The 384,571-nt window shown below is 42.1% G+C and carries 331 protein-coding genes, 2 tRNA genes, 1 rRNA gene and 1 other RNA gene; 166 read left to right on the plus strand and 169 right to left on the minus strand.

Annotation, left to right across the window (positions count from 1 at the left end; translation table 11 throughout):
* Both rrf and HFD85_RS17460 read left to right on the plus strand, forming a co-directional pair.
* Positions 1-97 (plus strand): 5S ribosomal RNA (rrf, locus tag HFD85_RS17455); the annotation flags it as partial.
* A 125-nt stretch (positions 98-222) separates the two neighbouring features.
* Positions 223-2,250, plus strand: a complete 2,028-nt coding sequence (locus tag HFD85_RS17460) for a putative porin (RefSeq protein ID WP_167612841.1) — start codon at positions 223-225, stop codon at positions 2,248-2,250.
* Here the strand turns inward: HFD85_RS17460 and HFD85_RS17465 are convergent.
* Genes HFD85_RS17465 through HFD85_RS17475 form a run of 3 tightly spaced genes read right to left on the minus strand, consistent with a single transcriptional unit; the run spans position 2,247 to position 5,190 of the window.
* Positions 2,247-2,870 carry an NUDIX hydrolase gene (locus HFD85_RS17465; protein WP_167612843.1) on the minus strand — a complete coding sequence of 208 codons (624 nt, stop codon included), beginning with the start codon at positions 2,868-2,870 and terminating at the stop codon, positions 2,247-2,249. The two genes, HFD85_RS17460 and HFD85_RS17465, sit on opposite strands and share 4 nt — an antisense overlap.
* A gap of 51 nt (positions 2,871-2,921) precedes the next feature.
* Positions 2,922-4,175, minus strand: coding sequence for an ABC transporter permease (locus tag HFD85_RS17470; RefSeq protein WP_167612844.1), 1,254 nt, complete (start codon positions 4,173-4,175; stop codon positions 2,922-2,924).
* Between the two features lie 37 nt (positions 4,176-4,212).
* A complete protein-coding gene (locus HFD85_RS17475; protein WP_167612846.1) occupies positions 4,213-5,190 on the minus strand; it encodes a lysylphosphatidylglycerol synthase transmembrane domain-containing protein in 978 nt (325 codons plus the stop codon).
* A 216-nt stretch (positions 5,191-5,406) separates the two neighbouring features.
* On the opposite strand from HFD85_RS17475, the gene rsmA reads away from it, so the two are divergent.
* Together rsmA and mgtE are read left to right on the plus strand one after the other, a co-directional pair.
* Entirely contained in the window at positions 5,407-6,180 is a 774-nt protein-coding gene (gene rsmA / locus HFD85_RS17480) for a 16S rRNA (adenine(1518)-N(6)/adenine(1519)-N(6))-dimethyltransferase RsmA (RefSeq protein WP_167612848.1), read from the plus strand.
* Positions 6,177-7,535, plus strand: coding sequence for a magnesium transporter (gene mgtE, locus HFD85_RS17485; protein ID WP_167612850.1), 1,359 nt, complete (start codon positions 6,177-6,179; stop codon positions 7,533-7,535). Before rsmA ends, mgtE begins: the two co-directional genes overlap by 4 nt.
* Here the strand turns inward: mgtE and HFD85_RS17490 are convergent.
* Entirely contained in the window at positions 7,532-8,785 is a 1,254-nt protein-coding gene (locus tag HFD85_RS17490) for an ABC transporter permease (protein WP_167612852.1), read from the minus strand. The genes mgtE and HFD85_RS17490 overlap by 4 nt on opposite strands.
* A 214-nt stretch (positions 8,786-8,999) precedes the next feature.
* Here HFD85_RS17490 and purH point away from each other — a divergent pair, with 214 nt between their 5' ends.
* From purH to rodA, 6 genes are read left to right on the plus strand one after another with little or no spacing between them, the layout of a single operon-like run.
* Positions 9,000-10,595 (plus strand): bifunctional phosphoribosylaminoimidazolecarboxamide formyltransferase/IMP cyclohydrolase, encoded by a 1,596-nt coding sequence (purH, locus tag HFD85_RS17495; protein WP_167612854.1) that lies wholly within the window; start codon positions 9,000-9,002, stop codon positions 10,593-10,595.
* 48 nt (positions 10,596-10,643) lie between these two features.
* Positions 10,644-11,666 (plus strand): rod shape-determining protein, encoded by a 1,023-nt coding sequence (locus HFD85_RS17500; RefSeq protein ID WP_167612856.1) that lies wholly within the window; start codon positions 10,644-10,646, stop codon positions 11,664-11,666.
* Between the two features lie 21 nt (positions 11,667-11,687).
* A complete protein-coding gene (gene mreC, locus HFD85_RS17505) occupies positions 11,688-12,524 on the plus strand; it encodes a rod shape-determining protein MreC (RefSeq protein ID WP_167612858.1) in 837 nt (278 codons plus the stop codon).
* A complete protein-coding gene (gene mreD, locus HFD85_RS17510) occupies positions 12,505-13,008 on the plus strand; it encodes a rod shape-determining protein MreD (RefSeq protein WP_167612860.1) in 504 nt (167 codons plus the stop codon). Before mreC ends, mreD begins: the two co-directional genes overlap by 20 nt.
* 8 nt (positions 13,009-13,016) lie before the next feature.
* Positions 13,017-14,819, plus strand: a complete 1,803-nt coding sequence (gene mrdA, locus HFD85_RS17515; protein ID WP_167612862.1) for a penicillin-binding protein 2 — start codon at positions 13,017-13,019, stop codon at positions 14,817-14,819.
* 1 nt (position 14,820) lies between these two features.
* Positions 14,821-16,260, plus strand: coding sequence for a rod shape-determining protein RodA (gene rodA / locus HFD85_RS17520; protein ID WP_167612864.1), 1,440 nt, complete (start codon positions 14,821-14,823; stop codon positions 16,258-16,260).
* 8 nt (positions 16,261-16,268) lie between these two features.
* On the opposite strand, the gene HFD85_RS17525 is transcribed toward rodA, so the two are convergent.
* Positions 16,269-16,874 (minus strand): acyl carrier protein phosphodiesterase, encoded by a 606-nt coding sequence (locus HFD85_RS17525; RefSeq protein WP_167612866.1) that lies wholly within the window; start codon positions 16,872-16,874, stop codon positions 16,269-16,271.
* 184 nt (positions 16,875-17,058) lie between these two features.
* Between HFD85_RS17525 and HFD85_RS17530 the strand changes: the two genes are divergently transcribed.
* Together HFD85_RS17530 and HFD85_RS17535 are read left to right on the plus strand one after the other, a co-directional pair.
* Positions 17,059-17,967, plus strand: coding sequence for a PfkB family carbohydrate kinase (locus HFD85_RS17530; protein ID WP_167612868.1), 909 nt, complete (start codon positions 17,059-17,061; stop codon positions 17,965-17,967).
* A 183-nt stretch (positions 17,968-18,150) separates the two neighbouring features.
* On the plus strand, positions 18,151-19,074 hold the full coding sequence (locus HFD85_RS17535; protein WP_167612870.1) for a DUF1338 domain-containing protein: 924 nt from the start codon (positions 18,151-18,153) through the stop codon (positions 19,072-19,074).
* On the opposite strand, the gene ppk2 is transcribed toward HFD85_RS17535, so the two are convergent.
* Entirely contained in the window at positions 19,071-19,874 is an 804-nt protein-coding gene (gene ppk2, locus HFD85_RS17540) for a polyphosphate kinase 2 (RefSeq protein ID WP_167612872.1), read from the minus strand. The genes HFD85_RS17535 and ppk2 overlap by 4 nt on opposite strands.
* A gap of 115 nt (positions 19,875-19,989) precedes the next feature.
* Entirely contained in the window at positions 19,990-21,225 is a 1,236-nt protein-coding gene (locus tag HFD85_RS17545) for an ATP-grasp domain-containing protein (RefSeq protein WP_167612874.1), read from the minus strand.
* A gap of 361 nt (positions 21,226-21,586) precedes the next feature.
* On the opposite strand from HFD85_RS17545, the gene HFD85_RS17550 reads away from it, so the two are divergent.
* Complete coding sequence (locus HFD85_RS17550) at positions 21,587-24,736, plus strand: SusC/RagA family TonB-linked outer membrane protein (RefSeq protein ID WP_167612876.1); 3,150 nt, start codon at positions 21,587-21,589, stop codon at positions 24,734-24,736.
* Between the two features lie 22 nt (positions 24,737-24,758).
* Positions 24,759-26,342 carry a RagB/SusD family nutrient uptake outer membrane protein gene (locus tag HFD85_RS17555; protein WP_167612878.1) on the plus strand — a complete coding sequence of 528 codons (1,584 nt, stop codon included), beginning with the start codon at positions 24,759-24,761 and terminating at the stop codon, positions 26,340-26,342.
* Between the two features lie 80 nt (positions 26,343-26,422).
* Here HFD85_RS17555 and HFD85_RS17560 read toward each other — a convergent pair whose 3' ends face one another.
* The 5 genes from HFD85_RS17560 to HFD85_RS17580 all read right to left on the minus strand — a co-directional run bounded on the left by HFD85_RS17560 (position 26,423) and on the right by HFD85_RS17580 (position 33,087).
* On the minus strand, positions 26,423-27,673 hold the full coding sequence (locus tag HFD85_RS17560) for an efflux RND transporter periplasmic adaptor subunit (protein ID WP_167612880.1): 1,251 nt from the start codon (positions 27,671-27,673) through the stop codon (positions 26,423-26,425).
* A gap of 10 nt (positions 27,674-27,683) precedes the next feature.
* Positions 27,684-29,168 carry a TolC family protein gene (locus HFD85_RS17565; RefSeq protein WP_167612882.1) on the minus strand — a complete coding sequence of 495 codons (1,485 nt, stop codon included), beginning with the start codon at positions 29,166-29,168 and terminating at the stop codon, positions 27,684-27,686.
* Between the two features lie 114 nt (positions 29,169-29,282).
* On the minus strand, positions 29,283-30,629 hold the full coding sequence (locus HFD85_RS17570) for an ABC transporter permease (RefSeq protein WP_167612884.1): 1,347 nt from the start codon (positions 30,627-30,629) through the stop codon (positions 29,283-29,285).
* 17 nt (positions 30,630-30,646) lie between these two features.
* On the minus strand, positions 30,647-32,032 hold the full coding sequence (locus tag HFD85_RS17575; protein ID WP_167612886.1) for an efflux RND transporter periplasmic adaptor subunit: 1,386 nt from the start codon (positions 32,030-32,032) through the stop codon (positions 30,647-30,649).
* Positions 32,033-32,187: 155 nt separating this feature from the next.
* Entirely contained in the window at positions 32,188-33,087 is a 900-nt protein-coding gene (locus tag HFD85_RS17580; protein WP_167612888.1) for a DMT family transporter, read from the minus strand.
* A 265-nt stretch (positions 33,088-33,352) separates the two neighbouring features.
* Between HFD85_RS17580 and pgi the strand changes: the two genes are divergently transcribed.
* The gene (gene pgi, locus HFD85_RS17585) at positions 33,353-34,999 is read left to right on the plus strand and encodes a glucose-6-phosphate isomerase (RefSeq protein ID WP_167612890.1); all 1,647 of its coding nucleotides are present in this window, start codon (positions 33,353-33,355) and stop codon (positions 34,997-34,999) included.
* A 798-nt stretch (positions 35,000-35,797) separates the two neighbouring features.
* Positions 35,798-36,370, plus strand: coding sequence for a CDP-alcohol phosphatidyltransferase family protein (locus HFD85_RS17590; RefSeq protein WP_167612892.1), 573 nt, complete (start codon positions 35,798-35,800; stop codon positions 36,368-36,370).
* 27 nt (positions 36,371-36,397) lie between these two features.
* Here the strand turns inward: HFD85_RS17590 and HFD85_RS17595 are convergent, their stop codons facing one another.
* A complete protein-coding gene (locus HFD85_RS17595) occupies positions 36,398-37,405 on the minus strand; it encodes an NAD(P)H-dependent glycerol-3-phosphate dehydrogenase (protein WP_167612894.1) in 1,008 nt (335 codons plus the stop codon).
* Positions 37,406-37,610: 205 nt separating this feature from the next.
* Here HFD85_RS17595 and HFD85_RS17600 point away from each other — a divergent pair, with 205 nt between their 5' ends.
* Positions 37,611-37,814, plus strand: a complete 204-nt coding sequence (locus HFD85_RS17600; protein WP_167612895.1) for a hypothetical protein — start codon at positions 37,611-37,613, stop codon at positions 37,812-37,814.
* Between the two features lie 53 nt (positions 37,815-37,867).
* Here HFD85_RS17600 and HFD85_RS17605 read toward each other — a convergent pair whose 3' ends face one another.
* The 3 genes from HFD85_RS17605 to HFD85_RS17615 form a co-directional block, all read right to left on the minus strand.
* Positions 37,868-39,151, minus strand: a complete 1,284-nt coding sequence (locus HFD85_RS17605; RefSeq protein WP_167612897.1) for a DUF819 family protein — start codon at positions 39,149-39,151, stop codon at positions 37,868-37,870.
* Between the two features lie 101 nt (positions 39,152-39,252).
* Positions 39,253-40,404, minus strand: a complete 1,152-nt coding sequence (locus HFD85_RS17610; RefSeq protein ID WP_167612899.1) for a DUF819 family protein — start codon at positions 40,402-40,404, stop codon at positions 39,253-39,255.
* A gap of 59 nt (positions 40,405-40,463) precedes the next feature.
* Complete coding sequence (locus HFD85_RS17615; RefSeq protein ID WP_167612901.1) at positions 40,464-44,222, minus strand: hydantoinase B/oxoprolinase family protein; 3,759 nt, start codon at positions 44,220-44,222, stop codon at positions 40,464-40,466.
* A 117-nt stretch (positions 44,223-44,339) separates the two neighbouring features.
* Between HFD85_RS17615 and HFD85_RS17620 the strand changes: the two genes are divergently transcribed.
* Positions 44,340-44,753 carry a hypothetical protein gene (locus HFD85_RS17620; protein WP_167612903.1) on the plus strand — a complete coding sequence of 138 codons (414 nt, stop codon included), beginning with the start codon at positions 44,340-44,342 and terminating at the stop codon, positions 44,751-44,753.
* A gap of 21 nt (positions 44,754-44,774) precedes the next feature.
* Positions 44,775-45,281 carry a hypothetical protein gene (locus HFD85_RS17625; RefSeq protein ID WP_167612905.1) on the plus strand — a complete coding sequence of 169 codons (507 nt, stop codon included), beginning with the start codon at positions 44,775-44,777 and terminating at the stop codon, positions 45,279-45,281.
* Between the two features lie 107 nt (positions 45,282-45,388).
* Here HFD85_RS17625 and HFD85_RS17630 read toward each other — a convergent pair whose 3' ends face one another.
* The 3 genes from HFD85_RS17630 to HFD85_RS17640 are packed head-to-tail and all read right to left on the minus strand — an operon-like array spanning position 45,389 to position 48,930.
* Positions 45,389-46,693 carry an Nramp family divalent metal transporter gene (locus HFD85_RS17630; protein WP_167612908.1) on the minus strand — a complete coding sequence of 435 codons (1,305 nt, stop codon included), beginning with the start codon at positions 46,691-46,693 and terminating at the stop codon, positions 45,389-45,391.
* A gap of 5 nt (positions 46,694-46,698) precedes the next feature.
* The gene (locus HFD85_RS17635; protein WP_167612910.1) at positions 46,699-48,096 is read right to left on the minus strand and encodes an alpha/beta hydrolase family protein; all 1,398 of its coding nucleotides are present in this window, start codon (positions 48,094-48,096) and stop codon (positions 46,699-46,701) included.
* 15 nt (positions 48,097-48,111) lie between these two features.
* On the minus strand, positions 48,112-48,930 hold the full coding sequence (locus HFD85_RS17640; RefSeq protein ID WP_167612912.1) for an alpha/beta hydrolase: 819 nt from the start codon (positions 48,928-48,930) through the stop codon (positions 48,112-48,114).
* A 198-nt stretch (positions 48,931-49,128) separates the two neighbouring features.
* On the opposite strand from HFD85_RS17640, the gene HFD85_RS17645 reads away from it, so the two are divergent.
* The 3 genes from HFD85_RS17645 (at position 49,129) to HFD85_RS17655 (ending at position 53,270) form a co-directional block, all read left to right on the plus strand.
* A complete protein-coding gene (locus tag HFD85_RS17645) occupies positions 49,129-50,175 on the plus strand; it encodes a DUF481 domain-containing protein (protein WP_167612914.1) in 1,047 nt (348 codons plus the stop codon).
* Between the two features lie 71 nt (positions 50,176-50,246).
* Positions 50,247-51,755: an NAD(P)H-hydrate dehydratase gene (locus HFD85_RS17650; protein WP_167612916.1), complete on the plus strand. Its 1,509-nt coding sequence runs from the start codon at positions 50,247-50,249 to the stop codon at positions 51,753-51,755.
* A gap of 270 nt (positions 51,756-52,025) precedes the next feature.
* Entirely contained in the window at positions 52,026-53,270 is a 1,245-nt protein-coding gene (locus tag HFD85_RS17655; protein WP_167612919.1) for a radical SAM protein, read from the plus strand.
* Positions 53,271-53,286: 16 nt separating this feature from the next.
* Here HFD85_RS17655 and aat read toward each other — a convergent pair whose 3' ends face one another.
* A complete protein-coding gene (gene aat, locus HFD85_RS17660) occupies positions 53,287-54,027 on the minus strand; it encodes a leucyl/phenylalanyl-tRNA--protein transferase (RefSeq protein WP_206082016.1) in 741 nt (246 codons plus the stop codon).
* Between the two features lie 48 nt (positions 54,028-54,075).
* On the opposite strand from aat, the gene HFD85_RS17665 reads away from it, so the two are divergent.
* The gene (locus tag HFD85_RS17665) at positions 54,076-55,203 is read left to right on the plus strand and encodes a DUF4831 family protein (protein WP_167612921.1); all 1,128 of its coding nucleotides are present in this window, start codon (positions 54,076-54,078) and stop codon (positions 55,201-55,203) included.
* A gap of 329 nt (positions 55,204-55,532) precedes the next feature.
* On the opposite strand, the gene HFD85_RS17670 is transcribed toward HFD85_RS17665, so the two are convergent.
* Positions 55,533-57,062 (minus strand): peptide MFS transporter, encoded by a 1,530-nt coding sequence (locus HFD85_RS17670; protein ID WP_167612923.1) that lies wholly within the window; start codon positions 57,060-57,062, stop codon positions 55,533-55,535.
* Between the two features lie 216 nt (positions 57,063-57,278).
* Between HFD85_RS17670 and HFD85_RS17675 the strand changes: the two genes are divergently transcribed.
* Positions 57,279-58,739 carry an aminoacyl-histidine dipeptidase gene (locus tag HFD85_RS17675; RefSeq protein ID WP_167612925.1) on the plus strand — a complete coding sequence of 487 codons (1,461 nt, stop codon included), beginning with the start codon at positions 57,279-57,281 and terminating at the stop codon, positions 58,737-58,739.
* An 82-nt stretch (positions 58,740-58,821) separates the two neighbouring features.
* Here the strand turns inward: HFD85_RS17675 and HFD85_RS17680 are convergent, their stop codons facing one another.
* The 12 genes from HFD85_RS17680 to mnmC2 all read right to left on the minus strand — a co-directional run bounded on the left by HFD85_RS17680 (position 58,822) and on the right by mnmC2 (position 70,163).
* The gene (locus tag HFD85_RS17680; RefSeq protein WP_167612927.1) at positions 58,822-59,244 is read right to left on the minus strand and encodes a VOC family protein; all 423 of its coding nucleotides are present in this window, start codon (positions 59,242-59,244) and stop codon (positions 58,822-58,824) included.
* 4 nt (positions 59,245-59,248) lie between these two features.
* Entirely contained in the window at positions 59,249-60,349 is a 1,101-nt protein-coding gene (locus tag HFD85_RS17685; RefSeq protein WP_167612929.1) for an alanine racemase, read from the minus strand.
* 6 nt (positions 60,350-60,355) lie between these two features.
* On the minus strand, positions 60,356-61,786 hold the full coding sequence (locus tag HFD85_RS17690) for a nicotinate phosphoribosyltransferase (RefSeq protein ID WP_206082017.1): 1,431 nt from the start codon (positions 61,784-61,786) through the stop codon (positions 60,356-60,358).
* A gap of 151 nt (positions 61,787-61,937) precedes the next feature.
* On the minus strand, positions 61,938-63,215 hold the full coding sequence (locus tag HFD85_RS17695) for an adenylosuccinate synthase (protein WP_167612931.1): 1,278 nt from the start codon (positions 63,213-63,215) through the stop codon (positions 61,938-61,940).
* A gap of 166 nt (positions 63,216-63,381) precedes the next feature.
* Positions 63,382-63,825, minus strand: a complete 444-nt coding sequence (locus HFD85_RS17700) for a Fur family transcriptional regulator (protein ID WP_167612933.1) — start codon at positions 63,823-63,825, stop codon at positions 63,382-63,384.
* A gap of 67 nt (positions 63,826-63,892) precedes the next feature.
* Entirely contained in the window at positions 63,893-66,121 is a 2,229-nt protein-coding gene (locus HFD85_RS17705; RefSeq protein WP_167612935.1) for a RelA/SpoT family protein, read from the minus strand.
* An 11-nt stretch (positions 66,122-66,132) separates the two neighbouring features.
* The gene (locus HFD85_RS17710) at positions 66,133-66,633 is read right to left on the minus strand and encodes a D-glycero-alpha-D-manno-heptose-1,7-bisphosphate 7-phosphatase (protein WP_167612937.1); all 501 of its coding nucleotides are present in this window, start codon (positions 66,631-66,633) and stop codon (positions 66,133-66,135) included.
* On the minus strand, positions 66,623-67,204 hold the full coding sequence (locus HFD85_RS17715) for a D-sedoheptulose-7-phosphate isomerase (RefSeq protein ID WP_167612939.1): 582 nt from the start codon (positions 67,202-67,204) through the stop codon (positions 66,623-66,625). Before HFD85_RS17715 ends, HFD85_RS17710 begins: the two co-directional genes overlap by 11 nt.
* Entirely contained in the window at positions 67,179-67,658 is a 480-nt protein-coding gene (locus tag HFD85_RS17720) for an NUDIX hydrolase (protein ID WP_167612941.1), read from the minus strand. The genes HFD85_RS17715 and HFD85_RS17720 overlap by 26 nt, the downstream gene beginning before the upstream one ends.
* Complete coding sequence (gene miaA, locus HFD85_RS17725) at positions 67,651-68,562, minus strand: tRNA (adenosine(37)-N6)-dimethylallyltransferase MiaA (protein WP_167612943.1); 912 nt, start codon at positions 68,560-68,562, stop codon at positions 67,651-67,653. The genes HFD85_RS17720 and miaA overlap by 8 nt, the downstream gene beginning before the upstream one ends.
* Before the next feature lie 104 nt (positions 68,563-68,666).
* Entirely contained in the window at positions 68,667-69,179 is a 513-nt protein-coding gene (locus HFD85_RS17730) for an IS1096 element passenger TnpR family protein (RefSeq protein ID WP_167612945.1), read from the minus strand.
* A gap of 315 nt (positions 69,180-69,494) precedes the next feature.
* Positions 69,495-70,163 (minus strand): tRNA (5-methylaminomethyl-2-thiouridine)(34)-methyltransferase MnmC2, encoded by a 669-nt coding sequence (gene mnmC2, locus HFD85_RS17735; RefSeq protein ID WP_167612947.1) that lies wholly within the window; start codon positions 70,161-70,163, stop codon positions 69,495-69,497.
* 70 nt (positions 70,164-70,233) lie between these two features.
* Here mnmC2 and HFD85_RS17740 point away from each other — a divergent pair, with 70 nt between their 5' ends.
* Positions 70,234-70,848 (plus strand): L-threonylcarbamoyladenylate synthase, encoded by a 615-nt coding sequence (locus HFD85_RS17740; RefSeq protein ID WP_167612951.1) that lies wholly within the window; start codon positions 70,234-70,236, stop codon positions 70,846-70,848.
* A gap of 5 nt (positions 70,849-70,853) precedes the next feature.
* On the opposite strand, the gene HFD85_RS17745 is transcribed toward HFD85_RS17740, so the two are convergent.
* The 5 genes from HFD85_RS17745 to ruvX all read right to left on the minus strand — a co-directional run bounded on the left by HFD85_RS17745 (position 70,854) and on the right by ruvX (position 76,954).
* The gene (locus tag HFD85_RS17745; protein WP_167612953.1) at positions 70,854-72,299 is read right to left on the minus strand and encodes a TrkH family potassium uptake protein; all 1,446 of its coding nucleotides are present in this window, start codon (positions 72,297-72,299) and stop codon (positions 70,854-70,856) included.
* A 54-nt stretch (positions 72,300-72,353) separates the two neighbouring features.
* Positions 72,354-73,688 carry a Trk system potassium transporter TrkA gene (gene trkA / locus HFD85_RS17750; protein WP_167612955.1) on the minus strand — a complete coding sequence of 445 codons (1,335 nt, stop codon included), beginning with the start codon at positions 73,686-73,688 and terminating at the stop codon, positions 72,354-72,356.
* Between the two features lie 212 nt (positions 73,689-73,900).
* Positions 73,901-75,910 (minus strand): ComEC/Rec2 family competence protein, encoded by a 2,010-nt coding sequence (locus tag HFD85_RS17755; protein ID WP_167612957.1) that lies wholly within the window; start codon positions 75,908-75,910, stop codon positions 73,901-73,903.
* Between the two features lie 52 nt (positions 75,911-75,962).
* The gene (gene def, locus HFD85_RS17760; protein ID WP_167612959.1) at positions 75,963-76,520 is read right to left on the minus strand and encodes a peptide deformylase; all 558 of its coding nucleotides are present in this window, start codon (positions 76,518-76,520) and stop codon (positions 75,963-75,965) included.
* An 8-nt stretch (positions 76,521-76,528) separates the two neighbouring features.
* Complete coding sequence (gene ruvX / locus HFD85_RS17765) at positions 76,529-76,954, minus strand: Holliday junction resolvase RuvX (protein WP_167612961.1); 426 nt, start codon at positions 76,952-76,954, stop codon at positions 76,529-76,531.
* A gap of 214 nt (positions 76,955-77,168) precedes the next feature.
* On the opposite strand from ruvX, the gene HFD85_RS17770 reads away from it, so the two are divergent.
* From HFD85_RS17770 to HFD85_RS17790, 5 genes are all read left to right on the plus strand, one after another.
* Complete coding sequence (locus HFD85_RS17770; protein WP_167612963.1) at positions 77,169-78,326, plus strand: hypothetical protein; 1,158 nt, start codon at positions 77,169-77,171, stop codon at positions 78,324-78,326.
* Between the two features lie 521 nt (positions 78,327-78,847).
* A complete protein-coding gene (locus HFD85_RS17775) occupies positions 78,848-79,495 on the plus strand; it encodes a hypothetical protein (protein WP_167612965.1) in 648 nt (215 codons plus the stop codon).
* Positions 79,496-79,501: 6 nt separating this feature from the next.
* Positions 79,502-80,158: a hypothetical protein gene (locus tag HFD85_RS17780; protein ID WP_167612967.1), complete on the plus strand. Its 657-nt coding sequence runs from the start codon at positions 79,502-79,504 to the stop codon at positions 80,156-80,158.
* Positions 80,159-80,382: 224 nt separating this feature from the next.
* Positions 80,383-81,159: a sensor histidine kinase gene (locus HFD85_RS17785; protein WP_167612969.1), complete on the plus strand. Its 777-nt coding sequence runs from the start codon at positions 80,383-80,385 to the stop codon at positions 81,157-81,159.
* Positions 81,152-81,814, plus strand: a complete 663-nt coding sequence (locus HFD85_RS17790) for a response regulator transcription factor (RefSeq protein ID WP_167612971.1) — start codon at positions 81,152-81,154, stop codon at positions 81,812-81,814. The genes HFD85_RS17785 and HFD85_RS17790 overlap by 8 nt, the downstream gene beginning before the upstream one ends.
* A 903-nt stretch (positions 81,815-82,717) precedes the next feature.
* On the opposite strand, the gene ppdK is transcribed toward HFD85_RS17790, so the two are convergent.
* Positions 82,718-85,420 (minus strand): pyruvate, phosphate dikinase, encoded by a 2,703-nt coding sequence (gene ppdK / locus HFD85_RS17795; protein ID WP_167612973.1) that lies wholly within the window; start codon positions 85,418-85,420, stop codon positions 82,718-82,720.
* 626 nt (positions 85,421-86,046) lie between these two features.
* Between ppdK and clpB the strand changes: the two genes are divergently transcribed.
* Positions 86,047-88,635: an ATP-dependent chaperone ClpB gene (gene clpB, locus HFD85_RS17800; protein WP_167612975.1), complete on the plus strand. Its 2,589-nt coding sequence runs from the start codon at positions 86,047-86,049 to the stop codon at positions 88,633-88,635.
* On the opposite strand, the gene HFD85_RS17805 is transcribed toward clpB, so the two are convergent.
* Together HFD85_RS17805 and HFD85_RS17810 are read right to left on the minus strand one after the other, a co-directional pair.
* The gene (locus tag HFD85_RS17805; protein ID WP_167612977.1) at positions 88,632-88,919 is read right to left on the minus strand and encodes a PQ-loop repeat-containing protein; all 288 of its coding nucleotides are present in this window, start codon (positions 88,917-88,919) and stop codon (positions 88,632-88,634) included. The genes clpB and HFD85_RS17805 overlap by 4 nt on opposite strands.
* A 12-nt stretch (positions 88,920-88,931) precedes the next feature.
* Entirely contained in the window at positions 88,932-89,285 is a 354-nt protein-coding gene (locus HFD85_RS17810; RefSeq protein WP_167612979.1) for an Hpt domain-containing protein, read from the minus strand.
* A 121-nt stretch (positions 89,286-89,406) separates the two neighbouring features.
* On the opposite strand from HFD85_RS17810, the gene gcvT reads away from it, so the two are divergent.
* The 7 genes from gcvT (at position 89,407) to HFD85_RS17845 (ending at position 98,478) form a co-directional block, all read left to right on the plus strand.
* Positions 89,407-90,492 carry a glycine cleavage system aminomethyltransferase GcvT gene (gene gcvT, locus HFD85_RS17815; protein ID WP_167612981.1) on the plus strand — a complete coding sequence of 362 codons (1,086 nt, stop codon included), beginning with the start codon at positions 89,407-89,409 and terminating at the stop codon, positions 90,490-90,492.
* Between the two features lie 213 nt (positions 90,493-90,705).
* Entirely contained in the window at positions 90,706-90,858 is a 153-nt protein-coding gene (locus HFD85_RS17820) for a hypothetical protein (RefSeq protein WP_167612983.1), read from the plus strand.
* 495 nt (positions 90,859-91,353) lie between these two features.
* Positions 91,354-92,421 carry a 3-phosphoserine/phosphohydroxythreonine transaminase gene (serC, locus tag HFD85_RS17825; protein ID WP_167612985.1) on the plus strand — a complete coding sequence of 356 codons (1,068 nt, stop codon included), beginning with the start codon at positions 91,354-91,356 and terminating at the stop codon, positions 92,419-92,421.
* Between the two features lie 129 nt (positions 92,422-92,550).
* Positions 92,551-93,471, plus strand: a complete 921-nt coding sequence (locus tag HFD85_RS17830; protein WP_167612987.1) for an NAD(P)-dependent oxidoreductase — start codon at positions 92,551-92,553, stop codon at positions 93,469-93,471.
* A gap of 81 nt (positions 93,472-93,552) precedes the next feature.
* Entirely contained in the window at positions 93,553-93,939 is a 387-nt protein-coding gene (locus HFD85_RS17835; RefSeq protein WP_167612989.1) for a four helix bundle protein, read from the plus strand.
* 91 nt (positions 93,940-94,030) lie between these two features.
* A complete protein-coding gene (locus HFD85_RS17840) occupies positions 94,031-95,281 on the plus strand; it encodes a DUF1015 domain-containing protein (RefSeq protein WP_167612991.1) in 1,251 nt (416 codons plus the stop codon).
* 221 nt (positions 95,282-95,502) lie between these two features.
* Entirely contained in the window at positions 95,503-98,478 is a 2,976-nt protein-coding gene (locus HFD85_RS17845; RefSeq protein ID WP_167612993.1) for a PEP/pyruvate-binding domain-containing protein, read from the plus strand.
* Positions 98,479-98,790: 312 nt separating this feature from the next.
* Here the strand turns inward: HFD85_RS17845 and HFD85_RS17850 are convergent, their stop codons facing one another.
* The 6 genes from HFD85_RS17850 to HFD85_RS17875 form a co-directional block, all read right to left on the minus strand.
* Positions 98,791-99,144 carry a DUF3088 family protein gene (locus HFD85_RS17850; RefSeq protein ID WP_167612995.1) on the minus strand — a complete coding sequence of 118 codons (354 nt, stop codon included), beginning with the start codon at positions 99,142-99,144 and terminating at the stop codon, positions 98,791-98,793.
* A 298-nt stretch (positions 99,145-99,442) separates the two neighbouring features.
* On the minus strand, positions 99,443-100,066 hold the full coding sequence (locus HFD85_RS17855) for a hypothetical protein (RefSeq protein ID WP_167612997.1): 624 nt from the start codon (positions 100,064-100,066) through the stop codon (positions 99,443-99,445).
* Between the two features lie 210 nt (positions 100,067-100,276).
* Positions 100,277-100,525: a hypothetical protein gene (locus tag HFD85_RS17860; RefSeq protein WP_167612999.1), complete on the minus strand. Its 249-nt coding sequence runs from the start codon at positions 100,523-100,525 to the stop codon at positions 100,277-100,279.
* Between the two features lie 4 nt (positions 100,526-100,529).
* A complete protein-coding gene (locus HFD85_RS17865) occupies positions 100,530-101,222 on the minus strand; it encodes a hypothetical protein (protein WP_167613001.1) in 693 nt (230 codons plus the stop codon).
* 167 nt (positions 101,223-101,389) lie between these two features.
* Positions 101,390-102,655, minus strand: a complete 1,266-nt coding sequence (locus tag HFD85_RS17870; protein ID WP_167613003.1) for a RusA family crossover junction endodeoxyribonuclease — start codon at positions 102,653-102,655, stop codon at positions 101,390-101,392.
* Positions 102,656-103,502: 847 nt separating this feature from the next.
* Positions 103,503-103,994: a hypothetical protein gene (locus tag HFD85_RS17875; RefSeq protein WP_167613005.1), complete on the minus strand. Its 492-nt coding sequence runs from the start codon at positions 103,992-103,994 to the stop codon at positions 103,503-103,505.
* Positions 103,995-104,947: 953 nt separating this feature from the next.
* Between HFD85_RS17875 and HFD85_RS17880 the strand changes: the two genes are divergently transcribed.
* Together HFD85_RS17880 and HFD85_RS17885 are read left to right on the plus strand one after the other, a co-directional pair.
* Complete coding sequence (locus HFD85_RS17880) at positions 104,948-107,242, plus strand: sodium-translocating pyrophosphatase (RefSeq protein WP_167613008.1); 2,295 nt, start codon at positions 104,948-104,950, stop codon at positions 107,240-107,242.
* An 823-nt stretch (positions 107,243-108,065) separates the two neighbouring features.
* Positions 108,066-109,079, plus strand: coding sequence for a dihydroorotate dehydrogenase-like protein (locus HFD85_RS17885; protein ID WP_167613010.1), 1,014 nt, complete (start codon positions 108,066-108,068; stop codon positions 109,077-109,079).
* A gap of 92 nt (positions 109,080-109,171) precedes the next feature.
* On the opposite strand, the gene HFD85_RS17890 is transcribed toward HFD85_RS17885, so the two are convergent.
* From HFD85_RS17890 to HFD85_RS17905, 4 genes are read right to left on the minus strand one after another with little or no spacing between them, the layout of a single operon-like run.
* Positions 109,172-110,221 carry a potassium channel family protein gene (locus tag HFD85_RS17890; RefSeq protein ID WP_167613012.1) on the minus strand — a complete coding sequence of 350 codons (1,050 nt, stop codon included), beginning with the start codon at positions 110,219-110,221 and terminating at the stop codon, positions 109,172-109,174.
* Between the two features lie 15 nt (positions 110,222-110,236).
* Positions 110,237-111,526, minus strand: coding sequence for a DUF2851 family protein (locus HFD85_RS17895; RefSeq protein ID WP_206082018.1), 1,290 nt, complete (start codon positions 111,524-111,526; stop codon positions 110,237-110,239).
* Between the two features lie 56 nt (positions 111,527-111,582).
* Positions 111,583-112,116: an RNA methyltransferase gene (locus HFD85_RS17900; RefSeq protein ID WP_167613014.1), complete on the minus strand. Its 534-nt coding sequence runs from the start codon at positions 112,114-112,116 to the stop codon at positions 111,583-111,585.
* A 6-nt stretch (positions 112,117-112,122) separates the two neighbouring features.
* A complete protein-coding gene (locus HFD85_RS17905) occupies positions 112,123-113,382 on the minus strand; it encodes an arginine deiminase (RefSeq protein WP_167613016.1) in 1,260 nt (419 codons plus the stop codon).
* A 125-nt stretch (positions 113,383-113,507) separates the two neighbouring features.
* Between HFD85_RS17905 and HFD85_RS17910 the strand changes: the two genes are divergently transcribed.
* The 3 genes from HFD85_RS17910 to HFD85_RS17920 are packed head-to-tail and all read left to right on the plus strand — an operon-like array spanning position 113,508 to position 114,972.
* A complete protein-coding gene (locus HFD85_RS17910; RefSeq protein ID WP_167613018.1) occupies positions 113,508-114,092 on the plus strand; it encodes a DUF4294 domain-containing protein in 585 nt (194 codons plus the stop codon).
* On the plus strand, positions 114,092-114,658 hold the full coding sequence (thpR, locus tag HFD85_RS17915; RefSeq protein WP_240925079.1) for an RNA 2',3'-cyclic phosphodiesterase: 567 nt from the start codon (positions 114,092-114,094) through the stop codon (positions 114,656-114,658). Before HFD85_RS17910 ends, thpR begins: the two co-directional genes overlap by 1 nt.
* Positions 114,655-114,972: an antibiotic biosynthesis monooxygenase family protein gene (locus HFD85_RS17920; RefSeq protein WP_167613022.1), complete on the plus strand. Its 318-nt coding sequence runs from the start codon at positions 114,655-114,657 to the stop codon at positions 114,970-114,972. Before thpR ends, HFD85_RS17920 begins: the two co-directional genes overlap by 4 nt.
* Positions 114,973-115,152: 180 nt before the next feature.
* Here the strand turns inward: HFD85_RS17920 and HFD85_RS17925 are convergent, their stop codons facing one another.
* Both HFD85_RS17925 and HFD85_RS17930 read right to left on the minus strand, forming a co-directional pair.
* A complete protein-coding gene (locus HFD85_RS17925; RefSeq protein WP_167613024.1) occupies positions 115,153-116,574 on the minus strand; it encodes a sugar transferase in 1,422 nt (473 codons plus the stop codon).
* A 207-nt stretch (positions 116,575-116,781) separates the two neighbouring features.
* The gene (locus HFD85_RS17930) at positions 116,782-117,642 is read right to left on the minus strand and encodes a Gfo/Idh/MocA family oxidoreductase (protein ID WP_167613026.1); all 861 of its coding nucleotides are present in this window, start codon (positions 117,640-117,642) and stop codon (positions 116,782-116,784) included.
* A 161-nt stretch (positions 117,643-117,803) separates the two neighbouring features.
* Between HFD85_RS17930 and HFD85_RS17935 the strand changes: the two genes are divergently transcribed.
* From HFD85_RS17935 to HFD85_RS17960, 6 genes are all read left to right on the plus strand, one after another.
* Positions 117,804-118,457, plus strand: a complete 654-nt coding sequence (locus HFD85_RS17935; RefSeq protein WP_167613028.1) for a protein-L-isoaspartate(D-aspartate) O-methyltransferase — start codon at positions 117,804-117,806, stop codon at positions 118,455-118,457.
* A 2-nt stretch (positions 118,458-118,459) separates the two neighbouring features.
* Positions 118,460-119,098 (plus strand): MBL fold metallo-hydrolase, encoded by a 639-nt coding sequence (locus tag HFD85_RS17940; protein ID WP_167613030.1) that lies wholly within the window; start codon positions 118,460-118,462, stop codon positions 119,096-119,098.
* Between the two features lie 97 nt (positions 119,099-119,195).
* Positions 119,196-122,075, plus strand: coding sequence for an aminomethyl-transferring glycine dehydrogenase (gene gcvP / locus HFD85_RS17945; RefSeq protein WP_167613032.1), 2,880 nt, complete (start codon positions 119,196-119,198; stop codon positions 122,073-122,075).
* A gap of 244 nt (positions 122,076-122,319) precedes the next feature.
* Positions 122,320-123,123 carry a 4-(cytidine 5'-diphospho)-2-C-methyl-D-erythritol kinase gene (ispE, locus tag HFD85_RS17950; protein ID WP_167613034.1) on the plus strand — a complete coding sequence of 268 codons (804 nt, stop codon included), beginning with the start codon at positions 122,320-122,322 and terminating at the stop codon, positions 123,121-123,123.
* Positions 123,124-123,321: 198 nt separating this feature from the next.
* The gene (locus tag HFD85_RS17955; RefSeq protein ID WP_167613036.1) at positions 123,322-123,660 is read left to right on the plus strand and encodes a hypothetical protein; all 339 of its coding nucleotides are present in this window, start codon (positions 123,322-123,324) and stop codon (positions 123,658-123,660) included.
* A 140-nt stretch (positions 123,661-123,800) separates the two neighbouring features.
* Positions 123,801-124,811 (plus strand): PorP/SprF family type IX secretion system membrane protein, encoded by a 1,011-nt coding sequence (locus HFD85_RS17960; RefSeq protein ID WP_167613038.1) that lies wholly within the window; start codon positions 123,801-123,803, stop codon positions 124,809-124,811.
* A gap of 2 nt (positions 124,812-124,813) precedes the next feature.
* Here HFD85_RS17960 and HFD85_RS17965 read toward each other — a convergent pair whose 3' ends face one another.
* The 5 genes from HFD85_RS17965 to tgt all read right to left on the minus strand — a co-directional run bounded on the left by HFD85_RS17965 (position 124,814) and on the right by tgt (position 132,837).
* Positions 124,814-128,449, minus strand: a complete 3,636-nt coding sequence (locus HFD85_RS17965; RefSeq protein ID WP_167613042.1) for a PKD domain-containing protein — start codon at positions 128,447-128,449, stop codon at positions 124,814-124,816.
* Positions 128,450-128,526: 77 nt separating this feature from the next.
* Entirely contained in the window at positions 128,527-128,850 is a 324-nt protein-coding gene (locus tag HFD85_RS17970) for an acyl-CoA carboxylase biotin carboxyl carrier protein subunit (protein WP_167613044.1), read from the minus strand.
* Positions 128,851-128,867: 17 nt separating this feature from the next.
* Complete coding sequence (locus HFD85_RS17975; RefSeq protein WP_167613046.1) at positions 128,868-130,412, minus strand: acyl-CoA carboxylase subunit beta; 1,545 nt, start codon at positions 130,410-130,412, stop codon at positions 128,868-128,870.
* Between the two features lie 213 nt (positions 130,413-130,625).
* Positions 130,626-131,705: an LptF/LptG family permease gene (locus tag HFD85_RS17980; RefSeq protein ID WP_167613048.1), complete on the minus strand. Its 1,080-nt coding sequence runs from the start codon at positions 131,703-131,705 to the stop codon at positions 130,626-130,628.
* A gap of 4 nt (positions 131,706-131,709) precedes the next feature.
* Positions 131,710-132,837 (minus strand): tRNA guanosine(34) transglycosylase Tgt, encoded by a 1,128-nt coding sequence (tgt, locus tag HFD85_RS17985; protein WP_167613050.1) that lies wholly within the window; start codon positions 132,835-132,837, stop codon positions 131,710-131,712.
* Between the two features lie 186 nt (positions 132,838-133,023).
* Between tgt and HFD85_RS17990 the strand changes: the two genes are divergently transcribed.
* The 3 genes from HFD85_RS17990 to rsmG are packed head-to-tail and all read left to right on the plus strand — an operon-like array spanning position 133,024 to position 135,407.
* Positions 133,024-134,181: a glycosyltransferase gene (locus HFD85_RS17990; protein WP_167613052.1), complete on the plus strand. Its 1,158-nt coding sequence runs from the start codon at positions 133,024-133,026 to the stop codon at positions 134,179-134,181.
* Positions 134,171-134,779: an RNA polymerase sigma factor gene (locus tag HFD85_RS17995; protein WP_167613054.1), complete on the plus strand. Its 609-nt coding sequence runs from the start codon at positions 134,171-134,173 to the stop codon at positions 134,777-134,779. The genes HFD85_RS17990 and HFD85_RS17995 overlap by 11 nt, the downstream gene beginning before the upstream one ends.
* Before the next feature lie 7 nt (positions 134,780-134,786).
* Entirely contained in the window at positions 134,787-135,407 is a 621-nt protein-coding gene (gene rsmG / locus HFD85_RS18000) for a 16S rRNA (guanine(527)-N(7))-methyltransferase RsmG (RefSeq protein WP_167613056.1), read from the plus strand.
* 717 nt (positions 135,408-136,124) lie between these two features.
* On the opposite strand, the gene HFD85_RS18005 is transcribed toward rsmG, so the two are convergent.
* The gene (locus tag HFD85_RS18005; RefSeq protein ID WP_167613058.1) at positions 136,125-137,165 is read right to left on the minus strand and encodes an ATP-dependent 6-phosphofructokinase; all 1,041 of its coding nucleotides are present in this window, start codon (positions 137,163-137,165) and stop codon (positions 136,125-136,127) included.
* 204 nt (positions 137,166-137,369) lie between these two features.
* Here HFD85_RS18005 and HFD85_RS18010 point away from each other — a divergent pair, with 204 nt between their 5' ends.
* Positions 137,370-138,128, plus strand: coding sequence for a 3-keto-disaccharide hydrolase (locus HFD85_RS18010; RefSeq protein ID WP_167613060.1), 759 nt, complete (start codon positions 137,370-137,372; stop codon positions 138,126-138,128).
* A gap of 99 nt (positions 138,129-138,227) precedes the next feature.
* Here HFD85_RS18010 and gldB read toward each other — a convergent pair whose 3' ends face one another.
* A complete protein-coding gene (gene gldB / locus HFD85_RS18015; RefSeq protein ID WP_167613062.1) occupies positions 138,228-139,247 on the minus strand; it encodes a gliding motility lipoprotein GldB in 1,020 nt (339 codons plus the stop codon).
* A 147-nt stretch (positions 139,248-139,394) separates the two neighbouring features.
* On the opposite strand from gldB, the gene HFD85_RS18020 reads away from it, so the two are divergent.
* Together HFD85_RS18020 and HFD85_RS18025 are read left to right on the plus strand one after the other, a co-directional pair.
* On the plus strand, positions 139,395-141,038 hold the full coding sequence (locus HFD85_RS18020) for an NAD+ synthase (protein WP_167613064.1): 1,644 nt from the start codon (positions 139,395-139,397) through the stop codon (positions 141,036-141,038).
* 78 nt (positions 141,039-141,116) lie between these two features.
* Entirely contained in the window at positions 141,117-141,869 is a 753-nt protein-coding gene (locus HFD85_RS18025) for a Crp/Fnr family transcriptional regulator (protein ID WP_240925075.1), read from the plus strand.
* Between the two features lie 182 nt (positions 141,870-142,051).
* On the opposite strand, the gene HFD85_RS18030 is transcribed toward HFD85_RS18025, so the two are convergent.
* Together HFD85_RS18030 and HFD85_RS18035 are read right to left on the minus strand one after the other, a co-directional pair.
* Entirely contained in the window at positions 142,052-144,520 is a 2,469-nt protein-coding gene (locus HFD85_RS18030) for a bifunctional UDP-N-acetylmuramoyl-tripeptide:D-alanyl-D-alanine ligase/alanine racemase (RefSeq protein WP_167613066.1), read from the minus strand.
* 2 nt (positions 144,521-144,522) lie between these two features.
* Positions 144,523-145,098 carry a thymidine kinase gene (locus HFD85_RS18035; protein WP_167613068.1) on the minus strand — a complete coding sequence of 192 codons (576 nt, stop codon included), beginning with the start codon at positions 145,096-145,098 and terminating at the stop codon, positions 144,523-144,525.
* Between the two features lie 63 nt (positions 145,099-145,161).
* Here HFD85_RS18035 and HFD85_RS18040 point away from each other — a divergent pair, with 63 nt between their 5' ends.
* The 8 genes from HFD85_RS18040 to HFD85_RS18075 all read left to right on the plus strand — a co-directional run bounded on the left by HFD85_RS18040 (position 145,162) and on the right by HFD85_RS18075 (position 158,779).
* Positions 145,162-145,998 (plus strand): hypothetical protein, encoded by an 837-nt coding sequence (locus tag HFD85_RS18040; protein ID WP_167613070.1) that lies wholly within the window; start codon positions 145,162-145,164, stop codon positions 145,996-145,998.
* A complete protein-coding gene (gene rsmI, locus HFD85_RS18045) occupies positions 145,991-146,677 on the plus strand; it encodes a 16S rRNA (cytidine(1402)-2'-O)-methyltransferase (RefSeq protein ID WP_167613072.1) in 687 nt (228 codons plus the stop codon). Before HFD85_RS18040 ends, rsmI begins: the two co-directional genes overlap by 8 nt.
* A gap of 32 nt (positions 146,678-146,709) precedes the next feature.
* The gene (locus tag HFD85_RS18050; RefSeq protein ID WP_167613074.1) at positions 146,710-147,432 is read left to right on the plus strand and encodes a YjjG family noncanonical pyrimidine nucleotidase; all 723 of its coding nucleotides are present in this window, start codon (positions 146,710-146,712) and stop codon (positions 147,430-147,432) included.
* 245 nt (positions 147,433-147,677) lie between these two features.
* Positions 147,678-150,782 (plus strand): SusC/RagA family TonB-linked outer membrane protein, encoded by a 3,105-nt coding sequence (locus HFD85_RS18055; RefSeq protein WP_167613077.1) that lies wholly within the window; start codon positions 147,678-147,680, stop codon positions 150,780-150,782.
* Positions 150,783-150,799: 17 nt separating this feature from the next.
* Positions 150,800-152,257, plus strand: a complete 1,458-nt coding sequence (locus HFD85_RS18060) for a macro domain-containing protein (protein ID WP_167613079.1) — start codon at positions 150,800-150,802, stop codon at positions 152,255-152,257.
* 728 nt (positions 152,258-152,985) lie between these two features.
* Positions 152,986-156,243, plus strand: coding sequence for a SusC/RagA family TonB-linked outer membrane protein (locus HFD85_RS18065; protein WP_167613082.1), 3,258 nt, complete (start codon positions 152,986-152,988; stop codon positions 156,241-156,243).
* A 32-nt stretch (positions 156,244-156,275) separates the two neighbouring features.
* Complete coding sequence (locus HFD85_RS18070; protein ID WP_167613084.1) at positions 156,276-157,949, plus strand: SusD/RagB family nutrient-binding outer membrane lipoprotein; 1,674 nt, start codon at positions 156,276-156,278, stop codon at positions 157,947-157,949.
* 116 nt (positions 157,950-158,065) lie between these two features.
* Complete coding sequence (locus tag HFD85_RS18075) at positions 158,066-158,779, plus strand: hypothetical protein (RefSeq protein ID WP_167613086.1); 714 nt, start codon at positions 158,066-158,068, stop codon at positions 158,777-158,779.
* Here the strand turns inward: HFD85_RS18075 and HFD85_RS18080 are convergent.
* The 10 genes from HFD85_RS18080 to HFD85_RS18125 all read right to left on the minus strand — a co-directional run bounded on the left by HFD85_RS18080 (position 158,776) and on the right by HFD85_RS18125 (position 168,449).
* Positions 158,776-160,035, minus strand: a complete 1,260-nt coding sequence (locus tag HFD85_RS18080) for an asparagine synthetase B (RefSeq protein WP_167613088.1) — start codon at positions 160,033-160,035, stop codon at positions 158,776-158,778. The genes HFD85_RS18075 and HFD85_RS18080 overlap by 4 nt on opposite strands.
* A gap of 477 nt (positions 160,036-160,512) precedes the next feature.
* Complete coding sequence (gene dnaB, locus HFD85_RS18085) at positions 160,513-162,036, minus strand: replicative DNA helicase (RefSeq protein WP_167613090.1); 1,524 nt, start codon at positions 162,034-162,036, stop codon at positions 160,513-160,515.
* Positions 162,037-162,177: 141 nt separating this feature from the next.
* Positions 162,178-163,164 carry a D-alanine--D-alanine ligase gene (locus tag HFD85_RS18090; RefSeq protein WP_167613092.1) on the minus strand — a complete coding sequence of 329 codons (987 nt, stop codon included), beginning with the start codon at positions 163,162-163,164 and terminating at the stop codon, positions 162,178-162,180.
* A gap of 1 nt (position 163,165) precedes the next feature.
* Positions 163,166-164,206 carry an RluA family pseudouridine synthase gene (locus HFD85_RS18095; RefSeq protein WP_167613094.1) on the minus strand — a complete coding sequence of 347 codons (1,041 nt, stop codon included), beginning with the start codon at positions 164,204-164,206 and terminating at the stop codon, positions 163,166-163,168.
* Between the two features lie 6 nt (positions 164,207-164,212).
* Positions 164,213-165,016, minus strand: coding sequence for a PASTA domain-containing protein (locus tag HFD85_RS18100; protein WP_167613104.1), 804 nt, complete (start codon positions 165,014-165,016; stop codon positions 164,213-164,215).
* A gap of 255 nt (positions 165,017-165,271) precedes the next feature.
* Positions 165,272-165,430, minus strand: a complete 159-nt coding sequence (gene rpmH / locus HFD85_RS18105; RefSeq protein WP_119439196.1) for a 50S ribosomal protein L34 — start codon at positions 165,428-165,430, stop codon at positions 165,272-165,274.
* A gap of 176 nt (positions 165,431-165,606) precedes the next feature.
* The gene (locus HFD85_RS18110; RefSeq protein WP_167613106.1) at positions 165,607-165,984 is read right to left on the minus strand and encodes a GxxExxY protein; all 378 of its coding nucleotides are present in this window, start codon (positions 165,982-165,984) and stop codon (positions 165,607-165,609) included.
* A gap of 97 nt (positions 165,985-166,081) precedes the next feature.
* The gene (locus HFD85_RS18115; protein ID WP_167613108.1) at positions 166,082-166,450 is read right to left on the minus strand and encodes a sulfite exporter TauE/SafE family protein; all 369 of its coding nucleotides are present in this window, start codon (positions 166,448-166,450) and stop codon (positions 166,082-166,084) included.
* Positions 166,451-166,468: 18 nt separating this feature from the next.
* Positions 166,469-167,182 carry a response regulator transcription factor gene (locus tag HFD85_RS18120; protein WP_167613110.1) on the minus strand — a complete coding sequence of 238 codons (714 nt, stop codon included), beginning with the start codon at positions 167,180-167,182 and terminating at the stop codon, positions 166,469-166,471.
* The gene (locus tag HFD85_RS18125; RefSeq protein ID WP_167613112.1) at positions 167,175-168,449 is read right to left on the minus strand and encodes a sensor histidine kinase; all 1,275 of its coding nucleotides are present in this window, start codon (positions 168,447-168,449) and stop codon (positions 167,175-167,177) included. The genes HFD85_RS18120 and HFD85_RS18125 overlap by 8 nt, the downstream gene beginning before the upstream one ends.
* 168 nt (positions 168,450-168,617) lie before the next feature.
* On the opposite strand from HFD85_RS18125, the gene HFD85_RS18130 reads away from it, so the two are divergent.
* The 4 genes from HFD85_RS18130 to HFD85_RS18145 all read left to right on the plus strand — a co-directional run bounded on the left by HFD85_RS18130 (position 168,618) and on the right by HFD85_RS18145 (position 174,409).
* Positions 168,618-169,712, plus strand: coding sequence for a DUF1573 domain-containing protein (locus HFD85_RS18130; protein WP_167613114.1), 1,095 nt, complete (start codon positions 168,618-168,620; stop codon positions 169,710-169,712).
* A 120-nt stretch (positions 169,713-169,832) separates the two neighbouring features.
* Entirely contained in the window at positions 169,833-170,948 is a 1,116-nt protein-coding gene (meaB, locus tag HFD85_RS18135; protein WP_167613116.1) for a methylmalonyl Co-A mutase-associated GTPase MeaB, read from the plus strand.
* Between the two features lie 109 nt (positions 170,949-171,057).
* Positions 171,058-172,449 (plus strand): dihydrolipoyl dehydrogenase, encoded by a 1,392-nt coding sequence (gene lpdA, locus HFD85_RS18140; RefSeq protein WP_167613118.1) that lies wholly within the window; start codon positions 171,058-171,060, stop codon positions 172,447-172,449.
* 331 nt (positions 172,450-172,780) lie between these two features.
* Entirely contained in the window at positions 172,781-174,409 is a 1,629-nt protein-coding gene (locus HFD85_RS18145; protein WP_167613120.1) for a hypothetical protein, read from the plus strand.
* A gap of 51 nt (positions 174,410-174,460) precedes the next feature.
* On the opposite strand, the gene HFD85_RS18150 is transcribed toward HFD85_RS18145, so the two are convergent.
* From HFD85_RS18150 to HFD85_RS18165, 4 genes are all read right to left on the minus strand, one after another.
* A complete protein-coding gene (locus tag HFD85_RS18150) occupies positions 174,461-174,943 on the minus strand; it encodes a peptide deformylase (RefSeq protein ID WP_167613122.1) in 483 nt (160 codons plus the stop codon).
* 77 nt (positions 174,944-175,020) lie between these two features.
* A complete protein-coding gene (locus HFD85_RS18155) occupies positions 175,021-175,557 on the minus strand; it encodes a hypothetical protein (RefSeq protein ID WP_167613124.1) in 537 nt (178 codons plus the stop codon).
* A 167-nt stretch (positions 175,558-175,724) separates the two neighbouring features.
* Complete coding sequence (locus HFD85_RS18160; RefSeq protein ID WP_167613126.1) at positions 175,725-176,378, minus strand: NigD1/NigD2 family lipoprotein; 654 nt, start codon at positions 176,376-176,378, stop codon at positions 175,725-175,727.
* Positions 176,379-176,419: 41 nt separating this feature from the next.
* Positions 176,420-177,655, minus strand: a complete 1,236-nt coding sequence (locus HFD85_RS18165; RefSeq protein ID WP_167613128.1) for a serpin family protein — start codon at positions 177,653-177,655, stop codon at positions 176,420-176,422.
* A gap of 705 nt (positions 177,656-178,360) precedes the next feature.
* Here HFD85_RS18165 and HFD85_RS18170 point away from each other — a divergent pair.
* On the plus strand, positions 178,361-178,972 hold the full coding sequence (locus tag HFD85_RS18170; RefSeq protein ID WP_240925076.1) for an RNA polymerase sigma factor: 612 nt from the start codon (positions 178,361-178,363) through the stop codon (positions 178,970-178,972).
* Positions 178,972-180,387: a porin family protein gene (locus tag HFD85_RS18175; RefSeq protein WP_167613130.1), complete on the plus strand. Its 1,416-nt coding sequence runs from the start codon at positions 178,972-178,974 to the stop codon at positions 180,385-180,387. Before HFD85_RS18170 ends, HFD85_RS18175 begins: the two co-directional genes overlap by 1 nt.
* Before the next feature lie 9 nt (positions 180,388-180,396).
* Here the strand turns inward: HFD85_RS18175 and HFD85_RS18180 are convergent, their stop codons facing one another.
* Positions 180,397-181,440 carry a DUF4421 family protein gene (locus HFD85_RS18180; RefSeq protein WP_167613132.1) on the minus strand — a complete coding sequence of 348 codons (1,044 nt, stop codon included), beginning with the start codon at positions 181,438-181,440 and terminating at the stop codon, positions 180,397-180,399.
* Between the two features lie 68 nt (positions 181,441-181,508).
* Here HFD85_RS18180 and HFD85_RS18185 point away from each other — a divergent pair, with 68 nt between their 5' ends.
* The 3 genes from HFD85_RS18185 to HFD85_RS18195 all read left to right on the plus strand — a co-directional run bounded on the left by HFD85_RS18185 (position 181,509) and on the right by HFD85_RS18195 (position 183,216).
* The gene (locus HFD85_RS18185; RefSeq protein ID WP_167613134.1) at positions 181,509-181,940 is read left to right on the plus strand and encodes a VOC family protein; all 432 of its coding nucleotides are present in this window, start codon (positions 181,509-181,511) and stop codon (positions 181,938-181,940) included.
* 164 nt (positions 181,941-182,104) lie between these two features.
* The gene (locus tag HFD85_RS18190; RefSeq protein WP_167613136.1) at positions 182,105-182,659 is read left to right on the plus strand and encodes a hypothetical protein; all 555 of its coding nucleotides are present in this window, start codon (positions 182,105-182,107) and stop codon (positions 182,657-182,659) included.
* Positions 182,660-182,700: 41 nt separating this feature from the next.
* Complete coding sequence (locus tag HFD85_RS18195; protein WP_206082019.1) at positions 182,701-183,216, plus strand: hypothetical protein; 516 nt, start codon at positions 182,701-182,703, stop codon at positions 183,214-183,216.
* 10 nt (positions 183,217-183,226) lie between these two features.
* Here the strand turns inward: HFD85_RS18195 and HFD85_RS18200 are convergent, their stop codons facing one another.
* From HFD85_RS18200 to HFD85_RS18245, 10 genes are all read right to left on the minus strand, one after another.
* Positions 183,227-183,802, minus strand: a complete 576-nt coding sequence (locus tag HFD85_RS18200) for a cysteine hydrolase family protein (RefSeq protein WP_167613138.1) — start codon at positions 183,800-183,802, stop codon at positions 183,227-183,229.
* 745 nt (positions 183,803-184,547) lie between these two features.
* Positions 184,548-186,578 (minus strand): transketolase family protein, encoded by a 2,031-nt coding sequence (locus tag HFD85_RS18205; protein WP_167613140.1) that lies wholly within the window; start codon positions 186,576-186,578, stop codon positions 184,548-184,550.
* Between the two features lie 200 nt (positions 186,579-186,778).
* The gene (locus HFD85_RS18210; protein WP_167613142.1) at positions 186,779-187,951 is read right to left on the minus strand and encodes a phosphoglycerate dehydrogenase; all 1,173 of its coding nucleotides are present in this window, start codon (positions 187,949-187,951) and stop codon (positions 186,779-186,781) included.
* A 285-nt stretch (positions 187,952-188,236) separates the two neighbouring features.
* Positions 188,237-188,866 carry a Crp/Fnr family transcriptional regulator gene (locus tag HFD85_RS18215; protein ID WP_167613144.1) on the minus strand — a complete coding sequence of 210 codons (630 nt, stop codon included), beginning with the start codon at positions 188,864-188,866 and terminating at the stop codon, positions 188,237-188,239.
* 177 nt (positions 188,867-189,043) lie between these two features.
* Positions 189,044-190,210: a molecular chaperone DnaJ gene (gene dnaJ / locus HFD85_RS18220; RefSeq protein ID WP_167613146.1), complete on the minus strand. Its 1,167-nt coding sequence runs from the start codon at positions 190,208-190,210 to the stop codon at positions 189,044-189,046.
* Positions 190,211-190,222: 12 nt separating this feature from the next.
* Positions 190,223-190,810 carry a nucleotide exchange factor GrpE gene (locus HFD85_RS18225; protein WP_167613148.1) on the minus strand — a complete coding sequence of 196 codons (588 nt, stop codon included), beginning with the start codon at positions 190,808-190,810 and terminating at the stop codon, positions 190,223-190,225.
* A 138-nt stretch (positions 190,811-190,948) separates the two neighbouring features.
* Positions 190,949-191,461, minus strand: a complete 513-nt coding sequence (locus HFD85_RS18230; RefSeq protein ID WP_206082020.1) for a peroxiredoxin family protein — start codon at positions 191,459-191,461, stop codon at positions 190,949-190,951.
* A gap of 97 nt (positions 191,462-191,558) precedes the next feature.
* Positions 191,559-192,863 carry a UDP-N-acetylglucosamine 1-carboxyvinyltransferase gene (gene murA, locus HFD85_RS18235; RefSeq protein WP_167613152.1) on the minus strand — a complete coding sequence of 435 codons (1,305 nt, stop codon included), beginning with the start codon at positions 192,861-192,863 and terminating at the stop codon, positions 191,559-191,561.
* A gap of 20 nt (positions 192,864-192,883) precedes the next feature.
* A complete protein-coding gene (locus HFD85_RS18240) occupies positions 192,884-193,468 on the minus strand; it encodes a DUF4290 domain-containing protein (protein ID WP_167613154.1) in 585 nt (194 codons plus the stop codon).
* A 116-nt stretch (positions 193,469-193,584) separates the two neighbouring features.
* Positions 193,585-195,945 (minus strand): ATP-dependent helicase, encoded by a 2,361-nt coding sequence (locus HFD85_RS18245; protein WP_240925077.1) that lies wholly within the window; start codon positions 195,943-195,945, stop codon positions 193,585-193,587.
* Positions 195,946-196,127: 182 nt separating this feature from the next.
* Between HFD85_RS18245 and HFD85_RS18250 the strand changes: the two genes are divergently transcribed.
* Positions 196,128-197,417: a T9SS type B sorting domain-containing protein gene (locus tag HFD85_RS18250; protein WP_167613156.1), complete on the plus strand. Its 1,290-nt coding sequence runs from the start codon at positions 196,128-196,130 to the stop codon at positions 197,415-197,417.
* On the opposite strand, the gene HFD85_RS18255 is transcribed toward HFD85_RS18250, so the two are convergent.
* Together HFD85_RS18255 and HFD85_RS18260 are read right to left on the minus strand one after the other, a co-directional pair.
* The gene (locus tag HFD85_RS18255) at positions 197,414-197,890 is read right to left on the minus strand and encodes an SRPBCC family protein (RefSeq protein ID WP_167613157.1); all 477 of its coding nucleotides are present in this window, start codon (positions 197,888-197,890) and stop codon (positions 197,414-197,416) included. The genes HFD85_RS18250 and HFD85_RS18255 overlap by 4 nt on opposite strands.
* Before the next feature lie 57 nt (positions 197,891-197,947).
* Complete coding sequence (locus tag HFD85_RS18260; protein ID WP_167613159.1) at positions 197,948-198,889, minus strand: DUF7544 domain-containing protein; 942 nt, start codon at positions 198,887-198,889, stop codon at positions 197,948-197,950.
* A gap of 184 nt (positions 198,890-199,073) precedes the next feature.
* Here HFD85_RS18260 and HFD85_RS18265 point away from each other — a divergent pair, with 184 nt between their 5' ends.
* On the plus strand, positions 199,074-199,667 hold the full coding sequence (locus tag HFD85_RS18265) for a hypothetical protein (RefSeq protein ID WP_167613161.1): 594 nt from the start codon (positions 199,074-199,076) through the stop codon (positions 199,665-199,667).
* Position 199,668: 1 nt separating this feature from the next.
* On the opposite strand, the gene HFD85_RS18270 is transcribed toward HFD85_RS18265, so the two are convergent.
* Both HFD85_RS18270 and HFD85_RS18275 read right to left on the minus strand, forming a co-directional pair.
* Entirely contained in the window at positions 199,669-200,178 is a 510-nt protein-coding gene (locus tag HFD85_RS18270) for a hypothetical protein (protein WP_167613163.1), read from the minus strand.
* Between the two features lie 249 nt (positions 200,179-200,427).
* A complete protein-coding gene (locus HFD85_RS18275) occupies positions 200,428-202,584 on the minus strand; it encodes an elongation factor G (RefSeq protein ID WP_167613165.1) in 2,157 nt (718 codons plus the stop codon).
* 598 nt (positions 202,585-203,182) lie between these two features.
* Between HFD85_RS18275 and HFD85_RS18280 the strand changes: the two genes are divergently transcribed.
* From HFD85_RS18280 to HFD85_RS18325, 10 genes are all read left to right on the plus strand, one after another.
* On the plus strand, positions 203,183-203,437 hold the full coding sequence (locus HFD85_RS18280) for a DUF2061 domain-containing protein (protein WP_167613167.1): 255 nt from the start codon (positions 203,183-203,185) through the stop codon (positions 203,435-203,437).
* A 6-nt stretch (positions 203,438-203,443) separates the two neighbouring features.
* Complete coding sequence (locus HFD85_RS18285; protein WP_167613169.1) at positions 203,444-203,890, plus strand: precorrin-2 dehydrogenase/sirohydrochlorin ferrochelatase family protein; 447 nt, start codon at positions 203,444-203,446, stop codon at positions 203,888-203,890.
* Positions 203,891-203,899: 9 nt separating this feature from the next.
* A complete protein-coding gene (locus tag HFD85_RS18290; protein ID WP_167613172.1) occupies positions 203,900-205,720 on the plus strand; it encodes an assimilatory sulfite reductase (NADPH) flavoprotein subunit in 1,821 nt (606 codons plus the stop codon).
* Positions 205,721-205,843: 123 nt separating this feature from the next.
* Entirely contained in the window at positions 205,844-207,544 is a 1,701-nt protein-coding gene (locus HFD85_RS18295) for an NADPH-dependent assimilatory sulfite reductase hemoprotein subunit (protein ID WP_167613174.1), read from the plus strand.
* A gap of 94 nt (positions 207,545-207,638) precedes the next feature.
* On the plus strand, positions 207,639-208,478 hold the full coding sequence (locus HFD85_RS18300) for an NAD(P)-binding domain-containing protein (RefSeq protein ID WP_167613176.1): 840 nt from the start codon (positions 207,639-207,641) through the stop codon (positions 208,476-208,478).
* Positions 208,460-209,200, plus strand: coding sequence for a uroporphyrinogen-III C-methyltransferase (gene cobA, locus HFD85_RS18305; protein WP_167613178.1), 741 nt, complete (start codon positions 208,460-208,462; stop codon positions 209,198-209,200). Before HFD85_RS18300 ends, cobA begins: the two co-directional genes overlap by 19 nt.
* Before the next feature lie 120 nt (positions 209,201-209,320).
* Positions 209,321-209,614: a hypothetical protein gene (locus HFD85_RS18310; protein ID WP_167613180.1), complete on the plus strand. Its 294-nt coding sequence runs from the start codon at positions 209,321-209,323 to the stop codon at positions 209,612-209,614.
* A gap of 313 nt (positions 209,615-209,927) precedes the next feature.
* Complete coding sequence (locus HFD85_RS18315) at positions 209,928-210,377, plus strand: hypothetical protein (RefSeq protein WP_167613182.1); 450 nt, start codon at positions 209,928-209,930, stop codon at positions 210,375-210,377.
* A gap of 201 nt (positions 210,378-210,578) precedes the next feature.
* Positions 210,579-212,768 (plus strand): peptidase domain-containing ABC transporter, encoded by a 2,190-nt coding sequence (locus HFD85_RS18320; protein ID WP_167613184.1) that lies wholly within the window; start codon positions 210,579-210,581, stop codon positions 212,766-212,768.
* Positions 212,769-212,788: 20 nt separating this feature from the next.
* On the plus strand, positions 212,789-214,093 hold the full coding sequence (locus HFD85_RS18325; RefSeq protein ID WP_167613186.1) for an HlyD family secretion protein: 1,305 nt from the start codon (positions 212,789-212,791) through the stop codon (positions 214,091-214,093).
* Between the two features lie 287 nt (positions 214,094-214,380).
* Here HFD85_RS18325 and HFD85_RS18330 read toward each other — a convergent pair whose 3' ends face one another.
* On the minus strand, positions 214,381-215,436 hold the full coding sequence (locus HFD85_RS18330) for an alpha-L-fucosidase (protein ID WP_167613188.1): 1,056 nt from the start codon (positions 215,434-215,436) through the stop codon (positions 214,381-214,383).
* 261 nt (positions 215,437-215,697) lie between these two features.
* On the opposite strand from HFD85_RS18330, the gene HFD85_RS18335 reads away from it, so the two are divergent.
* From HFD85_RS18335 to HFD85_RS18500, 34 genes are all read left to right on the plus strand, one after another.
* Positions 215,698-216,966 carry a BspA family leucine-rich repeat surface protein gene (locus tag HFD85_RS18335; RefSeq protein ID WP_167613190.1) on the plus strand — a complete coding sequence of 423 codons (1,269 nt, stop codon included), beginning with the start codon at positions 215,698-215,700 and terminating at the stop codon, positions 216,964-216,966.
* A gap of 449 nt (positions 216,967-217,415) precedes the next feature.
* Complete coding sequence (gene rpsL, locus HFD85_RS18340; protein ID WP_167613192.1) at positions 217,416-217,790, plus strand: 30S ribosomal protein S12; 375 nt, start codon at positions 217,416-217,418, stop codon at positions 217,788-217,790.
* Positions 217,791-217,926: 136 nt separating this feature from the next.
* Complete coding sequence (gene rpsG, locus HFD85_RS18345; protein WP_167613194.1) at positions 217,927-218,403, plus strand: 30S ribosomal protein S7; 477 nt, start codon at positions 217,927-217,929, stop codon at positions 218,401-218,403.
* A 55-nt stretch (positions 218,404-218,458) separates the two neighbouring features.
* Complete coding sequence (gene fusA, locus HFD85_RS18350; protein WP_167613195.1) at positions 218,459-220,573, plus strand: elongation factor G; 2,115 nt, start codon at positions 218,459-218,461, stop codon at positions 220,571-220,573.
* 20 nt (positions 220,574-220,593) lie between these two features.
* The gene (gene rpsJ, locus HFD85_RS18355; RefSeq protein ID WP_038558987.1) at positions 220,594-220,899 is read left to right on the plus strand and encodes a 30S ribosomal protein S10; all 306 of its coding nucleotides are present in this window, start codon (positions 220,594-220,596) and stop codon (positions 220,897-220,899) included.
* A gap of 22 nt (positions 220,900-220,921) precedes the next feature.
* Positions 220,922-221,551 carry a 50S ribosomal protein L3 gene (gene rplC / locus HFD85_RS18360; RefSeq protein WP_167613196.1) on the plus strand — a complete coding sequence of 210 codons (630 nt, stop codon included), beginning with the start codon at positions 220,922-220,924 and terminating at the stop codon, positions 221,549-221,551.
* Positions 221,542-222,171: a 50S ribosomal protein L4 gene (rplD, locus tag HFD85_RS18365; RefSeq protein ID WP_167613197.1), complete on the plus strand. Its 630-nt coding sequence runs from the start codon at positions 221,542-221,544 to the stop codon at positions 222,169-222,171. The genes rplC and rplD overlap by 10 nt, the downstream gene beginning before the upstream one ends.
* 13 nt (positions 222,172-222,184) lie before the next feature.
* On the plus strand, positions 222,185-222,475 hold the full coding sequence (rplW, locus tag HFD85_RS18370; protein WP_167613198.1) for a 50S ribosomal protein L23: 291 nt from the start codon (positions 222,185-222,187) through the stop codon (positions 222,473-222,475).
* A gap of 6 nt (positions 222,476-222,481) precedes the next feature.
* Positions 222,482-223,306, plus strand: a complete 825-nt coding sequence (rplB, locus tag HFD85_RS18375; protein WP_167613199.1) for a 50S ribosomal protein L2 — start codon at positions 222,482-222,484, stop codon at positions 223,304-223,306.
* Between the two features lie 15 nt (positions 223,307-223,321).
* On the plus strand, positions 223,322-223,591 hold the full coding sequence (rpsS, locus tag HFD85_RS18380) for a 30S ribosomal protein S19 (protein WP_167613200.1): 270 nt from the start codon (positions 223,322-223,324) through the stop codon (positions 223,589-223,591).
* Positions 223,592-223,619: 28 nt separating this feature from the next.
* Positions 223,620-224,039: a 50S ribosomal protein L22 gene (rplV, locus tag HFD85_RS18385; protein WP_167613206.1), complete on the plus strand. Its 420-nt coding sequence runs from the start codon at positions 223,620-223,622 to the stop codon at positions 224,037-224,039.
* Positions 224,040-224,048: 9 nt separating this feature from the next.
* The gene (gene rpsC / locus HFD85_RS18390) at positions 224,049-224,774 is read left to right on the plus strand and encodes a 30S ribosomal protein S3 (protein ID WP_167613208.1); all 726 of its coding nucleotides are present in this window, start codon (positions 224,049-224,051) and stop codon (positions 224,772-224,774) included.
* A gap of 29 nt (positions 224,775-224,803) precedes the next feature.
* A complete protein-coding gene (rplP, locus tag HFD85_RS18395; protein ID WP_167613211.1) occupies positions 224,804-225,226 on the plus strand; it encodes a 50S ribosomal protein L16 in 423 nt (140 codons plus the stop codon).
* 13 nt (positions 225,227-225,239) lie between these two features.
* Positions 225,240-225,443 (plus strand): 50S ribosomal protein L29, encoded by a 204-nt coding sequence (gene rpmC, locus HFD85_RS18400; RefSeq protein WP_167613213.1) that lies wholly within the window; start codon positions 225,240-225,242, stop codon positions 225,441-225,443.
* Positions 225,427-225,717 carry a 30S ribosomal protein S17 gene (rpsQ, locus tag HFD85_RS18405; protein ID WP_476738603.1) on the plus strand — a complete coding sequence of 97 codons (291 nt, stop codon included), beginning with the start codon at positions 225,427-225,429 and terminating at the stop codon, positions 225,715-225,717. The genes rpmC and rpsQ overlap by 17 nt, the downstream gene beginning before the upstream one ends.
* A 2-nt stretch (positions 225,718-225,719) precedes the next feature.
* The gene (gene rplN, locus HFD85_RS18410) at positions 225,720-226,085 is read left to right on the plus strand and encodes a 50S ribosomal protein L14 (protein WP_167613215.1); all 366 of its coding nucleotides are present in this window, start codon (positions 225,720-225,722) and stop codon (positions 226,083-226,085) included.
* 17 nt (positions 226,086-226,102) lie between these two features.
* Positions 226,103-226,426, plus strand: coding sequence for a 50S ribosomal protein L24 (gene rplX, locus HFD85_RS18415; RefSeq protein WP_167613217.1), 324 nt, complete (start codon positions 226,103-226,105; stop codon positions 226,424-226,426).
* On the plus strand, positions 226,426-226,983 hold the full coding sequence (gene rplE / locus HFD85_RS18420) for a 50S ribosomal protein L5 (RefSeq protein WP_167613219.1): 558 nt from the start codon (positions 226,426-226,428) through the stop codon (positions 226,981-226,983). The genes rplX and rplE overlap by 1 nt, the downstream gene beginning before the upstream one ends.
* Before the next feature lie 2 nt (positions 226,984-226,985).
* Positions 226,986-227,255 (plus strand): 30S ribosomal protein S14, encoded by a 270-nt coding sequence (gene rpsN, locus HFD85_RS18425; RefSeq protein WP_167613222.1) that lies wholly within the window; start codon positions 226,986-226,988, stop codon positions 227,253-227,255.
* 20 nt (positions 227,256-227,275) lie between these two features.
* Positions 227,276-227,683, plus strand: coding sequence for a 30S ribosomal protein S8 (gene rpsH / locus HFD85_RS18430; protein ID WP_167613224.1), 408 nt, complete (start codon positions 227,276-227,278; stop codon positions 227,681-227,683).
* A 15-nt stretch (positions 227,684-227,698) separates the two neighbouring features.
* Positions 227,699-228,256, plus strand: coding sequence for a 50S ribosomal protein L6 (gene rplF, locus HFD85_RS18435; RefSeq protein WP_167613226.1), 558 nt, complete (start codon positions 227,699-227,701; stop codon positions 228,254-228,256).
* Between the two features lie 19 nt (positions 228,257-228,275).
* Entirely contained in the window at positions 228,276-228,632 is a 357-nt protein-coding gene (gene rplR / locus HFD85_RS18440; protein WP_167613228.1) for a 50S ribosomal protein L18, read from the plus strand.
* A gap of 5 nt (positions 228,633-228,637) precedes the next feature.
* Positions 228,638-229,153, plus strand: a complete 516-nt coding sequence (rpsE, locus tag HFD85_RS18445) for a 30S ribosomal protein S5 (RefSeq protein ID WP_167613230.1) — start codon at positions 228,638-228,640, stop codon at positions 229,151-229,153.
* A 6-nt stretch (positions 229,154-229,159) separates the two neighbouring features.
* Positions 229,160-229,342 (plus strand): 50S ribosomal protein L30, encoded by a 183-nt coding sequence (rpmD, locus tag HFD85_RS18450; protein ID WP_167613232.1) that lies wholly within the window; start codon positions 229,160-229,162, stop codon positions 229,340-229,342.
* Positions 229,343-229,425: 83 nt separating this feature from the next.
* Positions 229,426-229,872: a 50S ribosomal protein L15 gene (gene rplO, locus HFD85_RS18455; protein ID WP_167613234.1), complete on the plus strand. Its 447-nt coding sequence runs from the start codon at positions 229,426-229,428 to the stop codon at positions 229,870-229,872.
* Positions 229,873-229,878: 6 nt separating this feature from the next.
* Entirely contained in the window at positions 229,879-231,207 is a 1,329-nt protein-coding gene (secY, locus tag HFD85_RS18460; RefSeq protein ID WP_167613236.1) for a preprotein translocase subunit SecY, read from the plus strand.
* Positions 231,208-231,260: 53 nt separating this feature from the next.
* Positions 231,261-231,482: a translation initiation factor IF-1 gene (gene infA, locus HFD85_RS18465; RefSeq protein ID WP_038559066.1), complete on the plus strand. Its 222-nt coding sequence runs from the start codon at positions 231,261-231,263 to the stop codon at positions 231,480-231,482.
* Positions 231,483-231,580: 98 nt separating this feature from the next.
* Entirely contained in the window at positions 231,581-231,697 is a 117-nt protein-coding gene (gene rpmJ, locus HFD85_RS18470) for a 50S ribosomal protein L36 (RefSeq protein ID WP_119439712.1), read from the plus strand.
* A 25-nt stretch (positions 231,698-231,722) separates the two neighbouring features.
* Positions 231,723-232,100, plus strand: coding sequence for a 30S ribosomal protein S13 (rpsM, locus tag HFD85_RS18475; RefSeq protein ID WP_167613238.1), 378 nt, complete (start codon positions 231,723-231,725; stop codon positions 232,098-232,100).
* A gap of 12 nt (positions 232,101-232,112) precedes the next feature.
* Entirely contained in the window at positions 232,113-232,505 is a 393-nt protein-coding gene (gene rpsK, locus HFD85_RS18480; RefSeq protein WP_167613241.1) for a 30S ribosomal protein S11, read from the plus strand.
* Between the two features lie 18 nt (positions 232,506-232,523).
* The gene (gene rpsD, locus HFD85_RS18485) at positions 232,524-233,132 is read left to right on the plus strand and encodes a 30S ribosomal protein S4 (protein WP_167613244.1); all 609 of its coding nucleotides are present in this window, start codon (positions 232,524-232,526) and stop codon (positions 233,130-233,132) included.
* Between the two features lie 19 nt (positions 233,133-233,151).
* Positions 233,152-234,144 (plus strand): DNA-directed RNA polymerase subunit alpha, encoded by a 993-nt coding sequence (locus HFD85_RS18490; protein WP_167613246.1) that lies wholly within the window; start codon positions 233,152-233,154, stop codon positions 234,142-234,144.
* A 6-nt stretch (positions 234,145-234,150) separates the two neighbouring features.
* On the plus strand, positions 234,151-234,771 hold the full coding sequence (gene rplQ / locus HFD85_RS21970) for a 50S ribosomal protein L17 (protein WP_167613248.1): 621 nt from the start codon (positions 234,151-234,153) through the stop codon (positions 234,769-234,771).
* Positions 234,772-235,840: 1,069 nt separating this feature from the next.
* Positions 235,841-236,464, plus strand: coding sequence for a porin family protein (locus HFD85_RS18500; protein ID WP_167613250.1), 624 nt, complete (start codon positions 235,841-235,843; stop codon positions 236,462-236,464).
* A 562-nt stretch (positions 236,465-237,026) separates the two neighbouring features.
* On the opposite strand, the gene HFD85_RS18505 is transcribed toward HFD85_RS18500, so the two are convergent.
* The 6 genes from HFD85_RS18505 to HFD85_RS18530 form a co-directional block, all read right to left on the minus strand.
* Positions 237,027-238,295, minus strand: a complete 1,269-nt coding sequence (locus HFD85_RS18505) for a replication-associated recombination protein A (RefSeq protein WP_167613252.1) — start codon at positions 238,293-238,295, stop codon at positions 237,027-237,029.
* Between the two features lie 80 nt (positions 238,296-238,375).
* Positions 238,376-239,713 (minus strand): T9SS type A sorting domain-containing protein, encoded by a 1,338-nt coding sequence (locus tag HFD85_RS18510; protein WP_167613254.1) that lies wholly within the window; start codon positions 239,711-239,713, stop codon positions 238,376-238,378.
* Positions 239,714-239,824: 111 nt separating this feature from the next.
* On the minus strand, positions 239,825-240,259 hold the full coding sequence (locus tag HFD85_RS18515; RefSeq protein WP_167613256.1) for a hypothetical protein: 435 nt from the start codon (positions 240,257-240,259) through the stop codon (positions 239,825-239,827).
* A gap of 30 nt (positions 240,260-240,289) precedes the next feature.
* On the minus strand, positions 240,290-240,778 hold the full coding sequence (locus HFD85_RS18520; RefSeq protein ID WP_167613258.1) for a cupin domain-containing protein: 489 nt from the start codon (positions 240,776-240,778) through the stop codon (positions 240,290-240,292).
* Positions 240,779-240,881: 103 nt separating this feature from the next.
* Complete coding sequence (locus HFD85_RS18525) at positions 240,882-241,451, minus strand: Crp/Fnr family transcriptional regulator (RefSeq protein ID WP_167613260.1); 570 nt, start codon at positions 241,449-241,451, stop codon at positions 240,882-240,884.
* A 46-nt stretch (positions 241,452-241,497) separates the two neighbouring features.
* Positions 241,498-243,483 (minus strand): tetratricopeptide repeat protein, encoded by a 1,986-nt coding sequence (locus HFD85_RS18530; protein ID WP_167613262.1) that lies wholly within the window; start codon positions 243,481-243,483, stop codon positions 241,498-241,500.
* A gap of 91 nt (positions 243,484-243,574) precedes the next feature.
* Here HFD85_RS18530 and HFD85_RS18535 point away from each other — a divergent pair, with 91 nt between their 5' ends.
* From HFD85_RS18535 to HFD85_RS18565, 7 genes are all read left to right on the plus strand, one after another.
* Positions 243,575-244,144 (plus strand): DNA-3-methyladenine glycosylase I, encoded by a 570-nt coding sequence (locus HFD85_RS18535; RefSeq protein ID WP_167613264.1) that lies wholly within the window; start codon positions 243,575-243,577, stop codon positions 244,142-244,144.
* A gap of 271 nt (positions 244,145-244,415) precedes the next feature.
* Positions 244,416-245,630, plus strand: coding sequence for a C1 family peptidase (locus tag HFD85_RS18540; protein WP_167613266.1), 1,215 nt, complete (start codon positions 244,416-244,418; stop codon positions 245,628-245,630).
* 65 nt (positions 245,631-245,695) lie between these two features.
* Positions 245,696-246,592 carry a hypothetical protein gene (locus HFD85_RS18545; protein ID WP_167613268.1) on the plus strand — a complete coding sequence of 299 codons (897 nt, stop codon included), beginning with the start codon at positions 245,696-245,698 and terminating at the stop codon, positions 246,590-246,592.
* A 93-nt stretch (positions 246,593-246,685) separates the two neighbouring features.
* Positions 246,686-247,630, plus strand: coding sequence for a glycosyltransferase family 2 protein (locus HFD85_RS18550; RefSeq protein WP_167613270.1), 945 nt, complete (start codon positions 246,686-246,688; stop codon positions 247,628-247,630).
* Positions 247,631-247,773: 143 nt separating this feature from the next.
* The gene (locus HFD85_RS18555) at positions 247,774-248,457 is read left to right on the plus strand and encodes a TonB-dependent receptor plug domain-containing protein (protein WP_167613272.1); all 684 of its coding nucleotides are present in this window, start codon (positions 247,774-247,776) and stop codon (positions 248,455-248,457) included.
* Positions 248,458-248,486: 29 nt separating this feature from the next.
* Positions 248,487-248,915: an SRPBCC family protein gene (locus HFD85_RS18560; RefSeq protein WP_167613274.1), complete on the plus strand. Its 429-nt coding sequence runs from the start codon at positions 248,487-248,489 to the stop codon at positions 248,913-248,915.
* 31 nt (positions 248,916-248,946) lie between these two features.
* A complete protein-coding gene (locus HFD85_RS18565) occupies positions 248,947-249,174 on the plus strand; it encodes a putative signal transducing protein (RefSeq protein ID WP_167613276.1) in 228 nt (75 codons plus the stop codon).
* Between the two features lie 48 nt (positions 249,175-249,222).
* On the opposite strand, the gene HFD85_RS18570 is transcribed toward HFD85_RS18565, so the two are convergent.
* The 5 genes from HFD85_RS18570 to HFD85_RS18590 all read right to left on the minus strand — a co-directional run bounded on the left by HFD85_RS18570 (position 249,223) and on the right by HFD85_RS18590 (position 255,837).
* The gene (locus HFD85_RS18570) at positions 249,223-251,982 is read right to left on the minus strand and encodes an alpha/beta hydrolase family protein (protein ID WP_167613278.1); all 2,760 of its coding nucleotides are present in this window, start codon (positions 251,980-251,982) and stop codon (positions 249,223-249,225) included.
* 23 nt (positions 251,983-252,005) lie between these two features.
* Complete coding sequence (locus HFD85_RS18575) at positions 252,006-253,148, minus strand: saccharopine dehydrogenase family protein (RefSeq protein ID WP_167613280.1); 1,143 nt, start codon at positions 253,146-253,148, stop codon at positions 252,006-252,008.
* 181 nt (positions 253,149-253,329) lie between these two features.
* Positions 253,330-253,977: a response regulator gene (locus HFD85_RS18580; RefSeq protein ID WP_167613282.1), complete on the minus strand. Its 648-nt coding sequence runs from the start codon at positions 253,975-253,977 to the stop codon at positions 253,330-253,332.
* A 28-nt stretch (positions 253,978-254,005) separates the two neighbouring features.
* The gene (locus tag HFD85_RS18585) at positions 254,006-255,055 is read right to left on the minus strand and encodes an ATP-binding response regulator (protein WP_167613284.1); all 1,050 of its coding nucleotides are present in this window, start codon (positions 255,053-255,055) and stop codon (positions 254,006-254,008) included.
* A gap of 182 nt (positions 255,056-255,237) precedes the next feature.
* Positions 255,238-255,837: a hypothetical protein gene (locus HFD85_RS18590; protein ID WP_167613286.1), complete on the minus strand. Its 600-nt coding sequence runs from the start codon at positions 255,835-255,837 to the stop codon at positions 255,238-255,240.
* Between the two features lie 300 nt (positions 255,838-256,137).
* On the opposite strand from HFD85_RS18590, the gene surE reads away from it, so the two are divergent.
* The 9 genes from surE to HFD85_RS18635 all read left to right on the plus strand — a co-directional run bounded on the left by surE (position 256,138) and on the right by HFD85_RS18635 (position 264,846).
* Complete coding sequence (gene surE / locus HFD85_RS18595) at positions 256,138-256,899, plus strand: 5'/3'-nucleotidase SurE (protein ID WP_167613288.1); 762 nt, start codon at positions 256,138-256,140, stop codon at positions 256,897-256,899.
* Between the two features lies 1 nt (position 256,900).
* A complete protein-coding gene (locus HFD85_RS18600) occupies positions 256,901-257,203 on the plus strand; it encodes a hypothetical protein (RefSeq protein ID WP_167613290.1) in 303 nt (100 codons plus the stop codon).
* Position 257,204: 1 nt separating this feature from the next.
* The gene (gene lpxB / locus HFD85_RS18605; protein ID WP_167613292.1) at positions 257,205-258,332 is read left to right on the plus strand and encodes a lipid-A-disaccharide synthase; all 1,128 of its coding nucleotides are present in this window, start codon (positions 257,205-257,207) and stop codon (positions 258,330-258,332) included.
* Entirely contained in the window at positions 258,329-258,967 is a 639-nt protein-coding gene (locus tag HFD85_RS18610; protein ID WP_167613294.1) for a hypothetical protein, read from the plus strand. The genes lpxB and HFD85_RS18610 overlap by 4 nt, the downstream gene beginning before the upstream one ends.
* Before the next feature lie 11 nt (positions 258,968-258,978).
* The gene (gene gldG, locus HFD85_RS18615) at positions 258,979-261,393 is read left to right on the plus strand and encodes a gliding motility-associated ABC transporter substrate-binding protein GldG (RefSeq protein WP_167613296.1); all 2,415 of its coding nucleotides are present in this window, start codon (positions 258,979-258,981) and stop codon (positions 261,391-261,393) included.
* A gap of 217 nt (positions 261,394-261,610) precedes the next feature.
* Positions 261,611-262,741, plus strand: a complete 1,131-nt coding sequence (dnaN, locus tag HFD85_RS18620; RefSeq protein ID WP_167613298.1) for a DNA polymerase III subunit beta — start codon at positions 261,611-261,613, stop codon at positions 262,739-262,741.
* Between the two features lie 76 nt (positions 262,742-262,817).
* Positions 262,818-263,624, plus strand: coding sequence for a 3'-5' exonuclease (locus HFD85_RS18625; protein WP_167613300.1), 807 nt, complete (start codon positions 262,818-262,820; stop codon positions 263,622-263,624).
* 37 nt (positions 263,625-263,661) lie between these two features.
* Complete coding sequence (locus HFD85_RS18630; protein ID WP_167613302.1) at positions 263,662-264,276, plus strand: fumarylacetoacetate hydrolase family protein; 615 nt, start codon at positions 263,662-263,664, stop codon at positions 264,274-264,276.
* 147 nt (positions 264,277-264,423) lie between these two features.
* Positions 264,424-264,846 (plus strand): acyl-CoA thioesterase, encoded by a 423-nt coding sequence (locus HFD85_RS18635; RefSeq protein ID WP_167613304.1) that lies wholly within the window; start codon positions 264,424-264,426, stop codon positions 264,844-264,846.
* A 231-nt stretch (positions 264,847-265,077) separates the two neighbouring features.
* Here HFD85_RS18635 and HFD85_RS18640 read toward each other — a convergent pair whose 3' ends face one another.
* The 11 genes from HFD85_RS18640 to HFD85_RS18690 all read right to left on the minus strand — a co-directional run bounded on the left by HFD85_RS18640 (position 265,078) and on the right by HFD85_RS18690 (position 275,086).
* Complete coding sequence (locus tag HFD85_RS18640) at positions 265,078-265,695, minus strand: YkgJ family cysteine cluster protein (protein ID WP_167613306.1); 618 nt, start codon at positions 265,693-265,695, stop codon at positions 265,078-265,080.
* 116 nt (positions 265,696-265,811) lie between these two features.
* On the minus strand, positions 265,812-266,213 hold the full coding sequence (locus tag HFD85_RS18645) for a hypothetical protein (RefSeq protein WP_167613308.1): 402 nt from the start codon (positions 266,211-266,213) through the stop codon (positions 265,812-265,814).
* 29 nt (positions 266,214-266,242) lie between these two features.
* Positions 266,243-267,124: a slipin family protein gene (locus tag HFD85_RS18650; RefSeq protein WP_167613310.1), complete on the minus strand. Its 882-nt coding sequence runs from the start codon at positions 267,122-267,124 to the stop codon at positions 266,243-266,245.
* A gap of 20 nt (positions 267,125-267,144) precedes the next feature.
* Positions 267,145-267,528: a GntR family transcriptional regulator gene (locus tag HFD85_RS18655; protein WP_167613312.1), complete on the minus strand. Its 384-nt coding sequence runs from the start codon at positions 267,526-267,528 to the stop codon at positions 267,145-267,147.
* 92 nt (positions 267,529-267,620) lie between these two features.
* Complete coding sequence (locus tag HFD85_RS18660) at positions 267,621-268,988, minus strand: alanine/glycine:cation symporter family protein (RefSeq protein ID WP_167613314.1); 1,368 nt, start codon at positions 268,986-268,988, stop codon at positions 267,621-267,623.
* Between the two features lie 37 nt (positions 268,989-269,025).
* Positions 269,026-269,859, minus strand: a complete 834-nt coding sequence (locus tag HFD85_RS18665; RefSeq protein ID WP_167613316.1) for an endonuclease/exonuclease/phosphatase family protein — start codon at positions 269,857-269,859, stop codon at positions 269,026-269,028.
* Complete coding sequence (locus HFD85_RS18670) at positions 269,856-270,815, minus strand: alpha/beta hydrolase (RefSeq protein ID WP_167613318.1); 960 nt, start codon at positions 270,813-270,815, stop codon at positions 269,856-269,858. The genes HFD85_RS18665 and HFD85_RS18670 overlap by 4 nt, the downstream gene beginning before the upstream one ends.
* A 239-nt stretch (positions 270,816-271,054) precedes the next feature.
* A complete protein-coding gene (locus HFD85_RS18675) occupies positions 271,055-271,543 on the minus strand; it encodes a methylated-DNA--[protein]-cysteine S-methyltransferase (protein ID WP_167613320.1) in 489 nt (162 codons plus the stop codon).
* A gap of 54 nt (positions 271,544-271,597) precedes the next feature.
* Positions 271,598-273,388 carry an NADH-dependent [FeFe] hydrogenase, group A6 gene (locus HFD85_RS18680; RefSeq protein ID WP_167613322.1) on the minus strand — a complete coding sequence of 597 codons (1,791 nt, stop codon included), beginning with the start codon at positions 273,386-273,388 and terminating at the stop codon, positions 271,598-271,600.
* Positions 273,389-273,410: 22 nt separating this feature from the next.
* On the minus strand, positions 273,411-274,595 hold the full coding sequence (locus HFD85_RS18685; RefSeq protein WP_167613324.1) for an NADH-ubiquinone oxidoreductase-F iron-sulfur binding region domain-containing protein: 1,185 nt from the start codon (positions 274,593-274,595) through the stop codon (positions 273,411-273,413).
* 11 nt (positions 274,596-274,606) lie between these two features.
* Positions 274,607-275,086: an NADH-quinone oxidoreductase subunit NuoE family protein gene (locus HFD85_RS18690; protein WP_167613326.1), complete on the minus strand. Its 480-nt coding sequence runs from the start codon at positions 275,084-275,086 to the stop codon at positions 274,607-274,609.
* A 416-nt stretch (positions 275,087-275,502) separates the two neighbouring features.
* On the opposite strand from HFD85_RS18690, the gene HFD85_RS18695 reads away from it, so the two are divergent.
* On the plus strand, positions 275,503-275,910 hold the full coding sequence (locus HFD85_RS18695) for a carboxypeptidase-like regulatory domain-containing protein (protein WP_167613328.1): 408 nt from the start codon (positions 275,503-275,505) through the stop codon (positions 275,908-275,910).
* Between the two features lie 4 nt (positions 275,911-275,914).
* Here the strand turns inward: HFD85_RS18695 and HFD85_RS18700 are convergent, their stop codons facing one another.
* The gene (locus HFD85_RS18700; RefSeq protein WP_167613330.1) at positions 275,915-277,561 is read right to left on the minus strand and encodes an alkaline phosphatase family protein; all 1,647 of its coding nucleotides are present in this window, start codon (positions 277,559-277,561) and stop codon (positions 275,915-275,917) included.
* A 215-nt stretch (positions 277,562-277,776) separates the two neighbouring features.
* On the opposite strand from HFD85_RS18700, the gene HFD85_RS18705 reads away from it, so the two are divergent.
* From HFD85_RS18705 to HFD85_RS18720, 4 genes are all read left to right on the plus strand, one after another.
* Entirely contained in the window at positions 277,777-278,721 is a 945-nt protein-coding gene (locus HFD85_RS18705) for a hypothetical protein (protein ID WP_167613332.1), read from the plus strand.
* 92 nt (positions 278,722-278,813) lie between these two features.
* Positions 278,814-279,317, plus strand: coding sequence for an RNA polymerase sigma factor (locus HFD85_RS18710; protein WP_240925078.1), 504 nt, complete (start codon positions 278,814-278,816; stop codon positions 279,315-279,317).
* Positions 279,310-280,173: a FecR family protein gene (locus HFD85_RS18715; RefSeq protein ID WP_167613334.1), complete on the plus strand. Its 864-nt coding sequence runs from the start codon at positions 279,310-279,312 to the stop codon at positions 280,171-280,173. Before HFD85_RS18710 ends, HFD85_RS18715 begins: the two co-directional genes overlap by 8 nt.
* Positions 280,173-282,713, plus strand: coding sequence for a TonB-dependent receptor (locus tag HFD85_RS18720; RefSeq protein WP_167613336.1), 2,541 nt, complete (start codon positions 280,173-280,175; stop codon positions 282,711-282,713). Before HFD85_RS18715 ends, HFD85_RS18720 begins: the two co-directional genes overlap by 1 nt.
* 8 nt (positions 282,714-282,721) lie before the next feature.
* Here HFD85_RS18720 and HFD85_RS18725 read toward each other — a convergent pair whose 3' ends face one another.
* On the minus strand, positions 282,722-284,080 hold the full coding sequence (locus HFD85_RS18725; RefSeq protein WP_167613338.1) for a B12-binding domain-containing radical SAM protein: 1,359 nt from the start codon (positions 284,078-284,080) through the stop codon (positions 282,722-282,724).
* 207 nt (positions 284,081-284,287) lie between these two features.
* On the opposite strand from HFD85_RS18725, the gene HFD85_RS18730 reads away from it, so the two are divergent.
* A complete protein-coding gene (locus tag HFD85_RS18730) occupies positions 284,288-284,839 on the plus strand; it encodes a DUF1697 domain-containing protein (RefSeq protein WP_167613340.1) in 552 nt (183 codons plus the stop codon).
* Positions 284,840-284,893: 54 nt separating this feature from the next.
* Here HFD85_RS18730 and HFD85_RS18735 read toward each other — a convergent pair whose 3' ends face one another.
* From HFD85_RS18735 to HFD85_RS18780, 10 genes are all read right to left on the minus strand, one after another.
* Positions 284,894-286,012: an ABC transporter permease gene (locus tag HFD85_RS18735; protein ID WP_167613342.1), complete on the minus strand. Its 1,119-nt coding sequence runs from the start codon at positions 286,010-286,012 to the stop codon at positions 284,894-284,896.
* 64 nt (positions 286,013-286,076) lie between these two features.
* Entirely contained in the window at positions 286,077-286,427 is a 351-nt protein-coding gene (locus HFD85_RS18740; RefSeq protein WP_167613344.1) for a four helix bundle protein, read from the minus strand.
* Between the two features lie 73 nt (positions 286,428-286,500).
* Positions 286,501-287,607: an ABC transporter permease gene (locus HFD85_RS18745; RefSeq protein WP_167613346.1), complete on the minus strand. Its 1,107-nt coding sequence runs from the start codon at positions 287,605-287,607 to the stop codon at positions 286,501-286,503.
* A 73-nt stretch (positions 287,608-287,680) separates the two neighbouring features.
* Positions 287,681-288,400 (minus strand): ABC transporter ATP-binding protein, encoded by a 720-nt coding sequence (locus HFD85_RS18750; protein ID WP_167613348.1) that lies wholly within the window; start codon positions 288,398-288,400, stop codon positions 287,681-287,683.
* 30 nt (positions 288,401-288,430) lie between these two features.
* A complete protein-coding gene (locus tag HFD85_RS18755; protein WP_167613350.1) occupies positions 288,431-288,808 on the minus strand; it encodes a four helix bundle protein in 378 nt (125 codons plus the stop codon).
* Between the two features lie 63 nt (positions 288,809-288,871).
* Positions 288,872-289,780 (minus strand): ABC transporter ATP-binding protein, encoded by a 909-nt coding sequence (locus tag HFD85_RS18760; protein ID WP_206082021.1) that lies wholly within the window; start codon positions 289,778-289,780, stop codon positions 288,872-288,874.
* 30 nt (positions 289,781-289,810) lie between these two features.
* Positions 289,811-290,188 carry a four helix bundle protein gene (locus HFD85_RS18765; RefSeq protein WP_167613352.1) on the minus strand — a complete coding sequence of 126 codons (378 nt, stop codon included), beginning with the start codon at positions 290,186-290,188 and terminating at the stop codon, positions 289,811-289,813.
* 97 nt (positions 290,189-290,285) lie between these two features.
* The gene (locus tag HFD85_RS18770) at positions 290,286-291,167 is read right to left on the minus strand and encodes an HlyD family secretion protein (protein ID WP_167613354.1); all 882 of its coding nucleotides are present in this window, start codon (positions 291,165-291,167) and stop codon (positions 290,286-290,288) included.
* A 27-nt stretch (positions 291,168-291,194) separates the two neighbouring features.
* Positions 291,195-292,484 (minus strand): TolC family protein, encoded by a 1,290-nt coding sequence (locus tag HFD85_RS18775; protein WP_167613356.1) that lies wholly within the window; start codon positions 292,482-292,484, stop codon positions 291,195-291,197.
* Positions 292,481-293,092, minus strand: a complete 612-nt coding sequence (locus HFD85_RS18780) for a TetR/AcrR family transcriptional regulator (protein WP_167613358.1) — start codon at positions 293,090-293,092, stop codon at positions 292,481-292,483. The genes HFD85_RS18775 and HFD85_RS18780 overlap by 4 nt, the downstream gene beginning before the upstream one ends.
* Positions 293,093-293,255: 163 nt before the next feature.
* Between HFD85_RS18780 and HFD85_RS18785 the strand changes: the two genes are divergently transcribed.
* Positions 293,256-294,065 carry a 3-keto-disaccharide hydrolase gene (locus tag HFD85_RS18785; RefSeq protein ID WP_167613360.1) on the plus strand — a complete coding sequence of 270 codons (810 nt, stop codon included), beginning with the start codon at positions 293,256-293,258 and terminating at the stop codon, positions 294,063-294,065.
* A 31-nt stretch (positions 294,066-294,096) separates the two neighbouring features.
* Here the strand turns inward: HFD85_RS18785 and HFD85_RS18790 are convergent, their stop codons facing one another.
* A complete protein-coding gene (locus tag HFD85_RS18790; RefSeq protein WP_167613362.1) occupies positions 294,097-295,020 on the minus strand; it encodes a DMT family transporter in 924 nt (307 codons plus the stop codon).
* Positions 295,021-295,205: 185 nt separating this feature from the next.
* Between HFD85_RS18790 and HFD85_RS18795 the strand changes: the two genes are divergently transcribed.
* Positions 295,206-295,670 carry a MaoC family dehydratase gene (locus HFD85_RS18795; protein ID WP_167613364.1) on the plus strand — a complete coding sequence of 155 codons (465 nt, stop codon included), beginning with the start codon at positions 295,206-295,208 and terminating at the stop codon, positions 295,668-295,670.
* 180 nt (positions 295,671-295,850) lie between these two features.
* On the opposite strand, the gene HFD85_RS18800 is transcribed toward HFD85_RS18795, so the two are convergent.
* The 6 genes from HFD85_RS18800 to HFD85_RS18825 all read right to left on the minus strand — a co-directional run bounded on the left by HFD85_RS18800 (position 295,851) and on the right by HFD85_RS18825 (position 302,305).
* Positions 295,851-296,333 (minus strand): low molecular weight protein-tyrosine-phosphatase, encoded by a 483-nt coding sequence (locus tag HFD85_RS18800; protein WP_167613366.1) that lies wholly within the window; start codon positions 296,331-296,333, stop codon positions 295,851-295,853.
* A gap of 178 nt (positions 296,334-296,511) precedes the next feature.
* A complete protein-coding gene (locus HFD85_RS18805) occupies positions 296,512-297,261 on the minus strand; it encodes a shikimate dehydrogenase family protein (protein WP_167613368.1) in 750 nt (249 codons plus the stop codon).
* A 36-nt stretch (positions 297,262-297,297) separates the two neighbouring features.
* Positions 297,298-298,233 carry a polyprenyl-phosphate transporter gene (locus HFD85_RS18810; RefSeq protein WP_167613370.1) on the minus strand — a complete coding sequence of 312 codons (936 nt, stop codon included), beginning with the start codon at positions 298,231-298,233 and terminating at the stop codon, positions 297,298-297,300.
* Between the two features lie 75 nt (positions 298,234-298,308).
* Entirely contained in the window at positions 298,309-299,208 is a 900-nt protein-coding gene (locus HFD85_RS18815; protein ID WP_167613372.1) for a DMT family transporter, read from the minus strand.
* Positions 299,209-299,309: 101 nt separating this feature from the next.
* On the minus strand, positions 299,310-300,725 hold the full coding sequence (locus HFD85_RS18820; RefSeq protein WP_167613374.1) for a tetratricopeptide repeat protein: 1,416 nt from the start codon (positions 300,723-300,725) through the stop codon (positions 299,310-299,312).
* 53 nt (positions 300,726-300,778) lie between these two features.
* Positions 300,779-302,305 carry a DUF4301 family protein gene (locus tag HFD85_RS18825; RefSeq protein WP_167613376.1) on the minus strand — a complete coding sequence of 509 codons (1,527 nt, stop codon included), beginning with the start codon at positions 302,303-302,305 and terminating at the stop codon, positions 300,779-300,781.
* Between the two features lie 162 nt (positions 302,306-302,467).
* Here HFD85_RS18825 and mnmL point away from each other — a divergent pair, with 162 nt between their 5' ends.
* On the plus strand, positions 302,468-303,409 hold the full coding sequence (gene mnmL / locus HFD85_RS18830; RefSeq protein ID WP_167613378.1) for a tRNA modification radical SAM protein MnmL/YtqA: 942 nt from the start codon (positions 302,468-302,470) through the stop codon (positions 303,407-303,409).
* A 198-nt stretch (positions 303,410-303,607) separates the two neighbouring features.
* Here mnmL and HFD85_RS18835 read toward each other — a convergent pair whose 3' ends face one another.
* From HFD85_RS18835 to HFD85_RS18850, 4 genes are all read right to left on the minus strand, one after another.
* Complete coding sequence (locus tag HFD85_RS18835; protein WP_167613380.1) at positions 303,608-305,929, minus strand: GH92 family glycosyl hydrolase; 2,322 nt, start codon at positions 305,927-305,929, stop codon at positions 303,608-303,610.
* A 125-nt stretch (positions 305,930-306,054) separates the two neighbouring features.
* Positions 306,055-306,477, minus strand: coding sequence for a PAS domain-containing protein (locus HFD85_RS18840; protein WP_167613382.1), 423 nt, complete (start codon positions 306,475-306,477; stop codon positions 306,055-306,057).
* A 515-nt stretch (positions 306,478-306,992) separates the two neighbouring features.
* Positions 306,993-307,748, minus strand: a complete 756-nt coding sequence (locus tag HFD85_RS18845; protein WP_167613384.1) for a DUF4197 domain-containing protein — start codon at positions 307,746-307,748, stop codon at positions 306,993-306,995.
* Between the two features lie 21 nt (positions 307,749-307,769).
* A complete protein-coding gene (locus HFD85_RS18850; protein WP_206082022.1) occupies positions 307,770-309,605 on the minus strand; it encodes a YgiQ family radical SAM protein in 1,836 nt (611 codons plus the stop codon).
* A 205-nt stretch (positions 309,606-309,810) separates the two neighbouring features.
* On the opposite strand from HFD85_RS18850, the gene HFD85_RS18855 reads away from it, so the two are divergent.
* Entirely contained in the window at positions 309,811-311,589 is a 1,779-nt protein-coding gene (locus HFD85_RS18855) for a GNAT family N-acyltransferase (RefSeq protein ID WP_167613386.1), read from the plus strand.
* A gap of 409 nt (positions 311,590-311,998) precedes the next feature.
* On the opposite strand, the gene HFD85_RS18860 is transcribed toward HFD85_RS18855, so the two are convergent.
* From HFD85_RS18860 to HFD85_RS18875, 4 genes are all read right to left on the minus strand, one after another.
* A complete protein-coding gene (locus tag HFD85_RS18860; RefSeq protein ID WP_167613388.1) occupies positions 311,999-312,199 on the minus strand; it encodes a YwbE family protein in 201 nt (66 codons plus the stop codon).
* A 1-nt stretch (position 312,200) separates the two neighbouring features.
* Positions 312,201-313,814, minus strand: a complete 1,614-nt coding sequence (locus HFD85_RS18865) for an ABC-F family ATP-binding cassette domain-containing protein (RefSeq protein WP_167613390.1) — start codon at positions 313,812-313,814, stop codon at positions 312,201-312,203.
* Between the two features lie 175 nt (positions 313,815-313,989).
* Positions 313,990-315,366 carry an aldehyde dehydrogenase gene (locus HFD85_RS18870; protein ID WP_167613392.1) on the minus strand — a complete coding sequence of 459 codons (1,377 nt, stop codon included), beginning with the start codon at positions 315,364-315,366 and terminating at the stop codon, positions 313,990-313,992.
* 112 nt (positions 315,367-315,478) lie between these two features.
* Positions 315,479-316,699, minus strand: a complete 1,221-nt coding sequence (locus HFD85_RS18875) for an S-adenosylmethionine:tRNA ribosyltransferase-isomerase (protein WP_167613394.1) — start codon at positions 316,697-316,699, stop codon at positions 315,479-315,481.
* A gap of 147 nt (positions 316,700-316,846) precedes the next feature.
* On the opposite strand from HFD85_RS18875, the gene HFD85_RS18880 reads away from it, so the two are divergent.
* Entirely contained in the window at positions 316,847-317,884 is a 1,038-nt protein-coding gene (locus HFD85_RS18880; protein WP_167613396.1) for a DUF2027 domain-containing protein, read from the plus strand.
* A gap of 36 nt (positions 317,885-317,920) precedes the next feature.
* Here HFD85_RS18880 and HFD85_RS18885 read toward each other — a convergent pair whose 3' ends face one another.
* The 5 genes from HFD85_RS18885 to HFD85_RS18905 all read right to left on the minus strand — a co-directional run bounded on the left by HFD85_RS18885 (position 317,921) and on the right by HFD85_RS18905 (position 323,676).
* Positions 317,921-318,277: a hypothetical protein gene (locus tag HFD85_RS18885; protein ID WP_167613398.1), complete on the minus strand. Its 357-nt coding sequence runs from the start codon at positions 318,275-318,277 to the stop codon at positions 317,921-317,923.
* A 14-nt stretch (positions 318,278-318,291) separates the two neighbouring features.
* Positions 318,292-318,696 carry a hypothetical protein gene (locus HFD85_RS18890; RefSeq protein WP_167613400.1) on the minus strand — a complete coding sequence of 135 codons (405 nt, stop codon included), beginning with the start codon at positions 318,694-318,696 and terminating at the stop codon, positions 318,292-318,294.
* 48 nt (positions 318,697-318,744) lie between these two features.
* Positions 318,745-320,439, minus strand: a complete 1,695-nt coding sequence (locus HFD85_RS18895) for a redoxin domain-containing protein (protein WP_167613402.1) — start codon at positions 320,437-320,439, stop codon at positions 318,745-318,747.
* Positions 320,440-320,821: 382 nt separating this feature from the next.
* Positions 320,822-323,170 (minus strand): DUF2339 domain-containing protein, encoded by a 2,349-nt coding sequence (locus HFD85_RS18900; RefSeq protein WP_167613404.1) that lies wholly within the window; start codon positions 323,168-323,170, stop codon positions 320,822-320,824.
* Between the two features lie 11 nt (positions 323,171-323,181).
* The gene (locus HFD85_RS18905; RefSeq protein ID WP_167613406.1) at positions 323,182-323,676 is read right to left on the minus strand and encodes a hypothetical protein; all 495 of its coding nucleotides are present in this window, start codon (positions 323,674-323,676) and stop codon (positions 323,182-323,184) included.
* Between the two features lie 144 nt (positions 323,677-323,820).
* Here HFD85_RS18905 and rnpB point away from each other — a divergent pair.
* Positions 323,821-324,238, plus strand: an RNA gene (gene rnpB / locus HFD85_RS18910) — RNase P RNA component class A.
* Between the two features lie 85 nt (positions 324,239-324,323).
* Here rnpB and HFD85_RS18915 read toward each other — a convergent pair.
* The 5 genes from HFD85_RS18915 to HFD85_RS18935 all read right to left on the minus strand — a co-directional run bounded on the left by HFD85_RS18915 (position 324,324) and on the right by HFD85_RS18935 (position 330,891).
* A complete protein-coding gene (locus HFD85_RS18915) occupies positions 324,324-324,662 on the minus strand; it encodes a hypothetical protein (RefSeq protein ID WP_167613408.1) in 339 nt (112 codons plus the stop codon).
* 160 nt (positions 324,663-324,822) lie between these two features.
* Positions 324,823-325,863, minus strand: a complete 1,041-nt coding sequence (locus tag HFD85_RS18920) for an NAD-dependent epimerase (RefSeq protein ID WP_167613410.1) — start codon at positions 325,861-325,863, stop codon at positions 324,823-324,825.
* A gap of 9 nt (positions 325,864-325,872) precedes the next feature.
* On the minus strand, positions 325,873-327,792 hold the full coding sequence (gene cysN, locus HFD85_RS18925) for a sulfate adenylyltransferase subunit CysN (protein ID WP_167613412.1): 1,920 nt from the start codon (positions 327,790-327,792) through the stop codon (positions 325,873-325,875).
* Between the two features lie 215 nt (positions 327,793-328,007).
* Positions 328,008-328,916, minus strand: a complete 909-nt coding sequence (gene cysD / locus HFD85_RS18930) for a sulfate adenylyltransferase subunit CysD (RefSeq protein WP_167613414.1) — start codon at positions 328,914-328,916, stop codon at positions 328,008-328,010.
* 166 nt (positions 328,917-329,082) lie between these two features.
* Positions 329,083-330,891, minus strand: coding sequence for an SLC13 family permease (locus tag HFD85_RS18935; protein ID WP_167613416.1), 1,809 nt, complete (start codon positions 330,889-330,891; stop codon positions 329,083-329,085).
* Positions 330,892-331,210: 319 nt separating this feature from the next.
* Between HFD85_RS18935 and HFD85_RS18940 the strand changes: the two genes are divergently transcribed.
* The 9 genes from HFD85_RS18940 (at position 331,211) to HFD85_RS18980 (ending at position 346,110) form a co-directional block, all read left to right on the plus strand.
* Positions 331,211-331,283 (plus strand) — tRNA-Lys (locus HFD85_RS18940).
* A 292-nt stretch (positions 331,284-331,575) separates the two neighbouring features.
* Entirely contained in the window at positions 331,576-332,622 is a 1,047-nt protein-coding gene (locus HFD85_RS18945; RefSeq protein ID WP_206082023.1) for a uroporphyrinogen decarboxylase family protein, read from the plus strand.
* Positions 332,623-332,776: 154 nt separating this feature from the next.
* Entirely contained in the window at positions 332,777-332,980 is a 204-nt protein-coding gene (locus tag HFD85_RS21945; RefSeq protein WP_167613509.1) for an alpha-L-rhamnosidase C-terminal domain-containing protein, read from the plus strand.
* A gap of 63 nt (positions 332,981-333,043) precedes the next feature.
* Entirely contained in the window at positions 333,044-333,796 is a 753-nt protein-coding gene (locus tag HFD85_RS18955) for a VTC domain-containing protein (protein ID WP_167613418.1), read from the plus strand.
* A gap of 15 nt (positions 333,797-333,811) precedes the next feature.
* Entirely contained in the window at positions 333,812-334,426 is a 615-nt protein-coding gene (locus HFD85_RS18960; protein ID WP_167613420.1) for a DUF4956 domain-containing protein, read from the plus strand.
* A gap of 147 nt (positions 334,427-334,573) precedes the next feature.
* The gene (locus tag HFD85_RS18965) at positions 334,574-336,394 is read left to right on the plus strand and encodes a BamA/OMP85 family outer membrane protein (RefSeq protein WP_167613422.1); all 1,821 of its coding nucleotides are present in this window, start codon (positions 334,574-334,576) and stop codon (positions 336,392-336,394) included.
* A 4-nt stretch (positions 336,395-336,398) separates the two neighbouring features.
* Complete coding sequence (locus tag HFD85_RS18970) at positions 336,399-340,244, plus strand: translocation/assembly module TamB domain-containing protein (RefSeq protein WP_167613424.1); 3,846 nt, start codon at positions 336,399-336,401, stop codon at positions 340,242-340,244.
* Between the two features lie 111 nt (positions 340,245-340,355).
* Complete coding sequence (locus tag HFD85_RS18975; RefSeq protein WP_167613426.1) at positions 340,356-343,160, plus strand: bifunctional YncE family protein/alkaline phosphatase family protein; 2,805 nt, start codon at positions 340,356-340,358, stop codon at positions 343,158-343,160.
* Positions 343,161-343,320: 160 nt separating this feature from the next.
* Positions 343,321-346,110, plus strand: a complete 2,790-nt coding sequence (locus HFD85_RS18980) for an NPCBM/NEW2 domain-containing protein (protein WP_206082024.1) — start codon at positions 343,321-343,323, stop codon at positions 346,108-346,110.
* A gap of 11 nt (positions 346,111-346,121) precedes the next feature.
* On the opposite strand, the gene HFD85_RS18985 is transcribed toward HFD85_RS18980, so the two are convergent.
* The 8 genes from HFD85_RS18985 to HFD85_RS19020 all read right to left on the minus strand — a co-directional run bounded on the left by HFD85_RS18985 (position 346,122) and on the right by HFD85_RS19020 (position 352,667).
* Positions 346,122-346,553, minus strand: coding sequence for a DUF2541 domain-containing protein (locus HFD85_RS18985; RefSeq protein ID WP_167613428.1), 432 nt, complete (start codon positions 346,551-346,553; stop codon positions 346,122-346,124).
* Between the two features lie 50 nt (positions 346,554-346,603).
* Positions 346,604-347,563, minus strand: coding sequence for a hypothetical protein (locus HFD85_RS18990; RefSeq protein WP_167613430.1), 960 nt, complete (start codon positions 347,561-347,563; stop codon positions 346,604-346,606).
* 59 nt (positions 347,564-347,622) lie between these two features.
* Complete coding sequence (locus tag HFD85_RS18995; RefSeq protein ID WP_167613433.1) at positions 347,623-348,843, minus strand: BamA/TamA family outer membrane protein; 1,221 nt, start codon at positions 348,841-348,843, stop codon at positions 347,623-347,625.
* A gap of 34 nt (positions 348,844-348,877) precedes the next feature.
* Positions 348,878-349,894, minus strand: a complete 1,017-nt coding sequence (locus HFD85_RS19000) for an META domain-containing protein (protein WP_167613435.1) — start codon at positions 349,892-349,894, stop codon at positions 348,878-348,880.
* A 40-nt stretch (positions 349,895-349,934) separates the two neighbouring features.
* A complete protein-coding gene (locus HFD85_RS19005; protein WP_167613437.1) occupies positions 349,935-350,114 on the minus strand; it encodes a hypothetical protein in 180 nt (59 codons plus the stop codon).
* A gap of 7 nt (positions 350,115-350,121) precedes the next feature.
* Positions 350,122-350,991, minus strand: coding sequence for a VOC family protein (locus tag HFD85_RS19010; RefSeq protein ID WP_167613439.1), 870 nt, complete (start codon positions 350,989-350,991; stop codon positions 350,122-350,124).
* A 193-nt stretch (positions 350,992-351,184) separates the two neighbouring features.
* The gene (locus HFD85_RS19015) at positions 351,185-351,325 is read right to left on the minus strand and encodes a hypothetical protein (protein WP_167613441.1); all 141 of its coding nucleotides are present in this window, start codon (positions 351,323-351,325) and stop codon (positions 351,185-351,187) included.
* A gap of 196 nt (positions 351,326-351,521) precedes the next feature.
* Positions 351,522-352,667 (minus strand): formylglycine-generating enzyme family protein, encoded by a 1,146-nt coding sequence (locus tag HFD85_RS19020; protein WP_167613443.1) that lies wholly within the window; start codon positions 352,665-352,667, stop codon positions 351,522-351,524.
* Between the two features lie 235 nt (positions 352,668-352,902).
* Here HFD85_RS19020 and HFD85_RS19025 point away from each other — a divergent pair, with 235 nt between their 5' ends.
* From HFD85_RS19025 to HFD85_RS19040, 4 genes are all read left to right on the plus strand, one after another.
* Positions 352,903-354,183, plus strand: coding sequence for an outer membrane protein assembly factor BamB family protein (locus HFD85_RS19025; RefSeq protein ID WP_167613445.1), 1,281 nt, complete (start codon positions 352,903-352,905; stop codon positions 354,181-354,183).
* A 218-nt stretch (positions 354,184-354,401) separates the two neighbouring features.
* Positions 354,402-355,931: a glycoside hydrolase family 28 protein gene (locus tag HFD85_RS19030; protein ID WP_167613447.1), complete on the plus strand. Its 1,530-nt coding sequence runs from the start codon at positions 354,402-354,404 to the stop codon at positions 355,929-355,931.
* A gap of 68 nt (positions 355,932-355,999) precedes the next feature.
* A complete protein-coding gene (locus HFD85_RS19035; RefSeq protein WP_167613449.1) occupies positions 356,000-357,217 on the plus strand; it encodes a glycoside hydrolase family 27 protein in 1,218 nt (405 codons plus the stop codon).
* Positions 357,218-357,271: 54 nt separating this feature from the next.
* Positions 357,272-358,834: a sulfatase family protein gene (locus tag HFD85_RS19040; protein ID WP_167613451.1), complete on the plus strand. Its 1,563-nt coding sequence runs from the start codon at positions 357,272-357,274 to the stop codon at positions 358,832-358,834.
* A 139-nt stretch (positions 358,835-358,973) separates the two neighbouring features.
* On the opposite strand, the gene HFD85_RS19045 is transcribed toward HFD85_RS19040, so the two are convergent.
* Genes HFD85_RS19045 through HFD85_RS19060 form a run of 4 tightly spaced genes read right to left on the minus strand, consistent with a single transcriptional unit; the run spans position 358,974 to position 368,939 of the window.
* Entirely contained in the window at positions 358,974-361,802 is a 2,829-nt protein-coding gene (locus tag HFD85_RS19045; protein WP_167613453.1) for a sugar-binding domain-containing protein, read from the minus strand.
* Positions 361,803-361,848: 46 nt separating this feature from the next.
* A complete protein-coding gene (locus tag HFD85_RS19050; RefSeq protein WP_167613455.1) occupies positions 361,849-365,118 on the minus strand; it encodes a glycoside hydrolase family 2 TIM barrel-domain containing protein in 3,270 nt (1,089 codons plus the stop codon).
* 45 nt (positions 365,119-365,163) lie between these two features.
* A complete protein-coding gene (locus HFD85_RS19055; RefSeq protein ID WP_167613457.1) occupies positions 365,164-366,657 on the minus strand; it encodes a sulfatase family protein in 1,494 nt (497 codons plus the stop codon).
* Between the two features lie 2 nt (positions 366,658-366,659).
* A complete protein-coding gene (locus HFD85_RS19060) occupies positions 366,660-368,939 on the minus strand; it encodes a glycosyl hydrolase family 95 catalytic domain-containing protein (protein ID WP_167613459.1) in 2,280 nt (759 codons plus the stop codon).
* A gap of 738 nt (positions 368,940-369,677) precedes the next feature.
* On the opposite strand from HFD85_RS19060, the gene HFD85_RS19065 reads away from it, so the two are divergent.
* The 4 genes from HFD85_RS19065 to HFD85_RS19080 all read left to right on the plus strand — a co-directional run bounded on the left by HFD85_RS19065 (position 369,678) and on the right by HFD85_RS19080 (position 373,349).
* Positions 369,678-370,970: a site-specific integrase gene (locus tag HFD85_RS19065; protein ID WP_167613461.1), complete on the plus strand. Its 1,293-nt coding sequence runs from the start codon at positions 369,678-369,680 to the stop codon at positions 370,968-370,970.
* Between the two features lies 1 nt (position 370,971).
* A complete protein-coding gene (locus tag HFD85_RS19070) occupies positions 370,972-371,646 on the plus strand; it encodes a hypothetical protein (protein ID WP_167613463.1) in 675 nt (224 codons plus the stop codon).
* 95 nt (positions 371,647-371,741) lie between these two features.
* Entirely contained in the window at positions 371,742-371,996 is a 255-nt protein-coding gene (locus HFD85_RS19075; RefSeq protein ID WP_167613465.1) for a helix-turn-helix domain-containing protein, read from the plus strand.
* 99 nt (positions 371,997-372,095) lie between these two features.
* On the plus strand, positions 372,096-373,349 hold the full coding sequence (locus HFD85_RS19080; RefSeq protein ID WP_167613467.1) for a hypothetical protein: 1,254 nt from the start codon (positions 372,096-372,098) through the stop codon (positions 373,347-373,349).
* 416 nt (positions 373,350-373,765) lie between these two features.
* Here the strand turns inward: HFD85_RS19080 and HFD85_RS19085 are convergent, their stop codons facing one another.
* From HFD85_RS19085 to HFD85_RS19100, 4 genes are all read right to left on the minus strand, one after another.
* On the minus strand, positions 373,766-374,455 hold the full coding sequence (locus HFD85_RS19085; protein WP_167613469.1) for a hypothetical protein: 690 nt from the start codon (positions 374,453-374,455) through the stop codon (positions 373,766-373,768).
* Positions 374,456-374,825: 370 nt separating this feature from the next.
* The gene (locus HFD85_RS19090) at positions 374,826-377,765 is read right to left on the minus strand and encodes a DGQHR domain-containing protein (protein WP_167613471.1); all 2,940 of its coding nucleotides are present in this window, start codon (positions 377,763-377,765) and stop codon (positions 374,826-374,828) included.
* Positions 377,766-377,772: 7 nt separating this feature from the next.
* Positions 377,773-378,978 (minus strand): DNA adenine methylase, encoded by a 1,206-nt coding sequence (locus HFD85_RS19095; protein ID WP_167613473.1) that lies wholly within the window; start codon positions 378,976-378,978, stop codon positions 377,773-377,775.
* Between the two features lie 259 nt (positions 378,979-379,237).
* A tRNA-Arg gene (locus tag HFD85_RS19100) sits at positions 379,238-379,309 on the minus strand.
* A gap of 192 nt (positions 379,310-379,501) precedes the next feature.
* On the opposite strand from HFD85_RS19100, the gene HFD85_RS19105 reads away from it, so the two are divergent.
* Genes HFD85_RS19105 through HFD85_RS19115 form a run of 3 tightly spaced genes read left to right on the plus strand, consistent with a single transcriptional unit; the run spans position 379,502 to position 380,912 of the window.
* Positions 379,502-380,284, plus strand: coding sequence for an HD domain-containing protein (locus HFD85_RS19105; RefSeq protein WP_167613475.1), 783 nt, complete (start codon positions 379,502-379,504; stop codon positions 380,282-380,284).
* The gene (locus HFD85_RS19110; RefSeq protein WP_167613477.1) at positions 380,284-380,694 is read left to right on the plus strand and encodes a secondary thiamine-phosphate synthase enzyme YjbQ; all 411 of its coding nucleotides are present in this window, start codon (positions 380,284-380,286) and stop codon (positions 380,692-380,694) included. The genes HFD85_RS19105 and HFD85_RS19110 overlap by 1 nt, the downstream gene beginning before the upstream one ends.
* Complete coding sequence (locus tag HFD85_RS19115; RefSeq protein WP_167613479.1) at positions 380,694-380,912, plus strand: (2Fe-2S)-binding protein; 219 nt, start codon at positions 380,694-380,696, stop codon at positions 380,910-380,912. The genes HFD85_RS19110 and HFD85_RS19115 overlap by 1 nt, the downstream gene beginning before the upstream one ends.
* Positions 380,913-380,934: 22 nt before the next feature.
* On the opposite strand, the gene HFD85_RS19120 is transcribed toward HFD85_RS19115, so the two are convergent.
* On the minus strand, positions 380,935-381,891 hold the full coding sequence (locus tag HFD85_RS19120; protein WP_167613481.1) for a PorP/SprF family type IX secretion system membrane protein: 957 nt from the start codon (positions 381,889-381,891) through the stop codon (positions 380,935-380,937).
* A gap of 21 nt (positions 381,892-381,912) precedes the next feature.
* Positions 381,913-384,571 (minus strand): T9SS type B sorting domain-containing protein (locus tag HFD85_RS19125; RefSeq protein WP_167613483.1); only part of this gene is annotated, 2,659 nt, incomplete at its 5' end.

Consider the following 384,571-nt stretch of genomic DNA (forward strand, 5'->3'; position numbering starts at 1 on the left):
CGGCGGGGTTCCACCTCTTCCCATTCCGAACAGAGAAGTTAAGCCCGCCAGCGCCGATGGTACTGCGTAACAGTGGGAGAGTAGGTCGCTGCCACCTTATCTAAAGCCCGTGTTCAATTGAGCACGGGCTTTTTTATTGGTGTTAATTATATTAAAAAGTGTTTATTCCATACCACTAACATCAATGCTTTTTTTAGTTTTGTGCTGAAAACTCTGTAATATATGCGGAAGCCCATTTTTTGTTTAATCTCATTCGTTGCGCTGTTTCTGGTATCATTAACTCTTGCTGCACAACCCGACAAGGAAATGCAGCGGATGAATGAAACTGAATCGCAAAATGAGAAGGATGTTAAAGAAGTAAAACCAGGTGTCAAACAATGGTACCTGGATGATTATGGTGCTTTTCTGGATTCAACAAAACTAGATACCCTTCAAGACTATTTCCATATTTTTCATCCGCTGTATAAAGATCCCAAAGTAATCACTGCAACTTATCTTGGGAACTACGGTACTCCCGGCATTGACAATAATTTCTTTAATCGAAAATATACCACAAATTACTTTTTCGCGCGTAGCAGAGAACCTTATCTGCTCACACCCTCGAAACTTAAATATTTTAATACGCACACTCCTTATACTCGCCTTGATTATTCACAGAGCGAGAATAAGTCGCGAAACAACGAAACCCGGTTCAACGTTATTCACTCGCAAAATGTAAATCCCTGGTGGAACTTTACATTTAGGGTTGATTTGTCAAAATCAGATGGACAATACGTAGCGCAGGAAACAAGAAATAATTCAGTAGCGCTTTACTCGAGTTACAATAAGGATTTTCTAAAAATTCATGCCGGATTTGTTACCAATTCGGCCCGGAATAACGAAAATGGTGGTTTAACCAACGACAGCCTGATGTTTGATCAAAAGGATGCCAGGTATTGGAATGTAAACCTAAACGGAAGTAAATCGAAATTCAGCAGCAATTATTTCTTTGCAAACGGCGAGTACCGCTTTGGTAAGTTTATAGCTACGGGCGATACCCTGGGCACCGAAAAGTTCCGGCCTATAATGGGATTCATCCTGTCGTCGGAAGTAAGTCTGGATAAACAGGATTTTATTGATGAAGAAGACGATGATGTTGATTTCTTCGATAATACTTATTACCCCGATTTTTATTCCAGCGACTCTATTCGCTTTAACAGGATCACGAATGTTCTTCAGCTAAAACAGTACGAGAATGCTGATAAAAAATACAGCTTTGGTAAGCGTGCATTTATCGGTTTTGAAATGGACAGGGGTGGAATGCCCGGTGAACTGGTACCTGATCCATCTAATCTGGATTATCCGGAATGGATATTGGGCCCAAGACCTGAAAACATGCCTCCGGATAGCATCGTGCTCAGAACAGATATAAAGTACACGAATTCGTTCGTTGGAGGTGGTATTTATAGAGAAACCGGCCGTTTCTGGAAATGGAACTTTGACGGGAAATTTTATTTTGCAGGAAGAAATGCAGGTCAAACCGAACTTACAGGATTGATCTATAAACCGTTTCCATTCCTTGGCGATTCTCTGGCATCCATCAGTTTCGATGGCAGCATCGAAAACAGGGTTCCCGATTATTTCCAGGAACATTTTTATTCGAACCATTACCGTTGGAACCACAATCTAAGTATGGAACAACGTTTGACGGTTGGCGGAACATTCAGAATGCCGGAGCGTAAATTTGAAGCTGGCGCAAAATATGCCATTATCAATAATTTTATTTACAACGACACACTTGGAATACCCAACCAGGCGAACAACCAGTTGTTAGTATTGTCGGCCTTTCTCGATAAAGATTTTAACTACCGGGGATTGCACCTTAGAACGCGTTTGCTGTGGCAGAAGGCTTCTAACGAGGATTACCTGCATTTGCCCGAGTGGTCGGCTTTTGTATCGGGATATTTTCAGTTTACCATTTCAAAGGTTATGCTCACTCAGATTGGATCGGATGTGCGTTACAACACCAAATATTACGCCGATGCCTATGCGCCTTCAACCGGATTATTTTACCTGCAAAACGAAAAGGAATACGGCAATTATCCGTACATCGATGTCTATGCCAGTCTGCGCTTGAAACGAACACGGGTATTTTTCAAATACATGAATGTGGGAACCCACTTCCTGAATGGCGAATACATGACGACGCCGGGTTATCCGATGAACCGGGCTACATACCGTTTAGGATTATCGTGGGCTTTTTATGATTAGGAGGACTGAACCTCACCGGCCTTTTGAAGTATATCGTAAAATTCGGAAAGGATCATTGCGGTAGCTCCCCAAATAATCTCCTTTGCAAATTTTACACAAGGTACGTCGAGCGTACCGGTTAAGGTGTCGATTTTTATTTCGTCGTAAGGCGGCTTGAATTTTTCGATTGGAAAGAATATGATCTTTTCAACTTCATCGGGATTAATACGAAATACCGGTTTCGACTCCAGCCATCCAACCACCGGCCAAATCTGAAATCGACTGACTTCAACATAAAAACCGGAAAGTTTTCCAAGTATTTCAATTTTATCTTCGCCAACACCTATTTCTTCATAAGTCTCGCGAAGCGCAGTTTCTATAGCAGTTTCGTTGGCTTCAACTCTTCCACCGGGTAAGGCAATCTGTCCGGCATGATGTTTCATATGAACCGCACGTTTAATCAGCAGTACCTTTAGTTCATTGTCTTCCTCGAATAATAATAACAATACACTGCTGTTCTTTACCCTGTCGTCGGCAGCGGCCTTTAAAACACGATTAGGAGGCAGTAGCTTGCTGTGAGATCTTTGCCCTGGTAATTCTCCCTGTAAAGCTTTACGTATATTTTCTTTACTGAACATCATCGACAAAAATAACGAAAAGGACTTATATAAATTACACGATGGCGGAATTGCTTAATCGAAGCGCATTGACTTGTCGGGCGATATTTTGCTGATTAACCAGCTCGGAACAATAAGCATGGCCGATGTAATTACAATTGTTCCGGCATTCAGCAAAAGCAAGTGAAGCAATGAGAAATTCATCGGTACGTATTCTACGTAGTAAGTTGCCGGATCGAGATGAATGATGAGAAACTGATTTTGCAGCACTACAATCACAATTCCAATCACGTTTCCCCACAACATGCCGCGACCGGTAAGAAAAACAGAAAGGTAAACAAAAATCTTGCGGATGCTCCAACCTGTAGTGCCCATGGCTTTTAGTACCCCGATCATTGAAGCACGTTCCAAAATCAACACCAAAAGGCCTGAAACCATATTGAAAGAGGCCACCATCACCATCAGTATAAGAATTACCCATACATTCATGTCGAGGATGCTCAACCAATCGAATATTTGTGGGTACATACGGGTAATACTTTCGGTGCGCAGTATCTCGGCATCTTTATCCCTGAACTGAATGATCGTGCTGCGGATTTCCTGCTCGATTTTTTCAATCTGGTTAAAATCGGAAACTACCACTTCAAATCCGGTAATCTGATCGTCTTTCCAGTCGTTTAAGCGCTGAATTTGTTTCAGGTCGCCCAATATAAAAAGCTTGTCGAATTCTTCGAATCCGGTGTGATAAATGCCGCATACCTCAAGCTGCAACATGCGGGGCATCAACTCATTTTCGTTAAGAAAATAGAATATGGCTTTATCATTTATCTTCAGCTGCAGCAGCCTCGAAATTTCTGCCGATATCAGAATCTGGCTAGTACGTGTGCTATCGTTAATATCCGGAATTGTCCCTTCCAGCAGGTTTTTGGCAAAAAAGTCCCAGTTATAGTTTTCATCAACGCCTTTAAAAACAATGCCCTGAATGTAATCGTCGGTTTTTATCATCCCGGGTTTCGTGGCAAAAGGTTGCAGGTAGTTTATTCCCGGTATTTGTTTTACCGTTGCAAGAAAGGGCTGTTCTTCCGAAACAGGTTGTGTTTCATACGAGCTGTTCGAGTCGTAATTGATGATTTGAATGTGCGAGCCAAATCCGATGACTTTGTTCCGAACTTCTTTTTTAAAGCCGGTAACAACAGCTACCGACACAATCATAACGGCCAATCCCAAAGCTATTCCGGTAAGCGCAATACGAATAATGCGCTGCGAAAGCAACTTCTTGTTTCCTTTGTCAAAAAACAACCTTCGTGATATAAATAGTTCGGTGTTCATTACGCCGGATTGTTGGTATCAAGTTAAAACGAAAAAGCTATTCGCTTATTTCCTCCGGCACAAGTTCGTTGCGTCGATTGATGAACGGAAGGATCAGCAAAGAGATAATTCCGATAATAATAATCATTAATGTCATTGACGAGTGGGCTACAAAAGCAAAAATAATTCCGTTTTCATTGGCCACTCCGTAGAGTGACAGCGCTTCTTTAGCCATAAAATGCCAGGCTCCTATTCCTCCCTGTACCGGGGCAACCATTCCGAAACTGGCCAGTACAAACGTGGTCAACCCTGCAATCGGGCTTAGGTGGCTGGTGAAATCGAAAGCAAAGAAAATGACATACAACATCACGTAATACATCAGCCAGATAAATACCGAATGGAAATAAAACCATCCTTTTCTTTTGATATTACGGATAGAAATAAAACCTACTTTAAAGTTGTGGATGATCTCCATAATTTTTACGAAAACCCTGGTGTGCTTGAATTTGTTTCTGAAAATGTAGAAAAGTACGAGCACTGCAACCAGGCCAATAATCAATCCTGGCGACGAAATTGCTGCAACAAGTTTATCTTTTATCTCGGGATTTTCGTTCATAAAATGAAGCATTTGCCCGAATTGCGACAGGATTGTAATTCCCAGTAAAATTAGCAGCGAGATCATGTCGACCAGTCGTTCGGCTACAACGGTACCCAGCAATTTGGTAAACGATATTTTTTCGTAACGGGCCAGGACACCGCAGCGCGATACTTCGCCCATTCGCGGAAATGCGAGGTTCATCAAATAACCCACCATTACCGCCATGAAAGTATTTATAAATCTTGGTTTATGACTGATCGGCTCGATCATCAGGCCCCAGCGAAGCGTGCGGCTGATATGACTCAGTAATCCGAGGAACAGCGATAGCAGTACCCACCAGTAGTTTACATCGTTTTTTAGAACCGATTTAATGTGTTCAATGTCCTGGTCTTTATAGATCAACCAAAAAATAAAGGCACCCACTGCAAAGAATGCCATAAATTGTAAAATCTTAATTGCCGTCTTTTTCAAAATTCAGATTTTTGCAGCTTTATTTTTGCCCCAGAGAATACTCCTTATTTTTTTACTACTTTTGGGGGGCAAAATACCAGCGGTTAAAAGCCATTCGTAGCGAACAAAAATATAAATTTGTTTTATTAATCGAACTAAAAAGGATAAGAAGTACCAACTGAAAAATGGAAGATCCGGATAGTAATGAGTTTTGTAAGACCCAAAAAGAAATTAGGCCAACACTTTTTGACCGATCAAAATATCGCGCGAAAAATTGTTGACAGCCTGGGAACCGATGTTCAGGATATTCTGGAAATCGGGCCGGGAATGGGAGTGCTGACTCAATATCTGCTTGAACGTCCTGAACTTAACGTCCATGTAGTTGAAATCGATAACGAATCGGTTGAATACCTCCGAAATCATTTTACGCAACTTGAGCACATTTGGTCGGAAGACTTTCTGAAGGCCGATATCGCTTCTCGTTTCAAAGGCAATTTCAATGTAATTGGTAACTTTCCTTACAACATTTCATCACAAATCTTTTTCAGGATACTTGAATTGCGAAACCGTATTCCCGAAACGGTGGGAATGGTACAGAAAGAAGTAGCCGAAAGGATTGCTGCCCCTCACGGTTCAAAAGTATATGGAATACTGAGTGTGTTACTTCAGGCATTTTTCGATATCGAATACCTTTTTACGGTTTCAGAAGGTGTGTTTAATCCGCCGCCAAAAGTAAAATCAGCTGTAATTCGCTTGCGCAGGAACCAGGTTGCCGAACTACCCTGCAGCGAGCAGCTTTTTGTGCAGGTTGTAAAAGCTGCCTTTAATCAGCGCCGTAAAATGTTGCGGAATTCACTTGGGAAAATCAGCGAAATGTTACCCGAAGCTTATGCCGAAAAAAGGCCTGAACAATTGTCTGTTAACGACTTTATATTGTTAACTTGTGAGATCGAAAACCTCAAAAATCAGGAAGTATGAACGTCGAGAACATCAAAGAAAATATTGAGCAGTTCAAAGAGCTGATTGCGAACGAAAATCAAAAAGAGGTTATTGCCATTCTGGACGAACTCCATTCGGCGGATATTGCCGAAATGATGGACGACCTGAGCATTGAAGAGGCCAAGTACGTTTATTTGCAGCTCGAAGGTGAAAAGGCATCCGATGTTCTTATTGAAATTGACGAAGACGACAGGAAACGCTTCCTGAAAGTTCTGCCGCCCGAAGTTATTGCCAGCAAGTTTATCGAACACATGGATTCCGACGATGCTGCCGACGTGGTAGCCGAGTTGGACGAAGATATGCAACGCGAGGTACTTAACGAGATCATCGACATTGAGCAGGCCGGCGATATTGTTGACTTGTTGGAGTACGAAGAGGATTCGGCGGGAGGTATCATGGCCAAAGAGCTGGTACAGGTGAACGAAAACTGGAATGTAGCCACCTGTTTGAAAGAAATTAGTAAGCAGGCAGAAGAGGTAGACGAGATCTTCTACATTTATGTAACCGACAATGACAATAAACTAAAAGGAGTGCTGTCCGTAAAACAGCTGATCCTAAATCATACCAACACTAAAATTGCTAATCTTTACGATCCCGATATCAAGAAAGTAACAACCGGAACACGGCAGGAAGAGGTGGCCGAACTCATGGACAAATACGACCTTGTTGCCGTTCCTGTTGTTGATGAAATCGGACGTCTGCAAGGCCGAATTACCTGGGATGATATCATCGATATTGTTCGTGAAGAAGCCGAGCGTGACTACCAGATGGTTTCGGGTATTACAGGTGATGTTGAGCCCGGCGACAAAGTCTGGCAGCGGGTGCGGGTGCGCTTCCCCTGGTTGATGGTGGGTTTACTTGGTGGAATTTTAAGTGCAACGGTACTTCGAACCCATTCAGCCGAGCTCTCAAAAATTACTCAGTTGGCTTTCTTTATTCCTCTGATTGCGGCTATGGCCGGTAATGTTGGAGTACAATCTTCATCCATCATCGTGCAAAGTATTGCCAGTGGGGTAAAAGACAAAGAAACCCCTTTGAAAAAGCTGTTAAAAGATACTTCGGTGGCCTTGTTAACTGCCGTGGTTTTTTCATCACTGCTGTTTCTCTACAATTTTTTTACGGCTGATAATCTGAATCTTACTTATTCGGTGTCCATATCCTTGTTTATTGTAATCATTTTTGCCTCCTTGTTTGGCACCGTAATACCATTAATACTGAATAGGTTCAAGATTGATCCGGCCCTGGCAACCGGGCCATTTATCACCACCATGAATGACATTGTTGGATTGCTGATCTACCTCAGCATTTCGAGTTTCTTTTTTAACCTGGCTTAAAGCGAATTGATTGCGATAACCGGATCGAGTCTGGCAGCTGCTCGTGCCGGCATAAATCCGGCAATAAATCCGATCACACTTGAAATAACCAGGCCTTTTACGATGTTTCCGGCAGTAAGTACAATGTTGAATTCGGTGGCAAAGCTTATAAACTGGGCTCCCATGAAAATCAGGATCAAGCCGACAATTCCGCCAATCACCGATAACACAATGGCTTCAAAAATAAACTGCAACAATATGAAGTAGCGTTTGGCTCCCAGCGATTTCTGGATGCCGATGATTTTTGTGCGTTCTTTTACCGAAACAAACATGATGTTGGCAATTCCAAATCCCCCAACAATTATTGAAAAACCACCGATAATTCCGCCGGCGAGGTTAATCAGGCTGAAAAGCTGTTCGAACTGCCCCGATATTTTGCTGGCTCTGTTCAGCGCAAAATTGTTTTCTTCCATGGGTTTTAATTGCCTTATGGTACGTAACAATTTTTCCAGCTCTGCCATCATGTAATCACTGTCGATACCCGATTTTGCTTTCACGCAAATCGTCTGGCCATAATTTCGGTTTCGTATATCCACCAACGAAAATGCTTTGACGTTGGAGATGTGGATGTACCGGTCCATGCTGGTTCCAAACATGTCCTGCCCGGTTTTTTCGTACACGCCAATTACACGAAATTTATGCCCTTGTATTTTTATGGTTTTCCCAAGCGGGTTGAGGCCTTCGAAAAGCTTTGTCGCAATCTGGTCTCCGATAACAGTAACCGGCGCACCAGTTTTCATCTCCATTTCGCTGAAATAACGGCCTTGCGAAAGTTCGAGATTCCAAACATCATATAATCCATAGGAAGTTGGAAGTATGATGGCATTGTCCAGTTTGTCGGAGCCCGACTGTACCGACCGGCTAAACGAAAAAAGGAAAGCTGCATTTTCAACTGAATTTGCCCGGCGTAAAATTTCAACAGTCTCCTCCGATGTTGCCAACGGACGTTTAATGTATTTCCACATCGGGTATTCGGTTTCGCCCTCCTCTAGTCCCCAGGGCATTTGCTGAACGTAAACAATCTCGCTCCCAAGTGAACTCAGACTGTCTTTAATGTACCGTTCCAGCGAATCGATTACCGTAAAAACCGAAATAATCGAGAAAATGCCAATTGTAATTCCGAGTAACGAAAGAAACGTACGCAGTTTGTTCGCTCTTAACGAATTAAAAGCAAAAGAAAGGCTTTCGTATATCAGGCGAACAAGTAACATGCGGTTTAAATAATCAGGTTAAAAATAGCACTAGTTTTTTAAGAATCGAATTTTGTTTGATATTCTTCTGATTATTAGTGTCGAAAATTGGTATCGATTACATGAAAAAAGGATAATTCCCGAAGGCATGATAATAATATTTTTAAAGCGCTGTTATATTAAGTATGTTAACTGTTTTTTTTATCTTTGCCTGCAAATCCGAAAAATCCAATAAATGGCTGATAATAAAAAAATTAAGACTGCTTTGGTTTCAGTCTTTCACAAAGAAAATTTAGATAAGATCATTTATAAACTGAACGACTTGGGTGTTAATATTTTAAGCACCGGGGGCACAAAAAGTTTCATTGAATCGCTAAATGTTGAGGTAACTTCGGTTGAAAGTCTTACCGGTTATCCATCAATTTTAGGTGGACGGGTAAAGACCCTTCATCCAAAAGTATTCGGAGGAATTTTGTCGCGTCGCGAAAATCAGGGCGATGTTAGTCAGTTGAATGAATTTGAAATACCGGAGATCGACCTTGTAATTGTTGATCTGTATCCGTTTGAAAAAACAGTAGCCTCAGGTGCTGAAGAACAGGATATTATCGAGAAAATAGATATTGGCGGAATTTCGCTGATTCGTGCGGCTGCCAAAAATTTCAAAGATGTGGTGATTGTACCGTCGCAAAACGAATATGAACCACTGTTGGGCCACCTCGAAAAAAATAACGGAGAATTTACACTGGCCGAACGGAAATGGTTTGCCAGTCGTGCATTTGGTGTTTCTTCACATTATGATGCCGCAATTTTCGGTTATTTTGCCGGCGGCGTTGAGGACAATGCTAAAGAACGCATTAGTTTGAATGATGGCCAGGTTTTACGTTACGGCGAAAATCCACACCAGGCAGCTACTTTTTACAAATTCAATAATTCGAAAGAAACAGTTACTCTGGCTGATGCCGAAGTTCTGCAGGGTAAAGCTCTTTCGTATAACAATATGCTCGATGCCGATGCAGCGTGGAAATCGGCCAGCGACGCTTATCACGCAGTAACACACCTCGAAAATAAAGTAGCCGTTTCGGTGATCAAACACCTGAACCCTTGTGGATTGGCGGTTACTGATAATATTCTTGAATCGCTTGAACTGGCCTGGGCCGGTGATCCGATCAGTGCTTTTGGCAGTATCATCTGTTTTACCGATACGGTTACCAAAGAAGTAGCTGAATGGTTCGGTAGCAAATTCGTTGAGATTCTTATTGCTCCGGCTTATTCTGATGAAGCACTTGAAGTGCTGGCTAAAAAGAAAAACCTTAGGGTGTTGGTTACTCCTATACGTGAGGCAGTTGCAGGTGAAACATTGTATCGCTCAATCAGTGGCGGAATGCTGGTTCAGGACGAAGATGAAGGTTTGGATACCGAATTCAACACGGTTACAAACAAAGAGTTTGAACCATCGAAAATGAACCTGGCCAAGTTTGGAACTGTAGCTTGCAAACACCTTAAAAGTAATGCAATTGCAGTGGTTACCGAGAATGAGAACGGTGCTTTCTGGTTAACCGGAGCCGGTATGGGGCAACCCAACCGTCTGGACAGTTTGCGTTACCTCACCATGCCGCGTTTTGAATTTAAAGGCGGACTCAATATCGAAAATTCGGTGTTGATCTCTGATGCATTCTTCCCGTTCCGCGATAGTATTGAAGCCGCCAACGAATATGGCGTAAAATACATCATCGAGCCGGGTGGCAGCATCCGCGACGAAGAAGTGATCGAAGCTTGTAACGAATTCGGTATTGCAATGGCCTTTACCGGAAGAAGGCATTTCAGACATTAATAAATATTATATCTTTATATCCTTAACAGAAGGTAAACAGGAACTTTAATGGGATTATTTTCATTCTTAACACAGGAGATTGCCATTGACCTTGGCACCGCAAATACCATTATCATTCATAACGATAAGATTGTGGTAGATGAGCCGTCGATTGTTGCTATCGACTTGAAAACCGAAAAAATGGTGGCTATTGGCGAAAAGGCCAGGCAAATGCAGGGCAAAACGCATGCAAACCTAAAAACTATACGTCCGTTGCGCGACGGTGTAATTGCCGACTTTAACGCTGCGGAACAAATGATCAGGGGCATGATCAAAATGATTAATCCCAAGTCGAAAATGTTCTCTCCTGCCCTGAAAATGGTTATTTGCATACCTTCCGGAAGTACCGAGGTGGAGATTCGTGCGGTGCGCGACTCTTCGGAACATGCCGGCGGGCGTGAGGTTTATATGATATACGAACCCTTGGCAGCTGCCATCGGAATCGGACTCGATGTTGAGGCTCCTGAAGGCAACATGGTAGTTGACATCGGTGGTGGAACAACCGAGATTGCGGTTATTTCGCTGGGCGGTATCGTAACCAATAAATCGATACGTATTGCCGGCGACGACCTCACTGCCGACATCATGGAATACATGCGCCATCAGCATAACATTAAAATTGGTGAACGCACTGCCGAAGAAATAAAAATTCACGTGGGATCGGCACTTTCGCAGTTACAGGACCCACCACAGGATTATGTGGTGCAGGGACCGAACCAAATGACAGCGCTTCCGATTGAGGTGCCGGTTTCGTACCAGGAAATTGCTCACTGTTTGGAAAAATCAATTTCGAAAATTGAAACTGCGGTATTGAGTGCACTTGAACAAACGCCGCCTGAATTGTATGCCGATATCGTTTCGAAAGGAATCTGGCTGGCAGGTGGCGGTGCCTTGTTAAAAGGCCTGGATAAACGTTTAACCGACAAAATCGGCATTCCGTTCCACATTGCAGAAGATCCATTACGGGCTGTGGTTCGCGGTACCGGTATTGCGCTAAAAAACGTAGATAATTTCTCATTCCTGATTCGATAAAAAGAACACCCGAAAGCGTAGATGCGAAGTTTATTTAGACTACTGATTAAAAACTATCCATTTCTTCTATTTCTTGTATTAGAAGTCATTTCAGTGGTTTTTATAGTAAACTACAACAGTTTTCAGCGGGCCAGTTTTCTGAACTCTTCGAATGCGGTTACAGCCGGAATTTATAATTCGTACAGTGGCGTTGTTCAGTATTTTCGCTTAGCGCGAGTAAACGCGGAATTGTCGGAAGAAAATGCCCGTTTGCTGAATATGCTTGAGAACTATCAGAATGCATTTTCCGATTCCATCAGGATAGCACATAAACAGGACTCTGCATTCCAATACATTCCGGCTCGCGTGATCAATAACTCGGTCAACAAACAGCAAAATTATATCACTTTAAATAAAGGCAGAAAGGACGGAATAAAGCCCGATCAGGGGATTGTTTCACCCAACGGAATTGTTGGAATTGTTACCAACGTTTCGGAATCGTATTCCATGGGGCTCTCGGTGTTAAATCCACGTTGGAGCGTTTCTGCTAAACTTCAGAAAAGTGGTTTTTATGGTTCGCTGGTGTGGGACGGCGAGGATTACCAACGGGCACAACTCAGCGAGATTCCTTTTCATGTCAACCTGCAGCTGGGCGATACTATCGTTACCAGTGGTTACTCATCGGTGTTTCCCGAAGGAATTCTGATTGGCACTATCGATGCTTTCGATCGCCCCGAAGGTGAAAATTACTACACGATAAGTGTGTTGTTGTCGGCCGATTTTAAGTCGATAACCTATGTTGAAGTGATCGGAAATAACAGAATAGAAGAGTTGCGGACTTTAAAAAGCGAGACAGAGAATGGGACGGCTGGCAATTAAATATTTTTCGATGTTTGTTGTGCTGGTTGCAGTGCAGGTGCTTGTTTTTAACCAGATTCAATTCAGTGGTTACATCAATCCATATGTCTATGTCCTCTTTATCATGTTGCTGCCGCTGAATGCACCTCGTTATGCGGTGCTCTTGCTTTCATTTCTGATAGGCCTGGCGGTTGATGTATTTTCCAACAGCCTGGGAATACACACCTTTGCCGCAGTTTTTATTGCTTATGTCAGGCCACTTGTAATTCGCGTGATCACTAACCGCGAAGAGGAACTCAACGATTACCCGGGATTGGCTCGAACCGGCCCCATTTGGTTTATCTCTTACACCTCAATCATGGTGGTGTTGCATCACTTTGTATTATTTTACATCGAGGTATTTACCTTTAGCGGTTTCTTTACAACTTTATATCGTGTATTTTTAAGTTCGATTTTTTCAATTTTTGTGATAGTTTTAAGCCAGTTTATCATTTTTAGAGATTAGGTAAGAGCGTGAAAGAATACACCAAGAGGAGTTACCTTATAGTTTTGATTTTTTTGCTGGTTGCCCTTGTTTTCCTTGTGAAACTGTTTCGTTTGCAGGTGCTCGATTCCACCTACAAACAATATGCAACCAACAATGTACTGCGTGAAGTGGTTCAGTACCCGGCACGTGGCCTCATTTATGACCGCAATGGCGAACTTCTGGTGTATAACCGAACGGCTTACGACTTGCTTATTACACCCCGCGAAGTGAAACAGTTTGATACTACGCTGCTGTGTAATTTGTTGGATGTCACCAGAATTGAACTTGAGGAAGGAATTAAGAAAGCCAAGAATTATTCCTGGTACAAACCATCGATACTTGTAAAACAGATTTCTCCGGAGAATTATGCGATCCTGCAGGAACAGCTTTATAAATTTGAAGGGTTTCATTCTCAGGCACGTACACTTCGCGAATATTCTTCAACAGCGGCAGCACATGCTCTGGGTTATGTTGGCGAGGTAACTTCAAACGACATCAGCAGAGATGCCTATTACAAACCGGGCGACTATATTGGCATTAGTGGCATAGAAAAAACATATGAACGCCAGCTGCGAGGGACAAAAGGCGTGAAGAAAAACCTGGTTGACGTGCATAACCGTATTCAGGGAAGTTACCGAAACGGCAGGGAGGATATTCCGGCACAGATTGGGCAGAACATTACCACAACCCTTGATCTTGATTTGCAGCTTTACGCCGAGCAACTTTTTCAGAATAAAAAAGGCGCGGTAGTGGCCATTGAACCCTCAACAGGCGAAGTATTGGCCATGCTTAGTGCTCCTGTTTACGATCCCGGACTGCTTGTGGGAAGAGTAAGAGGAGCGAATTATGCAAAGCTGCTGGCTGATACCTTAAAACCACTTTTTAACCGGGCTTTGCAGGCAAAGTATCCCCCCGGGTCAACATTTAAAACCGTAAACGCATTGATCGGTTTGCAGGAAGGGGCTATCAATACACATACACGTTTCACCTGTAACGGCCCTGGTTCATATCCAATTAAATGTACACACAACCATGTTACCCCGGCGAATGTAGTCGATGGTATTCGCGAGTCGTGCAATCCATTTATGTGGAACACTTTCAGGAACATCGTTGGAATGTATCCGACTGCTGCCGAAGGATTTCGGGAATGGAGAAATTATGTGCAAAATTTTGGCATTGGAACAATTTTAGGTGAAGATTTTTCGAATGCACTTAAAGGTGATTTGCCTTCCGAAGAACTTTATAACCGCATTTACGGTGCCGGGCACTGGAACGCCTTAACCGTGCGTTCACTGGCAATTGGTCAGGGTGAACTAGGCGTTACTCCACTTCAAATGGCCAATGTTGCATCGGTTGTTGCCAATCGTGGTTATTACTACGAACCGCATATTGTGAAAGAAATTGAGAATGATACAGTTCGAAGCAGTATAAATGATAAACATGAAGTGGGAATTGATGCCGTGCATTTCGAACCGATAATAGAAGGAATGCATCAATCGATAAAGGGACTATACTATCTTCCCGGAATAGATTACTGTGGAAAAACCGGTACCATTCAAAATAATCAGGGAATAGAACACGGTGCTTTTGAAGCTTTTGCTCCGCAGGACGATCCTAAAATAGCCGTTTTTGTTTATGTTGAAAACAGTAAATGGGGAGCCAGTTATGCGGCACCGATTGCCGGGCTGATGATCGAGAAATATTTGAATGATACCATTGCCAACAACCGCAAATGGATTGAAGAGCGAATGATGGATGCGAACCTTTTAGACAGCGGGGAACCTGAATAATATGCCGCAAAGAAGTAACATATGGGCAAACATGGACTGGGTAACGGTTGGACTGTACCTGGTACTCATTTTTATGGGGTGGTTTAATATTTATGCTGCTGTTTACAATGTCGACCATCAAAGTATTTTAGATACTTCGCAACAATACGGGAAACAATTGATCTGGATTGGAGCAGCCCTTACACTAGCCATTGTTATCATGGTTATCGAAACTAATTTTTATGTATTCTTTTCTTACATTATTTATGGCGTGACGGTGTTTCTTTTGATGCTTGTTTTGCTGGTAGGTAAAGAAATAAACGGCGCAAAATCCTGGTTTGCCTTTGGTGGTGTACTTATCCAACCTGCCGAATTTGCCAAGTTCGCTACCGGACTGGCTTTGGCTCGCTACATGAGTACTTTCGATTTCAACCTTAAAAAAATAAAATCGATAGCCGTAATTGGCCTTATCATTTTTATGCCGGCCACTTTTATTCTTTTACAGAATGATACAGGCTCAGCGCTGGTTTATTTTTCCTTTGTACTGGTGTTATTCCGCGAGGGTTTGTCGGGCTTGTTTTTATTCCTTGGAACACTGGTTGCCGTGCTGTTTATCCTGGCACTTATTCTGCCCAACATGACACTGATTTTAGTGTTGCTGGTCGCTGCAATTATTATGTACCTGATTCTTAATCCAAAGTTGAATCAGTTTGTGCGTGCAGCCGCAATGTTGGCAGGAGGTATTGCTTTGGCATTCTTATTAAATCTGATCATTGGAACTAAATGGGAACTTGCCGATGTTTTAATGGCCGGATCAGTTTTAGGCGCCCTGGTAATTTTTGGTTATTCGTTACAAAAAAGGTTTGGAAACTATATCATCATTTCGCTTTTCTTTGTCGGTTCTGTTTTGTTTACAAAAACCGTGGATTATGCTTTTGATAATTTACTGGAACCACATCAGCAAGTTAGAATAAACGAGTTGCTGGGTATCGAGTCGAATCCTTATGGAGCCGGATACCACGTAAATCAGAGTAAAATAGCTATCGGCTCAGGTGGCATGTGGGGAAAAGGTTACTTAAAAGGCACCCAGACCAAATACAATTTTGTGCCCGAACAAAGTACCGACTTTATTTTCTGCACGGTTGGAGAAGAATGGGGTTTTGCCGGAACGTTCCTGGTAATTGCACTTTTCATCGCCTTATTCATAAGATTGGTGTTGCTGGCCGAACGACAACGTTCCGTATTTTCGCGAATTTATGGCTACTCGGTGGCTGTTATTTTGTTCTTTCACTTTACGGTTAATATAGGGATGACGATCGGGATCATGCCCGTTATCGGTATCCCGTTGCCGTTCTTTAGCTATGGCGGATCTTCATTATGGTCATTCACCATATTGCTTTTTATTTTTATCCGGCTGGATGCTAGCCGCCTTGAAAACTTCCGTGATAGCCGGAATGCCTGAAAAGAATGTTATAATTTTTTAGGTTGATTTAACGCAATTCCAAATTCATCGCTTACATACTGAATGAGTTCACCCATAAATTCTTCGAAATTGGTCTGAAGAATTGGGTAATTATCCAATAGCGCCTGTTTTGCCAGTTCTGACTTAGCCGGCAACGAAGAATATTTGCCCATTACATTTAAGGCCTGTGTTATGCCTTCAATTGTGGCATACGATTCCAGTCTTCGATGCTGAATGAGAAAGGGCAAAAATCCCTGTACCCTAAGCGGGAGGTGTTTGAAATTAGCCAGCAGAACCGAATGTGACCATTTGGCAAACCAGCGCAGACTAATGTCGGAATAATTTTTCCAGTTACCGGCCAGAAAATGGTCGTACACCACATCCACTACAATTCCGGCATAATGCCCGAATTCGGCCCTGAAAAAATGCTTCGCCGCCCGATGCAGTTCATGCGCATCTGTAAAGCTGTCGATCCTGCGATGAAGCAATATGCCACGTGCAATCTCATCGGGGTAATGTTGGTATTGTTTCCCTTTTACATAATCACCAATAAAATTACCAACCAGTAATTTTTCCGATTCACCCGACAGGTATAGATGAGCTAAATAATTCATGTTTAAATTATTCAAACGCAGGCTTTCTGAAATTGTTTTATCGAGTCCCTAAGATGGATATCTTCAGAAAATATTATGTTTTTTTTAGGCTAAACAACAACCAGGAAATGTATTTTCAAATTAGCTTAACATTCAGCTTTGAATCCATATATTTATGATTATTTTTGGACGATATTTTTGAGGGATGGCAAAGAAAATAGTGGCATTTGGAGAAATTGTATGGGATATTTTACCGAACGGTAAAGTACTCGGAGGTACGCCTTCGAACCTGGTTTTCAGATGTAATTCACTGGGAGAGGAAGGACATTTATTGTCAAGAATTGGCGATGATGAACTTGGTCATGCAGCATTGAAACAGCTGGAAGAACTCAATATTTCGGATAAAAATGTCCAAATGGACTTTGAGTTTCCAACAGGCGAAGTTCAGGTAACGTTTGATGAGAACGGCGAAAGCCAGTACAAAGTAAAGGAAGACGTCGCTTTTGATCATATTGAATTCTCTCCTGAAGCCTTAAAACTGGCGCGTGAAGCCGACTGCCTCTTTTTTGGACTGCTGCCTCAACGCTACGGTTTATCGAAAAATACCATTCGTGAATTGATTAAGGAGTCGCCCGACTCGCTTCACTTTTTCGACCTGAAACTTTTTGAGCATTTCTTTGATGTTAAGGTTGTTACTCAGCTCCTGAATTCAGCTGATGTTGTTCGAATCAAAGAAAAAGAAATCGATTTTCTGGCTAATGAGTTGAATATTTCTTTTGATTCGCATGACGATTTTCTGAAGAAAGTATCTGAACAATACCAAATCGATCTTGTCATAATAACACTCGGTAAAAATGGTATTAAAGCTTATCACCGGGTTGAAGGTTTGATGTCAGATGCCGGTTATTTTGTTGAAATGGTGGATAACGTAGGTTCAGGGATGGCGTTTTCAGCCGGCTTTTTACATTATTATTTAAACGGAAATTCACTGATCGATTCACTTAGATTCGGTAATGCAGCCGGTGCACTTAACACAACCATGCGCGGAGCAACTGCCTATTTCAATAAAAAAGATGTGTTGCAGTTCATGAAAAGCACAAAGCAATTCAGCTAACTCTTTACAAAGTTTTTTTCTTATAAACAATATTTTTAAACATCTGCTTTTAAGTAACTTAAATGCCTGCTTGAAGGTTTAAATAAACAGGTAATCTGGGATTCGTTTTGTTAACGTAAGGATGGAACAGAACACAATTACCATTTTGCTTGTTAAGCATTTATTTAACTTAAATAACTGGAGATGAGACTTTCAACCAATGAGGTTACGGCACAACTTCTCGACCGTTTGTGGGAGGCGTATTTATTGCGGGTTCCCTATGCCAAAAAATATTCCGAACTGGTTATGCAAAAGGGTGGCGATGTTGTAAATGATCATATCGCATTCCGAACATTTAATACCCATACCGGGGAACAGCCCGAAGGAATTAGGGCCATAAAGCACCTGTTGAATTTTTTGGATTACAAACCGGTTGGTAAATACGAGTTCAAGAAAAAGAAATTGACAGCCGTACATTTTGAACACCCCGACGAACTTTTTCCAAAAATATTTGTGAGTCAGCTTGAGGTAGAGCAGTTGCCGGAGTGGGCGCAGCAGGAAATTCATCAGGCGGTTGTTGATACGCCTTATTTGGTATCGGACCAAAGTCTTGAGTTATTAGCGATGTTAAAAAACGACGGACACATTCCACGGGTTGCTGCTGAAGCTCTGGTTGTGGATCTGGCGCAGTATTTCAGAAGGCCGTGGGCGATTCCCAAAAAGGATGTTGTGTTGCGGATAAACGATGTTTCGCAATACGCTGCGTGGGTATTGTTGCATGGAAATTCAGTAAATCATTTTACTGCTTTTATTAATCACCAAAATGTAAAAGAATGGCCCGATCTTGAATCCACCTGTAAGGCATTGTCCGAGGCAGGAATCCCGATGAAAGAAAGTCTTGAAGGAGATAAAGGCAGTAAGTTGCAACAGTCGGCTACACAGGCCGTGAAGGAGGAGGTTGAAGTGATTGGCGAAGATGGCCTTGAACAAATGAGTTGGACGTATGCTTACTACGAACTTGCCCAACGAAACTTCATCGAAGAAAACGGCCAGAAGAAACTGTTCTCAGGATTTTTGGGCGATCAGGCGGCTCATTTGTTTGACATGACACGCACCCGCGACAATTAATAAACTGAAGGCACAAACGTCATTTCTTCGATAGGAGGCCGGACATAGCCTTTATAATCTTTTCTCTCGGATAATTCAATGGGCTGGTGTTCCAGTTCTTTATAAGGGATCATCGATAAGAGGTGGTGAATACAGTTCAGACGGGCTCGCTTTTTATCATCGGCGTCCACCACAAACCAGGGACTGATCTTCGTATCGGTATAAGCAAACATTTCATCTTTGGCTTTGGAATATTCAACAAATAATTCCATCGATTTCATGTCCATCGGACTTAGTTTCCAGCGTTTCGTTGGATCGTCTATTCGCGAACGAAATCTTTTCTCCTGCTCATCCTGGCTAACTGAAAACCAGTATTTGATGAGCACGATACCCGACCGTATCAGCATCCGTTCAAAGTTTGGACACGAACGTAAAAACTCCCAGTATTCGTCGTTGGTACAAAATCCCATTACTTTTTCTACTCCGGCACGGTTATACCAGCTCCGGTCGAAAAGTACCATTTCGCCGGCTGCCGGCAGGTGCGGGACATAGCGTTGAAAGTACCATTGTGTTTTTTCGCGTTCAGTTGGAGTCCCCAATGCCACAACTTTACATGTCCTCGGATTAAGGTATTGATTAATTCGGGCAATAGTTCCACCTTTTCCTGCTGCATCGCGACCTTCGAAAATCACAACAACTTTTAATTTCTTTACTTTGATCCACTCTTGTAATTTCACGAGTTCGATCTGCAGTTTGTTGAGTTCACTCTCGTAAAACCGTTTGTTGAGCTTTTTCTTTTTCTGAGGTACTGGTTTTTCCATAATGCCCGGTTTGTTAAAACGAAAGTTAGCAAAAATTGCTGAAAGACACTGGTTTGAAGGGAAAGCATTTTTATTATTCAGTCGCCGGATTTGTAATGATGAACAAAGAAATAGTTTATAGGAGCATGTAAGCTCCAAAAAGTTTTTCAGTAGCCGGTTCGGTGAGCGGCAGATAACCCGCTTTTATTTTCCCGTTTTGTAGTTGCAGTGGATGGGCATCTTGCATTTCCCGGGAAAAATCCATGAAATTGCTTCCCGGTTGGTACCAGGTTCTGAATATACCTTTTGAATCGGGTAGAAGTAGCTTTTCGAGTTGCAGCGATAACAAACCCATGTTTTGCCTGACATTGATTTCGAGGCAGGGATTTATTTTTAAACTTCCGGCGGAGTCTTTAAATATCAGGGTATCGACGCCGAAATTACCTTCATAGTTTTTAGCCAGCTCGCTTACCGATAAAACTTTGTGGAGGGCCGCAATTATTTTTTTGCTTACTTTTTTTACAAATTCACGTAAATCTTCATCCAGTTCGTCGGGTAATCCGTTCAAGTGATTTCCCTGGTACTGGCCTTTTTTGTCGGTAATAAAATTGCTGATACCTAAATATGAAATGTTACCTTTTTCCACTTCAAACTGAAAAGCGATATCCAGTTGCTTATCCAGATGAGGCTCAACAAGTGCGAATCCCTGCTCTTTGATAATCCCTAAAAGTTTTTCCCAAACTTTTTCGTGAACAGGTGTTTTGGTTACTGCTTGCAAACCTCTTCCCGAACTGCTCCATGGAGCTTTTACCATTATCTTGCCCCATTTAAGAAGTGCCTTTTCAAAATCGGATTTACTGCTGCAAACCTGTCCTGTTTTATCGGTATGGATATAATCTTCATCCGGAAATTCGGCTAGCAATTTGAGCAAAATGTCGCGACTAAATTTTTTGGAATAGTAGTTCCTGTACTCCTGTTGCCAATAAAAAACCGGCGAATTCTGAAAAGCCTCAGAACAGTGCACTTTCAGAGGCTGTAATAATTTGTGTGCGGCCGGACTCCAGCCCCATGGTTTTAGTTTACTGTACTTTAAGTCGGATGAGAAAGCAACATGCAGGGTTTTTCTTTCCATAAAATGAGGAACCTCAATTCCGCAGTTTTTCAAAAGCGCCAAATAGTTTTCTGATGGACGTTTTTCAACTAAAACATAATCTTTTGATCTGGCCAGAAATAAAGGAAGAACTTCAAGATCAGCCTCCATTTTTTGTAGCAGTCGATTAGGCTGCCACGATGCATTTCCGTTGGCAACCGCATATTCACATGTGGGATTAAATAAATAGATGTCGGCAAATTCTTCCACTATATCGCTCATTTACCTTGCAAATAAACGCTTTATTTTAGTAAAACTTCCGCTTATTATATTGTCGTAAATACACTAAGTGAGATGTAACAAATTTTTTTTATTGGCTGAAGTGTAATTATCCTGACAACTTGGAACTAATTTTAAACATTATTAAGATTTTGGCGTTTTTCTGTTAAAATTTGTATAAATTGTAAAGCGAGTTGCTTACGAAGGGGGTTGATAAATGCCATAAATCAATTATTGCCTGGTTGGCTGATGAGTATAATTTTAAAAGAGAGTAAATGCATATTGTGTTAGAGTTTGGTTCTAAACCGAATTCTACATATTGTGTATTGAATGCATGTTTAATATCTAATTAATCTTTTTGTTTATGAAAAAAATTGCATTGTTGATCTTAAGTGTTCTTTTACTAGGGACACAGTTTGCAAATGCGCAGATTAAAACCATTACCGGAACGGTTACCAGTTCCGAGGATGGAACTTCCATTCCGGGAGTATCTGTGCTTGTAAAAGGAACAACTGTCGGTACTATTACAAATATCGATGGGTTTTACGAACTACAGGTTCCGGATGATGCGGAGATGCTTACGTTTTCATTTGTTGGATTGAAAACTATTGATATTCGGATAACCGGTTCAGTAGTTAATGCAACTATGGCTCCGGATATTCTTGGTTTGGATGAGGTAATGGTGGTTGCTTATGGAACAGCAAAGAAAGAATCCTTAACAGGTTCTGCCGCAGTAATCGGAGAACAGCAGATTGAATCACGTTCTGTATCTAACGTTGCTCAGATCCTGACGGGATCAACAACAGGCGTTCAAACTACAGCAGGTTCAGGACAGCCTGGTAGTGGTCCGGCTATTCGAATTCGTGGAGTTGGAACATTGAATACATCGGCCGATCCGCTTATTATATTGGACGGAATTCAGTACGAAGGAAACATTTCCAGTATTAATCCCGGAGACATTGCTTCAATGACCGTGCTTAAAGATGCTTCTTCAACTGCGCTTTATGGTTCGCGTGCTGCAAACGGTGTAATAATCATTACTACCAAAAAAGGTACGAAGGGTAGCGAAAGTTTGAAATTGAACCTGAAAGCTCAGGCTGGTATAATTAATCAGGCACTTCCTTATTACGATGAAGTGGATGCTTACGATTACTACGAATTGCAGGCAGAGGCTTTTGCTCAGTCAAGATTCAACTCAGGTAATGCCAACTCCATTAGCGAAGCGAGAGCTTATGCTTATGAGAACATTTACCAGCAGTTAAGGTATAATCCGTTTGTTGGGACTCCTAATGATCAAATCGTTGGATCGGACGGGAAAATAAATCCAAACGCTGTGGCAAGTTTTCCTGATGTGGACTGGTATGATGCTGCCAAACAACAAGGTTATCGTCAAAACTACGACTTAAGCCTTTCGGGTGGTAGTGAAAAAACCAGTTATTTCTATTCTATAGGTTATCTGGACGAAAGAGGATACGTAATCAAATCGGATTATGAGCGTTTCAATACGCGTTTAAATATCGATTTTGACGTAAAGGATTGGTTACAGATTGGAACAAATCTTAGTGGATCTATCATTAATAGTAATATAGGATCTTCAAACTCGGCCACATATGCCAACCCATGGCGTAATGCCAGGATGACACCTCCGATATACCCGGTTTATTTGGTTGATCAGACTACCGGAGACTATATTTTAGATGGTGCAGGTGAAAAGCAATACGATGATGGTGGTACTTATTCCAGACCGATTAATACCGGTAGGAATGCCATTGCCGAATTGAATTGGAACAGCGACGATTACAAAAGAAACAATGTTGGTAACAGATCGTATGCCATATTCACATTGATGGATGGTCTTACTGCTACAATTAATGCCGGTGTCGATATTCAGAACTACCAGTACAAAGGTTTCGAGAATGCTGAAATTGGTGATGGTGCTCCAACCGGAAGGATGGATGAAACAAGATACACCAGGACTACCGTTAACTTCAACGAGCTTGTACAGTACGAAAGGACAATTAGTGACGTACATAATATCAGTGTTTTGGTTGGTCACGAATCTTACTCAAGAAAGTACACCTACCAAAGAGGTTTTAAAAACCAGTTTATTGTAAGCGGTATTTACGAATTGAATAACTTTGTAAATACTTCTACAAATACCAGTTACACTACCGATAAAACAGTTGAAGGTTATTTGGCTCGGCTAAAATACAACTATGCTGATAAATATTATATCGAAGGCTCTTATCGTCGGGATGGTTCTTCTGCTTTCCATAAGGACGTACGTTGGGGTAACTTCTATTCAGTTGGTGGAAGTTGGAGGATCGACCAGGAACAGTTCATGGCCGGTGCAGCTTGGGTTAACAGCTTAAAATTAAGAGCTTCATACGGTGAAGTTGGTAACGATAATATTGGATCATACGGTTACCAGGCGCTTTATGAAACGTACCCGAATGCTGAAGAACCGGGAATCCGTTGGTCTACCGTTGGTAATACAGCGCTTACCTGGGAAGTAAATAAGACTTTTGATTTGGCTGTTGATTTTGCTTTGTTCGACAGGTTAACCGGTAGTGTGGAATGGTACAACCGTAAATCGGACGACCTTTTATACAGCATGCCGTTACCTCCTACAATGGGTCTTATGGAGCAACCCCGAAATATTGCTGCCCTGGTAAACCAGGGATTGGAAATCAGTCTTAGCGGAGATATCGTGAGAAGTGGAGACTTCAGGTGGAACATGACACTGATGGGATCAACCATCAAGAATGAAATTACATCGATACCTGAGCCTTTTGTCAACGGAACGAAAAAGTGGTCAGAAGGACATTCTATATATGATTTCTGGTTAAGGAAATATTACGATATAGATCCTGAAGACGGAGCAACACGATTCCATGTTTGGGAAGATGTACTCGACGAAAACGGTGAGGCAACAGGCGAAACGCAATTGGCTTACGACGACAATGGCGACCCGGTATTGACGAAAGACTCGGATGAAGCTCAGTATGGATACGTAGGTTCTTCCGCATTTCCTAAATTACAGGGATCGATAGGTAATGAATTAACTTACAAAGGATTTACTTTAAGTGCATTGTTCACCTACTCTTTGGGGGGAGAAATGCTTGATGGTATTTACCAGGGCATGCTTAGTTCACTCAATGTTGGTGAATCATACCACCCGGATGTTAAGAATTCATGGATGAACCCGGGGGACATTGCCGAGTTACCACGTTTGCAATATGCTAACTCTGACTTATATGCAACATCTGACTACTTCCTGGTTTCTTCTGATTATTTGAATATCAGAAATGTGACGCTCAGCTACGAATTCTCAAGAGATATGTTGAGTAATTTGGGGCTGGGGCGACTGAGTGTATTTGTAACTGGAGAGAATCTGTACATGTTTAACGCACGTAAGGGTATGAACCCTGTTTATAACTTCTCTGGTACAACAGACGGTCAAGCATATAACCCAAGCAGGTCTTTCATGTTAGGCTTTAATTTACAGTTTTAATCATTAGAAAAAGTATACTACAATGAAGACAAAATATAAAATTTTAACATTCTCATTGGTCTTCGCATTTGCGTTGGGCTTAAGTTCCTGTAGCGAAGACTTTCTACAAACGGTTCCAACGGATTCGGTTTCTACCGATATTGCGCTGGGATCTACAGATAACATGATGCTGGCCATTAACGGTATCCACCGTACGCTGTATGCGCAGAATCCGGACATTGTTCGTTTCTATGCAGGACAGGAATATATGATACCCGCGGCTGATTTTGGGGCGAGTGATGCTTTGCATTCAGCAACAGGTAATGGCTGGTTTAGGAGTTTTATTCAATGGAATTCGCATACACAAGCTACCTCGAATGATGTACTTTATCCTTGGTGGTTTTATTACAACGTAATTGGCTCGGCCAATAATATTATCAACGCAGCAGCGGATTTGCAGGAGTCTGAAGACCTGAATAATATTTTAGGACAGGCTTACACCTACCGGGCCTGGGCACATTTCAACCTGGTTCGCTTTTTTGCCAAGCCATATATGGTCGGCAATCCATCTTCCGATCCGGGTGTGCCGATTATGCTTGCCACTGAACCTCCTTACGAAGGTTTAGCTCGCAATACAGTGAAAGAAGTTTATGACCAGATTACAGCTGATCTTGGCACTGCTATTTCACACTTTGCAAATGCTTCAGACCGACCTAACATCTCGCACTTGAATGTGGATGTAGCAAAAGGTGTTGCTGCAAGGGTTTATTTAACCATTGGCGATTGGGCAAATGCAGCAAAATATGCCAGAGAAGCTCGTCAGGGATATACTTTAATGGATGAGGCCGAATACAAGTCAGGCTTTAACTCAGTAGACAATCCTGAATGGATGTGGGGATCTAAAATGATCACTGATCAGACAGCATATTTTTGGTCCTATTTCTATTATACTTCGAACAACTTTAACGGTTCTCAGAACAGGAGTAATCCAAAATTTATGAACCACCAGCTATACGACATGATGTCAGAAACCGATTATCGCAGGGATCTTATCCTGAAAGATTGCCCAAGTACTTTTGATGACTGGAATAAAGGTGAGAATGCCGGAAGATATGCCAGTGAAGAGGAATACGAAGCTGCAATAGATGAATACAGGGTAATTGTAAACAATGGTAGCTCGCACAATATGGTACCTTACCTGCATATTAAGTTGTCGCAGTCAGATGGCCCTACCATCTCTCCAATGGATGTATTGCATATGCGTGCTGCTGAAATGTATTTGATTGAGGCAGAGGCTCAGGCCCGCCAAAACAAAAACACAGAAGCACAAAATGTATTGTTTGAGTTGGTTTCGGAAAGAGATGCCGGATATACAAAATCTACCAAAACAGGGCAGGCACTTGTTGATGAGATTTTAGTGCAGAGAAGAATTGAATTGTTCCTGGAAGGACACCGCCGTTTCGATATGCTTAGAAACGATGAGGAACTTGACCTTACCAACTCTGGCGCTAATCCTGATCTTTATCTGGGTGGTTTTAAACAAGCCAAACCAAGTGAAAATGACGATTGGTTGTTCCAAATCCCGCAAAGGGAAATTGATGCCAATCCAAACATGGTTCAAAATTAATAGTATTAGAAAATACTTTATAGCAAAAAAAAGCGGATTGAATTTTCAATCCGCTTTTTTTGTACATGTTTATTCTTTAATTATCCTTTGTAATAAGGAATACTATCTAATTCAACAGGTGGCTCAGCATAAATCTTATCGTTTTCTTCCAGACCAGAAATTATGGTAACTTCTGTGTCGTTATCCAATCCCGGAACTACCACTTTCTTCCATATTTTTCCCTCTTTTCTGATAAGTACATATTGCGTATCGTTTGTACCAAACAGGAATTCGCGGGGAATCTTAATGGTTTCATCGAGCTTTTTAAGAATGATTTTATTATCCGTTGTCATGGCCGGTTTAATGGCTTTGTCCTTTTCCTTCATGTCGATAAGAACACGAAATACCTTCATGTCGTATCCTGCCAGTTCCTGACCAATGTTGGCGATTTTGGAGATAACTCCGGTGTATTGTTTGCCAGGTAAGGCATCAATCGATATAATGGCCGAATCGCCAACGGCAATCTTAGTTATATCAATTTCCTGGACGTAGGTTTCCGAAACCAGAACCGACATGTCGGGCAGGGTTGCAATGGCCGGTCTCCAGATATCAACATTATCACCAACCTGCAGTTTTATTCCGTTCCAGCGTTTGGCGTAAAGCACTATTCCGTCTTTTGGAGCCATAACGCGGCAAGCCATCATACCTTGTTTCAGCATCCTGTCTTGTTCCGAATAGCGGTTAAACTGCGCTTCAACGCGCTGGAGCCTCATTTTCAAATTCAAGCGTCTCAATTCCAGGTCGCGTCTTTTCTGCTCCATCATCCGAAGCGTTTGGTTGTACTCCGTTTGCTTTTTTCGCTGATACGCAGTTGATTCATATTTCGACTGGTCCAACTCCAGTTTTTTGTATTCCAGGTCGTATTTAAACTCTTCCAGTTCCTCACGAAGTTTTGTTAACTGTATTGTTGAATCAATTTGAGCATCATTCAATTCTGCCCTGGCCCGATCCAAATCCTGATTATTGCTTTGAATACGCTGTGTAATGGTTGCAGCATCGAGCGTTGCCACCCAATCGCCTTTTTTTACCACCGTACCCTCGGCAACAAGGTCTTTTATCTGCAGTTGATAAATTCGCAGTTCTCTTTTGCGCAGAACATCGGGCATGTTGATGATCACTGCATTTTTACCCTGAATTTCGCCTTTTGTATTAAGCGCGAGTTCAAACGATCCCGAGCGCACAGTATGCACATTTTCATTACTCAACGTGTTGTTGGCTATGAAGATGCCTGCAACTACAATCAGAACAATTCCGGTAATAATTATAAAATATTTGTTTTTAAGTATTGCCATGAGTCAGGTCTTAGTAGTTTTCTACAAGTTGATCGAAATCTTCAGATAAGGTAACGTTCTTTTCAAAGTCGAAAAGGGTGAGGTACCTGATGTTGTAATAATAATTCCAGTACGTGCGCAGTGCTGCGATGTATGCTCTATGCGCCTGGTCTCTTTCTGTACGTGCGATGTTTAGTCGGGTAATGTCCTGTTTGCCAATCAAAAATCGTTGTTGGGTAACATCGTAACGCATTTTTGCAATGGTGTCGGCTTTTGCCGAGTTCTCAACCTGCATATCCTGAAGGTTAAATTCCATCACATTCATAATTATGTTTTGTTCGAAATCGATTTTTTCCTGGTTAATGCTCAGCCGAACTGCTTCACGGTTCGATTTTGCCATCAACAGTTGTCCTTTTCGTCTTCCCCAGTCGAGAATAGGAATATTTACCCCGATTCTTAATCGTTGCTGGTCGAGCGGATCTTTATAAACTCCGTCAAAATTTTCCGAGTTTTGGTTCAATCCGTAGAGTGCAAAAACATCGCCACTAATACCATTTTCGCTTTGTGCCCGTTTTACATTCTGATCCTGTGTGAGCAGCCGTTGTTGCTGATTTATTATGTCAGGATTATTTGTCATGGCTTTGTCAACTGCCTGTAAAGCATCTATCTGGAGTTGAGGTAGTTCTTCAGGGATGATACATTCCACCTGGGTGTTTTTGTCCAGCCCCAGAAATGAATTCAGTTGTGCTTCGGCACGGTCGAGTGCCAGCTTGGCTTTAGTTAAAGCAAGTTGTGCATTCATGTAACTGAGTTCCAGGTCGAGTAATTCATCCTGGGTTACAGTACCCACCTGAAAACGTCCTTTACCAATGTTGTACAAGGTATCGGCATTGGCCAGGTTGGTTTCAGAAATTTTTACTTCAATCTGAGCATCCAGCAAATCAAAGAACAAACGCGTGGCTTTTATCGACAGGTCTTCGTGGTCCTGAATGAATTGCTTTTTTGCCTTTTCAAATTTTACGGGTTCAATCCTCGATTTCCATTTCAATTGGTTGTATCCGTTTATGTTTTGCGAATAACCAATCATAAAAGGAGTAGAAGTGAAAGAGGACAGTTCATCGTTACCTAATTTTTGGGTCATACTCAGGTTCGATTGTACGAAGAAGGATCCACCCGTTAATCCGACGTTCTGGTTAAGCAGTAACGACAGATCAGAGTCGAACGATTCACGTTCCACAAATTCATCGCGGTTTTCGTCGTAGTTATATACTTTTTGTACCGAACGGTTGTAGTTAAAAGGAGTTGCGTCGAGTGTCAACGAAGGAAGTCGGTCGGCCTTGTAATACCTGAATTCCCAGTAACTCGACAGGTACATGTTTTTATTAATAAATGCATCAAGCGATTGTTGCGACGCCGTTTCGATGACCTCCTGAAGGGTCATAGTTTTTTTGGTCTGCGCCAGCAAACCACAGCTCAGCATCAGCATTAAAAGGAATGATATACTAATTCTTTTCATCTTATCAAAATTGTTTGTTTTCTAAGGTATAAGATGGAACTCGCATGCAATTTAATTATCCTTTTGGGTGTGACTATTTTACATGCTCGTTTCATTTTTCGTCGATTTGGTTTTTTAGTAGCGTAAAGAGTTAACGGGATCCTGTTCTGCTGCCCTTTTTGCCGGAATATATCCGAATATAACTCCAACAAGTACAGACACTCCGAAAGATATTATAATGGAGAAAGCAGAAACAATTGTGCCAATATCGAATACCGCGGTAATGGTTTTCGATAAAACAACCCCCAGAATGATGCCGATTATACCACCGGAAACACTAATAATAGTTGACTCGGACAGGAATTGCACGATAATGTCTTTTCGGGAAGCTCCGATGGCTTGCCGGACACCGATCTCGCGGATTCGTTCCATTACCGATGCCAGCATGATATTCATAATACCGATACCACCAACAATAAGCGAAATACCTGCAATAACGCCCAAAACAATATTGAAGATCTTTTTCGTACGCTGTTGTTGTTTCAGCAGCAATTCGGGTATGGTCACTTCAAAATCGTAAAGTCCGTTGTGGCGGCGTAACATCATCCGGCGAACAACTTCTGCGGTGCTGCTCAACTGCTCGGTTTCGGCAACCTGGATGATGATCTTATCCAACTGGTTCAGGTTTTCAGAGGCTGAATTGCCGCTTTCCTGGTTTCTTCTCGAAATCATTTCTTCCACTTCGTCGGCACGAATCAGTGAACGGTTTTTAAACCTCAGCAACATGGTTTTAGCCGGAATAAATATTTTGTTATCCGTACTCGATATACCCATTTCATCAGATGCAGAGGCGGTAAAATCGCGACGTTCAATAACTCCGACAACTTTTAGCCAGGTTTGACCGCACTTAATTTTTTGTCCGATAGGATCTTCCTGGTTAAAAAATACTTTCCGGATATTATCGCCAATTATACAAACCGGAAATCCGTCTTCGCTTTGCTCTGTGGTAAATAGTTCGCCAAAACTCAGGTTGATCTCAAACAGCTCGAAATAGGAGTTGGTGACCCCTTCGAGCACAACCGGTTTACTTTTTCCGTTAAGAATGGCCGAGTAGTTAAAATCGATTACCGGGCTAACCTTACTTACAGTTGGCAGAATTTGTTCGATGGCCTGGGCATCTAGCAATGTAAGTCCTTTCGAGAATTTTTTGGTACTTATTTGCGCTGCATCCGCTGAGGATTCATCCTGATCCTGATCGATGCTTGTTTCAGTTGGCGACACGATAATGTTGTTCACACCAACCATTTTTATCTGTTCCAGAATCTCCTGTTGCGCACCATTCCCAATGGCTAACATGCTGATAACTGCTGCAACACCAAAAATGATACCCAGGGCCGTGAGGAACGACTTTACTTTATTGGTAAAAATCGCCTCTAAACCCGATACCACATCGTGTCCATAACGTTGTACGTATGCTTTCATGAATTTCGTTTTAGCGGTTAACCAATAATAATCATCCCTCCCATAGGATTACCTTTTTGGTTGTTGTTCGGAATGTATGGTTTCTTTTTATCCTCCTCAATCTTTCGTTGCTCTTCCTGCTCTTCGCGAATCTTTCTTGCTTTAATTTCCTCGTAAATTTCAAGTCCTTCAAGCGCCAGATCCTCTGCATTTTCAGGTTCTGTGAGCAAAATTTCATCTCCTTCTTCCAATCCTTTTCGTATCAGAGTCAGGTTCTCGTTCTGGTCGCCAAGATCAATTACCTGTTTAACAACTTTCCCTTTTTTCAGGTATACAAACTGAAGGGAGTCGTTTTCGAAAATGGCTTCAGTTGGAATAAAAGTAGTATCGGTATAGGTAGCCGTGTAGATAACATTACTGGTGGTCATGGCTGGTTTCAGATCGCTTACATCGCCAAATACCCTAATCTTGACTTCAAAAACTTTTGCATCGCTTTTTGGCATAGGCTGACCAATGTTGGCAACAGAAACCACTTCGCCTTCCAATTCTTTTTCGGGAATGGCATCGATACCCAGAATTACCTTTTGTCCTTTTTTCAGTCGCGAAATGTCGATTTCGTTCACGTAGGTCAGCGAAAGCATCGACGACATGTCGGGGAGAGTTGCAATCATTGGCATCCAGGGGCTCACGGTCGATCCGGGTTGGATTTTTTCACCCGAATTGTCTTTTCCGTAAATGACCATACCGTGTTTAGGTGCGGTAATTACCAGCGAGTGGTAAATTTCTTCCAGTTTGTCTACACGTGTTTTTCTTTGCTGAACTTCGAGTTTCCTGCGTTCGACTTTGGCCTCGGCCTGGCGTTCCTTTAAAGCGTAACCGCTTTTTTCCTGTTCCAGTTTTCGGCGGGCTTTATCCAGGTCCATTTCTGCTTTCCGGATTACGGAAGGCGATTCATACACCGATTCGTCTAGTATGATTTGAAATTCTTCGACCTGTTCTTTGGCGTTGATGATCTGGTCGCGAACACCACTCAGCGTGAGGTTCGAGTCCATTTTAGCATCTTCAAATTCGTTGATAGCCGTTTCCAGTTCCTCCTTTGCCGTGTTCAGTACTTCTTCTACTGTTTTCTGGTCGAGAGTAGCTACATAATCGCCCGAATCTACTACAGTTCCTTCTTCGATCAGGTCGGTAATGTTAATCTCGTAAATTCGTACATCGCGATCCTGTAATTGTGCAGGAACAACAATGTTTTCTGAGTTTTGGGCTTCTAGTTGTCCGCTTGAGTATACGAGAATTTCAAACGGACCTTTCTGTACTTTTGCTGTGATTTCGGAGGTATCGCTTTTCGAACTTGGAAAAACTAAATACCCTACTAACAGAACTGCGACAGCAACAATTGAAGTTAGCCAGGTTTTTCGCTTCATAAAAATGATTTTTTTTTGAATGTTGGTGTTTATTTAACAAAAACTATGCCTCATCGAACATATTGTGGAAATATGAGAAAATCTTCTGAAAAACGAGGTTAAAAAATGTAAAAAGGAACTAAAATTATAGTTTGTTAACTGAAATTTCAGTTTGTTTATGTTTTGCGGAAGAATCCGGCCTTGGCGAGAGTCATTACCAAAACACCAATCACCGTTATTATTCCTCCGATAAATTGATGTTGGGCCGGGAAACTATGGAAGAACAGGTAAGCACCAATCAACACAAAAATTCCTTTCAAGCTCTGAACAATGGCCGACCGCGAGGCCTCGATATAAGTGTACGAGTAATACACCGAAACAATGGCCAGGAAAGGACCAAGAACGGAACCAATTGCAATGTTTTTAAGCGCCGATACCGGTATAATAAAAGATTGACCGTAGATGAAAAACATGATGAAGCTGTACACCAATAACCAGGCAGTGCGGTTGAGTCCCAGCAATTCGGGGCTTAGCTTTTTTACATGCACTTTAACCACCAGTGTGGCTGAGGTTGCCAGGATGGCGTTAATAAATACAATTCCGGTTCCTTTAATAAACAGCGTTTTTAGTGTGGTCCCACCAGTGTAGCTGATAATAAAAGCTCCGGCCAGGGCCAGGATAACACCAATGGCTTCTATCCAGTTAAATCGCTCGCTCAGCAGCACTACGCCACCCATTGTTACCATTACCGGGAACATATTTCCGAGGAAGGACGTGACAGATGGATCGGGAATAATGTTAACGGAAATAAAAAAGGTAGTGGTAGTAAGGATTTCAAGGATTCCGAGAATAACCAGAATTCGCACTTGTTTTTTTGTGAGTGTGCCAAGCTGCGAAAGCTTTTTGTTTTTCAGGGCAAATCCCAGGCTGACCAAAAATCCTATGGCAAACCAGTAAACACCAAATTGTGTGAGATGCACCTCGTTTAAAGCTGCTTTGCTGAAAATGTATACATTCGAGAAGGCCAGCGTAGCTACCAACGCAAAGAAATAGCCTTTAAAAACGTTTGATCTCATTGTTGCAAAGATAGAAAAAATGAGTTTCGGTAACGATGCAGCTTTATTTGTTGGTTTGGTAGATTATTTGCGAGGTATAACCATAAACAGCCGAAACGAACTGCAAAGTTTAACTGGTGCGGTTTTATCTTAATCCTCCATTAACCTTTGTTTCTGAACGATGAACAATAGTCATATTCCATTATCTTTGCAAACGTTAAAGAATTCATAAACGCCGGATGACCGAAGCACTTCAGTGCCGGTCTTCAGACTAAAAGCATAAATTATGTTGCCAAAAATTAATCCGATAGAAACAACTGCCTGGAAGAAACTTGAAGAACTGTATTTCGAGTTCGAAGGCACTCATATGAAAGAGCTCTTTGAGCAAGATGCCGATCGTTTTGAAAAATACTCGCTGAAATTTGGCGATATCCTTTTAGATTATTCAAAAAATATTCTGAGCGATGAGGTGAAAAAAGTGCTCTTCGAACTGGCTGAAGCGTGTGGCGTTAAAGGTGCCATTGAAAGCATGTTTACCGGTGAAAAAATAAATGCCACCGAGAACCGCGCCGTGCTTCACACTGCCTTAAGGAACAGAAGCAATACTCCTGTTGTGGTTGATGGCGAGGATGTAATGCCGGACGTGAACGCCGTGCTTAGCCAAATGAAAGCATTTTCAGAAAAAGTGATTTCGGGAGAATGGAAAGGTTACACCGGAAAATCGATTACTGATGTTGTAAACATTGGTATTGGTGGCTCTGATTTGGGCCCGCTGATGGTTACTGAAGCGCTGAAACCCTACAAAAATCATCTGACACTGCACTTTGTATCGAATGTTGATGGCACTCACATTGCCGAAACCTTAAAAGCGGTAGACCCGGAAACTACACTGTTTATTGTGGCTTCGAAAACGTTTACCACACAGGAAACAATGACCAACGCCAATTCGGCAAAAGACTGGTTCCTGGCTTCGGCGAACGAAATTGCACACGTAGCCAAACATTTTGTGGCGGTTTCTACCAATGCTGAAGCGGTTTCTGCCTTTGGTATCGACACGGCAAATATGTTCCGCTTCTGGAACTGGGTAGGAGGCCGTTATTCTTTGTGGTCGGCCATCGGTTTATCAATTGTTTTGGGAATTGGTTACGATAACTACATCGAGTTGCTTGAAGGTGCACACGCCATGGATAATCACTTCCGCAGCGAAGATTTCGACAAAAACCTGCCGGTAATCCTGGCGCTGATCGGCATTTGGTACAATAATTTTTATGGTGCCGAAACCGAAGCCATTCTTCCATACGATCAGTACATGCATCGTTTTTCTGCTTATTTCCAGCAGGGAAATATGGAAAGTAACGGAAAATACGTCGATCGCAATGGTGAGCAGGTCGATTACCAAACCGGCCCGATCATCTGGGGCGAACCCGGAACCAACGGACAACACGCTTTTTACCAGTTGATCCACCAGGGAACCAAACTTATTCCCTGCGATTTTATCGCATCGGCCATTAACCACAATCAATTGGGCGATCATCATAAAAAATTACTGGCCAACTTCTTTGCTCAAACCGAAGCGATGATGGTTGGAAAAACCGAAGAACAGGTAACAGCCGAATTAAAGGCTGCCGGTAAATCGGAAGCCGAAATTGCCGCTTTGTTGCCTTTTAAAGTGTTCCTCGGAAATATCCCGACCAACTCCATTTTGGTGAAGAAACTAACTCCTCATGTTCTGGGAGCTTTGATTGCCATGTATGAACACAAAATTTTTGTTCAGGGGGTGATCTGGAACATTTACAGTTTCGACCAGTGGGGAGTGGAACTCGGAAAGCAGCTGGCCAATGCCATCCTGCCTGAGTTGGAAGGTGACGGAAAAGTTACCGGCCACGATGCATCAACCAATGGCTTGATCAATGCCTGGAAGGAAATGAAATAGCATTTCGTAGCAAAATATTAGAAGTGCCACTTGTCTGTTGATGGGTGGCATTTTTTATTAATATGACCTGGTAAAATGTAACTATACCCATCGTCTTATCATTCCCTGCAAGCAACTACCCTTTATATACATCTTTGCGAGGTTCTGCTCCATTTTCGTCCGGGACAATCGTTCAGCTTCGATCATCCTTTTTCGCCGGACGAGGTACATCATGCTGTTTTAACCCAGGCCGCCGTAATTCGTTGAATTACTTTCACCTGGGCTAAAATATAACGCACTTTCAGTGCTGTTTTTTTAAATCTCGAAAGCAAGTTTTGCCAATTATAGGGCTGAAAGTCCTTAATCATTCAGCCCCGGGCAGAACGACCCCCGAACATTCGGGGTGAGTGCCGCCCGGGATTAACAATCCCACAAAATCGGCGCAAATGCGGCAAAGCATTGAAAAAGTACACTACAATGCGCCGAATTTCTGGAGGTGATCTAACCAGATCCTTCCTTGTATTTGTGTATAAAGAGTGGCTGCAAGCAAGGAAGGACGACTGAAAGTAGCAAAAAAGGAATAGTTAATTCACTACTTTTCAATCCTACTTATTTATGGAGCCTTATCGTCTTTTCCTTCCATGAAGGGAGATCCGCCCGGATGAACTAGTCGGACGGGGACAGGAGAGCGGGTAAATGAATGGCAAAATCATTAATTTTCATTCTTATTGGTAAGTTTCCCGAATCATCATGGATTTCTACATTATGCAGAATATCAATTAAAAAGATTAAATTTAAAACAACCAAAAATCGCTGGCAATGAAAGAGAAAGTTGTTAATGTACCCAATGCGTTAAGCCTTTACCGAATACTGGTTTTTCCATTTGTGCTTTATTTGCTGTTAACGGGGAACGAGCACTTATTTGCAATTTTCTTATGTATTAACCTGGTCACCGATTTCCTTGATGGATTTATTGCCCGGACTTTTAACATGGTTACACGCTTAGGCGCCCGCCTTGATTCGCTTGCCGATTACGGCACTTATTTTCTGGCCTTTTATGGCGTCCTTCTTTTTAAGCAAGACGATCTGGCGGGGAATGGCTGGATATTCTACCTCTTTATTGTGCTGATGGTTGTAACACAACTTGTCCATTTCTACCGTTTTGGCACTTTTTCAAGTTTTCACTTGTACTCGTTTAAAACCACCGGATACTTTCATGGCCTGCTTTTTATCCTTTGGTTCTTTGTTGGCTTTTTTCCGGCTTACTATTACTTCGCTATGGGATTTGGTATTATATCCGTAATTGAATCAATAATAATAAGTCTGCTGATCAGCCAACGACAGTCGAATGTAAAAGGACTTTACTGGATCGTTCAGAAACAGTCCGTGTGATTATTTCTGATTGGTAATGACAGGTGATTATGAATTCATACCCAGCTTTCGGGCCAGTTTTGCTACAGCCCTCAACGGAGAAGTATCTTCGTAAAGAATGGTGTAAACGGTGTCGGAAATGGGCATGCTAACTCCGTAATGTTCGTTTATAGCATGAATAGATTTTGCGGCATAATAGCCTTCAGCAATCATATTCATTTCCCATTGTGCAGCTTTTACCGAATACCCTTTCCCAATCATCGTTCCAAACATCCGGTTTCTGCTGAATTGCGAGTAGGCAGTTACTAACAGGTCGCCCAGATATGCCGGACTTTTTATGTCGCGATCGATAGGATGCACCGCATCAACAAAACGTTTAATTTCCTGAATGGCTCTTGAAATTAAAACGGCCTGAAAATTATCGCCGTAACGCAGTCCGTGTGCAATTCCCGCGGCTATGGAAATCACGTTCTTCAAAACGGCCGAATATTCAGTGCCCCAAATATCATCAGACAGGGTAGTATATATGTAGTCGCTCTCAACCAGTTGCGCAAATTTCGAAACCCGGTCTTCGTCCATTCCGGCAATGGTAAGGTACGATAGTTTCTCCTGGGCAACTTCTTCGGCATGGCAGGGACCCGAAATCACGCCAACCATATCGAAGGGAACATCAAAATGCCGGTTGAGGTATTCTACTACCAACAGATTTTCTTCTGACACAATCCCTTTGATGCCCGAAAGAATGTATTTGTTTTTTAAATCGGATTTTAGCTCGTTAAAAATTTTTGGTAAGAATGCAGATGGGACAGCCAGAACAAGAATGTCGGAATCTTCAACAATTTTGTTGATATCGTTATAAAAGGTTATTCGCGAAGTATCAAATTCAACATCACGCAAATAACGCGGATTATAGCCATCCTTTATAAACTGTTCAGTAATTTCCGGCTTACGGAAGAACCAGTTGATTTCGTTCACATTTTCCAGCAGCATTTTCGATATTGCTGTAGCCCAACTTCCACTTCCGATAACCCCTACTTTATCTGTTTTAATATTCATATTTTAGTTGAAAAAGCAACTTTGTATACCTAAAAAACAGTCCCTGTCTCCGATTCGACCTGCAAATATAAATAAAATCATGAAGTCGAAAGAATCATTCTGCCACCTTGCTGGTTTCTGCTTTGTCCAAATCTTTTGTAACGATTGTGTTCACGGCTCTTTTGAGTTGATTCAGAATTTCATATATTACAGAAAAATTACAACGATGCACGACAAGATTAGTGAAAGTTCAATGCGATTGAGAGAGATGATCGAGAAGGCTATTGAAGATCATAAGATTACCAGGGAAGAGTACGATAAAATCCTGAATATTGCTACCGAAGACGGATACATCGACAGGCACGAGCAAGCTTTACTTCGTGAACTGCAACGCATGATTGAAGAACGGGAGATTCGTTTTGTGATTTAATAGAAACGAAATTCTAAATTGAATTCCGGCACTGTGTTGTTTTCAGGGATCAATCACTTTAAAATATAAGCCACAATAACTCCCAGGTAATTGCCCACAGCGTAACCGGCAATTCCTACAAACATTCCGGTTAAAATTACTTCCCGGTTTTTTAGCGCCGAAGCCACAACCGGTACAAAGGGCGGTGAGCAGATAAGCGCACTTCCGGAAATGATCACAGTATCGGCATCGATCTTAAAGAAACGGGCGATAAAGGCATGCAGAATGTGCGATCCGAACATGGCAATTCCAACGTAATAAAACAGCGAAATTGAAATATTTGCCAATTTGCTGATGTCGGCCATTGAAGCTACGGAGACACAGAAAATTAGGATGAGGTACATCCCCAGTTGAAAGGTCTTTTTGATTCTTCTGATCCGCGGAACAAAAGACAAAGCGATTCCGAAAGTGGTTACAAAAATAACCACGGCTGCATTGGCAAAGTCTTCGCTAAAAAGTTTACTCAATAAAAAACTTGTACCAAGGATTAGCACCGAAAGCCCGAAAGCGCCCATTAGTGGCCAGATAATATCCTTTTTAAAAAAGCCGTCGTACGATTCGTACTCTTCCTTCAGATCGATGGTTGGAACTTCAATTTTTGGAGTGTCGTCGGTTGCTTCTTCAACTTTTGACTTATAAGGAGGCAAGAACCACAGAAAAACTTTTTGCCCTACCGAAAAAATAAAAACCAGGTAAAGCGCACCCAGTGTCATTTCGTAGGTGTGGGTGAGGATGTACACTTCCTGCGAAACATTCAGTGCCGTTTTTATGGCGGCCATGTTTGGCGTTCCCCCGGTATAAACACCAACCAGCATTCCCGAAACTTTCCAGATATCGTCGATGCTGCCTTTGAACATCCACCAGCCTAAAAAAATCATCAGCAAAACAGTGAATAATCCGATCAACAACGATTCCAGTGCGGCACGCGCATGCGACAGCCATTTTTTTACATCGAGCGAAAACAATATCAGCGGTAAACAAAGCAGTATTGTAATGTTGGTGAACATGTCCTGGATAAAGGCGATGGCGTTTCTCGAAGCATCCTGATCAGTTACCATACCCGCTGCCAAATACTCCTTCATTTTTGCAAAGGGAATAAAAACTTCACCGGCCAGCAGGTTGTGGTAAGTATCCGACATGGCAGGCAGAATACCAACATTCCCTATAAAAATGCCAAAACCGTAACAAATTAAAACGGCTCCGATTTTTTTAGCCAGCGAATATTTACTTTCGAGATAAATAATAACGATTGGGGCGATAACGAACAAAAAGACAATTACAAAGAATTGAGTATCCATCTTTCACAAGTTCGGTTTATACGAAAGTAAAGTTAGAATTATACCTTGAAAATGCAAGTAGAGCATCTTCTAACTTATTAACCACTGTGTTTTTCTGAAAACTATTTCAGCAGATAGGCCACCAGAATACCCAGGTAATTTCCAACCGCATAACCGGCAATTCCAACCACCAGTCCGGTTAGAATCACGTGGCGGTTTTTTAAAGCTCCGGCAACCACCGGAACAAATGGCGGCGAGCAAATGAGTGCACTTGTTGAAATAATTACAGTGTCGGCATCAACCTTAAAAATGCGGGCCAGCGCAATGTGGATGACATGCGACCCGATAACTGCCAGTGCCACATAATAAAAAAGCGAAAATGAAATATCAGACAATTTGCTGATGTCGGCCATGGAAGCTACAGTTAAACTAAAGATGAGGATGAGGTACATCCCCAACTGAAAAGTTTTTTTAATGGCTTTTATTTTAGGAATGAATGAGGCTGCAATTCCAAAAGAGGTGATCAGCAATATAATAACTGCAGTGGCATAATCTTTTGGAAACAGCAGGCTGATGGCGTAACTCAAACCCAGAATAGCTACAGATAATCCCATCGCGCCCATTAAAGGCACAACTATTTTCCGTTTAAAAATCCCGTCGTACGATTCGTAATCCTCTTCGAGGTTGATCATGCCTTCGGCGTCGGAATTTTCAAGGGGTTTAAAAGCCGGCAGAAACCATTGAAATACTTTCTGTCCAACCGAAAGAATGAAAACCAGGTACACCGCACTCAGGAACAGGTCGTAAGTGTGAGTCATTATATAGAGTTCCTGCGACACATTCAGAGCCGTTTTCATGGCGGCCAGGTTGGGTGTTCCACCGGTGTACACACCGACCAGCATTCCCGAAACCTGCCAGATATTATCGATGCTTCCCCTGAAAATATAGAATCCTGCAATAACGACAATCAACACCGAAATAATCCCGGTGATCAGAGCAGTGAAAGCTGAACGAACCATTTTAAACCAGGCTTTCACATCGATCGAAAAAAGAATCAGCGGAAGTGCCAGCGGAATGGTAACTTCGGTTATGGTATTCTGAATATCTCCGATTCCTTCGGGTAAAATATTCATGTTCCCGATAACCAGGCCAACACCGTAACAAACTAAAACAGCTCCTATTTTCTTAAGGATCGAGAACCGTCCTTCGAGGTAGATCACAATTACCGGGGTGAAAACAAATAGTAATATCAGTGCCAGAAACGGTGGATTCATAAACTTATCTCACTTAAATGGGGCGGTAAAGTTATTAAAAGTCCTCTAACTGTCAACCTTTACATCGATTCACCAAATCCTCCGCCTCCGGGTGTTTCAATAATAAAACGATCACCAGCTTCAATGTTGATATTTTGAATGGAATCCAGTTGAATTTCTTCTCCGTTTTTACGAATTACTTTTTGGCACCCGCGCTTTCCGTCATTTCCTCCTTTTAAACCGAACGGACCTGACTTTCTTCGTTGCGAAAGCACCGAAAGATTCACCGGTTCAAGAAACGTTAGTACCCGTTTTATGCCGTCGCCGCCCTGCCATTTGCCTTTGCCACCTGAGTTATGCCTGATGCTGAATTCTTCCAACCGGACCGGGTAGCGGTGTTCCATAATCTCCGGATCGGTAATGCGCGTGTTGGTCATGTGATGGTGAACGGCGCTGGCACCGTTAAACCCTTCGCCGGCACCGCATCCACCGCAAATGGTTTCGTAGTAGCCAAAATGCTCGTTCCCGAACAAGGTGTTATTCATGGTTCCCTGGCTGGCAGCTACCACGCCAAAAGCTTTTAGCAGCGTGTCCGTCAGTCGCATACTTATCTCTACATTTCCGCCAACTACCGCCGGGCAGTTTGCCGGGTCATCGTCAAAAACCGGATTCAGCAGACCGTTCGGAAGAACGAATTCTACCGGCTCCAGCAGTCCATCGTTCAACGGAATGGGCTCGTTCAAGAGTAAGCGCAACACATAAATCGTAACGCTTTTTACAATCGCTTCCGTAGCATTCATGTTACCGGGATGAACCTCCGAACTGCCGGTAAAATCGATTCGGCAATTGCCGTCTTTTAAGTCGATTTTTACTTTTAACGGTGAACCGTCGTCCAACAACTCCTCTGCGGAATAAATGCCGTTTTCGAATTTTTGTAAGGTAGCCCGCATTTTTGCCGCGGCATGTTCGCGCAGCAAATTCAGGTAGGTTTGCACCGTTTCTTTACCGTGAACATTAATGAGGCTGATCAGTGCTTCCGAACCGTTTTTATTGGCAGCCAGGGCCGCATTCAAATCGGCCAGGTTTTCTTCCTCCGAACGGGTCGGGTATTTTGCTGAAAGCAGAATGTTGCGCATTCCTTCCCAATCCGGCTGTCCGTTTTTTACCAGGTAGAAAGGCGAAATGGTTACTCCTTCTTCCTCCAGTTTCGTTGCATTGGGTGGCATCGATCCCGGACTGATTCCACCGATTTCGGAGTGGTGCGCCCGGTTTACCACAAAGCCCACTCGTTCACCTTCGTAAAAAACAGGAGTTACAAGCGTTACATCGGGCAGGTGAGAACCGCCGTATTTTGGGTGGTTGGTCACAATGGTATCACCATCCTCAAACCTGAAATGTTTGATGAGTTCGCGCACACACACGCCAAGTCCGCCCAAATGTACCGGAATATGCGGCGCATTGGCTACTAACCGTCCTTCAGCATCGAGCAGAGCACACGAAAAATCGAGCCGCTCTTTGATGTTTACCGACAGCGAGGTGCGCTGCAAAAGTGCCCCCATATTTTCGGCAATGGACATAAAACGGTTGGTGAACAGCTCCAACTCGGTTTCACGGGTTTGTTGATGTTGGGTTTCAGAACCTGTTCCGGTAAATTTTAAAGCAGCAGTGTTGTTTGAATCTATTTCCAGTCTCCAGCCCGGTTTTACATAGGTCGTGGAGAAACTGTCGGGAAAAAGTGCCGGGCCTTTAAAACCTGCTCCGGAACTTAATTCTTTCCGAATAAATACGGGAGTTCCATTCTCCATTTTATGTTCCGCTTCAGGGCGGTAGGCCATTGTAGTTTGGTCCGTTTTCTGTTTTGCGTGGTGTTCAATTGAGGCGATAACACGCAAAGCTTCCACTTCAATTTCACGGTTAGAAACGCGGTGACCGTATAATTTTTCGTATTGCTGATGAAAGTTATCCAACAGCTCTTCTAGAGGAGTAAAGGGAATTTCGAGGCTCGAATCCTGGCCCTTAAAACGCAGGAAAACCATTTGCTGGCGAATCCCAACGCGTTCTTGCCGAAATCCCTCGTTTACCAACTTTTGGGTCGCTGCTTGTCCCATTTCGTCGAACCAAACGGAAAGTTGATTTTTACAATTGTTCAAAGGCTGAAGTACCTGTTTTTCAGCAAAGCGTTCAACCGCCGCATTTCCAATACCAAAAGCACTCAACAAACCGGCATCTTCGGGCAACAGGATGGTTTCGATCCCCAGAATCTCTGCAATATCGCAGGCGTGTAATCCACCGGCACCACCAAATGCTACCAGTGCAAAATCGGTTGGATTGTATCCTTTTGATATGGAAATCTTTCGGATGGCACCCGCCATGATCTCGTTGGCAATGTCGATAAAACCATTCAGAATGATCTCCGGATCTTGCTTTTTACCCGTTGTTTGTTCGATTTGGGCAATCAGTTCATTCAGTCGATTTTCTGCAGCTCCCTTAAAAACAGGGATACCAAACTGGCTGGTGTCGAGCCGGTTCAAAAGCAGGTTAACATCGGTAATGGTAAGTGGACCACCTGCACCGTAACATGCCGGACCTGGATTTGCTCCCGCGCTTTCAGGGCCAACAAAAAGTTTGTAACCGTCGAAGCCACAAATGGAGCCGCCGCCCGCAGCTACGGTTTCAATGGCAATGGCCGGACTGTTGATTTTTGCATCGCCTACCTGCAGCTCGAAACGGTAATCGAATTCACCGTCAATGCGTGAAACATCGGTGCTGGTGCCGCCCATGTCGAAGGTGATGATTTTGGAAAATCCACTTCGCCCGCCAATTAGCTTAGCACCAACTACTCCGCCGGCCGGTCCACTCAGCAAACTGTCTTTGGGGTGGAACTTTTGAGCAGAAACCAGTCCGCCTGCCGAAGTCATAATCTGGAACGACTGCTTACCCACACTTTTCGAAATCCGGTTAACGTAATTGTGAATGATGGGAGAGAGGTAGGCATTTACCACCGTGGTTTCGGCGCGGTTCAGTATTTTAATCAGAGGAGACAATCCATTAGAAGTAGAAACAAATTCAAAACCCGACTCCGTCAAAACTTTTGCAATTTCTTGTTCAAGCACCGGGTTGATGTACGAGTTCATCAAGCTGATGGCCACGGATTCAATTTCGTTTTTATCAAGCGCCAAAACTTGTTTTTTGAAGGCTTCAGCATCAAAGGCTTTTAGTATATTTCCTTTGGCGTCGATACGTTCATCTACTTCAAGGATTTGATGGGTAAGCTGGCGCGGCTTTTCCACGTTCAGTGCAAAAATATCAGGACGTGCCTGGTTACCGATTTTCAGCAGATCGGCAAAACCTTTGGTGACAATGAAAAGTGTTTTAGCACCCTTGTTTTCAAGCAGTGCATTGGTGCCTTTTGTTGATCCCAGTTTTAATTGCAGGTCAGGGAAGGTTTCGTGCAAACCGGTTTGCGTAATAAGCCGGGCACCCAAAACCGGTGCTTCTTCGTGCGATGTCAGCTCGAAATTTTTACCCTCCATTTCGGTATGAAAAAAAGGAGACTCAACCTTTAATAAGTTTGATGTTACATCAAATGATGCTACGCTTATTTCCGAAGCATATTCTCCCAGCAAACGAAACGAAAATCCCTTAAAAATATCACGATCCAGGTTCCACGAATCTGCAATTTCACATTCTGTTTCCGAAATTATTTTAACGATCGTACTGCGCAGACTGCTGCTGCTCAATACTTTTTGCCGGTACTGTCGGCCGTTTTTATCGATGCCAATACAATCGGTAAATGTACCGCCAGTGTCTACAAATAGCTGGAAGGATTTGTTTTGCATACTTTTTGAAGTGATAACGCATTAAAGTCAGTGGTTAAAGATAAGGATGATTATATTTATAGCTTACTCTATCAGATTTGCTTTTTATGAATCATCGGCCGCTAAACGTAAATCTCTATGAAGAAGTGTTGTTTAATAGTAAGTTTTCTGCTGACCTTAGGAATTTTATTTCTATTGTGGTTAAGCAACAAAAAGGAGACAATTTATATTCGATTTGAGAATATTCCAGGTTACGAATATTCGTTTGGAACCATTAATCATTCTAACAAAATTGTATTGAGACCCCTTGGTAGATTCAGTTATCAGTTTTGGGATTTAGAAGTTGATACTACTAAAATAGAAGCAATAGGTTTTGAGGCTATTGAAAAAATCGATGTTGTTTCTCAGTATTGGATAATTAATAATATGAATGGATTTCAAATTGGTTTTGATTATGAGAAGTTGAAGAAGTATAAACTTCAAGTTATAAGGTTTGAGAATGATAAATTATGGATTTATCCAATTAGTGAGGTTCATTTTATAATTGAATAGTTCACCCAATAACTGTCCGGAATGAAAAGAGTAGTAGTAATTATGATGGTTGTTTTCGTACAGCTAAGTTGTAGCCAAAAGCAGGAAGAACCGAAAGAAAAGCCGACCTATTATTTTTTATTTGAAAAACCCTGGATACATAGCACCACCAGTGATTACCTGCACTATAAATATCCATACGTGGCAGATAGTATCCAAATAAAAGAACGGAAAGAAATGATAGAAGCATTCTGGCAACGAAAAGGTGCACCTGCAAAATTTATTGGTATAGATACGATTCCATATTACAGCGAGGTATATGATCTTAGACATAAGATAGGGATTGACACCGTTTTTGTAAAAGATACTTCGTATTTGGATTCAATTTCTTATTACAATGCACAGTTTTTTAAAGATACGGTGAAAGTGAGAAAATTCTGGGATGGCCATTTTAGAAGTAAGGACACATTGCAGATTTATTTAATTAAAAGGGAGGGCGATTCTTTGGTTTTCAGAAAAGTAAACAGGTTTGTGATGCCAATATTGTAACTTCAAATTGCACCATGATTGGAATTCAGGTACTTTAGAAACGAGATTTCAGAAAGAAAGGATAAATGCAATTGATGATAGAAGATGGCATCCAATTGGGTGCCATTTTACTTTTTGCTCCCTTTCATCCAAACCCAAACTGAAATCAGTACAGCCACTATCCCAATTCCCCAAAGCACGATATTACTCGGAGAGCTGTTTGGAAGAAACACACTGATGAAAGCTTTTGTTGCGCTGTTCAATCCCAGTATAAGCGTTACAAAAATAACGACGATCATCAGCAGATTCAGTAACAGCGGATTACTTTGATGACCGGTAATATTTTTATTGTTGATGACAATAAAGAGGAAAATACTCACAAAGGGCAGCAAGAATCCATTAAGTGCCTGTGCCAGAATAATGGCCGGAATCGGCTTTACATTTACCGCGGCAAAAGCGATCCCGATCAGCAAAACCGCCAGCCAGCCCAAACGAAAATTTGTTGAACCGATTTCCCATTTTTCGGGACTTTTATTTCCAAACAGGCTTTTTAAGGTGATGGCAGCTGCCAACGGAGCAGTTACCGATGAGGTAAATCCGGCAGCAAATAAACCAAAACCCAGCAGGTACTGCCCGGCCGGTCCGATTTTTTGTTGCAAGGCCAGCGAAAGGCTTTCAAAAGAAAATTCTGAGAGAACTGCAGTTCCTACAATCAATACCGCCATTGAAAACAAACCCCCCAGCAAAATCGCTACTGCCAGTCCGAAGCGCATATCGCCCACCGATTGTTTGTTGCTTGAAATACCTGAACCTAAAAAGAGGTTGTAGGGGACAATGGTGGTACCTATCAAACCCAGAACAAGGATGCCGGCTTCGGTGGATTTCGGAAACCGGGGGACAAATGTTCCTTTTAAAATGGCTGAAATTTCGGGTTTTATCAAAACGGCAACGATTAGAAAACCAAGTCCCATTAAAACCACGGCAAATCCCATAATGGTTGAAATGACTTTCAGGGAAGGAATACTTAAAATAAGGGCTGCCACGGCTCCGATGATCAAAACAAGTATCCAGGCAGGCAGATCAAGGATCAATCGAAATCCGGCAACTGCACCCAGCAGGTTGCCCATTTCGTAGGCAGCCGCACCAACAACGATGGCACCTAAAACCAATATAAGAATCGGTATTTTGGCTCTATTGTTTTCGAACTGCTGAACGATAGCCTGTCCAAGATTCTTCCCCGAAACGATGGTTAATCGGGCCGCGGCCTCCTGTAACAAGAGGCAGGCAAGTGTTGAAAAAAGCAGCGCCCACAGCAATTCGGTGCCAAATGCAGCTCCCGATTTTGCAGCAGTGGTGATGGTTCCCGGCCCGATAAATGCAGCCGAGACTACCGACCAAAATACGATATTGAGAAGGCGCTTTTTTGCTGACATGAAGATTAGTTAGACGTAGTTTTCAGTATCCAGTCTTTCATGGTTTTGAGCACTTCCGGATTGATGGTTTCTTCAATCTGCGAATATTCGGCAACCGCGCCGGTTTCACAGCGCTGAAATAAGTGGTTATGGTTGTTAAAACTGATGGTATCTACCTGCATGTTTCCGCCCGAATTTATAGCTTCAATTATATTTTCAAGATTTGAGACAGGTACCTGCAGGTCCTTCGTTCCGTTAATTGCCAGAACCGGACATTTTACTTTAGTAAGCGTTGGTTTTGGGTCGTATGTCAAAAAGTAGCGAAACCAAGGTGAATTGACGCCCTGGATTTTGGCATCTATCATTTTCTTCATGTCATCATTCATCCCGTCGTACATTCCCTGGGCCAAAATCTGGCGAAGTTTTTCTACCGTTTTGGCTGAATCCGGTTCGCTTTTTACAATGTCGAATATTTTTTGATTGGTTAATCTGCCCTGCTCGATGGCATATTCAGGAAGTCCATTTGCTTTCGAGATTAAAGCCGCTTGTTCCAGAATTATTTGTTCTCCGGTAACTCCCGGCCCCGCCATCATTACAATAAAAGCCACATCATCCGATTCAACCGCGGCAATCGGGGCAATCAGTCCGCCTTCACTCTGCCCGATCAAACCGATTTTTTTGGGATCAATCGCTTTCTGTTTTTTCAGAAATTCCACTTCAGCAAGCACATCACCTGCAAAATCCAGACTCGTTGACGAGTTAACATCGCCTTCGGAGCCACCCACGCCACGATCGTCGCAACGAAGTACTGCAATCCCGTTTCGGGTAAGGTAATCAGCGATCACCGCAAATGGTTTGTGTCCGAAAACGGTTTCATCGCGGTCTTCTGCCCCGGAGCCCGTGATCATTACAACGGCAGGGCAGCCTTTTGCATTTTTTGGCAGAGTAAGTGTACCCGCTAGTTTGAGGCCCGAATGTGGATTGGTAAATTCTACCTCTTCAGAAAGATAAGGAAAGGGAGGAACGGGATGCTGAGGACGTTTTACTTCTGCAACTTTATCTGTTTTATTAAGATTCACGTCGAATGACATCCCACTTTGACTCCATTTTCCGGAAACCGAATCCTTCGAGATAATTTTCCCGGCATAGTTACCGAGAATGGCCGGTACTGCAATTTTTAGGCTATCGCCGGTAACCACTACATCACCGACCGAAAGGTTTGCAGCTCCCTGTTTGGGCACATCGAGTTTGGCCTCGTATGCTCCATTGGTTAAGGAAATCTTAAAGATCATTTCGAGTGTTCCGCCTGGTATGGTTATTTTTCCCGACCAGTTGCCGGACATGTCGGGTTCCTGTGCAGAAGCATATCCTGAAAACAGAAGTGTCAGGCTTAGGGCAAACAATAAGTGAAATCGGCCTTGCATTTTCTTCAATTTAAATTATTGGTTGAGCGATTGAATTTCTTTCAGTAAAAGTTCCAGCGCCGGTGAAGCCATTCCGCCATGATCGAATCCATCGAGTTCCAGTAGTTTGGTTTGTTGGTTTCCCGCCACTTTCATCATGCGGTACATGTAGGCATTTTCTTCGTAGCGGCCCAGCATTTCCAGCTCACGGTCGCCGGTAATCAAAACAAGTGGAGGAGTTTTTGCTTTTACAAAATAGAGCGGAGCATATTCATCAATAATCGGCTGTGTCCCCGGGATTCCACGTTCTTCGCGAACCGTGAAATGCGTGATGGTATGTCCGCTAAAAGGCACCAGCATCGCAATGTCGTCAGCATCGATACCGAAGTCGGCCAGGTAATGTTTATCGAGTCCGATCATCGATGTGAGATAGCCACCGGCTGAATGCCCCGAAACCACAATCTTATCTTTATTTCCGCCGTAATTTTCAATGTTTTTGAAAGCCCAGGCAACGGCTGCGGCCGCATCTTCGATATAAACCGGGCACTTTACTTTTGGATAGAGCCGGTAATTTACCCCGATAACGGCGATGCCATTTTCTTTAAGTTTTTCAGGAATGAATTTTTCGCCACCGGTCAATCCTCCGCCATGAAACCAAACAACAGTGGTAAAATCCTTTGTATTCTCGGGATAATACAGGTCGAGCTTGCAACGTTCGGCGACGTATTCATCTGCAGCTTGTTCGGTTTCGGTTCGGTAAGGAATATCGGAAACAAGTTTGTAGTTGGTTTGAGCAATAACGATGTTCATGCCCGCTGATATCAGGATAAGAAAAGTGCTAAATACGAATTTCATATTATATGGTTTTTGTCGATCGAATAAAGATAAAGGAATTTGCAGTATTCAATAAAAAGATCGAATTCAAAATGCTTTCATGGCAGTATTTCTACTGTTCTTTTAACACCACATGTTGAAGAAAAGGTAAAGGATAACTATTGAGGTTACCGTAAACCTTTATATTTTGCAGTAAATTAGAGAAAACAAGATTTTTCGATGAATCTAAACATAAATTTTAACCGTCATATTCGAAAGCTCATTGTCGGAATAGCTGCATTTCTTTTAAGCCTCAATGCATTTTCGCAAAACGATACGGTTTATACGGTAACGGGCGATAGGATTGTTGGTGAGATTATTTCCATGAAACTTGGAGTTCTGACCTTTGACACAGACTATGCCGATAAAGAATTTCAAATTGAATGGCTGGAAGTGGAAGGTTTGGTGTCGTCGAGGTTTTTTGTGTTTTATACACTAGATGGACGACGTTTGATAGGAAATATAAAATATGTGGAAGGTTCCGAACGCATTGTAAGAGTACATACTTTTTCTGCGAGTATTTCTGTTTCGCTATACGAGATTGTTGAGATTAAGCCGGTGGAATCGAAGTTCAAGGACCGGATAAAAGTGCTGCTCGATGCCGGATATTCGTTTACAAAGTCGAACAGCACCCATCAGTTATCGATAAGTGCAAACGCGAATTATCAAACCGAAAAATGGCTTTGGGAAGCGGATTATAATAAAGTAGGAACCTATCAGGAACAAATTGATGCTTCAACAAGGACATCGGGCGGATCAAATTTTAACTATTTCCTAAAAGGGAAAATGTTTGTTTTTGCCGGCATGGAATTTCTAAGCAACAGTGAGCAAAAACTGGATTTGCGTCGCACTGCTAAAACCGGAATAGGTTATTATATCTTCCGGACCAACCGGTGGTACCTCGGAACAGGTGCAGGTATAGCCCGGTCGTTTGAAAAATTCGGTGGCGATGCGCCCGTTTCGGATCGAAACTTCGAAGGAATGGGAGTGATAGATTTAAATGCCTATGATATTGGCGATTTGAACCTGAAGGCGAAATTCAATCTTTATCCGGGGCTCACCGCAAAAGGTATTCGTGTGAATTCAGAATTTTCGATGAAGTACGACCTTCCGCTTGAGTTTTATGTGAAATTAAGCTTTATCCACGATTTCGACAGCGATCCGGCCATTGATGTTTCGAAATCTGACTTTGTTTTTCAAACCAGTATCGGATGGGAATGGGATTAATTCCTACCGGTTTATACCAGCATGGAGTGAAGCTAATTTTGTAATTTTAGTTAAAAATAGCAACCAGTACTATGAAGCTTTTTACGACCAAACAAATCGCCTTACTCGATCAATACACCATAAAGAACGAACCCATCGAAGATATCGATTTGATGGAACGTGCCGCTTTGCAGATCACCAACTGGATTATTCAGCGTTTTTCCAACGAGCGCAAATTCATCTTTTTTGCCGGCCCCGGAAATAATGGTGGCGATGCCTTAGCTGTTGCCCGGCAAATGGCCGAACTCGATTTTCAGTGCGAAGTTCGGTTGATGGATTTTGGCAAAGATCTAAAAGGTTCTCCGGCGATTAACTGGCAACGTTTGGAAGATCAGAATAAAGTTGAACTGAAAAAGATCAGCACGATTGATGCGTGCACTGATGTGGATGAAAACGATGTTTTTGTTGATGGTTTGTTTGGTTCAGGATTGAGCCGGCCATTGGAAGGACTTCCGGCACAGATCGTATCCTTCATGAATCAAACTACGAATACAATCATTGCCATTGATATTCCGAGTGGATTGATGGGGGAGGACAACACCGGGAATAATTTCGAAAATATTGTGCGAGCCGATTTCACGCTAACATTGCAGTTCCCAAAACTGAGCTTCTTTTTTGCCGAGAACGAACAGTTTGCAGGCGATTGGGAAGTGCTGCCAATTGGTTTGCATCCCGATGGAATAGAACAGGAACATTCTGATTTCCACTGGTTGGAAAAGGCGGATATCCGCAAAATTCTGCCTGTTCATTCAAAATTCGATCACAAAGGAACACTTGGTCATGCTTTGCTGGTTTCGGGTAGTTTTGGCAAAATGGGTGCAGCAGTTCTGGCTTCAAAAGCCTGTTTGCGGGCAGGGGTGGGTTTACTAACCACTCATGTTCCGCGATTGGGTTATACCATTCTTCAAACTTCGGTTCCGGAGGCTATGGCAAGCGTGGATCAACACGATTCTGTCATTACCGAATTTCCAAAACTCGATCCTTATTCGGCCATTGGAATCGGTCCGGGAATCGATCAGAAGCATAATACACGGAAAGCGCTGTGTGCGTTATTGGAATGTGCACGGGTTCCGCTGGTGCTCGACGCTGATGCGCTGAATATTCTATCGATGCAAAAAGAGTGGTTGGAAAAATTACCCGCAGGATCGGTTTTAACACCACATCCCGGTGAATTCCGGCGGATGGTTGGCGAGGCAGAAAATTCATATCAATACCTCCAAAAACAAATTCAGTTTTCAAAAGATCACAACTGCGTGGTAGTTCTGAAAGGGGCTTATACCAGCATTTCTTCTCCGTCAGGAAAGTTGTGGTTTAACTCAACCGGAAATCCGGGAATGGCCACCGGCGGCAGTGGGGATGCACTCACTGGTATTATCCTCGGGCTGCTGGCCCAGGGACTTTCGTCGGAAGAAGCTGCACAGATTGGCGTTTATATTCACGGACTTGCCGGGGATATTGCTGCAAAAGAACTTTCCGAATTTTCGATGCTCGCCGGCGATCTGATCAATCATCTTGGAAACGCTTTTAAAAAGCTGATTTAGACTCGCTGTTTAACTTGTATTTCAGGCTGTTTTATTTCCGCTTATTCAATTTTTCCGGATGTAATTTATATTGTCCTTTTCCGTATTTTTGATTCATGAAATCGGAATACATGAACACAACTTGTCAAATAGCAAAAATCCGTTCGGCTTCTTATAAGCAGGACCAGCTGCTGATGTTCATGTACATCTTTTCCGAACTCTAATTCCACCCGTAAATTTTCTTGTTTTCCCCCTTTAAATCATTGGTTTTACTATTAAGTTTTTGCCGAAATGGATGCTTATTTGAAATGGCAGAATTCGCTGGTGAATAAAAACAAGGCGGAAATTGCCGGATGGGAGGAGTTGAGTTGGCTGAATGGTTATAATTCAGGTGAAGCTCAGGAACAAAGAGATAAATTGATCAGGAAACTGAAAGGGAGTTTGTTATTTAAAGAAACCAAGCCTTATTACAATCAAATCTCGAATGGTTGTAAACTTTGTGGATTGGGGCAGTGGAGTTGTTTGTTCATCACCGGAAAATGTAATGCCTCGTGCTTTTATTGTCCGACCTCGCAGCTAAGCGACGATGTACCAACAACACAGAACCTTAGTTTTCCGGATGCGCGTGCCTACGCCGAATACGTGAATCATTTTAATTTTAAGGGAGTAAGTTTTAGCGGAGGTGAGCCGCTGTTGTTTTTCGAGCGGACGCTGGAGTATCTGAAGCAAGTCAGGAAACATTGTAATCCGGAAATTTATACCTGGATGTACACCAATGGTATTTTAGCTGACGAGCGGAAATTTCGTAAGCTGGCGGCAGCAGGTTTGAACGAGGTGCGGTTTGATATTGGAGCAACTGCTTATAAACTAGATAAAGTAAGGCTGGCCAAAGGGATTATTCCGAATGTAACCATTGAAATTCCGGCTGTTCCCGAGGAAAAGGAACGACTTAAAACACTCTTGCCTCAAATGATAGAAGCCGGAGTTACGAATTTGAACCTGCACCAGCTTCGGTTGACCAAACACAACTACCGAAACCTGTCGAAAAAGGACTACACCTATGTGTTTGCCGAACATCCACTCGTTTTGGAGTCGGAGCTGGCTGCGCTCGAAATTCTGGATTATGCGCGTGAGCATAACCTGAAGATAGGGGTTAACTACTGCTCGTTTTATTTTAAGAATCGATTTCAGAAAGCCGGTTTTCGAAGTCGCCTCGCACATTCACTGGCCGATCCCGATGATGTGTTCACACAAAACGGTTATATCCGCGAATTTACAGGTGATTCGATTGGCTACAAGTCCATCCGGATTTTTGACGCAAAACCAGAATTGTACTCAACACAGGAGTTCGCGATTCACAACAAAACCTTTTATTTTATGAAGGAACAGGTGATGAAAACTACCTTGCTTGATCCTGAATACCGGATAAAAGTGGAACAGTTGATCAACCGTGAACCTGTAGAAATTCCTTCCGATCCGCTTTTATTCCGCATCTGGCAACTGGAATACATCGAAAATGGATTACGGGAATATTAAACAATCTTGTTTGATGTCAGACCAGATCGGTCCATTTTCCCTGAAGTGTTTTTGAAGTAAGTGCTTTTTTCAATAATGCCAGAAATTCGGAACGTGGAATCTCCTCTGCCCCCAGACTTTTGAGATGACCGGTATTTTGCTGGGCATCGATAAAGGAAAAGTTGTGTTTTAGGGCAAATTGCACGAGGTGAAACAAAGCTACCTTGCTGGCATCGGTTTTGGTAAAAAACATCGATTCGCCAAAAAAGCAATTGCCGATGGAAAGACCATATAAACCACCTACCAGTTTACCTTCGAAATAGCTTTCGAAGGAATGCGCAAAACCCAGTTCGTGCAACTTAACGTAAGCCTCAATAATGTCTTTGGTGATCCACGTTTCATCCTGTGCAGGTCGCGGAATTTGGCTGCATGCGGTAATAACTTCGCGAAAAGCGGTATCCACCTTCAGCTCAAAAGTATTTCTTCGGATAACTTGTGCCAGGCTTTTTCGTAGTTTGAATTTATCAGGGAAAAGCAGCATTCTCGGGTTTGGCGACCACCAGAGAATCGGCTCTCCTTCACAAAACCAGGGATAGATGCCCTGACAATAAGCCGAAAGCAAAAATTCAGGCGAGAGTTGTCCTCCCTGTGCAAGCAGGCCCTCGTCGTCGGCTAAATTCGGATCGGGAAATTCTATCATTTCCTGCAAATATATTAAACCTGCTTTCAAATTCGTATCAGTAATGTTCAACTCAATGCATGCATTTTTCAATTTCATCAAAATAATTTTGATAATTTTGAGTCTTATATTTAAACACGATTCAGAATGAAGAAAAGAGATTTTATGAAGTTCATCGCAATTATAATTGGTTTAATGATTGTGCTGCCCAGTTACGGACAACGCAAGAAGAAAGAAGACGAAGAAGGAATAGTTCCGACCTATGTTGAAGGAATTGCCTATGCTTTGCCTCGCACGGGAATTAAAGTACATGTAGAAGCCATACGCGAAAAGTTTGAACCCGGGCCATATGCCGGTTTTGCCGAGCAATTGCTGGGAATTCAAAATGCAAAAACAAGACCTTCGGTAAAATGGTCGATTACGAATATGAAAATCGAGACCTTTGCTGAACCCGATCCGGAGCAAGTGCATAAAGCCATGGGTGAAGGTGCGTTTACGATCAGTCTGGCTGCCAATGGTTGTATTTCGGGCATAAATTCGCCTAAAACAACTGAGTTGCCGCTTCAAACTTCTTCGAATAAAACTTTTCAGAAACCTGATATCGACGACGGTTTTTCATTCGATTATTTCTCCGATACGCCATTTGTAATACCGGGTGATTCTACCAATAATTTCAGGCCAACACGTGTAAGCGTTGAGCAGAAAGCTGCAGAGGCTGCACAACGTGTGCTCGATTGCCGTATGAACCAATACGATCTGGCCGCACTTCGAATCGATGGCGAATATCCCGACGGGAAAGCTTACGAAGTGAGTTTGGAAGAATTAAAACGCACGGAGCAGAATTACATCAAATTATTTGTTGGACGCACGACGTACAAAACCGAAACTTATAGTTTTGATTACGTACCCGGATCGAAGGATAACAATACTGCAGTAATTTTCAGAATCTCGGAAGAAAATGGCGTTGTTCCTGCCACCGATCTTTCAGGAAAACCGGTGATGATAGAATTTGACGAAGTAAGCGGTTTGACCGACAAATATAAAAGTGAAGCGGTTTCAGAGAATCCGGAGGCCGGAAGTAGCGGAGTTTACTACCGCATGCCGGGAGTAGCCAACATAAAAATTACGTACGAGTTAAATACGCTGGCTACAGCACGTGCAACTATTGCACAGTTCGGTGTTATTGCCCCTTTCCCTGAAGATCTTCTGGGAGGTGCTTATGCTGTTGAATTTCATCCCGAAACCGGCGCGATTAAATCGGTTGAGTTGAAATAGAAGAACAAAATATACGAATGAAAGCCCGGCTGGTAAGCCGGGCTTTTTTGTGAGAATCTCTTATTCATAGTGGATAGAAAGTTCACGTGGAGCATGCAAAGATTTACGCAAAGCTCACAAAGCAAATGATATCAGTTGCTATTACCTCTGCGAATTTTGTGCTTCTTCTTTGCTTTGCGTGAAACAGTTGAGAGAAAAACATTTAACCATGAGTTACTTTTCAGGCTGTGTGGAGCTACTTTTTTGCATCTCTTAAGCCGGCATTCGGGTAAAAAAATACCCGACTTTATAAGCCGGGTATTTCCTGTATTTTTCAACGATGTAATTTCTTACTTAATTCCGTGCATCATTCGTTTCAACCAGGGAGAAAGCAAGATTAAAATCACTGCAATTATTGCTGATTGAATCGCAATCATCCAGAACACCTGGATCTCTGTATCAAGAGCAGTTTCCAGTTTAATGGAAATGGCTTTCATCTGTGACGCTACAAAGTTACCGGCTGCATACGATCCCATCCAGATCCCCATCATGGTTGACACCAGCTTTGGTGGCGATAGTTTGGTTACCATTGAAAGCCCGATTGGAGATAAACAAAGTTCCCCAAAAGTATGAAGCATATAAACCATTGCGAGCCACATCGGACTGATCAGTTTAACTTCGCTGCCTCCGGTCGACCTGGTGTAGGCGATGGCCATTACAACAAACCCAACTGCTAGCATTGTCATACCCCAGGCAAATTTCATCGGCGTGTTCGGATTCAGGTTTTTCTTATCGAGTTTTACCCAAAGAATACTAAACAGCGGCGCAAAGGCTACAATGTAAAAGGCATTGATACTTTGGAACCACGTAGCCGGGATTTCCCAGTTTCCGATCATACGGTTCGTATTGTCGCGGGCGAAAATATTAAAAGTTGTTCCGGCTTGTTCAAATCCACTCCAAAAGAAGATATTAAAAACTGCCAGCACAAGGATTACTCCAACGCGCGACCATTCTGTTTTTCCGTTTGTACCCCGGAAAATAGATGTAGCCAGGAATAAAATACCACCAATAGCCAGAATGTAAATAATAATTGTGCTAACGATTGATGGCATGGCACCCCATCCCAGGATAACGGCAAAAATAAGTCCAACAACACCGGCAACATAAGTTAAAATGTTAAACCAGTCTTTAACGGCCAGTCGAACTCGTTCTGCTTTAACTTTTGGTGGCATTCCAATGTGCCCGAGTGTGTGGCTGCGTACAAAGAACCATACGGTTCCGAGCACCATACCGGTACCTGCTGCCAGGAATCCGTATTGCCAGGCTACCTGCTCGCCAAGTTTTCCGGCAACCAGCGGCGAAAGGAAGGCACCAATGTTGATACCCATATAAAAGATGGTGAAACCACCGTCTTTTCTCGGGTCGTTATTATCGTACAACTCACCCACCATGGTCGAGATATTGGGTTTGAAAAACCCGTTACCGGATATCAGAATTCCTAATCCGGCGTAAAAAATGGTTTGGCGAAGTTCCATGCTGGCATCGGTTCCATGCAACCATGCACTGGTTGCCAAAAGGAATTGCCCGATGGCCATGGTCAAACCACCTATGTATATCGATTTCCGCTGGCCAAGTACTTTGTCAGCCAGCATCCCTCCAATAATCGGGGTAACATACACTAATCCGGTGAAAATACCGTAAATGGTAAATGCATCGAGTTCTGCCATTTCAAATCCACCCGAAGCAAAAGTTGCTGTAAGGAAAAGAACCAGCAAGGCCCGCATCCCGTAGTAACTAAAGCGTTCCCACATCTCACTGGCAAACAGTGTTGAAAGCCCGATCGGATGACCAAAGAAGGCTTTGTTTGAATCTCTACTCATAATAACTATAGGTTTTATTTTCTAAAGCTCGCTAAAATATCAATTATCTTCAAAGAATTCGGTGAAACATATCAGCTTTTGTATTCTTCTGCCTAATTTTATCGACTTTTATTAGAAAAATTTAGCCGAAATTGCACAAAATGTTTTTTCATGTGTTTCATATCAAGTCGGAAAAAATATTGAAGGGTAATAGTATTGAATCAAAAATATATAATTATGAGTGAAGAAATAAAAGTGCTGGAGCCCAAATTATTATGGGGTATATTTTCGGAGCTGACCCAAATTCCACGTCCTTCTGATCACGAAGAACAGGTTCAGGATTGGGCGGTTTCTTATGGCGAAAAACTGGGTCTGGAAACCGTAAAAGATGAAGCGGGAAACGTCATCATTAAAAAGCCCGCAACACCGGGAATGGAAAACCGCAAAACAGTTGTTATTCAGGGGCACCTCGATATGGTTCCGCAAAAGAACAGCGATAAGGAGCATAATTTCGAAACCGATCCGATTGAAGCATTTATTGAAGACGGATGGGTAACTGCCAACGGAACAACGCTTGGCGCCGACAATGGAATTGGTGTTTCTTCTGCACTTGCTGTTCTGGCTTCCGACGATTTGAAACACGGTCCGCTGGAGGTGCTGTTAACGGCCACCGAAGAAACCGGAATGGATGGAGCAATGGGCTTAAAAGCGGGTCTGCTCGATGGCGATATTCTGATCAACACCGACACAGAAGACGAAGGAACATTTAGTATCGGATGTGCGGGTGGAATTGATTTCTCCGCTACTTTTAAGAACAAGCAAAAAAAGGTAGATAAGAATTACGCCGCTTTCAAACTTAGTATAACAGGATTAAAAGGAGGACACTCAGGCGTTGATATTCATCTGGGAAGAGGAAATGCCAATAAACTATTTTTCAGAATTCTAAAAAGTGGGGCAGAAGAGTTGGGAGTGAAACTTTCCCATATTCAGGGCGGAAGTTTAAGAAATGCCATTCCGCGTGAAGCTTTTGGCACCGTGTTGGTGAAAAGAAAAAAGGCTGAAGCACTGGTAGAACTTGTTAACGAAATGGCTGCTACCATTAAAGAAGAACTTGAAAATGTTGAACCGGGATTAACGATCAGGCTCGAGGAAACAGAATTGCCAAAAACCAGAATGGCGGGCTCGTTGCAAAAGAAACTGACCTATGCCGTTTGGGCAGCACCTAACGATGTTGTTCGAATGAGCGACACCATGCCCGGAACCGTCGAAACTTCTTCCAACCTTGCCAATGTAAAAACGGTAGGGGATAAAATTGAGGTTTTATGCCTGGTGCGTAGCTTTTCTGAATCGGCAAAAATGGCCCTGGCATCCCGGCTTGAATCGGTATTTAAACTGGCCGAAGCGTCGGTAAAGCTTTCTGGAAGTTACCCGGGGTGGAAACCTGATGTGCATTCCGAAATTCTGGAGGTGATGACCAACCTTTACGCCGAGAAGTACGGTAATAAACCCAAATTACTGGCGATGCATGCCGGTTTGGAGTGTGGCATTTTAGGTGCCACCTATACCAACTGGGACATGATCTCTGTTGGACCAACCATCAAATTTCCGCATTCACCCGACGAGAAAGTGAACATTGAAACCGTTCAGAAATACTGGGATTTTCTGGTTACTACTTTGGAAAACATTCCGGAGAAATAGTCGATCGCTAGCTATTAAAAAGAATACCATCCGTCAACTGAAGGATGGTATTCTTTTTTGCTCACAACTCGTGGCTCGCGGCTTAAAGCATTAAACTTCCCTGTTCATCAAACTTCCAGAATGGTGCCCAGGCAATTTCCCACGAATGTCCGTCGGGATCGGCAAAATAAGCATCGTAACCACCCCAGAAAGTTTCGCGCGGGGCAACAAGTGCTTTGGCTCCATTTTTAATAACCTGTGTGTACAAAGTGTCCACTTTTTCTTTTGAATCGAGGTTGATGGCCAGCATCACACCTGAAAAACCACTTCGCTCGGGTGAAATTAAGGCATCTTCCGCTAATTTATCTATAGGGTACAAAGCAAGGATAATTCCCAGCTGGTTGAAAAATACAATGTTTTCATCACTGCCTTCAGCCGGTTCCCAATCGAGTGCTTTTTTATAAAAATCGCGTGAAACTTGAAGATCATTTACTCCAATCGTTACAATGTTTAATCGTGGATTCATTGTTTTAATATCTTGGTATCATTCTGATTGTTTCGCCTTCGGTTGTAAGATAGTGCCCCATTAAATTGGCGGTAAGGCACGAGTGAACAGGAATAACCTCTATAAGATCGCCAATATTTATCAAACGGAAATTGGCCGGAGTTACCTTGATGGTACCATGTTCCTGCGAAAGTTTCGAGAGGTAATTGTTGTTATCCAGCAAATGCTTTTCCCCGTCTTTTTGAATCACGATTCTTCCGAAAAGTGGTTTACCATCGGTGTTCAGAATGGTTTCTTTCGAGAAATGAATGGCACCTCCATAGATCACAATCTCGTTTCGTGAAGTGTGTTTCGCCACAACAGGACACATCATTTTTACTGCAATGTCGTCGATGCTGCACACACCGAGATTTTGTTGCATCAGGTCGTAAAACACAAAGTTACCGGGGCGCAGTTCATCTACTCCATCAAAATTGCCGCAAATGCTTGCGGAGGGAGTATCGCCCATACTGATCTCTACCTTTGGGTACGTTTTTTTATAGTGATTTTTTAATGATTTAAGTTTGAGGAGGGCATCGAAGTGACTGCTGAAAATTTCATTCGACGAGCGTGCCTGGTAAGTATGTCCGGTATGTGTAAGAAAGCCTTTAAATTCCAGTTTCTTACATTTTGCCAACTGTTCCAGAATGCCATCAATCAGATTTGTTCGCGAGGATGGAATACCAGTCCGTTGATAGCCGGTATCAATTTTAATATAAACCCCCAGCTTGTGTTTGACTTGCTTTGTAAGAATTTCGGCTACTTCAGCACTTTCAACCAACACATTCAGTTTTGCCGTGGCTGCAAGCCGGTTAATCAGACCGAGTTCCAGAACATTAACCGGAAAGGCGATTGTTACATCTTTCCATCCGTTGGTGATAAAATATTCCGCCATACGCACCGATGAAACGGTAATGGCATCAACACCAAACAAGCGGAACCATTCGCCAATTTCTGCCGACTGATGCGTTTTAAAGTGCGGACGGAAACGTAAATTGTACTTCGCTGCCTTTTGCGCCATACGTTCGATGTTGCGCAAACAAACTTCTTTGTCGAGTACTAAAGTGGGCCTGATAATTTCAATCATTTCAAACTAACTGGTGTAACGTTTAATTTTATTCGTCAAGGTATTTCTCGCGTTCAACAATTGGTCTGAGGTTCCAACTTTGTATATGTGAGGGCTTATAAATCGTTTGTGTTCATCGGGTAAAAGTGCCGCTCTGGTTTCGAGGTAAGCATGAATTTCAGGAGGCGTTTTTTTGTCGATCAGGATCTTCCCTTTTTCATAAACTTTCGAAAAGAGGCTTTCGCTTTGCAGTCCTTTTATTCCTGTATTCTTTTCAGGATAAACCGGATGATACAGCGTTTCAACCGCCATTGGATCTTCATTGTCGAGAAGGATTCCATCCCTGTAAAACTTGCCTTCTTCATCCAGGTAACGCACTACTTTCTTTTTCCCGGGCAAGGTAACTTTTTCAATGTTTTCGGAGAATTTCATTTTTGGTTCTCCGTCTATTTCTGCCAGTTTGTAAACTCCATCAAGTGCTGCGTTATCTTTCCCGGTAATCAATTCGGTGCCTACTCCAAAAGCGTCGATGCTGGCGTTTTGGTCTTTTAGAAGTGTTTTAATAACGTATTCGTTCAATTGGTTGGAGGCAATGATTTGTACCTTTTCAAAGCCGGCATTATCGAGCATTTTACGGGCTTTTTTACTTAAATAAGCCAGGTCGCCGCTGTCTAAACGAATGCCAATTAAGCGCTCTCCGTTTTGCTCCATTTCTTTTGCAACGGTAATGGCATTAGGTACTCCTGATTTTAGCGTGTCATAGGTATCTACTAAAAGAATGGTGTTTTTTGGATGTGTTTTGGCATAGGCCCTAAATGCTTCAAGCTCGTTGTCGAAACTTTGAATCCAACTGTGCGCCATGGTCCCGCTTATTGGTATGTTGAACAGTTTACCGGCCAATACATTCGACGTTGAAGAAGCACCACCAATACAAGCGGCACGACTGGCGTGCAAGGCTCCCAATCCCTGTGCACGTCGCAAACCGAAATCGGCAAATATTTTCTTTTCTGCCGCGAGTTTTATCCGGTAGGCTTTTGTGGCAATCAGCGACTCGAAGTTCAGAATATTCAGTAGCAAGCTTTCAATCAGCTGGCATTCAATAATGTTGCCTTCCACCCTTAATAAGGGTTCGTTAGGGAACACAATTTCACCTTCATTTACGCTGTGAATCGTTCCTCCGAAATGAAAATTTTTAAGGTAGTCGGTAAACTTAGCATCCACACCCTGATCTTGCAAAAACAGGAGATCGTCGTCGGAATATTGAAAATCCTGAAGCAGCTCGAGGAAATCATACAAACCGGCAAACACGGTAAATCCGCTTTTGTAAGGATTGGTCCGGAAATAATAATCGAATGTTACCTGCTGATCCTTTTTCCCACATTCAAAATAACCCTGCGCCATGGTCAGTTCGTAGAAATCGGTATAAAGACCCATGTATTGGTTATTGAGATGTCCCATCCGCTGCAATTTGAATTGCATTAAATATAACCAACAAAATCAGGATAGAAAACAAATTGCTTAACTACATTAAAAATATAGTCGAAACATTATGGATTTTTAATGTCCGCTTTCAATTTGCTACAAGGGGGGATTGAATGTAAACGGTATTTTATTCCTGCTCCAGAAAAATGGTTTGTTCACGATTTGGTCCAACAGAAGCTACGGTAACCGGAATACCCATTTCATCTTCAATGAAACTGATGTAATTGTTTAGTTCTTCAGGAAATTCATTCTGATTTTTGATCTTTGTCAGATCAGTTTTCCAACCCGGAAGATCAACATAAACCGGTTTTACGTCGTCGTTCAATTCGAACGGGAATTCCTCAACTACTTCGCCGTCAATTTCGTAACCAACGCAAACTTTAATAATGTCGAAATCGTCAAGCACATCGGCTTTCATCATGATGAGCTCTGTAACTCCATTCAGCATCACCGAATATTTCAGGGCTACCAGGTCGAGCCAGCCACAACGGCGCGGACGTCCGGTAGTTGATCCGAATTCGTGACCGGCATCGCGAAGTTTATCGCCGGTTTCATCGTGTAATTCAGTTGGGAAAGGCCCCATTCCAACACGGGTACAATAGGCTTTAAAAATGCCAAAAACCTTACCGATGGTCTGCGGCGCAATTCCAAGTCCGGTACAGGCACCTGCACAAATGGTATTTGAGCTGGTAACAAAGGGGTACGAACCAAAATCGATGTCGAGCAAAGTGCCTTGTGCTCCTTCTGCCAAAACCGATTTTCCTTCTTTTAACGCATTGTTGATCAGGTGCTCGCTGTCGACAATGTTGAATGATTTCAGTAGTTCAACGCCCTCGAACCAATCTTTCTCACATTCATTCAGCATTTCGGTGTAATCGAACTTAAAGAACTCGGTGAGCATTACCTTGTGGTTATTGATACGTTGCGTGTATTTCTCGTCAAAATTGTGCAGCAGGTCGCCAACACGCAAACCGTCGCGGCCAATTTTATCTTTATAAGTTGGGCCAATTCCTTTTAATGTTGATCCGATTTTTGTTTCACCTTTTTTCTGTTCCGACGCAGCATCGAGTATGCGGTGCGTTGGCAGGATCATGTGTGCCTTTTTCGAAATGTAAAGATTTTTCGAAATATCAACTCCGATCTTACTCAGCGATTCAATTTCTTTCTTGAAAACCACCGGATCGATCACCACGCCGTTTCCGATAACATTAATTTTGTTTTCGCGGAAAATACCCGACGGGATGGTGTGCAGTACGTGTTTAATATCGTTAAATTCCAATGTGTGGCCGGCGTTGGGTCCTCCCTGAAATCGGGAAATAACATCGTATTTCGGAGTAAAAACGTCAACTATTTTTCCTTTTCCTTCATCTCCCCACTGGAGACCCAATAATACATCTACCTTCATTTGAATTTTGATTTTATTTTACATGCAAAACCGTGAAAATTAATCGCTGCGACAAATTTCCACGGCTTTCAGTTTAAGCAGTTAAAAGTAGTAATTATTTCAATGCGCAGGCACAAAAAAATCCTCCCAAAAGGAAGGATCTTAGCTTTTATTTAAAACTTTGCTATTATTCCGGTTTTATATTTTCCCCGTAAATGTAAAGGGTGTGGTGCGAAAGTTTGAAGTTGTTTTTTCGGCACGCATCTTCAATAATCTCCCTGATTCGCGGATCATAAAATTCAACGACTTCTCCGTTGGTAATGTCGATGAGGTGATCGTGTTGCAGGGTTGCAAATGCCCGTTCAAACTGGGCAATGTTCTTTCCGAACTGGTGTTTAACCACCAGCTTGCAATCGAGTAACAGATCGATTGTGTTGTATAGTGTAGCACGACTGACGCGGTAGTTGTTGTTCTTCATCGAAATGTACAACGATTCGATGTCGAAATGCCCGTCGCGACAATAAATTTCATCTAGAATAGCAAACCTTTCGGGAGTCTTTCTGTGTCCGTTCTTCTCCAGATATTCGGTAAACATGTTCCTTACCGTTTCCCGTGTCTTCTGGTTATTCATAATTAAACCAATTTTAAATAGGACTCAAAAATAAAATTTTTTTTGATTCTTTTAGAATGGATATAAATTATTCATTCAGGTTTTCAACACGAGTTACGTTTTCTATTCCTTTTATCGTTTTTAAACGGGAAATTAATTCGTGTAAGTCGTCGGCATTGTGGATATAAAGAAACAGGTCGCCACTGAAAATGCCATCGTGGGTGTCGAATTTCACCGAACGCATGTTAATGTTGTGTCCTTTCGAGATCACATTAGTTACTTCGTTTACAATTCCAAGGCGATCGAAACCGTCGAGACTGAGCCGGGTGAGGTACGATTGGCGTTTGAATTTGGTCCACTCGGCCTGTATAATCTTGTCGCCTTGATTGGTAAGAAATTTAGCCACTTCGGGGCAACCGGTTTTGTGAATGGTAACGTGGTCGTCGGTACTCAGGTAGCCTACCACCGGATCGCCCGGGATGGGATTACAGCATCTGGCCAGCGAAAAACTGATGTTATCCTGGGTTTCTTTAAGCAGAAATGTTTTTTTCTTATCGATTTTCTGCAAAGTTACTTCTTCCTCCTCCTCTTCTACTTCCTTCTTCTTGCCGCCTCCGCCAAATGTAATGTTCCAGTACTTAACCAGTTTGTTTTCCGACTTTTTGCCAATAATCTCCTTAATGTTTTTTAAATCGATAAAGCCCATTCCTACCTCGGAATACAGCTGGTCCTTGTTGTTAAGGTTAAAGTGGGCAGTAATTTTTTTTAGGTTGTTCGAACTGAGCGGAGCATTTACCGATTGGAAAGCTTCTTCAATGATTTCTTTCCCTTTCTGAATATGTTTGCTTTTTTCGAGTTTGAAGGCGTTCTTGATTTTTCCGCGGGCTTTTGCCGTTGATGAGAACTTCAGCCATTCGGGTTTAGGAACCTGGTTTTCGGAAGTAAGAATTTCTACCTGGTCGCCATTTTGTAAAACATGGCTGAGTGGAACCAGTTTGAGGTTGATTTTTGCCCCGATGCACTTGTTCCCCAGATCGGTATGGATCTCGTACGCCAGATCCAATACTGTTGATCCCTGTGGCAACGAAAGCATGTCGCCCTTTGGGGTGAATACATTTATTTCGGTGGCGTAAAGGTTCAGTTTAAAATCATCCAAAAATTCAAAGGCATCGGCATCATCGCTTTGCAGGATTTCCCTGATCTGCTCGATCCACGGATCAAGTTCGTTTTCGAAAGTGCTGATGTCTTTATAGCGGTAATGTGCTGCAAATCCGTGTTCAGCAATGTCATCCATTCGGTCGGTTCGAATCTGAACCTCAACCCAGTTACCACGCGGGCCCATTACCGTTACGTGCAGCGATTCGTAGCCATTTGCCTTTGGCGTGGTTATCCAGTCGCGAATACGGTCGGGTTTGGGTTTATAAATGTCGGTAACAATGGAAAGTACATCGAAACACTGCCTCTTTTCCGAGATTTTCGGGTCGGATTTTATAATGATGCGAATGGCCAGAATGTCGTAAATTTCATTAAACGACACCGACTTCTTCTGCATTTTATGCCAGATGGAATAGGAGCTTTTTAAGCGGTGATTGACAACACAGTCAAAATCCTCGTTTTTTAATTTTTCGACAATGGGCTGAATGAATTCATTAACCAGGTACGTACGTTTTTGTTCCTGGTCGTGCAGCATCAGCTGAATTTTATTGTATTCCTCCGGATGTTTATGCTTGAAACTGAGTTCCTCCAGTTCGTTTTTAATGGCATGCAATCCCAGACGATGAGCCAGCGGCACATATAGAAACAGGGTTTCGCCGGCAATTTTAATTTTCTTTTGCGGTGCCATCGAATCCAGCGTCTGCATGTTGTGAAGCCGGTCGGCAATTTTAATGAGGATCACCCGCACATCGTCCGACAGCGTCATCAACATTTTTTTCAGTGTGAGCGCATGTCGTGAATCAAAATCGCCCGAAAGTTTGGTCAGGCCATCAACTATTCGGGCAACGCGTTCGCCAAACATATTTTCAATGTCGGAAAGCCGGTATTCGGTATCTTCAACTACATCGTGCAACAGGGCAGCAACAATTGAAGTGGCTCCAAGACCAAGATCAACGGCAACAATCCGCGCCACTGCGATGGGGTGAATAATAAATGGTTCCCCCGACTTGCGCTTAATCCCATCGTGTGCGGCATTCGAAAAACGAAAAGCTTTTTCGATACGTTCAAGCCGTCCTTCATCAAATTTCACTTCCAGAGTCTTTCTTAAATCCTGGTAGCGATCCTCAATCTGTCGTATTTCAGCTTTTGTGAAATGTTGCACTTTTGCCTGTATTAGTTATTCCCTGTTCTGTAAGCCCCTTTTTCTAAGAGGTTTTGAATATATAAATTCTTTCCAATTCCAGCCTTTTCACCGGCCACAATATCACGTTTTTTATCGCCGATCATTACCGAATTTTTAGCATCGATGGCATATTCATTTATTGCCTCAACAATCAAGCCCGGTTTTGGTTTTCGGCATTCGCATTCGCCTGTAAGCTCGGGCAGGTGAGGGCAATGGTAAACTTTCTCGATAGGAATCCCCTTTTTACGGAATTCATCCTTCATCCATTCGGTAAGTTGAAGGTAATCGTTTTCGGTATATAAACCACGTGCGATACCCGATTGATTGGTAATGATAAAAATTAAATAGCCTTGTGAGACATATTCCAGGACCAGCTCAAAAATTCCGGGTTGAAATTCAAAATCCTCGATCCTGAAAACATAGCCTTTATCGATGTTAATGGTGCCATCCCGATCGAGAAAAAGGGCTTTTTGTTGGTGTTTAGTTTTCATTGCCGAAAAGCGCTTGCTCAACATTTCCGCACAAAATATGGCCGATCAGCAAATGAATTTCCTGAATACGCGGAACATTTGTTGAAGGTACTTTGAAACAATAATCACTGAGTCCGGCCAGTTCTCCACCACTTTGGCCGGTTAAAGCAACCGTGACAAAGCCCATTTTACGGGCCATTTTAAAAGCTTCAACAATGTTGGCCGATGTGCCCGAGGTGGAAAGTCCGATCAAAACATCGCCATTTTGTCCGAAGCCTTCGATGTATCGCGAATAGATCCTTGAAAAATCGTAGTCGTTGGCTACAGCTGTTACAAACGACGAATTTACATGACAGGCTTCTGCCGGAATAGGTTTTCGTTCGAGATTAAATTTACCCGACAATTCTGCCGCCAGGTGTTGCGCTTCAGCAGAACTGCCTCCGTTACCGCAAAAAATGGTTTTCTTTCCGTTTTGATACGCTTCAATAATTTTTTCTGAAACCTCTTCAATAAGTTGTGCGAAAGTGCTGTCGTTCAAAATCTCAGCACTCAGATCGGCTAATTCTTTAATCTGCTCGAAGCTTGTTGGCATTTATTGTCTGTTTTAATTTCCCGACAACAAATTTATCAATCGGGAAAGTAATATCGGCTTCTTTTAGTGTATTTATTTTTACCCAACGGAAACTTTGTGTTTGTGATCCTCCTGTTTCGAAATCGAAAGCTTTATCAGAAATGGTGAATTTCAGCGGTTGTTTCAGGTCCACCAGATAGTAAACACTAATGAGTTGTGTGTTCTCGAAAAATAAGGCCGGCTGATGAAAATCGGTGGTGTAAAAATGCCGGATGTTTTCAATTTCCTGCCCACTGCATTCTTCGCGGAATTCCCGGATCAGTGCGTCGGTGATGCCTTCACCAAATTCTACGCCTCCGCCGGGGAACTTGGTCATTTTCATGTTCAGTTCAAATTCATCCGAAAGCAGGATTTCTTCTTTTTCATTAATTACAAGGCCATAAACCCGCAGCAGAAATCTTCCTTTTTTATCCATTTGTTTTAATCTGTTGGGTTATATGCTCAATTATTCTGGCTGTTTCATCCGGTGTAAACCAGGTCATTTCTTCATCGCGCCTGAACCAGGTGAGTTGTTTCCGGGCATAACGGCGCGAGTTTCTTTTTATCAGTTCAATGGCTTTTTCTTCGCTGATTTCGCCGTCGAACCAGGCAAATAATTCGCGATAGCCGACAGTGTTGAGCGCAGTCAGGTGTTTCTGCGGATACACTTTGCGGGCTTCATCAATCAGTCCGCTTTCTACCATCAGGTCAACACGCCGGTTAATACGGTCGTGAAGTAGTTCCCGGTCGGTATTCAACCCTATTTTAATGATTCTGAAAGGCCTTTCCTTTTTCGGATTGGTGCGAAACGATGAATACGGTTTTCCGGTCATCAGGCTGATTTCCAAAGCATGAATTATTCGCGCCGGATTTTTCAGATCGACGGTTTCATAATAAGCGGGATCCAGTTTTTTTAGCTGAAGTCGCAAACTTTCAAGCCCTTCATCTTCGAGTTGTTTCTTCAAGTCAGCGCGAATTTCGGGATCGGCGTCGGGCATGCTATCGATGCCATTGCACACTGCATCGATATAAAGCATGGAACCACCCACCATAAACAAAATATCGTGTTGCTGAAAAAGTTTGTCCAGCACACTTAGCGCTTCTGTTTCATAGCGGCTGGCATTATAATTCTCGTTGATGGAGTGGGTTTGTATAAAATGATGCGGGACTGCCTGTAGTTCCTCCTCCGAAGGTACTGCTGTGCCAATATGCAATTCTTTGAATAGCTGCCGCGAATCGCACGAAACAATTTCAGAATGAAAAGAACGTGCAAGTTCAATACTTACAGCCGTCTTTCCAATACCGGTTGGTCCGGTGAGCACCACAAGCGTTTTTGGCATAAATCAGTGTTTGCCACAAAATAATGACAAAAAAAAGACTGTTCAAAATGAATTGAACAGTCTTGGAATTTCTTAAGATTAATAACCATGTGTCGTTACGATGATCAGAAATCGTCCATTTCGCCGAAAATTTCTGTGTAATCATCAAGCTCGCCGAAATCCATATAGACCTCTTCCTGTAATTCCAGCTGCTCCAGTGGGGTAACGTTTTCGCCAAGCACTTGCACAGGTGCTTCACCTTGTTTGAGTGCGACTAATGGTTCATTAAGATTTTTTTCCATAATAATTCCAGTTAGTTCTATTAAAAAAGATCTGTCGTTCTCAAAATCGAAGGTATAAAGTAGCTGTTGTCCCTCGTCGTGCAGTAAGTCACCAATCCTTGTTTTCTGCATAATAAAAAAGGCAGCCCCGTTTATACCCAAATCAAGCATAGATATTTCAACCAGCTTTTTCCATCGTTTATCCGATACAAAAAAAGAGGCTAGCTGATGCGACTCAAAACCAACACTTTTCTGAATAATGGTGTGGAAATCGAAAAATGAGTGTTTGTCATCGAGAGCCACTTCCAGACGGAAGTTTTGGGATTCTTGTGAAACAATCTGAAATTTAAAAATCATAATTTTCACTTTGAATGACTCTCAAATTTTACAGGAATTTTTACAAATTCCAAGAAACATTTTGTTCGGATGTTCGAAAAAATCTATCAAGATATGTTTTTCGAGAAGCTTAATTGATGAGTGAAAATTTTGTGAATAGCTTGCTATCAAACCGTTTTAAACGCAAATTTTGAGTCTGTTTTTTTAGTGATATTTGTCAGAAATCGGGGCAAATTAAAAAATGTTAAAAAAGATTAACTTAATATTTTTATCGAACAATCGCACAATATGTTCAGATGGTGGCTTCTTGAAATTAGTCCAAACAGTGACAAAATGCTACGAAAGTTTTGTTCCGCGTAACATTTGTCTTTTTCCTGGTGGTCCTGGCAAACGTTCCATCACGAATCCTGTTGTAGCTAATTGCCTGCGGATTACGCCTTTGGCGCTGTAAGTGACAAATATTGCACCTTCGTTGCAGGCGTTGTATATTCGTTCGAAAATTTCAGGTTCCCAGAGTTGAGGTTGTTTGTCGGGAGCAAAGGCATCGAAATAAATCACATCAAAATGTTCGTAGTTATCGAAGGAAAGTAACTTTAGGTCAGCCTGAATTTTATGCAGTGTGAAGTAGTCTGAAATTTTTGTGGTTTCATTCCATGCAGCATCATGTAGTTTTTTGAAAAGGACATCCGCTTTCTCCGATATCTGTTTGCCATAATTCAGATTTTGTATCTCTGAAACTTCGATCGGGTATTTTTCGATGCTAATAAATTTAGTCGGGCGTTTTTGTTCTTCAGCTTTCAAAGCAGTGAGTAAAGCATTCAGTCCGGTGCCGAAACCTACTTCGAACACTACTACAGATTCTGATGAATGATGCAAATAACCCTGTTTGAGAAACACATATTCCGACTCGGTTCGTGCTCCATTCACCGAATGATACTGCTCGTTCATATCGGGAATGAACAGTGTTTTCGAGCCATCTGCCGTTTCTATTACCTGTCGTTTCATGGGTATATGTTCTGTAAAAGGTTTGAATTCAGACTTAAAAAAGTAATTTTGGGGGCAAAATTAGAAAATAATGCTGGTAAGGTTGTATAATGAGAATCCTAATCCCCGGGAAGTCAGAAAAATTGTAGATGTGCTTCGGGACGGTGGAGTGATCATTTATCCAACCGACACAGTTTATGGTTTGGGTTGCGACATAACGAATCAGAAAGCAGTGGAAAAGATCGCCCGCTTAAAAGGTATTCAAATCGAGAAGAACAACTTTTCGTTCATTTGCAGCGATTTTAGTCATCTTTCGCTTTACACCAAACCCATTTCAAACAGCCTGTTTAAACTGATTAGGAAAAATCTTCCGGGGCCATTTACATTTATCCTGGATGCCAATAACAATGTTCCAAAATATTTTAAAGGCAAAAAGAAAACAGTCGGGATCCGTATTCCTGATAATAATATTATTCGTGAGATAGTATCAGAGCTGGGAAATCCCATCCTTTCTTCATCGGTACACGACGATGATGAGGTGCTGGAATACACAGCCGACCCGGAACTGATTCACGAAAAGTACCAGGATTTTGCGGATATTGTTATTGATGGTGGGTATGGCGAACTTATTCCATCAACAATCGTTGATTGCTCCGGTGATCAGATCACCATTGTTCGCGAGGGCAAAGGTATTTTGACGTATTAAAAAATCTATTCCTTCCAGAATGAAGGCGAGAACAACACCAGTACTGTAAACAGTTCCAATCGTCCAAGCAACATCAGAAACGATAAAAACCATTTTCCAATGGGTTTGATGTGGAAGAAATTTTCTGCCGGACCAACACTGCCCAATCCCGGACCAATGTTTCCAAGGCTGGTTGCAACTGCTCCCATCGACGATTCCATGTCGGGTTCGATTAGCGTGAAAATTATGGTGCTAACAAAGAATATAACCATGTACAGCATAAAGAAAGCAAGTACGTTAGTAACGATTTTCGAATCGACCGAATGCCGGTTAAATTTTACAGGAATAATGGCGTGCGGATGGATCAGGCGTTTTAATTCGTAATATCCGTTTTTGGCCAGTACAACGATCCTCATGATTTTAATACCACCTCCGGTTGATCCCGCTGAACCTCCAAAAAAGAACAGTGCAAATATCAACATGGTCAGTATCGGTTTCCAAAGCAGGTAATCAGCAGTAGCATAACCGGTGGTTGTTACAATAGAAACCACCTGGAACAATGAATCGCGAAATGCCTGTTCTAATCCGAGTTGTGAGGTAAGAAACAATCCAAGTGTAATAAGTGCTGTAAAGCTGACGATAATAATCCAGTAGTACCTGAATTCTTCATCTTTAAAAACATAACTAAATCGTCCCCTTATGGCCATGTATGAAAGTGTGAAATTCATTCCGGCCAGGAACATAAAGAAAGTAATAACATATTGGATAAAAGGCGACGACCAATAGGCGATACTGGCTTGTTTGGTCGAAAATCCTCCGGTTGCCATTGTGGTAAAAGAGTGGCAAATGGCGTCGTAAAACGACATTCCGCCAATCCAAAGCAATAACGTTTCAACAATGGTGAAAAGCATGTAGATGCCCCAAAGTGTTTTTGCTGTTTGTGTGATTCTTGGGCTGATTTTATCGGGTGTTGGCCCCGGAACTTCAGCGATAAACAGCTGCATCCCACCGATCCCAAATACCGGGAGAATGGCCAGCGATAATACAATAATTCCCATTCCGCCGAGCCACTGCGTGATGCTGCGCCAGAATAAAATTCCGTGAGGCAGTGCTTCAATGTCGTTCAAAATGGATGAACCGGTTGTTGTAAAGCCTGAAATGGTTTCGAAAAAAGCATCGGTAAAGTTGGGGATGGATCCGCTGATCATGTAAGGGAAGCTGCCAAACAGCGAAAAGACTACCCACACCATGGTAACGATAATAAATCCTTCCCGTTTGCCTATGTCTTTTTTGGCTTTCCAGGTGAGTGCAGTAATCAAACCACCCACACCCAGATTTATGGCAGCAGAAATAAGAAAAGTAACAATGTCGCTTTCATTATAAATGATCGCAACCAGCATGGCCAGCAGCATGGCAACGCCTTCAACCAAAAGTAGTAAACCCAGTACCTTTAAAATAATCTTCAGATTCATCCTTTTGAGCGTTTATATTTGCTGTGGCTGATTCATCATTCTGTTCCCGGCTCGCTATTTAAAGAATTTTTCGATTTTTTTAATGCCCGAAGGTAGCGTAAATACTACAACTTTATCGCCTTCCTGAATGTGGGTGTAACCGTGTGCAATGTAGCCCATGTTGCCACGAATAATTCCACCGATTTTTGATTCGGACGGGAAATCGAGGTCTTTAATTGGTTTCTGGGTAATTCGTGCGCCCGGTTTTGCAATGAACTCGAAAACTTCGGCTTCCGAAGCCGTCAGACATTTTACTTTCGAGATTTCTGCATTCAGTGTAAACCGATAAATGTAACTGGCGGCAATTAGTTTTTTATTGATGATACTACCAATTCCGGTATTGTCGGCCAATTTCATGTAAGCCAGGTTTTCAACCTCGGCAACCGTACGGCGCACTCCCAACGTTTTGGCGAGGTTACAGCCCAGAATATTTGTTTCCGAATTTCCGGTGGTTGCCACAAATGCATCCATTTTCTCGATACCTTCTTCTTTTAACAGGTCGAGGTTTCTTCCGTCGCCATTGATGACCAGCACGTGACCAAATTTATCTGCAATTTGTTCGCATTTTTCGCGGTCGTTCTCAATGATTTTTATACGGTAGTGCTCACCCAGTTTTTCGCAGGCTTTTTGAGCAATGCGGCTACCCCCCATGAACATGATATTTTTTACGTCGAAATGCTTTTTCCCCAGCATCTCAAATACGTTGTTTTGTTCTGTGGGAGTAGTTACCACATAAACAATATCGCCGCTTTTTATAGAGTCGGTTCCTACCGGAATAATGGTTTCGTTGTTCCGCTTGATGGCTACCACCAGCAGGTGCTGGTGTTCAATCGCCAGTTCCTCGAATGTTTTGTCGAGCACGGTGGCATTGTCGCGAACTTTGATACCGAGCATCAGTAATTTTCCATTCGAAAATTCGATGAGCTGGCGGGTCATAGTTTGTTTTACAGAGGCAACAATTTCTTTGGCGGCCAGACTTTCAGGGTAAATCAATTCGTGAATACCCATGTTGTTCAACTTGGCACGGTATTTTTCCTGCAGGTATTCCTGGTTATTTATACGTGCTATGGTTCGGCCAACTCCAAGGTATGAAGCCATGGCGCAAGCCAGAACGTTTCGTTCTTCAAAGGGGGTTACCGCAATAAATAGATCCGCTTTTGCCAGGTCTGTCTTTTTCAGGTCGCTAAACGAGTGCGCCGATCCAACAATGGTCATCAAATCAACCTCGTTACTTATACGCGATAGTCGTTCGTGAGAGTCATCAAGCAAAACAATATCGTGATCTTCATTTGATAACATTCTGGCCAGATGTGTCCCCACTTCACCGGCACCGGCAATTACAACTTTCATAGTCTGCTGTCTTTAATTCAAAAAACGCAACAAAATAATGTATTAAGTTACAGAATACCATGTAAAAAGTACACTTTTAATTGTCTCGGTTCTGTAAATTTAACATTCTCAAAGTTCCGAAATAATCGTATTCCATTCAATCATAAAAGTATAAGAAGTTATTTTTTGTTTAAAAATCAGCGCTTAATAAAGTTTAAATTGAAGATTACAGTTTACCACTTCATGTAAAATGCACCTTTGCTTCGTAAAAAATGAATGTTTTGTGAGTCCGTTGGTTTTGGGTAGGCTGTGCTGACGACGGTAACATCAGAAAATCCACAGAGATTTTCAAACGTGCTTTTTGTTGAAACGACAAACGCCGGATTTAATTCCGCGGGAATTTTTTGTTGATTGTGATCGAACCAGATTATTTTACCTTCGAAATCAATAACATTTTTATGCAGAAATAATATGGAGTCGGAATAGTTATCACCCAAAGTAAGGTAAGTTGGCTGATCCAGTCGTTGTTTTTTTATCACGGTATTTATTTGCCGAAGAATGTAATTGGAAGAATCGATCGCCTGCTCCGAAAGCACATAATTTGTTTTACTGCTGATAAGTTGAATCACTGCATTTGGTGAGTTGTTGTAAACAATCAGCTCTGAGTTATGCAACTGTTTGTATTGAAAAGCCAGGTTCGATGCTGCGAGAATGATCAATGCCAGCAGCATTAGTTTTATGTGTCGAACACGTTTTCGTTCGATAAACAGGAATGTGAACAGCAAAAAGGAGATTACCAAAAACAAGGCGCTTTTTGTGAGGCTGATATTTTGCACGGCGTAGGGCAGATTCTCAATCCGCTCAAGAAAAACGTAAACCAATTTTACCGCCCATCCGGTTAAGAAAGCAACAATACCCGAAAGAATGGGGACCGAAGAAAGCAGCAAAAGCGCAATTCCCAGGGCGATGAGTACAAACACCGCAGGAATTACAACAAGGTTGCTTAGCCAGAAATAAAGCGGGAACTGGTTGAAATAATAGGCCGTTAAAGGGAAAGTTGCGATTTGTGCAGCTACTGAAACCGTTAGAAGCGCCCAGAAGAATTTGCCAACTTTGGTTTTTACTTCGATCAATCCTGCGATTTTTGGTTGCAGGTAAACAATCCCGAAAACTGCAGCATACGAAAGCTGGAACCCAACTTCGAACAGGTTATTCGGATTTAGCAGCAGCAGTAAAAATGCCGAAACGGTAAGAGTGTTGTAAATGTTGGTTTGGCGCTGAATATTGCCGGCTATGCAAACGAGCGAGAACATGGCAGCCGCCCGCATTACCGATGGAGACAATCCGGTGATAAAAGCATAGCCCCAAAGAACTGAAACAGCCAGAATCACATAAAAATATTTTCCGCGTTTTTGCTTTTGCAGGAATCCAAACAAAAAAGCAAAAATGCCAAAGATGATCCCGACATGCAGGCCGGAAACTGCCAAAACGTGCATGGCGCCGGCGGCAGAAAAGGTCTGTTTGGTTTCCGGATCGAGGCCGCGTTTATAACCAAGCGTGAGTGCCGAAAGAATTTCGGTTTCGCTTGTACCAAGATTCTTTTCGCGGTAGATATGAAGCAATTTCTCCCGGGCATTTTCAGCCACAGTTTTTACCGACCGTTTTTGTATCGGGGTCGCACTCCAGTCACTTTCCGCCAGGTAGGTTCTACGATGTATCTTTTTTCGCGACAGGTATTTTTTGTAATCGAATTCATAGGGATTGCCGTTGTTGCGTATCAGCTCCGGGACTCTTGAAAACAGGATGGTGCTGCCAGGTTTTAGTTTTGTGGCGGCTTCGCTCTTTTCAAAATAGACCAGTACTTTTTCGTTGGTTTTAAAAATGTGCCCCGAATCTTTTACTGCATCGATCTGCACCAGCGATTTATACGATTTTGGCTTCTCTTCGGGGGCTTCAAGGACAGTGCCCCAAAACACTCCGTCTTCATAAAACGTGGGAGTTTGATTGTTGAGGGTGTAAAACGAACTTCCTAGCAGCACAAAAAGCGCGGTAACCAGCCAGCCAAAAACAGTTTCGAATCTGAAACTGTAAAACCTGTTCAGGATTGCAATCAGAATCAGTATAACTGTTCCGGCAATCAGCAACGAAGTTACTGCAACAGCAAACTTGTTTGCGATGAGAATGCCCACTGCAAAAGCCAGGGTAATTCTTAACGAGGGTATTTTCTGTACAAGGTTTTTCAACAGAATGTTTGTTGGATTTTAATCCTCAAACGTGAAAAACCTTCTTAGGTTACTATTTTACAGGAATTTTTATGCGGTAATGTGGTTGCACCTTTCCTTTGGCAATATTGGCCAGTTTTCCTTTCAGCAATCTTTTTCGGAGTGGCGACAGGTAGTCGATAAACAGAATTCCATCTAAATGATCGTATTCGTGCTGAATAACACGCCCGGCAAATCCTTTAAAAGTTTCTTCGTATTCAACAAAATTTTCGTCGAAATAACGAATCTTCACTTCATCAGGGCGTTCAACATCCTCGCGGATTTCCGGCAAGCTCAAACAACCTTCGTTCATCACCCATTCTTCGCCGTCTTTATGAAGGATTTCAGGATTAATAAATACTTTTTTGAAGTTTTCCAATTCCGGTTCTTCGTCGGCGCCTGAGCTGGCATCAACCACAAACAAACGAATGGAAAGTCCTACCTGAGGCGCTGCCAAGCCAACTCCATCAGAATAGTACATGGTTTCCCACATGTTTTCGATTACCTCTTTCAGATTAGGGTAATCCTTAGTTATTTCTTTTGCTTTTTTGCGTAAAAGCGGATCGCCGTATACCGTAACCGGATATTTCATAAAATATATTACTTCTTTAAATTTCTTTGTTGTTCCAAAAAACCCTGCAAGATAATGGTGGCACTTACAGCATCAACCATGGCCTTGTCCTGTCGTTGCTTTTTTTTCAATCCTCCGTCGATCATGGTTTGAAAAGCCATTTTCGAGGTAAAACGCTCGTCGAAAAGTTCAAGCCTGATGTCGGGATAATCTTTCTGAAACTTTTTCAGAAACGGATTAATGTAACGAACAGATTCCGAAGCTTCATTGTTCATTTGTCGCGGATAACCTACGACCAATGTTTCAACTCTTTCTTTGGCAAAATATTCCTTCAGGAAATCCCATAAAGTATGCGTTGCAACCGTGGTTAAGCGATTGGCAATAATCTGCCCAGGATCGGTAACCGCAACCCCAACTCGCTTTCTGCCATAGTCTAAACACAGTATCCTCGCCATTATCTTTGTAATTTGGCTGCAAAAGTAGAGAGAATTGCCAAGAAAAAAAAGAGCCGGTCACTTGTCTCATTTTCAAGGCATAGTAGTTCAGTGTTAAATGGTGTTAACGATTTTGGCACAGCCTTTGCAAAGTGGAGAGTAATTACCGGTTAAAAAAGTTTTAGGCGCCTAAAGAGAGAAGCAAACAACTTTTTGAATTTTAAACTTTCGAGTCATGAAAACAACAAAATTCAGACTGTTTGCCACGATGATTACTCTGGCGGCAGTTATAATAGCAAGTTCATTTCCAGCGAATGCACAACGTCGATCTTCGGAGCGAGATACCAGAAGCAGTGAAACGCGCAGAAGCAGCGACAAACAAAATACAGTTCAGAAAAAAAGTACCTATAAAAACTACGATAAAGTAGATCGTTCGTCGGTAGACCGCCGTACGAGCATACCGCGGAACCAGGCACCAAAAGTTTCCACCAAATCGTCGCAATCATCGCAACGCGAAAGCCGGCCATCAACAAATGATTACCGGAAAAGCAGTTCTGAAAATATAAATGGTGATTTCAGGAAAAGTACTAATTTCGAAAATCAACGTACTAATTCTTCTGCACGTTCATCGGCAACGCGCCAGGATATTCGGAGTAAGGATAACCGAAACGCAAGCCGCAGCGAAACTGCCTATCGCGATAACAGGAACACTGAAACCCGCGTGACAGCAAACAACAACAGCCGTAGTAATTCTGGAAGAACTGTTAGTGATAACCGCGAGTTTTACCGTGTTGATAAATCTGATCGCCGTTATTCGCCCAACCGCGACTACCGTGGAAGCAGTAAATACTGGAACGACAAATACCGCCCTGCTGATATGAGGTACAACCATAAAAACAAAAATTACTACGCGCATTACAATTATTACAAACATAATCACTGGGACAGAAGATGGGAGCACTACCGCTGGAATTACAACAGCTGGTGCGATTATTACAACGGATATAATCCATACTCGTACCGCTACCACAAATATTATTACCATCACCCACATTACGGACACGTGATTCGCAGGTTCGATGTTCAGCCGGTGGTATTTTATCACGACCACAACCGTTACTACAGTTACAATGGGCATTTCTTTCGTTACCGTCCGGGAATTGGTTTTATCCTGGTTGATCTGCCTTACGGTTTTGCTTTCGACTATTTGCCCGACGGCTATTACGACAGAGTTTACATCAACGGATACCTGTATTTCAGAGTTGGGAATCTGTTCTTTGAATCATCGAATTACGGTTTCCGTCTGATCCATTATCCCGAAAGGTATTATGCTTACGACGATGCTTACGTAAGGCCGGGCGTTAGTTTCAATTTCGACATCGATTTTTATTAAGCCCATTTTTTGCAAGGTTAGACTAAACCTTCCCCTCATATAAAGTTTTTGCATCTACCCGTGAATGTTTTTGCGGGTAGATTTTTTTTGTTGAGAAACCAATCCTTCATCGGACTCAATATGCCAAAAGCAATCATTGCTTACTGAAAACACCACCTCCTCCTGACGCTCATCTCAATCGGTCAGGATACTCCTCCTTAACAAGGAGGAGAAATGATCGTACTTCAAAACTCATCTTTTGAAAATCACATTATGTATCGAATTCGGATTTCCCCTCCTTTTTGAGGAGGGGTACCCCGAGGTTTCGGGGTGGGGTGGTATAATTTCTATTTTGTAATTGAAATTATCATCAACTGTTTATGAAGACCGCCGGCATTTAAATAATAATTTTCGGCTCTATAATTCGCAGCATTAAGTGACATTCTTTAGTATCCCTTTCACCCAAACCAATTTTATGTTTAAGAATTTGTTTTTGGAAGTGATTTTTTGTCTATTTTTAAACCACCAAATGCTTGAATAAAATGACTAAAAAATTAAAAAGAGATCAGCTCCCTGCTGCAAAAGCCAAAAACTGGCGACAAAATTTTGAAGAAGAAAAAGATAAAACCTTCAATCTGAAAGTTCCCAAAATCATTTTGCAAAAAGCAACTTATCAGGCATTGGCTGGTGAGAACGAAAACCGCGTACGTGTTTACCTGGGCCTGGAAGCCAATAAAGAAGACGGAAAATATGTGCTGTGTGCTTTTGCCGTATCAGCCTTTTTACTGGGTAGCGGCGATGTTTATGCCGATTACGAAACACCCGTTTACAAGCTCGATAAAAAGAACATCGATTTTTCGAACAGTACCCAGGCTGCCATCGAAAGTATACACCTCTACCGTAAGTGGCGCAGTGGTGAACTCGATGCCGAAGATCCCGGTGCTGCTTACCGCCAGTATATTTATCCGAATGCCTATTTGCTGACAAAATTCGAATTGCACGAATTATTTGTTGCACAAAAAAAGGATGAGGCTGTAATTGATTTTGGCATTGAAAAAACCATGAGTATAATGATCAGCGGCGTATCGGCCAGTACTTTGACAGCAAGCACCGATGAAGAGCAGGAAGATTTTGATTTTGCTGTACCTTGTCCTCCATTTTGCGATGAACGAAGTATTTATAATTCTTAGTTTTTAATGCCAGACATTTATTATGTTTATTATGTTTTTTATGCGATAGAGTTAATCACATTTATAGTTGGAAGTTATTTTATTAAAAGAGTAAATAAGGATTTTCTTTTGCTTTACTTTTTTGTATTGGCTGGAGTCCTTTCAGATAGCGTGAATATTCTGCTGATTAAGCTTGGATTACATAATATGCCGGTTACACACTTTTACTTCCCTATCGAATTTACTTTACTGGCATTATTTTATAAACCATATTTAGCTCCAGTGTTAAAAGGGAAATGGATTTCTTTAATAATTGCGATATACATAACGTTTGCTTTGATTAATCCTCTTTTTATTCAAAGTTTACAACTATATTCTCAGATGAGGATTTATAGTAGTTTAATTTTGGTTGTTTTTTCGTTACTTTATTTCTACCGGTTATTAAATGAGCTTAATATTAGTAAGTTGTCGGCTGATCCCATGGTTTGGTTGAATTCCTCTATTTTGATTTTATATTCCGCAAATTTCTTTTACAATTTATTATTCAATTTGCTTCTTAGAGATCTGCATGTGCTTCTTTTAGTAGCTATTTTTATTGGATGCTTGGTTTCGCTTTTTTATGTAATAATCGTTATCAGTTTTTGGAAAGCCGCAAAGCAACAAAAAGCCATAGCGGACGGATAATGAAAGTACTTAGATTAGTCCCCGCTACCGCAAGTGCTTGCAATAAACTGCCACGATTTGATGTTTTTTCATAGCCTTTAAAATCATTTTAAAAAACAGCTCGCTACTTTCTGGCAATCTGAATAATAATTTATTGTGGATCAGCGTATTTTATTTTGATAAATTGACTAAAATCTGCCGATAGATTTCTATTTTCGTAATCCGAAAGTAATTGAGAAACTAACTTGGGAAATTCTGATGTAATACTGGTATACCTTTTGGGTACGGTCGGCATGTTGGTGCTGGCAGGTAGTTTGTTTTTCTTTTTTATTACCTACCAGAAACGATTGCTTCGGAAACAACTCGAACTGAACCAGGTAAAACAGGATCAGCAAAAAGAAATTTTACGCAACACCATTCAGGCGCAGGAAAAAGAACGGAAACGAATTGCGCAGGACCTTCACGACGAAGTGGGGGCCATGCTATCGGTTGTAAAACTGAATGTTGGCCGCATTGAAAAACAAAGCGAAGACAAAGCCCGCCAGGTAGCCGGCGAAACCAAATCGTACCTCGATGAAGTAATAACGCAGGTACGGGGAATATCACGTTCGTTATTACCACCCTCACTCGAAAAACTGGGACTCTTTAGTGCCATCGAAGACATGGCCAACTGGGTCAATAAAGCCGATGAAGTAAAAGTAGCATGCTGGAAAAGCGGAGAAGCTTACCGAATAGATGTAAAAACCGAACTGGCCATTTTCAGAGTGGTTCAGGAAATGGTGAACAACGCCATTAAACATGCCCAGGCCGAAACTATTTTTGTGAATGTAAGGTTTGCCGGCGGGATTTCAGTAGTTGTGTGCGATAACGGTAAAGGTTTCGACTTGAACGAAAAAATGGCAACCGGCCTTGGTTTGAAAAACCTGGAAAGCCGCACCGAACTTGTTGGGGCACGTTTTAAACTGAAGTCGAAACCCGGGAAAGGTACCTGCGCCATAATTTGTTGGAAGGATAATGGATAAGGCAAAATTAAATATTGTTGTAACCGACGATCACAAACTTTTCAGAAAAGGAATTTGTGCCCTGCTTTACGATTTCGATTTTACCAACGATGTGAAGGAAGCTGGCAACGGACAAGAGTTACTCGACCTTATTGATTCGTCGGGTGAAGTTCCCGACCTCGTGTTGCTCGATATTCAAATGCCGGTTATGGATGGGGTGGAAGCCACAGAGCGTTTGAAAGCCAAATATCCCGATTTGCGGATTATCATTATCAGCATGGAAGAGGATGTGCAATTGGTGACACACCTTGTAGATAAAGGCATTGACGGTTATTTGCTGAAAAATGCTGATCCTGAAGAACTTGAACTGGCCATCCGTATGACCATGAAAAATGAGTTTTATTTTTCGTCGAGTCTTACCGGTGCGTTTATGCGTGGCTCGAAAATCGTGTCTCCGGTGAAAGACGTAAACAATGCAGATTTGTTTTCGGAGCGTGAACTTCAGGTACTCGAACTGATCTGTAAAGAGCTTACAGCGTCCGAAATCGCCGATGAGTTGTCGCTAAGCGCCCGTACGGTGGAAGGCTACAAACGTGGCTTGTTATCAAAATCGAATACCCGCAATGTGGCCGGCCTGGTCATTTATGCCATCAAAAACCAGTTGGTGGAGGTTTAATTCGCTCACTCTTTTTTGTATTCAGAAATTATGCGATGACGCCGGAGGCGTCAAATATCAATAACCCGGAGTTTTAACTCCGGGCAAGGCAAGAACCATTATTCTCGTCCGGCGAAGTAGGTCGATCAAAGTTCGCAGCTTGTCCCGGACGAAAGTCACGTCGAATCATTAATATGAATAAAATGGCTGGCTGGACACGTGGTTATATAAAGACGAATAATTCTCAAAAAAGGCAAGAAAAAAGGGGCACTAATAAAAGTGGCCCCTGGTTGGAATATTGTACCTTATTTTTTATCACCGGGCTCAGGGAAGAGGGACAGTAATCGAGTGGGACAAAAAAGTTGAGTAATTCACGGAGATATTGCTAATATAAGGTACCCTAAGTGTTTTTGAGTTTACATTTAAATGGTGTGAAATGGTCGTAATATTTTGATGTAATGTTTTCATTTCTTTTGTAAAAAACCGTGAAACAAATATCGCGAAGATATACAGCACACACAAGCGTATTTCTACGCGAAATGCATACGTAGAACTACGTGAAGTTGAATGCGTATTTCTACGTTCAATATTGAGAAGTCCATAAAATACGTATGATTCAGACAAATTACCAACCGAAAAGGCAGTTACTGATTTTTATAATTAGTTTACCCTCACTCCGGTCCCCGTCCGACTGGTTGTCCGGGCAGATCTCCCTTCAAGGAAGGGAAAGACGATCAGCTTCCAGAAAGATGGAAGCTTGCAAAGAATTGATCTGATTTTGCTATGCAACGATGGCTGATCGTCCTTCCTTGCTTGAAGGTAAGGATGAGCGGATGGGTATTGATGAACTTATAACATGAAAACTTTTAGAAAAAAAAGAGCCACTCCGAAGAGCAGCTCTTAACTATTTTGCTTAAGTAATTTCTACTTAATATTTGCTTGTGCAGCAGCAACACGTGCAATTGGCACGCGGTATGGAGAACAACTTACGTAGTCCATTCCAACGCTGTCGCAGAACATAACTGATGATGGTTCACCACCATGCTCACCACAAATACCAACTTTCAGGTTTGGTTTTGTGCTGCGGCCTTTATCTACACCAATTTTTACCACCTGGCCAACACCTTCCTGGTCAAGAACCTGGAACGGATCGTTTTTCAAGATACCTTTTTCAATGTAGATTGGTAAAAATTTACCTGCATCATCACGCGAATAACCAAAGGTCATCTGTGTAAGGTCGTTTGTTCCGAATGAGAAGAACTCGGCATGCTCGGCTACTAAATCAGCAGTCATTGCAGCACGTGGAATCTCAATCATTGTTCCAACCAGGTAGTCACAAGTTGCTCCTTTTTCTTCAAAAACCTTTTTGGCAGTTGCATTAATAATATCGGCCTGCAATTTAAATTCTTTTACCGTACCAATAAGCGGAACCATAATTTCAGGTTTTGCGTCAACGCCCTTTTTCTTCAGGTTTACGGCAGCTTCAATAATTGCACGAGCCTGCATTTCAGTAATTTCAGGATATGTATTTCCTAAACGGCAACCACGGTGACCTAACATCGGGTTAAACTCATGTAAATCTTCTACCAATGCTTTAACATCTTCAACGGAAATTCCCATTTCATCAGCCATCTCTTTTTGGTTGGCTTCTTCATGTGGTACAAATTCGTGTAATGGCGGATCAAGTAAACGGATGGTTACACCATATCCGGCCATTGCTTCCAGAATTCCTTCGAAGTCTTCACGTTGGTAAGGCAATAATTTATCCAAAGCTTTACGGCGTTCAGTTTCAGTTTTAGCTAAAATCATTTCGCGCATTGCTTTAATTCTTTCACCTTCGAAGAACATGTGCTCTGTACGGCAAAGACCAATTCCCTGTGCACCAAAGTCGCGTGCAACTTTTGCATCAGCAGGTGAGTCGGCGTTGGTACGAACAGCCATACGAGTATATTTGTCGGCAAGTTCCATGATTTTTGCAAAGTTTCCGCTTAATTCAGGATCCATTGTTGCTACTTTACCTTCATAAACTTCACCTGTAGTTCCGTTTAACGAAATCCAGTCACCTTCGTGGAATTCTTTTCCATCGATGGTCATTACGCGGGTTTTGTAATTAATTTTTACAGCACCGGCACCCGACACACAGCATTTTCCCATTCCGCGGGCAACAACAGCAGCGTGAGAAGTCATACCACCACGAGCTGTTAAAATACCTTTGGCAATGTTCATTCCTTCCAAATCTTCAGGTGAAGTTTCAACACGTACCAGTAACGATTCGGGATATTTACTTGCCTCGTCAGCAAAGAATACAACCTGACCGGTTGCAGCACCCGGAGACGCTGGTAAACCTTTTGCCAAAACAGTAGCCGATTTCATTGCTGCTGTATCAAAAACAGGGTGTAGCAATTCATCTAATTTTGCAGCGTCGATTCTTTTCAGTGCAGTTTTTTCATCAATTCTACCTTCTTCCAACATGTCAATGGCAATATTTACCATCGCAGCACCGGTACGTTTACCGTTACGGGTTTGCAGCAACCATAATTTACCTTCCTGTATGGTGAATTCCATGTCTTGCATATCGCTGTAGTGATCTTCTAATTTCTGCTGAGTTTCATTCAGCTGGCGATACATTTCCGGCATAAACTCTTCCAGTGAAGGATATTTTGAAGCTCTTTCTTCTTCGCTAATTCCCTGAAGTGCAGCCCATCTTTTAGAGCCTTCCAGGGTAATTTCCTGTGGCGTACGAATACCTGCAACAACATCTTCTCCCTGTGCATCAATTAGATATTCACCGTTGAAAATATCTTCTCCGGTAGCGGCATCACGTGAGAAACAAACTCCGGTTCCTGAATTTTGGCCCATATTACCAAATACCATTGCCTGGCAGTTAACTGCAGTCCCCCACTCGTCAGGAATTTGTTCCATTCTGCGATAATAAATAGCACGTGGATTGTTCCAGCTACCAAATACTGCGGCAACAGATCCCCAAAGTTGTTCCCATGGATCGGTTGGGAAATCTTTTCCGGTTTGTGCTTTTACTGCTGCTTTAAAACGTCTTACTAATTCTTTTAAATCGTCTGTTGTAAAATCAGTATCAAGGTGTATTCCTTTTTCTTCTTTTAAATTTTCAATAATTTCTTCGAATGGATCAATTTCCTCTTTACTTTCAGGTTTCATTCCCATAACAACATCGCCGTACATTTGTACAAAACGACGGTATGAATCCCAGGCAAAACGAGAATTGCCTGATTTTTTTGCGATACCTTCAACAGCATCATCATTCATTCCAAGGTTTAACACGGTATCCATCATGCCAGGCATTGATGCACGTGCTCCTGAACGAACCGACATCAAACAAGGGTTTTCCTTGCTTCCGAATACTGTACCTGTAAGTTCTTCAACTAAAGCAACAGCTGCTTCAACTTCAGGTTTAATCAAGTCGAAAGTTGCTTGCTGGCCTTTTTCGTTGTACATGGTACAAACTTCGGTGGTAATAGTAAATCCCGGAGGAACGGGCACACCGATAAGGTTCATTTCTGCCAGGTTCGCACCTTTACCTCCCAGGAGGTTTTTCATGTCTGCTTTACCTTCTGCTTTTCCAGCCCCGAAGGTATATACATGCTTTGCCATAAAATGTATTTTTTAGTTATATAAATTAGAATTAGAATCGTTTTAAAAACGGGCAGCTAAAGTACTCTTATTTTTTAAAAATTGAAAGTTTTTAAGGGCTTAAGTGACTGAAGTATAGTGATAAATATTTCTATATGAAAGTAGTACAATATTTTCATATCTTGTTTTTAACATTTGCTCCTTATTCTCGAATTATTTGACTGATTGAATCAGGAGTTCGATGATTTTATTTGTAATCTTCACCAGAGAATTTCGTGCATTATTTTGCCGCATGTTTTTATTTTCGGGGCTTTCAGCCAAACCTTAAAAATAACCAATTTTGGACGTTAACATTCTTTAACTTACGTTGGTATGCGTTAACTAAATTCCACCGTATTTTTGTGAATATAAAATTTGAATAGTTTTAGTGTTTTTTCATAGAGAATAGATTTGGTTAGGTTAGGAAACAGGAGTGATATTGATCATTCCTGTTTTTTTGTGCTTTCAACTGCCATATTTACCTTCTTTTTATTCATTTTCTGAAATAGTTTCATTCTTTTTGTATTCTTCGAGACAAACTGTCATTCAGTAAGTTATGGCTTGAGTTTTGAATTGTGACTTGTCGAATTATTGAAAGGAATGCAGCTATGAATATGAACAATTTTACCATAAAGTCGCAGGAAGCCATTCAACAGGCTTTTCAAATTGCGCAGGCCAATAATCAACAAGCCATTGAAACCGGTCATATACTGCGGGGTGTAATGCATTCGGCGGAGAATGTGAGCGAATTTTTGCTTAAAAAACTGGGGGTGAACACTTCCATTTTTCAGCAAGCATTAAATAAAATCGTTGAATCGTATCCGAAAGTATCGGGTGGCGAAGCTTATTTATCATCGGGTGCCAACCAGGCTTTGCAAAAAGCATTGGGGCTTGCCCAGGAAATGGGCGACCAGTATGTTTCGGTTGAACACATTTTATTGGGTCTGCTTGAGGTTAAAGATTCTACCAGTCAGTTGATGAAAGACAATGGTATTACCAAAAAGGAATTAAAACTGGCGGTTGAAGAACTCAGAAAGGGATCGAAGGTGGACAGCCAGACTGCCGAAGACAAATTTAATTCGCTGAATCGTTTTGCCATTAACCTGAACGAACGTGCCAGGTTGGGTAAACTTGATCCGGTGATTGGCCGCGATGAAGAGATCCGCAGGATATTGCAGATACTTTCGCGTCGTACCAAAAATAATCCGATTCTTTTGGGCGAACCGGGAACAGGGAAAACAGCTATTGCCGAAGGTTTGGCACACCGGATTGTGCGAGGTGACGTTCCTGAAAACCTGAAATCGAAACAGGTTTTCTCGCTCGATATGGGTGCACTGATTGCAGGAGCCAAATACAAAGGTGAATTCGAAGAACGTTTGAAAGCAGTTGTAAATGAGGTCGTACAGTCAAATGACGAGGTGGTCTTGTTTATCGATGAGATACACACGTTGGTTGGGGCCGGGAAAAGCGAGGGTGCCATGGATGCGGCCAATATTCTGAAACCTGCTTTGGCAAGGGGAGAGTTGCGTGCCATTGGTGCAACCACTTTGGCCGAGTATCAAAAATACTTCGAAAAGGATAAAGCCCTGGAGCGTCGTTTTCAGATCGTTCATGTGGATGAACCGGATACCTTGAGCGCAATCTCCATTTTACGTGGAATTAAGGAAAAGTACGAAAACCACCACAAGGTGCAGATAAAAGATGATGCAATTATTGCCGCGGTTGAATTATCGCAGCGTTATATTTCCGATCGTTTTCTGCCCGATAAGGCAATCGACTTGATGGATGAGGCTGCTGCTAAACTTCGGCTTGAGATTGATTCTGTACCCGAGGAACTGGATGAGATTCAGCGCCGGGTAAAACAGCTCGAGATTGAACGCGAAGCTATTAAACGTGAAAACGATAAGAAAAAGCTGGAGGCTTTAAATGTGGAGATTTCGAACCTGAAAGAAGAGCAGTCGCGTTTGCGCGCCAAATGGGAATCGGAAAAAGCGGTAATCGAAGCTATTCAGAAAAGAAAAGAAGAGATCGACCAACTGAAGTTTGAAGCCGAGCAGGCCGAGCGTCAGGGAGATTACGGAAAGGTAGCAGAATTGCGCTATGGCAAAGTAAAAGAAGCCGAAGCCGATATCGAAAGGCTTCAGCAGGAATTCGAGGAGATGAAAAAAGGCGAGAGCCTGATTAAGGAAGAAGTGGATACCGAAGACATTGCTGAAGTGGTGGCCCGCTGGACCGGAATTCCGGTTACCAAAATGTTGCAGAGCGAGCGTGAAAAACTGTTGCACATGGAAGACGAACTGCACAAACGCGTTATCGGTCAGGATGAGGCCATTATTGCTGTTTCTGATGCTGTTCGCCGAAGCAGGGCAGGATTGCAGGATGACAAGCGTCCGATTGGTTCGTTTATTTTCCTCGGAACAACGGGAGTAGGTAAAACCGAGCTGGCAAAGTCACTGGCTGAATACCTGTTTAACGACGATAACATGATCACGCGTATCGATATGTCGGAATATCAGGAAAAATTCTCGGTGACCCGACTGATCGGATCGCCTCCTGGATACGTTGGTTACGACGAAGGTGGCCAGCTGACCGAAGCTGTTCGCCACAAACCTTACTCGGTAGTCCTTTTCGACGAGATTGAAAAAGCACATCCCGATGTGTTCAACGTACTGCTTCAGGTGCTCGATGACGGGCGTTTGACCGATAACAAAGGCCGGACGGTGAATTTCAAAAACACCATTATTATTATGACATCGAACCTCGGCTCGCACATCATTCAGGAGAATTATGAGACCATGAGCGATGAGAATGAACTGATGGTACTGGAGAAAACGCAAAATCAGTTGCTCGAACTGCTGCGAAAAACCATCAGACCGGAATTTTTGAACCGCATTGATGAAACGATCGTATTTACACCGCTGTCAAAAGACGCTATTCGTGAGATTGTGAAATTACAGTTCAACCAGGTTGTAAAACGCATGTCGGGAGCCGATATTAAAATTACCATCACACCAGAAGCCACCGATTACCTGGCAACGATTGGCTATGATCCGCATTTTGGAGCTCGTCCCGTAAAACGTGTGCTGCAGCGAAATGTGCTGAACGAACTTTCGAAACGGATTTTGGCGGGCACAGTCGACAAAGAAAAAGCAATTGTTGTTGATGTACAAAACGGACAACTGGTGTTCAAAAATTAATGAACCGGATATTTTTTAGGGTAGGTGTATTTGGCCCAGATCAGGTACAGCGCCATAAAAATATTCACCATATAATTAAAATAGAGTGGGAAATGGGCGATGCCTGTTTCCCAATCTCCTACTATAATGTAGACAAAAGTTAAGAGCTCGCCCAACAACCACAGCCACAAAAACAAGAGGCTCAAATCTTTTGCACTTTTGCTGCGGTAGGTTTTTATTACCTGCGGAATGCCACATACGGCGAATAAAATATTTCCGACCCAACCAATGGTTTCGTTTATCATTTTCAGATATAGTTAAAGCGATTTTTTGAATTGTTCCAGTTCGGGGACGGCACCTTCCAACTGTTCCACAGCATGTTTTACCATTTCGGGTACATGCTCCAATTCATTTTCCTCGCAGTTCAACTGAATTTTTTTTAAGAGCACGCCTGTTTCATCCATTCCAAAGGTCATGGCCGAAGATTTTGCTGTATGTGCTTCACGGGCCAGATTTAACCAGTTTTTTGCCTCCAGTTCAGTCTTCATTTTTGCCACAAAATCAGGTATTTGGGAAAGGAAGATGTCAACCAGTTCAATAAGAAATTCATTGTCGCCTGCTGAAATTTCTTCTACTTGTTTTGTGCGAATGTATTGAAAGCTGTCGTTCATTTTTGTACTTTCGGGCAAATTTGCAAAATTATGGAAGAATAATTCCAATTAATGACTGATAAATTTCATGTGAATGAACAGTCCTAATCTATAGTTTTGCACCTAATTTACTAAGCAAAAAATGAAGACTACAGCTTTTAATAAGATACACAAAAGCCTTGGGGCAAAAATGGTTGAATTTGCCGGATATGAGATGCCGATTGAATATTCGGGTATCAAAGATGAACACATGACCGTTCGTGAAGGAGTTGGTGTTTTTGATGTATCGCATATGGGCGAGATCTGGGTGAAAGGGCCAAAAGCCCTTGATTTGGTTGCAATGATCAATTCAAACGATCCTAGGCATCTTGCTCCCGGTCAGGCGCAATACAGCTGCATGCCAAACGGCAAAGGCGGTATCGTCGACGACCTCCTGGTGTATTGTTACAGTTCCGAAAAATACTTGTTGGTTGTTAATGCTTCCAACATCGAAAAAGACTGGAACTGGATTGTTCAGCAGAACGAGGAAATTGGAGCCGAGCTCGAAAATGCTTCCGACAGCATGAGCCAGCTTGCCATTCAGGGGCCACGTGCCATTGCCGTTTTGCAGAAACTTACCGATGTAAATCTTTCAGAAATAAAATTCTATACGTTTACTGTCGATCGTTTTGCGGGAGTCGACAATGTGATCATCTCGGCAACAGGATACACCGGTGCCGGTGGTTTCGAGCTGTATTTTAATAACGACACTGCCGAACACGTTTGGTATGCCATTTTCGATGCCGGTAAAGAATTGGGAATAAAGCCAATTGGTTTGGCCGCACGCGATACGCTTCGTTTGGAAATGGGGTACTGCCTCTACGGAAACGATATCGACGATACTACTTCGCCGATTGAAGCCGGTTTGGGCTGGATTACCAAATTCAACAACGGAAGAGAATTTATCGACCGCGAATTGCTGACCATGCAGAAAAACGAGGGAGTGACACGCCGCCTGCGTGGATTTAAGTTGCGGGGACGTGGAATTCCGCGCCACGGCTACGAGCTGGTAAATGCCGAAGATTCTGTTATCGGTCATGTTACATCGGGAACCATGTCGCCGGTACTGAACGAAGGAATTGGAATGGGCTACGTGGCAAAAGAATATTCGGCTTTTGGTACCGAAATTTTTGTAAAGATCAGGAATAAAAATATTCCTGCTGAAATCGTAAAATTGCCTTTTATCTAGATCAATAAAACGAATCAAAACTGAAGGGGCTGCTTTTAATAAGGCAGCCTTTTTTATTGGTATCCGGCTACGAAAGCCTCTTGAAATCTTGTTCTCAGCTCGAAGAAATCAAGAGAAATATATTCTTCTAAAATGGCGTAGGTGTTTCATTTTCAGTGTAATTTTGTGAGAGCGAAACGATAACATAAGTTGTTCATTTTAAAATTAGCAGCCATGTCGAAGTTCCATGAAGCACAACGAAGTGCGAAAAAATCTCCCAAAAAAAGCATGAAGGAAAAGCGGCTCGAAAAACGTGAAAAACGAGCCATGAAGAGTGACACCATTAACCTTCACAAAGTATTCGAAGAAAAGGAACACAAAATTTAAATGAGCAGTTATTCGAAGGTATTCAGACTGAGTAAAATATAAAAACGATGTTTCGAAGGGATAATTCATTTGGAATACAACTTTGATTCAGTAATTCTTCCATTTCAGAAAAAGGAAATGTGGAAATTTTTTTTGTAGTGCTGCTGTTGAATTTCATGTTTGCCTACCTCAGATCACAACGTAAAAATCACTTCAAATTAAATTCTGTTTAAATATCTCGAAAAAGTGATATTTCTCATGCCTTTGCTACCCATTAATAACAAGAATCCAATAAATTTGTACAAAACAACAGCTTGATTCCGAAAAACTTAAACTGTTGCTGACAGTATAAATGACATCTGTCAATTGATTCTGTGTTGTATATCAATGTTTTAAAACTCATAAGAATAGATATAAACTTGATTTTTCTCATCTGATAAACACCAATTTATCCTGAACTTTGAAGAGGTGTTTACAGGAACGGATTAAAAATTATTCACCTTAATTGTTGTATTTATGAAGAAGCACAATTTTTATGCAGGACCATCAATTCTGCCTGAATTCACAAAGGAAAAGACGGCCGAAGCTGTTATGAACTTTGCCGGTACCGGCCTTTCGGTTATGGAAGTGTCGCACCGCAGCAAAGAATTTGTGGCAGTTATGGACGAAGCAGTAGCGTTGGTAAAAGAACTGCTAAAAGTTCCGGAAGGCTACTCTGTACTTTTCTTACAGGGAGGTGCCAGTCTCCAGTTTTTAATGGCGCCCTACAATTTAATGGATAAAAAAGCCGCTTACCTGAACACCGGTGCGTGGTCGAAAAAAGCCATAAAAGAAGCCAAATTTTTTGGCGAAGTGGTGGAAGTTGCTTCGTCTGCCGACGCCAATTTTAACTACATCCCAAAACAATTCGAGGTGCCAGCCGATGCCAGCTACCTGCACTACACCAGCAACAATACCATTTTTGGTACTAAGGTGGATGCTCCGGAAGTAAGTCTTCCGTTGGTGGCTGATATGTCGTCTGATATTTTCTCGCGCCCGGTTGATGTGGCTAAATACGACCTCATTTATGCAGGAGCACAGAAAAACCTGGGACCATCGGGTGCAACACTGGTGATTGTTAAAGACGAAGCACTCGGGAAAATTGATCGTCCGATCCCAACAATGCTCGATTACCGTACGCACATCGGTAGCGAATCGATGTTTAATACACCATCAACACTTCCTGTTTTTGCCAGTTTACAAACCTTGCGCTGGTTAAAAGAACTTGGCGGTGTTGAAGCTATTGAAAAAGTGAACATCGAAAAAGCAGGAATGCTTTACGACGAAATCGATCGTAATAAACTTTTTGCGAGCACTGTGCCAAATAAAGAAGACCGTTCGCTAATGAACGTAACTTTTGTAATGGCTCCGGGCTACGAAGAAGCAGAAAAAGAATTCCTCGATTTTGCAACCGCGAGAGGAATGGTTGGAATAAAAGGCCACCGTTCGGTTGGAGGATTCAGGGCGTCGATTTACAATGCCATGCCGGTCGACAGTGTTAAGGCACTGATAGAGACCATGCAGGAATTTGAAAAAACGAAATAGTTCAAATAGTTCAGAAAATGCAGGGTGAAAGTCCTGCATTTTTTTCATCGGCAGTTTTTCAGGAGCTGCCAATCGTTCTCACTTTTATGAGTTTTTGTGAATCAAGTTTAATAAAAAGAAATCAATACGATGAGAAAAATCCTAATTGCTACCGAAAAACCCTTTGCTCCCGTAGCCATAAAAAAAATCAGTAAAATATTTGATAAGGAAAACTACGAGCTAGTTATGCTCGAGCGTTATGCGTCGAAACCGGAATTGCTTGACGCGGTTGCCGATGTGGAAGCCGCCATTATCCGTAGTGACAAGTTTGATGAGGAAGTCCTCGAAGCCGGAAAGAAATTAAAGATCGTTGTACGTGCAGGTGCCGGTTACGACAATGTTGATCTGGAAGCTGCCACGAAACGAAACATTGTTGTGATGAATACACCCGGACAAAATGCGAACGCGGTGGCCGAACTGGCTATCGGGTTGGCGATTTTTGGGTTACGCGAGTTGTATTCGGGAAAACCGGGTGGCGAAATGCGCGGACGAACACTTGGTTTGCATGGTTTTGGATATGTCGCCCGCAATGTTTTCCGTATTGCTCGCGCCATGGGAATGAAAGTGATCGTTTACACCCAATACAGTAAAGGAGCCGCTGCAGCAATTGGTCTGAAAGTAACCAACTCACTCGAGCAGTTATACGAAAAAAGCGACATTGTTTCCATTCATGTGCCTGCGCGGGGTGTGCATATTAAATCGGTAAGCTACGATATTCTGAAGCATCTGAAAGATGGAAGTATCATCGTAAACACTGCCCGCAAAGAAGTAATCAACGAGCCCGATCTCATTAAAATAATGGAAGAGAAACCGGGCATCAAATACATGTCGGACCTCACTCCGGATGCCGAAGCTGAGTTTGTTGAGAAATTCCCCGGAAGGTATTTCTTTACACCTAAAAAGGCCGGTGCACAAACGGCTGAAGCTAACCTCAACGCAGGTGTTGCTGCCGCCGAGCAAATTGTCGGCTATTTCGAAAACAATGATGCTACTCATCAGGTGAATAAGTAAGAATAGTGATTGGGTAAATGGGTGATTGAGTAAAGAGCTCAGTTTTTTGTAACTTTTGATTTCAATTAAAAATCAATTATTATGAAAAACTATCCTCATTCCACTTTCTTCGATTTTGAATCGTTGGAATTGTACAAAAAGTCACTCGATTACACTGACGTTGTTTACGATTTGGTAATGCTGTTTCCGAAAGAAGAACGCTTTGAATTAGGAAGCCAATTGAACCGGGCTGCAACTTCGATTTCGCTGAATATTGCAGAAGGTTATGGCGAGAGTATACCGTTAGCCATAAGATATTTGCGCATAGTTCGTGGCTCAATTCGAGAATGTTTGGCTTGTTCTACAATCGCATTCCGAAGAAATTATATGGATGAACAAAAATATGTAGAGTCAAGAACAAATTTGGTCGAATTATCGAAATTAGCTGCGGGGTACAAAAAATATTTAAATAGGAAACTGAATAAATAGCTATTTTTGCTTCAAAATCTGTGTTAGGTTACCGGGTGAAACTTACGCATTCACTCAAATACTCATTAACACAATAACTGTAAAAAATAATATGGCAATTATAAAACCTTTTAAAGGCCTTCGACCTGAAAGTGGAATTGTTGAAGAACTGGCTTGTTTACCTTACGATGTAATGAACTCGGAGGAAGCGGCGCAAATGGCTGAAGGAAAAGAAAAATCTTTGCTGCGCATTACCAAAGCCGAGATCGAATGTCCCGAAGTTGAGGACATTCATTCTGAAACGGTGTACAACAAAGCCGTGGAGAATTTCGTGGCTTTTCAGGAGAAAGGCTGGTTGAAGCAGGACGAACAGGCGAAGTATTACATTTACGCGCAAACCATGAATGGTATCACCCAATACGGTATCGTGGGGGCAGCTGCCTGTGCCGATTACGAAAACGGCATCATTAAAAAGCACGAGCTTACCCGCCCCGAAAAAGAGGAGGACCGCATGGTATTGACGCGTTACCTGAATGCCAACATCGAACCGGTATTTTTTGCCTACAAAGCCGTTCCTGAAATTGATGCGATTGTTGAATCAATCGTAAAAAATCAGGACGCAGATTACGATTTTACAGCCGAGGATGGTTTCGGACATCATTTCTGGACCATTAACGACGCTGAAACAAATACTAAACTCGAGCAGCTTTTTGCTGAAAAAGTTCCGTTTACCTATGTTGCCGACGGGCATCACCGTACGGCAGCTGCGGCTCGTATTGGCTTGGAAAAAACAGCTCAGAATCCAAGTCATACCGGTGATGAGGAATACAACTTTTTTATGGCGGTTCATTTTCCGGATAACCAGTTGCAGATCATTGACTATAACCGAGTGGTAGCTGATTTGAACGGACTGTCGGAAGTGGATTTTCTTGCTGAACTGTCGAAGGGTTTTGATGTGGAAAATATGGGCCCGGAAATTTACAAACCCGGCAAATTGCACGAGTTCAGCCTGTACCTTTCAGGAAACTGGTACAAACTCACAGCCAAAGAAGGCACGTTTGATGATTCAGACCCGATCGGAATTCTGGATGTAACCATCCTTTCGAAACAGGTACTCGATCCAATCCTCGACATTAAAGATTTACGTACTTCGAAACGTATCGATTTTGTTGGAGGAATCCGCGGTTTGGGCGAATTGAAACGCCGCGTTGATTCGGGTGAAATGAAAGCAGCTTTTGCCTTGTATCCGGTGTCAATGGATCAACTGATCAACATTGCCGACAGCGGAAATATTATGCCGCCAAAAACCACCTGGTTCGAGCCAAAACTTCGCTCGGGTTTGGTGATTCACAAATTAGACTAACCGTAAAAAGTAAAAGGATGTCATCTTTTTAAAAGATGACATCCTTACAGTATAAGTAGATTAGAGCATAGCAAGTCATCTGCTCACTTTCTGTTCAAACTGGGAGTGAGCTGATGACTAAGTATCTTAGATCCAGGAGAGCTTTCTTCTGGATTTTTTGTGTCCGGATTTCAGCAACAAAAACCAAAAATTGGCTAACTTCAAAATCTAAATTCGAACAGATGGATATCGACAATATTTCTTTGACTACCCTATATAAAAAGCGGAAAACCGACCGTGATATTTTTCAGGAACTGATGCCCACAAAAGTAAAGGAGGTACTGCTGATCGCGACTTTGTATGATTCGTATTCCATCGTTCGCGAGGGGCAGTTCAGTGATAAGATCTTTGGAGAATACCTGCAGCTGAATTTGTATGCGGCACCGCGTTTTACCAGTGTACACACCAAAGAAGATGCCTTGCTCACACTGGAACACCTTGATTTCGACCTGATCATTGTAATGGCGGGGGTGGATAAAGATTCGCCGGTTGACACGGCAAAGGCCATCAGGAATATGCGCCCGCGTGTTCCCTTGCTTTTACTCGTAAACAACAATGCCGATCTGCGTTATTTTCAGCTAGAGAAACGTAAGTTCGATTTCATCGACCGCATTTTTGTGTGGAACGGTAATTCGAATGTTTTTATGGCCATGATCAAATACATCGAAGACATAAAAAACGTGGCCCGCGATACACAAAACGGAAATGTCCGGGTCATTCTGCTGGTAGAGGACAGCATTCAGTATTATTCGCGTTACCTGCCGGTTTTGTTTACCACCGTGATGACCCAAACGCAGGTGCTGGTGAAAGAAGATGCCAAGGACGAGCTGCATAAGATCCTCAGGATGCGCGCGCGCCCAAAGGTTATTCTGGTGGATAATTACGAGGAAGCGGTAAAATTCATTAACAGTTACCGCCGTTATATGCTTTGTGTGATTTCGGATGTAAAATTCGAAAAAGATGGAAAGGAGAATGAAGACGCTGGTATCGAATTGTTGAAATATGCCAACCGAACGCGCAAGTTTCCGATCCCGTTGCTGTTGCAGTCGCACGATATAACCAATGCGCAACGTGCCAAAGAAATCGGTGCCGATTTTATAAATAAAAACTCGGAAAGTTTGTCGATGGACATTCTGAATTTCCTGTACCGCCGTTTGGGATTTGGTAATTTTGTGTTTAAAGGAATGGACGGCCTTCCGATTTCTGAAGCACGAAACCTGAGTGAATTCCAGGAGAAGTTGCGTGTAATTCCGGCAGGAGCATTGCAATACCATGGTAGCCGGAACTCCTTTTCGACCTGGCTGATGGCGCGTGGCGAGATCAACATGGCCGAACGTTTGCGCCCGGTTCAGTTATCGGATTTCGATTCGCCCGAATTGCTGCGCCAGTTCTGCCTCGATGTTTTCACGACAGTCAGGTTCGAGAAATTGCGGGGCACCATCGTGAATTTCGACAAAGAGGTAGTCAATTCAAACCGCTATATTGTGCGCATGGCCAAAGGCTCGCTGGGCGGAAAGGGGAGAGGTGTGGCTTTCATCTGTAATTTCATCGAAAATATCGATTTCCTGAAGTTCATACCCAACATGAACATTCGCATTCCGTCAACGGCAGTTATTGGCGCTCTGGAGTTCGATAAGTTTGTGGAGATGAACAACCTCTACGACGATATTTATTCGCTGAATGATTATGATGCCATCCGCGAACATTTCCTCGATTCGGAGTTTGACGACCGGATGCGGAAAAAACTCATGGATTACCTGGAGGTGATGACCAGTCCACTTGCCGTCCGTTCTTCCGGGCTGTTTGAAGATTCGCTGCTTCAACCTTTCTCCGGAGTATATGCAACTTACCTCATTCCGAATAATCATGAAGATATAAATGTGCGTTACCGACAGCTGGAAACCGCCATCAAACTGGTGTATTCGAGTATTTTTACCGACTCGGCACAAGCTTATTTCGATGCGGTGAATTACAAGATCGAAGAAGAAAAAATGGCTGTGATCATCCAGGAAGTAGTGGGTCACGATTACAATAACAAGTTTTACCCAACGCTTTCGGGGGTGGCACAATCATATAATTACTATCCCATTTCGTATATGGAACCGAACGACGGCTTTTCGGTTGCAGCCGTTGGACTGGGAATGTACGTGGTGGGTGGCGAGAATTCGTTTCGTTTTTGCCCACGGTATCCGAACCTGAATGCCTCGTCCTTAAAGGACCAGTTACGCGATACCCAAAAGCAGTTTTATGCCATCGATCTGGCAAAACCTGATTTTGATCTGGTTGGCGGTGGCGAGGATGCAGCCATCCAAAAATACCGCATAAAAGAGGCCGAAGAGGACGGAACACTGGAACATTCGGCATCCACTTATTCGATAGAGAACGACGACCTGATTCCCGGTATTCAGGGAAACGGGCCTAAAGTGATCGATTTTGCGAACATACTAAAATACAATCACCTGCCGCTGGCTGATGCTTTGCAACTCTTGTTGAAATTGTTTAAGGAAGCCATGGGATCGCCGGTGGAAATAGAATACGCCATCGATATTGAACCGGCCGAAAACGGATTGCCAACCTTGTATCTACTGCAGATAAAACCACTGATCAGGATTGAAGAGAAGGTAGAAGTTGACATCAATGCGATACCCGACGACAAGGTGTTTATGTATGCCGAACGCGGTATGGGCAACGGAATGATCCAAAACATCAGGGATGTGGTGTATGTTGACCCGGAAAAATTCGACCGGATGAAAACCAAACAAATAGCTGCGGAAATTAAGCAACTGAACGAGAAAATAGATGATCTGGGCAAGGGCTATATCCTTATCGGGCCGGGGCGTTGGGGGTCGCGCGATCCCTTTACCGGAATTCCGGTGTTATGGTCGGGTATTTCACGGGCGCGTATCATCATTGAAATGGGTTTGCCCGATTTTCCGCTCGATGGCTCGCTGGGTTCGCATTTCTTCCACAATGTTACTTCCATGAACGTGGGATATTTCTCGGTTCCGCACCAGTCGCAGAAATCGAAACTGAAATTGGAAGCCCTGGAACAACAGGAGGTGTTGCACGAAACCGAGTTTGTTAAGCATGTTCGTTTTAACAAACCGCTTTCGGTTTTGATGGACGGCCGCGAACGAAAAGCGCTGATTCATTGTTAAGCCATAACGAGATTCAAGAAACTATTCAATATTGATTTTTTAGAGTCGACGATCTCTAGTGTAAGTCTGGATTATTTCGTCCGGAAAGTCGAACCAGCTCTCATCAACTTTCGTCGCCGGACGAGGGCATTTTCGCCTCTGTGTCCCGGAGTTAAGACTCCGGACTATAAATATTTGACACTACCAGTGTCGTCGGAAACCCGGAGTACCGAAGCAGGCTACGTTTTGTTTTGTGGAAAAACTTAAAATGTTAGCTATTTATTGCAGCGTTTTCAAATCTCACTACTTAAGATTCACTACTCACTACTTTATCTAGTGAGGTATCCCAATCCCGTATTTTTCCAAGAGGTAGCGGTAGATCAGTTCCTCGTTATTCTGAAAATAATACTCGCCGTAGGAATCAAAATAGCTGAGATCGTCGTCGGAAGTGACTTCCGATTTTGGAATCACCAGGTTGGGGCAACTCTGGTTTTCTTCGCCTATCAGGTCGACCAACACTTTACGCGGACGTTCAAAATTGATATAAACCACTTCGAGCAGTTCCTTCAACCTGGGGTAATAGTTTAGTACACCCAGCATTTGTGCGGCATGCGGACAAAAGTAACGGATGTTGTCTTCGCGCTTTTTATCGATAAAATCGGGATTGAGTAAGAATAATTTTGCCATCAGATTTCTATTTCGGTTCCTTATATTTTAATAACAGCGAGTAAGCAAGAATCGTTCGAAGCTGCAGGGTGTTAAAATACTAATTTACGGGTTTAGCAGTGGAAAAAGGCTTGTAGTAGTGCGATATGTTAACTGTCGGTTTTATTAATCGACTATGCATAGGTTTTACAGCCTCACTCTCGCGCGATTGCATCGCGTGGTTAAACTAAACACCAGGCGAAACGATCCCGAAGCCTCGGGGCGCAGTTGGCGTACCACCAAACCCCGCCCTGCAATATGTACTGTGTTAGCGCTGACATTATTTTCTTATTTTTATAAATACGATTGTCAGTAAAACTAAATTCATTAAAGCGAGAAATGTTATCAAATAAATTTGTCTGTTTTCATTTCTTGTTTCGATTATTATATTGTGATCTCTCTTATATTTTCGAAGTTTTTCTAAGTCAGACAACCAATAATTTAACCCATCAATTTTTCTTTCAAGTGTATATATCTTCACTTTTAATGAGTCTGAAGTTTGGTTTTTAAACTCAGTAAATATTGAAGGTGGCGGAATCACGATATTTGTTCTTGTCAGAGAAATTGTCGGACTGCAATTGTTTATTTCAATTGTTGAATCATTTATTTGTGATGCATAAACTATCCAAAGTCCAGGTTCTCTAGGAATTTCGGAGCACATTCCTGTTATGCATCCATTAATTGTATCTCGCTGGTAGTCACCTTTGAAAAATTCATTGATTTTGAACTGATAAGCTTTAACAAATGGGTCATCGTATTCGCATGAAATTAATTCTCCAATGAAAATTAAGTCTGAATTGAGAATCGCTTTATGGACAGTACTGTCCCGTTCTTCTTTTGGGCATCTACATGCACTACAATTTATATAAAACAGTATTCCGATTAATAATAAACTAACTTTCATTAAATGCGATTATATTTTTGCTGCTAACGGTTGGTACATGTTGTCGGGGTCCCGAGGACTCGGGAGAGAGCCTGCCCGTCCGTTCAGGCGGGCGTTCCTGTCCGCCTTCTGGCGGACACGGAACTGCGAAACGATCCCGAAGTCTCGGGACGCAGTTTGCGTACCACCGAACCCCGCCCTGCAATATGTACCGTGTTAACTGCTGGTTTTTCATTTTTCTATTATTATTTCATACACGTTTTTATTAGGCTCTTTAGTTTTCTTGTCTTGAAATTTGTATGCAATTGCAATAATTAGAAATAGAATTGCGAAAGAAATCAAAGCATTTCTCAAAGTTTTCCTATTTGATTCAAATGGACCAGACATTTCTTCAGATAGACTACCTTTAAATCCTTTAAAAGCCCAAACAACAAAAGCCCCCACAATTTCTATAATAAAACTTGCAAAATTGCTTCTCATATACCTAATAATTTAGGGTTATAAAGTCAATGAATTTTCTTCCATTTTTAGAAACTCTGTCTCCAAGTAAATTCCATCCTTGACTTGCGGTCATTGTCCCAAATATTCCGCTATCAGTATTTAGAAATCCATAGTCATGCAAATCTTTAAAAGCGATTTTTATTGTCTCAATTGAAACATAGGGAATTACACTTGGGAAAAAATTGCTAAATCCACCATTTATACATGATTCAGGAAGTTCATTAAGTTTCAAATATTCATGAGGAAATGCCATGAACGATAAAATTTGAATATGCAAAGTCGACAAGTTTTCAACCAAGTTTAAGTAATACTCTTTCTCTGTTTGAGTAATATCAAATTCTATCAACGAGTTAATTAAGATTGCTTTAAACGCAATGATTTTCTCCTTTTGGTAATTTTCAACTGCTCCTTTAAAGCATTTTTCGAAAATAAATGCAAACTCGTCAGTCTTAATGTAGCTTTCATTTATTTTATCTTTTAGAGTCAATAAATCATTAGCTATATTTTCGGCAAATTCTTCGAGTCTAATTTGTCTTTGAGACGGAATATAATCTGAAATCAAAGAAGCGAGTCCACCAGCAAAAGGAACTGTTGATAGTGTTGCTTTTAAAATATTAATCACATGTTCTGTGACTTCAGATTTTTTTAGTTGATTCTCAATTCTCTCAATTTGCATTTTGGTCTTTTTTTAAACTTGCAGTTAACGGTCACTTGTATGTGGTCGGGCGGGATTTCGAAAAGAAATCCTGTCAGACCCGCAGGAAAGTGGGCACGAGGTCTGACTTGTCAGACCGCTAAAACCCCCGCCTGCCATATACAATTTGTTACCAACCGTATTTTTTTTCATTCCCATTTTCTAATTATGTCATCAACTGTATTTCTTACATTTTTATATATCGTGTCACCATTTGTCAGCACAAATTTTATTTCTCCATTTTCTGGTGAATTGTCCTGTCTGGGAAGTTGGAGTATTTGATAATTTGTGAGCGAATTTGGATGATACTTTTGATGGATTTCTGAGTCCTGCTTAAAAAATGAGAAGTCCGTCATTACTTTCGAATGTGTAGCAGGAGGTCTTAAAATTTCATTTATGAATGGTACAATATAATTTCGAGCAAGATTATCTAAATCAACTACATTTTGTTTTGGAGGCACAAACAGGACAATGATACTCAATGGAACTAGGAATGGGAAAAGAGCAGGCTTTTTCTTTTTAAATTCATTCAGCTGTTCTCTCAGTTGTGCTTTTAAAATTTTTGAGTCACCCTCATCTGAGGGAGCTTTACCTAAATCGAAGTAATCAGAAGCTAAGAAAACATAATTCTTTGTCGAATCCCAAATTTTTACAAAACGCTTATCGTCTTTGTATTTTCTGTTATCAGGAAACTCTGATTGAAATAAATGGACTAAATCATAAATATTGATTCGGTTAAAGCTTAGGTAGCGTTCTTGAATTTCCTTTTTATAAAGAAACTCGCGTGCTAAAAAATATTGTTCTCCAAATGTTTCTTTAATCTTGGCTTGGTTCTTTAATAAGTCATTGTAATCATGGTACACATCAGTATTATCGTCTAAATCTTCATCTTTTAAATATTCTTCAAATTTGTAATTATTAGAATAATCTTTATCACTAAAGTCATTTCTAATAATTCGATAAGCCAAAGAGATATCTTCGTAAAACGATTTGAGAGTACTTGTATTTATTCTTATTTGGGGATTATTATCACCATACTCATTCAGATGATAATTTGCTATTAATATTTTTATTTGACTATCGTCTTTAAATAGAATTCCTACAAGATTATCAATCTCGGGCATTGGTTTATGCAATAAATCAAGATAGTTTTTGGAAAGTGTTTGTAGTGGTGGAGGATTATTTTCTGTTGTATAATAGTCTATCTGTAGAATTATATCGCCTCTATATGCTCTTCTTTTATTTTTCTGAAGTTGTTTTTTAATTGCTTTCCTAAAATGTATCTTGTTCTCCTTTTTCAAGGACTTTTTTGTCTTAGGCTCTTGTTTTATTACAAAGTGCATTTCTCTTAAAAATCTTCTTAATCGAAGACTTTTTTGTCCATCCATAGTTTCGATATATTCTGTGCGTATCATTTATTCAATATGGTTGGTAACGTACAAGTATATTACACTGTAACATATATCTTTTTAGGCATCACTTGTGTAACTTATTGTAATGCTTTGTTTTATCGGATATAATAAGGCCTGTTTGGTATTTGATTTTTGCAAGAGTTGCTTTCATTGTATTTGGTTATTCATGGTTTTTATTCGAAAGGCTATTGCCATAAAAGTAAACATAAAAACAATTGAATTGGATCTAAATCGCATGTTTTTAAGTTGTTGGCGGCCTTAAGGGGGTACTTCAGAGGTACCCCTCCCCACTTCGGAAGTACCCCTCCCCACCTCAAACATTCAAATTTGATGCTCAGAGAAACTAATTTGATGCTTTTTGCTTCAAAGTTGAGCCTTTGAGGTACCCTGTTGAAGCTTTTAGATACTAATTTGTTTCTCTGAGGTTCTCGCTTGATTCTCCGGGAAACTAATTTGACTCTTTTTGCTTCAAAGTTGATTCTCTGAGGTACAAGTTTGATTCTTTTTACTTCAAATCAGACGTATTGAAGTACAGCCTTAATTAGAAAAAGGCCTTGACGGTTTTTCTTACCATCAAGGTCTTTGTTTGTTATGAGATGCATGATAATTTGCGTGGCGCAAGGGCTAAAGCCCGATTATACGTAGGATCATCCACATCCCCGGTCTGAAGACCGGGGTTAATCAAAAGCCACTGAAGACATGAATTGAATAATCCCGGCATTTATGCCGGGGGAGGTGCGACGAACCCAATAATACCCGGGCTTTAGCCCGTTACGCTCCCGCGCGATTGCATCGCGTGGTAAAACAGAAACACCCCGCTAAAAGATTCGCGGCAGTAAAACGGAGAATTTTATATTTCATCAAGATTTATATTTATTCCAGTAAGTTCTGTTTTTTCATTTACGGTTCTTGTTGAAAGTTTTATTGTTCCCTTCCCATTATCAAACATACATTTGAAGTAGAAGCTGAACCAGTCTGCGTCTTCTTCAAATCCCCTGTACTCATAATGAGAATATGCAGTGGACATTATATTTCCAGTGGCCGATTTAAGTTTTGGAAATTCTTGTTCTATATCCTTGATCCTTATTTGAGCTTTTGCATACTCTCCAAATATGTCATGAAGTTTGTTCCAATCCGAACTGTTCCAGTCAATTTTTATCTCATTTATAATTTTATTTAGAGAGTCAGTATTTATGTCAGGAGGCATTTCTTTTGAAATTTTTTCTTTTTCAATATTCTCATTAGATCCGGAGAAGGAAGCTAGATGTAAAAAAATACTCAGTAACGAGAATATCATCGTGATTATCACAAATACTTCAATTCTTGCTAGTCTTTTGTCCATATTTTTGTTATTTAAAAATGTATCATTATTCAAGTAATCCACGCTAGCGGGATTCAGAGTTTTTACTGAACTCGAAAGTGTGTGCAAGCTGGAACATTATTCATATTCGCTATGTAGCCGTGGGTATACACTCTCATTGGGGATTTACAATTATTTTGATTGTTAAAGGAGGGAGTAAGTTCATTAGTAAAAGTTTGAATTTTAGTTTCCACCGAAGATAATTATAAAAATGATTGATTCGGCTAATTAACAGTATGAATTTTGCCATGCTACCGCGCGATTGTATCGCGTGGTAAAACAAAACACCACACGAAAGGATTCGCGCGGTAGCAGGGGCTAAAGCCCGATTATACGTAAGGTCATCCAAATCTCCGGGCTGAAGTCCGGGGTTAATCAAAAGCCACTGAAGACATGAATTGAATAATCCCGGCATTTATGCCGGGGGAGGTGCAACGAACCCAATAATACCCGGGCTTTAGCCCGTTACGCGATTACGGGATTTGCTTTGTAGCAGTGTCTCGGGCAGGGATGGAAGTGGCAGCTTGCTGTTTTGGGGCCGATGGTTGAACGGTGCTTTACGGGCTGCCGGAGAAAGCCCCGGTAAAGCGCCTGTGAAACCCGGCAACAAACCGGCAACTACAACGTACAGCCCGTAGCACGCCTAATAATCAGAAGTAACCCGGAGAAACTGCAAATTTGCCCCCGGCACCCCGAAGTTTAAAGCCTATAATTTAGACCCAATTTATATAAGGCTGCATATCTCAATAAACTGAGTGTGGGTGTGTTAACAAATGCACAAAGTGTTGTGAAATAGGTCGGGCAGATTATTGTAATTCAGCAATAAATTTATCTTTGTTTACTCGAAGAATTTTAAACCGAAACGAAACCAGAGAGAAATATTAAATTCAATAAATCTAAACCGTAACTGAGGTTACACTAAAATTCAACATCTTATGAGCAGTATTTTTATTATAGTGCCAATTGCCTCGATTCTGGCGTTGGTGTTTGCCTGGATTTTCTTCAAATCGATGATGAAAAATTCGGAAGGTACTGACCGCATGAAAGAGATTGCGCAATACGTTCGCGATGGTGCAATGGCTTATCTGAAACGCCAGTACAAAGTAGTTGGAATCGTGTTTGTGGTTCTGTTTATACTACTGGCCATTATGGCATTTTTTAAAGTTCAAAACCCGTTTGTTCCGATCGCATTTATTACCGGAGGTTTCTTCTCTGGTTTGTGTGGTTACCTCGGAATGAAAACCGCAACCTTTGCATCGGCACGTACCGCACACGGTGCTTCGCAGTCGTTAAACAAAGGCTTGCAGGTAGCTTTCCGTAGTGGTGCCGTGATGGGAATGGTAGTTGTTGGTTTTGCACTTCTCGATATTGCAGCCTGGTACCTGTTTTTGAGCGAGGTAGTTTTTACACCCGCTCACATGGTAAACGGAGTTCATTTCCTTGGGCTCGATTTTGTGCATGCGGGAACAACTGAGGCTCAAAAACTGGTTGAAATTACTACAACCATGTTAACCTTTGGTATGGGTGCTTCTACCCAGGCTTTGTTTGCACGTGTTGGTGGTGGTATTTATACCAAAGCTGCCGACGTTGGTGCCGACCTTGTTGGTAAAGTTGAAGCCGGTATTCCTGAAGACGATCCGCGTAACCCTGCTACCATTGCCGATAACGTAGGTGATAACGTAGGTGATGTGGCTGGTATGGGTGCCGACCTTTACGAATCGTATGCAGGTTCAATCCTGGCAACTGCTGCTTTGGGTGCTGCACTTCCGGCGATTGCGTTGGAGAAAACAGGCATTAATGCGGTTCAGGCCGTTACTGCCCCGATGATTGTGGCTGCACTCGGTATTATACTTTCGATTGTTGGTATTTACATGGTTCGTACCAAAGAATCGGCTACACAAAAGAACTTGCTGAATGCCCTGCTTCTGGGAACCGGAGGTAGCTCGGTACTTATTCTTCTGGCCCTGGTAGGTCTTGCTTTCGCAGGATGGATTACCTGGGGTGTTTTTGGTGCTGTTGTTATTGGTTTGGCTGCCGGTGTAATCATTGGTCAGGCAACCGAATATTATACTTCTGATGAATACGGCCCAACAAAAGGGATTGCCAATCAGGCACAACAAGGCCCTGCAACAACCATCATCGACGGTATTGCTGTGGGTATGAGTTCAACCTGGATTCCGGTAGTAACCATCGTTTTGGGTATTATGGGTGCTTTTTGGGCAGCCGGTGGTGCCAACGAATTTGCAATGGGTGTTTACGGAATTGGATTTGCCGCTGTAGGTATGTTATCTACTTTGGGTATTACGTTGGCAACCGATGCTTTTGGACCGATTGCCGACAACGCAGGTGGTAACGCCGAAATGTCGGAACTAGATCCTGAAGTTCGCGAACGTACCGATGCTTTGGATATGCTTGGAAATACCACTGCTGCAACCGGAAAAGGTTTTGCCATTGGTTCGGCTGCACTTACTGCTATGGCGCTTATTTCGGCTTATATGGAAGAAGTTCGTCTGTGGTTTGGTAAAATTGCCAAAGGTGGCGAAGGCTTTATCACCAAAGGCGAATACATTTTTTATAACGATGTGGCTCCGGCCGTTCACGACGGAATGAAGGCGGTGAAAATTTCTACGGCTTCTGTTAAAGACCTTGCCGCTTCGTACGATATTACACTCTTTAACCCATTGTTCCTTGGTGGTTTGTTCCTTGGATCGATGATGGCCTTTTTGTTTAGTGCTTTAACAATGAAAGCAGTGGGCCGTGCAGCCGGTGCTATGGTTGATGAGGTTCGTCGTCAGTTCCGCGAGATCAAAGGTATCCTGGAAGGTACAGGTACACCTGAATATGCAAAATGTGTTGAAATTTCAACAAAAGGTGCACAGCGCGAAATGTTGCTGCCTTCGTTGGTAGCGATTATCGTTCCTATTGTAGTTGGTGCATCAATGGGCGTTGCAGGTGTTATTGGTCTGTTGGCCGGTGGATTAACTGCAGGTTTCACCCTGGCTGTTTTTATGAACAACGCCGGAGGAGCATGGGACAACGCGAAGAAATACATTGAAAAAGGAAACTTTGGCGGTAAAGGCAGCGAAGCACACAAAGCAGGTGTGGTTGGCGATACCGTTGGCGATCCTTTCAAAGATACTTCCGGCCCATCGTTAAACATCCTTATCAAACTGATGACCATGGTGTCGGTTGTAATGGCCGGTTTAACCGTTACATTGAGTTTGCTTTAGACTCCCCGGTCCCCTAAAGGGGATGGAGACAAACATATTTTTGAAAAGACCATCTGTCGTGAGGCAGGTGGTTTTTTTATGAGAGACTTGTCGAATGCAACAATGGATCGGATCATTCATCTAACAGGATGAAAAATAAAAGTCAGGAGAGAATACCACCTCCCGCCCCGAATGTTCGGGGTCGTTCTGCCCGGGGCTGAATGATTAAGGACTTTCAGCCCTACAATTGGCAAAACTTGCTTTTGAGATTTTAAAAAAAGCACTGAAAGTGCGTTGTATTTTAGCCCAGGCCAAAGTAATTCAAAGAATTACGGCGGCCTGGGTTAAAATAGCATGATGTACCTCGTCCGGCGAAGAAGGCTGATCGAAGCTGAACAATTGTTCCGGACGAAAATGGAGCAGAACCTCCCAAAGATGTGTATAAAGGGTAGCCTTCCAGGAGGGGTACCCCAAAGTTTCGGGGTGGGGTGGTGTAGTGTTTTATAATATGTTAATTCTGCTAAAGGTAACAAAGCGAAGTAAGCTCAATTCATAACCGAGCGCGATTAAAGAAGATTCTTTCGCTCCTCCGTCGACTGACGGATACACTCAGAATGACAAATGGTTCCCGAATCATGGGCAGGCAGGGGAATGTTGGGGGGCACAACCGCCCAACATTCCCCTGCCTGCTTGTCCCTCACAAACCTTGTCATTCCGAGCAGAGCGAGGAAACTTTAACAACCAATGTGGAAACTAATGTTAGATTTTATTTTCATTCTTGAACAAAAAACTCTAATTTCAGTTAAACTAGAAGAAAATCATAATCACTAAAAAACAATACACTATGGCAAATCTATCAACAACCTACATGGGAGTTCAGTTAAAGAACCCACTCATCCTTGGAGCCAGCAACCTGGTTTCGAAACCCGACGTTATTAAGCAAATCGAAGAAGCCGGAATCGGCGCAATTGTTTACCGTTCGCTATTCGAAGAACAAATTCAACTCGAGAATTTGCAGATGGACGAAATGCTTTCGGAATATGAAAACCGCAATGCCGAAATGACAAGTCTTTTTCCCGGACTGGAACATGCCGGGCCAAAAGAACATTTATACAATGTGGAGAAACTGGTGAAAAGTGTTGATGTACCGGTTTTTGCCAGCCTTAATGCCATTTACGAACCCACCTGGGTAGAATATGCAAAAGAGCTCGAAAAAACAGGAGTTGCAGGTTTGGAATTGAACCTCTATGCTGTTCCCGGTTATTTCGAAGTTACAGGTGAGTCGATCGAGGAAAAACAAGTTCAGATTGTTAAGGCGGTGAAAAAAGCCGTAAAAATTCCGGTGAGTGTGAAGATGAGTTTGTTTTACACCAATCCACTGAATTTTATTAAAAAGATAGATGAAGCCGGTGCCGATGCCTACGTTTTGTTCAACCGCTTCTTTCAGCCTGAAATCGATATTGAAAAAGAAGAGTACCACTATCCGTGGGAATTGAGCAACCCGAAAGACCATATGGTAGGCTTGCGTTTTGCCGGCTTGCTGCATGGTAACCTGGAAGGCAGCATTTGTATCAGTCGTGGGATTTACGATGCCAACGATGTTGTTAAAATGATCCTTGCCGGAGCCGATGTGGTGCAGATGGTAAGCACCATTTACCGCAATTCGCCTTCTGTTATTTCCGATATCCTGATGGATTTGAATAAATGGATGGACGACAAAGGCTACAAATCACTGGACGATTTCAGAGGCAAGCTTTCGCGCAAAAACATGAAAGATCCGTTTGCCTACCAGCGTGCCCAATACGTTGACATTCTGATGCACTCGGAAAGTATTTTTAAGAAATATCCAATGGTATAATCGAAGATTACTGAAAATTATAAAAAAGGCTGTCAATTTAATTTGACAGCCTTTTCTATTTCTGCTAAAGGTGGATGAAAACACCCGGTCTTTTACGAATCCGATTCCATTACTTCCTTAAGTTTCGAAACCTGTTCGCGATTACCCAGCACAAACAACTGGTCGTTTCGCGAGAGGATCATTTGCGGATCGGGATTAAAAACATAACGGGCGCCACTGATTTTGATCCCCACGATATTGGCACCTGTTTTTTCGCGCACTTTCAGTTCTCCGATCGATTTGCCAACAAAACGCTGAGCCAGGCTTTTGCACGAAACTTCTTCGAGGCTCACATCATTGGTTTTTTGTAACAGAATGTATTCGATAAATTCTACAACATCGGGCTGATGCACAAGTTTGGCCATGCGTTGTCCGCCAATGCGTTCGGGCATAATAACGTTGGTGGCGCCGGCACGCTTCAGTTTCATCTGACTTTCGAGCTCCGAAGCACGGCTGATTACCGTCAGCCCCGGATTCATACTGCGTGCAGTAAGTACCACAAAAACGTTATCAGCGTCGTTGGGAGTAGTGGCAATAAGTGCCCGGGCACGGTTCACACCGGCCTGTTCCAGCACATCTTCGTGCGTTGCATCGCCTTTAATGTAAAGGAGGTTTGGATTCTCACGCACACGCGAAATTACATTATCACGCTTGTCGAGAATCACAAATTCAACACCGTTTTCCTGCAGTTCCATCGCGGCCTGTTCGCCATTTCTGCCGTAACCTACAATGATTACGTGGTCTTTTAGTTTTTCAATTTTTTTGTCCACCCTGTACGTTTTTATGTAATTCGCCAATTCTCCGTCAAAAACAAATCGTGCCATGTTTGCACCAACATACGCCAAACTTCCTAAGCTGGTTATTATCAATCCAATCGTAAACCACTTTCCGTTGTCGCTAAGCGGGTGATCCACTTCCCTGAATCCAACCGTTGCAATGGTAATCACGGTCATGTAAATACTGTCGAGAAAGTTTAGGTTTTCGATGAAGTGGTAACCAGAGGTTCCAATGGCCAGGATGGAAACCAGCAACCCGATACCCACTTTTAGGGTTCGGCTCGATGCTTCCTGAAATTTATTGAAATGCTGGCCAGTTGTGTTCATAGTTTTTATTTGTTTTTACGAAGTAAGCAACTTTGCACCTATTTGGCAATTTAAGCATTTTTTTGTTTCACAGTAATTGTTTTTAAGCTGAAGTAAAGCCTGTGATTCGAAGGCCGAACGTGCATGAATCCCAAGTCCGGACCATTTTTCAATAATCGAATTCTTTTCAGCCGGAAGCTGTTCCAGAAAATCAAGAGCACGGTTTTTTAAGGCCGTTTTATTTTGTCGTTCGCCATAAACAAAGAGGAACGGAATAACCACATTGATAATCAGTAGCTGAGCCGAAGTGTTGCCCACTTCCTTGGTTACTTTTCTTTTTGAAGATTTGTTGAAATTGTAGTGCGTATCCCAGTAATCCGAAGCTTTTACTTTGAACAACCCCAACAGTGTTTTAAGATTGTCGACTTCCAGTATTTTTGAGAATAGTGCTTCCGAACCGTGAACAATGGCAGCCAGTTGCGCAATTCGCACGGTTGGAAAATTTACCGGCCGCAGGCGCAGGAATTTCCACAGGTGACCTTCAATAGGCTTCAGTTTGTATTTTTTATACAGAAAGGAATACTCTTCGCGAAGGCGGATGTAATAATCGTCGCCCAAAAGCTGAATATTTAGTAGGCCTGAGTTTCCAAACATCAAGGCTTCAAGCTGAAACTGGTTGTTTTTGTGTTTGGCAAGAATGCTAATTGGTAACGATTTGGCCAGTAACTCAAATGGCAGGGCATTCACTTTAAAACCCAGATAACGGGCCAGCACCTGGTAAAAAGTTTCATTCCAGTCGTTGTTGTTTTGTTCCAGCTTACTTAGTATTTCCCCGGTTTTACTTTCCAGTCGATCAATCATTAAACGGTTGAAACCGAGTTGCAACAGAACAGGATCGATTTTATGAAACTGGTCTTCACAGGGAATCCACGTTTGTGCATTGAGCAGATGTTGATAGTTGGCCGCGAGTTTTTCAGGATATTCAATTTGCAGTGTAGGAATTGGGTTACCATCAGTCCTGCTTACTCCCGTATCCAGCACTTCAACTACATGCAGAATGACATTGTCGTAAGCTTTATCTTTCTGATGACCGTGTTTTTGCCAGTCTGAAGCTTTTTGATGAATCTCGATGTTGCCGGCCCAGATTGTTTCCCCGATCTTCACTTTGGCGTTAAAAAAGTCGGGACCTGCGTCAATGTTACGTTTCCCCTGATCGATAATCACCAGTTTCTCGCCGGAGTCGGTTTTTAAATCTGCGGAATGGAATAACCTGTTCTCCCAGATGTAATGCAGAAACTCTTCGGGCATGTTAAATGGGGCATTCATAAAGTTTGATTTTCAATAAAAATAAGGAATTTTATTGAATTGAAAGAGGGTCAAATCTACACCTGCCTCAGCTTCTGAAAAATATCCCACAATACAATGCCGGCACTTACCGAAATATTAAAGGAATGCTTGGTGCCGTATTGCGGAATTTCAATGCTTCCATCACAAAGGTTTACTACTGATTGCTTAACACCTTTCACTTCGTTGCCAAAAACCAGTGCAACTTTTTCATCGGTTTCAGGCTGAAAATCGGGGAGCATAATGCTGTTGTGCACCTGCTCGATGGCGTACACTTTAAAGCCCTCATTTTGGAGTTTAGTAACCACTTCTTCGGTATGTTCGAAATATTCCCAGGCAACCGATTTTTCGGCGTCGAGTGCGGTTTTCCTGATTTCATTATTGGGTGGTGTAGCTGTAATGCCACACAAGTAGATCTTTTCAATCAACAAAGCGTCCGAAGTTCGGAATACCGAGCCGATATTATTGCAACTCCTGATATTATCCAGCACAACAACGAGGGGAGTTTTCTCTGTTTGTTTGAATTCTTCTACCGATAAACGGTTAAGTTCTATATTTCGTAGTTTTCGCATCGTTTCTTACCAGTTTACTTTAGCACGTCGAATCGGCTGTGTCATACAACGTGCACCGCCACCGCCGCGTGCCAGTTCCGATCCGGCAATGGTTATAACACATTTTTTGTAATCATCGGGCGATACTTTACCCGATATTACATCGGCTGCTGTCAGCACATCATAACCATTTTTATTAAGTTCTTCAATGGTGTGCACATTGCGTTTGTAGCCGATTATTTTGCCCGGCTCAAATGCCATGAAATTGGCGCCGCTGTGCCATTGTTCGCGTTCCTGTACCCACGGATCGCCATTACCGCCGCAGTAAATCGGTTTTAAATCCATTCCCAGTTTTTTTAGTGCAGCCGGAATATTCGGATGTTCTTCAATGCGACTTACTTCTCCGTTTTCAATTTCAAGATGAATTGTTCGGAAACGGCTCATACCGTAAATTACCGGGGCGTAAACCATGCATTCGTTGGTATTCAGGAACGTAAAAACCATATCGAGATGGATAAACGATTCAGGCGATTCGGGTAATTCCTGGACAATAATATGGTGTATTTCTTTTTTCAGTTGTTTGATGTTCTCGATGATAAAATCGATGCCCTGTGTGCTGGTTCGAATACCGGTTCCGATCACAAACACATCTTCTCGGCCAATTTGTACATCACCTCCTTCAATTGTTGATTTTGGATTTAACATGATGCCACGATTTGGTTTCGCAGGATTCAGAATCTGCGTATCGATTTCATGATGGTAGCGAAATATGGCATTCATGATCACCGACTCGCGTTCACGGACCGGATTGGCCATTTTGCCAACCAGCATGTGTTCGTTCATTCCCATCGCCGAATCGCGGGTAAAAAACAGGTTGTGCAGCGGCCGCAGCAAAAAGCGTTCGTTGCTCAGGTAATTGGTGAGGTTGTTTTTTTGCAGGGCAACACCCTCAACTAAAACATTGCTGAGTATATTCTCTGGCAAACCAAAGAGGTCGTCAGGTTGATCTACTTTTTCAATGGCACAAATTTCCTTCAGAAGTTCTTCTTTTACGCTTTCTGTTTTCAGGATATCATTCAGCAGTAATTTTACCTCGAAAACTTTCGATACTTTCCCCAAAACACCTTTCAACTGTTCGTACTCGGTTGAAGCGATCGACAAATTCAGAATGTCACTGTACAAGGCACGTTCCGCATTTTCCGGAGTCATATTTTCTACTTCCGAACCGGGAGTATGAATGATCACACCTTCCAGTTTTCCTATTTCCGATTGAACACAAGTCTTCATTTAACGTAGTTTATTTGAACGCTGTTCGTAGTTGAGCAAAAGCAAAGATATAAACTTTGAATGGCTATAATTGGATAAACAATTAAACGTTTTACATTTACGTATATGTTTAAAAAAAGGTGGTTTTGAGAAGAGGAGTATTCATATTTGTTCTGATGTTTTGGTTTATGGCAGTCGAAGCACAGGAGCGCGATACAACCGACATCCATATGGGAATTGTTCAGGATGGAGACACCTTGATATTTAAAAACATCAAGGAAGTAGTGGTTTTTCCCGAACGCGAATTCAAAAACAACAGGCAGTATCGCCGGTATACCCGTTATGTACAAAAGGTGAAAAAGGTATATCCTTTAGCGGTGGAGGCCCGTGAATTATTAAAAAAATACGAGCCACAGTACTATGCTTTGGAAGACCAGAAAGACAGGAGAAAGCTGATGAAGCAGCTGGAAAAAGAACTGCTTGACGAACACATGGACGAGCTTAAAAAATGGTCAATTTCAGATGGGCGTATCTTATTGAAGCTGATCAACCGCGAAACGGAACGTACGCCCTACGCTTTGATCAAAGATTTCAGAGGTGGTTTTAGTGCCACCTTCTGGCAAACTATGGCCAAAATTTTCAAGAACGACCTGAAAGCCGGATACGATCCGGAGGAAGAGGATAAGGTCTTGGAAGAAATTGTGACCTTAATTGAACTCGGCTACCTGTGATGCGAAACGAAATCAGAACATTTATAGCCATTAAAATTAATCCCGATCAAAAGTTGCTGGATCAGTTCAGAGTTTTTAAAAGGCTGTTTAATGCTGAACATATCAACTGGGTGCCCGAAGACAATTTTCACTTAACGCTGCGTTTTATCGGAAACACTACGCGCGAACAACTTTATAGTTTGGTCGATCGGCTGGAAGAAGTGGCAAACGATACCTCAAAATTCAGTTTTAAAATTCGAGGCGCCGGTTATTTTAAAAGCAAAGGCAATCCACATGTGCTTTTTGTTAGAATCACCAAAGAAGAAGCCATGTCGCAACTGGCAGGAAAAGTGGAGGACATTGTGACTTCCATTGGTTTTCTTCCCGAATTGAAACCTTTCAGACCGCATTTAACTTTAGGGCGCATAAAATTTCTTGAGAACCGAAATCGCTTTATGTCCGTTATCGACGAGTTACCCGATAAAGAATACCAGCAGGTTGAAGTTTCGGAGTTTATTCTTTATCAGAGTATTTTACGTCCGGAAGGTCCTGTTTACAAACCGATTCAAACATTCAAGTTACAATGATCGCAAAAACGCCAAAACCGCCTTATTTCGCCGTAATTTTTACTTCTGTTCGAACGGAAGGAGATAATGGCTATCAGGCAATGTCAGAAAAAATGCTGGAACTGGCTAACATTCAACCCGGTTTTCTGGGTGTTGAAAGTGCACGGAATGAGATTGGCATTACCGTTTCTTACTGGGAGTCGCTGGAGGCCATCAAAGCCTGGAAATCGAACATCGACCATTTGGAAGCTCAGAAACTGGGAAAGGAAAAATGGTATGAAGTTTACAAAGTAAGAATTGCAAAAGTTGAGCGAGACTATGGATTGAAGGACTGATGGATTGAAGGATTGAGGGACTGAAGGATTTTAAGAATAATGCATAAATGCGTAAATGCGGGAATGCTTTAATTACACTAGCTAAACTGCCAGATTGAGAAATTGCCAAAATTCAAACTCCCGGAACAAAACTGCCAACTGCATATTGCAAATTGCCAACTTGAACACTAAACTCTAAACTCACTTCCCGTTTCCTTTTATACTCACCAGAACCGTATAAATAAGAATTTTAAAATCGATGTAGAGCGAAATGTTTTTCAGGTACATCATATCGTAAGGGAGGCGTTCGAGCATCTCGTCAAGGTTTGAGGCATAACCGTATTTTACCTGTCCCCACGAAGTAATCCCCGGACGTAGTTTGTGCAGGTGGGTGTAATGTGGCGCTTTCTCAACTATTTTTTTAATGTAATATTCTCGCTCCGGACGTGGTCCAACCAGCGACATTTCACCGATCAATACATTGTAAAACTGCGGAATTTCGTCGAGGTGCGTTTTGCGCAGGAATCGTCCGATCGGAGTAATGCGCTCATCGTCATCCGACGAAAGTGCTGGTTTCCCATTTTCGGCGCCGTGCACCATACTCCTCAGTTTGATGATGTTAAAGGGTTTGCCATAACGCCCAACTCTTTCCTGCTTGTAGAAAACAGGTCCTTTTGATGTTGCTTTAATGATTATGGCCAAAACGATAAATACCGGTAAAAAAATGGCCATGGCAATCAGCGAAAACACCACATCGAGCAGGCGCTTTGTATTTTCCTGCCAGGCTGGCATTAGTCCGTTACTGATTTTAATAAGCGGACTGCCGTATATGGAATTGAATTTTACCGTTCCCGAAAGGAAATCATACAGATCGGGGATGCCCCAAATGGTTACCTGCCGGTTTTCGATTACGGTGAGAATATTACTTGCTTTCTCGTGTTCATGCGTTTCAATGGCCAGAATAACTTCTTCGATATTGTTCTTTTCAAGGATCTCCAGAATGGTGTCCAGTTCCCCCAGTTTGGGCAAAAACTCGCCCAACGGATCTTCAGTTTTGTTCTCGACAGAAACATAACCCACGAATTTATTTCCGGCCGGTCGAACCTGGCTTTCCATTTCATGAAACAGCTTTAGCGCTTTTTCGTTACTCCCGATTATCAGGGTGTTAAAACCTATTTTTCGCTGGTGGATCAGACTTGTGGTGCGGGCTGTTAGAACAAGCCTGAAGAAATAGGTTAACGAAAAATGCACACCGAACAAAACCAGTGCCGACTGGTAATAGTTTTTATACGATTGAATCCAGTCGTCGAGGATAAATACGAAGAACAACACTACAACACCGACCAGCGAGGTAGCAAAGGTTTGCCCCAGTTCAAGCAGACGCGAACGGCGGTAAATGTTCTTGTAAAATCCGGTAATATAATAAAAAAGAATCCAGAATATTGGGATGATCAGCAGTGCAAGGTAGAACTGCTTCGTGAATTCGAACGGCACATTCCAACCATTGAAATACTGCGGCTCAATCACTTCTTTACGATAAATGAAAAGAATGGTCCAGGAGAGGGCGGCTGCTAAAAAATCGAAAAACAAGTATTTGCCAACTTGCCACTTTTTATTCATCATGAAGGATTAAGTCAGGTTCTGTCGTACGCAATTCACGTTAAGAACGATTTCCCTGAAATTTTATTGCGGCAAAAATAGGTTTTTACAACGATTTATTCCGATGAAACAATCGCGATTTTTAAAGCCGGAAACCGCACATTTTTGCGTGGTGTCGTTTTGCTCTGAATAAGAGTTGATTATGGTGTTTTTCTGCAAAAACAACCTGAACTAGTACGATGAGAACAGTGTAAGCTTCTTATTAATTTTTTGAACCAAATGCATAGCGATCAGGTAATCCTCCAGGCTGCTGGTTTTCTCGCTTTTGTGTTCAACGGTATCCAGAAAACTCACAAACTCATCAATGTTTTTGTAAGGCTTGGTATCGATAGCTTTATTGTCGCAAACAAAAGTATTTTGAGTAAAATTGAACGTAACAAACTGGTTGTCGGCATAAATTCTGATCTTGAAATCGTTGAGCGATTCCAGCTTTCCAAAATTCAGACTGATCACCGATCCGTCGCTGAATTCGAGTCGCACATTCGAAAATTTAGAGTTATTGTAACCCGGAAAAGTAACCGCACCAATTTTTTTTGGGCTGATACCGGTAATTCCAAGCAACATTAGCAACATGGTATACAATGATTCGCTGGCAGTTCCGGCTTCAAAATTCGAATATTCGATAAATGCCGGTGTTTGAATGTTGGCATTCATCCACTGAATAGCCGGTGTAAAATAATACGGATTGGTTACCTGCACAATCGATCCCGACTCGTTGCAAAGTTTGGTCAGTTCGGTGCATTCGTCGATCGTTAAGTTTGGATGCTCTGTGCAAAAAATGTGTTTCGATTTCCGAATGATCTCCTGCATCATTTTAAACGGGAGGGGTGTTGAGTTGTCCATTAAAATCACATCGGCACGTTCAATCAATTCAACTTTGTTGAACTCGGGAATGGAATAATGAAAACTATTCAGTTGATTACTGCTTCCCACAGAAGCTTTACCAATAAGATTTACCCGCGTGTTTTCTTTTAAACGAAGTGCATGTGGTTCCAGAATCTTAGTGTTTCCTATTAAGCCGACACTGATCATTTGCATGGTATTTATGAGTTATCACTACAAATGTAGTTTTCGGCAATATAAAATAATTGCAAATAAAGATTTACTTATTAACGTTAAATGTTAATATTGAAAGCTGTTAACGATGCCATACCACGATTCAATTCGATTATTTTTGCTGATATTTAATTTCCATGGATAATAATGACACACTGCGGCACCAAGGGCTGCGAAAACGCCTTGTTGATGGTTTGAAAATCAAGGGAGTACGCGACGATCGTGTACTTGCTGCCATTGGCAAGGTACCTCGTCATTTGTTCATGGACAGTGGTTTCATTAATTTCGCCTACAAGGACCAGGCTTTTCCGATCGGAGCCGGACAGACGATTTCTCAGCCTTATACGGTGGCTTGTCAGACTCAGCTTTTGCAAATTGAAAAGAACGAAAAGGTTCTCGAGGTGGGAACAGGATCGGGTTATCAGGCTGCAGTGTTGCTCGAAATGGGAGCTAAAGTTTTTACCATCGAACGGCAAAAGGAATTGTATGCCAAAGTGCACAAATTTCTTCCATCAATAGGTTATTCCCCGGCCTGCTTTTTTGGAGATGGTTACAACGGCCTGCCTAATTTCGCACCTTTCGATAAAATAATCGTAACAGCCGGTGCATCGTCCATTCCTATAGAACTTAAAAACCAGCTGAAAATTGGTGGCCGCATGGTAATTCCGGTGGGCGACAACAATAAGCAGGAAATGTATGTTGTAACCCGTGTAGATGAAAACGAGTTTAAAACCGAGAAACACGGAAGGTTTCTTTTTGTTCCGATGTTAAAAGGAACAGTAAACAGTTGATTATGATTACAGTCGAAAAATTCATGGTAAATCCGCTGGGCGAAAATTCGTATATACTTTCCGACGAAAGTGGTGAGTGTATCTTTATAGATCCGGGATTTTATTACGAAGAAGAGTACAACGAAGTACGAACATACATTGACGAGAATAAGCTGAAACCGGTGAAGATTACCAACACGCATTGTCACTTCGATCATATTATGGGCGTTGAGTTTATCCGGAAAGAATACAACGTGCCGTTTTATGGCCACGCCGAAGATGCTTTTTTGATCGAACGATCGATGTCGCAAGCTCAAATGTTTGGGATGGAGATGGGAACAGTTGGCCCACTCGACCACTTGCTGAACGAAGGCGAAACGATTCAGTTTGGAAACAGCGAACTGGAAATTATTCATGTCCCCGGGCATTCTCCCGGTCATTTGGTTTTTTATTCGCCCAATGACAAATTTATTATTGCCGGCGATGTATTGTTTTACGGAAGTATTGGCCGCACTGATCTTCCGGGAGGAGATTACAATACCCTGATTTCAGGAATAAAAAACAAACTGTTTCAATTGCCCGACGATACAAAAGTTTACAGCGGACACGGACCTGAAACGACACTTGGTTTTGAAAAAAGCTCAAATCCGTTTCTAACGTAATAATTTCGTTGCACTTATTGGTTTAAAATCATTTTTTCATTTGAACACTGTTCATATACTTGCACAAAATTTAATCATCAAAATTAAAAAGCTATAAATGTCTCAGGATAGATTTGTAACACGCCACATTGGCCCGCGCGATCACGAGATTGCTGAAATGCTTAAAGCTGTTGGTGTTTCGTCGATGGATGAATTGCTGGAACAGACCATTCCGGCCAATATCCGGTTTAAGACCCCGCTTAAATTAAACGAGGGACTTTCGGAAAGAAAATATTACCGTCGGATTTTGGAGCTGGCCTCTAAAAACAAGGTGTTCAACACCTATATCGGAATGGGGTATTACGACACCATTACACCGGCAGTTATTCTTCGCAATGTGCTCGAGAATCCGGTTTGGTACACATCTTACACGCCATATCAGGCCGAAATTTCGCAGGGAAGGCTTGAAGCGTTGCTGAACTTCCAGACCATGATCTGCGAACTTACAGGGATGGAAATTGCCAATGCTTCGTTGCTCGATGAATCTACTGCAGCTGCCGAAGCCATGGTGATGATGTCTAACCTGCGTTCGAGGAAAATGCTGAAAGCCGGTGTGAACACTGTTCTGGTTGACGAAAAAATGTGGCCACAAACAATCGACGTACTAAAAACCCGTGCATTGCCGCTGGGTTTCGAACTGCTTGTTCAGCCAATGAGCGAATTTGAGCTGGACGAAACCGTTTTTGGTGTGCTCGTTCAATATCCGAATTCGGATGGTGAGATTGTTGATTATGCCGACCTGGTTGCCAAAGCTCACGAAAAAGAAATAAAAGTGGCGGTTGCAGCCGACTTGTTGTCGCTGGCTATTTTGACTCCTCCGGGAGAATGGGGAGCCGATATCGTATTCGGAAACACGCAGCGTTTTGGTGTTCCGATGGGTTATGGTGGTCCGCATGCAGCATTCTTCACCGCTCGCGAAGAATACAAGCGAAACATGCCGGGAAGGATCATCGGCGTAACAAAAGATATTCACGGAAACCGGGCTTTGCGCATGGCCCTGCAAACGCGTGAACAACATATTAAACGCGAGAAAGCAACTTCGAATATTTGTACTGCACAGGCATTGCTGGCTATTATGGCCGGATTTTTCGGGGTGTATCATGGCCCGGAGGGTATAACTGCAATTGCCACTCGTATTCATAACATTGCCGCTTTCCTGGCTTCAGAAATCGAAAAACTGGGCTACGAACAGGTGAATAAATTTTATTTCGATACCATTCGTTTTTCACTTCCAAAACATGTAATGCGGGAGGACATTGAGTGGCTGTCGCATGAGCTGGAAATGAACTTCCGTTATTTCGACAACGGCGATGTTGGTATCAGTATCGATGAAACCACTAACCCTGAAGATATTGGCTGGATTATAGAAGTATTTGCTAAAGCAGCCAACAAAAAATGGCAGGTAGCCAAAGAATATCCTTCAGGCGTTGAAATCGACAAGAAATTCCGACGTACCTCAACTTTCATGACTGAGGAAGTATTTAACAAATACCGCTCTGAAACTGAAATGTTGCGTTACATCAAGCGACTGGCTAAAAAGGATATTTCGCTGACACAGTCGATGATTTCACTTGGCTCGTGTACCATGAAACTGAACGCGGCCACCGAATTATTCCCATTGAGCTGGATCGAATTCAACGGTCTGCATCCATTTATTCCAAAAAATCAGGCACGGGGTTACCACGAAATGATGGAAGAATTGCGTCGCGATCTTTCAGAAATTACCGGAATGGCCGATGTTAGTTTGATGCCGAACTCGGGTGCAGCCGGAGAATACGCGGGATTGCTGGTGATTCAGGAATACCATAAAAGCAGGGGAGAAGGTCAGCGCGATGTGGTACTTATTCCTTCGTCGGCTCACGGTACCAACCCGGCAAGTGCTGTAATGGCCGGAATGAAAGTAGTGGTTGTTGCTTGCGACGAAAAAGGTAATATCGATGTTGAGGACCTTCGTTCGAAAGCCGAATTGCATAAGGATAATCTTTCAGCCTTTATGGTAACTTATCCGTCAACACATGGTGTGTTTGAAGCTTCTATCGTTGAAATGTGTGAGATCATTCACGACAACGGTGGTCAGGTTTACATGGACGGTGCGAACATGAACGCCCAGGTAGGTTTAACGAATCCACGTTTGATCGGAGCCGATGTTTGTCACCTGAATCTACATAAGACATTTGCCATTCCGCACGGTGGTGGTGGTCCTGGTGTTGGTCCTATTGGAGTAGCCAGTCATCTGGTTGACTTCCTGCCTTCGCACCCGGTAATGAATAATGGTCATGTTGGTATTACTGCTGTTTCGGGTGCTCCGTGGGGAAGTGCTTCTGTGCTGCCTATCACTTACGGTTACATTAAAATGATGGGTGCCGAAGGTTTAACAGAAGCTACAAAAGTTGCCATTCTGAATGCCAACTACATTGCCACTGCATTGAAAGACAATTACGGAATTTTATATACCGGTGAAAACGGAAGGGTGGCGCACGAGCTGATTCTCGAATGCCGTCACCTGAAAGCTTCTGCAGGAATCACGGAGGAAGACATCGCCAAGCGTTTGATGGATTACGGATTCCACGCGCCAACGCTTTCGTTCCCTGTTCACGGAACCCTGATGATTGAGCCAACCGAAAGTGAATCGAAAGAAGAACTCGATCGTTTTATCGGGGCCTTAAATTCAATTTTCGCTGAGGTGAAGGAAGTAGAAAGTGGTGTTGCCGATAAGACAGATAACGTGCTTAAAAATGCTCCTCACACCGATAAAGTTGTGTGTTCGGATGAATGGTCGCACAGTTACGGTCGCGAAAAAGCGGCTTATCCGCTTGAATGGATTCGCGAGAACAAATATTGGGTTCCGGTTGGCAGGGTGGATAACGCCTGGGGAGATAGAAACCTGATTTGTACCTGCGGTTCTCCGGAAGAATACGAGGCATTCACAAAAGAATAGAACGTTTCATATAAATAAATTGAAAGCCATCTGAGAATATCAGGTGGCTTTTTTTCTTCAAAGATCAGTTGAATTCTATAGTAAAATCGATTATTAATCGAAAGAACTCACCCTGATTGTGCCTGCGACACAGTCGTCCCTCTCTTTTCAGAAGAGAGGGAATGAGAGAGAGTAAAAAGCATTTGGGGGATTTTTCAATATCGTTAATGATTACAGAAGTCATGATTGTTACTATTTTTGTCCTATGATCTCGTTTCCGAATGCCAAAATAAATATCGGTTTAAATGTGGTTGAAAAACGACTTGATGGTTACCACAACCTGGAAACCATTTTTTACCCGGTAAAACTGGCCGATGCTTTGGAATTTGTTGAAGCGAATAACACAGCACTGACCATCTCAGGCATCCAGGTGGATGGCGATCCTGAGAATAACCTTATTATAAAAGCCTATCGCTTGTTAAGGCGAGATTTTCAGTTGCCCGAACTCCACTTTCATTTGCATAAGGTAGTTCCGTTTGGCGCCGGATTAGGTGGTGGTTCTTCAGATGCGGCATTTGCCCTGAAAATGCTGAATAAGCATTTCAACTTAAATCTCGATGATCAGACTTTGGAGCAGTATGCAACTGGTCTTGGTGCCGATTGCCCGTTTTTTATCCGGAACAAACCTACATTTGCCTACGGGATTGGCGATCAGTTTGAATCCATCGAACTCGATCTTTCGGAGTATTCAATTGTAATAATAAAACCGGATTGCTCGGTCAGTACCGTGGAGGCCTACCGAACTATTACACCGCAGAAACCCGATTTTGACCTGCGTAGAATCGCCTCTTTACCGGTAGAAGAATGGAGAAGGGTGATAAAAAACGATTTCGAAACGAGTGTCTTTCCTCAGTATCCGCAGATACGTGAATTAAAACATCAGCTGTACGATCTGGGTGCAGTGTATGCTGCCATGTCGGGAAGTGGTTCGGCAGTGTTTGGCATTTTTCGCCATTTACCGACAGATTTAGCTAATTCCCTACCAAAAGGTATTTTTATTTACCGATAGTTTTGTTCGTTTACCGATCTTAGGATTTCATTAACATTTTTTTTATTCTTTTTAACAAAAGGGTGTGTAACCTTTGTAGGCGTAAACAGTCTATTAGAGTGTAAACAGAAACAAACAATTAGAAAACAAAAAGACCTTAACGAAGGCAAAAACAGAAAACAATTTATCAAGTAGAAAGACAATTAAACAACAGAAAACATGAAAACAACAATTAAACAATTAGCAGCATTAGCAATTTTCTCTATAATATTATTAGCTGGAAATGTAAATGCAAAAGCACACGAATCGATTACTGCCTCAAGCCTTGAAACTACTGTAGAAACAACTTTGGAGATGGAAAGCTGGATGACCGATGAGGCCATTTGGAATACCGCGACAACTGAAATCGTTTTTGAAGAAGCCGACAGCGAACTGGAAATGGAAAGCTGGATGACGGATGCTTCAAATTGGACCGTTGCTCCAAAGCTGGTTGTGGAAACCGAAACCGGTTTAGAAATGGAAAACTGGATGGTTAATGAAAACAATTGGAAGATCTAAAGAAAGATAACAGCGCGATTAGTTTTATTTGAATTTTAGGGGTTGCCGGTAAAATGGCAACCTTTTTTTTTATAAATTTTTATCTGCGGTTTAGCTTGTTATAAAAATTTATATTTGTTTCTTCAATAAAACAACAACAATTGAGATTCCGTAGGCATTATTTAGTAGTATTTATATTCGCTATCGCCTTCTACAATTCTAAAGGGCAGGATGTTTCCTTTTCTCAATTTTATGCCAATCCGCTGTATTTAAATCCTGCGTTTGCCGGATCGAGTGGAGTTCCTCGTGTGTCAGTTCAGTATCGAAAACAATGGCATGCATTCAATAATGCATTTACTACGTACAGTACATCTATTGACTTCCCTGTTGAAAAATTGCGAGGAGGTATTGGTCTTTATCTTATGAACGACTTGCAGGCGGACGGTGCTTTAAATGCTTATCAGGTTAATGCCTTATATGCTGTGTCGGTTCAAATGACAGAAGAATTTAGAATGAATGCCGGAATTCAGGTTGGCTTTAATCAGAACACGTTAGGAATTAGTAGGCTTATTTTTGCTGATAATATAGATGTTAATTTTGGTAACCACGGAGTGTCGGGTGAACTGGCTTATCTTACTGATCCTGACTATTCCTATTTTGATTTAGGAACAGGATTTTTGATTTATAACGAGCGTTATTTTGGAGGTTTTTCGATTGATCACCTGGCCGAGCCATATCAATCCTATACTTCAAATAGTGAATCGGGAACAAAATTGAAACGGAAATATACCGCTCATTTAGGTGCCCGGCTTCCTGTATACCTCAATGGACATTACAGAAAAAAGTTTGATATTTCTCCACAGCTAATTGTACAATCACAAGGCGTTTTTCATCAGATTAATTATGGACTTCTTGCTGCGAAAAGAGGATTAGCTGTTGGAACCTGGTTTCGCCAGAATTTTGGACTGCGTTATGATGCTGTTATTTTATTGATTGGTTTTGTAAGAAACAAATGGCAGTTTACTTATAGTTATGATTTAGTGGTATCGGGATTATCAGGACAGTCCGGAGGAACCAGTGAAGTATCTCTGGTTTTTATGTTGAGCGGCAAAAAGAAAGCAAATGTGCTTCCGTTTTATGAACAATACAACGAGAAATTCGGTGAAATGTAGTTTTACCTTACCAGTACAACTTGTCCCTTTTGTTCATGTTCAAAGCCTTGAATATCAAAATAATTTGAAATCCAAACATAATTACCCATTGGGGCCTTATTACCGTTTTTGTCAGTTCCGTCCCAAGCATCGTGTGGTGAATTGGTCTCAAAAACGATCTGCCCCCAGCGGTCGAATATCTTTAGATTAAATCGATGATCGTCGGCACCGACTCCAAGGGGCATAAATGTTCGGTTCTCCGGAATTTCGCTGTCGGGCCTGAATGCATTAGGTGTAAATACTGAAAAAGGCAATATTTTTATCAGAATTGTCGAAGTATCCTTACAGGCATATTCTGATTCCACAATAAGTTGCGGGTAGAATTCTCCTAATTCAGTATATGTATGCGACGGGTTTTTTTCAACGGAAGTAAACTCATCGTCGAAATCCCAAAGATAATATTTGGCATTTTCAGATTCGTTGGTAAAAGTTATGGTCGAATGTTCGAGCAATGCAACCGGATAATCAACATCGAAGGCTGCAAGGGGTTTTGGATGTACCCAAATCCAGTCTTTCTTGGTAAGTGTATCAACACATCCTGTCTGCTGCGATGCTGCAATTAATGTAATATCTGCTCTTCCTGAATCGGGGAAGAAATAAATTGCAGCATCCCCGACAGGGTTAGGTACAGAATCGTTTACCCAGGTAAAGTATAAATCTTCGTCGTCGCCAGAAGCAAAAATTTCTGTGGTATAGGGTTGGCAGCCTTCTTCGTTATCGGTGGCGAAATCGAAGTGAGGTAACCTTTTTAAAGTAATTTCAGCGGGTAAACTTGTGCATCCGTATTCATTTACTGTGAGCACCGCTTTTGCCGTTGCATTGTCAAGAATCATGACGATCGAATCGTTGCCGAGCCCTGACTGATGTCCACCTTCGAAATCCCAGGTGCAAAACGACGAATCGATGGTGTTGGTGTAAATAAGTTCGACTGAGTCGGGGTAGCATATTGAAGGGTCTGCTGTAATTTCGGCTATTGGTGTAGGAAATACTTTAATCATACTGTCGATTTGATAGCCTATCTGACAACCGGATAACGTATTTGTAATGGTGAGGCTTACATCGTAGAATCCTGTTTGCGAATAGAAATGTTCTACCTGTTGTTGGTTGTTTATTGGAGATCCATCGCCAAAGTCCCATTCAAAAAGGAGTGCATCTTCAATCTTCAAGTCTCCTTTAAAAAGTACGTTTACCGAATCGCAGCCTCTTGCTTTACCCGTTTCCAGAACAAAGTCAGGATTAGCACCTAATAAAGATGATGTTGTATCGCTCCAACAACCATTCTCTTCAACAAAGAGCGATAAATAGGGTGCAGAGTTATAGGCACCAACAGAAACAATAAAGTGGTCCCAACTTATCGAATCCAACAGTTTTGCACCACCAAAATCCCAATAATAATTTGCTGCCTGGGTTGCGTTTCCGTTGTATTTTACTTCTCTGGAGTAACCCTTGCATTTATCATTTGGATCATCAACAAAAATAAAATCGGAGGTGGGAGTTGGTTGAAAAATTATTCGGAAGGTGTCGTATTTGGCACAACCATCGAGAGTTCTTAATTCGTAATAAATTTCAAATTCGCCCCATTCAGTTGTTTCAATGTTAGTGGTTTGGTGTGCTTCATTTGTAAAAATTATGCTACCGGTATTTGAACTCCAGGCGAAGCTGCCATCATAGTCCCAAAGCGATTCTGGTGCATCGGTGATACTAACTGTTAAACTGGCCTTTTTTGTTCCACAGTTTAATTCAATCCCTTCGATTTGTACATTTGGAACAGGAAAAACAACCAGGTTCATAGTATCTCGTGCAGGGCAATTGTATTCATTGTAGGCAGTTATGCGGTATTCACCTGTTGAGTTGGCTGTAAAATATTGGCTTGTGGATATTGTTTCGTTATTTTCGTTCTGCCAGACGTATTTTTCGAATCCATCGTTTCCGTTCAGTTCAATTGCGTATGGTTCGCAACCTTCATCGTATTCAATTCCCAGATCAACCTGAGGATGGCTCACAAATACAAAAATAGAATCTTCCAGTTCGCAACCGTCAATAGTTGTGGTTTTAACCTGGTACTTTCCGCCCTCGGTGATTGTAAGTTGTTGCGTTGTATCGCCAGTATTCCATTTATAGGTGTCGAAATATGGTCCTGCATCCAGGGTCCTTGATTCTCCGTAGCAGAGAAGGAGCGTATCGCCATTAAAATTAATGCTTTCGCCTAAATCGAGTACCAGGTTCAGGTTAAAACCAACACCATATCCATATGACTCGACCCCGCCATATCCGTAAACATATGCCAAAAAGCCACGGTCCTGGTTCAGGTTTTCAATCCGGTGATTTCCAGGGGATATATTTTTCTGGGTAAAAGAATATTCACTTTCAGGAAAAGCCTGAAATTCACTAGCAATTGGAGCGCCATCGAACCGAATATTGCCAACTTCTTCAGTTAGGCTAACAATATTTACATAATAGCTAGCAATTTGATTTGAGTTATACGCAACAAACGTTACATCGTTTTTTGCCTGGGTGGTCGAACTGAGAATGATCATAAATGGGTCGCCATTGCCGTTTGTATAGTTTCGATCAACATCTCTCGACTGACTAAACTGGGCAACCAATATGGGTTTGTCTCCAAAAATTCTTTTGGGTTCGTTATAGAAAAATACCAACTCTTTAAATTCACCGGCATTTAATTCAATGGGGTCTAGACCTGTGATGTAAACCGTTGTTTGATCTTGCGCTGCCATTATTCGGTAACGGTCTTGTTCTCTCGATTTCAAAGGAACGGCATAATATTCTTTTCCCCACGCCTGAATGGGCGGAATTTGTTCGTAAAGATGATCCCAGCAACATTCACCAACCGGTACCCGGGTACTAAGCGAGCCTGAATAGAAGGCAATGGGCTTGTCGGCAATAATATGGCTGCTTGTTAGATCTCCCTGCCCCGGTAAATTCGCTTCGTTTTCCGATTGTACCTGGTAAACCTGGCCTTTGTTTAATGTAATACAGAATGTGGAATCCTTTGGTTGCAGCTTATCTGTCACTTTTGAAGGGGTTATGTGAATTGTTGTGGAATCTTCAGAAGCAACTAATAAAAACTCGCTGTTTCTTCCATTTCCCGTTTGCGAATTATTTAGGTCAACATCGGGATCGTAACACATCGCGAAATACTCTTTTCCTAACGATTCTATAGGATAGATAACAGCAACATCTGCTGAATTGCGATCGTAGTTCAAGGCATATAAATTCACGGGTTTTTCCGACACTAAATGAATCCCTTTGTTTTCAACTTCCTCCGACCCAAGCGCCTCGACAATGTCCCAGGGTATTACGACTTGTTGTGAATTATTTGCGGCAACAGAAAAAGTGCCCTGAAAAGGAATTTCGTCGGGACCAACAGTGATTATGAAAGTTGTTGCTTCGCGGGCTGTAACTGTAATTTCAACATGGTGATTGCCTGTGTAGTTGCGACTTTCCATAAACCCAAACCAAAACTCTGTTCCCTCAGTCGATTTTCTGCAAGGATTGGTCTCTACTTGAGCGTTTAACAGCAATGAAAGGGCTACAAAAATAACGGTCAGGATAACTCCTCTTTTTACTGGGTGAAGCATGTTCAAAGCTAAAAATAAATTCACAAAAAAAACCGCACATGGTTCATGCGCGGTTTTTTTTCATATCAGTATTCAGCTTATGCTTTCTTTATCTCAAGCATTAAGTGGCGTTTCGGAATTACTTCATCCTTTTTAACGTAGATCTTAACGATCTGCCCGTCGAAAGGCATACGAACCTGGTTTTCCATTTTCATGGCTTCCAGCAGTAACAGCGTTTCGCCTTCTTTTACTTTTTGATTGGTCTTCACAAAAATATCGACAATCGTTCCCGGAATGAACGAATAAATCATGTTCTCGTTTGGAGTTTCATAATTTACCCTGTTTTCAAATTTCCAGGTGTATTGTGTTTTGTATATCGCCCCCTGAATAATCAGGTTTTTTAATTCTTTTTCTTCTGCCATAACTATAAGTTGATCTGTTAAAACGGAGGAATACCGTGCTTTTTAGCTGGCATTGAAGCAGTTTTATTCTCAGAAACCTGCAGTGCGTGTAAAATACGTGAGCGTGTTTCACTTGGTTCGATCACTTCGTCGATGTAACCCTGCGCTGCTGCAACATAAGGATTCGCAAATTTCTCTTTGTATTCCTGAATTTTCTGCTGACGCATTTCCTCAGGATTTTCAGCTTCCGAAATTTCCTTGCGGAAAACAATATTGGCGGCACCTTCAGGTCCCATAACAGCAATTTCGGCAGTAGGCCATGCAAACACAAAGTCGGCACGTAAGTGACGCGAGTTCATGGCAATGTAACCACCACCGTATGCCTTGCGGATAATTACTGTAACTTTTGGCACAGTAGCTTCACTGTAGGCATAAAGAATTTTTGCTCCGTGACGGATTACTCCGGCATGTTCTTGGTCAACTCCAGGCAAGTAGCCAGGAAGGTCTTCAAGGGTAACAATCGGAATATTGAATGCATCGCAGTAACGGATAAAACGTGCTGCTTTATCTGAACTGTCAATATCCAGTACTCCTGCCAATACCATAGGCTGGTTGGCAACAAAGCCTACTGTTTCACCATTCATGCGCCCAAATCCAATAATGATGTTCGGAGCAAAACGTTCCATAATTTCAAAGAATTCAGAACCATCGGTAATGCTTTTAATAACATCACGCATGTCGTAAGGAATTCTTGGATCAGCCGGAACAATGTCTTCAACTTTTGCGCCTTTTAGTGGTGCTTTTGGTTTGTGAGCAAGCGCTTTTTTCAGGTTACTACGTGGAATAAAACTGATCAGTGTTTTTATCTGGTCAAAGCATTCCATTTCGGTTTCAGCATAAAAGTGTGCATTACCGGTAACTTCGGCGTGCACTTTAGCACCACCTAATTCTTCCATTGTAACTTCTTCACCTAAAACCGATTTTACCACTGATGGTCCGGTGATAAACATTTTCGAAATGTTTTCAACCACGAAAACAAAGTCGGTTAGTGCCGGTGAATAAACAGCGCCACCTGCGCAAGGCCCCAATATTACTGAGATTTGTGGAATAACTCCCGAGGCCAGGGTATTACGGAAGAAGATCTCTCCGTAACCTGCAAGCGAGTTAACACCTTCCTGAATACGTGCACCACCCGAGTCGTTGATACCAATTAACGGAACTCTCATTTTCAGAGCATGGTCCATAATCTTGGTGATTTTACGGGCATGCATCAGTCCAAGCGAACCACCTGCCACGGTAAAGTCCTGGGCAAAAATACAAACCGGTTTGTCGTAAATGGTACCTGTACCGATGATAACACCGTCGCCATGCAAGGTTTTACCTTCCATGCCAAAATCTTTAGCCGCGTGTTCTACGAACAGGTCGTATTCGTGAAATGAGTTTTTATCGAGCAATGCCAGGATACGTTCCCTTGCGGTCATTTTCCCCATTGCAACTTGTTTCTCAATGGCTTTATCTCCACCACCTTTTTGTACTTCTTTCTTTCTTTTACGAAGATCGAGTACGTTACTTCTTAGTGACATAAAGTATTTTTTTAGTTATAAGTTTACCCGTGATAGCTGGGTATTTTAAAATTACGTGCTGGCAAAATTATAATTTTTTCCGGTTGCCATTCTTAAATGCATTTATGTGTTACGAATTTTAAGGAACATGGATACATTTCATTCGAATTATAGGATTCTTTGTTTGAAAAGTTCTTCGCAGGAAGTTCAAATCCAGCACTGACAGAAACCAGATTAGCGCGCTGCCCAACGATAAAGAAAGACGGCAATCACTGCGTACATTAAATTTGGTATCCAAACGGCCACGAATGGTGGCGTTGATCCGCTGACGGCAAACACCGTAGAGATTTGCATGAATAAAATGTAAGAGAAAGCCAGTAGCAGGCCTAGCCCGAGGTGAAATCCGAGACCACCTTTTACTTTTCGTGAGGCCAGGCTGACGCCGATAATGGTAAGAATAAAAGTGGAAAATGGATTGGCCATTCGCTTGTGTTTTTCGATTTCCCACTCCACATAGTTTACGCCCCGCATTTTCATCAGTTCAATTTCCTTAATGAGTTCGGGAGTTTTGTAGGTTTCCATCTCATCTTTCAGTACCATGAAATCTTTTGGCGACATATTCAATGTTGTGTCCATGTGGTAACCATTCTCCAACTCCTCGTAATCATCGTGAATTATTCGTTTCCAGTAAGAGTTGATGATCCATTTGTCGGTTTCTTCATCCCAGCGGATATTTTGTGCAGTAAGCTTTTCTGTAAGTTTGGCGCCATCGAAACGTTCGAGTGTAAAACGGTATCCGATATTGTTTTCGGTAAAACTTTGAAGGTAAATGTAAACACCCGGTTCAATTTGCCGGTGGACATTTCTTTCCGTTCCGGTTGTACGCGATTTGATGTACTTCTCCTTAAAATTGATCATCGTATTATTTGCCGGTGGAATAATAAAATTGCCAAGGAAAAAAGACAACAAGGTAATTATCGTAGCCGAAACCATGTAAGGCCGCATTAGCCGGGAATAGGAAACACCGCTGCTCAAAATGGCAATAATCTCGGTGTTATAGGCCATCTTCGAAGTAAAATAAATAACGGCAATAAATGTAAACAACGGGCTGAACAGGTTACCAAAATAAGGGATGAAGTTCATGTAATAATCCATCACGATGTCGCGCGTCGGAATATCTTTGGAGATAAACTCGTCGAGGTTTTCCGAAATATCGAAAACTATGGCAATGCTCAGAATCAGTGCGATGGCATAAAAGAAAGTTCCCAGGTATTTCTTTGTAATGTAAAAGTCTATGGTTTTATACCACTTCATGCTGTTACAATCTGTTTTTTAGTTTAATGACCATCTCGTTTTTCCAACTCACAAAATCGCCGTTTAGTATTTTTTCGCGGGCTGCTTTTACCAGCCACAGATAAAAAGCCAGGTTGTGCTGGCTGGCAATCTGGGCGCCCAGCATTTCTTTCGAAATAATCAGGTGCCGAAGATAAGCTTTAGAATACTGGTCGACAAACGATGTTCCGTTTTCATCGATCGGGCTGTGGTCGTTTTCCCATTTTTTATTTCGGATATTGATGATCCCCTCCGAAGTGAAAAGCATACCGTTGCGTCCGTTTCGTGTGGGCATTACACAATCGAACATATCAATTCCGCGGTGAATACCTTCGAGGATGTTTACAGGTGTACCAACTCCCATCAGGTAGCGCGGTTTATCTTCGGGTAAATCGGTGGTAACTACTTCCGTCATTTCATACATTTCTTCTTCGGTTTCGCCTACCGATAAACCACCAATCGCATAACCATCGGCATTGAAAGTTTTTACATGCGCCACGGCTTGTCTTCTTAAATCAGCAAATGTATTACCCTGAACAATGGGGAACAAAGTTTGCTTGTAACCATATTTTGGTTCGGTGCTGGTAAAGCGAACAAAACAACGATCGAGCCAGCGCTGCGTAAGTTCCAGCGATTTTTTTGCATAATCGTAATCGGCTCCACCGGGTGTGCATTCGTCGAAAGCCATAATGATATCGGCACCGATCGTTCGCTGAATATCCATTACGTTTTCGGGTGTGAACAGGTGGTACGAACCGTCGATGTGCGACTGAAACCGTGCGCCTTCCTCCGACAATTTGCGCAGGTCGCCCAGCGAAAATACCTGGAAGCCGCCGCTGTCGGTCAAAATTGGTTTGTCCCAGCGGTTGAATTTGTGCAGGCCGCCGGCTTTTTCAATTACATCGAGCCCGGGGCGCAAGTATAAATGATAGGTGTTGCCAAGAATAACTTCAGCTTTAATGTCCTCCTTTATGTCGCGGGTATGAATGCCTTTTACCGAACCGGCAGTCCCCACGGGCATAAAAATGGGTGTTTCGATCGTACCGTGATCGGTGGTTATTTTGCCGGCTCTTGCACGCGAGTCAGTAGCTGATTTTTGTAACTGAAAATCCATATACCCAAAATTGATGCGCAAATATAGCCAATTAACTCGAAAACAACCGGGCTGTATGGAACTGCGGCTTGTTAATAAAAACTAATTGATGTAAATAAAATTAGCACCTTCAAATCCATTCTTTCATTTTTTATTTACCACATTTGCCTACAGCTAAAAAGATCTCAAAATTGATTTTCGTCCTGAATGAATCACAACATTTTAGATAAACTGCAAGAACTGAATGCCGGGGAGTGGATCCTGATCGGGATTTTTCTTTTTCTCCTTGTCTTCAGGATGTATTATCTGTTGTTTTTTACTGGCAGGCAGCTTTTCAAAAGCAGAAAGGTTGTTATTGCCAACGAAAAAGCCGCCCAGCCCATTTCTGTATTTACCACGGTCAGGAACGAGGAAGAAAATTTGCGAAGAGTTTTGCCACAACTGCTCGAGATTAATAATGTAAAATATGAAGTTATAGCTGTTGACGATTATTCGCTCGATAATACGTTCACCGTGTTGGGGGCGTTTAAGCACCGTTATCCTCATTTCCGAATTTCGTCGTTAAATGAAGAAACACGTTTTTCGGTTAAACTGGCTCAGAATATTGCTTTAAAAGCAGCACAATACGACTGGGTGTTGCAATTCCCTATTTCGGGCGCCGGTGCCGGCAACGACTGGCTTAGTGGTTTTGCTTACAACACCACATCGCAAAATCGAAAATTGCTTTTGGGCTATACCGGAATCAAACCTAAAACTGGATTTTACAACCTGCTTTGCCGCATTGAGATGTTCATGCAGCAGGTAAAAAGTGCCGGTTTTATTCGCAATGGAATTCCTTTTGTTTATTTCGAAGACAATGTGGCTTTCAAACGCCAGGAATATTTTAAGCTTGGCGGCTACGGACAAAAAACGAGGGAAGCATATGCAAATCTTGAATTACTTATCAATAAATTCATCACGAAAAAGGAGACTACTGTTCTTTTCAACGAGACTACCCGGCTGACAATCGACATTCCTACCGAAAAGGATGATTTCCTCAACCTGATAAAAAGAAGTGAACGAATTGAGCGTTATTTGCCGGCCTGGAAGCGTTTTATGCTGGCTTTTGAAGCCGTTACTGAAATGCTCTATTTGCCTTTTCTGGTTTTTGTATTGGTGTATTTTTTCGAACTATGGTTGTTTATTGTTGTGTTAGCCGGTGTGAAATTACTGGCTCACTTAATCATAATTAAAATCGTTCAAAATCGTTTGAATGAACGTAAAATATTCATATCTTCGTTAGTATACGGTCTGTTGATGCCTTATTTTAAGCTGGTTTACAGGTGGCATTTTAAGCAGCAAAGCCGTAACAGAAATGGAAGATAAAGGTTTAATACTTTCGGAAAAAGCCCGTCAGGACTACGAACTTGTAAAGTCGGCCTTGCAAGGTGACGAAAAAGCTTTTGCCCGGTTGTTAAACAAATACAAGGATGCCATTTACTTTATGCTGCTAAAAATGGTGAACAACCGCAGCGATGCCGAAGACCTCACACTCGAAGCATTCGGAAAAGCCTTTAAAAGCCTTCATCAATATTCGCCAACCTACGCTTTTAGTACCTGGTTGTTTAAAATTGCCTCGAACAACTGCATCGATTTCCTTCGGAAAAAGAAGGGAGTTCATGTGTCGATTGAAGACAAGGAGGAGAATGAGAATACCGATTCGATTAAATTAAAATCGAAGGAACCCAATCCCGAAGAAAAACTGATCCGGAAACAAAAAGCGATATTGCTGCGAAATGTGGTTCGAAAACTTAAGCCGCGCTACCAGGTGTTGGTAGAGTTGCGTTATTTTAAAGAATTTTCGTACGAAGAAATTGCAAAAACCTTAGATTTGCCGCTCGGTACCGTTAAAGCGCAGTTATTCAGGGCGCGCGAGATGTTGTTTAAAATGATTGAAAGTACCGAGATCAATCCAAAAGACTAAGGTGTAAATGGAAATTATTCTGAAATACTTCCCCGGATTAAGTGAAAAGCAAATAGAATTGTTTGGTAAGCTGCAACCTTTGTATGCCGAATGGAATGCACAAATTAACGTGATTTCGCGTAAAGATTTTGCCGAGTTTTACGAGCGCCATGTGCTGCATTCGCTGGGCATTGCCAAATTTACACGGTTTACAAAAGGAAGCCGCATCCTGGATGTTGGAACGGGTGGGGGATTTCCCGGAATTCCGCTGGCCATTATGTTTCCTGATGTACAGTTTCACCTGGTCGATTCGATCGGCAAAAAAATAAAGGTGGTAAAAAATGTAGCCGAAGCACTTGGTTTGGAAAACCTTACTGCCGAACAGGTTCGCGCTGAACAACTCCGCGACAAATACGATTTTGTTGTCAGTCGCGCCGTTACTCGTTTGCCCGAATTTGTACAGTGGATCAACTTTAACATTTCAAAAAAACAAATCAATCCACTTCCCAACGGTATTTTATACCTGAAAGGCGGTGATCTGAAAGAGGAACTCAAGCCGTTCGGGAAACGGGTTTACGTGCAGGACCTTTCAGCTTACTTTAACGAGCCCTTCTTCGAAACCAAGAAAGTGGTGCATCTACCCTTATAAAATTGCATCCCAATATTGAATTAGTCAGCAGGAATAGAAGTAATTACGATTTGTAGATTACTTACCCTCTGTCCAGTACCCGTCCGAAAAGTTCATCAGGGCGGATCTCCCTTCTCGAATCTACCCTTTATACACCAATACAAGGAATGAGCGATTTTGATCTCCTCCAGAAATTCGGCGCATTATAGTGCACCTTTTCAATGCTTTGCCGCAATTGCGCCGATTTTGTAGGATCATTAACCCCGGGCGGCACTCACCCCGAATGTTCGGGGGCGTTCTGCCCGGGGCTGAATGATTAAGGACTTTCAGCCCTACAATTGGCAAAACTTGCTTTCGAGATTTAAAAAAACAGCACTGAAAGTGCGTTGTATTTTAGCCCAGGCCAAAGTAATTCAAAGAATTACGGCGGCCTGGGTTACAATAGCATGATGTACCTCGTCCGGCGAAGAAGGCTGATCGAAGCTGAACGATTGTTCCGGACGAAAATGGAGCAGAACCTCGCAAATATGTGTATAAAGGGTAGTTTTCGAATTGAGAAACGTTTAGTCTCCAAATCCCGCAATGTTCAACTCATTAATAGATCGAATTTGCAAAGATTCACTGGCCAATCGTCCTTCCTTGGGAGCAGGGAAGGATAAGAGGATGGGTGTAAAAAAAGCGTTCCCCGGTAATCCGAAGAACGCTGATATCATAAGTTTTACTATTGACTATTAACTGTTAAAGAAACTCGTCGCCAAACGAAACACCCATTTTTCGGGCTTTTTGAATGAGTCCATGGTCCGATTCAACCAGTCGAAGTTTTCCTCCTACTTCCTCCAGAGGTACTGTTGTAAGTTCATTGTCTTTAATGGCAACCATGGTTCCGAAATTTCCTTCTGCAATACATTGTGTAGCAAACGAGCCGTAACGCGTGGCCAGAATCCTGTCCATAGGAGTAGGCGATCCGCCACGTTGAATATATCCCAAAACCGTTTCGCGTGTTTCTATACCGGTGTAAGTTTGAATGGCTTCGGCAATGTGCGAAGCAGCTGATTTATCTTTCGGATGTTCGATGCCCTCGGCAACTACCACGATGGAGTATGGTTTATTGTCCTCGTAGCGGCTTTCAATTTTTTTGCAAACCGAGCGGATATTGTATTCCAATTCGGGTAAAAGAATGATATCGCCGCCGCCTGCCAAACCTGAATAAAGTGCCAGCCAACCTGCATGGTGCCCCATTATTTCGATGATCATTACCCGCTGGTGCGAGTTGGCAGTGGTATGCAGCCGGTCGATTGCATCGGTTGCGATCTGAACTGCAGAATCGAATCCAAAAGTAACGTCGGTTCCCCAAACGTCGTTATCGATTGTTTTTGGGATGCCAACCACGTTCAATCCTTCCTGAGCCAGCAACGATGCCGTCTTCATGGTTCCGTTACCGCCAATACAAACCACGGCATCGAGCCCAAGTTTTGCATAATTCTTTTTAATTTTTTCGGGTTTAAGGTTATCGCCGTTTTTCGCCATTTTAAACGGCTTTTCGCGTGAAGTGCCCAAAATTGTTCCTCCCAGTGTGAGAATACCCGATAAGGCCGATTCTTTAAGCACGTTATATTTCCCACTTATAAGCCCTGAATAACCTGCATGAAATCCGAGTACCTCCATTCCGTACTCCACTATGGCGGTTTTTCCAACTCCTCTGATAGCAGCGTTAAGCCCGGGACAGTCGCCTCCCGCGGTCAATATCCCAATTCGCTTGGGTTTTACTACGTCATTCATATCTTTTGTTTTGTGACTAAAATCCTGTTGATAGACCGAATTTACAAAAGATGAATTGATTTCCGTTAAATCAAGTCGTGTTATTGCGTCATTTATTAATAATTATCTTTTGCAGTTCGTGAAGAAAGGATGATAATATTTTTGTATTTTCGCTGGTCAGTCTAATAAACGACTTTTAATCTTTAACCAATTAAATAATATCTGATGAAAAGAATTTTCACTTATCTGATGGCTGTTGCCTTTGTTTTTACACTTTCATGTAAAAGCTCCAAAACAGGCGGATCGGCCGGATTAAATCAACTTACAAAACAGGAAAAAGCAGAAGGTTGGGTTTTGCTATTCGACGGAAAAACCAGTGAAGGCTGGAAAGGTTACAACAAAGATCATTTCCCGGGCGGATGGGAAATTGTTGACGGGACATTGCATTGCAAAGGTTCGGGGCAAGGTGAAGCCGGCGGAAGAGACGGTGGTGACATTGTAACGACTAAAGAATTCTCGAATTTCAGATTAAAACTGGAGTGGAAGATTTCTGAAGGGGGCAACTCCGGTATTTTCTACCTGGGAAAAGACAATACCAAGTGGCCTGCCATCTATTACACTGCGCCTGAAATGCAGGTGTTGGATAACGAACGTCATCCAGATGCGCGTGCCGGAAAAGATGGAAACCGCAAGGCAGGTTCACTTTACGACCTGATTCCTGCTGTTCCGCAAAATGCAAAACCTGTTGGCGAATGGAATGAAGTAGAAATTGAAGTTTACCGCGGCAGTGTTTGGCACCGTCAAAACGGTAAAACAGTTGTTGAATACCATTTGTGGACCGATGACTGGAACAAAATGGTAGCCGATTCAAAATTCCCTGGACTGAATCCTGATTGGGCAAACATTGCTAAATCGGGTGTTATCGCTCTGCAGGATCATGGCGACGATGTTTGGTACCGGAATATTAAAATTCTTGCTCAATAAGCTCGAATTACGCTAAATAATCTTCGAAAGGCCCGGTGGAAATTCTGCCGGGCTTTTTTCTTGCTTTCTACTCCGCCTTAGCCTAAGTCTGTGCCTTTCCTATCCCGGATCATATTCCGATTCATTAAGGATCTTCTGGAAATCATTGTTCTCCATCAGTTGTTGTAAGGTAACTTCCGGGTGTTTTTTCATGTATTGACGAACAATTTGCCAGCCGATCCAAACACCCGTTCTGCCAGGTGATTCCAAGGGAAAACCGCTTGTGGTCGGTGCGTCATTGATATAGCGCACAATGTCCATACGTTTGTTCGAATACAGCATTTTCTTTTCAATGAGGTAGGTCCACATTGGCACTTCATTCATTTCGCACCAGTTTAGTTGTTCTGTGGTATAACCAATTTTCAACGAATCTGATGTGGTGGGAAGCATAGCATCAACCAGGTACATAATTTTACCTTTTTGTATCATGTTGCCAAGTAGGTTAGTGGCAATGTCAGGATTTTCGAACTCAGTAATTCCCCAGGCGTACGCCATTTCCGGAATGATGCGTTCAGGCCGCATGTTCAGAATTTTGTATTGAGGCGTTGTATTTAGTTGCTGGTAATATTTGCAGTCGCGGCCGAGGTATTTATCAAGGCTGATCCCAACCAGGTTTTCAGCTGTTACTATCGATTGATTAAATCCCGAAATATAGGTGTAAACCGCAGGAATTTCTTTATCGGGGAAATGAAAGGCGAAATATTTAAAAGCCTTTTTAATTTGCTTCTCAAGTTTCTTCTGGTTGCCAAATACGGTTTCGGTTTTTAAGCGAACTTCCTGAATCGTGGTATCGGTCAGAAATAACTTTATCAGGTCTGGAAAGTTGTCTTCTCCAATGCCACCGATGTTAATGATCCGGTAGGTAAAAAGATTAAAAAAGTCGGGGTATTCGTTGCTTAAGTCAGCCATTGCAACCAGTGTGTCTTTTCCTTCGAAATTAAAAAGCTGGTCGCTGAAACGTACAAATTCAGCTTCCGTTTCAATGTTCGAAATATCTACTTTTAACGGATTTCTTTTACAGGCCGAAAACAATAGGATTACCAGCGACAATACAATTAAGCTACCAAAGCTTCTCTTCATTTTACAAGAATTTTAAATCAATACGTGTGCTCTCAATTAATATTGCGAAATTGAACTAAAAATTGAACTTTTGCAATTGTTATTCATTCAGGTTTCAAGCTTCGGAGCAACTCTGAACTTTAAACGCTGAACTTTAAACATTAGTGAATGAAAGTTGAACTCGCACAGTTAAATTATACCATAGGTGATTTTGAGGGTAATTCGAAGAAAATTATCGGGAAAATCGAAAGTGCAAAAGAACAGAATGTCGATTTGGTTTTGTTTTCCGAGTTGTCGGTAACAGGTTATTATCCGCACGATCTGCTCGAAAAAAAGGAGTTCATAAAAAAAGCAGAGGATGCTGTTGCTGAAATTGCAAAAGTGTGTGTGGGAATTGCTGCTTTGGTTGGAGCCCCGCGGATCAACGAAAACGAGCGTGGAAAAACCCTGTTCAATTCCGCTTTCTTTTTAAGCGACGGCAAAATTCAAAGTATTCACAATAAAACGCTGCTCCCCACTTACGATATTTTTGATGAATACCGCCATTTCGAACCAAACCGCGAATTTCACATTGTGGAATATAAAGGCGAACGCATTGCTGTAACCATTTGCGAAGATTTATGGGACGAACAACCCACTGCCAACGAGTTTGGGAAGGATAAGTTGTATTCCATTTCTCCGATGGAAGAGCTCGCCAAATTGAATCCCGATTTTGTAGTGAACCTGTCGGCGTCGCCATTTTCGTACAACCAGGAAGGCTGGCGCAAGGATGTGCTGGTAAAGAAAGCCAAAAACTACGGTATCCCGATTTTGTATTGTAATCAGGTTGGCGCACAAACCGAACTGATCTTCGATGGCGGCTCGGTTTTTATTGATCGCGATGGTGAAATTATAAAAGAGCTGAAGTATTTTGAGGAAGATGCGCTAATTCTGGATACAAAAAATATAGGCGAAAAATCGTTACAAAACGAAGCTGATTATATCGAAAAAATTCACGATGCACTGGTATTGGGTATTCGCGATTATTTTCAAAAAATGGGTTTCAAAAGGGCGACACTCGGGCTTTCTGGTGGAATTGATTCTGCAGTTGTAGCCGTGCTGGCTGTTCGCGCCCTTGGTCCTGAAAATGTGCGCGTTTTGCTGATGCCTTCAAAATACTCTTCCGATCACAGTGTGGAAGATGCCAGGATATTGGCCGAAAACCTTGGGATCCGTCACGACATTGTTCATATTCAAAAGGCGGTTGATGCATTCGAAAAAGAGTTGGCTCTGCTTTTCGAAGGTTGTTCGGCCGACGTTACAGAGGAAAATATTCAGGCGCGAACCCGGGGTATCTTTGTGATGGCCATTTCGAATAAATTTGGTCACATTTTGTTGAATACAACCAATAAAAGCGAAAGCGCCGTTGGATACGGAACATTGTATGGCGATATGAACGGCGGACTCGCAGTGTTGGGCGATGTGTACAAGCTCGATGTGTATAGATTGTCACGATTCATGAACCGTGACGGCGAGATCATTCCTGAAAATACCATTGTAAAACCACCGTCGGCAGAACTGCGCCCCGATCAGAAGGATACTGACTCGCTACCCGATTATGAAGATCTGGATGTGATGCTGTTCAACTACATCGAGCTCAATAAATCGCCACGCGAAATTGCCGACATGGGTTTTGATGAAGAAATTGTAAGAAAGGTGGTTAGGATGGTGAATATGAACGAGTATAAGCGTTTTCAGGCGGCTCCGATATTGAGGATAAGTTCAAAAGCATTTGGTTTTGGCCGAAAAATGCCATTGGTCGCCCGCTATTGATTAATTTCTGAAAAGTGTTCGAATTACAATTACAGATTTCATCCTATTTAGCAGAAAATAAAGGTTAAAAAAAATCTATTGTTAACAATTTTTTTTAGCTTTGATGCTGTAAAACATGCAGGTAGCAATATGTTAAATACGGAATTGGGAGTAAAGGATATAGTCGACAATCAAAAATCGATTTTTTATCTTTTAACTCAAGACGAAAAAGAGGAATTACAACACCATATTTCATTATCGCATTACAAAAAAAACGAGTTTGTTTTTAAAGAAGGTGATAAGCCTGCCGGCTTTATGATTTTGGTGAATGGGAAAGTCAAGATCTTTAAGGAAGGAGTTGGAGGTCGCGAACAGATTATTCGTATGACCAAACCTCTCGGATTAATCGGTTACCGTGCTTTGCTTGGCGAAGAAAACCACATTGGTTCAGCTGTGACCCTGGAAGAATCTTTGATCTGTACCATCAGTCCCGACTTTATTTTTAATCGCGCATTGAAGAACAGCGATTTTACGCACAAGATTATCCGTAAACTTTGCAAGGAGCTTGGTTTCTCAAACGCGCGAACAGTAACTTTAACGCAGAAGCACATTCGCGGACGTTTGGCCGAATCACTCATTTTGCTGAAAGATAAGTATGGTTTTGAACATGATGGCACTACTTTGAGAGCTTACCTTTCGCGTGAAGATATTGCCAACCTGTCAAACATGACTACCTCGAATGCCATTCGTACACTGTCGACTTTTGCCAGTGAAAAGGTAATAGCAATCGATGGGCGAAAAATCAAAATTCTGGACATCAATCGATTGGACAGGATCAGTAAATTAGGCTGAAATAGATAAATTTATATAGTTTTCGAAATGCCGCCTGAAGTTTTTGGGTGGCTTTTTTTTTCATGAAACTCAGATTTCAAAAACGAAGTGCATTGAAATCTGTAAGTTGAACGAATCCCGATAGCGCAGCTTATCGGGATAAATGAATACTATTGGTGATTTATATGCTTTTACTCGTCTGGCTATTCCTGTAAATAAACACGTTTAACCCGTTGCGAAATTCCCGTCAGTATTTCGTAAGGGATTGTGCCGGCTTTTTGCGCAACATCGTTTACTGAAATATGAGCGCCAAAAAATTCTACCCGGTCTCCCGGCTCAACATCAAGACCGCTAACATCGAGCATTAGCATATCCATGCAAACATTACCGATGATAGGCACTTTTTCCCCCTTAATAAAAGCGTTCCCGTTTCGGTTTCCGAGCTTCCGGTCAATTCCGTCGGCATAACCAATCGGCACAATGGCAATTTTACTTTTTTTGTCAACTTTCCCCTTACGGTTATAGCCCACGGTTTCGGTGGATGAAATTTCTTTTACCTGTGAAACAGTGCTTTTCAGTGTGCCAATGTTTTCAAGCGGAAGTCCGGTTTGAGAAACTCCGTACAATCCAATTCCAAGGCGTACCATTTCAAACTGTTTTTCAGGAAAGCGTTCAATTCCACCAGAGTTTAAAATATGGCGGTCGAACGAATACGGCAACATTTTGGCAATGAATTGTGTCGTCTGTTCAAATTTGTTGAATTGCTCCCGGGTGAATTCATCGAGCGCTTCTTCGTCGCTTCCGGCCAGGTGCGAAAACACCGATTGCAACTTCAGTTTATCCGTATTCTGAAGCAGTTTGACACAGGTTTTGATCTCTTCCTCTGATTTTAAACCAAGGCGGTTCATTCCGGTGTCAATTTTCAGGTGAACCGGAAAATCGCGAATGCCTGCATCCGAAATGCCTGCAGCAAATTCGCTAACCAGTTCGATACTGTATAAATTCGGTTCAAGCCGGTAATTGAGCATATTCTGAAAACTGTCGCGTTCAGGATTCATCACGATAATGGGCAGGTTGATCCCGGCATTTCGTAACTGAACACCTTCGTCGGCAACGGCAACGGCCAGGTAGTCGACTTTTTGAAATTGAAGTAAACGTGCAATTTCTACATCACCGCTTCCGTACGAAAAGGCTTTTACCATCACCATTATTTTGGTTTCAGGTTTTAAAAGCCCCCGAAAAACATTCAGGTTGTTTACCAGCGCATTCAGGTTGATCTCCAGCACGGTTTGATGTGCTTTTTGCTGGAGCATTCCCGAAATTCGTTCGAAACGGAACTTTCGGGCACCCTTGATCAAAATGGCTGAATCGCGAAACGCATGCTGATCGAAACGATTTTCAAAATCCTGAACGTCGGTATAGAATTCAGCGTGAACTAAAAACTGTTCGCGGTTGGTGCTGATGTCCGGTCCAATGCCAATTAGCCGGTCAATTCCTGATTCCTGTAGCAACTGATTTACCTTGCTGTAAAGTTGTGGCAACGACCATCCTGTTTGCTGAATGTCGGAAAGAATCAATACTTTTTTGTGGATTTCGCTGGCCTGTTGTTTTAGTACCGATAAGGCAATTGTCAGCGAATTCAGATCCGAGTTATAATAATCGTTGATCAGGATATTCTGGTTCGTGCCCTGCTTGATCTCCAAACGCATGGCAACGTGTTGCAGATTTGCAAAGTGCGTAGACAGCGAATCGGGATCTTTTCCAAGGGCAAGGATCGAAGCAAAACAATGACACGAATTTTCTATGGCCGAATCATCGGTAAACGGTATCTGAAAAACAGAATGTTTGCCGGAATAATGAGCAGTTATCTTGCAGTAGGCAGCATTCTTTTCAACACTAAAAGAAATTGTCGACTCCTCGGATTCAGTACTCCAGAATACAGGTTCAATCTTATTTTGCAGGCAAAATTCTTTTGCTTTTCGCGCGACCAAAGGATTATCAATTCGGCAAACCATTTTTTTTGCATCGCGGAACAGCAACAATTTTTCATCGAGTTTCTGCTCCAGTGAGGCAAAAAATTCCTGGTGAGCATCGCCGATATTGGTCAGAATTCCAATTTCGGGTTGGATGATGGAAGCGAGGCGCTGTATTTCGCCGGGTTGTGAAATACCCGCTTCAAATATTCCGAGGTTGTAACTTTCGTCCATCAGTAAAACCGAAAGCGGAACACCAACCTGCGAATTGTAGCTTTTCGGACTGCGAATGATTCGGTTCTCTTTCGAAAGCAAATCGTACAACCACTCTTTAACAATGGTTTTTCCGTTGCTTCCGGTGATTCCGATTACAGGATAAACGAACTGCTGGCGTACATAGCTTGCCAAATGCTGAAGCGCTTTTGTGGTGTCGTCAACCAAAATAAAAGCAGCGTTATCGCGGATAAATTTCTTGTCGGAGATCACAAAATACCTGACTCCTTTTGAAATCAGATCGTCAATAAAATGATGCCCGTTGTGTACCGGGCCTTTCAATGCAAAGAATAGTGGATTTTCTTCAATGTGATACGCCCGGCTGTCAGTAATTGCTCCTGTTATATTAACTGAGGTCAGTTCCTTCTCGGCATAAATTTCACCATCCAGTGCTTTGGCTATGTCTTGAAAAGGAATGTTCAGCATGATTATTTGGTGGCTTTAATATAACAGCTGCGGCACAGCGGTTCATAGGCTTCTTTTTCGCCTAGAAGTACCACTTGTTCCTGTTCGCTAAAGCGGTGCGAGAATTGGGCGATGCTTCCGCAGCGCACACATATGGCATGTACTTTTGTAACGTAATCGGCAATGGCCATTAACCCTGGAATGGGGCCAAATGGCACACCTTTAAAATCCATATCGAGACCGGCAATGATTACCCGGGTTCCCATATTGGCCAGTTTGGCCACTACTTCAATCAGGCCTTTATCAAAAAACTGGGCTTCGTCGATTCCAACCACATCAACATTTCCTGAAAGCAGTAAGATGTTGGCAGAATTTTCGACAGGAGTGGAACGAATGGAGTTTTCGTCGTGCGATACTACTTCGTTTTCCGAGTAACGAACATCAACCGTTGGCTTAAATATTTCCACCGACTGCCGGGCAAACTTTGCACGCTTCAACCGTCGGATAAGTTCCTCTGTTTTCCCCGAAAACATCGATCCTGCAATTACTTCAATGGTGCCAACTTTTTTATGGCTGTTTACATCCCTTTCAATAAACATTAAACGTTACTCTTATTTTACTACTTTTACAAAAGTATAATTTAAACGTTTTTTCTTCGCATAATGGAAAATAAAAAACTACTGAAGTTTCTTCTGAAAGATCTTGTTGAAATTGAGGAATTGTTCGCCGAAAAAGGCAGTACCGGGTTCGATGCTTATGAGCTCGAATTTCTGCAAACCCGCTTCAAGGGAGCCAAACAGATTATACAAATGCTGGAAGATAAAGAAGGTAAAAATTTGAATAATAGCACACCTGAAGAACCCGAGATTTCTGCTGTTGAAAAGGAAGAAGTAGTTGCTGAAATTCCGGTCGAAGCAGAAGTGCCCCAGGCTGTGGAAGTAGCAGAAGAAATTAGTGTTGAAGAAGAGGTCGAGCAGATTGAAGCGGGAACTGAAACAACCGCTGTTGTAGAAACAACCGAAACTGTTCAGGTAACTATCGAATCAGAAGTGGTGGAAGAAGTTGCAGAGGAGGAAATCGTTGCGGAGGAGCCAGCAACTTTAACAGATGAAACTGCGCCTGAAGTTAATGATGACCTGGAAATGGAAGATGAACCCGAAGAAACCGTTGGCCGCACATTGGGCGACAGCTTTTTGAAGGGACAATCGGTGAACGACTTGATGGCAAACGGCAACGGTAGCGGAAAACTGGAAAATAAACTATCGAATAGCCCGGTGGATAATTTGCAGAGAGCCATCGGTATAAACGACCGCTACCTGTATATCCGCGAATTGTTCAGCGGCGATGCAGAGGTTTTTGCGAAAACCGTAAGCGAGCTCGACAACCTGAACAATATTCAGGAGGCGGTTAGTTATCTGCAGCAAAACTACAAATGGAAGAAAAACGAAACCAGTTTGAAATTTGTGAACCTGGTAAAACGTCGTTTCCCAAATGGATAAAACAGGCAAATTAATACTGGTACCAACGCCAATCGGCAACTTGCAGGATATCACATTGCGGGCAATCGAAGCGCTGAAAAATGCCGATGTGATTCTGGCCGAAGACACCCGTGTATCATCAAAGCTTTTAAAACATCTCGAAATTGAAAAGCGCCTGGTGTCGCACCATAAATTTAACGAGCACAAAACCGTTAATACTATCGTTCAGCAAATCGAGATGGGCAGTTTGGTGGCGCTGATTTCTGATGCCGGTACACCTGCTATTTCCGATCCCGGGTTTTTGCTGGTGCGTGCCTGTGTTGAAAATAATATTGAAGTGGAATGTCTGCCCGGGCCGACGGCACTGATTCCGGCTTTGGCTGTTTCGGGATTACCAACAGAAAAGTTCGTATTTGAAGGTTTTTTGCCACAAAAAAAAGGACGACAGACCCGCCTGAAATTTTTGGCCGAAGAAGAACGAACAATCATTCTGTACGAATCACCTTTTCGCCTGGTAAAAGCATTAAACCAGTTGGCTACATTTTTGGGCGAAGACCGGCTGGCTTGTGTTTGCCGCGAACTCAGTAAACTGTTCGAAGAAGTGAAACGGGGCACTTTAAAAGAACTGGAAGATTATTACACGCAACATCCACCCAAAGGCGAGATTGTTATTGTGGTGGATGGAAAGAAATCGAAATAGTCCGGTTGATCCCCATTCAGGAAATTTTATACATGCAGAAAAAGTATACACATCTGTTTTTCGATCTCGACAATACTTTATGGGATTTTAAAAGCAATTCGAAGCTGGCTATGTGGTCAACATTCCAATTGCTTGGGCTCGATAATAAAACGGTTTCATTCGAAGATTTTTATGCCGTCTACGCCAAACACAACGAGCAACTGTGGAGGGCATACAGGAATAAACAGGTAAAAAAGAAGGACCTTACTTTTCAACGATTTCAACTTACCTTCGATGAGTTGGGAATTACGGGTATTGATGCCGCCCGAATGAACGATTTGTACCTGGACGAAATGCCCAAACAAAAAAATCTGATGCCCGGAGCGAAAGACCTTTTGGATTATTTAAAAGCCAAAAACTATCATTTGTATATCATAACGAATGGATTTAAAGAAGTTCAGCATAAAAAACTAAAAAGCTCGGGACTCGAACACTACTTCACCAAAATATTCATTTCCGAAGAACTCCGTACACCAAAACCTGATCCTGAGATTTTTGAACATGCGCTTAAATCGGCAAATGCCAAGAAAAGTAAAAGCCTGATGATCGGTGATGATTGGGAAGTTGATATTTTAGGTGCACTCCGCTTCGGGATCAATGCAGTTTATTTCAAGCCCTTATCATTGCCAAATGATAAAAGTCATAATCTTCTGGATCTGCCACCTGACAGGGCTTTTGTGATTAAAGAACTAAAAGACATAAATATCTTTCTTTAGTATCAGATTAGTAGTATAGTTAGCAATGTTTGATTATATTGTAACTTATTATGTCAAAAAAGTTACAATTTGCTTGGATAATTGATAGTTTATTCGATATTTGCATTCTGTAATTTTAACAATCTTTAAGAATTATGACATACGAGTAATTTGTGATGTAAAGGATTTGGGGGAATCCATTCGCAGATTAAAAAAATTGAGATTTACTATAAATGCTGTTTAATTGTTAATTTAAAACTATTTCTATGAAAAAATTAGTTTTGTTTTTTGTATTCCTATGTGTTATAGGTCTCTTTTCTGTTTTGGCACAAGTCAAAACGATAAGCGGGGTTGTAACATCGGGAGCTGACGATTCTCCGATTCCCGGAGTTTCGGTTATGCTAAAAGGAACAACATTGGGTACAATCACCAATATCGATGGTGAATATATCCTTAAGGTGCCGGAAGATGGTCAGATTCTGGTGGTTTCCTTTATCGGTATGAAAACTCAGGAAATAGCAATTGATGGTCAGAGCACTGTTAATATTGTTATGGAAGCTGACGTTTTTGGTATCGATGAAGTAGTTGTTACCGGTGTTGCCGGTGCTACTGAGAAAAAGAAACTTTCGGTTTCAGTTGCTTCGGTTTCAGCCGAAGATCTGGAGAAAGTTCCTGCAGGTTCTGCTGCAAGTGCTCTTCAGGGTAAAGTAGCCGGTGTTCAGGTTAATTCACTGGGACGTCCGGGTGCAGGTGCTACCATCTTATTGCGTGGTGCTGCCAACTTCTACGGATCGAACGCTCCGCTGGTAATGATGGATGGAGTATACGTTGAAGGCGGTTTGGCTGACATTAACGTAGACGACATTGCTTCTTTCGAAATTGTAAAAGGAGCTTCTGCTTCTTCATTATATGGATCGCGCGCAGGTAATGGTGTTATCGTTATTACTTCGAAACGTGGTGCCGTTGGTACGCCTCAGGTAACTGTTCGTTCAGAGATCGGTTTCTCTCAGGTTACAAATTTTATGGATGTAAACAAGTCGCACCAGTATGTACTGGCTGACGACTGGGAAAACTACAAAGGACAATACACCAAATTCGAAGGCATTACTTATCCTGATAATTGGGCAAGCGTATATGCTGCTTCCGGAGATCAGGCTACTTCAGGTGCCCGAATCGAGGAAGAGGATCATTATGCCGATAATCCCTTTGGTGTTTACTACGATTTTCAGGATCTGTTCTTTAAAAAAGGAACAAATGCAACTGAATATGTTTCAATCGCGGGCGGTACCGAAAAGTTTAAAACCTTCTTCTCAACTGAATACAATAAAGTTGACGGTGTTCAGAAGGAAATTGAAGGTTATTCGCGTAATACTTTCCGTTTCAATGTGGATTATTACATTAACGACTGGTTGAAATTCAGTGCAAGCAATAACTATATTAAACTTATTGACAACAGTACTTTTGGTGATTTCCGTACGATTACCAGGATTTCTCCGGATGCCAACGTAACCTTTCCCAACCCTGACGGACAGCCTTATTGGTACAAAGCTGACCCATGGGACAACGAGGTAAATAACCCGCTTTACAACGCTTATTCTATCGATGCTGCTACCAAACAGCAACGTTTCCTGGGAGGTTATAAACTGAATGTGAAATTCACCGACTTCCTGAATTTAGATGCTGAATATTCATTTGAAAACAACACAAGCCGTTATACCAGTAACTCAAAATACGAAACCTATGTAACTTCAGGTGATGAGATTGGTTTTGGTTACAGTAAAGGTGGTTTGTCGAAGAACAGCTCTCTTAATGTGGTTCAGAAAGCACAGGCTACGTTGAACTTTGTAAAACAATTTGGTGAACTGGATGTAAAAGCCAAGTTAAGCGGACTGGCAGAAGACCGTCGTTATGAGTATTTTAGTGCAAGTGGTAACGACTATTTGTATAAAGATATCGCATCGCTCGATAACTTTGATAAATCAAACATATCAGCTAGCTCGAATCAAACGGCTGAACGAGCACAAAACCTGTTTGCCATTGCCGGACTGGTTTATAAAGACCGTTACATTTTCGACGGTTTGTATCGTAAGGACGGTTCTTCTTTGTTTGGAGAAAATAACCGTTGGGCCGACTACTTCAGGGTATCGGGTGCTTACCGTATTACCCAGGACATCGATATTCCGGGTGTTCAGGAACTAAAACTGAGTGCTGCACATGGTACTGCAGGGCAGCGTCCGGGATTTACCTGGCAATATGAAATGACCAACCTGAGCGGAGGTTCTTTATCGACCAACCGTATTAAAGGTAATCCTGATCTGAAACCATCGAAAACTGCGGAAACAGAGATTGCAATAAGCGCTCAATTCCTCGACAGATTTAGCTTGGATGCAGCCTATTCGTTCCAGGAATCAACCGACCAGTTTATGCTGGTTAACCTGTTTGCTCCTGCAAATGCAGGTAAAAACCGTCAGTGGCAAAACGTTGGTAATCTCGAAACCAACACATTCGAACTTTCGTTGAACTCACAGATTGTTCGTTCGAACGACTGGAACTGGGATCTTACCGTAAACTTCACTAAAACAACTTCTTTAGTGACTAAACTGAATGCGGCTGAACAGTTTGTAGGTCCTTCGGATAACGTTCTTTGGAAACTGAAAGAAGGTACTGATTTTGGTGCCATGTACGGATATAAATTTGTACACGACCTGGAAACCATGGCTAACCAATTGCCTGATGGAAAAACCATTGATGAGTACAGCATTAACAGCGACGGTGTAGTGGTTGAAACAGCTACCATCGGAACGGTTGACGAAAAAGCAGTATTGGAAGTAGATGAGAACGGTGCTCCGTTGTCGCAGGAAATTGGTAATCAGAATGCCGATTGGTACGCCGGAATCGTATCGAACCTGTCGTATAAAAACTTCGATTTTTACATGTTGTGGGATTACAAACACGGTGGCGATATTTACAACCGTAACGTACAATGGAACGTAATTGCCGGTCGCTCGGCCATTGTTGACCAGGCGGGTAAACCTGAAGACGAAAAGAAAACCACGCTGTACTATCAGTCATTATACCAGGTGAATAACAATGTTGATTTCTGGGTTGAAGACGGAACATTTATGAAACTTAGAGAGATTTCTCTTTCGTATACCTTACGTAAAAACCAGCTTGACGGCTTCCTGAACGGCTTCTTTAAAGAATTCAAGTTCAGTGCTATCGGAAGAAACGTTCTTACATTTACCAAGTACTCGGGATGGGATCCTGAAGTTCAGGCCTACGATGGCAGCACTCAGCAATATTTTAGTGCCGACACAGGAGTTTATCCTAACCAGTCATCCTATTCATTTTCAGTACAGTTTAAGTTTTAATATAAAAAAGTCTAAAAATGAAATATTTAAGAAATTTATTAATGATAAGCGCTGTACTGCTATTTGCAGTATCGTGTGAAGACTTCTCGCTGGATCTTGAAGTGCCCAACTACGAGCATCCAAACGACGATATATTAACTTCCGATCCGGTGGCGTTAACAGCAACAGCCGGAGGTCTTTTGAACAACTGGTATATGACTGTTCATGATTATACCGGCCCATGTATGATGATGCAAACCATGGCTGACGTTTCAACCTGCTCGTGGGGTAACGTTGGTATGAATGATATGTCAAGTGAACCAAGAAAAGCATGGAATAACCTGCCTTCTTATGGTTATCAGGCTTCAACCAATACTTATTTCAATGCATTGTATTCTGTATTGTCGGATGCGAACACCATTGTTGCTGCAGCCGAAAAAGGTACTGAATTCGATGATCCGAACCTTGTGAAAATGATGGGAAAAGTAGGTCAGGCCTTTTCGATTGGTTACCTCGCACTGGTTTTCGACCGTGTTTGGTTGTCGGATGAAAGCGGTCCGATAAATGAAGATGGTACTTCAGCTGATTATAAAGAAGCTATGGCTTTTGCACTGCAAAAATTAGACGAGGCAATTGCTCTTGCTGATGGTGTTACGGTGCCTACTACATGGTTGCCGATTGGAGCAGCCAATACCAGTACATTTAAGCAATTTTTGAATAGTATGGGTGCCCGAATGATGGTAAGTAATGTTCGTAACAGTGCACAAAAAAGCGATATCGACTGGGATAAAGTAATAGCTTATACCGACAATGGTGTTACTTCTGACTATACCATATTTATGGACGATGTGGTTTGGTACGACCTTGCACCGAAAACTTACCTCGTTTATCCTGGATGGGGACGAACTGATTTGTATGTAATAAACATGATGGATCCGAATACTCCGGCCTACTGGCCTGAAGGAGAAACTGTGTTACCCGAATCAACTTCGGCTGATGCTCGTTTGGCTTCGGATTACGGTTACCTGTCGAGCCAGAATTTTAACCCGACAAGGGGGACTTATCATTACAGTTCATACCGTTATAAAGCACTCGACTACTACATTTCGGAATGGGTAACCGATGTGGTTGAATTTTCTGCTTCTGAAAACGAAATGTACATGGCTGAGGCTTACCTTCACAAAAACAATGTAGCCATGGCGGCTGAAATTGTTAATGCAGGAACTCGTGTAACCAGAGGTGGTTTGGCACCTGTTGCTGCCGATGCTTCTGCAGTTGCTGATGCTATTCATTACGAAAGATGTGTTGAATTTGCCTACACTGGTATGGCGCTTTCTTTCTTTGAAATGCGCAAGGAAGACCTGCTGCAAAAAGGTACACCATTGCATTTCCCGGTACCGGGTAAAGCTCTGGAAGCAATTCCTGAAGAAAACTACACTTATGGTGGAACTTCGGGTGTTGCCGGCGAAGACTACTCAACGGGTGGTTGGAGATAATACGATACAATTCGGGAGAATCAGAACTAAGAATTCTGGTTCTCCATTCTTAGCTTAATTTAAGTTTAAGAAAATTTTAAATACTCAAAACCGGGAGCTGCTCACTCTACATTTACTCACAATTACCCTTCGTAGAACTTTTTAGTCTCCCGGTTTTTCTTTTTTATGGCTTCCCAAACAGTTAATTCTGCCAGAATTTCGCTTAATTTAAATTTAATCTGAGTATTTTTTGCTGGTGTTATTTTTTAATCAGAGAGGCACTTGCACTTACTTTGTGTCATTAAATCAGAAAAAATAATTTCAGAATTTTTGGAGTTATGATTTTTTTTTACACATTTGTTACTGTTAATTTTTTTAACAAATGTTAGAGGGGTAATATGTGATATTTGATTTGGGGGAATCAAAAACATATCCATAAATTTTTATACGCTGTTTAATTATTAATCAAAAACTGTTTCTATGAGGGGTAGTATATGTAACATCCTTTTATATCCTGTATTTTTTTTCAATTTAAGTTGTGGCAGGTCAAAAGATATTGCCGGGGGGAATCTCACTCAACATATACTCACGATTACCCTTCGTAGAAATTTATTCCTCCCGGCTTACTTTTTTTTCAATTAGAAGGGAAAACAAGAATTTTAAAAAAAACCAGAAAGAAGATCAATTCATACAATGAATAAATTCTACATTTTTTATAGCTGTTTATTTAATAACTAAAAATTATTTCTATGAAAAAAATTGCGATTTTTTTATCGATGCTCCTTTTCATGGGTAATTTGGTTGCTTTTGCTCAGACAAAGACGATAACCGGTACGGTTACATCTTCTGAGGATAACATGCCAATTCCCGGGGTTTCGGTTGCGGTGAAAGGAACTACTTTAGGAACGATCACCAACATTGACGGTGTTTATGAACTTAAAGCACCTGAAGACGCTAAAACTTTGGTATTAAGTTTTGTGGGTATGAAAGCCCAGGAAATTACCATCGGTAGTTCTGCTACCATTGATGTAGTTATGGAACCTGATGTGCTTGGTTTGGATGAGGTAGTTGTTACTGCACTCGGACAATCACGCAAAAAGAAAAGTCTGGGTTACGCCGCTCAGGACATTCAGGGGGAAGAACTCATGACAGCCCGTGAACCTAACGTGGTGAACTCGCTGCAAGGTAAACTTTCTGGTGTACAGATTACCAATTCATCGGGTAACGTTGGTTCAGGTTCGCGTATCATCGTTCGTGGTATGAGTACCTTAACCGGAAACAACATGCCTCTTTTTGTGGTTGACGGAGTACCGATTATCAACTCTTACTCTGACGTTGGTGCTTACAGTGGTACTGACTACGGTAACTCATCAGCCGACATCAACCCTGCCGACATTGAAACCATTTCGGTTTTGAAAGGTGCCAACGCTGCTGCACTTTACGGATCGCGCGCCGTAAACGGTGTTGTACTTATTACCACTAAAAGCGGAAAATCGGGTAAAAAAGGAATTGGCGTTTCCATCCAGCAAAACATGGTATGGTCGAATCCGTTGAAATTGCCTGATTTCCAGGATTTGTACGGACAAGGTTACGACGGCGAATTTGAATACGTTGACGGAGACTGGGGTGGTGTAAACGACGGTATTGACGAATCGTGGGGACCACGTCTCGATGGTCGTTTGATTCCTCAGTTCGACAGCCCTTACGATCCTATTACTGGTGTTCGTACAGCAACTCCATGGATCGCACATCCTGATAACGTTAAAAACCTTTTCGATACCGGTTTAAACAGTACAACTTCGGTTGCTGTTAACCGTATGGAAGACGAATACAACTATCGTCTGTCTGTATCACACCAGGATCAAACTGGTATGATCCCGAATACAGACCAACGTAAAAATACATTCACTTTGAATGCCGGTTTGAACGTAACCGATAAAATTCGCGTTCAGGGTTCGGCTTCGTACATCCTGACAGAAAGTGACAACATCATGTCATCGGGTTATACTTCAGCCGGTATCTTCCAAAGTACCATGCAGTGGTTTGGCCGTCAGGTTGATACACAATGGTTGAAAGATCACTGGCAGGAAATCGATCCTGTGTCGAAACGTAACTACAACTGGAACCACAGTTACCACGATAACCCATACTGGACTTTGAATAAAAATACCAACTCGCTAAACCGCGAGCGTTTTATGGGTAACGTAAACATTTCTTACGACATTAACGAGTGGATGCAATTGAAAGCTATGGTGGGTACCGATGCTTACTCGCAACGCATTAAAGAAGTTCGTGCCAAAGAATCACACGACTGGATGGACGGACGTTTTGATAACTACGAATCAGTACGTAGCGAAACTACTGCCAATGTTGTATTGACATTTGATAAAAACTTTGGCGACTTTGACTTGTTAGGTACTGTTGGTTCTGAATACAATCACTATGATTATCGCAGTGAAGCAACTCATGTTTCAAGCTTAATCATTCCTGACTTGTATTCAGTAAGTAATGCTGCTTCTCCTGCAACAACAGGAATGTCAGAAACTCATACCGAACTTCAGAGTGTATTTGCAAGTGCAAACATTGGTTATAAGGACATGTTATTTCTTGACTTAACCGCCCGTAACGACTGGTCGTCTACATTACCGGTTAACAACAACTCTTATTTCTATCCTTCTGCATCATTGGGTTTCATCTTCACTGAAGCGTTGGGAATGGATTCAGGAATTCTTTCTTATGGTAAACTGAGAGCCAGTTACGCACAGGTTGGTGGTACTGCAGGAGCTTATGCACTGCAGGGAACTTTTGGTGCATCTGATCCATTCAATGGTCAGCCTTCGTTGACTTATACCAATACTTTGGCACCTCTTGGTTTGAAACCACAATCTAAAAATTCATTGGAATTTGGTGGTGAGTTCAAATTCTTTAACAATCGTTTGAGTGTTGATGCAACTTACTATGATGAAGTAACCGAGAACCAGATCATGAACATCGCGATCTCGAATACTACAGGTTTCAGTACTAAAACCATTAACGCCGGTAAAATTAGAAACAGAGGTTTAGAGATCACAGTTGGAGCAACTCCGGTTCAAACCAACGATTTCTCGTGGGACATTACAGCCAACTGGGCTACCAACAAAAACACAGTTGAAGAATTAACCGGTGATCTGGAATACATTAACCTGTACAATGGATCATGGGGTATGACTGTACGTGCTCAGTTAGGAGAAGCTTATGGTCAGATGTGGGGTTACGACATCGTTCGTGAACACGAGACTGAAGTATATAACTCAAAAGGTGAACTGGCTTATATTAAGTACAGCGGAAAACCTGTTGTTGGTACTAACGGACGTTACATTCGTTCGCCTAAACAAACTGAGATAGGTAACGTAACTCCCGACTGGTACGGAGGTGTAAACAACGCTTTCCACTACAAAAAATTCAACGTAAGCTTCCTGGTTGACTTCCGTTGGGGTGGCGACCAATACTCAATTACCGACTGGTTTGGTAGTTACTCGGGTGTAATGGCAGCTACTGCAGCTATCAACGACAATGGCATGAACGTTCGTGATGCCGTTGAAGATGGTGGTGGTGTTAAAGTTGACGGTGTTTACGGTAAATTGGTTGATGGTCGTGTTGTGTTAACTGATGCATCAGGTAACGAGACATCTACTCCGGTAGCCAACGGATCATATGTTGATGCACAAACTTTCTACGAAACTGATTATTGGGGAAAACCAAGTCTTTCGGTTTACGATGCTGGTTTTGTAAAACTGCGTGAGGTGATTGTTGGTTATACCTTTAATAATGTTCCTCTTTTGAGTGACATTGGCGTAAGAGACGTAAACCTGTCGTTTGTTGGTCGTAACCTTTGGATCATTTACGACAATATGCCACATGTTGACCCGGAAAACGGAATTTCTGCCGGTAATACTTCAGTAGGTATGAACTCTACTCCGGTTCCATCGGCCAGAACGCTTGGTTTCGACTTAAAAATTAATTTCTAATAAGGATGGTTTAACTTAAAAATTCAATGAACATGAAAAATATATTGAAAGATTTAAAATTAGTCCTGTTTACCGTCCTGATTTTTATGGCAGGATCGTGTACCGACGACTTTGAGGAGATGAACACCGACCCGAACTCTCCGGTTGATGTTCCCGCATTAAATATTTTTACCCATGCATTAGAGTCGCACATCAGCTACGAGATGGGTGGATGGATTCAGCACACATACCTTGGACCATGGTCGCAACAGTGGACCAAAGTACAGTACATTGATGAGGATAAATATCAGCCACGTAGCCTGGATGGAGATTTCCACGGACGTTATACCAATGCTTTACAAGATTTGGCTATCATCCTTGATAAAACAAATCCAGCCAATGAAGACGGTGGAGATCCTGCACTTTATGCTGCAGCAAAAATCTGGAAAGTGCTGATTTTTGATTTTCTGACTGACCTGTGGGGAGATGTTCCTTACAGCGAAGCAAACATGGGATTGGTTTCAGATAACGTAACTCCGGTTTACGACACTCAGGCAGATATCTATGCAGGTTTGTTGGCCGAATTGGATGAAGCTAACGATCTGTTGACTTCTTCTTTGTTAAATTTCGGAAGCGGTGATATCCTTTTCGGAGGTGATCCAATGGCCTGGAAAAAATTCGGAAACTCATTGCGTTTGAGAATTCTGAACCGTGCCGCTGGTACGCCATGGGATTTTACTTATGATATGGTTGGCGGAACTACCGTTACTACTACAGCCGGTGCAGCAGCGATGAGCGACGCCGATGCTAAGATTGCTGAAGTATTGGGTAACCCTTCAAAATACCCGATCTTCACGAGCAATGACGATAATGCAATGCTGGCTTATCCCGGATTACCTTACCGTAACCCGATTTACAATACCTTGTTTTCAAGGACTGACCAGGGAATCAGCCAAACAATGGTTGACTTCCTGAATGCCAGAACAGACCCAAGGGTACATGTTTATGCCCAGCCTATTCCTAAAAGTGTAGGAACTGATGCTGTTGTGTATAACGGTCACCAAAACGGTTTGGCACACGCCGCTGCAACTTTCCAGAACATCTCGTTATTGGGAACTGCAATTGCTTATACTGAAACGGCTCCATTGTATGTGCTTTGTTTGGATGAAGTTGAATTGATTCAGGCTGAATATTACCTGCGTAAAAACGACGAAACCAATGCGAAGGCGCATTACGAAGCCGGTATCAAAGCCAGTATGGACCGTTGGGGATGTGCTGACGGCGCAACCGTAACTCCATCGAATAAAGCTGGTGATGACTTCTCTGCATTTTCAGTTACTGTTGATCAGGCTGCTTACCTGGCTGATCCGTTAGTAGCATTTGGCGGAACCAAAGGCGAAAAATTCCAGAAAATTCTGGAACAAAAGTGGGCAGCTATGTTTGGTCAGGGTGTACAAGCCTGGATTGAAGTTCGTCGTACCGGTTTCCCGGCTCGTGCTTTCGAATACGAACTGGAAGGTGCTTACTATCCTAATCTGGGTATGCCAACACGATTGACTTATTCAACTGTTGAAGATACTTACAACGGAGTCAACCTCGACGCAGCTAAAGAACGTCAGGGCGTTCAGGATCTGAACGAAGGATTGTTCGGAAGCTGGGTATGGTGGAACACCAGGAGAAATCCGATTCCTACGGAAATCGATCCTCCTGCTGCTGACAAGCAATAAAATTTCATAGAAATACATGCAAAAGGTCCACTGTTTAGTGGACCTTTTCTTTTTTGGGATATAAGAAATTGATTCAATAATGTTTAACTTTAAAGAAAATTATCAATTATTCAACTATGACATCTAAGTTTTTATTCTTTTCGATAGCCATTGTGAGTGCGTTTTTGTTTTATTCAAATTCAGGCTTTGCTCAGGATTATAGTTTCACTCAAAATTACATTAACGAGTTGGATGATTATATTAATTATGCCAATATTGATCGTAATAGCAGTCAACCAACCACTTATGATAACATTGAAGGTTCTCCGTTTGTATATAAGGACTTTGTGGAGGGTGAATTGAAACTGAATACCGGGAAAACCTACAAAGGGCCTTTGCGTTACGATATTTATGCTGATGAAATTGAATTCGTAACTTCTGATAAGGTAATTTATACGGTAAAAAATCCGGAAGCCATTCAATTGGCAATTCTTGGTGAAACTAAATTTAATTACTTTCCACCGGGTGAATTTAAAGGAGTGAAGGGATATTATGAAGTTTTAGTTATTGGTGATTATTCATTATACGAAAAATACCAGATTGCATTGAAAGATCCACAGGCTGCAAGACCGTATGTTGAGGCAAAACCTGCAAAATTTCTTCGACAAGACAGCAAGTTCTTTATAATGGATCCCGATGCAAATTTTACTGAAATTGGCAATAAGAAAGATCTTCTATTAAATGATTTGGATAAGGATAAACTGGAGGCCTTTGTGAAAAAGAATAAAATAAAAATCTCTGACAGGGAAGATTTAAAAAGGTTTGTGCAGTTCCTTAATGATTCAAATTAGGTCTTCCTTTTCTTCTTTTTAGCAGCCGGAAATAATACGTTATTCAGAATCAGCCTGTATCCCGGAGAATTGGGGTGCAAACTCAGGTCGGTTGGCGGATCACCAATAAGGTGTCGGTAATCTTCAGGATCGTGACCGCCGTAAAAGGTCCAGAATCCCTTGCCTTTTTCACCATGAATATAACGGGCTTCGTTTGCCGGTTTGTTGTCGCCCATTACCAGTACATTCGATTTTAATACTTCTTTGCGGTAAGCGGTTGTTTGCCCCATAAAACCTTTGATAAGGTTGTTGTGGTTCTGGCACAACATGGTGGGAATCGGATCCCATTTAGCTGAGAAATCGAACAACGTAAAGTAGTCGTTTTCGCGGGCCACTCTGCGGGTTTCGGTGTCGTCGATATTCGAAAATTCGTATTGATTCGGATCTTTCACCAGTTTAAAATTTTCGAAGGCAAAAGTGCGGTGAAAATCCAGTTTGCTGTCCACATCTGGATCCATCGGGTCGCCATCGAACATGGGCTGACAAATGTCTATCCCGGTAGCAGCCAGCGAAATGTCGTAGGTGTCGGTTGCGGCACACATGGCAAACAAAAAGCCGCCATTCATTACATATTTCTCAATCTCACGTGTAACAAACGATTTCATTTCCGAAACCTTCATAAATCCCAGCTTTTTGGCCAGGTCGTTGTTGATCTTCACATCCTGCTGATACCAGGGCATGTGTTGGTACGAACGCCAGAATTTACCGTACTGGCCGGTAAAATCTTCGTGGTGCAGGTGCAGCCAGTCGTAATCTTTGAGTTTGCCGCTTAGTATTTCTTCGTCGTAAATTACGTCGTAATCTATTTCTGCGTAGGTGAGCACCAGTGTTACGGCGTCGTCCCAGGGTTGTTTATTTGGTGGAGAATATACAGCAATTTTTGGGGCCTTGTTCATGCTAATCGCATCCTGGTTAATATCGGGGCGTGCAATTTCAGAGAGGATGGCACTGGCCTGTGCATCCGCTATATTTTCATAACTCACACCACGCACCACACACTCGTTTTCAATTTCGGGGCGGTGTTCCATCAGGAAACTGCCACCGCGGTAATTCAACAACCATTTTACCTCCACATCGCGCTGAAGCGTCCAATAGGCAATGCCGTACGATTTCAGGTGATCTTTTTGCGCATCATCCATCGGAATGAGTATGTACATCGCTTTTGCGTGTACAAGAATGATCAGAAACAGTAATGAAAATATTGCTTTAAGCTTCATGGCATAACTTTTCCGAAAGATACAATTTTAGCCACAAAATGGTTCAAAAGGAATGAAGGGAATGTTTTTCAAATGCAGAAATGCTTACTGTCCGTCTAATTGGTTGAAGTAAATTGATTAAATCTGGAAATTAAAAAGCTGTGTGAATATAGCGTTTTTTGCACCGTGGCTTTAGCCCGGTGTGCAAAATGTGGCAACATAAAGAACTATGGCTTTAGCCATTAAACTGAAGGGAATTAACTGCTAAAGCCAATCAGGAATTCTTCTTACATTCACCGGGTTAAAACCCGGTGCAATAGAATACTAAATTTGTCATTGTTTTCAAACAGAATGTTTATTCCGGTCAATCTGAGAATCTCTGATTATTGGACGTTAGTCCTCTATATTCGGCTAGGGCTAAAGTCCGATTTCAATTTCGGTTCATGATTCCCTGACATGAATGTCAGGATTAATCAAGAAAACTGTCAGGAAGAAATCCTAGAAAGGTGCACTTGATCCCGGCGATTCCGAATCGAAACCGCGGTTGCTGCTAATGCCCTGTTCGTAGGCATCTTCATCAGCATTCATTGATGAACCAAAAGTTTGAACAGCACCAAAACCACCTGAATCGAACTGTGGATCCATGTCGGAGAATTTGGCCATTTCTTTTTTGAACCGGAGGTGTACATCGGCGGTAGCACCGTTACGGTGTTTTGCAATGATGATTTCAGCCACACCTAACAGCGAATTCCCCGATTCGTCTTCGGTAATTCCGAAATATTCTGGCCGGTGGATGAAACAAACAATATCGGCATCCTGCTCAATCGCACCCGATTCACGAAGGTCGGAAAGTTGCGGACGCTTGCCTTCGCGTGATTCAACCGCACGACTCAACTGCGACAGGGCAATAATTGGTACGTCCAGCTCTTTGGCAATGGCCTTGAGCGAGCGCGAAATCATACTTACTTCCTGTTCACGGTTTCCACGTGTTTCTGTTCCGGCAGTCATTAGCTGCAAATAGTCGACAATAATGATGTTGATGTCGTGCTGCATTTTCAAACGACGGCATTTTGCACGGAATTCAAAAATCGACAGGGCAGGAGTATCATCGATAAAGATCGGTGCTTCATCAAGCGTTTTTATTCGCTGGTTCAGCTGTGCCCATTCGTAGTCTTCCAGTTTACCGGTTTTAATTTTTTCACCACCCAATTCCGACTCTGCAGAAATTAAACGGTTAACCAGCTGTATCGAAGACATCTCGAGCGAAAAAATAGCAACCGCCTGACGGTGATCAACAGCCATATTCCGGGCCATGGATAATACAAATGCTGTTTTTCCCATCGCAGGACGTGCAGCTAAAATAATCAGCGCCGAACGTTCCCAACCTGAAGTGATTCGGTCGATTGCCGTAAATCCCGAAGGTACTCCACTTAATCCGTCTGGCCTGCTGCGTGCTTTCTCAATCTGCTCGATGGCCTGATTAAGAACCGGTTTAATCGGCACGGTTTCTTTTTTGATGTTGCCTTCCGACACCTTGAATAATTCCGATTCAGAGAAATCCATCAGGTCGTCAACATCTATCGTGTCGTCGTAAGCTTTTGTCTGGATCTCAGTGGATACACGAATCAGTTCGCGCTGCATAAATTTTTGGGCAATTATTCGCGCATGAAATTCAAGGTGGGCAGCTGATGCCACGCGCCGGGTTAACTGGGTAATGTAACCCGGGCCGCCAACTTCATCCAGTTGACCACGGTCTTTTAACTCCTGCGTAACCATCAAAAGGTCAACCGGCTTTTCTTTTCCCGAAAGTTTTTGAATGGCCTCAAAAATCTTTTTGTGCTCCTCTTTGTAAAAACTCCGTGCGTCGATAATATCGGCAACAGTTACATAGGCGTCACGTTCGAGCATAAGCGCACCAAGCACAGCTTCTTCAACATCAATGGCCTGAGGAGGAAGTTTTCCGTATTGTGCGTTAATCTGATCTATTGTGGAAGTGGTGTTGCTTTTTCTTCGTTCTGCCATGGTTTGTTTACTAAAGAATCGTCGTATTCTGAGTGCTCAAAAGTATAAATTACAAGTACAGCACCCAAGCCAAACCGGCAAGTTATTTCAACTTTGTGATTAAGTGTTTCAACCTCAGTTATTCACAATTGTTAATTGATTTTACCCGATCCGATCCTCAATAATTTGGCTGATAATTTCGGTGAGACTGCTGCCCATGGCAGCTATTTGTTGCGGAATAAAACTGGTTCCTGTCATCCCCGGGGTGGTGTTCACTTCGAGGAAATAAAAGGTTTCATCTTTTAAAATGAAATCCACACGGATAATGCCTGAACAGTTGCAATGATCGTAAATTTCGGACGTTAGTTGCTGGCATTTTTTGAACAGATTTTCCGGCAGTCGGGCAGGTGTGATTTCTTCGGTAACTCCCGGTGTATATTTGGCTTCGAAATCGAAATATTCGTTTTTTGGAATGACTTCAGTTATCGGGAAGACAATTTTTTCGCTTTTTATTTTTAATGCGCCACAGGTAAATTCGTGGCCGTCGATAAACTCTTCAACCAACGCCTCACTGCTTTCTTCCCAGGCTTTCAGAATGGCTGTTTCTACTTCTTCAACCTGTTTTACTTTGGTAATGCCAAAGCTTGAACCGCCGGCGTTCGGTTTCACAAAAATGGGCAGGCCAAGCTCGTCCACAATTTTTTGAGCATCGATTTTGTCGCCTTTCGTAAATAGCAACGATTTTGCCATGGTTACGTTCAGGCTGCGCAGGTAATTACTGCAAAACCATTTATTGAAAGTTAGCGACGAGGAATGAACACCACACGATGAATAGGGCAGGCCAATCAACTCGAAGTATGACTGCAGGATACCGTCCTCGCCGGGTGTGCCGTGAATGGTAATGTAAGCAAAATCGAATGTTACTTTTTCGCCATTTCGCTGAAAACTAAAATCAGCTTTGTCGATGTTGCTGATTTTCTCACCGTTTTGAAAAACTTCCCAGCGGTCGTTTTGTATTTCAACCAGCCAGGGATTGTATTTCTCTGTATCAACAGCTTTTAGTACGTTGGCGCCACTTTTTACCGACACCACAAATTCTGACGAGTTGCCACCTGCTACAACGGCAATATTGGGTTTGTTTGTGTTCATATTAGTCATTTCTGTTAGCTATGTAATTTTCCCAACGGTCAATGGCTTGCTGCATGTCGTCCGGAAGCTCGGAAGTGAATTGCATTTTTTCGCCGGTTGCGGGATGAATAAATCCAAGGGTTTTTGCGTGCAATGCCTGACGTGGCAGTATTTTGAAGCAATTTTGTACGAATTGCTTGTATTTGGTAAAGGTTGTTCCGCGCAGGATTTGATCGCCGCCGTAATTGGAGTCGTTAAACAGCGGGTGGTTAATGTATTTCATGTGCACCCTGATCTGGTGAGTTCGTCCGGTTTCGAGCCGGCATTCAACCAGCGTAACGTAACCGATGCGTCTCAGCACTTTGTAATGCGTAACAGCGTGCTTCCCAAAATCACCTTCAGGAAAAACAGTAAACACCTGCCGGTTTTTCAGGCTTCGTCCAATGTTTCCGGTTACCGTGCCTTCGTCTTCTTTTACGCTTCCCCATACCAGTGCCTGATAACGGCGCTCGGTAGTTTTCTCGAAAAACTGCAGTGCCAGCTTGTTTTTTGCCTGTTCGGTTTTGGCAACTACCAGCAGACCTGAAGTATCTTTGTCAATGCGGTGAACCAGTCCGGGGCGGGGATCTTCGCTGTTAAACAGGGGAAGATCTTTGAAATAATATGCCAGGGCATTTACCAGAGTGCCTGTATAATTTCCGTGACCGGGATGTACCACCAAACCCGGAGGTTTATTAATTACTACCAGGTGGTCATCTTCGTAAACAATGTCGAGTGGAATATCTTCGGCAACGATCTTCAGCTCGCGGCGCGGATAGTCCATTACGATCTGAACCTCGTCGTGCGGCTTTACTTTGTAATTCGATTTTACGGAATCGCCATTCACCAGAATATTTCCGGCATCGGCAGCTGCCTGTATCCGGCTGCGCGAAGCATTTTCAATGCGGTTCGAAAGAAACTTGTCGATTCGAATTGCTTTTTGCCCTGCATCCACCGCAACACGATAATGCTCGTAAAGATCACCTTCTTCCAGTTCGTCGTTATCTTCTATGTATTCGCTCATGAGCAGTTATTGCTGAATTTCGTTATTTATTAATTTTTCATCGTCAACGGTGAGCCAGATATCCACCGACGATCCAAGGTAGACTTTTCGCACCAGATCGGCGTCGGGCATTTGCTTCCAAACGCGTGCATTTAGCGAGTCGTCCTGCGTTGTTATCGATTTGTCGTAAAGAACTGCTCCAAGGTTGAGGCGTGCATCCGTAATTTTGGCTTTAGCATCGTCGATGAACATTCCTACCAATTGCGGAAGCATGGTTTCCATATTGCCTTTGCTTTGCCCGACAACCAGCCGAACAGAACTTCCGCGCAGTAGCCGGTCGCCTTCTTCTATTTCTGTCGAGTCCTGTTGAACGCTTAGCACCAAATCGTTGTATTCCGATGGCTGATAAATGATGCTGTCGATAAGCAGTCCGCTGTTTTCGAGTAGCACCTGTGCCTGCCGGAATGAAATATCGGTAAGTTTCGGAACTTTTACTTTTTCGGGTTCCATCGAGTTCATGGTCACAAAAATTACCCGGCCTTCTTTAACGCGTTTATTCCATTTTGGATTCTGATCGACAATCGTTCCCGGCGCGGCATTCTTATTATAAATCGAATCCATAACCTCAATTTTTAAAAACGTTTCTTCCGCTTTCGCGCCGGCTTCATCAAGAGTTAAACCACTTAAATCGGGCACATTGTATGCAATTCCGTGATGGGTGTAGCTCTTAATGCGATTCATTGTAAGGGCTAACGAGGCCGCCAGGATAACAATGGCCAGCAACAGGCTGATCAGAAAGGCACGGCTGGTTAAAAATTTTTTCAGACTCATAATAAAAGCTTGTCGATCTTTTTAATAAAGAAACAAAAATAAAGCAAAAAAAGTATGTGGAAAGCGTTAGGAGCGGAAACCTTCGTTAAAATTCCTGTTCGTTTAAATATGGCACCTGTTTGCTGGTAGTTCCTGAGTGCAGGAAGGGAACCACGAATTGTTTTACGTGAATTCGCCGCTTAGAAATACCCATAAACACAAAAAGGTAAAGAAATTGCTTTCTTTACCTTCCCGTGTACAATTTAGAAGATATATCTATCTTTTATGTCTTGGCTCGTCTGAAACCGTAAGTTTTTTACGGCCTTTAGCTCTACGGGCTTTTAAAACTTTACGTCCGTTTGCAGTGGACATTCTTTCTCTGAACCCGTGTTTATTTTTTCTTTTTCTGTTAGATGGCTGAAATGTACGTTTCATTTCTATACTATTTTATTTATTACTTCTTGAATTTTCGGACTGCAAAAATAGTGTTTTTTTTAATTCCTCCAAAACTTGTGTGTTTTTTAAAACAAAACAGTTAAATATTAATTCAACGTGGGTTAAGTTCATTTTCACGCAGATTACGCAAAGGTTTCACCGCAAGTAACGCAAAGTTATAGATTGTTTACCACGCGATGAATATTTTCTTTTAATGTTTTTGCATTGAAATTGATTAATAGGCCCAGCTTTAGTCCCGATAGCTTTAGATAGGTTAAAAGTTGGGAATAATGTACCGGAGCTAAAGCTTCAACAGCTTTAATTTCCAAAATAACCTTGTTCTCTACCAGCAAGTCAATTCTGTAACCGACTTCTTGTTTTACGTTTTTGTAAATAAAAGGCATAGGTACCTGCTGTCTGACATCAAGATCTAAACTTTTTAAATCGTATGCTAAGGCATTTTCGTATGCGGATTCAAGTAAGCCCGGACCAATGTTTTTATGGATTTCGATAGCTGCACCAATAACTTTATAAGAGATTTCGTTTTCAGTCATAGCTTAGCGAATTTTGCGGGTTCTTTGGCGTTTTTTGCGAGGAATAAAATTAGGAAGAAAATTTTAATCTCATTTTATCAGCTTCCGGGAACGGCTATTATTTCGAGAAGATCAGTTTAACGGCCATCACGATCATCAGTACTCCAAACAGGCGACGAAGCGTACGATCGGGAATGTTTAACGAGAATTGAGAACCCAGGTAGGCGCCAACTACAAAGGTAAGTGCGAGAACTAATGCAAATTTCCAGTTTACGTAGCCGGCTTTCCAGTAATTCCAGGCGGCCAGTATACCCACAGGTGGGATCATAAACGCCAAACTCGTACCCTGGGCTTCGTGTTGGGTAAGCCCAACGATAAAGATCAAAGCAGGAATTACGATGATCGCTCCACCAATTCCAAAAATTCCAGAAAGCAAACCGGAAACAAGCCCAATGATTATAAGAATGATGAGTTGTGATACGGTCATAATATCAGGTTTTACGGTTTATGCATTTTCTTTTTTCACTGAAAAGCGGAATCCGATACCGTGCAGGTTAATTATTTTTACCGAAGGATCGGCTTTAAAATATTTACGAAGGCGCGAAATAAAAACATCAAGACTTCGTCCCAGGAAATAGTCATCAGAACCCCAGACTTTTTCAAGAATTTCGTTACGGCTGAGCACTTTGTTCGGATGCTCGGCGAAAAAACGAATCAACTCGGCTTCCTTGAGTGTCAGGCTGCGTGTGCTGTCGTCAATGGTCAGCGACAGTTCCTCTGAATGAAACAGGAAACGACCTATCTTTATAAATCCGTTTCCCGCCTGGCTTTCTATCGGTAAGGACTGGCTTCGGCGCAGAAAGATCTTTATTTTCAGTAAAAGTTCTTCCATGCTGAATGGCTTTGGAATATAATCATCGCCACCAATGGTTAGTCCTTTGATCTTGTCTTCGGTCATGCTTCTTGCCGTGAGAAAAATAATGGGAACATGTTCGTTCGATTTCCTGATTTTTTCGGCCACCTGGAATCCGTCGATTTTGGGCAACATCACATCCAGAATAATCAGGTCGAATTTGTTTTGTTCAAAAAAATCGAGCGCAATCTGTCCGTCGGCAGCTGCTTCAACTTCGTAGCCGTTTTGTTCGAGGTTGTCTTTCACAATGAAACGCAGAGCTTCGTCGTCTTCAACCAGTAATATCTTCAAATTACTCTCATTCATAAGTTTTGGGTATGCTGATGGTAAATGTACTTCCTCCCAGTATGTTGTCTTCAACTTTTATTTTCCACTTGTGTGTTTTTACTATTTTGTAAACATAGTCGAGACCAAGCCCGAACCCTTTTACATTGTGGACATTGCCGGTGGGGACCCGGTAAAATTTCGTAAATATTTTTTTCCGGTGTTCTTTTGGTATTCCAATACCATTATCTGCAAAACTAACTAACCACATTGTATTTCCTGAAGTTAAGCTGATATTTATCTCCGGTTCCCGGTCGCAATATTTAACGGCATTTTCAAGTATGTTGCTCATCAGGTTCGAGAGGTGAAACTTATCGGCCAATATCATCGGATTTAAACCATTAAAATGAAAATGAATGATTGATTTTTGGCCGTTGTTGCTTTGTTTAAAAAGTTCGGCAGTATCCTCAATAAACTCGGCAAGTGGTATTTCCTCTTTATTCAAATGTATTCTGCTTTTTTCGAGTGAAGCCAGGTTTAGCACCTTTTCAACGTTTTTCGAAAGCCGCATGTTTTGATCCAGAATGATACGGGTATATTCGAAAAGCCGTTTCGGATTGTTAACGATGTCTTTATTATTGATGACCTGTGCTGCAAGCGCAATCGAAGAAATAGGTGTTTTTAATTCGTGAGTCAGGTTGTTAATGAAATTCTTTTGAACTTCTGAAAGTTGACGTTGGCGGATAATAACAGAAAGTGTGTAACCAAAAAAGAGCACCACAATTAACAATAATCCGGTTAAAAAGTACCAGATCGACAAACGTGAATTAAAATAGGCAGAACGATCGGGGAAGTGAAGTGCAAAATAGTTCGTATATGATTCATTTATCGGGAAATCGAAGGACGAAGTTTTCTCGTTTCCACTGGTAGTTACCAGTTTCCCTTCCTGCATTTGTTCCTCGGTATAATCATAAATGGCATACTCGTAATCGTAATACAAAACATGTCGTTTTAGCTGTTCGTCGAGAATGGGTTTTAACAATTCATCATCGAATGTTACACCAACATTTACCAGGTAGGTATTATCGTTTATCACTTCAACAGGCGTTATGCTATCGAAATTTCCGGTGGTGTTTGTGGCCAGCATTATTTGCCAGGCAACTTCCTTTAGCGCCACACTTGCACTCTCTGTAAACTGGTTTTCCGACAATCGATAGGAGTAACGTACAAAAGCAAATTGTATCAGAAAAACGCCGGTAACTGAAATAGTTGCCAGGAGTATAATGTATTTTAACGCCTTGTTTTTCATCGGATTCGTATGGAAGAGCGAAAGCTAAACTACGTATTTTTTAGTTTTATTGGCCCGGTTAACAACTCGTTAACAAAATATAGAGCTTGATTAACAGCCATTATCCGAATGCATCCTTACATTTGTTTATCAAATCTGATTATTACCAACAAATTTAAAATATTTATTATGAAACGTGTTCTACAATTAATGACAGTTTTCTCATTAGTAGTGGCCTTCGGTTTTGCGAATGCACAAGAGAAATCTAAGATTACATTTGAAGAAATGTCACACGATTTCGGTTCGTTTAAAGAATCGGATGGTTCGCAGTCTTTCACATTTTCATTTAAAAACGAAGGTACTGCACCTTTAGTACTCTCAAATGTTAGGGCATCCTGTGGATGTACTACTCCAAAATGGACCCGCGAACCGGTTGCTCCCGGAGCAGAAGGTTCAATCAGTGTGGCTTACAACCCGAAAAATCGTCCGGGCTCATTCAACAAAACAGTTACTGTAAGTTCAAATGCTGAAAACGGAACTGTTGTTCTGCGCATTTCAGGAAAAGTTGAACCGCGCGAGAAAACCCTGGCTGAAGAATATCCACGCCAGATTGGTCCACTTAGAGTTAAAACCAACTATTTGTCGTTCGGGAAAATTTCTATGGGAAAAACTGATACCCAGGAACTGGAACTGGTGAACGATACGGATGAACCGGTGGAAGTTGGTTTCAGAACAGTGCCAAAACACATGACAGCTAAAGTTGAGCCGGCTAAGATTCCTGCAAAAGGTCGTGGTAAACTTATCGTTACCTACAATTCAGATGAGGCAGGTACTTATGGTTTTGCTTCGCACCGGATTTACCTGTCGTTGAACGGTAGCAGCGATTACAAAAACTCAATTGGAGTTAGTGCTACCATCGAAGAAGATTTCTCGAACTTGACACCGGAACAGTTAGCCAACGCACCTGTTGCCAAATTCGAGCCAACTTCTTTTGATTTTGGTGATATGAACCAGGGCGAAAAAAAATCGCATACTTTTAATTTGACCAATAATGGTAAGACTGAGTTGTTGATCCGCCGTGTGCGTTCTTCATGTGGATGTACTGCTGTTGCTCCGTCAACAAAAGTTATCGCTCCGGGTGAATCAGCTCCTATCAATGTTACGTTCGACTCTCGTGGTAAAAGAGGTCGTCAGAGCAAATCGATTACTGTGATCACCAACGATCCGAAAACGCCAACAACAACATTGCGAATTTCGAGCAACGTGCTCACATCGGCAAGCTAGTAAGTTTAATGTCAATATTACTTTTGAAGGTGCTGGAGGGTAAAACCTGCAGCACCTTCTTTTTTTGTATTCAGGCGAAGTGTATATTTTATTTTAATTTTGAGGCATTAATGAAGACCAATGGCAGAAAATAAAAAAGCAGATCACCCGGAAAACAGCCCGGAATATAAAGCATTGATGGTAAATGCAGGAATTGATCAACCCGAATCGGTAAACCAGGATTCTGTAAAACGATTTCTGAATAAAAAGCGGGCAGTGCTTGCTCCTGAAGTATATATTAATGGTATTCTGGCGGGCGACATTACTTTGTTGAGTAAGGCCGTTACACTGGTCGAGAGTTCAAAAAAGGAGCATCAGCAGGTTGCCCAGGAAGTAATAAAAGCCTGTCTGCCACATTCCGGCAATTCAATAAGAATTGGTATTACTGGAGTTCCCGGTGTTGGTAAGAGTACATTTATCGAAGCTATGGGGCGCTACATTACTTCGAAAGGAGGCAAGCTTGCGGTACTGGCTATCGATCCCAGTAGCGAGCGTTCGAAAGGGAGCATACTTGGCGATAAAACACGAATGGAAGAACTGTCGGGCGATAAGAATGCTTATATACGTCCAAGTCCTTCTGCAGGTTCACTTGGCGGTGTAGCGCGTAAAACACGTGAAACCATAATTTTATGCGAAGCAGCCGGTTTCGATCATATTTTTATTGAAACCGTTGGAGTGGGGCAGAGCGAAACTGCCGTGCATTCGATGACCGACTTTTTTCTGTTGCTGATGCTGGCCGGTGCCGGCGACGAATTGCAGGGTATCAAACGCGGAATAATGGAAATGGCCGACCTTATTGCCATTAATAAAGCAGACGGAAATAATGTGGAGAAAGCAGATATCGCAAAGGCACAATATAAAAATGCGCTTCATCTTTTCCCTTTAAAAGAATCGGAGTGGATTCCGCAGGTGTTGACTTGTTCAGCCTATCATAAAATGGGCATCGAAGCCATTTGGGATCAAATTGAAAGATACCGGCAACAAACCCGCAATAACGATCACTTCTTCAGAAAAAGAAATGCGCAAGCCATTTATTGGATGCACGAAACCATCGAAGAACAATTGAAGCGAAGTTTCTACGATCGCCCTGAAATTAAGGAGAAACTGAAGATCATGGAGAATTATGTGATGCACGATACCATGAGTTCTTTTGTGGCTGCAGGCGAATTGCTCGACTTGTATGCCAGGCTCAGGTAATACCGTATTGTACAGGACAATGTTTTGCTTTAAAAGCCTTAATTTTGTAAAACCTTTCCGTAAAAAAGGTGTTATTATTACTTAAAATCAATTTATCAAAAACAATAAAATGACTTACGATTTAATAGTGATAGGTAGCGGTCCTGGCGGATATGTTGCCGCTATTCGTGCTACCCAGTTAGGCTTGAAAGTAGCCGTTGTTGAGAAAGAAAACCTGGGAGGAATTTGTTTGAATTGGGGATGTATTCCCACAAAATCGCTTTTAAAAAGCGCACAGGCATACGAATATGCCGTTCATGCAGCAGACTATGGAGTAAGCATCGAAGGCGATGTGAAACCTGATTTTGAGGCTATGGTTAAGCGTAGCCGCGGTGTGGCCGATGGAATGAGTAAAGGTATTCAGTACCTTTTCAAAAAGAATAAGGTTGAAACAATATTAGGCCATGGTAAACTGGCCGGTAAAAACAAAGTGGAAGTAACCGACGATAAGGGCAAGAAAACCACTTACGAAGCCAAAAACATTATTCTTGCTACGGGAGCACGTTCGCGCGAACTGCCGAATCTTCCGCAGGATGGTAAGAAAATTATCGGTTACCGGAAAGCACTCACCCTGGAGAAACAACCTGAAAGTATGGTAGTTGTCGGTTCGGGTGCTATTGGCAGCGAGTTTGCCTACTTCTATCACAGTATCGGAACAAAAGTTACTTTGGTTGAGTTTATGCCGACACTGGTACCGAATGAAGATGCCGATGTTGCCAAACAACTGGAACGCAACTTCAAAAAATCGAAGATGGACGTGATGGTAAGCTCATCGGTAGAAAAAGTCGATACTTCAGGCGATAAATGTAAAGTGACCATCAAAACCAAAAAAGGAGAGCAGGTTGTTGAAGCCGATGTTGTTCTTTCTGCGGTTGGAATTACCCCTAATACCGAAGGCATTGGCCTGGAAGAACTGGGCGTTAAAACCGAGAACGGAAAAGTACTGGTTGACGAATATTATAAAACAAATGTTGATGGCATTTATGCCATTGGCGATATTGTTGCAGGTCCTGCATTGGCACACGTAGCTTCAGCCGAAGGTATAGTTTGTGTTGAGAAGATTGCCGGAAAGAACCCTGAGCCTGTTGATTATGGTAACATTCCGGGATGTACTTATACCAATCCTGAAGTTTCTTCTGTAGGTCTTACCGAAGCTAAAGCCAAGGAAGCCGGTTATGAAATAAAAGTGGGTAAATTTCCATACTCAGCAAGTGGTAAAGCAAGTGCTGCAGGTCAGAAAGATGGTTTTGTAAAACTTATTTTCGATGCTAAATATGGCGAACTGCTGGGCGCGCACATGATCGGTGGTAATGTTACCGAAATGATCGCCGAACTGGTAGTGGCCAAAAAGCTTGAGATAACCGGTCACGAGTTGATCAAAACCATTCACCCACACCCAACCATGAGCGAAGCAGTAATGGAAGCTGCCGCAGCTGCCTACGACGAGGTTATTCATATTTAGAATGAATTAACATAAAATAGCTGAACCCGGGATTCTTCCCGGGTTTTTTGTTTGGTGTTTTTCGAACAATCGACAATATTGTTCAAAATGTCCGTAAGATGTTGTAGATCAGACAATATTCTTTTGTGATCACGGAATAAGTTATATATTTGTCGCCCAAAATCAGCTACATCAACCGTTTATTACCTAAGTGATAACAGGTTATTATTATCAGTTTCAAGAAATTAAATTTAGGTATATGTAATTAGCATAGGCATGGAATCTATCATGAAGAGAAGTTCTCTGTAGTGTGAAGGCTGTGCGGTGCTTACTAAAAAACAATTTTACTCGAATGAAAAAACTCAATTTAACCGTGGCATTTGTAATGCTGCTTCAACTTGCTTTTGCAGGTGGAATCTTAACTAACTACAACCAAAGTGCACAGTACACACGTATGCTGTCGCGCAACGCCTCGTTAGATATTGATGCTGTTTTTTACAATCCTGCCGGTTTGGTAAAACTGGAAGATGGCTGGCATTTTTATTTTTCGAGCCAAACAATCTGGCAAAACAGGGAAATTACATCCGGATTTCCGCTGTTGAACAACGACACTTACAAAGGAGAAACTTTTGCACCGGTTTTCCCCGATTTTTATGCGGCGTATAAAAAAGACAAATGGGCATTTTCTGTTGGTGTTGCTCCTGTAGGTGGTGGAGGTTCTGCCGAGTTCAAAAATGGATTACCTGCCTTTGAAATTCCAATTTCGCAGACCAAAACACTTTTATCAGGTCTTGGAGTTACCGGTTACGACGTTGACCTTTATTTCAACGGAAGTTCAATTATCTGGGGAATTCAATTGGGAGCTACTTATGCTATCAACGATAAATGGTCGGTTTATGGTGGTGTACGCTGGATGCCGGCGAGCAATGTTTATGAAGGTTACATTAAGAATATTCAATTACAGGCTGGTGGATCAATGGTACCTGCCGGAGCTTTCCTGAATACTGCTGCCGGTTCAATGCAGGCTTTGGCAAGCATGCCATCGTTGTTGAATCCTTACCTCGATGCAGCCGGAGCTTATACTTTAGCTCAGCTTGAAGGAGCAGGTCAGATTGATGCCACAATGCGTGCCGGAATTGAAGCCGGATTGCACTTGATGGGATTGCCTCAGGAACAAATTGACGCAATGAATTTAAACCAAATAAATGGCGCCTATGTTCAGGCACAGCCAACTTTCCAGGCGCAGGCAACTCAATTGGCTGCAACGGCCGACCAAATGCAGGATAGAATTGTAAATACCGAACAAAGCGGAAATGGTTTCATCCCGGTTGTTGGCATTAACTATTCGCCAAACGATGACTGGAATTTCGCGGTTAAATACGAAATGAAAACCTTCCTCACGCTTGATAATAAGCCAAAGTCGGATAATAACTATGACCTGTGGGGAGCAGAAGTAAACAGCGATATTCCTGCAAATCTCGCAATTGGAGTAGGTTATTCCGGTCTGGATTGGCTGGAAGCTCAGTTATCTTACAACCTGTATTTTGATAATGGTGTTGACTGGGGAAATAATGTAAACGACATCGCAGTTTGGGGAACGGTTGATCCATCGAAAGTGAGACACCGCGAAATTGATAACAATTACTATGAAATTGGTTTAGGTTTGCAATTTAACCTGGCCGATAATTTCGCCGTTAGTGTTGGCGGATTACGTTCAAAAACCGGTATCAATGAAAATTGGCAAACTGATATGAGTTACAGCAACTCATCGTACACTCTTGGTGGCGGTATTGTTTGGGGAATTACAGATAAGCTGAAACTCGACCTGGGTGTATCGAACACATTCTACGAAGACGATGAGGTTTCATTCGCTTATCCTGGCTATCCTGATATGAGCGGAAATCCGATCAGCAGCTACACCAATAATTATGCAAAGTCTGCTTTCATTGTTGCAGCAGGTATTTCGGTTAGCATTTTTTAAACCAATAGCAATATACTATCATAAGGGCGCAGTATTTTCTGCGTCCTTTTTTTATGCTTTCCATTTAAAGGATTCTGCATCTATTGCACGTTGCGTGGCCAGAATTCCATCCAAATGATCGTATTCATGTTGAATTAGTTCTGACATGTCATTTTCCAATTCCCACGTTTGTTCAACCCAATTCATATCGTAAAAGCGAACACTTATTTCTTTATGTCTCCTGACTTTTACCAGTAAGTTGGGGAAACTCATACAATCATCCCAGAGTTCGATCATTTCCTCGCTGCATGCAGTAATTTCCGGATTAATCATCACTAAAGGAGCATCCACATTCAATGCAATTATTCGTTTTGACAAGCCGATTTGAGGTGCCGCTATCGCCCTGCCAAATCCGTATGTTTTGCGAATATCGAGGATGCTTTCCCACATCAGTACTATTTTTGATAGTAATCCCGGGAGTTCTTCCTTCGTAACAGGCGCTGTAACTTTGTACAGTTCAGGATTGCCCAACAGTAGAATATCTTTGATGGCCATTTTATTGCTTTTCTCCAAAAATACAAAAGCTGCTTCTTTTTAATGAAACAGCTTTAAGAACAGCTATTAAATATTTTTTACAGCGGGCTGGCTTCAATGTGGAGGTCGAAATAAGTTGCAACCACGAAATTCATGGGAACTTTATTGGTTGTTCCGGAAACCGTCACCGTTAGTTGTTTCGTATAATACAATTCATTGGCCATCTGCACCAGAACCGAAGGATTAATGTCCGGAGTGAAATCCGAATTGGATGGACTCACATTCTCTAATGTGGCAATTGTTCCAACATTTTCAACCTCGAAAGTAATTGATTCAATTAGTTGATCGCCCACTAAACCACTGATTTCAATATTAACTTCGTTAACTTCTATTCTCTTCAGCAGATCCAAATAGTCTTTAACTTTATTATTTTCCTCCAGCGATTCGGTATGCGACTCGGTAAACGAATAGCTGACAAGCGCCGATTTCTCAGTTGTTGTAGTATCTACTGCAACTGGAATTTCAGCCGTCAAAGTGGTATTGATATCAACATATGCCGCCTCTTTTATTTTTTTGCAGGATGAAAATGCGAGCACGATAGAAATGAAAAGTGTGAATGTTAAAAAGCGTTTCATTTTGTATTTTTTCAGGTTTCTGTGTGCAATATAAGACAAAAAGCTATTCAATGAAAGTTCAAATTGCAATTCACTAATGTGATAGAGCGATTATCATAAAAAAAGCTGCCTCAAAAAGAAGCAGCTTTCAGAACTAACTGTGCAACAAAAATATAGGAATACCACTCCTAGTTCAGTTCAAATATTTCGTTATAAACTTCGTCGTTTAATAATTTGGCGGTCAGTACAAACTCGGTTTTACCTTCTTCAATCAAATCACTTAAGTCGAAACGTAATTCTTTTGTAAACCAACCTTCACAAAGATCGTCGTTGGCATTGTGCCTGATTTCAAAGGTTGGAACAGTGGAGCTGGAAGCTGTCCAGGGATGCATTCTGGCCAGGTCGATGGTGTGATCCTGGCAGCCACCGGGGTACGAAACTTTCATGTATAAACAAGTTCCGTCCATAAAGGCTTCATGCAGATGAACAGGATCGCGGGCCAGGCTGTCGTAGTTTTCAAAATACAGATCTACATATGGCGCACACGACAATTCTTCCACATAACTTACTTCGCAGGGGATTCCGCGGTCGCAGCTGTTTTTTATGTTGTTCATTTCAACATATTCCACTAAAACCCGCTGTCCCTGAGAGAATACAAAACCTTTGGGATAGTACATTGGCTGAATTCTGCTACCACCGTCGAGCTCAATTACGATTCCGCAATTGCCGGCTCCGGCATAGTCCACAACGGTACCGGTGTCGGTAAGAACCGGTTCGTTGTCGTCCTGGCACGAGGCCAATGCAAAAAGAATTACGCTAAATAATATGATAAAACGTTTCATGGCTAAAAATGGCTTTTTCCTATAACGCAAATTCCTGTAATTTATTCTTCATATTCAGGGTTTTGTACTTCGCCAATAAATAAAATGGCGCCGGTATCTTCCTCTGTAATTGCAAATACAAACGGCTTATCAACCGTAAAGTATATTTTTTCGGGTCCGGGTCCTGCACTGGTAACCTCAAAAACGATGGCAGTTACCGCCGCTGCTTCGGTTCCGGTTTCGTTTACATCAATGTAAGTTTTATGAATTACTTCGCTGATATACAGCTTTTCGTCTGATATTTTTGAGAAATCGGCATTGCTTGTAAAAGCCTGCTCCATACCCATTTGCTCGAGGATATTATTCAGCTGGCTTTTAAATCCGAACTTAAATCGGGGCATTGTTACCTGTACCTTTTGGGGCTCACTAAATTGCGAAGACCATTCCGTCCATTTCTCCATACTCAGCTCTTTAACCAGGTCGGTGGAGGTGTATCCATCCTCCGGACGCATCACTACCATCTGGTACTGACCGTTTCCATAAGGCAATTTTACGGCCGAAAAAAGCTCATTAGCAGTATATTCCAGTTCATCGGTTTTGCTCATCATCGGAATTTCGGTGATGGTGCCGTCGTTTTTTGTAAAACGGTTCATTTTTGTGCCGTCTTCATCAAATTCTTTTGTCCAGGTTCCGTAAAAATAAATGGCATTTAAAAGCACCATTCTTGCCTGTGGCGATAAGTCTTGAATGATCGTTTTAATTTTATCGTGAGTTTTATCGGCTACCCAGGCATTGATAATGTCAACGGCTGCCGGTCCGAATTGCAGGCTTTCCACTTCGGCTTTATAAACACTTTGGTTAATATCCAGGAAACTTTGATGAATGGGGAATCCCTCTTGGTAGTAAATAGCATTGGCGATTTCAAAAACCACCTCCTCGTCAAGCGACTGCAACGCATCTACCAGCATTTCGTAAGAATTATTGATCTGATCTACAGTCAAACCGTTCAGCTTCATGGCAGTTTCCATTTCTGTTTTGGTAGTGTTATCGGCCCCGTTGTATGCCATGGCAAGTGCCAGCGAAACACTAAGCGGCGAAATCATCAGGTTTTCTTCGTTGCTGGTAGCACGAATGCGTTGAAAAAGATCGAGGCCAAAGGCATTATCCGCTTCAATCAACTGTGCCGATTTATTGTCGAGCTTAATGTTTTTTTGTTCGTCTCCCTGGTCGTCATTTGCCATGCAGCCAAACAACATCAGGAAAAACAGGAAGGGTAAAAAGATATTGATTTTATGCATTTGTGTTTTGCTTTATTGATTTCTGCTTTGTTGAATTGTTTTCTTGCCAGCTTGTTTTACTCTTTTCAAAAACGCTTTGTTGCATTTTTTATTCAGATTTGATTTTACGCTTCTTTACAAAGATGATACCAAGTTGGAAATGGTTGCGTTGCATTGAATTTCTGGTTAAATCCAAATTCAGTCGTTTCTAATTTAAATTCACTTTTTTCCTACCGGAGGTCATACTCTTTGGCTTAATCCAAAGAGTATGCAGAAAAATCAAGGCTGCTTTTTATCTTCACCTTTCATCTTTACCCTGACTAAGTTCACGCGAGTGATCTCCTCATACCTTCGGAGCTTCTCGGGTTCACTAAGCCCGGGTTTCGATTCAAGGCTCGATTAAAAGAGGCCAACTCTTAGATGGAATGTCACCAAAAACTTTTTGAAGTTTGCAGTCCACATTTTCATTTCAGCTGGCTCAGAAATGCCTTCTTCGTGCTGAATTTTTTTTGCTGAAGAAAAAAGTCAGTCGCAGCTTAAAGAGAAAAGTATTTCTGTATTAATATGAGCTTCACAAAAACATTGTTCTTAATCCATGTGAAGGGGAAATTCTGAAGAGTTTTGTTTTGTTATTATATATTGAACGCAACCTTTTTATCGACAACAGCATCTATCCTCTGATTTTAGATTGATTAACCGTGCAACTGAAATGCAAATGTTGGAGGAGTGTTATTTACCAAATCGGTAATAATCGATACATTAGCGGCACATTTGCAATTGATTTTGGAAGACCTGAAACAAATAATAAAGGAGTGTGCCAAAGGGAATACGCGTGCTCAGGAACAACTTTACAAGTTGTTCGCGCCGAAGATGTATGGCGTTTGTCTTCGCTATTCCAAAGATAAAACCGAAGCAGAAGACAACCTGCAGGAGGGATTTATCAAGGTATTTACCGGCATAAAAAATTTCAGGCACGAGGGTTCTTTCGAAGGTTGGATGAGAAGAATAATGGTGAATGTTTCGCTGGAGAAATTCAGAAAGCAACAGTTGATGTATCCTGTAGAAGACATGGCGATGTACGAAGGGAACCAGGTTTCCGACGATATATTGGCGAATATTTCGGCGCAGGAAATTACAGGTTTAATTCAGGAACTGACTCCACGTTACAGGATGGTTTTTAACCTGTATGTGTTTGAAGGGATGAGCCACGAGGAGATCAGTAAAGAGATGAACATTTCTACCGGAACTTCGAAATCGAACCTGGCAAGAGCGCGGGATGTATTAAAAAATAGGGTAAGAGCACTTTACGGAGGGCTCGATAAAAACAATACGGCTTAATGAAGGACGACTTACATATGGATAACATGTTTCGTGAGAAATTTGAGGATTTCTCAGTGGAACCGCCTGCTCATGTGTGGAATAACATTCAGGAGCAAATGGTAAGCCGACGCAGGAAAAAACGAATGGCTTATATAGGCTGGATAAGTGCCGCAGCTGTGGTTGTGTTTGCTTTTATTGCTGGTTGGATGCTGAATGATAGCTCGAGCCGGATTACAGAAACCGTTGTGGAACAGCAAACTCAGCAGGTGAAACCAACACCAGAAACTAGCGAGCCGGAAACAGTTCAGGCAATAGAGCCAGCGTCTTCGGATAAACAGCTTCAGCAAACAGCATCTAAATTGAACGAAGAACGTGCCTTCTCAGCAAATGAAAATGCGTTTGTTGCCGAAGTCAAAACAACACGTGAAGTACAGCCTGCTATAACTACTGCTGACAGACAAATTGGTAACTATGAGTTGTTGGAAGCCAGAAATGAAATTCAGTTTGTGATCAAACAAAACGGGTTGGCAGAAATTAGAAGAGAAGAAGCAACTTTTGACAAGGTGGAAATATTACCTGAAAGTGATCGTGTATTGATCGCTGAAAATGTTCAACGGCTGAACAGCAAGAAAGAGAAAAACAACGCATGGATAGTTGGTGCACACGTATCGCCGGGCTACTCGGCACATTCTTCGAGTTATTCGAACGATTATGCACAGAATATGAACGAGGTGCAGAATGGCGGCGTGAGTAACGTGGGTGGCGGTATTTCAATTCAATATAAAACCAACAAGCGTTTGAGCATTGAAAGTGGCGTTTACTATGCACAAAATTCGCAAAGTACTGGTACTTCTAATTCATTGTTCTCGGCACCCATGTACGATTATGCCCCTGATATGAACCTGGCCGCCGACGCACCTTCATATGCCAACAATGTGAGTGTAACGCGGGACGGAATTGCAATGAACAGTACAGCAGGAGTTGTAAAAATGAAGGGGATGCCGGCAGGAGCCGAAATTAACGCAAAAACGGAATCGCTTTCCGACTCGTATGCAACAACTATGGTATCCGACGGTGAATTTTCGCAGGTTTTCGACTTTATCGAGATCCCGGTTTATCTGCGTTACAAATTACTCGACCATAAATTTGGTATCGACCTAATGGGTGGATTGAGCGCAGGGATGATTGTAGGAAATAACGCCTACATGGAGAATGATTATGGCCGGCAGAATATCGGAAGTACTGAAGATATTTCTTCGGTGAATATCTCCGGAACTTTGGGCTTAGGCTTTAATTACGATCTGGGACGACACTTTTCACTGGCCATGGAACCACGCGTAAATTATTTCCTTAATTCCATTAACACCAATCCCGACATTGATTATAAGCCATATCGTTTTGGTTGGTTTACAGGGGTTTACTATACTTTTTAAATTGAATTGTCAGGGAGCAAACCGACCAAGACTTCTGGATAGAAAAGTTGGTGCTCCGAACCTGTAGCCGGCAAAAACCTGGAAATTTACTCCTTCGTGTGTAATCGCATTCGAGGCTTTATCCTGGTTGTAATGCTCGCGATACCCCGCCATTTGTAATCCCGCAAAAAAGCGTTTCGAATTGTATCCGAGTGATGCTGCTGCTTCTGTTCTGAAAATTGGGGCATTTAAATGATCTGTATAGCTTTCGTCGTAAAATCGTGTCATCAATTTGGTAAAAATCATACCACCGCCCGTGGCAACTCCGGCAGCGGCATACCATCTTTGGTTGATCACAAAAGTGTAAAAATAGCCCAGTGAAAGGTTGAACTCAAAGTTGTTCGATTTCTGAGAACTGTTGTTTTCTGTTAGTTCGATCTTATTGTCAATCGTATAATACCTGTAAACAAGAATTGGCAATAAACTTCCCGCGCTTTTTAACTGTCGTTCGGTCTGGTTTTCCAACGAAAGGATGGAGTAATTGGGATTTACTTTATAGGCTGTGTAGCCATAAAATCCTTTGTACTGAAGCTCCGGAAATGTGAAATACTGATCATTTAAACCGGGGACATAATTCGGGTTTTCAGAATAAAATCCTTTGATTTTACTGTATGATAATCGTTGAAACCAATGTTCCATGTTAACATTTGTTGCAAACTCAAAGATGTCGGATTTCCCTTTATCCCGGTTGTCGTTGTTGCCGGGTAAGAATCCCGGCGCATACCCCACTGAAAACAGAATGGAACGATAGCTGAAAAAGAGCTTCATTTTAAGATCGGTATTGGGCTGGAGGGTGTAATTGAGGTCGCCACTATGTACCGAAAACGACTCGATGTTATTCGTAATTGCCAGTTTCAACGCCAGTTCTTGTTTATGGCGTTCGATGTACTGATTAGCTGATCGAATGGTATCAGCTTCCTGCCCCAAACTACGTTTACTTGCAAAACTAATAAGAGTCGTAATTGCGAGTAGGATGATGCTACCGTGAATATGCCGCAGGTTAAGTTTATACATTCAATTTTATTATTCTATTCCAACTAAACAGGCAGTTAATTTGTTTAAAAGATAAAAAAAGAAATAGCATGAAAGTAAATGTGTATTTAATTTTTGATGGAAATTGTGAGTCGGCTTTCAATTTCTACAAAGCAGCTTTTGGGAAAGAGTTTGCAATGATCAGTCGATTTAAAGAAATGCCGCCGCAGGAAGGACAACCGCCTTTAGCACCTGAAGATGCCGAAAAGATTATGCATGTTTCGCTGCCAATCGATGGCGACAGTGTACTGATGGGTAGCGATGGTGGCAGTAACTGGTCGGAATATCATAAGCCTGGAAATAATTTTAATGTTTCGGTGAGTACGGAAACCAGGGCTGAAGCTGATCGATTATTCGCGGCGTTATCCGAAGGAGGTGAAATTAATATGCCAATGACTGATGCCTTTTGGGGCGAATATTTTGGAATGTTTACCGATCAGTTCGGAATAAACTGGATGATCGGTTGCAGAGAACAGAATTAAGAACGAGGATCAGAAGGTGATAGTATTTTATAAGCATGGAATTGAGATACTTATTTCATTTTGAAGAAATCCTCTTAAACGATTTTTGGCTATTTGATTTATAACATAATACTACTATTTTTAATTCCGAAATTATTGGAATTACAGATACTAACTTAAACTACATGCAAAAAGTAATTCTGCTGTTGACCTTCTTGCTACTCGGAATTTATATTCATCTTTCAGCTCAGATTCCCCGTTACGAGGTGACTGTTGTAACAGCCATCGAGTCACTTATTCCTGATGGTTTGGGACGATCGCGTATGATCACCACACAGGTAAAGGTGGATTACCTCCATTTTACTTCGCAGCAAACGGAGGATAAAAAGGACAGAAATAAGAGTAACCGGAATGACATTCGATTAAAAGATTATGAAGAAACCAAGTTGTTGAACTTGTATAATGAAGGAGGAATACGGTTTCAGAATATTGCCACAAACGATGCCCTTGTAACATCGAAAATAAACGACATGCTGGCCAATGGCTGGGAGCTTTTTTTTGTTGGTACCGGCGTGGAAAGTAAAATGGTGAGCACTTCGGTAAAAAAGGAGTTACTTAAGATGGGCATTAAAGCACTAACCAATGATGATAGCGAAGAAAAAAGTAAGAATGATCCGAATGGGATTTTTATGACGCGTTATTATTTCCGAAAAATAGTTGACCAGGAAGCAGAGAACTAACAGCAAAAAATAAATCAAGAAATAGAAAGGGCAAACACTATATGAAACGAACAGTACTTTTAACAGCAATTGTTTTGATGATGAGCCTCATTTCCGAAGCACAGGAAAAACCGGTTTACGAGGTAAAAATTATCACCAGTATTGAATCAATTATCCCGAATGGCATTGGGCGTTCGCGTTTAATCTCAACCGATTCTGATGTTGATTACCGTGAATTTACCACTACCCAAACCGAAGAGTCCGGAGATCGGAATAAAAGTGATCGCGAAGAGATCAGAATCAAGGATTACGATGAGACCAAGTTGCTGAACTTTTTTAATGTGGGAGGAATTCGTTTTCAGAACATCGCTTCAAACGATGCATTGCTTACTTCAAAGATCAACCAAATGATGTTGGATGGCTGGGATCTTGCCTTTGTGAATACAGGTGTTGAAAGTTACGGCGGAACAGATGATACCAACGGAATCTTTATCACCCGCTATATTTTTAAACGTGAAAAACCGGCTGAAACCGCCGAAAAGCCAGCAGAAACGGAATCAGATTCTGAATCAAACTGATTGTTTAATTCTATTCCTTCAACAAGTCTGCCACAGTAATTACCCTGGCATAGCTTTTTAATGTTGCCAACGTTGATGCATGAACATCGGCTGCTTTAACGGTTTTGTCACCGAATTTCAGATCGCGGGTGGCACAGGCATCTCCCAGCACTGTGCACCGATAGCCCAGGTCGTGAGCGGCACGTGTACCTCCTTCAAGGCACATGTGGGTCTGCATTCCGGCCAACACCACATACTTTATCTGATTTTCCAGTAAGTAATCATTTAAGCCTGTTCCCAAAAAGCAGTTTACTTCTTTTTTGGTGAATACTTTTTCCGAAGGAAGTGGCTTTACCAATTCATGAATAGCTCCTCCCGGTTCAAAATCGTGTTTTACATGAACAACCAACCCATTGTTTTCCCGAAAATAATTCAATACTTGTTTGGCCTGAACAGCTGCCTTTTCGGGATCTACCAATTCATAAGCTCCTCCCGGAAAATAAAATTCCTGGATGTCGATCAGGATCAAAGCAGTAGAATCAAGTTTTTGTGCAAAACTGAATAAGTTAAGCCAGCTAAAAACGATTAGGATAAGCAGTTTTTTCATGAGGTAATTAAGTTTTCTGAAAAATAAGAAGAATTTCTTAATTCGGAATCAGGGGAATTAGTGTTCAATATCTGCTTCTGTAAATGAATTGCAATTTCAAAAAGCTTATCTGAATTCTGAACTGAATTTAAAGTCACGAACATTTATCAATAAATGGATCATTTTTCAGTCCGACAGTTTAATCCAGGCGGTTTTCTCTTCTATGTAGCTTTTCTTTTTATGCATCTTATACAATTAGCCTAACCCGGGGCGTCGTAATTCGTAGAATTACTTTGCCCCGGGCTATACTATGACGCACTTTCAGCGCTTATTCTAAATAAGTAGCATCAGTGTCCTTTTTAGGGCTGAAAGTCCGTAATATTTCAGCCCCGGGCAAACGATCCGACGTTAGACGGAGAGTGTCGCCCGGGGAAAATGAATTGTATTAAAATAGGCGCAATTGCACAAGTTGATTGGAAATGTGACCTGTAATGCGCCGCAAATCAAAGAGCTTCTTTGAAATGCTTCGGAAAAATATGCGTATTAAAGGGACGACAGGAAACTGAAAGACAATTCGACTAATTAAGTAAGTGGCTTACAAATTCATTGATTTATCCTTGCCGAGAACTACCGGCAAATTCTCCCTTCCTTCCGAAAAGGCCGGCTTTCTTACTTGCAGGGATGGATAAAACGATGAGTCACTGAACAACAAAAAAAGGGTGCTTCCTAAAAAGCACCCTTTCACTCAATTTAAATATTTTGCCAATTAAGCCAACATTTCTTTTACCTGTTGATAAACGTTTTCGCCATTGAAGCCGAGTTTTTCATCAAGCACGGTGTAAGGCGCCGAGAATCCGAAAGAATCAAGTCCCCAAACTTTTCCGTTTTCACCAACAAGACCTTCCAGTGTCACAGGCAATCCGGCAGTCATTCCAAAACGTGGAACTCCAACAGGAAGAACTGCATCCTGGTATTCTTTAGACTGATTTCTGAAAACTCCTTCCGAAGGAACAGAAACCACCTGAACTTTCAGTCCGTCTTTTTCGCGTAACAAAGCTGCACCGTCAACCAGGGTAGCTACTTCAGAGCCACTGGCCAAAAGCACAACGTCGGGAGTACCTGCAGCAGCCTCAACAATATAAGCTCCTTTTTCAGCCTGAAGTGCCGATTCGTAAGCGTCACCTTCAGCCGGAAGGCTTTTGATGTTCTGGCGCGATAAAATCAGTGCTGATGGGGTAGTGGTATTTTCAAGTGCCATTTTCCAGGCCACAGTTGTTTCTGCTGCGTCGGCCGGACGGAGAACCAGTGTACTGTTTGCTCCATGGTGATTTTTCAATTTCTCCATCAAACGGATCTGAGCTTCCTGCTCGACCGGCTGGTGAGTCGGTCCGTCTTCTCCAACGCGGAACGCGTCGTGTGTCCAAACAAATTTAACAGGCAACTGCATCAATGCCGACAAACGAACCGCAGGTTTCATGTAATCCGAGAATACGAAGAAAGTTCCGCAAACAGGAATTACACCACCGTGCAGCGCCATACCGTTCATAATTGCCGCCATGGTCAATTCGCTAACTCCGGCCTGCAGGAAAGATCCGCTGAAATCGCCTTTTGTAAAGGCTGTTGTTTTTTTCAGGAATCCGTCGGTTTTATCCGAGTTTGAAAGGTCGGCCGAAGCTACGATCATATTTTCGATCTCGCCTGCAAATGCTGCTAAAACTGTTGAAGACGCGGCACGTGTAGCCGAGTTTGCTTTTTGCTCAATTTTTGCAAAATCGAATTCCGGAGCTTCCGTAGAAAAGAACTTTTTCAATTTGGCAGCGAGTTCCGGATTTGCAGCTTCCCATTCGGCCTGTTCAGCTTTTTTGGCAGCTGCTGCTGCAATCAATTCAGCTTTACGCTTGGCATACAATTCCTGAACATCATCGAAAATTACAAATGGATTTCCAGGATTTCCGCCGAGGTTAGCGATTGATTTTTCGAAAGAAGCACCTGCTTCACCCAATGGCATTCCGTGGGTTGAAGTTTTGCGTTCGAAGTTGCTTCCATCAGCAGCAAGAGCACCTTTACCCATAATTGTTTTACCAATGATAATGGTTGGGCGTTCGGTTTCTGCATTGGCTGCTTTTAAAGCTGCACGGATTTGTTCTGTGTTGTTACCTTCGATGGTAATTACATTCCAGTTCCAGGCTTCGTATTTTTTTGCTGTATCTTCCAGCGATACAGCGTTTGTTTCGGTAGAAAGCTGAATGTCGTTTGAGTCGTAGAACATAACCAGGTTGCTCAGTCCAAGGAAGCCGGCAATACGTCCTGCACCTTGCGAAATCTCTTCCTGCACACCACCATCGGAAATAAAGGTATAGGTTTTATGTTCCATCCAATTGCCAAAGCGTTCAACAAGGAAACGTTCTGCAATAGCAGCTCCGACCGCCATTACGTGTCCCTGTCCCAGTGGACCGGAGGTATTTTCAACGCCTCTTTCAACGTCAACTTCGGGGTGCCCCGGTGTTACGCTGCCCCACTGACGGAAGTTTTTCAGGTCTTCCATACTGTAAAATCCTGCCAGCGATAAAACACTGTACAGCATTGGCGACATGTGTCCCGGATCGAGGAAAAAACGGTCGCGGTTGATCCAGCTCATATCCGATGGATCGTAATTTAAAAATTCGGTATAAAGGATGTTTACAAAATCGGCACCACCCATTGCTCCTCCGGGGTGACCTGATTTTGCTTTTTCAACCATTGATGCAGCCAGAATGCGAATATTATCGGCCGCTTTAACTTCAATACTTTTACTCATGTTTGTTATTTTAATTCATTCTTTTTCAGGTATGACAGGAATGTCAAAAGTATAAAAATTGAGGAAAACAGAAGGGGATTCAATTTCCAAATTAATGATTATTTATAAAACTTCACACGTACACTTTATTGTTCTGCCGAAAATAAAAAAGAGAAATCCGAATTTCGGATTTCTCTTTATAGTGTTTTTATTCAATGCTACTATTTGTTCAGGATTCGCACCATGAAGATGCCATCAACGGCAAGCAGTTCGTCTTTAACCGATGCATTAACGGTTGAGGTGGCCACATCGATAATGTTATAGGCAATGTCGTCACGTTTACGGTTCAGCATATTGTCGATGTTCAATCCGTTTGCGGCCAGGATGCTTGAGATCTGGCTTACCATATTTGGCACGTTTTTGTTGGCGATGATGATGCGGCAACCTCCGTTGCGCTCCATTTCGGCAGCAGGAAAGTTCACTGAATTAATGATGTTTCCGTTTTCGAGGTATTCGCGTGTTTGCTCAACCGCCATAATTGCACAGTTGGTTTCCGACTCTTTTGTTGAAGCTCCGAGGTGAGGGATCGAAATTACTTTGTCCATTTTCAGGCATTCTTCATCGGGGAAGTCGGTAACATATGATGCTACTTTTCCTGAATCAATTGCGTCTTTTAAGTCGGCATGGTTAACAAGTCCGCCACGGGCAAAATTCAGGATCTTCACACCGTCTTTCATCATGGCGAACTTATCTTTGTTGATGTAACCTTTTGTGTCAGGTGTAAGCGGAACATTAATAGTTACATAATCGGCTTGTTGCAAAAGCAACTGAATTCCTTCAACCCAGGTAACTTCACGACTCAGTTTTAAAGCGTGTTTTACCGACATATAGGGATCGTATCCAACAACTTTCATACGAAGTGCTGAAGCGGCGTTCGCCACCAGAACACCGATGGCACCCAATCCGATAACCGCCAGTGTTTTGCCTTTCAGTTCCTCTCCGGCAAAATTGCTTTTCCCTTTTTCAACCAGTGCAGGTACATTTTCGCCTTCACCTATAAGCGTTTTGCCCCAGTTCACTGCACCAATGTAATCGCGCGATGCCATTAACATTCCGGCAATTACAGCTTCTTTTACTGCGTTGGCATTGGCCCCCGGAGTGTTAAAAACAACGATGCCCTGTTCGGTACATTTCTCGATCGGGATATTGTTTACTCCTGCTCCTGCACGCGCAATCGATTTTACCGACGATGGTATTTCCATGTCGTGCATTTTAAAACTGCGCAGGATTATTGCATCAGGATTTGGAATCTCACTGGCTATCTCGTAATTATCTAAAGGAAATAATTTTAACCCGTCAGGGTCAATTTTATTCAACGTTTGAATTTTGAACATGTGGCTAATTTTTAATTTGATGAATCGTGTAGCTGATTGATGACAAATATCAGCATTATCTGATAAAATCGTAAGTAAAACGAGGGATAATTTTTTAATATGAAATTAACATTAAACACCACATAAAAAGAAAGCCACCCGTTCACTAACGGATGGCTTATCAACCTTCAACTACTAACCGATTTTATAACCCAAAAAATTATGAAACAATAGTTATGAACAATGTATTCTCATATTGTTTGATGCAAAGAAAATAAGTTGATTGGAGCAGGTCTGTAATCTAAGTCACAGAAGACCAGAATAATCTATAAAATTTCGTGAAATTTCTATTTTTCCTTCTTTTTCGAGCTTTTTAAGCAGCCGGGAAATAACCTCGCGCGACGAATTTAATTTTAATGCCAGCATCTGATGCGTGCCGGAATAGGTGTTGGATCCTGATTTTCGGTGCCGGTCGACAAAGTATTTTACGAGTCGCTCGTCGAGCTTCATAAAGGCCACCGCATCGAGGGTATCGATGAGCTCGCGAAAACGGTACTGAAAAGTTTGCATAACAAACTGTTTCCAAAGCGGGTATTTTGTTATCCAGGAATCGAGGTATTCAACAGGTATCAACAATACTTCCGATTCTATCTCGGCAACAGCATTTAAATCGCTGGTTTGTTGGGCCATACAGCAGGTGAGCGACATGGCGCAAACCTCGTCTTCTTTCAGGTAGTAAAGTAACAGTTCGTTACCATTATTACTGGTTCGCGAAACGCGTATCAATCCGCGCAAAACAAGCGGAAAGCTGGAAATAAACTGGCCTTCGCGAATGAGTGATTCGTTGGGCTGGAAAACTTTGGATACTCCAATTCGGAAAATTTCCTGCTGCAGTTCCGGCTCCAGAAAGCTGTATCGTTTGATAAAATCTCTCACAAGTAGTTGATCAGTGTCAACAAATTTAAGCTTGTCTATGAGTTTTGCAAAAAAAAGTAGGTGAGAGTTGCTTATTCAGAATTAATATAGAATCAGATCTCTGGCATACGTTCCTTCAAAAAAAAACTACGAGATTAATTTCCCGCAGTTTTCTTTTATCGTAATGTCGTATTTTACTTATTCGAACATGTCTCTCATTTTTGCAAAAAACGATTTTTCGGAATGCGAAGGACCATCCTGGAATCCGGGTGATTCCTGTAGTTTTTCAAGCATTCTTTTTTCTTCATTGCTTAATTTTTTCGGGATCCAAACATGGACACGAACCAGCAAGTCGCCACGTCCGTAACCGTTTACGTCGGGAATTCCTTTTCCACGTAAGCGTAATATTTTTTCGGGTTGAGTTCCCGGTTCAATCTTTACCTTTACTTTGCCATCAACCGTAGGTATTTCTGCAGTAGTGCCTAGTGTAATCTCAGGGAACGATACAAAAAGGTTGTGGATGAGGTTATTTCCATCGCGAACCAGTTCTTCGTGTTCCTCCTCGGTGATCACCACCAGCAAATCGCCATTAATTCCACTGCGACGTCCGGCATTTCCTTTTCCTGAAACATTCAGCTGCATGCCTTCGCCAACACCTGCAGGAATTTTTATGTTGATCACTTCTTCTCCATGAATGACACCTTCACCGGCACAGTGGTTACATTTATCAGTGATCATTTTACCATCACCCTGACAAGTTGGACAGGTGGATGTGGTTTGCATCTGTCCCAGTAAAGTGTTCTGGACACGGGTTACCTGGCCTCGTCCGCCACAGGTTCCGCAAGTAGTGTACGAGGAGGCATTTTTTGCTCCTGTTCCGCTACAAGGATCGCAGGTAACGTATTTTTTTACCTTAAGCTTTTTCTCAACTCCGTTAACGATCTCGCTCAGGTTGAGTTTTACCTTAACCCTAAGGTCGGAACCCCGGCTCACCCGGCGTCCGCCACGGCTTCTGCCGCCACCGCCGCCAAAACCGCCAAAGCCACCAAAGTGACCTCCAAAAATATCGCCGAAAGCCGAGAAGATATCTTCAATATCTGAGAATCCGGCTCCGCCGCCATAGCCACCGCCGGCAGCACTTCCGACACCTGCATGGCCAAACTGATCGTAGCGTTGTTTTTTCTCCGCATTACTTAAAACCTCATAGGCTTCAGCAGCTTCCTTAAACTTTTCTTCGGCCTCCGCATTACCGGGATTTTTATCGGGGTGATATTGAATGGCTTTTTTCCGGTAGGCTTTTTTTATTTCCTCCGGACTCGCGCTTTTGCTTACTTCCAGTATTTCGTAATAATCTCTTTTGGCCATTTTTTCCTCCAATTACTCTCCGATTACAACTTTGGCAAAACGGATCACTTTTTCGTTTAAGCAGTATCCTTTCTGAACAACATCAACAACTTTTCCTTTCAGATCTTCCGAAGGAGCCGGGATTTTAGTGATTGCCTCGTGCAGATCCACATCGAAATCCTGCTGCATGGCTTCAATTTCCTTAATGTTGTTTTGTTTCAGAAATTCCTTGAATTTATTGTAGATCAGCAATGTTCCCTGTTTTCCTGCATCTTCATCAGAAACAGCTTTCAGAGAATCGAGTGCACGTTCAAAATCGTCCACAACAGGAAGAACATTCACCAGAACAGACTCGCCCCCTGATTTAATCAAATCGGCTTTTTCCTTCATTGTGCGTCGTCTGAAATTGTCGAATTCAGCCTGCAAACGAAGGTGTTTGTCCTGCATTTCTTTCAGTTGATCTTCCAACTCTTCAATTTTTGCTTCCTTTTTATCTTTTTTCGATTTCTTCTTTTTATCTGAAGTTGCCTCCGCTGTCTCTTTTTCTTCAGTTGCCTGAACTTCCTGTTCCTGCTCTTCAGCGGTGTTTTCTGCTTCGTTTTTTACTTTTTCTTCTGCCATAGTTTCCAATTAATTTTGCAGTGCTGTCATTGCAAATATTTTGCCATGCAAATATAAACGACAAATTGACACCCAAACAAAATATTGAGTGTCAATTTGAATGATTTAGAATTATCTTAAAACAGTCTCTCTGTCAGACTATTTCACATATTTTTCAAGTGCTGCTTCCAGTGCCGGACCACGAAGATTCTTGGCCAGAATTACGCCATTTTCGTCAAGTAAAAAATTTGCGGGAATACTTCGAATACCATAAACCGCACCCAGTTTTGATTGCCAGCCTTTCAGATCGCTGATGTGATAAGGCCAGTCCAGTTTATCCTGGTTAATGGCGCCTTTCCACTGGTCGGCAGTGCGGTCAAGTGAAACATTGAAAACCACAAAGCCATCACCATTTTTAAATTTTTTGTCTTTGTAAGTGTTATAGGCTTTTACCACGTTTGGATTTTCACGGCGGCATGGTCCACACCAGCCTGCCCAAAAGTCGAGCAAAACAACTTTTCCTTTAGTGTCTGATAATTTTATGGTTTCTCCGTTTGGTCCCTGTCCGATCAACTCCGGAGCTTTGTTACCGATATTAATTCCCAGTTCCTGGGCGTGCAGGCTGATGCCGGCAAAAAATAAAACGATTGCGATAAAAACTAGTTTCTTCATGTTTTTTTGAAATTTCTGTTTGTCCAAAAATAAAATTTTCTGCAATAGTAACGAAAGGAAAGCGGATTTGTTTGTACGTATCTGTATAAATCGATATTTAGATTCGTTCGATTTTGGCACCAAGTGCATTTAACCGTCCATCGATGTTTTCGTAACCACGGTCGATCTGTTCAATGTTATCAATCGTACTTATTCCTTTTGCCGACATAGCCGCAATCAGCAGGGCAATACCTGCACGAATGTCGGGCGAGGTCATTTTTGTGCCACGCAGCGAATGTTTGCGGTCGAGCCCGATTACGGTTGCACGGTGCGGATCGCACAAGATGATCTGGGCGCCCATATCGATGAGTTTATCGACAAAGAAAAGTCGGCTTTCGAACATTTTTTGGTGAATCAAAACACTGCCTTTCGCCTGGGTGGCAATTACCAGAAAAACACTGAGCAAGTCGGGTGTAAGTCCCGGCCATGGCGCATCTGAAATGGTCATGATCGAACCATCGATGTAGGACTCAATTTCGTAATGTTCGGTGTCTTTTACCAACAGATCGTCGCCGGCTTGTTCCACATTTATTCCGAGCCTGCGGAAGGATTCAGGAATGATTCCAAGGTGCTCGATCCCAACATTTTTTAAGCGGATCTCGGAGGCAGTCATGGCAGCCAGGCCAATAAAACTACCAACCTCAATCATGTCGGGAAGTATTTTATGATTACATCCGCTTAGCGAAGTAACCCCTTCAATGGTCAGCATATTCGAACCTATGCCGCTGATTTTGGCGCCCATCGATACCAGCATTTTACTGAGCTGCTGCAAATACGGTTCGCAGGCCGCGTTGTAAATGGTGGTGGTTCCTTCTGCCAGAGCTGCTGCCATTAATATGTTGGCGGTTCCGGTTACCGAAGCCTCGTCGAGCAGCATGTATGCTCCTTTTAGTTTGCTGGCCGTAACCGAATACCAGTGGTTTTCCTTGTCGAAATAAAATTCGGCTCCCAGTTTCTGGAGTCCGATGAAGTGTGTGTCAACCCGTCGCCGGCCAATTTTGTCGCCCCCCGGTTGCGGTATAAAACCCAGCCCGAAACGAGCCAGCAGCGGCCCGATGATCATGATCGACCCACGCAGTCCGGCAGCTTTTTGTGCATATTCATCACTTTTCAGGTAGTCGATATCAATGGTGCCGGCGTCAAAACTAAAATGGCCTTTTGCAAGGCGTTCTGTTTTAACTCCCAGTCCGTTCAGGATATCAATGAGTTTTAGTACATCACGAATTTCAGGAATGTTTTCGATGGTGGTATTTCCAGGGCTTAGTAAGGTAGCGCAGATAACCTGAAGCGCTTCATTTTTTGCGCCTTGTGGTTCAAGGTCTCCTTTTAGTTTGTAGCCACCTTCAATTTGAAAAGTTGACATTGTCCGGTGAATGAAAGGGTTTATTTTTTCTTTTTCTTGTTGACTTTTTTGGGTTTACTCAGCAGTGTTTTAGTTTCAGATAATTGAAGCGACTCATTCGGAACAAGTTCACCGCGTGATAATTCTTCGAGGTCCTTAAAAATCTTTTCGTCTTCCACTGCGTCCTTATTCCAGGCCAGATACGATTTTTTCATCTGGTTGGCAATCTGCTCAATAATGATTTCGCGTTCCTCGCCCTCAAAGTTTTTGGCTTCCTCAATAATCAGTTCCATGGTACGGCCATAGTGGCGATACTTTATAAAGTGCTGGTTGTAAGGTACTCTGCCCGGTTTTTCGGTAAGAATATCCGGTGATGGCGGATCGTAGGGATAATCAATATCGAGTTTGAAATCGGCCATGATAGCCAGGTGATCCCACAATTTATGTTTGAATTCAGGCACATCGCGCAGGTAGGGGTACAAATTACCCATAACATCGATTACGCTTTGTGCGGATTTGTTTCGTTTGTCGCGATCTTCAATGGTCATTAAATAATCGACCATGTTCTGTACATTTCTTCCATATTCAGGAAGTGCCAGTTTTTTTCGTTTTGAATTATAATCCATCTAAAAATTCTTAAGTGATATCTTTTCTTCGTGCAGAACAGGATTTGTCTTCGAAGTGATGCTGCAAAACTAATGAATTCCTGTCAATTCACGAATAAAATTTATGTAAACCCTTGTTATCCTTTTATTTTCAGGCGGGCAAATTTCAGTAAAAGTTGTTTTTGACCTGCCCGCGGAAAATATACAGTTGCTTTTATATCCGGAGCGTTTCCTTCAACATTCAACACTTTTCCTTCGCCGAATCGCTGGTGTTCAACGGTCATTCCGGCTTGAATTTTTGACGGATCGTCGCCTTCGAAACTTTGCTGAACTCCGCTGTTTTGTTTTAGTGAAACGAGTTTTTTGTTGAAAATGTTTTGCGACTCGCGTGTTTTAAATGCCGATTGCGGCTGACGCTGCGTAAAGGGTCTTTGAGTAGTGGGTTGATGAAAAGCAGCTGTTGGCGAAGTTTGTTGCGAATTTCCTGAAAGATCGAGTGTGGTCTGGTTGTCGATGTATTTTTCATCCAGCTCCTCGAGGAAACGGCTCGGCGTACAAAAATCGAGCTGGCCCCAGCGGTAACGCTGATTGGCAAACGATAACCAGGCATTTTCTTCTGCACGTGTAATGGCCACATAAAACAGGCGGCGTTCTTCTTCCAGCGATTCCATAGTGGCTTTTTCGCCCTGACGCTGAGAAGGGAAGAGGTTCTCTTCCATTCCTACCACAAAAACATTTTTGAATTCCAGTCCTTTGGCTGAGTGAACGGTCATCATGGTCACCTTGTTTTTGTCTTCGTCCTTATCGCTGTCCTGATCGGTAAGCAAAGCCACATCTTCGAGGTAACGTTCCAGTTTGTCCGATTCGCCTTCTTCTTTGGCCGAAATGGTGAATTCCTGGATACCGTTCAGCAATTCCTGGATGTTTTCGTGCCGGCTAAGTCCTTCGGGCGATTTGTCGTTGTAAAGGTCTTTTAGTATCCCGGTTTGTTCGGCAATTGTTTTGGCTGTTTCAAAAGCATCGGCATCCTTTGCCAGTTGCTGAAAGCGTTCGATCAGTGTCACAAAGTTCATGACTTTGGCTGCTGTTCCGCGATTCAGGTCGGCATGGTTTACATTTGGCAGCGTGTTGATAATCCGCCATACCGAAGTTTCTTTTCCAATGGCAGCGCTTTCGAGTTTTGCCAATGTGGTTTGCCCGATTCCTCGCGCCGGGTAATTAATGATGCGCTTCAGCGCTTCATTATCATCAGGATTGATGGCCATTCTGAAGTAGCTCAGCAGATCCTTGATTTCTTTGCGTTGATAGAAACTCAGGCCACCATAAATTTTGTAGGGAATATTTCGTTTTCGCAGCGACTCTTCAAAGATTCTCGATTGTGCGTTTGTCCGGTACAAAATGGCGTAATCGAGGTATTGATAATGATCGCGCAACTGTGTTTGAGCAATTTCCTGGGCAACAAGAAATCCTTCTTCATTGTCGGTTAGTGCCGAGAGAATTTTTATCGGATTGCCGGTAGCATTTTCCGAGAAAACGTTTTTGGGAATTTGCTTTTTGTTTTTAGCAATTATGCTGTTTGCAGCATTTACAATAGTTTGTGTGGAACGGTAGTTTTGCTCGAGCTTAAAAATTTTGTGATCCGGGTAATCGCTTTTAAAATTCAGAATGTTCTCGATTCGCGCACCACGGAACGAATAAATACTTTGAGCATCGTCGCCAACCACGCAAATGTTGTTGTGTTTGGCAGCCAGTTTTTTAATGATCAGGTACTGCGCATAGTTGGTATCCTGGTACTCATCTACTAAAATGTATCCAAATTTTTCCTGGTATTTGGCCAATATCTCAGGCTTATCGCGAAACAGGAGGTTGGTGATCAAGAGCAGGTCGTCGAAATCCATGGATCCTGACAAACGACAGCGTTTGGTGTATTCTTTGTAAATCTCAGAAATAGCCGGCATGCGCATATTTTTGTCAATAGACCGAAGTTCCGATGAGTTGGCATATGCCATTGGTGTAATGAGGTTGTTTTTCGCCATCGATATCCGGCCGGCAACCACATTCGGTTTGTATACTTTATCGTCGAGCTGAAAACTTTTAATGATGGTTTTGATCAGGCTCTTACTGTCGGCACTGTCGTAAATCGTAAAATTCGAAGGGAAACCGATTGTTTCGTGTTCCACCCGAAGAATGCGGGCAAAGATGCTGTGAAAGGTTCCCATCCAAAGATAACGCGCAACATTTTCGCCGGCCACGCGGGCGATTCGTTCCTTCATTTCGCGGGCTGCCTTATTGGTAAAAGTAAGCGACAGGATGCTTGACGGGCGGGCTCCCTGTTTTAACAGGTGTGCAATTCGGTAAGTAAGTACCCTTGTTTTTCCCGATCCTGCACCGGCAATTACCAGCGAGGGGCCTTCGGTTCGTACAACCGCTTCATGTTGAGCTTCATTTAATTCTTTCAGATAATCCAGCACATTTCCTCCTTTCGTTCCGAAGCACAAAAATAGAAGTTGTATTAGCTTCGGCCATCATTTTAAAAAGCTTTTTTCAACAAATTGTTTAGATGAAGGATGCCAGGGTTTGCTTATTCCTTTCATGACTGCGGATTCAGGGAGAATTTTTGGAGGCGTGGGCAATTAAATAAAATTTATACGTTAATATTGTAGCTTAAAGAACGATGTTTATGAAGCGAAGTCTTTATTTGTTAGTATTCCTGTTTTTATTTTCTACGGTAACTTTTGCCCAGATCACTGCCCCTGATGCCGTTGGCAGCGATGTAACACAATATCCTGTTTTCCCGGAAACGGACAATATTTTTGTGTTTTGTAATGGTGATTCGTTGAGTGCAACAGGGAGTTTAACGGTTACAAGCACCTTGTCGGGAACCAAGACCTATTTGTGGGAAAAGTACAACGAGCAAAGCGGAGACTTCGAATTTTATTCACAGGAAAGCAGTGAAGTTAGTTCGTCGCAGATCAGTGATTTGACTGATGGTTGCTATCGTGCTACAGTAAGTTTGGGTGCTACTACCGACGTTTACCGGGCCTGGGTTTTTAATAACTGGATGAGTGCTGAAGCTTCAATTTCGGATTCCGATTGTGAATCGTTCAAATTGAATGGAAGTTATACCTCTGCAACCTTTATTTATTACGATCTGAGCAATAATTCAGCCATTGATCTCCCAAAGGAAATTAATGTTGAATGGATGGAAGGATCGGCTAAGCTGACCACTTTAATCAGTTTTGAAATATATAGCCCACCAACGGAGAATACTGATTACACCTTGCGTGTATTTGATAAATACGGTTGCGAGGGAACGTCGGAAATAACCTATGAATCGATTGTGACCAAGGCAAGTTTTACTGCCAGCCCGATGAGTGGAGAGGCACCACTGACGGTTACCTTTTCAAACAATTCGGAAAACGGAACACCGGGATATTACGAATGGCATTTCTACCGTGACATCAATGAAATAAAGAAGGAATTTGAGGAAACCGGTGGCCCGGTTGACAGTGTTTATTTGGTTGCCTACGACGATGCACCGGTTTATACTTACGAAAACTCGGGCAGTTACCTCGTTAAGCTGATAGCGAAACACATTAGTGAAGAATATACCTGTGTTGATACTTTTTTGCTTGATGAGTTTATCGTTGCTGATACTTCGTTTGTACTTGCGCCGAATGTATTTACTCCGAATGGTGACGGTGTAAACGATGAATTCATCATTAAGTTCTGGTCGATGAAAAGCATCGAGATAAACATCTATAACCGTTGGGGAAAACGCGTTCATCACTGGCAGAGCGGCGATGTGCAGGGCTTTGAAGAATCGCGCTCGGAAAGTGTTTGGGATGGCCGAATCGGTGGCAGGATGGCTAGTCCGGGTGTTTATTACTGGGATGTTGTTGGCCGTGGCCGCGATGATCGGAAGCGTACTGAACACGGATTCCTACATCTGTTTCGGGAAAAAGATTAATCGGATTTTTCCCATTTTCCAAAAATTTCTTCTAGCGCTAAGGTTCGATAATCAAAAATTGCTTGCAGTTTCTTGCGAATAATAAGTGTGTTGGCAAGATTTCCAATCCACCCAAAAGGTGGCTGATAAGAAACAATATCAGTCATTAATACACCTCCTTCAATTTTTTCGAGCTGGTGTTCGTGGTGCCACATTTTATATGGTCCAACTCGTTGTTCATCAATAAAATAAGTCTGAGGTTTAATGTGGGTAATCTCCGTAACCCAGGTAGTGTTAATGTTCAGTATCGGTCGCACACGGTAGCTGATGATCATTCCTTCGTACATCTCTTGATTATTTCCGCCTGATGTAATTTCAAACCCCATACTCGCCGGGGTGATCTTTTTCAGGTTCTCAGGTGCTGAAATAAAATCCCAAACCATATCCAGGTCTGCCGGTATTTTTTGTGTTCGAATGACTTGATAAAATCCCATTTGTTTATTGTTTATTTGTAAATGGTAAACAAAAAGAATGAAATTTGGTTCTGAAAGTTATTCCTCGGGTGAATCAACAAGCAGTCCTAATTCGTCTTTCGGAAATACATTGTATTTATCTCCAAACTGAGCCAGAAATTCAATGCTAAATGCCCTGAAAGTATAGCTAATGGGTAAAAGTACAACTGCTCCGATATAGGGAATGGCTATCAGAAGCAATCCAATGCAGCAGGTGATCAACGCAAAAAATATGACGCCAATGACAACTGCAATCCCAAGTACAAAAATGAAAAGCCCGTAAATCAGGAAGGTAAACAGTTTTTTACTTAACAAAGCAAGAAATTTTCCCCAGGCCTTCAATACTCCGATTCTGTATTTGTACATCAGTGGGACGACAAAATCTTTTTCGAAAAGACCGATATAGCCAAAAATGATCATGTAGCCGATAAAAAGCAAAACCATTTGAAGAATGGCCAGAAATATTGCCGGTTTTGTAAAATCGCCATAGTACAGTTCTTTGGCACTTACAAAAAAATAGGCAGCCAGCAGCACAAAAACAGCAAAAGCAAACCAGCCAAAAACGAAATCGAACCAAAACAGCGAATTACCTTCTTTGCGGTATTCGTGCCAGGGCTCACTGATTTCGGAGTTGTCGTGAACAACATTATGCAAAAACATAAATTTTCCACGCGCGCTTACCCAAATAATAACAGATATCAGGATGATGAGAAAGACCAGGCCTACAAGAATAAGGTTGGCCCAAAGCGGATTGTCGGTTAACCAGTTCCAGGCTGTTTGTGGAAATGAAAAGAAATTGTCCCACTCATTGTAGTGGTTTCCGCTGTTATTTCCGCTTCCGTTGCCATGGCAATCGGTAAGTCCGGCAAGAAAAGCGGTAAAGCCAATTCTGAACCATTTTGAAATATCAAAGGGTTGAAAAAGGGCTTTTTTCATTCGCTGATAGCCCATGGAAAGCGGACGGCTGTAGCTGATACTCATTTTTGTAGTTGTTGGTTTTATGCAAGTTACTTTATTTGTGAAAGAATTTCAAGGAAAGTGCTCATTTCGATTTGCCAGCTTGGATTGGATGACTTAACTTGGTGTGCAGCTTAGCTTTTTAGCTTTATTTGCAATTTAAGCAACAAGATTTATTTTTGCCCGTTATATAAGCTATTTAAGACGCATGAAGAAAATATTGACATTAATCGTTGTTTTAACCTCCTTTAGTTTAGTATTATACGCCAAAAAGGATATTAATGCCTGGAAGAGCGAGCAGAAGTTGGAAACCCAGTATGAAGTATTTAAAGAAAATCTCAATTTTTGGAGTGGTAACTATTTCCTGAGTGGCAATCAGCTCGACGCTTTTTTTGGCGCTATGACCGATACGATAAGCGGACTGGAAAAGCAACTGGCTCAAAGTGAAAATAAAATAAATCAGCAAAAACAAGAGTTGACAGGCAAACAACAGCTTATTGATGAAACTCAGAGAAAGCTCGATGAAAGTATAAAGTTGCAGAATTCAATTACAGTTCTGGGAATGAACATTAATAAAAGCGTTTATTCCACTGTAATGTATTTGTTGATTCTGGGGGTGCTGGTAGTAGCTGGCTTTGTTTATCTGCTGTTTAAGAAAAGCCATAAAGTAACGCAGCAAACCAGGAAGGAATACGAGGAACTTAAAACGGAATACGAAGAGCATAAAAAAACTGCGCTCGACCGCTATACCAAAATCAATATGGAATTGCACAAAACCCGGCTTGAACTGCAGAAAAAGTAGCTTAGGGATTATGCAATACGTATCCCATTACTAATCCAAGATACAAAGAGTCTTTTTTGCCTTCGCCATACATGGCAAAGTCGAAACCGATTTTCGATCGCTTACCGAAGTAATAGTCGTATCTTAATTTTACAGGATTGAACCAGACTGTATTCTGGTCTCTCATATCGGCCAGTTCCCGGGAGTCGCCATTAAACTTGCCCACTGTAATTCCTGGCCCGAGCATAACGCGATGTCGTTCGCCATTAACTACTACGTAGGAGATGAACGAAGAAGCAGCCAAAATATAGGCCTGGTTAATGATGCTAACTCCGAACTGTGAATACCGTAAATTTACTGAAAGGTCAATTCGGGGATAAATAAATTCGTAGTCTATACCCACTTCTGCATTTACGCCAAATGTTGAACCATGACTAATGTATCCGGTTGATAGGCTCGTAGATGCTTTCACTTGAGAATAAAGGCATAGCGATTCCAATAGGAACAACAATCCCAGTAAGGTTTTTTTCATTGTGTTTATAAAATTGATTAAGCGTCAAAAAAATCAATAATATCTACTTAAGAGGGGTATAAAAATTATTGGGTTCCCTCTGTATTCAGGTTTTCCTGATTTTGTGTTTTAGTGCCTTAAATGTAATAATAATTATGGTTCGAAATCTAGGTTTTGAAACTTCCGGTAAAATAAAAATCCCGATCTGTCCGTCGTGAGACGAACAAACCGGGAAATTTTAGTTTATAGTAAAATGGATTAGAAAATGGTCTATTCTTCCTCCTGCTCGGCTTCGTAAGCTTTCAGCAGTTCTTCCTGAACGTCGGACGGTACTTTTTCGTAACCATCGAACGCCATTGCAAAGACACCACGTCCACCGGTAATCGAACTCAATGAAGTAGTGTATTTGTTCATTTCCTTAAGCGGAACTTTGGCCGATATTTTTTCCAGGCCTTTTTCCGATCCCATCCCCATGATCATGGCACGACGACCCTGCAGGTCACTCATGGTATCACCCATACGATCTGATGGTACCCATACATCGAGGTTGTAGATTGGTTCCAGAATTTTCGGTCCGGCATTTTTAAAGGCCATGCTAAATGCATTACGTCCGGCAAGTTTAAACGAGATCTCGTTCGAGTCAACCGGGTGCATTTTACCATCGTAAACATACACGATAATATCGCGGGCATACGAACCTGTTAATGGGCCTTCATCCATCTTCTCCATAATTCCCTTAAGAATTGCGGGCAGGAAGCGTGCATCGATTGAACCTCCAACAATACAGTTGGCAAACACGAGCTTGCCACCCCAGGAAAGTTCGTGTTCTTCAACGGCACGAACCGAAAGTTTTTGCTCCTTATCGCCAAATTTGAACATCGATTTTGGAGAGGCTCCTTCTTCGTATGGTTCAATAATCAGGTGTACCTCACCAAATTGTCCGGCACCGCCCGATTGTTTTTTGTGTCGGTAATCGGCTTGTGCCGGCTTGGTTATGGTTTCGCGATATGGAATTTTTGGTGCCAGGAAATTCACTTCAATTTTGTGAATATGATCGAAATACCATTTCAATACATTCAGGTGATATTCTCCCTGACAATGCACCAGCAATTGTTTTAATTCTTTCGAGTACTCAACAATAAATGATGGGTCTTCGTATTTAATTTTACTTAGGATTTCACCTACTTTTTCGTCATCTGAATCGTTCTCAGCCTTCAGGGCTACAGTATGTCTTGACGAAGGGAACTTAATCGGGACAAATGTTGTTCCGGCCTCTTTAGTCGAAAGCGTTTGGTTGTACTTTGTTTCTTTCAGTTTTACGGTACAGCCCAGGTCACCGGCTTCGAGTTGGTCTACTTTTTCGCGGTTTTTGCCGGCCGATACAAATACCTGCGACAAACGTTCTTTGTTGCCTGATTTTGAGTTGATCAGGTCCATGCCTTCTTTTACAACCCCTGACATTACTTTGAAGAAAGTAATCTCGCCCACATGCGATTCAACTGACGTTTTAAACACAAAAATGCTTGGTGGTTCCGATGGACTCATTTGCACATCTTTTCCTTTTATAACTTCGCGGTGTTTCTTTTCAACCGGTGCAGGAGCAATATTTGTTATAAATTCGAGTAAGCGGCCAACGCCTATATTTTTTCTTGCGCAGGTACAGAAAACCGGATACAAGCTGCGTTCGAGCATTCCCAGTTTTATTCCTTTACGCATTTCGTCTTCCGACAATGTCCCTTTGTCGAAGTACAATTCCATTAATGCTTCTTCGTTTTCTGCTGCTTTTTCAACCAGTTCGTTGTGCAGTTCATCGGCGCGTTCTTTTTCCGAATCAGGAATATCCAGGATTTCAACTTTACCGTCTTCGCCTGAGTATTTATACATTTTCATTTTCAGCACGTCGATAATGGCTGAAAAATTTGTGCCGGCATCAACCGGGTATTGAACGATCGTGGTTTTTCCGCCAAAGCTTGTTTTACACTGTTCAAGCGTTGAGTCGAAATTTGAGTTATCGTGATCGAGTTGGTTAAAAACAAGGATAAGTGGAGTTTCCGCACTATCGGCGTGTCGAAGAGCGGCTTCGGTACCGGCTTCAATTCCGCTGGTAGCATTAATGGTAACCAGCCCAAGTGCTGTAACACTTAACGACGAAACAACGCTACCGCAAAGTTCATCCATCCCCGGAGTATCCAGAATGTTCACTTTTTTACCGTTGTATTCGGTGTACATTAAAGTAGAAAAAACAGAATTGCCATAATCCTGTTCTATCTGGTTGTAGTCTGATACTGTATTTTTTGAGGTTACATCACCTCTACGTTTTATAACTCCACCCTCGAAAAGCATAGCTTCCGCAAGGGTGGTTTTCCCACTGCCGGCATTACCAATTAAAGCAATGTTCCGGATCTCATCCGTTTTGTAGACCTTCATATAATTTGAGTTTTATTGATTTGTTTTTTCCCTTAGAACTTAGTCGTAAAGTAGAAAGGAAACCAAAAATAATAATAATTTATTAACAATCAAGTAGCATTGGTCAGCTGGAAGTTGAACGGCATTTTCAGGTGTTTTTTTCGTATGCTTAACGCAGCGTATTACAGTATTTTATGAGGCATATGTTAATAAATGTTATAGTGTAAACCCGCTCGAAATGAACTCAGTACATCTGTCGGGTTGAAGACATAAAAATGAAGGAAAAACATGTTGCGAAACAGGCAGCCTTGTGGGGACCCTCGTGTTAATTTTTATTTAGCCCAAATAAAAAAAGTAAATAAAAGTCTTTTTAGTCTGAATAATTCGTTTACATTTGCGCTATGTGACAAAAGTCACGAATTAGAAACGAAAAACAATATGAAGAAATATACTTCTGCAATAGGAATGACAATGATGCATATGATGTGTATGTGTTGTGCATTGTATATCAGGCAGAAGAATTAAACAGCAAGTGTAGGTAACTATCACCTTATTTATGGCTCTTCTGCAAATGCGGAAGAGCTTTTTTTATGGTTGAATATTCTCGAAAATAATAAGAATGGCAAGCAACGGAACAGGAAGAACAATAGAACGGAAAAGACGGAGTATCGTGAAAACGATTTCGTGGCGGGCGGTTGGTACGATCGATACCATTCTTATTTCGTGGCTGGTAGTGGGAAATTTCAATTTTGCGGTAACCATTGGCGGTGTTGAATTGTTTACAAAAATGACACTCTATTTTTTACACGAGCGAGCCTGGAACCGTTGCAATTACGGGCGCGAGAAAGAGGTCCCGATTGAATACGAAATATAGAATACGATGAATAAAAACTTTTTACCCATATCGATAGATATCGCCAACGAGAAAATACTCATCATCGGTGGCGGGCTGGATGCACTAAAAAAAATTCGCATTCTGCAACGTTTCGATGCACATGTTGAAGTACTGGCAAAGGATGTCTGTGACGAGATAAAAAACAGCGGGGTGAATTACATTGAAGCTGAGTATGATAAGCAATTTCTGAGAGACTACCTGATGGTGTATTCCTGTGCGAACAACGACGTGCTCGACCGGCAAATTGTTAAAGATGCAAAGGAAGCAGGTGTTCTTGTGAACATCCACGATAAACCTGCGTTGTGTCAGTTTGTATCGCCCGCAATTTATCGTCACGGAAAAATAACGGTGGCGGTTGGTTCGAATGGTGAAGATGTATATGAGTCAATTAGAATCAGAAATCTGATAAAAGAAAAAATAAATTTTAACTGATAATAGAAAATGAGTTTAAAGTTAAATCCGTTGAATGATCAACAGTTAGCAGCGTTGGATCAACTTACGCAAGGATTAACAAAAGAGCAAACCCTTTGGCTAAGTGGTTTTTTTGAAGGAAGGCTTTCTGCACTGGGCAGCAGCTTTGAGGGAGGATCATCACTTCCTGCGGCTGCACCAATTGCAAAGCCTGAAAGTATGATCAATCTGACCATTTTATATGGTACAGAAACCGGACATTCGCAGGGACTAGCCGAAAAACTTGGTGAAAAGGCTGCTTTCAAAAACATCAATGCAAAGGTGTTGAGCCTGTACGATTTTAATTATAAAAAGCTCCACGAAGAAGAAAACGTGGTAGTGGTTGTAAGCACGCACGGAGAAGGCGACCCGCCGGATATGGCCGAGGATTTCCATAAATATGTTACCGGCAACAGGGCGCCCGATTTAAAAGGCGTCAATTATTCGGTACTTGCCATGGGCGATAAAACCTACCGCAACTTTTGTAAAACCGGAGAGGATATTGATGAGGCGATGAAAGATTGCGGCGCCTACCGGATAACTCCGATGGTAAAATGCGATGTGGACTACGAGCAGAATGCCGAAATGTGGATGAACAACGTTTTGCTGAATCTTCAGCCCACAGAATCAGGTGCTGTAAATGCAACATCAAATTCTGCAGCTCCGGCCACCGGGGTAAACGGATCGGCATCGATGGGGAAAGCTTTCACAAAAACAAATCCATACATGGCTACGGTGATTGATAAAGTAAAAATTACCGGCCGCGATTCCGACAAGGAAGTGTATCACATTGAATTGTCGCTCGATGGTTCGGGAATTGAATACGAACCCGGCGACGCTGTTGGCATTTTTGCCCGCAACCCGGAAGACCTGGTCGAGAAGATTCTGGAAAATACAGGTTTCGAGCTGGATCAGCAGGTTGATTTCGAAGAAGAAAAGATCAGCATAAAAGATGCCTTGACCCATCATCTTGAAATAACAGTGATAACCTACGATCTGCTTGAGAAATACTACGAAGTAACAAAAGACGAGAAGCTGAACGATATTCTGGACGATGAGGACAAGTTGAGCGATTATTTATACGGTCACGATGTGCTCGACCTGCTGGAAGATTTCCCGTTTAAGTGGAATGCCAATAAACTGGTGAGTATTCTTCGTGCTATTCCACCGCGTTTGTATTCCATTTCATCGAGTATGGAATATGTTGGAGAGGAAGTTCACGCAACCGTATCGCTGGTGAGTTACGAACGCAAAAACCGTTTGCGCAAAGGCGCTTGTTCCAATTTCCTGAGCGACAGTGTGCAGGTGGACGATCAGCTGCCAATATTCATCGAGAAGAATCCGGCGTTTAAATTACCGCCAAACGGATCGAAAATTATAATGGTGGGAGCGGGAACAGGTGTTGCTCCATACCGCGCATTTATGCAGCAACGCGAAAGCCTCGATATGAAAGGCAACACCTGGCTGTTCTTTGGCGATCGTCGTTTTAAATCCGATTTCCTGTACCAGGCAGAATGGCAAAAGTTGCTCAAATCAGAGTATCTGGAACGAATGGATGTAGCTTTTTCGCGCGACCAGGAAGAAAAAGTTTATGTTCAGCATAAATTACTGGAGAACCAAAAAGAGGTGTTCGAATGGCTTGAGAACGGAGCACATTTCTACCTCTGTGGCGATATGAAACACATGGCAAAAGACGTGAATAAAGCCTTGCTCGAAATCATCAAAACCCAGGGTGGAATCAGTGTTGAAGAGGCCGAAAAATACGTCAAAAACCTGAAGCGTGAAAAACGTTTTCAGACCGATGTGTACTAACGATTTTTAAGAACAACTACTCAACGAAATAACCGATTTTATAACCTGAAATGAAACAATTCCCGATACTTCAACCGACCGGGGGATGTGTTTCATAATCTCGTTGAGCATAATATTAATGAGATGAAAGAAACAATTGACTGGAAAGAACTTTCGGAGGTAGAAAAGTTGAAATACGAGAGTAATTTCCTGCGTGGCACACTTGTCGAAAGTCTGGCCGACCCGATAACCGGGGCTATTTCTGATGGCGACACGCAGATCTCGAAATTTCATGGGATCTACCAGCAAACCGATCGCGATCTCGATAAGGAGCGAAAGCACCAAAAGCTGGAACCTGCTTATTCATTTTTAATTCGCCTGCGCATGCCCGGCGGAAAATTTACACCTGCACAGTGGCTTAAAATGGATGCTCTTTCGGATAAGTACGCCAACGGAACGCTGAAACTTACCACGCGGCAAACCTTTCAGTTGCATGGTGTGCTGAAAAAGGATCTGAAAAATACGATCAGCGAAATGAACGAAGAGCTGCTCGACACCATTGCAGCTTGTGGTGATGTGAACCGAAACGTGATGAGTCATGCCAACCCGGCGGAGTCGCCGTTTCATGCCGAGGTGATCCACCTGGCAACACAAATCAGTGAACACCTGATGCCAAGAACAACAGCGTATCACGAAATCTGGCTCGATAAAAAACTGGTGGCCAACAGTAAACAGGATGAGGAGCCGCTGTACGGCGTTCGTTACCTGCCGCGTAAATTCAAAATTGCCGTAATTATTCCGCCCAACAACGATTGCGATGTGTTTTCGCAGGATCTTGGTTTTATAGCCATTGTTGAAAAGGACAGGATTATTGGCTACAACGTTGTTGTTGGCGGCGGTTTGGGTTCAACGTTTGGCATGCCCGAAACCTACCCGCGAACAGGAACCGTAATCGGTTATTGCGAGGCTGAACAGGTGATTGAAGTGGCCGAAAAAGTGCTGCTGGTGCAACGCGATAACGGCGACCGTAAAAACCGAAAACAGGCGCGCTTAAAATATACCATCGACCGGATGGGGGTTAATGAATTCAAAACTGAAGTGGAAAAGCTGCTGGGCTACGAACTTCAAAAAGAAAAGCCTTATAAGCTTGAAAAGAACGGCGACGATTATGGCTGGAAGAAAGGAACCGACAACAAATGGCACCTTACCTATTTTGTTGAAGGTGGCCGCGTGCGCGATGCCGGCAAGCAACAACTAAAAACTGCTTTACGCGAGATCGCTCAAACGATTAAAGGTGATTTCATTCTTACCGGAAATCAGAACCTGATAATTGCCGGCGTGAATGCTGCCGAAAAGAAACAGGTGGATGGTATTTTCAAAAAGTATGGTGTTGCACCTGAGAAAATTTCAGGGCTTCGTAAGAATTCGATTGCCTGTGTGGCGCTGCCAACCTGCCCGCTGGCATTTGCCGAGGCCGAACGTTACCTTCCCGATCTGATCACCAAAATTGAAGGGATCCTGAATGAATTCGGTTTATTGAAAGAAGAAATCGTTATTCGAATGACCGGTTGTCCGAACGGTTGCGGCCGCCCTTACCTGGCAGAAATCGGGCTGATCGGGAAGTCGCCGGGTTATTACAACCTTTATTTGGGGGGTAACTTTAACGGTACCCGACTCAACAGCCTCTACAAAGCAACCATTTCAGAAGAAGAAATTCTGAGCGAACTGCGCACAATAATTGCCGATTTTGCCAAAAACAGAAATGCAAAGGAGCATTTTGGCGATTTTGTTATCCGAAAGGAATACGTCGAAGAGATCAGGGAAGGCAAAGAATTTAAACACTAGCCAAACCACTCTCAAAAGAAAATTGGAGGAAGCTCATGCTGCAAAAGTTTGGGCCGAAGAACGATCAACTTTACAAATCGAAAAACTGGAAGTTATGAGTAATACAATTTCAATACTTGGATGTGGATGGCTGGGAACGGCGCTCGGAAAATCGATGATCAGAAAAGGGTGGAAAGTAAAAGGTTCGAGCAGCTCGAATACCACCTACAACGAGCTGGAAAAGACAGGAATAAGTACGTTTTACATAAAAGTGAAGCCACGGTCGATCTCGATGGATTACAGCAGCTTTTTTAATACCGATGTTTTGGTGCTGAGTATTCCCCCAACCCGAACCGACTGTGTTGAAGAGTCTTATCCACAAAAAATTGAGCAGGTCATTAAAAAGATTGTGGAGATTGGCATTAAAAAAGTTTTGTTTATTTCATCAACTTCGGTTTACGAGGAGCAAAACCGCGAAGTACGGGAAGGAGACGAAGGAGCGCCCGGGAAAGCAGCCGGTAGGGCTTTGCTGGCTGCAGAAAAGTTGTTAACGGAAAATCCGGCTTTTCAAACTACGGTGCTTCGCTTTGGAGGACTGATCGGTTACGACCGGAATCCTGCACGGTTTGTTCAGCATCGAAATGCGGTAAACGGAAAAATTCCTGTCAACCTGATTCACCGCGACGATTGCGTCAATATTATTACTCAAATTGTAGAACAGGATATTTGGGGCGAAATTTTTAATGCCGTTTCACCTGAGCATCCGCTGAAGGAAGAGTTTTATACCAAGGCTGCAAAAATTAGCGAATTGCCGGTTCCCGTATTTACCGATGAACCTGCGGATTTCAAAATCGTGAACAGCGACAAACTGATTCAGGCACTCGACTATCGTTTTGCCTACAACAGTCCGATGGATTATTTGAAAGAAGTTGAGGAATGGACGTATCGCATCTGATATCGATTGTTGGTGGAGGGCCCGGAGATCCCGAGCTTTTAACGGTGAAGGCAATGAAGCGTTTGCAACAGGCCGATGTAGTGCTTTACGATGGTTTGCTGCGCGAAGAAGTGCTTGATTTGACCACTCCCGAATGTGAAAAAATATTTGTTGGGAAGTACCACAGCGACGGTCAAAACCAGGAGAAACGGCAGGAGGACATTCACCGTTGGTTTAAGTTTTATGCGGAACAAGGTAAAAAAGTGGTGCGCCTGAAAACCGGCGATCCCATGATTTTTGGCCGGGGACCCGAGGAGATCCGCTTTTGTGTGGAGCACCAATTGAACTACGAAGTCATTCCGGGAGTTACTGCTGCTCTTGCGGGTTCAGCGCAGTTTAACGTGCCACTGACCGAGCGGCATAAAGCCTGTATGGCACTGTTTTATACCGGTCACCGCACCAACGGTACTTTTTCTGATTTGGAAGCTTTGACAGCGGTTTTGAGTACCGGTTCTCCTGTGATGATTTATATGGGATTAAACAAGCTTGCAGAATTATCAAAAGCATTGCTCGAACGCGGAGTTGAAGCTTCAACAACAGTTCAGATCCTGAGTAAAATATCGCAACCGGAAGAGCAGCATTACGAAACCTCATTAGAAGACGTTGATAATTTTCTGGCTGAAAACAATCCACAAGCACCTACCGTGATTATTATTGGTGAACATGCTTTAAGTATTCAGTAATGTTTTTTACGAACGATTTTCAGTGAATCCCGGAAGTCATAAAGTACTGAGCTATTTTTATTGTGTTTTGTTATCTTGTGTGTATTCTGTTACTTTTATAACACAATAATTTTTGCTGCTATGGAACGTAATAAATGGTGTTGTCGAATATTTCCCGTTGTTTTAATTGCAATTTCTGCAGTTTTGGCCGCTGCAATCTGGTATTTCGATGAAGGTGCGCACAGCTTTAGTTTTCTCAAACAAAAGGATGAACTATTTAATTACCTGGGAACCGTGTTGTTTGTGGCAATCTTGCCGATTGGCCTGTTTTACTGGCTGAACGATAAAGAAAAGTACCTTGATAAAGCCCGGTCGCTGGCTTTGTTGGGTTTTATACCGGCTCTCTTGTTCCTTCTTTTAATTTGCTTTTTTTGAAAAGCATTCCAATCTCGTTTACATATATCTATATATTGTTGTCTGTTGAAAAATGAGTCCAGACCAGCCCTTCTTGTGCAAAAAACCTTGAATTGTAAGTGATTTCGATCCGTTTACTGACGGAGAAGCAATTGTGGAAATTAAACGGATACTACTGGCACTCAATAAGCGGCTGCTATTAAACATATTGATGCAATTTGTTTTTGTCTATTTTTAGGGAGCAGCTGTAGTTGATTCTAATGATTGATTGCCAAACAATTCAGCTTCCTTTTATTAATTCAGCTAACACGAAATCATTATTAAACCATAAATTATGAAAAACCAAAAAATCACATCAGCTATCATTATTTTAATGTCTGTAATTCTGCTCTCAGCCGGTGTTCCTGCAAAAAAACAAAAACTGCATGGAGTTTGGCGCATGGTTTCAGGAAAAACCAACGGAATTGAGAATCCTCCAATTAGTGTTGACCGTACCTGGGAATTTAAAGCCGACAATACTTTTGAAGGAAAAATATTTTTACCCGACGGAGTGAGAACCTATAATAAGGGAGTATTTATGCTCCCCGACGACACCACAATGGTTACCGTTCACAGCGATATATTATCGGGCAAGCTTTATCCGTTTTCATACAAATACAATTATCATATTAACAACGATACACTGCATTTTTACGGATTTTATCTATCCCAATCAAAAGATAATCCCCGCCTGCTTGCTCCTACATATTTAGATGAAATTTGGGTAAAAGTATTGCCCGAATAACACTATCAGGCCCGGGCATTAATTGAATTGTATACCAGTATAAACCAATATTTGGTATTTACATCAAACTGAACGGTTCATTCTGATTTAGCTTGTTAACAGGATAACCAAGGTTTTCCTCATTCAATAGTTTATAAGTCGGCTTTACAATGGTTCGGCTCTGAGCAATTTTTTTCTATCTTTCCGCAACAAAACTGAATTATGGCGAAGTTCCCGTTTTATCAACAGTTTGATGCGATGGATTGTGGCCCGTCGTGCCTGCGCATGGTGGCCAAATATTACGGGAAGCACTTCACAACCGAATCGCTCCGCGAAAAATCGTACATCACCCGCGAAGGAGTTTCTTTGCTCGGAATAAGCGATGCAGCCGAATATATCGGTATGCGCTCGATGGGGGTGAAAATCACTTTCGAACAGCTGAAGAAAGAAGCACCGCTGCCTTGTATCGTTCACTGGGGACAGGAGCATTTTGTGGTGGTTTTTAAAATTGCCAAAGGAAAAGTTCACGTGGCCGACCCGGCTTTCGGGCGACTGGAATATTCCGAGAAGGAATTTTGTGACAAGTGGTTGTCGACAGTCGATGGTGGCGAGGAAAAAGGCATTTGTTTGCTGCTTCAACCCACGCCCGATTTCTACAAAGAAAGCGACGAACGGGTTAGCCGCACCGGTTTCCGTTTTGTGCTGAATTACCTGAAGCCTTATCGAAAGCTGGTTATCCAGCTGCTGCTGGGATTCTTCCTCGGAAGTTTAATTCAGCTGGTGTTGCCATTCCTGACGCAAAGCGTGGTTGATATCGGTATCAATAACCAGGACATTGGTTTTATTTACCTCGTGTTGCTGGCACAATTGGTGTTGTTTATCAGCCGCATGTCGGTGGAGTTTATCCGTTCGTGGATCTTGCTGCACATCAGTACCCGGATCAATATTTCCATCATTTCCGATTTCCTCATCAAGCTGATGAAACTTCCGCTGGGATTCTTCGATTCAAAAATGATTGGCGATATCCTGCAGCGCATTGAGGACCACGACCGGATTGAGCGCTTTCTCACCTCACAATCCATCGGGGTATTGTTCTCGGTTTTTAGCCTGGTGGTTTTTGCTATTGTACTTGCCATTTACAGCATGAAGATCTTTTTCATTTTTATTGCTGGATCGGCCCTTTACTTTTTATGGATCTATGTTTTTATGAAGCGCCGGCGCGAGTTGGATTTCAAACGGTTTAAGAAACTCTCGGAAAACCAGAGTAAGCTGATTCAGATCATCAACGGCATGCAGGAAATAAAACTGAACAACTACGAAAAGCAAAAACGCTGGGAGTGGGAGCGTGTTCAGGCCGGGCTTTTCAAGGTAAGCGTAAAAAGTCTCACCCTGCAGCAATACCAGGACGCCGGTTCGGTGTTCATCAACGAAACCAAAAATATTCTGATCATAATTATAGCGGCAACCGCCGTTGTGAATGGCGAACTCACCCTCGGTATGATGCTGGCTATACAATATATAATAGGGCAATTGAATTCGCCGCTTCGCCAACTGATCGGTTTTATGCACAATGCACAGGATGCCAAGATCAGTCTGGAACGTCTGGCAGAAATTCACGATAAAAAGGATGAAAGCGATGACGCTGCCATTTACGTAAAAATGCTTCCCGAAAACAAAGGGGTAAGTATTTCGAACCTGGTGTTCCAGTACGAAGGCCCGCGTTCGCCAAAAGTATTGAATAATATCAACCTCGAAATTCCGGAGAAAAAAACAACTGCCATTGTAGGGACAAGTGGCAGTGGGAAAACAACGTTGATTAAACTGATGCTTGGATTTTATCCGCCAATTGCAGGCGATATAAAAATTGGAGGCACGCGCTTGGCAAACTTCTCGCCGCAAATGTGGCGCAACAACTGCGGCGTGGTAATGCAGGACGGATTTATTTTTTCCGACAGCATTGCAAAAAACATTGTGGTGAACGATGAAATAATCGACCGGGAACGACTAATAAATGCGGTGAAGCTGGCAAATATTCAGGATTATATTGAATCCTTACCGCTGAGCTACAATACAAAAATAGGGCAGGAAGGCGTTGGTTTGAGCCAGGGGCAAAAACAACGAATTCTGATTGCGCGTGCCATTTATAAATCGCCCGAGTACCTGTTCTTTGATGAGGCAACCAACGCCCTCGACGCCAACAACGAAAAGCTGATCATGGAAAACATGGAAAAAGTATCAGCCGGAAAAACTGTTGTTGTGGTAGCGCACAGACTTAGCACAGTTAAAAATGCCGACCAGATTGTGGTACTCGAAGCCGGTGAAATTGTAGAGCGCGGAACTCATGACGAGCTGATCAGCAAAAAAGGGAAATATTTTGAATTGGTAAGAAACCAGCTTGAATTAGGGAACTAATGACAAATGACCAGTGACCAATGACTGATGACAAACAAAATATAGAAATCCGATCCGGCGAAGTGCAGGAAATACTGGGCGGTGTTCCATCGCGGCTGGTTCGTTATGGTGTGCTGGTATTTGCGGCCATTTTTGCATTGATCATCATCTTTAGTTTTGTTTTTCATTACCCCGATATTTTGCGTTCGAAAATTGTGGTGACCACCGAAAATCCACCGGCTACACTGGTTGCCCGGGCCACCGGTAAAATCGATCAGTTATTTGTAAGCGACAAGGAAAAAGTGGAAGCCGGTCAGATCATTGCCTTAATAGAAAATCCGGCCAATTACATGGATGTGTTACAGCTCGAAACTCTGATCAACAAACTCCAGCCTAATTTCGATACCCTGAATTTTACACCCGTAGTTCACCTAAGCCGGGCACTGCAACTGGGGCCGGTTCAGGAATATTATTCGCAGTTTCTTACCAAGTTTCAGGAGCTGAAAGAATTCAGCGAACGAAACTATTATCTACTTCGTGAAGAATCGTATAAAGAACAGCTGAAAAATGCACGGATGCTGTACGACCGCATGTGGGAACAGAGAAATGCCGTTGACAAAGAATATAAGATCAAACAACGGAATTTCGAACGGCAACAAAAGCTGGTGGCCGGAGAAGTGATTGCAACAACCGAACTGGAAAAAGCAGAATCGGAGATGCTTTCCAAAAAATCGCAACTCGATGGTCTGCGATCCGATCTGTCTCAAAAACTGATCGACATTAGCCAACTCGATCAGAAGATCATTGAAAACGAAAAAGAGTATCACGACCTGAAAATTCAATACGAATCGGCCTTGCTTGAGGCTTTCAACAACCTGAAAAGTGCATCCAGCGACTGGTTCCTGACCTACCTTCTGCGATCGCCAATCGACGGCACGGTTTCGTTTAATAAGTTTTATGCCGAGAATCAGAATATCGAGCAGGGCGACCGCGCTTTTACCATCGTTCCCGACGATATGGGCGCCGTGATCGGGAAGGTTGAGCTGCCGGTGCGTGGTTCGGGTAAAGTAAACGAAGGCCTGAATGTAAATGTGAAATTCGACAATTACCCTTACATGGAATTTGGAATGGTGCGCGGCATTGTTAAGAATGTTTCGCTGGTGCCCGAAGACAACTTTTACATGGTTGAAGTGAACTTCCCCGATGGACTGACCACCAATTACGGCGACCAGCTGCAAATGCAAAACCAGCTCACCGGTCAGGCCGAAATCATCACCGAAGACCTGCGCCTGATCCAGCGATTCTTTAATCCGCTGAAAGCACTTTGGAAAGAGCGGGTGAAGTGAGTTCGGGGTTCAGAGCCCGCCTGCCAGCCCGGCAGGATCATTCTGGCGGGAACGAATTTCATTCGGGTAGGTTCAGAGTTCAAAGTAGTTCTGCAATCTTCAATCGGTAATCTTCAATCTACATTTATATTTGACTTGAGGAGTTTGAATTAATGTTTGCGATTTGCTTTGTAGATATTTGAAATGCACTATGATCGTGCAATAATTGTCAGAAAATGCACCGTGAGAGTGCAAAATCGCATTTGTTTGGAGTAATTATGAGGTAGTGTTCAGCGATTGTACAGCCACTATTGTTGTACGTTGATTTTTAATCGCTTTCTTAATTCCGAAAGTATCTCAATGTCCTTATCCCTTATTTGTCCTTCGCGATTTGGTGGACAGTTCAAAATCAAAATATTATCCTGTGCCGTTGCTACTTTATATAATTCAACCAGTTCATCAATTGGTTTAAAAACAGTATCGGTGGTATTGTAAAACCATCGGCGGCTAATACACACTGTCGATTCCCAGAGCATATAATATTCTTCTCCGTTATGGGTGAATAATTTCGGATCATTTTTTACAGGCAAATAAGGGTCGCCCAGTCTGAAATCGCTGGGGAAATACCTTATAGGATATCCTTCTTTTTGGTCTTTGGGCAATACCGGATGGTGGTCGGGTTCTCCCGGCAAACCAATTGACCAGTTCACACCAATCTGACAATCAGGCTCTCTTGATTTTATGGTTTGATATATTTCTTTAATTGGCCATTGATTATTTTTCTTTACCCAACCTCCATCAAACCAAAATTCCACTATATCGGTATATTCCTGAGTGATGTCCATTAATTCATCCAGTTGCTTAATCATATAGGAATTGTAGGCACTGTCAAGTTCAGTATTTTCAACATCACTGTTTCTGTTTCTGTCCCATAACGAATAATACAAGCCTAAGCCAATATTATACTTTTTACATGCTTTTGCTACGGCTTCAACAACATTGGTGGTATTCCCCGAATTTGCAACATCATATGCTGTAAACTGACTATCCCAAAGGCAGAACCCATCGTGGTGTTTGGTAACTAAAATAACATATTTCATACCGGCATCTTTAGCTGTTTTAATCCATTGTTCGGCATCGATAGTTGCAGGTGTGTAAGATGAAGCGGGTTTCGAGCCATCAGTCCATTCCATGTCATGAAATGTGTTTATTCCAAAATGGATAAACATTCCGTATTTACGTTCAATCTGTTTTAATTGTGCTTTACTAGGAGTTTTTGAAGGTACAGGAAGTATCTCTTTTTCTGTATTAATAAGGGAGAAGAATATGTTACCAATGATGAGTAGTAAAATTAAACTTTTCATTCTGCTTGTTTTCTATAATAAATTTCGCTGGCGCGAATTTGTATCCCTGCCATTTTTGAACCAACGCTAAAGTTAGGACAATAAATATACAGCACAAGTGGTAAGCGAATATTGCCTGTCTTGCCGGCCGGGGTACTGATTGCCTTAAGCACCAGCTAGGGTGTAGAGTGTTTTACAACAATCCAATGAGAATTCCATTTGTAATTATTATGTTAAAATTATACATTTGAACCCTAACATTAAGCCATTTGCGTGAAAACTTTGACACTATTAGTAGCCTCCCTTTTAGTTACCTCAATTTTGTTAGGTAAAAATTCAGTGATTTTGTGTGATAAGGAGAATGTAGTTCTGAAGTCGGAGTTGGATATTCCGGGCGATTTAGTATGTACAGTTGTAATTGATACATTGAACAAACAAAAATCAGGCACAACAGAACCAACTTTCTATTTTGACGACAACGGAGTGACCATTAAATGCATGGATTGTGTCGCCGGTGACAAAGGCATTGTCAATGGTATCGAGTATGAAGCAGTTGATAGAGAGCTGCTAATGCAAAGGAGAGATGAAGGAGCAGATTTATCCAAGTTATGTACAAGCTTAGTCACCGACATGTCTTTTTTGTTTCATGATGCTTCTTCGTTTAATGAAGATATTAGTTCGTGGGATGTAAGTAATGTTGCAGATATGACTGCAATGTTTTTGGGAGCAACATCCTTTAACCAGAATATTGGATATTGGGATGTAGGTGCGCTAAATTCCGCAGCTGTTTTGTTTAATGGAGCTACAGCATTTAACCAAAATATCGGTTCATGGAATGTTAGTAACGTAATTTCTATGAGTTGTTTATTTAAAGAAGCGGTTTCTTTTAATCAGGACATTAGCTCATGGAATGTCGGAAATGTAATTGACATGGACAGCATGTTTGCGGGTGCTAGCGCTTTTAACCAAAACATTAGTTCTTGGGATGTTGGGAACGTAATGTCGATGCCAGCTATGTTTTTTGAGGCCTCTTCGTTTGATCAGGATTTGAGTTCATGGAATGTTAACGCCGTGTTTGATATGTATGTTATGTTTTATTCTTCTGGATTAAGCACAGAGAATTATTCAAAGATATTAATTGGATGGGCAAGTCAAAGCCTTCAGAAAAGTGTTTATTTAGATGCCGGAAATATCAAATATAACGCCTCGGCACAAGAATCACGGCAATACATTATCGATACATATGAATGGACAATAGTTGACGGGGGGCTTGATGCATCAGGTACTGACAGTACAAATACAGGTATTGGAGATACGCATATAGATAATAGCATCTTTGTTTATCCTAATCCCGCAAATGACAAATTATATATCGAAACCAACTCATCGGGAGAAGTAAAATTATTTGATTTGAATGGGAAAATAGTTTTGAATCAACGGATTGAGAATGGTAAAAATGAGTTAGATATATCTGATTTTATGAAAGGCTCTTATTTTTTAAGATGTGAATTTAAAGATGGTATTCATATTGTACAGTTTGTAAAGAATTAGACAATAAAATCTTCACCAGACTCTCGTATTATTGAAATCTGACTTTTTTATTAGATCGGATTTTCTAATCTAACGCCCAATTGAATCAGTGATGCTCCCGATTGGAGCTTAACATTCAATTAATAACTGGATGTTCTTTTTTAGCGAACAAATCTGCTCCTCATTCACTAATCCACAATCCGCCTTACTTCTTCCTTCATCGCGCTTCCGGCTTCCAACTTCCCGCCGCTCTTCAATCTTCTCTCTCTCAATTCATTTCAACCTTAAATTTTTGAAAAAAAAGCTTAAAAGGCATTGCAGATTGATAATAATTCGTACTTTTGCGAGCCGTTTTTAGGGGAAAAGTGTGCTTTTACCCCTCGAAACTATTGATAATTAAGGATTTTTGCATACTTTTGCAGTCCGTTTTTTTGAGAATTTATTATTAACTATATAAAAAACAGGTATTTATGCCAACTATTCAACAGTTAGTTCGAAAAGGAAGACAGAGCAAGGTTGAGAAGAGTAAATCTCCTGCCTTGGATTCATGCCCGCAACGTCGTGGCGTGTGTGTTCGTGTTTATACCACTACTCCGAAGAAACCTAACTCGGCAATGCGTAAAGTTGCAAGGGTAAGGTTAACCAACGGAAAAGAGGTGAATGCTTATATTCCCGGTGAAGGCCACAATCTCCAGGAGCACTCAATTGTGCTTGTACGCGGAGGTAGGGTAAAAGACCTTCCTGGTGTTCGTTACCACTTAATTCGTGGTGCTCTGGATACCGCAGGTGTTGAAGGACGTTTGCAACGTCGTTCGAAATATGGTGCTAAAAGACCGAAGAAATAAGAAGTAAAAACAAGTAATTAACACTGTTATTTATTAGTGGTTTGGTTGAGTAAGGAATTCTCTTCAATGTCTTCCGGAGATGAACTGAAGACCGCCTACGGGCAACCAATTTAGATAACACTAAAGAAGTTTTAAAATGAGAAAGTCAAAACCAAAGAAGAGACAGGTACTACCGGATCCGAAATTCAACGATGTTTTGGTAACCCGGTTTGTCAACGACCTTATGGTGGATGGTAAGAAATCTACAGCTTATACTATTTTCTACGATACAATGGAATTGGTAGAAAAACGTATGAAAGATTCAGAAGTTGCCCCACTTGATGTTTGGAAAAAAGCATTGGAGAACATTACTCCGGCTGTTGAGGTAAAAAGCCGCCGTGTTGGTGGTGCTACTTTCCAGGTTCCGATGGAAATTCGTCCGGAAAGAAAAACCTCTATCAGTATCAAAAATATGATATCGTTTGCCCGTAAACGTTCAGGCAAATCAATGGCCGACAAGTTGTCTGCAGAAATTGTAGCTGCATTTAACGAAGAGGGTGGTGCTTACAAGAAAAAAGAAGACACCCACAGAATGGCTGAAGCAAACCGCGCATTCGCACATTTCAGATTCTAGTTTAGAGAGATTGATAGTATAGTTTGGTAAAAGGAAAAGAAAATTGGTTTAAAAAATGGCTAAACAAGATCTGAAATATACAAGAAACATCGGTATTATGGCGCATATCGACGCCGGAAAAACTACCGTTACAGAACGTATTTTATTTTACACCGGTTTAACTCACCGTATTGGTGAAGTACACGACGGTGCTGCTACTATGGACTGGATGGAGCAGGAGCAGGAAAGAGGTATTACCATTACTTCGGCTGCTACTACTACCTTCTGGAAACATAACGATATTGAGCATAAAATTAACATTATCGATACTCCCGGACACGTTGACTTCACAGTTGAGGTTGAACGTTCGTTAAGGATTTTGGACGGAACAGTTGCCCTGTTCTGTGCTGTAGGTGGTGTTGAAGCTCAGTCGGAAACAGTATGGCGCCAGGCTGAAAAATACGGTGTACCACGTATCGCTTTCGTAAACAAAATGGACCGTCAGGGTGCCGATTTCTTCAATGTATACAACGACATTAAAGAAAAATTAGGCGCTAACCCGGTTCCAATGCAGATTCCAATCGGAGCTGAAGAGAAATTCGAAGGTGTTATCGACCTGGTTGAAATGAAAGCAATCCGCTGGGAAGATGACGAAGCAATGGGAACTAAATATGTTCTGGATGAAATTCCTGCCGATTTAGTTGCACAAGCCGAAGAGTGGAAAGAAAAACTGGTTGAATCGGTAGCTGAAGTTGACGACCACATTATGGAACGTTACTTCGAAGATCCGAATTCAATTACCAAAGAAGAAATGTTGGCGGTAATCCGTCGCGCTACACTCGAAGGAGTAATTATCCCGATGATGTGTGGTTCGGCATTTAAAAACAAAGGTGTTCAGCGTTTGCTGGATGCAGTTTGTGAATTCCTGCCAAGCCCGCTCGATAAAGGCGAAATTAAAGGAGTTAATCCTACTACCGATAAAGAAGTAACCCGTACTGCTGATGCTAATGAGCCACTGGCTGCATTGGCATTTAAAATTGCTACCGATCCATTCGTAGGTCGTTTGGCTTATGTACGTGTTTACTCGGGTACACTTAACGCCGGCGACAGCGTGTATAACTCACGTACCGGTAAAAAAGAACGTATCTCGCGTCTGTACCAGATGCACTCTAATAAACAAAATGCGAAAGATTCAATCGAAGCCGGAGATATCTGTGCAGCGGTTGGTTTCAAAGATATTCGCACCGGTGATACATTAGGTGATCTTAAAAACCCAATTACACTGGAAAGTATGGACTTCCCGGAACCGGTAATCGGTATCGCGGTTGAGCCAAAATCGCAGAAAGACATTGATAAACTGTCGAACGGTTTGGCTAAACTGGCCGAAGAAGATCCAACTTTTGTTGTTAACACCGATCCCGATTCAGGTCAGACTGTAATCCGTGGTATGGGTGAGTTGCACCTCGAAATTCTGGTTGACCGTTTGAAACGCGAATTCAAAGTGGAATGTAACCAGGGAGCTCCTCAGGTTGCCTACAAAGAAGCGATTACTCAGGAAGTTGAACTTCGTGAGGTATTCAAGAAGCAGACCGGTGGTCGTGGTAAATTTGCCGATATCATCGTTAAAGTTGAACCTGCTGAAGAAGGAAAAGTTGGATTGGAATTTGTCGACGCTGTAAAAGGTGGTCGTATTCCACGCGAATTCATTCCTTCGGTTGAAAAAGGTTTCAAAGATGCATTGTCGAATGGTCCGTTGGCCGGTTTCCCGGTTGATGCACTGAAAGTAACCCTGATTGATGGATCTTTCCACCCGGTTGACTCCGATCAGCTGTCGTTCGAGATCTGTGCGCGTCAGGCGTTCAAAAGCGCTGCATCGAAAGCAAAACCAGTTCTTTTAGAGCCGATCATGAAACTTGAGATCGTTACTCCGGAAGAATATATGGGAGATATTATTGGTGACCTTAACCGTCGTCGCGGTGAAGTAGCCGGTATGATTTCAAAAGGAAATGCAAAAGTTGTTACTGCCCGTGTTCCACTTTCGGAACAATTTGGTTATGTAACCGTATTGCGTACACTTTCTTCGGGAAGGGCAACTTCGTCAATGGAGTTCAGCCACTACCAGGAAGTACCACGAAGTCTGGCAGAGAAAGTGCTGGCAGATGTACAGGGAAGAGTTGATTTATTAAAATAATTATATAACAATTTTCTCTTATGAGTCAAAAGATCAGGATTAAGCTGAAATCGTACGATCACAACTTAGTTGACAAGAGTGCTGAGAAAATCGTTAAAACGGTAAAAACTACAGGCGCTGTAGTAAGTGGTCCTATTCCACTTCCAACTCACCGCAGAGTTTTCACTGTTTTGCGTTCTACCTTCGTAAATAAAAAATCGAGGGAGCAGTTTCAGTTGTCTTCATACAAACGTTTGATCGACATTTACAGCTCAACCGCTAAAACCATTGACGCATTGATGAAGCTGGAGCTTCCAAGTGGCGTCGAAGTAGAAATTAAAGTTTGATAATTTAAAGTAGTCGAAAAAAATGGCTGGTATTATTGGAAAAAAAATCGGAATGACATCCGTATTCAGTGTTGAGGGGAAAAATATCCCATGCACTGTGATTGAGGCCGGACCTTGTGTTGTTACACAAGTGAAGACCCAAGAGACCGACGGCTACGAAGCGCTTCAATTAGCTTATGGCGACAAGAAAGACAAGCACGCCACCAAAGCTGAAGTTGGCCACTTTAAAAAGGCCGGAACTTCACCAAAGCGTAAAGTAGTAGAGTTTCATAACACCTATCAGGAAGAGTTTGAATTGGGACAGCAAATCGATGTTTCAATTTTCCACGAAAAAGATTACGTTGACGTAATTGGTGTTTCAAAAGGAAAAGGCTTCCAGGGCGTAGTTAAAAGACACAACTTCCGTGGGGTAAACGATGCCACACACGGACAGCACAACAGGCTTAGAGCACCGGGTTCTATCGGAGCTTCATCATGGCCTTCACGTGTTTTTAAAGGTATGCGCATGGCCGGTAGAGATGGTGGTAAAACCATTACTATCGAAAACCTGGAAGTAGTGAAAATTATTCCTGAAAAGAATTTGTTAGTGGTAAAAGGTTCAGTACCTGGAGCCAGAGGTTCATACTTAATTATTAGAAAGCAATGGAACTAAGTGTACTGAATATTGAAGGAAAAGAAACCGGAAGAAAGGTTACATTAAGCGACCAGATCTTCGGAATTGAGCCCAGCGACCACGCCATTTATTTGGATGTAAAACAATACATGGCCAACCAACGCCAGGGAACAAGTAAGAGTAAAGAGCGTGCTGAAATTGCAGGAAGTACACGTAAAATTAAGCGTCAGAAAGGTACCGGTACAGCTCGTGCAGGTAGCATCAAGTCGCCGGTTTTCCGTGGCGGTGGTACAGTTTTTGGCCCACGTCCGCGCAATTATGGCTTCAAGCTGAACAAAAAAGTGAAGCAATTAGCCCGTAAATCAGCTTTAACATATAAAGCAAACGAAAAAAGTATTGTTGTTTTGGAAGACTTCAATTTCGAAGGTCCAAAGACCAAAGAAATGGTAGCCTTGAAAAACAATTTGCAAATCGCTGAAAAAAAGGCACTTTTCGTTTTACCGGCTGAAAATAATAACATATATTTGTCCTCGCGAAATTTACAGGACGTATCTGTTGTAACCGCTTCTGAATTAAGTACTTATCAGATTTTGAATGCAAAAGCACTCGTGCTTTGCGAGGGATCTGTTGCGAAAATTGAAGAGGCATTTAAACTTTAACGGAGGATAAAAAATGGAAATTTTAGTAAAACCATTGGTTACAGAGAAGATGACCGACCAGTCGGAACGATTCAACCGTTACGGTTTTGTGGTAGATCGCAGAGCAAGTAAACCTGAAATTAAAAAGGCTGTTGAAGCCCTTTACAATGTTACGGTTGAAAGCGTAAACACCATGGTATATGGTGGAAAAGCTAAATCGAGATACACCAAAGGCGGTATCATTTCCGGAAAAACTGCTTCTTACAAAAAAGCAGTTGTTACTTTGGTAGAAGGAGATAGTATAGACTTTTATAGTAATATATAATAACAAATGGCAGTAAGAAAATTAAAACCAGTAACTCCGGGTCAGAGGCACAAGATTATTGGCGCTTTTGATACCATTACTGCATCTACGCCTGAGAAATCATTGTTGGAGCCCATTAAAAAGTCCGGTGGTCGTAACAACCAGGGACGAATGACAATGAGATATATAGGCGGGGGACATAAACGCAAATACCGTATTATCGACTTTTTACGCGATAAAGACGGTGTTGCAGCTGTTGTCGATTCCATTCAGTACGACCCGAATCGTACTGCACGTATCGCACTTCTTCAATACGAAGATGGTGAGAAACGTTACATCGTTGCACCTAACGGGTTGCAAGTTGGTCAAACGGTGATGAGTGGAACCGGTGCAGATCCTGAAGTAGGAAATGCACTTCCCCTGGCTGAAATACCTCTTGGTACTTTGGTTCACAACATTGAACTCCATCCTGGCCAGGGTGGTATCATGGCACGTAGTGCAGGCACTTACGCACAATTGACCTCACGTGATGGCAAATTCGCAATTTTGAAATTGCCATCAGGCGAAACTCGTATGGTACTTACGTCCTGTAGGGCTACAGTAGGTACAGTTGGAAATACTGAACACAACATCGAGAAATCGGGTAAAGCCGGTCGCTCTCGTTGGTTAGGAAGAAGACCTCGTGTTCGTGGTGTTGTTATGAACCCTGTTGATCACCCAATGGGTGGTGGCGAAGGCCGTTCATCAGGAGGACATCCAAGATCACGCAAAGGCTTGCTTGCGAAAGGGTACAAAACCCGTTCGAAGAAAAAAGCTTCCAACAAGTATATTGTAGAACGTAGGAAAAAATAGTAAAGAGGAATAATTATGAGTCGTTCATTAAAAAAAGGTCCTTTTATCGATTTTAAGCTTGAAAGAAAAGTGTTGGCGATGAATGATACCAACAAAAAATCGGTTGTTAAAACATGGGCCAGAGCATCAGTAATTTCTCCTGATTTTGTAGGACATACTATTGCAGTACATAACGGAAACAAATTCATCCCGGTATACGTGACCGAAAACATGGTAGGACACCGTTTGGGCGAATTTGCTCCAACCCGTACATTCAGGGGGCATGCTGGTAATAAGAAAAGATAAGGCATTTAAAATTTAAAAAGTAAGTACAATGGGTGCCAGAAAAAGACTAGCAGCTGAAAAAAGAAAAGAAGAAAAAAAGCAACAATATTTTGCTGTTTTAAGAAACTGCCCAACATCACCTCGTAAAATGAGACTGGTGGCTGATATGATCCGTGGTATGGAAGTAAACAAAGCGCTCGACGTTTTGAAATACTCCTCTAAGGAAGCTTCAGGAAGGGTAGAAAAACTTCTTCTTTCGGCCATTGCCAATTGGCAGGCTAAAAACGAAGGTGTTCGTTTAGAAGAAAGTGAACTTTACGTATCTCAAATCATGGTTGATTCAGGCCGTATTCTGAAAAGGTTACGTCCGGCTCCCCAGGGTCGTGCACACCGAATCAGAAAACGTTCGAACCATGTTACGATTTATGTAGACAGTAAAGAAAATGTTGTTGAAGAAAACCTTAATTAGTAGTAATACATGGGACAGAAAGTAAATCCAATAGCAAATCGTTTAGGTTTCATCAAAGGATGGGATTCTAACTGGTTTGGTGGTGATAACTACGGCGATAAGCTGGTTGAAGACCAAAAGATCAGGAAATACCTGAACGCTCGTTTGGCCAAAGCCAGTATTTCAAGAATCGTTATTGAACGTACCTTGAAGCTGATCACCATCACTGTTCATACTTCTCGCCCCGGTATTATTATCGGTAAAGGTGGACAAGAAGTAGATAAACTGAAAGAAGAGTTGAAAAAACTGACCAGTAAAGAGGTTCAGATCAACATTTTCGAGATCAAACGTCCTGAACTCGATGCAAAGATCGTTGCAACTAACATTGCACGTCAGATCGAGGGTAAGATTGCTTACCGTAGGGCAGTAAAAATGGCCATTGCTTCAACCATGAGAATGGGAGCCGAAGGAATCAAAGTATTGGTTTCAGGACGCTTGAACGGAGCAGAAATGGCTCGTGCAGAGATGTATAAAGATGGCCGTACGCCGCTTCATACTTTGCGTGCCGATATCGACTACGCACTGGCTGAAGCCCTGACTAAAACCGGTTTAATCGGTGTGAAAGTCTGGATTTGTAAAGGTATGGTTTATGGTAATCGCGACCTTTCGCCTAATGTAGGACAAAAATCCGGAGGTCGTCCGGGTCCGGGTCCGAAAGGCGGCGGCGGTGGCCGTGGTAGAGGTAGAAGAAAATAGAGGTTTAACACTCACAATCAATTAAAAGAATGTTACAGCCGAAAAAAGTAAAATTTAGAAGAGTACAGAAGGGCCGAATGAAAGGTAACGCGCAACGCGGAAACCAATTGGCATTCGGTTCATTTGGAATAAAATCGTTGGAAGAATCGTGGATTACCGGTCGCCAGATCGAGGCAGCAAGGGTTGCGGTAACACGTCATATGCAACGTCGTGGTCAAATTTGGATCAGAATATTTCCCGATAAACCTATTACCAAAAAGCCAGCCGAAGTAAGGATGGGTAAAGGTAAAGGTGCTCCTGAAGGATTTGTTGCGCCGATAGCACCAGGCCGCATAATCATTGAAGCAGAAGGTGTGCCATTTGAAATGGCCAAAGAAGCTTTAAGATTGGCAGCCCAGAAACTACCGGTTAAAACAAAGTTTGTCGTAAGACGCGATTATGTTGAAGAATAAAATTAGGTGAATCATGAAAATCAGTGAAATCAAAGAATTGACGGAAAAAGAAATCGTCGAACGCTTACAGATTGAGAAAGAAAATCTTGTTCGCCTAAGATTGAACCATGCAGTATCGCCGCTTGATAACACTAACAAGCTTAGAGAAAGCAAGCGTAACATTGCAAGGTTACAAACAATTCTTCGCGAAAGAGAATTAAATGAAAAACAGAATTAATTCAGCGATGGAAGAGAATAACGCAAGAAATCTCAGGAAAGAGAGAATCGGGGTTGTTGTTAGTGATAAAATGGACAAATCTATCGTGGTTGCTGAAAAACGTAAAGTGAAGCACCCTATCTATGGTAAGTTCGTTAACAAAACAACCAAGTTCCATGTCCATGATGAGAAAAATGATTGTCATGTTGGAGATACTGTAAGGATTATGGAAACACGTCCTTTAAGTAAAACCAAATGTTGGCGAGTAGTTGAAGTAATTGAAAGAGCGAAGTAATCATGATACAACAAGAATCAAGATGTTCGGTAGCCGATAACAGTGGAGCAAAAGAAGTTCTGTGTATCCGTGTATTAGGCGGAACAAGAAAACGCTATGCTTCTCTGGGCGACACTGTAGTGGTTACTGTTAAAAATGCGCTGCCAGGCGGCGATGTGAAAAAAGGTACTGTTTCGAAAGCAATTGTAGTTCGTACAAAAAAAGAAGTTCGTCGTCAGGACGGATCTTACATCCGCTTCGATGACAATGCTGTAGTACTGTTGAACAACGCTGGTGAAATGCGTGGAACACGTATTTTCGGGCCTGTTGCAAGAGAATTGCGCGAGCATAATATGAAAATTATTTCACTCGCACCAGAAGTACTGTAATAAGAAAAAAGCTCAAAATGCAGAAAAAGTTACACATAAAAAAAGGTGACACTGTGGTGGTGATCGCTGGAAACAACAAGGGCGCTAAAGGCCGAGTGTTGGAGGTGATCCGTAAAACCGACAGAGCAATTGTAGAAGGTGTAAATATGATTAAGAAACATACCAAACCTAACGCGGAAGCTCCGCAAGGTGGTATTGTTGAAAAAGAAGCACCGGTGCACATTTCTAACCTTATGCTGGTTGATCCTAAAACAGGAGCAGCTACCCGCGTGGGAAGGAAATTGAATGACGATGGTAAATTAGTTCGTATTTCGAAAAAATCAGGAGAGGAGATTAAGTAATGGCTTACGTACCAACTCTTAAAAAGAAATATCAGGAAGAAATTATCCCTGCACTGAAGAAGGAGTTCGATTACTCTTCTGTAATGCAGGTTCCGAAATTAGAAAAAATTGTCCTTAACCAGGGAGTAGGAGCAGCAATCGCCGATAAAAAGCTGATTGAAGTTGCCCAAACCGAAATGACGAAAATCGCCGGCCAAAAGGCCGTACAAACTGCGTCAAAAAAGGACATCTCAAACTTCAAGTTGAGAAAGAAAATGCCAATTGGCGTGCGCGTTACATTGCGTCGCGACCAAATGTATGAATTCCTCGATCGTCTGATCGCTGTAGCCCTGCCACGTATTCGTGACTTCAAAGGGATTGAAAGCAAAATGGACGGCCGTGGTAACTACACATTAGGCGTTCCGGAACAGATTATTTTTCCTGAGATCGTGCTCGACCAGGTCAGCAAGATCAACGGAATGAATATTACCTTTGTCACTTCTGCAAATACCGATGAAGAAGGTTTTGCTTTGTTAAGAGAATTAGGTTTACCATTTAAAAACGTTAAAAAGAACTAGTAATGGCTAAAGAATCAATGAAAGCACGCGAAGTGAAACGTGCAAGATTAGTTGAGAAATATGCCGAGAAACGTGCCAGGCTGAAAGAAGAAGGCGACTACGTAGGTTTGCAGAAACTTCCTAAAAATTCGTCGAAAGTACGTTTACACAACCGTTGTAAACTTACAGGACGTCCGAAAGGATACATGCGCCAGTTTGGAATCAGCAGGATTGATTTTAGGGAAATGGCCTCAAACGGTTTAATCCCTGGAGTTAAAAAGGCAAGTTGGTAATCGTTTAAACAATTGGAAAAATGAGTAAAGTAACAGATCCAATAGCAGATTATCTGACAAGGGTAAGAAATGCAATTATGGCGAAACACCGCGTGGTTGATATTCCTGCTTCAAACCTTAAAAAAGAAATAACCAAACTGTTGAAAGACAAAGGTTATATCTTAAACTACAAGTTTGAAGACGAAGCAGGCCACCAGGGTAACATTAAAATTGCATTGAAATACAATCCAGAGACTAAAGTATCTGCAATAAAATCGCTTGAGCGAATAAGTAAACCAGGTTTACGTCAATACTGTGATAGCACAAGTATTCCACGTGTACTAAATGGTTTAGGCATAGCAATTATCTCTACCTCAAAAGGTGTTATCACCGATAAAGAAGCTCGTGAGCTGAACGTAGGCGGAGAAGTTTTATGTTACGTATATTAATAGGAGGAACGGTCAATGTCAAGAATAGGTAAATTACCCATAGCAATTCCGTCAGGAGTAGAAATTAAAGTTAACGACGAAAACGTAGTTAGCGTTAAAGGTCCTCTTGGAGAATTGACACAACAAGTAGACCCTTCTATTGAAGTTGCTGTTGAAGACGGTAACATTGAAGTGAAGAGGTCGGGTGAATCGAAAAAAGAAAAATCGATGCACGGACTGTACCGCTCTTTGGTTAATAACATGGTTGAAGGTGTTTCCAAAGGGTACGAATTAAAGTTGGAATTAGTAGGTGTTGGTTACCGTGCTGAAGTTATGCCGGACAACGTACTCGACCTTGTGTTGGGTTACTCGCACCACACATACATCCAGCTTCCTCCTGAAGTGAAAGTTGAGGCATTATCTGATAAGCGTAGCAACCCGGTGGTTACATTGAAAAGTCACGACAAGCAATTGATCGGACAGGTAGCTGCAAAAATCAGATCATTCCGTAAACCTGAGCCATATAAAGGTAAAGGTATTAAGTTTGTTGGCGAAGTATTGAGGCGTAAAGCTGGTAAGGCCGCCGGTAAATAATTTTAAAGAATTAATTATTATGGCATTAACAAAAGTACAAAGGCGAGCAAGAATTAAAAGTCGCGTGCGCACCGTTGTTTCAGGCACCGCCGAACGTCCAAGACTGAGCGTTTTCAGAAGCAACAAACAAATTTACGCTCAACTTATCGACGATGTGCAGGGAACTACATTGGTTGCTGCATCTTCTTCAGACAAAGCTATCGCCGGTTCTGAAGGATCGAAATCAGAGAAAGCTGCAATGGTAGGTAAAGCAGTAGCTGAAAAAGCAGTAGCTGCAGGAATTACCGAAGTTGTATTCGATAGAAATGGTTATTTATACCATGGTAGAGTAAAACAATTAGCTGACGCTGCCCGCGAAGGTGGCCTTAAATTCTAATCATTATGGCGAAAATCACTAATAAAGTAAAAACCAGCGACCTGGAATTGAAAGACAGGTTGGTAGCCATTAATCGTGTAACCAAAGTAACAAAAGGTGGACGTACATTCAGTTTCTCTGCCATTGTTGTGGTTGGCGACGAAAAAGGAATCGTAGGCTGGGGTCTTGGTAAAGCAAGCGAAGTTACCACTGCAATTGCAAAAGGTGTTGACGCAGCTAAGAAGAACCTGGTAAAAATACCGGTAATTAACGGAACTATTCCTCACGAACAGGCTGCCAAATTCGGCGGCGCTAACGTGTTACTTAAGCCTGCATCATCAGGTACCGGGGTAAAAGCCGGTGGTGCGATGCGTGCAGTACTCGAAAGTGTTGGTGTTCACGATATCCTTGCAAAATCAAAAGGATCATCGAACCCACACAACCTGGTAAAAGCAACAATGTCTGCTTTGCTTGAGCTGAGAGATGCGTATACCGTAGCTGAACACAGAGGTGTTTCATTGGAAAAAGTTTTTAAAGGATAACACGTTATGGCAAAGCTAAAAATTACACAAGTAAAAAGTACAATCGGTTCAACAAAACGCCAGAAAGCAATTATGGCGGCTTTAGGTCTGAAAAAAATGAATCAGACAGTTGAGCACGAAGCTACTCCTCAGATTGTTGGAATGGTTAACAAAATGAGGCATTTGATTAGTGTTGAGGAAGTGAATTAATATTTCAAAGTAAGGATGTTGGGGATTTCAATTTTGAAAATACCTGGCATCCGAAACATTTGAAACTAAAAAATATTAATAAGATGAACTTAAATAACTTACAACCTGCTGAAGGATCGACAAAAACAGGAAAGCGCATAGGTCGCGGACAGGGCTCAGGTCGCGGTGGTACATCAACCCGTGGTCACAAAGGCCAGAAGTCGAGATCAGGTTATTCAAGGAAGATCGGTTTCGAAGGCGGACAGATGCCTTTGCAACGTGTCGTTCCTAAAATGGGTTTCAAAAACATCAACCGTGTTGAATTCAAAGCAATCAACCTCGATGTATTGGAAGCCGTTGCAGCAAAGAATAACTTATCTGTTATCGACAAAGATTCGTTGGTGCAGGCAGGAATCGCATCGAAAAACGACAAGATCAAAATTCTTGGCGGCGGAACTTTAACTAAAAAATTAGAAGTTAAAGCCGACGCATTTTCGAAAAGCGCGAAAGAAGCAATAGAAAAATTAGAAGGAACAACTGAAATAGCTTAAACCGTAATGAAACGATTTATTGAGACCCTAAAGAATATCTATAAGATTGAAGACTTACGATTCAGAATTGGAACAACACTTTTCTTCCTGTTAATTTACAGGTTAGGTTCGTTTGTTTCGCTTCCTGGAATCGATCCGGCACAGTTACAAAACCTGGAACAGCAAACCTCTGATGGCTTGCTGGGCTTGATTAACATGTTCTCGGGAGGTGCTTTTGCACAGGCTTCTGTCTTTGCTTTGGGAATCATGCCATACATTTCTGCCTCAATCGTTATCCAGTTAATGGGTATCGCAGTTCCCTACTTCCAGAGGTTGCAGAAGGAGGGAGAGTCAGGAAGGAGGAAAATCAATCAGATCACACGTTATTTAACTGTGTTGATCCTGATTCCTCAGGCGTCGGCTTATCTTACGAACCTTCATTATCAGTTACCCGAAACGGCTTTTGCAATGAAAGGGCTTTGGTTCAATGCTCCTTCCATCGTGATTCTAACAGCCGGTTCGATGTTTGTTCTTTGGTTAGGTGAGCGTATTACCGATAAAGGTATCGGTAATGGTATTTCACTGATAATCATGATTGGTATTATAGCTCGTTTGCCGCAATCAGTAGCACAAGAATTTGTGTCGCGCTTTGCAGCAGGCGGCCTGGTAGTGTTCCTTGTAGAGTTTGTTATCCTGTTTATCGTATTTATGGCATCCATCGCCCTGGTTCAGGGAACAAGAAGGATTCCGGTACAATACGCCAAACGGATTGTGGGTAACAAGCAATATGGCGGTGTACGTCAGTACATCCCTCTGAAAGTAAATGCCGCAGGCGTAATGCCTATCATTTTTGCCCAGGCAATTATGATGGTGCCTATTACAATTGTTGGTGTTGCTAACTCTGAGAACCTTCGCGGTGTTGCGGCTGCTTTGTCTAACATCACAGGGTTCTGGTACAATTTTACACAATTTTTATTAGTGGTAGCTTTTACGTATTTTTACACCGCTATTACTATTAACCCTACCCAAATGGCCGAAGACATGAAGAAAAACGGCGGTTTTATTCCGGGTGTTAAACCAGGAAAGAAAACGGTTGAATTTCTTGATACCGTAATGAGTAGAATAACACTTCCCGGATCTATTTTCCTGGGATTGGTAACTATTCTTCCGGCTTTTGCTATGATGGCAGGAATGAGTCAGGGATTCGCGTATTTTTACGGCGGAACTTCACTGCTTATCCTCGTGGGTGTTGTGTTAGATACCTTACAGCAAATCGAAAGTCACCTGTTGATGCGTCACTACGACGGACTGATGAAATCAGGACGTATTAAGGGCCGTCCGGGTATGGGAATGTAAGACTAGTAAACGAGATTTTGATTTTTAACTTTAACAAGAATTATATTTAATTTATGGCAAAACAACCTTCCATAGAACAAGATGGAACAATAATAGAAGCATTATCGAACGCAATGTTCAGAGTTGAATTGGAAAATGGGCATGTTATTACAGGTCACATTTCCGGTAAAATGAGAATGCACTATATTAAAATTTTGCCTGGTGATAAAGTTAAAGTCGAGATGTCTCCTTACGACCTTACAAAAGGTAGGATTACATTCCGTTATAAAAACTAAGATTGAATAATTAGAGAAACGAGTCACGGTATAACCGGGGTGAGTTATCCCGCCAAAAGAAGCGGGTCATCGTATACCAAAAATTAAAACAAGTAAAAATGAAAACTCGTGTTTCAGTAAAAAAACGTAGCGACGACTGCAAAATTATTCGCAGGAAGGGACGTTTGTATGTGATTAATAAGAAGAACCCGAAGTTTAAACAACGTCAAGGGTAACATTAATCTGTAAAAATTAAATTTTATGGCACGTATTGCAGGTGTTGATATTCCAAATAATAAAAGAGGTGAGATTGCTCTTACCTACATTTATGGTATTGGCCGTAGCAGGGCACAAAGAATTCTGGCGGAAGCCGGAGTAGACAAAGACCAAAAGGTACAGGAATGGAACGACGATCAGTTTGCCGCCATTCGTCAGGTAATTGGCGACAACTTCAAAGTTGAAGGTGAACTGCGCTCTGAAATCCAGTTAAACATCAAGCGATTGATGGATATTGGTTGTTACCGTGGTGTTCGTCACCGTATCGGTTTACCGGTACGCGGACAAAGTACCAAAAACAACGCACGTACCCGTAAAGGAAAACGTAAAACTGTTGCCAACAAAAAAATGGCCACTAAATAAGGAATTTGAGTTATGGCAAAAAAAACAGGTACAAGTACTAGAAAGAGAAAAGTGGTTGTTGAAGCCAATGGTATGGCCCATATCCACTCGTCTTTCAACAATATCATTGTAACGCTGACAAATATGAACGGAGAGGTGATCTCCTGGTCGTCAGCGGGTAAAAAAGGATTCCGTGGTTCTAAAAAGAACACTCCGTATGCAGCTCAGGTAGCTTCTGAGGAGTGTGCTAAAACTGCTTATGACCTTGGACTTCGTAAAGTTAAGGTATTCGTTAAAGGACCTGGTAACGGTCGTGAATCAGCAATCAGAGCACTGTCTACCATTGGTATTCAGGTAACCGAGATCGTTGACGTAACACCGCTTCCACATAATGGTTGCAGGCCTCCTAAAAGACGTAGAGTTTAATTTTAAAACGAAAAGGAAATGGCAAGATATAGAGGACCAAAATCTAAAATCGCTCGTAAATTCGGCGAACCTATCTTCGGACCGGATAAAGTGTTCGAACACAAAAACTATCCTCCGGGGATGCACGGTTTAGCCGCTAAGAGAAGAAAGAAATCGGAGTACGGGCTACAGTTGAAAGAAAAGCAAAAAGCTAAATATACCTATGGTGTATTGGAAAAACAATTCCGTAACCTCTTCGAAAAAGCTTCGGCTGCAAAAGGGGTAACCGGTGAAGTTCTGCTTCAGTTGCTCGAGTCGCGTCTCGACAACGTTGTTTTCCGCATGAGTATTGCTAAAACAAGGGCTGCGGCCCGCCAGTTTGTGACACACAAACACATTACTGTAAACGGAAACGTAGTAAATATTCCATCGTACACGGTTAAACCGGGCGACGTTATCGGCGTTCGTGAAAAATCAAAATCGCTGGAAGAAATTACGAGCTCATTGCATTCGCGTAGAAGTTCGCAATACGAATGGATCGAGTGGGATAGCGACAAAATGGTCGGTAAATTCCTGAATCGTCCGGAACGCGAAGAAATTCCAGAAAACATCAAAGAACAACTGATCGTAGAGTTGTATTCAAAATAATAAATTTACTAAAGTTATTATGGCAATATTAGCATTCCAAAAGCCTGACAAGGTGATAATGTTAGAGTCCGACGATAAAGTCGGCAAATTCGAATTTCGTCCCTTAGAACCGGGATACGGTATTACTGTTGGTAATGCGCTTCGTCGAATTCTGTTATCGTCGTTGGAAGGCTATGCAATTACAACTGTTAAAATTGAAGGTGTTGACCATGAGTTTTCTACGATAAAAGGGGTTATCGAAGATGTTACTGATATTATCCTGAATCTGAAACAAGTGCGTTTTAAAAACGAGGTGGAAGATTTTGACAGTGAAAAAGTATCGATCTCTATTACCGGTCAGGAAGAATTGACTGCCGGCGATATCAACAAGTTCATGACCGGTTTCCGGGTATTGAATCCGGAGTTGGTGATCTGCAGAATGGAACCAGACGTTAAGATCCAGATGGAATTAACCATCAACAAAGGTCGTGGTTATGTTCCGGCTGTTGAGAACACACCGGTTGAAGAAGAATTCGGATTAATTCCGATCGATTCTATTTTTACTCCAATCAAAAAAGTTCAGTACGCCGTTGAAAACTACCGTGTAGAACAAAAAACCGACTACGAAAAGCTGGTTTTGGATATTCATACCGATGGTTCAATTCACCCTAAAGACGCGTTGAAAGAAGCAGCCAAAATTCTTATCTATCACTTCATGCTGTTCTCGGATGAAAAGATTACTCTTGACACCGACGAGAAATTTGCAAACGAAGAGTTCGACGAAGAAGTACTGCACATGCGTCAGTTGTTGAAAACCAAATTGGTCGACATGGATCTTTCAGTGCGTGCATTGAACTGTTTGAAAGCCGCCGATGTGGATACACTGGGTGACCTGGTTACTTACAACCGTAATGACTTGTTGAAATTCAGAAACTTCGGTAAAAAATCGTTAACAGAATTGGATGACCTGCTGGATAACATGGGACTGAATTTTGGAATGGATATTACCAAGTACAAATTGGATAAGGAGTAATAAGCAATGAGACACAATAAGAAATTCAATCATTTAGGCCGTAAGTCAGCGCATCGTAAAGCGATGTTGGCAAACATGGCAAATTCACTTATCGAGCATAAGCGAATTACAACTACTGTTGCTAAAGCCAAAGCTTTACGTATGTATGTTGAGCCGCTGATTACTAAAGCAAAAGATGATACTACACACTCTCGCAGGGTAGTTTTCAGCTACCTTCAGAATAAAGATGCTGTATCTGAACTGTTCAGAGACGTAGCTGCAAAAGTTGCCGATCGCCCGGGAGGATACACCCGTATCTTGAAAACCGGTAACCGTATTGGTGACAATGCCGAGATGTGCATCATCGAACTGGTAGACTACAACGAAGCAATGTTGGCTGCAAAAGAAGAAGCTGCAAAACCAAAATCACGTCGTTCACGTCGTGGTGGAGCAAAAAAATCTGATGCACCTGTAGCTGAAACTAAAGTTGCAAAAACTAAGGAAGAAGCTCCAAAAGCTGCAGTAGTTGAAGAAACTAAAGTGGAAGAAGCTCCGGCTGCTGAAGCTGAAGTTAAAGCGGAAGAGCCAAAAGCTGAAGCAGAATCTACTGAAGAAGCTGCTGACGAAGAGGAAAAGAAAGAAGAATAGAGTATTTCTTTATGATACTGAAAAGCCGGTTTGTTTTATACAGACCGGCTTTTTCATTTTCGAGGTAATTCTTTTACGGCTGGCGGCCGGGCTTTCCGCTAAAGTTGCCTTGCGCCTGGCTGTTCCACCAAAGTTAGTTGGGCAGCTTCCTGAGGTCGCTTCCAACTAACAGGTGTCATTAGCCAGGCGCGGCGGCAAGCTACCGCTGCAATCCCTGCCAGAGGGGCAGTGGTTCTTTAGAAGCGGGCATAAAAAATGGCATCCCCCGGAATGCCCTTTTCCAAATGTTAATCATCTGCTATTCAACAACAGGATCAACCTGACTGTCCTCGTCCCCTGAGCTTGCACGTCCGGCACGGGCGGTCAATGTATCGTCGCAGTATTTTATGCGTTGGTTCAGTGGCGGCTAAATGTTTAATTGCGAAACCCTGCCACCGGTGCGCGGCACCACTTTATATTCGTTACAAATCTGTGCTCCCGATGCACGACACCAATTTATATCAGTTACAAACCTATGCCGCCGATCCACGGCAACCTTATGTTCACGTACGAAACCTCCCCACGGGTGTGTGGCAAGGCTTTGTAAGCCTTACAGACCTATGCCGCCAATGCGCGGCAATACTTTGCAAGTGTTACAAAGTGTTGCCTCTGGCCGGTGGCGGACTCTCTTTATCAGTGAGTTAGGTTGTTTTTTGCGACCGTGGTTTTCTGGATCCCACAGCTGGCGCGGAAACCGGGCTAAAGCCCCTGTACTATGTGGTATTCACTAACCCCAGGCTTAAGCCCGGGGTTAATCATAGTATACTTAACTTGGCTTTAGCCCTCAATATGTTTTTGCCGATTTCTGTGTATTCAACATTATTGTTTTGTTTAACAGGATTGCTAACTTTAAAACAGAATTTAATGCCATTGAATACACACTTAAACATAAGACTTTAGACAAGAAGTTGGGTTACCCACCCCAATTGGGCGTATAACCCAACCCGATAATAGAGATATAACCCAACTGGTTGGGTTATACATACGTTGGCAACAATTTTGACAATCCAATTAAAAAGAATACAACAAAATGAAACATATTTTCCAAACGCTGACATTGATAATATTTGTGGTTATAATAGGAATTTTCAATGTAAATGCTCAAAAACAAAAAGGACTTGAAATAGGAACGAATATAGGTATAAGTCTGGCAGGTGTAGTTGCACCAGGAGAAAACAACACTGGGACTAGAGTAACCTATAACAATGGTGTATCTGGTGAATACTATTTCTCTGACAGATGGGGCGTTAAGTTGAAAGTTATTTGGGATAACAAAGGTTATTCTAACGGTACAATTATAGACAAGAACGATAATACCTTAATAACTGATATTAATCTGAATTATATTACTATTCCTTTTATGGCAAATTGGCATTTTAGTAAACATAGGAGATGGTATTTAAGCTTTGGTCCTTATCTGGGACTATTAACCAGTGCAAAAGATTCAGAATTAGGTGAAGATATAAAAAATCAAATGAACGGTTCCGATTATGGCTATGCGTTCTGTTTGGGGTACAAATATGAAATAACTAATAACACGAAACTATTTCTTGAATGTGATGGTCAATATGGTCTTAAAAATATAATAGCTGGAGACTATAGGGTTTGGAGTACCAGAGGTGCTTATAATTTTGGAGTATTGATTAATTTATAGTGTATAAAAAACAAGAAAAAAACTGTTGCCAACAAATTGTAAATTGCATTGCGGGGTTCGTGCGGTGCGTTGTCTCCGCTCCTTTCTCGACCGTCATGTCCTACCGGACACTGACGCTCTTCGAAATCCGCAACGACAACATACAATTTCCCGTTGTGGGTAATCTAAAAGAACCATTCTGCATATGAACAAACTGATTAAGAGACTTTCATCAACAACTGAACTGATTATAGTATTGTTAATCGGATTTGGATTATTTATATATTCATCGACCCGCTCATTTTTTATAGTAAACTCGGATTATACACACTCATGGATTTAGCAACTTGATTGCGTTTTTAGGAATGCAATTTCATTGGCATGAGAAACTTCAAAATTTTAGAGATAGTTTACAATAAAATCTACGCTAAACAATAAATATAGGTCATTTGGCGGATAGCGCTAATTTTGGGCATGGTAACATTTAATAAAATGTATTGCGGTTTGATACGGAGGTGCTTTGAAATGCCAAACGCCCCATTGGGGCATCTCTACCCCCGCACCTAATTTGGGGCGTTTCTACCTAAAACCGATCTCCCCACCATCTTTTCAGGCGTTCGAGAATTTTAATTTCAGATTGATTGTTTTGAGGCTGGTAAAATCGTTCCTTTTTAATGGCTTCAGGTAAAAAGTCCTGCTCTACAAAATTGCCGTCGTAGGCGTGGGCATATTTATAATCCTTACCGTAACCGATTTCCTTCATTAGCTTGGTTGGTGCATTTCTAATGTGTAGTGGAACCGGTAGGTCTCCGGTACGACGAACCATTGCAATAGCGGCATCAATGGCTTCGTAAGCCGAATTGCTTTTTGGTGAGGTGGCCAGGTAGATAGTGCACTCCGAAAGGATGATCCTTGATTCGGGTGGACCGATTTTATGTACGGCGTCGAAAGTACTTTGAGCCAGCAGCAAAGCATTCGGATTAGCCAATCCAACATCTTCGGCAGCCAGAATTAGTAAGCGGCGGGCAATGAATTTTACGTCTTCGCCACCTTCCAACATACGCGCCAGCCAGTAAACGGCAGCATCGGGATCGCCACCACGAATACTTTTTATAAAGGCTGAAATAATGTCGTAATGCATTTCGCCTTTTTTATCGTAAATGGCCAGGTTCTTTTGCAGACGGTCAGTCACCTTTTTATCGGTAATAACAATGTTGTCGCTTTCTTCGCCAAGAACAACCAATTCTACAACATTCAGTAGTTTTCGTGCATCGCCTCCCGAAAAACGCAGCAGTGCCTGATCTTCGCGTATCGTAATTTTTTTCTGCTTGAGAAGAGTATCCTTTTTTGTAGCCTGTTTTATTATGGCAAGCAAAGCTTCTTTATCCAGGTGATTCAAAATGTAAACCTGGCAACGCGATAGCAGGGGAGAGATCACCTCAAACGAAGGGTTCTCGGTGGTAGCACCAATTAAAGTAATGGTACCGTCTTCAACTGCACCCAGTAACGAATCCTGCTGCGATTTACTAAAGCGGTGAATTTCGTCGATGAAAAGTATTGGGTTGGGACGGCTAAAAAACTGTTGCTTTTTCGCTTTCTCAATTACCTCTCGAATGTCCTTCACTCCCGAATTGATAGCGCTTAACACGAAAAAAGGCCGATCCAAAGTGTTTGCAATAATCTTAGCCAGCGTGGTTTTACCAACTCCGGGGGGCCCCCATAAAATCAGCGAGGTTATATTGCCCGACTCTATCATTTTTCGCAGCACGGCACCTTTACCCACCAGGTGTTCCTGCCCGATGTAGTCATCCAGTGTTTTGGGTCGAAGTCGTTCTGCAAGTGGTTGATTCATGTCTGCTCTTAACTTGCCTGCACTGGAATTCTTCCATTCTGCCGGCTATTTTTACGAGCTCTAAAAGTAAAGAATTTATTTTATTGGATGACGATCTTCGACGTATTCACAGTGCCTTTATTTCTGACAGAAACGATATAAATACCTTCTTTCTGTAGACCGGTAAGTTCAATAAAGCTCTTTTGCGTGACTGTGTGATGAAGGATTTTTCCGGTTAAATCATATATGCTTATATTTTTGTCGCCAGTCATATCATTTAATTCAATTCTTACCTTTTCTCCCCTAAGAACGGGATTCGGATAAACCCTGATTTGAGCTTTCTTTTCAACAGGTAGCGGGGCACTTGTAAGAATACTCGTATCTGTTTTATAGATCCGTTCGTCAAGCATTTGAATCATGTAGATTTTTCCGTTTTCGGTTTCCACAAAAAATTGTTCGCTGTGCCAACCGAATTTGTCAAGTCCCAGGCCATATTCCAATATTTCCCAATTGTTCCCTTCTTTTGAAAAACAGGTCCCTGAGTTATTAATGTGACCATCGACAGAACTGTACCAGTTGCCATTTTGAGCTCTGTGTATATTATTTAGCAGTTTGTCCATGCCCCAGTTACTATTACTCTTCATCAGAAGCATCCAGCTCCAGTTACTGGAAGCTAAAATGTCGTTAATGCTTTTGTAAATGTTTAATTGAAGGGCATGATTGCCTCCGCTGCCATGAAAACTAAGGTAGACAGAGTCATTGGGTAATATCGTCAGATTCGTTGTAATTCCAATTCTGACATTATTCCCAATTGAGTCGATATTTATTGCAACTTTTTTCCACTGCAAGCCACTGTTTTCTGATATAAAAAGTCCGCCAAATCCTAATTTGTCGGGATCCGACATTGCCAGATACATTCGGTCATTCTTATCGATTGCAATCTTGTCGCATCCGAGGTATGAACTGAGGCCGTTATTTCTTTTGTCCCAGCTTTTGCCTCCATCCCCGGAAAAGAATACACCGTCTCCATCTTCGTAAATACCGGTTATTGCCATTAATTCGCCATAACTGTTTTCAATAATTTGTTTAATGGGGAAGGTTGTGTTTAACCAGATTGAGTCCCAACTCATGCCTAAGTCATCAGAAATAAATACCTTACCAATTCCGCCGGCTAACACTTTTCCCTGTTTTGTTGAGAAAAGAGAATAAATGGCTGAAGCATCCAAAACCTTATCCAATTTTTGGAATTGGTTTGTTGTTCTCATTACAGAATTGGTTGTACTCACAAACATCATCGAATCGTTTAACCGGATGATGCCTGTTTTGGGGCCACCCCAGAATTCATTGGTAGTAAGCCAGAATTGTTGTGCTGTGCTTTTTGTTCCGGATATTAAGAACAAAAGCATCAGAATAATGGTACTGATATAAATGTTTTTCATGACTTTTAATTTGAGGATATAATAAATACTAATTTAAACTTGCCGGATATCAGATCGGCTGGTTAAATCCATCAATTCCAGCCAAGGTATGACGTGAAAATCATAAAAGAATTACACGCCCGAGCTGTTTTTTTTGATCCATGATTCGGCCTGTGAAATGGTTTCGCAAAGTATAGTTGCGACCTTATTGTTGCTTCGTTTTTTGAGTTCTACCGACGACAGCTTCGAAAAAATATCAGGCGAAATGATGCTGAGATTATAACGCAAACCATACTCGTAATTCATGGGGAAAAAGTAGTTCGCGATCCAATCGACAAGGCCGGCCCAGGCACCTTCAATTTCTTTGGTGTCGTGTACATGGTAGCGGCACTTGTTTTTCATTCCGGTTCTTTTTTGCCACTCAAACATGCGCATCGAAGCTGCTTTAACTTCTTCTTCTGAGCACGGGCCGATCCATTTCATTAATAAATAGTTCAGCTGTGGTTCGTAAGTGAGTTTGCCGTATAACTCACCGGAAGCATTTCTGATAAGGTCAACAACTATCATTTTACATTAGAAAGATGCGTAATAAGTTACTCAATTTTCCATTATCTCAGGCAGCACAAACTGAACATTATGTTCGGGCGCATGATTAAATGCACGGGAAATGTCGATACTTGAAATATCCGGAATCCGGCTTAAATCCGGTATGTCGGATTCAGCTTCTACTTTGTTTCCTATTACCCTGAAATAATCCAGCAAGGTTCCCGGACTCAGAATAACTACCATTTTTCCCGCAGTGCTACCCACATTTTTAAAAGTGTGCACTGCGTTCGAAGGTACATGAATCACACTTCCCGGAAGCGCCTTAAACGGATTCTGAAGATCATTCAAAATAAACTCGAATTCACCTTCAACAACGTAAAAAATTTCTTCATCGGGATGGGTGTGTGGTGGCGGACCGCCGAGTGGCGGAACCCGTTCTTCGAATACGGCATATCCATTTCCATTTTCCGTGTTGCCTGAAAGTACCGTAATCAAGTCAGTTAGAACGATCAGTTGTTCGTTTTTTACTTCTGTTTTCATTTCTTAAAATTTAATTGTTTTCAATTGTTTACTGATTCATGAATCTTATGAAAACAAAGTAAGAGCATGCAAAACAGAAAATACTTGATTCAAATCAAGAAGCTTATATCAGAAAACGGGAGCGGTAGCGGCTGAGTGTTTCGGGTGTAATGTTCAGGTAACTGGCTACAAAATGAAGCGGAATCCGCTTAAAAATTTTTGGGTGCTCTTCCAGCAACTTTTTAAAGCGGTCTTCGGGCGATAATTTAAGTAAAACCTCCTCGCGTTTCTCGGCCCGGATTAGGTGTTCGCTTAAAATAAAATCAGTGAGTTTGCGAATGGATGGATAGTGGTGAATCAGGTCGAAAACATCGGAATGCCGAAAACTGATGACCTCACATTCTTCGATGGCGACAATGTTTACTATGGACGGAGTTTGTGCCATAAAACTGGCCAGCGAGCCGATCACCGAGTTTTCGAAGAAGAAATCGTTACAGGCTTCCTTGTCAGGCGATGAATAAAACAAACGCATGCTCCCTTTTTCCAGAAATCCCATGGAACTGCATGTTTCGCCTTCGCGTAAGTAAAAATCGTTCTTTTTGAGATGGATAGCCGTAGCACTGCTTCTTAGTTTTTCAAAAGCCTCGTCGCCAAGAGGAAAAGTCTTTTGAATGTTATAGAAGATTTTTTTCATCCAAGGGTTAGTTTAAGTCAATAATGTCAGTTAAGAATATATACTATCAGTTACAATACCGCTTAATAATATTGTAAGCACCTTCAATTCCCAATTCTCCGGCCCGGCTTAAATCGAGTGCTCCACCTTCAATGTCGTTCAGGTAAATTTTGGTAAGGCCCCTGTTAAAAAAGGCTTCAGCAAACTCCGGCTCCAGATCAATGGCCCGATTCAGGTCTTCAATGGCACCGCGGTAATCGTTTAAGCGAAGTTTTATGTAGGCCCGGTTATAATAACCAAAAAAGAAATTTGGATTCAGAAATAATGCAATCTGATAATCTTCCAGTATCTGGTTATAATCAAGCGCTGAAGCTTCCGAGACTTCATCGCCTTTTGTCGGTGTTTTACGGTCAATCGAAATAGAAACGCTGTTACTTTGCGTTCCGCTGATCAGTTCAATCTGTTCGTGCATTTTAAACACACAGTTGGCCCTCGAAAAATACGCGACTCCCAATCGATCGTCGAGTGAAATAGCCTTATTCATGTCTTCAAGCGCACTGTTGTAATCTCCCGTAAGGCTGTAAAATATTCCACGGTTCAGGTAGTTGGACGCGTTGGGCTGAACGTCGATTTTCTCGTTAAAGAACAGGATGAAATTCTCGAATACCGACTGGTAACTAACAACCGGTTTGTTGGTAATCGAGAGCAAAGGATTGTAATTGTTCTTGGCGTTCAAATCATCGATGGCCAGGTTGTAATATTGGAAACGGTCGTAATCCACTGCATTTTTTTCAAAGGCTGAAATAAAAAATAAAGGCTGCAGTTCGATTGCAATGTTTTTATTCTGAATTCGCCCGTCATCCACTTCTGCTTCTTCGGGCAAATCGCGGGTGTCCTCAACCACCAGATCGCGAACAATTTGTCTTCTCCGGCGCTCCTCCTCACGTTCCTTTTCAGCACGGGCCGCCACTTCTTCCTGCGCTTTTTCGGTATCATTTGCAGCATCAATTTGCGTGCTTGACTGACCGGGCTGAGCATTTGAATTTTGTTGCTGATTGTTTGTGTTTTGTTGCTGATTGTTTGTGTTTTGCTGCTGCTGCTGTGTGTTGCCCGATTGCTGTTTTTGTTGCTGAGCCAGTTGTTCCGAGTCAATTCTTCTTTTGCTCAAATCGAACTGTGGATTAAGCCGGGCGGCAATTCTGTAGTCGTTTTCATAGCCTGGCATATTCAGGATCTCGCGAGCCATGGCGCGGTTAAAATACGCACTTGCCATTTCCGGATTCAGTTTGATCGCCATGTCGTAATCCATAATGGCTCCTTCGTAATCCTCAAGCTTGTGTTTTACGATGGCCCGGTTGTTAAAGGCCAGGGCGTTTTCCGGATCGAAACGAATAGCCTGATCGTAATCGCGCAAGGCAGAAGCATAATCTTCGAGTTCGAAACGTGCCAATCCGCGATTCAGATAAGCTGCTGCATAATGCGGACGGATAATAATCACCTGGTTCAAATCTTTTATCGCTCCTTCGATATCGCCACTTACAATTTTTGCATTGCTTCGATTCATCAAAGCATGTGTCGATTTTGGGTTGATTTCGAGTGCCTTATTGTAATCTTCTATCGCTCCTTCGAGGTTTTTAAGTGCCAGTTTGGCAATACCTCTGTTGTTGTAAATTGTCTCGTCATCCGGATCAAATTCCAGCGCCCGGTTGTAGTCTTCAATGGCTTTGTCGTAACGCCGGAGGTTGTGATATGCCATTCCCCGGTTGTTGTAGGCCATCGGATAATAGGGCTTTATTTCAATAGCTTTGTCGTAATCCTCGATGGCGCCGCGGTAATCTTCGAGTGAATGTTTGGCAATACCACGATACAAATATGCTTCCGGCAGATAAGGTTTAAATTCAATAACAATATTGAAATATTCAATGGCACCGGTGTAATTCCCAATTGAAATCCGGGTTCGTCCTACCCGTATAAAATGGTTGATATTGAGTTGTGCTTCTGCCACAAAGCTGAAGGACAGTAGCATTATGAAAATGATCGTTAACTTCTTCATTCTGTTTTTTACTGAACAAACAAAAATAACATTTTAGGGGCTCCACTGTTGTTCTGCTTAATTTTATTTAACTTTTGGCAAAAATGTTTTTATGTGTGAAAGATGTAACTGGTCAACCAGTAACGAATTGATGATTAAATACCACGACGAAGAGTGGGGAGCACCGCTGCACGACGATCAAAAATTGTTCGAGTTTTTTGTGCTGGAAGGATTTCAGGCCGGATTAAGCTGGCAGATTGTGCTGAACAAACGCGAGAATTTCCGTCGCGCTTTCGATCATTTCGACCCGGAAGTGGTGGCTCGGTACGACGATAAAAAACTCGAAGAACTGGTTGAGGACAAGTCGATCATCCGAAACAAACAAAAAATTGCTGCCTGTGTAAACAATGCGCAACGTTTTCTCGAAATTCAAAAAGAGTTCGGGAGTTTCGATCGATACATTTGGGGATTTGTTGACCATAAACCAATCATAAATAAGTTTAAATCGTTAAAGGAACTTCCGGCCAAAACCGAACTGTCGGATCGCATTTCAGCCGATCTGAAAAAGCGGGGATTTAAGTTTGTTGGCTCAACAGTAATTTATGCACACATGCAGGCCACCGGAATGGTAAATGACCACCTCGTGCATTGCTTTCGGTATCGCGAAGTGCAGGTAGGGTAGTATAGATTTCAGGAATCAAAGTCAAAAGTAGAAAGTCAAAAGTTGCGGACTGTTTCTTTTGTTTTTTTCAATTCCCCCTTCGAAGGGGGATTTAGGGGGATGACCATCTTGTCCAGTGTTTTCGGTATTCGGAGGTTCAGTAAGTAATTAACTGAAATTTAGTATATTGTTAATAATTAATTTAGACTTCTTTCATATTGTAAGCAAATTTTTCAACTTTCAGATAAATTATTATTTTTGAGAACTATTTCATGTTAGAGGGGTAATTTTTATGAAGAATTTGCGTTGTTTGTTAACCGTAGTTCTTACGGTCATCACACTAAGTTTATTTGCCGAAAACGAAGGGGATAATAAGAAGAAGGAAAGCGAAGGATACGTTTTCACAGACGAGATTGACCTTCCGGCAACTTCTGTAAAAGACCAGTACCGTTCGGGTACTTGTTGGTCGTTTTCAGCTTTATCGTTTTTAGAATCGGAAATGATTCGAATGGGTAAGCCCAGTGTCGATCTTTCTGAAATGTTCGTGGTTTGGCACACTTATTCTGAAAAAGCCAGAAAACACATTCGCGTTCACGGTAACCTGAATTTTTCGGCCGGTGGCGCATTTCACGATGTAACCAACATGATAAAACAGTTCGGAATTGTGCCTGAATCGGTTTACGATGGTTTGGAGTATGGTGAAGAAAAACACGTTCACGGAGAAATGGATCGCGTATTGAAACAGCATGTTGATGCGGTGGTTGAAAATTCAAACAGAAAACTCAGCACTGCCTGGCATCATTCAATCGAAGAAACGCTGAATTCATATTTGGGCGAACTTCCCGAGAAATTTGAATACGAAGGAAAACAATATACACCACAAAGTTTTGCCAGCGATTATGTTGGTTTAAACATGGATGATTATGTGGAGATCACTTCATACACGCATCATCCGTTTTACTCGAAGTTTATCCTCGAAGTTCCGGATAACTGGTCGTGGGATCAGGTTTATAATGTTCCGCTCGATGAACTGGATGCGATTATCGATTACTCGTTGAAGAACGGTTTTACAGTTGCATGGGCAGCCGATGTAAGCGAAAAAGGTTTCGCTACCAGTAATAAGGGAGTAGCAGTTTTACCTGCAGCACCAAGCGAAAATATGGACGATGCAGAAATTGCACGTTGGGAATCGCTTCCTGAAAAGGAAAAAGAAAAGGAACTGTACAAGTTGGAACAACCGGTTCCGGAGTTGAATGTTACCCAGGCCATGCGTCAAACTGCATTCGACAATTACCAAACAACTGACGATCACGGTATGCATATAGTAGGGATGGCCAAAGACCAGGAAGGTGATGTTTTTTACAAAGTGAAAAACTCGTGGGGCGACTACAATAAATATAATGGATATTTCTACGCCTCGAAACCTTATGTTACTTACAAAACCATGTGCATTATGGTGCACAAGGACGGCATACCACAAAGTATAAGAGAAAAACTTGAGCTTTAGTACACTCAAAAGGCCCTTCAGAATTTCTGAAGGGTTTTTTTATCTTTGGAGCTCAATTCGTCACGATGAAGTACATCATTTCTATTTTACTTTTATTAATTGCTTCCGGCACTTTAAAAGCACAGGAGGATTATACCTGGTGGAACGAAATTCACCATTGGGAACCGGGTATGCCCGGCTGGCGAAACTGGCTGACCATTTCACCGGCTTATCTCGGGCCGAATGCGCTGCCTGTTCCTGAAGTGAAGCGAGGTTTTCTTACCAATAAATCGGAAATAGAACTTACGGCTTCCAATCATTTTCACAGTGGCGATCCAACGCAGGACTTGTCGGGCAGAGCTTACATTCCTTTTGCCAAAGGTAAAATTGCCATTGAGATGTACGGAGTACTTCTCGAACATTATAATTATACCACGGAAATACGCGACGAACGTGTTTCGCGCGATAAAGATGGAACCGGATATGCGATCGGAGATTTTTATTTTAGCACGCTCATCCAGCTGGTGAAGGACCGTAAATTTCCAAATACCATGTTCCGGGCCGCATTAAAAACAGCTTCGGGAACCAATCTGGAGGCGGTGCGTTATGCCGATTCGCCGGGCTATTTTTTCGATGTGAGTATTTCAGAAGATTTGGGAAATGCTGAACATGTTCTATTCAGACCCTACGGAATGCTCGGCTTTTACAGCTGGCAAACCAACGATGAACTGAATTTGCAAAACGATGCATTTTTGTATGGACTAGGTGCCGATATCGAGAAAAATAACTGGAGAGTAGGAGCGTCGTGGTCGGGATATTATGGTTATAAGGATAACGGCGACCGGCCAATGCAACTGAATGCCGAAGTACGAAAGGATTACGGGAAGAAAGCTTTCAGACTACAATATCAGCATGGATTGCACGACTGGATGTACCGAACCGTGCGATTCTCTTTTATCTGGAAGTTAAATCCAGTTGAATAGTCCTTATTTTCAGGCAGGAATGTTTAAGTTTGCACAAAATTCGTTTTTACGGAGATAGAAACAGAAAAATTAGCTACAAATTATAACGGAATCATGAAGAAGCTATCCCTCGTTATTTGTGTTTGGAACGAAGAACCAAACATCAAACCACTTTCAGAACAGATTAAAGCAGCCTTAAAAGACATCGATTTTGAAGCCATTTTTGTTGACGATGGTTCAACCGACAACACGCGCGAGGAGATCAGGAAAATCAACGACGAACGTTTTATCCTTGTTGAACTGAAGCGCAATTACGGACAAAGTTCTGCACTGCAGGCAGGAATCGATCAGGCTGAAGGAGAATATGTGGCATTAATTGACGGTGACCTTCAGAACGATCCGGCTGACGTTCCGGGAATGCTTAACATGATTCAATCAGAAGGCTGGGACATGGTTGCAGGAATACGTGCCAACCGTAAAGATGGAATGTTCCTTCGGAAGGTTCCATCAAAAATCGCCAACTATATGATTCGCAGAGCCACGGGGATTCATATGAAGGATTTAGGTTGCACGCTTAAAATTTTCACAAACGAAACCATTAAGAGCATTCACATTTACGGAGAACTTCACCGTTATATTCCGGCTTTAATTACGCTTGAAGGAGCTACAAAAATCACTCAGGTCGATGTGAATCACAGGCCAAGAGAATTTGGTAGTTCAAAATATAATTTGAGTCGCACCACGCGTGTAATGAGCGACCTCATTCTCATGGTGTTCTTCAAAAAATACATGCAGCGCCCAATGCACTTCTTCGGAAACATAGGTATCATTACCCTGGGAATCGGCGTACTTATCAATATTTATTTGCTGGTGCTTAAAATTCTCGGGAACGATATTTGGGGCAAACCGCTGTTACTTTTAGGTATTTTGCTGGTACTGGGAGGTATTCAGTTTATTACAACAGGTATTATTGCCGAAGTTCAAATGCGAACTTATTTCGAATCGCAGAAAAAGAAACCTTACCGGGTTAAGCGTGTAGGTCCGGCAGTAGTTAAATAAAAACTGCCCGTCGGACTTGGATAGGGAAGGCTTTAAAGAATTCGAAGATGAATTACTTTGGAGCATGGATTAAGGGTATGATTCTTGTGGATTGTCGTATTGTAAAGACTTCAAATCGAATAAAAACTATTAATCTTAGTCAAATGAAACTATTCAGGTCGATTTTTTTTGTGGTGATATTTCTGGGTACGGTGATCCAAACCGTGGCTCAGGATCGGATAATCCAGGGCATTGTAACCACTTTCGATAGTATTCCGCTGATCGGTGCCGAAATCAAAGTACAAAGTACGAAACAGGTAGTTGTTACCGATACGCTGGGGCGTTTTATTGTTCAGGCTGAAGACGGTGACAAACTAAAAGTGACCGCCAAAGGTTTTTATGATGAGAAGTTTAAGCTCGAAGATAAGACCAAGTTGGTTATGATTAACCTGAGATTAAAACCTACCGAGCAGGCCAGAGAATATGCTATCGGTTATGGCTATGTAAAAGATGCCGACAAGCTAAACGCATTGGCACAACTTAACAGAAAAGATTTGGATTTCTCGCAGTATTCCAACATGTACGACCTCATCAGGGGCCGTTTCGCAGGTGTGACGGTCGATGCCAGCGGCGATATAATCATTAGAGGAACCAGTTCTCTCAACCTTAGCAGTGCTGCCTTAATTGTGGTGGACGGCATTCCGGTGGACAATAGTGTTTTTAATGCACTGTCACCGTCTAATGTTCAGAGTATTAATATTATCAAAGACGGAAGTGCTGCTATTTACGGTTCTCGAGGTGCCAATGGAGTAGTTATTATAGAAACCCGTAAAGGTGGCGATGAATAGCTTCTGAAATCACGGTCATTCAATTTTAAATGAAACCTGTAATTATAACCCAGACTTTTGAAGCAAGCGCAGAAAAGGTGTGGAAAGCCATCACCGATCTGAACGAAATGAAGTTATGGTATTTCGGGAATATCGATGTATTTCGTGCTGAGCCCGGCTGCAAATCGAAGTTTGAGGTACAATCGGGGGAACGTGTTTTCACGCATTTATGGGAAGTGATTGAAGTTGATGCCCGTAAAAGGCTTGTGGTAAACTGGAAATATGCTGAATACCCCGGCGATTCTGTTGTTGTTTTTGAACTAAAAGAAACGGCGAACAAAACAGAATTGATGCTGACCATGAAAGTGCTTGAAGATTTCCCTGATGATATTCCCGAATTTAAACGCGAGAGTTGTCAGGCAGGCTGGGAATTCTTTATTCAACAACGTTTAAAGTCGTATCTCGAAATAAATCAGTAAATTGGGATTCTAACACATTAAAAAAACAAAAATGAGCAAGCCTGTTACAATAGCATCATTTACCAGCAATTTCGATATGAAATACATTCTTTTTAAGGAGATGCTGGATGAAGCCGGGATTCGTTATATGCTGGTCAATGAAATAACCAGCACCGTTGATGGAATTTACCGCGGGAGCCCAACCAATATAGGTATCGAACTTCGCGTTATGGAAGAAGATGTTGCCGAAGCAATTGAAATATTCAACTCGATAAAATAAAAAAGGATTCCGATTGGAATCCTTTTCTGTTTTGATTATCAGGCTAATTTATTCTTCAAGTTCATAACCCATTTCCAAACCTTTTTTTGTGGCCGGTACACCTTTCTTCATCCAAACGGGCATCGGAGCATCTTTTAAATAGTGATCGAAAAATTGCGCCATCCTGATCTGGAAATCGTGTTTGTCGCGCACTTTTAGCGGCCAGTGGTCAGCTTCGTTGTAATTTAACATCCACGAAGGTTTTCCCATTCTTCGGAGTGCAATAAAAAACTCAATTCCCTGGTACCATGGCACTGCTCCGTCATCGTCGTTGTGCATGATCAGTATCGGAGTTTCAATTTTATCAGCAGTAAACAATGGCGAATTCTCGAGGTAACGCAACGGTGCATCCCATATCGATTTGCCAATACGGCTTTGCGTATGTTCGTACTGGAACGAGCGGTTCAACCCGGAACCCCAGCGAATTCCACCGTAAGCGCTAAACATATTTACCACCGGCGCACCCGATTCAATTGCGGCGAACATGTTGGTTCGTGTGGCGAGGTAAGCCACCTGGTAGCCGCCCCAACTGTGTCCCTGCGCCCCGATTCTGGCCGGATCAACAAAACCCATTTCAACCACTTTGTTAATTCCGGGCATTACACAATTAAAAGCCGATTCGCCGGGATATCCTTCCCGGTAAACTACATCGGGATTGAAAATTACATAGCCGTTGCTGGTGTAATAGTGATAGTCCACGGTTGAACGGTTATTTTCAGGCATTCGGTAGCTTAGTAATCCTTGCGAACTCCGTTCATAAAAATTCACGATCATCGGATATTTCTTATTCGGATCGAAATTGGCCGGTTTATGCAAAGTCCCTTCAAGCACAAGGCCATCCAGCGATCGCCAGCTTACCAACTCTGCGGTTCCCCAAATAAATTCTCCCTGTTGTGGCGCAGCATCAGAAATCTGTGTTTGTTTTTTGAAACTCAGATCGGTGCTAATAAGGTTGGGGTAGGTCTCAAAATCTTCTTTTGTGAAAACGATCAGTTCCGCGTCCCTGGCTTTTTGTGGAGTACCCAGTTTCATGTTTTCAGCAAACAACACTTTTTGCTTTCCGGGTTTTTCCATATCGAAAGTAAAATAGGAATCAGCGCGTGTTACTTCGTTATGTGCTTCCAGAATCATTGTTTCATCAGGACTGATTCCTTCATTGGGCTCGGGATTAAAACGTACAACACGGTAACTCACTTTTGAATCCCTTCCGTTTTGTGTTAGGTTATCCGGTTCGCCTGAATTTGTTGGATCCACTTTCCAGATGTCAAAACGGTCGTAGATCAGCAAGGCTGCATCATTTTCAAGCCATCCGGCTAAGCGGTATGAGTTAGGTGGATTGGGAATATCATTCAATTCGTCGGCCACCTGAATTGTTGCAGGTGTTGTAATGCAATATTCTTTTCCGCTTGCAATTTCATAGGTATTCCAGGTCGTATCCATGGCATCGTACCAGTAAACAAACTTACCTTCAGGCGAAACCATCGGCCGTGCACGACAATCCTGCTTAAACAGTTCTGCCTTACCGGTGTAAATGTCCACCAGGTAAAAATCCAGATGATCAGGGCTGCCTTCCCACATCGATTGCACAGCATACGGGCGGTTGGAGTATGCCAGCAGTTGATCGGCATCGCCTTCTTTAATCTGGCGAATTCCCGTAAACTGCTCGGTTTCGAGTTGAACTACGTTTTCAGCGTCGATGTGAAATACGGCCAGGTAGCTTCTCTTTTCGTCGCGGCTTTTGTTTTTCAGCTGAACGGTATGTAACTCTTCTTCGTTCCAGTGCCAAATGTCCAGAACCGGAATTTCTTCTTCAAGAATGGTAGTATCCTTCGGCGCTGTAGCAGGAGCCGTAGCAAAAAACAAGCGCTTGTTGTTTTCGGAAAAAGTAAGACCGCCGTTTTCACTGATCACCCAATCTTCAGGGAGCGCATCATTATTGTTTGCGACAACAATCTCAGCCAATTCATCTCCGGCTGATAAATACAAAGCGAATTCCGGTTCATCAGCATCAGTAGTATCGGCAAGGAAGGCCAGCTGCTCACCGGTTTTATTCAGTGTTAATTGTTTGAACTTTCCTTTTCCATCGAGTACTTGTTTTGGTGCATTATTGTTCAGGTTAAATACGTAAACACCTGAGGCAAATGTGCTGTCGCCTTCCGAAACAAAAGCAAGTACTTCTTTCTCTTCGGCCAGTTTGTAATCACTTACCGCAGGTATTTCGATCGTTTCGTTTGTGGTCAGGTTTTTTATGATCAACGGTAACGCTGCGTCTTTATCTTTCTTTTTATCCGATTTCGGAACACTGTCAGGTTCTGCCTGGTAGGCGATCCATCCCGACCATTTTTCAGGAACATTCACTGATTTCAGATTTGGAATCATTTCTGAATTATTCTTCTGAAGATCATAGATCACCAACACATCTTTCGGAAGATCATCCTTTTTGGTTTTTTTCAGCTTCAGAGTTCTCACTGAATCTTCAGGCGCTTTCAGAGTATAGATCAGAAATTTTGAGTCGGCTGTGATCTTGGCGTCCGTACCGCAGGCAATTGATGCCTGTTCTTCGGCTTTGGGTGTGGTAACTTTTAGTACAGGATCACCTTTCCACGGTTCTTCTTTGTAAACAATGTACTTGCCATTGTTCGACAGTTTTGTTTCGGTAATGCGATTCCATTTCAGAATTTCTTCAAACGTTAAAGGTCGCTTTTCGGTTTGAGCAAAGAGCAGGTTCCCGAAAAGCAGGAATAGTAACAGTGCAGTAATTTTTTTCATTTTCAAACTATGTATTGAATTTTCTATTTTATTTTGCTTCCCTCTTCAATTTTATAAATCACATTTCTTTCTTCAAGGTATTTTAAAATGTAAGTGAGGTTGCCGGGGCCTGCTCCCAGCAATTCCGGTGCATGAACACCATAATCGTTAAAGCCGCCATCGAGCAGAAGATTGGCAGCTGCCGTACAGGTGTATCCCGTTGTGCGCGCCATCGAAATGATCTTGTTTTCCCGATCGAAACGGTCGAATAAATTGTAAGTGTAAGTTTTTTCGGTGCCGTTCTCGGTACCTTTTATCGTTATCCGCATGATGGTAAAATCTTCTTCGCCATCTTTCAACTGCCATTTCGGAAACAAGAGTTTGGCAGTAACATCTATCGGGCGGATTTTAGTGCCGTTCACTTCTATTTCGTCGTAGGAAAAGAATCCCGACTCGCGTAATACCCGCAGGTATTCGACGCATCCCGGGTAACGCAGCGTTTTTTCAATCATGTCGGGTACGTTTTTCATGGTTTGCATCAGCGAACGCAAACCGTCGGAGTTCCACGATTCCAGCGTTCCAACTTCGTCGAATTGCACCAGTTCCGGATCCGACAAGGCTTCACGTGTCACCATTTCGTAATTCTGAATGAAGCGAGCCGGACGTGTGTATTCTTCAATTACATCGATGGGAGAAAATACAGCTTTGTATTCGTAGGGCCATTCGCGTTTAAATGGCAAACCCCCAACCAGGCACTCGTATGATATAACATGCATATTTTTGTTGTGATGCCCCAGAATAATGTTCCCCATCCCCGGAGCAACGCCACAATCGGCAACAACCGTAACTTTATGTTTTTGTGCCAGCCCGTTTAGTTGCAGAAAATCCTCCGGCATAAACGAAATATCCACCATGTTTTTACCGGCTTCAATAACTGCTTTCATGGTCTGGTAGCCCATAAAACCAGGCACGGCTCCAATTACCATGTCGAATGCGGCTACAGTATTTCTTATTATTTCCGGAATGCTCAAATCCGCTACCATCGTTTTAATTTGCGGATGGTCCTTAAACTTTTGAAAAGAATTCGAATCGATATCGACGCTGGTAACATCGTAATTCTTTGAAAGATCTTTGGCAATAACACTTCCTACCAGACCGGCTCCAAGTACAACAATTTTTTTATTCATTTAAATCGATTTAGGACATGCTATTACTGCTTTGAATTTTACCACAATGAGTAAGAACATGAAATATTAACGACGCATGAATCTAGCAAAAGAAAATAAAACAAGCAGAACAGATGGTTTGAAAAATACCTTCTGCTAACTAAATCAGGTGTGCGATAGTGGTACGAACCTCAAATTTTACTTAATCGAGTTGAATAAGTCCTTTTTTGAGGGCGTATTTTACTACCTCTGAGCTGTTCTTAAGTTCCAGTTTTTCGAGAATGTTTTGTTTGTGTGTTCCAACCGTTTTTACACTGATAAAAAGCGTTTCTCCAATTTCTCGCGTTGATACTCCTTCCGCAAGTAGTAAGAAGATTTCTTTTTCACGTTCCGAAAGCTGATCGTATTTGTCATCGGCTGTATCCGGCCCGTCGAGATAGCCCGAAATTACCAGTTCTGTAATGTCCTGGCTTAAATATTTTTTTCCGCAGTAAACTGTGTGCACAGCTTCCAGTAATTGCTTGTGCGTACAGTTTTTAAGGAGGTAGGCGTCGGTTCCTGCCTCTAGCATTCCTTTTACAAATTGCTTATCAGAATGCATGGATAGGGCAACTATTTTAAGATCGGGAAATTGTTTCTTCAGTTTGCGGGTTGCTTCCATGCCGTTCATTTCGGGCATGGCTATATCTGTCAGTAAAATATCGGGTTTTAATTCTTTAACCTTTTCAATCGCAATTTGTCCGTTTTCAGCCTGTCCGATTACCTCGATCGCATCGTCATTTTCCAGCAAATTTGCAATCCCTTCCCTGAAAAGCTGGTGATCATCGGCCACTACTATTTTTATCTTCATGTTTTTTCGGTTTAGTGTTTGTTTCTATTTATGTTGTACTTCGGTTGTACAAAGGCAAAACAATTTCTGCAACAGTACCTTTCTCCGCGGGTTGAATATGAAACGATCCGTTAATGTTTTCCATTCTTTCGCTAATGCTGAATAATCCAAATCCCCCGTTCTTAATTCTTGTATCCTTTATTTTGTTGGTGTCTATTCCACACCCGTTGTCAGTAACAGTCATTTTAAATAAATTGTTCTCCGACTCAATTCTAACCTCAACATTGCTGGCTTTTGCGTGCTTAACAATATTGTTGAGCAATTCAACCACTATACGAAACAGAAAAATGGTGAATTCTTTTTTGATTTCAGGATTTTTATCGTCAAAATAAAGCTGTGTTTGAATTTTATGCTTGCTTTCAAATTCTTCGAGTTTCCATTTTACGGCTGGTATAAGGCCGAGTTCATAAAGAATGGGCGGGCTGAGGTCGTAAGTTAACGAACGTGATTCTTTTACTGCTTTGTTTATTAATTCAGTTGTAAAATCGAAAGTCTTTTTCACCTTTGGCGCACATCCGTTAATGTCAATTGAAGTAAGGTTCATATAAGCCAGCGACAAGGTTTGGCCGAGGCAGTCGTGAAGGTTTTCAGCAATTCTTCTGCGCTCGCGTTCCTCTGCAAGCAAGAGCTCCGCATTCAGCGATTTCAGTCGTTCCTGATAGTCTTTGATCCGAAGGGCCACGTTAATCTGTGCACGCAACTCAACTTTATCGAAAGGTTTTGAAAGAAAAGAATCGGCTCCTGCATCCAGGCCTTTAATGCGCTCATTGCTGTCGTGCCCCAAAGCTGAAACCATTATTATCGGGATGTGTTTCGTTTTCGGGTCTTTCTTTAGTTCTTTACAGGTATCGTAACCATTCAGGCCGGGCATCATAATATCCAGCAAAATCAAATCCGGCTGAAACTCGATGGCACGAGTAATCCCTTCTTCGCCCGATTTAGCACCAAGGAACTCAAAACCCGGATAAAAGATCTTAATAATCTGTTCCAATAAATCCAGGTTAATAGGATGATCGTCTACGGCTAAAATTTTCCTCATATGCGTCACTGAACATTACACAGGTGTCAGCCTGATCCTGATCTCTGTGGAACCTAAGCTACAAAAAAAAAATCAACTTTTAAGAAACACGTATGCAAACTTTTGATCGGAAAAAATTCAAAAGCCATATTACTATTTACATGAATATAAGGAAGTGTATGGAGAGATTTTTACGGAGGGTGCTAATTTTTACCCAGAATTCCATACATCAAACCGATTCCGGCACCGAAGTAGTGCTCGCTTTCATTAAAGATAACCATTGGCCCTGCAGAAAGTCCGAGGGTTGCAAATAATGGCATTTCAATTTTAGGTTGCAACACCAGGCTAATGCTTTTGGTGGCTTCGGTTTGGTAGTCGTAAGTATTTGATTTTACGGTAAAGGATGGTTCGCGCGTGGTATAAATACCTGGGCCACCCTGCAGCAAAAGTCGGACGGTACCTTCGCGGTTAACATTTATTACCCGGCCTACCAGAATGCGAATGTTCTCTGAGTTGGAGAAGGGATCTGTAGAAAAAGCAGGAACCAGGTTTTCTGTCGATTTCAGGATTTCTGCAGGTAAATCGGCACTTGTTTTCACAGTAGCTGAGTAACCAATATTTACCGTTAATTTATTATTGTAAATGTAGTTTACACTGATGCCCCCGCCGTTTTGTTTACCCATGACAAAATCGCCCGATGAATATACGAAGTGTTTTTCTTTCGATAAAAATTTATACGACCACTGTGCCTGGCTGGTCAGTGCGAATAAACTTACTAAGATGAAAAGCAAAAGGGTTTTCATTGCTGAGACTTAGGGTTTGTCTTTAAATCGTTACTTCAATTTTGTAGTATAGTACAGGAAGTGTTCTTCCTCAGTGTCCGGATACAAAATTACATTGCCGATGAAGTAAAAAGAAAAATCCAATGCCCAAACCGGGGGTTATAAATTCCTATTTTGGAGTCAGATATTTTGAAGACAGTACATGACTCGAACTCTTAAAAAGCAAAATAAGCGGCTACATATTATTTGACTTATTAATTTGACAGACTCCTTTTTCCCTGTTATTTTCTAACTATCTTTGTCCTTCACTCAAATAAAAATATGACGGAAAAACCATTAATATTAGTTACCAACGACGATGGCATTCATGCCAGGGGATTACGCGAGTTGGTTGAAGTGATGCAATTTTTTGGAGAGGTCATTGTAATTTCGTCGGAAGTTTCAATGTCAGGGAAAGCCTGTGGAATTACGGTTGATCACCCGCTTCGTGCTACTCCGGTTGAAGAAATTCATGGTGCACCTACCTACAAATGCAACGGAACCCCGGTTGACAGTGTCAAGCTAAGTTTTAACAGTTTGCTCGACAGGACACCGGACTACGTGGTTTCCGGAATCAATCACGGATCGAATGCATCGGTAAGCGTAATTTACAGCGGTACCATGGGAGCAGCAATTGAAGGCAGTTTACACGGTGTGCCTTCTGTTGGATTTTCGCTCGACGATTACAGTCCTGATGCCGACTTCTCGAAAGCCAAGTTAATTGTGGCGAAGGTTTTTCAAAATGTCATCGAAAATGGAATTCCGGAATTTACCTGCCTCAATGTGAATATTCCGAAGGGAAAACCCAAGGGTATTAAATTGTGTCGGCAGGCGCATGGAAAATGGGTGGAAGAGTTTGAAAAACGTACCGATCCACACGGACGTGAATACCACTGGTTGGCGGGCTACTTCAAAAATTTTGAGGAGGAAGCCACCGAAACCGACTTGTTTGCTCTTAAAAACAATTTTGCATCCATCGTTCCCGTTTCTGTTGATATGACCAGCTACCAATCGATGGAAGAACTCAAAAAATGGGGATTTTAAGATGCAACGAAATCGCGGAAATAAACTCGACAAACTCGGGATTGGCCTCCTTGCCGGGATGCTTTTGCCGCTTTTCATTTTTGTTATCGTTTACCTGGTAAACGACAGTTCGCTGACATTTTCCGATTATATAAAAAGCCTCTGGAAAATTCATGTACTCTTAAAAGTGGGTAGTCTGTGTATTTTTGCCAACCTGGCCATTTTCTGGGGATTTCTGCATTTAAAATACGAAAAAGCGGCGCGTGGTGTTCTTGCAGCCACACTGCTTTATGCCTTTGTTGTGTTAATTTCAAGAGCGATTTAATATGCGCTATTACCTAATTGCAGGCGAGGCATCGGGAGATTTACACGGTTCAAACCTAATGAAGGAATTACAGCTTGCCGATAAGGAAGCCGAATTTCGCTTTTTTGGTGGCGACCTGATGCAAAATGTTGGTGGCGAGTTGGTAAAACACTACCGCGAAATGGCATTTATGGGAATCGTAAATGTTGTTTTAAACCTGAGGACAATCGGTAAAAACCTGGAGCTGTGTAAAAAGGACATACTCGAATTTCAACCCGACGTTCTGATCTTGATCGATTACCCGGGATTTAACCTGAGAATTGCTGAATTTGCCAAACAACATAAGCTGAAAGTTTTCTATTACATTTCGCCAAAACTCTGGGCCTGGAAAGAATACCGGGTGAAGAAAATCAGGGAGTTTGTTGATGAAATATTCACCATTTTTCCTTTCGAGACCGAGTTTTACAAAAAGCATTCGATTGATGTGCATTATGTTGGGAATCCGCTGATGGATTCGCTGAAGAGTTTTCGGGAGAAGGCATTGTCGGAAACAGAATTTCGCAGCAAAAATAATCTGGGAGAAATGCCTTTGGTGGCTTTGCTCGCCGGAAGCCGGGTACAGGAAATTAAACGCACTTTGCCACTGATGGCCAAGATTGCTAGTGAATTTCCCGATTTTAAATTTGTGGTAGCCGGTGTAAAAAGTGTGAAAAGCGAATTGTACATAAATTTGTTAAAAGGATCAGAAGTCGAAATCATTTACGACCAGACCTACGATTTGCTGAATAATGCACATACCGCCCTGGTAGCTTCGGGTACGGCAGCGCTCGAAACGGCTTTGTTACGTGTTCCGCAAACGGTAATTTATAAAGTTGAAGGCGGCTGGCTGACGGATTTTGTATTTCGCAACATAATTTTTAAAATGGCAGGTGTTTCGCTACCCAACATCATCATGGATCGCGAAATCGTGAAGGAATATGTTCAGAAGAAAATGACTTTCAGCAATGTAAAATGCGAAATGCAACAACTGCTTTACGATGAAAACTACCGGTCCGGAATTTTGACTGATTACGAAAGCCTGGCAAAAATGATGGGTGAACCGGGTTGTTCGAAACGTGCTGCAGAAAAAATGGTTTCATTACTTCGATGAAAAAATTGTTTTACCTAAATAAGAGTTGGAGCAATGCTGTTCGGTTTTACATCGTAAATTTTTTAGTGGTGTTGCTGCTGATGGGGAGTTTAACGGCATCTGCAAAAAACTTGTCTCATCCATACATTTGGACATCATCAATTTTTTTGTTGTTCTTGTTTTTAGTATTCGTTTTCTTAGTTGTGGGAAAAACGTTGGTAAAGGAGCTTGAAATTGAAAAGGACAGTTTCACGCTTAAGTTTTTTCTGTTTGAATCAAAAAAATACAGCCCTGATCAGCTAAAACAATATGCCACTGCATTGTATGGAGGGTATCGCTATTCAAGGTCCCATTCCGTAATTTTAGAATTTGAAGATGGGAAACGTTACCAGGTTGCTGATCCGATAATTGATAATTACAGCGAATTCTATGAGTTTATAAGAACTAGTGAATTTGAATGTTTTGGATATATTGGACAAAACAGTTGGAGACGAAAACATAAAGCCTTGTCGAAAAAATGGGTCGTAGAGCGTGATGAGAAAGAGTTAATTGAAAAAATCGGCAAGAAAAAAGGTGTGATAATCTTATATCTTTATGGTTTAATTGCGTTGGGAATGAGTCTTGGAATGATTCGATATTTAATTGTATTTCAGTAAAATATACGAAAGTGTTTAGTCTTTTTAAGAAAGAAATAAAATCGTTTTTAGGATCGCTGATCGGCTACCTGGCCGTGTTTGTGTTTCTGCTGGTAAGCGCTTTGTTTTTGTGGGTGTTTCCGGGCAATTACAACATCCCCGACAGTGGTTATGCCACACTTGAGCCGCTATTTCTGTTGGCGCCGTGGTTGTATCTATTTTTGGTGCCGGCCATTACCATGCGCTTTTTTGCCGACGAAAAACGAAGCGGAACCATCGAAATTCTGTTAACCCGTCCCATTTCCGATTTTCAACTTGTGCTGGCCAAATTTTTGGCCGGAATGGTGCTGGTTGTATTTTCGCTGGCGCCAACGCTCTTGTATTTCCTGTCGGTTTATTACCTGGGAAATCCGGTAGGAAGTATCGATACCGGAGCAACATGGGGATCGTTTTTTGGTTTGTTTTTTCTTGCGACGATTTATGTGGCCATCGGTGTTTTTTCTTCATCGATCACCGATAACCAAATTGTGAGTTTTATACTTGCAATGGCTCTTTCTTTTATATTTTATCTTGGCTTCGAATTTATTGCCTCATCTGAAATTCCTTACCTGCTTGAGCAAATCTTGCTTTGGTTCAGCATCAACGAACATTACCTTTCGGCGTCGCGTGGGGTAATCGATCTACAGGATGTTGTCTATTTTCTGGGCATGGCTTTCCTGTTTTTATACGCCACTTCACTGCTGCTTCGGAAAGGAAAATTACGGTCGAAAAAACACAGAAGAAGCGCGATTTTTGTCGGATTGGCAGCGCTGATCGTATTTTTTGGATCCACAAACTTTTTATTTCGAATCGACCTTACAGTCGACAAACGCTACTCGCTTTCGCCCGTCAGCAAACAAATTGCTTCTGAAATTCCGGAGCCTGTCTCTGTCGAATTTTTTCTGGAAGGCGAACTCGAACCCGGATTAAAAAAATTGCAGCGCGAAGTATTCGAAAAAATTGCTGTACTGAACAGTTACGCCGATCAACCTATTCGGATAACGATTACCGATCCTTACCGGATTGGCAACAAGGAAAAACGAGAGGAACTGATTGAGCAGCTGTACCAAAAAGGAATCCAACCTACCAGTTTCCGACATAAAAACGAGCAGGGAATTAGCTCAAAACTCATTTTCCCCGGAGCGTTGATTCGCATGGGAGGAAAAGAAGTTGCCGTGAATTTCCTGAAAAATAACCAGGATTTTTCGGGTTTGTACAACATTAATCATTCGATTGAAAGTGTGGAATACGAGCTGATAAACGCTTTTCAGCAACTTTCGCGCACAAAACGCTCCACTGTTGCTTTTCTCGAGGGTCACGGCGAATTTGATATGTACCAGGTGATGGATTTTGCCAACTCGCTGTCGGGCGATTTCGATGTAAAACGCATTAACACTGATATACTCGGAAAATATGCCGATAATTTTGATATCCTGATTGTTGCCGGACCAAAAGAGTCATTTGCTGAAGCCGATAAGTTCATCATCGATCAGTACATTATGAACGGAGGTAAAGTGGTTTGGCTGATTGATCCGGTGCAAGTAAATACCGACAGCCTTTCGCGCGGCTTCCGTACATTTGCTTTTCCGCACGATATTAACCTCGGCGATCAGTTATTTAAATATGGTGTTCGGTTGAATTACGAATTGCTTCAGGATGTTATTTGTGCGCAGATCGCTGTTAATACCGCTCCTGCAGGTGCACAGCCCCAATATACCTTGCATCCGTGGTACTATTCTCCGCTTTTGATTCCTAGCGATAATCATCCGCTTAGCCGAAACCTGAACAAGGTTTTTAGTGAATATGTATCCTCAATCGATACGGTTTCGGGCAATGGCAAATTGCAAAAATCCGTTATTTTATCCACCTCGCCATACGCGCGCCGTGTGAAATCACCTTCGTCGGTGAGTTTGCAGAATATCGATAATCCGCCGGCGCGTGAACTGTTTACCGAAGCATTTATCCCCGTTGGAGTTTTGATTGAAGGAACCTTCACTTCGCTTTACCAGAACCGGATGGTTGAGCAACTTGGATTTTCTTCGGCCTCGGTGCTCAACGAAAGTAAACCCACTAAAATGGTTGTTATTGCCGATGCCGGTTTAATTGCCAATAAGGTGGATTACTCAGGCACATCGCCGCAATTTCAGCAACTGGGTTACGACCGGGTGTCGAATCGCGTTTGGGGAAACAAGGAATTTTTAATGAACACCATTTTCTACCTGAACGACGACAGGGGAGTGATGCAATTGCGCAACCGGACACTTAAATTGCGCTTGCTTGATGAGGTGCGCTTACGCGAAGAAAAAGCCTTGTGGCAGTGGTTGAATGTGTTAGCGCCAATTCTCTTCTTAAGCGTTTTCGGAGTGTTGTACAATTTCATCAGAAGACGCCGTTATGCACGTTCATAAAATCGGGGTAAATTCAATAAATTCGTGGTAGGTAATATCATTAAAGTTTGTATATTCGTGTACTAGGATTAGTAATTAATTCAGGCTAAGCCGAAAGTAAAAATCAAATAGCAACAATACAAAATGAAATAAGCCTGCAAATGAAATTCGCTCTAAGCGTGGTATTTAACTGTAGCCTGATTTCATTTTCTGCTTTAATAAAATTAAAAATTAACAGATGAAGTTTGTAGTTTCCAGCACCGAATTACTGAGTCACCTGGCAGCAATCAGCAAGGTTATCAGCAGTAAAAGTACGATGCCAATTCTTGATAATTTCCTGTTTCAGATTAGCGAAACAGAATTAACGATCACTGCATCCGACCTCGAATCAACGTTGATCACAAGTCTCGAGCTGGATAATATTGAGGGCGAAGGAGCGGTAGCAGTACCCGCAAAATTGATCACCGATACTTTGAAGGAATTTCCGGAACAGCCGCTGACATTTCAGATCGATTCTGAATCGTTCCAGGTGGAGATATTCTCCGATAACGGTAAGTTCAGTATCATGGGGCAGGACGCAGAAGATTTTCCTGAACAACCTGAACTGGATGAAGATGCTGCTTCGTCGATCGATGTAAGTCACGTGGTGCTGCAAAAGGGGATAGAAAAAACTTTATTTGCTACTGCCGACGATGAATTACGTCCGGTAATGAACGGTATTTATGTAGAGTTAACGCCTGACTTTATGAGTTTTGTGGCGTCGGACGCACATAAACTGGTGCGTTACAGAAGAATGGATGCCAAAGCTGAATTCGAATCATCATTCATTCTTCCCAAAAAGCCGGCCAGCTTGTTGAAAAGCCTGTTGCCCAAAGAGGAATTCGATGTTAAAATGGAATTCGACGATAAAAATGCGTTTTTCACTTTAAGCAATTATAAGCTGATCTGTCGGTTGGTTGAAGGAAATTACCCAAGTTACAATTCGGTGATTCCAACCAACAATCCAAACAAAATGATCATCGACCGTTTGAATTTCTTCAATACCGTGAAACGTGTTTCGGTATTCTCGAACCAGGCCAGTAACCTGATCAAACTGAACATTAACGAAGGCCAGCTTGTGGTTTCTGCGCAGGACATCGACTTCTCGATTTCTGCAGTTGAAAAACTGGGCTGCGAATACGAAGGTGATGAAATCGAAATTGGATTCAAATCGACCTTCCTGCAGGAAATTCTTACCAATATTTCAGCGGGCGACGTTAAGGTTGAACTAAGCGACCCAACACGAGCCGGATTGTTGTTGCCGGCCGAAACCGACGACGAAGATGAAGACATGTTGATGCTCTTAATGCCGATGATGATTAATGCATAATCATAAATAAGAAACAAAGAAAAGGTATCCGGGAATCAGCAGGTTTTAGGGTACCTTTTTTAATTCATACCAACTCATGCAGTTAAATTTAAAAAATCCGATTGTTTTTCTCGACCTCGAAACTACGGGGATCAATATTGTTACCGACCGTATTGTGGAGATTGCACTTATTAAAGTAAATGTCGACGGTAGCGAAGAAGAAAAACTACTCCGCTTAAATCCTGAAATGCCTATTCCCGAAGAAGCATCATTAATTCACGGAATTTACGACGAGGATGTAAAGGATGCTCCAACGTTTAAAGAAGTGGCCAAAACACTGGCTCAGTTTCTTGAAGGCTGCGATTTGGGAGGATTCAACTCCAACCGTTTTGATATTCCTTTGCTGGCCGAAGAATTTTTACGGGCCGATGTTGATATTGATCTGAAGAAAAGGAAGTTTATTGATGTTCAGGCCATCTTCCATAAAATGGAAAAGCGAACCCTGGCGGCTGCCTATAAGTTTTACTGCGGACAGGAACTTATTGATGCGCACAGTGCTATGGCCGATACCAAAGCAACTTACGAAGTGTTGAAGTCGCAGCTTGATGTGTACAAAGATGTTGATTACGAAGACAATCGTGGCGTTAAATCGAAACCCATTGTAAACGATGTGGATAAACTGAGTGAGTTTTCTTCGTACGACCGAAACATCGATTTTGTGGGCCGAATTGTTTACGACGACGACGGAGTTCCGGTTTTCAATTTTGGTAAAAATAAAGGAGTTCCGGTTGAAAAGGTGCTGGAGGAACAACCCGGTTATTTTGGCTGGATACTCAACAGTGAATTTCCGCTGTACACCAAAAAGGTGCTAACACAGTTAAAATTAAAAATGATGAGCAAGTAGAGCCCGTGGCTTGAGCTTGCGCCAGAAGCTTAATATCATGAAGATTATTTGCATAGGACGAAATTATGTGGAACATGCCCGGGAGTTGGGCAATGATCTTCCCGAAGAACCCATATTTTTTATGAAGCCCGATTCGTCGCTGCTTCGTAACAACGATCCGTTTTATATTCCCGACTGGACGAAGGATCTGCATCACGAGATTGAACTGGTGATCAAGATCAACCGTATCGGGAAGAATATCGAGAAACGATTTGCACACCGCTATTACGACGATATCGGCCTGGGAATCGACTTCACCGCACGCGACGTGCAGGAACAGTTGCGAAAAAAAGGATTACCCTGGGAAAAGGCAAAGGCTTTCGATAGTTCGGCCGTTATCAGCACTAACTTCCTGTCGAAAAGTATTTTCCCGGATGATGAATCCATTCAGTTTAAATTGAACATTAATGGTAAACCGGTTCAGGAAGGCGACTCGGGTTTGATGATCTTTGGCTTTGATGAAATTATTGCGCATGTTTCGAAGTATGTGACGCTAAAAATTGGCGACCTGATCTATACCGGAACGCCGGCAGGAGTTGGACCGGTGCAAATAGGCGATCGTCTTGAAGGTTACCTCGAAAACAAAAAACTGCTTGACTTTGAGGTGAAGTAAAGGGAGAGTGATTGAAAGTGATTTGTAGTGATTTATTGTAATTGAAAGCTACAATCTCCTTCAATCCCATCAATCTTATTCAATCTTCATCAAGCTGTTTTCAGTTACCATCAATCTCAATAAATCACAACAAATTACCTTTTACCAATGTCCGATCATCATTTCGAAATAGAACTCCAGGTACGCGATTACGAATGCGATTTGCAGGGAATAGTAAACAACTCGGTTTACCAGAATTACCTGGAACATTGCCGGCATAAATTTTTGCACCATGTAGGTTTGGATTTTGCCCAGCTGCACAACGATGGCATCGATGCTGTGGTGATCCGTGCCGAACTGGATTATAAGTTCCCGCTTCGCCCGGCTGACGATTTTCTGGTGCGCTTGAAAATGGGCAAACAAGGTAGGTTACGTATTATTTTCCAGCAGCAGGTTATTCGAAAGAGCGATGAAAAACTAATGGTTGATGCAAAGATCACCACTGTTCTCACCCGGAACGGAAGACCTGTTTCACCCGAGGTCTTGGAAGATAAATTCAGGGAAGCTGGTATCGAAATGGAGGAACTATAGAAAGAATCCCTGATTGTTCTTATTAACCTAATTTTCCAGTTCGTTAGTGAATAGCATATTCCAACCCTTACAGGGTTGCTGAACCAAATGAATCTATCTGCTATGATAAGCCAACTCATACTGAGTTGTGGCTTGAGGCCTGATAATCCGGTACGGATTAGATTTTAGTAAAAGGAATCAACCTGAAAAGGAAAAGAACCCGGTACGGGTTCGATTATAAAATGGCGTAGTTTACTTTAGTTTTTCTTCAATTCTAAATTCCTCAACATTAATGTTATTCGCTTTTAGCGCTGCCCGAAATCCTTCGTTCAGTATTCTGCCTGCCCGCATCGGAAAATCAAGCAGGGCAGGGTAGTTGTTTTTATCATCAGGAACCTTGAAAAACTGAAGGCAAGTTTCAACACTCGACGACAGGTAAATCCGGCAGGCCATCGGACGTGCTTCGTAAGCCATGCAGGCTCCGTCTTTGAGCAAGGGGCAAGGATGTTTGGCGTTCAACAAAGCATCGCCTTTCAGCGGTTTTAGTTTTTCATCTTTTTGAGCCGCTCGCTTTTTTATTTGTGTCTGATCTTCCGGATTTATCTTATTTTCAATGTAGTTTTTCAGGTATGAAAGCTCATAATCCATGGCAAAAACGGGTTGGTGGCAACACCACTCACATCCTTTTTTGCAGGCAATAGTTTGTCCCTGCTGTATGGCAAATTCATGCAACGAATGCGTTAAAGCATCGATAGCCGCATACATTTCAGCCAGTGCCGAAAATAGTTTTTCGTCGGTCATTTCGGGTGAAGAGGCTTTCATTCCCAACTGAAAACCGTCGTGGTAAAATGCTTTTTCGAGTTTATCCATATCAAGTTTTACTGTTACTGTACTAATTTACTGAAACAAAAAGAATCTTCGCATTAATGAGAAGATTCTTCTGAGTTTTTGAACATTGTTTTTTGTTGTCGGATGAGCAAACTAAATTAGGCTGACAATTTTTGATCGATAATTTTGAGTCGAAAAATAAACCAAATAATTACGGTAACCAGAAACAACAAAAGCGAATATAACGGGGCTACCAATGATGTTTTAAATCCGCCGGCAACCAGTGTTGGAGAGATGTCACTGGTAGTTTCCAGAACCGAGAACGCACTGTACAAACCCATGATACGATAGAATAAGGAGAACAGCAATCCAAATCCACCAATAAAGAGGATTGTAGTGTTTAATTTTTCCAGTTTTTTGTAATCGTTATTCGCTGAGCGAATGATCTTTGCAGCGCGAAAGGTGAAAATTATTACCAACACCCACATCAGGTAATGGAGTGTCATAAAAAACGGACCTCCATCAATAAAGTTTTGTTTTAATAAATCGGCTAGTGACATTGTTTTTGTTTTTAAATGAATGATATAGTTTATTGTTCATTGCTTTTTGCAAGAGATACAAGCCCTCCCATTGCCCCCAAATTCATGGAGTCTAATGCGGAGCTGGGAACGATAACCATCGATCCTTTTTCTTTTAGTCCTTCAAAAAGCATATTCATACCACGCAGTTGGAGAGCAACCGGATTGTTGATGTAACGTTTACTGGCTTCTTCAAATTTTACTGCAATTTCAGTCTCGGCTGTTCCGAGAATAACGCGTGCCTGTCTTTCACGTTCGGCCTGTGCCTGCTTACTCATGGCATCGGCTAAAGCGGCCGGAATTACCACATCTTTTATCCCAACTGTTTGACAGGTAATTCCCCAAGGATTGGTATGTTCGTCTAAGGCTACCTGCATCGATTCAGCAATTTTCTCGCGGTGTTGCAAGAGGTCGGCCAGTTCGTGTTTTCCAATTATCTCGCGTAAACCGGTTTGTGCAATGTAACCAACGGCTTTAATGTAGTCCTGAACCTCCAGAGCGGATTTTTCCACATCCCAAACTGTCCAGTACACAACTGCATCAACATTCACCGGCACCGTATCTTTAGTAAGTGTTTGTTCCGCTTTAAAATCTGTAACCCGGATTCGCTGGTCGATGTAGCTGTCTACTTTGTCAATAATCGGGATGATCATAAACGGGCCGGGACCGCGCAGTCCGGTAAATTTTCCCATTCGCAACACAACTGCCTTTTCCCATTGATCTGCAATGTGAATGGATGTGGCAATCAGAAACGAAAATAACACTGCAACAACAAGTGTTACTACATTGATTTGTTCGAAATAGAACAGCAGGCCGGTTACACTTAACAGAACCAGCAAAATAGTTGTGGAGATGGGATTAAAAACCCGGAGGTTTCGAGATACATATTTCATGACTTAAGTTTTAAAGGTTTTTATTGATTTGTTTTTGATTGCATGGTATTCAATTCTGCTATCATATCGTTCAAACTGAAGCCGTAACTGGAGGCAATGGTCAAAAACTCGCGACAGATTCCCTGGAGTTTTTCCTTTTTTTCTTTTGGTGACACTTTTACCTCGATGTTGCCGATAAATGTACCCGATCCCAACTGGGTTTCAAGAATATTCTGAATCTCCAGTTCCTTGTATGCTTTCGATACGGTGTTTAAGTTCACCTTGAGTTCAACGGCAAGCGATCTGACTGTTGGTAGCTGTTCTCCAACCTTCAGATTCCCGGTAGCAATCCCGTATTTAATCTGATCAATTATTTGTCGGTAAAATGGGACTCCCGCTTTTGGATCGAGTTTAAAATCTATCATTTTGAAATAATATTATAGAGCTATATTGTAATACAACAATATTACAATAAAACAATAGAACTCACAAGGCGTAAATTGATGTTTTTCAGCAGCTATAACTTTTCTGCCTTCAGACGTGTAAAATAATCCTTTGCTGCCCTCTTCACATGTGGCGAAAGAAGAATGGTAGTAATAACGGTTGGAAAGGCCATCAGTGCAAAGGAAATATCGATTAATCCGATTATAACCCTTAAGTTAGAAACAGCTCCGATAATGATGACCAGTACAAAAATGTAATTGTAAAGGTGCTGGTATTTTACTCCGGCAACAAAACCCAGGCATTTTACCCCGTAATACGGGAAGGCAAACATGGTTGACATGGAGAAAAATATGGCGCAAACCGAGAGGATATATTTGCCGTAAATGGGTATTGCCGTATCAAAAGCATGAGCAGTTAATGTAATACCATCGGCGTTACTTTCAATCCAGGTATCGGTAACAATAATGGCTAAAGCAGTCATAGTACATACTACTATGGTATCAATGATTGGTCCGAGCATAGCTACCAATCCTTCGCGAATGGGCTCGTTGGTTTTAGCCGCACCGTGTGCCATTGGGGCAGTTCCCAATCCGGCTTCGTTTGAAAACGCGGCGCGACGAACACCGGTAATTATTATTGCTCCGAGCGAACCACCGAGAACTGCATTGCCGGTAAATGCGTCGGCAAAAATGGTTTTAAAGGCAGGAATGATTTCGGCAGGATGTGAAAAAATGATATATAGAACAGTAACCGAATAGAGCACAACCATAGTTGGTACCAAACTGCCGGTTACTTTTCCAATTCGTTTTATACCGCCAATAACCACCAGCCCAACTATAATTGCAAGAAAGATACCCGTAACAAGATTGGTGGTGAACGAACCGCCAATATTGTTAGGAACCAATAATACGTCGCGAATCATTTGTGTTAACTGGTTGGCCTGAAAAAGGGGAGAGACGCCGATCATAGCCATTATCGAAAAAAAGATGGCTACCGGCTTCCAGTTTTTCCCCAATCCTTCGGTGATGTAATACATGGGGCCACCCTGGATTTCGCCGGCTGAATCTTTCCCGCGAAACATAACGGCCAGCGAACAGGTAAAAAATTTGGTACTCACTCCGAGAAGTGCTGAAACCCACATCCAGAAAATAGCGCCCGGACCTCCCATGGTAATGGCAACAGCAACACCGCTGATGTTTCCCATGCCCACGGTTCCGGCAAGTGCCGTAGAAAGCGCCTGGTAATGCCGCAGCTGACCCGCTTCATTCGGATCATCATATTTTCCGCTAAGAATTTGAATGGCATGACCGATGTATCGCAAGGGTGCCAGGCGGGAGTACACCAAAAAATAAAATCCGCCACCGAGCAGCAGGATCAGAATGGGAGCACCCCAGATTCCATCGGAGATTGTTATAATGAGTTCACCTAGTTTTTCAAACATTATGCTAAGAAATAAGAAAAGCGGCAGAATTGCAATTTTATTTCAACTGCACCTCCACAAACAGTGGTAAATGATCCGAAGGTGATCGGTTTTCTTTTGTATCGCTGATTGCGGCGTATTTTAGCACTTTTACTTTATCATTTACAAATATGTAGTCGATGCGATTGTTGCCTTCCGAACCGGGTTTAAAACCATTGTACGTGCCAACAGGTCCGTACGGTGGCTCTTCACTGATTTCGCGGCTGTCGGATAAATACTTTTTAATCATTCCGATGGGTTGTGTTTCGGGTGTGAGGTTAAAATCACCGGTCAGAATAACCGGAAAGCCGTTTCCTGCGGTTAATTCATTTATCTTTTCGTGAATAAGCTTTGCTGAGTTTTTGCGTGCTTCGTCACCCATGTGGTCAAAATGTGTATTGAATACGAAAAACTTCTTCCCGGTAACTTTAGACTGGAATTTCCCCCAGGTGGTTATTCGGTTGCAGGCGGCATCCCAGCCCAAACCGGGTTTGTTGCAATCTTCCGATAACCAAAAATGGCCACTTTCGATAAGGATAAACTTCTTGGTGTTATAAAAGATAGGAATAAATTCTCCCGCTTTGTCACCATCATCGCGACCAACACCAAACCACTTGTAATCCGGCAATCCTTTTTCTATGTCCAAAATCTGGTCATAAAGTGCCTCCTGAAGTCCAAAAATACCGGGTTCGTAAAAGTTAAGCAGGCCATTCACCAAAGCAATACGATTGGGCCACGCGTTGATACCGTCGCCGGGATTGTTGTACCGGATATTGAAACTGATAACACTGAATTGCTGAGCAAACAAAGTAAATGGCATGATAGCGAGTGTCAATAATATTAGCTTCTTCATTCTTCGCAGAAATTATAGGGTGAATATTTTGCTGTATCTTGTTTGCCTTCAACGATGGTGCGTCTGTCCTCGCCATCACCTTTTAAAACGTAGGTATAGCAAAAATCAACTATAACATCTAAATATTCTTTCATTGGCTTACTGGCCATTTCGTGGCCTCCTCCGCAGGTCGTGTGCAACCAGTAGGGCACATGCAGTTTTTCCAGCTTTTCGGCAATGGTATACGATCCGTGAAGGATCAAATATCCGGGTTGATCTTTATCGCAATAATGATGAGGCGCCGTTGCATACGGAACCAGGTTGTCGTCGCTGCCATGAAATAATAAAGAAGGAACCGCTGATTCATCGTAAATAACGGTGGTGTCAGGAATAGCGCCTGCCATCCCGATAACGCCGGCAAACGAAACCGGACCAGAATCAAGTCCGTAACAATAAGGTGGCTGATAAGCCGTATTCAGCACTGTTTCGGCTCCGGCACTGCTTCCGGCCAGAATTATTTTTTGTGGATTGATGCCAAACTGTTCCCTGTTTTCAATCAGAAAGAACGTGGCGTCCTGAACGTCTTCAACAGCTGCATTAAACGTGTTCAATTTATCGGTAACCGGACAATCGCATCCAAAACCTGTTGGTTCGCCTTTCCTGGTCAGGCGGTACGAAACTGAGGCTACTACATAACCGTAATTGGCCATCCGGTTGCAGAATTCTTTAACGTCATCAAAGTCGCGTGCGCCACCGCTAAAACCACCACCATGAACATAAATAATGGTGGCACGTTCGGTTTCGTTGTCACCTTGCGGGATGTAAATGTCCAAATCCAGGTTTTCTCCATCCTTAGTGGAGTAGGTGTAGGTTTCAACGCTTATTTCATCAAACCAATCGCTCTGGTAGCGTTCCTGTGCCTGCAGTGTAAATGCGAACAGGAATATAAAACTGAATATGAAGTATTGCCGGATCATATTTTTTTTCGTGAATATAGTGCTTACCACGAAAGTGTGCAAAATAAAAATGGAACTCGTATGAGTTCCATTTCCAGGGTGTTTTAAACTTCCCTATTTTTTACCTTTTTATCTTCCTGATTTCGCTTTCTACAGGCCAAAATCCGGGCCATAATTGAACGCGTGCTGATAATCAGCAGAATAAAAGAATTGGAAGTGTTTTAACGTTTCTGTAATGGGAAATTTTTCCCGATGTGGGACTAGAAGAGTAAGTCGGAATGCGCAGAATGTTGTTGTTCGTGCAAAAGCAACCAGCGTTTTCGTTCCAGACCGCCGGCATAACCAGTAAGTTTTCCGTTCGAGCCAATTACCCGGTGACAGGGAATGATGATTGGGATTGGATTTTTGCCATTGGCGAGTCCAACTGCACGTGTATTTTTTTCGGAACCCGATTGAATGGAAATATCAAGATAACTCGCCGTCTGCCCGTATTTCACGTTTTCGACCAGCTTCCATATTTTTTGCTGAAAGTCGGTACCTTCAGGGGCTAGTTTCAGCTTGAATTCTTTTCGGGTGCCTTTGAAATATTCATCCAATTGCTGAATACTTTCCTTTAGAATTTGTGGAATTTCAGACGAATTTTCATTTTGCATTTCTTCAAAGGAGACCGACCATAAAGAATCCGGAGTGCTGGTTAGTTTCAGCCAACCAACAGGAGAATTGTAATACGTGTAAAATATAGCTTCCATAAAAAAATCCGATACCACTAAGATACCGGATTTTTACTAACTCAACAGAAAAAATTAATAGCGTTCGCGTTTTGTATATTTTGTGTGTAACAGGTGATGCGATACTTCTCCCAGCGGTTCTTTCAGGAAATCTTTGTATAATTTCTGTACTTCCGGGTTTTCATGCGATTTCCGCATTGGCAGTCCTTCATCTTCGGCATAAATGGCTTCGGCGCGTTTTTGCCTGATTTCGGGGTTGGTTGGAATGGGTTGACCACCACCACCTAAACAACCTCCGGGACAGGCCATGAATTCGATAAAATGATAATCGGCGGTACCTGCCTTTACTGCATCCATTACCGTTTTGGCGTTTATCAGGCCATGGGCAATAGCGCATTTCAACTCAACACCGTCGAGGAAAGCCCAGTCATCCAATGGTTTTTCAATTTTGATTGTCGCTTCCCGAACACCTTCCATGCCTCGAACAGCCGTTATATTTAGGTTCTCGAACGGAACTTCTCTGCCAGTAACAATTTCGTAAGCCGTTCGCAAAGCAGCTTCCATTACGCCTCCGGTGGCTCCAAAAATCACTGCAGCCCCGGTTGATTCTCCCATTAAACGATCGAATTTCACAGGTTCGAGTTTATTAAAGTCAAGTCCGGCCTGTTTGATCAGGATCGCCAATTCGCGGGTTGTCAATACATAATCCACATCGCGGTAACCACTATCGTACATTTCGGGGCGGTAAGCCTCAAACTTTTTAGCCGTACATGGCATAATCGATACCGATACAATGTTTTCAGGCTCCAAATTCCGGGCTTTTGCATAATAGGTCTTTGCCAGCGCACCAAACATTTGCTGCGGCGATTTACAGGTCGACAAATGTTTGAGGTGCTCCGGATACATGTGTTCAATGTATTTTATCCATCCCGGAGAACAGGATGTCGCCATCGGGAGCGATACATTTTCGTCCTTGTCAACCAGGGCTTTTTTCAGGCGGGTAAGCAGCTCTGTACCTTCTTCCATAATGGTAAGGTCGGCCGTAAAGTCGGTGTCCAAAACCGAATCGAAACCCAAACGTCGCAATGCGGCTACCATTTTACCGGTAACCCGGGTTCCTGGTTCCATTCCCAGTTCTTCGCCAAGTCCAACACGAACAGCCGGTGCTGTTTGTACAACAACATGTTTATTAGGATCGGCCAAAGCTTCCCAAACTTCTTCTATATAATTCTTTTCAACCAAAGCGCCGGTAGGGCAGTGATTCACACATTGTCCGCAATTGGTACAAACCACGTCACGCATCGCCTTCTCAAAAAAGGTAGTGATTTTCATCTGGTCGCCTTTATGCGCAACTGTGAGCGCATTTACACCCTGTAATTCAGCGCAGGTACGCACGCAGCGCTGGCATCGAATGCATTTGCTGTCGTCTTTCATAATCGACGGTGAATACATATCGATGGAATACTTTTTCAGCGGAACCAATTCCAGAAAATCCTGGGTCATTATTTTGTATTCCGACGAAAGTGTTTGCAGCTCGCAATTGCCATTTTTATAGCATTTGGTGCAATCGGCATTGTGCTCCGAAAGCAATAATTCAATAATCTGTTTTCGTGAATTACGAACTTTGAGGCTGTTTGTAAGAATTTCCATGCCTTCTTCGCAAGGGGTTGCACAGGCGGCAGACAAGCGGCGCTGCCCTGCGACTTCCACCACGCAAACACGGCAGTTTCCGGCTACGCATAAATCTTTATGAAAACAAAGTGTTGGTATGGTAATTCCTTCGGCTTCGGCGGCTTCGAGTATTGTTTTGCCGGGTTCAAGCTCAACCGGGATTCCATTTATGGTGATATTTATATTTTTACTCATGATTTTCTTTTTTTCCGGTTCTTTAATAGATCATTTCTTCTCTAAAATTCTCAACGATCGACGAAAATGAATTAGCCACCGACTGTCCCAAACCACACTTGGCAGTTAGCTGCATGGTTTCTGTTAGCCGAAGTAATTTATCGAGGTATGACGCCGGTTTATCTCCGCGCTTTACCGCCTTAATGCCAAGCAGTAATTGCTGACAGCCAACGCGGCACGGAGTGCATTGTCCACAGGATTCTTCCCTGAAAAATTCAAGGTAATTATCCATTACGTTATACATTGAACGGGAACTATTGAAAAGCATCATAGAACCACCGGTAGGCAATGAAATTCCGGTGAGTTTTCCTTTAAAACCGATGGCGGCATCTTTGAATTTTTTCCTGGGAACAAGAAACCCTGAAGCCCCTCCAACCTGCACAGCTTTGGTGTCGCCATCACCGAATTCATAAACAAAATCCTGGAGACTCATACCAAGTTCCAATTCATAAATGCCCGGTTTCGGAGTATCGCCTGAAACTGAGAATAGCTTGGTTCCGCGGGAATATTGTACTCCCAGATCGTAAAATTTTTTGGCACCGTATTTAAAAATGGTGAAACTGTGTACCAACGTTTCAACATTATTAATCACCGTGGGTTTGCCCAGGTAACCGGCTTGCGTGGGAAATGGAGGTTTGTTACGTGGCTCTCCGCGTCTTCCTTCCATCGATTCCATCAGGGCCGTTTCTTCGCCGCAAATGTAGGCGCCGCTTCCCATGAAAATCTTAATGCTGAAATCGAGTTTGATTTCGTTGCAGTAATAATGGAACTCATCGATTGTTTTCTGGAGTTCCGACTGTAAAAATTTATACTCACCACGCAGGTAAATAAAGCCTTCAGTAGCGCCTGTAATGTAGCCGCAAATGGCCATTGCAGTTAGTACTTTGTACGGCACCCGCGACAGGATCTCGCGATCCTTGAAAGTTCCGGGTTCGCCTTCATCGGCATTGCAGATCACATATTTTTTATCCGATTCTGCTTCTGCTGTCAGTTTCCATTTTAATCCGGTCGGAAAACCGGCGCCTCCTCGTCCTTTTAATTCCGAACTGATGAGTTCGTTGATCAGATCCTTAGGTTGCTTTTTTATGTTCGTGGACAATACTTTTTCCCAGTCGTTTTCATTTCTGAATATGAAATCGACACGCTTTAATTGATGCGAATTTGACATAGCTGCTTGTTTTAGAAGTGATTAACATCTTTTTTCATGTAGTCCGATAAAATTTCGCGCACCTTTTCGGGTGTTAAATCGGTGTAAACATCGTCGTTGATCAGCATGGCCGGCGCTTTGTGGCACCAGCCCAGGCAGTTGGTTTCAAGCAGCGTAAAGCGTTTATCGGGTGTAGTTTCGCCCAACTTGATTTTTAGCATCTCAATGATGGCAAACAAAACCTGGTTCTTTCCTTTCATCGAACAGGTAATGGTTTTACATACCCTGATGATGTACTTGCCCGTTTGTTTTGTTTCCAGAAACGAATAAAACGAGGCTGTACCATACACATCGGCAGCAGGTAAGTCAACTTCTTTTGCAATTTCGATCATCGACCGTTCTGAAAGATAGTTTTCCTTTTCCACTACTCCCTGAATGATCGGCAAGAGACTCTCGCGTTGCCGGCCGTGTTTATCAGCCAGGTCTTTGATTAAAGTTTGAATTGGATCCATGAGAGGTACGGATTAATAAAATGGTTAATAGTTGTTATTGTTAAATAGAACGATGATTTGCCACCGTTCAATCGGTTGATAAGCGGCATACAATTTTGGTTATTTTGTTGAATCGGTCAGTAACAAAAATAAGTACATAAAGCATAAAAAAACAGAGTTGATGTTTGTTAACATCATGTTATTCAGCAGTTTTGATGTATGTTTTTGTGTTGTCGTTGAATGGCAGCATCAGAAGCTAACTTTTGTCATGTGAACTTATGTTATACAAAAGGTTTTGAAGGATGGGTTTCGGGTACAATCTAAATAAGAAATCAGAAAATTAAGGATTATTTAATCTTTATTATGAGTTGAAGCAACCTTTTGCACCTTTTTTTTGTCTATATTTATATAGCCAGAAAACGATATACAATTTGATCATGAAAACACTTATACTCACCAACACTTTTATTTTGCTTTGCTTAATTCCGGGCATGACCTGGGGGCAGTTTGTTACCATTTCAGGTTATGTTAACGACAGCAGTAACGGGAAGGCCCTGGAAAACGTTAGTATCTTCGAATCGAATAGCGGAATAGGAACTATTTCGAACCAAAATGGCTTTTACCGGCTGGTACTAAACGATAGTTTGGTCAATCTTCAAATCGCCAATAAAGGGTTCAAAGATTTTTCGCAAGTAATGGAAATAGCGTCAGATACTACACTGGTTGTAAAACTCGAGCCACAACTGATTGAACGTAAAAATCAGAAAAACGATGAAGTGGAACTACAGGCAGGTATTCAACCTGAAGAAAAGAAAGCCGAACGACGTAAACCGGAATTCAAATAGTTGCTTATTCTTCTACATTCAATAATTCTTTTATTATTTGCCCCTGACATTTATCCGGAGCCTGGATATTTAATAATTCAGATAGTGTAGGAACCAAATCAACTGCGTGGTATTTTTCCTTAATTACCTGGGGTCGGATATTTGCTCCGTAAAACACCAGCGGAATGTGCGACTGATCGGAGTAATTCACTTTCTTAAATTTATAGGAAGGTTGCCAGCCTTCTTTCAGGAGGTACAGAAAATCGCCTGAGCGATTTTTGTAATACGATGTGTAAAGTGGTTCGAGCAAGCCGTTGGCCGAGCTTCCCTGTTCGAGTTGCTGCGAGGGCATAGCCAGTTGCACACCTTCAAACTGATTGATAAAATTTGATGCTGCATTTCGAATCTCGTTCAAATCAAGACCTTTCTGTTTGATGAGGTCGTGGTCGAGATAAACCTGCAGGTCGGTGTAATGTTCTATCCAGTTTGCATCGCCATAGGTGTTGTTCAGAAACAGAGTCAATAGTGCGATGGCCCTTTCCACGTTGAAATTATCCACCGGCATGTGGAACTCGTTTTTAAGGTACTCAACCGGGTAGGCTGCTGAAGTATTGGCCGTAAGAAAAAACAAAACATTATCTTTCCCATAGCGTTCCTCAACACCGCTTATGAATTCAGCCAGGTACTGATCGAGATACAGGTACGAATCCATCATTTCGAGCGATGCCGGCCCGAACGAGCCATTTTCGTAGTCCATTGATGAAAATACCACGCTAACAAAATCGGTTACATCATCCTGACCGATGTTTTCATTGTCCATCAGTTGCAAGGCAAAATCTTTGATCATCAGATTAGCGGAAGGCGTAGTTTTGAAAGGCTTAAAATTTTCGGTGCGTTTCAGGTATTTGCTGATGGTGTGCGGATAAGTATTGAATTCGCCAAAATAACCGCTTTCCAGTAGGTAGTCGTCACGAAGCGCTTCGGTGTATTCCACTTCCGGCAGCAAGGTTACCCAGTTGCGGTAGCTGTAACGAGCCGCATAATTTTCGCTGTTAAACAAACGAACCCAGTCGGGGAACGTACTGACGTAAAACGAACTCGAGATCATTCTTCCCGACACAACATCGAACCAATAAGCACCGTCGGCAGCATGTCCGGCCGAGAAAATGGCCGATTCGCGGTTGATGGCGGCACTAAATATTTTCGATTTTCCCTGCGTGAGGATTTTCAGGTTATTGGTAATGGTATTCGACAACAGTTGAACCGGTGAAGCATTTCCTTCTTCGGTGTCGGCACCAACCGTGATGTAATAATCGTCTTCAGTACATTCCACTTCTTTCTTTTTAAGCCGGTCGTACCAGGTATTGTTAACTATGCCGTGAATCGAGGGATGTACACCCGTAAATAATGTTGCGGTCCCGCTGGCATAATTTTGCGAATGAAGTGTAAGTTTCACATTGGTACAAACGGCACCTTGCGAATACAGTTTTTTAAAACCACCATCCTGGAACTTATTCCAAAAACGTTGCACGTAGTCGGGACGCATATTTTCAACTACTATACCCACAACTACTTTGGGTTTTGTTTCACCGTTACCTCCCTGCTGAGCCTTCACCATTTGCGTTGAAAACGTAAACGCCAAAATAAAAATTCCAAAAAAAATTGCCTTCATAAAAACTATACGATTAAGCCGCTAAAAATACGAAATGAAACGGTGTCAGCAAAAATTGTGCTGAATACTGCAAATAAATTAATTTTTATAAGGAGTTGTTAGTCAGATTCTTTTGAAGAAATGTGTTTGCACTGATCAAAAAAAGATGTTTTTGGGGTAGGGTGTAGTTCGTTTGGTGCGGAGTACAGGTAAATCGATTAAAACAAAAAAATGTCATGAAAGGAATTATTGGAATTTTAGCTTTGATTTTAACGCTTGGATTGTTTTCGTGTAATAACACCTCAGATGATGTGTTGACTACGAATGATAAAGTGAGTGAAAAATCGGCACAGGTTACGTTAAACGAGGTAAAAATGGAAGCTGCGGCAACAGAGTCGGAATACGAAGTTGAATTCTATGCCAATATGGAAGGACTGTTGTGGCGCTGGTGGAAAATAGGAAAACACTTTCAGTGGTCGCAAAACCTGCGTTACCGCATGAATCACTGTCCCGATGTTCGCCTGCAAGGGGGTGATGAAGACGGATATCCAAAGGTAATAACACTGGATTACGGCGATAGTACAGTTCTGCATAACGGTACGGTTTTAAGCGGTGTTATTGAAATTACGATTACTGCACCACGCAGCAGCCAGGATTTTGAGCGCACGGTAGTTTACAGCGAATTTGGTGTCGATTCAATGACCATCGACGGCTACGCGACTATCATCGTTGATAAGGTAGATAGCATGTATCGTCAATACACTTTGGATCTGACTTTTACCCTGGCTGACGGAACAGTGATCAACCGAACTTCGGAAAGGGTGTGGCAATGGCTCGAAGGCATGGAAACCATGTTCGATCAAAGCGACGATGTGTTTGTAATCAACGAACTTTCGCAAGCTGTGATGACTGTTGACGGAACAACCGACACCTACAAAAAGGAAACCACAGTTCCGTTGAAACGACTGGGAGATTGCAAGTACATTGTTGAAGGAGTAGTGCAGATAACTTTGAATGGAGTTGTAATCAGCGAAATCAATTATGGCGACGGAACCTGTGATGAGCTTGCTGTAATGACCGATGCTGAAGGAGTAGAAACAGAAATCGATCTGTCGGCACGGAAATTTAAGGGCAAAGTGGAGCAAAACCAAAATTCAGGAAAAAATCAATCTGGCAAGTAGGGATAATAAAAGAGAAAGTGCCCGGAGTATCAATCCTGCGGGTGCTTCTCTTTTCGAAAAAACTGGATTATCTTTGTTTGATAATTAAATGATTGACCCGGATTTTGACCCAGCAGGAATTTAAAGAGCTATTCGATGCAAATTTTGCGCAAGTGCGAAATTATTTGTTGTTCCGTTCAGGAAATACTGAGCTGGCAACCGATTTGGCACAGGAAACATTTCTGAAAATCTGGGAAAAGCAGGCCGACATTAACATTCCGCAAGTAAAAGGCCTGTTGTACAAAATTGCCAACGACCTTTTTATTTCAAACTACCGCAAAGAACAACGTTCATTCAACTTTTTTAATTCGTATCAGGTAAACGGCAAAACATTGTCGCCCGAAGAGGAACTGATGTTCGAACAGTTGAAACAGAAATACAGTAAAGTTCTTGAAGCAATGCCCGAAAAACAACGGACCGTTTTTCTAATGAGCCGCGTGGATAACCTGAAATACAACGAAATTGCCGAAATAAGCGGAATAAGCGTTAAGGCAGTTGAAAAAAGGATGAATAAAGCATTGGAATTTCTAAAGTTGAACTTAAAAGTTAATGAGTGAAAAAAATATACATAACAAGCATTTAAACGATCCGGAAAAATTCCTTTTTGGAAAGGGACAAATCAGCTGGAAAAAATCGCAGGACGAGGTTTGGAACGAACTCAGCCTAAAAATGAACCGGCAACCAAAAACCGAAGTGATTTCACTGCGGGCACGCATCCTGCAATGGAGTGCTGCTGCTGTACTTATTTTACTGGTAGGGTTGCTTGGAGTTGTTTCATCTTACCATAAAACGGTTGAAACTATGCCCGGAGAACACAGAATGGTTCAACTGAGAGATGGTTCTACTGTGGAACTCAATGCAGCATCGAAACTGAGTTACTACCCCCTGAAATGGAAACTGGAACGAAAAGTAAAGCTTGAAGGTGAAGCTTATTTCAATGTTTCAAAAGGAAAGAAATTTTATGTGGTTTCAAAAGAGGGAACCACACTTGTACTGGGGACTTCGTTTAATGTATACGCCCGCGACGAGCAGTACCGGGTTACCTGCCTAACCGGAAAAGTGAAAGTTAGCACGGGTAGTGACGAAAATGTAATTTTGCTTCCAAACAACCATGCCGAACTCGAGAAGGGAAAACTGGTGGTTAAAAAAATGTTTGAGGTGGAAAAAGCCATTGGTTGGAAAAACAGCCAGTTCTTTTTTGCCGGGCAACCTCTGAAAGAAGTGATTGATGAGATTGAACGTCAGTATGCCGTTACCATTCAGTTGGATCCGAAACTGAATAATCGCAACTTTGGAAGCAATTTTTCGAAGAAACACAGCGTTGAAGAGGTGCTGGATTATGTTTGCAAACCGATGAACCTGAAGTTTGTAAAACAATCGGAAAATGTATATTTAGTTGTCGAAAAAAGTTAATGTTGAGGTATTTAGTACCGGTGCTTCTTTTGTTACTTGCTTTTCAGGTAGCAGCGCAAACACCGGAGAAAATAACAGTAAGTGTACGAAAAACAGCCTTAAATCAGGTACTGCTTGATTTAAAGGAAAACTATGGCTTTCAGTTTGCTTACGACAGCGATTTACTTTCGAAATATACGGTTACCGTTAACCGCACATTTTCGACGAAAGAAGAAACGCTGAAATACCTGGTTAAAAACCTTCCCCTTGACGTAGAACGGTCGAACGATGTATTCCTGATTATTCCGCAACAGAAAGAGGAACCTGGAAATTATGTAACAACTATTTCGGGGCAGGTGCTCGAAGCTTTTACTGAAGAGCCACTGCCATATTCTTACATTCTGATCAACCGAAAATCGGTTCAGGCTGATCAGCAGGGACATTTCAATTTTATAGCATCGGCTGATACATCGTTTAATCTTCAGATCTCGCACCTTGGTTTTTTTATATACGACACCTTGCTTACACGGAGCATCAATCGAAAATTTTACCTCACGCCGCAACTTGAACGAATCGATGAAGTTGAAGTGATCAGCAACCCGATCGAAAAATCAACGCTGATTGGCGACCGTGCCGGCCGCATGAAAATAAACCACCAGATTGCTCCAATTTTACCGGGACATGGCGATAATTCGGTATTCACTTTGTTGCGTTTAATGCCCGGAATACTGGCTGCAGGCGAACAATCGAACGACCTGATGATCTGGGGTGCCTACGAAAGTCACAGCAAAATTCAGTTTGATGGTTTTATCTTATTCGGCTTGAAAAATTTTAACGATAATATTTCTGTAGTCAATCCACAAATGGTAAAAAATATTGAAGTGATGAAGGGTGGCTACGATGCGAGGTATGGTGGCCGTGTTGGTGGTATTGTTGATATTGCCGGAAAGGACGGCACTATGTTGAAGCCTACCTTATCAGTTACTTTGAATTCCACTACGGTGAATTCTATGCTTCAACTGCCGCTTTCAAAAAAATCGTCATTGATGGCGGCCTACCGTCAAACGTATTACCAACTTTATGATCCTACAGAACTTTCGCTTTTCAGAAAAAGAGACAATGGAAATCCCGGAGCCGGCAACGGAAACACTGGTTCAGGAGTACAAACATTTAACTACGCAGTAAAACCCGATTATTTTTTTCGTGATGCGAATCTGAAATATACGTTTCGGGGAGATGATGGCAGTCGATTTGCCGTGAGTTTGTATGGCGGAGGTGATGAATTTAAGTACAACGCCGAGCGGGAGGTTTCGAAATTTTTGATTATCCGAACAGAAAAAGAAGAGAACCGGCAGTACGGCGGATCAATACAGCTAAGCCAGCCCTGGGACAACGGCGATGTTACCAATTTTATGGTGGCTTATTCTGCTTTCGAACAAATATCGTTTGAGCTGGATTCTGCAGGGCGTTCCCAAGGTGGAATTGGCGGAACATCGCGCCGGATAAATTCAGATAACAGTGTTAATGAAATACGTTTAAAGGCAGAACACTCGCTCAATTTCGAAAAGGGCCATAAACTATTGCTTGCTGCTGGTGTTACCGATAACCGGGTGCAATTATCTCGGGAAATTCAGGATGAAAATAGTTTGAATCTTGATAATAAAATGCCACGGTTATTTGCTTATGTGCAGGATGAAATTCCGCTTTTTGATTTGCTGGAGCTAAAAACCGGCATCAGGGCCACATATGCAAGTAAGCTCGATAAGATATATTTTGAGCCCCGGGTTTCGGCTTCTGTTGATATTGCGGAAGGTGTAAAATTTAATGCTGCATGGGGACTCTACAACCAGTTTACTTCAAAAACAACTTTATTGGACAGCTCCGGTAATTTTGCAACATTTTGGATGAATGCCGACGGCGAACAAATTGAAGTATTGAATTCGGAACATATTGTGGCAGGAGTTTCATACAACAAAGATGGTTTTACTGCAAGTGCGGAATCCTTCTATAAAACCACCGACGGATTAAATCGATACTTTAGCAGTAACCGAAAATTCGATGAAGGATTTTACCAGGGGAATGCAAAAAGTTACGGCATCGATATCTTTGTGAAAAAGGAATACAAAAGGCACATGGCCTGGATCTCGTACACGTTGAGCGAAACAAAGGAACATTTTCCATTTTACGTAAACGAATACTATCAACCGGCTCCGCAGCAACAGAAGCACGAATTAAAAGTTGCCGGGATAGTAAATTACAAGCGTTTTTATTTTTCGGCAAACTATGTGTATGGGTCTGGATTCGAACGGTTTGATATTGAAACACAAGAGGGGGTAAAACTAAATCAGCCATACAATAGGGCAGATGCTTCGTTGGTATACAAATTCAAGCCGGGAAAGGTGAGGGCCGAAGCAGGCATCTCGGTTCTGAATGTTTTTAACACCGATAACATCAAGTATTCAAATCTGCGCATTTCAACAATCGATGAAATCAGCCTCGTTGGAATTTATGCCGACGCAGTTCCGTTTACTCCGGCATTGTTTGTAAAAATTGAACTTTAAGCTGCAACTCAGGCCAGCTGTTCTTTTTCGAGGTAATTACCCATTTTAAAAGCCCCGTAACTGGTAAGTTTAAAGCGCCATCCCAAATTCAGCGGTATCACAGCTTTTAATAGGGTTTCAGGCGATAAATAGCTGAATGCTTTCGACATCCTTCTTGAAATACTAGGATAGCTGTAAAACTCGCGTTGCAACCAGGCAGTTCCTTCATGTAAGGTGGCTGCACTCAGTTGTTTGGGTTGGTGAACAACATGAAAAAAGTCGTAGTGGCTCCAGTCTTTATCCAGAATACGGCCTTCTTCATCCATGCGGTTAAAAAGCGGAGTTCCCGGGAAGGGAGTCAGACGCGTGGATTGCAAAGCATCCATGTTCGATTTTTGCAGAAATTCCAGCGTATTTTCAAAAACATCGGGCCCGTCTTCATCGCTTCCAAATACAAAACCGGCGCAAATTCCAATTCCTGCAGCATGAATCCGTTTTACAATATCCAGGTAATCTTTCTGGCGGTTACAATGTTTTTGATAGGCGCTAAGCGTTTGTTCCGACAACGATTCAAATCCGATAAAGAGTCCACGGCAACCGCTTTGAAAAGCGAGGCGCAGCAGTTCTTCATCTTCTGCAATACCAATCCCGCACTGGCTGAACCACCGTTTATTCAGTGGGATCATCGCTTTAAACAATTCTTTTGCGTAGGCTTTGTTCAGAATAATATTATCGTCCATAAAAAGTACATAGCGCCCAAGTGTGCCGAGTTCTTTGACTACGTCACCAATGGGACGAGTTCTTATTTTGTAGCGGTTAAACGAGGCCACCGAACAGAATTCGCAATGATGCACACAACCTCGGGTGGCCTGCATGGCGTTTGGAGTAACATAGGCATTTCTTTTTATCAGATTTCGGTTGAGGTGAGGTAGGTCGGCCAGATCAACCAACTCGCTTTTATAAAATTGTTGCAGTCCGCCATTCTGGAAATCAGCGATCATGTTTGGGATGTTGTATTCTGCCTCGCCAATGCAAACCGCATCGGAATGTTGAATAGCTTCTTCAGGCATAAAAGATGGGTGATAACCGCCAAAGATCACCGCTTTTCCTTTCGCTCTGAAACGATCTCCAATTTCGTAGGCGCGCGGTGCGTTGTAAGTCATAAATGAGACTCCGATGATGTCAGCGTCTGTATCAAAATCAATGGGCTCCACATCTTCGTCAATAATCTGAGTTTGAACATGGCGTGGCAAAGACGCAGCGACGTACAAACTGGGAAGCATTGAAAAACGAAAGACACTGTGATTTACGGGTTTTTGGTTGGAATTAACACGCCAGAGTGGGGAGGTCGGATTGATCAGAACAAACTTCAGTGGCCGCTTTTCCATGATCAAAGATTTTTGGTTTTTAGTCCGATGGAAGTATCAATCCGGTACTTTTACCGAAAGTATGCAGAGCCTATACTTAAAGTTACGGCAAAACATTTGGAAATGCTAAGCTAACACCGGCAGATTCTGTTCAACAATATGGTCGGGAGTGTGTTATGAAAATGCGATAATTGAGTGGATTTAACTTGAACACCAAACGAAATATCAATGAATACCTACATCTGTATTCTGCGCGGAATTAATGTTAGTGGTCAGAAGATCATAAAAATGGAAGCTTTAAGAAACAGTTTGTCGCAACTGAGTTTTAGGAGAGTTCTTACATATATACAAAGCGGGAACATTGTATTTCAATATAAAACGGAAGAAACAAAAGTGTTGGAAGAGCTGATTCATGAAAAGATCAAAGCCGATTTTGGTTTCGATGTTCCGGTTCTGGTTATCACCGGTGAAAAACTCAGGAACATTATTTCAGCGAATACATTTACCAGCGAACCAGAAAAAGACACGAGCTTTCTCCACGTTACTTTTCTGGCTCAAAAACCGGTTTCATTTGATGAAGCAGCAATTCGGGCAAAGAAAACGGAGCAGGAAGAAATTGTATTTTCCGATGAGGCGGTTTATTTGTATTGTCTAAAAGGTTATGGTAAAACCAAGCTCAACAATAATTTTATTGAAAGCCAGCTAAAAGTTACGGCCACTACCCGAAACTGGAAAACCACCCTGAAACTAATGGAGCTGGCGTCAGTCAACGAACCTTGAAAATAGAGCTTCGAGCGAAGTATGCATAGTTGCTACTGCGATTGAAAACAGCAATTAGCTTGTTTTCCTGTACCTCCAGATAGCCAGACTTAAGAATGTCAGCCCCAGAATCAGTAATGAAATAAATTCTTCAATCAGGTCGAAAAAGCCGGAGCCTTTTAATACGACATGCCGCATGATCTTCATGAAATAGTACATCGGATTGGCCCGGTCGAGAACTTGTGCCCAATGAGGCATACTTTCAACCGGCGTAAAAATACCCCCCATCATGATAAACACCATCATAAAAAAGAAACTGATCAGCATTACCTGTTGCTGCGTATCGCTAACGGTTGAAATAAACAGGCCCAACCCCAGTGCACCAAGCAGAAAAACGCTGGCAAAAGCAAACAAAACAAGCAAGTTCCCTACAATTTCCAAATCGAACACCATCCAGGCGATAAACAATCCGAACGAAAGGTCGAACAAGGCAATGACCCAGAAGGGAACCAGTTTGCCAATTATAAACTGGTATTTTTTTATCGGCGTAACATTCAGTTGTTCGATGGTGCCAATTTCCTTTTCGCGCACCAGGTTCATTCCCGACAGGAACATTCCGATTACCGTGACCAGAACCGCCAGAATGCCCGGTGCCATAAACCAGTGGTAATCGAGTTCGGGATTGTACCAGTAGCTTTCGCTGATTTGTACTTCGGTAGGTGGAGTAAATTCTGGTAATCCCTTCCATTCGGCAATCAGGTGTTGGTTGAAATTACCAATTATTCGCGAGGAGTAGGAATAGATCAGTTGCGCGGAGTTACCGTCAATGGCATCAATCAGGAGTTGAAGTTGAGCTTCATCGTCGCGAACAAGATTTCGTTCCATGTTGGGCGGAATTACCAGAATAACATCGGCATCGCCGCTAAGCAGCATGTCTTCCCCTATCGTTTCATCCGGGACGGCAAGTTCGAGATTGTAAAAAGGGATGGCATCAAACTTAGCCACCAGTTCGCGCGAAGTTTCCGAAAGGTCCTTGTCTACCACTACCATATCGATTGATTTCATCTCGAATGTAGCAGCAAAAACCAGTATCAGCAATTGCAGCAGTGGCATACCGAAGATCATCGGCAGCATGGTTTTGTTCCGGAATATCTGCCGGAATTCTTTTTGAAGTATGTAGAGTATTGTTCGCATAAATTAGCTTCAAGTTTTAGTCACGAGTCACGAGCCACGAGCCGCGAGCCGCGTGTTAAGATTTCTACTTCAGACTTTTTTGTAATCCAATGATCATTTTTTGCTCCGAATCTATCTGGTCATTTAGCAGTCTGAAATTTTCATCATTCAAGAATTTCAATCTGTTTGCAATTATTAATTGAGTTTCGAGTTCAAAAGATGAACCAAGAGCAACATCGAGAAACCGATTAAAATCTTTATTACTACCTCGTCCTGAACCTTCAGCGATGTTGGAGGGTATTGAAACTGCCGAACGTTTGATTTGGCTCGTAATACCGTAAATTTCTTCATTTGGAAAGGATTCCGTTTTCTTATATACATCAACTACCAACTCAATTCCATTCTGCCAAATTTCGAGATTTTTGAAATTTTTCATGATTCTATTTTTATTGAGTAATAAATTTCATCCCTTAACTAATAGCTCGTAACTCGTGACTCGCGGCTTATGTCTATTCCAATCTTATTTTAAATTTCTTCACACTCAGGGCAATAAAAAACAGGGTCATTCCTATTAGAGTCAATGTTTCTTTCCATACAAATAAAATACCTACACCTTTTAACATGATGGCCCGGATAATGGTAACAAAGTACCTGGCTGGCATAACATGACTAAGAATCTGCAAGGCAGTCGGCATATTTTCGATGGGGTAGATAAATCCGGACAGGATAATGGTTGGAAGCATTAATCCGATCATTGAGATAAACATGGCCACCATCTGGTTTTTGGCAACGGTTGAGATGAGGATACCCAGGCAAAGCGCCATCAAAATAAAAAGTATGGTTTCGAACATCAGCAAAATAAAGCTTCCCATAATGGGTACTTTAAAAATGAAGTGCCCGATGAGTACAATAACAAACGCATTGGCAATGGACAGCAAAAGGTAGGGAATTACTTTGCCTACGATGATCTGTGCAGGTCGCAGTGGTGAAACCAGGAGAATTTCCATGGTCCCCATTTCTTTCTCGCGGGTGATTGAAATAGAGGTCATCATGGCCGATATCAACATCAGGATCAATGCCATAACGCCCGGTACAAACAGGTAGGCACTTTGCATTTCTTCGTTAAAAAACATACGTATCTCAGGTTCTATCTGCATGGGCAACTTCAAGTTCGGGTACATTTTTTTAATGTAGTCGTTTATAATTCCAGTAGTATAGGAATTTACCAGGCGCGCCACGTTAGGATCCGACGCATCGGCGATCAGTTGTACTCCGGCTTTGCCTTCCTTAATGAGTTTTTCTCCGAATTTACTCTCGAAAACAATTACCTGTCTTACTTTCCCTTTTTTGAAAATCGTTTCAATATCCTTGGTGTTTTCAAGGTTTTCGTCGAGTAGAAAGTAGCCCGATGACAAAATTTTATTAGTGATCTCAAGGGTGGTTTCATCTTTCGACTGGTCGAAAATGGCAATGTGCACATCCTTGATTTCGTTCTTGATCACGGTCCCGAATATCAGTAACTGAGCGATCGGAATTCCAAACAAAATGATCATCGTCCGCGGGTCGCGGAAAATGTGAAAGAATTCCTTTTTTATAAATGATCTGAGTTGTTTCATTTTTAATGTTTTTAGCTTCGAGCTACGAGTGGCGAGCTTTTTAGGCTCGTAGCTCGTGGCTCAATGCTCGCAGCTAGCGAGCTATTTTCAAAAACACTTCATCCATATTTTTGGCATTGTACCTTTTCTTAAGTTCTTCCGGCGTATCCAGCGCCTCAATTTTCCCGGCGTTCATAATCGATACGCGGTCGCAGTATTCGGCTTCATCCATGTAGTGAGTGGTAACAAAAACCGTAATTCCGTTATTCGCGGCTTCGTAAATCAGGTCCCAGAATTTGCGACGCGTCACCGGATCGACACCGCCGGTTGGTTCATCAAGAAAAACAATTTTAGGCTCATGAAAAATGGCCACGGAAAAAGCCAGTTTCTGCTTCCAACCTAATGGCAATCCGGCAATCAACTTATTCTTTGCACTTTCCATTTCCAGCTTCTGCAGCAGTTCTGCCATTTTTTCCTTTCGCTTTTTTGGCGAAATCCCGTAAATGCCGGCATACAACCTGATGTTCTCGGCAACGGTCAGGTCTTCGTACAGCGAAAATTTCTGACTCATATAACCAATGTTTTTTTTGATCTTTTCGGTTTCACGATAAATATCGAATCCTGCCACCTTTACTTCACCGGAAGTGGGGGAGGACAAACCACATAAAATCCTGATCGCCGTAGTTTTACCGGCTCCGTTGGCACCCAGAAATCCAAAGATCTCACCCTTGTACACATCGAAAGTAAGGTTGTCGTTGGCGGTAAAAGAGCCAAACTTTTTTACCAGGTTGTTTACGGTTATAATTTTCTCCATCTAAATAGTTTTCAGTCTCAGTCTCAGTTTTCAGTCCAGCACTTTGCTACTTCCGAATTTCTCCGGGTGGTTCATCATATAGTTTAAAAGTTTCCCGATTTCCACACATTCATTATAGAATTTCTGGTGAGTATCATTGTCAATATATTTACACGCATATGCAAAATCGAGCCATGAAGCTGTTTCGCTATTTTCACCATCAGAGTCGGTAAGCTTGCTAAGAAAGTGTTTCGGATATCGTCTTTTTCTGTATGCTTCAGCAGTGTTGGTACATGTTGATCTTGAAGATCTACGAATCTGATCTGTGAGTGAATATCGCTCTTCTTTCGGGAAAGTTTTCGATATCTCAAAAATATCCATGGCGAGTTTAAACGCTTTTTGATAGACTATCAATTCTTTAAAATCCATAATGATTATTTTATTTTACTATTCATGTTTTATGAAGTAGAATCCACTGCTCACTGAGACTGCTCACTGAGACTGTTCCTGCATGCTCATAAATACATCTTCAATATCCGGTTCTACTTCTTCAGCAAGAATGCTTTTGTGGTTTAGCTTTTCAAGGTATTCTTTCAGTTCAGCGCTTTCAACCGCATTGTTTTTCCCGGTGAAATGCACAAACTGTCCAAATGCAAATGCAGATTCAGTTTTTTCAAAAGCACGCAGATCGTTAATCAAACGAAACATTTCCTGTGAGCGAACCCGAATAATTTTTTTTGGGAATTTCGAAGTGATATTCTGCGGACTATCTACATCGAGGATTTGTCCGTTTTGTATCAATGCCACCCGGTCGCAGAGGTTGGCTTCGTCCATGTAGGGCGTTGAAACCATTATCGTAATGTCCTGCTTCTGGAGCTTTTTCAGCATTTCCCAGAATTCCTTTCGCGAAACTGCATCGACACCGGTGGTTGGTTCGTCGAGAACAAGAATCTTTGGCTTATGAATAAGTGCGCAGGATAAAGCCAGTTTTTGTTTCATTCCACCTGAAAGTTTCCCGGCACGACGGGTCTTAAAAGGTTCTATCTGGTAATAAATATCGCGGATGAGTTCGTAATTTTCTTCAACGGTGGTGCCAAAAACAGTAGCAAAAAAGTTGAGGTTCTCCTCTACACTCAAATCCTGGTACAACGAAAAACGCCCGGGCATGTAACCCACAATGTTTCGTATCTTTTTGAAATTCTTTACCACATCCAGCCCGTCCATTTTGGCTTCGCCGGAGTCTGCCAGTAATAAGGTCATCAGGATGCGCATCAGTGTGGTTTTTCCTGCCCCGTCCGGGCCAATCAGTCCGAAGAGCTCACCTCTCTCCACGTGTAGCGAAACATTTTTTAATGCTTCCGTTTCGTCGTAATGTTTTGATATATTTTTGACTTGTATCATGCCTATAGTTTACAGTCTCAGTCTCAGTTTTCAGTCAAGTACTTTGCTGCTTCCAAATTTTTCTGGATTGTTCATCATGTAGTTTAAAAGTTTCCCTATTTCTACACATTCATTGTAAAATTTTTGGTGAGTGTCATCAGTAATATAATTACATGCGTGCGCGAAATCCAGCCACGATGCGGTTTCGCTATTTTCACCATCGGAGTCAGAAAGCTTGCTAATAAAGTGTTTCGGATATCGTCTTTTTCTGTACGCTTCAGCAGTGTTGGTACATGTTGAACGTGAAGATCTTCGAATTTGATCAGTCAAGGAATATTTTTCTTCTTTTGGAAATGATTTTGAAACCTCGAAAATATCCATGGCCAATTTAAAAGCCTTTTGATATACTATTAATTCTTTAAAATCCATTTCGAAATTTTTATTTTGGTTCTTACTACTGAAACTTGTCAACTGCGACTGTGACTGTTCACTGTGACTGTTCACTGTGACTGTCAACTGCGACTGTTCACTGCCAACTAATTTCTCCCGGCATTCCGATTTTTAAGGTGCCGTCGTTTTTAACAAGCACTTTAACCGCATACACCAGTTTTACACGTTCTTCCTTGGTTTGAATAATTTTGGGCGTGAATTCAGCTTCTGAAGAAATCCAGTCGACTTTCCCGGAGAGTGTCTGATTTTCAGTAGCCGATTTATCGATCAGAACAATAACTTCCTGACCAATTTTTACCTTGGGAAGTTGCGCTCCGCTCACATAAACTTTCAGGGTCAGATGTTCCAAATCTGCAATTTTGAACAACGGTTTTCCGGGACTTGCCATTTCGCCCTGTTCAATATAGGTTTCCAGAATTGTACCATTAACCGGAGCTACAATCGTACAACGGTTAAGCAGATCTTTTGTGGCATCCTGTTGTGCATCAAGTACCTCCAATTCTTTATTGACCGAAATATATTGCGTGCGTGTATTTTCGATCTGGCGTTCCAGCACGCTTATTTGTCCGGTTATATCGTCGAGTTGCTTTTGCGTGGCGGCACCATCTTTAAGCATTCGCCGGATGCGATCTTCGTTGGTCCGCAGGTTTTTAATCTGTTCTTCAAAAACGCTCACCTGCGATTGTATCGATTGTCGCTTCGCAACAACAGCAGCTTTTTGAGCATCAATCTGCTTCAGTTTTAAACTCATCTGAACGGTATCGATCAGAGCAGCCTTAGTCCCTTTTTCGATGGTTTGTCCTTTATCGATGTTTAGTTCAAGCACTCTTCCGGCTGATTCGGATGAGATGATCACAGGATCAGCTTCGAAATTTCCGAAGGCATCTGATTTTTCTTCGGTGTTGCTGCAACTGAACAGCAGCAACGACAGTATTACCATAATTAAATTTTGTTTCATCGTATCGTGTTTTATCAATTTTTCGTGTTATTCATTTGGAAGTAGTTCAGCCACGCCGTCGATTATTTTTCCCTGGATGAGCTGGTATTTTTCACGTGCTTCATTCAATTGAATCCGGTGGATCTCCCGGTTCAATTTCGCAATGGTTTCTGCCTGAACATCACGGATGTAATCGGCCGTGGTGATCATGTCGTTTTCCAGCTTTGAGGACGAACTGCTGACGATGTCGCTTCTGAGTGCCAGCATTTTATTATCGGTTTCCACCAGTTTTTCCAGTTTGCTGATTTGTTCGCTTTGCTGAGCCAGCAGAAGTTCGATGTTCTGGTTAAATGTTTCTTCCTGTCGGTCGACCATTTCCGATTGCAATTGCAGCATTTGTTTTTCGCGGCTGGTTTTTTTCCAGTCGAATGCATTCCACGACACGCCAACTCCAACCAGGTAGTAGGTATCGAAATTGTCATTCAGCATGTTCAACCCGGGACGTCCGTAACCTGCCTGGCCAAATCCAAAGAGCTTTGGATTACGACTTTTTCCAAGCACATCAGCCTGTTTTTCAAGCTGCGTGCGTTGTGTGGAAAACAATGCCATCTCAGGCCGGTGAAGAATGGACGGTTCGCTGGCCTTTTTTTCAGAAAAAGTAAGTTCCGAGGTATTCGAGATAGGTCTTCCGGTGAGGATCGATAGTACGTTTAAGGCTGTCGATTCGCTGGCCTGTAACTGCACCTCGCTCTGTTCGAGTTGAAGTATTTCTGCTTCCATTTCCCAGGCGGCCGATTTTTCTGTAACCTGGTTCTCGATTCCGGAATTTACCGACTTCAATTTTTCGCGAAGTACTTCTATTTGGGCTGCTATTACCAGCTGCTGTTGGCGGATGGCAAGAGCAGTGAAAAAGGCTTGAGAAACTTGCTCGTTCAGTTTGTAAACTTCAACTTCAAGCTGCGAAAGGTTGTTTTGTAAAATAACTTCTTCCAGTTCGGAACTGGCTTTCGAAATGCCGCCATCCCAAATACTTTGCTGCAATTCGGCATAGGCTTTATACTGGTCCTTCGAAATGGGAGGAATGCCAATCGGAAGGTTTTGTGCTTCCACTTTGGTAACATCCGATTGATAGGTTGCTTGCCCTTTCAATGTTATTTGCGGATAGTAAGCTGTTTTCAGGTTGTCCTTTTTCAGGCTTGAAATCTGTTCCCAAATGCCCGATTTTTTTAGGTTGGGATAATTGTTTCGGGTCCAGACGTAGCAGGAGTCGAGTGAAACCTGCTGTGCTGTCACCGCTCCTGAAAGGAACAATCCGCATAGTATAAGTAATCTTCTCATGGCTTAATTGAATTAAGAATGAACTCTTTAACTGTTTTTTTTCGGTTCGAAATAAAGGTGCTGTATTCAGCTGAATTGCTGTCGAAGAACATGATGGAAAGCAGTGGTTTGGCCGCGATAGGGAAAATGCTCATCGACAGGATATTTACCAGCAGATCGCGCGGATCCATTTTGCGGATATTTCCGGCCTCCATTTCGCGTTTGAACATGGCAATAATTTCATCGGGCCTGATCCCGCTGCCTTGAATTGTGGTGGCCAAAAACTGCGGATCGCGATTCATTTCTTTGAGTATGAAAGTCGGAACGAAAGGATTCTTCCAAAGCATGTCGATGTAACCTTCGATAAAACGTTCCAGTTTAGTTTCGATGGGTAAATCCGAGTACACCATTTCCATCAGGTTGGGCAGAATATTGCGAAAAACCATTTTAAAAATCGCTTCGAACAACTTTTGTTTGGTTCTGAAATAGTAGTGCAACAGTGCCTTATTTATACCAGCTTCATTCGCAATCTCCTGCATGCGTGCTCCGTCCATGCCTTTTTCGATGAACACCTTCTGAGCGGCAACCAGGATTTTTTCTTCTGTATTGTCTTTTTTTATATCGTTCATTTTTTGTGAAATTAACTTATTGGTTTAACCAGATGGTCAAAATTATGACAATAGAAATTAACATGCAAGGAAATTGACTAAAAAGTTTAACCAAATGGTTAAATTAAATTTTGATGAAAAATATTTTACCTTTACCGGAGTACAACTAAATCGAATAAACATTATGAAATTTCTAAGAAACAACATTTTAATTCTGGTAATGGCTATTAGCCTGCTTGGCTGTCAGGTAAAAGTAAAGCAAAAGCAAACCGAAGAAAAATCTTTCGAAGCCTGGATTCAGCTTTTTAATGGTAAGGACCTAAACAATTGGGATATCAAATTTAAAGGAGAAGAATTGGGCGTGAATTATAACAACACTTTTCGGGTTGAAGATGGCTTGCTGCGTGTTTCGTACGATAACTGGGAAGAATGGAACGGAAAATTCGGCCACATGTTTTATGATCGAATGTTTTCGCATTACAAGTTGCGTGTAGAGTACCGTTTTGTAGGTGAGCAGGTAGCCAATGGCCCGGGTTGGGCATACCGGAATAACGGACTTATGTTGCACGGGCAAAGTGCCCAATCGATGGAACTCAATCAGGATTTTCCAACTTCAATTGAAGTGCAACTGCTTGGAGGAAATGGAACTGATGACCGACCAACGATGAATGTGTGCACACCGGGAACTAACATTGTTATGGATGGCGTTTTGACCGAACAACATTGTATGAGCTCGGATTCTAAGACTTTTCATGGAGATCAGTGGGTGACAGTTGAAGTGGAGGTACATGGAGGAGAGGTAGTTCGTCATTTTGTGAATGGTGAAGAAGTATTATCATATACTGAACCACAGTATGATCCTCGCGATGAATATGCAAAGAAACTGATTCCGGAAGACGGGAATCTGATTATTTCGAAAGGAACTATTTCTATTCAGGCGGAAAGCTCACCAACCGATTTCAGAAAAATTGAATTGCTGGTGCTGGAAGAATAAATACTAAAAAGAGATAAAATAGTTGAACCGGTTACTTTGTAGCCGGTTTTTCTTTTAGTGCCTTTCGGTTGGCATAGTTCAGGCTCAACAACGAAAGCGCAATTATACCCATTCCGATTAATGAGGGCACATCCGGTTTTTCGTCGGCAATTAATAACCAGCTTAAGGCTGCACCCGAAACAGGGATCAGAAATTTCCACACATTCAGCAATGAAACTTTAACGCCCGGGCGTTTTAAAATGGTGTTCCATATTGTAAAAGCCGCAGCCGATAAGAAACTTAGCCAAGCCAGCGCATACCAGTATTTTGGCGGGAAGGGGCCAAGGTGAACTCCTTCAATCGGTACAGAAATTATGGACAATACAAAACCTCCGATCATCAGTGAGGTGGAGCTAAGAACAGCGGGCGAAATTCCTTTTGAGTATTTAGCTACCATAACGTTGGTGGTTCCGGCAACCAGGTTATTAACCAGCAGCAAGCCAATCCCGATCCACTCGAGGGCACCTTTCATTTCCACTTGCGAACGCCCGATTGTGATCACTGCAATGCCGGCTACACCGATGAGGATGCTTCCGGTTTTCATTAGTGTCATTTTATCGTTGCTGAAAGTATAGTGCGCTACCAGTGCAATGAAAAGTGGTTGGGAACCAATGATCATAGCTGCCAGCGAACCGGGTACCAGGTTCAGCCCCGAATAAAAAAGCGAATATTGAATGACTGTCTGAACCAGCGAAAGGAGCAAAATAAACCTGATGTTCGCTTTTAACTGGGCAAAGTAGCGGGCCGGTTTCCCGAAATAGAGGAAAATAAGAATTCCCGAAATAAAGAATCGAATACCTGCAAACTGGAGTGGTGTGTGATAGGTTAATCCGATTTTTACCCCAACAAAGGCGGTTGACCACAACCAGCAAGCGAGTATCGCCAGAAAAGTGGTGCTTTTCAGAAAATTTCTCATAATCGTTTATCTGGCGCAAAGGTTAAAAATATATTCGACTATTTTTTATCCTTCTAAATTTAGAACACAACGGCTTAAAATTCTATTAATAACGAGGAAGGCTTTTTAAAAACTTGCAATCTTTAAAAGAAATGCAGCTCATTACCTTCAAAAAGGCTTAACTTGGCGCATCAATTTTCAATTTTATGTCAAAGCGAATTATTAACAGTTACGAAGAGTTTGAAGCCCTCAAAGGAGAAATTATTGGCGTGTCTGATTATGTTCAGATCACACAGGAGCAAATCAACAAGTTTGCTGAAGCCACTATGGACCACCAGTGGATACACACTGATCCGGAGCGTGCAGCCAAAGAATCGCCATTCGGTACAACCATTGCACATGGTTACCTTTCGTTGTCGATGCTGACTTATTTGTGGTACAACGTAGTTGAGGTGAACAATGTGAAAATGATTGTGAATTACGGGATCGAAAACCTGCGTTTCCAGGCACCGGTGAAGGTGAACGACCGGATTCGTGCGACTGTTTCGCTAAACGATATCAAAAACCTCAGGGGAATTGCACGTGTTCAGGTTAAAATTGTTGTGGATATTGAAGGCGAAAAGAAACCGGCTTACGACGCACTGGTGAATTTCCTGTATCATTTCGAGTAAAACAATAAAGAACTTGATATCAACTATTTATTGTGCCGTACTTTAGTGCGGCGTTGATGAACAAGTTATATTTCGTTTGATTTTTCGGAAATTGTGTAAACTGCAAACTACAAAATTTCCGAAAAATCATTGAAAGGTTATAATTCTACCACCGCACTAAAGTACGGTGTAATATGCTATTCAAATTTCCTTACTCTCAATCTTTTCCAACAGCCCCTCGCAGGCATCTTCCAGCAGGTCGAGCACCAGTTCGAAACCTTCAGACCCGCCATAATAAGGATCGGGAACTTCATCGTAATTAAACTCACGGCTAAAATCCGTCATTTTGCAGATCTTGTCGAGATCGGCTGCTGAACGTGCCATTTGTTTCAGGTTTTGCACATTGGAATCGTCCATCCCGATAATCATGTCGAAGTGATCAAAGTCGGAATGCGGATTGAATTTACGGCTGATACTGGTCAGGTTGTAGCCTCGTTTAACCGCGTGCGTTTGCATGCGCCGGTCGGCTGGTTCGCCGGCATGCCAGCCGGATGTTCCGGCCGAATCGATCTCAAATCCATTCGATTTACCGTGCTTTTTTACAACACCGGTAAAAACTGCTTCGGCACTGGGCGAGCGACAAATGTTACCCAAACAAACGAAAAGTATCTTTTTTTTCTCCATAGATATTAGCTGCAAACTGCAAGTCTCAAGCTACAAATGAAACACTAAATACTGCGACTTTTAACTTTAATATGTAAAGTTTAATGTATTTTTCATCCCCGCTCCTTCGTCGCTTCCCCCTTCGAAGGGGGATTTAGGGGGATGAAATTTCACTGAAATTTGAACGAACATTACACTACTATTCTTCGCTATTCCAGATTTCGTAAGCTTTTAAAGCCTGGTTCAGCAACATTTCGTAACCGTTTTTCACGGTTGCTCCATGGGCTTTTCCTTTGGCCATAAACTGTGTCTCTTCCGGATTGTAAACAAGGTCGAACAGCAAATGTTTTTTTGTGATGTATTCGTAAGGTATGTTCGGGAATGTATCCACTTTGGGATAAGTTCCCAGCGGTGTGGCGTTGATAATCAGCAAACGCTCTTTCATCATTTGTTTGTCGATGTCCTCGTAACGTATCTCATTTTCATGCAATTCTTCTATTGAAGCTGAAATATATTCGATACCAAGATTATTCAGTACAAACTTCAGAGCCTTTGACGCACCACCTGTTCCAAGTATCAAGGCCTTGGTGTGGTATTCTTTTAACAAGGGACGTAATGAAGTTTCAAAACCGTGTGTGTCGGTATTGAATCCTTTCAGGTAAATATTTTCGCCCGAGCGATTCACACGAATGGTGTTCACGGCACCAATCTCGCGTGCTGAATCGTTTAGCTCGTTGAGAAACCTTATTACCTGCTCTTTATACGGAATGGTCACATTAAAGCCAACTACCTCCGGATTGTTTTTTACTACATCGGGAAATTTATCGATGCTGTCGATCTCAAAGTTCTCGTAGGTTGAATCGATCTTCTCCGTTTCAAATTTTTCAGTAAAAAACCGTTTCGAAAACGAGTGGGTCAGTGGATAGCCCAGTAATCCGTATTTTTTCATCTTTTTAGTATTGAGTCGTGAGTTTCAAGTATTCGTTTACTTCGACAGTTTCTTTCCGATTCCTTCAACTACAAATATAAGCACAAAACCAACAACAGCCAGTGCAATGGCACCAAGCAGCCAGGCTTCGTGTCCGGTGATTTGTTCGTAAGGTCCGGGCATAATATTGCGTTCGGCAATCGGTTTTAATTCACCATGACGATCGATAATTGTTTCGGTAACTTCTTTCCAGGGCCAAACTTTGTTAAGCGAGCCCACCATAAAACCTGCCAGCATGGCAATTGTAAGGTTGTGGTATTTTTTTAGCAACCACGACAGTACATTTGAAAAAGCGATGATTCCGATGGCAGCTCCAACCATGAAAGTCAGAATAACAGCGATGTTCAGATCGCCAACGGCTCCAAGTATGAATTTGTACATGCCTAACAAAACCAGGATGAAACTTCCCGAAATGCCCGGCAATATCATGGCGCAAATAGCAATCATTCCTGAAACAAACACAAACCAGTAAGCGGTGTTGGCTTCGGCCGGACTCAGAACTGTAATGGCATAAGCGATGGCAATTCCGGCAATTCCTGAAATAATGGTACCAACGTTCCAGTTCTTAATCGAGCGTGCTACGTAAATAGCAGATGCGACGATCAAACCAAAAAAGAACGACCACACCAAAATAGGGTAGTGGTGGAGCAGGTATTCCAATCCTTTGGCCAGCGAAAATACGCTGATGCCAATGCCGATAAACACACTCAGCAGAAAGGTTCCGTTTATGGCTTTCCAGAATTCGGCCAGTTTAAAACTGAGTAAAAGTTTTATCGCAGCGAGGTTGATCGATTTTATGGAGTTGATCAATTCTTCGTAAATACCGGTGATAAAAGCGATAGTCCCGCCCGAAACGCCCGGCACAACATCGGCTGCACCCATTCCCATTCCTTTCAGAGTAAGTAGTGCGTAATCTTTAAATGTTCTGTTCATATTCTAATTTTGGAAGGTCGAAAATAACAAATAATGTTTGATTTTGTGGTCTTGACAGTCTGGTCTTCTTAAAACTTACCGACTACCAAGGGTGATCAGTAAGATTCCTGCTAAAATTCCCACCAGGTAAATACCTTTCTTTTTCAGGTTTTGTTCTTTAAACAGGATGGCGCCAAGTCCAAATGCAATCAACACACTGCTTCTGCGTAAAGCTGAAAGCATGGAGATCATCGATCCTTCGATGCTGAGTGCATAAAAGTAGAGGAAGTCGGCTATAATCAGGCTGATCCCTATAGTAGCAATTGTCAAGCGCCATTGAAAGGACGTCGTGTTTTTGCGGTTTGGATACCAAAAAACGGCCAGAACCGGAAGCAAAATTACCACCTGGTAAAACGAAAACCAGGCCTGAACAGCAATCCGGTCGATACGTGAAATAATGAACTTATCGTATAGTCCGCTGATCGACCCGATGATGGTTGCCCCGATAATCAGAAAAATCCATTTGTTGCGACGGAATTCAATGCCTTCGAGCTTTCCTGCAGTTGAAAACAGGTAGAAAAAAATGAGGGTGAGTGAAACGCCTATCCACTGCAAGCTGTTCAGCCGTTCGTGAAAAATAATGATGGCGCCAATCAAAGTCCACAGTGGGCCGGTGGCACGGATAGGTGCGAAAATGGTAACGGGCAAATGTTTCAGCGCAAAAAAGGCAAGTATCCAACTCGAAACAACAATAAACGATTTTAGCAAGACCTGCAAATGTTCTGCAACTGTTAGTTGTGGTGAATACAAACCAATTTGGTTAAAAATATCAGGGAAATACCTGGAGCCAATCACCACCGGCAAAAACACAAGTGAACTGGTTACGGTGGAAAAAAACAACACCGGCATAACGGCATTTTCGTTCAACGATGTTTTCTTAAAAATGTCGTAAATGCCCAGAAAGAATGCAGAAAGTAGTCCGGCAATTGCCCACATATTCTTTTTTTAGCAAAAGTAGAGCTTGCAATGAAGCGCGAAGAATTTTTACTCTCTCGAGAGAATTTGGAGATGATTATTTAAACTAGACTATAAGCTTATTAAATATTGTGATCTCTTCTAAAATCGTCGACAACCTTTTTCAGGCGTTTGCTTTTTAGCGATTTTGGGTAAATATCAAACAGGTAGTTGATGTTTTCAAAATCCTGTTTCATCGCCGACCGCAGCCATTCGAAAGCCACTTTTTGCTTTTTGTCTTCGAGCAGGAACGACACCAGGCGGTATTTTAACATCGAATCATCGTTCTTATCGATGGCCTTTTCCAGCAGTTTCACCGCTTTATCGTTCTGATCCATTGATCGCAGCGTTTCGGCCCAGGTTAGCCACAGTTCGGTATTTTCGGAATCCACTTTGGCGCCTTGTTTAAAAGCTTTTATTGCTTCTTCCATACGGCCGGCATCTTTGTAAACCTTGCCCATGGTGAGCCAGTATTCCGAATTTTCTTTGTCGAGTTTCGCGGCCTTTTTAATAAATACAAGGCTTTCGTCGAATTTACGCTCAATCCACATTAGCAAGCCCAGTCCAAACCAGGCTGTGTCGTTATCCGAATTTATCTGGATGGCTTTCTGATAACTGGCTTCCGCTTTAAAGCTTTCTTCCAGGTTCAGGTAACACTCGCCGATGTAACAATATGCATCGTCGTTATCGGGATCCAATTCCAGGTATTCGTTGTATTTCTCAATCGCCTTTTCAAATTTGCCCGAGTTGGCCAGAGCATTTCCAATATTGAAAAGTGCCATGTGGAAGTTCTCGTTAATAGCCAGCGCATATTCGTAGGCTTCAATGGCTTTTTTATGCTTTTCTGCCTTGTTGTACACAATTCCCAGGTTGAACCAGGCTGTGTAATTATATACATCGTTATCGATAAAGCGATTGTAATAGGCGATACTTTTTTTGTAATCGCCCATCTGATCGGAGAAAAACGCCAAATCGTACAACACCAGATCATTTTCGGGATTGATCTCGTGGGCCTGACGCAGGTACGAAAATGCTTTTTTTATCTCTCCTATCTGAATATGCGCTGAAGCAATGTGATACAGAATTTCATCGGCATCACCATCGGCATATTTAACGGCTTTACCAAACGCAAAGCGCGCTTCGGTTTCCTGACCCATGATCAGGTAGGCCGATCCTTTCAGCAAATAAACATCCGGATTGCGTTCTTCCACCCGTTCGGCAAAATCGAGGTACTTCTGTGCCTGATTGTATTTGCCCTGGCTAATAAGAATCTGTGCATATTTCAACTGAAGCGCTACCGCGTTGGGGTGTATCTGGATGCCTTGTTTGGCCGCAATTTCAGAAGCGTTTAAATCGCCTTCTTCCATTAGCTGGTCAACAATACCTTCAAATTCAGAAACATCAAAGTACCTTTTTCTACCAGATATCAGCGAGCTTTTAAATTGCTTTAATGCCTCACTCCAATCCTCTTCACTAAAATTATCTCTTTCCTCGTTCATTGGCAAAAATGAGTTCGCGAAATTAATAATTAAACGGCAAAGAAAAAAACCGGTTAAAGATGCTGATCTCTAAGCAGATCGTTTACCGTTTTAACAGGGTTAAAGGTCTCGATCGGAACTTCAACAAATAGCGTATTCCAGTCGCTCATAGCGCCGTTCCACAGACCAGGTAATTCCTGTGCTTTTAGTTCTTTTCCGTCTTTTGATTTTTTTGAAATAAAACCCGTCGCCGGATCCGTATATTTTGTCAAATCGTATTTTTCGTGCCTGTAATTTTTTACACCACAAACCAAATCAACCGGGTTGAAGTGCGTGGCGTGTTTGGCAATGGTCTGTTGCTGAACGCTGTCGGGATCGATCTGCGAACTTTCAACAACCTGCAGCGAAACAGTGCCGTCGGCATTTTGTGCCCAGAATGGCCCTCCACCGGGTTCGCCTTCGTTTCTTACCATTCCGCAAACGCGCAAAGGGCGGTTCAGCTTTTCTTTCAGGTAGTGGTAGAGTTCTTCTTTTTCAGTATAATACTGACTTTCGGCCGGTTTTGTATTCAGCGTATTTTCCAAAAAGTTAGCTACCTCGGCCAGAAAGGCACTTTCCAACGCTACATAATGCTTCTCATTCAGCTCTTTCTGATAGATAAAAAGTTTTGCCTGGTGTTTCAATAGAACTCCGGCTAGTGCTTTTTTATAATCGATGGTTGCCAGCTTCAAATGATCGGGCACCACATTGTCAATGTTCTTGATAAAAATAATGTCGGCATTCAGATCGTTCAGGTTCTCGATGAGCGCACCGTGTCCTCCCGGGCGGAACAACAACGAGTCGTCATCGTTTCTGAACGGTTCATTGTTCATATCAACAGCAATGGTATCGGTTGATGGTTTTTGCTGACTAAAGCTCACATCGAATTTTACGTCGAGTTCTCTCTCGTATTTTTCTCTAACGGAGGCAAAAAGTGTTTCAAAACCTGCCTGATGTTCCGGCGAAACAGTAAAATGTATGCGTACATTTCTGTCCCTGTCGCAGGCATATTTGGCTCCTTCTACCAGGTGCTCTTCGAATGGTGTACGCGCGCCGTGTTTGTATGAGTGGAACTTCAGCAAACCCTTTGGTTTACTGCCGTATCCCAGACCTGAATCACCCAGTAAAAAATCGATTTTGTTTTTTACGGTGGCTTCCATCCCTGCTTTTTCTATACTTGCTTTCAGCTCGTCGGCAAAAGCAAATTTGTCGAGTTCTGCAATGTACTGGGCAGCGTCTTTATTTGCACTCAGCACTTCATCTTCCGGTTTTGTTTCGCAGGCTTCCGAAGCTTCAAACAATGCTTTAAACATACGACTGGCAGCACCCGATGCAGGTACAAACTTCAGTGGTTTTGTTCCCCCGGCTACTTTCTCGTCGTAAAGCGCCATGCGTTTTTGCAGCGTCTCTTCGTTTAATTTAATGATGCCGTTTCCAACGGACGCGGCTTCTTCTATGGGTAAGTATGGAAATCCTTTTTTGAAATTTTCGATCTGTGTCAGAACGGTCTTTGTCTCACTCCCTCTTTGTTTTATCAGTAACTTATCCTTTTCTGAGAACATATTGTATCGTTTAAGATCAGTTTAAAATTAGGTATTTGATTCCTGAATTGAAACCGATTTCAGGTCTGATTGTGCCGAAAGTTTTCAATATTTGTTGATAAGTTTTTGTAACCCTGAGAGCTACTGATTTTTATCTATTTTTGTGACCTTAAATTAAAGTTAATGAATTTGGGGATTTATAGCTGGGGACACGAACGACGTTACAATGATTTTCCGACCTATTTCAGGAACCTGTTTTCGGAGCGGGTGCAAAAGGTTTCAATTGATGCCGGATTCACCTGCCCGAACCGCGATGGCTCGAAGGGTGTTGGAGGATGCACCTATTGTAATAACAAAACGTTTAAACCCACCTATTGTAATCTCGAAAACAGTGTAAGTAGCCAGGTGCAAAAAGGCATCGATTTTTTTGCGAAGAAATACAAGTCGATGAAATTTCTGGCCTACTTTCAGGCCTACACTAATACTTATGCGCCCCTCGACGATTTGAGACTTTTGTACGAAGAGGCGCTGGAACACCCCAAGATTGTTGGCCTCGTTATTTCTACACGTCCCGATGCGGTGTATCCCGAGCTGCTGGATTACCTGGCCGAATTGAGTAAAAAAGTATATGTTATGGTAGAATTCGGTGTTGAATCGCACCTTGACCGAACGCTGGAAAGCATTAACCGCGGACATACTTTTGCTGAATCGGTTTGGGCAATGGAAGAAACGGCGAAACGTGGGATCAACAATTGCGCGCACATGATTCTGGGATTGCCGGGTGAAAGCCACGAAGATTTGATGGAGCAGGCCCGGGTTATTTCACAACTGCCTGTTAAAAACCTGAAACTGCACCAACTGCAAATTCATAAACGCACAGTGCTGGAAAAGCAATTTAGCGAGAGCCCGGAACGATTTAGATTGTACACAGCAGAAGAATACACCGACCTGGTGGTTGATTACCTCGAATTGCTGAATCCGGCGATTATTGTTGAGCGTTTTATAAGTCAGGCGCCATACGATATGCTGATCGCACCAAAGTGGGGACTCAAAAACTTTGAATTTGTAGCCAAAGTTGAGAAGCGTCTTTCCGAAAGAGATACGTGGCAAGGGAGGTTATTTTAATAAGCAAATGTTACGAAACCAATCGTTTTTCTGTTCTCAATTCTCCCCTTGAGGGGAATCAGAGGGCTGATTTTGTGATCTAGAAGAAAATCTAAGTTTGAAAACACTGTGGTACTTAGAACTTCTTCGTGGCTCTTTGTGTACCGTTTTTTTGTTACAATAAGAACCACAAAGTAGACACTAAGAACCTCAAAAGTCTTAAATCTTTGGTTTGTCACTCATGTAAAATTTCAACTCACCACCATTAATAATATAGCTGTGTTTGATCGACAGTGAATTCAAAACCTCACCGTTCAACTCCACTTTTTCGACGTACACATTTTCCGGACTTTGATTCACAGCCTCAATTTTTAATGTTTTTCCGTTATCAAGCTTTAGGGTTGCCGATTTTACCATTGGGCTTCCCAAAGCGTATTCATCAGAGCCGGGAAGGACAGGATAGAATCCCAGCGAACTGAAAATATACCAGGCACTCATCTGGCCGGCATCGTCGTTTCCGCAAAGACCATCTACTTTGTTTTTATACATGGTGTCGAGGATCATCCGCACCCGTTCCTGTGTTTTCCACGGCTGGTTGGTCCAGTTGTATAAATACGGAATATGATGCCCCGGTTCGTTACCGTGTACATAATTTCCGATCATTCCATCGCGGGTAATGTCTTCGTTCTTTTCAATGTATTTATCGGCCACCTCGGTAGAAAAAAGCTCATCAAGTTGAGCTGCAAATTTGTCTTTTCCGCCCATCAGAGCCACCATCGTGTCGATCTGCTGAGGTACATAAAGCCCGTAGTTCCACGCATTTCCTTCAATAAAACCCTGGCCGTGAGTATCCATCGGATCAAATTCTGCGCGCCAGGACCCATCTTCGTGTTTGGGCCGCATAAAACCAATTTGGCTGTCGTAAACATTTCTGTACGATTCCGAACGCTTCATGTATTCAACGTAGACATCGGTTTTTCCGAGTTTTTTCGCTAGCTGGGCAATGCACCAGTCGTTGTAGGCATACTCGAGTGTAAGCGAAACCGAGTACGGACTGCCTTCTTCCGAAACATAGCCTTGTTCCATATACTCCCCAATTCCGTTAAAATATGCCACTTTTGAAGTACTGATGCAGGCATCAAGTGCTTTTTCAAGATCGGCATCGGTAGTTTCTTTGGCAAAAGCATCGGCAATTACCGAAACCGAATGGTAACCGATCATACACCAGTTTTCGTTGGCATAGTGGCTCCAGATCGGAAGCATGTGGTGTACGCTTTGCTCCTGGTGGGCCAGCATTGATTTTACCATGTCGCTGTTGCGCTGCGGATCCAGAATATTAAAAAGCGGATGCAGTGCCCGGTAGGTATCCCAAAGCGAGAAAATGGTGTAGTTGGTAAAACCGTCGCTTTGATGAATATTCTGGTCGAGACCGAGGTATTGCCCGTCGACATCTTCGTAAATAATGGGGCTGAGTTTCGAGTGGTAAAGAGCCGTGTAAAAGGAATACAATTCTTCCTCCGTAGAAGTTACCACATCCACTTTTGCGAGTTCCTCGTTCCACTTTTGGCGTGCTTCCGTTTTTACAGCTTCAAAATCCCAATCGGGTATTTCAGCCTCCATATTTTTCAGTGCACCTTCGGTACTCACCGATGAAAGTGCAAATTTTATCTTGATTTTTTCATTCTGTTGAGCGTCGAAATTAAAGTAGGCACGAATATTTCTTCCGGCCATTTCAGGGAAATTCTCATCTTCCGAAAAGCGGCGGTAAAATCCGTTGTAGCTTGCCGGGTCGTATTTTTTGTGCCCGTAACTTTCGAAGGGTTTCGAGAATGCCATCGCGAAATAAACCTTGCGGTTGCGTGCCCAGCCCTTTGTTTGCCGGAATCCTGTCACCAGCGAATCGTTTTCAACACGAATAAAGGTCCACACGTTTTTCTCGGGATAATTGTAGATGTTATATACAAGATCGAGCAGAATGTGCGCATCGCCCGGTTCTTCAAACGTGTATTGGTGAAAACCAACACGATCGCTGGCCGTAAGTTCGGCTTTAATATTGTAATCGTCGAGATGAACCTTGTAATAACCCGGTTCGGCAGTTTCTGTGTCGTGTGAAAATTGCGAGTGATAGCCACTTCCCGGCTGATCGGCTTTTCCCGGCTCAAGGTTTAGTTGTCCGGTGGTTGGCATCACCAGAAAATCGCCCAGGTCGGAATGACCGACACCGCTAAAATGTGTATGGCTAAATCCAAAGATCGTATTATCGTCGTATTGGTAACCCGAACAATAACGGTATGTTTCTCCGTTGTACTGACCGTCGATTGAATAGGGTTCCTCGTTGGTGTCCGGACTAAGCTGAACACCTCCAAAAGGCGTGGTGGCGCCGGGGTAGGTATGCCCCATATTTTTAGTGCCCACCATCGGGTTGACATATTTTGCAAGATCGGGTACGGTCGTATTTTCTTTTTTAGAAGGTGTTTGGGTAGGTTGGCACGAAAACAAGGTAAGTGCTGAAACGGTCAGCAGCGCAATTTTCTTAATCATAAGGCTTGTTGTAACAGGTTAATCGTCCGAAGTTTTTTCGAAACGCCTGTAAAGCTATCAAATTTAGGGGAAACGAATAAAGCGAAGAATTAAAAAATACCGGAGATTTGATCCTGAATTACGATTTAATCTATTTTATGTTTCATCGTTCGGTCATCGATAACCACCAGACGGTATTTATGGCCGTCCATCACAACCCGGTGCGAATCGATGTGCAGGTGTTTTGTCTTCACCTTGTTGTTAATCACAAAATCGCGAATCAGTTCCATTTCCGAAATGTTACCCGAAAGCAACTCGCGCAACTGGCAATGTTTACAGAATCCATTGTCTGATACATCGAACTTTTCACGTTGTGTACAGCCCATAACTTCGCAGAACTCGTGATCGATGATATCACCCTTGTCGCTTTTAGTTAATTCCTGAAAAGGCTTGTTAAAGTATCGTACTTTAAAATCGTGATCGGTAAGAAATATGGCTTGCGGGTGGTGTTCTATCAGTTGGTTGACCAGGTCGTTGGCCTCTTCAACTCTGCAAAATTCTAATCTCATGACGCTCAAGTTTTACAGGTTAGTAACTGTTGGCTGATCTGCAGCAATGAAAATTGAGTAAATTGAAATTAGGCATTATTCGCCAATAATTCAATCAAACATGTTTAAGAAGCTAAAAAAATGCTGATTGCAAGAAGTCGGAAGACAGATGCCGAGGTAATAAGGAACTGTTCTTTAAAAGAGAGAACAGTTCCCTAGAACTAGGATCCCTGATCCTCGCTGCTTCATAATTCTAAATCTTCAATCCCTGCCCGTCCATTCAGGCGGGTCAAACAACGTTTATAATTCTGGATTAGAATGTTGGTTGGTGAATGTAGTTTGGAAAATGAGATACCTCTCCGTCAATTGCCGGATCGGGATGACAATTGCTAAATTTGATTCGCGGCACCAGATAATTCACATACTAATTACAGATCATTTAGCGCCGCGAGTTCAGAACATACATTGTCATTCCGAAGGAGGTACGACTGAGGAATCTAATACACGAAGCTCAAAGCTCAAAGCTCAGAGCTTTCTTATTTATCCACCGAACCAAACACACGTTTCAGCAGCGTTGTTACCCGTGCTGCAGGATTTTCGCGGATCTGTTTTTCTTCGGCTGCAATTTTCAAAAATAAACCGTCCAGCGCTTTTTGTGTCAGGTAATCTTCCAGTTCAGTATCCACCGGTTTTAATCCGGCAAATTGTCCGGCCACGCTGTTGGCTATTTTGTTGTATTTCCCTGTAAGTGAATCCCAGCTTTCTTTTGTTGAAATGTTGCCAACCAGGTCTTTCTCAACCGATGCTTTAATTTTGGGTTGATACAATTGAAACAACTGGTCGTAGGTGGTTGTGTACAGATACTTGGTTGCTGCATTTTCGTTACCATTTAAAATTCCCATGGCATCAGAAAAAGACATGCTTTTAATGCTGTTCACAAAAATAGGAGCGGCTTCTTTGGCAGCATCCTCGGCTGCCCGGTTAATGTGTAGCAGTACGTCTTCAACCAGGTCCTCGCCGCCGGGTATTTTTTTGATGTTATCAACGATAATATCCGCTTCGGGTGGTAGCATTATTTTTACCAGTTCATCCTTGTAATACGCGTCAACCGTGCCCAATAGGTCTGCTGAATTATTTGCTCCGGTGATCAGGGCTTCTTTTAAACCGGCAATTATTTCGTTTTGACTTAAAGGTGCATTCATGTCGAGTGTTTGTTGTGCCAGTTGTGTTAACTCAGCACAACTACTCAGGAAAATGGCAAGCAGCAAAGGAAGAACTCTTTTAACGATCATAACTTAACAGGGTTTTATGTCTTATTTTTTGAATAGTTTTTTCACCAGGTCGCTGCGTCCTTTTCGTTCCAGGTCGTTTTTAATCGAATTTCTGAATTCGTTTTTGTACCAGAAAAAGAACTTTCGCTGATTTTCCTTATCGTGCTTGTTTTTGGCAGTATAAATTTTCTCCATGGTGTAGGGGTGATAACCAGAATAATACACGACGGTTGCCAAAGTCATTGGTGTTGGGGTAAAATCCTGAACCTGTTCAAGCTTGAAATTCATTTGCTTCGTTTTTATGGCCAGGTCGGCCATGTCCTCCGACTTGCTGCCGGGATGACTCGAAATGAAATAAGGGATCAGTTGTTGGTTCAGGTTTTCCTCCTCGTTTATTTTTTTGAATTCTTCATTCAGCTCCTCAAACAATTTGAACGAAGGTTTTCGCATAAACTTCAATACCTCGTCGGATGAATGTTCGGGTGCCACTTTTAAGCGCCCCGAAACATGATGTTTGATCACTTCGCGCAGGTATTCTTTGTTTACCTGGTTTACTTCTTCGTCCCTTGTTTTTTCAAGGATCATATCGTAACGGATTCCGCTGCCAATAAAGGCTTTTTTTACTTTCGGGTGCTGGCGAACTTTTCGGTACAGATCGAGCATGGGTTTGTGGCTTACATCGAGGTTTTTGCAAACCGTTGGAAAAATACAGGAAGGGCGTTTGCACTTTTTGCAAATTTCCTCGTGGATGCCCTTCATTTTGTACATGTTCGCCGACGGTCCGCCAAGGTCGGAAATGTAGCCTTTGAAATCGGGCATTTGCGTTACTTGCTCAACTTCTTTCAGAACCGATTTTTCGGAACGGCTGGCAATGAATTTCCCCTGGTGTGCCGAAATGGTGCAAAAAGTACAGCCCCCAAAACAGCCGCGGTGGATGTTTATTGAGTGCCGTATCATTTCGTAAGCAGGTATGGTTTCCTTGTTGTGGTAACGCGGGTGAGGAAGCCGGGTATACGGCAGATCGTAAATGCGGTCAATCTCGTTTTCCTTAAAAGTTGGCCACGGCGGATTTACCACGATCTTTTTATTTCCGATGCGCTGAATCAGCTTTTTGGCCTCCATCTTGTTCGATTCCTCTTCAATGTGCATGAAATTTCGTGCATATTCCTTTTTATCGAGAAGACAGGTTTCGTGCGAAGCCAGTTCCAGTTCGTCCCAGTTCTTTTTGGTGGCGTAACTTTCGTTTTCGTCAACCAGGAAAACGGTTTGCGGAATGCTGGTTAAAGTATTGATTGGGATGCCACGTTTAACTAACCGGGCAAATTCAAGAATCGATTTTTCGCCCATGCCGTAAAAAAGCAGATCGGCCTGTGTATCCACCAATATCGATGGCATCAGTTTATCCGACCAGTAATCGTAATGAGTTACACGGCGCAGCGATGCTTCAATTCCGCCAATTACGATCGGAACTTCGGGATACAATTCTTTTAATATTTTCGAATAGGTGATGGTGGCATAATCGGGCCTTTGTCCCGACCGTCCGCCCGGTGTGTATGCATCGTTGTGGCGTTTGCGTTTCCCGGCGGTGTAGTGGTTTACCATGGAGTCCATGTTTCCGCCGGTAACGGCAAAAAACAGGTTGGGTTTTCCCAGTTTTTTGAAATCGCGAAGATCGTCTTTCCAGTTGGGTTGTGGTACAATGGCAACTCGCAGCCCCTCGTGTTCAAGCACGCGCCCGATAACGGCAGCGCCAAATGAGGGATGATCGATGTAGGCATCGCCGGTAAACAATATCACATCGATGTCGCTCCACCCCAGTTGTTCAACTTCTTTTTTCGATGTGGGTAGCCAAAGGCTTTTATCTAAATTAATATCCAATGTTCAAGCTTTTATTCAACTATAACAAACTCGCGACAAATATGATCAAAAAAATGCAGGCAAACGTACTATCTTGCTGTAATTCTGTCCGCTACATGCAGTTTTTAAAGGCATTTGAAAAATATGGCAGTAAAAATTTATAATCCAAAAAACATTCTATTTTTGTACAGGAACTAAACTTGATTGTTACCGTAAGCAGCAATAAATGGAATTACTTAATCCGAAGGATTTATTCAGGGATCGTCCGGCCGCACACACCAGTGGTGATTATTTTGCCAAATTCCTAATGTATATTTTACGCTATAACAAGTTAAATAAGTTGTATAGCCAGATTGCTGAAAAGAGTGGCGTCAGTTTTATCGATGAATTGATTAAGACCCTTGAATTCAATATTGAATTTGATGAAAGTCAGCTTAAAAAAATTCCAAAAGAAGGCCCGCTAATTATTGTTGCCAATCACCCGCTAGGTGGTTTCGACGGACTTCTGCTGATAAAATATATTTCGATGGTTCGGAGCGATGTAAAAGTGCTGGCGAACTTTCTGCTCCGGAGGATCGAGCCTGTTGCTAATTATTTCTTATCTGAAAATTCATTTGAAGATGGTAATGGAGCCGGTGGCTGGGAAGAAGCGTTGGAGCATCTTCAGAACAATGGTGTTTTGTGCTTGTTTCCTGCGATCGATCTGAATTCAAAAGATACTTTTGATGGTGTTAGCGACCGCGTCTGGCAGTTTCCATTTGTAAAGTTTATTCGAAAAGCTAATGTGCCGGTGGTACCGGTTTTATTCCAGGGAACGAACAGCCGTTTGTTGCATTTTTTTGCCAAGATCCATCCAACCTTGCAAAATGCACGCATGCCTTCAGAGCTGTTAAGCAAGAAGCATAAAAATATTAAAATACGCATCGGCAGTGCTATTCCGATAGACGAACAAGAAAGGTTTTGCGACATCTATCAATTTGGACGTTATTTGCGCGCCAGGACTTATGGCATGGAATCGGACATCGAGGTGAAACGTTTCTTTAATTATTCGATGAAACCGTCGGGAAAGCCACAACCGATAATAGATCCGGTTCCGTTGGAAAAAATATTGAAAGAGATCCAGGCGATTAAGGCCGACGGAACCTTGTTCAAACTTAAAAATTACATTGCATATTGTGCTCCTTCAAACCGTATTCCGAATATCCTGAATGAGATCGGCCGCCTGCGCGAAGTTACTTTTCGTGAGGTAGGTGAGGGCACCAATAACAGCATCGATATTGATGAGTTTGATTTGTATTATTACCAGTTGTTTATCTGGGATGAGGATGAACAACGCCTGGTTGGCGCCTACCGTTTGGGGAAAGGACTCGATATAATGGAACAGTACGGGCGACGCGGATTTTATTTACATACCTTGTTCCGGATCGACGAGAAATTTAAGCCGGTTTTAAAGGAGAGTATCGAACTGGGGCGCTCGTTTGTAATTCGCGAATACCAGAAGAAACCTATGCCGTTGTTCCTGTTGTGGAAAGGAATTTTGTATTTTCTGCTAAAGAATCCCGAGTATCGCTACCTGATCGGGCCGGTGAGCATCAGCAATAATTATTCAAAAGTCTCCAAAGATCTGATCATTCGCTTTATCATGCGAAATCACCTTGACTGGAAACTGGCGCAGAACATTAAACCAAGAAACAGCTACAAATTTAAAAGCGATAATACCGATCTGAACCTGCTGATGGAGAACATGGATCGCGACATCAACCGGCTCGACAAAACCATTGGCGATCTGGATGAGCTCAATTCAGGCTTGCCTGTTTTGCTGAAAAAATACATTAAGCTGAATGCCAAGATAATAGGATTCAATGTGGATCCGAAATTCAATAATTGCCTCGACGGACTGATCGTACTTGATGTTTACGATGTACCGAAAAGTACCATCGAGTCCTTATCAAAAGAAGCTAACGACGGATCGATCCTCGATCGTTTTTACGGAAACCGGGAATAGGAGGGAGTGAGCAGTTCTCAGTGTTCAGTCTCAGAATACAGTTTTCTTTTGGGAGTTTGCAATCCGACAATTTTTAAGTTTTTCCAACCATACCGGGTTGTTGATTTGTTGCTTGTGTCGATATTACTATAATCAAATCCATACCGGATTGCATCATGAATCAACGCAGTATGCGTTCGATTTTTATAGCAGAAGACATATGAAAAAATCTTAAAATCCTGTAGGGGTTTGGTAAGTAGATTTAATGATTGACGCATTATCGCATTGAATCAATTCTTCGTCCGTCAATCCTTCAAATTAGCTCGTAGAAAGAGCAGTAAGAAAGAAGCTGGGAGCTATTCATAAAAAAATGGCACCTGGTTCTGAATTGTCTCAGAAACGGATGCCATCCTTATTTTGCTGAAGGTAGTTATTCTTCCTCCAGAATGTTTTTTACCCTTCCAACCTGGCCATCCTCGAGCATTACTTTTATGCCATGCGGGTGAATGGTTGATTTGGTGAGAATTCTTTTAACCACGCCCTCGGTGAGTTCACCGCTTCGTTGGTCTTTTTTTAATACAATTTCTACCAGTAGTCCCGGTTTAATGTTTCTACGCTGTTTTCCGTCCATATTATGAATACATTTTTTCGCGCAGTTCATGAATGCGCTCGTCTGTAATATAATCGTCGTAGTTCATTAGTTTGTCAATAATTCCGTTTGGCGTTAGTTCGATTACACGGTCGCACACCGATGAAATAAAAGTGTGGTCGTGCGACGACATAAAAATGTTACCCGGATAAGTGATCAGGTTATTGTTGAATGCCTGAATCGATTCCAGGTCGAGGTGGTTGGTAGGTGTATCAAGTATCAGTGCATTGGCTTCCTGCAGCTGCATTCTGGCAATCATACATCGCATTTTTTCACCTCCCGACAGTACTTTCACTTTCTTGTAAATTTCTTCGCCGGCAAACAACATCCGGCCCAGGTATTGGCGAACAAATACTTCGGTAGTATCGTTGGTGAACTGGCAAAACCAGTCGAATAGTGTTTTTTCACTTTGGAAAAAACCAGAATTATCGATTGGTAAATAGGCCGTGGTAATGGTTTGTCCCCATTGGTAAGTTCCCGAATCAGCTTTGCGATTTCCGTTAATGATCTCGAACAGCGCAGTCATGGCACGGTGGTCACGCGACAGGAAAATGATTTTCTCTCCTTTTTCGGCGGTAAAAGTCACGTCTTTAAAAAGTGTCACTCCGTCAATACTTGCACTCAGATCTTCCACATCCAGAATACGGTCGCCTGCTTCACGTTCCGGTCTAAAAATAATGCCCGGATATTTACGGGTCGATGGCTGAATGTCTTCCACATTCAGTTTTTCCAGCATCTTTTTACGGCTAGTGGTTTGTTTCGACTTGGCTACGTTGGCGCTAAAACGGGCAATAAATTCCTGAAGTTCTTTCTTTTTCTCTTCGGCTTTCTTATTCTGAGCCGATTGCTGACGCAGCGCAAGCTGGCTACTTTCGTACCAGAAACTGTAGTTTCCGGCAAACATTTTAATTTGGCCAAAATCGATGTCGATGGTTTGCGTACTTACGGCATCCAAAAAGTGACGGTCGTGCGATACAACCAAAACCGTGTTTTCGTAATTCGCCAGGTAATTCTCGAGCCAAATTACGGTTTCCAGGTCAAGGTCGTTGGTAGGCTCATCGAGCAGCAGGTTGTCGGGATTACCAAACAAAGCCTGCGCCAACAGCACACGTACTTTCTGGTTACCGCTCATGTCCTTCATTTGGGTATAGTGGTATTCTTCTTTAATCCCCAGGTTGCTAAGCAGTGTAGCTGCGTCGTTCTCGGCATTCCAACCTCCCATATCGCCAAATTGTTCTTCCAGTTCGGCTGCTTTAATTCCGTCTTCTTCCGAAAAATCGGGTTTGTTGTACAGGTCGTTCTTTTCCTGCATCAGGTCCCAGAGTTCGGTATGACCTTTCATTACAGTATCGAGTACCGTAAAATCATCAAACGCGAAGTGATCCTGACGCAACACTGAAAGACGTTCACCCGAGCCAAGCATTACCTTCCCCGAAGTGGCATCGATATCGCCCGATATTGCCTTTAAAAATGTTGATTTTCCGGCGCCGTTGGCACCAATCACACCATAGCAGTTACCGGGTGTAAATTTCAGATTCACATCCTGAAACAAAACACGCTTTCCAAATTGAATACTTAAATTCGATACTGTAATCATTTTCTAATCCTTTTTATCATTTACCCCTCTAAAAGGGCGCGCAAAGCTAAGGAATTATTTCAGTACCAAAACAAGTTAAACCCATATAGGTTTATCTTAAATCTAAACTTAATACTCAGTTGATGTAGATTTAAAATGTTGTATTTCAATTAAATGAATATTGCCGGAAACCGAATCAGAGAATCTTCTTCAGCAGTTTGAAATACTTAAACGGAACGTACTTAAAAGGCAGGTCGATCCAGGTTGGTGTGGTGATAACGGAGCGTTGGTTACTGAAAGCCAGAAAACTTTGTTTACCGTGATACTTTCCGTTACCACTGGTGCCAACACCTCCAAAAGGCAGGTCGTGGTTGGCGATGTGCAAAATAGTATCGTTAACGCAGGCACCTCCCGAAGTGGTTTTCCGCAAAACCTCCTTTGCTTTTTTATTCTTTCCGAAATAATAAAAAGCAAGCGGTTTATCCTGCGAATTGATGTAGGAAACTGCTTCGTCAATCTTTTCAAAAGTCAGTGCCGGCAGGATCGGGCCAAAAATTTCTTCCTGCATTACCGGGTGATGGGGATGGACATTGTCGAGAATTGTGGGAGAAATAAAGCGTTCTTCTTCGATTACTTCGCCTCCCGAATGCACTGTTCCGCTGTCGAGCAAGGTTTTTAGCCTGTCTACTGCCCGGTCGCTGACAATGCGCGGATAAAAGCGGCTTTCGCGGATATTCTCGCCGTACATTTTACGAATGTTGGCTTCAATTTTATCGAGCAGTTCCGATTTCACACTTTTATGCACAAGCAGGTAATCGGGCGCAATACAGGTCTGTCCGGCATTAATTTTTTTCCCCCAGGCAATTCGTTTGGCGGCAACATCGATGTTGGCGTTTTCATCTACAATACACGGGCTTTTGCCACCCAGCTCAAGGATCACAGGGGTGAGGTGTTCGGCAGCTGCCTTCATCACTATCTTACCCAGCATCGGGCTGCCGGTGAAAAAGATAAGGTCGAAACGTTGTTTAAATAAGGCAGTGTTGGTATCGCGGCCTCCCTGAACCAACGAAACATAACCGGGATCGAACGTTTCGGCTACCAGTTCTTCCATTACTTTGGCAATGTTTGGCGCATCGGGAGAAGGTTTTAGCAGGGTGCAGCCTCCTGCCGATATCGATCCAACGAGCGGAGTCATCAGCAACTGGAAAGGATAATTCCAAGGGGCCACCACCAGGGAAACACCAAGTGGTTCGAACATAATTTTGCTCGACGACGGCAGCAAGGGCAGCGGTGTATCTACCCTTTGCGGACGCGCCCAGTACCTTAAATTTCGGAGGTGCTGGTCGATTTCCTGTATGACGATGCTAATCTCGGTAATAAAGGTTTCTTCCGGAGATTTATGCAAGTCGGTCCATAAAGCATCTTCAATTTTTTTCTGATTTTTAAGAATGGCCTTCTTGAAATTCCGAAGTTGTGTAAGTCTGAAACTTATGTCTTTTGTGATGTGGGTAGCAAAAAAACTGCGTTGTTTTTCGAGCTTTTCTATAATGATTGATTCCGGTGTGTCCTTCATTGGTAATGGATACTGTTTTTAGCCGATCTGTTTTTAAAGTCGGTTTTAAAATTAGAAAATATCAGTTGAAAAATGTTGCCCAAACTGTAGTTTTAACAAAATACCGGAGCAATTATTTCAGGTACAAATTACTGTCGCCATAACTCAGAAAACGGAAATTGTTCGACAGTGCATAATCGTAAACCTTTTTCCAGTTGTTGCCCAAAAAGGCACTAATCAGCAATAAAAGCGTGCTTTGAGGCTGGTGGAAGTTGGTGAACATCCCGCTTATCAGTTTGAATTGATAGCCGGGAAGTATGATGATCTGCGTTGAAAAACGAATGGCTTTTTCGTTGTTTTCAACCAAAAAATAAATGATGTTCTGCAAGGCCTTTTCCAGTGAAATACTGGCCTTATTTTCGTAGGGCTCCCATTGTTTTACTTCCGGATGGAACAGATCGAAGCGCTTTTCTTCCAGTTGCAGCCCGATCCAGTACAAACTTTCCACCGAACGTACCGAGGTGGTACCAACCGCAATAATGTTTTTTGGTTCTTCAAGAAAAGCCCGGAGGATATCGATCGAAATTTCAACCTGTTCGTGGTGCATGGTATGCCCCTCAATGGTTTCCGATTTTACCGGCTGAAAAGTACCGGCCCCTACATGCAAGGTAATTTCGCGAGTGGCTATTTTTTTTGCTTTGAGTTGATCAAAAACCTTATCGGTAAAATGTAATCCTGCCGTTGGTGCGGCCACTGAACCATCTATTTTGGCGTAAACCGTTTGGTAAGTTTCTTCGTCCGACTCTTCGGTTTCGCGATTGAGGTAGGGTGGAATGGGCAACTGACCAATATGTTGAATGATCTCTGAAAAATGAAGACCACCGCTCCACACAAAACGTATATGAAACGAATTGCCTTCCTGTGCAATTTTTGCGGCTGTCAGCTCAACCGTTTTTCCATCGATTTCGAAAGTATTAATCAGAAATCCTTCTTTCCATTTTTTCGAATTGCCCACCATACATTTCCAGGTCACCTCTTCGGTTTGCTGAAATGCCACTTGGTAATCGGCTGGCTCCACAGGTTCCAGACAGAATATCTCGATTTTTGCACCGGTTTCTTTTCTGAAAAACAGGCGGGCATGAATTACTCTTGTGTTATTAAAAACCAGCTGTGCATTTTCGGGTAGGTAGTTGGTGCAGTTTTCAAATACATCCTCTCCGATCTTGCCATTTTGCCAGGTCAGCAGTTTCGATTTATCGCGCTGCGAAAGCGGATATTTTGCAATCCGTTCGTCGGGCAATTCGTAGGTGAAATCGCTGATCTTTATGTTTTTATGTGATATCGTCGTTTCCATTCGCGCTGCAAAAGTAATACTTTCCTTGTGTTTCTCTGTGTCTGCTTTGTGGTTCTTTGTGTGATTTGTAACCACAAAGTTTCACTAACTTTCCACAAAGCTTCACAAAGGATTTTTAAATTGTACTTTTGCACAAAACATGAAAACATGATTAAAGTAGGCGACCGGGTAAAATTTTTAAATGATGTTGGAGGCGGTGTGGTAACCGGATTCCTGAGCAAGAACATGGTGAATGTGGAAGGTGACGATGGTTTCGAGGTACCTTATCCGATCAATCAGCTGGTAAACGTGAGTGCGCCCGAACTCAACGTGCGAGGCAACGTTCCTGAACCGGTTCAGGCCGAAGAAAATTCTGCAGCGGCACCCGTTTTTGTGGAATCCGACGGAGAAGTAATAAATGGCAAGGATGCTCCGGAATTTTATTTCTGCATTGTACCGAGTGATGCAAAAAATCCTTTGAATGGCGAAATTGAGGTGTTTCTTGTGAACGACAGTAATTTCAAATTGCTATACACATATTCCTACTTAACAGAGCAGGGAGTGGAATTAGTAGAAAGTGGCGCTGTTAAATCAAACGCACGTGTAAAAATCGATTCGCTGACCCAGGAAGACCTGAGTACACTGCCCGATTTTGGCTTTCAGTTGCTGCGTTTCCGCGGCGAAAGCAATGAATGGTTTCCGCCGGTTGTAAAGCGTTTTCGTGTTAATCCTGTGAGGTTTTACAAAGCTTCTTCCTTTCAGCCGAATTCTTACTTTAAGCGACCGGCCATGATTTTGAAAATAGCAGCGGAGCTTTCGCCCGATAACCTCGATGTGATGACTGAAGCCGATTTTAAACAACTGGTTAAAGAAAAAACACAGAGCGACAATCCTGCAAAACCTGCGCGTAAAAGAACAACCGATGAGGTGGTGATCGATCTGCATATTACCGAATTACTTGATAACTCCGAAGGTTTGAGTAACCGCGAGATTCTGGAGATTCAGATGGATAGAGTAGAGTCGGAAATGAATGCCGCCATACGCGATCACGTAAAACGGATTGTTTTCATACATGGAGTAGGTCAGGGAGTGTTGAAACAGGAAGTAGCCAAGCTTCTTCAATCAAAATTCAAAAAGTATTACCACCAGGACGCCTCCTTTAAGGAATATGGTTACGGAGCAACGATGGTAATTCTAAGGCGATAATCTGTGACACTTGAACTGAATTCAGACTTGTTAATTTTAAACCATTGCTTTTCTTTTTTGCAACAGGCCAATAACGAGTACTACCAGTCCATAAATAGCTATAGGAAATCCAAAAATTAAGGTCATATCACCATCTACCCATACCCATAATACAAGAGTCCATTGAATTACATGCCAGAGTATGCAGATAATTCCTGCTGCTATGAGATTTCTCCAGAGTGTAAGAATACCAATTAGGTAGATTACAAAAAGAAGGTAAACGCTAACTTCGGCAAAGGAAACGTTCTTAAAAAGCGGCACCTTTTCTTCCAGCAGAAACAAAACATATAGCACGACTCCAAAGATGCCGACTATTTTTAAGGCTATGTTGGATGAAGTCTTTTTTGTTATCATATCCTGAGCATATATTAACGCATTACAAAAGGTACCACAATGGCAATTATCCCGGTGAGTACCACCACCATCATAAATAAATTGTACCGGGTATTATAGTTGCTTAAAAGGGACTGGTCGTAATATTTGGCCACATTCTCATCTTCGTACATTTTTATCAGGCCATTTATCAGTTTCGATCGCGTTTGTTTGCCTTTTAATAATCCGAAAATAACCACCAGGTTAAGCAGAATGAGTAAGGTCACAAATAGGAACATTATCAGCAACGAAGTATCTGGCTTTTTCTGATTGTTTGCGAAGCCTGAGTTTACTGCCAGGATAATCAGGTTCAGTACAATGGCCGACAGAATAAAAATAATGTCGGTTTTTGTGTTTTGCTGTAATTCGGAAGTGATGTGATTGTGTACATGTTCGATCATGGTATGGTTCCTCTTTTAAATTGATTTATTTGCGATTTAAAATTGTCCTCATTTAAAATAATTTTCAATCTCTTCAACAATTAATTCATATTCCGATTCATCACGAATGTTCATCCGCACAATTTTTCCACCTGGACTAATTAAAAAGGAAGTTGGGAATTGAGTAATTCCATACTTTGCCAGTATCTCATTCGAGGCCATTGCGTTGGGATACTCGATTTGTAAATCTTCAATAAAAGCTCTGGCCTTCGACTCATCATCTTGAATAAGTCCGATTACCTCAAGTTTATCGTGTGAAACTGAGCTATAAAGTTTTTTTATATTAGGAATTTCCTGCCGGCAGGGTGGACACCACGAACCCCAAAAATCGATGAACACAAATTTATCCTTGAAGTCATCTAGATCAAAAGTATTTCCATTTAGTTGTGTTATTGAAAACAGGGGAGCCGTTTTCCCGATTTTTACAGTAAGTTTTGCCAGCATCGACTCGATGGCAAGTGGATTGGTGTAATTGCTGTAATCGGGATTCGTTTTTAAATTATTGAGTATCGCAATCGCTTTTTCAGGATCGCTATATTGTTTGTGGTTGGCTTCCAGTAATAATATTTCGAAACAGAATTTTTTATTGCTCGATTCCTTAATAAAACGATCAATATACTTGCTGATGGAATTTGGGGGGAGATTCAGTGTTTCCGTTAAATAAGGGTTTTGCGTTAGGAAATCATTTAAATAGAATAAGTAGGCAAATGTTTCTAAGCTTAACAGATATGAATTTGGTGATAACATATTTAATTCTGCAAATAATTCAGAAAATTGCTTAACAAATGTATCTCCCGTTTTTTTTGATTGAATAGCCAGCAAGGATCTTATGGTCATCAGGTTAACTTCTTGGTCGTAAACCATTTGAGCGAGTTTCGGATCTTTTGTTTTAATCTCCGAACAATTGGCAAGCAATGTATCGATACTATTCTGGAGAATTTCATCGGAAGGCGGACGGTTTTGCAATAATTTGTCTTTTCTTTCGTCCCACTTGTTGATGGCTGCTACCAACTCGTTAAACTCTAATTGCAGTTCGGGATCGGAAGTTTTAAGCTCAGATTCTGTATAGGTTAAGGAATACAATGAAGGGTCAAAAATAAGGTCATTATTTGAATAGATGTTTTTCAACAAAAGCCATTGTGTGAGGGGATATACTTTTGGGTTTAAAAGATCAGAAGTTTCCATCCCGTTGATAAAAAAAGCATAGGCCTTACCTTCTTCCAAAACACTTGGTTTTTCTTTGAGTATCCATTTATTGCCGTTTTTTTGCATTGGAATTTCTCCAACATCGCTAAAACTATTGAAGTCTCCGCGCAAGGTAACTTCTGATATCTTATCAAAGCTGGTTATACCGCTCCATCCAATGATGGCCGGATTAAATGTGACGTCGATTTTAAAATGTTCAACCGGTGGAATATAAATTCGTTTCATTAAAGGTTTCGAGCCAAAAGCTAAAGCCCCAAAGGTATAGGCTCCGGGATATACCTTGATTTTTTCAGTTTTATTGTGAAGGGTAAACTGGTATTCCGGATTTGGCAGCATTTGACCGGGGCTAATACTTGTTGTCGGATAAAAAAACAGATAAATTGAATCGGCCTTCGTATTGCTGTTGAATTTTACTTTTACTTCAAGTGTTACATCTTGAGCATAACTGGCAAAGATTAAAAAGAAGACGGAGAAAAGAAGAAAGGCATATTTTTTCATGGGGTGCTGATTTTTGGTTTAATTAAATTTAAGGAATAAATCGTTGAAATACAATGTTGTAGGAGCTGTATGTGTATTCGTCGGCGAATAGGATGAGCTTTTACAAAGTCAATTAACTTTTGGCTATTATCAATTGCACCCGCTTTATCGCCTCGATAGCTAAAAGGGAGAAAAGTCAGGTAAACACCGGGCACCGTATTTTCAGGAGGGGAGGTCTTTGGATTAGGACAGCAACGTAACAGAAAAATGCCTCCCGGTGACGTGTTTACTACAGTAGATAATACAATAATGAATAAAAGAAAATACATTGCTCATACCAATAAAAAGTCACTTACTTCGAATAAACCTGTGAGGGTGAAAACTTTAGCAAAGCCTGCAGGTGTCAGTCATTCCCAAAAATCAGGTTTTTGTATTTGTTATACATAAATGAAACGATCAGTAAAATAGCTCCAATCGAAATAAATACAATGGTTTTTGGTACTGTTGCCAGGTTGCTTAGGTCGAAGAAAAACAATTTCAGAATGGTTCCGCCAAACAGAATAATGGCTGTAATACGCAGGTGCTTTTTCTTTTTCCAGATACCGAACCCGATTAGCAGAAAAGAGAGGATTCCCCATAAAATGCTCAATCCGTGTTTATAAACTTCGCTCGATCCGGTGAGGTTGAGCCAGTGAATCAATTCGCTGCTGCATATCCAGATAATGGAAATGCTGATCACCATCTCAAGGATTTTGCTGAAGTTTTTATTGGTAAGAAATGGCAAAGAAAAACGATAAACAGCATACAAAAGCAAAGCAAAAAACAGGTAGGCCACATAGCGAATAAGAAGGTGAAAAATATTGACCGAATAATTATTTGGCAGCGAGTCGGATGTATAACTGTCGCGTAGTCCGCTTAGTATCGACAAGGAATTCAGCAAAAAAATGAGGGTGAATACACTAACTGCAACCAGCAGAAAACCATTTAACAGGTTGTTTTTGATCCAGCGAAAATTAGTGTAAATCAGCAAAGAAATAAACAGTAAACTATAGTTGATCAGCCAAATGGCTTTGTAAGCGAAAATATCGGTATTAAGCTTTTCATACATTTTTATCCAAACACCGGTATTGTCTTGCTCGTAAGATGCTTGAATCTGAAGATTGTTCCAGAACAGATCGATTTCTGAATAGAAGGTGAAGTACAGCGTAAATGCAAAAATAAGGTTGAAGAAGATGTCGAAAATTTCGATCCAGTTCTTTTCTTCCTGTCTGCAGAAGGCAATCTTTCGGTTAAAAAATGATACAAATGAAAAAGCCCCGATCAGAACCAGTGATGAAATAAATGAGCCATTCAGAACAGAGGTATGGAACTGTTCGATTGTTGAGCTGTGAAATGAATAGGACATCGACAGCCAGTTGGAAATCGCACCAAAAAAGCTGATACAAAGTACGGCAAAGGCCAGGTAATCGAATAATTTAATCTCACGTTTTCGTCCGATCCAAAACAGAAGCGCACCTTCTACTGCCCAGATAGCTGCAGCCAGATAGCTGCTAAACTGTAAGCCAATGGCACCAGTAAAAAATGTAATAGCAATACTGCCCGTCCAGAAAAGCAGGTTTTTGTTTTCAGCTTCTGATTTGAAGATAAAATAAAATGCAGCGCCGTGCACCACTACATTCGCAAAGGTAAAAAGTCCCTGAAGCTTGTCGCTGTCCATATAATCGGTGATGGCTTGCAGGCCTACCAGATAGAAAATGACTGAGTTTATGAGCAGAAAAAAGATATCGTCGATACGCGACTTTTCTTTAAGAATGAGTTTATACGATAAAAAGACGAAGTAAAACAGAACAAAGAAGAAACTTGAGAAGGGAAGTGAAAGCTCCAATCGGTTGTTGTAATCTTTGGAAACAAACCACCAGATAAAAATGACCCAGGTAGCTACAAATGCCAGGTAATACAACGGCACCCATCGTTTTTTTGTTGCTATAAACAATATTCCAAGGTTAATGATAGCCATGTAGCTGAAGAGAACGAGAGCGCTGGATTCAGGAGCGTACAAAATAAACGGAACAATGTATGAGCCGGCCAAAGCAAAATGAGCAATCACCTGCCTGTCGTAGTAAAGTGCCAGACTCACCGTAAATACCGTAAAAATTACCATTAATATGAAGGCTACCGGGTAGGAGTATAGCTGGTAATAGGTATAAGCCGCATACGAAATAAAGTAGAAAATGGCCATGGCTCCACTCGCAAGTACCGCGCTAAAATTGTAGTAATCTTTTTTGAGACGATAGGCAAAAAATCCCAGGATGACGCCAACCAGGTAACCTAAAACTATTCTCATAAGGGGCGAGATCAGATTGTTGTCGATGGCATATTTCGCACCTATTCCAACACCTATGATTACCACGATCATTCCAATTTTATTGATCAGGTTGGTGCCGATGAATTGTTCGATTTCTGAGGACATGCCGGTTTGTTCCCAAAATCCCGGTTGTTTTTTGTAATCTTTTCGAACATAAGGTTTTTGTACAGGTATCTTTTTAACAGTTGTTTCTTCCTTTTGAACTATGGGCGATTCTTGTTTTACCGCAACCTTTTCAGGACTCATTTGCGGTTTTGACACTGCAATGCTCAGTTGTGTGATCTGACGTTGTAATTCGTTGATCTCCTGCTGAAACAATGTTTGTTTTTGTCGCAATTCATTCAGTTTTTCGAGGAGTTCTTGTTTTTCGGACCTGTTGACGCTCATAGTTTAGGTTTCTAATTGATTTTAGTATAGATTGTTGTTTCTTCTTTATCGTCGAAATCGCCATCGCCGTTAAAATCATCCTGTACTTTCAACGTATTTCCTTCAATCCGAAAGAAATGACTTTCTTGTTTCGGATACCTGTCAAATTTGGGATCACCTACTGAAAACCATTTTATCTCTTCGTAAAATTCAAGTTTTGCATCCACCTGTTGCGAGCCGGTGGTGAAAGTAGAAAGTGTAAAAACATTGTTTTCGACGATGAGATTTCCCTTTACCACAAATACAGTGATATACTCCTTGTCTTCTGTTCGTTTAAACAACCAGTGGAATTCGGCGATATCGTTTCCCGTTTCGTTGGTAAAAAAGATCCATTTAAATATCTGGCTCGGAATTTCACCTTCGCCCGGGACTTTTAGTTCCCAGGTGCCGGCCAGCTCTTCAGGAATTGTGGTTTGGAAATGTAGGATGGGAGTTATCAGCAAGAATAGAATTACGAGAAGTTTCATTTTGCTGAATTTTGACATTTTATCTCCTTATACACGAATTAATTATCATAAGTTTCATTGTATTCGTTTTTAGATAATTTGGCGAAGACAGATTGGTTTAGGAACAATTCATGCAGAACTTTCAACTAATTGCCTAATTTTGCAGCGGCAAACCGCTTTATCGCCCTGACGTTACAGTCGGGGAGGAAAGTCCGGGCAACACAGGGCACCGTGCTTCTTAGCGGGAAGATCTTTGAAAGGGGATAGCAACGTAACAGAAAATAACCACTCCGACATTGCGTGACAATCGTCGGAGAACGGGTGAAAAGGTGCGGTAAAAGCGCACCGGTGGTGGTGGCAACATCATCAGCCGTATGTCTCACGGGTTGCAAAGCCATGTATATCCCGGTTGTATGCCGCTGTTGCGGTACAGCAGAATTGCCCGTTTTGTTCTCAACGCACAAGAGAACCGGGAGGGGTAGGCTGCAGGACTCAGGTAGTGATACCTGGGCAAGATAAATGATAAAGGTTCTCCGTCAGCTGACGGAGGATACAGGACCCGGCTTACAGGTTTGCCTTTTTAAAAGGTTGAGGCGCAAAAAATATTTTTGTTCTTCAACCCTTTTTTTTTATAAATCGAATACAAAAAAAGTAAGAAGAATACGATTTTATTCCACTTGAAAATAGAGAGCAATAATCCTTTTTTCATTCCAGTCTATAATCTGGTATTTTGTTAATTTGTCAAGATTATAGTATGTTTCGCCAACTCGCACAACAGGTCCATCAAAACGAAAATTAGTAGTAGCATCTTCATCTACGTATTTTGTTGAATAGCCATCTATAATTCTGGTATAATAAGTTTTGATGCTGTGAATATTTTGCTCATCCATAAGTTGTTGTATCTGTTCGCCGATGAGCTGTCCGTCGGTTTTTAATTCTTCTTCTGTACAAGAACTAACAAGTAAAACTGCTAATAAAAGAAATGTAAGTTGTTTCAGTGGATTCATTCAGGTTATAATTTTAGTGTTAAAGCGATTTAGTCAAAGAATATGCCAAGTGATGGTGGATTAATTCCAAATAAGAAAGAAACAGATGTATAAAACCACGGGGTGACTCTGAGAACAATCAGAAAGTCACCCCGTGAATTATTTTAAGAAGTTTTTGCTCCTATTTGAAATAAGAAGTATACCACTTCACAAATTCCCCGATTCCTTTTACTAGCGGAGTGTCGGGCGAATAAGCAAAATCATTTTCCAATGCACTTACATCGGCAAAGGTTTTGTACACATCGCCGGGTTGCATATCGTGGTATTCTTTTATGGCCTCCTTGTTAAGCGCTTTTTCAATGGTTTCAATAAAATCCATCAGTTTTACCGGTGCTGAATTCCCGATATTGTAAACTTTGTAAGGTGCAACCACCTCCCCCTCCTGAGAGGAGGAGAAAACTGTTCGCTCTACTGAGGAATTTAAGATCTTCACAATTCCATCAACAATATCATCAATGTAAGTGAAATCGCGGTACAGGTCGCCGTAGTTGAACACTTTTATCGGTGTGGCTTCCAGAATGTTTTTAGTAAACGAAAAGTAAGCCATATCAGGGCGACCCCACGGACCGTAAACGGTAAAAAAGCGCAGCCCTGTTGTTGGTATTCCATACAAATGACTGTAGGTATAAGCCATCAACTCGTTGCTCTTTTTTGTGGCGGCATACAAACTGATTGGGTTATCAACCCGGTCGTCGACCGACAATGGCATTTTTTTGCTGTTGCCATACACACTCGATGAACTGGCGTAAACCAAATGCTGAATGTTATTGTGGCGACAGGCTTCCAGAATGTTGATGAATCCGACAATGTTGCTGTTGATATAAGCCTGTGGGTTTTCGATGCTGTAACGTACACCGGCCTGTGCAGCCAGGTTACAAACCACATCAAATTTTTCTTCCTTGAAAAGCTGGTCGATCTGGCCGCGGTCTTCCAGGTTCATTCTTACAAAAGAATAATTGGAAAATTTCGAGCTGCTTATTTTTTGATTAAAGTTTTTGGCTTCCTCCGAAATACCGGCGTCAGCTAAACGGGCAAACTTGAGGTCGGGGGAATAATAATCGTTTATATTGTCTATTCCAACAACTTCAACGGCCTCATTCACCAGTTTATTTACCAGGTGAAAACCTATGAATCCTGCTGAGCCTGTTATCAGAATCTTCATACAATAATCTTAATGTGCCGGGAAAATTTTGTTTGCCGCCAGGTAATCCAGAAGAGCATCGAGGTTCTTTTCGTTTTCTTCGGGCCTGAAAATCATTTTTGCATTTGCCGGTGTTTCATAGTCCATGTCAACACCAGGCAAGTTCTCAATTTCACCATTTTCTGCTTTTTTGTACAACTCAGGTTTATTGCTTTTGCAATAGTCCAGTGTTGCATCCATATAAAACAGGTGGAAACGATCTTCGCCAATAATTTCGGCTACCTGGCCACGCAGTGACTCATTCCGCGAAATAAACGAACAGATGGTAATGATTCCCTGGTCGTTCAGCATTTTGCAAATGTGAGCTACCCTGCGAACATGTTCGGCACGGTCGGCAGGCGAGAAATCGAGCTCGCGGTTCAATCCCGAGCGTAAAGAACTTCCATCGATCAGAACGGCTGTGGCATCGTTTTCAAACAGCTTTCTTTCCAAACTAAAAGCCAGTTCGTTTTTACCCGAACCATGTAATCCGGTGATCCAGATAGTTTCACCTTTTTGATTGTATTTGTCCTGGTATTCTTTTGTTTTGATCAGCGGTTCACCTTTGGCAATTTTTTCCTTGTCCACATCGGTAATACGCGATGGCAGGTTTTTGCTACTCAGTTTGTCGATGATCATTCCAACAGCGCAAGTATTGTGTGTAACCGGATCGATCAGAATAAAGGAACCGGTTTGTTTGTTCTTTTTGTACGGATCGAAAAACAAAGGCTTGGTGGTGGTAATTACCACGCGGCCAATTTCATTCAGCTTGAATTTCTCGATATTCGATTTTTCCAGCGTATTTACATCCACCTTATATTGAATGGCGTCGATACGAGCTTTTGTATTGTTGTTGGCGTGTTTGATGTAGAACTGCGTCGACAGGTTCATGTCGTTTTCGTCCATCCAAACCAGCATGGCTTCAAACTGACGTTCCACGCGTGGCAGGTTATCCGGGTGAACCAGCATATCGCCTCGTGAAATATCAATTTCGTCTTCCAGAGTAACCGTTACCGATTGTGGTGGGAAAGCGTAATCCAGTTCCTTGTCGTAAGTTACAATCGACTGCACTTTCGATTTTTTCATCGATGGCAGCACCATTACTTCGTCGCCTTTTTTTATGATTCCCGAAGCCACAGAAGTTGAGAATCCGCGGAATTTAATGTCGGGACGCAGCACATACTGCACCGGGTAGCGCAGGTCGTCGAAATTGCGGTCGCTGCTTACATGCACATTTTCGAGGAATTCCAACAGGCTTGGTCCGTGATACCACGGCATTCTATTCGAAGTTTCAACCACGTTGTCGCCTTTTAAAGCCGAAAGCGGAATAAAGTTTACATCCGGTACATCAAGCTGTGTTACGAATGATTCGTACGATTCGCGAATTTCTTCGTAGCGTTCCTGGCTGAAATCCACCAAATCCATTTTGTTGATGGCCACAACCACGTGTTTTATACCCAAAAGATTGGCCAGGTAAGTGTGGCGCTTGGTTTGAGTGATCACTCCGTGGCGAGCGTCAATAAGAATGATCGCCAGGTTGGCAGTCGATCCCCCGGTGATCATGTTTCGGGTGTACTGCTCGTGTCCGGGTGTATCGGCGATGATGAATTTACGTTTCGCCGTTGAGAAATAGCGATACGCTACATCAATGGTAATTCCCTGTTCGCGTTCGGCTTTCAAACCATCGAGCAAAAGGGCATAATCGATCTCTTCACCGGCGTGACCAACACGTTTACTGTCGCGCTCGAGCGCTGCCAGCTGGTCTTCGTACAGTTGTTTACTGTCGAACATCAAACGTCCGATCAGCGTCGATTTTCCGTCGTCCACCGATCCGGCAGTCAACAAACGCAATAAGTCTTTCTTCTGGTCCTGATCAAGGAACTCTTGTATATTTAGTTTTTTACTGGTCATCTTATTTTTTGCTTTTAGCCTGCATTTTTTAATTTTAGATCCCTCTCCCGAGTTCTCGGGATCGGGATGACAGATATAGGTAATATCAAGCGGCGCATAATAATTATAGTTTGAATAATATTTTAGCAGCGCCGCGGATGAAAACCTCCTTTTCACTGTCATCCCGAAGGAGGAACGACTGAGGAATCTGCTTCATGCAGCCTTGCGGTTTCATACTAAAAATAACCCTCCCTTTTCTTTTGCTCCATCGATGCTTCCTGGTCGAAGTCGATCACACGAGTAGTTCTTTCCGAAACCGTAACGGTCATCATTTCTTCAACAATTTTCTCGATGGTATCGGCCTCCGATTCAATGGCCCCGGTTAGCGGATAGCAACCGAGCGTGCGGAAACGAACCTTGCGCATTTCAGCTTTGTCGCGCAATTCCTTTGGCATACGTTCGTCGTCCACCATTATTAGTGTGCCGTCCATTTCAACAACGGGGCGTTCTTTGGCATAATACAGCGGAACGATCGGGATGTTTTCCAAACGGATGTACTGCCAGATATCTAATTCGGTCCAGTTCGAGATAGGAAATACACGAATCGATTCGCCTTTCTGAACGCGCGAGTTGTAAATGTTCCACAACTCCGGACGTTGGTTTTTGGGATCCCACTGGTGAAATTTATCACGGAAAGAGAATATCCTTTCTTTAGCTCTTGATTTTTCTTCGTCGCGACGGGCGCCACCAAAAGCGGCGTCAAATTTATATTTGTTCAGGCCAGCCAAAAGCGCCTGTGTTTTCATGATGTCGGTGTGTACTTTACTTCCGTGAGTAAAAGGTCCAACACCACTTTCGAATCCTTCCTTGTTGTAATGCACGATCAGGTCCCAGCCTTTTTCTTTGGCGTAGCTATCGCGGAATTCGATCATTTCCTGGAATTTCCATTTCGAGTCGATATGCATTAATGGGAACGGAACTTTACCCGGATAAAAAGCTTTTTCTGCCAGGCGTACCATCACCGACGAATCTTTCCCGATAGAGTATAACATCACCGGGTTTTCGAATTCGGCGGCTACTTCACGGATGATATGAATGGCTTCAGCCTCAAGTTCGCGAAGGTTTGTTAACGAATATTCATTCATTTTATTCAAGTTAAAGACTTACAGTTCTACAATTGAAATTGCACTTCGAAGAAGTTTCTGCTGATTGTAGCCGTAATAAATTTTACTGTTTTATTTCAGAGTCCACAAAGATAAAATTTTATTCTATCTGCTAAATTTTAGTTGGAAGTATCGCTTTAAAAGAAGACTAAAAACTCCAAAAATAAGGTATGAGTAACATTGATAAAATAAAGGCCAGAATGTTCAAAGGAAGCCCGATTTTTACATAATCCTTGAATTTATAGTTCCCGATAGCCTGCACAATTAGATTGGTTTGGTAGCCGACCGGAGTTGAAAAACTTGCAGAAGCAGCAATGGCTATGGCCACAAAAAATGGTTTTGGATTCACTCCCAGTTGATGCGACGCAGCCAATGCAATCGGGAACACCAGAGCTGCCGCGGCATTGTTGGTAATAATTTCGGTGAATATGGTTGTAATGATGTAGATAGCTGCCAAAACACCCAACGGCCCGAAGGCTTTTGAAAAGTTGATGGTAGTTCGTGCGATGGCTTCAGCTGCCCCTGAATTTTGCATAGCTTTACTGATGGCAAAAGCACAGGCAATTGTAATGAGCACATCCCAGCTTATGGCTTTGGTATATTTTTGATGGGGCATAATTTTTAACCAGATTAGCAGGATAGCAGCAATCGACGAGAAATAGAACATGTCGAACTCGATGCCTGACGGCGAATAAATGAATTTGCCAACGGTGGATCCCACGATCATCAGCAAAAGAATAATAAATGCCAGCCATTTTTTCCCAAAAGTTCCTGTGGTGCGGTAATCGCGGATATAGGAAGTGAGGTAGAAAATCTTTGATTCGCCCCAGTTCTTGATAAATTTCTCGGTAGTTAAAAGTACCAGGTTGTCTCCGGCTTTCAGCTTCAGTTTATCCATGTTGTGGGTAATGCGTTCACCATTGCGGTGAATGGCAATTACCACGGCCTGGTAATGCTCGTAGAAATTAAATTCGTGTATGGTTTTTCCAACTGCAGGGAAACGCGGAGCGATTACGGCTTCGTACTGTTTTAACTGGTCTTTTGGGATCCCTTTTATCAAATCGATTCCGCTGAGTTTTAGATTGTCGTTCGATAGTATGTAGTTCAAACGGTCCGACTTTCCTGCAACCAGAAGCTTGTCTTCGGGCAGGATCAGAAAGTTGCCTTTTCGGGTTTCAATCGTATCGCCATTTCGGTTGATACACTGAATAAACATCCCTTTCAGTTCTTTCATCCGGCCATTTTTTATTTCCAGCCCAACAAGGTTGCTGTTTTCGGGGATGATGACATCGTAGTAATAGTCTTTGTATTCGGCTGAACTTTTGCTGTTAAGTAATATTTTTTTGCCGGGAAGCAGCATGTTCCCAAATATGGTCATGTAAAGTGTTCCGAAGAAAGCGATAAATCCGCCAACTTTTGCCAGTTCGAACATGCCAAATCCTTCGTGGCCGTTTTCCAGAATCAAACCATGTACCACGAGGTTGGTCGATGTTCCGATAAGTGTACACATTCCGCCCAGAATAGTAGCATATGATAGTGGAATCAGGAATTTTTTATACGACAGGTTCAACGTTTCCGACCACTTTTTAATAATTGGCGCAAAAATTATAACAACCGGAGTGTTATTTAAAAACGCCGAAAGTAAAGATACCGGCAGCATAATTTGCGGGATCATCGATACCATTTTGCGCCGCTTTCGTGGAAGGTAGCCTTGTGCCAGTCGGTTCAGTACTCCCGATTGCCGTACTCCTTCGCTTACCAGAAAAAGAATTCCAACCGTGAGCATTCCTTTGTTGGAAAATCCTGCCAGCATTTCTTTGTCGGAAATGATGCCCAATGCTAAAAGTAAGATGGAAGCTGAAAAGAAAATCAAGCCGGGGCGCATTAGTTCTTTTGCCAGTGCAGCAATGGTTAATAGAACTACTGCCAAAACGATATATCCTTCGGTACCGATCAAATTGTTGAAGTAATTTCAGATTTTGTATTGGTAAAAGCCCGGTTTCTGAAGAACCAAATCTACTACTAAAATTTTTTTCCTTCAAATAAATTATCCGAATTTCATTACTGCTACAAAGTGCGAATGAAAGCTTTTATAAGTGAACATTCTGTTTATTTGGTGGTTGTATAGAAATCAAAAAATGTAAAAGCAGTTTATCTAGCCGGAGGAAATTGGTCTGAAATAAATTTTTTTCAAAAAAATTCTCCGATGGTTTGTCTGAAAAAAAATAAATACTACTTTTGCACCCGCCTTTGAGAAACAAAGGCACTACAAGGATGACTCAGTAGCTCAGTTGGTAGAGCACATCCCTTTTAAGGATGGGGTCCTGGGTTCGAGCCCCAGCTGAGTCACAACCTACAAAAGCAGTTCGCAAGAGCTGCTTTTTTTGTTTCCGGTTGTTTGTTTATTCAGCAAAAACATCTTACGAAAGCTTAACTTGAATTCTTATTTCGATCCGAAATCGAACGAACCAATGTGAATTGATGACGGTTTTCTGCCAAATCAATAGAAAAGACCGATGTTCTGGAGGGTATTGATTGTGATGCCAGAATTGTATATTAATTTTAACGGATACTAAAAAAAGGCAAACTAATTTTTAGAAATTGATCGGGATTTGGACTGTTTCCTTATCTCAATATCTGAATGATGAACCATAAAGAACGATTTTTAGCAACCATAGCGAATGCTCCTGTCGACCGGCCGGCTTCCTGGATAGGTTTGCCGGATCCGTCAGCAATTCCGGGTCTTACAAGGCATTTTGGGCTGAATACCATGGAGGAAGTAAAAATATTACTCGACGACGATATTTATCCCATTGAAGTGCCATATTATTCTTCGCATTCAAATCACATAGCCGGTGCTTTCGATTTTGCCAAACGCGATCAGTTGAAATTACCCGGCGAACGCACTTTAACTACCCCCGGTTTTTTTGAAGATTACGACGATCCCGCTGATGTAGCCAAATTCAACTGGCCCGATCCTGCAAAATACCTCGATGGGGAAGAAACGTACAGGAGAGTAAATACTGTGGGTAGTGATTATGCCAGTATGGGTATTTTGTGGAGCTCTCATTTCCATGATTCGTGTTCGGCATTTGGAATGGAAACGGCGTTGACTACAATGCTTACGAATCCTGAAATGTACCGTGCCGTTTTAACGAAGATCACTAATTTCTACCTGAAAGCCAATGAGATTTTTTACGAAGCCACGAAAGGTAAACTGGATGCAGTGTTGTTGGGCGACGATTTTGGCAGTCAAACAGGTTTGATGCTCGATCCCGAACTCATTCGTCAATATATTTTTCCGGGAACAAAATTATTGATCGATCAGGCAAAAAGTTACGGATTAAAGGTGATGTACCATTCCTGCGGATCGATTTTCCCGTTAATTGAGGATATTTTCGGATTAGGTGCGGATATTATTCACCCGCTGCAGGCACGCGCTACCGATATGAGTGTAGAAAATATTCACAAACATTTTTCGGGCAAAGGCGCTTTTTGCGGGGGTATCGATGCCCAGTATTTAATGGTGGAAGGAACTTCTGAGGATGTAAAAAAGCGGGTGCATGAAGTGATCGATTTTTTTCCGACAGGACTGATTGTTTCGCCCAGTTATGAAGCACTTTTACCCGATATTCCACCTGAAAATATCGAGGCGCTGTTTAAAACTGTTGCGAATAGAAAATTGTAAAATATTCTCCGGAGTCCAGCCGCCTTTGCGAAAAACTAGGCTGGTTTGGGCAGTCTTACATTGAAATGGTTTTTCAACGATTTGGGAGGAACGGGATGTACTAAAAAACAGTTGCGTACAAAAAAGTTAAGATCGGGCCTCATTAAGTTATGAAATAAAAAATTCTTATGCTTCGTTTGAGTCTCCCTACGTAAAAATTATATCTTCGTGGACGAATAAGAAAGATGCTTTTATTCTGGTAACGAACATGCCGGTGAATACAACTGCGATAATTGTTTTACCGGCAAATAAGCAAAACAAAATTATTGAAGACGGTATTATTCTGGAAAATCAGAATATAAACTATCAAAACAATTAGGCTTATTTTCAAGTCGGTTCGGGAAGTTATTGATTCTAGGTTTAAAAGGAATTAAAGGATAAGTTGGAAAAAATCAAACATATAGCCGGTCAGTTTCAGGGTATTTCACTGGAGGATTCGTCAGAAGTAAAACTGATGGACAGGTTCGACTGTAAGTACTGGTTTCCGCTTGATAAACTTGACGGACTGATGAGCCAACTTATCGATGATTATTTTATCCTGGAGATTAATGGCGAACGATTAATGGAATACAGGAATGATTATTTCGATACCACCGATGATTTGTTTTACCTGAAACACCACAATAAGCGTGTAAACCGGCACAAGGTACGATACCGCCAATACCAGGTAAACCGCAGGAGTTTTTTGGAGGTGAAACTAAAGAACAATAAAAAGCGCGTCAAAAAAGAAAGGATAGAAAGCGATATCAGTACAAACGGTTTTTATAAAAAAGAAACTGAATTTCTGGATGAGAAATTACCTTTGCCTTCAAATTCTCTGGAGAAAAAGTTACACGTCCGATATACCCGTATGACACTGATCAATAAGCAGATGAAAGACCGGTGTACGATCGATATTGTTCCCGAATTCAGAAATGAGAAGGGTACGAAGGCATATCCAGGCCTGGTGATATTCGAATTGAAAAGAAGCCGAAGCATGAAACTTTCGCCCTTGTATAAAGTGCTGAGAGAAATGCAAATTCGCCAGGAAGGACTCTCAAAATACTGTACAGGACGTGCACTGCTCGATGAAAATTTAAAACAAAACCGATTTAAAAGAAAACTCTTATTTTTGAAACGTGAACTAACCAATTAAACAAAAACTTTAACTATGGATTTTCTGCATCTCGAAATTTTTCCCTTACTTATAATTAGGTTTCTATTTAACCTTGTGTCAGCTGCGCTGGTAGTTTTATTGTACGCCCGAATCAGCCGGAAAAAGGAATTTTACTTTAGCTATTTCGCAATCAGTGTTGCCGTGTTTTTGCTGGTTTATTTGCTCGAAAATGTAAAACTCGAGCTGGGGTTTGCCCTGGGGCTTTTTGCCATTTTTGGCATTATCCGTTACCGCACCGATGCCATTCCGCCCAAGGAAATGACTTATTTGTTTGTGATCATAGCCGTATCTGTAATCAATGCTTTGTCGAAAGACTATATCGGGTATTTTGAACTGGGGCTGGTAAATGTTTTGCTGATTGGTGTCCTTTGGATTCTCGAAAAAGCTTTGATGTTAAAACAGGTGGATTCGCTGCTTGTTGTATACGAAAACATCGAAAACCTGCATCAGAAGAAAGAAGATGACCTGTTGGCTGACCTCGAAATACGAACCGGAATACGAATTAAAAGGTACCAGATTGAAAAACTCGATTTTCTGCGTGATGTGGCCATGATAACCATCTTTTTCGACGTTCGTGAGCAAAATTCAAAACGCGAGATTAATCAATAATCAGATCAATCGCACTTCAGATTCCCCCAACATTTTTGTACTCCTTACTTAAAAACTAAGCAAATTGCATTTTGCTTAACTTAATCCCTTTACAATTTTTTAATTTAATCAATCCCTTCCTTATCTTTAACTGAACAAAAAGTAAAGGTGAAGCCCGTAATTCTTATCATAGCTGTTTTGTTGTTTTCCCTGCTGGTATCCGGGCAGGAAGACCTGGTTATTGATAAAGTCAGTTTCGAAGGAAACAGCAGTATTTCCGCCTCAAGGTTGCGCGACCAGATGATTATGGAATCAAGTTCCTGGTTCAAAGAAAAAATACTGGGAAAACAACCGGTTCTTTTCACACAGAGTTTGTACAAAGAAGACATAAAACGGGCGAAGATTTTTTACCAGAAAGAGGGTTTTTTAGATGTTGAATTTTCGGAACCTGAAATTTTGGTAAACAAGAAAAATAAAGTTGAAGTTACCATTCATATTACTGAAAACAATCCTGTAACCATTTCAGAAATACGTTTTGAGGTCGACTCGGCACATCAGCTTAATGAAGTGCTTAAGAAGCGCGAGGTTAGGAAGATTATTTTGCAGACAAAGGCAAGCGAGGAGAAGGTATTTCGCGACGAAACAATGCAACGCGATAAACTGGTAATTGCCGAAGTATTTTACGATTCGGGTTATCCATACACGAAAGTTACATCCGACCTGAACGTTGATACACTAAAAAAGACTACGAGCATCGACTGGTCGATCGATCGCGGACCACTTTCCTATTTCGGAAAAACTTCGGTTTCCGGCAATGTCAGGGTGCCTGATAAAAGCATTTTGCGCCAGGTTAATTATAAGGAGGGGGATGTGTGGTCGAAAAAGAAAATAGATCAGACACAGGACCTGATTTACAACCAGGGCAATTACCGGGTTGCATCGGTACGTACGCAATTGGGAACTTCACCGTCAGATACGCTTCCGATCACCGTTAATATCAGAGAAGCACCGCGCTGGTCCACACGTTTCGGGGTGGGATACGGACGCGAAGATCAATTCCGTACTTTTGCTGATATCCAGTACCTGGGCTTTTTTACCAACACCGGCCGCCTGAATTTTTATGCCAAGCATTCAGGCCTTGAACCCTACAATGTGTACTTAAAATTTTCGCAGCCTTCGTTTCTTTTTTCCTTCAATACATTAACGCTTTATCCCTACATTTTAAGGCAGAACGAACCCGGCTACAAACTCGATAAAAACGGTTACAGCATTACTTTTCTGCAAAATTTTTCAGAAGAGCTAAGTACTTCCATCGGCTACATTTTTGAGGATGTTCAATTGGATACAACAAATTTTGCTGGTATTGACAATGTTCCGGATGAAGAAACTTACTATAGGAAATCGGGATTGGTGTTTGGTTTTACCTACAACAATTCAGAGCCGATTCTCGATCCGGTTCAGGGACTCGTTGTTTCGTTCGGTACAAAAACCAACGATGTGATCTGGAAAAATGAAATTCCTTTTGTACGCATGCTGGCCGATGTAAGAACTTATGCCGGAATTTCAAAGGGAATTGTATTGGCATTAAAAGCAAAAATGGGCGGAATTGTGAGAACAGACGATAATGATTTTATTCCGGTTGAAGAACGCTTTTATGCCGGGGGTAGTTATTCGGTCAGGGGCTGGTCGCGAAGTGATCTGGGACCAAAAGACGAAAGTGGGACGCCCATTGGAGGTAACAGTTTGTTTGAAGCCAGTGCTGAATTTCGCTTTAACGTTGGCCGGCGGCTTAAGTTTTCGGTTTTTACCGATGCCGGAAATGTGTGGCACGATTCCTTTAGTTATCATTTCAACGATCTTCATTATTCTTCGGGAGCTGGAATATACATCAATACACCAATTGGGCCGGCAGGGCTGGATTTTGCCCGACCCGTTTTTGATACTGAAAGTAAATGGCAGATTCATTTTAACATAGGTCATACCTTTTAAACAGATGCGGAAAGTAGTAAAATACATATCGATTGCGTTAGCGGGATTGCTCCTGTTGATCGTGATTGCATTATTACTTACGCAAACCGCCATTATTAAGGATAAAGTAAGAGAACAGCTTCTAATTGTGGCCGAAAATCAATTGAATCTGCATTTCGAATTGGAAGAACTGAACGGTAATTTTTACAATCACCTGGAGCTGAGGAATATTGAAGCATGGGATAAAGAAAAAGAAGTTGCGAAGATTTCTTCGTTGCGAATACATTATAAGTTAATACCGCTGTTGTCAGGCCAGGTTCTTATTGATTCGCTTGTGATTGAGCACCCGGAAATTCAACTTTGGCAGAAAGAAGACAGCAGCTGGAATTTAGCTTCGTACCTAGTTGCGAAGGAAAAAGAAAGCACTGAAAAGAAACCGCTCCGTTTAAAAATTAACCTTAATTCTGTGGTGATCGATGAAGGTAGTTTTAATGTTGATGCCTTTACCGAGCTTATTCCCGCTCAGGTGAATGATTTTAATCTTTCGTTGGGTGCTGTTGTATCAGCCCCGGATGTAAGTGTGGATTTGAAGAAACTGAATTTCAGCACCGTTGAACCTGCCCTGGCTCTGAACGAACTAAGCGGGATTTTTCAACTGAGTGATCAGGGCATCAGTATCGATAGCTTAAAGATTAGAACACAACAATCCATGATCGACGCAAACGGAAACTACCAGACCGTTGAAAACATGGATGCTGTTGTAAATGCCGGCCGAATTGATAAGGACGAGCTGGTGATCTTTGTTCCGGGAATAAAACTATTGTGTTCGCCAAGTTTAAAGGCAAACGTGAAAACTGTTGATGACGTATTGACTGCTTCTGTAGAAATGAAGCACGAGAACGAAGAAGTGATTGCCGAATTAAATATCAGTTCCGTTACAAAACTCCTGGAGAAGGATGTTCCCGTTCCGTATACCACAAGGTTGTTGTTTCACAAGTTTAGCGTTGAACACTGGCTCGAAATTGAAAATATTGAAACACGCCTGGAAGGTACTGTGGAACTGGAAGGAAAAGATGTCCGCGATCCCGATTTATCGACCAATATAAATGCCAATCTTAAAAACTCTTCCTACAATTCGGTTACCTTCAATACTTTCAGAATGAACGGAAACTGGAAGGATAATACGATTAGCGGAAAGCTGAATCTGAGTTCGGGTTTTGGAAACTTGGCACTTGAGGGAAGGATACAGAATTTTTCTTCAAGCCGCGATTATTCGTTGGATGTATATGCCGATCAATTTAACCTCACTGCATTTTTCCCGAAAATCGACCAAACTGTAATTAATGGTCATGTTAAAGCCGACGGACATGGTTTCAATCCGAAAACAATGTCATCAAAAGCCAGTCTTGAGTTTACGGGCAGCCAAATTTATGCATTCCGGCTTGATAGCCTTTCTTCTGCCTTGTTCTGGAAAAATAACAACATTTTAGTCGATACTATCCACCTGTATGTACCGGGTGCCGAGGCACAGGGGAACGGTAGATTTAATATCGATTCGCTTTTTCTTTTTACCAAAGTGAATGTACGTATCGATTCATTATCGGTTATTGATCATCTTGTTGAACTCCCTGTTACTTTTGATTCTGCTTCTGCAGTGTCGATCATTAGCGGGCCGGTAAGCACACTTGACATTCAGGGTGATGTGGAACTTTTTAATGCCGAAGGTTACAATGCAACAGTAAATAAAACCATTGCGAACTATTTGGTTAATGTTCGACCTGATTCTTTAAAAGTAACCGTACATTCAGAAAGTAGCGAAGTTAGTTATTCCGAAATTCCCTTTGATTCACTGCGAGTAGAATTGGAATACATGAACCAAAAACTGGATGTGACCGGCCACGTTGTTATAACTGATACTTTGGATGTGAAGCTAAAAACGGCGATGCTTTTGGGTGACACGATGCAATTCAGTGTGCCGAAATTCGAGGTTAGCACGCTGCTTTCCGACTATTACCTGAAAGATACACTCAAGGCCACGGTAATTGGAACTGATAAGTTGATACTAAAAGATTTGAACCTTGTCGACGCCGCTGATTCCAGTTTTTTACTAAGTGCTAATGGGATAATTTCTGCAGTGGATACAAATGCATTTCACATTCTCATTAACCAGGTTGATCTCGAACAATTCAACCGTTTTATTTCAGGCGGAGACAGTATTCGTGGCATTCTTGATGCCGATGTCGCACTAAAAGGAAAAGCCAGCAATCCGTATCTCGATGGAAGTATTGAGATACTTGAACCTGCTTATGGGAAATACGGTTTCTCATCGTTGATCGGATCCTTCGCGTACAAAGACCAGGTGGCAAATGCCAGTCTCAATATTCCCGATTTTGGCGAATCGTTTAAAGCCAGTGCTTCTGCTGCTTTTGATGCGCATATCGATTCATTCCGATTTGTTTATTCTGAACCTGATACATTTAATGCAAGTCTGAATTTCAATGATGTCAGAATTTCGCAGCACATCAGCGATTTTATCGACAACGATAGTATTAGTGGAGTGCTGAATGCCCAAGTTACGGCGAGAGGTGAATTTGCAAGACCGCAAATCTACGGTCACCTTGATGTGGACAAGGCCCGGTATTTAAATAAAAGCCTTGGACTCGATTTTAACGACCTGAAAACTTCGCTGTTTTTTGATGGAAACAAGGTGAGCATCGATACCGTTTTTATTCGCCAGAAAAAAGGTTTCATCTCGATTACAGGTGATCTGGAATTTGATTCAACCATTATAACCGGAAACATTATTTCTTCGACGCTGGTGGCAGATGCCGATAATTTTCTGATAGCCAAAAACCGTAGCTACGAAATTCTTTTTGACGCGAATACTTTCTTAAAAACCGGAAATCAGAATCCTGAATTCGGCGGACAAATTAAAGTGCTGCGTTCCGATGTATTTCTACCGGCAATTCTATCGCGAGAAATACAGGATGACGAAGAAGATGTGCCAATGCTGGTTGAAGCACTGCATCTGGAAAAAGATACTTTGCTGCTTGACGATGCTTTGGGGAATGAAAAAGAAAAGGACACGAAATCGATTCTTGATAATATTACGGGTAGGATGAATGTGGAAATCCCGCGAAACACCTGGTTGCGCAGCAACGATATGCGGGTGGAATTGAGTGGTGACGTTGATATCGTGAAAAGCGGCCCTTACTTCGAACTATTTGGAACGATAGATTTAATTCGCGGACATTATATCCTTTACGGAAAGAAGTTAAATATAAAAAGGAGTAGCATCATTTTCAACGGTGGTGAAGAGTTGAATCCCACTCTCGATTTTACTGCCGAGTATGTTTATCGGAGTCAGGATCGCGAAAAACGTTACCTCGAGTTGCTGGTCACCGGAACGCTCGAAGATCCCGAAATCAGTTTTAAACTCGATGATGCTGAAGTTACAGAGAACGATGGTGTTTCTGTTCTGCTTTTTGGCAGCACGGCCGATGAGATCGGTTTTGGCGAACAAAACGGCATTATCAATTCGATTGGTTCGAATGCCGTGGCCAGTTTGATTACCTCGCAACTCAGCAAAACTATTGGCACGCAGTTAAACCTCGATATGATTGAAGTAACTGCAACAGAGAACTGGAAAAGCGCGGCATTTGTGGTGGGTAAATACATTACCAACGATATTTTTGTTATTTACGAACGCGGCTTTGGCGAGGTTGAAGGCGACGAGATCGTGCCTGAAACCTTTACCGTGGAATATGAATTGAACGACAAATTATTCCTGCGCCTGCAAAGCGGGAGTTCAATTACATCAGGCATCGACGTTATTTTGAAGTTTGAACAGGAAACCAGAAAGAATAAGTAGTTTCTTTCTGGATAAGGCAGAGTAATGCAAAAAAATTATCGTTTTATTGATTTTTGTTAAAGGTTGGTTCGTCCGAGATCAGTACTTTTATTGGGATAAATCAATTGTGAAATGAAAAAACTTATTCTGCTCCCACTCTGCATTTTGCTGCTCTTCTCTTGTTCACAAGAAAAAAAAGCAGATCCCTGGATCGCTACTGCTCCGGCCGGAAGTCGTTTTGTAGAAATTAATCACGCGGATGAAACCGTTATTCCCAATGGAAGAATACTAACGCCTGCCGGTAAAACTATTGTGGTGGCGCCCCATCCGTTTGGGCTCACGCTCAGTCCCGACGGAAACACAGTGGTAACGGCCAATTCCGGAACCAATCCGCTGTCAATAACCATCGTAAGAAATATACTTTCCGAAAATCCAGAGGTTCAGCAGGTACCTCCTGGGCCTTCAACCGATAAGGGAGTTTTGGCTTCGGTTTTTATGGGACTTGCCATATCGAACGATAACAGCGTGGTATACGTTGCGGGAGGACAGGAAAACTGCATTTATGTTTTCGACCTGAACACAGGAGAGAAAAAAAGTAGAATCGATTGCTCATTTGTTAGCGAACAGGCCGATTATTCCGATGGATACATCGGCGATCTAACCTTGTCGAACGACGGCAAGAAAATTTTTGCTGTCGACCAGATTGGCTTCCGCATGGTGGTTGTTGATACCGAATCAGAGAAAATTGATTATAACATTCCGGTGGGGCGTTATCCCTTTGGAATTTGTCTTTCGCCCGATGAGAAAAAGGTGTATGTGGCTAATGTTGGAATGTTCCAGTACAGCATGCTCGAAGGAATTACAGCCGAAAATGTCAGCGAAAAAGCTCGAAAGTACCCGACTTCGGCTTACGGAAGTGAGGAAATGAAGGAAGGTTATGTTACCGAGGACAGTTTAACCGTGCCCGGGCTGGGAGAAATGAATTCGCCTGAAGCGTTCTCTGTATTCACCATCGACATTGAAAATCCGGATAAACCGGAAGTTATCGCCAAAACAAAAACCGGCCACCTGGTGGGGGCAATGGTCGAAGGAATTCCTGCAGTGGGAGGTGCCAGTCCGAATTCGCTGGTGGCTACCGATGATTACGTATTTGTGACCAACGGAACCAACGACAATATTTCGGTGATCTCCATTGAAAAAGACACCGTGGTCAGTACCATTTACCTGAAACCTGATTCCCGGATGAAACAATTCCGCGGTGTTATTCCTTTTGGCCTGGCACTTTCGCCCGATCAGGAGAAGCTATTTGTGGCTTGTTCCGGGATCAATGCTGTGGCTGTGGTCGACACGAAGAAACTGGAAGTTTTGGGATACATTCCTACCGGCTGGTTCCCGGCAAAACTAAAAGTAAGCAACGATGGCAAGAAACTGATTGTTTCAAATGCCAAGGGATTTGGTAGTGGTCCGAACGGAGGCTCCACTTTCGAGAGAGGCCCGGAAGGAAGTTACATCGGTTCGCTGATGAAGGGAACGGTTCAGGTACTGGATATTCCGGATGATGCTGAACTCAAAACCATGACAGAGCAGGTGGTTGCCAATAATTTCAATTTTAGAAAGGCATCATCAGTCGATTTCGACTGGCGCAAAAACAATCCGGTACCGCTTTATCCGGGCGAAAAAGAAAGTCAGATAAAACACATTGTTTTCATCTCAAAAGAAAACCGTACGTACGATGAGGTTTTTGGTCAGGTTGAAAAAGGAAATGGTGAGGCCGGTTTGGCCCGCTACGGGAAAGGTGTTTCATTCCGAAATGCCAAACAGACCGCTTCAGTGGAAAATGCCGATGTTATGGTGAATCACCTGAAAATAAGCTCCGATTTTGCCATGTCCGATAACTTTTATGTGGATTCGGATGTAAGTGCCGACGGACATCGCTGGCTGGTAAATACTTATCCCAATGAGTGGACAGAAACCTGCACGGCTGCCAGTTACGGAGGCAACCGCAGTTTCAAATTCAACTCAAAAGCTCCCGGAATATACGGTATGAATGGAGCCGCGGGTGCCATTTATCCTGAGGATTATAACGAGGCAGGTTCCATGTGGGACCACCTGGAACGTAACGAAGTTGATTTCTACAATTTTGGTTTTAGCATTATGTTCGAGCCGGGAATATACGAGCAGCAATACAAAAACGAAGGAATAAGGCACTACATCAATTATCCTTTGCCGCAGCCCATTTGGGACCGTACTTCAAAGCAATATCCAACATACAACACCGCTATTCCCGATCAGTTTCGGATCGATCAGTTTAAAAAGGAATTCGAAGCGAAATGGATGAACGGACAGGATACGATGCCTGCTTTCATGACTGTGATTATTCCCAACGACCACGGTGCCGGCGATCGTCCGGATGCGGGTTATCCTTTCCGCGAAAGTTATATGGCCGATAATGACCTGGCAGTTGGACGGATTGTGGAATACCTGTCGCATACTCCATACTGGAAGAATATGTTGATTGTAGTTACCGAAGATGATGCGCAAAACGGAGTAGATCATGTTGATGCGCACCGCAGTATTTTAATGCTGATTTCGCCATGGGTAAAACGCGATTACGTAAGCCATGTACATTACAGTTTTGGGAGTATTTTTAAAACTTTCTGGAATATTCTGGGTTTGCCTTACCTGAACCAGTACGACGCAGGTGCCAACGATATGGCCGATTTCTTTACCGATGAGCCGGATTTTACACCTTACCGGGCAGTTGCCGTAGATTCAAGGATTTTCGAGCCTCAAAAGGCACTCGATCCTTTCGACGAGAACTTCGATTGGAAAGCCCTGGAAGAATCTCCGGTAATGGACGATAAAGAAGATATGATTCGCGAAAGTAAGGAACGCGATGAATACCGTTTGGAGAATCGGGAGAAGGACGAAGATTAGAACTCATTTAGAATTTTAGAAGAGGGAGCCTGCCACTTGTTCAGGTTCCCTCTTTTTATTTATAACGGACTTTTTAAAATTATTAATTTCTGTAAGAAAATCCATCATTTATTAAATTGACGGAACTATCTTTGGTTGGTTTCACCAATAAAATTAGACTATGCATATCGAACCAAAAATAGTAATCTTTCTTTTCTTGTTTATTCAACTTCAAACAAGTGCTCAGGAATATTTGCCTTTGAATGAAATGGATGTTTCGCTTGGGCAGCAGACTTACGGAGCGCCGGTAATCAACCGTTCAGTTACAGGTGAACCACTTTCAGTAGCAGGTGAAACTTTCGTTAGTGGAGTTGGAGTTCATGCGTTTTCAACCATTAAAATAAACTTAAACAAGACCAATCGATTTACAGCAAAAATTGGGGTGAACGATTCTGATATTGATTATTCTACTCCGGTTATTCAATCTGTGCCACTAACGGATGGAAAACGTATTTTTTACCGTGTAAGCGATTCGGAAAAGCAGTTTGCGGGAGTTGAAGGCGAAAACGGCAAGGTGGCTGCCGGAAGCGTAATATTTAAAATTCTGCACAACGAAAAGGAGATCTATAACAGTGGAGTCATGCACAAAGGTGATGCTGCCAAAGAAGTTGATCTGCCGTTACGGAAAGGCGTGTTGGAATTGATTGTTGAAGATGCCGGAGATGGAGAAAGTGGCGATCACGCCGTGTGGCTCGATCCGGTTTTTGAATATTTCGAGATAGCACCAGTGGTTGTGGAAAGTGAATATACTGGACAACTAGTGCAGCAGTCTGATGAGTTGAAAGCAAAGCTTGATAAACAGTTGGCTGCCTTACCTAAAATCGAATATCCACTGGGGCAGCCCGATTTCGACTGGCTGATTGATAACACAAAAGTAAAAGCCGTTGTTTATAGCTCTTTAAACGGAAAAGACCTTATAATTTCGAACGGATTGGTGGCACGGGTTTTTCGTGTGTCGCCTAACCTGGCAACCATCGATTACATCAACCAGATGACCGGTGAAAGCTTATTGCGGGCTGTGTCAAACGAAGGCACAATCACAATCGACGGTAAAACTTACACGGTTGGCGGACTTAGCCAGCAAGTGGAATATGGATATACGAAGTTGGACTGGGTGGATCAACTTCAGCTTACTGCCGATGCTTTTCAGGTGCAAAGTTTCGAGGTGAAGGACATTACTGACCGGATGATCTGGAAAAGGGTGCGCTGGTCAGGCACTACTAAAATGCCCACCGGAAAGGAATTGATTTTTACCTTGAAAAAAGATGCGATCGAAGCAAAAGTACATTTCGAAATTTATGATGGAATCCCGACCATTTCAAAATGGATAGAGGTAACTAACCGTGGCGATATTTTGATCCAGTTAAATAAATTCAGGCTCGAACAATTGGCAATGGTTGAAGGAGAAAGCCTGGTGGGTGTCCCTCAGGAGTGGGTAAAACCAAACATCCACATTGAAACCGATTATGCATTTGGTGGCATGCAACAAAGGAATTCGGATGTAACTACCTATTGGGAACCCGATCCGCGTTATACATCACAAGCCAATTATCCTTTGCAAACGCCATGTTTGCTTGAGGTACGCCCACCACTTGGACCGGAAACTATTCTAAAGCCCGGAGAATCATTAAAAACCTTTCGTGTGTGGGAAACGCCGATGGATAGTTACGATAAGGAACGCCGTGGAATGTTCATCCGCAAATTCTACCGTACAATTGCCCCCTGGACCACTGAAAATCCAATATTTCTGCACCTGACTTATTCCGATGAAAAAACGGTTAAAGCAGCGATCGACCAGTGTGCCGAAGTAGGTTACGAAATGGTGATCCTGAGTTTTGGAAGTGGCGTTAACATGGAAGATGAATCGCCTGAGAATTATGCCAAATTTCATAAAATGCGCGAGTATGCCAATTCAAAAGGAATAGAACTTGGTGGTTACTCCTTGTTGTCGAGCCGATGGATCAGTGACGAGGTGGATGTGATCAACCCAAAAACAGGGAAACGCGGAGGAATGATCTTTGGATCGTCACCCTGCTTATGCAGCGAGTGGGGCTACGATTATTTCCGAAAAATAAAAGCTTTTTTTGAGGAAACAGGAATGAGTGTTTTCGAGAACGACGGCTCCTATCCCGGAAATGTGTGTGCTTCAACAAGTCATGCTTATCACAATGGTTTGGGCGATTCGCAATGGAAACAGTATGCGCAGATTCAGAATCTTTACAAGTGGATGCGCAGCGAAGGAATTTATATGAATATCCCCGACTTTTATGTGCTTTCAGGATCGAATAAAACGGGCATCGGTTACCGCGAAGTAAACTGGTCGCTGCCACGCGAACGTCAGCTCATTTTGGGGCGTCAGAATATTTACGACGGATTGTGGGACAGAAATCCGGGTATGTGCTGGACCTTTACACCGCTTACACAGTACCATGGCGGAGGGGCTGCTGCTACTATCGAGCCTTTGAAAGATCACCTGGATGCGTATGAAAATCAGATGATGCAGAATTACGGATCGGGTATTCAATCGTGTTACCGCGGTCCGCGTTTGTACGATGCCCCTGAAACGAAGGAACTGGTGATGCGTGTAATTGACTGGTACAAAAAGTACCGCATGATTCTGAACAGCGATCTCATTCATTTGAGGCGTCCGTCGGGAAAAGACTGGGACGGCTTTTTGCATGTGAATCCTGAACTGAGAGAAAAAGGACTGGCTATGTTTTTTAATCCTACAAATGAAACCTTGGTGCGTGAAATTGAATTGCCGCTGTATTACACCGGGCTATCGGAAACGGCGAAAATCAGAGTGAAAGAGGGAACAGCCAAGGAATACAAAATTAGCCGCGATTATAAGGTTAAAATAAACGTTACAATCCCGGCTAATTCTTATAACTGGATCGTTATTGAAGAATAGGTTTTTGCCTGCTAATCTTTGTCCTTGTCTTTATCTTTATTCTTCTTACCATAGATCTCAACTTTGGCTCTTTTGTTGGTAACGATCGTTCCCATCGAGTCGTATTCGAGTTCCAAATCGGTAAGCTTGTTGTCTTTTCCGGGCAAATCAAACGCCATGGTCGACATGCCTTTGTTTAGTACACCGGCAGCAGGATCGAAATCTTTCTTTTCTCCGTCGGACATTTTAACATGAATCTTCTTAATTTTTACTGCCCCCTGTACGCAAGTGATCTTGATTTTGGAAACATCCTTTTCTTTGCCACTTAAAGTGACCTTGTCTTTATCGGCTTTAAAAGCTACCATTTTTTCACCCAGCTTTATCCAACCATCGTCGGATTGTGCCATCGATTGAAGGGCAAATGCCAAAACAATCGTAAATATCAAAACAACTGTCTTTTTCATTGTACTATTTTTTAATTGGTTAACAATCTTGCTTTTAAGCTGGTTCATTTTTAGATACCAAATCGGTAGTTGTACGACAAAAGCAGCGACTTCCGGTTTCCGATAATTCCACCTTCTGCCCGGAACTGGTGATGCTTGTTCAATTGGTACTGACCGCCGATAATTACATTCCATTTTTGTTTGGGTTCTTTTCTCAACCGATATTTTATCGTTCCCGATCCATCGGCAGCTTCCAGGCGTTCAACGATTGGTGTCAATACTTTGTCTGCAATAATTTTCTGGGGCAGTGTTGCATCGTTTTCGTACCAATAATAGTAATCGCTAACAATCTGATCGCGACGAGCCCAGGTTTCGTCGGGTAAAATATCATTCAATAAAATTGAACCTTCAGTAACTCCGCCCATTTTAATACGCATGCCTCCAATCCATGGGGCGATGTTCGAATCAGGATTTTTCCCAACTTTAAAAGCACGTCCCAGTCGGCCGGAAAAAGTGTAGGAACGCACCGGAGCTTCAAAATTCGACATCATGGTCCAGATCCAGTTTCCGTCGAGTACAAAAAAATACTTCCCCAATCCACCGGCACCTGTTACACCAAAACCAAGACTGGTACCTTCTAAATCGGCTTTTGCTTTTATCGATACCGGATACGTGAGCTCGACTTGAGTTTGTGCCCAGGCTTTTCCGAAAATGCCATAGACATTGAAAAAGGGAAGTACCCATAAATCGGGCCGAACATTGATTGATGTCGCTTGTGCATTCACCGTACCAAATTCCAATAGCTCCGTCAGGTCGACCATTTCGCTGTTATTAAAACCAATAGCTATTTCCGGAATAACAACATCCTGTTTGGCTATAAAGTAGTTCAGCATTCCTCCGGCAGGGTAGGGAATATTAAATCCTTTTTCGAATGCCTTGTTTCCGAGAATGGGAAAGGTGTATGGATATTCGGCTGTGGTTGTATCGTTTTTTTGAAACTGAGAGTACTGGCTGTACGCACTGAGTTTCATGAGAATGAAAACAAACAAAAGTGAGTATTTAGTCGGAGATCCTAAGTTTGATAACATGCTTAAAATACTTCGTTAATTCCAAAATAGAAACCGTGGGCACCATACTTTCCAAAGGCATAATCGAGCGATAAATTGGCCCGAGATTTTTTATTAATCATTATTCTCAGGCCGGCTCCATAGGCGTAATCCAGGTATTTAAAAAGCTGAATATCGGCGTCGCGGTTACTCGCTGTTGTTGTGTTAACGAATACTACACCGCCAAAAGTTTCTTTGGTTTTCTGAAGTGGGAAACGGTATTCAACCTCTCCGTACAAAAGATCCTCTCCACGAAAACGTCCCTGCGTATAGGCGCGTCCCGACCGTCCAAACTGATCCCATCCCACCGCCGGCAGATCCATATAAGGCACCTTGCCTGAGGTTACAAACCAACCGTAGGTCCAAAAGCCAATCAGGTGGCGAGGCCTGTTCTTGTCAACATGCAGATAATCGCGGTATTCGAGCCAAAGAACAGATGAACTTTTATTGCTGCCCAGAAATTCAGGATTGATCCTGATGTTGGCAAAGGCGTAACGTCCGCTGTACGGATTGATGGCATTATCGCGGCTATCGAGTAAAGCGTTAAAAGAAAGGCCTGATAAAGTATATTTGTCGGTTGAAAATCCATTTAATGTTTGATAGCCGTAATGACTTGTTACTACAGGTTGTTCTGCCCCGAGATCCAGTAAATTATCCTGAATTTTAGAATGAATGTCGAGGTGATAACCAACGCCTACAAAATAGCGGGTATCACCAATGCGTTTAAGAACCGTTTCGTGAAAACGCAGGTAGTTGAACTCCATCATTTGTGCATCGGGTATCGGTTGGGTAAACAAACCGTCTTCGTATTCAACACCCGTTCCCACCGGTTTTCCTGACTGGGGGCCGGTTCCTAAACCATATGTAGGCTGCGAAGAAATAAAATAACGCCAGTCGCCCAACAAGTTCCAGCTGTCGCCGGAAAGAAAAACATTGGTCTTGGCAGTAAAAAGAAACTGCTTTTTTGTGGTGTAAATCAGAGTGCCTAATCCTGATGAGATACTTGTATTCACAGGATCACCCATGAACCAACTGGCTCCGGGAGCTACCCCCAGAAGCCATCCACCGGTTGGATTATATGCAATTGCAGGTAAGGGAATGATTGAAAAGTTCTTATCCTTTTTTTCTTTCTTATCTTCTTTCTCTGTGGCAAAAACAGTACAGCTTACCAGAATTAGAATTACTAAAATTGCTGTTTTTCTCATTGACTTTTATTGAAAATAGCTAATACAACATCGATTAATCTGTTTTCTTCAGAATGGCCAAAACTTCGCCTTTTTCATCGAGTAAAGTAAGTTTTAGGTTGGCAATTTTATAGGCACGGACCTTCGGAATCAGCTTATTGAATTTATCAGGAATGTTCATATCCATACACATTTTCTTAGTTCCGGCCAGCGTGCCAAAAACAAGTTCGGTGTTGGTCAGGGTGGTAATTTCCCCGGTAATGTTATTGCATCCATCCGTTCCTGCAACCGTTAATTCGGTGCTGTTGATTTCGAGCCGGGGAGCGTTATCCTGATCAGATACAGCTACGCCGTCAACCACTTCGGCTACCCAAATATCATTCAGCAAAATTTTGGCTTCCGTACCTTTTGTAAACTCCAAAAGCTCAGCGTCGTTTTCATCCATAAACGTCAACGTGTTTTCCGAGAGTTTATATTGCTTTACAGCTTGAAGTGCTTTATTAAATGCGGTGGCAATTGCCATGTCGGGGCACATTTTCTGAGTGGCCGCGAGCGGACCCAGTTCGATGGTGCTTTCACCCAGTTTGCTGATACTTCCGGTGAAATTATTGCAATTATCGATCCCGCTGATCTGCATTTTTGTGATGTCGATAAAAAGTTGCGGCAGAACTCCGGCTCCGCGCGTACGGGGCAGTTTTATTACCGAGCCGTTTATTTTCAGGGCTTCCCAGCTTCCGTTCAGGCTTAACCTGGCGTCTTCTCTTTTCTCAAGTACTTCAACAAGTATATATTTTATGGACGAAGCATCGGCCGGAACGTTTTCCAACTGTTCTTCTTTTACTTTGAGTTTGTAAATGAACCCGGGTTCGTATTCAAAACCTTCAATTTTTGAATAGAAGTTTTGCCATGCTCCATCTTCGAGCGCTTCTCCTTTCTGGATCAACATACATTTCATTGGGCCAACACCAACACAATCTACCTTGTAACTGTTTACCCAATATATTTCTGCCTTTTCTTTGGGACTACATGCAAACAGCATCAGAATAATCCCGAAAACTACTGTGTTTTTCATCTTATTAAAATTGTTGTTTCAAATTATTGAACTGAACAAACTACATTCTTCCTCCGCTGTACATATCAAGACTTACGTGAGGATCGAGTCTGGGGCCATTCGGGCCAAAGCGAACATCAACTCCGGCATTGGCTCCCCAATGCATATTTGCACAGCCTGACAAGGCAAAACCGGCTGCCAATAGCACTAAAACGGCTACTATTTTTATTTTCTTTTTCATGACATTTTTATCTTAAAATCCATTGTTGTATTGTAAACTGTGCTCCCGTTGGATCCATTAAAACGGCCACGGTACCCTTTCGAATCGATGGATCGGGTTCCATCATAACATGAGCTCCTGCAGCTTTGGCTTTTGCCAGCGTTGCCTTTACATCTTTCACTTTTATATAAGGCATCCACGAACTTCGGGCACCTTCAACCGGATTTCCAATGGCTCCGGACAGCGTTTTATTGTCTTTTTGAAAGAGGAAGTACGGAACTTTTGAATCTTTCACTTCAGAGCTTTCACAGGTGGTAAGTCCCTTGTAATAATCGATCGACGCTTGCAAGTCGGTGGTCCATAGTTCGTTCCACAACCATGAATTCATTTTTATATCACCGGCTCGTTGTGGTTGCGGATCTCCGCTTTCTGATTTCAGAAAAGCAACGAAAGCTCCCTGGGGATCCTGAACCAGTGCAGTTTCACCTCTTCCTGCAAATGTTGCTTTTTTAAAGATGGTTTTGCCACCCGCCGATGAGTTGTATTTAATGGCAGCGTTAACATCCGGAACCGACATAGAACTGAGCCATTCTGCCGACTTACCGTATTGATCGGCCAGTTTAAAAATACCGCCAATTGGCGTTCCTTCATTCTTAATAACGAAATAGGTATTCTCGCCATAGCCAAGCGTTTCATATTCCCATCCGAAAACTTCGGAGTAGAAATCTCGCGCGGCTATTGGATTATAGGTGGCCAGGTCGTGCCATACAAACTGCCCCTGGTTGTGGGCATTGGTTGCGGTTTGCGACACCGGTGGAAAAGTAATGGGTGGAGTACAACCCATTAAAATTATTGCCGAGACAATAATTGTGGAGATAACGTTCAATTTTCGTTTCATTGCATTTTAATATTGGTGTTTGTTCGTATTCATTTCTGGGAGATCAATACAATTTAATTCGGATGCTGATGGATTAAGTTTGTCCTTTAAAAGCATCTTTCCCCAAGTTACTTAAGTATAATGTTAAGTGCAATACTTGAGCAGCTCTATTTTTCAAAACATTTTATCCGTTTTTTTTGTTCGAGCCTGACTATTACGCAAAAATTTCTTTAAAATCATTTTTCATGCTTACTACGTAACAGCCTTTTTCTGCTGTATCTCCAACCGCTTTTTCAGTACCGTGCATGTAACCGTATTCACGTGCTTCATCGTCATGATTCACTAAAATGGCCATCGATGGTCCATTAACTGAAAGCGTGTATTCTTTTGTTTCCCAAACAAGTAATGGATAAAGAAGTTTAATATTGTTTATCTGATATTAATAAGAATTAAACAAAAAAGGGCAGTTTGAATATGAATTAAATGCGTAATAATTTATCATTTAACCGATGCGTAAATGAGTAAGGGTAGTTCGTGGCATAATACTATTACTAATTTATGTCTTTCACACAGCGAAATCCAGTGTGGCTCATTCCGGTATAGATCTCACCGGGCATTCGGGCAGCAACGCGATAACTCGAGCAGTAACTGTCGTTGCACAGGAAAGAACCGCCACGAATGGTTTTTCGCTGGTCGTACGGATTTCGTGCATCGTTGCTTTTATCGGGGCCTTTGGGATCTGTAGTTAATTTATCAGTTGGAAGACTTTTGTAATAATCCATGTCGTACCAGTCGGCTGTCCATTCCCAAACATTACCGGCCATATCGTACAAGCCATAAGGATTTGGGGCATATGATTTAACGGGCGAAGTAGCGTAAAAGCCATCGGTTTGTGTATTCATATTCGGGAAATGTCCGTTCCAGGAATTGGCTTTTGGGGCACCTTCTTCGATGTGCTCATTTCCCCAGGGGTAAATGTTATTTTGCAGACCACCGCGGGCGGCAAATTCCCACTCGGCTTCGGTAGGCAATCGTTTACCTGCCCATTTGCAATAGGCCACAGCATCGTTCCAGCAGATGTGCACCACCGGATTATTTTCCCTGCCGTTTATGTTGCTGTCAGGCCCTTCAGGGTGTTTCCAGCTGGCGCCAACTACCCACGACCACCATTGCGAATAATCGTTTAACGGAACCGATTGTGCTGGGGGAGTGAACACCATAGAACCGGCTTTTAACATCTCAGCTGAAGGCTTTGGCGTACCCGGCGGAACCTGCGTTTTCATAAGCTCCCAGTCAATATCTTTTTCGGCCTCGGTAATATAGCCGGTCTCTTCAACAAACTTTGCAAACTGAGCATTGGTTACTTCATGGATATCCATCCAAAAACTGCCTACTTTAACCGGATGTTTGGGGAATTCATCGGGCCGGGCCTGATCGTTGTCGGCGCCCATTTCAAAGGTTCCTCCTTCGATAAAAGCCATGTCCTCATAACCGGCCGGATTTGCCTTAATTTCACTGGTGTCGGTTCCGGTCAGAAAGCGCGATTTCGAATTTACCTGGCAGCAACTCAATTCCATGTTTGGTGTCTGCATTGTGTCGGATTGAACAGCAACTTGTTCTGCTTTTTTACTTTTCGATGGCGAGCAGGAGAAGAAGATGAATGCAATTATGAGGACCTGTAGTAGTGATTTTATCATTTCATGAATATTTGTGTCAATGATAATAACTCAATTCGCAATGAAAGGTTTAAAGGTATTTTATTGGCAGAATAAAAAAGTGGAATAGTACCGATTCTGGTTATTTGCAAAGGCGAAAAGGCCTTGAAGCTTTAACCAGCCGATCAAAACGAGTTGCCGTTAAAAACCTGCTTTCTATCTGCATTTTCCTTTAAAAAGTTAGATTTAAAACTAAATTTGCCTGAAATTGATAGTGATGAAACGAGCACTTATACTTCTGCTATTTAGCATCGCAAGTTCATTGGTAATTGCACAAGACTGGCCCGATTGGCGTGGAACTAACCGCGATGCCGTCTGGAATGAATCCGGAATTCTGAACGCATTTGAATCAGATACGATTCCGGTAAAATGGTCGGTAACCATTGGCCCGGGCTATTCAGGACCGACAGTAGCAAATGGCAAAGTTTATGTAAGCGACCGGATTGAAAAACCCGTACAGCAAGAACGAGTGCTTTGTTTCGATGAGAAAAACGGAGCTAAACTTTGGGAATTTGCATATGATTGCGAATACCTCGGTATTGGTTACCCTGCCGGACCGAGAGCTTCTGTTGTTATTAATGACGGAAAAGCCTATTCGCTGGGAACCATGGGGCATTTATTTTGTTTCGATGCGGCTTCAGGAGAGGTGGTATGGAAAAAGGATCTAAATACAGCATACGAAATTGTAATGCCGATTTGGGGAATTGCAGCAACTCCTTTGCTTGTTGACGATAAGATTATTGTCCATGTAAGTGGCAGTAATAATGCATGTATTGTAGCCTTTAATAAAAATACCGGCAAAGAAATCTGGCGCAATTTAGATGACAGAGCCGGCTACTCCGCACCCCTGTTAATCGAAAAAAGCGGTAAGCGGGTAGTGGTCAACTGGACCGAACACAGTTTGTCGGGTTTAAACCCTGAAAACGGTGAAGTGTATTGGCGCTTTCCATGGGAAACGGGTTCGGGGATGAGTATTGCCACACCAGTTTTAGCAAACGATCATATTTTTGTTAGTGCTTTTTACAGCGGCTCGATGTTGGTAAAACTGGGCGATGATTATACCAGCGCCGAAAAAATTTGGCAGCGGAGTGGCGAAAGCGAGCGTAAAACCGACGCCTTACATTGTGTGATGAACACCCCGGTAATTTTAGGTAAATACATTTATGGTGTCGACAGTTACGGCGAGTTGCGCTGTCTTGACTTTTTCACAGGCGACCGCATTTGGGAAGATCAAACTGCAGTGAAAAGAAATCGCTGGGCAAACATCCATTTTATTCAACACAACGATAAAATTTGGATGTTTAATGAACAGGGAGAATTGCTTATTACTGAATTATCACCCAAAGGATTTACCGAAATCAGCCGGGCAAAATTAATTGAACCCACAAAAAAGCAATTGCCTCGCGGCGTAACCTGGACACATCCTGCCTTTGCCAATAAGCATGTATTTATACGCAACGATAATAAATTGATATGTGCCGATTTATCGGAAAAGTAAGTGAGAAAACCAAAGCCTGTTTTATCCGGGGAATAGTAATTGCCTGGGGAAGAAGATACCAGATTGTTGTTATCGATCGATAAGTGTAATTCAACCTTTTGGTCACTAAAATTCTACGCGAATAATTGTTTAATGCGATTACCGCATTAATAGTATATTTAAGGCACAAATCAGTTATCCGTTTGTTTTTGGTATTCAGCATACAAAAATCAATTGCCATGAATAAAATTACATCATTCCTGATCTTACTTTTTATTGTTTCGAATCTTCGGGCTGAAGTATACAATGTAGTTAAGCTGGGAGCCGATGCCAGCGGTAAGGAAAAATCAACAGATATTATTAATGGAGCCATTCAAAAAGCTGCAGAGAATGGCGGAGGCACTATTTATTTCCCGGCCGGAAATTACCAGACCGGGCCGATTCACCTGGAAAGTAATATAACTCTTGATCTGGAAGCCGGTGCACACATTCAGTTTTCCGACGATTTCGATGACTTCTTGCCCTATACAAGGGTGCGTTTCGAAGGATATTTTATGAATACCTTTTCGCCACTAATCTATGCTGTTGGGGCCAAAAATATTGCCATTAAGGGCGAAGGAACGATGGATGGAAACGGTAAATACTGGTGGGCAGCCCAGCGCCAGACGATGGGTTTTAAACACGAAGGCGACCGGGTGGTTGATCTGACTCCGTACCAGGAATTCTGGGCAGCAGAAAATGCAGAACTGGTTGGAACCAAGTATGAAAAAGAGCATTTCTTTCGTCCGCCGTTTATCCAGTTTATCGAATGCGAAAATGTAGATATCGAAGGAATAACCATTATGAACTCGCCATTCTGGACCGTGAATCCGGTTGCTTGTAATGATGTTCGCGTGCATGGAATTACCATTTCGAATCCACACGACGGTTACAATACCGACGGTATCAATCCATCATCCTGTAGTAATGTGCGCATTTCGGATTGCTTTATCAGCGTGGGCGACGACTGTGTAACGATCAAGTCGGGGAGAGACGAGTTCGGCAGAAATTATGGTAAACCCTCTGAAAATATTACCGTTACCAATTGTGTGATGTTGTCGGGGCACGGTGGAGTGGTCATTGGAAGCGAAATGTCGGGTGGAGTAAAAAACGTGACGATTTCGAATTGCGTTTTCGATGGAACCGACAACGGCATTCGCCTGAAATCGGCCCGTGGTCGTGGCGGTGTTGTTGAGAATATCCGCGTGAATAACATTGTGATGCGCGATATCAAAAATACGGCCTTCATCTTTAACCTGTTTTACGATAAGGGAACCAGTGTGGAACCGGTTACCGAGCGCACACCTATTTTCAGAAATATTCATATCAGCGATGTTACCGGAGTGGATATAAACCAGGCCGGCGCATTAACCGGAATTGAAGAAATGCCGGTGGAGGAAATTTCCTTAACCAACATCAACCTTAAAGCAGAACGGGGATTTATCGCTCAAACCGGCAAGAATCTGTATTTCTCCAACATCGATATTGCTACCGAGATCGGTCCGTCAATGTCGTTTACCGATTGTCACGAACTGGTGCTCGATAACGTGCGCTCGGGAAAGCCAATAGCAGGAGAAGCCATTGTTGAAATAAATTCTTCAACCCAGGTACTTATCAATAATTGTTTCCAAATGGTGCCCGCTGATGTATTTGCAAAAATTTCGGGCAGTAAAGTCACAAAAGGAACCAATTATTTGGGACAGGTAAAACAGCCGTTTATCCAGAAATAGTAACATCAATAATTCATTACGAAATATAAATTAATGTGGAATAGTGGACATGCCGCAAATCTGAATTCATGAGAACAAAAAGTACATTACTGTTAATTAGTCTGTGGTTGTTTGTAACCGCAGGTGCACAGGATTTTAAGTCGCTCACACCAACTCCTCCAATGGGATGGAACAGCTGGAATTATTTTGGAAAAAATGACATTAACGAGACGATCATAAGAGAATGTATCGACGCCATTGTCGAAAGCGGATTAAAAGATGCCGGTTACGAATACGTGGTGGTCGATGGAGGTTGGCGGGATACTGAACTGGATGCTGACGGCCGCCTAAAATCACATCCCGTAAAATTTCCCCACGGCATAAAACCTTTGGTTGATTATGCTCATTCAAAAGGCTTAAAGTTTGGCGTACACACTGTTCCGGGCACCCACGATTGCGGTGGCGATAAAGTTGGTGCCTATAATATCGAAGAGGTTCATATCAACCAATTTATCGAATGGGGATTAGATTTTATTAAAGTTGATAAATGCAAGCTGGATTTAGATTGCGAAGCGAATTGCTGGACAGAGGAAAAAACGGAAGAGGTTTACCGAAAATGGCGGAAAATTCTCGACGAAAAGAAAAGCACTATGGTTTTGAGCATTAGCGCTTATAAATTCCGGGATTGGAATTCTGAAGTCTGTAACATGTCGAGAACCACCGGAGATATTAGTGCCAGAGTTTCGGGCGGAGCATTTTTTACACACAAAAGCGGAGATAAGCCATCAGATTATGCACCACGTTCGGTAATGGGGATTGCCCATAAAAATAACCTATGCGCTGATTTTGCCGGCTCCGGATACTGGAACGACCCCGATATGCTGGCAAACGGCGATAACGGCCTGTCGGTAGCGGAGCAGGAATCGCATTTTGCATTGTGGTGTGTAATGTCGGCACCGCTTTTTCTGGGAAATGATCCTCGGTACATGCTGGATTCGGATAAAAAGATAATAACAAACAAACTTGCAATTGCCATCGATCAGGATCCAACAGAGCAGGGGAGGTATATTTATTCCGAAAATGCGGTTGAAGTATGGAAGAAAAATCTGGACAATGGAAAATCCGCGATACTGATCATAAACGCCGGTGAGGAAGCTGTCACGAATTTTAGCCCAAAACTTGAGCAACTTGGCATTGAAGATGGTGCGAAAGTTCAGGACGTGTATAGCGGTGAAAAGTATAAATTAAGGGGAACAACTGAGTTTTCACTAAAACCGGGCGCCTGCAAATTCATTCTTGTTAACTAATTGAATAAAATTGAGTTGCGTTAAATCAAACCAAAAAAAATACCGATCAATAAAATGAAGAAATTCAAAACACTTTTTTACACTGCATTTGCAGGAGCTACACTAATTTTTGTTGGATGTTCATCCGGTACGCAATCGAAACAAGAAACGTCATCGCAGGAAACAAAACCCAATATCGTGATTATTTACCTCGATGATTTGGGCTATGGCGATGTGGGGGCTTACGGGGCAACGGAAATTAAGACCCCAAATATGGACAGACTGGCCAACGAAGGAGTTTTGTTTACCGACGGTCATGCTTCGTCCTCAACCTGCACTCCCAGCCGTTACGCATTGTTGACCGGTGTTTATCCCTGGCGAAACAAAGATGCTAAAATACTGCCGGGTACGGCGCCGCTTATTATTGATACCGCACAGATAACCATCCCGAAAATGCTTAAAGCGCAGGGCTATCGCACCGGAGTTGTCGGCAAATGGCACCTTGGTTTGGGATCGGGACATGTTGACTGGAACCAGGCAATAGCGCCAGGGCCAAATGAAGTAGGATTCGATTATTCGTACATCATGGCAGCAACACAGGACCGGGTTCCTACTGTTTATATCGAAAATGGTTTGGTTGACGGGCTCGATCCGGATGATCCGATTCAGGTAGATCAATACAAGAATTTCGAAGGCGAACCAACCGGAATAGATAATCCTGAACTGCTGACCATGCGTTGGCACTTCGGACATAACCATTCGATCGTGAACGGAATTCCCCGTATTGGTTACATGAAAGGTGGCGAAAAAGCCAAATGGAGCGATGTGGATATGGCCGATCATTTCCTGGGAAAAGCTCAGGATTTTGTTTTGAAGCACAAAGACGAACCCTTCTTTTTGTACTACGCACTGCAGCAACCGCACGTACCACGCACGCCAAATCCGCGATTTGTAGGGAGTACCGATTTGGGGCCACGTGGCGATGTAATTGTGGAAGCCGATTGGTGCATTGGTGAGTTTTTAAAAACGCTGGAAGAAGAAGGTCTCCTGGAAAACACACTGATCATTTTCTCGAGTGATAATGGGCCTGTTTTAGACGATGGTTATTACGACGATGCCGTTGAAAGGCTTGGCGATCACAATCCAAAAGGTGGCTTGCGCGGAGGAAAATACAGTTTATTTGAAGCCGGAACACGCGTGCCTTTTGTTACTTACTGGAAAGGTAAAATTGCCCCGAAAAAATCTGACGCTTTAATCAGTCAAATCGATATTCTGGCGTCGCTGGCACAACTTACAGGAGCGGTTGAAAAGGCTACTGACAGTCAGGAAATGCTGGATGTTCTGCTTGGAAAATCAGAAAAAGGCAGAGACGACCTGGTTTTGGAGGCCACCTCGCGCACCGCCTATCGAAAAGGACAATGGCTGATGATTCCACCTTACAATGAGCCGCGAGTGGCAGTGCGGGAAAATATCGAATTAGGTAATGATCCCGGATATCAACTTTATGACTTAGGTGCCGACATCGGGCAGCAGAAAAATGTTGCAGAAAGCAATCCCGAAAAATTAAAGGAAATGGTATCTGATTACGAAGGTATTGTTGGAGGTCGTAATTTGGGAGCCGAAGAAGTAAATCCTTAAAATATTAATTCCGGGCAATCAGTTCATGGATGAAGATTGCCGGCTGATTTGTAATTTTCATCATAAAAAGTGGGTACAGTTCAATTTAGAGCTGTACCCACTTTTATATTCCAGGTTGCGCGATTCTTTATGCTTTTCCTTACCTGAATAAGTTTGTAATCTCGTCGGATGTTAACTCCATTTGCGGTTTGAATTTATCGCCCTTCATGTATTTTTCGAGACTATATTTCAACTGACGTGCTTCAGGCCTGTTCTGCAAATCGGTAGTAAGATCAATTCCCGAAACCAGTAATTTTCCCTTTCCGATGCGTGCCTCAAAAAGCAGTCCGAGCGGGCGGTTAGAAACCCAGTCGTCAATTACCCGAACAATGGGTTTAACCGGCTTCGAAAAGGCATCCAACCGAAGGGCGTTGGAATGGCTCATGGCATCCCACCACTGCCAGTTCGAGTGGTATTCGGTCGGGAATTGTTCCAATGCAGGATGGTGCGGATCACATAAAATTCCTAAGGTGTGTGGCTTTTGGCCGTTTGTCCAGGCGGTATTCCAGAAAATGCTTGAAAAACCGATCCCAACTTCTCCGCCATAACCATCTTTAATCGTTCCCTTTTTTGTTGAAAGCAATACTTTTGCACCGCTTTCAAGCGCCTCAACAGTATTTTTATCCAGTTTGTTAACCACTAATATTTCATCAGAATTAGCGGGAAGTTGAGCCGGATAAATCCAGCAGTCCCAGCTATTGGAAAAATCATTCACGTTTACTTGAAGCGTTACTTTTCGTGGTCGGTTTTCAGCTTGAGTTTTATAGGCAATTTTTCCGAGTTGAATACAGTTTCCGACAGGTATTTTTTGTTGCCCCAGTGTACCTTCTGCAATTACTTTATCTCCTTCGGTAAGTTTCCACGAAGGATTTGCATCCGGTATTGGATTCTCGCCAAAGTGCGCCACTTCGATTTCCGCCAGGAGCGAATCACCTTCGTTAAAAATTCGTTTCTGAAGTCGGGCCAGCGGAACAGTTTGGTTACAAAATCTGCTGTATTCTTCAGGTGTGATGTATCCTTTTTCTTCCCAAAACGGATCGAGAACACCAACAAGCGCCGTTCCCTGACCCGGGAAGTCGTGCAGATCGAGCAACTGAAATCCTGCAAATCCGGGCGTTCTTAAAGCTGCTTCAATATCAGCTTTGTAACACAGCGCCTGTAATTTTCCGGAGGCCAGTAAAAAGCTGTCTGCCAACTCTCCCATTTGATGCGCTTCCAGACTTTCCTGAAATAATTCGAAGTTTTTAGCCTTCAGAACACCCGTGTATTTTTCTTTTTCCTTAAGGTTTGGATAAACACACCACTGACCTATTTCATGGCTCACTACCGGCAGGTCATCGCCGGGGAGTTTATTAGCCCAGTCGTAATCTGTTCTCGGCGCTTGTGCATTAATAATGCTTTTTAATTGTTGTCCCCAGCCCTGAATACGCGGAGCCGGTAAATTGTGATACTGGTTTACAGGAAGTGCCGGCCAGCCGGCTGCACTGGTGTACACGCGCCGGTTATCGTTTGCTTTCCAGTAATTCACAAATTCGGTAAGAAATTCCTTGTAATTTGGACCACCGGGTTCATTTCCGTAGGCCAGCATCACAAACGACGGGTGATTTCCATATGCTTTTACAATGCGTTTGCTCTCGTCCCAAATGTATTCATCGATTGGCAGCCCGCTTCCCAGTTTTGTACTCTGATTGGCCCACGACGAACATTCAACCTGCAGGTAAACACCCATTTCGTCGGCAACCTCGAATGCCGCTTCGGGCGGACACCAGGAGTGGAAGCGCACATGATTTAATCCATGAGATTGTACGGCTGTGTACAATTTTCTCCAGTATTCTGTTTGGGTGGGAGGGTAGCCGGTTAAGGGGAAAATCGCACATTCCAGCGTTCCGCGCAAAAATACAGGGCGGCCGTTAATTGCAAACCGTGTGCCTTCGGGTTTAAACTCACGCAGCCCGAAATCAACTGTTCTGCTGTCGCTTTCCCGTCCTGTTTTCAGATTTACAGTTAATGCATAAACATTCGGATTGAATTCGTCCCAAAGCAGTGCATTTTCACCTAGTGGATAGATCATCTCGATTTCGTTTTCTCCGGGATTCAGCTCAAAGCTTTGCGACTTTGCTGCATTTTTGGTTCCGGTACTTTTTAGGGAAGCAACTGCACCGATTTCAGATTTCTGTGTTTCATCTCCGGTGTTGATCACCGTAGCTTTTATTGTTACGTTTTTATTCTTTGCATCGGGTAATAGAAGAATATCGTCGATGTAAATCTTATCGAAAGCCCGGAGTGAAATATCGCCCACAATGCCGTTCCAGTTACTTTGAGTATGGTCGGTAATACTGTGTGAATTTATGCCGGGATCAACATCTTTTATGCGGTTGTCGATGCAGATAGTGATGCTGTTTTCACCGGTTTTCAAAAAAGAATTTATTGTATAAATATGCGGTGTTGCCAGACTGTTCTGAGTGCCAACAAACACCCCGTTAATCCAGATTTTTGACTCCCAGTGCGGACGCTCGAGATTCAATTTTATGATTTTCCCTTCCCAGTTTTCAGGGAGTGTTACCATTTTTTGATACCAGGCAGCGCCCGTGTATTTCTTGTCGGGTTGAAGCCAAAACGGGAATCGTACATTTTCAGGATCGGTATACGGTGCATAGTTCGGATCCTTGTACCAATCCGGATTCTGAATGCCGCCGGTCCATTTGGTATCCAGCGTAATGTCATTCCCTTTCCCGTTTTCAACCATTGAGCCCGGCAGCCGGACTGTTTCCGGTAGATTTGTAGTATACCATTTTTCAGGTTCACCACGATCGTTCGGATCGGTTTGGAACATCCACTCTCCCGAAAGGTCGATTTGGGTAACTTCCCGGTTTGAGCAAGCCCAGATTGAAGCTGCACAAACAAAAATTAGGATTAGTTTAGTTTTCATTTCGTTGGTTTATATAGTTCTAAAATACAGGTTTTACGGAATTTACTTATTCTTTGAGTAAAATGATTTCCGAAATCATCAGGTTAGGCCCGGTCAGTGCACTGGTTTTTAGTTTTAACCTGCCGTCGTTGCTGTCTTCACGCATAACATGGAATTTTACCCATTGGCCGTCTCCGGTATGCTTTTCGAGTTTTGTTTTGCGGCCTTCAAATTCCAGTATTCCGGTTCGTCCATTGTTGTTCCAGTCGCTGAAATGTACCAGCAAAGTTCCAAGAATCCCGTCGGGACACTTTAGGTTCACTTCCATTTCTTTTCCGTGCCAAGCCGAAACGTGATCATCTTTCCAGATTCCGTCGGCTTTCACCGTGTAGCTAACATCGTTGGCTACAATAACCTGGTCTTCATTTCCTGACCACGGCAGGTTTTCATTTTTGCTATCCAACTTAGCCGCTGCTTTCAGGTGGAAAATGGCATTTTCAAAATCGCTGTCAACCTGTGCATTTTCGGCTGTCGGTATTCTCGGAAACAAGCTTTGCAGCCATTCTTTACTTACAGCTTGTTTTGGATCGAAGGCATCCGACTGCATATACGTCAGCAAACTGTATTTCAATTGCCGGGCAACCGGGAGTTCCGTGCCCAGGTCGTAGCCGCAAACCAGCAATTTCCCTTTTCCTACTTTTAGTTCGAATATCGATCCTATTTTGTTATTACGGTGGAAATCATCAACAGGCTGCGCGATTGGAGCGTACTTAGCCGGCAGATCGTTCAGGATAAATCCTTTGCTGTTTTTACTGATGCTTTCCCATTGCCAGTCGGAATGATAGGATGTTGGGAATTCCGAAAAAGCGGGATGGTATTCGTCGACTGCGAGGCCGATATTTGTTTTTCCCTGCCCCGGGAAAAAGGTGAGCGACCAGTAAAGCGGGTAAAAATCTGCCGCAACCGAGTTTTCTTCAGTACCCAGTTTGTTGGCGTTCAGCAGCACCATTTTCCCGTCGTTTAACTGTTGCAGTGCTTCGCCCGTGAGTTCGGAACAAATCAGTATTTCGTCGGAATTTTTCACCTCGGATAATGCTTCGGGATACACCCAGATGTTCCAGCTATTCCGGAATCCGGTATTTTCAACTTCGATGCTAATCACCAATTCCTGGGCGGATTTTAGTTGGTTCAGGTTATATTCGATTTTACCAAGGACCGACAATGATCCCTGCTCAAATAGCTCTTGCTTAAAGTTTCCTTTTGCCAAAGCATTTCCTGAATTATCGGTAATTGTCCAGCTGCATTTTTCATTTAAATCGGTTTCGCCGTAGTGAGCCAGTTGAGCTTCAGCAGTAAAAAATTCGTTGCTTTGCCACACCATTTTTTCCATTCTCAGAAGCGGAACTGTGGTTGTAAAATGTTGTCTGAATTTTTCAGGTGTTGTAATTTCTTTGCTATCCCAGAAACAATCGAGCCAGCCGATCAGCGCCTCACCCTGTCCCTGGTAATCCTGCATGCTAAGCAGCTGAACACCGGCACAACTTTCTGTCCGCAAAAAAGATTCGGTTTCGTATTTGTACATGATCTGGTTGAGTGCTCCGGAAGCCTGTACCAGTTTTTCGTTTTGACCGGCAATGCCATTTTTTTCGGCCTGCACTTTCATTTCCTGCAGGTTTCTGGCGATTTGCGTTCCGGTGTATTTGTCAATCTCGGTCCAACGCGGATATACCGGCCACTGGCCAATTTCGTGCGCAACAATCGGGATATCCATTTTACCATAGTTTTCTTCAAAATCCCAGTTGGTGCGCGGTCCGTTTAGCCCGCGTGTGCGGCCAATACCGTGTAAACTGTGTGTAGCTGAATAATCGTCAACCTCAGTTATTTTTCGTGCGGTAGATACGGCATACAAGCGGCGCGGATCTTTTTCTTTCAGATCAGCCACCCATTCTTTCATCACATCGAAATCGGAATTGCCCAGTTCGTTGCCGATACAGAACATCGTAAATGAAGGATTATTTCCATAAAAATCAACCACCCGGTTCATCTCTTCCACAACAAAACTGTCGCGTGAAGCATTATATCCCAGTCCTTTAGGAAATCCTTTGGTATTCATTTCGGGGCGTCCGCGTTCGGTGTTATCAACGCTCATCCACCAATCGATCCAGATGGAGGCTTCAGCCTGAATATAAATTCCAACACGGTTGGCAGCTTTAAAAGCTGCATCGGGCGGACACCACGAATGAAAGCGAACGTGGTTCAAACCATAATCTTTGTAGATATTGAAAATCCGTTCCCAGTCTTCAATATTGCAAGACGGATAACCGGTTATTGGAAAATGCACACAATCGAGGTTGCCTCGAAGAAAAACGGGTTTTCCGTTGATGAGAACCTTATGGTTGCTTTTGCTCACTTCGTAATAACCAAACTCGGTAGCATGTGTATCCAAATTTTTGCCGGTGCTCAGTTTTACTTCGAGTTCATAAACTTCAGGCGAAAATTCACTCCATTTCTTTAGTTTTCCTTCAACCGGTATTTCAAGTACGAACTGCTGTTGTTCCTGTGTTGGCCGAAAGGTTTTTTCTCCATGTAAAATGTCCGAATTCTCATTGAGCGGTTTAATGCTATAGCTGAATACGACTGCTTTTTTAGCTGCTGAGTTCAGGTTCACTTCCAGTGTCAGCAGATCTTCATTAAGGTTCGGGAAAGTGCGGACAGCGGTGATATGAACGGGATCAAAAGCTTTCATTTCCATTCGTCCAACGATTCCGTTCCAAATGCTTTGGGTGTATTCGCCATAGCCGTGTCCTTTGTCGCCAATGTTGTGGATCATTTCATTGTCTACCAAAACAGTCAGCTGATGTACCCCCGATTTTAGCTCACCAAGTTGATGTACGTGTGCGGTACCCAGTGCATCATTCCGGCTCAGTTCTGTACCATCAATAAACACGCGCGATTCCCAAAGCACGCGTTCAAGATGCACTTCAATTTGCTTGTTCTTCCAGCTTGAAGGAATTTCTATTTCGCGCGAATACCATGCTTTGCCAATGTATTTGTAAGAAGGGGTCAGGATGCCAAAATCTGAAGAGTCGGTTTTAAAACCATAAGCAAATTCGGCGAGCGAAGCAGGCAGGTTTATGTTGCCTTCGCTTTTGCAATTTCCTTTTTTTAACCATTCATTTTCAGGATCGAGTTTTACTTCCCATGTTCCGGAAAGATCAATTTGATTGGATTGTGCAACCACTGAAATATGAAAAATCAGCGCTATCAGAAGGCCTGGAATTTTATATGTAATAATACTTTTCAATGCGTAATGATTAAATTTTCTTGTCGTGTTCATACCCTTTCGATTTCAAAGAAGCTTGTTGAATTAAGTTTTTAGTGATTAATACTTTCCTAGATTTTCGGAACACCAGTTGTTGTATGAATTCTGTAATTCTTCCACTTTTCCGGGCATTTCTTCAGCCAGATTTACCCTTTCACCGGGATCGTTTTCGAGGTTGAAAAGTTTCAGGCTTAGGTCATTCGAAATAGGTTTGATGTACTGAGCCGAGGGACGACCTTTTCCCCATGATTCGTTGGTGTTGGTCAGTTTCCACGGGCCTTTGCGAACCGCCCAGGTGTTTCCCCATTTCCAAACCATAAGGCGTTTCTGATCGGTTTCCGGTTTCAAAAGACTTTTCCCGTCAATCGTTTGGTCGGTGAGGGTAATGCCGGCCGCATCGGTAATGGTTGGTAAAATATCGGTGGCAGAAACATAATTCGTTTGAACTTTTCCAGCTTCTACTTTTCCCGGCCAGGAAATTGCCATTGGCACACGAATTCCTCCTTCCCACAGCGAATATTTTCCGGCTGAAAGCGGAGCATTTAAAGCACCGGTGATTGGCGAGCCACCGTTATCGGAAATGTATATGATAAGCGTATTCTTATCCAGTCCTTCTGCTTTTAGCGCATCCAAAACACGTCCGATATTATCATCGAGGCAGTTGAGGTTGGCCAGGTAATATTTTCGCATGTCCTCATCCTGAATAGCTCCAAGTCGGGTATATTTTTCGTAGTACGCAGCGTACGAACCGGGCTGTTGATTTCCGAAAGTTTCAATGCTGTCGGGATCGTAATTGTGAATGGGTTTCACCTCGTATTTGTCGAGGTATTTTTGCGGAACCTCATGAATCACATGATGTACCGAATTGTATGCCAGGGTGAGGAAAAAAGGCTGATCTTTTTTCGTTTTAAAATAACTGATGGCCTCGTCGGTGAAAATATCGGTGAGGTAGCCTTCATCGTAGCTTTTATACTCCCGATCCCACATCAAAGGCCCCAGATGCGCACTGGTTCCATTTGGATCTGGTGTGCGTTTGGCACTTTCCTCAGAGTTCAGCCAATAGTCGTGTGCATGTGCGCTAAATCCAAGGAAATGATCATATCCGTGATTCAGAGGATACTCTCTGACATTGAACTTGTGGTAATTTGTTCCGTAATCACTTTTCCCGATTCTGGCTGTTGCGTAACCGGCAGCTTTCAGGTATTCGGCGATGGTAAGTACACTGTCTGGCAGTCCTGGTCCCCAGCTGGCTTTTTCATCCCAACGAAATTGAAATTTTCCGGTATTCAAGCCCGCTCTCGACGGACTGCAAACAGGTGCCGTTGTGTAGGCTTGAGTGAATATCATTCCACTCTCTGCCAGCCGATTCATGTTGGGGGTCGAAATTTCTGCCGAGTGATTTTCAAAGGGTGAAAAGTCGGCATAACCCTGATCGTCGGAAATGATCAACAGGATATTTGGCTGTTTCTGTTCGGCCTTATCGTTTGATTGAGAACAGGAAAGAAGAAGAAGTGCTGCAAATACAGCTGGAATGATTCTTAGTGATTTATGCATGATTAGTTCTTTTGGGTTAATTGAATGTTTTCTCCTGGCTTAGTATTGATATAGATGATGTTGTCTTTTACTGAATATTCCCGATTGACCTTGAAATCGCCTTTAAAAGGATTCGCAATAGCTAAAATTCCACCTTTTTCTGAGGTAATGCTGACATTATCTGTTCTTCCGTCTTTCAGTTCTGCAGACACAACAAATGCTCCGTTGGCTCTTAATTTGGTGAAGCTGGCTGTTTCCCAGTCAGCAGGAATAGCCGGAAATACTCCAATAACTCCTGTGTGACTTTGCAGCAACATTTCCTGAATACCCGAGGCAAAGGCAAAATTTCCTTCGAGCGTAAACGGACGATAAGTAAAGTTAGAATGTCCGGCTTTGCACTGGTCGCCATTCAGGTGAAATGAATTTTTTGAGCAGAAGCATTCAGCAAAAGTGCGCAATGCCTCGGCTGCTTTTTCGCCGTCGAAGGCCCGGGCATAAAGGTTACCCTGCCAGCTAAACGAATAGCCAACCCATGCTGAAGAGCCTTGTTCCGCCAGGTTTTTGAGTGTATTTTCAATTTTTGTTTTATCTGCTTCTCCGTTAGAAATATCTACCAAACCTAACGGATGAAAGGCCATCAGGTGAGAAAAATGCCTGTGCGACTGATCATATGGGAAGCCCGGAGCAAACATAAAGCCCGTTTCCGGATCGATGGCATAATCCGGCCAAAGTTCCAATTCTTTTTTCCACCTTTCAGCATCCTCCTTCAAACCAAGTTCGAGAGCACATTCCTGCGCTTTTGAAAAAGTCCAGCGGATGAGTGCCAGATCGAAATTGGTGGTTTCAGGAAACCAGGCTTTTGCCGAGTTATTGTAAATCTCGGGGCTTGAACTCATCCTAAGTTTATGACTCCCTGATTCAGAAGTTACCGCTATGTTTTCGAAAAAGGTGGCAACGTCTTTTAGCCATGGATAGGTTCGTGTTTCCAGAAAATCCCTGTCCATACTGTATCGCCAGTGTTGGTAGAAATTGTGTCCCAGCCAGGCAGCAACAGTTTGTCCCATCGAATACTGAATCCAGCCACCCATAGCTTCTCCATCCAGTGTGGTAACTCCGGGAACATTCAAGCCTTCAACCTCAAAATAATCGCGTGTATACTTTTTAAACGCCGGGCGGTTATTCCATAACCAGTCAACAAATCCTTTTTCCAGCTGAAGCTGGTTGCCTGCGTACGAAGGCCAGTAACTTAATTGGGTGTTCAGGTCGTGGTGGAAATCGCCTTTCCATGGCGGTATCTGGCCATTGTCCGCGGTCCACACAGCCTGCAACGAAATAGGAGGGGTGTTTTCGCGGGCGGCGGCTCCAAACTTGTACATTTCGAGGAAATACTGCTTTTCCAAAAGCGGATCGGGGATGATGATCGAAGAATGTGCCCAGTAATTCTTCCACCAGGCAAGGTGTTGTTTAAATGATTGGTCGAAACCTTTTGACCGTTCATTTGATACGAGTTCGGTTGCCGGAACGCTTATTTGATTGTGATCCTTCTGAGATGAAATCGACCAGCATCCTTCCAGTACCTTTCCTTTGTTTTGCCATTCAACATGCACCTCGTACGTAAATTCGTTCCATCCTTTCTGTTGGTAGGTTATGCTGTTGGCCTCATTTTTTATTGTACCTGCGGGGTATCCTAATTGACTAAGCGATTGTTTTCCCTGCTCTTTTTCCTTTTCTCCCTGGTAATCGGGGGCGATCAGTTCGGTAGTTAATTCTTCCGGAATATTTTCGAAACAGTACCATCCGATTGATTGATCGGCCTGAATAAAAGTTTTAAGTATGGCACCATTTTCCCACTCAACGGTGCTGCTGGCCGTTGCCAGATCAAGTGTTACCTGTTTTACTTCTCCCAGCCTTTCAACGTCGAATTCGAGTGCCGCTGCCGGAATTTTGGTCGGTGCCGCATAATCATTCGACGGGCGGTCGAACTCTTTATGCACGGTTTGATAATCTCCCGATTTCCAGTATTTATATACATCATTGAATTTCCATTCGTCGAAGTTGATGTTTTCTTTTGGGCGCAGATCCCAAAGATCGGCCCGGTCGAGCGATATGCGAAGTTTTCCGTCTTTTTCCCAAATCAGGCAGCCCAGCATACCGTTACCAAGCGGAACGGCTTCATCCCACTTATCGGCAAGCTGATCGAAAACTAAATTGTGTTGTTCCGATGGCATATTTTGACTCCGTGTGGTAATGGCTATTGTGGATAAGAAGGAAACTAATAAAATGGTGAGGAATTTATTCTTCATTTCGTTTTACTGATTATTAGATGCTCAAAATATTTGATATTGATTGGACGAATGTAAGCATCTGCTTGCTTTCTTTCAATGGATAATTTAATTATTCTATGTACAATATTATTCTGATGATCGGATTTTATTATTATTTGTAAGATGTTTTTAAGACTTGTGAATTAGTTTTTTAGTATTATAGTTTTGGTTGAATTAACAATAAGTGAGAGTTGCTTAAATGGATAATACTGTTTAATTTAATAAAATTAAAAACTCTGATAAGCCAAAGGCAACCGAACAGATATTCCCTTTCTTTTGTGGGTGATTGTATCACCGGTTGTGCACTGGACCACGCTTCTCTTTATTCTGAAAATTACAGGAAGTAATATATGGTTCATGACGACGGCATGCCGTCGGGTGGAAAAACCTGTTTATGCTGTATGAAGCTATGGAGCTGGTATACAATGAAGACGGCAGTATTCAAAACATGGAAGATCAGGTGTAATTTGCTTTTTATACCAACACTAAATGAAGAACAAAAGGCTGCAGTCTTGTTAAAGATGCAGCCTTTTTGTTTGGTGATCCCCACGGAATTAAAACCTTATAGTTGATGAGATAAGATAAAGTAAGCTGTATGCCGCTTGTAGCAGTGTTTTATGCATTTGAGAAAAAGTAAGTATCTAATAAAAATAAGTAAATGTTGTTACAAATGTTGTTACAATGTCTATCTTAGTCGTGTAAATTAAAACTTAAAACATGGCAACCATTCGGTTAATGCTTTCGGGTAACTCCATTGTAGCACGTTTAACGGTCGGACGAGAAGCGAACTTTAGAAAAAGTACTGGTTATAAGGTCGAAGATTCTAACGACTGGATTAAAAGCTCGCAGACTATTTCAGCAGGTCGTGATAAGACAAAACGCGAACTTAAAAACAACGTGGATACTTTAAAAACATTACTTAATAAGCGGTTGCTTAACGAAGTTAATCCTGACGCTAAGTGGTTAGCCGATAACATTGCTGAAATCACAGGAAGAAAGAAGGCTACAGATGAAACTGTTTTGACGAACTATTTTGACTTGTTTATTGAAAAAGCGGGGAATAGAAAGGGCCGAAATGGGAAAGCGGTTTCAACAGGTAGAAAAAGACACTATGCTACTGCAAAAAACAAGGTTCTAATTTTTGACAATCACATAAAGCAAAAAACCCACATCAAAGATGTTGGAAAAGTATGGGGAGAGAGATTTATTGCATATTTAGAAAAGGAGCAGAGATTATCAAAAAGCACTATCGGAAATATGCTTAAAGTTGTTAAAGCTGTTTGCAATGAGGCAGCCCTATCCGGTTTCGAAGTTAATCCAACTTTAAAACATGTTTCAGTAATTCGCGAAGAAACCAAATTCGTTTATTTGAGCTTTAAAGAACTGGATAAAATCGAAGCAAAGGAATTGAAGCAAGACTATTTAGACAATGCTCGTGATTGGCTGTTAATTGGCTGTAATATCGGACAACGAGTAAGTGACTTGCTTGACCTTACTGCGGATAGTATCAAACAAGTTGGTGGAATCGATGTGATCGAGCTACAGCAGAAGAAAACAGGGGAACTTGTTTCTATCCCTATTTCAGATACAGTTCAAAGGATTATTGATAAGCATTCGGGCTTTCCCCGATGTATTTCGGCACAGAAGTTTAATACATATATCAAAAAAGTAGTTGAACTTACTGGAATTAAAGAAAAGGTTGAAGGAACTAAGCTCGATAATGTGGGTACCGAAAAAAATCCGATATATCGAAAAGTGTCGGGAAGGTTTGAAAAACATGAGTTAGTTACTTCTCACATATGTAGGAGATCATTTGCATCCAATTACTATGAAACGGAGATGCCTACGGAGTTAATAATGGCGATTACAGGTCACAAGACAGAAACTCAATTCAGAGAATATATCGGGCTTCCACCTCGTTCACATATCGGAAGAACATTTGACTATATGAAGCAGATTGAGCAGAAGCGGAAAAAGGAACCTGTTATGAATGTTAAAAGAGCTATGTAGTATGGGATTTATAGCGAAAGCCAACAATTTTTTCATGCAACTCCAATATGACTTCGCAATTTCTGATGGATTCTATGAGGTTGAATTAGGATTTCAGAAAGCTTACCAACCTACTCCTGAGCAGTTTGTTGAGATAATCGAAAAGTACGGAATTGATTATCCATTTCTTGCGGGAGCAAAGATTGTCGAATTAAAGAATTTAGCAAAGAAAGATGGTTTTACAAATCAGGAAGCCATTAATCTGTTTAATGAGCTTAAGACAACTTACTGGACGGCAAATGGAGTAGTTCAACTTTATAGCCCCTCTGGGGTAGATGTATTACGATATCTACAAGAAACTCGTCAAGATATATTTGAGCAACTTGTAGAATCGTTCGGAAGAAAGGGAGCTAAGATAGAACTTCGTCATGTAAAGCTGTTCTGCGAACTATGTAACGCTTCTGGTTTGGTAAGTCTTAATGATTTTAGTTCAGTTGAGAAATATTGTGAATTCGTGCTGCAGAAATACAATATTGATTTTACCATAAGGCGAGTTAAATATTTTGCGGAAAGGGTAAACGAGATAGACGATATTGGATTGGCGGAAGAAGTTAAGGAATTAATTCTCCCAAAAATTCCAGAACCTGATCGAATGAAAATTCAAGAAAAGATTAAACAAGCCGGCAACTTTATTTAGCCGGTTTTTTTTGTCTTTTTTTTGTCCCGGACATTCAAAAGGACACTTATCAAAGTGGGCTAAACTTGCTTGCAGAAACTACAAAAATTACGAATATGCAAGCAGTAACTATCGTTCAAATTACAATTGATGAACTCGAAGAAAGAATTAGTAAAGCAGTTCAGTCAAGTTTAAAAACTCCTAAAGAAGCAGAGGAGTTCATTCCACGAAAAGAGTTGGCCGCTAAACTCGGAGTAACACTACCTACCATTGATCAATGGAGGCGCGAAGGCAGAATTAAAGCCTATGCGATTGACAGAAAAGTTTATTTCAAACGCTCCGAAATTGAACAGGCTATGAAGCCTGTTTAATAGGGTTCTAATCCTTGCAGAACTAATAAAGTGTGTGTTAAGTACTTGGAGCATAGGTGTTATGCAAAGAGTGGTAACAACATTCTGTACAACATGAGCGTGGGCAACGAAAAATATAAGTATTCTCAACTGATTCCTTGGCGAATTTTCGAAGACATTCAAGAGATTGAAAATCATGTCAAGCCGAAAATAAAAGGTTATAAACGGGAGTATCTTTTTGAAGTTATTTCATTAGTTGCCTCAAAAATCAGAAAAGAAGAAAATGGTGATGAATCAGGTCAACTGCAAATAAAATACCTTAAAGATTTAGTGCCCCAAGGTCATCTCTATTTGTATGAACTGATTGACCTTGGTATAATAATTCGCACTGGTCGCTATTTGGTTGGAGATAGAAGCTTTAGTTATAAGTTCTCTGAAAACTTCAATGGTAAGTACAAACGAATTGAACTTAGCAATATGAAGTTGTTAAGACGAATTGAGAAAGTCCATCAATCCAGTAGGCAAAAACTGAAATCTTCGACGAGAGGTAGGTCGGAACAGATTAAGAATTTACGGAAACTAAAAATAGAGGATGCGGTTTTCGATGAAATTGAAAGGTTGTATCCAGATGGAGAAAATCAAAAATATAACTATGCTTTGAGTGTGGCAGTAGGTATCAAAAACGGAGCAATCAGGTACAATGTCGACAAAACATCACAGAGATTTCATTCAAACGTCACGAATTTGCCAAGTGCATTGGTTCCATTCTTGCGAATAGATGGTAAAGAACTTTCAGAGGTTGATATTAAAAATTCACAACCGTTTCTAAGTTCCATCTTATTTACAAATCCATCAAAATTTTCTTTTCTCGCAGATGAAGAATTTGCAATGATTCTACAGTCTCTGCAAGTGAATGTTAGCGAGGATGTTATGCGTTATCTTTCACTTGTAACGTCAGGACATATTTACGAGTTTGTTCAAGATGAGGCTGTGAAATACAACCTGGTTCTTGATAGAGATTCGGCTAAGTCGCATGTATTTAGATTTCTTTTCGGTGCGATTTACACTCCAAAACAACATGAAAAGAAAAGTGTGAATGAAATCTTCTATAATAATTTCCCAACCGTTTGCTCTGTCCTAACTCAGCTAAAGAAATGTCACTACAAGAGTCTTGCGATTTTCCTTCAAAGAATTGAATCATACCTAATGCTTGAAATTATCGGCAAGCGGATTGATTCGGAAATTGGAGTTTTTCTTACGAAGCATGATTCTATTCTTCTGACCGATAATGTTGAAGGTGCAAAAAAAATTGTAAACGAAGTTTTTTCTGACTTTCTGAGTATCACACCTAAGTTAAAAGTAAAGAAGGGATAGGGAGGGAGGGGGAGTATACTAACTAATATGAATCCACGAATCTTATAAATTACTGATAATTAAACTCATAAATCAAAAATTACATAAATATGAAGACGGAAGAATTAGTTGAACTGGCTCGGTCAGATAGTTTTTACCACAAACAGACTGCAGTACTTGAAATGTATAAGCGTGGGTGGACGGTTAGCAAGATAATTGAAGAAACTGGAATACGGGAGTTTGAAATAAGGTACTTTTTAAGTTTAAATTGAATGCCTACCCGTTAATTGCCATTTTTGCCGATCTCTACCGTTAAAATAATTTTTAAATAGATTTCCTTGTTTAGTGCAATAATAAGCGTTTAAACGGCTAAAAATAGCGTGTGGCGGAAGCATAGAATATTTGATGTCTTGCGTGCTTTTTTGTAACCATTACGGTTAAAGTAGATCTGCTCCTGTTTTACTTGATTCTGCTTCTTGTTTTTTTCGGGCTTGGTATTCTTGTTCTGCAATATCAGTACGGTTAATATTCAGTAATAGATTATATTCAACTCCGTTGCATCTTACAATTACATCTATATCCTTGTTCCCTAATTCCCAACTTGAACATGATGCTATGTCTCCTTTGTTTAACTCATTCCATTTTGGCAGACCTTTCTCGCTTTTAGGCTCTCCATATTTTTCTTTAAGGACTGACATTAATGAATTGTACTGCTGTTGCATTCTGCTATCGTAATCATCATATTTAATGTCGTTGCCCCATAAAGAAACATAATAAAGTTTGTTGTCGTAAAAACTTCCATAAATGTCGGAAAAACCATATTGCCCGATGTGGTAAGAAGGGTACGGACTTGAGTCTAATCTTTTCAAATATTGAGATTTTTGGGTGTTAAACTCCTTTTTGGAGATTTCAAAATTAATATTTGCGATTGCTATTTTTTCCTCAACTCTGTTTATACTATCCCTTTTGGCTTGTTCTGCTATCAGTCTGGATTCCTCAGCTTGCTTAGTGGCTAATTGAATTGAATCCTGAAATTGTTGTTGTCTTAATTGTTCTTGTTTTTTTGTTTGTAATCCACAGCCTGCAAAAAGAATTGTAATCATTAATAACAAGGTTGAAAGTTTCATTTGGTTTTTACAATGGTTGCTTAGGGTTCCAATAAGCAGATTAAAAAAAAGATGGCGTGAACCCATGCTACAAACTGAAGGTATCGCCAAACACCCAAAGAGAATAACACAAGGACACGCCAATACTGGCGTGATACTCTTGTTTTATCTCTTTGAAAGAATTGGCGATTTTTCAGTTTTAAAACAATAGCATCGCTATCTGATATTTTTATTTTCTGTATGCTAATATAATCTATTTACTATAATTCTATATTAATATTTCTACTAATGTCAATGGCATTACTACTGCTAAACATTTAGTATGGTGATTTTGCAAAAATGTTAGATAGTTGTAGTGGTAGCCTGAGATCTAACCAGTGCGCTGCTGGAATTATTCAACGTTGAGTTTTGGAAGCAACCATTCTCCTATTTCAGCAATCATTTTATATTCTGCTTCGGTAACCTTTTCTCTTTCTGGATGAGAAAATTTTTGTCGCACTGTGTTCAGTCGATTTATCCATTCAATTCTTTTGGCAATTTTAACGCTTTCTAATCCCGGAGGAGTGAAGACATTGAGGAAAAGCTCTGTGTTGTCCATTATGATTTTTTGATAATGGATAGTCAATAGATAATTTTCATCTGGTTCTTTATTGCCTTGATCAATAGCAGTATTGCTACAGTATTTCCGAATATCCTTGTGAACTCCTTCAATCCACCAGTTTTTTAATCCATAGTGTTTTTTTAGTTCCGCAAATATATATTCTCTCATGCCCAACTGTATCTGATCACCAAGTAGTTTTGTGGGATTATTAAATTGTCCAGAAGTATCTTTAATCCATTGTTGGAGGCCAGGAGGGTCATAGTCCTCATGATCTTTGTGTACTGCATGTTGAAATTCTGGAAGTATTTTTTTCACTGCGCCAGTACCATAATAACCTCTGAGTTTTTTTAGCTCGCTTGGATTAAGGCTATTGAGAAAAATGGCCACAGAGTCAATGTAGGGTTTTATCTGTTTAAAGATTCCCTCAGCATTTTCCTTATGGACTTCAAATCCGTCGTTAACTTCGTGTTTCAATAAATCGTCAAGTAATCTTAAGAAGGATGAGATCCCGACATTCATTGCAATAAATCCTCCTTCTCCACTGCCTTTATCCCATTGTTCTGAACATTCTGACTCTAAAACATTAAGAGATAGTACGATAAACTTAAAGCATTTTTCCAGAGTTTCTTCGAAGTCTCCAGTCCAGAAATACCCAGTTTTGGTCAGCTTTCTTTTTTGTATTAATCCTAAAAACAGTGTTGGATTTATACCCCAGCTTAATAGTTGTTCAAGAGTAAGGCACCTTAAAGTATTTTTGGACTCTTCACTTAAAATAATTCGCTTATATAATGGAGAATTATCATCTGTTCCTAATTTGTGGATTAGTCTGGTTTTTAATGCGTCAAACGCTTCGTCTTGACTTGCTGAACCCCAATTAAATTCCGACATCATTGTTCTAAGTAAATTTCGAGGGACTGATTTTTGCGTATTATTTATGTCTATGAAAATTTTGGTCTGATCTTCAGCAGGTAGATCTTCAAATGCTACTACGGGAAGCTCGTCCGTGTATCTGTTTTTAATGCCACCATAACCAAATATCCTGTGTTGTCCATCAACAATAAATGCTGACCTATAATAGTTAGGTAGGGTTAAGATTCCAAGTTCCGTGTATCCATCATGTTCCATTGAGCTTGAGAGCGGACTAAAATTTAATCCCTTCGAATTTCCATTATTGTCTAACGTTTTGAAATTGATAATTACAGAATTAGGAAAGAATCCTTGTTTTTCACTTACATACTTGCTGATATCCCTAACTCGTGAACCTTTAATCATCCTTTGATAGCTTTCAAAAGCTTCTGCTGAAGTGTCGGTTCTATGCAGAACAAAACCAATATTTAGCAAGGTTTCAGGTTTGACCGAGAAGGAATAATAAGTATGTCCCCCCATGGTTCCTTTAATTGCGGGTATATTTGTCGGATCTCCTGGGATCTTTTCCTGCTCATATAGTTTTCCGAACATTTGGTACTTTGTGGCATGGTCAAGGTTTTTAGCTATTTCCCACCAATAATCAATTTCATCTTGGTTCATATGGAAGATGCCAATATCTTGCATACGTGCCTTATCATTGTCACTTACAACGTAATTGTTGGTTGCGAATATCCACGCAATTCGGATTTGTTTTTCAAGAGATTCATTCAGAGTTTTCTGGATTCCAGACATCATTTGGCCGATTTCTGCAATGTCTTTTTGAAAACTCTTTGATTTTCTCGACTGTGCACTTTTGCACTCAATAATAACGGCAGTGTCCTCATCGATTGCAATAACATCAATTTGCTTGGGTGGAACTAAGCTACTTTTGCTGTGCGTTATTTTAAAATTTCTATCGGAATTTAACCACGTGAAGCCTGCCTTTGCAAACACTGCCCAAACTTTGTCCTCGAATGCTTCGTTATGTGGTTTTTTCTTCTGGTATTTATTAGAACTTTTTAATGACTTGGCCAATGTCCATCCTTCGTTGAGATATTCTTCTTTTCTTATCTTTTTGTCTACTTTGGTAATGAATTCAGAATATTTCGAATTAATTCTTCTTGCCGAAATTTCCGAGATGTGATCCAGACCTTTTAAAGGAGGATTGGGAATTATAAAGTCTTCGTCCTGATCTGTGTTAAAGTTTAAGATAGGTTGTCCTCCAATCCATTCATTGAATTGCGATTTATTTAATCCTAAAACTTTATCAAATCCTACCTCTTGGCATTTTTCGAATAAATTTGAATTTATCTCATCATCACTGATGCCAATAAGTTTTAAACGATCTTCAAGTACGTTTCTAAACAAAGCTCCAAGGTCGCCATCCGCATAGAGTGGTGAGATGTCATATTCCACAACCTTTGAAAGTCTTTGGTTGGATTTAGCTGCTTTGCCTGCTATTAAAACACTTCTAATATTCGTTTGGACTTTCCTATTTAGTGAACCAGGTTTATTGTATAGAAATACTCCTTTAAAATTCTTTTTCATATAGAATTGCTTAAAATCATCAACAATATCTATATGAGTTAATAGGGCAGCCATTAAAGCAAAATAACTTCTGGTTTCTCTGTGCTTCACAACTTCCAGCCAATATTCAGGAATATTGTCTAAATCAGTTGTGCCGAGAAGTGCCTTAATTACGGGTTGATCGACTTGGCCTGCGATTACCTGAGATAAATCACCATCAGCGATTAATTCAACAGCATGGACAATTGAGTATCTTGTCCAAGAAGTTTTAAGTTTAGCGGTGTTTAGATTATTCATTTATTGATTATTTTGGGACAACAAAAACTAAAATTTCATTAACGTTTCTACTTTTATCTTTGGCTCTACCCATTGTGCTGTGAGTGTAATTCTTCTCTTTTTCGTAGATATCATAATAATTTGTTGAATTTTCAGCAATCTCTTTTACCTTTTGTAGATTAATCATTCCAGTGTTGCTATAACTCAAAACCAATTTGAGTTTTTTCTGTGATGTAATCGTGAAAAGGTTTTTGAATGCATTTTCAACATTAGCACTTTGGCAAAAAGGTGATTGATGTCTTTCATTGCGATATCTCCCCTTGTGAGCGATCTCAGGATAATCGTATTTTACCAGAGTTTCAAACGCATGGTAAAATCTTGAGTAATGGACAAAATTATATGGAGGATCAGCATAGACCAGAGAACCATCTGGAATCTGCTCTAAGCATTCCATATAATCAAGAGATGTGAATACGTGTTCTTTATCGTGAATACTACTGTAGTTTAACAACTCGGAGAACTTTTTTTCAAAATAAGGTTGAATATTTTTTCTTCGATATATCAAAATATCCATCATTGATGATGCCTTATTCGCATCTCTGTACTGTGCAAAATGGCCTGTGCTTTGTGCATTGTATGCCATCGCATGCATAAGTGCAGAAATTATAAGAGGATAAATAGTTTCCTTTGCGTAAAAATCTGCAGCTTTTCTATATGCATCTATCCAAACGCACTGCTCAAATGACCAATATGTGCCGGAATAATACTTGGTAAATAGGTGAAAATCTTGTCCGTCAAAATTATGATTAATTAGTGCTTGCTGGCTTTTTTCCAGTTCTTGAAACTCAGATAGAGTAATGCCAGATTTATAGATAAATCGAAATGAAGATAAGTTGGTTTTTATGCTCTTAACGTGCTCTTCGGCAATATATGTTATTTGCTGTAAGATTCCTTGAAATTTGTTCTGGTTTATTGGAGAGAGATATGTTTTGGAAAGTATTTCAGAATATTCTTGAATATCATTTGACCAAATTCTAGCATCATCTTTAAGAGTAGCACCAATTACTCCAGAGCCTGCAAAAAGATCGCAAATCAGTTCTCCATTATGGACAGATCTAATTCCATCTATAACGAACTTTAATAGCTCTCTTTTTGATCCCATGTATTTGATAATTGGGGGAGGAGGAGATATTTTATTGCTCTTAACTTTCAAATTTATTTTATCGGTAATCATTAATTTGTACAGTGGTCTTACATAAAGGAAGTTCTTAATTTATTTTGCTTACAACAAAGAAAGTGATTATTTGGAGCTCCACAATAAAAGTTTTGAACGATAAAAATTGCTTTGTGCTGAATTACTTTGTTGTACTTTTAATGGCATTCATAGGTCTATTTTATGTGTTTAGATTATTCCCGTTGTTATAGTTGTTGTTACGGAAATAAAATAGACAGCCATAAGTAGCTGTCTATTAGGTCATTGTGAGTTTGCTTAGTGATCCCCACGGGACTCGAACCCATATCGTCAGAACCGGAATCTGAAATTCTATCCATTGAACTAGGGGACCGGATTCGGCTGCAAAAATAGCAAAATTCCACAATCTCTGAACTTTATTTCCATTTCATTCCTTTTCGCAATTGGGGCCGGCTTTCAGTAGAAAATTAAAAATCGTATTTGTTAAGATGTTGATAATTTTCGGTCGCCGATATTAAGCCTTGAAGCATATTCAACTACATTTGCGCAATATTAAGAGGATAAGATGGAGGAAAGGGTAACCCGCGCACAATCGGATTTCACAGTCTATTACGAATCGTTTAAAGGCCTGACGGCGCAACAAAAGGACAATTTTGCCATAAAATACGATCATTCGATACGGGTGGCAGAACTGTGTTTTTCGCTGGCACTAAAACTCGGTTGGACAGAAGAACAGCAGTCGCTGGCTTATTGTACGGGATTGTTTCACGATATTGGCCGCTTTAGCCAGTTGTTAGAGTTTGATACTTTTCACGACTCAAAATCAGTTGACCATGCCGAATACTCGGTAAAGGTTTTAAGTGAAGAAGCATACCTGGCCGCGTTTACTGAAGAACAACAAACAGCAATTCTGGAAGCCATTCGGTACCATAATAAACGCGAACTTCCGCGCGAACTTTCAGCAAGTGGGGCAGAGCTGGCAAAATTGCTTCGCGATGCCGATAAACTCGATATTCTGAAAGTGCTCACCGATTATTATACCCAGCCCCGATCGACACCCAATCATACTTTAACCTGGGAAATGCCTGCCGGAACAGCGGTTACAAAAGCGGTCGCAAAACAGGTATTGGCAGGTGAACTGGTGAATAAGGAGCTGGTGGCAAATCAGATGGATATAAAAATAATGCAACTTTCGTGGGTGTTCGACTTGAACTTTAAACCGTCTTTTAAGTTACTTATGGAAAAGCGTTTTACCGAAAAGATCTACGGAACCTTGCCAAAAAACGATACGGTTATCCAGATCTATCGTACTGTAAAAGTTTATTCAGAGAACAAAGTACTGAGTTAATGCAGGAAATTCTAAAAGTAGCCACAAATAAAAGCAACACTTTAGTAGACGTAAGCGAGCAGGTACGAGATATTGTTCGTCGTTCGAATGTGAGCACCGGTCTTGTGAATGTTTATGTTCAGGGAGCCACTGCAGGAATAATGATCCAAGAAAACTGGGACGATTCGGTGCAGAATGATGTCGTTACCCTGTTTCGCAAACTGATCCCGGCAGGAGTTTGGGAACACGATGCCCAGGATAACAACGGCGATTCGCATTTAAAAGCCGGTATTGTTGGCCCCGGTGAAACGATCCCGATTGTTGAGGGAAAGTTGGGACTTTCAACCTGGCAAAATATATTTTTGTGCGAATTCGATGGCCCCCGCGAAGAACGAAGTATAGTAGTAACCATTATAAATGCTGAAAAATAATGGCTAGAAAACTGGTTTGTATTTGTAACCTGGTGTTAGAAAGCGAGATTGAGGAAGTGCTCGAAAAAGGTGCTGATACCACGCAGCAGATTCAGGATCATACACGTGCCGGAACTTCTTGCGGGCGTTGCCTGATGGAAATCGATGTTCTTGTTGAGGAGCATAAAAAAAAGAAACCCGAAAGCCATCAATCTAGATTGGAATTCGGGTTCGAATAATACACAACATCAAATATTTTTATCAGAAGTATCTGTGGATCACTTCATCTGCGATTTTGCTTATTTCGTATGAAACCATGATTTCGTGTGTCCCATTTTGGTAACCGCCAATTTCACCGAAGGCAAAATCAACCGAATAACCAATCCGTAGCTTGTTATTGATTACCCATTGAGCAAGGAATCCATACGCAGCGCCGGTTCTGTACATGCCACCCAACCATACTTTTTCAGCAATCAGGAAATTGGCTGATAAGTCGAGCTGAGCAGGAGCACCTTTCACCATTTTAGCCAGCGCTGTAGGTTTGAATTTTACTTTTTCCGACAGGTCGAAAACATATCCACCCATAACGTAATAGTGGCGCAATTCAGCCTGGCTCGAATAGTTGTTGTAGTTGTTATTGAATTCGTTGTTCACGATCTTAGGAATAGAAATACCGGCATAAAATTTATCATCGTACATGAACAATCCGATACCAAAGTTAGGCATGAATTTGTAATCGACTTCTCCCTGGAAAAACGGGTCGTCAGGTGTAAGTACCTGGTAATCGCTCAGGTTGTTCGAATAAGCCGAGAATCCGGCTTTTAATCCCATCCGAAGTTTAACGTCGTTGGTCAGCTGCACCATGTGCGAGTAATCAGCAAATACCGAAAAACGTTTTTCCTTACCGTATTTATCGTTGATCAGGTTTAAACCATAACCTGTTCTTCCGTTTTTGTGCAGATCCTGGAACGAAAAGGTCTGGGTCGATGGAGCTCCATCGATACCCACCCATTGTTCGCGTGCCAGTAACATAAATCCCATGGCATTCCATGTTCCGGCATAAGCCGGGTTAATGGTTTGTGTATTGAACATGTATTGCGTGTAGGTTGGTTCCTGTTGCGCATATACATTTGTTGAAACCAGTACCATGAATACGATAATCCATTGTACACAATTTTTCAAACTCACGATTTGTTTTTTGTTATTTAAAGCTTTCATCGTCTTGTGTTTTTAAATGGATTAGTAATTAATAAACAAGGTTCCTTTTTCAACGGTATTACCGTCCAGTATCAGAATGTAGATGTAGGTTGCCGGAGGCACTTTACCGCTACCAACGGTGAGTGAATTATCCGATCGGCCATCCCACCATGCATCTGCCTTGTTACTTCCCCATATTGCATAGTTTCCGTAGTGTTCTTTTTCGAAGATCAGGTTACCCCAACGGTTGTAAATGTACAAGTGTGCATCAGGATATTCTTCTCCGAACAATGTATTATTTGTGTCGTCCGGATTCAGCTGAATTTCGAAATAATCATTTTTGTTATCCGTATTCGGTGAGAAACCTTCTGGAATCACCAGACCTATTGGACGAACCGGGCGTGTAGTGTCAGGATCTTCTGGTTTAACATAGTCATCGCGCCAGTCACGAACACCATTTATGGTGTCGCCTGCCATATCCTGCAGCGGAGCATTGCTTCCGATTGCATTCAGTCCGGTCAACCATTGTGTTGTGGTGTTGTATGTATCATAAGCATCATCCAGACCGTCTTTATCAGTGTCATTTCCAGTAGGTTGTACATCAGCAATAGTATCATGTGGCATTGCATCCCATCCTTCAACAGCGTCTTCAATTCCGTCGCCATCTGTATCTGTATCCAGGTAGTCAGGAGTACCATCAAGATCAGTATCCCATGGAGAATAAGAATAACCACCGTTTTCTGAGTCGTAAGCATCATCCCATCCATCACCGTTGGTGTCATTTCCTGTTGGTTGAACGTAGTCTTCAGTACCCCCTTCTGCAATGGTTGACTGCCATTCAATGTTGTCAACAATACCGTCGTTGTCGGAGTCGATGTCCAGACGGTCAACAATACCGTCACCATCTGAATCTAAAGTTGACTGATTCAATGCGTTTTCCTCTTCAATTACATCAAGTATTCCGTCATCGTCATCGTCAATATCAGTTACATCCGGAACTCCGTCGCAATCTGAGTCAAGTTGAACATAGATTGTTGCTTCGGCAGATGAACAATTTTCTCCGTCGGTGTTGCTACAGATGGTATAGGTAAACTGGATTACCGCTTCTGATAATTCTTCGTTGGCATAAAGTACCTGACCATCGGTTAAACTTACCTGAACATTTTCTGGAAGGTTATCAGCTGTAAGTGTTACTCCTGAAGCACCAATACCTTCGTCGTTAGCCAGCAGGTTGAACTCTCCGTTAACAATTCCACCCGGACAAACAACCAGGGTAAGAACGTCGGGTTCAGCCAGTACTCTAACTTGTCCGCAGTCTGCATCGCCGGCTTCTACTGTAACAATAGCAGTATCGGTTGCTACATTTCCGTTTGCATCGATAACGGTAAGGATAACTTCGTTTGTACCTACGTTGGCACAAGTGAAATCAGTTTTGTCGATAAACATGGTATCAATCGAACAGTTGTCGGTTGAACCGTTATTAATGTCCTCAACAGTGATTGTTGCAGTACCATTGGCATCAAGAGCGATGATGGTGTCCTTGCTAACGGCGATCGGTGCACTGTCGTCGCCAACAGTTAAGTTGATGGTAAGAATACTGTCGCAACCAACTGAATTGGTCAGAGTCTGCCTATAAATACCTGTTTCAGTATATGTTTCATCATTGATGGTAAATGCAGAACATGTACTTGCAATAATGGTTTCTTGAGAACTTTCAAGAACAGTTGCGATGATGGTTAAAGTGCTATCGCAACCGGCAGCATTTGTAAGCGTCTGTGTATATGTTCCTGAAGTGGTGTATTCAACATCGTTTACAGTTACTACATCACAATCAGAAATTTCGATAGTTTCCTCAGAGCTTTCAAGAACGGTTGCTATAATTGTCAGTGTACTGTCGCATCCGGCTGCGTTAGTCAGGTTCTGAGTGTAAGTTCCTGAAATTGTATAAACGGAATCGTTAACAGTAACCGAACCACATCCTTCAACTTCAATGGTTTCAGCTGTCGGCTCCAGAATAGTAACATTGATGGTAAGCGTACTGTCGCAACCTGCAGCATTTTCCAAATTCTGAGTATATGTACCCGATTCTGTGTAAACTTCATTATTTACAGTTACAGAGTTACAATCGCTAACATCGATGTTTTCTTCTGTACTTTCCAGAATTGTGAGGTTCAATGTAATTGTCAGACCGCAACCGTTACTTGTTGTCAGGCCTTGGACATAACGTCCGCTTTGCCTGTATACCCGACCGTTCAGTTCGTATGATCCGCAGGCAGTTCTGGTCAAAGTTTGTTCAGCACTTTCATTAACGGTTAAATTAATTGTCAAAATGCTGTCACATCCTTCGGAATTAGTTAAAGTTTGTGTGTAAACTCCGCTTTCAGTATATGTGATGCCATTTAAGGTTAACTGGTCGCATACTATTCTTTCAATAGTTTCTTCAGTCGGCTCGAGGATGGTAACATCAACAGTAAGAGTTGAGTCACAACCTGCAGCGTTTTTCAGCATTTGTGTGTAAACACCTGTAGCAGTATAAACTGAATCGTTCACGGTAACAGTTTCGCAACCGTCAACATAAATGGTTTCAGTAGTTGGTTCCAGAATGGTAACATCAACAGTCAGCGTTGAGTCACAACCTGCAGCATTTTTCAGCATTTGTGTGTAAACACCTGTAGCAGTATAAACTGAATCGTTTACAGTA

This window comes from Maribellus sediminis, from assembly GCF_011799805.1.
In the GTDB taxonomy this organism is placed as follows: Bacteria; Bacteroidota; Bacteroidia; order Bacteroidales; family Prolixibacteraceae; genus Draconibacterium; species Draconibacterium sediminis_A.

What these genes read in the sequence shown, in the direction of transcription:
- HFD85_RS17460 (WP_167612841.1), top strand. Translation starts at nt 223, where the DNA reads ATGCGGAAGCCCATTTTTTGTTTAATCTCATTCGTTGCGCTGTTTCTG.
- HFD85_RS17465 (WP_167612843.1), bottom strand. Translation starts at nt 2,870, where the DNA reads ATGATGTTCAGTAAAGAAAATATACGTAAAGCTTTACAGGGAGAATTA.
- HFD85_RS17470 (WP_167612844.1), bottom strand. Translation starts at nt 4,175, where the DNA reads ATGAACACCGAACTATTTATATCACGAAGGTTGTTTTTTGACAAAGGA.
- HFD85_RS17475 (WP_167612846.1), bottom strand. Translation starts at nt 5,190, where the DNA reads ATGGCATTCTTTGCAGTGGGTGCCTTTATTTTTTGGTTGATCTATAAA.
- rsmA (WP_167612848.1), top strand. Translation starts at nt 5,407, where the DNA reads ATGAGTTTTGTAAGACCCAAAAAGAAATTAGGCCAACACTTTTTGACC.
- mgtE (WP_167612850.1), top strand. Translation starts at nt 6,177, where the DNA reads ATGAACGTCGAGAACATCAAAGAAAATATTGAGCAGTTCAAAGAGCTG.
- HFD85_RS17490 (WP_167612852.1), bottom strand. Translation starts at nt 8,785, where the DNA reads ATGTTACTTGTTCGCCTGATATACGAAAGCCTTTCTTTTGCTTTTAAT.
- purH (WP_167612854.1), top strand. Translation starts at nt 9,000, where the DNA reads ATGGCTGATAATAAAAAAATTAAGACTGCTTTGGTTTCAGTCTTTCAC.
- HFD85_RS17500 (WP_167612856.1), top strand. Translation starts at nt 10,644, where the DNA reads ATGGGATTATTTTCATTCTTAACACAGGAGATTGCCATTGACCTTGGC.
- mreC (WP_167612858.1), top strand. Translation starts at nt 11,688, where the DNA reads ATGCGAAGTTTATTTAGACTACTGATTAAAAACTATCCATTTCTTCTA.
- mreD (WP_167612860.1), top strand. Translation starts at nt 12,505, where the DNA reads ATGGGACGGCTGGCAATTAAATATTTTTCGATGTTTGTTGTGCTGGTT.
- rodA (WP_167612864.1), top strand. Translation starts at nt 14,821, where the DNA reads ATGCCGCAAAGAAGTAACATATGGGCAAACATGGACTGGGTAACGGTT.
- HFD85_RS17525 (WP_167612866.1), bottom strand. Translation starts at nt 16,874, where the DNA reads ATGAATTATTTAGCTCATCTATACCTGTCGGGTGAATCGGAAAAATTA.
- HFD85_RS17530 (WP_167612868.1), top strand. Translation starts at nt 17,059, where the DNA reads ATGGCAAAGAAAATAGTGGCATTTGGAGAAATTGTATGGGATATTTTA.
- HFD85_RS17535 (WP_167612870.1), top strand. Translation starts at nt 18,151, where the DNA reads ATGAGACTTTCAACCAATGAGGTTACGGCACAACTTCTCGACCGTTTG.
- ppk2 (WP_167612872.1), bottom strand. Translation starts at nt 19,874, where the DNA reads ATGGAAAAACCAGTACCTCAGAAAAAGAAAAAGCTCAACAAACGGTTT.
- HFD85_RS17545 (WP_167612874.1), bottom strand. Translation starts at nt 21,225, where the DNA reads ATGAGCGATATAGTGGAAGAATTTGCCGACATCTATTTATTTAATCCC.
- HFD85_RS17550 (WP_167612876.1), top strand. Translation starts at nt 21,587, where the DNA reads ATGAAAAAAATTGCATTGTTGATCTTAAGTGTTCTTTTACTAGGGACA.
- HFD85_RS17555 (WP_167612878.1), top strand. Translation starts at nt 24,759, where the DNA reads ATGAAGACAAAATATAAAATTTTAACATTCTCATTGGTCTTCGCATTT.
- HFD85_RS17560 (WP_167612880.1), bottom strand. Translation starts at nt 27,673, where the DNA reads ATGGCAATACTTAAAAACAAATATTTTATAATTATTACCGGAATTGTT.
- HFD85_RS17565 (WP_167612882.1), bottom strand. Translation starts at nt 29,168, where the DNA reads ATGAAAAGAATTAGTATATCATTCCTTTTAATGCTGATGCTGAGCTGT.
- HFD85_RS17570 (WP_167612884.1), bottom strand. Translation starts at nt 30,629, where the DNA reads ATGAAAGCATACGTACAACGTTATGGACACGATGTGGTATCGGGTTTA.
- HFD85_RS17575 (WP_167612886.1), bottom strand. Translation starts at nt 32,032, where the DNA reads ATGAAGCGAAAAACCTGGCTAACTTCAATTGTTGCTGTCGCAGTTCTG.
- HFD85_RS17580 (WP_167612888.1), bottom strand. Translation starts at nt 33,087, where the DNA reads ATGAGATCAAACGTTTTTAAAGGCTATTTCTTTGCGTTGGTAGCTACG.
- pgi (WP_167612890.1), top strand. Translation starts at nt 33,353, where the DNA reads ATGTTGCCAAAAATTAATCCGATAGAAACAACTGCCTGGAAGAAACTT.
- HFD85_RS17590 (WP_167612892.1), top strand. Translation starts at nt 35,798, where the DNA reads ATGAAAGAGAAAGTTGTTAATGTACCCAATGCGTTAAGCCTTTACCGA.
- HFD85_RS17595 (WP_167612894.1), bottom strand. Translation starts at nt 37,405, where the DNA reads ATGAATATTAAAACAGATAAAGTAGGGGTTATCGGAAGTGGAAGTTGG.
- HFD85_RS17600 (WP_167612895.1), top strand. Translation starts at nt 37,611, where the DNA reads ATGCACGACAAGATTAGTGAAAGTTCAATGCGATTGAGAGAGATGATC.
- HFD85_RS17605 (WP_167612897.1), bottom strand. Translation starts at nt 39,151, where the DNA reads ATGGATACTCAATTCTTTGTAATTGTCTTTTTGTTCGTTATCGCCCCA.
- HFD85_RS17610 (WP_167612899.1), bottom strand. Translation starts at nt 40,404, where the DNA reads ATGAATCCACCGTTTCTGGCACTGATATTACTATTTGTTTTCACCCCG.
- HFD85_RS17615 (WP_167612901.1), bottom strand. Translation starts at nt 44,222, where the DNA reads ATGCAAAACAAATCCTTCCAGCTATTTGTAGACACTGGCGGTACATTT.
- HFD85_RS17620 (WP_167612903.1), top strand. Translation starts at nt 44,340, where the DNA reads ATGAAGAAGTGTTGTTTAATAGTAAGTTTTCTGCTGACCTTAGGAATT.
- HFD85_RS17625 (WP_167612905.1), top strand. Translation starts at nt 44,775, where the DNA reads ATGAAAAGAGTAGTAGTAATTATGATGGTTGTTTTCGTACAGCTAAGT.
- HFD85_RS17630 (WP_167612908.1), bottom strand. Translation starts at nt 46,693, where the DNA reads ATGTCAGCAAAAAAGCGCCTTCTCAATATCGTATTTTGGTCGGTAGTC.
- HFD85_RS17635 (WP_167612910.1), bottom strand. Translation starts at nt 48,096, where the DNA reads ATGCAAGGCCGATTTCACTTATTGTTTGCCCTAAGCCTGACACTTCTG.
- HFD85_RS17640 (WP_167612912.1), bottom strand. Translation starts at nt 48,930, where the DNA reads ATGAAATTCGTATTTAGCACTTTTCTTATCCTGATATCAGCGGGCATG.
- HFD85_RS17645 (WP_167612914.1), top strand. Translation starts at nt 49,129, where the DNA reads ATGAATCTAAACATAAATTTTAACCGTCATATTCGAAAGCTCATTGTC.
- HFD85_RS17650 (WP_167612916.1), top strand. Translation starts at nt 50,247, where the DNA reads ATGAAGCTTTTTACGACCAAACAAATCGCCTTACTCGATCAATACACC.
- HFD85_RS17655 (WP_167612919.1), top strand. Translation starts at nt 52,026, where the DNA reads ATGGATGCTTATTTGAAATGGCAGAATTCGCTGGTGAATAAAAACAAG.
- aat (WP_206082016.1), bottom strand. Translation starts at nt 54,027, where the DNA reads ATGAAATTGAAAAATGCATGCATTGAGTTGAACATTACTGATACGAAT.
- HFD85_RS17665 (WP_167612921.1), top strand. Translation starts at nt 54,076, where the DNA reads ATGAAGAAAAGAGATTTTATGAAGTTCATCGCAATTATAATTGGTTTA.
- HFD85_RS17670 (WP_167612923.1), bottom strand. Translation starts at nt 57,062, where the DNA reads ATGAGTAGAGATTCAAACAAAGCCTTCTTTGGTCATCCGATCGGGCTT.
- HFD85_RS17675 (WP_167612925.1), top strand. Translation starts at nt 57,279, where the DNA reads ATGAGTGAAGAAATAAAAGTGCTGGAGCCCAAATTATTATGGGGTATA.
- HFD85_RS17680 (WP_167612927.1), bottom strand. Translation starts at nt 59,244, where the DNA reads ATGAATCCACGATTAAACATTGTAACGATTGGAGTAAATGATCTTCAA.
- HFD85_RS17685 (WP_167612929.1), bottom strand. Translation starts at nt 60,349, where the DNA reads ATGATTGAAATTATCAGGCCCACTTTAGTACTCGACAAAGAAGTTTGT.
- HFD85_RS17690 (WP_206082017.1), bottom strand. Translation starts at nt 61,786, where the DNA reads ATGGGACATCTCAATAACCAATACATGGGTCTTTATACCGATTTCTAC.
- HFD85_RS17695 (WP_167612931.1), bottom strand. Translation starts at nt 63,215, where the DNA reads ATGAAGGTAGATGTATTATTGGGTCTCCAGTGGGGAGATGAAGGAAAA.
- HFD85_RS17700 (WP_167612933.1), bottom strand. Translation starts at nt 63,825, where the DNA reads ATGAATAACCAGAAGACACGGGAAACGGTAAGGAACATGTTTACCGAA.
- HFD85_RS17710 (WP_167612937.1), bottom strand. Translation starts at nt 66,633, where the DNA reads ATGAAAACTAAACACCAACAAAAAGCCCTTTTTCTCGATCGGGATGGC.
- HFD85_RS17715 (WP_167612939.1), bottom strand. Translation starts at nt 67,204, where the DNA reads ATGCCAACAAGCTTCGAGCAGATTAAAGAATTAGCCGATCTGAGTGCT.
- HFD85_RS17720 (WP_167612941.1), bottom strand. Translation starts at nt 67,658, where the DNA reads ATGGATAAAAAAGGAAGATTTCTGCTGCGGGTTTATGGCCTTGTAATT.
- miaA (WP_167612943.1), bottom strand. Translation starts at nt 68,562, where the DNA reads ATGCCAAAAACGCTTGTGGTGCTCACCGGACCAACCGGTATTGGAAAG.
- HFD85_RS17730 (WP_167612945.1), bottom strand. Translation starts at nt 69,179, where the DNA reads ATGATTTTTAAATTTCAGATTGTTTCACAAGAATCCCAAAACTTCCGT.
- mnmC2 (WP_167612947.1), bottom strand. Translation starts at nt 70,163, where the DNA reads ATGAAACGACAGGTAATAGAAACGGCAGATGGCTCGAAAACACTGTTC.
- HFD85_RS17740 (WP_167612951.1), top strand. Translation starts at nt 70,234, where the DNA reads ATGCTGGTAAGGTTGTATAATGAGAATCCTAATCCCCGGGAAGTCAGA.
- HFD85_RS17745 (WP_167612953.1), bottom strand. Translation starts at nt 72,299, where the DNA reads ATGAATCTGAAGATTATTTTAAAGGTACTGGGTTTACTACTTTTGGTT.
- trkA (WP_167612955.1), bottom strand. Translation starts at nt 73,688, where the DNA reads ATGAAAGTTGTAATTGCCGGTGCCGGTGAAGTGGGGACACATCTGGCC.
- def (WP_167612959.1), bottom strand. Translation starts at nt 76,520, where the DNA reads ATGAAATATCCGGTTACGGTATACGGCGATCCGCTTTTACGCAAAAAA.
- ruvX (WP_167612961.1), bottom strand. Translation starts at nt 76,954, where the DNA reads ATGGCGAGGATACTGTGTTTAGACTATGGCAGAAAGCGAGTTGGGGTT.
- HFD85_RS17770 (WP_167612963.1), top strand. Translation starts at nt 77,169, where the DNA reads ATGAAAACAACAAAATTCAGACTGTTTGCCACGATGATTACTCTGGCG.
- HFD85_RS17775 (WP_167612965.1), top strand. Translation starts at nt 78,848, where the DNA reads ATGACTAAAAAATTAAAAAGAGATCAGCTCCCTGCTGCAAAAGCCAAA.
- HFD85_RS17780 (WP_167612967.1), top strand. Translation starts at nt 79,502, where the DNA reads ATGCCAGACATTTATTATGTTTATTATGTTTTTTATGCGATAGAGTTA.
- HFD85_RS17790 (WP_167612971.1), top strand. Translation starts at nt 81,152, where the DNA reads ATGGATAAGGCAAAATTAAATATTGTTGTAACCGACGATCACAAACTT.
- ppdK (WP_167612973.1), bottom strand. Translation starts at nt 85,420, where the DNA reads ATGGCAAAGCATGTATATACCTTCGGGGCTGGAAAAGCAGAAGGTAAA.
- clpB (WP_167612975.1), top strand. Translation starts at nt 86,047, where the DNA reads ATGAATATGAACAATTTTACCATAAAGTCGCAGGAAGCCATTCAACAG.
- HFD85_RS17805 (WP_167612977.1), bottom strand. Translation starts at nt 88,919, where the DNA reads ATGATAAACGAAACCATTGGTTGGGTCGGAAATATTTTATTCGCCGTA.
- HFD85_RS17810 (WP_167612979.1), bottom strand. Translation starts at nt 89,285, where the DNA reads ATGAACGACAGCTTTCAATACATTCGCACAAAACAAGTAGAAGAAATT.
- gcvT (WP_167612981.1), top strand. Translation starts at nt 89,407, where the DNA reads ATGAAGACTACAGCTTTTAATAAGATACACAAAAGCCTTGGGGCAAAA.
- HFD85_RS17820 (WP_167612983.1), top strand. Translation starts at nt 90,706, where the DNA reads ATGTCGAAGTTCCATGAAGCACAACGAAGTGCGAAAAAATCTCCCAAA.
- serC (WP_167612985.1), top strand. Translation starts at nt 91,354, where the DNA reads ATGAAGAAGCACAATTTTTATGCAGGACCATCAATTCTGCCTGAATTC.
- HFD85_RS17830 (WP_167612987.1), top strand. Translation starts at nt 92,551, where the DNA reads ATGAGAAAAATCCTAATTGCTACCGAAAAACCCTTTGCTCCCGTAGCC.
- HFD85_RS17835 (WP_167612989.1), top strand. Translation starts at nt 93,553, where the DNA reads ATGAAAAACTATCCTCATTCCACTTTCTTCGATTTTGAATCGTTGGAA.
- HFD85_RS17840 (WP_167612991.1), top strand. Translation starts at nt 94,031, where the DNA reads ATGGCAATTATAAAACCTTTTAAAGGCCTTCGACCTGAAAGTGGAATT.
- HFD85_RS17845 (WP_167612993.1), top strand. Translation starts at nt 95,503, where the DNA reads ATGGATATCGACAATATTTCTTTGACTACCCTATATAAAAAGCGGAAA.
- HFD85_RS17850 (WP_167612995.1), bottom strand. Translation starts at nt 99,144, where the DNA reads ATGGCAAAATTATTCTTACTCAATCCCGATTTTATCGATAAAAAGCGC.
- HFD85_RS17855 (WP_167612997.1), bottom strand. Translation starts at nt 100,066, where the DNA reads ATGAAAGTTAGTTTATTATTAATCGGAATACTGTTTTATATAAATTGT.
- HFD85_RS17860 (WP_167612999.1), bottom strand. Translation starts at nt 100,525, where the DNA reads ATGAGAAGCAATTTTGCAAGTTTTATTATAGAAATTGTGGGGGCTTTT.
- HFD85_RS17865 (WP_167613001.1), bottom strand. Translation starts at nt 101,222, where the DNA reads ATGCAAATTGAGAGAATTGAGAATCAACTAAAAAAATCTGAAGTCACA.
- HFD85_RS17870 (WP_167613003.1), bottom strand. Translation starts at nt 102,655, where the DNA reads ATGATACGCACAGAATATATCGAAACTATGGATGGACAAAAAAGTCTT.
- HFD85_RS17875 (WP_167613005.1), bottom strand. Translation starts at nt 103,994, where the DNA reads ATGGACAAAAGACTAGCAAGAATTGAAGTATTTGTGATAATCACGATG.
- HFD85_RS17880 (WP_167613008.1), top strand. Translation starts at nt 104,948, where the DNA reads ATGAGCAGTATTTTTATTATAGTGCCAATTGCCTCGATTCTGGCGTTG.
- HFD85_RS17885 (WP_167613010.1), top strand. Translation starts at nt 108,066, where the DNA reads ATGGCAAATCTATCAACAACCTACATGGGAGTTCAGTTAAAGAACCCA.
- HFD85_RS17890 (WP_167613012.1), bottom strand. Translation starts at nt 110,221, where the DNA reads ATGAACACAACTGGCCAGCATTTCAATAAATTTCAGGAAGCATCGAGC.
- HFD85_RS17895 (WP_206082018.1), bottom strand. Translation starts at nt 111,526, where the DNA reads ATGAATGCCCCATTTAACATGCCCGAAGAGTTTCTGCATTACATCTGG.
- HFD85_RS17900 (WP_167613014.1), bottom strand. Translation starts at nt 112,116, where the DNA reads ATGCGAAAACTACGAAATATAGAACTTAACCGTTTATCGGTAGAAGAA.
- HFD85_RS17905 (WP_167613016.1), bottom strand. Translation starts at nt 113,382, where the DNA reads ATGAAGACTTGTGTTCAATCGGAAATAGGAAAACTGGAAGGTGTGATC.
- thpR (WP_240925079.1), top strand. Translation starts at nt 114,092, where the DNA reads ATGCGAAACGAAATCAGAACATTTATAGCCATTAAAATTAATCCCGAT.
- HFD85_RS17920 (WP_167613022.1), top strand. Translation starts at nt 114,655, where the DNA reads ATGATCGCAAAAACGCCAAAACCGCCTTATTTCGCCGTAATTTTTACT.
- HFD85_RS17925 (WP_167613024.1), bottom strand. Translation starts at nt 116,574, where the DNA reads ATGATGAATAAAAAGTGGCAAGTTGGCAAATACTTGTTTTTCGATTTT.
- HFD85_RS17930 (WP_167613026.1), bottom strand. Translation starts at nt 117,642, where the DNA reads ATGATCAGTGTCGGCTTAATAGGAAACACTAAGATTCTGGAACCACAT.
- HFD85_RS17935 (WP_167613028.1), top strand. Translation starts at nt 117,804, where the DNA reads ATGGATAATAATGACACACTGCGGCACCAAGGGCTGCGAAAACGCCTT.
- HFD85_RS17940 (WP_167613030.1), top strand. Translation starts at nt 118,460, where the DNA reads ATGATTACAGTCGAAAAATTCATGGTAAATCCGCTGGGCGAAAATTCG.
- gcvP (WP_167613032.1), top strand. Translation starts at nt 119,196, where the DNA reads ATGTCTCAGGATAGATTTGTAACACGCCACATTGGCCCGCGCGATCAC.
- ispE (WP_167613034.1), top strand. Translation starts at nt 122,320, where the DNA reads ATGATCTCGTTTCCGAATGCCAAAATAAATATCGGTTTAAATGTGGTT.
- HFD85_RS17955 (WP_167613036.1), top strand. Translation starts at nt 123,322, where the DNA reads ATGAAAACAACAATTAAACAATTAGCAGCATTAGCAATTTTCTCTATA.
- HFD85_RS17965 (WP_167613042.1), bottom strand. Translation starts at nt 128,449, where the DNA reads ATGCTTCACCCAGTAAAAAGAGGAGTTATCCTGACCGTTATTTTTGTA.
- HFD85_RS17970 (WP_167613044.1), bottom strand. Translation starts at nt 128,850, where the DNA reads ATGGCAGAAGAAAAAGAATTAAAAAACCTGATTATTCAGGGGGCGATA.
- HFD85_RS17975 (WP_167613046.1), bottom strand. Translation starts at nt 130,412, where the DNA reads ATGTCACTAAGAAGTAACGTACTCGATCTTCGTAAAAGAAAGAAAGAA.
- HFD85_RS17980 (WP_167613048.1), bottom strand. Translation starts at nt 131,705, where the DNA reads ATGAAGTGGTATAAAACCATAGACTTTTACATTACAAAGAAATACCTG.
- tgt (WP_167613050.1), bottom strand. Translation starts at nt 132,837, where the DNA reads ATGGATTTTCAGTTACAAAAATCAGCTACTGACTCGCGTGCAAGAGCC.
- HFD85_RS17990 (WP_167613052.1), top strand. Translation starts at nt 133,024, where the DNA reads ATGAATCACAACATTTTAGATAAACTGCAAGAACTGAATGCCGGGGAG.
- HFD85_RS17995 (WP_167613054.1), top strand. Translation starts at nt 134,171, where the DNA reads ATGGAAGATAAAGGTTTAATACTTTCGGAAAAAGCCCGTCAGGACTAC.
- rsmG (WP_167613056.1), top strand. Translation starts at nt 134,787, where the DNA reads ATGGAAATTATTCTGAAATACTTCCCCGGATTAAGTGAAAAGCAAATA.
- HFD85_RS18005 (WP_167613058.1), bottom strand. Translation starts at nt 137,165, where the DNA reads ATGAATGACGTAGTAAAACCCAAGCGAATTGGGATATTGACCGCGGGA.
- HFD85_RS18010 (WP_167613060.1), top strand. Translation starts at nt 137,370, where the DNA reads ATGAAAAGAATTTTCACTTATCTGATGGCTGTTGCCTTTGTTTTTACA.
- gldB (WP_167613062.1), bottom strand. Translation starts at nt 139,247, where the DNA reads ATGAAGAGAAGCTTTGGTAGCTTAATTGTATTGTCGCTGGTAATCCTA.
- HFD85_RS18020 (WP_167613064.1), top strand. Translation starts at nt 139,395, where the DNA reads ATGAAAGTTGAACTCGCACAGTTAAATTATACCATAGGTGATTTTGAG.
- HFD85_RS18030 (WP_167613066.1), bottom strand. Translation starts at nt 144,520, where the DNA reads ATGCTGAACATTCCTTTTCAAGACATAGCCAAAGCACTGGATGGTGAA.
- HFD85_RS18035 (WP_167613068.1), bottom strand. Translation starts at nt 145,098, where the DNA reads ATGTTTATTGAAAGGGATGTAAACAGCCATAAAAAAGTTGGCACCATT.
- HFD85_RS18040 (WP_167613070.1), top strand. Translation starts at nt 145,162, where the DNA reads ATGGAAAATAAAAAACTACTGAAGTTTCTTCTGAAAGATCTTGTTGAA.
- rsmI (WP_167613072.1), top strand. Translation starts at nt 145,991, where the DNA reads ATGGATAAAACAGGCAAATTAATACTGGTACCAACGCCAATCGGCAAC.
- HFD85_RS18050 (WP_167613074.1), top strand. Translation starts at nt 146,710, where the DNA reads ATGCAGAAAAAGTATACACATCTGTTTTTCGATCTCGACAATACTTTA.
- HFD85_RS18055 (WP_167613077.1), top strand. Translation starts at nt 147,678, where the DNA reads ATGAAAAAATTAGTTTTGTTTTTTGTATTCCTATGTGTTATAGGTCTC.
- HFD85_RS18060 (WP_167613079.1), top strand. Translation starts at nt 150,800, where the DNA reads ATGAAATATTTAAGAAATTTATTAATGATAAGCGCTGTACTGCTATTT.
- HFD85_RS18065 (WP_167613082.1), top strand. Translation starts at nt 152,986, where the DNA reads ATGAAAAAAATTGCGATTTTTTTATCGATGCTCCTTTTCATGGGTAAT.
- HFD85_RS18070 (WP_167613084.1), top strand. Translation starts at nt 156,276, where the DNA reads ATGAAAAATATATTGAAAGATTTAAAATTAGTCCTGTTTACCGTCCTG.
- HFD85_RS18075 (WP_167613086.1), top strand. Translation starts at nt 158,066, where the DNA reads ATGACATCTAAGTTTTTATTCTTTTCGATAGCCATTGTGAGTGCGTTT.
- HFD85_RS18080 (WP_167613088.1), bottom strand. Translation starts at nt 160,035, where the DNA reads ATGAAGCTTAAAGCAATATTTTCATTACTGTTTCTGATCATTCTTGTA.
- dnaB (WP_167613090.1), bottom strand. Translation starts at nt 162,036, where the DNA reads ATGGCAGAACGAAGAAAAAGCAACACCACTTCCACAATAGATCAGATT.
- HFD85_RS18090 (WP_167613092.1), bottom strand. Translation starts at nt 163,164, where the DNA reads ATGAACACAAACAAACCCAATATTGCCGTTGTAGCAGGTGGCAACTCG.
- HFD85_RS18095 (WP_167613094.1), bottom strand. Translation starts at nt 164,206, where the DNA reads ATGAGCGAATACATAGAAGATAACGACGAACTGGAAGAAGGTGATCTT.
- HFD85_RS18100 (WP_167613104.1), bottom strand. Translation starts at nt 165,016, where the DNA reads ATGAGTCTGAAAAAATTTTTAACCAGCCGTGCCTTTCTGATCAGCCTG.
- rpmH (WP_119439196.1), bottom strand. Translation starts at nt 165,430, where the DNA reads ATGAAACGTACATTTCAGCCATCTAACAGAAAAAGAAAAAATAAACAC.
- HFD85_RS18110 (WP_167613106.1), bottom strand. Translation starts at nt 165,984, where the DNA reads ATGACTGAAAACGAAATCTCTTATAAAGTTATTGGTGCAGCTATCGAA.
- HFD85_RS18115 (WP_167613108.1), bottom strand. Translation starts at nt 166,450, where the DNA reads ATGACCGTATCACAACTCATCATTCTTATAATCATTGGGCTTGTTTCC.
- HFD85_RS18120 (WP_167613110.1), bottom strand. Translation starts at nt 167,182, where the DNA reads ATGAATGAGAGTAATTTGAAGATATTACTGGTTGAAGACGACGAAGCT.
- HFD85_RS18125 (WP_167613112.1), bottom strand. Translation starts at nt 168,449, where the DNA reads ATGAAAAACAAGGCGTTAAAATACATTATACTCCTGGCAACTATTTCA.
- HFD85_RS18130 (WP_167613114.1), top strand. Translation starts at nt 168,618, where the DNA reads ATGAAACGTGTTCTACAATTAATGACAGTTTTCTCATTAGTAGTGGCC.
- meaB (WP_167613116.1), top strand. Translation starts at nt 169,833, where the DNA reads ATGGCAGAAAATAAAAAAGCAGATCACCCGGAAAACAGCCCGGAATAT.
- lpdA (WP_167613118.1), top strand. Translation starts at nt 171,058, where the DNA reads ATGACTTACGATTTAATAGTGATAGGTAGCGGTCCTGGCGGATATGTT.
- HFD85_RS18145 (WP_167613120.1), top strand. Translation starts at nt 172,781, where the DNA reads ATGAAAAAACTCAATTTAACCGTGGCATTTGTAATGCTGCTTCAACTT.
- HFD85_RS18150 (WP_167613122.1), bottom strand. Translation starts at nt 174,943, where the DNA reads ATGGCCATCAAAGATATTCTACTGTTGGGCAATCCTGAACTGTACAAA.
- HFD85_RS18155 (WP_167613124.1), bottom strand. Translation starts at nt 175,557, where the DNA reads ATGAAACGCTTTTTAACATTCACACTTTTCATTTCTATCGTGCTCGCA.
- HFD85_RS18160 (WP_167613126.1), bottom strand. Translation starts at nt 176,378, where the DNA reads ATGAAACGTTTTATCATATTATTTAGCGTAATTCTTTTTGCATTGGCC.
- HFD85_RS18165 (WP_167613128.1), bottom strand. Translation starts at nt 177,655, where the DNA reads ATGCATAAAATCAATATCTTTTTACCCTTCCTGTTTTTCCTGATGTTG.
- HFD85_RS18175 (WP_167613130.1), top strand. Translation starts at nt 178,972, where the DNA reads ATGAAGGACGACTTACATATGGATAACATGTTTCGTGAGAAATTTGAG.
- HFD85_RS18180 (WP_167613132.1), bottom strand. Translation starts at nt 181,440, where the DNA reads ATGTATAAACTTAACCTGCGGCATATTCACGGTAGCATCATCCTACTC.
- HFD85_RS18185 (WP_167613134.1), top strand. Translation starts at nt 181,509, where the DNA reads ATGAAAGTAAATGTGTATTTAATTTTTGATGGAAATTGTGAGTCGGCT.
- HFD85_RS18190 (WP_167613136.1), top strand. Translation starts at nt 182,105, where the DNA reads ATGCAAAAAGTAATTCTGCTGTTGACCTTCTTGCTACTCGGAATTTAT.
- HFD85_RS18195 (WP_206082019.1), top strand. Translation starts at nt 182,701, where the DNA reads ATGAAACGAACAGTACTTTTAACAGCAATTGTTTTGATGATGAGCCTC.
- HFD85_RS18200 (WP_167613138.1), bottom strand. Translation starts at nt 183,802, where the DNA reads ATGAAAAAACTGCTTATCCTAATCGTTTTTAGCTGGCTTAACTTATTC.
- HFD85_RS18205 (WP_167613140.1), bottom strand. Translation starts at nt 186,578, where the DNA reads ATGAGTAAAAGTATTGAAGTTAAAGCGGCCGATAATATTCGCATTCTG.
- HFD85_RS18210 (WP_167613142.1), bottom strand. Translation starts at nt 187,951, where the DNA reads ATGTTCAAAATTCAAACGTTGAATAAAATTGACCCTGACGGGTTAAAA.
- dnaJ (WP_167613146.1), bottom strand. Translation starts at nt 190,210, where the DNA reads ATGGCCAAAAGAGATTATTACGAAATACTGGAAGTAAGCAAAAGCGCG.
- HFD85_RS18225 (WP_167613148.1), bottom strand. Translation starts at nt 190,810, where the DNA reads ATGGCAGAAGAAAAAGTAAAAAACGAAGCAGAAAACACCGCTGAAGAG.
- HFD85_RS18230 (WP_206082020.1), bottom strand. Translation starts at nt 191,461, where the DNA reads ATGAAGAAACTAGTTTTTATCGCAATCGTTTTATTTTTTGCCGGCATC.
- murA (WP_167613152.1), bottom strand. Translation starts at nt 192,863, where the DNA reads ATGTCAACTTTTCAAATTGAAGGTGGCTACAAACTAAAAGGAGACCTT.
- HFD85_RS18240 (WP_167613154.1), bottom strand. Translation starts at nt 193,468, where the DNA reads ATGGATTATAATTCAAAACGAAAAAAACTGGCACTTCCTGAATATGGA.
- HFD85_RS18250 (WP_167613156.1), top strand. Translation starts at nt 196,128, where the DNA reads ATGAAGCGAAGTCTTTATTTGTTAGTATTCCTGTTTTTATTTTCTACG.
- HFD85_RS18255 (WP_167613157.1), bottom strand. Translation starts at nt 197,890, where the DNA reads ATGGGATTTTATCAAGTCATTCGAACACAAAAAATACCGGCAGACCTG.
- HFD85_RS18260 (WP_167613159.1), bottom strand. Translation starts at nt 198,889, where the DNA reads ATGAGTATCAGCTACAGCCGTCCGCTTTCCATGGGCTATCAGCGAATG.
- HFD85_RS18265 (WP_167613161.1), top strand. Translation starts at nt 199,074, where the DNA reads ATGAAGAAAATATTGACATTAATCGTTGTTTTAACCTCCTTTAGTTTA.
- HFD85_RS18270 (WP_167613163.1), bottom strand. Translation starts at nt 200,178, where the DNA reads ATGAAAAAAACCTTACTGGGATTGTTGTTCCTATTGGAATCGCTATGC.
- HFD85_RS18275 (WP_167613165.1), bottom strand. Translation starts at nt 202,584, where the DNA reads ATGAAGGTCTACAAAACGGATGAGATCCGGAACATTGCTTTAATTGGT.
- HFD85_RS18280 (WP_167613167.1), top strand. Translation starts at nt 203,183, where the DNA reads ATGGCAAGCAACGGAACAGGAAGAACAATAGAACGGAAAAGACGGAGT.
- HFD85_RS18285 (WP_167613169.1), top strand. Translation starts at nt 203,444, where the DNA reads ATGAATAAAAACTTTTTACCCATATCGATAGATATCGCCAACGAGAAA.
- HFD85_RS18290 (WP_167613172.1), top strand. Translation starts at nt 203,900, where the DNA reads ATGAGTTTAAAGTTAAATCCGTTGAATGATCAACAGTTAGCAGCGTTG.
- HFD85_RS18295 (WP_167613174.1), top strand. Translation starts at nt 205,844, where the DNA reads ATGAAAGAAACAATTGACTGGAAAGAACTTTCGGAGGTAGAAAAGTTG.
- HFD85_RS18300 (WP_167613176.1), top strand. Translation starts at nt 207,639, where the DNA reads ATGAGTAATACAATTTCAATACTTGGATGTGGATGGCTGGGAACGGCG.
- cobA (WP_167613178.1), top strand. Translation starts at nt 208,460, where the DNA reads ATGGACGTATCGCATCTGATATCGATTGTTGGTGGAGGGCCCGGAGAT.
- HFD85_RS18310 (WP_167613180.1), top strand. Translation starts at nt 209,321, where the DNA reads ATGGAACGTAATAAATGGTGTTGTCGAATATTTCCCGTTGTTTTAATT.
- HFD85_RS18315 (WP_167613182.1), top strand. Translation starts at nt 209,928, where the DNA reads ATGAAAAACCAAAAAATCACATCAGCTATCATTATTTTAATGTCTGTA.
- HFD85_RS18320 (WP_167613184.1), top strand. Translation starts at nt 210,579, where the DNA reads ATGGCGAAGTTCCCGTTTTATCAACAGTTTGATGCGATGGATTGTGGC.
- HFD85_RS18325 (WP_167613186.1), top strand. Translation starts at nt 212,789, where the DNA reads ATGACTGATGACAAACAAAATATAGAAATCCGATCCGGCGAAGTGCAG.
- HFD85_RS18330 (WP_167613188.1), bottom strand. Translation starts at nt 215,436, where the DNA reads ATGAAAAGTTTAATTTTACTACTCATCATTGGTAACATATTCTTCTCC.
- rpsL (WP_167613192.1), top strand. Translation starts at nt 217,416, where the DNA reads ATGCCAACTATTCAACAGTTAGTTCGAAAAGGAAGACAGAGCAAGGTT.
- rpsG (WP_167613194.1), top strand. Translation starts at nt 217,927, where the DNA reads ATGAGAAAGTCAAAACCAAAGAAGAGACAGGTACTACCGGATCCGAAA.
- fusA (WP_167613195.1), top strand. Translation starts at nt 218,459, where the DNA reads ATGGCTAAACAAGATCTGAAATATACAAGAAACATCGGTATTATGGCG.
- rpsJ (WP_038558987.1), top strand. Translation starts at nt 220,594, where the DNA reads ATGAGTCAAAAGATCAGGATTAAGCTGAAATCGTACGATCACAACTTA.
- rplC (WP_167613196.1), top strand. Translation starts at nt 220,922, where the DNA reads ATGGCTGGTATTATTGGAAAAAAAATCGGAATGACATCCGTATTCAGT.
- rplD (WP_167613197.1), top strand. Translation starts at nt 221,542, where the DNA reads ATGGAACTAAGTGTACTGAATATTGAAGGAAAAGAAACCGGAAGAAAG.
- rplW (WP_167613198.1), top strand. Translation starts at nt 222,185, where the DNA reads ATGGAAATTTTAGTAAAACCATTGGTTACAGAGAAGATGACCGACCAG.
- rplB (WP_167613199.1), top strand. Translation starts at nt 222,482, where the DNA reads ATGGCAGTAAGAAAATTAAAACCAGTAACTCCGGGTCAGAGGCACAAG.
- rpsS (WP_167613200.1), top strand. Translation starts at nt 223,322, where the DNA reads ATGAGTCGTTCATTAAAAAAAGGTCCTTTTATCGATTTTAAGCTTGAA.
- rplV (WP_167613206.1), top strand. Translation starts at nt 223,620, where the DNA reads ATGGGTGCCAGAAAAAGACTAGCAGCTGAAAAAAGAAAAGAAGAAAAA.
- rpsC (WP_167613208.1), top strand. Translation starts at nt 224,049, where the DNA reads ATGGGACAGAAAGTAAATCCAATAGCAAATCGTTTAGGTTTCATCAAA.
- rplP (WP_167613211.1), top strand. Translation starts at nt 224,804, where the DNA reads ATGTTACAGCCGAAAAAAGTAAAATTTAGAAGAGTACAGAAGGGCCGA.
- rpmC (WP_167613213.1), top strand. Translation starts at nt 225,240, where the DNA reads ATGAAAATCAGTGAAATCAAAGAATTGACGGAAAAAGAAATCGTCGAA.
- rpsQ (WP_476738603.1), top strand. Translation starts at nt 225,427, where the DNA reads ATGAAAAACAGAATTAATTCAGCGATGGAAGAGAATAACGCAAGAAAT.
- rplN (WP_167613215.1), top strand. Translation starts at nt 225,720, where the DNA reads ATGATACAACAAGAATCAAGATGTTCGGTAGCCGATAACAGTGGAGCA.
- rplX (WP_167613217.1), top strand. Translation starts at nt 226,103, where the DNA reads ATGCAGAAAAAGTTACACATAAAAAAAGGTGACACTGTGGTGGTGATC.
- rplE (WP_167613219.1), top strand. Translation starts at nt 226,426, where the DNA reads ATGGCTTACGTACCAACTCTTAAAAAGAAATATCAGGAAGAAATTATC.
- rpsN (WP_167613222.1), top strand. Translation starts at nt 226,986, where the DNA reads ATGGCTAAAGAATCAATGAAAGCACGCGAAGTGAAACGTGCAAGATTA.
- rpsH (WP_167613224.1), top strand. Translation starts at nt 227,276, where the DNA reads ATGAGTAAAGTAACAGATCCAATAGCAGATTATCTGACAAGGGTAAGA.
- rplF (WP_167613226.1), top strand. Translation starts at nt 227,699, where the DNA reads ATGTCAAGAATAGGTAAATTACCCATAGCAATTCCGTCAGGAGTAGAA.
- rplR (WP_167613228.1), top strand. Translation starts at nt 228,276, where the DNA reads ATGGCATTAACAAAAGTACAAAGGCGAGCAAGAATTAAAAGTCGCGTG.
- rpsE (WP_167613230.1), top strand. Translation starts at nt 228,638, where the DNA reads ATGGCGAAAATCACTAATAAAGTAAAAACCAGCGACCTGGAATTGAAA.
- rpmD (WP_167613232.1), top strand. Translation starts at nt 229,160, where the DNA reads ATGGCAAAGCTAAAAATTACACAAGTAAAAAGTACAATCGGTTCAACA.
- rplO (WP_167613234.1), top strand. Translation starts at nt 229,426, where the DNA reads ATGAACTTAAATAACTTACAACCTGCTGAAGGATCGACAAAAACAGGA.
- secY (WP_167613236.1), top strand. Translation starts at nt 229,879, where the DNA reads ATGAAACGATTTATTGAGACCCTAAAGAATATCTATAAGATTGAAGAC.
- infA (WP_038559066.1), top strand. Translation starts at nt 231,261, where the DNA reads ATGGCAAAACAACCTTCCATAGAACAAGATGGAACAATAATAGAAGCA.
- rpmJ (WP_119439712.1), top strand. Translation starts at nt 231,581, where the DNA reads ATGAAAACTCGTGTTTCAGTAAAAAAACGTAGCGACGACTGCAAAATT.
- rpsM (WP_167613238.1), top strand. Translation starts at nt 231,723, where the DNA reads ATGGCACGTATTGCAGGTGTTGATATTCCAAATAATAAAAGAGGTGAG.
- rpsK (WP_167613241.1), top strand. Translation starts at nt 232,113, where the DNA reads ATGGCAAAAAAAACAGGTACAAGTACTAGAAAGAGAAAAGTGGTTGTT.
- rpsD (WP_167613244.1), top strand. Translation starts at nt 232,524, where the DNA reads ATGGCAAGATATAGAGGACCAAAATCTAAAATCGCTCGTAAATTCGGC.
- HFD85_RS18490 (WP_167613246.1), top strand. Translation starts at nt 233,152, where the DNA reads ATGGCAATATTAGCATTCCAAAAGCCTGACAAGGTGATAATGTTAGAG.
- rplQ (WP_167613248.1), top strand. Translation starts at nt 234,151, where the DNA reads ATGAGACACAATAAGAAATTCAATCATTTAGGCCGTAAGTCAGCGCAT.
- HFD85_RS18500 (WP_167613250.1), top strand. Translation starts at nt 235,841, where the DNA reads ATGAAACATATTTTCCAAACGCTGACATTGATAATATTTGTGGTTATA.
- HFD85_RS18505 (WP_167613252.1), bottom strand. Translation starts at nt 238,295, where the DNA reads ATGAATCAACCACTTGCAGAACGACTTCGACCCAAAACACTGGATGAC.
- HFD85_RS18510 (WP_167613254.1), bottom strand. Translation starts at nt 239,713, where the DNA reads ATGAAAAACATTTATATCAGTACCATTATTCTGATGCTTTTGTTCTTA.
- HFD85_RS18515 (WP_167613256.1), bottom strand. Translation starts at nt 240,259, where the DNA reads ATGATAGTTGTTGACCTTATCAGAAATGCTTCCGGTGAGTTATACGGC.
- HFD85_RS18520 (WP_167613258.1), bottom strand. Translation starts at nt 240,778, where the DNA reads ATGAAAACAGAAGTAAAAAACGAACAACTGATCGTTCTAACTGACTTG.
- HFD85_RS18525 (WP_167613260.1), bottom strand. Translation starts at nt 241,451, where the DNA reads ATGAAAAAAATCTTCTATAACATTCAAAAGACTTTTCCTCTTGGCGAC.
- HFD85_RS18530 (WP_167613262.1), bottom strand. Translation starts at nt 243,483, where the DNA reads ATGAAGAAGTTAACGATCATTTTCATAATGCTACTGTCCTTCAGCTTT.
- HFD85_RS18535 (WP_167613264.1), top strand. Translation starts at nt 243,575, where the DNA reads ATGTGTGAAAGATGTAACTGGTCAACCAGTAACGAATTGATGATTAAA.
- HFD85_RS18540 (WP_167613266.1), top strand. Translation starts at nt 244,416, where the DNA reads ATGAAGAATTTGCGTTGTTTGTTAACCGTAGTTCTTACGGTCATCACA.
- HFD85_RS18545 (WP_167613268.1), top strand. Translation starts at nt 245,696, where the DNA reads ATGAAGTACATCATTTCTATTTTACTTTTATTAATTGCTTCCGGCACT.
- HFD85_RS18550 (WP_167613270.1), top strand. Translation starts at nt 246,686, where the DNA reads ATGAAGAAGCTATCCCTCGTTATTTGTGTTTGGAACGAAGAACCAAAC.
- HFD85_RS18555 (WP_167613272.1), top strand. Translation starts at nt 247,774, where the DNA reads ATGAAACTATTCAGGTCGATTTTTTTTGTGGTGATATTTCTGGGTACG.
- HFD85_RS18560 (WP_167613274.1), top strand. Translation starts at nt 248,487, where the DNA reads ATGAAACCTGTAATTATAACCCAGACTTTTGAAGCAAGCGCAGAAAAG.
- HFD85_RS18565 (WP_167613276.1), top strand. Translation starts at nt 248,947, where the DNA reads ATGAGCAAGCCTGTTACAATAGCATCATTTACCAGCAATTTCGATATG.
- HFD85_RS18570 (WP_167613278.1), bottom strand. Translation starts at nt 251,982, where the DNA reads ATGAAAAAAATTACTGCACTGTTACTATTCCTGCTTTTCGGGAACCTG.
- HFD85_RS18575 (WP_167613280.1), bottom strand. Translation starts at nt 253,148, where the DNA reads ATGAATAAAAAAATTGTTGTACTTGGAGCCGGTCTGGTAGGAAGTGTT.
- HFD85_RS18580 (WP_167613282.1), bottom strand. Translation starts at nt 253,977, where the DNA reads ATGAAGATAAAAATAGTAGTGGCCGATGATCACCAGCTTTTCAGGGAA.
- HFD85_RS18585 (WP_167613284.1), bottom strand. Translation starts at nt 255,055, where the DNA reads ATGAGGAAAATTTTAGCCGTAGACGATCATCCTATTAACCTGGATTTA.
- HFD85_RS18590 (WP_167613286.1), bottom strand. Translation starts at nt 255,837, where the DNA reads ATGAAAACCCTTTTGCTTTTCATCTTAGTAAGTTTATTCGCACTGACC.
- surE (WP_167613288.1), top strand. Translation starts at nt 256,138, where the DNA reads ATGACGGAAAAACCATTAATATTAGTTACCAACGACGATGGCATTCAT.
- HFD85_RS18600 (WP_167613290.1), top strand. Translation starts at nt 256,901, where the DNA reads ATGCAACGAAATCGCGGAAATAAACTCGACAAACTCGGGATTGGCCTC.
- lpxB (WP_167613292.1), top strand. Translation starts at nt 257,205, where the DNA reads ATGCGCTATTACCTAATTGCAGGCGAGGCATCGGGAGATTTACACGGT.
- HFD85_RS18610 (WP_167613294.1), top strand. Translation starts at nt 258,329, where the DNA reads ATGAAAAAATTGTTTTACCTAAATAAGAGTTGGAGCAATGCTGTTCGG.
- dnaN (WP_167613298.1), top strand. Translation starts at nt 261,611, where the DNA reads ATGAAGTTTGTAGTTTCCAGCACCGAATTACTGAGTCACCTGGCAGCA.
- HFD85_RS18625 (WP_167613300.1), top strand. Translation starts at nt 262,818, where the DNA reads ATGCAGTTAAATTTAAAAAATCCGATTGTTTTTCTCGACCTCGAAACT.
- HFD85_RS18630 (WP_167613302.1), top strand. Translation starts at nt 263,662, where the DNA reads ATGAAGATTATTTGCATAGGACGAAATTATGTGGAACATGCCCGGGAG.
- HFD85_RS18635 (WP_167613304.1), top strand. Translation starts at nt 264,424, where the DNA reads ATGTCCGATCATCATTTCGAAATAGAACTCCAGGTACGCGATTACGAA.
- HFD85_RS18640 (WP_167613306.1), bottom strand. Translation starts at nt 265,695, where the DNA reads ATGGATAAACTCGAAAAAGCATTTTACCACGACGGTTTTCAGTTGGGA.
- HFD85_RS18645 (WP_167613308.1), bottom strand. Translation starts at nt 266,213, where the DNA reads ATGTCACTAGCCGATTTATTAAAACAAAACTTTATTGATGGAGGTCCG.
- HFD85_RS18650 (WP_167613310.1), bottom strand. Translation starts at nt 267,124, where the DNA reads ATGAAATATGTATCTCGAAACCTCCGGGTTTTTAATCCCATCTCCACA.
- HFD85_RS18655 (WP_167613312.1), bottom strand. Translation starts at nt 267,528, where the DNA reads ATGATAGATTTTAAACTCGATCCAAAAGCGGGAGTCCCATTTTACCGA.
- HFD85_RS18660 (WP_167613314.1), bottom strand. Translation starts at nt 268,988, where the DNA reads ATGTTTGAAAAACTAGGTGAACTCATTATAACAATCTCCGATGGAATC.
- HFD85_RS18665 (WP_167613316.1), bottom strand. Translation starts at nt 269,859, where the DNA reads ATGAAGAAGCTAATATTATTGACACTCGCTATCATGCCATTTACTTTG.
- HFD85_RS18670 (WP_167613318.1), bottom strand. Translation starts at nt 270,815, where the DNA reads ATGATCCGGCAATACTTCATATTCAGTTTTATATTCCTGTTCGCATTT.
- HFD85_RS18675 (WP_167613320.1), bottom strand. Translation starts at nt 271,543, where the DNA reads ATGGAAGCTATATTTTACACGTATTACAATTCTCCTGTTGGTTGGCTG.
- HFD85_RS18680 (WP_167613322.1), bottom strand. Translation starts at nt 273,388, where the DNA reads ATGAGTAAAAATATAAATATCACCATAAATGGAATCCCGGTTGAGCTT.
- HFD85_RS18685 (WP_167613324.1), bottom strand. Translation starts at nt 274,595, where the DNA reads ATGTCAAATTCGCATCAATTAAAGCGTGTCGATTTCATATTCAGAAAT.
- HFD85_RS18690 (WP_167613326.1), bottom strand. Translation starts at nt 275,086, where the DNA reads ATGGATCCAATTCAAACTTTAATCAAAGACCTGGCTGATAAACACGGC.
- HFD85_RS18695 (WP_167613328.1), top strand. Translation starts at nt 275,503, where the DNA reads ATGAAAACACTTATACTCACCAACACTTTTATTTTGCTTTGCTTAATT.
- HFD85_RS18700 (WP_167613330.1), bottom strand. Translation starts at nt 277,561, where the DNA reads ATGAAGGCAATTTTTTTTGGAATTTTTATTTTGGCGTTTACGTTTTCA.
- HFD85_RS18705 (WP_167613332.1), top strand. Translation starts at nt 277,777, where the DNA reads ATGAAAGGAATTATTGGAATTTTAGCTTTGATTTTAACGCTTGGATTG.
- HFD85_RS18715 (WP_167613334.1), top strand. Translation starts at nt 279,310, where the DNA reads ATGAGTGAAAAAAATATACATAACAAGCATTTAAACGATCCGGAAAAA.
- HFD85_RS18720 (WP_167613336.1), top strand. Translation starts at nt 280,173, where the DNA reads ATGTTGAGGTATTTAGTACCGGTGCTTCTTTTGTTACTTGCTTTTCAG.
- HFD85_RS18725 (WP_167613338.1), bottom strand. Translation starts at nt 284,080, where the DNA reads ATGGAAAAGCGGCCACTGAAGTTTGTTCTGATCAATCCGACCTCCCCA.
- HFD85_RS18730 (WP_167613340.1), top strand. Translation starts at nt 284,288, where the DNA reads ATGAATACCTACATCTGTATTCTGCGCGGAATTAATGTTAGTGGTCAG.
- HFD85_RS18735 (WP_167613342.1), bottom strand. Translation starts at nt 286,012, where the DNA reads ATGCGAACAATACTCTACATACTTCAAAAAGAATTCCGGCAGATATTC.
- HFD85_RS18740 (WP_167613344.1), bottom strand. Translation starts at nt 286,427, where the DNA reads ATGAAAAATTTCAAAAATCTCGAAATTTGGCAGAATGGAATTGAGTTG.
- HFD85_RS18745 (WP_167613346.1), bottom strand. Translation starts at nt 287,607, where the DNA reads ATGAAACAACTCAGATCATTTATAAAAAAGGAATTCTTTCACATTTTC.
- HFD85_RS18750 (WP_167613348.1), bottom strand. Translation starts at nt 288,400, where the DNA reads ATGGAGAAAATTATAACCGTAAACAACCTGGTAAAAAAGTTTGGCTCT.
- HFD85_RS18755 (WP_167613350.1), bottom strand. Translation starts at nt 288,808, where the DNA reads ATGGATTTTAAAGAATTGATAGTCTATCAAAAAGCGTTTAAACTCGCC.
- HFD85_RS18760 (WP_206082021.1), bottom strand. Translation starts at nt 289,780, where the DNA reads ATGATACAAGTCAAAAATATATCAAAACATTACGACGAAACGGAAGCA.
- HFD85_RS18765 (WP_167613352.1), bottom strand. Translation starts at nt 290,188, where the DNA reads ATGGATTTTAAAGAATTAATAGTATATCAAAAGGCTTTTAAATTGGCC.
- HFD85_RS18770 (WP_167613354.1), bottom strand. Translation starts at nt 291,167, where the DNA reads ATGAAACAAAATTTAATTATGGTAATACTGTCGTTGCTGCTGTTCAGT.
- HFD85_RS18775 (WP_167613356.1), bottom strand. Translation starts at nt 292,484, where the DNA reads ATGAGAAGATTACTTATACTATGCGGATTGTTCCTTTCAGGAGCGGTG.
- HFD85_RS18780 (WP_167613358.1), bottom strand. Translation starts at nt 293,092, where the DNA reads ATGAACGATATAAAAAAAGACAATACAGAAGAAAAAATCCTGGTTGCC.
- HFD85_RS18785 (WP_167613360.1), top strand. Translation starts at nt 293,256, where the DNA reads ATGAAATTTCTAAGAAACAACATTTTAATTCTGGTAATGGCTATTAGC.
- HFD85_RS18790 (WP_167613362.1), bottom strand. Translation starts at nt 295,020, where the DNA reads ATGAGAAATTTTCTGAAAAGCACCACTTTTCTGGCGATACTCGCTTGC.
- HFD85_RS18795 (WP_167613364.1), top strand. Translation starts at nt 295,206, where the DNA reads ATGTCAAAGCGAATTATTAACAGTTACGAAGAGTTTGAAGCCCTCAAA.
- HFD85_RS18800 (WP_167613366.1), bottom strand. Translation starts at nt 296,333, where the DNA reads ATGGAGAAAAAAAAGATACTTTTCGTTTGTTTGGGTAACATTTGTCGC.
- HFD85_RS18805 (WP_167613368.1), bottom strand. Translation starts at nt 297,261, where the DNA reads ATGAAAAAATACGGATTACTGGGCTATCCACTGACCCACTCGTTTTCG.
- HFD85_RS18810 (WP_167613370.1), bottom strand. Translation starts at nt 298,233, where the DNA reads ATGAACAGAACATTTAAAGATTACGCACTACTTACTCTGAAAGGAATG.
- HFD85_RS18815 (WP_167613372.1), bottom strand. Translation starts at nt 299,208, where the DNA reads ATGTGGGCAATTGCCGGACTACTTTCTGCATTCTTTCTGGGCATTTAC.
- HFD85_RS18820 (WP_167613374.1), bottom strand. Translation starts at nt 300,725, where the DNA reads ATGAACGAGGAAAGAGATAATTTTAGTGAAGAGGATTGGAGTGAGGCA.
- HFD85_RS18825 (WP_167613376.1), bottom strand. Translation starts at nt 302,305, where the DNA reads ATGTTCTCAGAAAAGGATAAGTTACTGATAAAACAAAGAGGGAGTGAG.
- mnmL (WP_167613378.1), top strand. Translation starts at nt 302,468, where the DNA reads ATGAATTTGGGGATTTATAGCTGGGGACACGAACGACGTTACAATGAT.
- HFD85_RS18835 (WP_167613380.1), bottom strand. Translation starts at nt 305,929, where the DNA reads ATGATTAAGAAAATTGCGCTGCTGACCGTTTCAGCACTTACCTTGTTT.
- HFD85_RS18840 (WP_167613382.1), bottom strand. Translation starts at nt 306,477, where the DNA reads ATGAGATTAGAATTTTGCAGAGTTGAAGAGGCCAACGACCTGGTCAAC.
- HFD85_RS18845 (WP_167613384.1), bottom strand. Translation starts at nt 307,748, where the DNA reads ATGATCGTTAAAAGAGTTCTTCCTTTGCTGCTTGCCATTTTCCTGAGT.
- HFD85_RS18855 (WP_167613386.1), top strand. Translation starts at nt 309,811, where the DNA reads ATGGAATTACTTAATCCGAAGGATTTATTCAGGGATCGTCCGGCCGCA.
- HFD85_RS18860 (WP_167613388.1), bottom strand. Translation starts at nt 312,199, where the DNA reads ATGGACGGAAAACAGCGTAGAAACATTAAACCGGGACTACTGGTAGAA.
- HFD85_RS18865 (WP_167613390.1), bottom strand. Translation starts at nt 313,814, where the DNA reads ATGATTACAGTATCGAATTTAAGTATTCAATTTGGAAAGCGTGTTTTG.
- HFD85_RS18870 (WP_167613392.1), bottom strand. Translation starts at nt 315,366, where the DNA reads ATGAAGGACACACCGGAATCAATCATTATAGAAAAGCTCGAAAAACAA.
- HFD85_RS18875 (WP_167613394.1), bottom strand. Translation starts at nt 316,699, where the DNA reads ATGGAAACGACGATATCACATAAAAACATAAAGATCAGCGATTTCACC.
- HFD85_RS18880 (WP_167613396.1), top strand. Translation starts at nt 316,847, where the DNA reads ATGATTAAAGTAGGCGACCGGGTAAAATTTTTAAATGATGTTGGAGGC.
- HFD85_RS18885 (WP_167613398.1), bottom strand. Translation starts at nt 318,277, where the DNA reads ATGATAACAAAAAAGACTTCATCCAACATAGCCTTAAAAATAGTCGGC.
- HFD85_RS18890 (WP_167613400.1), bottom strand. Translation starts at nt 318,696, where the DNA reads ATGATCGAACATGTACACAATCACATCACTTCCGAATTACAGCAAAAC.
- HFD85_RS18895 (WP_167613402.1), bottom strand. Translation starts at nt 320,439, where the DNA reads ATGAAAAAATATGCCTTTCTTCTTTTCTCCGTCTTCTTTTTAATCTTT.
- HFD85_RS18900 (WP_167613404.1), bottom strand. Translation starts at nt 323,170, where the DNA reads ATGAGCGTCAACAGGTCCGAAAAACAAGAACTCCTCGAAAAACTGAAT.
- HFD85_RS18905 (WP_167613406.1), bottom strand. Translation starts at nt 323,676, where the DNA reads ATGAAACTTCTCGTAATTCTATTCTTGCTGATAACTCCCATCCTACAT.
- HFD85_RS18915 (WP_167613408.1), bottom strand. Translation starts at nt 324,662, where the DNA reads ATGAATCCACTGAAACAACTTACATTTCTTTTATTAGCAGTTTTACTT.
- HFD85_RS18920 (WP_167613410.1), bottom strand. Translation starts at nt 325,863, where the DNA reads ATGAAGATTCTGATAACAGGCTCAGCAGGATTCATAGGTTTTCACCTG.
- cysN (WP_167613412.1), bottom strand. Translation starts at nt 327,792, where the DNA reads ATGACCAGTAAAAAACTAAATATACAAGAGTTCCTTGATCAGGACCAG.
- cysD (WP_167613414.1), bottom strand. Translation starts at nt 328,916, where the DNA reads ATGAATGAATATTCGTTAACAAACCTTCGCGAACTTGAGGCTGAAGCC.
- HFD85_RS18945 (WP_206082023.1), top strand. Translation starts at nt 331,576, where the DNA reads ATGATGAACCATAAAGAACGATTTTTAGCAACCATAGCGAATGCTCCT.
- HFD85_RS18960 (WP_167613420.1), top strand. Translation starts at nt 333,812, where the DNA reads ATGGATTTTCTGCATCTCGAAATTTTTCCCTTACTTATAATTAGGTTT.
- HFD85_RS18970 (WP_167613424.1), top strand. Translation starts at nt 336,399, where the DNA reads ATGCGGAAAGTAGTAAAATACATATCGATTGCGTTAGCGGGATTGCTC.
- HFD85_RS18975 (WP_167613426.1), top strand. Translation starts at nt 340,356, where the DNA reads ATGAAAAAACTTATTCTGCTCCCACTCTGCATTTTGCTGCTCTTCTCT.
- HFD85_RS18980 (WP_206082024.1), top strand. Translation starts at nt 343,321, where the DNA reads ATGCATATCGAACCAAAAATAGTAATCTTTCTTTTCTTGTTTATTCAA.
- HFD85_RS18985 (WP_167613428.1), bottom strand. Translation starts at nt 346,553, where the DNA reads ATGAAAAAGACAGTTGTTTTGATATTTACGATTGTTTTGGCATTTGCC.
- HFD85_RS18990 (WP_167613430.1), bottom strand. Translation starts at nt 347,563, where the DNA reads ATGAAACTCAGTGCGTACAGCCAGTACTCTCAGTTTCAAAAAAACGAT.
- HFD85_RS18995 (WP_167613433.1), bottom strand. Translation starts at nt 348,843, where the DNA reads ATGAGAAAAACAGCAATTTTAGTAATTCTAATTCTGGTAAGCTGTACT.
- HFD85_RS19000 (WP_167613435.1), bottom strand. Translation starts at nt 349,894, where the DNA reads ATGAAAAACACAGTAGTTTTCGGGATTATTCTGATGCTGTTTGCATGT.
- HFD85_RS19005 (WP_167613437.1), bottom strand. Translation starts at nt 350,114, where the DNA reads ATGAAAAAGAAAATAAAAATAGTAGCCGTTTTAGTGCTATTGGCAGCC.
- HFD85_RS19010 (WP_167613439.1), bottom strand. Translation starts at nt 350,991, where the DNA reads ATGAAACGAAAATTGAACGTTATCTCCACAATTATTGTCTCGGCAATA.
- HFD85_RS19015 (WP_167613441.1), bottom strand. Translation starts at nt 351,325, where the DNA reads ATGGCCATTTTAGTGAATCATGACGATGAAGCACGTGAATACGGTTAC.
- HFD85_RS19020 (WP_167613443.1), bottom strand. Translation starts at nt 352,667, where the DNA reads ATGATAAAATCACTACTACAGGTCCTCATAATTGCATTCATCTTCTTC.
- HFD85_RS19025 (WP_167613445.1), top strand. Translation starts at nt 352,903, where the DNA reads ATGAAACGAGCACTTATACTTCTGCTATTTAGCATCGCAAGTTCATTG.
- HFD85_RS19030 (WP_167613447.1), top strand. Translation starts at nt 354,402, where the DNA reads ATGAATAAAATTACATCATTCCTGATCTTACTTTTTATTGTTTCGAAT.
- HFD85_RS19035 (WP_167613449.1), top strand. Translation starts at nt 356,000, where the DNA reads ATGAGAACAAAAAGTACATTACTGTTAATTAGTCTGTGGTTGTTTGTA.
- HFD85_RS19040 (WP_167613451.1), top strand. Translation starts at nt 357,272, where the DNA reads ATGAAGAAATTCAAAACACTTTTTTACACTGCATTTGCAGGAGCTACA.
- HFD85_RS19045 (WP_167613453.1), bottom strand. Translation starts at nt 361,802, where the DNA reads ATGAAAACTAAACTAATCCTAATTTTTGTTTGTGCAGCTTCAATCTGG.
- HFD85_RS19050 (WP_167613455.1), bottom strand. Translation starts at nt 365,118, where the DNA reads ATGAACACGACAAGAAAATTTAATCATTACGCATTGAAAAGTATTATT.
- HFD85_RS19055 (WP_167613457.1), bottom strand. Translation starts at nt 366,657, where the DNA reads ATGCATAAATCACTAAGAATCATTCCAGCTGTATTTGCAGCACTTCTT.
- HFD85_RS19060 (WP_167613459.1), bottom strand. Translation starts at nt 368,939, where the DNA reads ATGAAGAATAAATTCCTCACCATTTTATTAGTTTCCTTCTTATCCACA.
- HFD85_RS19065 (WP_167613461.1), top strand. Translation starts at nt 369,678, where the DNA reads ATGGCAACCATTCGGTTAATGCTTTCGGGTAACTCCATTGTAGCACGT.
- HFD85_RS19070 (WP_167613463.1), top strand. Translation starts at nt 370,972, where the DNA reads ATGGGATTTATAGCGAAAGCCAACAATTTTTTCATGCAACTCCAATAT.
- HFD85_RS19075 (WP_167613465.1), top strand. Translation starts at nt 371,742, where the DNA reads ATGCAAGCAGTAACTATCGTTCAAATTACAATTGATGAACTCGAAGAA.
- HFD85_RS19085 (WP_167613469.1), bottom strand. Translation starts at nt 374,455, where the DNA reads ATGAAACTTTCAACCTTGTTATTAATGATTACAATTCTTTTTGCAGGC.
- HFD85_RS19090 (WP_167613471.1), bottom strand. Translation starts at nt 377,765, where the DNA reads ATGAATAATCTAAACACCGCTAAACTTAAAACTTCTTGGACAAGATAC.
- HFD85_RS19095 (WP_167613473.1), bottom strand. Translation starts at nt 378,978, where the DNA reads ATGATTACCGATAAAATAAATTTGAAAGTTAAGAGCAATAAAATATCT.
- HFD85_RS19105 (WP_167613475.1), top strand. Translation starts at nt 379,502, where the DNA reads ATGGAGGAAAGGGTAACCCGCGCACAATCGGATTTCACAGTCTATTAC.
- HFD85_RS19110 (WP_167613477.1), top strand. Translation starts at nt 380,284, where the DNA reads ATGCAGGAAATTCTAAAAGTAGCCACAAATAAAAGCAACACTTTAGTA.
- HFD85_RS19115 (WP_167613479.1), top strand. Translation starts at nt 380,694, where the DNA reads ATGGCTAGAAAACTGGTTTGTATTTGTAACCTGGTGTTAGAAAGCGAG.
- HFD85_RS19120 (WP_167613481.1), bottom strand. Translation starts at nt 381,891, where the DNA reads ATGAAAGCTTTAAATAACAAAAAACAAATCGTGAGTTTGAAAAATTGT.